Raw genomic sequence first — 452,742 nt, forward strand, 5'->3', positions numbered from 1 at the left:
TGCTTCAGGCGCACGTACATATTGCCGTGATTGACGCTTAGCTCCTCTTCGTGGAGTGCGTAGTCCGCCATCCATTCGATCAGGTGGTCGGCTAGCGCGTCACAACGCCAAGCTGTCAATTCGAAACCGGCGCAATAAATACCCGAGACTGGGATAGTATCGGTAGAATATGCGATTTGCGTCAGCAAACGCTGCGGTTTGGAATTATATATGCTCAAATCGCGCCTGCCATTTTGACGATACTGGGAAACAGCAAAGATAGGCGCGCATCACTGCAAAAAATTTATGCCACACGCAACTGCAAAGGTATGAAGCACAACAAGCATTCAGAAGGCGAGAGGTAAACAATTGATCGCTGGATAGATACCCTCAAGGCGCTTCGGGAGTCGCCCCTTGGCGTTTGCGGTAATCGCAAATCCGCCCATCTTATATGAACAGATCACAGGTGGCTTGCGAAAGCCCTGATCTCACGCCAAAAGGCTCCTGCCGTTCGAGAAAGCCGAACGGTGGGGCGTGGAAACCCCAAAATCGCTAGAACTCGGTCACCAGATTATGGAGGCCGGGTGGCATGCGCGCATGTCCAGTCGGCTTCTGCCGATAAAGGCGCATGCGCCTGCTCTAGCGATCAGGTTTCCAACATCCGGCTTTGGCCGTCGCTCCCGAGAGGTACATAGGGGCGGCATGGGTGCCAGCCGATCGCCTGCCCTTTCAAGGCGAGGGGGCGAGCGCGTGATTTCAGCAACACCATAGCGGTCTGTTCCCGCGCCCCTGCGGCGCGGTCCTTCAACACACCCAAGTTAGGATACCCTATGATGTTTGAACGAAAGGCGTTCCTGTCTGGCGCGCTCAGGGCATTGGCGCTTTGCTGTATCGCGCCCTTAGCCGGTTGTGGCTCGTCTCAAGCCCCTGCGGATCAAGAGGCGAAAGCGGAAACACAAAAGCCCGTAGAAGCAAAGATGCGGGAAGTGGTGAGCGTGGAAGGCTTCGATTTCGGCCTCGCTTCCATCAAACGCAAAAAGCAGATTGGCGCTGTGGGCATCGGTCCCGTAGTCGGTGGCGGCGAAACCTTTTTGGTCGCTCGCTGCGTCGTCAAGAACACCGGCAAAGAGCCTGTCGAATCCGTCGACCTACCCAAGTTTGAGCTGATCGATGCCTCCGGGCAAGTCTATGCTGAAGATGAAGAAGCCACCAAACTTGAAAATATGCTGGATCGCGGCGTCCAAGCCGGACCTGTGAATCCGGGCATCAAAGCTCAACGCTTGGTTGTTTGGCGCGTCAACACTTCGGCTTTCAATGCCGAAACGTGGCGGGTCAAAGTTTCTTTCGATCAAGGCTTGAGCGCAAAATTGCAGAAAGCCGCTCGATGGCCGCTGGAGGTTAAGTTTCCGGCCCCTGTCTTGTTCAAGTTGAAGTGATCGGCTGGCCAACGGCCCTTTCACCCAAACCTCTTTCGCAAGGAAAAAGCCATGTTGAAATGGTTCATGCGCCCCGCGCTGGGCGTTCTGTTGCTGGCCGTCGTCGCGGCTGGCGGTTATGCGGTTTACCTGCGCTCCTTCGGCCCTGCGCCCGTCGTGGAAACGCAAGTGCCGGTGGGCGACGTGCCCGCCGTTTTCCGCACCAACGGCGGTATGCTGGAGGTGGGCAAGGTGGTTTACGCCAAACAGTTCAAATCCAAACAGAGCGGCAGCCTGTTGGGCCTAGACCTTCCGGCCTGTTCGACCGAAGCCACGGTGTCGGTCAAAGCCCACTTCACCTACCGCGTCCGGCTGGCGCGGGAATGGAGCGCCAAAATCCGCAACACGGAAAGGCAGGTCGTGGTTGTGGCCCCGCCGCTGGAACTGGCAACCCCGGTGGCCTTCGACACCGCCACGGAAAGCGCCACGGATGCCGGGGGCTGCGTGGTGCTGAAAAACAACCAGCTCCTGCCCGAACTACGCAAACAGCTCTCGGCCAAGCTGGCTCAGGCCGGTAATCAGGATGATCACAAAAAGCAGGTGCTGGAAGCCGCCCGCAAGACCGTGGCCGAGTTCATCCGCAAGTGGTATCTGAGCCACGATGAATATGCCTACGCCAAAGACTATGAGGTGATCGTGGCGTTCAAGGGCGAGCCGGTCGAACACCTCATGTGACCGGACGGACGGCGGGCGGGGCAGGCTCCACCGCCGAACCGCCCCGCCGGTGCCCGGAGAGGGGCGCTGGTGACGCCTCCGGCCCCGGCCTGACCGACCCACCGGGGCTGCCGCCCCCGCGCTCCTCGGCCCGCATTACTTCGCTTTCGCCAGCGGGCCAGCCAATCAACACATAAGCCCACTTAATCCCATCAACCCACCGCACACAGCGCCAAGGCCTTTCGCCTTCGGCGCTTTTTTTGTGCGCTCAGGAGACGCAACATGATCCACCTGACAACACATGAAGAAGTCGCCGCCTTCCTTTCCGGCATCACCAACGCCACCCTTCACGCCGTCATCACCGGCCACATGGAGCGGCTGGCCGAGTATGAAGGTTATGATCTGGCCGAACTGGCGGCTTTCGTCATCATCGAGCCAGCCGATCGCCCCGCCGATATGGAGGCGGCGCTGGGCATGGAGGGCGAGACCTTGACCTGTGAGCACTGCATCGATCACGGCACGTGGTTCGAAATCGTCCGCATCCTCGATGACACCGGCTTCGGGCACGTCATCCTCGTGCCCAAGGCCAACACGTTGCCGCAACACATTCGCGCCGCGTGTCGGCTGGCCGAGGCGGGCTGACATCAGCATCGATAGGGGGGGGGGGCGGTCCGGCTGGGTCGCCCCACCGTGGCGCTGCTTTTCAGTTTGGCAGGACTTCAGCATAGCGGGCTCGCGGGGCAGCCGAGGAGGGCGCAGCGCTGCAAACCTGAAGCGTTGCGACGCTCAACCGCCCCCGCGACGCTGCCGCACTGCCACCCTGCCGGGGTCAACCGCGCTGCTGCTGCCGTGCTTTCTCCACAATGTCGGCCACACCCGTCGCCATAGCATCGAAGTCCCTAAGTGTCCGTTCCGCGAAGGCTTGAAGCTCACGCCCGCAGTCCGAGAGTTCTCTGTTCTCGCCCAAACTGAACAGTACGGCCCGAAAAGGAGGCGGTTTGGGGGCCTTGGGGGCTTCCGTCGTCGGTGGAATGGTTTGCCGCTTTTTCGGCGCGGTTGACCGAATTTCCGCGTTGACTCGCTCGCCGAGGGCTTCTTCCAAGCTGACTATGTGCCTGCCGACGGTGGTCGCGTCGAGGCCCAGTTGTCGCCCGGTTTCGGCATAGCTGCCGGTTTCGATCACCGACAAGAACGAACGCAGCATCGCAAAGCGCACATCACATTTCACGGACTCACCTCCGATTCGCAAAATCACTCACAGCCCAAGCTATGCACAGAAGACACAAGCAAGTAAAAAATAAAGCTGCAATTTTCGCAGCCATAAACAAAGAGACTCTTTCAGTCTTAGGCCTGCACATTTTGCAGCGCCCCGTGAACATGGCGAAAATCATGGGTTTGATCTAGAAATTGTCTCACCGGAAACGAGCATTTCGGTGGAAAGGAGAACCACATGGCCGACGCCGACAGAAGATCGCCAACCGCCCTGCGGGCTTAACACAAAGCGGAATGCTCCTCTGATGCAGTGAGCGCCGCGAACACCACACATCGCTAGAATTGGAGAACGCCCATGGACACCTGTCCTGAGACGAGCGGCCCCGCCTTGCCCGAAAACTGCGTGGGGGCCGACGCAAGAAACATAATCGAATTTCCGCCTTTCACTCAGGTGGAGCAACCCGATCTGACCTATTGGACCGAGCTCAACTTTCAGCCGGAGAAGGCTGATGACGGAACCCTTTCTGGCACGGTGCCGCCGGACTTTGTGGTTCTGTCCGGTCGCACAGATACGGAGCAAGGCAATGAGGCCCTGCGCGCCGTGGTGGAACCGCTGTGCCGAAGCGGTCCCCCGCTGGCTTGGGCGCATGATGCAAGGCACCACTACGTGTTCCGCTTGGCCGGTCACGAACCGCCGGAGAACTGTGCCCCGCCCGACGGCGTCGAACTCCACGTCGCGGGAGACAAGGTGCCCTTGCCCGCCGCGCCGCCGCCCAACAGTGAGCCGCCCAGTTTGGATGCGGAGGCACTGGCCACGTTGCCGGTGTCGAACATGCTGCCGCCGGTCGAGAAAACCCCGCTTTCTCCCTACTCTCTGCGCGGCCTTGCCGAACAGTTCGCAGGTCTCGCGGTGGTCGCCACTGCCTTGCTGGGGCAGTTGGTCATGTCGGGCCAAGCCACAGTGGTATTCGCGCCGCCCAACGCGGGCAAGACGCTCATCTCGCTCTGGCTCTTGATCGCTGCGGTCACCAAAGGCCTGATCCAGCCTCAAAACGTCTACTACATCAACGCGGATGACAGCAGCGAGGGGCTGGCCACGAAAATGCGTCTGCTGGACGATTTGGGGTGCCACACCTTGGCCCCCGGTCAACGCGGTTTCAACATCAAAGCCTTGGCTGACATGCTGCGCACCATGGCCAACGATGGATCGGCGCGGGGCGTGTTCGTCATCATCGACACCTTGAAGAAGACCACAAGCCTAATGGACAAATCCAAAGTGAGCGAGTTCAACACCGCTTGCCGCCTGTTCGTGCTGGCCGGAGGCACCATTCTGGGCTTTGCTCACACCAACAAGCAGCGGTCGGCCAACGGTAAGTTGCAGTACGGAGGCACCTCCGACCTGCGCGACGATTTCGACGCCGCCTACATCATGGGGCCGTTGGAAGTTGAAGGCTTTCCCGGCGAGAAAGTCGTCGAATTCGAGTGCATTAAGTCTCGCGGCACAAATGCGCGAATCGCCCACTATGCCTATGCCGATGCGCCGGACCTGTCTTACGATGAGCGGCTGGCCTCTGTGCGGCTCCTAAACCCGGATGAACTGAACGGCTTCAAACGCGAGGTGGAAGAAAAGTCCGAGGCCGAGGTGGTGACCGCCATTGAAGCCTGCATCAGCTCCGGTTCCTTCGCCAAAATGGCCTTGGCCAAAGCCGTCGCGGCGCGGGTCGAGGTCAGTGAACGAGCTGTCCTGCGGGCCATCGAAAAGCACACAGGCAAGGATCCCAACGTCCATCGCTGGTGTTTCCGAAGGGGCGCTCGCGGGGCCATGATTTACGCCTTGCTCGACCTTCCTGAGGACCAGCCGCCCTCGCACGGCTGACCCCACCGGCAGTTTCGCAGGATCGCTGCATTTCAGTTTCGCGGGGTGCGTGGCGGCACCCCGTGGGGCACAGCGCTGAAACTCTGCGAAACTGCCCGCCACCCAGCAACCCAACGCTGACGCCCGCCGCCCGCCCCCTCTGTGGCGGGGTGTGCCTTTGCGCCCGCATTTCACAATCAACCCGCAATAGCATTAAGGAGAACTCACTATGCCCAAGATGGCTCTCAACGCAACCTCATCTCTGACCTCCACGTGTCCGCCGCACAAGAAGCGCGAGGACTACTACGACACCGCCATTACAGGCTTTGTGCTGGAAGTGCGCCCCTCCGGTTCAAAAACTTACGTTTTGCGCTCTCAAGATGCGCATGGTCGCCAGTCCCAGCGCAACGCGTGGAGGGTGAACAGGTAAAGGTGGCAACTCCCCCTTTCCCTCCCTTCGCAGGAACCAGCCGCCGCAACCGGCAAGCCTGACGCCTCGTTCTGATTGTTACCGGCGTGGGGCTTCGGCCCCCGCCACCCTCTCGACCGACGCCGACGCCAGCCGCCTGACCCATTCGGGCCGGGGGTGAGCCTCTGCGCCTTCAATCCCTTCACCATTACAAGGAGTTATCCATGCCTAGAGTCAAATTGGATGCGGCTTTTTGCATGACCGCCACATGCCCGCCGAACAAGAAGCGCGAGGACTACTACGATACCGTCATCACAGGCTTCGTGCTGGAAGCGCGCGCTTCCGGCTCGAAAACCTTCGTCCTGCGCTATCAAGATCAGTATGGTCGCCAGTGCCAGCAGAAGATCGGCAACTACGACGACATAACCTTCGCCCAAGCCCAGAAGTTGGCGAAGAAGTATCGCGCCGAGGTGGTTATGGGAGGCAGCCCCGCCGCCGCCAAGGCTGAAAAGAAGGCCATTCCGACCTACGCCACGCTGGCGGATGACCATCTGAACTTCGCCAATACTTACCAGAAGCGCCCCGGCAACACTGAGTCCATGCTGCGCGTCCACATCAAGCCTCGTTGGGGCAAGAAGCGCCTGGACGAGATCAAGACGCCGGATGTGGCCAAATGGTTGGCCGAACTGAAGGACGCGGGGCTGTCCCCTTCGACGATCGAGAAAATCCGCATCACCTTCAACCGTTCCTTCGAACTGGCCATCAAATGGCAAACGCCGGGGGTGAAACATAACCCGGTTCGCGGCATACCTCGGCCTAAGTTTAACAATGCCCGTGATCGTTACCTCACCAGCGATCAGGCGGCGGCGTTGCTCAAGGCCTGCGAGGCTTCGATCAATCCGCAGCTTCGCAACATCGTGGGGCTGCTGCTGCTGACCGGGGCGCGCAAGCGTGAACTGCTCGATGCCAAGTGGGAACACGTGAACCTCGACCGCAAGGTGTGGTTCATCCCTGACAGCAAGACCGGCAAGGCTCGCCACGTGCCCCTGTCGCAGGCGGCGCTGGACATTGTGAACCAGCTTCCCCGCTTCGATAAGTGCGCTTGGCTGTTGCCCAACCCTCGGACCAAGAAGCCCTACACGGACATCAAACACCCGTGGGAAACGGCGCGCGAGGCGGCTGGCTTGGAAGGCCTGCACATCCACGACCTTCGCCATTCCGCAGCCAGCTTCATGATCAACGCGGGCATCGACCTGTTCGCCGTGGGCCGCATTCTCGGCCACGCCGATCACCAATCGACCATGCGTTACAGCCATTTGGCCAATGACACCCTCCTCCGCGCTGTGGAGGCCGGGGCGGCCCAAATGAACGTCAACTGGGCGGGCACAGCCGCCGAATAACCACACGCATCATGACCGGGCCGCACGCTCACCCCGTGCGGTCCACCCATCACAGAAAGGATAGCTCCATGAATGACAATGACCAAATGCCGTCTCTGTTCCAGCGCCTGAGCGGTTTGCGCGATGAATGCAAAGGGGCTGGTTGCAATAAGCACGATCAGGTCAAGGTTCTGCTGGCCGCCGCGATGGATGAAGGCATCAACAACGGCTCAGGCCTCGTGGGTGTGGTCGCCAGTCTGGGCTTCAAAAAACCGCACGTCGGTAAGGTGCTTCACGATAACGTGGGCCAACTGTGGCACCGCGACGGCAATCGCTTTTACACAGCTCTCCCGCCTCTCGCCGCAGCTTCTTGATCACCAACGCCTGTCGCTCCTTCGGGGGCGGCAGGCTTCGGCTTTGCGGTGAATCAGTCCTATTTTTTTCGGCTCGCCAGCCCACGTCCGACCCAAGCCTGACCCATTTGGGTGGCCCTCCTTACGAAAGGCCTTTGGGCAAGGAAGCGAGGCTACAACCGGGCCAAAGCCTCTTTCAAAGTCATGTTTCACAAGGATAAAGCAGAGCCACTATACTTCAGCTTGTGGGTATAGCGCGGTTTAGGCCTCAAACGTGCTGAATCGCGGCCACACAGCCAAAGGCCTTTAACCTGTAAGCTCAGGGTTTCTTTGATAAAATGTCTTTGGAAAACTGGTGCCGCTTACGTGACTCGAACACGTGACCCCATCATTACGAATGATGTGCTCTACCGGCTGAGCTAAAGCGGCACTCCAGCGGTGAGGCGGGCGTTTAGCTTCAGGTTGCCGCCTTGGCAAGGCAAAAAGTGAGGGGCGACACAAAGGATTTGCGCAAAGGCCCAAACTCCTCGATTTCCTAGCCAAATCGGCGGGACAGGGTGAGCAGCGGCGAGGCCATCAAGGTGGTTACAATCGCCATCAGCACCAGAATCGCGAAAAGCGCAGGGCCGATGATGCCAGCCTGCAACCCGATGTTGATGATGATCAGCTCCATCAGGCCACGCGCATTCATCAAGGCGCCGATACCCAGCGCGCTGCGATTATCCTCGCCCGACAGGCGCGCCGCCAGATAGCACGCGCCGCCCTTGGCCAAAACCGCCGCCGCCAGAATGGCGAGCGTGACCAGCACCAGATCGAGATGGCTCAACACCTGCATCTGAGTGTTGAGGCCCGAAAAGGTGAAGAACATGGGCAGAAGGAATGTCGTCGCAAAAGGCTCCAGCCGCGCGCGCAGTCCATCGACCAATGCGCCGCGCGGCATGGCCGTGCCCAGCAGAAAACCGCCAAACACTGCATGCATTCCGCAGGCATCCATCGCCCATGCGCAAAGCAGGAATAGCCCCAGAACCAGCGCCAGCAACCCTTCATCCACGCCGTGAATTTCGGCCCGTCGCCCCAAAGGGGCCAGCAAACGCGGCGCGACCAAAGTCATCACCAACGCAAATGCCAATCCGCCCCCTGCGGCCTTGATCGCCACCGTGGAACCCGCGCCAAGGCTTGCCAGAACCAGCGCCACAACGATCCATGCCCCCGCATCGCCAATCGCGCCCGCCGAAAGGCTGAGCGTGCCCATGCGCGTTCCGGCCAATCCCTGTTCATGGATGATCCGGGCCAGCATGGGAAAGGCGGTGATGGCAATGGCCGCGCCCAGAAACAGGCTGGCCTGCGCGGCGCTGACTTGCGGCATGAACAGGCCCGGTTGCCCCATGAGCCAGGGGATCATCGCGGCCCCGGCGGCAAAGGGCGCGGCCATGCCCGCCAGCGATACCGCCGCCGCGCGGCCTGCGTTCGACCGGAACTCTTCGCGGCTGAAGGTCAGGCCGACCAGAAACATGTAAAGTCCCACGCCCAGTTGCGCGCCGACATAGAGGATCTTTTTCAATTCCGCCGGGAACAGCATCGCTTCGGCCCCCGGCGCCAGATAGCCCAGCAGGGAAGGGCCCAGCAGCACGCCCGCGATCATCTCGCCCACCACTTGCGGTTGGCCCAGAAACCTTTGCGCCGCCCACCCGACAAGGCGCGAAGCCGCCAAAATGCAGGCCATGGCCAGAAAGAAGAGTGCCGATAATTCGCCGTTCGTCATGCCCGTTATGCTCCTTGCGCCGTTTCGCTCTAGCCTTTGCCGCTTGGCGCGTCATCCGGATTGATGGGGCTGGATTTTTGTATGCAATGAATACAAAGTGCGCCCGATATAAAATGGGAGAGCATCATGGATTTTGCCGGACGCCATATCGTCATCACCGGGGCCAGCACGGGCATCGGCCGCGCCACCGCCGAAAGGATCGCGGCGGGCGGCGGCACGCCGGGTCTGATCGCGCGTCGAGAAGGGATTTTACGCGAATTGGGCGCCCGTCTGAATGCGGGATGGGCGGCGGCTGATGTCGGCGACAAAGGGCAATTGATTGCCGCCCTCGACGCTCTTGAGGCGCAGAACGGACCAATTGACGGGCTGTTTCTCAATGCGGGAACGGGCGGCGCTTTTGCCCCGGTTTCGGCCTATGGCGACGCGATGTTTGATGAGGTGATGCGCGTCAACACGACCTCGCTGTTCTGGGCGATTGCCCATGTCTTGCCCGGTATGATCGAGCGGCGACGCGGCGCGATCCTGATTACCGGATCGCTGGCCTCTGTGCGGGGCATGGCCGCCAACATCGCCTATGTGGCCAGTAAACATGCCGCCCAAGGCATTGCCCGCGCCGTGGCGATGGAGGCCGCGCCCTATGGCGTGCGGTGTAATTGCCTGTTGCCCGGTTTTATCGAAACGCCGATGCTGGCCGATGTGCCAGAAGAACAGCGCCCCGCCATGGCCGCCCGCGTGCCGCAGGGCCGCATCGGCACCGCCGCCGAGGCCGCCGCTGTGGCGGCATTTCTGCTGTCCGACGATGCTTCCCATGTGACCGCGCAAAGCTGGGCGGCTGATGGCGGCATTCTGGGGACGCTTTCCGTTTAGAGCGTTTTCCGATCTTTCGAGATCGAAAAACGCGACTAGCCCGCGCGGCACTTGAGCGTCGCTTTTCCGTTCGCTTCAGCTTGAACGGAAATCGCTCTAACGCCGGATCAGAATTTGCGTGCTTTGCGCATGGGCCTTGATGTCCGTGGGATAGAACCAGACGGGGCGCAGATCACCCGCCAGAAAGCGTTCTGCCTGATCGGTGAAATGGGGAGATTTGGGGTCGCCGCTGGCGCCGCCGGTGCTGATGGCGCGGGCGGTGACGCGGGGGCCGAATTCGACCGCGGCGACGAAACTGTTGCCCCGGTTGCCGTAATAGCGCTTCATCCCCGGCACTTTCGGCCCGCTCGACACGGCCAGAGCGCCCCATTGCGAGGATGTGAAGGCAACCGGCGTGCTGGGCTTGGCATCGTCATGGGGTTGGACAATCGCCCCGTTCAGCCGTTGATAGCGGTTGAGTTCGCCCCATGGCACGCGCCAGTCGCCAAAGTCCTTGGTTAATCGCGCCATGGCCTCGTCCAGCGCGGCGAGGCGTTGGTCAGGCGTGGCCTGTTCCACCATCCAGTCCATCACGCTGATCCGCTGTTTCTTGGCGCTCTCGGCCCCCTTGGCCCACAGGTTCTCGCCCCACACAATGGCCAGCGTTTCAGCGGTGGAGGTCAGCGATGTGCGATGATCCCATGTTTTGAGCAAAGCCATCGCATCGGCCCGCGCGGGGGATGGGGTGGCGGCGTCCGCGGCAAACAGGCCCGGCAGCAACCGGTCAAACGCGGGCAGCCACGGATCGTGCCCCGCCCGGATCAGGCTGTCGATCGAGAAACGCGGCGTGGCGGCCAGAACCCGTTCGGCATGAGGCCCGCGCGGATTGGCGCCCACTTCGTCCATATAGACGGGATAGGCGCCCTTTTGCGGGGAATCGGCGCCCGCCGCGCTCCACGGCGCATTGTTGGTGTTATAGGCCCAACCGTTCTTGGGATCGATCACCTGCGGCAATGTGGACAGGGGGTGCAGCCCCATCCATGCGGTGCGCGGATCGGCCCCGTCGACCGGCGCGCGCCAGTCGAACCGCTGATCACGGATCGGCACGAATTGCGGGTGCAGATAGGCGATATGCCCCTTGTCATCGGCAAACAGCGTGTTGTTCGAACTGTTCGCTTTCAGCTCTGCCACTTTGAGGAAATCGGCCAGATCGCGCGTTTTGGTGCGCAGGAAACTTTGCTCCAGCGCGGGCACGGGCTTGTTCATCAGGGAAATGGCGATCCATTTGCCGCTTTCTTCGCGGATGATCGGGCCGTGGTGGGTGGCATAGGTTTCGAACGTGCGCTGCGCCATCGTGCCGTCGGCCATGCGATAGGACAGGGTGACGGGCTTGACGATGACGGGGCGGATCTGGTCGCCATATTGATAGCTTTTGCCCTTTGGCCCATCGACGATGGTTTCGGCATATTCGTCGACATTGTCGATGCCGCTGGACGTATGCATCCATCCGGCATGCTGGTTGAAGCCCTGATAGATAAAGGGTTGCCCCCATGTCACCGCGCCATAGGCGTTTAGCCCCTGCTTGCTGGTCATCTGCAATTCAGAGCGGAAATAGAAACTGGTATGCGGGTTGATATAGAGCAGCGCATGGCCGCTCTCGCTATGGCTGGGCGCGATGGCAAAGCCGTTGGAGCCTTGGGGTTCGCGAAAGATCAGCCCGCGCTCATCGCTTGTCATAGCGATTTTGTGGTGGGTGTAAAAGCCTTCGAGCTGGGTCAGGGCAATGCCCTCTATATCGCCCCCGATGCTGCCCTCGGTAAAGGAGAGCGCCATCCACGGTTCGAAATGCGTCAGCACGCGCGGCTTTGTTTCCGGGTGGTCGGCCAGATAGGCGTTCAGCCCGCCCGCCCATGCATCCATGATCGCCTTCAGCCAAGCCGGGCTGCGGGCATAATCGGCCTTGAGCCGTGCGGGGTCGATGAACAGGCGTTGGCGCAGATCCTGCCAGATCGCCTTTTCCCCCTCGGCCTCGGCCAGACGGCCAAGGTTGGTCAGGTAATTGACCTCGATCCGGTTGAAATCATCCTGCGCCTGGGCATAGACCATGCCGTAAACCGCATCGGCGTCGGTATCGCCCGAAATATGCGCGATGCCCCATGTGTCGCGGGTGATTGTGACGCGGTGGGGCGGATTGCCCGCCGCATTGGCCGGGGTGATCAGGGCCGGGGCCGCCAGCGCGATTGTGACCGCTTTTGCCATCATGCCTATTGTCAATCGCATCGCCGCTTCCCATTTTCATCGATCTGCGGCCTGTCTAGCACGGGTCTTGGGGGCGCACAGTGGCAGTTTGACGCAATTCAGGCGGCCCTTTGACCATGGCGGCAATTGCCATTTCCCAAGAAAAATGCTCTGGCGCAGATACGGGGATTCGGGTGATGTTCGCCCTGTGATCGGCCACCGGGGGGTGGTGATTGCGCGGGCGGGCATAGTGATGAAAGCTTGGATATGATCGTGATGCCCCTGTCGGCCATATTATTGGCCAGCGTTGCCTCTGCCCCTGTGGCCCAGAATCCATCGCTGCTGATGCAGGCTGGCGATGCCCCCCATATTGCCGCCTTGCCGCTGGATGGCGCCGTTGCGGAACCCGAACAGGCCGCGCCCAGTGCGACGTCGCCCGTGGCATCCCCATCCGTTGCGGCCCCGGCCCAAGCCGCCGCGATCGATGCCGCGCCGATGGATACGGCTCCGGCCAGCGAGAGCCTGATCCTGCGCGACCCTTGGGAAAAGCCCAATCGCAAGATCTTTGCCTTTGACATCTTTTTCGAGAAAAATCTTCTGGCCCCGGTCGCCCATGGCTATCGCGCGGTGACGCCGCGTCCGTTGCGTGCGGGCGTCAACAATCTGATCCTGAACCTTGATGAACCCAGCACGGCGGTCAATCAGGTGGTCCAGCTCAAGATCGGTCGCGCGCTCAAGACGGCGGTGCGCTTTGCCATCAATTCGACGCTGGGCATTGCCGGGTTGATCGATGTCGCCTCGGCTGGCGGGCTGAAGCGCCGCCCCGCCGATTTTGGCCAGACGCTGGGTCGTTACGGGGCAAAGCCGGGTCCATATGTCATGGTGCCCTTCCTTGGGCCGTCGAATGTGCGTGATGGGTTTGGGCGTTTGGTGGATACGTTCACCGATCCGGTGGGCTTTGTCATCGGCGGCATCTTTTCCTCGCCGGGCGGCGCAGCGCGCTTTGCCACGGCGGGCGTGAATTGGCGTGAACAGAATGATGGCACGATGTCGGCCATCTATGGCGCGTCCGACCCTTATGCCTTTACCCGCGCGGCCTATGGCCAGCGGCGTGCAGCCGTTGTTCAGGACGCCACGGGTAAGGCCGCTGCATTGCCGGATTTCTGATTCGGTATTCCTTTCACAGTGCTGCAAATCTGGTTCGGCCCGAAACATACACGGGTCGGCGCGGTTTGTGGGCATTGACCAAACACCGTGTCGCGGCCAAGGGGAACCGTAAGCGGTGAGACCATTTTCTTCCCCGACTTAATTGGTCATGGAGCTGTCGATGTTTCGCGCTGATCTCAAACTGTCTGTTGCGCTGGGCCTGGCCGGTGTGGCTGTGGCCGCGCTGCCGGTTGCCGCGCCTGTGGCATTGGCCCAATCCGCCCGCGACGCCAATGCCGAAGCCTTTGTACAACAAGGCGCGCGTGAAGTGCTGGCCGTGCTGAACGACCGCACCAAGAGCGATGCTGGCAAGAAAGAGGCGTTTCGCACCCTTATCAACCGTCTGGTCGATGTGCCCAAGGTGACGCGCTTTGTGCTGGGCAAATATGCCCGCATCGCGACGCCTGATCAGTATAACCGCTTTGCCAATGCTTTCCGCACCTATGCCGAAGGCGTTTATATGAGCCGGATCAATGATTATCACGGTGAAAAGGTCGTGGTGCTCGGCTCGCTGGTGCGGAAACCCGGCGACGTTCTGGTGACGACGCAACTGGCCGGTGGCCGGTCGAGCGCGCCCACCAATCTGGTCTGGCGCGTTCTGAATGACGGCAGCGGCTGGAAGGTTGTCGACGTTCAGGTATCGGGCGTATGGCTGGCCATTACCCAGCAGCAGGATTTCGTTTCGACCATCGACAACAATGGCGGCAAGGTCGACGTGCTGATTGCCCAGTTGATCAAGGATGGCGGCACGGGCAAGATCCTGCGCAGCGGCAAGTAAGTACAAGAAAAAGGGTAGGAATAACGCATGAGGGCAAGTTGGGCCGAAACGATCATGGGTTTTGCGGTGCTGGCCTTTGCCGCGCTGATGCTGACCTATGCCCTTGGCGTTTCCGGGCTGCGGCACAGCAGCGGCGCCTATGAAGTGAGCGCGCGCTTTGGCGAGGCCGGCGGCATTCAACCGGGCGCCAAGGTGACCGTTTCCGGGGTCAAGGTGGGTTCGGTGACGGATGTGACCATTGATCCCAAAACCTATCTGGCGGTGATGCACCTGTCGCTGTCCAAGGATGTGAAGCTGCCTTCGGATTCGACGGCCAAGATCACCAGCGACGGCCTGCTGGGGGGCGCGCATATCGCGCTGACGCCGGGCGGGGCCGAGGATGACCTGAAACCCGGCGGTGAAATCAACAACACTCAGGGCGCAGTCGATCTGTTCGGCCTGATCGGGCAATTCATCCGTCCGCAAAGCGGTTCGGCGGCGTCATCTTCGGACAGCGCGGCCAAACCCGCCGCTCCCGCTCCTGCTGCGCCCAAGGGCACCGCCGACCTGCCTGAGATGTAAGGCCATGGGGCTGTTTTCCAAAAACCCGGTGGCGGCCCTTGGGCGCGCCACGCTGGATGGGGTTGCTGCGGTTGGCCGTGTGGGGCTGTTTGCCGCGCGCGGGATCGCGGCGGCCCTTACCCCGCCGTGGTATCCGCGCCAGATCATCGCCCAATTCGCCAGCGTGGGTTTCCTCTCGCTGCCGGTGGTGGGGCTGACGGCGTGGTTCACCGGGGCGGCGCTGGCGCTCAACATCTATTCGGGCGGGGATCGGTTCAACGCCGAAACCGTGATGCCCCAGATCGTGGCGTTGGGTATCACGCGAGAGCTGGGACCGGTGCTGGCGGCGCTGATGCTGGCGGGGCGTGTGGCGTCGGCCATGGCCTCGGAAATCGGCGCGATGCGCGCGACCGAACAGGTCGATGCGATGGTGACGCTTTCCACCGATCCGCGCCGCTATCTGATCGCGCCGCGCCTGATTGCCGCGACGCTCAGCCTGCCTTTGTTGACGCTGATCACCGATATCATCGGGGTTGCGGGCGGGATGCAGGTGTCGAATTACCTGCTCGACCTGTCGCCCAGCATCTATATCGCCAATACGATGGACTTCCTGACGGCGTGGGACGTGGAATCGGGGTTGATCAAATCGGCGGTGTTCGGTTTCATCATCGGCCTGATGGGTTGCTATCATGGCGACCATGCCAAGGGCGGCGCGCGCGGCGTGGGTCGGGCCACCACATCGGCCATGGTTTCGGCGGCTGTGCTGATCCTGGCTTCGGACTATCTGCTGACTTCGGTGTTTGCCCTGAAATGACGACAACATCCAAAATCGCATGGACGGGCATCACCAAGCGTTTCGGCGCGCAGGTGGTGCTGGACGGGCTGGATCTGGCGGTGGCGCGGGGGCGCTCGCTGGCGCTGCTGGGCCGGTCGGGTCAGGGCAAGTCGGTGACGCTCAAACTCGCGCTGGGGCTGATGAAGCCGGATGCTGGGCAGGTTTTGCTGGATGGCGTGGACGTGACGCGTCAAAGCGAGGCCGAGCGCCGCGCCAGCTTTCGCGGCATCGGCATGCTGTTTCAGGGCGGGGCGCTGTTCGACAGTTTGCCGGTCTGGGAAAATGTCGCGTTCCGCCTGATCAACGCCGATGGCGTGGGGAGGCGTGAGGCACGTGACCGCGCGGTCGAGGCGCTTGCTTTGGTGAAACTGGCGCCGGAAGTGGCCGACCGCTATCCATCCGAATTGTCGGGCGGGATGCAAAAGCGCGCCGGCCTTGCCCGCGCCATTGTCGGCACGCCCAGCCTGCTGTTCTTTGACGAACCCACCACGGGCCTTGATCCGATCACGGCGGGGGCGATCAACGAACTGATCCGTGACCGGGTGACGTCGCTGGGCTGTACGGCGGTGTCGATCACGCATGACATGGCCTCGGCCCGCACGATTGCGGACGAATTGGCGATGCTGGACAATGGGCGGATCGTGTGGCGCGGGCGCGCCGATGAACTGGACCATGCCGATCATCCGCTGGTCCGCGCCTTTGTCACTGGACAAAGCATGGAATAAGGCGCGAATTTCTATACGCAATTCGCGCCATTCCCTTTACCATCCCCCCCTTGCAACTTTGCGCCGCAACGGGGAGACAGATGATGAGCAGCCAGAACTGGTATCCGCAACCAGGCTTCAAACGGCGGGACATGCTGCGCGGGGCGGCGGCTCTGGGCACGTTGGGCGGGCTTTCGGCCTGTAGCGAGGCTGGCGTAGGCACCAAAGTGGCCAGCGCGGCCACGCCGACATCGCATCGGCCCCATCTGACCCCGATGCGCGTGACGCCCGATCAATTGATCGACATGAAATGCTGTATCCGCCCGGTGCGTGCGGCGGGGCCTAACCTTGGCACACAGATGATCGGCGATACGCTGGTCGTGCATAATTACGGCCATGGCGGCTCGGGCTGGTCATTGTCCTGGGGCAGCGCCGAGGTGGCGGTGGGCAAGGCTTTGTCGGTCCTGCCCTCCGAAATCGCGGTGGTGGGCTGCGGCATCATCGGGCTGACCACGGCGGTGGTGGCGCAGCGCGCTGGGCTGAAGGTTACGATCTATACCCGTGACGTGATCCAGCGGACGCGTTCGTTCCGCGCGCATGGTTCGTTCACGCCGGATTCGCGGGTGGCCTTGTCCGCGCCTGCCGGGGCGGGCTTTGGCGATCTGTGGGAACAGATGACGCGCCTGTCGTGGAAGGGGTTCCGCTCGATGCTGGGCCTGCCGGGTGATCCGGTGGTGTTTCAGGATGCCTTTGCTCTGTCCGATGCGCCGCCGGTGAAGAAACACCATGACGCCGACCCCGCCATCAAGGGTGCGTGGGAATCGGGCGGATTGCCTTTACAGGAATCGGAATGGGCGCATTACATGGACCGGATCAAGGATCTGGTGCCCGACCCGGTGATGTTGCCGACCGAGGAAAATCCGTTCCCGGTGGCTTATACGCGCCGCTCGTCGGAGATGCATTTCAACTTTCCCTCTTATGCCCACCACCTGCTGACCGAATTTTATCAGCGGGGCGGGTTGATGGTCATGCGCGACTTCAACGATCCCGGCCAATATGGGCAGTTGAAGGAAAAGGTGGTTATCAACGCCACCGGCTATGCCGCGCGCGATTTGTGGCGCGACACGACGGTGTTCCCGGTGCGCGGCCAGACCGGATGGCTGGTGCCGCAGCATGACGCGCCCTATTCGTTGCGCTATAAAAACGCCTCGCTGATGTCGAAGTCCGACGGGATTGTGGTGATGAACAACCCGATTGATCTGGGCGAAATGTTTGGTGTGGGCGACAGTATGGAATGGCCCGACCCCGCGCCCATTCTGGAGGTGATGAAGATCGTCGAACCGATCATGGCCGGCATGAAGGGGATCGTGTGATGAAGCGGATCAGCATGATGCTCGCCGGGGCGATGGCTCTTTGCGGCGCGGCGGTTCCCGTAAGCGCAGGCACCGCCAGCGGCGTCTATACCGAGGCACAGGCGGCGCAGGGCGCAACGATCTTTGCCGAACGCTGTGCCATGTGTCACGGCAAACAGGCCGAGGGGACGTGGGAAGTGCCCGCGCTGAAGGGCAAGTTCATGGGCAATTGGGGCAAGGAATCGGTGGCGGCGCTCTCCGACTATCTGGCCCGCGCCATGCCGCAATTCGCGCCCGGTACGCTGGAGCCTGCGGATAATGTGAAACTGGTGGCGTTTCTGCTCAAAACCAACGGCCATCCGGCGGGCGCGAAACCTTTGTCGGAGGATCATGCGGCGCTGGCGGCGATACGGATTGATCCCATACCGGCCAATGCCGTCAAATAAGGCCGATTGACAGGTGCGGCGGGGCGGGTGATATGATGTATATGCATCATCAATCCCCCGCCACCACTTCCTGCGCCTGCACCAGCCTGCGCAAGGCAACCCGCACCCTCGACAGGCTCTATGACGCGCGGCTTGCGCCCCATGGGTTGACCACCACGCAATTCGCGTTGCTCCGCAATATCGAGCGGGCGGGGGCCATTGTGCTGAACCAACTGGCCGCGCTGCTGGTGATGGATCGTACCTCGCTCTATCGCACCATCCGCGGGATTGAGGAGGCGGGATGGGTGACCATTAACGCGGGGCCGGGCAAGGCGCGACTGGCGCAGATCACGCCATCGGGGCAGGCGCTGCTGCGCGCCGTCGAGCCCGATTGGCAGGCGTTGCAGACCGAAATCCACGACCGTCTGGGCGATGACGGCTGGGCGCGGCTGATGGAAATCAGCGGCGCGGTCATATCTTTGGGGCAGGAGGCACGGGCATGAGCGCGCGCCGTTTCCATCCCGCCATTCTGGTGGCGGCGATCACGTTTATGGCCCTGCTGGTGTCCGCCGGTGTCCGTTCCGCGCCCAGTGTGATGATCGTTCCCCTGCAACTGCATTTCGGGTGGGACCGGGCCGGCATTTCGGCCACCGCGGCATTGGGCATTTTTCTCTATGGTCTGGTCGGCCCGTTTGCCGCCGCGTTGATGATGAGCGTGGGCGTGCGCCGGGTGATGATGTTTGGCCTCACCCTGATGGGCGCCTCGGCGCTGGTCAGCCAGTATATGACGCAAAGCTGGCAATTTACCGCGACATGGGGCGTGGTGTCGGGCCTTGGCACCGGCATGGTGGCCAGCGTATTGGGCGCAACGATCACCAACCGCTGGTTCGCGCGTAATCAGGGGTTGGTGATGGGCATTTTTGCCGCCAGCACGGCAACCGGATCGCTGATCTTCCTGCCTTTCCTTGCCTGGCTGACGCAGGGCGGGGCGTGGGTGGGCGTTGTGCGCACGGTGGGGATTGCCTGTCTGGCACTGGTGCCTTTGGTGGCCTTGCTCGTGCCCGAAAGCCCGGCCAGCGCGGGCGTGGGCCGATTGGGTGAAGAACCGGGCGTAACCCCGGCGCGCAAGCAAAGTGGAAGCCCGTTATTTGCGTTACATATCCTGTGGAAGGTGCGCGGCAATGGCACATTCTGGTTGTTGTTCGGCACGTTCTTTGTTTGCGGTTTGACCACCAACGGTTTGGTGGGGACGCATCTCATCGCTTTTTGCGGGGACCATGGGATTGCGCCTGTGGCGGCGGCGGGGCTGTTGTCCTTGATGGGCCTGTTCGATCTGGTGGGCACGACGGCATCGGGGTGGCTGACCGACCGGCATAATCCGCGTTATCTGCTGGCGGTCTATTATGGTTTGCGCGGGCTTTCGCTGATCGCGCTGCCGTTCCTTGATTTCGGGCCGGTGGCGCTGGGCGCCTTTGCCATCTTCTATGGACTGGACTGGATCGCCACGGTGCCGCCCACGCTGGCCATTGCCAATCGCAGCTTTGGCGAGGGTGAGGCGCCGGTTGTGTTCGGATGGGTGGCGGTGGGCCATCAAATCGGCGCGGCGGCGGCGGCCTATGGCGGCGGTCTGGTGCGTCAGGAATGGGGCAGCTACTCGCCTGCCTTCATTCTGGCGGGTGCGTTCGGACTTGTGGCGACCTTGGCTTTGTTGGTGGTGCGCGACGGTAACAGGGCGCACGGGGCGGTTTTGCCGGTATAGCGATTAGTCGATGAGCGCTTGCCAGCTTGTTTCTAAAATGCAACAGACCATAACAAAGAAAGATAATGTCCAAGGCAGGGTTGTGAATGGGTCGAAATGAATACGGTCAGGCCATTATGGCCTTGTCGCCCTTGGGCGGCACCCTGAAAACAGGGACCGGTTCTTGCGCCCTGCGGACGGGGGGCTTTGTCCGATAATGCCCCAATATCCCAAAGATGCCAGCAAGTTGATCAGCCAGCAGGAAGCGCTGAAACATATTGAGCCCGCCGACATTGGTGCGCGTCGCCTGTTCGGTGCGGGTCTGATGGGAAGTTTGGTGGTCGAGGCGGTGCTGGGCCTTGACCTGTTGCGTAACCCACTGGATCTGGCGCATGTTGTTGGTCTGGTCGGGATGCCGGGGCTGGCCGGGCTGGGGCTGTACACGTTCCGGCGGTGGCAGGAAGCCTTGACCCGTTGGCGGGATGCGGCATCCACAATCGATGAAAACGCCAAGGCGCGTCAGGCCGCCGAAACGGCCAATGAGGCCAAGAGCCGCTATCTGGCCAATGTCAGCCACGAGATCCGTTCGCCGCTCAACGCGATCTATGGCTATGCCCAGTTGGTGGAGCGCAATGATGGCGCGGGCGCGCAGGAAGCCGCCACCGTCATCCGCCGCTGTTCCGAACATATCACCAGCCTTGTTGAGGCGCTGCTCGACATTTCGCAGGTCGAGGTGGGCGTGATCCGGGTCAAGCCTGAGCCGGTCCGGTTGGATCAGTTTATGGAACAGGTGATCCGCATGGTGCGCCCTGCGGCCAGTTCCAAGGGGCTGGAGTTCCATTACGAAACATCGGGCCGTCTGCCCGCCGTCGTGCGCATGGACCAGAGCCGGTTGAAGCAGGTCTTGCTCAACCTCCTGCTCAACGCGGTCAAATATACCGACCATGGTTCGGTGACGCTGTCGCTGCGCTATTCGGGGCAGGTGGCGACATTTGACGTGCGTGACACCGGCCCCGGCATCCGCGATGAGGACCAGCGCGCGATCTTTGAACCTTTTGACCGGGGCGGCAATGATGCGCTGCATTCGCGTCCCGGCGTGGGGTTGGGGCTGGCGATTGCGCGGGCAATCATGGGCATTTTGGGCGGGCAACTGGAATTGGCCAGTACATCGGATCAGGGCACCTGTTTCCGCCTGACCATCATGTTGGGCGAGGTCGCGCAGACCAGTGCCAAGCCCGCCAAGCCGCGTGAAGTCACCGGCTATCTGGGGCGTCGCCGCCACATCCTGATTTGCGATGATGATCAGGAACAGCGCAAATTCCTGAGCCAGTTGCTGACCTCGCTTGGCTTTGTGGTACAGACCGTGCCCAATGGCGAGGCTGCGGTGGCTTTGGTTGAAGGCGAGGATTCGCCTGAGTTCGATCTGGCCATTCTCGACATTTCACTGCCCGGTATCAACGGCTGGACCGTGGCGCAACATGTGCGCAACCGCTTTGGCGAGGACATCCGCATCATGATGTTGTCGGCCAATGCGGGTGAATTCCACAGGCCCGAAACGCGTGATCCCGTGCATGATCAGTTCCTGGTCAAACCCGTCGCGTTCAATCAGTTGATTGAGACGATCGGCGGCTTGCTCGATCTGGCCTGGGGCGTCGAATCCGAAGCGGTTCGGCCCGCTCTGCCGCTGTTTTCGGCAAGCGCAGAAAATCATGTGAAAGATTCCGGCGCGGTCGGGGATGATGACCGCACGGCAAGGCTTCGCGAATTGCTGAGAATAGGTTATGTACGCGGGCTTGAGCAGGAGATCCGCCAATTGGCGGCCCAGCCCGAGACTGCCGAATTGGCCGGAAAACTGTTTACATGCCTGGATCGCTTTGATCTTAGCGGCATGACGCGCATACTTGAGGAGTGCTAACTGCATGTCGCTGCCTGTTCATACGCAGACCGTGCTGGTCGTCGATGACGAACCAGATTCCCTGCGCATGCTCACCGCCGCGCTGGAAGGCGCCGAGTTGAGCGTTTTGGTCGCGACTTCGGGGCAGGCGGCTCTGGATCTGCTGGGCCATATCCTACCTGACCTGATCCTGATGGATGCGGTGATGCCGGGCATCGATGGTTTTGAAACCACCGCGCGGATCAAGGCGCGTCCCGAACTGGCCAATGTGCCGGTGATCTTCATGACGGGCCTGACCGAGAGCGAGCATGTCGTCGAGGCGTTCGAGGTGGGCGGCACGGATTATGTGCGCAAGCCGGTCAATCTGATGGAACTGATCGCGCGTGTGCGGGTGCATATGGCGCAAAGCCGCGCCATGCATGCCAGCGTTGCCAGTCTGGACGCCACGGGTCGTTTGATGATGGCCACCGATGCGCAGGGGCGGATGCTGTGGTGTACACCGCGTGCGGAACAGGCGATGGCGCGCCTTGTGCCCGATTGGAACCGTGAAACGGGGCTGCCGCCTTCGGTATCGCTGCTGGTCGAACGTCTGTTGCAGCGCGGGGGCAAGCCGGGGTCGTCGGTCAAGGGTGAGTTTGGGGAAAGCTCGCTCGAATTGCTGGTGATCGCGCATTATCGCGAAAATGAGGTGCTGATCCGCCTCAACGAAATCAGCCATGAACAGAATGTCGCCAAATTGCGTGACAGTCTGGACCTGACCCAGCGTGAGGCCGAAGTGCTGTTGTGGGTAGGTTACGGCAAGGCCAGCAATGACATTTCCGACGTGCTGGATATTTCGCCGCGCACGGTTCAAAAGCATCTGGAGCGGATTTACGTCAAGCTGGGCGTGGAAAAGCGTTCGGCCGCCGCCGCCATCGCGATCCGTATCATCGAGCAGTAAGGAAACCGGCACCGGCCCTCTCCCCCGGCCCTGTTACCCTATCAGGGTAGGCTATTGGGTGGCAGGGCCGGGGGAGAGGGCCGGTGCCGCGCCGTGACGCGGATGTGTCACGACAACATCAAAAACTGCCGCCGCGCCACCTGAATGGCGAAGAATGACGCGGCGACAGGCGCCGATCCGGCCATCGCGCCCGGACCGGCGCTATCCGCTTACTTCTTGGCCTTGGCGGCCGGAGCAGGCTTCTTGGCGGCAATCGCCTCGATTTCGATCAGGAACTGCGGAGCCACCAGATTGGCGACCTGAAATGCCGAGCGAGCCACCGTGTCGGGGTTTTCCGCGCTGCCAAAGAATTCCTTGAAACCGGCATTGGCGCCGGCAAAGTCGATCTTGCCCAGCTTGGGGTCGGCGGCGATGAACAGGGTCATCTTGACGACGTCCTTGATCGAATAGCCCTGCGATTCAAGCTGCTTCTTGATCTTGTTCAGGACGCTGATGGTCTGGGTCTTGGTATCGCCGAAATCTTCGATCGTGGTGGCCTTGGCCGGATCGATGGGCGAGGCGAGCTGGCCCGAGAGGAAGTAGATTTCATTGCCGGGCGCCACGCGCACGCCGTCCAGAATGAAGGCGTTCGGGTTGGTCTTGATGCGAGTCACCTGAGCCTGAGCCGGAACAGCGGCCAACATGGTCGACAGCAGAGCGGCACAGCCAACGGTTTTCAGCACTTTACGCAGCATATTGGGCTTCCTCATCTTACCTGAATCCGTGCCAATACGGGCATCGGGGTGTGGCCATATTGTCGCTATTTGGCACGTTGAACAGTCTAGTTTCGCCTACTGACACCCCGGTACGCAAATCGGCGTATGGGCATTTGGGGCGGAAAATTGTGCATTTGCGAAGGGCGCTGGTGTAGCGGGAAACTGCATCGGCCTCCGTTCGTCACGAAGTTTTTTGAGTTTAAGCTGTGCGTCAAGCCGAGGGCGGGGTTCACGACCTGCGTTTTCGGTGGTGGCTTTGTGTTGCCTTGCAACATGCGCGGCTGTTCAGGGGGACAATAATGCAAGCCATCAAGAAGGTTGCGCTCGGCGCACTCCTTTCCAGCACCGTTCTGGGCGCGACAACCGCCTTTGCCGCCGAACCGGCCGCCGCCGCGCCCGAAGATGGCAGCGCCATCATCGTTACCGGCACGCGCACCACGGGCCTCAAGGCCGGTGACAGCCCCGCGCCGGTGCAGGTGCTCAGCTCGGACCTGATGGCACGCGCTGGCCGTTCGGACATCAACACTGCGCTCTCGCTCTCGGTGCCCAGCATCCAGATCCAGACCTTCGGCAATGACATGACCGCGTTCCACCCTTCGGTGAAGCTGCGCGGTTTGAACCCGAACCACACGCTGGTCATGATCAACGGCAAGCGTCGCCATGGCACCGCCAACGTCGTGGTGACCAATGCGATGTGGACCGGCGCCGCCGCCCCCGACATGGGCCTGATCCCGATGGAAGCGGTTGAGCATGTCGAAGTGCTGCAGGATGGCGCGGCCGCGCAATACGGCACCGACGCTGTGGCGGGTGTTGTCAACCTGATCCTGAAGAAGAAGGACAAGGGCGGTTATCTCAGCGGCTCGGTCGGTCAGTATTACGCAGGCGACGGCTTCAACTACGAATTGGCCGGCAACATCGGTATGGCGCCGATGGAGGACATGTACCTCAACGTCACCGTCCAACATAAGGTCAAGGACTACAGCTTCCGCGGCGATCTGGATCCGCGCGTAGTGTCCTCGACCTCGCAGGGCGCTGCTCTGCTGGCCCGTTATCCGGGGCTGGCCAATGCGGCCAACTATCCTTATGTGAACCGCATCTTTGGTGACGGTCGCATGGCGCTCACCAATCTGTTCTACAACTGGGGCTATACCGGCATCACCAATGTCGAGCTTTACTCCTTCGGTTCCTATTCGACCCGCACGGGCAGCACCTATCAGAACTATCGTCTGCCCAGCGTGGTTTATGGCAAGAGCGCTGTGGGCGCGACGTCGGGCACCACGGCGGCCACGGGCGACATCGCTTTCCCGCTTGGCTTCTCGCCGCTTGAAGCGCTGAAGGAAACCGATTTTGCCTGGACCGGCGGCGCCAAGGGTACGTTTGGCAAAACCACGGTCGATTTCTCGGCCACCTACGGCAAGGATGTGAACAAGATCTACGTGGTGAACTCGGCCAATGCCGCGCTTTACTACGATTCTTCGACCACGACACGCGCCGGTTACACGCCGCGCGATGTGTATAATGGCTCGTTCACCGCTTCACAGTTCACCTTGAACCTTGATGCGACGCATGAACTGGAATTGGGTTTGACCGAGCCGGTCCATCTGGCCGGTGGTCTGGAATGGCGCCGTGACACCTATGCGCTGGGTGCGGGTGAGCAAGCCTCCTACTATGTTGGCACCGGTACGCTGGCGGGTGGCATTCAGTCGTTCTTTGGCTATTCACCGGCTAATGCCAGCAACAACCACCGCACCAACTTCTCGCAATATTTCGACGTTTCGTTGAAGCCGACCGAAAAGTGGCTGGTCGATGGCGCGGTTCGCCATGAACACTATTCCGACTTTGGCGACACCACCGTCTTCAAGCTGACCAGCCGTTATGACTTCAGCCCGGCAGTAGCGCTGCGTGGGACGGTATCGACCGGCTTCCGTGCGCCGACGCTTGCCGAAGGGTTCTATTCGGGCATCAACGTTGGTCCGGCGTCCTTGTCGGGCATTTTTGCTCCCAATTCCGCGGGCGCATCGGCGTTGGGTATTTCCGGTCTCAAGCCTGAAAAATCTACCAATCTGAGCATGGGCATCGTGCTCAACCCCTTGCCCAAACTTACCATCACAATCGATGCGTACAGCATTTATCTGCGCGATCGTATCGTGCAATCTTCGGGCTTCCTTGGCTATTCGAACAACTGTAGATACCTGCCCGGCGGTTTCTCGTCCTCGACCAACCTGAGCGCCGCGCTGGCCAGCTACCGGGCCTCCAATCCCACTTCGGCCTGCCCCAACAGCGTGATCGTTTCGCCCTCGGTGCTGACCGCGCTGTATAACAATGGCGTGCCGATCACTTCGATTATCGACACCATTAACGGCGGCCAGTCGGGCTCGCTGACGATCAACTCCTTCGTCAACGGCCTGCGCACGCTGACGCGCGGTGTCGATTTCCTGGCTACTTATAATACCCGCGCTCTGGGCGGCCGTGTCGATCTGTCGCTGTCGGCTAATTACAACGAAACGACGGTCAAGGGCACCAACCCGCCGCCCTCGAATATCAACCCGGATCAGGGCATTTTCGACAAATATTCTAAGTCCGCTCTGACCGACACCACGCCCAAGTGGCGCGCGACCTTCAACACCTATTGGGAAAGCGGCAAGGTCAGCATCAATCTGCGCGAATCGGCCTATGGCCCGGCCAAGTTGCTTGCCCAGACTGCCCAGACTGCCCAGGACTACTATCAGCATGTTGGCACCAAGTTCGTCACCGATCTTGAAGCCACCTATGCCTTTACCCGCGACATCCGCTTCTCGATTGGCGCCAACAACCTCTTTGGAATCTATCCTGATAAGATCCCTGCTGCGGCACGCCAGCAGCAACTTAATGTCGCCTCGACCGCATTTGTCAGCCAGTATCCTTCGTTCTCTTCTTTGAACATCAACGGCGGTTACTATTACGCCCGGCTTGGTGTGAAGTTCTGATCGTTTCCGGGGCCGTCCAAGGACGGTCCCGGCCATACAGGAAAGGCCGTCACAGACATTCTGTGGCGGCCTTTCCTGTACAGGATCGAAAGAAATCAAGCCGGCAGCGATGGGGTCGATGCGTCGCTGCCGGCTTGTTCACCCGCGCCAAAGCGCAAGTGAAGGGGGTGCAGCCCGCAATGGGGCCGCGATCGGAAAGTTGTGGGTCCCACCGGCGGAGACGGCCAACTTTCCTTTTTCGCATGTCCGGCATGCTGGACATGCCTGTCTCAGAAGGCGCAGACCTCTTGGTATCAAGGGCGTGCGTCTCTGCTGTTCCCACCGTCTTCAACCATTGAAATGGCTGGGGGCAAAGCCATCAATGGTTGGCTGGATGCGACCCGAAATACGGTGGGCATTGGCGTAATGCTGCAATAGAATTGGTTTGGATCCATCCCCGTCGCTGTGATGAAAATCTGGCTCTTGGCGCGGCATGCTGTCCGCCTACAGTCCTGTCATATGGCCCAGGCTCTGGCCCATATCATGACCGGGCGGACCAAACTCCATGGCGGCTGGGTTGGCGCCTGCCGCGATGCCGCGGCGCGCATCCATGACGCGTTCAGGGCATCTTGCTGTGCCCGGAGCGTACGAGGCCCCGGCCGCCGACAATGCGGCGAGCATGAAACACATGGCATCTTCTCCTGCGAACAGTTTTCTGTTCATTCGACCGCCATGGGGCCAAAGTATCCATCCAAAAAGGGTTGGGATGACCTTGATCCTATGGTGTTGCTCTTTTTTGAGCTTGTGGTCATAACTAATACAAATCTCATCCCCGGACAACAGGAATCCCATGCTGCGCCGCAGAGCTGCGGCAAATTCTTGTGCTGCATTTGCGAGATCTTGCTGGAATCGTGATTCGAACGCGGGTGAGCGCCAAAGCATCGTCGGACCCAAAAGTGTAAATCCAGGGCGGCAAAAACGTCCCTTTTTGTGACTGCCGCGCCCGGTGATATACGGATAACCACCTGTAAAGTCTCAAAGCGGCACAGGTGGGGGGCGTTTACTACATCCGTTATCGTTGATTCCCACCGCGACCGGGCGAAAGAGTTGTGCATGACACAACGAACCAACACTCCCGTAAAGGCCCTGACGATGACCATCGGTGAATGGCGCCTCCGTCTTGCCGAATTGTGCCGTGACTGTGTTCTGGCCGACTCAGAGGATGAGGCCGACTATCTGCGTCTGGCCTATGTCCTGATGTCGCGTGCGCCCGAGGGGGAGTGCGCGGAAGGGGCCGATCTGTTGGGTCTCTTGTCGCATTTGCCGCCGATGGCACGGGTCGAAGGTTTGATTGAGCAAGGCGCGTTGGAAAGCGTGGCGTTGGCGCTTTTGCCCGAACATGCCAGCTATCTGATGTCGCGTTCGGTCGAAGGGGCCTGGCTGGCCTCGGTCTATCTGCCGGGGTTGGACGAGGAATTGACCTCGGAAGGGGACAGTCTGGCGATGGCCCTGACTTCGGCACTTCTGGCCGCGCTGGCGCAGGTTTCGCTGGGGCTTAATTCCAACGATCCGGTGCGGGACGAAACATGGGCGCCCGCGACGGAAGTGGCCAGCGATCCCGTTTGGCAGCGCCCCGCCGGGACGCTGCTCAACTGAGGGGCGACACAGGCACGTTGTCGATCAATGGGCGCGCGGCGCGGCAAAGCGGGCTTTGAGCGCCTCGACCCCGATCGTGTCCACCGCCGACATGGGGCAGTCGGCATGCAGCAATGTCGCCAGCCAGCGCTGCTTTTGCGCGATCAGGTCGATCGACTGCAACGTGCCAACGTGATGCGCGATGATGGCCGGGTCCAGACACAGTGTCGTGCCCAATTCCTCGATTTCGGAAGCCAGCTCGGTCAACACATCGGCCACCGTGGTCAGGTGGGCGGCGATCCGGGCGGGATCGGGGGTGGTGGATTCCTCGTTCATGCTGCCTCGCCAAATTCCGCGCCATCGGCCAGAGTGGCCAGATTGAGCACCATGACCATGCGGTCCTCGATAGCGGCCAACCCTTCAAGGAAGGAGATGATGCTGTCATTGGCGGTGGTCGGCGGGGGTTGCAGCGTGTCATTGTTGATGGTCACGATGTCGCTGACCGAATCCACGATCAGACCGCACACCTGCGCGCCCAGCTGCGTCACGATGATGGCATGGCGCGGGGTCGGCTCGGTCGCTTCCCAACCCAGCCGCGCCGCCAGATCGATCACGGGCAACACGCTGCCGCGCAGATTGACCACGCCGGCCACATAATGCGGCACGCGGGGCAGACGGGTCGCCGGGCTCCACGCGCGGATTTCCCGGATCGCCATGATGTCGATGCCGAAAACCTGCCCGCCGACTTCGAAAGTGATGAGTTCACGGTGCATGGGGCTTGTCCTTTGCCTGAATATCAGTGGGAAACGCGGCGCACGGCGGCAACCAGCTTTTCCGGGTCGAACGGCTTGACGATCCAGCCGGTGGCGCCGGCGGCGCGGGCGCGGGCCTTCTTTTCCTCGCTCGATTCCGTGGTCAGAACCAGGATCGGGCGGTCGCGGTGGCGGTTGCCCTGACGCAATTTCTCGATCAGGCCAAAACCATCAAGGCGCGGCATGTTGATGTCGGTGATGACCACATCCACCTCGTTCAGCGCCAGCCATTCGAGAGCGACTTCGCCATCTTCGGCCTGGGCCACATCGAACCCCTGGCTGGTCAACGCATGGTTCAGCAGGGCGCGCATGCTGGCGCTGTCATCAACGGTCAAAATGCGGGTAGTCTTATCCATGGGCAGGCTCGCTTTCCTTAAAACAGTTCGACATCGCCGCGCGAAACGGCAGGACGCACAATGGGTTTGGGCTCTGGGGCCAGTGTGTTTTCAACCGTCCGGCAACGCACCTGGCCACGCGCCGGCCGGAAATCGACGCGTCTGGCGTTCATGCCGCCCAGATCCTCGCGCACCACGGTGATCCGTTCGCTGGCAAGGAAGGTGCGGGCAAATTCGGCATTCTTGGTGCCAATCTTGGCAAAGCCGCTGTTGAGATTGGCCCCGCCGTAAAGGTGGGCGCGCATCCGCGATTTGGCCGCGCCATGGGCCAACATCTCGTTGATCAGCAATTCCATCAGATAGACGCCGTAATGTTCGTCAAAATCGCCGCTGTGGCTGCTGGCCGGGGGTTCGGCCAACAGGAAGTGGTTCATGCCGCCCACCTCGATTTCCGGGTCGAACAGGCATGTGGCGACGCAGCTGCCCAGCACGGTGGAAAATTCCACGCGCGGGCCGGCCGAAACACGCGCCTGACCTTGCAGGATGTTGATGCGGGTAACAGGTGGGGAGGCTTCAAAAGGCATATTCAATTTCCCCCCAATCACGAAAACGCATGTTGGGCGATGCGGCCCAGCGGCGCGACGACCTGGGCCGCGCCCAAAGATATGGCGACGCGGGGCATGCCAAAGACGGTGCAACTGGCCTCGTCCTGCGCAATGGTCAGCGCGCCCGCCTGGCTCATCGCCAACAGGCCCTTGGCCCCGTCGGCCCCCATGCCGGTCAGCAGAATGCCGATGGCGTCGGCCCCGACACGCTGTGCCACCGAGGCAAAGAGCGCATCCACGCTGGGGCGGTGGCCCGAAATCAGCTCGCCCACGCGCAGCTTGGCATGAAGGTTGTTCGCGCCCGCCACCATCAAATGCCGATCATCGCCTGGCGCCAGATAGATATTGCCCCGCTTTAACGGCATATCCGGCTCGGCCAGTTGGACGGTTGCCGGTGATGCCTGATTGAGCGTGCGCGCAATGGCGGGGGCAAAACGCGAGTCCACATGCTGAACGATCAGCGTGGGCGGGCAATCTTCTGGAAAATTGCGCAGCAGCACCTGAAGCGCTTCGACCCCGCCGGTGGAGGATCCGATGGCGATGACGCGGGTGTTGGTGCGGCCTTGGCCGGCGCTGATGGCGCGGACGGGGTCGGCCATGTGGTGCACTTCGGGCGCGCGGCGGCGCACGGTCACTTGCGAGGCCTGACGCACCATCCCGGCCAGTTTGCCGCCATCCTGCATGGCGGCGCCCGCATAGTCGGTCTTGCAATAGCAATCGACCGCGCCAAGGGCGAGCGCGCGCGCGGTCGCATCGCTGCCCGCCGCGGTCAGGCCCGACACGATGATCACCGGCATCGGGCGCAGGGTCATGATCTTGTCCAGAAAATCCAGACCGTTCATGCCCGGCATTTCGATGTCGAGCGTGACGACATCGGGTTCCAGTTCCTTGATCAGAGCGCGCCCTTCGGCGGCATTGTTGGCAAGGCCAACCACCTGAATATCCGGCGTGCCCGACAGGCGCGCGGCCAGAACGGCGCGCATGGTGGCGGAATCATCAATGATCAAGACGCGGATCGTCACCGACCTCTCCTGTGATAAATCGTGGGGCCAACCGGTTCGAGCAGGGCTTCGGCAGGCCCGGAAACGCGTTCGGAATGGCCGATATAAAGGAAACCGCCGGGGCAGAGCGCTTCGGCAAAACGGGCGACCAGCCGATCCTTGGTGGGCTGGTCGAAATAGATCATCACGTTGCGGCAAAAGATGACCTGAAACGGGCGGCGCATCGGCCAATCGCCTTGCAGGTTCAGCCGCTTGAACTGCACAAGGCTGCGCGCTTCCGGCCCGATCACCATGTCCTTGCCCTGTGTGCTGGTCCAATTCTGGCGCAGATCGGCGGGCAGCGCGTCGCCATCGGTGGCGCTGTAACGCCCCTCGCTGGCCTTTTTCAGCGCATGGTCGGCAATGTCGCTGGCCAAGATGCGGATGTCGCGCCGGGCCAGTTGCACGCCTTCATGCCGGTCATGGCCCAGCAGCGTCATGGTCAGCGAAAAGACCTCCTCGCCGCTTGAACAACCCGCCGACCACATGCGCACGCTGTCGCCATGTTGCAGATCGGCCAGCAATTGCGGGCGGGCCACGCGGGCGAAATGTTCGAAATGATGCGCCTCGCGATAAAAGAACGTGTGGTTGGTGGTCAGCGCATTGATCGTCTTGCGCAATTCCCCCGCATCCACTTCGACATGGCGGATATAGGCGGCAAAAGTGCCCAATCCGCTGGCCCGCACCAGCGGGGCAAGGCGCGAATAGACCAGCATCGCCTTGCCCGCAGGCAGCATGATCCCCGCCTCGCGGTACACGATGGCCGCCACCGCCCGAAAGTCACGGTCGTCATAGACGCCCGGACTGATGCCGGGCATGGCATCGGCAAACGTGCCGGCAAGGTCGGGTGCAGAACTCATGCCGCTTCCAGTCCGAACCCGGCCGAGACAGCGCCTTGAACCAGCGTGTCGATGTTCAGGATCAGCGCGACCCGCCCATCGCCAAGGATGGTGGCCCCCGCCACGCCGTCAACATTGCGATAATGCGTGTCCAGGCTCTTGATGACGAATTGGCGCTGGTCCCAAATGTTGTCGACCAGCAGCGCGGCCTGTCCCGCGCTTTCGGTGTCCACCACGATCAACACGCCTTGCGATGGGTTGGTGACGGCATCATAGGCCCCCACCGCCTCGGCCACCGACACCACCGGGATGAAGCGCCCGCGAACGTTGAGCATCTGGCGCGTGGAGCCAAGCCCCTGAACATCCTTGGGTTCGGGGCGCAGACTTTCGACCACATGGGTCAGCGGAACAACCAGAGTCTGGTCGCCGACCTTGACGATCATGCCGTCCGAAATGGCCAAAGTCAGAGGCAGGGTAAGGATGAAGGTCGTGCCCTTGCCTTCCTCGGATTCGATAGAGATACGGCCGCCCAGATCCTTTACGTTCTGGCGCACTACGTCCATGCCGACGCCGCGCCCGGACACATTGGTGATTGTCGCGGCGGTCGAAAAACCGGGGGCAAAGATCAGCGCCTCGATTTCTTCCTTCGACATTTGCGCGTCGGCGCTGACGATGCCTTTTTCCACCGCCTTGGCAAAGACGCGGGCGCGGTTGATGCCTGCGCCATCGTCGGCGATCTTGATCAGGATGCGGCCCGAACGCTGTTCCGCCGACAGGGTCAATGTGCCCTCGGCGCTCTTGCCCTTGGCCAGACGGTCTTCGGGGCTTTCGATGCCATGGTCCACCGCATTGCGGATCAGGTGGGTCAGCGGTTCGCCCAGACGCTCGATCACCGTCTTGTCCAGCTCGGTCGTTTCACCGATGACCTGAAGGTTCACATGCTTGCCCGTGCTGGCCGACAATTCGCGCAGGATGCGGGGGACGCGGCTGAACACGCTGCCGATGGGTTGGGCGCGGATCGACATCGCGCTTTCCTGAATGTCGCGCGTCAGGCTTTCCAGCAGGGTCAGTTCCTCGACCGACTGGACATTTTCGTTCTGCAACCGCTGGGCGAGCATGGCCTGCGCGATCACCAATTCGCCCACCGTGTCGATCAACTTGTCCAGCTTGATCAAATCAATGCGGATCGATTGACCCGGGGCAGGAGCCGCAGGCGGCGCGCTGTTGGCGGCGGCGGCGGGGGCTTCCTGCGGCGGGGCGGCGGGGGCCGGTGTCGGAGCGGCGGTTGGCGGCGGAGGGGGCGCAGCCGGGCTGGCCGCGACCGGCGGCGGGGCGGGTACGGGCGTGGGCGCGCTTTGCACCGGGGCGGGCGGGGTGCTGGCTTGCTCGATCTGCACCGGGGGGATCGAAGTATTGGCGCCAATAGCAATCGGGCAATCGTCGCCAACGAAATCAAAGATGTCCTTGACGCTGGCCTCGGACACATTTTGCGGGACGATATAGGTCCATCCGAGATAGCCCTGATGCGGGTCGAAATCGTCCAGGCTGGGGATCGAGGTCGTGTCGCATTCGCTCACCACCGCGCCAAGCGCGGCCAGTTCGCGCAGCAAGAGCAAAGGTTCGCCGCCATTGCGCATCGCGCCTGCATGCGGGCGCAGGTGGATTTGCCAACCGGCGGGCACGCTTTCTTCGGCCGAAGGTCCACCGGCCAGATCGTTGAGCAGATCGTCCAGATCGCCGTCGCTGGTCATATCCTCTTCGTCAAAGGTGACGGAGCGTTCGGCGGGGGCTTGGGGTTCCGGCTCCGGCGCGGCGGCATGTTGGGCATTGGCCATCGCGCCTTCCAGCTCGCGCAGCAGCGCGGCATCTTCGGGCGGGCTGCCGCCATCGCGCGCGGCGGTCACATGGTCGGACAAAACGTCCAGCGCACGCAGCAACAGGTCGATCAAAGCCGGCGTATGCGGCACCAGATTTTCGCGCACATCCGACAACAGCGTTTCAAACACATGGGTAAAGGCCTGAAGCGCCTCAAAGCCAAAGGCCCCCGCACCGCCCTTGATCGAATGGACCGCGCGGAAAATGGCGTTGACGGTGTCGCTGTCCTGCGTCCCGGCCTTGCATGCGGCCAGTCCCTGTTCGGCGGCGACCAAGGATTCCTCGCATTCGAGGAAGAAAATTCCCTGAATTTCTTCGGGCGTCATGCCATGTTCCCTTCAAACAGAGCATTTTCCAGACCCGTCAGGCGGGCCGCTTCGCGCAGGGCATCCGAGGGGATGATTGCGGCGCCTTCGCCCGTGCGGCGCGCGCTGAGCAGCAATTGGAGCATGGCCTGACCGATCTGCTGGGTCTCGCTGGCATCCACCGAGAGCGTGCCGGAACCAAGCGCGGCCTGAAATTCGGGCAACAGCGCCTCGGCGGCGGCCCGGTCGCATCGGGCGGGCAGGACAATCTTGCGCATCATGCAAATCCCTGTTCTGAATTTTCGGACTGGATCGTTGCGGGCCTCACGCCTCAGAATTCCGACCAGTCATCGGTGGATGTTTCCGCCTGCGGCTTGATGGCCAGATTGCCCTGAACCATCGGCACGGCCGAATAGGAGGGCGCGGATGCCGCCGGGCGCGGCGCAGGGCGGCTGGCCGGGCGGACAAAGGGGATTTCGGCATCTGCGCCGCGGCTGACGGCGGGGCTGTGGCCTGACGATCCGGCCTGGAAACGGCTGACCACGGTGTTCAATTCCCGCGCTTCATCGGCAAGGCTGCGGGCGGCGGCGGTGGCCTGTTCGACCATGGCGGCATTTTGCTGGGTCACGCGGTCCATTTCGCCAACGGCGGTGTTGACCATTTCCAGCCCGTCGGCCTGAATATTGGCATTGGACGCAATTTCGCCGACCTGTCCGGTGATGTCGCCCACGCGCTGCACGATCTTGCCCAGCAGCGTGCCGGTTTCGCGCACCAGCATCACGCCGCCTGCGACCTGTTCGCTCGACGTTGTGATCAGCGCCTTGATCTCCTTGGCCGCATCCGCGCTGCGTTGGGCCAAGGCGCGCACTTCGTTGGCGACCACGGCAAAACCCTTGCCCGCGTCCCCGGCGCGCGCGGCCTCAACCCCGGCGTTCAGCGCCAGAAGGTTGGTTTGGAACGCGATGCCGTCGATGACGCCGATGATCTGGTTGATTTCCTGCGCGCTGCGTTCGATCGCGGCCATGGCCTCGACGGCGCGGCTGACGACAACGCCGCCTTCGGTGGCCTCTTCATGCGCCTCGGTGATCGACTTTTGCACGTCATGCGCGCTGCGGGCGCTTTCACGCACGCCTTCGGTCACCTGATTCATCGCGGCGGCGGTTTCTTCCAGCGTGGCGGCCTGTTGTTCGTTACGGTTCGAAAGGTCGTTGGATGCCGAATGGATTTCATTGGCCCCGTTCAACACATGGCGTGCGCTGGTGCTGACCGCTTCGATGGCGTCGGCCAGAGCGGAAACGGCGCTGTTAAAATCCTGACGCACTTCATCATAGCCCGCGGGAAAGGGATCGCGGATCTGGCAATCGAGCTGATTGCGGCCCATTTTCTTGAGCGCTTCGCCCAATTGATTGAACAGGGTGGTCAGATGGCTATAGCGCTCATTCTGTTCCTGTTGATCCTTGGCGTGGGTGCGAAAGATTTCCATCGCACGGGCCATGCGGCCAACGCAGTCGCCATGTTCGGTGTGGTGGATCGGGCTGGACAAGTCGTTGCTGGCCAAGGCTTCCAGCCGTTCCACGGTCGACACATAGGGGGGCGCAATCATTTCACCCGCAACGGCCAATATGGCCACGGCCATAATCATCGCCCCGGCACAAAGCGCGATGGCGGTTGTTGCCGAAAGCGCGCCATTTGTGCCCATGATGGTCGCGCCGGTCGCCGTCAGGCCCAGCACAATCATGATGCCCAGCAAAGTATGGAATTTGGTCCTGATCGGAGCCTGCTTTGCAAACCAATCCAGCATTGTCTTCATCCCTCAACGTGCCGATTTCCGGGCCGGTTACATGGCCTGAAAGGCACGCTTTCCCTTGTGGTTAATCATAGCCCCATGTTGGCAACGTCGTGTTTGCGTGGACCTCGGTAGAATCGCGGGGAAATCGCGCGTTCATTTTCACGCAGCGGTAGAATATTGGCGCTTTTCACGCGGGCGCAGGAACGGCACCGGTTCGACCATTTCGCGCAGCGGCGCCCATTCCTGCTGCATCGTTCTGGCGCGCGGGGCGCTGCGCTGGACGCCGGTTTCAAAGCGGGCGACCATGTGGGTCATGGCCTGCGCCTCTGTGGCAAGGCTGCGCGCGGCGGCATTGGCCTGTTCGGACATGGCCGCGTTCTGTTGGGTAATGCCGTCCATATGGCCGATCGCTTTGTTGATCTCGGCCAGATAGGTCGCCTGCAGGGCGGTGGAGTTGGTCATGTCGGACACCTGGGTGTTGATGATGCCGACCTGTTCGACAATATTGCCCAAAACGGCCCCGGTTTCGCGCACCAGCGCCACCCCGCCCGACACCTGATCCGATGATGTATGGATCAGCACCTTGATGTCCTTGGCCGCGTCCGCGCTGCGTTGGGCCAGCGCGCGCACTTCATTGGCGACCACGGCAAAGCCTTTGCCCGCATCGCCCGCGCGCGCCGCCTCAACCCCGGCGTTCAGCGCCAGCAGGTTCGTCTGGAACGCGATACTGTCGATGACGTTGATGATTTGGGTGATCTGTTGCGAGGATTTCTCGATGCCCGCCATGGCCTGTGTCGCGCGGGCCACCACATCGCCCCCGGCCACGGCGGCCTGATGCGTCTGGGCGATGGAGCCTTGGATCTGCGAGGCATTGCCCGCCGATTCGCGGATCGTATAGGTGACCTGATCCATCGTTGCGGCCATTTCCTCCAGCGTCGAGGCGTGTTGTTCATTGCGCCGGGCCAGATCGTCGGACGCATTGCGGATTTCCGACGCACCCTTTTCGACGATGGCGGCGGCGGTGATGACGCCGCTGATTGCTTCGCCCAATTCCTGCACCGCGCCGTTGAAATCCTGACGCAGCGATTCGTAATCATCGCCCATCGGGGTCGTGATCCGATAATGCAGATGGCCCGCCGCCAATTGGCGCAGGCCTTGGGAAAGGGTTTCGACCACGTTGCGTTGACGCGCGGCCATTTCCCGCTCGGACAGGGCGGCGGCGCGGAAGACTTCGATGGCGCGGGTGATGGCGCCAATTTCATCCTGACGGTGATGGGACTGACGCCCGATGTCCAGATCGCCGGCGGCCATGCGCGTCATCACATGCGCCGTTTGGGCCATGGGGTTCAGGACATGGTTCTGTTGCCAACGCAGCGCGGCAAGGACCAGCCCCAGAATCGTCAGCCCCAAAAGGACCAGCCCCGATGTCACCATCCACAAGGTGGTGGTGCTGGACGCGGTAATGTCCTTTTGCCTTTGCAGCGCGGCCTGCGTCAGTGCGTTAATCTGTTCGCGGTGATGGGCATAGACCTCGCTCAATTGGTCATAGGCGGTTTCGGCCCCGGCCTTATCGCCACGGGCAAGGGCGGGCAGATAGGCGTCATTGACAATGGACCAGAATGATTCGCCGCTGGGCACGGCCTGCGTTGCCAATTGCGCTTTCAGATCGGCGTCGAGGTCCGAGGATGCCCAATCGCGCGCTCTTTGCCGAAAGGATCGCTCCAATTCGCCCAGACGCAGGCGTTTTTCCGAAAGGAGCGCGGGCTTGTTGTGCAACAGGCTGACTTCCAGATAGGCTTCGAGCACATATTCTGGCGGGGGGATGATGTCGGCGATGAAATCGCTGACCTGTTGGTTGCGATGGTGCAACGGCCCGCCCATGCGAACATCGTTAAAGCCATAGCCCGCCAACAGTCCGCCCAGCAGCAAGACAAGCAGGATGGAGATTGCACCCTTGCGGCTTTTTTGTGCGATTGTTTTGTCCGTCATGCGCACGCCAATCCTGCTTGAATTAAGGTTTGAAACCACGCCGAAAGCCGCTTTACGCTTCGGGTTTGGTTCCATGGCTACAGGCGCATCGCTGAATTGTGATTATTCGGGATCTAGGCGTAAGCACTTAATAATGCGCAGGCATTTGCTTCGTGAATCAGGGTTAAAGATGGTTTTCGGGGCCTTTGGTCCGCACTATCAACGAAGACGGGATACCTGCGACAATGAACGATGCACGTGTGCTGGTTGTGGACGATTCGGCCGCCATGCGAGCGCTGTTTTCCGACGTTCTGGAACAGCAACGCAATGTGACCGTGATTGGCACCGCGGCCAATGCCGACGAGGCGCGCGATCAGATCGCACAGCTCAAGCCCAATGTGGTGACGCTGGATGTGGAAATGCCCGGCATGAGCGGCATTGAATTTCTTGAAGAGATCATGTCCACCAACCCTCTGCCGGTGGTGATGCTGTCATCGCTGACGCAGAGCGGGACCGAAACCTCGCTCAAGGCCTATGCGCTGGGCGCGGTGGAATGTTTCCCCAAGCCGCTCAAGGCCACGCCCGAACAATTTGCCAAGACGGTGGGCAAGCTGGGCAAGATCGTGTTGGCCGCGGCCAATTCGAACGTCAAAGTCCCCAAGCCGAACGCTCAGCGCGAAGCGCGCCAGTCCGAAGTGCAATTCGTGTGGAACGGGCACTATCTGGCCATTGCGACATCGATGGGCGGCATTGACGCCCTGACCCAGATGCTGGTGGATTTCCCCGCCGATTGCCCGCCCACGGTGGTTGTGCTGCAAAGTGAGCCGGCGCTGGTCGATACGTTCATCACGCGCATGGCCGGCGAATTGAAGTGCAAGATCGCCATGGCCAAGGATGGTTCAACCATGACGCCCGGCACGATCCACATTGCCGCCGACCCGGAAAAGCATGTGGTGTTCGAACCCGGTTCGCCCCCGCGCCTGCGCATGGTTCAGCGTGATCCGGTGGATGGCGCGCGCCCTTCGGCAACGCTTCTGTTCGGCACAATGGCGCGTGCGGCCGTCCCGGCGGTGGGCGCGATCCTGACCGGCATGGGCGGCGACGGGGCCAAGGGGCTCAAGCTGCTGCGGGACGCCGGTTCGCGCACCTTTGTCGAAGATCCTGCATCGGCCAAGGTCGGTGAAACGCCCGCCGCCGCCGTCGCGGCCAATGCGGCGGAAAAGGTGATGTCGCTGGACGATCTTGGGCCTGCGCTGATTTCGGCCTGTAATCAGGCCTGATCCGGACAGACAGCCCCGCCGGTTTCAAACTGGCGGGGCGTGATCCTGCAAACTTTGCAACGGCGCCAAGGGGCGCCATTTTTGTGCGCCACAACGAAAAACGGCGCCCAAACGAGCGCCGCCTTTCCCACAATTTCGGCCTGAATGACCGCCCCGCGGCGCCCGTCAGCTGACCAGCGCCGCCTCAATCGCGATACGGATGGCCTCCGAAGTATGGTTTGCCCCCATCTTGGTCAGCATATTGGCGCGATGGATTTCCACCGTGCGCGGCGAGATCGAGAGCTTTTCACCGATCATCCGGTTGGACAGGCCGCCCGCGACCCCGGCCAGCACTTCGCGTTCGCGCTTGGTCAATCGGTCCACCCGGCTGCGTGCCAGGGCTTCGCGCAGCTTGGCGCTGCCAAAGACTTCGGCCTTGGCCTCGGCCTGTTCGACCACGGCGACGATTTCCTCGCGGTTAAAGGGCCATGAGACATAGTCGATCGCGCCTTCGAGAACGGCGCCCACGACCTGCCTTGTGCTGGGTTCCTGGGCAAATCCGATGACGGGCAACCATTGCCCCAGACGCCCCATCTGGGCCAGAAGCATGGCGATCGAACGGCCATCATCATGGACCAGCAACAGCCCGTTCTTGGGCCAGCGGGCGATCAGTTCGGAGGGGTCCTCAAAAGGCTCCACATGAACTGAGCTGCCTGCGAGCAGGTGCGAAATGGCGGCGCGGCGTCGAACATCACCGTCTACGAGAAAAAGGCTGGTTCCGTTGTTCAATTTAACCTCACCCCCTTGAGCTGTCTTGGTTAATCCCTAGCAAAACTTGCCTAGGCATTGGATGGTAACTGGCTCCGTTACGGCGTAGCGTTCGATCCGAAACCGTTTCATTCAAGCGGGTTTAAGTATTTGAACGTAAGCAGATTCTCGTGGTTTTGGCGCCTTGTTAGGCAAGGTGAAAGTATTCACGCCTTTTTATTGCAATTGCAGGGAAAAATGACCGCGTCTTGGCGGGCGACCTTGCCCCAAAGGGCAAGAAATATTTTTGGCGATTATTGGTGTTTTTATACATATCGCCCGACTTGTTCGAATTTCCATTCGGCGCCCGGCTCAGTTGGCCCCGCGACTCATGCTTTCGGAAATGTCGATGAAATCCTGCCGGATCTGGGCGATAGTGTCGGCGTCGAAATCCAGAACGCTGTCCAAAACGGCGCGGCGCGTGGCGGTGTAAAAATGGATCAGCGCGCCCGCAATCCCTTCATCCCCCGACACGCCCATTTGCAACGCGTTGAGCGCCGAAATGGCACGGGTCAGCATCTGGCTCTTCATTTGGTTGTCGCCGCGCTGAACCGCGATCAGAGCGCCGCCCAGCGACGAGATCAGCTGTTCATAGCACAGGCGCACCAGTTCACCCGGCGTGGCGCCGGAAACGCGGGCGTCGAAATCTACCCGGCGATAGACTTCGCCGGGATTGCGTCGGGCGAGCATATCGTTGGGTCCCCTTTAATTCGAAGATTTGTTCCACGCGTCGATCTGGTTTTTCAGATAGGTCAGCGTGGAATTGGACGCGGCCACGGCGGCATTGCTGGCCGCATATTGCGTGATCAACCTTTGGCGCAGCGCTTCCTGCTGATCGCTCAATTTGGTTTTTTGCGTGGTCAACGTGGCCTGCAAATTGGTGTAACGCGTCACCGAACCGGCCAAAGAGCCTGTATCCGTGCTGGTCGTCAACGCCGAGGTCATTTTGAAGATCGTCGAATAGATCCCGTTGACGCCCTTGGTGAACATGGCCGCAACCCCGCTGGGGTTTGACGACAGGACCGCGGCCAGTTTGGTCGTATCCAGCTTGAATGACCCGTCCCGGTTGGTCGACAGGCCCAGATCGGCCAACGTTTTGGGTTCGCCATCGGCGGCATTGCCCATGATCGTGGTGCCCGCCAATTGCGAAAAGGCGCGCGAAACAGCCTTTGCCCCCGTGTCATTGTACAGGTTGCCCGTGGCGGCCGACATGTTCGTGTTCAATTCGGTCATGATGGCGTTGAGCGCCGCGACCAGATTGGTCATCGTGTTGGTGATCGAACTGGACGGATCGGAATAGGTGATCGTGGTGGGATTGCCGACATTGGTGCCCGTCAGCTTGAGCGATAGGCCGGGCGCGGCATTGTCGATCGTGTTGCTGGTGCTGGTGCGGGTGATGCCGTCCAGCTTGTAGGACGCATTGCCTGCGCCCTGCTGCTGGGTGATCGTGGTCGATGTGGCCGCCGTGCTATAGGCCAGCACGCCAACGCTGTTAAAGCCGGTGCTGCTGGCATCGGATGTGTCATTGGCGGTGACGGTAAAGGCGTTATTGGCGCCTTCGGTCCCCTTGAACACCAATTGCGATCCGTTGGCATTGGTGGCGACATAGGCGGTCACGCCCATCTTGGCGCTGTTGATGGCGGTTGCCACCTGGGCCAGCGTGGCGCCATCGGCAATGGTGATGGTCTTGCTGGACAGGTTGCTGTCGGCGGTCAGGCCGGCGCCATTGACCGTGCCGAAATTGAAGGTCAGCGTGCCGGCCTTCATCGTCTGTTCGCCCGGCACGAATGTCTTGGTGGCCAACACCTGCGGCTTGGCAAGGGCGGTGACCTCCAGCGAATAGGACCCGGTTGCCCCCGCGCTGCCCAACGGCAGGCTGGCGCTGGCGACCGCCGAATTGGTGACCGTGGGCGAGGGCAGCAGATTGCCGCTGTCGATCAGGCTGGAAAAGGACGAGGACAGCGTCAGAAGATCGCTTTTGAGCTGGCCAGCCTGCGAGATCTGCAGCGCGATGTTCGAAAGACGCGTGTTCAGCGCATCGGTCTGGGTCGCATATTGCGCGGTGGCGACATTGGTCGCCATCTGCGTCATGTCGACCCCCGTACCCACGCCCAGCGAGGTAAGCAGCTGGGCGCCGATCGAGGCGCTGTCGGTCGTCGTGGTCGACGTCGTGCTGGTGGTGGAGCTGGTCGTGGTCATGGATGTAAGAACGTCCGATGTCCGCGTGACTTAAGGCCGCGCGAAAGGATCATAATGATCTTGCGGATCGGGGCGTCCATCGCCATCGAAACGCAGATCGGCGGGCACATCAATCGTGGGTGCGGCGCGGTTTTCGCCGCGTTTGAGGGCATAGATAAAGGACAGTACCGCCGCGACCGCGATGTAAAGTTCCTCTCGGATCATCTGTTGTTCGCGGGTGGTGTAATAGATGGAACGGGCAAGGCCGGGATATTCCATGCATGGCAACGCCTTTTCCATGGCCAGTTCGCGGATCGCCAGCGCCTTTTCCCCGCGTCCCTTGGCCACGACATAGGGCGCCGAGGCCACCGCCGGATCATAGGCCAGAGCGACTGCAAAATGGGTCGGGTTGGTGACGACAAATTGCGCCTTGGCCATGGCGGTGGCAATCGCGCCCATGGCGATCTGGCGCTGGCGGCGTTTCTGGGCACCCTTGGCTTCGGGGCTGCCCTCCTGCTGCTTGTTCTCTTCCTTGATTTCCTCAAGGCTCATGCGCAACCGGCGCATGCGGCGCACCCATTGGATGGGGAAATCGAACAAGGCGATGATGATCAACCCGCCCGATAATTGAAACAACAGGCTGGTCAGCGCATTCCATGCAAAATCAAGCTGACCGGCAAGGCCCACCGCGCCCAGTTCCAGCATCGGCTCGATCCGCGACCCGGCCCAATACCACGCAATCCCGCCCAGCAGCACCAGCTTGAGCAGGCCCTTGCCCACCTCGATCCAGCCATTGGGGCCGAACATGCGCTTGAACCCGGCCATGGGGTTCAGGCGGCTGAATTTCGGGGCGGCATTGGCCATCATGAAGCGTCCGCCCGGCGATGGCCCCAATTGCGTCAGGACGGCCGCCGCCGACATCAACAACCCCAGAACCAGCACAGGCGGGGCCATCAGCCACAGCGCGGTCGAGGCCATGCGCGACGGGTTGAAATCATCGATGGCCGCCCGGTCAAAGATAAAACCGATCCGCATGACCCGCATCAATCCGTTCAACAGCCAAGGCCCACCCGCGGTCAGAAAGGCCGCCGCCAGCAACATCGTCACCGCCACCGCCAACTCGCGCGAGCGTAGGACGTCACCCTTTTCCGCGGCGTCTTTCAGCCGCTTGGCGGTTGGGGCATGTGTCTTTTCGCCCGGTGCTTCATCGGCCATGGGTCATACCCCCACGATTCCGGCCGCCGCGCGGATGGCATCGGCGGACAATTCGATCATGCGGTCGGTCAACATCGGGCTGGTGGCCACCAATGTGGCAAAGCCCGCCGCAATGGCCGATGGCAGGCCCAGCGAGAAAAGGTTGAGCGAGGGCGCCGAGCGCGAGAGCACCCCCGCCAGCACCAGCACCAACAGCAAGAGCAGCGTCACCGGCAGCGCCATGGCGATGGCCGTGGCAAACAACATTGATCCAAAAGACAGGATTGCCTGTATCCGGTCCGGCCCGATCCACGTATGGCCCGGCGCAAAGACCTCGTAGCTTTTGACCACCAGCGCGATCCATTGCAGGTGGCACCCAAGGCCAAAGAACACCAGCGTCAGCACCACCGTGAAATATTGCCCCAATGCGGGCGAATGCGATCCATTCTGTGGGTCCACCGTTGATGCCATGGCAAGGCCCATGGTCGATCCGATCAGTTCAGCGGCAATCGCAGGCGCGGCAAAGGCAAATTGCAGGACAAAACCCAAAGTGGTGCCCAGCAATATCTCTCCGGCCAGAGCCAGCATGCCCGGCAGTGAAAACATCTGGGCGGGCATGGCCACATCCGTCCACCCGGCCACCAACAGAGCAATCGCCCCCGCCGTAATGACGCGTATTTGCACCGGAATGTTCAGCATGCCGAAAAAGGGCGCGGCCACCAACGCGGCCCCGATCCGCGTCATCAGAAACATCCAGCGGAAGAAGTCATCCTGTAACGGGCCAAAGCCGAAATCGAGGCCGATCATCGCATGGGCCTCCCTTTATTGCGCCGGGGCCGCGCCGATTTGGGCGATGGCGGCAAAGATCTCTCTGGCGAAATCCTGAATCAGGCCCAGCATCCCGGCGCCAAACAGCACCAGCACCAAGCCTGTCGCCATCACCTTGGGGATAAAGGTCAGCGTCTGTTCGTTGACCGATGTGGCCGCCTGAAAGATCGAGACGACAAGGCCGACCGCAAGGCTGGTGAGCAACACCGGCGCGCCGCACAGCGCCACGACATACAGCATCCGGTCGGCCAGAGCGAGCAGAGGCGAGGTTTCATCCATCAGTTGAAGCTCGCCGCCAGGCTACCCATCAAGAGCGCCCAGCCATCGACCAGCACGAACAGCAATAGTTTGAACGGCAAGGAAATCATCGCCGGGCTGAGCATCATCATGCCAAGGCTCATCAACACCGCCGCCACCACAAGGTCAATCACCAGAAAGGGCAGATAGAGCATGAAGCCGATCTGAAACGCGGTTTTCAATTCCGACGTGACATAGGCGGGCAACAGGATCGAGAAAGGCACATCTTCGGGCCGGTTGAACTTGGGCGCCTTGGCCATATCGGCAAACATCTGAAGATCGGCGCGGCGCGTCTGGCGGACCATGAAGGCGTGGAATTCCACCCCTGCGGTGGAAATTGCTTGTTCCGCATTGATCTTGCCCGCCGAATAGGGCGTCAGCGCATTGGCGCTCACCTTGTCCAGCGTGGGTGTCATGATGAAGAGCGAGAGGAACAGCGCCAGCCCGATCAACACCTGATTGGGCGGCGATTGCTGTAATCCGATGGCCTGACGCAGGATCGAGAACACCACCAGAATGCGCGTGAAACTGGTCATCATCAGGACCAGCGTGGGCAGGATCGAGAGCAGCCCCATGATGAGGAGCATCTGCATCGAGAGCGTCATGCCCCCGCCCGGACCGCCGTTCATCGAGGAAAAGGCGCGGTCAAGCGCGCCCGGAATGGCCGATCCGTTTGATGCGGGCGCCGGCGCGCCGCCGGTTCCGGCAATCGCGCCAATCGTGGCATTTTGCGCCATGGCCACGCCGGCATGCAACAGCACGGGCAGGGCAAGGAGGGCGCGAATCCATCGCATCACTTTTCAATTCTCCGCAGCGTCTGGGCGAAATCATCGCCATCGCGGAAGTTTTCTTCGAAGGTCGCGCCATCGGGCGCTTCGACTTCGGCCAGACGGGTCATGCCATGGCGGCCGCTGGCCACCAGAATTTCACGCCCGGCAAAGGAAATGACCGCCAGTTTCTGGGTCGGGCTGAGCATCAGTGTTTCGACGATGCGGATACGGCGCCCTTGGCCCGCGCCCATGAAACGCGACTGAAATTTCTGCGACAGTTTCAGGCTGCCCCAGATCATGCCGCCGATCAGCGGCAGAAGTATCAGCAGTTTGGCGATATACCACAGCATCAGCCGATGTCCGTTGCCTTGGCGCGGCCACGACCGGTCGCAGCGGGGGTGGCGGGGATTTCGGGGCCTTCTTCGCCGCCCGCCATTTCCACGATGCGCAGGCCAAAGCGGTTGCCCTGGGCCACGATCTCGCCCTTGGCGATGACCTTGCCATTGACCATCACGTCCAGCAGTTCATCGGTCAGCCGGTCGAGCAGCACCACGCTTTCCTCGCCCAGCGCCAGAACGTCTTTCAGCTTCATGTCCGTGCGGCCCAGTTCCACCGACAGGCGAACGTCCACATCCTTGAGAAAATCGAAGCCGCGGGCGCCAAAACCCTGCGATGTCTGGAAATTCATGCGTTGGTCCTCTCATCGGTAAAGGCTTGGTCGATTTGCACCGCGACGCGGTCATCCATGGTGCCCACGGTGCCATGCGCGATGGTTCGTTCCCCCACGCGCAGCGGCACATGGCGCGACACCGCCACCGGCAACACAACGCCGGGCGCCAGCGAGGCGATGGATGGAAAGGGCACGCGCATATCGACCAGAACGGCGCTGATGGTGATGGGCACTTCGGAAAACGGTCCCTGCGCCGGATCGGTCGTGAAATTGACGGGGCGGAACTCGCGCTCCTTTTCGGCATAGCCAAAGATCCGCGCCAGCGTCGTGAAAGGCATCGCCACCGTCATCAGCCAGGGCAGAACGCCGCCATCGTCCACCTCCAGATTGAGCATGGCCAGCGGCACATTCTCATCAAAGGGAGACAGCGAGATCAGGCTGCCATCGCGGCGCATGGCGGTGATTTCGGGCATTTCGGCATCCGGCGCGCGGCCCGATGTCGATCCCACCGCCGCCACCAGATGTTCGGCCAGCATCAGTTCAAGCCGCGCGATCATCAATTCGGCGGCGGGCGGAAATTGCTTGGGCATGGGGGCGGGGGCCTCACCCTTGCCGCCAAAGGCGCGGTCGACGATGCGCAGCACGGGTTCGGCCTCAATCGACACCAGCAGCGGCGTTTTTTCCCCGCCAATGGCCAACAGGCTGTTGGCGGCCAGAGCAGCAATCGACTGGTTCAGGCTGCCGATCTTCGTTTCACGCGGGCTGGTGCAGCTCACGATCGGGGCCTCGCCGCCCATCAGTGGGGCAAAGGCGCCCGACAGGCGGCGGGCAAAACGCTGCCCCATCCGCTCCAGCAACTGAAGCAGGTCTTCGGGCGCCGGCCCGCGCTTCAACAGCTCGGGGCAGTGCTCGGCCAGCGGGCGTTCGGCGATGAACTCGCGCTGCGGTTTCATGACGTGGGTCTCCGGTCGGTGTGGAGGATCACTGGACGAGGAAGCTCTTGAAATAGACGGCGTCAATGCCGCCAAAGCCCTCTTCTTCTGTCAAAACATGGTTAATGGCGTCGGTAAGCCGCTTTTGCAGTTTTTCCTTACCTTCGACCGTCGAAACCTCTTCTTCGGGCGTGTCTGCCAGCACTTTGAGCATTTCCGAACGGACCGCCAATTCGTGCTTTTTCAGCCACATAAGGACACGCCCATCGCGGTGGGTCGAACAGGCCACCGAGATCTGGACCAGCGCCGAGGAATTCTTGAGATTTGATGTAAAATCTTCGGAAAACGTGTAGTAGGAAGTCTTATAGGGGCTACCACCTTCGCCCTCGACTTCCTTGGCGCCGCCTTCGCCTTCACCATGGCCACCCTCGGCGGCCTTGGGGGCAAAGGGGTCTTCTTCACCCTTTTTGATCAGCTTGGGCGAATTGTCTTCCTTGTGGTGTTCTTCGCCGCCGCCGCCGATATAGCCCATCTTGAAGGCCGCAAACGCGCCGCCCCCGCCAACCGCCAGCATCAGGACCGCCGTAATCGCGATCAGCATGATGGGGCTTTTGCCCTTGGCGGGCTTTTCCCCGGTGTCGGTCTTTTCCTTGCTCATGGTGTCGGTCTCTGAATGCTAATGGGGAGAGGGTCAGGCCAGAATGCCCGTGCGGCCCGAACGGGCGCTGCCATCGGGCGCGGTGTCGGCCTTGGGCTGCGCCTGCGGGGCTGTTGGCTGATTTTCGGTGACAAAGGCGGACTGTTGGCGGGCTTGCTGGCCATTGGCCTGCCCTCCGCTCGCCTGTCCTCCGCTCTGACCGTTCGATGCCGGGTTGCCGAATTGGTCGGTATAGGGATTGGCGCTGTTGCCCTGACCTTGCTGGCCCGGCTGGCGGTTGTCCTGTGATGTGTCCGCTCCGGTCTGGGCGGCGGCGGGTTGCAACAGGCTGTGCGATGCCTGAAGTGCGGCCTGTGCCGCCGGGGCAAAGCCGGGGTCATTGCTGCTCATCGCGACCGAGAGGTTGTCGCCATCTTGGCGGATTTGCAAAGCGACACGGCCAAATTCGGCGTGTTGCACCGATGTTTGCACCCATTGGGCCGGGGTGCCGGAACGCAGCGCCGCACGGGTTTCGACCAGACGATCGACCAGAGCGCTCATGTCGCGCGACGTTTCGGGGCCTGTGGTCGCGTCCATTTGCGTCGATGCGGCAAGCGAAACATGGGAACTGGCGCTCAAATTGTCGCTGGCCGTCATAAAGGCTTCGCGCAGGATGGGGGCCGTGATCTCCGGCTGCACCGCCGGGGTCAGCGAGCTTGCGCCGCCCGGACGAATGGTGTCCGCATGGTCGGCGGATTGGGCCACAGGCTTTGCGGCCAACCGGGGATCTTTGGTTGCCAATGCGACACCCGACCGCTTTGTGGTGGCGACATCGGTTGATGGCTGATCCGAAGCGGCGTTGGCGGCGGGGGCCGCCGATTTCATGGTCATGCCCGGCAACACAGGGGCGCCGATCCATGACGCGCTCGCGGTCGAGGTGGCGCTGTCCGTATCCGTTGTCGTCGAGGTCCGGCTGGCCATCGGCGCGTTTTTGCCCGCAACCGTGGTCATCGAGGTAGGGACGCCCTGATCGGCGGTCGTCGCCGATGGCGTCATGGCGCGCCCGGTGGTTTGCGAGGTGGCGATCACGGGTGCCGGTTGCGCGGCCATCATGCCGGCGGCATCGGGCGCTGGGGCAACCGGCTGATCAGCGCTATCGGTAACGGCTTCATCGCCGTTGGTATCATTGGTTGCGTCGGTCTTGGCTTCGGCCGGCTCCTTGCTTTCCGCATTTTTCGGCGTGCGCAGCACGGCCAGAACTGCGTTCACCGTCACCGCCTTTGTCGCGGTCATTTGCGGCGTCTCGATGGAAACAGGCGTCTGCTCCTCGGCCGGTTGCCCGCCATCATCCAGCGTCAGGCCGACCGGCAAGATCTTGCCGCCCACCGGCAAATTGCCGCTGAGGCCCCGCGCCGCAATGGTGGTCAAAACGGGGGCGGTTGCGGTGTCGGTGGATGTGTCATCGCCGGTCGAAACGGCGACACTGGGCATCACAATGGGTTGGGGCAAGGAGGCCGCCGCCGCAATTGGGCCGGCCTGCGTGTTCAACATCGCCTGAAATGCGTCGGGTTGCGGCGGGATGGTCGGATCAACGGCGGTTGCGGCCCCAATGGGGGTGCCAGTTCCGTTAGTCGCCGCGCCCTGAGCGCCCGTTTGCGCCGACACGCCGGTTCCGCCTACGGCAAGCAGCGTGGCCAAGGGGCTGGAACTGGCGTTCAAACTGGTGGCATCGGGCATGAAGCTGGGCTCCTTTTGGGCTTTGCAGTCTATTAAGCAATGGCCGTGCCAATTCAGCTTTTGGGCGTTAATCCCCGGAATCCCGACGTTTTGCCGCCTGCAATTGACCGGCCAATGCGGCATAGGATTGCCGGACGGAAATTTGCCGGGCCTGTGCTGCGGCGCGATCCTCGACGGCGGCGCGGCGACGTTCGGCCATGGCCAATTCCTGCTGGCGCTTGTCGGCAATGATCTGGGCGCGGTTGGCGTCGGCCTGGGTGGCGGCGCGAATACCCTGCAAACCTGCGGCAAAGCGGTTCATCGACCGCAAAGCCGCGCCATCGGTGATGTCGGTGCGTGCGGCATAATCGGCGGCCAATTGCCCGGTCCGCTGGGCCAGTTGCGTCAATTGGGCATAGGAGCCTTCGGCGCGGGCGGCCTCGCTGGCGGCGGTCTGCTTGGCAATGGCGCGAACCCGCTCCAGCCTTTGCAACCGTTTCAGTTTGTCCCGCTCAGCCTTCATGGCCCAGCAAGGCGCCCAATTGGGCCACGGCCTGTTCCAGTGTGACGATGGTGCCGCCTTCCTGCGTCAGGAATTTGACCAAGGCCGGATGCATGGCGATGGCGCGGTCCAGTTGTGGATCGGCCCCGGCGCGATAGGCCCCCATCAACACCAGATCGCGGTTGGCCTCATAGGCGGCGACCAGAGCGCGGAAGGCGCGGGCAAGGCGTTGGTGGTCCTTGGACGTGATGTCGGTCATCACGCGGGACAGCGATGCGGCAATGTCGATGGCCGGATATTGCCCGCGCTGGGCCAGATCGCGCGACAGGACGATATGCCCGTCCAATATCGAGCGCGCCGTATCCACCACCGGATCATCCTGGGAATCGCCATCGGCCAGCACCGTATAAAGCCCGGTGATAGAGCCCTTGCTCTGCGCCGAATTGCCCGCGCGTTCGACCAGCTTGGTGATCGTGGCCAGCGCCGATGGCGGATAACCCCGCGCCGCGCCCGGTTCGCCCAGCAAGAGGCCAATCTCGCGCCCGGCATGGGCCACGCGGGTCAGAGAATCCATGATCAGCAGCACCTTGCGCCCCCGCGCACGGAAATATTCGGCCATGGATGTGGCCAGCATCGCCCCGCGAATGCGCAGGTTGGGCGCATGGTCGGCGGGCACGGCAATGACGACGGTGGAGGCGCGCTTGCTGCCCGCCATATGGCGTTCGACGAAATCGGACACTTCACGCGCGCGTTCGCCGATCAGGCCGACAATGACGATTTCTGCGCTGGCGCCATGGGCGATCATGTCCAGCAGCACCGATTTGCCGACACCCGATCCGGCCATGATGCCGATACGTTGCCCCACGCCAAAGGTGGTGATGGCGTTAAGTGCGCGAATGCCTGTATCAAAACTCTGGCGCACCGGACTGCGGTCCAGCGCGCCTGCGCGCACGCCGCCGGCCGGCCACAGGGCGCGAGGGTGCAGCGGGCCAAGCCCGTCGATGGGTTTGCCTTCGCCATCGACGGCGCGGCCCAGAAAGACTTCGCCAACGGGCAACATGCCGGGCTTGCCCACCGGGCGCACCCGCGCACCGGGGCGCAGCAAAACCGTATCGCCCAGCAGCATCATCAGCGTCCGCCCATTGCGAAAACCGATGACTTCGGCGCTTAACGATTGTCCATTGCCATGGCTGATCCGGCACAGCGCGCCCACCGGCACCGACAGGCCCGCCACCTCCAGCAAGCCCCCGTCGCAAGCCGCCACCACGCCATAGCGTTGGGGCGTCAGGTCGATGGGGTCGGGGCTGCTGAGCAGGTCGTCGAAAATGCGCAGCATCAGTCGAGGCCCCCGATGTCGAGCGCGGCGATAATTGCGCGGCGCCATTGTTCGGGGCCGTCTTCTGCGCCGCCGGTCTCGATGCCACCGCTGCGGCTTTCCACGCGGATCGCGCCGCGTTCCATCGTGGAATCACCCTGTACCTCCCAATCCTTGGGCAGGCGGGATTGGATCGCGCTCAAGTCTTCGGGGTGCATACGGATCACGCGGTCATCATCGGCGCGGTTAAACATGGCCGCGGCCCGTTCAACCCGGCGCATCAAGGCGTCCTTGTCCAAGGCCAGCGGGGCCAGGCAGCTTTCGCAAAGGGCGATCACCGTTTCCATCAACCGCTGGCGGAATTGTTCGGCCAATTGTCCGTCCAGACGGCGCAGCACGATTTCCATCTGGCCCCGCGTTTCATCGGCCATGGCGGCGGCCTGAATCGCGGCGGCATGGGCATCGGACCACCCGCGTGTATAGGCCTCGGACCGGGCGGTTTCGATGGGGTCGGGCTCCGGGCTGACCTCATCCTCGACCAAGACACCCAGCGTAGGTTCGGCCTCTGGCGGGGTGATGGGGGCAAAGCGCATCCGCATGACCGAGAGCGGGCCGGGCAATTCATCCTCCAGCCCGCGCAGCCCGGCAAAGCGCGCGTCGGGGGTGAAACTGCCCCCGCCACCGGCCAAAATTCCCGCAAGATCAGCCATCAGACCGCACCCCTATACCCGGAGCCGTTACACATAATCGTCCTCGCCGCTGCCAAAGGAGATGACCCCTTCGGCGGCCAGACGGCGGGCGGCGGCGACGATCTGTTTTTGCGCTTCGACGCAATCGGCCATTTTCAGGCGGCCACGGCTGGCGATTTCATCCTTGACGCCATCGGCGGCGCGGCTGGACATGGCGGCGAAAAAGACGTCGCGCTGTTCTTCGGCAATGCCTTTCAGGGCGTTGATCAGAATGTCGCTTTCCACCTCGCGCAGCAGTGCGCCCATGGATTTGGGATCGAGTTCGAACAGATGCTCGAACTTGAACATTTCGTTTTCGATCGCGCGGGCCAATGCCTTGTCCATCTTGGTGATTTCGGGGATGACCCGCTTTTCCACCGTCTTGGCCGAATTGTTGATGATTTCGGCCGCATTCTTGGCCCCGCCCATGGTGAGCGCGCCGCGACCGTGGAATTCCATGATCCGGCGGCTGAGCAATTCTTCCAGCATCAACAGGGCTTCGGGGCTGACCGGGCCCATCGTGGCGACGCGGTGGACCACCTGCGTCTGCTGATCGGGCGGCAGGGAATGCAGCACCTTGGCCGCAACGTCCGCCTCCAACTGGATCAACAGCACGGCAATCGCCTGAGGATGCTCCCCCTTGACCAGCGGCACGATGGCCTGCGGGTTAAGCCATTTGGTGATGGCCAGCGGGCTGGGCGGGGGGGCATCGGGGGCGATGCGCTCCATCAGATTGTCGGCCTTTACCGTGCCCACGGCGCGGCGCATCAGATTGTGCACACGGTCGGTGCGGCCCCATGCGTCAATGCCCAGTTTTTGCGTGCGCGCGGCAAAGCCATCGACCGCGCGGCAAATCGCCTCTGGCCCGATTTCGCCCAAGGCGCACATCTTCTGGCCCAGCAATTGCAATTCGGCGGGGCTCAATTGCCCCAACATGCGGCTGGCCTGATCCTCGTGCAGCAGCATGACCAGCACCGCGGCCGCTTCGGCGTCCGAGAGCGGCGGCGTGTCGATGCCAACGGCATTTTGCGTATCAATGGCGTTCATGTCGCTCATGGTGCTTGGGTCTCTTCATTCACGGGCTGCAACATCTGGCGCAGGGCAATCACTGCGCTGTCGGGCTTGGTTTCGACGATCTGTTGGGCAATTTCGACCTGGCGTTCGACCATCGCGGCATCGATTTCTTCCGGTTCGGATTCGTCCCGGATGCGGGGCGAAATGGCGGCCAGACCGGGCGGGTCGGCGGCGTCCATCGGCTCTCCGGCTGCCTTGGCTTCTTCCTCGGCGGCGGCGCGCTCCTCGGCCTTTTGTTTGGCCAGCTTCTTGGCCTCCTTGGTCGAAAGCGGCTTTTGCTTGGGCTTGTCGCCCCGGATCGCCTTGATCAACGGACGCACGCCCAACAACAGCACCATCAGCGTGCCCAGCAGCATCGCGCCGTAATGCAGCGCGCGGGCAAACCATGGCGTTTCATAAAACGGCACGGCGGCGGGCGAGACTGGTTCAAAGCTGCGCACGACAACGGCCACCTGATCGCCCCGCGCCGGATTGGCGCCGACGGCGGCGGAAACCAGCGATTTGATCTGTTCAATATCGGCCTGTTTCACATTGGCCATCGCCTTGGATGACAGGGCGACCGCCACGGACAGGCGCTTGATCTGTCCCGGCCCGCGATTGGTCACGGCCACTTCGCGGCCCAGTTCGTAATTCTTGCTGGCGCTGGTTTCGGTGGCGGTGGGGGCGGCACTGGCCGCAGCGGTGGGCGTGCCTTGCGGGGCGCCGGGGCTGGGCTGGGTGACGGGGGGCGGCGTGTTCGACAAGGTGCCCGGCACGCCCGATGCCTGCGGCGAGGCGCTTTGCTGGCTCTGCTGGCTGGTTTCGCTGCGCACAACGCCTTGCTTGTCATAGGACTCGCGGGCGCTGGTCACCTGATCATTGTCCAGCTCGATCTGGACCTCGCTGGTGAAATTTTCATCGCCCAACATCGGCGTCAGCAGCGCGGCCACCTGACCATGCAGCTTTTCCTCAAGGCGTGCCTGCATTTCCAGACGGTCGCTGTCCGCCCCGCCGCGATCGGTCAGCAGGCGGCCGCGTTGGTCCACCACCCGCACCGCATCGGGCGACAGGCCCGGCACCGAACCGGCCACCAGATTGACGACGGCGGACACCTGCTTGTCGGTCAATTGACGCCCATCGGCCAGACGCAGCATGACCGAGGCCGAAGGGGCGATCTGGTCGCGGACAAAGACCGATTTTTCGCCCTCGGCAATATGGACGCGCACCGACTGGACGCCATCGATCTCCTTGATCGAGAGCATCAGTTCATGTTCGCGCGCCGCGCGCAGGCGCTCGCCTTCCAGAGCGCGGCTGGCGCCCATGGGCAGCTTGTCCAGACTGTCGCTGGCCGTGTCGGGCATCGATAGCGTGCCATTCTGCGCCACGACCATGCGGGCCTTGTACAGATTGGCCTCGTCCACCGTCAGCGTGCCGGTGTTGCTGTCGATCGAATAGGGGATCTTGGCCTTGTCGAGTTGTTCCACCACATTGGCGCGTTCGCCATCGTCAAGATGCGAATAGAGGACGCGCTGCGGCGCCTGACCCAACATGCCCCATGCCAAGGCGCCCGCGCCCAGCAGCGAGAGACCGCCGAAATAGGGCAGGGCCTTCTTGACCGGTTCCTGGCCCAGGAAGGCGCGCGCGCGGGCCATCGGCGTTCCCGCATTGGGGTCGGTCAACGGCGTCAGGATCGATCCCATGGGCGGCGCCGGCAGGCCGCCTGTCTCTGTGGCCGGTACGAGATCAGCCATTTATCAGACCCCCATTTTCATGATGTCTTGATAGGCGGTCAAAAGCTTGTTGCGGACCTGAAGCGTCGCTTCAAAACCCACCGACGCTTCCTGCCGGGCCAACATGACCTTGGCGACATCCTGCGTCTGGCCGGTTTCATAGGCGGCGGTCAGTTGGTCGGCGCGTTGCTGGGTCGCGTTCACCGATTGCATGGCGTCATGCAATTTGTCGGTAAAGCTGCCCTGATTGCTGCCCGCCGATTGCACCGACTGGGTCTGCGGCGAATGAATCTGTTGCAGTATTTGTGATTTTTCGATGATCTGGGCGCGCAATTGCATGATCTCGCGTAGGCCCGAAGGCCCACCCCATGCACTGCCGCCAGATGCACCGATGCCCCCGATGCTGCTCATCTGCGGCCTCCGCCGACGGCGGCCACCGGCATCCCGGCTTCACGCAGGGACGCAAGCCGATAGCGCAAGGTGCGTTCCGAAATGCCCAACTGGCGCGCCGCGGCGATGCGGCTGCCCCCGCACGCGGCCAGTGTTTCAAGGATCGCCTTGGCCTCGCTCACCTGCACGATATTGGCCAGCTTGCGGCCCGCGTGCGATGCGGGGATGGCCGGTTCGGGCATGGTTTCGACGACGATGGCGGGTTCCTCGACCAGTTTGGCCACGGAATCAAAGCGGATATGTTCGGGGCGGATTTCTCCGCTGGCCTCGCCGCCCAGACCTTCGGCCAGCAGCAGCGCGCGGCGGATCACATTTTCCAGCTCGCGCACATTGCCGGGCCATCCGTGGGCGCGCAGCATGGCGATGGTTTCGGCGCCGATCCACGGCACCGGGCGATGGGCGGGCGTGTGGCGCAGCGCCAGCGCAAAGGCGAGCGGGGCGATGTCCTCCAGACGTTCCCGCAGCGGCTTGAGCGCGAGGGGGAAGACGTTGAGGCGATAGAACAGGTCGGCGCGGAAACGGCCCTCGGCCACTTCGGTCGGCAGGTCGCGGTTGGCCGCAGCAATGATGCGCACGTCAAAGCGTACCGGCTGGGTCGCGCCGATCGGCACCACTTCGCCTTCCTGCAAGGCGCGCAGCAATTTGGCCTGAAGCGCCAGCGGCATTTCAGCGATTTCGTCGAGCAGGAGCGTGCCGCCGTCTGCTGCGCGGAAAAAGCCTTCATTGGCGCTGGTCGCGCCGGTGAACGCGCCCTTGGTATGACCAAACAACAGCGCTTCGAGCATGGCTTCGGGCATGGCGGCACAGTTAACGGCGATAAAGGGTCCATTCTTGCGCGGACTGCTGTCATGGATGAACCGGCTGAGCACTTCCTTACCCGTGCCGGTCGGCCCACCGATCAGCACCGGAATATCGCTGAGCGCGAGCCGTTCGGCCAAAGCGAGGACCGAAAGCGAGTCCGGATCAGCGGCCACCGGACCACCGCAAGTCGCGCTGGCGATCAACGCGGCCAGGGCGTCTTCACCTGCGGCATCCACATAGGAAAGGGCAAAGTGAGGTTTGCGCCCGCCACGCGGAACAGGCAGTCTTTCCAATTGGTTAAGTCGACCCTTCATCAGGCGGATCGTCGTACGATCATCACCAAGCACCGGGCTGCGACCATCGGCTGCGCCTTCAATCAGGCGCAGTCTGCAAGTGCTGCCCATCGTGGCGATCACCGCGCCGGCGCGTTGCACAAGCGGAGCGTGCCGCTGTGCCGTGCCTTGGGTGATTTCGATATGTTCCATTGTTTCCCAGTCCCGGATTTAACCATTCCCGATCTGGTTTTTCGCATTGTAACGTCAAAATCCGCCGTACTGAGATGGGGCGTACAATTCCCTATTTTAGGCAAATGAGATGAAATTTTTTCCTTGAAACCATAGCGATTTGGTTGGTTAACAGAAAAAAATTTGTCATTTTGGCCTTAATAAAATTGCCCTCAAACCGTTACATGTGCGTGATGCGAGCGACGCGCGCGGACATGATTCGATCCCTTACTTGGGTCTGATTCTTCGCAGATGCAGCAAGTGAGTCGGCGCCTCGCTGAATTGGCCATGCGATCGGGCGGCGTTCCACACCCCAAAAACAAATTTTCGGCAAAGGGCTTAAAACCACCCGCAATTCGCCGCTCTAGTGGCTGGCAGCCAGTACGGGATGGACCGGCAGGCTGGCAACCTCGGGATATATCGGGAGTATACCATGACTGTCATCAACACCAACGTTAACGCCCTTCAGGCGACCAATGCTTCTAACTCGGCGGCCACCATGACCGCCAAGGCGATGACCCGCCTTTCGACGGGCGTCCGCATCAACTCGGCCGCAGACGATGCCGCCGGTCTGGCCATTTCGACCTCGATGACCAGCCAGATCAACGGTATGAACCAGGGCATCAAGAACGCCAATGACGGTATCTCGCTGGCGCAAACGGCTCAGGGTTCGCTGACCGAAGTGACCAACATGATGCAGCGCGTTCGCGAACTGGCCGTACAGTCGGCTTCGGGCACCTATCAGGACACCGACCGCGAAGACATGCAGCAGGAAGTGGACTCGCTCAAGACCCAGATCACCAGCATTCTGGGCGATACCAAGTTCAACGGAAACGCGCTGTTCAACACAAGCGGCGCCGGTTCGGCCGCCACCACCACCTTTGACATCCAGGCCGGTGCGAACACCACCGACACGATCACGCTGACCTCGAACGGTATCGATTGGGACGCCGAAAGCGCCAACATCGACGTGACCTCGGCCGGTTCGGCATCGTCCACCATCGACACGATGGACACGCTGATCCGTCAGGTTTCGACCGCCGCCGCCGGTTTCGGCGCTGGTCAGAGCCAGTTGCAGTCGGCGGTCAACAACCTGACCAACAACGCCACCAACCTGTCGGCCGCACGCAGCCGCATCGAGGACACCGACTATTCGGCGGAATCGACCGCGATGGCCAAGGCCCAGATCCTGAGCCAGGCATCGACCGCCATGATTGCCCAGGCCAACCAGAGCCAGCAGAATGTTCTCTCGCTGCTCAAGTAAGCCAACACCCGGTTAAGACACCGGCGCCCGGCGTTTCCCCCATCGGGAAGCGCCGGGTTTGCCGTATTTCCCGAATATCCCCCGAGTATCCATTGTCCGGTCCATCAAAAAAACGCCGCGTCCCGATGGGGGCGCGGCGTTTGATTATGGAAAAAACCTGTTGTTGGCTCAGCTTGTGCCCTGTTCTTTCCAAGTCACCGGACGAAATACGATCAGCAACATCATCGGCGTGGCATCGCGCCGCGCGGGCGGGTTGATCAGCGCAAAGCCATGGGCTGATGTGCATTGCCACAGGTTGTTTGATCGTGCCTCGATCCCTTCGAGAACAGCGGTCATGGGGATTTCACGGGCGGCCGTATCATGCTTGTTATTCAGATGTTCGGCCTGGGGCAGGGCGGTGATTGAGGACACCTCCACCCAATCGAACAGCGCGCCGAACTGGATCGCGGCCGTATAGCGGCAATCGGCGATGGGGATGCATAATGTGTGATAGCCATGATGCGTGGGCAACGCGTTGAAACGGGTTTCAACCACTTCGCGCCCATTGCTGTAAATCGTGGGAACCAGAAATCCGCCCTCGGCGATAAAGTCGCTGACGTTGAGTGACATGCCAAAGCGGCTGGTGGCCAGATAGGCAAGGCGCGTGGCCATGCCTTCATCCGACAATTCGGCGGGCAGGAACATGCGCCGCGCGCCCTTCAAATAAAACAACCCCTGTTGCCGCAGTCCCTTTTGCGCATGGCCTTTGCTGAACAAGGCAATGGTTTCGTCCGTGCCCAGATTGACGTCATGTTCAAATGTCTCAAACACGTTCAATTCATAAGGCATGGGCAGGAACATCAACCGCATCATCGTGGCGGCATTGCTGCGCCGCCAGTGTTCGGCATCCATCGCGGCATTGTTGCGCACGCGGATCACGGCGGCGGGCTGGGTTTCGGCAAAATGCAGACAGCCCTGCTGGGTCGCCTCGCGGATGGCGCTTTGGGCCTGTTTGATGTCGTTGGACCGGCGCACCGGATCGCCGCGTTCGGTGTAATCGATGACCGAACCTTGGGTGTTGGTGCAAAGCTGTTCGAATACGGCCACATGACTGGACATCGCGCTCAACGCCTGATGGTCATAATGTCGCCCGTCAAAATAGCCGGCCTTGTCCAACCCGCTCACCTCGATCTCGCGCAGCAGCAGGTATCGGCCCGCGACATGGGCGTTAAAGGCATTGGCCAACAAGCCGTCGATGCGGTTTTGGACCGAGCCATTATAGCCAAGATCGACCAGCATCAGCACATCGCCGGGTTTGGGCTGGGCGGCGGCGCGGACATGGGCGATCATCCGGTCGGCCATGCGGCGCGCCGCCTTGTGAATGAAACGACGGATTTCCCGGCGCAGCAACAGGGCGTGCAGCGCCTGCGTCCCCGCGCCCTTGTCCGCAATCGCGGCCAGTTTTTTGACCTCGGCGGGCGGGCACTGCAATTGCTGGGCAATCACCGCCGGATCGGTCCCCAGCATATCCTCGACATAGGCGTCGATAGCCTCGTCCGTGGTAAATGTCGCGGCCGTGGCGGTAAAGCGGCTGATCTCGATGGCATGGGCGCTGGTCTGGCCCGCGCCATGGCGCTGTTGATGGACCAGCATCGGCAAATGCCCGTCGCGCATCAGGAACAGCCAGTGGACGGCTCCACCATGCTTTTGCGCCAGCACCTGTGCCTCGTCGGTCAACCATCGGTCATAGCCGGTGAAGATCGGCCCCAGCACGGCATAGCCAAAATGCTGCGCCGTATCGGTCAATTGCGGGGTCCATTGCGCCAAGGCTGCGCGGTGGGGTTGGGGGGCGCTCAACGCATCCATGTCCTTGGCCAATAAAGTGTCGAGGCAGGCCTCAAGCCGTAATTGCCGCTCGATCTCGCTGTGGAATTGTTTGAGATGCACCGCATTCACCCCCAGCGGCGCGACGCCTTTGACGTCCGCGTTCAGATTGTCGCCAATATGCAGGATCGCGCCCGGTTCGACGCCCAGTTCGGGCAGAACATGGCGGTACAGCCCCCGCGCCTTGGGCAGGCGCCAATGTGAGGACACAAACACACGGTCGATCATGGCCGACAATTCCGTACCACCCGCCCGCGCAATCAATTCGCGCAGCATGTCGCCGTCCAGATAGGTGTCCGACACGATCACCACCTGCATCCCGCGCGCCTTGGCCCGGCGGATCAATTCGACGGTGGGGGCAAAGGCATAGCAATGGGTGGCTTCGGCATCCAATTCGGCCCGGATTGCCGCCTGACGCATATCGGGCGAGGCGTTGGGCATCAGCTTGTCATAGATCTCGCCAATGGTGATGTCTTCGCCATGGGCCATCAGGCGGGCGCCACGCCGGGCCATTTCCTCGGCCTTGGCGCGTTGTGATCCGGCCATGCCGGGCAAGGCTTCGAAAATGTCGACGGGGCGGTTGCTGTCGCGCCAGATCAGCGTGTCGAAACAGTCCAGACTGAGCACTTGCGCCAGCGGATAGTCATCCAGCACATCGGGCAATTCATGGGGCAGGATTTCGGTACGCGCGCTGGCCCTGACCAGTTCGGGGACCAATTCGGGGGCCAGCGTAGCATGATCGATTGGCGCAGACATTACACGGCTCCATGGCTGACGGAGCCGCGCAAAACGCCCGTAAAGACGCCTGACCTTGCCCCGTTCCTGTCTTGCCAAGAAGTAAACGGGCGGGGTGAAAGACTCGTCGTTGGGCCGCCCTGTGAATTTACCTAGTTGAGCAGGATCGACATGCGGCGGTTGCGTGCGTCATTGGGGTTGTCCGCGATCAAAGGCTCGCGGTCGGCGACGCCTTCGATCCGACGAAACCGTGTTTCGCCAATGCCATCGCGCATCAACGCCTGTCGCGTCGCTTCGGCACGGCCTGCGGACAGCGACCAGTTGTTGATCGTGTCGCTTCGTTTCCACTTCAACCCGTCGGTATGGCCGCGAATCGTCAATCCGCCTTCTTCATCCTTCAAAACCTGACCAATGGCATGCAGCAATTGCACCGCATCGGGAGTAAGGATCGTCGTGCCCAATTGGAACATCGAGAAATCGGCGTCATCGACCAGATCGAGCCGGATGCCTTCGGGCGTGGCGGTGACCTTCAACGTGCGGGCCAGTTTCTTCAGCTTTTCCGTCGCCGACAGCTTTTGCTGCAGCTTTTGGGTGACCGAGGCCACGCGCTTGATCTTGGTGCCGCCTTCCTTTGGCCCGCCGGTCGTGTCGCGCGGGATGGTCATGGCGCGGGTGCCGGTCTGACCCTGACGGTGGGGATAATCATCCACATCGGTCAAGGAACTGCCATGCAGAAGCCCGTTGGAACCGGCGCTGCCCTGACGGGTCTTGATCATGGTGGGGGTGAAATAGTCGGCAATACCCTTGCGCTGTTTTTCCGTGGTCGCGCCCAGCAGCCACATCAACAGAAAGAACGCCATCATCGCCGTCACAAAGTCGGCATAGGCCACTTTCCACGCGCCGCCATGGTGGCCGGCGGCCACGATGTTGATCTTCTTGACGATGATCGGGGCGGGGATTTCATTTTTGCCGGGCTTTTTGGGCGGGGCCATATGTCTATCCCCCCGTTATCGGCCGCGCAGCGCGTCGAGCAGTTCCGAAAGGCCGGGGCGGTAATCATGCGAAAGACCCGAGCGCGCGCTTTCCACCACCAGCGGTTGGGGCCAGCCATGCAGCGAGGCGATGATCACCTGTTTGACGCAGTTGAAGATCTGCGCATCGGCCTCGTTCACCTGTTGCAGGCGTCCGGCCATCGGGCCGACGATGCCATAGGCCATCATCACGCCCATGAACGTCCCCACCAGCGCCGAACCGATCATCGCGCCCAGAACCGTCGGCGGCTTGTCGATCGAGCCCATGGTTTTGACCACGCCCAGAACCGCCGCCACAATACCCAGCGCGGGCAGAGCGTCGCCCAGCCCCTGAATGGCGTGTTGGGGGTGTTCAAGGGCGGTCATGTGGGTCTTGATGGCATTGTCCATCACATCCTCAACCGCATGAACCTCCAGCGTGCCGGACGACACCACGATCAGCGTCAGCGTGTCACAGATCAGATCGGTCAATTCATGATTGGCCAGAAGGCGCGGATATTCGGCAAAGATGGCCGAGCTTTTGGGGTCCTGCACATGGCTTTCCATCGCCACCGGGCCTTCGGTGCGCAACAGTTTCATCAGCTTGGTGGTCAGGGCGATGACGTCAATATGGTCCTGCTTGTTATGGCGCGGACCTTTGAACACTTTACCAAAACCCGCGCCCAAGGCTTTCAAACCATGCATGTCATTGCCGATGATCAACGCCGCAATGCCCGCCCCGGCAATGGTCGCCACTTCGTGCGGGATGGCCTCGAAAACCGGGCCAAGCGCGCCGCCGGTCATGGCGAAAACGCCAAAGACCGCAGCAAAGAGAACGACGAGGCCAATAACGGGAAACATGGTTAACGTCCTTTGCGGGGCAAAGCCTGGCCAGCATTATTCGGCATGGCGAGGGAATTGATCATGCAGGTCAATCAGTTCAGCATCGAGAAGAGCGAAAGATTGGCAACTTTGACAAAGCTGGCCTGAGCCGCTTCAAGAACGGTCATCTGCTGGCTGAGTTTAGCGATCGTGGCGGTTAAATCGGTGCCGCCGACATCGGCTTCGCGATTGGCGCGCTGGGTGGCGGCCTGTGTCTGGATATTGGACGTGGTGTTGATCCAGTCGAGCCGCGCGCCCACCACGGTCTGGCTGGCCGACACCGATTGGGTGGCCGCGCCCAGATCATCGAGCGCCGCATTGGCCGTTGCAATCGCGGCCGCGCTCGACGTGGGGTTCTGCAATGCATCGGCCAGCGTCTTGACCATGGTCAGCATGTTTTTCGACACGCCTTTTGATTGGAAATCCATGAATTCCGGCCCGGTCACCCCGGTCGTCACCGACAGGCCCGGCCCCAGCGAGATGGTCGAGGCCGTGGCCGTGCCATTATAGGTGACGGCGCCGGTGCTGGAATCAACCGTATAGGCCGTGCCCGTACCCTGACCGCCGAACAGAGGGTTGCCGCTTGAATCCTTGGTGTTGGCCAGGCTGATCAGGCTGTTGTAAAAGGCGCCGATCTGTTGGCCGATCGAGGCGCGCTGGCTGTCGTTGAAGGTGGAGGAGGCCGCCTGCGTCGTCAGCGAGGTGATTTGCGACAGGATGTCGGTGATGCTGGAGAGCGTATCGTCGGTTTGGGTCAATTGTGTCTTGGCGGCGCTGGAATTGGCCTTATCGGCGGTGGCCAGCGTGTCGGCGGCCTGAAGCGCACGCATTTGCGCGGCGGCCAAAGGGTTGTCGCGCGAATTCTGGATCATATTGCCGGTGCTGATCTGCGTTTGCAGCTTTTCGGTCTGTTTGCGCAGGTTCGTCATCGACGAGATGGCGTTCTGATAAAAGGCGCTGGTGCTGACATTGGTCATGGTGCTTGGCCTTTCCGTTACAGATTCAGCAGCTGGTCAAAGAGGGTCGAGGCTATCTGGATAACCTTGCTCGAAGCCTGATAGGCCTGTTGGTATCTTATCAGAGCCGCCGCCTCGGTATCGAGATCGACGCCCGATGCCGCAGCCAGCGATGTCTTGGCATTGCTGGCAATGGTGTCGAGCGCGTCGCGCATGGTCGTGTTGCTGGCAACCGCGCTGGACAGGCCAAAGAGATAGTCGTTCATCTGGCCAGAGACATTGGCGCTGTCGAGCGCGCCGATCATGGCGTTAAGGTTGGTGCCATTCTGGCTGCTGGCCGATGAACCGGCCGATGCTGCGGCCAATTGATTGGGGCTGGTCAACACCATCGCCATATTGGCCGCGCCCGTGCCCGAAAACATTGCCGATCCGGTGGCCCCGGTCAGGTCAACGCCATTGGCCTGCGCATCATTGATGGTGGTCATCATCGAATTGGCGATTGTGTCCAGATTGGCCTTGGCCGTGACGCCCGCGCTGATGACCTGTTGCTGTCCGGCCAGTGATCCGCCCGTCGGCGTGAAGGCATTGGCGCCCACGGCAAAGCTGATGTTGCCATCGGTGCCGGTGTTCATCGACAGGCTGTTTGCCGTGCCATGATCGACCAGCGTCGAGGCCGGGCTGCCCGGCAATGTGACGGTGACGGTGTTGTCATCGTTGAACGTGGTGTTGATATTGGTCAGCGCGCTCATCTGTTGCAGGATCGTGTCGCGTTGGTCGAGCAGGCCCGCGCTGTTGTTGGCAGGGTCCGTGTCGCCGGAAATTCGCTTGTTGAGCGTGGCCAGGCTTGAGGCCAGATCGTTAAGTTCACTGACCCCGGAGGATGCTTCGCTTTGTGCACCCGTAACGGCGGATTGCAGCCCGGCATTGGCCGAATTAAAGCTTTGTGCCATGGTGCGCGCGGCTTCGACGACATTGGCGCGCAGCGACGAATTGGCCGGGCTGGACGTCATTTGCGACAGCGCCGACTGGAAATTCGTGATGGCGGTAAAGACGCTGGAATTGTCGGCTGTGTCGGACAGATTGGTCAACCCATCGACCAGCGTATCGGCGCGCGCGGCGTCTGATGTGGTGCGGCGCACCTCCGATTGGGAAAAGGCCGAGACATTGCGCGTGATCCCGCTGACGCGCACGCCCAACTGGGTCACTTCGCCATAGCTGGCGCGCAGATTGTTGGCCGATTGCTCGGTCAGGGCTACGCTGCGCCGGACATAGCCATCGGTGCCGGCATTGGCGATGTTCTGGGAAGTCACTTCCAATGCGGCGCGGGCGGCTTTCAGCCCGGTGGACGCAATGGCGATCATGTTCGCACTCATCGGCTCAATCTCCGCTGGTGGCGCCGGTCTGGCGAGCCAATTGGGCCTCGATCATCTTGGCAAAGCCCAAAGTGCCTCGCTGCGACATCGTGTCGGCCAGTTTGCTGTCTTGCATCTCGCGAAAGGTCTTGGTGCCTTCGTTGCTGAAAAGCGTGTTTCCGAAATCAACCTTGCGGGATTCGGCCAGCATTTGTCGCAGCAACAGGGCTTCGAATTTCTGGGCCGCTTCGTGGATCTGCGCCTTGGTCGGCTGGGCCGGTGCGGATTGATCCAGAGAAGCGCCGGTGCCGGTGGTAGTTGTGGCGGCGCCCGATGATATGGTGTTGTTGCTCATATGATCACCATCTCGGCCTTGAGGGCGCCAGCTTCCTTCAACGCTTCCAAAATGGCCACAAGGTCCGACGGCGTGACGCCCAGAAGATTGAGCGCATCGACGATCTTGGACAAGGACGCGCCGTTTTTAAGCAGCGCGATACGGGCCTTTTCTTCTTCGGCGGTGATGTTGCTGCTGGGCGTGACGGCGGTGCGGCCATTGGAAAAGGGCGCGGGCTGGGTCACGCGGGCTTTTTCATCGATCCGCACGGTCAATTTGCCATGGCTGACCGCGGCGGGCGACAGGCGCACCGCGCTGTTGATGACCACGGTGCCGGTGCGGCTGTTGACGATAACCTTGGCGGCGGCTTCGGCAGGCGTGATGTCGATCATCTCGATCGCGGCCATCAGCGAAGACCGCGTATCGGCACCATCGGGCATGCGCAGCGCGACCGTGACCGCGTCCTCGGCACTGGCCATGCCGGGATAGCGCAGGTTGATCGCATCGCGCACCCGCTGGGCCGTCAGGAAATCGGCATTGTTGAGGTTGTAGCGCAGCACGGGCGCCCTTTCGAAGCCGGTGTTGACCGCGCGTTCGACCGTGGCTCCTTCGGCAATGCGCCCGGTGGTGGGGATGTTGACCGAAACCTGCGACCCGTCACGCGCCGCAACGCCAAGGCCCCCCACGGCCAGATTGCCCTGCGCCATCGCATAGATCTGTCCGTCGGCGCCATAGAGCGGGGTCAGAATCAGCGCGCCGCCGCGCAGCGACTTGGCCTTGCCGATGGCCGAAACGGTGATGTCGATCCTCTGGCCCGGCTTGGAAAAGGCGGGCAGGTCGGCGGTCACCATCACGGCGGCGGCATTTTTCAGCCCCGGATTGATGCCGGTGGGCAATTGCAGGCCCATGCGGCCCGAAACGCCCTTCATCGCCTGGGTCGTGTAATCCAGCGTATCATCGCCCGTGCCGTCCAGACCCACCACGATGCCATAGCCGGTCAATTGGTTCGAGCGGACGCCGGAAAAGGTGCCGATGTCGCGCACGCGTTCGGCATGAGCCACGGGTGCCATCATGGTGGAGGCAAGGGCCACAAGGGCGGCGAGGAAGGAGGGGATACGCATGGGCGTCCTTAGAACGGGCTGATGAAGCTGAAGAATTTCGACAGCCAGCCTTCGCGCGCGCTTTGCGCCACCGAGCCATCGCCTGCATATTCGATCCGCGCATCGGCCACCTGCGCCGACAGGATCTGGTTGGCAGCATCCACATCGGCCAGACGCACGATGCCGGAAAACTGGATCCACTCCTTGCCCTGTGCCAGCAGCATGCGCTTTTCTCCTCGCACCAATGCGGTGCCGTTGGGACGAACCTCGGCAATGGTCACAGAGATCATCCCGTTGAAGGAATTGGTCTGTGTCGCATTGCCCTGACCATTGAACGACCCGGAGGACGAAGCATTAAGGGGCGTCGAGGTCATTGAGAGCGGACCAAGCGTGGGTGCGGCAATATTGGCGCTGCCGGTGCGCTGGGTCTTGTTGGTGCTGGTCTTGGCGGTGGACGTGCTTTCCGACAGGATGATGGTCAGAACGTCGCCCACCCGCTGTGCCCGCGCGCCCGACACCAGCGGCGCGTAACCGGCCGCGGCAATGAAGATCGCGCCTTCGGTGGGGGCCGAGGCGGGCGGCACGGGCAGGGCGGCATCGAAACCGCGCGCCGGACGCCGACCCGCTTGTGCCGGAGAGGCAAGGACAAGCGCGGCGATCAGCGCCAGCGGCAGAGAGCGGTTGATCATGGATTGTCTCACAGCGTCTGATTGGCGTTCTTGAGCATTTCATCGACCGCTGAGACCATCTTGGAATTGATCTCATAGGCGCGCTGACACTCGATCATGTCGACCAGTTCGGTCACAATGTTGACGTTCGAACCTTCGAGATAGCCCTGCGAAATATCGCCGCGCCCGTTCGTGCCTGCCGCGCCGATCTGGGCCGGGCCGCTGGCCAGCGTTTCGGAATAGAGGTTGTCGCTGGCGGCCTGAAGCGCGGCGGGGTTGGCAAAGCTGGCGATGGTCAGCTGTCCCACCTGTGTTGCCGCCGTCGCGCCGGGCAGCAGCGCCGACACCGTGCCATCCTTGGCAATGGTGATCGAAGTGGCACCTTGGGGAATAGTGATGGCCGGTTGCACCACATAGCCTTGCGATGTCACCAATTGCCCTTCGGCCGACATGCTGAAATTGCCCGCACGCGTATAGGACAATTGCCCCGAAGGCAGCAGGATCTGGAAATAGCCATTGCCCGAAATGGCCAGATCCAGCGCGTTGGAGGTTGAATTGAGCGTGCCTTGCGCATCGACGCGCGTGGTCGATTGGACGCCGACACCCGTGCCAAGGTTGAGGCCCGTGGCAAAATTGGTCTGGGTCGAGGATGCCTGACCCGCCACGCGCATGTCCTGATAGGCGAGCGTAGCGAAATTGGCGCGGTCGCGCTTAAAGGCCGTCGTGCTGACATTGGCCAGATTGTTGGCGATGACCCGCATGCGGGTGTCCTGGGCGTCCAGACCTGTGCGGGCGACTTGAAGAGCATTGGAAGGCATCGGGCGTTTCCTTTTTCAGGGAATGGTTTACGAACTGGACAGGCGCAGCAGCGACGTGCCGGACTGATCGACCTCCTTGGCCGTGGCGATCACTTTGGTGCGGATGTCGTAAAGGCGCTGGGCCTGGATCATCTGGGTCAGGACTTCGGACGGGTTGACGTTCGATTGTTCCAGACTTTCGGGCACCAGCTTGGCATTTTCATCCTGTGGCAGGACGCCCCCGCCCACCACACGAAACAGGCCATCCAGACTTTTGGCGATAGTTGAACCGGCCGGGCTGGCCAATTTGATCCGGTCGGCCGCGATGGGCGGCTGGCCGGGGTTTTCGACATTGGCGACAAGGATCATGCCATCCGGGCCGATGGACACCTGTGCGTCCAGAGGCAAAGTGATGGGCCCGCCATTGCCGATCACCGGACGGCCATCACCATTTTCCAGAACGCCCGTGGGCGAAATGGTCAGATCGCCGCGCCTTGTATAGCTTTCCGTGCCATCGATCGATTGCACCGCCATCATCGCGTCGCCCAACATGGATACGTCCAGCTTGCGCCCGGTATGGGTGATGTTGCCGGCTGACATGTCGGCGCTTTTCACTTCGCCTTCGGCCATGGCGCGTGCTTCCAGCGCCGGTCCCTTTAACGTGATCGGCGTGGTAAAGAGCTTTTCGGCCTTGAAGCCGATGGTGCTGGTATTGGCCATGTTCGATGCGATGACGCGTTCGCGGATCATCGAATCCGACATGCCCGAAACCGCCGTATAGATCAGCCGGTCCATCCCATTGCCTCTCTATGCTTAGCTCGTGCGCAGGTTCATGATGGTCTGCGAAATCTGGGTGAATGTGTCGATCGCCTTGGAATTGGCCTGGAAATAGCGCTGCGCATCGATCAGCGAGACCATTTCGCTGGCCAGATCGACGTTCGACATTTCCAGCGTGCCCGACATCAGCGCGCCCCAGCCACCGGTGTTGGGTTGACCGATGTTGGCCGTGCCCGAAAGGCCGGTTGATGACCACACCGAGTTGCCTTCCTGTTTCAGGCCATTGTTGTTGGTAAAGGTGGCAAGGCCGATAATGCCGACATATTCGGTCGAGCCGTCATTATAGGAAGCAATCACCTGACCCGAATTCGAAACCGTCAGACCTGTATATTCAGCGCCGGTGGCGTTGGTGGCGGGAATGACGCAATCCGACAGAGTTGTCGACGTAGGCGCGCCGGTTGAATCGGCCGTGTAGACCTGAAGCCGGTTGCCCTGGTCGGTTTTGACATAACCGCTGTCGTCCACGGTGAACGCGCCCGCGCGTGTATAGCCCACATCACCCGAAAGCGGGTTGGCCACGACAAAGAACCCGTCGCCATTGATGGCCAGATCCAGCGCGTTGCCTGTCTGGGTCATCGAACCGAGTGAAAACTGCTGTTTCACCGCCGACAGGCGCGAGCCGATGCCGATGGTCAGGCTGGGGTCAGTCAGGATCGAGGACGAGATGATGTCGGCAAAGGAGGTCGTGCTCTTCTTGAAGCCGACCGTGCTGGAGTTGGCGATATTGTGCGAGAGAACATCCAGTTCCGACTGGGCGTTCTTCAGGCCGGTAAGGCTGGTGTAAAAGGACATGATGGGCTCCTAGCGATGGAGAAAAAGGGGATCAGGCCGTGGTCGAGGAACCATTGGCGGCCTGTTGTGCGGCCAGAATGGAATCGAGTTTCGATGAGATCGCGTTGAGCGACGTGCCCAGCGAGGCCAGATTGTCGAGCGAGCCGAGCTTGGTCGCCATGGAATTGGCCGTCTTGTTCAGTTCCGAAATGCCCGACAGGGTCGAAAACTGGGCCATCTGGGCGATCATCTGGCTGTTGTCGGTCGGTTCGGTCGGATCCTGATTGGTCAGCTGTGCGGTCAGCATGCTGATGTAATCCTCAAAACCAAGCGAGGACGCGCCATTGGTGGCAATGCCTTTTTCGTTTGTGCCGGACGTTCCGGACGAACTGGTGGCAGATACTGTGGTCATCACTTCATCCTTATGGTGTCGAGCATGAGCTGCTTGGCTGTGGAAAGGGTTTCGACGAGGTTCTGGTACTGGCGCGAGGAATCGAGCATCTCGACCATCTCGGCGCTTTCATCGACGGGCGCGGCCCACACATCGCCGTTTTCATCGGCCAGAGGGTTGCCCGGATCATGTTGACGCACCGGCGTCGAATTGGCCCGAACGATGCCCGACACGTTGACCGTGGCAAGGCCGGTGTTCTTGTCCATCTGTGTGGCAAAAACCGCCTTGATCGGGCGATAGGCATCGGCTTCCTTGCTGGCCACGGCGCTGGCATTGGCCAGGTTCGATGCGGCGGTGTTCATCCGCACCTGCTGGGCCGACATGGCCCGGCCCGCGACAGAGAAGATGTTGAGGTCGTTTCCGGCCATCCTTATTCTCCCTTGATCGCGCGTTTAACGGTGTCGACCTTGCCCGCGATGATCGACAGGGTTGAAGAATAGCCCACCGCATTCTGGGAAAAGGCGACCTGTTCGTTGCCCATTTCGACCGTGTTGCCGTCCAGGCTTGGCATCACCGGCACGCGATATTGCGCGGCGGCGGCGGTGGCCTGTTCGGTACTGGCGCCCTTGATCCGGGCCTGCAGCGCGGCGTTGAAATCAATGTCGCGGGCCTTGTAATTGGGGGTCGCGGCATTGGCGATGTTGCTGGTGATCAGCCCCATGCGTTGGGACCGCAATTCCAGCGCCATGCCATGGACGCCGAACAGTCCGGTATTGCTGGCTGGATCGCTCATCAAATGGCTCCACGGGTTGAATCGGGTTTGAAACATTTGCCCGATGCACAGGCACGGGCTCAGGCCGGTAGTTCAGCAAAGAGCGTGCCAATTCCCGGCTGCCGCCTTGAATCGCGCCATGTCCATCGGGGCGGAAATTGCCGCCGTCATGCCGGGCGGCAAGAGATTGCCGGTTGGCGGCAAATGATGGCCGCGGGGTGAAATCCTGCCGCACCGCGCCGTTCTTTTGGTGCGAGCCAAAGGATCGAATGACTGATGGACCTATCCGCGCTGTTTGATGGCACCACGTTGGGCATCGTTGTGGGCGGCACATTGCTGGCCACGGTGCTGCGCTGTGGACGAAAGGATGTGCGCGATACCGTCCATACCGTGCTGCGCCGCATCTTTGCCCCGCCGCGTTTTGATCCCGATGCGGTGCGTTCCGGCCTTGCCCGCGCGGCGCAGGATTTTCAGCGCAATGGCCCCCTTCGCGCCAATCCGCGCAGCACCGGGGATGGTGAATTTGACGATGCGCTGCATGCGCTTTTGACCCATCGCTCGATTGCCCGCTTTGATGAAGCACTGGCGCAGGCGCGGGAAAAGCGGCTTGGCCCGGTGGAGGCCGCGATCCGCACGCTGGTTCAGGCGACCGAACTGGCGCCGATCTTTGGATTGGCCGGGACGTTGATTTCCCTGTCGCAAATGCCTGCGCAAGGGGTGGATCGGTCGGCCTATCTCACGGCCATCGGCATGGCGGTCCATGCCACGCTCTATGGTCTGGTGCTGGCCAATCTGCTGCTTGCCCCCTTGGCGCGGGTGGTCGAACGCCATGCGCGTCAAGAAGAAGAAGCGCGGGCGAAACTGGCGCGCTGGTTCGGTTCGGAAATTGCCCCGACCATGATGCCCAAACATGACGGGGTGCATCCGCATGAAGCGCGTGTCCATCACCATCCCGTTGTTGCCGCATGATTTCCCTGCGTTCAGACACCGATGCGGGTGAACGCCCCGGCGACCGATTGCGTTCGGGACAGGCCTTTGTTGCCCGGTCACCAGTCGGCTGGCAAACGATGCTGGCCGATCTGTCGCTGATCCTGTTCATGGTGACGGCCGCCGCTATGGCCGAAGTGCCTGATACAAAAACACATTCCAAAGCCGCGCAAAACCCTGATCCCGCCCCGCCCGCCATCAGCGAGCCTTCTGCCATCTGGCGCCCGGCGCCCAATGCCCCGCCGCTGGGACAATGGCTGGCCGAACAACAGGTGGATCATCGCCAATTGCTGTCGATCACCCTGCGTTATCCGCCCGCCGCACAGGGTGAGGCGCTGCGTCTGGCCGCGCAATTGACGGCGGCGGCCGGGGCGCGGGGGGCGCGGGCGCGGATCGTGATCGAGCCTGTCGCCACCGCCACGGACATCGATGCGGTGGCGGCGCTGGCATATGACAAGGGGCCGGCGTAAACACTGTGTGGATCGGCCCCGCATCTGGCACGGGAATTGCTTTTTCATTCTTGTAACAGGCGCGCGCCACTGTCCCGCGCCGCAAGGATGGTTATGTTTAAACAGCCTCTCACCCCATTTACTCTGCGCATGATTGTGCTGGCGGCTGGCCTTTCATGGCTTGGCGCTGACCCGGCCCTTGCCGCCAACCCTTTCACCGACCTTGTCGCCATTGACCGCGAAGTGGCTGAATTTACAGGCAAGACAATCGGGCAGACCGGCGGGGCCATGATGCCGGTGGATCGCCGCCTGCGGCTCAACGCCTGTATGTCGCCTTTGGCGCTCAGCTGGCGGACGAACCGGCGCGATGCCGTATTGGTCCAATGTCCCGATCCGGGCAGCTGGCGGATCTTTGTGCCGGTGCGTGCAGGCGAAAACGCGCCATCGGCCATCGCGCGCGGCGAATCTGTCACCATTGCCGTAGTCGGCGACGGCTTTGCCGTTTCCCAACCGGGCGAAGCGCTGGACGCCGGGGCGGTGGGCGATTGGATCCGCGTGCGCACATTGCGGACCGGCAACAACTATTCCCAGAATGAGGCCGTTCGTGGCCGAATTACCCGCCCAGGAGAAGTGCAGGTGGAATTGCATGAATGATTATGCCCCGCCGCCTGACGCGATGCGCCAAAGGATTGGCCGGGGAAAAGAGCCTTTTAAGCGCTTTTTCACCTTTGACGGATAATGACCTTTGCCATCCTTGGGGGCGCTCTGTCCCGACCCGGCAAGATTTAGCAATTTTTTGCCGCCCACCCTTAAAACCGGCAAAGGCCATCCGTTCTTGACCTTGTAAGAAGCAAGGAGCGGTACAATGGCCAGCATTGGTTCCGGCCCTGGCATTAGTTCTGGGCCAAAAATTCAAGTCAGTGCGGTGCGCCCCGTCGGCACCTCGTCGGGTAATGCCGAGCAGACCGTCGGCGCATCCACCACCACGGCCAGCCAAAGCGCACCCGTGGTCAGCACCACCGCGCTTAACGCGGGTGAAGCACCGGTGGACACCGATCGTGTCGCCTCGATCCGCAAGGCCATCGAGGACGGCAATTATCCAATCATTCCCACCAAGATCAGCGACGCCATGATCGCCGCTGGCATGATGTTGCGAGTTTGATGATGACCAAGGCTTCTTCGTCTTTCGACCTGCGTGATACGTTGCGGCAAATGGTTGCCGTCCTGCAAGAAGAGCGGCAGGCTTTGGCCGGGCTCGATCTGGACGCGATCGTGGGGACGACATCGGCCAAGAGCGAGATCTGCGACGTGATCGATCTGGCCAATGTGACGGCGATTGACGATGAATGCCGGGGCCTGCTCGAAGCGGCCAAGAAGATGAATGAGGTCAATCGTCAGGTTCGCAACCTGATTGCCGCCAATGTGGCGGCGCGGCTTGACGCCTATACCGGCGGCGCATCGGTGTACCGCCCGCGCGGCGCCAATCCGCCCGCCTATGCCTATGCCGCGGTAAGAGGGTAGGCCGTGCGCCGCCACGGCTTGCGCTGGCAAGGCTGTGGCGGAACCTGTTTGCGCGCTGCGCATTTGGCACGGCTTTTGCTGATTAACTCCCGAACCTTTTTCTTTGGGAGTTTGGCGTGAGCCAGCCGGATCTTTCGTCCCTTTCATGGGCATTCAACCAAGACAAAACCCATGGTGCCACCGGCCAGCAGGCGGGCGGCAATGTCCGCGCCGCCATTGCGCGGGCCGCCGGGGCGACCGGGGTGGACTTTTCCTATCTGGCGGCGCAGGCCCGGCTGGAATCGGGGCTTAACCCGGCCGCCCGCAATGGCGCGTCCAGCGCTTCGGGCCTTTACCAATTCACCAATGGCACATGGCTTCAAACGCTGCAAAAGCATGGCAATATGCTGGGGCTGGGCAACGCGGGGGCGGCCTTGGCCGATCCGGCGCAGCGGATGGCCTTGCTGGGTCTGCGCGGAGATCCCCATGCCTCCGCGATGATGGCGGCCAGTTTGGCCAGCGACAATGCCGATGCTTTGACCGCCGTTCTGGGCCGCGCGCCGGACGCCAGCGAGCTTTACACCGCGCATTTCCTGGGCGCGGATGGCGCGGCCAAATTCCTGTCTGCCCTGTCCACCAATCCCGACCAAAGCGCGGCGGGCCTTTTGCCCCGCGCGGCGGCGGCAAACCGTTCGATCTTTTACGACGATGCCGGAAACCCGCGCAGCGTTGGCGCGGTCATGGCCCTGATCCGGGGCCGGATGGAAAGTGCGCTGGCCGCCGAAGGGATCAGCGCCGATGCCATGGCCGCAGGCGGCATGGGGTGGAGCATGCAGAGTGATTTGATGCCCGACTATAGCTCGGCGCAGACTATACCCGTGGCTCCGGCGCCCACCGGCGGGCCATTGGCGCAGGAATTTGCCGCAACGGCGGCGGCTGCGGCCCCATCAACATCGCGGTCCATGGCCGATACGTTGCAATCGACCTTTGGCCTTGGGTCGGAAAATGGCGCCACCCCTGAATTCGTGCGCAACGCCTATGGGCGGCTGCGCTCGTTCGGCATGTGACGGGGGCGGGGTTGGAAAAACTGCTGACCATCGCCAGCCCGCGCCAACTCGCGCTGCCCTTTGGCATTTTGACCATCATCGTGTTGATGGTCGTGCCGATCCCGGCGTTTATGCTGGATGTGTTCTTTGTCTTTAATATCGCGCTGTCGGTTGCGGTGTTGATGGCGTCGATGAATGCGGAAAAGCCGCTGGATTTCTCGTCCTTTCCCACGGTTCTGCTCTTTGCCACCTTGCTGCGTCTGGCGCTCAACGTGGCATCAACCCGCGTCGTTCTGGTCCATGGCCACGAAGGGCCGGAGGCAGCGGGCCATGTGATCGAGGCTTTTGGTGAATTCCTGATCGGCGGCAATTTCGCGGTCGGCCTGTTCGTGTTCATGATCCTGATGATCATCAACATGGTGGTGATCACCAAAGGCGCGGGCCGCGTGTCGGAAGTGTCGGCGCGTTTCACCCTGGACGCCATGCCGGGTAAACAGATGGCGATTGACGCCGATCTGGCGGGCGGCCTGATTACCGCCGATGATGCCCGCGCCCGTCGCCGCGAAATCACCACCGAGGCCGATTTCTATGGCTCGATGGATGGCGCCAGCAAATTTGTGAAGGGCGACGCGATTGCGGCCTTGCTGATCCTTGGCGTCAATATCATCGCCGGATTCTGCCTTGGCATGATCACCCACGGCCTTTCGGCCAGCGATGCGGCGAGCCGTTATATCAGTCTGTCGATCGGCGACGCTCTGGTGGCGCAGGTGCCCGCGCTGTTGCTGTCCATCGCCGCCGCCGTGATCGTGACGCGCGTCACCGACAGCCGCGATCTTGCCGGGCAAATCGGCGGGCAATTTGCCGATTCTCGCACATGGTTGCCGGTGGCGGGCATTCTGGGTGCGATTGGCGCGATACCGGCCATGCCCCAGATGGTGTTCCTGCCCGCCGCGGGCATCGCCTTTTTCATCTGGAAAAAGCTGCGCGAGCGCGAGGCCAATGGCAAAATCGCGGCCGCCACACCCGCGCCCGCCGTCGTCGCCGACCCCACCCGCATCGCGTTGGAGGACGTATCCGATCACACGCTGGTTACGGTCGAATTGGGCTATGGGCTGGTGCAACTGGTTGACGAGCGGCGCGGATCGCCTCTGGTCAGCCGCATTACGGGTGTGCGCAAGCAATTGTCGCAAAGCTTCGGCTTTATCGTGCCGCAATTCCGGGTGCGCGATTCCCTTGAGATTTCGCCCAATGATTATCGCATCATGCTGGGCGGGGTCTCGCTGGGCGGGGCGACGTTGCGGGTGGAAAAGGTCATGGCCATCGACGCCAATGAGGCCAACCCCCATGCAAGGCTTCAGGGTGAACCGACCAATGACCCGACCTTTGGTTGCCCGGCATGGTGGATCGACCCGTCACAGCGCGATCTGGCGATTGCCGAAGGGTTCCTGACCGTCGATTCCAGCACGATCATTGCCACCCAATTGAACCAGCTCTTGTCCGAACGTGCGCATCTCCTGCTTGGCCCGGACGAGGTCAAGACATTGATCGAGGCGATCAAGACGCGCGCATCGGGGTTGGTCGAAACGATCTATCCGACGCCTTTGGGGCTGGCGGCGATGACGCGCCTGCTGCGCAATCTGCTCGAAGACGGCATTTCCATCGCGCACCCCTTGCCGATCCTGTCGTCCATTTCGCAGGCGGTGCAGGTGACGCAGGACCATGACCGCATCGTCGATCTGGTCCGTGCCGATCTGGGCGGGATGATTGTCGGGCGCATCTGTTCGCCGCGTGAACGTCTGCCGGTGGTGACTTTGGAGGCCTCGCTCGAAGCCATGATCGCGGGCGGTCTGGTCGACCCGATCAGCGGCCAGCCCGTTATCGAACCCGACCTGGCCCGCAACATTGGCGAACAGGCCGCCGCCATCGTCGCCGAGCGCGGGACCGGGGCCACCATTGCCCTGATCGTTCAGCCGCGCTTGCGCCGTCCGCTGGCTGCGCTGTTGCGGTTGCGGGCGCCGGGATGCGTGGTGATGTCCATTTCCGAATTGCCCGAAACACAACCTGTTGAAGTCATTGCCGTGATTGGCGGCACCGTTGCGCCGACGCTGGGCCTGCCGTCACCCGAATTCGATCCATCCAGCCCGACCGCTGAAAGTGTGGCCGCATGAAGCACGATCCTCAATCCTTTGCCAAAGCCCGCCCGATGGGGGATGCGGCGCGCGCCTATGGCGGCGTGGCGCGGGCCTATGTCGGTGATACTGCCGACCGTGTTCGCCGCTTTATGCCGATGGTGCGCCGCCTTGCATGGCATCTCCATTCATCGGGCCGCGATGGGATAGAGGTCGAAGATCTGATGCAGGCGGGCCTTGTCGCCCTGACCGAATGTGCGCAGCGCCATCAGGGGCCGACCGAGGATGGTTTTGCCGCCTATGCCAAAATGCGGGTGCGGGGGGCGATGGTCGATCTGATCCGCCGCCATGTACCCCTGTCGCGAGGGGCGGTTGAGCGTCGGCGGTTAATGCGGGAAAAGACGCAGGAACTGACCGGCAAACTGGGCCGCGAACCTTATGACACCGAGTTGGCCAGCGCGCTTGGCATGACCCTTGGCGATCTGGAGGCCCTGCGCAACGCGTCTGAACCCCTGCGTTTCGAGGCCATCGACGATGCCTATTCCGACAGCAACATGGCCTTTGCCGATGACACGCCCGACAGCCTCTCCCTCCTGGCCGACGAGGAATTGCGCAGCAGCGTCGCGGGCGCCATCGCGCAATTGCCCGAACGGCTGCAATTGGTGATCCAACTCTATTTCGTCGAGGAATTGAATTTGGCGGAAATCGCCGAGGTCCTGTCGGTTTCCATCCCCCGCGTGCATCAGTTAAAAGCGCAGGCCATCGATAAATTGCGCAGCGCTTTGCAGGATGTGGCGGATATTTTGTAGGTTTTGCGGGGTTTTTGGGGTTTGCCTCCGGCGGGAGTTTAGGGTGCCTCCGGCGGGCAAAGGGCGGGGGCCCTTTGCAATCCCGATACTGTCGGCGTTGTGGCTTGGCCGAGGCGTGGTGTTCGGGGGAGATGTCGCGGGTTTTGAAAGCCGCTGCGCGGCGGATATAAGGCTGGATTGGTTTTAGTTGCCGCCCGTTACGAAGCCTTGCTTGATTGGTATCGCACTGATTTTGAGTTGTTCCAGAACACATGTGACCTGATCATAGGTTAAAGTTTCTGGCTTCAGCCATTGTACGTTGTTGTTGATCCATCTCAGATTTTTACTGGGAATCTGACATTTGATCGCGATTGCGTGAAGTTCAGGGTTCCAATCTCTCGCGTTTGCCACGTTGGGTAGTCCCATTATAAAAATGAGGATGATCCCCAGGATTGATTTCGTCATACGTTTGGCTGACATATTTTATTGTTGTTCGCAAGTTGGGCGCTCGTTACCGAATAGGTGAAGACGTTATTCGTGCTGTGTAGGGGCACGCCATTCCCGCGAAGCGGCTTATTATTTATCAAAACTTCGCCCCCAAACCATGTCAACGCCCTTCTGCCACAACGCCGACATTACCGGGATTGCAAAGGGACTGCTCCCTTTGCCCGCCGGAGGCAAATCCTCTCAATTTATAAAATCAATAAAACCAAACCCCGCCCATCCTCCACCAAAGTGCAGCATTGCCGGAAGGGGGTAAGGCTGTTAGATAGACATACATGTCTTCATGCGATCAATGTGTTGTCCGCAACCGGGCGATTTGTTCGGCCCTGGATCAGGATGAAATCGCCTCGCTCAACGGGCTTGGGCGTCGGCGCAGTCTTGTGGCGGGCGAATCCCTGATTTGGGAGGGCGAGGATTCGGTTCTTGTCGCCAATGTGATCGAGGGCGTGCTCAAGCTTTCGACGGGGACCGAGGACGGGCGCGAACAGATCGTGGGCGTGGTTTATCCCAGCGATTTCATCGGGCGTCCGTTCGGCGGCACGACCAACCATGGCGTGACGGCCTTGACCGATGCGCGGGTTTGCGTGTTTTCGCGTGGCGATTTTGACAATTTCGCGCGGGCCCATCCGGGGCTGGAGCATAAGCTGCTGCAACGCACGCTGACCGAGCTGGACCGCACGCGTCGCTGGATGCTGCTGCTGGGCCGTAAGTCGGCCAGTGAGAAGGTGGCGAGCTTCCTGCTCGAATTGTCGGAGCGTCTGGCGCCCGAAACCTGTCAGCCGGGCGATGAAGGCAAGGCCAATCGCTTTGTCCTGCCCTTCAGCCGTCAACAGATTGCCGACGTTCTGGGCCTGACCATCGAAACCGTCAGCCGTCAGTTCACGCGCTTGCGCAATGAGGGGATGATCGATCTGCCCTCGCGTCGTGAAGTGGTGATTACCGATCGTTTTGGCCTGTCCGCCGAAGCGGGCTGATCGGATTTGCCCGTCTTGCCTTTGCGGTATGACGGGTGAAACATGCCTTCCCACATTCCACCCGTCGGGCCGCCTGACTGGACCGCCTGTTGTTGCGCCGGATCAGAGCCAAAAGACCCGGCGCAGGGACCACAACATACGTTCCAGCCATCAGGCCAGCCATCAGGCTGCTTTCCTTAGAAGCGGTAGGACACGCCCGCGCTCAGCACCCAGGGGTCGAGCTTGTTGCGCGTGACCAGCGCCTTGGTCGAACCGGCATAAACGGTGGCGTCGGTGCCGACCCAGTACTTCTTGGCGTCAAACGTCAGGCCGTAACCCTTGCCCAGAGCGATATCGACGCCCGCCTGAAGCGCCACGCCGAATTCGCTGGTCAATTTGGTGCGCGTGACGGCGGGCAGGGCGGCCTTGAGCGCGGCGCTGGGTTCATCGGCAACCACGATGTACAGGGCCGGACCTGCGCCGACATAGGGCTTGATGCCATGGCCCAGCGGCATGTGGAATTTGGCGGTCAGCGTGGCGGGAATGATATGGATCTTGCTGATCAGATCCGTGCCCTTGAGCGCGCCCGCCGAGGCCGACACATGGTGCGCGGTCACGCCGGCAATGGTTTCCACCGAGATGTTGGGCGTAAAGAAATATTCGATCGCCACGGTCGGGGTCACATTGTCGCTGGCCACGGTGTTGCCAACGGCGGTCGGTACGAGGCCGAGCACGTCGGTCTTGACCTGCTTCACCCCGCCATCGGGCAGCACGGCGGTCGCCAGCACCTTGAACTGGATCTTGCCATCCGCATTGCCTTGGGCATGGGCGGCGCCGGCCAGCATGGTGGCGGCGGCAAGAGCGGTCAGGGTGGCCGCAGCCTTGGTGAAATTACGCATAGTCCCTCATCCTTCGCCGCCGAGCCCGCCCTGTGCGAGCCGTTCTTGTGCGGCGTTGAAGGGGCATTTGCGTCATTTGTGCATGGGCGGCATTGATCACGGACAACGGTAAAATTGATCCTGCGCAATTCGCCCCGGAAATACGGGCATTTGCGCCCGTATGGCGCCCCATATTAATAAGCCGGAATTTGTGCTGCGGCGCCGTTGATGATGGGGCCTGTCGCGATCGCAGGGTGATGGCGGTTGCGAATCGCGGCTTCTCATCCTTTTGCCCGAAAAACGCGCGCAAAATGCCGAAGGGCGGATAATGCCTGTGCTGCACACGCACAATTGGACCAATTAACTAGTTGGCCGACTTCAAAAATTTCCCGTTTTAGGATAATATGAAAATGATCGCCCACGGATCCCGCTCTTTTGACGGGAATCAATGTGAACACGCCCGGCCCCGCCCATAGGCGAGGCTTCCATAAACCTGAGAGGGAAGGCTCATGGTTACCCTAGTCTCGCGAGCAGGCATCTGGCTGGTGCTTCTGCTTCTATCTATCATGGCCAGCGTTGCGGCACATGACACCGGCTTTGCCATTCAGGCGGCCACGGTGGCTGTTGCATGTCTTGTCGGCCTGATCTTTGCCATTCGTTCGCCCGACTATAATCGGGTGAGCCGTGGTCTGGCCGCCCCCACCGGGGACGCATCGAAATATGACGACGATGTGATCCGCTGGGGCGTGATCGCCACGGTTTTCTGGGGCGTTGCCGGTTTTCTGGTCGGCGTCGTCATCGCTTTTCAGCTGGCCTATCCGCAGATCAACCTTGAGCCCTGGTTCAATTTTGGCCGCATGCGCCCGCTGCATACTTCTGCGGTCATCTTCGCTTTTGGAGGCAACGCGCTGATCGCCACGTCGTTCTACGTCGTGCAGCGCACTTGCCGGGCGAGGCTGGCCTTCCCCGGCCTCGCCCGTTTCGTGTTCTGGGGTTATCAGCTTTTCATCGTGCTGGCCGCCACCGGATACCTGCTGGGCGTCACGCAGGCCAAGGAATATGCCGAGCCGGAATGGTATGTCGACCTGTGGCTGACGGTGGTGTGGGTGGCCTATCTGGTCGTCTTTGGCGGCACGATCATCAAGCGGTCGGAACCACACATCTATGTGGCCAACTGGTTCTATCTCTCCTTCATCATCACCGTGGCGATGCTGCATCTGGTCAACAATCTGGCCGTTCCCGTCAGCTTCCTGGGCAGCCAGTCGATCAGCTGGTTCGCGGGGGTTCAGGGCGCGCTGGTCCAATGGTGGTATGGCCATAATGCGGTGGGCTTCTTCCTGACCGCGGGCTTCCTTGGCATGATGTATTACTTCGTGCCGAAACAGGCCCAGCGTCCGGTCTATTCCTATCGCCTCTCGATCATCCACTTCTGGGCGCTGATCTTCCTTTATATCTGGGCCGGTCCCCACCACCTGCACTATACCGCGCTGCCCGACTGGGCGCAGACGCTGGGCATGGTGTTCTCTGTGATGCTGTGGATGCCGTCCTGGGGCGGGATGATCAACGGCCTGATGACGCTGAACGGCGCATGGGACAAGCTGCGTACCGATCCGGTCCTGCGCATGTTCGTGATGAGCCTTGCCTTTTACGGCATGTCCACGTTCGAAGGCCCGATGATGTCGGTGAAAAGCGTCAACTCGCTGTCGCACTACACCAACTGGACCATCGGCCACGTTCATTCGGGCGCGCTGGGCTGGAACGGCATGGTGACCTTTGGCGCCATCTATTACCTGACGCCGCGCCTGTGGAACCGCACGCAGATGTATTCGCTGCGCATGGTCAACTGGCACTTCTGGACCGCCACGATCGGCATCGTTTTCTATGCCGCATCCATGTGGGTGGCCGGGATCACGCAAGGTCTGATGTGGCGTGAATATGGCGCCGACGGCTATCTGCTCAACAGCTTTGCCGACGTGCTGCCCGCCATTCATCCGATGTATGTGCTGCGCGGCCTTGGCGGTGTGCTTTATCTGTCGGGTGCGGTCTTTATGGTCATCAACGTGTGGAAGACCATCGCGGGCAGCCCGCTGCGTGCCGAAGCGCCGCTGTATAACATCGACCAGAACAAGGCGAACGACGTGCCACTCGTCGCTCAGCCTGCCGAATAAGGGGGACCGATCATGGCTACCCAAGACAAGCAACCGTTCCATTGGCACGGCGCCATTGAAAAGAACATCACGTTGCTCGGTGTCCTCTCGCTGCTGGTCGTTCTGGTGGGCGGTATCGTGGAAATCGCGCCGCTGTTCTGGATCGACAACACGATCGAGAAGGTGAAGGGGGTTCGCCCCTATACCCCGCTCGAACAGGCCGGACGCGACATCTATATCCGCGAAGGCTGCTATCTGTGCCACAGCCAGATGATCCGTCCGTTCCGTGACGAGACCGAACGCTATGGCCACTACAGCCTTGCCGCCGAATCCATGTATGACCACCCGTTCCAGTGGGGGTCCGAACGCACCGGTCCCGATCTGGCCCGCGTGGGCGGCAAATATTCGGACGCATGGCATGTCCAGCATCTGATGGCGCCGCGCAGCGTTGTGCCTGAATCGATCATGCCCAACTATGCGTTCCTGGCGCAGAACGAGCTGAAAAAGCCCGATATCGCCGCCGAGGTTAAGTCGCTGGCCATCACGGGCGTGCCCTATACCAAGGACGACATCGAAAAGGCCAAGGACGACCTGATCAATCAGGCCAATCCCGATGCCGACAATGCGGATCTGCTCAAGCGCTATCCCAAGGCGCAGGCCCGCGATTTCGACGGCAACCCGAAGAAGCTGACCGAAATGGACGCGTTGATCGCCTATCTTCAGGTGCTGGGCACCTTTGTGGATACCGAAAGCGCGGCGGCTCAGGAAGCACTGGCCAAGGAGAAGGGGCGGTGAACCAGACCGAAACCTATCAAGCCCTGCGCCAGTTCGCTGACAGCTGGGGCCTGCTGGCCATGACCATCAGCTTTGTGGTGCTTTGCGCATGGCCCTTTCGCCCCGGCGGGCGCAAGAACAGCGACGAGGCCGCCACCATGATTTTCGAGGAGGACGACAATGTCCGCGCCTGAAAACAATGAAACCGGTCCGCGCATTGATGAACCGACCGGCACGGCAACCATGGGCCATGAATGGGACGGCATCGAGGAGCTGAATACTCCGCTGCCCACATGGTGGCTCTATACGTTCTATGCGTGCATCGTTTTTGCCATCGGCTATTGCGTGGTCTATCCCGCCATCCCCGGCATCAACGAAGGCAGCCACGGCACCTTCGGCTGGACCAGCCGCGGTGAACTGGCCTCGGAAATGGACGCGGCCAAGGCGGCGCGTGCGCCGGTTCTGGCGGCATTGGACGCAACGCCCATTGAAGACCTGCCCAAGAACCCGGAACTGCTGGCCAAGGCGGTTGCGGGCGGCAAGGCGGCCTTTAAGGTGAACTGCGTTCCCTGCCATGGTTCGGGGGCGGCCGGTTCGATCGGCTATCCCAACCTGAACGACGACGACTGGCTGTGGGGCGGCACGCTGACCGACATCCAGACGACGCTGGAACATGGCATTCGCCAGCCCGGCGATGACGCCACCCGCAATTCCATGATGCCCAGCTTTGGCCGCGACGGTATCCTGAAACCCGCCGATGTGCAGGACGTGACCAGCTATGTCCGCATGATCTCGGGTCAGGAGCCCAACAATGCCTCGGCCCAGCGCGGCTCGGCCCTGTTTGCGGCCAATTGCGTGGCCTGTCACAACCCGGACGGCAAGGGCAACCGCATGTTCGGCGCGCCCAACCTGACCGACAAGGTCTGGCTCTATGGCGGCAGCCGCACCGCGATTGCCGAAACCGTGACCAATGCCCACGCCGGCGTGATGCCTGCATGGGGCAACCGTCTCAGCCCGGCCACGATCAAGATGCTGGCCGCCTATGTTCACAGCCTTGGCGGCGGTGAAGCCTTTGCAGCGCCAGCAGCCCCCGAAGCTGCTGCAAGTACAGGACAATAAGAATGACCCACATGGACCCCAAAGGGCTGACCAAACAGCCTCCCAAGCGGCTCCATGCGGAAACTGTGGCCGTCTACCCTCGTGCGGTAGACGGCCGTTTCCGGCGTTTGAAATGGGCGGTGATGACATTCTGTCTGGCCGTTTATTACATCACCCCGTGGCTGCGATGGCACCGTGGGCCTTATTCGCCGGATCAGGCGGTGCTGATCGACCTTGCGCACCGTCGCTTTTACATGTTCGCCATCGAAATCTGGCCGCAGGAGTTCTACTTCGTCGCAGGCCTGCTCATCATGGCCGGGATCGGCCTGTTTCTGGTCACATCCGCGGTGGGGCGCGCATGGTGCGGTTATGCCTGTCCGCAAACGGTGTGGACCGACCTTTTTCAGCATGTTGACCGCCTGATCGACGGCGACCGCAATGCGCAGATGAAGCTGGCCAAGGCGCCATGGGGCCCGGCCAAGATCACGCGGCGGTTGGTCAAATGGAGCATCTACCTGCTCATTTCGATTTCGACGGGCGGCGCATGGATTTTCTATTTCGCCGATGCGCCCACGCTGGCGCGCGAATTTGTCACGCTTCAGGCGCCCTCTATCGCCTATTCGACCGTCTTTGTGCTGACGGTGACGACCATGTGGTTCGGCGGTTTCATGCGCGAACAGGTGTGCATCTATATGTGCCCCTGGCCGCGTATCCAGTCGGCGATGCTGGATGAAAAATCGCTGCTGGTGACCTATAAGGACTGGCGCGGCGAACCGCGTGGCAAGAAGGCCGCCGATGGCAAGCCTTTGGGCGACTGCGTCGATTGCGGGCTTTGCGCGGCGGTATGCCCGACCGGCATCGACATTCGCGAAGGGCCGCAGATCGGCTGCATCACCTGCGCTTTGTGCATCGATGCCTGCGACGGGGTGATGGAAAAGACCGGCCGCCCTCGCGGTCTGATCGACTATGTCACGCTGGAGGACGCGGCGCGCGAAATCAACGGCCAACCCGCCACCCCGCATTGGAAGCTGATCTGGCATGCGCGCACGCTGATTTACCTCGGCATCTGGTCGGCCATTGGCGCGGCGCTGCTCTTTGCCCTTGGTACGCGTCAGCACCTTTCCATCGCGGTCAGCAAGGACCGCAATCCGCCCTATATGATCCTGTCTAGCGGCGACATCCGCAACGCCTATGCGGTGCGCTGGAAGAATATGGAGGCCCGCCCGCGCAAGATGCAGTTGGTGCTGGACGGACCGGCGGGCGCAAAAATGTGGAGCGAGGACATGTCCAAGGAAATGGCCGCGCGCGATTTGACCAGGATCATTCCCGCCGACAGCACGGCTCCGCTAAGGATCTATGTGACGGCGCCTGCCGGAACGCCAGAGGGCAAGCTCAGCTTTACTCTGCGCGCGCTCGATCAGGATGGCGGTCAGGTCAGCTATGACACCCGCTTTGACGCCCCCGGCGCCGAATAGACCAAGGAGTCCCCCGCCCATGTCTGCTCCTGCTACGCCTGCTCCTGCTACGCCTGCTCCTGTTGCCCGCCGCGCCTTTCGTTTTACCGGATGGCATATGACCGTGATCCTGGTCGCTTTTTTCGGCATCGTGATCGCCGTCAACGTCTTCATGGCCACCTTGGCCAGCCGCAGTTTCAGCGGCGTGGTCGTGGAAAACTCCTATGTCGCCAGCCAGCATTACAACAAATGGCTGGATGAAGCGGCCAGGGAAAAGGCGGTAGGCTGGCAGACCAGCGTGATCCGTCAGACCGACGGGCGCGTGGCGGTGAGCCTGATCGGTGACGCTCGCCCCGAACATGCGGTGTTGAGCGGCGAGGCATGGCATCCGCTGGGACAGGTGGCGGATCGCACCGTTTCGTTCCGCAACATGGGCGATGGGCGCTGGATCTCGATCGATCCGCTGCCCGAAGGGCGCTGGCGCTTGCGTTTGAAACTCGATGGCGATGATGCCAGCGGCCATCACGCCGTCCGCCTGCAACAGATGCTCTGACAAGGACGCCGATCATGGCCAGCGCCGCCCCCCAGACCCAGACCGAAGCCCGTGAAACCACGACGCTTGTCGTGCCCGGCATGCATTGCGCCAGTTGCATGGGCAAGGTCGAGCGGGCGCTGGGCGCTTTGCCGGGGGTGCAATCGGCGCGGGTCAATCTGACGGCGCGACAGGTCAATGTGGCGCATGACGCGGGGCTGGGCGTGCCCGAACTGGTGGGCGCTCTTTCCGCCATCGGTTTTCCCAGCCAGCCTCGGGTTGAGGAACTGGCGCCGCCGCCGTCCGCGGTAAAGCCCTTGCTGGCCCCGCTGGCGGTGGCCGGTTTTGCCTGCATGAATGTCATGCTGCTCTCGGTCAGCATCTGGTCCGGGGCCGAAGGTTCGACGCGGGATCTGTTCCATTTGTTATCTGCCGGAATTGGCATTCCCGCGATCCTTTATGCGGGGCGGGTGTTTTTTGCCTCGGCATGGGGTGCGCTTAAACATGGGCGCACCAATATGGATGTGCCGATTTCGATTGGCGTGATCCTCGCCACGGCGCTCAGCCTGTATGAAACGCTGACCCATGGGCAGGAGGCGTGGTTTGACGGCACGTTGATGCTGTTGCTCTTCCTGCTGGCGGGCCGCGTGCTGGACGCGATGATGCGCGACCGGGCGCGGGCGGGGGTGGATGCCTTGCTGCGTCAGGCGGCGCCCGGCGCGATGGTGGTGGCCAAGGGCGCGGTGGATTGGGTTGCCGCACGCGATCTGTTGCCGGGTATGGTGATGCGCGTGGCCTCGGGCGAAAGGCTTGCCGCCGATGGCGAGATCGTTTCGGGCAACAGCCGTTTCGACCGCAGCCTGCTGACCGGGGAAAGCGCGCCTGTGCCTGCTGTGGCGGGTGAGGCGGTCCATGCCGGCATGCTGAATATGGACGCGCCGGTCGATGTGCGCGTGACGGCGGCGGGATCGGACACGACGCTGGCCGAAATCGCGCGCACGATGGAGGCCGCCGGCCAGCATCGCAGCGCCTATGTCCGCATCGCCGACCGCGCCAGCCGCCTTTATGCGCCCGCCGTGCATACGCTGGCGGCGCTGACCTTTGTCGGGTGGATGGTGGCCGGGGCGGGGGCCTATGAAAGCCTGAAGATCGCCATTGCGGTGCTGATCATCACCTGCCCCTGCGCGCTGGGTCTGGCCGTGCCGGTGGCGCAGGTGGTGGCCGCAGGCGCGCTGATGCGGCGGGGCATCATGGTCAAGGATGGCAGCGCGATGGAGCGTATGGCCCGCATCGACCGTGCCCTATTGGACAAGACCGGCACGTTGACGCTGGGCCGCCCGACGCCCGATCCGCAGGCCTTGGCCGCGCTGCCCGCCGACAAGGCGCAGGTTGCCATGGCGCTGGCCAGCCATTCGCGCCATCCGCTCAGCCGTGCCTTGGTCGAGGCGCTGGGCAAGATGGGTGTGTTGGCGGCCGAATTGACCCAGGTGGAGGAAGTGCCGGGCCATGGCGTGCGCGCCATGTGGCAAGGTCGCGCTGTTGCCCTGCGCCGCCCCGACACCTCAACTGGCGGCATGGCCAGTGTGCTGGACATCGAAGGGCGTCCGCTGCGTCTGATCATGTTTGCCGATCGTTTGCGTCCGGAAACCGATGCGGCGTTGGGTTGGATGCGGGCGATGGGCGTTGAACCCTCGATCCTGTCGGGCGATGCTATGGAGGCGGTGGCCGAGGTTGCCCGCGCCACCCATATGACCGCACAGGGCCATGCCAGCCCCGCCGACAAGCTGAAGGCGATCCAGCGTTTGCAGGGCGCAGGGCATCATGTGCTGATGGCGGGCGATGGGCTGAACGATGGCCCCGCTCTGGCGGCCGCACATGCCTCGATTGCACCGGGCACGGCCAGCGATGTCGGGCGTCAGGCGGCGGATTTTGTGTTTTTGTCGGATTCGCTGCTGGCCATTCCGCGCGCCATGGCGGTGTCGCGCGCGACGATGCGCGTGGTGAAGCAGAATTTTGTGTTGGCCATTGGTTACAATGTGCTGGCGGTGCCATTGGCGATGGCGGGTATTGTCACGCCGCTGATCGCGGCGGTGGCCATGTCGACCAGCTCGCTGATCGTGATCGGCAATTCTTTGCGTCTTGCCATGCCTGTACGGGAGCCGAAGGCATGACGGGCTTGGCTTTCCTGATCCCGGTGGCGCTGCTGTTGGGGCTGACGGGGTTGGCGGCTTTCTTCTGGTCGCTGCGAAATGGACAGTTCGAGGATCTGGACGGGGCGGCGGCGCGCATCCTTATCGATGATGAGGAATTGCCCGCGGAAAAATTGGTGGATCGGGGATGAAACAGATCACCCTCTTTGCCCTGTTGGCCATGATGCCGGCGGTGTTCAACATCTCGCCCGCCAGCGCGCGCGGGCCGATGGGCAATGCGCCGGGCAATGTGCTGCTGGCGCCGATTTGCACCGGCGATGGCATCTCGCGCAAGGTTTCGGTGCCGCTGGGTCCACAGGATATTCCGGGCAAGGAAGTGCCCGGCTGCTGCGTCAAGGGATGCCATGGCGGAGAGCGCAAGCGCAGCGGGAAAAAGTGCTGCTAAACTTTTTCCACGCTTGATCACGCGCAAAGAATCAGGCCCACGGCGCAGGCATTACGATCCGCATGTGGCCTTATCATCCCGAACTGCTGGAACGGCCTGTGCCGCGTTACACCAGCTATCCGACCGCCGCGGAATTCACGCCCGATATCGGGGCGGATGCGCTGGACGAAGCCCTGCGCGCGACGGTGGGGGATGTGTCGCTTTACATCCACATACCCTATTGCGAGCAGATCTGCTGGTATTGCGGATGCAACACCGGGGCTTCGGGCAAGAGGCAGAGGCTGGCTTCCTATCTGGACGCGCTGACGCGGGAAATCGCGCTGGTCGGGCCGCGTCTGGACGGACGGATAAAGGTCAAACGCATCGCCTTTGGCGGGGGCAGCCCCAATGCCATCAGCCCGACCGATTTCGTGCGGCTGGTCGATGCGATCACGGTGCATTTCAGCCTGGACAATCCGGTGTGGTCGATTGAACTCGACCCGCGCACGTTGACGCAGGATTGGGGTGATGTGCTGCGCTTTGTCGGCATCACGCGGGCCAGCCTTGGGGTGCAGACCTTCTCGCCCAGCTTGCAGGCCGCGATTGGCCGCATCCAGCCGGGCGAGATGATCGAACGCGCCACCACGATGTTGCGCGATGCGGGGATCAACTCGCTCAATTACGACCTGATGTATGGCCTGCCGGGTCAGGATTGGGATATGGTCGAACAAAGCCTTGAGCGGGCATGTGACCTTGGCGCGGACCGGATCGCGCTGTTCGGCTATGCCCATGTGCCGCATATGCTGCCGCGCCAGCGGCGGATCGACGCGCATAACCTGCCCGGACAGGATGCGCGTTTCATGATGGCCGCGCGCGGGCACGACTATCTGGTCAACGCCGGGTATCAGCCGGTGGGCTTTGACCACTTCGCTCTGCCCGGAGATGCCATTGCGCAGGCAACGGTGGCCGGGCGCCTTCACCGCAATTTTCAGGGCTTTACCGAGGATACTGCGCCGGTGCTGGTGGGCCTTGGCGCGTCGGCCATATCGTGTTTCCCCGACCGCATTATTCAAAACGAGAAGAATGCAGGCCGCTATCGCATGCTCCTTTCGCAAGATCGCTTGACGGGTGTGGGGGGGATTTACCGCAGCGCCGACGACCAAAAGCGCGGCGCGATTATCGAGGCGCTGTTGTGCCAAGGCGTGGCCGACATTGGCGGCGAATTGGCCATGATGTTGCGCGGGGGGCTTGCCCCCTTCATCGAGCGCGGGTTGGCACAACTCGATTCCGGGCGGTTGGAAATTCTGCCCGGTGGTTTGCCCTATGCGCGCACGATTGCCGCGCTGTTCGATCCCTATCGCGTGGATTCGGCCAAGAAGTTTTCTTCGGCGGTTTGAGGATGTTTTTTGGGGCAATAAGATGCCTCCGGCGGGCAAAGGGCGGGGGCCCTTTGCAATCCCGATAATGTCCGCGTGGGGCTATCGGGGCGGTTTTTGCGCTTTCGAAATATAAAAGCCTGCGGCGCGGAAAGGCTGTGCTTGGCCGCGCCGCAGGCTTTAAAACCATCGCGCAACAAACAACCTCGCCATTTATCCGCTACCCCATAATGGGATTGCAAAGGGACGAGTCCCTTTGCCCGCCGGAGGCACCCCAGCCTAAACAGAAAACAAAAAAATGGGCGGTGTCCGCAATGGATACCGCCCAGAGGTGGGGAGAAAGTTCAAGTCCGCAGGATTTGCAATAAACCCCGCCGGTCTTGAACTCTGATTAGCGCAATGCGCCGCGCCCCACCTTGATCATGGTCAAAATGCTATGGTCAAACTGCCCAGTCTTATGATTTTCCGCCATTTGCCAGACTGGCCAGCGTTTCCGGGCCAAGGACCTGGGGCAACTGGCTGGGTTGTTTGGCGCCCTTGGCGTACCAGGCGTAGAGCGGGACACCCGCCGCGCCATGCGCGGTCAGGTATCGCGTGATGGCCGGATCGCGGCGGGTCCAGTCGCCCTTGAACACTTTGACGCCCGCCTTGGCAAAGGCGTCGCGGGTTTCGGGGCGTTCGATGGCGACGCGTTCATTGACCTTGCACGTCAGGCACCAGTCGGCGGTGAAATAGACAAAGACGGGCTGGCCGCTGCCCAGCGCCGCGCCAAGGGCGGCTTCGCTGAAGGCCTGCGCGCCCAGCATGTCGGCGCCTTCATCGCCGGGGTGCTGGATGGTGCGCGGCATGATGATGGCGGCGGCAATCGCGCCCACCGCGATCATGCCCAGCGCCTTGCCGCCACGACCCAGTCCCTTACGCTGGCCATCGCCCAGCATGTAGAGCACCGCCAGCAGGACAATTGCCAGCACAAGGCAGAAGCCCGCAAAGCCATTGCCGCCAAGCCGCGAGGCCAACCACAACAGGCCCAGCGCCGTCAGGCCCATCGGCACCGCCATCGCGCGGCGGAACCAGTTCATCCACGCGCCCGGACGCGGCAAGGCCCGGCGCAGCGCAGGCACAAAGGCAATCGCCAGAAACGGCAGCGCAATGCCAAGACCCAGCGACACAAACAGCAGCATCGCCGCCGGAATGGGCAGCAGCAGCGCCGCGCCCATCGCGCTGGCCATGAACGGCCCGGTGCAGGGGGTGGCCACAAACGCCGCCAAAAGCCCCGTTGCAAAGGCCGAACGCGCAGAATTGCCTTTTGACATGCCCGCGCCGCCGGTGGCGAAACCGGGCACGGTGAATTCAAACAGACCCAGCAGATTGGCCGTGATCGCGACGGCCAGCATCAGCAAGGCTGCCACCACGCCCGGTTCCTGAAGCTGGAACGCCCAGCCCACCTGTTGCCCCGCCGCGCGCAGGAACAGCAACAGCGCGCCAAGGATGGTGCAGGCCACAATCACGCCCGCCGAATAGAAGATGCCTTCGGCGCGCGCCTCGGCCTCGGATTCGCCCGCGCGGGCCAGCGACAGCGCCTTGAGCGAGAGGATCGGGAACACGCAGGGCATGATGTTGAGCAGCAACCCGCCCGCCAGCGCCGCCAGAATAAGCCATGGCAGGGCGGGCAATTCGGGCGCTTTTTCATCACTCGTGGCGATGGGGTCGCCATCGGCGGGGACGGCGCCTTCGCTGGCCACCACTTCAACCCCGTCGCCCGCGCCGTTCAGGCGCAATACGCCCGACAATTCCTTCAACGCGCCTTGTCCTGCGCGCTTGATCGTGACGATCAACATGTCGCCCTTGCGCGAAAAGCTCTGCGGTGCCGCATAGGCCACGGCATTTTCGGTCGCGGCAAAGAAATGCGGGTTTTCCACCTTGCCGCTGGCCGGAAAGGGGATGGCGATGCGCAGATTGTCGCCCGCCAAGGCCCAATGCGCCGCCGCGCCCAGCGGAGCGGGCAATTTCGCGCGCCATGCATCAAAGCGCGGATCGGATGCGCCCTCGCCGCCGGGCTGTGTCACCTTGATGACGGCGCTCATTTCGCCCGATTCGGGCACGCACATCGTATCGGTACAGGCCAGCCAGTCGGCCTTGAGCTTCAATGGAATCTCGCTGCCCGCCTTGGCATCGGCCGGAATCTTATAGGGCACCAGCAGCGCAAAGTCGGATTGATAGACATGGTTCATCAGCCCGGAAATCAACAATGTTTCGGGCACCGGATAGCGCGGCGTGCCCGCCTTTCCGGGGCCGGTCCATGTCAAAACCGTGCCAAGTCCCGCATCGCCGGGGTTCTGCCAATAGCCGTGATAGGTCTTTTCGGGCGTGAAATGGATTGCCAGCGTGACCGTCCCGCCCGGCGCAACCCCATGTTCGGCGATCAATTGCGCCGAAATATGGTTCACCCCCGGCGCATCGGACGCCCGCGCATGACCGGCGACGCCCAAAATCATCAGGAATATCAGCAGGCCTTGCCATAAAGGCGCAACATGGCGGTGCAAGGCTGGGGCAATCATCAATCGTCTTCTCCGTCGGGGGCAGGACAGGCTGGCTTGTGGCAAAGGCATGTCTCGCACTTGCGAAACTTTTTCCTACGCGCCATCACTCATCCCTGCCGCCGATCCAAACATTTTGCAAGGAAAGCCCCGTGGCCCGATCCATTGCCATTTCTTATAAGACCTGTCTTGCCGCGCTGGCGCTCTCGCTGGGTGCTGCGCCCGCCATGGCCAAGGAGGCGCCCGCTGCCGCTGCCGCCGATGCGGCTTTGCCCGCGCCCAAGTTGATCGTGGCCATTTCGATTGACCAGTTCAGCGCCGACCTGTTTGCCGAATATCGCGAACATTATACCGGCGGCCTTGCCCGTTTGCTGAAAGGTGCGGTGTTCCCCGCCGGGTTCCAGAGCCATGCGGCGACTGAAACCTGCCCCGGCCACTCGACGTTGATGACGGGTGTGCATCCGGCGCGCACCGGCATCATTGCGAACACATGGGTCGATCTGTCGGCGGGCCGCGCGGAAAAGAAGATTTACTGTGTCGAGGATGAGAGCAAGCCGGAAAGCTCGACTTCCAAGCCTTTCGTTTCCTCGGTGCATTTGAAAGTGCCCACGCTGGGCGAATGGGCCAAGAAACAGTGGCCCAACAGCCGCAATGTCGCCGTGTCCACCAAGGATCGCGCCGTGGTGATGATGGGCGGGCATCAGATCGACGCGGCTTTTTGGTATGATCGCGGCGCTTATACCAGTTTTGTCGGCGCGCCTTTGCCGCCCGAAGTGTTAAAGCTCAACGACGGCCTCAAGGCTTTGCAGGCCAAGGGCGCGCCCGCGATGGCGGTGCCGACATGGTGCAATGCGCGCGACCGTGCGGTACAGGCCGGGACGGTGACGGTGGGCACCGGCCGTTTCGTGCTGGACCCCAAGAGCAAGGTAAAGCCCGCCGACCAATTGCGCGTTTCGCCACGTGCGGATGCGGCCACGCTGGATCTGGCGGCATCGCTGCTGGCCTCGATGAAACTGGGCAAGGGCACGGCGCCCGATATCCTCTCGGTCAGCCTGTCGGCCAATGACTATGTCGGCCACGCCTATGGCACTGAGGGTCTGGAAATGTGCATCCAGCAGCATGAGCTGGACCAGAAGCTGGGCGCTTTCTTTGCCAAGCTGGACGCGTCGGGCGTGGATTATGCGGTGGTGCTGTCGGCCGACCATGGCGGCATCGACCTGCCCGAACGTCTGCGTGAACAGGGTGTGCCCGAGGCCGGTCGTGGTGATATTGCCCTGAACGGTGAAACGCTGGGTCGCGCCATCGCCGCCGAACTGGGGATCACAAAGCCGCTGCCCTCGTGCAATCCCGGCCCCGATGTGCCGGGCAATGTGGTGTGCAGCGACGGCGTTGGCGGCGATTATTGGATCAGCCCGCAATTGACCCCGGAAGAGCGCGCCAAGGTCAGCGAAAAGCTGGTGGCCAAATTGAAGGCCCACCCGCAGGTTGAGGCGGTCTATACCGCCGATGAAATCGCCGCGACTCCCTATCCCCATGGTCATCCGCAGGACTGGAGCCTGATCCAGCGTATGCGCGCCTCGTTTGACCCCGCCCGTTCGGGTCAGGTCTATGCCTCGTTGCATCGCGCGATCATTGCCATGCCCAAGGCCGGCCCCGGCTATGTCACCACCCATGGCAGCATCTGGGACTATGACCGCCGTGTGCCGATGATGTTCTGGCGCAAGGGGATTAAGGGCATGGAACAGCCCCAGCCGGTCGAAACGGTGGATATTGCCCCCACGCTGGCCGCGCTGATTGGGCTCAAAGTGCCCGAAGGAACGTTTGACGGGCGTTGCCTTGATGTTGACGGTGGCCCTGCGGACACTTGCCGCTAAGGCATAACAGGCGTAGCGGGATGGCATGAACAACCATCCCGACTCCGCATCCGTTTTGCCGTCCAAAGATCTGGTTATTCTGGGGGGCGGTCTTGTCGGCATGACGCTGGCATTGGCCGCCGCCAAGCAGGGGATCACGTCCCATGTGGTCGAACGTGAAGACCCCGCCGACCTGACCGCCGAAGGCGTCGATGGTCGCGCCTCGGCGATCAGCGCGGCCAGCTGGAACCTGTTCACCAATATCGGCCTTGCCGATGCGCTGGCGCCGCTGGGTTGCCCGATTGACGCGATTGCCGTCACCGATCAGCATAAGCCCGGCCGCATCGATTTCCGCCCCAAAGCGACCGAGGGCACGCTGGGCCGGATGTATTCCAATCGCGACATCCGCCTTGCCCTGTTCGAGGCGGCGCGCAGCGAACCCAATATTTCGTGGCACACACGCGCCGATGTGGTTTCGCGTGAGCGTGGCCCCCATGGCGTGTCGGCCACTTTGTCGGACGGGCGGGTTTTGCCGGGCAACCTGCTGATCGGTGCCGAAGGGCGCCGCAGCCCGACGCGTGAAGAGGACGGGATCGGCCTTGTTGCGTGGGATTACCACCACACCGCCATCGTCACCGCGCTGGCCCATGATAAGCCGCATGATAATGTTGCGTGGGAAATCTTCTATTCGGCAGGGCCTTTTGCGCTGTTGCCTTTGCTCGATCTGAAGGAGCCGACCGCATCGGGCCGCGTCCATCGCAGCGCTTTGGTCTGGACCGTGCCGACCAAGGATGCGGCCGGGGTCAAGGCCCTGTCCGACGCGACCTTTGTGGCTGAAATCGAAAAGCGGATGCAGGGCATGTTCGGCGGGATCGAACTGATCTCGCGCCGTCTGGCCTATCCGCTGACGTTCCAGAATGCGACGCGCATTGTCGGCGACCGTCTGGCGCTGGTGGGTGATGCGGCGCATGGCATGCACCCGATTGCCGGACAAGGGCTGAACCTTGGCCTGCGCGATGTGGGGGCGCTGGTCGAGGTGCTGGCCGAAAGCATGCGCCTTGGGCTGGAGCCGGGTGATGCGCAGGTGTTGAAGCGCTATGAAAACTGGCGCGCGCTGGACAATTTCACGACGATGAGCGTGATGGACGGCATCGTCCGCCTGTTCGGCGTGCCGGGCAGAACGGCCAGCGCGGTCCGCCGCCTTGGCATGGGCGCGGTCCAGCGCATGCCCAGCATCAAGACCTTTTTCATGAACGAGGCGCGCGGCCTTTCGGGCCAGTTGCCCAGTTTGCTGCGTTAAAGCTTTGCTGCGTTAAGGGGCCTTGGCCGCAGGCGGTGTGGTCTGCTGTGTCGCTGGCGGCGCAGGTTCTCCCGCTTGCGATGCCTCGGCCTTCGGCGGAACCTGTGCCGGGCCCGCCAGCGGGCTGGCCTGTTCGATCAACCGCCCCTGACCATCGCGCAGCCCCTTGGGTTCGAGCAGGGCCGATGTGTCCAGCGCATCGAGCGCATGCATCGCGGCGGCATAACGCTGTGCATCATTGATCCAGCCTTGCGCCGCCTTGGCGCCGGGCAACAGACGCACGTCGGCAATTGCATCCTCGATCCGCCCTTCGCGCAGGCAAAGGCGCGCATGGTCCAGCCGCAATTTGGGATCGGGCGCGGCGGGGCGTGTTTCACTGTGCAAAATGAACAGGCCCGACAGGTCGCGGCGCACCTTGGACCAAGTACTTTGCGTTTCATCCGGCCCGGTCAATTGCGGAGCCAGAACGTCAAGCTGCGCCGAGAGGCGATCCTGCGTGATGGGCGCGCGGCCAAAGGCGATCACCGAATTGACCACCTGCGGCAAAGCCTCACCAAAGCGGGTGCGCAATTGCCCCTCCAGATAGCCCAGCGGGGTTCCGCGTTCGATGGCCCGGCGCGTGGCGATGGACACCAGCAGCGCTTCGGCCCGGCCCGTCTGACCACCGGCCAGCGCGGCCTGCGTTTCAATCGCGCCCAATTTCCTGTCGAGTTCGGCGATCCGCGCATTGATCTGCGCTTCGCCCATGGGGCTGAGCGTGGGGCCATTGGCGGACATCATCGGCATCGCGCCATGGCGCAGCCAGCCCAATTGCCAGCTGGCAAAACCGGCAACGCCCGCGCCCAGCGCAAAGACCGTCGCAAAAGCGAAGATCGGTCCGACGCAGCCCGACCGGCGCGGCGCGCGGGGCTGATTGGGAAATTCTTCGTTCATTATTCGGCCAGACCCCCATCCAAACCGCAACCCAGACGATTGCTAGTTTTGCACGTTTGCGCGGCCAAAGCCAGCATGGCCGCGTCGCCGGGTGTCTTTGCGGTGTGAATACTATGCCAACCATCCGCATTGTGACAGATTTCGGTGACGCGCGGACCGATGGTGATGGCGGTGATCCGGGCGCGGGAAAGACCCAATCTCGCGCACTCTTGTATGAAATGTCGGGCCGCCGCGCCCGAATGCAGCAGCACGATAAACCGGGGCAAAGCCGCAACACAAAGCAGGCGCGCCAATTCCACCGGCATGGGGCCGGGCACGCTGGCATAGGTCACGCGGTCTTCAACCGTCACACCGGGCGGCGGCGAGAGGTCCACCCGTTCCTCACCCGACAGGCGCAACAGGCGGCTATGTTCCGGCGCAATCCTGCCCATCACATCCTGAAGCCCGCCTGTCCCCATCGCGGCCAACGTAAACCCATGTTCAACGGCCAGCGCCGCGGTGGTTTCCCCGACGCAATAGGCAGGCTTGCCTGCATACAGCGCCAGATCCGGGCCACCATGGCGCATGACATTGGCGCTGCCCAGCAGCAGCGCGTCAAACGTATCGGGCGCGGGGGCGTCCCACGTCCTTGGCTGGGTTTCAAACAGGGGGAACGCATAAGCATCCAGCCCCAAGGCCAGCGCCGCTTTCAACGTGGCGCCGGCCCCCGGTTCGGGGCGCAGGATGACAATGGGGGGATTCATAGGGAGGAGGGCGCTCCGGAAAAATGCATGGCGACGCTATCAGGCGCCTGTGACAAGAGTTGTGCCGCCAAACCGGCGATGGGTTCATGGTCGAGCGGGGCAAAAACGGTTTGCCCATCGACGCGATCCGCGCCATCGGGGCTGAAGAGCGTTGCTATCAATTGCCAGCTGCCGTTTTCCTGAACGGTGCGCACGGCAATGGCCGAATGGCAATTGCCGCCCAGCGAATAGAGCAAGGCGCGTTCGGCCAGAACGGCGATCCGGCTGTCCTCATCATTGATCGCGCCCAGCAAGGCGCGGGTGGCGGCATCATCACTGCGGCATTCGATGGCAATCGCCCCTTGTCCCGGCGCGGGCAGCCAATCTTCCGCCTCCAGCGGGGTGCCGGCTCCGGCCTGATCCAGCCGGTTCAAACCCGCCATGGCCAGCAGCGTGGCATCAGCCTCTCCGGCGGCCAGTTTGCCAAGGCGCGTGGCGACATTGCCGCGAAATGGCACGATGTTCAGATCGGGGCGCAGGTTGAGCGCCTGCGCCGCACGGCGCGGCGCGCTGGTGCCCAGTCTTGCCCCTTGGGGCAGGGCCATGATGCTGTCTGCCCCGACAAGGCAATCGCGCACATCTTCTCGCGGCAGGATGGCGGCAATGGTCAGCCATTCGGGACGGATCGTTTCGACATCCTTCAGGCTGTGGACCGCAAAGTCGATCACCCCTTCGTGCAACCAGAAATCCAGCTCCTTGGTCCACAAGGCTTTTCCGCCAATATCGGCCAGCGGGCGGTCGAGGATCTTGTCGCCGCTGGCCGTGACGGGGACGATTTCGACCATGTCTTCGCCCCAGCCATGGGCGGCGCAAAGCCGGACGCGGGCCTCATGCGCCTGCGCCATGGCAAGGGGGGAGGCACGGGTGCCAAGGCGCAAAGTGCGAATATCGGTTTCGTGTGATTCAGGCATGGTGGGTTGTGCTAAACTGCAATCTCGTTAAGGGGAAGCGCAGAACGCGCGAAACTGTCAGGCGCGAACGGCGTAGTTGCATGAGGACGGGTGGCCAAGCCCTTGAAAATTATTTTGGGTATCGAATCATCCTGCGATGAAACCGCGGTGGCGCTTGTCACCGACGGCCGGGAGATTCTGGCCCAGCGTATCGCCAGTCAGGATGAAGAGCATCGCCCCTATGGCGGCGTGGTGCCCGAAATCGCGGCGCGCGCCCATGCCGAAAGGCTGGCCCCGATGGTCGAGGCGACGCTGGCCGATGCCGGTTTGGGCCTGAGCGATGTTGATGCGATTGCGGCGACAGCGGGGCCGGGGCTGATCGGCGGGGTGATGGTCGGTCTGGTCACGGCCAAGGCGTTGGCCATGGCTTCGGGCAAACCTTTGCTGGCGATCAACCACCTTGAAGGGCACGCGCTTTCGCCGCGTCTGGCCGATGCCGAATTGGCCTATCCCTATCTGCTTTTGCTGGTCAGCGGGGGGCATTGCCAATTGCTGCGGGTCAATGGCGTGGGCGATTACACCCGCCTTGCCACTACGATCGACGATGCCTTGGGCGAGGCTTTTGACAAGACCGCCAAGGTTCTGGGGCTTGGCTATCCGGGCGGTCCGGCGGTGGAAAGGCTGGCGCTGGAGGGTAATCCTCGCGCGGTGCCTTTGCCGCGCCCGTTGGTGGGCGGGCCAGAGCCGCATTTCTCGTTTGCGGGTCTGAAAAGCGCGGTTTTGCGCGCCTATGAAACCGGGCAATATTCCAAAGTCGATCTGGCCGCCAGTTTTCAGCAGGCCGCGCTCGATTGCGTGGTGGACCGCACGCGCCGCGCGATGGCGGCGGCGGGCGATGTGACGGCGCTGGTCGTGGCGGGCGGCGTGGCGGCGAATAAATCCGTGCGCGCGGCGCTCGAAGGTTTGGCGGCGGGGGCGGGGCTGCGTTTTGTCGCGCCGCCGATGAAGCTTTGTACTGACAATGCTGCGATGATCGCTTGGGCGGGCGTGGAACGTTTCGCCCGCGGCGAGCAAGACGCGCTTGATTTCGCCGCAAGGCCGCGCTGGCCGCTGGACCCTGATGCAGCGCCCGCGCGCGGGGCCGGGGTGAAGGCGTGAGCGAGGGGAAGACCAAAGGCGTCGGTGTCATCGGCGCCGGGGCCTGGGGCACGGCCCTTGCGCAAATGGTGGCCAGCGATGGTACGCCCGTGACGCTGTGGGCGCGTGAACGCGCCTTGGTCGATGAAATCAACCAGCGCCGCACCAATGCCACCTATTTGCCCGGCGTGACCATCGCGCCTTCGGTTCGTGCGACATGCGACATGGGCGAACTGGCGGGTTTGGAAACCATTCTGGTGGTTTGTCCGGCGCAATTCATGGGCGCGGTCCTCTCGGCCCTGCCCGATGCGCCGCGCGATCTGGTGCTGTGTTCCAAGGGTATCGAGGCGGGCACCGGGCGGTTGATGGCCGATGTCGCCAAGGCGGTCCAGCCTTCGGCCCGCATCGCCGTTCTGTCCGGCCCGACCTTTGCCCGCGAAGTGGCCCTTGGCCTGCCCACCGCGATCACGCTGGCCTGTTCGGGCGGCGAGGAACAGTGGCAGCGCCTGTCGCCAGTCATCGCCCGTGCAGCTTTCCGTCCGTATTATTCGCCCGATGTGGTGGGCGCCGAAATCGGCGGGGCGGTGAAGAACGTGTTGGCGATTGCTTGCGGTGTGGTCGAAGGTCTGGGGCTGGGCGAGAATGCGCGCGCGGCGCTGATCGCGCGCGGCTATGCCGAAATGCTGCGTTTTGGCGTGGCGCGCGGCGCGCGGGCCGAAACGCTGTCGGGCCTGTGCGGGCTTGGCGATCTTATTCTGACTTGCGCCAGCACGGCCAGTCGCAATTATTCTCTTGGCAAGGCATTGGGCCAGGGGCAGAGCGCCGATCAGGCGCTTTTGGGGAAAACCAGTGTTGCGGAGGGCGCGCATACAGCCCCGGTTCTGGCGGATTTGGCCCACAAGGCCGGGATCGCCATGCCGATCGTCGATGCCGTGTGCCGGTTGCTTTGTGGGGAAGCGCCAGCAGGAGCGGTCGTGTCCGATTTGCTGGCAAGGCCGTTAAAGGCCGAACTGGGCGATCGATCCGAGCCGGGGGATGAAGCCCCGATGCACGGGAGCTTGGCTTGAATCAACCTACTGCCCTTCCCCTGACCGATGCGGCGCCCCATGATGCCGCATCGCAATCCGGCGCCACCGTGGATGACGTGGTCAACCGCGATCTGAATACGCTGGCCAAAGGTGGGCGGACCAATTTCTTTGGTTTCCTGCTGCGTCTGGCCGCGCGTTTGCCGTTTTTGTTCATTGCGGGGCGTCTGTATGGCGCCGATGCGCTGGGGCGGTTTGCCTCGGCGCTGGTGGTGATCGAACTGGCGTCGCAGCTATGCACGCTGGGGCAAAAGCGCGGGATTGCCCAGCGATTGTCGGATGATGACCGCGATGCGGCCCATGTCATTGCCGATGGCGTGGTGCTGACGCTGCTGATCGCATTGCCGGTCACGCTGGGCCTCTATCTTTTCCCATGGCCGATGTTCCCCTCGGGCGAGTTTTCCGAATGGGATCGCTGGCTGGTACTGGCCATTGCGCCGGTTGCCTTGACCGATATCGCGCTGGCGGCGCTGGCCTATCGGTTTGATGTGGGGGCGACGGTGCGGGCGCGTTCGGTGGTGGAACCTTGGACGTTGTCGATTGCGGCCGGTGTGTTCTGGGCGGCGGGCAAATGGGCCGGGGTGGGCAATTGGTGGAACCAATTGGGCGCCAGCGGGCTGACCTTGTCCTATGTCGTTTCGGTCTTTGCCGCGATGCTGTCGGCGGCCATTCCGCTGTTCCGGTCCTATGGCATGCCGCTGGACTGGGTGCCGCATCCCTTGCGGATCGGGCGGCTTGCGCTCAACACTATGCCGCTGGCTGTGGCTGATGCGGTGGAGTGGGGCACGCGGCGCATCGATATTGCGATCCTTGGCATGTTTGCCTCGCCGACATCGGTGGGCGTCTATTACGTCGCGCAACAGGTGGCCAGCCTGCCGCAAAAGCTGAAAACCAGTTTTGAGCCGATTCTTGGCCCGGTCATCACCCGCAATCTGAAGGAGGGCAATCTGGAAGCGATTGCCCGTCAGGTGTGTCAGGTTGGGTTCTGGATCACGGCGGCGCAGGCGGGGATTGCGCTGGCGCTAGGCATTCCGGGCGACGGGGTGCTGGGTTTGGTCGGGCCGCAATTTACCGGCGGGATGCTGGCGCTGGCATTCCTGCTGGGCGCCGAGGTTTGTGCGGCACCAGCTGTCGTGAGCGAGGCGGCGCTGATCTATATCGCGCCCTTGCGCAACCTTTGGTTGTCGCTGGCCACAATCGGGTTGCAGGCGATCTTTACGCTGGCGGGGATGTTGATTTCGGGCGGGTTCTATTTCGACGAAATGGATCAGGCGGCCTCGGCGGCCGGGGCGCTGATGGTCACGCTCTCGATTGCCAGTCTGGTCAAATCGCGGCTGTTGCAAAGGCATCTGGGTTACCGGGTTGAAACACTGCGCTGGTCGCTGTTTGCAGCCGCCGTTGCGGCGGGCGCGCTGGGCTGGGCGGTGGTACGCTTTTTGCCGGAATGGGCGCAAATTGCTCTGGGCATTCCGGCGATTCTGGGGCTTTATTGCCTGGTCATCTGGCGGTTCGGCTTTGGTCCGGCAGACCGCCTGCTGTTCCGGAAACAAGGCGGCGAGGCCGCCGCATAATCGCCCGCCGGGTGATGGATTGAGCTTGTGAGGCTGAGTTGATGGTTGAGTTGTTCCAGACCTATTCCCTCCAGATCGCCGGTGCGCTGGTCCTGCTGGCGCTGCTGGCGGGCCTGTTGCTGCGTGGCCGTGGCAAGGTGCGCGAGCGCCACCGCGCGCCCGACGCGTTGGATGAAGGTGTCGGGCCGGCACAGCGTAATTCGGCGCTGATCAACGCGCCCAGTGCGGCCTCTGCGGTATCCTTGGGCAAGGAAGCCCCGGTGGCCGATGTTGCGGTCAAGGTCGAGCCTGTGGCCGCCGCGCCGGTCGCGGTTGCGGTTGAAGCCGAGGCGGAGCCTGACGCTTTTGGTGAACTGGCCGAAGCCGTCGCCGCGCAGGAAGCCGCCACGCAGACCGACGATCTGACCCGCATCAAGGGGCTTGGCCCCAAGCTGAAAGCGCGTCTTGCCGAACTGGGCGTGGTCAGCTTTGCCCAGATCGCGGCATGGACCGAGGCCGATATTGTGGCGATTGACGCACAGTTGGGTACGTTTGCCGGCCGTTCGACCCGCGATCAATGGGTGGCGCAGGCGCAGTTCCTCGCCGCTGGTGATGTGGCCGGGTATGAGGCTAAGTTCGGGAAGTTGTAAGGGGCTTTGATGCCTCCGGCGGGTTAAGGGCGGGGGCCCTTAACAATCCCGGTAATGGGTGGTTTTAGGTTGGCGGCGTTGCGGTTGGGGCAATATTTATAGCCTGCGGCGCGGCGAAAAAGGGCTGACTGGCGCCGCAGGCTTTTAATTCTGTACATCGCCCCCGACACCGAAGTTCGCCCTTTGGCACCACGCAGACAGTATCGGGATTGCAAAGGGCCCCCGCCCTTTGCCCGCCGGAGGCATTTCAAAACCTCACTTCCCCCACTTCTTCTGCTGCTTTCCAAACCGCGTCTTGCGCGTCCCCGGCTTCCCCTCATTCGACCGCCCGACAATCGGCGCATTCCGATCGCCCTCGGGCAACCCCAACTCGGTCGCCTCCAAGCGCCGGATTTCATCGCGCAACTGGCCTGCTTCTTCGAATTCGAGGTCAGCGGCGGCGGCGCGCATCCGTTTTTCGAGGTCTTCGATATAGGCGCGCAGGTTGTGGCCGACGAGGTTGTTGATGCCGTCGTCTTCAAGCTCGACCACCACGCCGTCGCGCGATGCGGCATCGGCGACGATGTCGTGGATGTTGCGCTTGATCGATTGGGGCGTGATGCCGTGCGCTTCGTTATAGGCCTGCTGCTTGGCGCGGCGGCGGTCGGTTTCGGCGATGGCGCGTTCCATCGATCCGGTCATGCGATCGGCATACAATATCACGCGGCCATCGACGTTGCGCGCCGCGCGCCCGATGGTCTGGACCAGCGAGGTTTCGCTGCGCAGGAAGCCTTCCTTGTCCGCGTCGAGGATGCACACCAGCCCGCATTCGGGAATGTCGAGCCCTTCGCGCAGCAGGTTGATGCCGATGAGGACGTCGTACACCCCCAGCCGCAAGTCGCGGATCAGTTCGATACGTTCGAGCGTTTCCACGTCGCTGTGCATATAGCGGACGCGCACACCCGCCTCGTGCATGAATTCGGTCAAGTCCTCGGCCATGCGCTTGGTCAGGGTCGTGACCAGCGTACGATAGCCGTTGGCGGCGGTCTTGCGGCATTCCTCGATGCAATCCTGCACCTGATCCTCGACCGGGCGGATTTCGACCGGCGGGTCGATAAGGCCGGTGGGGCGGATCACCTGTTCGGCAAAGGCGCCGCCCGATTGCTCCATCTCCCACGAACCCGGCGTGGCCGAAACCGCCACCGTTTGCGGGCGCATCGCGTCCCATTCGTTGAAACGCAGCGGGCGGTTGTCGATGCAGGACGGCAGACGGAAGCCATATTCGGCCAGCGTAATCTTGCGGCGATGGTCGCCGCGCGCCATCGCGCTGATCTGGGGCACGGTCTGGTGGCTTTCATCCACGAACAGCAGCGCATTGTCGGGCAGATATTCGAACAGTGTCGGCGGCGGCTCACCCGGCAGGCGGCCCGAGAGAAAGCGCGAGTAATTCTCGACGCCCGCGCAGGAGCCGGTCGCAGCGATCATCTCAAGGTCGAAATTGGTGCGCTGCTCAAGGCGCTGCGCTTCCAGCAATTTGCCTTCCGCGTTCAGTTCCTCCAGCCGCACCTGAAGCTCGAAGCGGATCGCCTCCATCGCCTGTTTCATCGTCGGGCCGGGGGTGACGTGGTGGCTGTTGGCGTAAACGCGGATCTTGTCCAGTTTCGCCCCCGCCTTGCCGGTCAGGGGGTCGAACTCGCTGATCGCCTCGACCTCATCGCCGAAAAAGCTGATGCGCCATGCGATGTCTTCATAGTGGCTGGGAAAGATTTCCAGATTGTCGCCGCGCACCCGGAACGCACCGCGGGCAAAGGCCACCTCGTTGCGCTTGTACTGCATGGCGACCAGCTTGCGGATGATCTCGCCCTGATCCTGCGATTCCCCGACCGTCAGGTCAAAGATCATCGCTGAATAGGTTTCCACCGACCCGATGCCGTAAAGGCAGGACACCGAGGCGACGATGATCACATCCTCGCGTTCGAGCAGCGCGCGCGTGGCCGAGTGACGCATCCGGTCGATGGCCTCGTTAACGCTCGATTCCTTTTCGATATAGGTGTCCGAGCGCGGCACATAGGCTTCGGGTTGATAGTAATCGTAATAAGAGACGAAATATTCCACCGCGTTTTCGGGGAAAAAGCTCTTCATCTCGCCATACAATTGCGCGGCAAGGATCTTGTTGGGCGCCAGAATCAGCGCGGGGCGCTGGGTGGCCTGAATGACCTGGGCCATCGTAAAGGTCTTGCCCGAACCGGTGACGCCCAGAAGGACCTGGGTTTTGTCGCCGCTTTCAATGCCTTGAACCAATTCGGCGATGGCCGTTGGCTGGTCGCCGCTGGGCGTATAGTCGCTGATGATGCGCAGCGGCGGGCTGCCTTCGACCTTGGGCGGACGGGCAGGGCGGTGGGGGACAAAGGTGCCGTCGGTAACAGGCTCGTCAAGGCCCCGGCGGATGATCAGTTCAGCCATGAATCATCTATGGGCGTTCGCGATGCGTTCTGCAAGGGCGGGCGCGCGGTCCAGCTGCGTCGCGGACTTTAAGTCCAATTTTCTATTTGTCCACATAGGCGCATTTTTTCTCTCGCATACGCAGCAAGGCGCTTGGCAAGGGCGATTCTTTGTTGCAGCTTGACCATCAAGGACCGGCGTTAGGTGTTTTTGCCGGAATGATTTGAGGGGTGTTTTATGCCATCCACCACGGTCTCGTCCTATGACGAGATGCTCGATGCCGACGGGAATGTGCGTCCCGCCTATGCCGGCTATCGCGAGTGGTACGAAGCGCAAAGCCCGAAATGGCTGCAAAAGCAGGGCAAGAATGCGGAGGATGTGTTTCGGCGCACCGGTATTACTTTCAACGTCTATGGCGAAGATGCAGGACAAGAGCGCCTGATCCCGTTTGACATGATACCCCGTATTATTACGGCAGATGAATGGAAGAAATTGTCGCGCGGTATTGATCAGCGCGTGCGTGCCCTCAACGCCTTCCTTCACGACCTTTATCACAAGCGCGAGATCGTCAAGGCGGGCAAGTTCCCCGAACGCCTGTTGGCCCAGAACGAGGCTTTCCTGCCCGAAATGGTCGGGTTCATGCCGCCGGGCGGGGTTTACACCCATATTGTGGGCATCGACCTTGTGCGTACCGGGCCTGATGAATTCATGGTGCTTGAAGACAATGCGCGCACCCCCTCGGGCGTCTCCTATATGCTGGAGAACCGCGAGACGATGATGGCGATGTTCCCGGACCTGTTCACCAAGGTTGCGGTGCAGCCGGTGTCGGATTATCCGCGCGCTCTGGCCCGCTCGCTGGCCGCCTGCGCCCCGCCTGCGGCCAAGGGCAGCGACCGGCCGGTTCTGGCGGTGTTGACGCCGGGGATCTATAATTCGGCCTATTACGAACACGCCTTCCTTGCCGATCAAATGGGCGCCGAATTGGTCGAGGCCAGCGATTTGCGCGTGGTCGATGGTCGGGTCTGCATGCGCACCACGCGCGGGTGGAAGGCGATCGATGTGCTTTATCGCCGGGTGGATGACAATTTCCTCGATCCGCTGACCTATAATCCTGATTCCATGCTGGGCGTGGCGGGGATCATGGATGTCTATCGCGCGGGCGGCATTACCATTGCCAATGCGCCGGGCACGGGCATCGCCGATGACAAGGCGATCTATTCCTTCATGCCCGAGATCGTCGAATTCTATACCGGCGAAAAACCCATCCTGAAAAACGTGCCGACATGGCGGTGCAGCGAGGCGGACGCGCTGGCCTATGTGCTCGATCACCTGTCCGAACTGGTGGTCAAGGAGGTGCATGGCAGCGGCGGCTATGGCATGTTGATCGGCCCGACCAGCAGCAAGGCGGAAATCGCCGCCTTTGAGAAAAAGCTGCGCGCCAAGCCGGATAATTACATCGCCCAGCCGACGCTTTCGCTCTCGACCGTGCCGATCTTTACCAAGGCGGGGCTGGCGCCGCGCCATGTGGACTTGCGGCCCTTTGTGCTGGTTTCGCCCCAGGGCATCAATATCACGCCGGGCGGACTTACCCGCGTGGCGCTAAAAAAAGGCTCGCTGGTGGTCAATTCGTCGCAGGGCGGGGGCACCAAGGACAGCTGGGTTCTGGCGGAATAAGGAATAGGTTATGTTGGGACGTTCCGCCTGGGGCATTTTCTGGATGGCGCGCTATTTGGAACGCGCCGAAAACACCGCGCGCTTGCTGGACGCGGGTTTTCGCATGGCATTGACGCGTGGCAACACGGTGGCCAGCGATGAATGGCGCAGCGTGTTGGTCACGCTGGGGCTGGACGAGGCCTATACCGGCGAGATGTCGGGACCGGCGATCACCAACTGGTTGCTGCGCGGGGCGGGCAATGCGGGCAGCGTCCTGTCCATGATGGAGGCTGCGCGCACCAATGCGCGCATGGTGCGCACCGCCATCACCCGCGAGGTCTGGGAAGTGACCAATGAAAGCTGGATGCAATTGCAATCCATGCTGGCCAAGCCGGTCAAGGAGGCCGACCTTGGCCATGTGCTGGACGTCATCCGTCGTCAGGCCACCAGCGTGCGCGGCGCGATGGAGGGCACGATGCTGCGCAATGATATTTTCAATTTTGCCCGCATCGGCACCCATCTGGAACGGGCGGATAATACGGCGCGCATTCTGGACGTGAAATACCATGTGCTTCTGCCCTCGGCGGCATGGGTGGGGTCGCGGCTGGACAATGCGCAATGGGAAATGGTGCTGCGCAGCGTCGCGGGCGAGCGGGCGTTCCGCTGGCTCAATGCCGGGGCGCTGGATCCGAAAGGGATTGCCCAGTTCCTGATCCTTGATGGCCGTTTCCCGCGCAGCTTGACGTATTGCCTGCGAAAGCTGACAAGCAATATGGAATGGCTGTGCCGCGATTATCATCAGGAAACGGCGGCCTATCGGATGCAGAAAGAAGCATGCGAGAAGCTGAGCAAGACCTCGATCACTGATATATTCGAACATGGCCTGCATGAATTCATTACCGAATTCCTTGCCACCAACCGTCTGGTGGCCGAAGCCATCGCCTCTGATTATCGTTTCACCGAATAGGTCCGGAGCCCGTCCATGCGTATCTCTATTCAGCACCAGACGCATTATCGCTTTGACCAGCCGGTGTGGCATGGGGTGCAACGCCTGCGCCTGACCCCGCGTGATTGCGCGATGCAGACGGTTTTGGGCTGGCAATTGTCGGTCGATGGCGGGGCGATTGAATGTTCGTATGAAGATCACAACCGCAATATGGTGTCTCTGATCTCGCTGGGCACGGGCAATGGCGAGATTACGATCACCGGACAGGGTATGATCGAAACCTATGACAAGGCGGGCGTGGTGGGCGCGCATACCGGCTTTATGCCGCTGTGGCTGCTGGCCAATCCGACCGAATTGACGAAGCCGGGGCCAAAGATCCGCGCCATGGCGGACAAATTTGCCCATGATGGCAACAACACGATCGCCGCCTTGCATGATGTGATGGCTGCGGTGAATAAGGCGGTGGTCTATGAGGTGGGCCATACCGGCGCCCACACCACGGCCGAGGCGGCGCTGGCCGCGGGCAAGGGCGTGTGTCAGGACCATGCGCAAGTGTTCATGGCGGTGGCCCGGCTGATGGGCCTGCCCGCACGTTACGTGTCGGGCTATCTGGTGATCGAGGGCAAGGTGGAGCAGGACGCCGGCCATGGCTGGGCCGAGGTGCATGTGCCGGGGCTGGGCTGGGTCGGGTTTGATGCGGCCAATGACCGCTGCCCGGATGATTCCTATGTGCGCCTTGCCGTGGGCGCCGATTACCGCGATGCAGCACCCGTCACCAGCATGGCGCAGGGCGGCGGCGCGGCGGTCCTGTCGGTGGCGGTTCAAGTGGCCCAGCAGCAGGTGGTGGAGCAGTAGGCAGCACCTGTCCGTTCACATTTGATTTGTCATACATTCGACCTAATAAGGCGCGATGTATAGATTTTTGTCCTTTATATTCTTTGTCATGCTTGCGCCGCGCTGTGAAGCTGCACGCCCCTTGGTCACAGACGACGCCCGCCTGACAACAGCGCGCAGTTGCCAGCTTGAAAGCTGGACGAGACTCTATGCCGATCATCGCGAGGTATGGGCTTTGCCTGCCTGCAACCTGACCGGCAATCTTGAAATTACCGCCGGGTTCGGCCACCAATTCGGCGCAGAAGGCGCGGCATCGAGCGATATGGTCCTTCAGGCCAAGACCTTGCTGCATCCGATGACACAAGGCGGCTGGGGGGTCGGGCTGGCGGCTGGTCTGATCCATCACCCCAGCGTCAATCCAGGCCCCAATGGGCTTGGTAGTCTCTATGCATATGTGCCTGTATCGGTTGCGCTTGCGGGTGACATGGTGACTTTGCACGGCAATCTGGGGTGGGTGAAGGCGCGCGATGATGACCATGCTCTGAGTTGGGGGTTGGGCAGCGAGACGCGGCTGTCGCGGCGCATGACGTTTGTCGCCGAAGGTTTTGGGGATCCCCGGCATAGTCCTTATTGGCAGGGGGGATTGCGCTACTTCCTTGTGATGGACCGGGTTCAGATCGACGCAACCGTAGGGCAACAGCTTGGAAAGGGAGAGGGAACGAGGTGGTTTTCGGTGGGGCTGCGGCTTACGCCGGGGCGGATGTTCTGAATTTATGCTTTGTCCGCCATCCGGTCACACACGGGGTGGTGGCGAAACTTTCCTTGACGACAACCTGCATTATTGTGCAACCGCAATATTAAGGATTCGTGCGGGTTTTGCGATATGCGCCGCCTTGGGCGGCACAAGGGGAATAACGTGACTTATTGCGTTGGTATGATGCTGGATGCGGGCCTGGTGTTGATGAGCGACACCCGCACCAATTCGGGCGTCGACAACATCTCGACCTTCCGCAAGCTCTTTCATTGGGAAGTGCCGGGGGAGCGGGTCGTTGCCCTGATGACCAGCGGAAATCTTGCGACAACTCAGGCGGTTGTCTCCAAGATTGAGGAGCGTTTCAAGCTGCCTAGCGAACGCCATAATTGTGTGCTGGAGGCCGCCACCATGTTCCAGATGGCGGGCATCGTGGGCAAGACGCTGCGCGAGACGATTTCCGAACGCGACGCCGATGTCGGCCCGCAGGCGGCCGGTCAATTTGGCGCAACCCTGATTCTTGCCGGTCAGATCGAGGGGCAGGAGCCGCGCCTGTTCATGATCTATCCCGAAGGCAATTTCATCGAGGCGACGCTCGACACGCCGTTTTTCCAGATTGGCGAAACGAAATATGGCCGCCCGATCATCCTGCGCGGTTATGATCGCAAAATGGCGTTCGAGGATGCGGTCAAGCTGTTGATGGTCAGCTTTGATTCCACGCTCAAGGCCAATCTGTCGGTGGGCATGCCGCTCGACCTGCTGGTCATCGGGCGCGATGATTTGTCGATCATGCACGAACGCCGTATTCACGCCACCGACCCATGGTATCGCGTGATCTCGGCCAGTTGGAGCGACAGCCTGAAGGCGGCGCTCGATGGTTTGCCCGACTTTCCGTTTCACGCCGGATAGGGCCGGGAACCAAGCCAATCAGGCGATGAGCGGTCGGATCAATGACAGATCCCATTGTTCATCAGATCGACATGCAGATGATTGCGATGGGCGGCGTTGAAATCCGGGCCCAGCGTCGTGCCAAAGCGGCGACAGGCCGATTGGTGGATGGTGCGCAGGAATTCGCGCTCCGCCGGATCATCCGAATTCCATCCGTTCAGCACCGTGACGCGCCGCCCATTGGCCAGGACAAAGGCGGCCACATCGATCGCATTGCCAGTGGCATGGGCGCTGCGCTTTTCAGTGCCCGCGACATTGCGACAGCTATAGCTGCCCATGGTTTCAATGCGCACCAGCGGGCTGCCCAGAATGGCGCGGGCGGCGCGGTCCACGCCGAAACGCGCCCATCCGGCAAAGGAATTGGCCAGGGGACAGGTGACCGGGCCAAGGTTCGAAATATTGAACGATTGATTGTCGCCCGACAGGCTGGCCAGACGCACCGCGTTGAAAGTGGAACATCCCGCGCCGTAATATTGATCGGGCAGGGGGGTGAAGCCCGCCGCCTTGGCGCCAAGGTCGGACAGGCATTGACCATCGGCGACGCGCGGCGGTTGAAACCCGGTGGAATGTTGCAGCGATGTGCGGCGGGGCGCATCGGGAATGGCGCCACCGCAGGCCGATAGCGCCATGCTGGCGCCGATCATCGCCCATCCGGCCAAGGGGCGCAGCCTTTGCAATATGCCGGTTACAGCGCTGTTTTCCATGCGATCTGATTAACCTTCTGGCCGCGAATAATCCGTGAGATTACGTGGTTAATAGAGGTTTACCGTTTGAATGGATGGCGAAAATCCCCGCCGCGCAGGAAAATGCCGCATTTTGCGCAAAATGGCGCGGGATTCTTCATCCCAAGGAACGATTTTCCCCACCTGTTGCAAAAAGTCTGCTTGACTCAAGGACGACGATCTTTAGAGCGGCCGGCGGGCCACGCGGTCCCAACGCCGCGCGTGCTCTCTGTAAGGAGAGACTACATGACTATCCAAGTTCCGGCTAAGAAGCCGGCTCGCCCCTTTTTCTCGTCGGGGCCTTGCGCCAAGCCGCCCGTCTACGATCTTGCCAAGCTCGCGACCGAGTCGCTGGGCCGTTCGCACCGCGCGAAGATCGGCAAGACGCGTTTGGCCTATTGCATCGATCTGATGCGCGAAATTCTCCAGCTCCCTGAAACGCACCGCATCGGCATCGTGCCCGGTTCGGACACGGGCGCTTTCGAAATGGCGATGTGGACCATGCTGGGCGCCAAGCCCGTCACCACGCTTGCATGGGAATCGTTCGGTGAGGGTTGGGTCACCGACGTTGCCAAGCAGCTCAAGCTGGACCCCACGATCATCCGCGCCGATTATGGTCAGGTCCCTGATCTCAGCACGATCGACTGGACCAATGACGTTCTGTTCACCTGGAACGGCACCACCAGCGGCGCGCGCGTTCCCAACGCTGATTTCATCCCCGCCGACCGCGAAGGCCTGAGCTTTGCCGACGCCACCAGCGCGGTGTTTGCTTACGACATCGACTGGTCGAAGATCGACGTCGCCACTTTCTCGTGGCAGAAGGTTCTGGGCGGTGAAGGCGGCCATGGCGTGCTGATCCTCGGCCCCCGCGCCGTTGAACGCCTCGAAACCTACACCCCGGCTTGGCCGCTCCCCAAGGTGTTCCGCCTTGTTTCCAAGGGCAAGCTGGCCGAAGGCGTGTTTAAGGGCGAAACCATCAACACCCCCTCGATGCTGGCCGTTGAAGACGCGATCTTCGCGCTGGAATGGGCCAAGGGTCTGGGTGGTCTTGAAGGTCTCAAGGCGCGCAGCGATGCCAATGCCGCCGCGCTGAACAAGATCGTTGAAGAGCGCTCGTGGCTCTCGCATCTGGCCGCAGACGAAGCGACCCGGTCGAAGACCTCGGTTTGCCTCTCGGTCGAAGGCGCGGATGCTGACTTCATCAAGAAGTTCGCCGCTGTGCTGGAAAAGGCGGATGCCGCCTATGACATCGCGGGCTATCGCGATGCGCCTGCTGGCCTGCGCATCTGGTGCGGCGCCACGGTCAATGTCGAGGATATCGAAGACCTCGGCCCGTGGCTCGACTATGCCTACGCCACTGTCAAAGCTGGCTAAACAAAGCTGATTTTTCGCGGGGACGCGCTCAAGCCGTCCCCGCCATTTTCCCCCCATTCACATGAGGATACGATTCCCATGACCGAGACCCGTAAACCCCGCGTCCTTATTTCGGACAAGATGGACCCCAACGCCGCCCGCATTTTCACCGAAATGGGCTGCGATGTGGACGTGATCACCGGCGAAACCCCCGAACAACTGATCGCCCGCATCGGCGACTATGATGGTCTGGCCATCCGTTCGTCGACCCGCGTGACCAAGGAAGTGCTGGACGCCGCCACCAACCTGAAGGTCATTGGCCGCGCCGGTATCGGCGTCGACAACGTGGACATCCCCTATGCCAGCGCCAAGGGCGTTGTCGTGATGAACACGCCTTTCGGCAACTCGATCACCACCGCCGAACACGCGATTGCGATGATCTTCGCTCTGGCCCGCCAGATCCCCGAAGCTAATGAACAGACCCAAAAGGGCCTGTGGCCCAAGAACGGTTTCATGGGCGTGGAAGTCACCGGCAAGACGCTGGGCCTGATCGGCGCGGGCAACATCGGCTCGATCGTCGCCTCGCGTGCTCTGGGCCTGCGTATGAAGGTTGTGGCCTACGATCCGTTCCTGACGCCCGAGCGCGCCGTGGAAATGGGCGTGGAAAAGGCCGACCTCGACACGCTGTTGGGCAAGGCTGACTTCATCACGCTGCACACCCCGCTGACGGCGGAAACCAAGAACATCCTGAGCCGCGAAAATCTGGCCAAGACCAAGAAGGGTGTGCGCATCGTCAACTGTGCCCGTGGCGGCCTGATCGACGAAGCGGCTCTGAAGGACGCGCTGGATTCGGGCCATGTGGCGGGCGCCGCTCTCGACGTGTTCCAGACCGAACCGGCCAAGGAATCGCCGCTGTTCGGCACCAAGAACTTTATCTGCACCCCGCACCTTGGCGCTTCGACCACCGAAGCTCAGGTCAATGTGGCGCTGCAGGTTGCTGAACAGCTTGGCGAATATCTGACCACGGGCGGCGTGACTAATGCGCTCAACGTGCCTTCGCTGAGCGCCGAAGAAGCCCCGAAGCTGCGCCCCTACATGGCGCTCGCTGAAAAGCTGGGCAGCCTTGTTGGTCAGCTCACCCCCTCGGCTGTGGCCCGCATTTCGATCCACACCGAAGGCGCGGCGACCGAATTGAACGCCAAGCCCATCGTGGCGGCCGTTCTCTGCGGCTTCCTGCGCGTGCAGTCGGCGACCGTGAACATGGTCAACGCTCCGTTCCTCGCCAAGGAACGCGGCCTTGAAGTGCGCGAAGTGAAGACCGAAAAGACCGGTGACTACCACACCCTCATCCGCGTCTCGGTCAAGACCGAAGCGGGCGAACGCTCGGTGGCCGGCACGCTGTTCTCGAACGCTGAACCGCGCCTCGTTGAACTGTTCGGCATCAAGGTCGAGGCCGAACTGGCCGGCGACATGATGTATATCGTCAACGAAGACGCCCCCGGCTTCATCGGCCGCATCGGTACGCTGCTGGGTGAAAACGGCATCAACATCGGCACGTTCAACCTTGGCCGCCGCGAAGCCGGTGGTGAAGCTGTGCTGCTGCTCTCGGTCGACAGCCCGGTTGCTGGCGAAGTGCTCGACGCTGCTGGCAAGCTGCCCGGCGTGAAGCGCGCCAAGGCTTTGGCGTTCTGATCTGAACGTTTGGGTTTGAAAGAATTGGGCGGGGTCTCTTCGGAGGCTCCGCCTTTTTCTTTGGGAACTTGCCTCCGGCGGGCAAAGGGACTCAGTCCCTTTGCAATCCCATTTTTGGGGTAGCGCCAAGATGGCCGCGCCGCAGGCAATATTCTTAAAGCCTGCGGCGCGGCCATCTCGCGCAAGGCTGAACCCGATGCGCAACGCAGACAGTAATGGGAGCGCGAGGGTCTAGACCCTCGCATTCACCCTTTCTTCCTGAACCAACCCCGGCTAAAGCCCGCCCCATGATGGACACCGAAACCCGCGATTTGCTGCCCGAGGGCCTCGAAGACCGCCTGCCGCAAGATACGGCGGCCGCCACGCGTATTACGCGCGCGATCATGGATGTGCTGGACAGCCATGGTTACGACCGCGTGCAACCGCCGGGGATCGAGTTCGAGCGCAGCCTTGCCAGCCGCATGGCGGGCATCGAGACGCGCCGCATGGTACGCTTCATCGATCCGGCCTCCCTGCGCATGATGGCGCTGCGCAGCGATATCACGCCGCAGGTGGGCCGCATTGCCGTCACGCGCATGAAGGACCGTCCGCGCCCGTTGCGTCTGGCCTATGCCGGACAGGTGACGACGATCAAGGGCGACGGCCTCGACCCCACGCGTGAGCGTTTGCAGATCGGTGCCGAACTGATCGGCCACGCAGGCACAGCGGCGGCGGGCGAAGTGGTGGCCGTGGCCATCGAGGCGTTGCAGGCCGCGGGCGCAACCGGGATTTCGGTCGATTTCACCATGCCGGGTCTGGTCGACGCACTGGCCGCCGGTCCCTGGCCGCTGACGCCTGCGCAATTGGATGCCGTCCGGCGTGAACTGGATGCCAAGGATGCAGGGGCGCTGGTTGCCGAAGGTGGCGCGGCCTATCTGCCACTGATCCACGCCACCGGGCCTCTGGATTCGGCCATCGCCCGTCTCGAAGCCTTGGCGCTGGGCGAAGTATTGGACGAACGCATCGCGGCCTTGCGCCAGATTGCCGCGCGTCTGCCTGCCGGTGTGCGCCTGACGCTGGATCCGACCGAGCGGCACGGGTTCGAATATCAAAGCTGGTTCGGTTTTCAGATCTTTGCCGATGGGGTTCAGGGCGCGGTGGCGCGTGGCGGTTCCTATTCGATTCTGGGCGAACCGGCGGAACCGGCGGTGGGCTTCTCGCTCTATCCCGATCCGCTGATCACCGCGCTGGCGGCCCAGGAATCGCCGCGTGATCTGTTGTTCCTGCCGCTTGGCCATGATGCTGCCGCTGCGGCGCGTCTTCGCGCCGTGGGCTGGCGCACGGTTGCCGCGCTGGGCGATTGCTGTGAAGCCGATCAGCTTGGCTGCACCCACCGGCTTGAGGGCGGCGAGGTCGTCGCGCTTTAATCGGAATGGCGCGCGGCATCGAAACGGCCGCGCGCATTTTCCACTTCGCTTAAATGCGCCTCGGCCCATTGCCACACCCCGCAAAAGGCCGCGCTCAAACTATGGCCCAGCGGGGTCAGCGTGTAATCTACACGCGGCGGGATGACGGGATGGATTTTCCGCGTCACCAACCCATCGCGCTCCATCGCGCGCAGCGTTTGCGTCAGCATCTTCTGGCTGATCCCCGGCACCGCGCGGCCCACCTGGGTAAAGCGCAAGGTGCCGCCTTCCTCCAGCACCTCCAGAATCAGCAGCGTCCATTTGTCGGCCACCCGCCCGATCAGATCATTGACCAGCGCATCGACACGCGGGTCGGTGGGGGGATAGTTGCGGCCATGCTCTGGGGGAAAGTCACTCTCCATCGGGTAAGTATAAATATTTTACGTGCCTTCTTCAATGCGGAGAGCAAAGGCGTAGATGGATTGTCGCACTTTCCACAGGAGACATCCCATGCAGACCAGCGGCAACACCATCCTCATCACCGGCGGCACATCGGGCATCGGACGCGCGCTGGCCGAAAGGTTTCATGCGGGCGGCAATCAGGTCATCATCGCCGGGCGGCGTCAGGGGCTGATCGACGAGATTACGGCGGCCCATCCGGGCATGGCGGGCTTTACCCTCGACATCGATGATCCTGCCGACATTGCCCGGTTCACGGATCAGGTGATCGCGGCCTATCCCTCGCTCAATGTGTTGATCAACAATGCGGGCATCATGCGGTTTGAAGATGCCACATCCGCGCGCGACCTGTCCGATGCGGAAGGAATGATCACGTCGAACCTGCTCGGCCCGATCCGCATGACGGATGCGTTGATCGAGCATCTGAAAACACGGGCCAATGCCGCGATTATCAATGTGACTTCGGGGCTGGCCTTTGTGCCTCTGCTGTCCACGCCCACCTATAATGCGACCAAGGCGGCGCTTCATTCCTATACGCTGGCCCTGCGCGCCTTGCTGGCCGGACAGGTGGAGGTGATTGAGCTGGCCCCGCCCGCCGTCCAGACCGACCTGACGCCGGGGCAGGCGACGCGAGAGGGCTATCTGCCGCTGGCCGATTTTATCAACGAGGTCATGGATCTGTTCGCCCAAAACCCCACGCCGCCCGAAATCAATGTCGAGCGCGTGCAATTCCTGCGCCGCGCCGAAATCGAAGGGCGGATGGATCAGACCATCGCCATGATCAACGCGCTTTAACGCCCGACAATCGCCTTGATCCAGCGGTCCACCACCGGCGTTGCGGCATAATCGGGATCGCCCAGCCGCCGGTTGATCTCGACATGGCCGCGCAGTCCGGTTCCCTCGAATGTCTGGGTTTCCACCTGCGCGCCGGCCTGGCGCAGCGCCTCGGCCAAGGCCTTGGCCTGCGCCAGGCCGTCCTGACGCTGGACATTGATGAACAGGAACCGCGACGCATTGGGCGCGGCGGCATAGGTGATGGGCGATAGGTCACGCTGGCGGGCCGGATCTTCGCCAAAGGCTTGGGTATAGCGGCCCTTCATATACTGCCCCGCCGCCGCCATTTGCGTGGGCACATCATAGGCCGCCCCGTCAATCGGCAGGACGCCCGCCAGATCGGCCTGCGACAATCCCACCCGCGCCAGATAGCGTTCATCCGTTGCCAGCAGAGCCACCAGATGCGCGCCCGCCGAATGGCCCATCAGGATGATCCGGCGCCGGTCGATCCCCAATTTGCCCGCCTCCGCGATCAACCGGGCCAAAGCGGCGGCCACATCGCCCGCCTCGTCCTCGACACGAACTTGCGGAACCAGGCGGTAATTGATGCTGGCAAAGGCATAGCCGAGCGAGGTGTAATGCGGCGCTTTCCATCCGCCTGTGGCATTGTCCTTGTTGCCCTGTGTCCACCCGCCGCCATGGACAAAGACCACCAGAGGGGCGGCCCCATTGGGCTTGGCGGGCGGGGTGAAATCCATATTCTGCATCGGATCGGGGCCATAGGCGATGGTCTGATGCGCCGGGGCCGGGGGTGCGGGCGGACCCTTGTGCGCATTTTTTGTCATGCGGCGCATCAGCATCGCGCCCATCAGGAATTGGGCATCGGCGGGCACCGAAACCGCCAACATGGCCGAGGCCGCGGCCGCGGCCATGATGCGGGGCAGAATAGGTTTCATCATCGCATTTCCCAGATTGATGCCCCAGATTATGCAGCCCCGACCGACGCGGCCAGCAAAGAGTTGTGACGAAGCATGACATGGGGGCCGGATTCAACATTGACGGCGCGCCTCTGTCTGGCTAACGGCGCACGCGCATAGCGGGGCGCTCGTGCCCCTTTCTGTCCCATCCGCTGCGCCGAGTCCTGTCGAAGGGCGCTTCTGGATTTACTTGGCAGGGTGAGGGATTCTATCCATGGCAAATGTGACCGTTGTCGGCGCCCAATGGGGTGACGAGGGCAAAGGCAAGATCGTTGACTGGCTGGCAAGCCGCGCCGACGCAGTGGTGCGCTTTCAGGGTGGCCATAATGCGGGCCACACGCTGGTTGTGGGCGAAAAGGTGTACAAGCTTTCGCTGCTGCCCAGCGGCATTGTGACCGGCACGCTCTCGATCATCGGCAATGGCGTGGTGCTCGACCCCTGGGCGCTCAAGGCCGAAGTGGAAAAGCTGGAATCGCAGGGCGTCGTCATCAACCGCGAGAATTTCGCGATTGCCGAAAACTGCCCGCTGATCCTGCCGATGCACCGCGATTTGGACGGGTTGCGCGAAACGGCGGCGGGTGCGGGCAAGATCGGCACGACCGGTCGCGGCATTGGTCCGGCCTATGAAGACAAGGTCGGTCGCCGCGCGATCCGCGTTTGCGATCTGGCGCATCTGGACGATCTGGACCCGCAGCTTGACCGCCTTTGCGCGCATCACGACGCATTGCGCGCCGGTTTCGGCCAGCCTGCGGTCGATCGCGCCGCGCTGATCGCCGAGTTGAAGGAAATTGCGCCCTTCGTCCTGCAATTTGCCGAACCGGTGTGGAAGCGGTTGAACACGGTGAAGAAGGCGGGCGCCCGCGTGTTGTTCGAAGGCGCGCAGGGCGTGCTGCTCGACGTTGACCACGGCACCTACCCGTTTGTGACGTCCTCGAACACGGTGTCGGGCACGGCGGCCAGCGGTTCGGGCATGGGCCCGTCCTCGGCCGGTTTCGTGCTGGGCATTGTGAAGGCCTATACGACTCGCGTCGGTTCGGGTCCGTTCCCGACCGAGCTGGAGGACGAAGTGGGCCAGCGTCTGGGCGAGCGTGGCCATGAATTCGGCACCGTCACGGGCCGCAAGCGCCGCTGCGGCTGGTTCGACGCCGTTCTGGTGCGCCAATCTTGCGCCATTTCGGGCGTAACCGGCATTGCGCTGACCAAGCTCGACGTTCTGGACGGGTTTGAAAAGGTCAAGATCTGCACCGGCTATCGTCTGCGTGGAAAGGTTTTGGATTACTATCCCTCGCATGCCGCCGATCAGGCCGCTGTGGAACCGATCTATGAAGAAATGGACGGTTGGCAGGATACGACCGCTGGCGCGCGTTCGTGGGCCGATCTGCCCGCACAGGCGATCAAATATATCCAGCGCGTGCAGGAATTGATCGAAACGCCGGTCGCTCTTGTTTCGACCAGCCCGGAACGTGAAGACACGATTCTGGTGCGCGATCCCTTTATCGATTGATATTGATTTCAAGGGTTTGCAAAATGGCCGCTCGATTGCCCATGGGGTGATCGGGCGGCCTTTTTGATTCCGACCTTCGGTTTAATAGGTCCAAAACGGAGAGTTTGTTCTCATTCGTTTTCTTAATGTTCCTTTTTTGATCTTGACGTCGTTCCGCTTTGTTATAGTTTCTACGTATTCCTACAGAGTTACCCAGACGAACGGAGTCGGTCATCATGTACAATGCGCCCCAGTCGGGATTTTCTTACGCCGGTCTTTCTGACGCTGCTGACGATTTTTCTTACGGTTCGACCCATGATGTTTCGGGCCTGCGGATGAAGGTTTCGATCTTTGCCGACCGGGCGCATCTGCGCGACCAAATGCGCGAAGATGCCGAAGGTGCCGGTTTCCGTCTGGCCGAGGCCAGCCCGATTGCCCGCCTGCTGTCGGGTGAATCGATGCCGCTGGGCGATGTGGTTTTGCTGGATTGCCCGGTGGTGGATGCCGAAGTGATGGCGGCGCTGTCGCGGCTTGATATCCGTTCGGCCCATACCGGTGCGGCGCTGGTGGTTTCGACCAGCGTGGATGCGCTTGACGATGTCTTTGCCTGCCTTGATCAATCCGAACCGCAGATTTTGGTCGCGCCCAGCCGGGCCGAACGCCTGATCGCGCTGGGTCAGGTCATGGCGCGTATGCCCGCCAAAAAGGTGCGCGAATTGTCGGACGAGGACCGCATGGTCCTGCTGCGTCTGACCGAACAGGTGACGCAGATTGGTGAAAGGCTGAACACGTTGTCGCCCGGCATGGGCGGCGGCGCCCCCGCGCAGGCCACCCCGGCGCAGAACAATGCTGCATTCCGTTTCGATCCCGCGCGCAAGGATGTCGCCGGTGACAAGCTGGTCGCCCCGGCCCGGCCCGAAATGCCCGATCCGCGCATGGTCCGCCGCGTGATCCGCCAGCGCCAGATGCGCGCGCGCTTCTTTGATGGTGATCTCTTTGCTGATCCCGCATGGGACATGCTGCTCGATCTGACCGCGGCCCACGTGGAAAAGGCCAAGGTGTCGGTCACCAGCCTGTGCATCGCGTCAAGCGTACCGCCGACCACCGCGCTGCGTTGGATCGGTCAGATGACCGAGGCAGGTCTGCTCAAGCGGATTGAGGATGAATCGGATCGCCGCCGCGCTTTCATCACGCTGACCGACAAGGCGGCCGATGCGATGGCGGCCTATTTTTCCGAACTGGGTAATTCGCCCCAGCGTCCTGTTTGACGGGAAAGGGGGGCGTCAAGCCCCCGGCGGTTCAGTGTGAAATCGGCGGCTTGGGGGTAAAGCTGAGGCGGATCGGGACGATTTCCCCATTACGTTTCAACCGAAATCGCAGGCTCGCCTGCTGCTTGGGATCGTTCAGCGCCTTTTCCATTTGCGGCCCCTGTGCTTGCGGAATGAAAAGGCGCCCCTCGATGGGCACGGTGCCGGCTTGAACGGTGCCAGGGCGGTATAGGGGTGTACTGGCAATGCCGTTACAGGCGGAGGCATCATCGCCCGTCATCAACCTGGTCGCGCGGCGGATGCTGGGCGCTTCGCCTTCGATGCAGAGGCGGGTGGCGGGAGAATTGCCCTCTGCCGTTCCGATCAGGGGATCTTCGGGCCAGACATAGGTGAAGCGGACATAGTGGCCCCGCAACAGGTCGCGCGGGTCATATCCGGTGACGGCAACGTCCCATTCCACACCCTCGGCGGCCGATTGGCGAGTGGTCTGCCAGCAATAGGCAAGGCCCACAAGGGGGAGCAGGATGGTCAAACCGCGTAGGAGTGCGCGCATCAGCCTTGCTCCTGCATCGGGGCAAATCGGCGAGACACGCGCATTGCGCCCCACGCCACGCCAAGGATCAACACACCGCCCAAGATCAGGCCCAACCCGCTGGCCAGCAATCCACCGGCCTCCTCAAAGGCGAGGATGATGAGGCGCAGCGCCACGCATCCGACCGCGATCTGAAAGGCCCAGCGTGCCTGTGCGTGCAGGGCGGCACCGGCCAGCCCCGCCCACAAGGCCATGAACAACAGGCCGACCATCAAGCTGTGCCCCGCCAAACGATCCGCCGCCAGAATGGACAGCGCCAACATGCCCAGCGCCGCAGCGCTGGCCTTTCCCAAAACGCTGCGGTCGGCCATCCACAATGCCGCCCCTGCAAGGCCGAGCATGGCGGCCGAGGCCACCAGAGCCGCATCGACATTGCCTTGCGGATCGGTGCGGGACCAATCGCCAAAGCCGGTGGAGATGACGAACAAACTGACCGTGCCGACGCCATAGCCAAAGCCGATAAAGGCCAATTGCCGCCAGAACCCAGCCCGCGCGGAATTGCGCCCAAACCAGGCCCCAAACGGCGCCAGCATGACCGGAAGGCTGCATTCAATGGCCGCGCGGATGACGCCGGGACCGGGTTGTCCGGGCCAAAAGCCCAGCGCAGCATCGCCAAATCGCATCCATGGCAGGGCGATACACCCCGCGCCCAGAGTGGCGGCCGACAGCCATCCCTGACCTGAGGCCAGAAACAGAGGGGCAAAAAGCGCCAGCCACAGGCCAATGGCCATCCAAGTCGGCGATGTGGTTTGATAGACCTGACCGACATGGCCCAGAAATCCCAGACCCAGCGCGGCATACACGAAAATACCGGCCTCGCCCCAGCGGCGCGTCCTCTCGCCACCCGGCGCCAGCAAGGCCCAAAGCGCAGCGCCCAATCCGACCATCAGCGCGCCATGCAGCGCAAGGCGCGTTTCCCCATCAATCGCCGCCCAATTGGCCGCGACCAATGAAATCACCCCCAGCCCGATCGACAGCGCCGCCACGCCCACAACCGCCCAGATCGCCAATGGTCGGCTATGCTGCGCTTCCCATGCGCGGATGCGGTCTGCGGCGGCGGCATCGATCAATCCCGCTGCAACCCATGCCTTCAGTTTGCGTTCAGCCATAAAATCATCATGCTGTGGCCTCAGTAAAGGTCAAGCTAACGTGGCAAAGAAGTTACCGTGAAAAGGGGCGATGCAATGAACAGGCGGCGTTTGGTGAATTTGGCTCCCGTGCTGTTGGGCGCATTGGGCGCTGTATATGCGGCCCCGGCGATGGCCGCCGCGCCCAATTCGGCGCAGGGTCAGGTGTCAATCACCATTTATAACAATGATCTGGCATTGGTTCAGGACCTTCGCCAACTGGATTTGCCCAAGGGACGTGCGGTGCAGGAATTTGCCGATGTCGCGGCGCAAATCCGCCCGGAAACCGTCACTATCGCCGCCCCCGGCGCAGGCGTGGTTGAGCAGAATTTCGACTACGATCTTCTCAGCCCCGAAAGGCTGGTGGACAAAGGCGTCGGGCAACAGGTGACGATTATCCGCACCAACCGCGCCACCGGCGTTGAAACGACCGAGCGCGGCACGATTCTGGCCAATAACAATGGCACGCTGGTCCAGATCGGTAATCGGATCGAGGTGCTGGGCGATATGGATGCGCGGTTGGTCTTCGATACTCTGCCAGAGGGCCTCAAGGCGCGCCCGACGCTTTCGGTCACGCTGGATGCGGCGCAGGGCGGGCGGCGTCCGGTGTCGCTGTCCTATCTGTCGCGGGGGTTCAGTTGGAAGGCCGACTATGTCGCCATGTTCGATGAAAAGGCGGGCAAACTGGATGTACAAGGCTGGGTGACGCTGAACAACACCAGCGGCACATCCTATCCGGCGGCGAAATTGTTGCTGGTGGCGGGCGCGGTGGGTGATGGGGCGGAACAGCCCCGTTTCCGCCCGGCCCGCCCCATTGGCGTCGTCGGCACACAGGCCGCCCCGCGCGAACAGGTGGGCGATTTCTACCTCTACCCCATCGCCAACCCGACGACCTTGGCGCAGGCGCAGCAAAAGCAGGTCAGCTTTCTGGACGTAAAGGGCGCGGCGGCACACAAATCCTATTGGTATCGCAACGCATGGCTGGCCACGCAGGATGAAGCGCAGAGCTTTGCCAGCGTCCTCAATTTCTCGACCGGGCGAGAGGCCGGGCCAGACAACAAGGGTTTGGGTGACGCGCTGCCCGCCGGGACGGTGCGCGTCTATATGCGCGATGCCACCGGCGCCCCGCAATTCGTGGGTGAAGACAATATCACCCACACGCCGATGGGCTCGATCCTTGCGCTGAAAACCGGTGATGCGTTTGATGTGAAGATCCAACCCACGGTCGAAAAACGCGAGAAGATCGATTCCACCGAATGGGAACGCGTCGCCCAATACCGCATCACCGCCGATGGCAAGGCGCAGAATGTGACAGTGGACGCGCCCAAGACCTTCTGGCGCACGCATATGGCCTATCGCCTGACCAATGCGCGGGCGGTGCCGGTGACGGTTGAAGTGGTGCAGGCGGGGCTGGATCGCGGGTGGCATGACACGCGCATTTCCGCCGAAAGCGTCCGTGGCGAACAACGCAATGCCGATGAACGCGTCTGGAAAATCACCATCCCGGTGCAAGGCTCGGTCAATCTGACCGCGCAGATCGATACGCGGTATTGATCGTGCGATACAGGATTGCGCTGGGGGCGGCGCTTTTGGCCTCGACGCCGGTTTCGGCCCAACAGGTCGTGACATCCGCCGCCCCGGCCAAGGTGGCGGTGACGATCTATCGCGCGCCCGATCGCGGGGCCGATACGCCCATCGACCCGGAATGGCTCGAAGGCTATGCGCTGATTTCCGAGGAGCGCGAGGTGACGATCCCGGCGGGCGATGCCACGATCCGGTTTGAAGGCGTTGCGGCCGGGATGATGGCCGAAACCGCGATTGTCGAAGGGCTGGGCGCGGGGGTTTCGGAAAAGAACCTTGATGCGCAATTGCTGTCGCCGCGTAATCTCTATGGGCGCGCCTTTGGCCGCCCGGTCACTCTGCGCCGAACGGATGCCAAGGGGCGCGTGCATGAGGAATCCGCGATCATCCGTTCCGCCCCCGATGGCGCGGCGATTGTCCAGACCAAATCCGGGTTCGAAATCGCCAGTTGCGGCGGGTTGAAGGATGCCATTGCCTATGACGGCCTGAGCGAAGGGTTGAATGCGCGGCCCACGCTTTCCATCGCCACCCATGCCGCCACGGCGCAAAAGGCGCGGGTGAAACTGTCCTATCTGGCATGGGGTTTTGATTGGCAGGCGCATTATGTCGTCAAACTGGCCCCCGGTGCGCGTGAGGCGGAGATGACCGCGTGGGTCACGCTGGCCAATGGCGACACGACCGGATTTGCGCAGGCGCAGGCCGCGGTGGTGGGCGGAAAGCCGGCCTTTGACGAAACGCGGGAACGCGGGGAGGAGCCGGAAGAACTGGTGTTGCATTGTCAGCTTTCGCCTGTTGTTCCCTCCCCCATGGTTGCGCCGCCCTTGTCTGCGCCTCCACCGGCGGTGATGATGGAGGCCGACATCATGGTCACGGGGAGCAAGCGCATGATGGCCCCGGTGGTCGTGAAAGAGGAAGTGCTGGGCGATCTGCGTCTCTATCGCGTGCCGATGCCGACCGATGTGGCGGCCCATGGGCAAAAGCAGGTGGCGTTGATGGCGGCGCGTCGGGTGAAACTGGCCCTCATCCACCGCGCCGATGTGAATGCCGGTGATGAAGAAGAGGCGGACCAGCAGGCGCGCCTTCGCCTTCGGATGGAAAACCGCAAGCTCGACGGTCTGGGCCTTGCTCTGCCCGCAGGGGGCGTGGCGGTGGTTCAGCAGGTGGGCACGGCGGCCTTGCCGGTGGGCGCGGGGGCGATGGAGGACAAGGCCGTGGGCGAAACGGCCAATGTCGAGATTGGCGCGTCGCCCCAGGTCCATCTGGCAACCCGGACAAGGCGGATCAGCGACCGCGTGGTGGCGATCACCGCCACGGCCACCAATGCCAACCGTTGGCCGGTCCGATTCGAATCGCAACAGCTTCTGCCCGATGGCGCGCGGATCGTTGCACCTTCGACAAAGCTGGGACGACAGGATGGCCACGCCCTTTGGGCCGCGACCATTCCGGCAGGGGGCAAAGTCACGTTAAGTTATCGATTGCAAATGCCCCGTTGATGCCGCGTTGAAATGCATGGGCATTTTGGCCCATGCCGTCGCCAAATCCGCCAATTCCCGCGCAAATCGCAAGGTTTGGTGCGCATTTTGCACGCGCAAAATGGGCCATCAGCCTTGCGTGCAACTGCACAAATTGGCAATGGCGTCCAATCTGTATATATTCCATACAGTCATTGGCACTACCACCCAGAAAGGTCCCCCCAAGCCGTGCTCGACACTCGCGCTCCTCGTCGTCGGTTGAACGATGTTGATGTTTCGGAAATCGACATGCCCGAAAACGATGGGCTGGCGGGCGCGATCAATACGGCGGGGCTGGAAAGCCTGCTGGGGTTCAATCTGGGCATTGCCTATGCCGCGCTCTCGTTCGATCTGGACCCGGCGCTGCGCCTGATGGATCTGACGCCCAAGCAGACCTCGATCCTGTGGCTGGTTCAGGCCAATCCGGGCGTGACGCAATCGCAATTGGCGCGCCTGTTCCGCATGCGCCGCGCCACCATTCACCAGATGATCGCCAGCCTGACGCGCAAGAATCTGCTGGTTCTGGAAAGCATTGAAAGCGACCGCCGCGCACAAGGCCTGTTCATTACTGAAGCGGGCAAACTTGCTCTGGCCGAGGCGCAAAAGGTTGTGGTGCCGATTGAAAACGCCTTTGCCGGTGTTCTGACCGAGGCGGAAATGGGCATGGCGCTGGAATTGCTGCAAAAGATTCAGGCCGGGCGCAAGCTGGGCTAATCGCCCGCAAGGCGGCGCAACTGTTCCATCCTTTCGCGCGGGACCGGCACGCCTTCGGCCATGGCCCGCGCCCTTGCGGCAAATCGGCGATCACCGGGCAGGCGTTCCTGTCCCGCCTCGGACAGAGCGCGCAGCATCACCTCGACCCTTGCAGTAAAGCCGTCAAGCGATGCGCCCCGCGCCGGATCGATCAGGATTAACACCTGTCCGGTACAGGGCGTTTGCGCGCCGGGATGGGCGGACCAATCGACCTCATGCGAAAAGGCCCCGCCGGTCAACGCGGCGGCCATGATCTCGATCATCAGCGCAATGGACGCCCCCTTGTGCCCACCAAAGGCCAGCAAGGCCCCGCCATCCAGCACGGCGGCGGGATCATCGGTCGGCGCGCCCGATGCATCCACCCCGGTGCCGGGGGGCAGGGTGCGGCCTTCGCGCCGCGCGATCTGTACATCGCCATGCGCCATGGTCGAAACGGCCTGATCGAACACTAAAATGCCCCCATCCTCTCGCGGCGCGGCAAAGGCCAGAGGGTTGGTGCCATAGACGGGGCGCTGTGCCCCTTGCGGCACCACCACCGCCATGGAATTGACCATGGACAGCGCGACCAGACCTTGGCGGGCAAAGGGTTCGACATCGGGCCACAGGGCGGCGAAATGATGCGACCTGCTGATTGCAACGACACAGGCACCATGCGTGCGCACCCGTTCCATCGCGATCGGCGTGACCAGCGCCAGCGCCGACTGGGCAAAGCCATTGGCCGCATCCACGCGGATCAGCGAGCCGCCATCATCCCTGATGACCGGGGCGGCGGCGCCATCCACCCACCCGCTTTGCAAGGTGGAGACATAGCCCTCGATCCGGAACAGCCCATGGCTATGCGCCGCATCGCGTTCGGCCCCCGCGCAATTTTCGGCCAGAATGGCGGCAACCCGCGTGCTGCACCCATGCGCGGCAAAGATGCGGGCAAGTAAATTGACCAAATCGGCAAAGGGGATATGTTCCATGCCTCCATTGTGCGCGCCTCTTGTTCTTTAAGCCAGAGCGCCCCGCATACGCCATTTGCCCGATTGCCGGGCCCGCGCGCGCGTGGCCATTTGACCCTATAATAAAACAGGGGTGATTACCGATGCCGCTCGATCTGGACGACTTGCGCCGATTATATGCCGGGGCCGGAGGGGCCGATATTCACGACCCCCATTTCCGCGAAGTGGCCGGGTTGAATTTCAAGGATGGCGATAAACGCCAGTGGCCCTTTGCCAATCCCTCCACCCTGTTGGGCGCGCCTTATATGGCGGGCGGGCTGAATTACGAGATGTTGCGCGGGCTGGATGTGGCGTTGATCGGGGTGCCGATGGATCTGGGCGTCACCAACCGGCCCGGTGCGCGCTATGGCCCGCGCGCGGTGCGGGGGGTGGACCGGATCGGGCCGTATGAACATGCGCTGCGCGTGGCGCCGATGAACCATTTGCGCGTCGCCGATGTCGGCGATGTGCCGATGCAAAGCCGCTATGATCTGGCCCAATGCCATGCCGATATCGAAGCGGCCTATCGCACCGTGGCACGCACGCGGGCGATTCCCCTGTCGGTGGGGGGCGATCATTCGATCACGGGTTCGATCATGAAGGGCCTTGCCGAAAGGTGCGGGCCGATGGGCATGGTCCATATTGACGCCCATTGCGACACGGGCGGCATTTACGAAGGGTCGAAATTCCACCACGGCGCCCCTTTTCGCGAGGCGGTTCTGGCGGGCGTACTGGACCCGAAACGCTGCATCCAGATCGGCATTCGCGGCGGCGCGGAATATCTCTGGGAATTTTCCTATGCCAGCGGCATGACCGTCATCCATGCCGAGGATGTGCATGAGCGCGGCGTGGCATGGGTGATTCAAAAGGCGCGCGAAGTGGTGGGCGATGGCCCGACCTATGTCACCTTTGACGTGGACGGATTGGACCCCGCCTTTGCCCCCGGCACCGGAACGCCCGAGGTCGGCGGGCTTTCCACGAGGGAGGCGCTGGCCATCCTGCGCGGGATGGCGGGCATCGATATCATCGGCGGCGATGTGGTCGAGGTCGCCCCCGAATATGACACCGGCACCATCACCGCACAGGCCGGGGCGCAGATGTTGTTCCAATTGCTCTGTCTGGTGGCGCTTCGTACATGACAATGGGCCTCGCTCGCCGGATCACCGCGCCGGGCTATTTCGTGCTGGCCTTTGGCACGATTGTCGGTTCGGCGTGGATGGTGCTGATGGGCGAATGGGTTGCCCCGGCCGGGCCAGGCGGGGCGATGCTGGCGTTCATTGCGATGTGCGTGATGATGGTGCCGATGGCGGGGGCCTATGCCGAATTGATGGCGCGGGTGCCGCGGGCGGGATCGGAATCGGTCTTTGTCGAGGCGGCCTTTGGCGGATGGGCGGGGTTTTTTACCGGCTGGTTCCTGACGCTCTATTTCATCGGGATCTGTGTGTTCGAAGGTCTGACCTCGGCATGGTTTCTGGGCAATCTGATCCCGCCGCTGGGCCGGGTCGTGCCGCTCTATACTCTGTTTGGCAAAGTGATTTCGGCGGTCGATCTGGTGGTGGGCCTTTCGGGCGTCGCGCTGATGACCTTCCTTAACGCCAGCGGGGCAAGGCTGGCGGTGGGGTTTCAGAAGCTGGTCACCTTTTCCTTCCTCGGCGCTTCGGCCCTGCTGGCGGGGCTGGGCCTGATGCGCGGCAATGTGTCGCATTGGCAGCCTTTATTCACCCCCGCGCATCATGGCGATTCGCTGGTGTTGGGGCTGATTTCGCTGATGCCGGTGGCGGTGATGTGGCTCAATGGGTTTCAGCCCGCCGCCTCCGCTGTGGAGGAACGCGCCGAGGGCACCAGCTTTGCCAGCGTGGCCCGCGCGATGATGTTGGCCGTGGTGGTGGCGGCGCTGTTTTACAGCGCGATGATCGCGGCGTCCTCGGCGCTGGTGCCGTGGCGTGAATTGACCACCGGGGCCTTGCCGGTGGCGGCGGCTTTTGACCATGCGCTGCCCGACGGGATGGCGACGCGGGCCTTGCTGATTGTGGCGCTGGCCTCTTTGCTCAAGACATGGAACGCGATGCATCTGTCGGCCACGCGCGTCTTGTTGGCACAGGGGCGGGCCGGATTCCTGCCGCCCTTTCTGGCGCGGATCACGCCGCAACATGGCGCCCCGCGCAATGCGGCGCTGTTGGTGGGGGCCATTGCCGCGCTGGGCGTTCTGGCGGGCAGGGGGGCGATCGGGCCGATCATTTCGATGGGCACGATCTGCAACACCGCGATTGCGGCCATGGCCTTGCTGGCACTGTGGCGATTGCGGGGCATGCAGGGCGGGTTTGAACCGGCCTATCGCCTGCGCGGCGGGTTAAAGGTTCTGGCCCCCGTAGCGCTGGGCGCGGTGGTGGTGGCGGGGTTGGCGGTGTGGGAACCCTTTCGCCTCAGCCTTGGCCTGCCCTTGGAAATCATGCTGATGGCCGGGTGGGGCGCGATTGGGCTGCTGCTGGGCTGGTTTGGCAAGCGGTGACCGGCGCCTATGGCGCGGCGGCCAGCGCGGCGCGGTGGCCAAACACCATGGCGGGGCCAAGGTTGATGCCGCCCGCCGGATAGTGCCCCCCCATGATGCTGGCCATATCGGCGCCTGCGGCAAACAGGCCGGGGATGGGCGATCCATCGCCGCGCAGCACACGCGCATCGGCATCGGTGCGCAATCCGGCAAAGCTGCCAAAGCTGCCCGGAATGACCTCGACGGCATAGAACGGGCCATGTTCGATGGGGGCGACATTGGGGTTGGGCGCTCGTTCCGGGTCGCCCTGATACCGGTTATAGGGCGACCATCCGCGACCGAATTGTTCGTCGCGCCCTTCACGCGCACCCTTGTTATAGTCGGCCACGGTCTGCGCCAATTGCGGCGCAATGCCCAATTTCGTGGCTAACGCCTCAAGGGTCGGCGCGCGGTGGAGATAGCCGCTTTTCAACCAATAGCCCATCGGCAAGGGACCGGGGCGAACAATGCCCAGACCCCAGCGCCGGATAAAGGCATGGTCACAGATCATCCATGAACGCGCCACCTCGCCATCGGGCGTCGCGGCCAGAAGGGCGCGGACATAATCGTGATAGCCATTGGCCTCATTCACGAAACGGCGACCATCGGCGCGCACGGCAATGACGCCGGGTTTGCCGCGCTCGATAATATGGGGGAAAATGCCGCGCGTGCCATCGGGCCATGTCACATGGCTGACCGGACACCACGCGCCATTGGCGGCCAGATCATCGACAAAATCGGCCCCCAATGGCCGGGCCAGCGCCAGTCCCGCACCATCGGCCTCGGGCACGGCCAGCGTTTCGTGGTTATCCGCATGGGGGAAATATTGCGCGCGCAGGGCCGGACTGGCCGAAATGCCGCCGGTGGCTAGAACAACGCCTCGCCGGGCATGGATGATTTCGCGGCCATGGGGTGTTTGCAGGGCGGCGCCGGTGACGCGCCCATCGCTGTGGATCAATTCGACGGCTGGCGACGACACCATCCATCGCGCGCCATGCCGGTCGGCCAGTTCAAACAACCGTGCAATCAAAGCCACGCCGTTGAGCAACGTCGTCGCTCGCCCGTAACGCGCCATTTCCCAGCCATGACGTAGCAGACGCCGCGCCACATGGGCAAAGGCCGCCGGCCGCCGCGTAGCGTTAAGGAACGCGCCCAGATCCGGCCCCGCCTGTATCGGCATGCCCTGAAACGATGTTTCCCGCTTGGTCAGGCGCAACAGGTTCAGTTTTTCGCCCAGCACGCTTGCATCATAGGCCGCCGCGATCAGGGATCGTCCGCCCGTGCCTGCGCCGGGTTGATCGCCATAGATGTCGCAGATCCTGTTGCCCGCCTCGAACACGAAACCGTGTTGGGTCAGAAAGGACACCATCGACGGAGCCGTATCGATAAAGGCGTCAATGCGCGCCGGATCGAACCGATTGCCCAGCACGGCGGCAAGGTAATCACGCGGCGCCTCTCGCGGTTCGACAATGCCCGCCGCCACGGCCAGTTCATTGCGCGGCAGCCACATCCAGCCGCCCGACCACGCCGTCGTCCCGCCCAACACCGGCGCGCGTTCGGCAACGATAACGTCAAGGCCATTAATCGCCCCGGTCGCCGCCGCGCAAAGCCCCGCCGCGCCCGACCCGATGACCAACAGGTCGCATTCAGCCATGCTGTCCCGCCTTTTCCAGAACGCGCCGCATTGCTGTGATGGCCAAGGCGGCGCGTTCACGCGGGCCGACGCCGTTCAGCCGCAAACGGTCCGCCGGAATTTCCAGACTGATGGGCAGGGTGGGATAACGGGCGAGAATGCCCAGCATGTCGATCTCGCCTTCGCCGGGGAACAGGCGGTTGGCGCGGGCTTCGGCAAGGATGGCGTCCATGTCGGGGATCGGCCCGGCAATGTCGCATAGTTGCAGATAGGAGATGGCCGGATCATCCGCGACCAGTTCATCGACCGTGCCGCCCGAACGAACGAGATGGAAAGAGTCGATCAACATGGCAACGCCCCGCAACCCCTGCGTCCGCACTCTTGCCGCGGCCAGATTGGGCGCATGGGTCCATGGCATGAATTCCAGCGCCACCACCGCGCCCACCGCATCGGCAATCTCGCCCATGCGGCCCAGATTGTCGCGGCTGCGCGATGGATCGGGGTCATTGTCGGCGACAAGGATACGCGCCGCCCCGACGGTTGCGGCATAATCGGCGGTGGAGCGCACCAGATCCCAATCGATCGCATCGGTCAGGCGCAGGATTTCCACATCCAGCACGCCCACCCCTTCGCCCTTCAGCACGCGGGCGATTTCATCGGCGATTTTGGCATCGGCCAACATCGGCCAATGGGTTTCGGTAGGCGTTGCCGCCACGGGGCGCAGGCCGACATGGGAGTAACCACAGGCCGAAGCGATGCGGATCGTTTCCACCGGCCCCGCCTCCAGCACGGTCAGCGCGGCCAGCGAGATGGCCCGTCCGGGCTTGGCGGATGTCATTTGAGGCACCTTTTCATCAAGGTCCGAATTACCTCGGTCCGGCGTTCTTCGACAAAAGCGGGATTTTCGTAATCGACCGCAAAGATCGTGCCGAAAGTGTATCGGTTCGAATGGAAATGGAAACACAGCGCGCTGAGCGACATGTGCAGGTGTAGAGGGTTGACGTCCGGCGCAAAGACGCCCGATGCGATGCCGCGTTCCAGAATGCGGCGTGTAACGTCCAGCACCTTGGCCCGCTGCACCGTTTGATCATCGGCGGCCAGGTGGCTGCCCTGATCCAGATTTTCCGACATGATGATGCGGATGACATGCGGATTGGCGCGATGGGTATCAAAAGAAATGGCAATCAGCCGTTCCAGCGCATCGGCCGGATCCATCGAGTCGTAATCGATCGCCGTCTCGGCGCTGCGGAAATCGGCATAGGCTTTTGCCAGTACGGCGCGATACAGGCCCTCTTTACTGCCAAAGTAGTAGTAAATCATGTGTTTGGAAGTGGCCGTGCGCGACGCGATTTCTTCAACGCGCGCACCGTGAAGGCCGACACGGGCATATTCTTCGGTGGCCACCTGGAGGATGGCTTCACGGGTTGCTTCGGCATCGCGCTGTTTACGCTTTTTGCCATCTTGGTGGGCGGCGTTCATCGGCATTCTCTCCAAACCGTGGATTTATTTAAGCCCAAGCGGCAAAAGAATGCAATAACATTCCAACCAGTATGTTTGTTATTGACATACCAAACGGTCCGTATAGAACGGGACCGTCAAGTGGCTCGACGTGAGTCCTGTCGCCCATCGGGGTGATCGGATTGGGTGGGGCATGGATGAGGATTGCGATGCCCAACGGGGGTGCGAGCCAAAGATCGGTCGCATCGGGTTATCGTTGAATAGGGAGAGTGACTATGAAGGCGTTGCACGCCCAGATTTCGTTCGTCTCGATGGCATGCGCCATGGTGATGTCGGCTCCGGCCTTTGCGCAGGCGCCGGCGGCCGCCGAAAATGTCACCGGCGACATCATTGTGACCGCGCAAAAGCGCTCTGAACGTCTGCAGTCGGTTCCGGTTTCCATTCAGGCGGTCGAGGCGGCCACCCTGCAAAAGATGGCGATTCAGACGCCCAAGGAATTCGGCCAGATTTCGCCCACGCTGAACTTTCAGGCGGCTGACGAAGCGCGCCTGTTCAACTTCTCGATCCGTGGTATCGGCACCGAAACCTTCTCGGTCGGTGTGGAGCCTTCGGTGTCCACCATCGTTGACGGTGTGGTTTACACCCGCGTCGGCTCGATCTTTGACGGGTTGAACGATCTGGAACGCGTCGAAGTGCTCAACGGGCCGCAAGGCACGTTGCAGGGCAAGAACGCTTCGGCAGGCGCCGTGGTGATCGTGACCAAGGGGCCGGATCGCAAGAAACTGGGCGGCAAGGTCGAAGTCGTTGCGGCCCAGAACAATGAATATGGTGTCAACGCCATGTTGACCGGGCCGCTGTCCGATACCACCGCATTCCGCGTGTCGGGCTATTATCACACCGAAGACGGTCTGGTCATCAACAAGGCCACCAATTCGACGGTCAACAATTCGCAGTCCTATGGTTTCCGTGGCAAATTCCTGTACGAACCCTATGACGGCCTGACTTTTACGCTGGCGGGCGACTGGGCCTATCGCAAGGCCGATTGCTGCGGCGAACCGATCCGCGTAGGCGCGGCCAGCGGCAATGTGACGGCGGCCTTCACCGGCACGCCGGTCGGCCCGGACAATCGCTATGTCAATTTCGACACACAGCAGGTGGGCTGGCAAAAGAACCGCGGCGTTTCGCTGACCGCCGAAGCGCGCCTTGGCGAATATACGCTGACCAGCATCACGGCCTATCGCCAGTATCGCGACTTTGCGATCCGCGACCGTGACGGCACCAACGCGCCCTTTACCGGCGTGACGCCCCAGCAATTGTACAGCGCCACCAATCCCGGCATCACCGCCGACGCCGCGCTGGCCAAGATGCAGTCGCTGCTGCTCAACCCTCTCAGCTTTGCCTGCCGTACGACCAGCGGCAATCTGGTTTGCGGGGAAAGCAACAGCCTGGAAAAGAGCGACACGTTCAGCCAGGAAATCCGCCTTGCCTCGCCCTCGGGCGGCGTGGTTGATTACATCCTGGGTGCGTTCTACTACAACTCGCTGACCGAACGTGATCTGACCATTGGCGGCGTGCGTTCGAACATTGCGGGCAATGTCGTGTTCCCGACGCCCACCACGGTCACGGTGGCCAACCCGAACGCCTATGTGTTCGCCGACATGATCACCAAGGTGCGCAACATCAACACCGCCGCCTTTGCGAACATGAACATTCACGTGACGCCCAAGTTCACGCTAACGGGCGGCGTGCGTTTCGTGCATGACGAATTGCAGTGGGACCACAAGAAGGTGACCGGCCCCAATGGTGACCACATTGGTGCGGCCACGACCGGCGGCGCCAATGCCGGTACGCCCAACTGGAATTTCTATCGCACGTTCAGCGATGATGCCGTTCTGGGCCGCATCACCGCGCGTTATGAATTCAGCCGCGATTTCATGACCTATGCTTCGTTCGCCAAGGGGTACAAGGGACAGGCGGTGGATGCCGACATGTTCGTGACGGCGGCCGGCATGGCGGCTTTGCCCGCCGCGCCCGAAACCTCGACCTCGTATGAAGTGGGCGTCAAGGGCCAGTGGTTCGACCGCAAGCTGACCATCAACCTGACCGGGTACAAGACGACGTTTGACGGTTATCAGACCTCATCATCGGGCACGGACGGTTCGGGCGCGCCGGTTCTGCGTTCGGCGGGTAAACTCTATACCAAGGGTATCGAAGGCGACATCGTGCTGCGTCCCACGCCGCGCCTGCGTCTGTCGGGTAACTTCCTGTTCTCGAAGAACGAGTTTGGCGATCTGTTCATTTCGGCCACCACCAACATCAAGGGCGGCAAGCCTTTGAACGCGCCGGAAGCCAAGTGGGGCCTGACGGGCAGCTATGACTTGCCGGTGGGTTCGTGGGACATGAACGTGTCGTCCAACTATACGTGGACGGGCCGTACTTTGTTCACCAACCTGGCCGATGCCAACAATCCGAACTCGCCCTGGTGGCGTCCTTCGTTTGGGGTGGCCAATGCCTCGATCACCTTCACTTCGCCCGAAGGCAAGTACAAGCTCGGGCTCTATGTGAAGAACCTGTTCGACGAGCGTTATGTGGCCGGTATGCGCCGCATCTCCGGCTCGGTCGGCGGCGCCGGTGCGGTGGCTCAGGCCCTGCCGCGTGACTTCTACCGCTATGTCGGCGGTACGGTGTCGGTGTCGTTCTGATGCGTCTCTCACCGGACAGCCCCAACCCGGCGATTGCTGTGAAAGCGGGATTGCAGGGCGGGCTGCTCGGTGGGGGGGCGCCGTCCTGGTTGGGAACCGATTTGCCGGATGAAATCTGCTGCCGGCGGCTATTTTCTATTCTGCTCCCATGGCGCTGTGGATCAAACGGCGTATGGCGTAAACTTTCTTCCCTACCCTGACTGCCGGGAGGGCGGCTCATGTCCTCCCGGTCTTTCTTCCCTTCGAGATTGCGCCATGATCACATCTTCCAGCTTTTCCAGCCATGCCGTCGGCCTGATCGGACGCGGCATCGGGGCCAGTCGCTCGCCCGCGATTCATGAGGCCGAGGCCCGCGCTCTGGGCGTTCCTTTGACCTATCGCCTGTTCGATTTCGACGCGATGGGCTGGGATGATGCCGATCTTGGGCGCGTGGTGCGCATGATGGCCGACGTCGGCTATTCGGGCAGCAATGTGACCTTTCCCTTCAAACAGCAGGTCATCGACCATTGCGATGAATTGAGCGATCAGGCCCGCGTGCTGGGCGCGGTCAACACGCTGGTCTTTCGTGATGGCAAGGTGCGCGGCGAGAACACCGACTGGATCGGCTTTTCATGGCTGGTCGAACGCGCCTTTGGTTCCATTGCGGGCGCGTCTGTGGCCCAGATCGGCACCGGCGGCGCGGGCAGCGCGACGGCGCTTGCTCTGGCGCAATTGGGTGCGGGCGAGGTGGTTCTGTTCGACCCCGAGGCGGCGCGGGCGCAGCGTTTGGCCGACAGCCTGTCACAGGCGGTGCCCACTTGCCGCTTTACCGTGGCGGGTGATGTCGGCGCGGCGATTGCCCCATGCGCGGGCGTGGTCAATGCAACGCCGGTGGGCATGGCCAAATTGCCGGGTGTTCCGTTCGATCCGGCCTTGATGCGCGCGGATCAATGGCTGGCCGACATTATCTATTTCCCTTTGGAAACAGAACTGTTGGCGGCGGCCAAGGCACAGGGGCAAAGGGTGGCCAATGGCGTGTCGATGGTGGTAGGACAGGCCGCAGAAGCCTTTCGCCACATCACCGGCATTGCGCCTGATCGGGAACGCATGTTGGCGCATCTGTTGGCGGATATTGCCGGAGAACAGGCCGCATGACCCCCTCTTTCCGTTCCTCCATCGCCACGATTTCCATCAGCGGCACTCTGGCCGAAAAGCTCTCCGCCATTGCGGCGGCGGGCTATCAGGCGGTCGAAATCTTTGAGAACGATCTGCTCAGCGCCCCACAATCGGCGGTTGAGATCGGGGCGATGTGCCGCGATCTGGGGCTGGATGTGGCGATGCTGCAACCTTTCCGCGATTACGAAGGTTTGACGCCCGAATTGCGCGCGCGGGCCGAGGAACGGATGCGCCGAAAATTTGCGGTGATGGAGGATCTGGGCACCGATCTGGTCCTGCTTTGCTCGAATTGCTCGCCCCATGCGGCGGGGGATCGCGACACGCTCCTGTCCGATCTGTCCCGCATCGCCGGGATCGCGGGCGAACATGGCAAGCGCATCGCCTATGAGGCGCTGGCATGGGGCACCCATATTAACGATCACCGGGACGCGTGGAGCCTTGTGCGCGATGTCGATCACCCCGCGCTGGGCTTGACGCTCGACAGTTTCCATTCACTCTCGCGCAACATTCCCAATGCCAGCATCGGCGATATTCGCGCCGAAAAGCTGTTCATCGTGCAATGGGCCGACGCGCCGCGCCTGCAAATGGACCTGCTCAACTGGAGCCGCCATTTCCGCTGCATGCCGGGTCAGGGCGACTTTGCGCTGGATGAATTTGCCGCGCAATTGCTGCGCATTGGCTATGACGGCTATTGGAGCCTTGAAATCTTCAACGACCGCTTTCGCGCTGGTTCCGCCAGTCAGGTGGCGCGCGATGGTTTGCGGGGGCTGAAGGTCTTGCACGATGGCGCGGTGCGTTCGTTGGGCCGCACGCCCGAAATGCCCGCCGCCATCGCGCCGCGCGGCGTGGAGTTCATCGAATTCGCCGCCAGCCATGCCGAGGCCGAGGAATTCACCACCATCTTTACCGCGCTGGGCTTTGAACGCACCGGCCGCCACCGTTCCAAACAGGTTGAACGCTGGCAACAGGGCGGGATCAACCTTGTCATCAATTCCGAACCCGAAGGTCTGGCCCACAGTTTCGACATGGTCCATGGCGGATCGGTCTGCGCCATCGGCCTTGCCGTCGATGACCAATCCGCCGCCATCGCGCGGGCCGAGGCTTTGGACATCCCCCGTTTCAGCCAGAGCGTCGCCCCCGATGAATGGCAGATCCCGGCGGTGCGCGGGGTGGGTGGTTCGCTGTTCTATCTGGTGGATGCCGCCACCGATGCGGATATGTGGGCGCAGGAATTTCCCGATAGCACCCCCGCCGCGGCCACCGGCCTGACCCGCATCGATCATATTGCCCAGACGATGCAATATGAGGAAATGCTCAGCTGGCTGCTCTATTACACTGCGCTGTTCGATTTCGCCAAAACGCCCCAGCTTGAAATCTCCGACCCCATGGGCATCGTCTATTCGCAGGCCGTGGAAAGCCGGAACGTGGCCAAACCTTTGCGCTTTACGCTCAATGGTTCGATGGCGGCCAATGCGCTTTCGACGCGCTTCCTGCACAATTACTTTGGCGCCGGGGTCCAGCATATCGCCTTTGCCTGCGACGACATCTTTGCCGTGGCGGCGCGGGCCAAGGCGGCAGGCCTGCCCTTTCTGGCCATCGGACCCAATTATTACGAAGATTTGGAGGCCCGTTTCGGCCTGGATCCTGAATTGGTGGCGCGCATGGCCGAGCACAACATCCTCTATGACCGCGACGATGCGGGCGAATATTTCCAGTTCTACAGCCGCGCGGTGGCCAAGCGCATCTTTTTCGAAGTGGTCCAGCGGCGCGGCTATGACGCCTATGGCGCCACCAATGCCTCGATCCGTCTGAATGCTCAGGCCGCCCATCGCGACCCGGTGCAATTCTGATTTTGCAAGGATAGATCCCCAATGGCTTTCGTCTCTGCTGCTCCCGATACTGTCCATGACGCGGCCGTTGATGCGGCGGATGACCATTGGACGCGCAAGGCGATGGCCATTGTCGCGCTGTGCTTCGCGCTGAACATGGCCGATGGCATGGATGTGCTGGTCGTCTCCTTCATCGCGCCCTCGTTGCAGAATGAATGGGGCGTTTCGCCTGCCGAACTGGCCATCGTGTTCAGCACGGGGCTTGCGGGCATGGCGCTGGGCGGGCTGGGCCTTGCGCCCATGGCGGACCGGTTCGGACGGCGGCGTATGGTGGCCTTGGCCATGGCGTTGATGGCGGTGGCCATGGCGGTGTCCAGCCTGACCCATTCGGTGATGGAACTGGCCATTGTGCGCTTTTTCATCGGCACGGGGATCGGTACGGTGCTGGCCTGTATTTCGGCGATTGCCGCGCGCGTGGCCCCGCGCAAACATCGCAATTTTGCGGTCGGCGTGCTTCAGGCGGGTTATCCCATCGGGGCGATGTTCACCGGCTTCATCACCGCATGGGCGCTGCCCATCTTTGGCTGGCATGCGATCCTGTTGGGCACGGCGGCGGTTTCGGCGCTGCTGGTGCCGGTGATCCTCTCGGTCCTGCCCGCAGGATTGGACGCGGGCGCACCGGGCCAACAGGCCAGCATTGCCGAAGTGGTCAGCGGCACGCGCCGCGCCAATTCGATCCGCCTGTGGGTGGCGACGATTTGCGGCTTCATGGCGCTCTATTTCATCACCAGCTGGATCACGAAACTTTCGATCGAGGCGGGCCTGCCCCAGACGCAGGCGATCATCGCCAGCGCGATCTACAATTTCGGCGCCTTTGCCGGCACCGTGGCGATGAGCATTGCCGGAACGCGCTATGACGTGCGCCGCCTGTGCAGCGTTCTGTTGGCGGCGACGGCGGGGGTGTTCCTGTTCTTTGGCGGCGTGTCTATGCCGCTGTGGGGTGTTCTGGCCGCCGCCTTTGTCATGGGCGTGACGCTTCAGGGGGGCTTTAACATGCTCTATCCGCTGGCCGCGCAGGTCTATCCCGATGCGGTGCGCGCCACGGGCATCGGCTGGGCCTTTGGCATTGGCCGGATTGGCGCGTTCACCGGGCCATTGCTGGGCGGCTGGGCGCTGGGTCAGCATTGGCCGCTGGTGGCGATCTTTGCCCTGTTCTGCGGCCCGCTGCTGATTGCCTCCTTTTCGGCGGCCAGCGTCAGCAAGGACGTCTGATCCTGTCTGTTTCGTGGCGATCGGGGATCAGCTGCCGTCTGTGATCAAGGTCCCGCCATCCACCACCAGATTGTGACCTGTTACAAACCCGCCCGCCGCGCTGGCCAGAAACACGGCCGCGCCCGCGACTTCTTCGGGCCGTCCGGGGCGGCGCAGCGGGGTCATGCCCATGCGCCGCGTCATAAACGCCTCGTTCGCCAACAAGGGCGCGGACAGTTCGGTGGCGATAAATCCGGGCGAAATGGCATTGGCCCGCACCCCATCCGGCCCCCATTCCACCGCCAGATTGCGCGCCAGTTGCGCCACGCCCGCCTTGGCCAGCGCATAGGCGTTGATTGCCCCATTGCCGCGCAGGCCCGAAAGGCTGGCGATCAGCACGGCATTGCCGCCCCGCGCCCGCAGATGCGGAAAGGCCAGATTGCACAGCACCACCTGGCTGCGCAGATTGATGGCCATGACGCGGGTGTAATCGTCCATATCGATGGTGGAAAAGGGGCCGGGGCGGCCCGTGGTCCCGGCATTGCACACGACAATGTCAATGCCCCCCAACGCCGCCGCCGCGCCATCGACCAGCGCGCCCAGCGCCGCATCATCGGTCACATCGCATGGGATGCCAAGCGCGCCCATCTCTGTCGCCGCGCGGGCGGTGTCGGCCTCGTCCTCGCTGGAGATGACCACCCGCGCGCCGCAATCCATCATCGCCTGCGCAATGGCGCGCCCGATGCCGCGGGTGGAGCCGGTGACAATCGCCACTTTACCGGTCAGATCGAACATGGTCATTCTAACCCCGCCGCTGCGCGCATGTCACTCGCCCGTTTCGCCATAGGATGGGCGGACCTGCTCGGGCTTGGCTTCGTCCAGTGCCACGCCATTGTGCCGATAGGCGGGGGCCTCGATCAGGATGAAGGCGATGCGGCAGACAGAATCGGTTGTGTTGCGCCACAGGTGGTTGGTGCCGCGTTGGATGATGATGCCGCCCTCGCGGATGGTCTTTTTGCGTCCGTCCTCCAATTCCAGTTCGACTTCGCCCTTTAAAACGATGCCGTAATCGATGCTGTTGGTGCGGTGCATCGGGCTTTCCTTGCCCGGCAGCATGTCGGTGATGTGGATCACGCTGCCGCGCTCCAGCGTAAGACCTGTGGGCAGATCGCGCCCGTCGCGTTCGTCATTCAGGTCGGCAGGCACCGTTTCGGTCGACCAGATGGTCAGAAAGCTGGCGTCACCGCTGGGGATCATTTTGGTTGGGGTGATGTCTTCGGATTTGAAAATGGCGCGGCCGTTTTCGTCATGGCCGGTCACCACGCGCTGGATCGGCGGCAGGCCGGAATCGGACATTTCCATGGTTTCAATCCTTTGGGCTGGAAACAAAAACCTTGGGGCTGGTCACTAGCACCGAGGTAGAGGTATCGGCAAAACATGCCTGCGCCACCATTTGTTGAAGGACGCGATAGGGCGCGGGTCCATCGGGCAATGTCGCCTCTATGCGGACATTGTCATCACAGGTCATCGGTTCACCATAAGTCTTGGCGAGCTTTGCGCCGTTCCATGGGGCATTGAGGTGCAATGCGAGCCGGAAATTGCACCAGTTTTCGCCCAATGCATCGGGCGTCACGGCAAAGAGTGTCATGCCGCTCTGCCATTGTTCATTATTGCCAAACGCATCGCTCATTCTCCCGGAACTTATCGTCTGGATACAGGACTAGCGCGCGCGGGCGCGAGGCTGCAACGGCATTTGGTCGATAGCAAACCATCGATAACATGTGATGGTCGATTCCGGGCGCGCGTGCCAGATGGCCGCCAAACAGTGTTTTCGGGGGAATTCGGGCATGGCCGGCCGGCTAACGCACGGCGATGATGCGGTACGCGAAAAGAGCGTCAAATTCGTCGGCTGGGATCGGGGCGATTGCCGTCTTGAATTCGAAACCATGCCCGGTGCGTTCCTGACCAATTGCGATGCTTCTCCCTCATTACCGGCGCCAGCATCATCGTGGGTGGATGGACCGAAAATTTATAAGGAAATTTTAGATGTTTGAACCCTTTCCCGGAAATTACGTGTGGAATCTGGCCACCAATCTGGCGTTGGTCGCGGGCGGCAATCATGGTGAGATTGACGAGGCATGCCGCCCGGTGCGCGAGGCGTCCAAGGCCGGGGCCGATGCGGGATCGGCGTTGTTGTTTGACAGCTGGATCGCGGTGGCAGAGCAAGTGGCCAGCAATGCCGATGATGATCTGGCGCAGGGTTTCGCGCTGTCGGCGGGCAGCAAATATTTGCGCGCATCGGGCTATTATCTGGCCGCTGAACGTATGCAGAGCCGCGATTATGCGCCGCGCTGGGCCGCCTATGACCGCGGGCTGGAACTGTACCACAAGGGTTCGCAATTGCGCGGGCTGCATGTGGACAAGGTCGAGATCCCCTATGAGGGGACGAGCTATAGCGCGATCTTTGTCCATGACGGATCGGGCACGCCGCGCCCCACGCTGGTTTCGGTCAATGGCCTCGATTCCATGAAGGAACAGGTGAATATGGCGGGCCATGGTGCGGCCAACCTCGAACGCGGCATGAACACGCTGTTTCTGGACCAGCCCGGTACGGGAGAGGCGATCCGCAAGCGCAATCTGCCCGCCGTCTATGATGCCGAGCGTTGGGGTTCGCCTGCGTTTGACTATCTGTTGACGCGCGGCGATGTGATCCATGACAAGATCGGCATCTTCGGCCTGTCCTTTGGCGGCTATCACGCGCCGCGCATTGCCGCCAACGATCCGCGTTATGCGCTGTGCGCCGTCATGGGCGCGAACCACGTCTGGGGCGAGCGTCAGCGTCAGCGTGTGGCCAATGAGGGGGAAAACCCCGTTCCGCATTACTGGGACCATGTGTTGTGGGTGTTCGGCATGGATGATCGGGATGAATTCCTGAATTACGCCGATCAGATCACGCTCAATGGTCAGGTGGAAAAGATCCGTGTGCCGTTCCTGATCACGCATGGCGAAAATGACCGCCAGATCCCAGCCTTCAACGCGCAACTGTCCTATGATCAGGCGGTCAACAGCCCCAAGCGCCATCTGCGCATGTTCACAAAGGTTGATTTCGAGGTCGAACATTGCGGGGCGGACAATGGCACAGGTATGCGCGATTATATCGCCGATTGGTGCGCGCAAACCTTTGCCGAGATGGGCTAATCGCGGATCTGGCATGGTTCCTTGGCAAAGTGGCGGAAAAACAGGTTGATATTGCCTTTGTCGAGCGGGAAAATCTTGGCAAAGGTTGCTGTATCCGCGACGGTGCGGGCAATCTGATCGTATTTGTCGAGGAGCCGAACTGTTGGTTTTTGAAATCGCGCGCATCGCTGTTGATCCCGCTCGCGCCGGGGATTTCGAAGCGGCCGTGGCGCAGGCTGACCCATTCTTTCGCGCCGATGCGGGGTGCACCGGATTTGCTCTGCAACGTGTGGTTGAAGAACCCGGCGTCTATCACCTCGTCGTCGGCTGGACTTCGGTCGAGGCGCATAATGTCGGTTTCCGGGGCAGCGACAATTTCGCCCAGTGGCGCGCGCTGGCTGGGCCGTTCTTTGTTGAGCCGCCCAAGGTTGTGCATGTGGAAACGGTGATTGGCGAGGTGGGGGTTAAGTAAGATTTGCCTCCTGCGGGCAAAGAGCGGGGGGCTTTTTTCTTGGCAAAAGCCTGCGGCGAGGGGAGGTTGGCCCTATAAGCGCCGCAGGCTTTATCATTCAGACATCGCGTCCGACACAAAACGCCGAACTCTATGCGCCCACGCAGACAGTAAAGGGAGCGCGAGGGTCCAGACCCTCGCACCCAAAACTCCTTATTTCTTAAATCGCATGCTCATCATCTTCGCTGATCTCGGCCAACGCGCCCTCAACCGCCCGTTTGCCCGGAACCGCCTTGCGATAGGGTTCGAAACTGCGTCGATCCGCGTCGAATTGCATGTCCCACGCAATGTCCGGCCCGCGAAAGATCGGCGGCGCATTGTTGGCCCATAACAGCGAACCAAAGCGGAAATCCCACGCGCGCGGCACCCAATTGTCGTCCAGATAATCGGTGTCGGCGTGATATTCGGCCTCGCCGCCATGGCCGGGGATGTCGCAGTAATAATAGATCGCCGATGAGATCCGGTGACGCGAAATTCCGCCCGACGAGTTCATGCTCTCGTTTTTCCAACCCTTGTCGGCCATCAGGTTGGCGCCCAGCATAACCTCGTCAATATCGTCCATGCCAAAGGCGATATGCATGAATTTGAAATTGTCCGGCGCAAAGGGCAGGTCGCAATTGACCCAGAAGATCGAGTGATGTTCGAACGTACCGCCCGCACGTGAAAAAATGCCGACCCCGCGCGAGTGATCGACATAGCGGAACCCCATGTGACGTTCGTAAAATTCAAACGATCCCACATAATCGGGCGAAAAGAATACTACATGGTTGATCGCCTTGGGGATCGCCTTGTGACGCCAGATGCGGTGCTGGTTGAAACGGGGATAGGATGTGGGCGTGTTGACGGGACTGACCTCGGATTTGAACGCCTGCTTGGCCCAGACGCGCAGGGCGATGGGTTGGCCGTCGGGGCAGACGCAATGGACGGTGCCATCTTCATCGCGCGTGACGGGCACTTCGGTGGCCAGACTGGCGGCGATGCGTTCCAGATTTTCCGCCGTGTCCACGCCCCACACCGTTTCCTTGACCCCATTGCCGGAAAAGGGATCGGGGCTGGGCAGGCGCGCATCACCGTGGGGCAACAGGATCACCCGGCTGCCCGAGGCAAGGCGGAACACCGCTTCGTTTTCGGTGATGCTTTCGACCGGCAGGCCAAAGTCGGTCCAGAACCGGGCGTTCTTTGCCAGATCATCGACGCCGAACAGGACGGATTCCACGCCCAAGATGCTCATACAAATCTCCCCAGAGTTTGCGCCCTTATGATGGAGTGCAAGCTTGGGGAAAAACGCATTGCATCGGACGGGTACTATCGGTTTTATTAAACTGCCCGCTGGTGCCGGTCTGTGCGCCGCCTTTGGGCAAATCATCATGGCCGCGCAGGGGATCAGTTCTTCTCACCACGCATATAGGGGTGATTGTTTTGGTAATGGACCGCGATTTCGTCGCGCTGCGCTTCGGCCAGCGGGACGACATTGCTGATCTCGGTACGATCCTCATGCGCCATGGCCGCCAGCCGTTCGACCACCCAGCGCAAGGCGCGGTCATTGTTATTGGTGATGTGCCACTGGATCGCCTCGCGGATGGGCGGGATGTCAAAGGGCACTTCGCGCAGCGAGAGAGGCAGAAACCGGGCCATTTGCGTGGCAAGGCGGCGGTGCATCGTGGCAATCCGCTTTGTCCCCAAAACCAGCGAGGTTTGTGACAGGAACGTGGGGGCCACCACCTCGATGCGGCGCTGGGTCTTTTGGCGTCGCACGAACCAGTCGTCAAAGGCGGGTGTGCGGCTTTTGCCAAAGCGTGCCGTCACATGGCCCAGCGCGAAATATTTCTCGCGGCTCATTTCGCCTTCCATCGCCGGGTTGGCGGCGTCGCCCACGACCACGTAATCATCCTCGAACAGGACCTGGCTGGGGTGGTCCGAACTGATCGCATAGTCGATGGTCAGCAGCAGATCGATCTGGCCCCGTTCCAGCGCGTCGATCGGGCTGTCGCCCATGGGCTGGATTTCAAAGCGCATGTTGGGCGCGTCGGCCTCGATCATCGCCAGCGCGCCCGCCAGCAAAACCTGCGTCGAATAATCCGAGGCCATAAAGCGGATCTGGCGATCACAGGTGGCCGGATCGAATTCGGGCGCGATGGCGATGGTTGAACGGATTTGTTCCAGCACCGCGCGCACCGGCTCGATCAATTCCTCGGCCCGCGTGGTCAGCACCATTGCGCGCCCTTTGACCACCAGCAATTCATCGCCAAAATAATCACGCAAGCGGCCCAGCGCCGAGGACGTGGCCGATTGCGACAGGCAAAGCCGGTCGGCGGCAAGGCTCACGCTCCTTTCCGCCAGCAGCACATCCAAGGCGACCAGCAGGTTGAGGTCCAGTCGCTGGAACCGCATGTCTCTCTCCTTAATTCAGCGTCTTGAGCGCGCTGGAAACCAGAGTAGCAAGATCGCCGTCATGGGCAAAGCCTGCCTTGTCCGCCGCCGCCGTGGATAGGGGGGGCTGTGCTGCAAATGCCGCCTCCAAACGGGCATCGGGTTTGTAACGCACCAGATCGGGCGAGACCCCGCATTGCGCCGCGATTTCCGCCGCCAGATCGCCCATCGTCACGCGCTGTGCAGGTAGGGTGACGGCATAGGTGGGAGGCAAAAGCGCGGTGTCGAGCGTTAACGCATGGAGGAAATTATCCGCGCAGCACGCCAGCGATTGCGCCCAGATCGTGCCGCCCGCCGAAACGGGGCAGGTAAATGCCTCGCCCGATTTCAACGCATGGAACAGGTTCGACATAAAGGCGCTTTTCATGCCGCTCGGCCCCTTTGGCCGGGCCAGAATGCCGGGCAGGCGCACCGTCACGCCCTCGATTTCGCCGCGATTGGTGAACAGGGCGACGGCATGTTCCATCATCGCCTTATGCGCACCATAGATCATCTTGGGGCTGAGCGGCGTTGCATCATCGACAAAGGTGGGCAGCGGATCGCCATAGACGGCAATCGAACTGGCAAAAACAAACCGGGGTTTGTTGCCCCCTGCGCTCGCCTCCAGCAAGAGGTCATACATTGCATCGATGTTGATCCGCCGTGAGGCGACAGGGTCGGCTTCGGCCGCGCCGCCCGGAACCGTGGCCAGATGGATCACCGCCGACACCCCACCGGCAAGCGCATCGGCCCGTATCGATGCATCGCCCAGATCGCCCACGACCATGCGCGCGCCATCGGGTATGCCGCCCGCGACCGCATCCATCGCCACCACCCGGCGGCCCTGTGCCAAAAGGCGTGAAACGATCTGGCGGCCGACAAAGCCTCCGGCTCCGGTGACGATAACAGGCATTATGCAGGCTCCGAAACAAAGGCCGTGACGGCGCGCGCGGTCACGGCGACGGGGTATCACAAGGTCAAATGGATCCGAAATTGATGCCCATCATCCTTCTCTTATATTATATTCTCTGACGCCGTATGCGCCTTGCATTCTTGCCTAGCGCTTGCGCCTGTCAAGCTCACACCGATTATATCAATAGGCATCCATCCATGGTTCGGATTTGCCTGTTGGAGCGGGCGCTCTAATTTGATCGCCATGGAACGGGAGAAAATCACAAGCGTCCAAGAGGCGCTGATCGTTGGCGGCGGGATTGGCGGCATGGCCGCGGCAATCGCTCTGTCGGAGCGGGGCGTAAAGGTCGATCTGATCGATCTGGACCCACAATGGCGCGTCTATGGGGCGGGGATCACGATCACCGGGCCGACCTTGCGCGCCTATCGGCGTCTGGGCCTGCTCGAAGAGATCAAGGCGCAGGGGGCGATCACCACAAAAACGCGTCTTTTCAAATATGACGGTACGCATCTGCACGATCTGGAAGAGCCGGTCATCGAGGAAGGCCTGCCCGCCACCGGGGGGATCATGCGTCCCGTGCTGCATCGGATCATGCAAAAGCGGGTGAAGGAACTGGCGATTCCGGTGCGGCTGGGCCTGACGGTATCCTCGCTGGTCCATGTCGATGGCGGGGTTGATGTCGGCTTTTCCGATGGGTCGCGCGGTCATTATGATCTGGTCATCGGATCGGACAGCGTGTTTTCGGGCGTGCGTGACCTGTCCTTTCCCCACATGGCGCCCGCGGTGCCGACCGGGCAAGCGTGCTGGCGCATTTCGATCCGCAAACCGCCCGGCCTTGAATATGGCGAATTTTACCTTGGCCATGCCAACCCTTGCGGCATCACGGCCTGCGCGCCCGATCAGGTCTATATGTGGATGCTGACCCCGCATGTGGAGCGTGAATGCTTTATGAGTGAGGAGGAATTGTTTGATGAATTGAAGCGCCTGCTGGCCGATTTTGGCGGCAATGCCGGGTGGATTCGCGACAATATGACGCGTGACGATTGGATCAACTATCGCCCATTGGCCGCCGTTTTACAGCCTAAGCCGTGGTATAATGGCCGTGTTGTTCTGTTGGGCGATGCGGTCCATGCCACAACGCCGCATCTGGCCTCGGGCGCAGGGATGGCGGTGGAAAGCGGCATCGTGCTGGCCGAGGAGCTTGCCCGCGCCGACAGCGTGGAAGCGGGCCTTCTGGCCTATCAGGAACGCCGCTATCCGCGATGCCAGGATGTGATCGACAGTTCGGTTTCGATGGGCCGCCTGCAATTGGCGCATGGTGACCCGCGCGAACATGCCGCCATCCTCGAAGGCGCTTTGACGCGCCTTAACGAAGACTTTTGATGATGGGGCGGGCGCCCTAGATGTCGCCCGCCTTTACCAGCCCCACGGCATGATCCACCGCCCGCGCCGTCAACGCCATATAGGTCAGCGAGGGGTTCTGGGACGCGCTGGACGACATTTGCGCGCCGTCGGTGACAAACAGATTGGCCACGTCATGGGCCTGACTCCATTTGTTCAGCACGCTGGTTTTGGGATCATGGCCCATGCGCGCACCGCCCATTTCGTGGATCGCCGTGCCGCCGGGGCCGGGGCGGTCCATGCCGAACAGCACGCGCCCGCCCGCCGCGCCCAGCATCGCGGCTGCCTCGCGCTTGGCATCGGCCAGCGCGGCCATTTCCGAAGCGCCATGGGCAAAATGAATTTCCAATTGCGGCACGCCCATCGGATCAAGCTGTTTTGACAGGGTCAGACGGTTGGACGCGCGCGGCATGCTTTCGGCAAAAGCCACCAGCACCATCCGCCATTCGCCGGGGCTGCGCAGGCCGCGCTTGAAATCGGCCCCGATCCCCGCCTGCCGCTTGCCCCGCGCCCATGCCGATTGCAGCGCGCCGCCCTGAAACGAATAGCCGCGGGTGAAACCTTCGCCGTCCATTTTGTCCAGATTGCGAAAGCGCGGGATGACAACGCCGGTGGGGCGATTGCCGAAAGTGGTGTGGTTTTCAAAACCGGGCATGATCGCGGCGGCCGACAAGGTGTTGGCATGGTCCATGATATGCGTGCCCAAAACGCCGCTGGAATTGGCCAGCCCGCTGGGCATTGCCTCGCTGGCAGAATTCATCATCAGATGGACCGAATTGAAGGCCCCCGCGTTCAGGAACACGATCCGCGCGGTTGCACTCTTGCGTGCGCGGGTTTTGGTGTTGACCCAGCGCACGCCGGTCACGCGGCGGGTGGCCGGATCATAATCCACCTTTTCCACCTGTGCATCGGTGATGACAGTCAGGCGCCCGGTCTTGGTCGCGGCGGGCAGGGTGGAGGATTGCGTCGAGAAATAGGCGCCAAACGAGCAACCCCGGTTGCAAATATCCCGCGATTGGCACGGGTTGCGGCCCTCTTCTTCCTTGCCCTGTGTCAGGTTGGCCGTCCGCCCGATGGTCAACCGGCGGTCGGGCCATTGGGCCAGAACCTTTTCCCGCACCGATTTTTCGACCGCGTTCAGCGCAAAGGGCGGCTGGAACTGGCCATCGGGCAGAGCGGGCATGCCTTCGGCGGCCCCCGATACGCCGATAAAGCGTTCCACCTTGTCATACCACGGCGCCAGATCGGCATAGCGGATCGGCCAGTCGGTGCCCACGCCATCACGCGCATTGGCGCCAAAGTCATAGTCGGACCAGCGATAACATTGCCGCCCCCATGTCAGCGATTTGCCGCCAAGCTGATACGAACGGAACCATGTAAAGGCGCTGTCCGGCCCCAACGCATAGGGGTTCTCGCGGTCATTGACGAAATGATCCTCGGTCCATTCGGTGAAATGGCGGTTGAGCATCTGGACCGGATGATCGCGTTTATAGCGTTCGGTGTCGCCTTGCCCGCGAAAGGGCAATTCCCATGGGGCCTTCATCTCACGCGGATAATCGCCATGAACGATTTCGCGCCCACGCTCGATCATCAGGACTTTTAATCCGGCCTCGGTCAATTCCTTGGCCGCCCAGCCGCCGGTGATGCCCGAACCCACCACGATTGCGTCAAATTCGTAAGCCATCATCCAAACTCCACCGCAGTCCAGTCACTGGAATAGGCGCGGTCGCCGGGTTTAAGCGGGATGTCGGCATTCCAACGCCCAGGAATAAGGTTATATTGCAATTCTTTGGAGGCTCCGGCCTCGCTGCTGTAATAGCCGGTCAGGATCAGCCCCTTGATGGCCACCCATGGGTTTGGCACAGCAGGCGGCGGCCCGGCGGGGAAAGCGTCGGCGTCCAGCGCGGTCAGGATGGCCTTTTGCTTGGCCGGGGTCAGCGTGAGAAAGTCGCGTCCGGCGCGGCGGTGCAATTCCTGTTCCAGCCACAGATCATGGCGCAACGATCCATCGGCGCGCAAAGGCAGGCCGGGAGCGGGATTGCGTACCGGGTCGCGCGTCCCCTCCAGCCCATGGGCAAAGGCCAGCGAGAGAAACGCCCCGACGCCGACATCGCCCGCGCCGGGTGTATCGTTGCGGGGAATGACGATTTGCGCCACGGTTTTGAGCAGCATCGCGGTCCGGGGCGAGGGCGTCTCGCCCGCCGCCATCACAGGCAGCGGCAGGCCGGTGGCCAGCGCAAAGATCGCGGCCCCGGCCAGAGCCTGACGGCGGGTGATGGTTGGCTGAATGAGCCGATGGACTTGCACGATGCCTCTCCCGGTGGGTCGGGAGGATCTGGTGTGCCGCCTCGACCTAAATCAGAATAATGATTCTGAAATATCGTGAGGGCGGCCCGCCTGTCAAGCGGCCAGAGATGAGCCGGGCGATCAGAACGTGGGCGGGGTCACCAGAAAGGCGGCGATCATGCGCGAAAGATCCTGAAGCAGCACATCCCAATCGCCTTCCCATGCCGCCGTCGTGGCCGAGCCAAAGCCCAGATAGCGCGCAATAGCGGCGTAAAGGATGCGAAAGGACGAATCGACCGCACGCAGCGGGTCGGGTTGTTTGATTTCCGCCGAATAGAGCAGCAGCGAACCTTTGACCGCATCGGCGGTTTTGGCGAAGGACGATTTGCCCGTGGCCGCGACCAAAGGATCATTGGTCGCGCGCAACATCAGCGGGCGCATGATCTCGGCGTTCTCTTTCAGCGTTTCGCCAACGGCCTTGGTCAGCGCGACCACCAATCGGTCCAGCGTGTCGGCACCGCTGCGCGCTTCTTCCAACCGGGCGCCCATTCGTTTGTCGATACGTTCCAGCACGCGCAATTGCACGGCGTGGAGCAGGGCGTCCTTGCTTTCAAATCGATTGTAAATTGATCCGATGGAAACTTTGCCCTTCTTGCTCACTTCCTGAAGCGTGAATTCATCCGACCCAGCCGCTGCCATCAGCGCTTCGGCGGCCGCCAGCATACGTTCGTAGGAAGCCTTGGAGCGGCCCTGAACAGGCGCGCGCAGGGCGGTGGAAAGGGCAACATCTGTGGTCATGGCGCAAACCTTTTCCGATTTGTTCGGCATGCGTCAACAAAGAACATTTCAATGGAATTCTAATTCCAAATAAATCCTGCGCGCCAAACCCCAAAAAGAATGGGGCGCAAGAGCCCCCCGACCCTTGCGCCCCCGATGCCTGGGCCTTTCCAGATCACCCCCCGATGATCAAAGCGAATTGGCCCTGGCAATCGCACCCAGTACGGCAGCGCTTGGTTTCGCCTTGCGTTCGAAGGTTACCGGATCAAACGCTGCCAAACCGAATTTCGGCTTATAACCGAAAATCCATTCGAAATTATCAACAAGTGACCAGTGGCAATAGCCGATAACCGGCACGCCGTCATCCATGGCGATTTTCAGATCATGCAGCGCTTCGGGAATGAAGCGGGCGCGGATTGTATCGTCATCGGTCCCTACGCCATGTTCGGAAACCATCACCGGAACGCGTGCGGCCCCATAGACATAGCGTACCGATCCGGCCAGCGAGGGCGCATATACCTCGGCGCCGGACGAGTTGCGGATCGCATCGGCGGGGGCGGGCAACTTGCCCTTGTCGCCCCACAGCGCGCGCTCATAATTTTGAACGCCCACGAAATCGTCCGATTTGGCCAATTCGATCCACATGCCATAGAAATCGGCGCGCATCTTGTCGCGGATTGAATTCTTGCCCACGGCCTGATCGTCGATAACCGAAAGTGACAGGCCCACCGGCAGGCGGGGCGCGGCGGCCTTGATCGCGGCCTTGCCCGCCTTGTGCGCGGCGGCCAACCCGGCCTGCAATTCGGGCAGGTCGTCAAAACCAGCGACATTGGCAGAAACAAAGCGTTTGACGCCCAATTGCTTGGCCGCGCTTTCCAGCGTCACTTTCTGAATGTCCCAGACCTGTGGCGGCAGGACAAATTTCAGGATGGAGAGCAGGTTGGGTTCGTTGAACGTGATGGCATAGGCGATCCGGTCGCCAAAGGCGCGCGTGACCCGGTCGCAATAGCGGGCAAAGAGCGATGCGCTCTCCGGGTTGGTCCAGCCGCCTTGCGCCGAAAACCACAAGGGCGCGGTGAAATGGCTGTAGGTGACAACAGGCGTCAGGCCGCGTGCATGGCAGCCTTCGATGATGCGGCCATAATGGTCGATCATCGCCTGCGAGAATTGGCCCTTCACCGGTTCGATCCGCGCCCATTCCAGGCTGAAACGATAGGTGTTGAGCCCGATGCTCTTGGCCAGATCGAGGTCGCGTTGCCACAGCAAGAAGCTGTTGGCCGCATCGCCCGAAGGCTGGGCAAAGATCGTCGGCTTCAGGTTTTCCAGATACCACAGGTCAGAGGTGGTGTTATTGCCTTCGACCTGATGACCGGCGGTGGCGGCGCCCCACAGGAAACCTTTGGGGAAGGCCGGGTTGAATGGCTTTGGCTTGGCCGCAAAGGCGGGCGCGGCCGAAAATGCTGCGGCAAGTGTTGCGCCATTGACCAGCAGAGAGCGGCGGTCGATCACAGAATATCCTCCAGAAATGCCGCGATTTCTTCCTCAAGGCGCTTGTCCGAAGTGCCAAGGTGCATCGCGAGCGTATAGTGATTGTGCCCCGGCATCAGGATCGCGCGCGGCATCGTGCCATGGGCGGCCAGACGCGCCTGCATCAGGCCCAGAAATTCGGCCTGAAACCGCGCCGGATCATATTGCGAACAGGTGACCAGCAGCGGCAGGGCGGTGTCCACCACGGCCTGACGCGGCGATTTGTCAGCATAGGTTTCGGGCGCGCCGTAATAGCGTTCGTCCTTGGCATCGACGGGTTCAAATCCATAGAGGCCAGAGAGCAGGACCGCCCCGCGCACCAGATCGGCGTGATCGGGACGCAGGCGGAGAAAACCGCTGACATGCACCGCGCCCGCCGATGTGCCCATGACGATGATCCGTTCCGGATCGCCGCCATGTTGCGCAACATGGGCGCGCAGATAATCGACGGCGGCGGCCACATCTTCGCTGCCCGCAGGCCACATATGGTCGGGGGCAAGGCGATAGTTCATCACCGCGCCGATCCAGCCGCGCCGCGCCGCCATGCGGCCAACGGCGGCATTGGCCCAACTCGTATCGCCCTTGTCGCCCAGCACGAAGCCGCCGCCATGAACGAACAGCAGGACCGGTTTCAAACCGCCCTGCGCCGAGGCATAGAGATCAAGCCGGTGCCTTTCATGCGGACCATAGGCCAGATCGCGCGCGGCCACCGGCACCGCCTGCGCCAGCGCGACCTGTTCAGCATCAAACAAGGCGCGGCATTGGTCCAGAACAGCCGGTCCCAGACCCTGCCCCATGGCGGCGATGGCGTGGCGAATATATTTCATGCCCAAACCTATAGAACATGGGCGGAAGGATTGCTCCCCCCGCCCGTCAGATCAGAACTTGGCCGTCGCGCTGACGCCGATGGTGCGGCGCCCTTCGCGGGTCAGCCAGTTAACCTCGCCGCCATTGTCGGCAAAGGGCAGGCCGATGACCGAAGCGTGGAAACGCTGATCCAGCAGGTTGCGTACGAACAGGCCTACGCGCCATCCGCCATCGGCCGCGCCGATGCCGGTATTCAGACCGATCGTGTAATAGCCCGGCTGGTTCGAAATGGCGTTGCCCACGTCATACTGAACCTTGCTGCGATAATAGACGTTGCCCGACCAGTCGAAGGCCAGACGGTCATTGATCGGCAGCTTGATGTCCGCACCAAAGGTAAAGGAAACCTTGGGCGCGCCCGACAGCGGTTCACCCGCGGCCTGCAACAGGCTGGTGCCGTTTTGGGTATAGCACGAAAGTCCGGCCTTCACGACCTTGGGACAGGCGGTGACATAATCGGTGAACTTGGTGTCCGAATAGGTCAGGCCGCCATTCAGGCTGAATTCGGGGCTGACGCGCCAGCGGGCGTCAAACTCGAAACCCTTGGCTTCAAAACCACCGGCGTTTTCGGTCAGGAATTCCGTCCCGTTGAACACGCTGGTTTGCAGGTTGGTGTATTTGTCAAAAAAGGCGCTGGCGTTGAGAGTCACGGCGCGGTTGAAAAGCTGTGACTTGAAGCCAACCGTGATGTCGCGCACGGTCTGCGGGTTCACGTTGGTGCGCGTGCCGGTCAGGCCCGAAAACGCCACCGTCGGCCCCAGATAACCGCGCGCGATGGTGGCAAAGAACATCAGATCGCGGTCGACCTTATATTCCGCGCCTGCCTTGCCGGACCAGCCGCCCTTGGCGGTGGAACCGGTTTGCAGCGCAACGGGCGTATAGGGCGTGACGAAAATGCCGTTGACCACCGTGCCGGGTGCATAGGCCGGATCGATGATCGATTGGAACGAGGCCTTTACCCAGTCATACTGATAGCGGAAACCGCCCAGCAGCGAGAATTTCTCGGTCACATGATACTTGCCATCGATGAAGGCCGCCAGCGAGTCCGAGCGGGTCTGGGTATTGGCCTGCCCGGACGAGATGTTGACATAGAAGGCGCTGAACGGATTGGCGGGCAGCAATTGGGCGCGGTTGTAATCGCCCGGATTGCCGGTCTTGCGCCGCGATCCATAGACGCCGGTGGTATATTCCAGCTTGCTGCCCGATGGGCTGGTCAGGCGGATTTCCTGGCTGAGGAAGGATTGATGGTTGGCGGTGGGCTGGGCCTGAAACACCGTCACGCTCGATCCGTCGATGCCGAATTGCGCGGCGCCCTGGATAAAGCCGCGATAGGCGGTGATCGAGGTCAGGTTCAGCCCGCCCAGCTTCTTGTTGATCTCGACGCTGGCGCCATAATTGCGCTCGCTCGTCCAGCCATCGGTGTTTTCCGCGCTTTTCGTGTTGTTAAAGCCCGGCGTGATGCCAAGCGATGTCAGATTGCCAAAGCGGGCCGCCATCAGCGGGTTGGCAAAACTGGGCAGCGCGTTGATCGTCCAGAGCTGGCCGGGGCTGCGCGTGCTGGTGCGGCTGTAATCGCCGATGATATAGACGCTGAAATCGTCCGAAGGCTGATAAAAGAACTTGGCGCGGCCGCCAAAGCTGGCCTCATCGCCCCAATACTTTTTCAGCGTGGCGTTATAGAGGAAGCCGTCATTCTGGCGATAGAAGCCGAACAGGCCGATGGCCGAATTCTCGCTGGTGGGCAGGTTGAGCTGGGCGTTGGTGTTGATTTCGTTGAGCGAGCCGTAGGAGGCAAACACCTTGCCCGAAACGCGGTCGAACTTGGGCTTGGCGGTGGTGATGTTGACCACGCCCGACGAAGCGTTCTTGCCGAACTGAGTGCCCTGCGGACCTTTCAGCACTTCGACGCGTTCCAGATCGCCAAGGCTGTTGACCGGGTTGCCGAAGGGGATGATCACATTGTCGACCACCGTGCCGACATTCTGTTCCGAAGCCGACGAGAAACCGCCCGCCGTGCCCACGCCGCGCAGGCGATAGCCGCTGTCATTGGGCGAGGAGCCGAATTGCAGGCCCGACACCTGATATTGCAGGTCGGACAGCTTCTGGAACCCGCCCGCCGTCATCTGCTGGGCGCTGATGGCCGAAACGGCCAGCGGCACGTCCTGCAGGCGTTCCGAGCGGCGCTGGGCGGTCACGACGATTTCGCCGGCGGCAACAGATTGCTGCGCGGCCTGTTGGGCCATGGCGGGGGTGGCGGCGGTCAGGCCGAGGATGGCAACGCTGCTCATAAGGTGCGTGGCCAGCAGATGATGGATCTTGCTCATCATAGTCTCCCTAGAATGGCCCGGCGGAATTCTTGTCCCGCCGGTGCCGGAATGTGTGTTGGGTTCAGATTTCGTCGATGACCGGGTTGGTCAGCGTGCCGATCACGCCGACCGAGATTTCAACCACATCGCCCGCCTTCATATACAGGGGGGGCTTGCGCTTATCGCCCACGCCGCCCGGCGTGCCGGTGGCGATGACGTCGCCGGGGTTCAGGTCGGTGAAGGTCGAGCAATAGGCGACGACCGTGGGAATATCCCAGATCATGTCGCTGATCGGCTGATCCTGCACCAACTCGCCGTTCAGGCGAGTCTGGACGCGCTGTGCGCCCAAATCCTCGATCTCGTCGGGCGTGACCATCGCGGGGCCAAAGCCGCCGGTCCCGGGCCACGTCTTGCCGGGGGTGAACTGGATATTGTGCCGCTGCCAATCGCGGATCGAGCCATCGTTGAAGGGCGCATAGCCCGCGATGTGATCCCATGCGTTTTCGGGCGCGATGCGGCGGCCCTTCTTGCCGATGATGATGGCCAATTCGCCTTCATAATCGAAACGCACGCTTTCGGGCGGGCGGACCATGGGTTCGCCTTGCGCGATCAGGCTGTCGGCATAACGGGTGAAGATCGCGGGATGCTCTTTCTGCTCACGGCCCGTTTCGGCCACGTGCGTGGCATAGTTGAGGCCAACGCAGAGGATCTTTTCCGGATCGGGAATGACCGGTAACAGCCGCACCGCGCCCAGCGCAAAGGCCTCGCCATCGACCAGCGAGGCAAGGGCATCAGCGGCAATCGCTTCCTTCAGGCTGGCATAGGTGCCGCCCAGATCGAACACGGTTTCCCCATCAAGGCGGCCAAAGCTGGGCTTTCCATCGGGGCGGGTGAATGACACATAACGCATGGGGGATTACGCTCCAGTAAGTTCGTTGATGGGGGCGCTCTGCCATTCGCGGCGGAAACGGAACGCTTCCTCGGCCACGCGCAGGCCGGCAAAGTCCTTGTCCGACACGCCCCACTGGTCGATGCGCTTTTCGGGCCAGGTCCAGTCGTCGGGTTCGCCCGTCTGATAGTCCTCGCCCACCTTTTCGACGGCGGTGGAATATTCGATCACCGGACCAAACGGCGCGATGTAATAGGCATAGACATTGTCGCCCGGCCCATGGCGGCCCGGACCCCATGCCGGGGCAAAGCCATGATCGCGCATATTGCCGATGCCGCGCATGACCGCGTCCAGATCCTCCATTTCAAAGGCGATATGGTTGAGCGACGAGAAACCGGCGCGGGCAAAGGCGGTGGAATGATGCGCTTCGTTGCAACGCACGAACACCATGCCCTTGGTGCGGTCGGACACGCGAAAGCCAAGGACTTCCTCGACGATGTCGCCGCTGGCTTCGGCATCGGCCGAATTGAACACGACATGGGTGAGCTTGACCGGCATCACGCGGCGGCTGGCCTTGGAATGGCCTTCGATGGGCGCCACTTCGGCGGCATCGACCAGAAAACGCAGCAATTCGCCCTCGGCCAGTTCGACCACGATGCCATGGCCGCCGCCCGGATCGCTGCTGACGCAGGGCGCGGCGTTGAGGCCGCGCGCGGTGGCGGCCCGCGCCACTTGCGCCAGACGTTCGTGTGAGCAGACAAAAGTGGTCGAGCGCACGAAATTGTCGGCGCTCTCGGCAATGGCCACCAGATAGGGGAATGTGCCCGATCCGCGCAGATAGAACGTATCACCGATACGCCCGCCATCGGCACAGCCCCAGACATCGATCATCCAGCGATGGGCGTCCGCCGCCTTGGGCAGGGCCAGTTCGATGCTGCGAAGTTTCATCATCGCTTGCGTTCCTTTTTAAAAACCGGCGGCTTTGATGCCCGCGACCGCGCATTGCGCATCCATTTCGCCCGTATCACCCGACACGCCCACGGCGCCGACGACCACGCCATCGGCGCGCACCAGCACACCGCCCGGCGAAAACACCAGATCGCCACCCACCGTGGTGACGACCCCGCCAAAGAAGGTGGGATTGCCCTTGGCCCGCTCGGCCAAAACGCCCGTGTCCGCGCCCATGCCCAGCGCGCCATAGGCCTTGGCGCGGGCGATGTCGGCGCGGAAGAAGGTGGCACCATCCTCACGCACCATGGCGACGGGATGGCCGCCCGCGTCCAGCACGACCATCGCCAAAGGCTTGAGATCGGCGGCGCGCGCATGGGCAAGGCCCGCACTGATGATGGTCTGGGCCTGCGCCAGCGTGATCATGCTAATGTCTCCAAGGGAAGGCCCATTTGTGCGGCATAGGCTTTGCGCAATTCTTCGGCGGTGCCCGTGCCAAACACGTAGTGGTCGGGGCGGATCATCACCGCCGGCGCATTGCGTGCCGAAAGCCACGCCGACACCGCGCCGCCATCGGGCAGGGCTGCGACATCCTCCACCGTGAACAGACGCCAGCCACCGCCGGTCAGATCATCGAGCTTGCGGCCATCGGCCAGCACCGGCTGGATGAAGCGTTCGCCCGCGCCTGCGCTGCCGCGATGGATGATGCCGGTGGAAATCGCCGGGATCAGGTCGTGGGCGGTTTCCTGCTTGCCGGCATTGGCGGCTGCCCGCGCAATCATTTCCGCATCGCGCGCGGCGGCCTTTACCGGGTCCAGTTCGCAGATATAGCGCCCCGCATTCACCGCCGCGCCGATCACGCCGCGCACATGCGGGTCGCGTTCGGGCTGATAGGTGCACAGGATTTCGGGCGAGGCGTGTTCCTTGATGATCGCCGCCATTTTCCACGCCAGATTGGCGACATCGCGGCAACCATGGCACATGCCCTGACCAAAGAAGGGCGGGGTCTGGTGCGCGGCGTCACCGGCAAGGAAGACATTGCCCGATTGCCATTGTTCGGCAACCAGCCCGTGGAACCGATAGGTGGCCGAGCGCACGATCTTGTGCGGCACATCGCCAATATAGGGGGCCAGCAATTCGGCGACCTTGTCAGGCGCCATCATCGCCGCATCATCCTCGTGCGGAAGCAGCATCAGTTCCCAGCGACGATGGTTGCCACGACCCGGAACCACCGTTGCGGGCCGCCGCGGATCGCACATCATGACCGAGAGGCGTTGCAGATCGGCCTGTTCCGGCACGCCCGCAATATCGGGAAAGCGCACCGGCCCATCGACCTCGGCATCGACCACCAGCCAGGGTTCTTCGAACTGAAGATCGTCCAGCTTGATACCCAGCGCCTTGCGTACCGGGCTGCGCGAACCGTCGCAGGCGATGGCCCAGCGGGCCGCGACCTGATGCTGCGCGCCGTCCTGTGTATAGGTGATGCGCACCGGGCCATCACCTTGGTCGAGCGAGGTGAATTCCGCGCCGATCCGGAAGTCCACATTGGGCAATTCGGCAAAACCGGCGCGCAGATGCTCTTCCAATTCGGGCTGATAAAAGAACCAGTCATTCGACCAGCCGAACGGGCGGGGCATGCCCACCGTGCCCATATAGCGGATCGCCTGAGACGAGGCGCCGACATGGAGATGCCCGTCGGTGTCCACCATATCGGGCAGCACGCGCGCCAGAACGCCCGCCGATTGGAACAGGCGCATCATTTCATGGTCCAGATGGACCGCGCGCGGCAGGGGATAGTGGGTCAGTTCCTTTTCCAGAACCACCACATTGAGGCCTTCGCGGCCAAGCAGGTTCGCAGCCAGCGCGCCGACAGGCCCGCAGCCAATAATCGCAACATCGAACATGGTTTTATGCCGCCACTGTTTCCTGAGGGGCCTTGTGAAAGGCGCCGCCCTTCATGATGGCCTTGAAATTGTCCTTGGCCTGCAAGATCGAAACGTCCTGTGTCGGATCGCCATCGACCAGCAGCAGGTCGGCCAGATAGCCTTCCTGAATCAGGCCCACGTCCAGACCCATCAGTTCGCCGCCAAGACCGGTGGCCGCGGCCAGCGCCTCAACCGGGGTATAGCCGAAGTAATCGACGAAATGCTGGATGTCGCGGGCGTTGCGGCCATTGGGGTTGAAGGGGAAGCCATAGTCCCCGCCGATCAGCGTGCGCACGCCCAGAGCCTTCAAGGCAGGCACCAGCTTGCTTTCCAGCTCCATGCGTTCCGCCGCGCTGTTCTTCATGCTGGACATGTCGATATGGGGCGGGGGGCTGGCCTCCAGCGCCGCCACCGACACGCCGCAACCCGGGCCGTAGAACACCTCATCCTTGTGCGCGGCCAGCTTTTCAGCCGTGCGTTCGCCAATATAGCTGGCGTGATAGATGATGCGGGCGCCGGCGCGCAGGGCCAGATCGACCGCTTCGTCCGTATAGGCATGGGTGGCGATCCACAGGCCATATTCCTTGGCCGCCTCGCGCGCGGCGTCCATTTCCTCGACGGTATAGAGCAGGTCGTTATGGCTGTTGGGCTTGAGCGCGCTTTCGCCCGAAATCACCAGTTTGACCGAGCCGATGCCCTGATCCGCGCAATATTTCATAAAGGCGCGCATGGCGTCGGGGCCACGGCCATTGAACACATCGCCCGTGTCCACGCCCTCGGCGCCTTCGGGGCTGCGTTCCAGCGTGGAGGGTATGAGGCGCGGCCCCGGCGTTTCACCGGCGTTGATTTTGGCGGCAAGGCGAACCTCTATGCCATCACCCAAAGCGCCCGCCGAATAGGCGCTGGTGAAACCATGGTCGAGCAGCACGCGCGCATTGCGCGTGGCGGCCACTTCCAGTTCTTCGGGCGGCAGGATGAAGGCGTGATAGATTTGTTCGACCGACGAGGCCCAGGTCAGGTGCGCATGCGCCTCGACCATGCCGGGCATCAGCGTGGCGCCGTTGCCGTCGATGACGGTGGCACCGGGGGCGTCAATGGTTTCGGGCGCATAGGCAACCTTGGCGATCCGATCGCCGTCGACCAGCACTTGACCCGCGCGCGATGCGTGGGGGCGGCCGTCAAAAATGCGGATGTTGGTAAAGAGCGTGGTCACGCCCGACTCTCCCTATCACGATTGTGTGCTTGCGGCCCCTTTTGCCAAGATTGTTGCATCAGGTAAAATATGCGATTTTGGCAATGCCATAGGTTCAGCCTATGGTTTCACCTTCCAGTTCCCGGATCAAAGCATCGGCCAGCGGCGACATGCCGCGCTCTTTCAGCCACCGCACACCTACGCTGCGTTCAAACACCGCCTCGGCGATGGGCAGGGCGCGCAGCACACCCATCGACAATTCGCTGGCCGCCACGCGCATCGGCAGGATGGTGACACGCCCGCAATCGCGCACCAGCGCTTTGGTGGTCAAAAGCGAATCGCAACGCACCGCATCGCGCGGCTCCGGTGTTCCTGCTGCGGCAAAGAGCGCATCGACCTGACGCCGGAACGCGCCCTGCGCCTCGGGCAGAACCCAGCGCAATTGGTCCGCCCGTTTGAGTGAAAAGGGTTCATGCATCCCCGCGACATCAGGCCCGACAATCAACGCAAAGGGATCGCGCGCCAATGTGCGCTCGGCCAGATCCTCGTCCGGCTCCTCCATCGCGGTGGTGACAAAGGCCATTTCAATGTCGCCCTCGCGCAGCATGGCGGTCAATTCACGGTCGGCGCGTTCCAGAACGCTCAGCGTAATGCGCGGCAGGCGCTCCTCGATCCGCGCCATGGCAAGGGGCAGCAGGCTGACCAGCGCGCCGGGCGTGCCGCCAATGCGTAACGGGCCGGACAGGCCCTCGCTCGCCGCTTTCACCTCGGCCTGCGCATCGCGCAGCAGGTGTTCGAGCATTTGCGCCCGCGCCTCTAACGCATGGCCCGCCGGGGTCAGGACAATCCCTGCGCGGGTGCGTTCAAACAAAGTCGCGCCCAATCGCGCCTCCAGCAAGGCAATCGCGCTGGACACCGAAGGTTGGGAAATATTGAGCGCGCGAGCCGCCCCGGTGATCGAGCCCGCGCGGCATACTTCGTGAAAGGTGCGAAGGGCGCGCGGGTCAATCATCGGGTCAGATTAGCGCAGGATGGGCCTTACGCCAATGCCTTGCGCAGGCTGACGGGCGTGACCATCGCGGCCAGAAGCGCGGCCCACACCAGCTTTGCCGACAATGCCGCGCCCCATGGCAATTGCGCCAGCCCCAGCATGGAGAGCACAGCGCCCGACAGTGCCACCCCGGCCACCGCCCCGCACAAAGCCAGGAGCAGCGAACGCAGGACCAGATTGGCGGGCCAAGGCGAAGCAACGCCCAGCGCCGCCACCTTGCCCGCCCGCCGTGCCTTGCCCGCCAGCGCGCCGGGGACCAGCGAACCCATCAGCCCGATCATGAAGCCCTGTGGCACAAAATCGAACACATAGGCCCCGACGCCCCAGACTGGCACCGGCCCGCTACGCCCGAAAACAAGCAGGAAGAAAGCCAGTGTGAGCACGGCGTTGATCACCATGCTCACCCCGGTTTCACGGCGGATATAGGCCGCCGTGGTCATTTGCCCTGACCCTCGATCACCACCGGCCCGATCAGACCCGACGCACGCAGCGGCGCATCGGCGCGATAGGTGGGCATGGTGGTAAAGGTCACAGGCTTTGCTCCCGGTTGCTTGTCGCCGATCAGGCGGTTGATCCACAGGTTGGCCACGCGGACCTCGATGTGGTTCTTGCCCGGTTTGACTGCGCCCGACAAGTCCACCCGATAGGGCGCATGCCAGACCATGCCGACATCCTTGCCATTGACGCTGACCTGCGCGACTTCACGCAAGTCGCCTAGGTTGAGCCAGAGCGGCTGCCCTGGCTTCCACCCCTTGGGCGCGGCGAAATCCTTGGCATAGGTGGCCACGCCCGAGAAATGGGCGATGCCGGTGTCGGCATTTTCATTGAGCGGTTGCAGCTTGGGCAGAACCGTATTGGCCGGCGCGCCGCGTCCCGGCTGGAACGTAACATTCCACGCGCCATCCAGCGTCACCAGCGCTGAGGGCACCAGTTTCTTGATCATCAAAGCATCGGCGGGTGCAGGCTTGCGGAACACGACATGCACAGATTCCTCGCCCAACAGCGACATGGGGATCACTGTTTCACCATTGGCGATGCGATAGCTGACAGGTTCAAACGTGCCGGTTTCGGCATGCCACAATTCGGGCGCCTTGCCCGTCACGCGGAAATGCGCCTCGAAGGTCTCGGCGCGTTCTTTGCGGTTGACCAGGAAATAGCTGTCGCCGGACTCCCAGCGCCGGTGCAGGAAAGGCACCTCGGCATCGGCCGCGCCGCCCGTCATGCGGAAATCGGACGCCACGCCTGCCTTGGCCAGCGCCGCTTCGACATCGCTGCTGGCGATGACACGGCCCTTGCCCACGGTGGCATCGCCCCCCGCAGGCCACAGGCGCGCGACCAGAGCCTTGTAATCGGCCATGTCCTTGTCCGACAGGCTGGGCGTTCCTTCGGGCGCCAAACCGATGATGGTCGCGCCCCCTTCGGCCAGAGCGGCAATTTTGTGCAGCGCGGCCAGCGTCATTTTATGCGCCGACCCGCCCAGATAGAGCGCACGATAGCGCGCACCGCCCGGCGTCACCAATTCCCCGCCATCATTCCTGAGCGCACCGACCAGCGCGCCATAGTTGACGAAGTCATAGGCATGGGTCGTGGGCGCATCACCGACACGCTTGTCACCATACAGGCCCGTCAGGGGCGCTTCCTCGCCATAGAAATAGCCGACATCGGCCACATTGCGCCCGTTTTGCAGCATCAGCGAATTGCGCGACAGATAATCGACCCATGTCTTGGCCAGCGGCGCCCATGCTTCGTGCCGGTTAAAGAACTGGCCAAAGATCATCAGTGAGAGGCCCGGCACCTTGTCATCGACGGGTTGATGGACGCTGGTGTGGACGACGGGGCGGTTGACGCCCGAAACGAATTCGGTGTCGATCACATGCTTCAATGTGCGCGGGGAATCGGCCCAATAGCTGAGCGCCGAGGTCATGGATTCAGCCGCTACCAGATTCTGCCCATAGATATGCGCCACGCTGGCCGCGCCCTTCATATCGGCCAGATAGGACGGGTTCGGGCCATCCTTTTGCGTGAACGTCCAAAGCGCCGCCATCGGCACGTCGGCATGGCTGCGCATGGCCATATCATCGCCAAGGCTGGGGCGGTGATCCTCCAGCGCCTCGCCGTAAACCTTCAGGCCCACGGCATGCGCCTTGGCCGCCACGGTGCCGTAATGCTCCGACGCCATCAGATCACCCAGCGTGCGGCGCCAGTCATAGAGGAACTTGTCGCTATCCTCGCGGCTGCCGACCAGCGCGCCGGTGAGAGCGGGCAACCAAGGCGTCGCGTCATAGCCGCGCAAAGCCTTGAACTGGGCCAACATCTTGGGCGTCCAATTGGCCGCGCCCACCTCGATGGAATCGGTCAGGATCGCGCGGACACCGCGCGCGCCGATCATATCGGCCCCGGCGGCATCGCGATACATGCCAAGGTAGTGGTCCATATACCGGCCCACCGCATCGGCATCGAACTTGTCCACCTCAAGCCCGGTGGCCTCGGGCGGGGCGGGGTGGTTGGTGGTGCCCAGCAGGGATGCGCCCATGCGTATGATCCGCCAAGTCTGTCCCTTGGGCAGGGCGGGGGCTTTCCATTCCAGCGTGCCATCGGGCTTCATCATGGCGGTCAGATCGACGACCTGCGAAACGGCGGCTCCATTGGCGCCATCGGCCGGATTGGTCAGCGCGTAATAGTCATGGGCCAGCGCAAAGCCCGCCTTGGTTTCGGCCAGATTGACCTTGGCCTCGCCCGAAAGGGCGAATTGGCCCAGCGTAAAGGGCTTTCCTTCCCCGCCCAGCGAGGCAAACAGGCCGGGGATTTCCACGCCTTCGGCCGGCGCGCCCATATTGGCCGAGGTCGAGAGCATGGGTTTGAGCACGAGGCGGAAATGCTTGGCCGTGACGGGGGCAAAGCTGACCGTGGTGGGCACGTCATTGACGGCAAAATGGGTGATCTCGCGCCATGTCTGGCCATCATCGCTCGCCTCCAGAACGGGGTCGACCGTGGGGCCACGGAACATGACCTTCGCGCCCGGCACAAAGACGGTGGCGCTGCGCATGGTCTGGGGCGCGTCATAGGAATAGGTGACGCTGCCCGGATGGCCTTCCTTGCCGCGCGGCACCGAAACACCGGAGGTCAGATTGTCGTCAAACAACAAGGCGGCATCGACCGATTGACCATCAACGGCGGCCTTGGGCGCGGGGGCGGCATTGACCGCCATCGGCATGGCCAGCACGGCTACGTCGCTGTAGAAATTGGGCGCGGCCTCCGGCTTGTGTCCGCTGGCGATGTCGTCAAAGCCAAGCGCCTTGCCCATGGCCTGAAACGGGCCGGTGATTTCGGGCGGTGCGGAGACCTTGCCCTTGAAGATTTTGCCCGGCGCGGCGGTCATTTCGCTCCACACCAGTTTCTTCAGCCCATCGGCAGGCTTGACCCAAGGGCCGCCCGTTTCGCTCCACCCCGGCGATGCGGCAATGGCCAGTTCCAGCCCGTTGCGATCGGCTTCCTGCGCGGCAAAGCGGAAGGCGTCCTTCCATTCCGGCGTCATATAGGCAAGCCGGTGTTCAACCACCTGCGGCGTGTTCAGATTGACGTCGAAATTCTGAAGGCCGCCGATGCCGACAGATTTCATCCATGCGATGTCCTTGGCGATGCCATCCTTGGTGATATTGCCGTTCATCCAGTGCCACCACACGCGGGGGCGGGCTTCGGATGGCGGGTCGCGGAACTGAATTTCCAGATCGGCGGTTTGGGCGTGAACCGGCAGGGCAACAGGCGCGCATGCAGCGATCAGCGCCAAACGCAGCGCACGGACAGAAGGCTTGGTGGCCATGATTTTACGTCTCCCCCGAGGAGTGATTTTCGATGAGGCAAAGTTATGTTGTAAAAGCAAAATGCCCGCAGCCATCTCTCTATAGGAGACAGTCTGCGGGCATAGCCATGTCTTTATTGTCGCAAGATTGGCATCACACGATACCGGCACCCAGCCCGACAGGCTTGCGTTCCTGCGCCTTGCGGGCGCGGTATCCGCTGGCGCGATAGGCGGCCAGAACGTCAATCGCGCCGCCCGCCTCGACACGGGCCATGGCCAGAATCGGGGCCACATCGACATTATAGGCGCGGCGCAGAGCCTGGAACGCCATCATCGTGTCATTGGCTTCCTGTGCGCCATGCAGGGCGGCGCGATCAACCAGCGACGCCTTGGCAAAGCAGGCGGCAATCGCTTCGGCGCTGGACAGCATCGATTCAATCGGGTCGGTCACATTGTGCGACTGGTCGATCATATAGGACGGGTTGAAACCATCACGCGGGTTCAGTTCCGCCTCGGCCAGTTCGTTGAACACGAGGAAGAGTTGGTGCGGGTTGATCGAGCCGCTGTCCAGATCGTCGTCGCCATACTTGCTGTCGTTGAAATGGAAACCGCCCAGCTTGCCAAAGCGGTGGAGGCGGGCCACGATCTGTTCGATATTGACGTTGGGCGCATGGTGGCCAAGGTCGACAAGGCACTTGCACTTGTCACCCAGCGTTTGCGCGGCAAGGATCGAGGAGCCCCAGTCGCTGATCACGGTCGAGTAGAAGGCCGGTTCGAACATTTTGTGTTCGAGCAGCATCCGCCAGTCATCGGGCAGGGCTGAATAGATTTGCGCCGCCGCATCAAGATAGCGGTCGAGGCTGCGGGCAAAATCCTGCTGGCCGGGGAAATTGGTACCATCGCCCACCCAGACGGTCAGGTCCTTGCTGCCCAACTGTTTGCCGATTTCGATGCATTCGATGTTGTGTTCGACCGCCTGCTGGCGCGCGCCTGCGTCTTGAGACGAGAGCGAGCCATTGGCATAGGTGTGGGCCTGACCCACCTGATCCTGAAACGTGTTGCTGTTGACCGCGTCCCAGCCAAGGCCGAGATCCGCGGCTTCCTCGCGCAGGGCGTTGAAATCGGAAACCTTGTCCCACGGGAAATGGGGCGAGACACGCGGCGTCACCGTGGACAACTGGTTGATGACCGAGCAGTCTTCCAGCTTTTCATGGATATTGGTGGGTTCGCCCGCAATGGGGAACTTGGCAAAACGCGTGCCGCCGCGCCCCGCGCCCCACGAAGGGACGGCGACCGAGAAACCGGCAACGCGCTTTTTGATTGCGTCAATATCGATGCCGGTGCGCGCCAGCTTGCGGCCCAGCGCTTCGTAATCTTCATGCAGGGCCTCAAGCCCCTTGGCGTTATGTTCCGCGATCAGATCGGCGGAAATCGGCAGATTGCTCATGAAATCCTCTCCCAAACCTGAATTTAGCGCGTGAAGGCCTGAACGTTGCCCGCGTCCACATTGATCATGTTGCCGGTCGACTTTGCCGAGGCTTCGCTCCCAAGGAAATAGGCCGCTTCGGCAATATCTTCGGGCAGCACATCGCGCTTGAGCATCGAACGGTTGCGGTAATGCGCTTCCAGTTCCTCGCCCGCGTCGATCTTATTGGACGCGGCGCGTTCCTTGCGCCAGTCGCCGTCCCAGATCTTGCTGCCCTTGATGACGGCATCGGGGTTGACGATGTTGACACGGATGCCTTCGGGTGCGCCCTCCAAGGCCAGACAACGGCCCAGATGGTTGGCAGCGGCCTTGGCGCTGGCATAGGCCGAAGCGCCAGCGGCGGCGGCCACGGCATTCTTCGAACCGATGAAAACGAGGCTGGTGCCGCCCAGGTCCTTGTTGCGCTTCATCAGGCCCCAGGCATGCTTGGCGGTCAGGAAATAGCCCTGGGCCAGCACGTCGAAATTGCGATCCCACAGTTCCACCGTGGTCTGCTCGATGGGGGCAGAAGAGGCGATGCCCGCATTGGCGACCACCACGTCCAGACCGCCAAATTCGCGCGCGGCGGTGTCGAAGGCGGCCTTGACCTGCGCTTCGTCGGTCACGTCGCAGGTGACGGCGCGGACGACGTCCTTGCCGAACTGCTTGGCGAAACCGGCGCGCACTTCCTCGACGGCGTTGGCATCACGGTCGGCCAGCACCACGCAGGCGCCTTCTTTCAGGAAGCGGGCCGCCGTTGCCGCACCGATACCGCCCGCGCCGCCGGTGACAAAGGCCACGCGGCCCACCTGCGGCTTGGGGGCGGGCATGCGCTGAAGCTTGGCTTCTTCGAGCAGCCAGTATTCGATGTCGAAGGCTTCCTGCTCATCCAGAGCGATATAGTCGCCAATGGCTTCTGCGCCGCGCATCACGTTGATGGCATTGCCATAAAATTCCCCGGCCAGACGCGCGGTGGTCTTGTCGGTGGCAAAGGTGATGCGGCCAACGCCGGGCACCAGCACCACGACCGGGTTGGGATCGCGCATGGCGGGGCTGTTGGCGCGCTTGCAGCGCTCGTAATAGGCGGCATAGAAATCGCGATAAGCGCTGATCTTTTCCGCCAGATAGGCATCGTCCTGCAAACGGGCCGGATCGAGCGTCAGCGGCGCGATCTTGGTGCGCAGGAAGTGGTCGGGGCAAGAGGTGCCCAGAGCGGCCAGTTCTTCAAACTTGGCGGACCCCACAAATTCCAGCGCCTCGGCATCATCCGAATAATGGCCCAGCTTGCGGCGCGAACCCGTCATAAAGCCGCGCAGGCGGGGCATCAGATCGGCGGCAATCGCGGCGCGGTCGGGGTTGGGGGCGACGACCTGACCGCCAAAGGCAGGCTTGCCCGCCATCTTGGCGTTCAGATACTTGGCCGCGTCCGCAATCAGGCCAACGGTGTGCTCATAGCATTCCTTGGCGCTGTCGGCCCAGCAGATGATGCCGTGGCTGGCCATCATCACACCCTGAACGCCCGGATTGGCGCGCTGATAATCGCGCAGCATCCGGCCCAGCGTGTAACCGGGGCGCTTCCACGGCAGCCAGCCGATCTTGCCGCCCCAGATTTCCTTGGTCGCTTCTTCGCCACCGCTCGACGCGGCAAGGGCAATGATCGCATCCGGGTGAACGTGGTCAACATGGGCAAAAGGCAGCAGCGAGTGCAGCGGCGTGTCGATCGATGCTGCGCGGCCGTTCAGGTTGAACGTGCAATGGGGCAGATAGCCGACCATCTTGTCGTCATCTTCGGGCCCATTGTAATGTGCCTCAAGGCCCAGCAGCTTTTCCTGATAGAGCGTGGCAAAGCCGTCCAGCTTCATCGAACCGATGTCGCCGCCCGAACCTTTGACCCACAACACTTCGACGGTTTCACCGGTGAGAGGATCGGTGCCGGCCAATTTGGCCGAGGTGTTGCCGCCGCCAAAGTTGGTCACCGTCAGATCGCTGCCCAACAGGTTGGAGCGATAGAGCAGCAGTTCTTCGGGCGAAAGCGTGGCGGCGTGGGCGTCGTCCCAACGGCTGGTGGGGACGGCAAAAGGAATCGCGGAGTTTGTCACGGAAATTTGCTCCCATGGGGGTCTGTTTGATCGGCCTCCTAACGAATCTGCTTCCCTTTGGCAATCAGATTCGATATTCAGCAATCATAAACGATCAGACTAATGATCAAATTCGCACATGCAGCATGATTTCGCGCTTGCGGCGCGACGGGAATAAAGCGCTATTGCGCGCGAGGGAGAGCGTTCTGACACAGGGTTCTGTACAATCAGAAGTTGGGGCCGGATGGGCGATCGTGATCGACATCGGCAAAACGATGTCGAAGATCACATTGTGGTCGCGCGATGGGCAATTGCTGGACCGGCAAGTGCGCCCCAATGCGAAATGCGAGGAAGGCGGCATTGCGCGCCTTGATGCCGCCGGCATTGCCGATTGGGCCAGAGGTGTGCTGACGGGCCATGCGAAAAGCGGCGCGGAATATATCGTGCCGGTCGGGCATGGCGCGGGCTTTGCCGCGATCGTCAATGGTGCCTTGGCCTTTGCGCCCATCGATTATGAGGCCGCCCCGCCCGAAGCCACTATGGCGGCCTATCGCGCCGCCCGGTCTCCTTTCGCGCAAACCGGATCGCCCGCCCTGCCACAGGGTTTGAATTTCGGCGCGCATGTGTGGTGGGCGCAGGAACTTTATCCCGACGTCATGGCGCAGGCCACGCTGGTGCCATGGGCGCAATATTGGGCATGGTGGCTGTGCGGTGTCGCGGCCAGTGAAGTGACCTCGCTGGGTTGTCATTCGGATCTTTGGAACCCGGATGCCGCCGACTGGTCCGATCTGGCCAAGGGGCAGGGTTGGGATCGGCGCTTTGCCCCGGTGGTCAAGGCGGGCGATGTGTTGGGCACGATCAGTCCGGCGCTGGCGGCGGCCACGGGCCTGCCGGAAACGGTGCGCGTTCTGGCGGGGCTGCATGATTCCAATGCGGCGCTGATGGCGGCGCGTGGATTTGGCGAAATCGCCCGCAATGAGGCCACCGTGCTGTCCACCGGCACATGGTTCATCGCCATGCGCCTGCCCACCTCGCCCATCGCCACGGCTGCCCTGCCCGAGGCGCGAGATTGTCTGGTTAATGTCGACGCCTATGGGCGGCCCGTCCCTTCCGCGCGTTTCATGGGCGGTCGCGAGATTGAGGCGCTGATCGAGATTGACACGCGCCGGGTCGATATCAAACCCGATCAGCCGCATCTGTTGGCCGCGGTCCCCGCCGTTTTGGCCAAGGGGGCGATGCATATGCCGACGCTGGCACCCGGTTGCGGGCCCTTTCCCGATGCAAAGGGTGCGTGGGTCAACCAGCCCGAGGATTGGTATGAGCGCCGCGCCGGTGCCTGCCTTTATGCCGCGCTGGTGGCCGATCAGGCGCTTAATCTGATCGGTTCGGATGAACGCCTGCTGGTCGAAGGCCGCTTTGCCGAGGCGGAGGTTTTCGTCCGCGCTCTGGCGGCCCTGCGCCCCAAGACGCAGGTTTATGTTGGCAGCGCGCATAATGATGTCAGTTTCGGCGCGATCCGGCTGATCGATCCCGTGCTGATGCCCCAAGGTGAATTGCGCAGGATCGAGCCGCTGGACGCCGATCTTGACACCTATCGCAACCGCTGGCTGGCCCGGCTGGAGAGCAACTGATGATTATCGCTTCTGTCGCCGATTTCCGCGAGGCCGCCCGCCGCCGCCTGCCGCGTTTCCTGTTCGAATATATGGACGGGGGCAGCTATGGCGAGGTGACGTTGCGCAAGAATGCCGAGGATCTTGCCCATCTGGCGCTGCGCCAGCGGGTTTTGCGCGATGTTTCGAAAATCGACATGTCGACCACGCTGTTTGGGGTGAAGCAGGCCCTGCCGGTGGCGCTGGCACCGGTGGGCCTTGCGGGGCTGAACGCGCGGCGCGGCGAGGTCCAAGCCGTGCGCGCGGCCAATAAGGCCGACATTCCCTTCACGCTCTCCACCGTCTCGGCCTGCGCCTTGCCCGAAGTGGCGGCGGCGGCCACCAAGCCCTTCTGGTTCCAGCTCTACATGATCCGCGACCGCGCCTTTATGAAGGATTTGTTGGCCCAGGCCGTCGAGGCGCAATGCAGCGCGCTGGTCTTTACCGTGGACATGCCCGTTCCGGGCAGCCGTTACCGCGATTACCACACCGGTTTGGCGGGCAGCGGCGGGTTGAAAGGCGCGGCGTGGCGCGTGGCGCAGGCCATGGTGCGGCCCGAATGGGCGTGGGACGTAGGCGTTCTGGGCCGCCCGCATCATCTGGGCAATGTCGCCCCGGTGCTGAAAGGCAATACGGGGATTGAGGATTTCTTTGCCTGGATGCGGGGCAATTTCGACCCTTCGATCAACTGGCGCGACCTCGATTTCATCCGTTCCGAATGGAAGGGGCCTTTGATTATCAAGGGCATCCTCGATCCCGAAGACGCCAAGGAAGCGGCCAAGATGGGCGCTGACGGCATCGTCGTTTCCAACCATGGCGGGCGGCAATTGGACGGGGTGCTCTCCAGCGCCCGCGCCCTGCCGCCGATTGCCGATGCGGTAGGGGATGATCTGACCGTGTTGGCCGATGGCGGCGTGCGTTCGGGGCTGGACGTGGTGCGGATGTTGGCGCTGGGCGCGCGGGGCGTGCTGCTGGGCCGGGCGTGGTCCTATGCGCTGGCGGCAAAGGGCGAGGCGGGCGTTTCCAAAATGCTGGAGATCATCACCGCCGAAATGCGCGTGGCTATGGCGCTGACGGGCTGCACCGATATTTCGCAAATCAACCGCGATATTCTCGCGTAAATCATAATAAAGGAGAGGCTCATGGTGCCCAATCCGGCGCTGGGCGTGGTGTTTCACTGGATCGGGGGCTTTTCCTCGGCCAGTTTCTATGTTCCGTACAAACGCATCCGCTCGTGGAACTGGGAGGTTTTCTGGCTGGCGGGCGGGCTGTTCAGCTGGCTGATCGCGCCCTGGCTGTTTGCCTCGCTGCGAACGAATGATTTGCTGGGCGTGCTGTCCGCCGCCCCCCGTGCAACGCTGGCGTGGTGCTGGTTCTGGGGCGTGATGTGGGGCTTTGGCGGGCTGACCTTTGGTTTGACGATGCGCTATCTGGGCCTGTCGCTGGGCATGGCGGTGGCGCTGGGGCTGACCACGGTGATCGGCACGTTGGGGCCGCCGATCTTTCATGGCACGATGGGCGAAATCGCGGCCAAGACCAGCGGGCAATTGACCCTGCTGGGCATTGTCATCACGTTGGTGGGCATTGTGGTGGTGGCGCGCGGTGGCGCTGCCAAATCGCGTGAAGTGCCCAGCGGCGAGGCCGTGGCCGAATTTGACCTGAAAAAGGGTCTGGCGATTGCGACATTTTCCGGCGTGATGTCGGGCTGTTTCGCTTGGGGGCTGGATGCGGGACAACCGATCCGCGACCTGACGCTGGCGGCGGGCACGGATCCGCTCTCGCAAGGGCTGCCGGTGCTCTGTGTCGTGCTGCTGGGCGGGTTTACCACCAATGCTTTGTGGTGCGCCTGGCTGATCGTCAAGAACCGCAGCCTTGGCCAATTCTTCGGCGCCTCCAATGATGTGGCCCAGCCGCGCGCGCCCTTGGCGGCCAACTGGCTGCTGGCCGCGCTGGGCGGCACGCTGTGGTATGGCCAGTTCTTCTTCTACACGATGGGCGAGAGCCAGATGGGCCAATATGGCTTTTCCAGCTGGACCCTGCATATGGCCAGCATCATCCTGTTCTCGACGCTCTGGGGCTTTGCGCTGAAAGAATGGCTGGGCACCTCGGTGCGCACCCGGACATTGGTGTGGAGCGGCATCGGCCTGTTGATCGGGGCGACCGTGGTGATCGGTGGCGGCAATATGTTGGCGGCGGGATGATAGTATGATGGCTTTTGCGCGAATTTGACGGCATAGACCGATTGTTCGCGCAAGGGCGAATTGGGATGGGGCGACACAATTCATGCATGCAACCGAACGCGAAAGGCTGATTCTCGAAGCTCTGGCCCCATCCGGCTTTGTCTCCTATCGCGAACTTGAAGCGATGCTGGAAGCCTCGCCCGCGACAATCCGGCGTGATCTGTCGCGGATGGAGGCCGAGGGCCTGTTGCAGCGCGTCCACGGCGGGGCCAAGGCGAGCGAGGCGGAAGAAGGCGAACCTTCGCACGCCACTTTGCTGGGCACACCGTTCGATCAATCGATCACGATCAACCTTGCCGCCAAGCAGGCGATTGGCCGGGCCGCTGCGGCCCTGTGCGAACCGGGCGAGGGGATCATGATCGACGGGGGCACTACCACGCTCCAGATGTGCCCGCATCTGGACGGGCTGGATCTTCAGGTGCTGACCAATTCGCTCCATATCGTCAATGGCTTGCTGCCGCAGAAGGGCACGCGCATTCTGGTCCCGTCGGGCAGCGTGTTTCGTGAACAGAACATCATCCTGGCGCCTGCGGGCGAGGATTCGATGCCGCGTTTCCATGCGCCCAAATTGTTCATGGGTGCCGCCGCCGTGGGCCAGCAAGGCGTGATGCAGCACGACATCATCCTTGTCGCGGCCGAGCGTCGATTGGTGGACCGCGCCGAACAGGTGATCCTGTTGGTCGATTCCAGCAAATTCGCCCTATCGTCGGGCGCCATTGTCTGCGGGTTGGATGAGGTGGATGTCTTGATTACCGATGCCGGCATCACCCCCGCGCTGGCTGATATGGTGCGCAGCGCGGGGGTGCGGCTGATTATTGCTTAGGCCTTGACCACCTTTTGATCGATGGTGCCAAAGGGCTTGCGGCCATTCGCGTCGATGGCCTCCATGCGGATCGTGTCGCCGAAATGCATGAAGCTGGTGGAGGGCTTGCCATCGGCGATCATCTCGATGGCGCGGCGTTCGGAAATGCAGGCCGAACCACGGGTGGCATATTCGGCGTTCGACACTGTGCCCGACCCGATGATCGTGCCCGCCACCAGATCGCGCGTGCGCGCGGCATGGGCGACCAGTTCGGGGAAAGAGAAGCCCATCTGGCTGCCGTTTACCAGCCCGAAGCGCTCTGCGTTCCATTCCACCATCAGATCGGCGCAAACCCGGCCATCGCGCCAATCCGCGCCCAATTCATCGGGCGTGACGGCAAAGGGCGCCATGGAGCAAGCAGGCTTGGCCTGAACCCAGCCAAAGCCGGTCTTCATTTCGACCGGGGCAATGGCGCGCAGCGACCAGTCGTTGATCTGCACGATCAGCTTGATGTGGCTGGCGGCTTCCTCTGCCGTGACGCCCATGGGGACGGCATCAACGATGACGCCGAATTCGCCTTCAAAGTCGATGCCGTCGGCTTCGCTGGTGAAGGGCACATCCTGGGTCGGGGCATAGAAGCGGTCAGACATGCCCTGATACATCAGCGGCCGGTCCGTTTCGATGGGATCGTGATGAAAAGCGATCTGCATCAGGTCGCCATGGTTGGCAAAGGCCGAACCGTCGAGCCATTGCCACGAACGCGGCATGGGCGCGATCAGGCGGGCGGGGTCAAGATGTCCGCCGCCGCCATTATTCAGCAGCCCGACCAGCGGCTTGAGCCGGTCCATGGCCTGATCCCACTGCTCGATCGCGTTGATCAGGGTCAGGCCCGGCGCGGAGAGATAGCGCGCGCCATCAGCGGAAACGACGACCAGTTCGCCATCGGGGCGCCCATTGCGCAAGGTTGCAAGGCGCATGATTATTCCTCGATGATGGCAACGGCGCGGGTCCAGCCTGCGGATGCGCCCTTGATCTTGTGGGGGAAGCAGGAGACCGTAAAGCCGTGCGGAGGCAGGGCTTCAAGGTTATGCAGCTTTTCCAGATGGCAATAGCCGATGTCACGCCCGGCCTTGTGCCCTTCCCAGATAAGCGAGGTGTCGCCGGTTTCGGCAACCTTCTCCGCCGTCAGGGCAAAGGGCGCGTCCCAGCTCCACGCATCGGTGCCCGTCACGCGCACGCCGCGCGTGGTCAGATACATGGTGGCCTCATAACCCATGCCGCAGCCGATGTTGACATAGTTGGGGTTGCCCACCGCCATGCCCGCCGCCGTATTGACCAGCACAATGTCCAGCGGTTGAAGCTCGTGCCCGATGCGGTTCAACTCATCCTCGACATCCTGCGCCGTCACGACATAGCCATCGGGGAAATGCCGGAAATCCAGCTTGACCCCCCGCTGGAAACACCATTCCAGCGGGATTTCATCGATGGTCAGCGACCGTTTGGCCTCGCCGCTGGCCGCATCCATCGTGGGATGGAAATGATAGGGCGCGTCCAGATGCGTGCCCGAATGGGTGGTCAGCCGCACCCATTCGGCGGCGGCGAAACCGGCCCCGTCGGGGGTCTGCTCGGCGGTGATGCCGGGAAAGAAATGACCCAGTTCCGGCAAAGTCTCGCTATGCACCTGATAGGTTATTTCCGGCTTCAGGAACGGCGGATCGGTGATCACATCGTTGCACAGTGTGATTGACAGGTCGATGAAACGACGGCTCATGCGGTATGTCCTCCCAGCGTTTCGGCGAACCAGTCGGCGATATAGTCACGTCCATAGGACATGTTGTCGGCGCCGACATGTTCGACCCCGCCTTCGCGGGCGGTGAAGATCTTTAGCTCGCGGCGGGGGCTGTTGACCAATTGATCGTAGCAATCGTGGGCATAGGCAACGCTGATCTGTCGATCCTGGGCGCCGTGGGTGACGAGGAAGGGGACGCGAACCCCGCCCATATGGCCGTTGAGGTTCATGGCTTCGGATTTTTCGAGGAATTCCTCCATCGTTTCCGCGCCGAACGCCCACATCACATGGGCCCAGTAATGCGGCACGGGGTTTTCGCCCTCGCGCTTCATGCGCTTGTCCTGCACCTCGCGCCAGTTGTGGTTGGCGCCCCAGCAGGCGCCCGAGGCAAAGCGCGGCTCATAGGCCACAGCGCGCGGCGCGAAATGGCCGCCCAGCGAAATGCCGGTCATACCGATGCGCTTGGGATCGACGTCGCTTTGGGTTTCCAGCCAGTCGACTGCCTTTGACGCCCAATTCTCGCTGTGCGGATCGACGGGCAGGCCCTGAAGGCGCAAAGCCTCGCCGGTGCCGGGCTGGTCGACGCAGAGCGTGGAAATGCCGCGCTTGGCCAGCGCTTCGGGCAGGCGGCTCCAGTAGAGCAGCTCCTTGCAGCTGTCCAAACCATTGCAATAGACCACCACGGGGCGGGGGCCTTCGCCGTTTCCGCGGGTGTAGAGCGCCGACATCGTGCCGGTGCTCAGCGGGATTTCCACGCGCTCGCGGTTGATGCTGCCCAGAGCTGTCGAGCGCGCAAAGGCGTCGAGCGCCTTGGCATAGGTTTCCTTGCGGCCCGGCGCGCCGTGGCCCTGCATGCGTTCGGCCACAAAGAGATAGAGCGAGGCGCGCTCCAGCTTGGCGCTGGCGGAAAAGCCGCGTCCCTTGGCCTCGTCCTCGGCGGCCAGTTCCACCAGCTTGTCGCCCATGGCGGCCCATTGCTTCATAAAGGCGGGCGTGCCTGCGTCCCCGCCACCGGCGGCGGCATCAAGGATGGGCTGGCACATATCGACGATCTCGCCGATCTGGCCGCCGCTTTCCAGAGCGATGGCGACCGAGAGGTTCCAGATATAGTTGGGAAAGGGGGAATAAAGCGCCATGATTTATGCCTCCACCGCGACAAACAGGCCGGGGTTTTCATGCGGGTGCGGCATGGTCTGCGGCCCGCCCACGCCAATGCCCCATTGGTCCATGACCATGGGCGCGGGGGCGTAAACCTTGGCCTCGCGGGTTTCGAAGTCCACCTCTTCCAGCTCGGCGGTATATTCGGTGACGAAACCGCCCGGCGTGACGAAATAGCTGAACGTGTTGTCGCCCGCGGTGTGGCGGCCCGGACCCCAGCGGATGTCAAAGCCCTTGAGCTTGAGCCGGTGACCGCCGCGCATCATGCCATCGACGCCTTCCATGTCATAGGCGACATGGTTGAGGCAGGCAGGCCCGGGCAGAATGGCAAAGCGGTGATGGGCGTTGTTGCAGCGCAGGAAGCACATGAAATCGCCCAGCCAGTCGGACACCTTGAAGCCCAGCACATCGCAGAACCATTCGACCAGCGCCTTGTGGTTGGGCGAATGCAGCACGATGTGGCTGATCTTGACCGGCACGCCTTCCCAGCGCTCGATCTCGCGCTTTTGCCCGCGTGCGACTTCGGCGCTGATTTCCATCTGGATGCCATCGGGGCTGAAGAAACGGAAGCCATAGCCGCCGCCCGGCGTGGTGAGGTCACGCGGGGCGTGGACGATCTGACCGCCCGCGGCCTCGACCTTGGCGGCCAGCGCATCGACATCGGCGCGCGTGTCGGTGGCCAAAGCAATCACGTCGATGCGGTTTTCCTCCGCCGCGCGCAGGCGCACGACATGATGTTCGTCATGGCCCTGCGCCTTGAACCAGGCCATGCCATCGTCCGAGGCGACAGGCTCCAGACCCCAGACATCGGTGTAATAGGCAGATTCAGCGGCCAGATCGGTAACGCCATAGCCCACATAGCGGATTTCGGTAACTCGGCTCATTGGATGGTTCCTTGAAAATCAGATGGGCTGCGAGACGACAGCGAACATTTCCTGCGTCGCCTTGGCATTATCGACGGGCGGGCCTTTGCCGATCTGGCCGTGACAGATCTCAAGGCTCTTCTCGACGATGAAGCGGCAGCGTTCAAAGCGGCGGTTGCGGAAGGCGGTGAAGGCTTCGGCCGGGCTGGCGGCTTTGGCGATTTCGTCGGCCAGAACGATGCTGTCCTCAATCGCCATGCCCGCGCCCTGGCCCAGATGGGGGGTGGTGGCATGGACCGCATCGCCGATCAGCACGACCCGGCCCACATGCCAGTCGCCATAGAGCATCATGCCCTCAAGCGGGCGATAGACCACGCCTTCATCATCGGTGATCTGCTCGGCCAATGCCTGAACGGCGGGCGCGGTATTGGCCAGCTTGCCGCGCATGGCCGCCGCGATCCCCTCCTTGGGATACCACGGATTGTCCGGTTCGGGCGTGGTGACATACATATACATCAGATCCGCGCTGATCGGCACAAAGCCGACGCCGGTGGGGCCGTTATAGACCTGAAGCGCATCCAGATCGGCCGGGCGCGGGAAGTTATAGCGCCACACGGCCTGACCCGTGAATTGCGGCCCCGGCGCGTCGGGCATGATGGTTTTGCGCGTTTGCGAATAGACCCCGTCCGCCCCGATCACGATGGCATAGGTGCCGCGCGAACCATCCGAGAAAGTGACATTGACGGCATCGCCCGTGTCCTCGATGCTCGCGGCGGTGATGCCCAGACGGATCTGCGCGCCCGCATCCTTGGCCGTATCGCCCAGCAGTTTGTGCAGCGCAGGCCGCCCGATGCCCATATTGGCGGGCAGGCCCGGCGCGACCGGATGGCCCGGAATGCGCGCGACCTTCTGACCATTGGGCAGGAAGATCTCGACCGCGTCAAAACCCACGCCCGCGGCCAGATAGCCATCCAGAATACCCAATTCCCGCGCCGCAGACAGCACGTTCGACTGCTGGATAATACCAACCCCGTAAACCGACCAGTTCGGGTCGCGTTCAATCACGGTGACATTATGCCCCGCCTTGCAAAGCGCTATCGCGCTCGTCAGGCCCCCAATGCCCCCACCAATGACAAGTATGTCGAGTTTGTTCATGGCCGCGCCTCATGCGCGGCGCCGATGTGCTGGCGCATATGCTCTCCCTATGCGCCGCGACGGGCGCGTTGATCAGGGGCATTTAGGGGGAGAGTAGTCAATCTGTAAAAGTCATTATCTGGATCAATAATGATAGATTGAATTTATGATATAGCCTGTGCCGCCAAACGCAATTGTTCGCGCAGCCAGATCAGGCCCGCATCATCCCGGCGCGCTTCATGAAACTGCACCATTTCACGCAGGCGGGGGAAAGGAAAGGGCATCGGCGCGAAAGCCAGATCGAATTGCGGCATCATCGCGCGCACCAACCGTTTGTGCAGCACGGCCAGGCGCATCGTGTTTTGCAGGAACCATGGCACAGAGGCAAAAGAGGCGACCTCGATATCGATCCGGCGCTGGCGCCCCATGCGGGCCAGTTGGGTGTCGGCAAAGGTCGCGGCGCGGCGTGAACCCAATGCGACGCCGACATGGCCGCAGGCAAAGAAATCATCAGCCGTCAGCCCTTTGGCAAACAGTGGGTTGCCCGCCCATCCGACCACGACCTGTTCTTCTTCGTAAAGGAATTCAGAGGGATGCCAAGGCGCCAGCAATTGTTCCGGCGCGATCAGCAGGTCGATCTGACCGCCATCCAGATCGTCGGCATTGCGCTCGGTCGGCTGCATCACTTCAAGCTGTATATGGGGCGCGGCGGCGGTCACCCGTTCGGCCAGCCCGACCAGAACCGCGACCATGACATAGTCAGACGCGTTGATGCGGAACCGGCGCGTGGCGGTTGCCGGATCAAAACCGGCGGGTGTGGCAATGGCCTGTTCAACGCTTTGCAGGCTGCGCTGGATTTGCGGAAAAAGTGATTCGGCAAAGGGGGTGGGGTGCATGCGCTTGCCCACCTGCACCAGCAATTCATCGCCAAAGAACGCCCGCAGGCGGCGCAAAGACGCGCTGGCGGCGGGTTGGGTCAGGCCCAGGCGTTCGGCCGTTCGGGTGACGCTGCGCGTTTCCATCAATGCGGAAAAGACGACCAGCAGATTGAGGTCGAGCTGTTTGAAGCGCATTTTAGCCATCCCTGTGTTTATGGGAGAGGCGATAAATCAAAATCAGAAATAATGAAAGCGGGGCAGGCGCCATGCCCGCCCCGCCTTTGGAGATGATCAGAATTTCAGGCTGCCGCGAATGCCGAAAGTGCGCGGTGGCTGGAACTGATAGGTGTTCTTGTTCGCCACATAGTTGCGCCCGGCATTGGCCAGAACGACCTTGTCGGTGAAGTTGCGGATAAAGGCGTCAATCTGCCAATTGCCGTGGGCGGGTTTGAAATTGATCGAGGCATTGCCCGTGACATAGGCGTTCGAACGCGTGTCGGTGTCGTTGAACACGTCATAATAGAAGGACGAGGAATATTTGCCGTCGATACGCGGGGTGAACGTGCCGAACCCGGCCTCAACCGCCTTTTCCACGCCAAAGGTGGCGACGAAACCGGGCGCGTTTGGCAATTTGTGGCCGCTGATGTCGCGGGTGGTGCCCGCTCCGTCACGCACCGAAATGCCCTTGCCAAATTCGGTGTGGAGCAGAGCGATATTGCTGTCGAGGCGGAAGCCATGGACCAGCGCGATCGTCTGCAATTCGGCGCCCATGATCTTGGCCGAACCGACGTTGAAAATGCCCGAACCGCCCGACAGCGCATCGGTGCTGCGCGAGGCCTGATAGCCGCGATAGTCGAAATAGAAGGCTGCCGCATTCACCTGCAAATTGTTGTCGAGGAAGCGGTTCTTGGTCCCCACTTCCCATGCCGACAGCTTTTCCGGTTCATAGGAAACCGAGGCGGCCGATCCGTTCGAGTTGAAACCGCCCGCCTTATAGCCGGTGTCAAACTTGGCATAGACGAGGCTGCGCGGGGTGACCTGATAATCAAGGCCGACGTGATAGGTCGGCTCGCTGCTGTTCATATTGCCGTTGCCGGGGGTGATGATGGACATGGCCGGGGCAAATGGGCTGGCCAGAGCGGGCAGGAACAGCACCGCATTGCCCGTGCGGAATTTGCTGTCCCAGGTGTTGCGGGCGCCCAGTGTGAGCTTGACTTGATCATTGATGCGATAGGCGATCTGTCCGAATATCGCGTTCGACTTGGTAGCGATGTTGTAATCGAACTTGATGCCATAGCGGTCCGGCTGTCCCATCGCGGCCAGCGGGCCGCCCGGGGCGAACAATCCGGTCATCTGCACATTGTACAGGCCCGAATTGATGATGTTGTCTTCCTTGAAATTGAACCAGCCCAATTGGAAGAACAGGCGGCTGTTGGCATTGTTCGACAGGCGCACTTCATGGTTCCATGTCGTGGGGTCTTCGGCCTGAACAAATTGGCGCACCGCCGGATAGACCGGGCCGGTAGCGTCGGTGCGGTGGCGGAAGCTGCTCTTGTCATAACCGCCGGCGTAGATCAGCGAGAGGCCGGCGGGCAGGGCGTCATAGACCGCTTCCCAACGGACACGGTCCGCGGTCAGGCGCGTCATGGTCGGCGCGGTATTGGCAAAGCTGCGCGCATTGCCGAAATCGGGGCGCACGGCGATGGTCGAATCCATTGTCACGTCGCCGACATTGTCGATCTCGTCATGCTGATAGGACGCCCAGAGCTTGAGCCCGTCGAGCGGTTTCCAAACGCCCTGAATGCGGCCCGACCCGACCTTTTGGTCATCGCCGCGCAAGGGGGTGCCGTTATAAATGCCGGTCAGGTTGCGATAGCCATCATGCGAGTGATAGGTGCCCGATGCGCGCAATTGAACCTTGTCCGATGCGGCCCAGTTGACCCCGGCATCGGCGTCGAAGGCATTGTAATTGCCGGTGCCCAGGCTGACATAGCCCTCGTTGCGGTTGGTCGGGCGATTGGTGATGATCGAGACAAGACCGCCGGTCGAATTGCGACCGTTAAGCGTGCCTTGCGGGCCTTTGAGCACTTCGACACGGGCGACGTCATACATCGATGATTGGATGTTGAACGAGCGGTTGGTGTAGAAACCATCGCGCGCAATCGGCACCGACGGGTCGCCGGTTTCGGTGGTGTCGGTCGAGGCAATGCCGCGCACCGCGACATAGGCGGCGCCGGTGTTGCTGGTGATGTTCAGGCTGGCGTCAATGCTGGACAGGGCCTGCATGTTCGACACGCCCTTGGCGGCCAGATCTGTGCCGGAATAGACGGTCAGCGCGATGGGCGTCTTTTGCGATGAGGTTTCCACGCGCGATGCGGTGACGACGATTTCCGACAGGCCCGCAGATTTGGGCGATTCGGCGGCGGGGGCTTGCTCGGCGGCAAAGGCCGGGATGGCAAGCATGCTGACGGATGCGCAAAGCGCTGCGGCAAGACCGCGATTCATGGCAATTCTCCCTGATGGGCCGAAATGACTTCGGCGCTCTTACAAAATTAAAACTATTGTTCTAGATAATGAGCGTTTCTGCGGCCTGTCAATATGGATCGCTATGGCCACCGTTGCGGGTGTGCAACACAAAGGTGGTTTGCAGGGTGGAGGGCGATACGCCGACTTGCCCGATCGCCCGTTTTTTCCGCGAAAACCAATAGAGCAGCGTGATGGTTTTTTATCGAAAACAACTATCGCTGCATCTGCTCGGAATGCTCGCATTTGCGTAATTTATGGCCATTTTCGCGCAATCATCCGTCGAATCATGCACTATGCTTTGCCCTGTTTCATAAATGGAATTGATGGCTTGGCGATCAGTGCGTTTGCGCCCTCGAATCGGCCCATGATCCTGTTCCAGCCATGCCGATTTCCAAGGTCGCGACAATCATCGCCTTGACAAAAGCACGAGCCCCCATTTAGATTTCAGAATAAGAGTTCTAAATAAATTATGCGACGGCCATGGTCAGTCCGCAATCGGGAGAGAGTCTTGAGCGTCCATTCCCAGGCACCGCGCAAAGCCGGTGCAGCGCAAGGCATCACGTTGGTGACGGTTGCCTTTTTGCCCATTGTGGCGATTGTTTCGATGTTTCCGGCTGTGCCCGCGATCATCGATCATTTCGCCGCGCGCGATCCGGCCGCGATTGCCAAAGTGCCCGCGATGGTTTCCGCGCCGGGCCTGACCATTGCCTTGCTGGCGCTGTTTGCCGGTTTTCTGGTCGATAAATTCGGGCGTCGCAAATTGCTGCTGGTGTCGACGGCGCTCTATGGCTTTGTCGGCGTTGCGCCCTTTTTTCTTGACTCGATTGACCAGATCTATGCCTCACGCCTTGCCTTGGGCGTGGCCGAAGCCGCGATCCTGACCACGCTGAACACGCTGGTGGGGGATTATTGGGACGCCAAGGACCGCCGTTTCTGGCTGACCATTCAGGGCCTTGCCGGACCGGTTTTGGGCAGCGCGGTGATCCTGCTCTCCGGCTATCTGACGGCGGTGCGTTGGAATGGCATCTTCCTTGTCTATGCCATCGGTTTTCCGGCTTTTCTGGCCAGCGCGCTTTTCCTCTATGAACCGGACAGCGACGAGACGGCGCGCAAAATGCTGGGCATGGACGAAGGGGGTGAGCCTTTCCCATGGCGCAACGTACTGACCTATGCGGGCGTGACGCTGCTGGGCAGCGCGCTCTATTACGTGTTCATTATCAATGGCGGCATTGTGTGGCAGGAAATCGGGGTCAGGGATTCGGCCACGATCGGCCGTTTGACCACGGTCCCCAGCCTGTTTGTGATGGCGGGCGCGGGGCTGTTCTGGTTCACGGGCAAGTTTGGGCCGCGCTGGCAATTGTTCACGCTCTTTGGGCTGTTGGGCGCGGGGCTGGTCATCATCGGGCTGATCCATGACTGGCGCGGCATGTTGGTGGGCATGGCCATTCAGCAAACCGGCGCGGGCATGGCGGTTCCCTGCCTTGTCGCTTGGGCGCAGAACCATTTGCCCTTTGCCCATCGCGGGCGCGGGATGGGCATCTGGACCGCCTGTTTCTTTTTCGGCCAATTCACCTCGCCGCTGCTGGTCAGCCTGCTGCGCGAACATTTCGGCCATATGCAGGGCGCCTTTGTGGCGGCGGGGGTGTTTGGCCTCGTGTCCGCCGTGCTGGTGCTGATTGTTGTTTCGGGGCGCGAAACCGCCCCCACCGGAGCGTGAAAATCATGACATCGAAAATCAAACGGGGCATCAGCCTCTACAGCTTTCAGGAAGAGATGTTCCTTGGCAAAATGAGCGTCGAGGATTGCGTGGCCTTTGGCGCGCAGATCGGCGCGCCGGGCATCGAAATCCTGCCCGAACAGAATATGCCGACTTTCCCGAACATCAGTGATGCGCAGGTGGGCGAATGGCGCGATATGCTGGCCCGCCATGATGCGCATTTCACCTGTTATGACATGTTCCTCGACACCAAGCGCCGCAAGGACCGCCTGATGAGCGACGAGGAACAGGTCGAAAGCATCCATCGCGACCTGATCCTGTGCAACCGGCTTGGCATCAAAAACATGCGCATCCTGATCTTTGTGCGCCCCGACATCCTCGAAAAATGCGTGGCCGTAGCCGAAAAGCTGGACGTGCATATGGGGGTCGAGGTCCATGCGCCATGGCATCTGGAACATGCATGGATCCTGCGCACGATCGAGGTGGCCGATCGCCTTCAGACCAAGCATCTTGGCATCCTGCCCGACATGGGCATTTTCATGAAGCATTACCCGCCCGCCTTCCGCGCCCGTTTCGAACGCCAGGGCGCCCGCCCCGAAGTCTGCGACTTTATCGTCGAGCAGCACGAGCAGAAGGTGATGTGCGAATACACTATCTTTGAAGTCGCCGTTAAGATGCAGGGCAACAAGGCCGAGGTTGCCATGGCCGAAACCCTGCGCCACGCCCCCTATGCCAACCCCAAGCGGATCGGCGATTACGCCCCTTATTTCCGCCATATTCAGGCCAAGTTCTATGAAATGAACGAGGACTGCACGGACCCTGCCATCGCCTATGACGAGGTGATTCCGGCGCTGGTCAAGGCGGGCTGGGAAGGCACGCTTTCGTCCGAATATGAAGGCAACCGCTGGATTCAGGACGTGCATGAAGTCGACAGCCGCGAACAGGTCCGCCGCCAGCATGTGATGTTCGAACGCCTGATCGCCAAGGCGGAAGCGGAGTTTGCGTAATGTTTGACAAATATATCATTGACCCCGCAACCGTTGCCAATACCGGCCCAGCGGACGCTCCCACCGGCTTTTCCTTCACGACAAAGCTGGGCTATTATCGCGGCCTTGGTCTGTCGATGGTTGAGGATCTGAAAGTCTCCATCGACGGTGAAGCTTTGCCGCGCGAAGCCATCACGTTTGATGAAGGCCCCGGTCCGTTGACGTTGGATCAGATGGAAACGGCCTTTTACCGCCGCTGGCCCTTTGGCGCGCCCGCGACGATCATGGTGGCGCTGCCGGGTGGCTTCCCCAAGGGCGAGCACAAGCTCTCGCTGCAACAACGGCTGCGTATTTCGTATATGCCGTTCCCGTCCTTCAACAATGATGAAAAGGTGATCAGCCTGTGATCGACCGCAGGGCCATGCTGGGCGCGACGGTTGCCCTTTCCACAGCGGCATCCTCGACGCTAGGCGGGGCCCTGCACGCCGCAGGCAAGGGAAAGCCGTTCAACCCGGCTTTCCCCAAGGGCTTCCTTTGGGGCGCGGCCACGGCGGCACATCAGGTGGAGGGCAACAATACCTCCTCTGACGTGTGGTTTCTCGAACATATGAAACCCACTGTCTATGCCGAACCTTCCGGGGACGCAGCCAACAGTTTTCTGTTGTGGGAGACCGATCTCGATCTGGTCAAAAGCCTTGGTTTGAACACCTATCGCTTCAGCCTTGAATGGGCGCGGATCGAACCGGAGCAGGGCCAGTTCTCCATCGCCATGCTCGATCATTACAAGGCGATGATCGAGGGGTGCCACGCGCGCGGCATCACGCCGGTCGTCACCTTCAACCATTTCACCACGCCGCGTTGGTTTGCCGCGCTGGGCGGTTGGCATGGAGATGATGCGCCTGCGCTTTTCGCACGCTATTGCGACCGCGCGGCGCGCCATCTGGCGGGCGGCATCGCCTATGCCACAACGCTGAATGAGCCGAACCTGTCGGGCAAGCTGGGCGAATTGCTGCCCGGCGATTTTCTGGGCGCGGACAAGGCGATGGTGGAGGCCGCCGCCAAGGCTTTGGGCGTGGCGCTCTATCAACCGGGCAACCCGCTCTACACGCCCGATGGCGCCGGCACGCAAAGGCATCTGCTCGAAGGCCACCGTCTGGGCCGTGCCGCGATCAAGGCGGTGCGGGGCGATCTGCCTGTGGGCGTCAGCCTTGCCATGCTGGATGAACAGGCGGCGCCCAATTTGCCCAAGGGCGCGGTCAGCCTGCGCGATGCAAAGCGTGAGCATTTCTATGGCGATTGGCTGCGTCTGGCCAAGAGTGATTGCGATTTCCTGGGCATCCAGAATTACGAACGCAGCGTCTGGACCGATAAAGGCAAGCTGCCCAATCCGCCCGGTGCCGTCACCAACACGATGGGCGCCGAGGTCTATCCGCCATCGCTGGCGGGCGTGGCGCGCTATGCCTATGCGCAGACCGGCCTGCCGATCATGGTGACCGAACATGGTGTGGGCAGCGAGCATGATGAAATCCGCGCCAACCTGATCTCTGCAGCGCTGACAGAACTCAAAAAGGCGATGGATGATGGCGTGCCCGTAATCGGCTATTGCCACTGGAGCCTGATCGACAATTACGAATGGGTGTTTGGCTATCGCATCCGTTTTGGCCTGTGCGAACTGGACCGCACTACGTTCAAGCGCACCCCCAAGCCCAGCGCCGGGGTGCTTGGCCGGATTGCGCGCGCCAATTCGGTTTGATGGTTTGCGGGGTTTTGGGGCGGGGTTTTGGGCTTAATGCCCCAGAACCCCGCGCACCCCGTCAATCACATATTGCACTGCCAGCGCCCCCAGCAGCACGCCCAGAACGCGGGTGATCACCGCTTCGACCCGGCTGCCCAACAGGCGCATGATCGGCCCGGCGGCCAGCAAGGCAAGGCCCGTCAGCAAAAGAACGCTGATCAACGCGGCCAGAACAACCGCCGCGCCCGTCCGGTCGGTGGCATGGCCCATCATCAGCATGACCGTGGCGATCGATCCCGGCCCCGCGATCATCGGCATGGCCATGGGGAAAACGCTGATGTCTTCATGGGGTTCGGGCGTGTGCTTGACCTTTTCGAGCCTTTCCTCGCGCCGCTGGGTCCGCTTTTCAAACACCATTTCCAGCGCGATCAGGAACAGCATCATCCCGCCCGCGATGCGGAACGCATTCAGCTCAATCCCCAGCGCGGCCAGCAACCCTTTGCCGAACAGGGCAAAGGTGATCAGGATCACGCTGGCGATGAAACTGGCGCGGATGGCGGTGCTGCGCGCGGCCTGCGGTGTATAGTTGGCCGTCAACCCGCCATAAATTGGCGCGCAGCCAACCGGATCGATCACCACAAACAATGTGGCGAAGGTGGAGATGAAAAGTTCAAGCATGACCCACTCTTAACCCAGCCCGCAGGCCGGCGAAAGGGGGGCTATCTTGAAGAGCGTTCGAGGACCGTGGTCATCTTGTTCCCGATCTTCACGCTGACGCTATAATCACGCGTGCCATCGGGCCGGGCCGAGGTTTTCCATTCGATCGAGTGATCGCTGCTTTCCCCCGACAGATATTCGCCGGCCGCGATGGGCGTAAACTCCAGCGCCTTTTGCCCGCGCGGCCCGCATTCGGCCACTTTGGCTTCGGCCCATTCGGGTTCGGCCATTGGTTTTTCGGTCACGCCGCCCTGATCCAGAACGAAGAGATACTGGCCCTTCTTCTGACGCTGCCAAATGGTCGAAAACCAGCCATGGGCCGCGCCCTGTTGCCATCCGCCATAGGAAATCGCCGTCGCCCCGTCACAGCTCATCCAGACATTGTGGACCTGCCATTGCAGCGGCTGGGCGGGATTACGCTGGCTTCGGGCAAAGTCCTGCACGCGCACGACCTTGTCGCCGTCGAACATTTGTGCGTCGGGGGCGGCATGGTCGCGAAAGGCGTTCCATTGGCCCTTGTCCCGCACGGCGCGGGCAAAGCCGATTTCGCGCGCGATAATGTCGCTGGGCAGGGCGAACATCGTGGCCATGCCCTTGGGTGGGCGCTGGGCCATGGCGGGGGCGCACAGTAATGCCGTCACCGTCAATGCAGGCAAAGCCCGCCTTCCAAATTTTGCAAGAAAGGCGGGCTTTGTCATCAGATCGAATGCTCCGGCAGATCCGCCGTGGCCAGCGCCAGACCTTCATGCGCATAAGCGGCCACCAGCGCATTGCGCAGCAGAACCGCAATCGTCATGGGGCCAACGCCGCCCGGCACCGGAGTGATGGCGCCCGCCACCTGAACCGCGCCTTGATAATCCACATCGCCCACGATCCGGCCCTTGGTTTTGCCTTCGGCGGGGGGCAGGCGGTTGATGCCAACGTCAATCACGGTCGCGCCCGGCTTGATCCAGTCGCCCTTGACCATTTCGGGCACGCCAACGGCGGCCACAACAATGTCGCTGCGCCGCACGATATCGGCCAGATTTTGGGTGTAACGATGCGCGATGGTGACGGTGCAATTGGCCGAGAGCAGCAGTTGCGCCATGGGCTTGCCCACAATGTTCGACCGCCCGATCACAACCGCGTTCAGGCCCTTGAGATCACCCAGACGATCTTCGAGCAGCATCAGACAGCCCAGCGGGGTGCAGGGCACATAACCGGCCTGACCCACGGCCAGACGGCCCGCATTGGTGACGTGGAAACCATCGACATCCTTGTCCGGGTCGATGGTGGCGATCACCTTCTGCTCGTCCATGTGACGGGGCAGGGGGAGCTGAACCAGAATGCCATCGACGGCCGGATCGGCGTTGAGCTTTTCCACCACGGCCAGCAATTCGGCCTCCGTGGCATCCGCCGCCAGCTTGTATTCAAAGCTGTTCATGCCCGCGGCGACGGTCTGCTTGCCCTTGGAGGACACATAGACCTGGCTGGCCGGATCTTCGCCCACCAGCACCACGGCCAGACCCGCCTTGCGACCAGCCTTTGCCTCGAATTCACCCGCCAGCACGCCGATGCGCGTGCGAAGCCGTTCAGCAAATTCCTTCCCGTCGATTACTTTGTTCTCGCTCATCCGTAATGATTCCCAATGTAAACCAGCAAGATGATGACGATGCGAATCAGCACCAGCAGCGCCATCGGCGATAGGTCAAGAAAGCCGGTGTTCGGCATTACCCGCCGGATCGGCCTCAAGAGCGGCTCCAGAATCGCGTTGAGCGCCTGCCAGATGCCCGAAACCAGCGGATTATGCAGGTTCACGACATTGAAGGCGATCAGCAGCCCGAGAACGACTTGCACCAGAACGGCCGTTGACACGATATCGGCCAACAACAGCAGAATGGGGATAATCACTTCGTTAATCACGGGGCGCTTCCTCTCCCAATGGCAGAGCGCGTGACCTAGCCGAGCAAAGCCACGCGCGCAACCGGAGCGCTGAGGAAGGTTTGTAAGTGTTACTTACAAATTTGGCAAGAGCGTAAGAATAGGCTTGCAGTGGATTCCTGCAAAACTTCGCAAAATGCCCGTTATGCCTTGCGGATCAGCGTGCCTGCGCCCTTGCTGGTGAAGAATTCCAGCAACATGGCGTGAGGGACGCGGCCATCCAGCACGACGGCTGCTTCACAACCTGCCTCAACCGCATGGGTGCAGGTGGCCAGCTTGGGAATCATGCCGCCGCTGATCGTGCCGTCTTGCGCCAACGTCTCGATATCGGCGGGCGTCAGGTCGGTCAGCAGGTTCTTGTCCTTGTCCAGCACGCCCGGAACGTCGGTCAGCAGGAACAGGCGCGCGGCACCAATCGCGGCGGCAATCGCGCCCGCCATCGTGTCGGCGTTGATGTTATAGGTTTCGCCGTCATGGCCCACTGCGATGGGGGCGATGACCGGGATCAGGCCGGCGCTCGACAGGGTTTCAAGGATCGAGGTGTCGATATGATCGGGCTCGCCCACATAGCCAAGGTCCACCACGATGGCCTCGCCGCTGTCGGGGTCTTCGATCGCCTTGCCCAGCTTTTGCGCCTCGACCTTGCGGGCCGTGACCAGAGCGCCATCCTTGCCGGAAATGCCGACGGCCTTGCCGCCCGCCTTGCTGATCCAGCTGACCAGTTCCTTGTTGATTGCGCCCGACAGGACCATTTCGGCCACTTCGGCGGTGGCCTTGTCGGTCACGCGCAACCCGTTGATGAATTGCGATTCGATGCCCAGAGCCTTGAGCATCCGGCCAATCTGAGGCCCGCCGCCATGGACGACCACGGGGTTGATGCCCACGGCCTTCAAGAGCACGATATCCTCGGCAAAATCCTGCGCCAGCGCGGGGTCGCCCATGGCGTGGCCGCCATATTTCACGACGAAAGTGCGCCCTTCGTAACGCTTGAGATAGGGCAGGGCCTCAATCAGCGTTTCGGCTTTGGCGAGCAGGGATGCGTTAGAATCGAGATGCGGGGTTTCGGTCATGGGGCGCCGTTTACCGCGCTTTTGCCGGAATAGAAGTGTTTTTTACGCCCGACGCGCGCCATCAAGCCAGCGCCCAAGCGCGACAAACAGATAGATCAGCGGCGGAACCATGATGGTGGAGAGCACCAGCTTGGAAATGATCTGACCCTTCATCAACGGACCAAGGTCGAGCACGCCGTAAAAGCTGATGGTGATGAAGATCAGCGTATCGACCACCTGACTGAGCAAACTGGCCAGCCATGCGCGCATCCACAGCAATTTACCATCGCGCCCCGCCGCCAGCCGCGAGAATACATAGACGTTGAGAGTTTGCGATGTGCCATAGGAGCAAAGCCCGGCAAATTGCATCCGCGCGCCCTGACCCAACAAATGGGCAAAGGCGGCCTGATCGGTCCAGAACGGGGCGGGCGGCACGGCGTGGATGACGATCATCAACAGCGCCATCGACACGATCAGCGGCACAAAGCCAAAGCGAACCAGTTTGTTGGCCGTGGCCGTGCCATGCAACTCCGCCGTCGCGCTGGCCAGGACGACCAGAATGAGGAAGGCGAAAATCCCGCTCTCCACCGCCAGATTGCCCAGCAAAGGCCATGTGCCAAGATCGGCGATCTTGGTCCCCAAAACGCCCGCCAGAACACACAGGCCCCCATAGAGCAGGGCGCCTGCGAAAAGCGAAAGCGGGATGTTGGGCGCGGATTGTGGCTGGTTCATTACAGGGGTTTAGCGGGGTGGTTTTGGGGGCGCAAGAGGGGGAGCGGTGCCTCCGGCGGGCAAAGGGCGATGGCCCTTTGCAATCCCTATACTGTCGGCGTTGCGCCAAGGTGGCGGTGAAAGCTGTCGGACGCGATGGTTGATATTAAAGCCTGCGGCGCATTCAGGCATGAAATCGCCGCGCCTCAGGCCTTCAAAGCTTCGACTTAACCGCAAAGCGGCCAATCCTGCGCCACCCCGGTAATGGGATTGCAAAGGGGCCAGTCCCTTTGCCCGCCAGAGGCATCTCTTCACTCACCCATGTTTCGTCCGCAACAACCCGCGCACAAAGGGGATCAGCCCGGTCTGACGCTTGCGCCGCAACCGTTCCGAGGCCAGAATCAGCTTTACCTGCTCATAGCATTCGTCGAGGTCTTCATTGACGACGACATAATCATAGGCGTCCCAGTGGCTGATTTCGGCGCGGGCGCGGTCCATGCGTCCGGCGATGACTTCGGCGCTGTCGGTGCCGCGACCGGACAGGCGGCGGTGCAGTTCCTCGATGCTGGGCGGCAGGAGGAAGACGCGGACAACGTCTTGCGCATCCTTTTGATAGAGCTGCTGCGTACCCTGCCAATCGATGTCAAACAGAAAGTCCTTGCCGTGTTTCAGCCCGGCGCGGATGTGGGCCTTGGGCGTGCCATAGCAATTGCCGAAAACCTCGGCCCATTCATAGAATTCGTCGTTTTCCGCCATGCGGTCGAATTCTTCCTGCGACACGAAGAAGTAATCGACGCCATCGACCTCGCCGGGGCGGGGCGCGCGGGTTGTGGCGGATACCGAAGGGTTGATCGCATGATCTTCGGCCAGCAGGCGGCGGGCAATGGTTGTCTTGCCGGTGCCGGACGGGCTGGACAGGATGAACATCAACCCGCGACGATGCAGGTCGGGGTGGTGATGGTCGGAGTGATGAAGATCGTGCGATTCAGGAGCCATGTCGCCCGATGCCGCAACATCGGCGCGCGATCAAGAGGAAGCTGATCGCGCGCTTGGCGGAAAATCAGGATGTTTTGGGCGTGGGCGCCGGGGTTGCTTCGGCCTTGGCCTTGTCTTTCTTCGCATCATGCAAATGCTTGGCCAGCAGCACACCGCCCACGATAATGGCGCCCGGCACCGAACGCATCGCGATCCGGGTCAGCGCCACACCGGCGATCTTGCTGGGCAAGGAGAGGGCGGAGCTGCCGCCCTTGCCATTGGTGACCACCGAATCGATGGCTTTGGTGATGAAGGATTGCCCGTTTTTGCGGATGATGTTCGAAATTGCGGAACTGGCCATAGAACACTCCTCGGGCAATTGCCCTTATTTCTTGCGACCGAAATCCACCGTCACCACGTTCGAACCATCCTCGCTGGTCGCGATGGGCGGCTCGCTGTCGGGCGAGTCGTTTTCAGCCTGATCATACGGTTCGGGCTCAAGATCCTCCACCGCGGCTTGGAACTGCAGGCCGAAATCGACCGCAGGGTCCACAAAAGCGGTGATCGCGGCAAACGGAATCACCAATGTGGCGGGCACCTGGTTAAAGGTAAGCCCGACAGAGAAATGATCGTCGGCCACAATAAGTTCCCAGAACTTGTTCTGAAGAACGATGGTCATCTCGTCGGGAAAGCGGGCCTTGAGATGGGCGGGGATGTCCACGCCGGGGGCCTGCGTCTTGAACGTGATGTAAAAATGGTGATTCCCCGGCAAGGTGCCGCCGGTATTCGCCACCTGGCCGAGCACACGGCCCACCACGGCGCGCAGCGCTTCCTGCACGATTTCGTCATAGGGGATCAGGCTGTCGGGCGTGTCATCAATCATGCGCACCCAAGTGGCGTGTGCCGCGTGGCGGGTCAAGGGGGGATATGCGTGCAACTTGCGCTCTGAAACCTATTGATCGCTTCGCCGTCGGGTATATAGGCAGCGCCATGCGCACCGCCCGTATCGCCCGCAAGACGCACGAGACAGATATTCTCGTGGAAGTGAACCTCGATGGATCGGGGAAGTATGATGTCTCGACAGGCATCGGCTTTCTGGACCATATGGTGGAGCAATTGTCGCGCCACTCGCTGATCGACATGACCGTGAAGATCAAGGGTGACCTGCATGTGGACCAGCACCACACGGTCGAGGATTGCGGCATCGCCATCGGTCAGGCCGTTGCCGCCGCGCTGGGCGACAAGGCCGGGATTGGCCGCTATGGTCAGGTTTACTCGCCGATGGACGAGGCGCTGGCCCGCGTGGCACTCGACATTTCGGGCCGTCCGTGGCTGGTGTGGAAGGCTGGTTTCACCGTCCACAAGCTGGGCGAGATGGACACCGAATTGTTCGAGCACTGGTTCCATTCCTTTGCTCAGGCCGCCGGCATCACGCTGCATATCGAAGTGCTGTATGGCCAGAACAACCATCACATCATCGAGGGCATCTATAAGGGCCTTGCCCGCGCTTTGCGCACGGCGGTCGAACTGGACCCGCGCAAGGGCGGGGCGGTGCCTTCGACCAAGGGCTTGCTGGGCGATGGGTCGCTGAATGACTGAGGTGCGTTATGTCTGAGGTTCTGGCCCTCATCGATTATGGCGCGGGCAACCTGCATTCGGTGGCCAATGCGTTGAAGGCCGCCGGGGCCGAAGGGGTGAAGATCACCGCCGACCCTGATGTGGTGCGCGCCGCCGACCGCGTCGTCCTGCCCGGCGTGGGTTCGTTCAAATCCTGCGCGCAAGGGCTGCGTTCGATCCCCGGCCTTGTTGCCGCGATGGAAGAGCGCGTGCTGGTGGGCGAGGCGCCTTTCCTTGGCATTTGCGTGGGCATGCAATTGCTGGCCACGCGCGGGGTTGAGCATGGCATCACCGAGGGGCTTGGCTGGATTCCGGGCGAAGTGCGCCTGATCGAGCGCGCCGACCCCTCTATCAAGATCCCGCATATGGGATGGAACGATGTGGGCGTGAAACCCCACGCGCCGCTGATCGAGGCGGGTGAGGCCTATTTCCTGCACTCCTATGAATATGTCGCCGATGATGGTCACCATGTCGTGGCCATGACCGACCATGGCGGGGGCGTGACCGCCGCCGTCGGGCGCGACAATATCCTTGGAGTGCAATTTCACCCGGAAAAGAGCCAGTCCTACGGGCTGGACCTGCTCTCCCGCTTTCTGACATGGAAACCGTAAGATGATCGTATTTCCCGCCATCGACCTCAAGGGTGGTCAGGTTGTCCGCCTTGCCGAGGGCGATATGGCGCGCGCCACCGTCTATGGCGACAACCCCGCCGCGCAGGCGCAGATTTTTGCCGCTGCGGGCAGCCAGTTCCTGCATGTGGTCGATCTGGACGGTTCGTTTGCGGGCCGCGCGGAAAACCGCGAGGCGGTCGAGGCGATCCTGCACAGCTTTGAAGGCCATGTGCAATTGGGCGGCGGCATCCGCACGCGCGAATCGGTCGAAGGCTGGTTCAATCTGGGCGTGTCGCGCGTGGTGATGGGCACCGCCGCGCTGAAAGACCCCGAATTCGTCAAGGACATGGCCAAGGAGTTCCCCGGCGGCATCGTCGTGGCCGTTGACGCGCGCGATGGTTTCGTCGCGACGCAGGGCTGGGCCGATGTGTCGGATGTGGCCGTGGTGGACCTTGCCCGCCGGTTTGAGGATGCGGGCGTGGCCTCGCTGCTCTTCACCGACATTGGCCGCGATGGTTTGCTCAAAGGTGCCAATATCGAGGCGACCGTTGATCTGGCGCGGCGTGTCGATATTCCCGTGATCGCGTCCGGCGGGGTTAAGGGGCTGGATGATATCCGGTTGCTCGCGCTCCATGCCGAGGATGGGATCGAGGGTGTGATCACCGGTCGCGCGCTGTTTGAGGGTAAGCTCGATCTGGCCGCGGCGATTGCGATGGCTTCGAAAGAGTAAGGGATGGATGCGAGGGTCTAGACCCTCGCGCTCCCATGACTGTCTGCGTTGCGCGTCGGGTTCTGCCTATGGTGTCGGACGCGCCGTTTGAATTGTAAAGCCTGCGGCGCTTTTGGCGCTCCTTCGCCGCGCCGCAGGCTGTAATATAGCGGCATTCCGTCTGCGATGGAGCGCCACCCCAAAACGGGATTGCAAAGGGTCGCTGACCCTTTGCCCGCCGGAGGCAAAAGACATGACCGTTCGTATCCGCGTAATTCCCTGCCTCGACGTCCGCGATGGCCGCGTGGTGAAGGGCGTGAACTTTGTCGACCTGATCGATGCGGGCGATCCGGTGGAGCAGGCGCGGGCCTATGACGCGGCGGGCGCGGATGAATTGTGCTTCCTCGACATTTCCGCCAGCCATGAAGGGCGCGGGACGCTGCTCGACGTGGTGCGCCGCACGGCCGAGGTCTGCTTCATGCCGCTGACCGTGGGCGGGGGCGTGCGCAGCGCCGAGGATGCGCGCGCGCTGTTGCTGGCGGGCGCGGACAAGGTGGCGGTCAACAGCGCCGCCGTCAGCCGCCCCGAAGTCGTGCGCGACATTGCCGAGAAGTTCGGCAGCCAGTGCATCGTGGCCAGCGTCGACGCGCGCCGCGTGGCTCCGGGCAAATGGGAGATTTTCACCCATGGCGGGCGCAAGGCCACCGGCATTGATGCGATCGAGCATGCGGTGCGCCTGACCGAATTGGGCGCGGGCGAATTGCTGGTCACCAGCATGGACGGCGACGGCACCCAGAATGGCTATGACCTCGAACTGACGCGCAAAATTGCCGACAGTGTCGGAATTCCTGTCATCGCCAGCGGCGGCGTGGGCAATCTCGACCATCTGGTCGAAGGTGTGACCAAGGGCCATGCGAGCGCCGTGCTGGCGGCCAGCATCTTCCACTTTGGTAAACATTCGATTGCGCAGGCGCATGGCGCGCTGCGGGCGGCAGGATTGCCGGCGCGGGGCAATTGACAGGCAAAGGGTTAACGGAAGCTGTCGGAATTTTTACCAATCCGCCATCGTGGTTAATATTTTAAGGCCGTAAATTCAGGCAATTATGCCGTTGGCACGCATCCTGCATTAATCAATTTGATTAATCAGGAGTGTCCCATGCGTCTGTTTCTTAATCTTGCAGCCTTGATGCTGATTGGCGCGATGCTGGTGCAACCCATGCTGGAATCGCACGGGCTTTCGGGCCTGACCTCGTCGAACATGGCCATGGCGGCGCTGGGGCTGGCCGGTCTGATGCTGGGCTATCGCGGCAGCAGCCATGTCCGCAAGGCTGACGCAGAAACCCCCGCAACGGCCTGATCCGCCATCCGGGCTTGACGCGGCGCGCGGCGCGCTCCATCGCTGGCGCCATGAACGATACAGTCCGTCATGATCCACTGGCCACGCTGGCCCGGCTTGAAACCACCATTGCCCAGCGTGCCGCCGCCGATCCTTCCTCCTCCTATGTGGCGAAACTGAACGCGCGCGGCGTGCCCAAGATTGCCCAGAAAGTGGGTGAGGAGGCCGTTGAGGCGGTGATTGCCGCCATGGCCGATGATCGCGACGGACTGATTGGCGAAAGCGCGGATCTGATCTTCCACCTGCTGGTCCTGCTGCGCGCCAAGGGGATCACGCTGGCCGACATCGCCGCCGAACTTGACCGCCGCGAAGGCGTGAGCGGGATTGTCGAAAAAGCCAGCCGCAAGGGAGACTAAGCCATGCCGATCGATCCCACGCTCGCCTATGACGACAACAACATTTTTGCCCGCATCCTGCGCGGCGAGATTCCGGCGAAGAAGGTCTATGAGGACGAGTTCTCGCTGGCCTTTCACGACATCGCGCCCCAGGCGCCGGTGCATGTGCTGGTGATCCCCAAGGGGGCCTATGTGTCATGGGATGATTTCTCGGCCAAGGCTCCGGCGGATGAGATTGCCGGATTCGTTCGCGCCGTCGGCCATGTCGCGCGCGAACTGGGTCTGGTGGCGCCGGGTTACCGCATGTTGGCCAATATCGGCGTGGATGGAGGGCAGGAAGTGCCACATCTGCATGTTCACCTCTTTGGCGGCAAACCGTTGGGGCGCATGATTCCGGCATAAACCGGTTTATTCGCAGGCGTCACTTGCTCTTAGCTGCATGTGCGGGCTAGATTCAGCGACAATTATGAACGCGCTGCCTTCCTCCCCTTCCGGCTGCTTCGATGGGCCTGTGCATCTCTATGCGGTGCGCGCCTATTTTGAAGACACCGATCTGTCCGGCGTTGTCTATCACGCCAACTATCTGCGCTGGTTCGAACGGGCGCGGTCGGACATGTTGCGCCTGCTGTCGGTGGATCAACGCGCCGTGCATGAAGCGGGCGGGGGCGCCTATGCGGTGGCCGAAATGAACGTCCGCTATGCCGCGCCTGCGCGCCTTGACGATGATGTGCTGATCGAAACCCGCCTTGAAGAACTGGGCGCGGCCAGCGTCCGTCTGGTTCAAGCAGCGTTCAGGCGATCGGGTGTTCAGAAAGGCCCGCTGCTGGCGCAGGCGTCCGTGCGGGTCGGGTTTGTCGGCCCCGATGGTCGCCCGCGCCGACAGCCCGCGCCGTGGCGGTCCGCCTTTGCCCAATTCCTTGCCGGGTTCGATCCGGCGTCAACCGATCCAAGCCCCAACCAACCGGGAACCTCATGACCGACCTCGACCTGCTTGCCGCTGCTGCCGGCTCTACTCATCTTGATCCCGTCAAGCTGTTCCTCGATGCCGACATTGTCGTGCGGGTGGTGATGGGCGGTCTGGTTCTGGCCAGCGTCTGGGTGTGGACGATCCTGTTGTCCTTTGGCTTCCGCATGGCCGCTCTGCGTCGCCAGTCGGAAAGCTATGAGGCCGAATTCTGGAAGTCGCGCGATATTGATGCGTTTCAGGCCGAACGCGGCGGCGGCAAGAATGCCGACCTGCCCGTCGCCAAGGTGGTTAGCGCGGCATTGGCCGAATGGCGCCGTTCGGCTACGGGCAAGATCGACCGTTCGGGGGCGCGTGAACGCCTCGCCTCGGTGATGGACAATGTCGTGGCGGCCGAGGCGGAATCTCTGGCCGACCGCCTGAACTTTCTGGCGACGGTGGGTTCGGTGGCGCCTTTTGTCGGCCTGTTCGGCACGGTCTGGGGCATCATGAACAGCTTTTTCCAGATCGGCCAGCAGCAGAACTCCTCGCTCTCGGTCGTTGCACCCGGCATTTCCGAGGCGCTGTTCGCCACGGCCATCGGCCTGTTTGCGGCCATTCCGGCGGTGATCGGTTACAACCGCTATTCGCATGTGGTGAACGGCTTTGAATCGCGCCTGCAACGCTTTGCCGACCGTTTCCACGCGAGCCTGTCTCGCGAACTGGACGGGCTTTGATCCATGGCGATGGGCATCCATAAATTTTCCAAGCGGAAAGGGCGGGGCGGGCGCGCGCCCATGGCCGAAATCAACGTCACGCCGCTGGTCGACGTGATGTTGGTGCTGCTGGTCATTTTCATGGTGACCGCGCCGCTGATGAAGGCGGGCATTCCGATCACTCTGCCCGACAGCCGCGCCAAACCGCTGGATCAGACGCCCAAACAGGTGACGATTTCGATGGACGCGACTGGCCGGGTGTTTCTGGACGATGATGAATTGTCGCCCGGAGAACTGGGTGAGCGCATGGGCGCATTGCCGCGTGGGGCCGATGGGCAAATGCCGCTGGTGACGCTGCGCGCGGACAAGGCGCTGGATTATGGCCGCGTGGTGGGCGTGATGGGTGAATTGAACCGCGCCGGGATCACCGCCATCTCGCTGGTGACGGTGGCGGGCGGCCAAGCCCCGGCCGCCTCGCCGACAGCGTCACCTGTGGCCGAGAAGCCTTGAACCCATGGGGGTCGCGCAAACCTATACCAGCCGCAAGGGCCTGAGCCGGGGTGAGGCCATCGGCCTTGGCGTCGCGGTGGTGGGCCATGTGGCGCTGGTCGCGGTTCTGGCGCTGCAACCGGCCAGCCCGCCTTTGCCCCGCCCGCAGCGGATGCAGGTGACGCTGGCCGATGATGTGGCCAAGGAAGCCATGTCGACCAGCAGGGAGGAGGCCGCGCCCGACCTGGCCCCGCAATTGGGTGAGGCCCAGCCTATGTCGGCCCCGGAACCGCAGCCGGCACCCGTGCCCGCGCCGGTTCCGGTGCCCAAACCCGCGCCCGTGCCGCCCGCGCCCCAGCCCAAGCCCATTGCGCAGCCGGTTCCCAAACCCGCGCCGCCGAAACCGCAGCCCGCGCCGCCCAAGCCCTCGCCGCAGCCTAAGCCGGTGCCGCCCAAGCCGGTTCCGCCCAAGCCCCAGCCGGTGGCCAAGCCCGCACCAACCAAGCCCGCCCCCGCCAAGGTTGATCCGATCTCGGCGGCCATCGCGGCATCGCGCGGCGCCAAGGCCCCTGTCAGCAAGAGCGAAGCGGCCAAGCCCGCCACCAACAAGCAGGCAGGCGGCAGCCGCATCGGCGTCGATTTCCTCAAAGGCTTTGGCACCAGCCCGGCGGGCAAGGCGCAGGCGCCCGCCGCCGCCGCCATCGGGCCGGGGGTCAAGGCCGCGCTGTCGGGCGCGATCAGCCGCCAGTTGAAGCCCCATTGGCGCGTGCCGCAAGGGGTGGAAACCGACCAGTTGGTGACGATTCTGGCCTTTGACCTGAACCCGGATGGCACTTTGGCCGGGCCGGTCACGGTGGTCCGTCAGGAAGGCGTGACCGCCAGCAACCGCCCGCAGGCCGGACTGCATCGGGAAAATGCGATCCGTGCCGTCAAACTTGCGGCACCTTTTCCTCTGCCGCCCGATCTCTATGAAGCATGGAAACATGTGCAATGGCGTTTTGACAGGAACCTGTCCCAATGATGATGCGTAAAATTTCTTGCGGGCTTCTGGCTGGTGCTGCGCTGTTTGGCGCGGGCAATCTGGGGGCTCAGACAATCGCTCCGGCGCCGATGGTGACGCAGACGCCCGCCCCGGCACAGGACAATGGCGTGTTGACCGGCACCGTGTCGGATGACACCGCTTGGCAAAGTTTGGGCATCGCCATCCCCAGTTTCGCCACCAATGCCGACGTGCCCACCGCCGCCAGCGCGGGCAGCACCGCACAGGTGGGCCGCGCGATTGCTGAGGTGATTACGGGCGATCTGAAAAACAACGGCCTGTTCAAGCCCACCGGGCCGAACAGCCTGCCCCCCATTCCGATCATTCAGGTGCTGACGCCCGATTTCCCGACGTGGAGCACGCGCGGGGCCGAAATGCTGGTCCATGGCAGCGTCTCGGCGGCCAGCAACGGCAATCTGGTGGTGGGCTGCTATCTCTATGACGTCAGCCTGAAACAGCAATTGGTCAAGGCGACGTGGGAATTGCCGCCGGGCGACTGGCGCCGGGCCGCGCATAAATGCGCCGATACGGTCTATTCGCGCCTGTCGGGTGAAAGCCCGTTCTTTGACAGCCGCATTGCCTATATTGCCGAAACCGGGCCTAAAGATCACCGGATGAAGCGTCTGGCCATCATGGACAGCGACGGGGCGAACCACCGCTTTATCACGACCGGTCAGGCCATGGCGCTGACCCCGCGTTTCTCGCCCGATTATCGCAAGATCGTCTATCTGTCCTATCTGAATGGCCGCCCGCGCATCTACGTCTATGACGTGGAAAGTGCGAGCCAAAAGATGATCGCCGAGCCGGGCAGCCCGGCCTTTGCGCCGCGCTGGTCGCCCGATGGCAAGTGGATCCTGTATTCGATGGCATCGGCGGGCAACACGAATATCTATCGCGTGTCGGCGCAGGGCGGGATCAGCCAGAAGCTGACCGAAACACCGGGGATCAATGTGGGCGGGTCCTATTCGCCCGACGGCAGCAAGATCGTGTTCGAAAGCGACCGCGGCGGCAGCCAGCAGATCTATGTGATGAATGCCGACGGCAGCAACCAGCACCGCATCAGCTTTTTCGGCGGCCGCGCGGCCACGCCCGAATGGAGCCCGCGCGGCGATCAGATCGCCTTTACCCATATCGTGGGCAATCTGCGCGTGGCGGTGATGAATGTCGATGGCAGCGGGATGCGCTATCTGACCAATGCGTGGCAGGATGAAGCGCCGACATGGGCGCCTAATGGCCGCATTATCCAGTTCTTCCGCACCGAAAAGGGGACAGGTCACACAAGCATCTGGCAAGTGGATCTGACGGGGCGGAATGAAAGGCGTTTGCCCACGCCGGTTGATGGTTCTGACCCGTCATGGGGTCCGGTTCGTCAGTAAGGGCGGATTGACTGAAAATACTGTGCTTTGATTTACGGGGGGGACCAGTTAGACTGTCCCTATCATCAAGGAGAAGACACGATGCCCTCCATGCTCAATACTCGCCTGCTGAGCGCGGGCGTACTTGTCAGTGTTAGTGCACTGGCTCTTTCGGCTTGTTCGCCCAAGCCGCCTGCGCAGTTGCCGCCCGAACCCGGCCCGCCGGTTGCCACCACGACCCCGGCCCCCGCGCCCGCCATGCCCAGCGGCCCGACGCCCGGTTCGCAGGCCGACTTCTTGGCCTCGGTCAATGGTCGCGACACCATCCACTTTGCGCTGGACAAGTATGACATCGATCAGATCTCGGCCGATATCCTGCGCGTTCAGGCCGGCTGGCTGTTGAAGTATCCCGCCAAGAAGGCGACCATCGAAGGTCACGCCGACGAACGCGGCACCCGCGATTACAACCTTGCCCTTGGCGAACGCCGAGCCAATTCGGCCAAGGCGTTCCTGGTCAGCCTGGGCGTCGATGCCTCGCGCCTGACCACGGTCAGCTATGGCAAGGAACGTCCGGTCGATCCGGCTTCGACCGAAGAAGCATGGGCGAAGAACCGCCGCGCTGTGACGGTCACGATCGACTGATCGCCGCGCCTAGCGTGCCATGCAAGACCCCGCGCCGTAGCAATCCGGTGGCGGGGTTTTGTTTTTGATGGCGTTAGCGCAAAAAGGCGGGCGCGCGATCAAACATGGCCATCAAACGGTGGTGTGTTTGGGCATTGTCCATGCCCGATGCCGTCACCGGCGCCATTAAAGCGCAGGCCGCGCTGGCGGCAATGGCGATCATGCTGGCAAAGGCAAGTTGGCGGCTCATGGCGTTGCGCATATGGGAATTTGCCTGTGATTGCAATGCGACATAGCGGCAATGGCGGCGGTGCAAGGAAGGTCAATGCCACCTGCCACTTGCGCTGATCGCCCGCATTTGCCAGTAAACGCGGATGGCTAGAGCAGGTCGATCATCAGACTGGGGATTCCCGCGCTGGCGTGGCTATGAAAGCGCACGCGAGGCCGCGCAGGTGCGTCTGTGCGACAGGGCAGGGTGCAGTGAACCGGGCAATTGCCCCGCGCCCAAATCGCCCAACAGCCCTGAACGCTGGTATTTTTGCCAGACTCACGCCGCCGAATATAATTCGGGCTGGGACTATTTCGCGGGGTTGGACAAAGAAGAAGCCGAGTCGCGCGAAAAGGCCGAGCAGCAGACCAACGCCGGTTATCGCGAATCGTCCTATTATGGATGGACGGGTTCGGGCGACGGCACGCGCAGCCGCGACGAGATGCGCGCGCTCGAAGTTCTGGAGCTGGACAGCGACGCCGATTTTGACGCGATCAAAAAGGCGTGGCGGACCAAGGCCAAGGAAGTCCACCCCGACGTGCGCCCCAATGACGAGGAGGCCGCCAAGGCTTTCCGCAAGCTGCAACTGGCCTATGAAGTGCTGCGCGCGGCCGAAGATCGGCGTCAGTGGAGGGGCAGCAATATATAATCGGGCGAGGGGGCTTTATGCCTCCCATCCTTACGCCGAAATGCGCCATGCCCGCCTCTTGCCGCGCCCCGACACTATGGCATGATGCCCCCGCCAAAGGGGGAGTTTTCCGTTCCATGTCCAAGACATCTGCTGTTCGTTTGCTGGCCGCTTTGCCGCTGTTGTTTGCCGCGCCCCATGCGATGGCGGAGCAGCAAAAGGTAGAGGGGCTGGAGGCTCCGGCGCGGATCGTGGTGGACCATTGGGGCATTCCCCATATCTATGCCAACAGCACCCATGACGCGTTTTTCACGCAGGGTTTCAATGCGGCGCGTGATCGCCTGTGGCAGATCGACCTGTGGCGCAAGCGTGGGCTGGGACGTCTGGCGGAAAGTTTCGGGCCAGCCTTTGCGGAAAAGGACCGGGCGGCGCGCCTGTTCCTCTATCGCGGCGATATGGCCAAGGAATGGGCGTCCTATCCCGCCGGGGCGCGGGCAATGACGCAGGCCTTTGCCGACGGGGTGAACGCCTATATCGCCATGGTCGAGGCGGGCAAGGCGCCCCTGCCGCGCGAATTCACGTTGACCGGGACAAAGCCGGAGCGTTTCACCCCCGAAGACATCGTCCGCATCCGCAGCCACACTCTGGTCAGCAATGCCACGTCCGAGGCCACCCGCGCCCGCGCCGTGTGCAAGGGCAGTTTGAAATGGGAAAACCTGCGCCGCTTCCTTTCGCCCGCGCATGAACCGGTGGTGCCCAAGGGGCTGGACCCTTGCGCGGTGCCGGAAAAGCTGATGCGTGATTATGTGCTGGCCACGGGAGAAGTCAGTTTTGACGGGGTGAAATTGGCCTCTGTCGATGACAATGTCACTTTGGCGGTGCGCAACATCAATGAACAGAGCGAAGGGTCGAACAATTGGGTGGTCGATGCCGCGCATTCCACCACGGGGCGCCCGATATTGGCCAATGACCCGCATCGCGGGCATGGGGTGCCTTCGCTGCGCTATGTCGTCGATATCAATGCGCCGGGGCTGCATATTGCCGGGGCGGGCGAACCGGCGCTACCGGGCCTGACCTTTGGCCATAATGAAACGTCGGCCTGGGGCATCACGATCTTCTATGCCGATCAGGAAGATTTGTATGTTTACAAGACCAGCAAAGACCACCCCGGCGCCTATTTCTACAAGGGCGCATGGGTGCCGTTCGAGGTCGACCGCCAGCCTTTGGCCGTCAAGGGCGAGGGAACCCGCGAGGTTGATCTGAAATTCACCCGCCACGGCCCGGTCATTTATGAGGACGCCGAAAAAGGCCTCGCCTTTGCCATGCGCACCGTATGGAGCGAGCCGGGCGGGGCGGGCTATTTCAACGCGGCGTGGATGTTCGGCGCGACCAAATGGGATGATTTCGAAATCGCGCATCAGCGCTGGGGCGCCCCGCCGCTCAATCTGGTCTATGCCGACACGCGTGGCGACATCGGCTGGCGCGCCTCGGCCTTTGTGCCCAAGCGCAAGGGGTGGGACGGGTTGATGCCGGTGCCCGGAGACGGGCGCTATGAATGGCAGGGGATGGTCAGGCCCGATGACCTGCCGGTCATCAAGAACCCGGCACGGGGCTGGGTGGCGACGGCCAATCAGATGAATCTGGACAAGGGGTACGATTCCACCAAACAACCCATCGGCTATGAATGGGTGGATCGTTCGCGCATCGACCGGATCGAAACCCTGCTTTCGGCCAAACCCAAGCTGAGCCTTGCCGATATGGAGGCGATCCAGACCGACGCGACCAGCCCTCTGGCGGCACGCAGCGCGGCGGTGGTGGAAAAGGTCGGCGGACTGACCGGCGATGCGGCGCGGGCGGCGGCCTTGCTGCATGGCTGGAACGGTTATGAAGGCGTCGATAGCGCGCAGGCCGCGCTTTACGAAATCTGGATCGCGCGCCATTTGCGCAAGGCTCTGGCCGAGGCGGTGGTGACGCCGGAATTGCAGAGCTTCTTTGCCGATGCTTCTGTGCCGGGGGTAATCGACTGGCTGGCGGCGCTTGATCCGCGTCTGGGGGCCGATCCGGCGGCGGTGCGGGATAAGGTGGTGGGCGTGTCCCTGGCCGGGGCATGGGTCGAGGCGAACAAATTGCTGGGGCCGGACCCGAAGAAATGGCGCTGGGGCGATTTGCACCGCGCCGATTGGGCGCCCGCGATTGCCCGCGTGGCGCCCGCGCTGGAAAAACCGCAATGGACGGTGGGGCCGCTACAGATTGCCGGATCGGGTTCGACCCCGGCGGCGGCCACCTATCGCGGCGCGGGCTTTGGCGTCAGTTCGGGCGCGTCGGTGCGCATGGTGCTGGACGTGGGTGCGTGGGACAATTCGCGCATCATCAATACGCCGGGCCAGTCGGGTGATCCGTTCAGCCCGCATTACCGCGATCTGTTTCCGCGCTGGGCGGCGGGGCAATATGTGCCCTTTCTGTTCAGCGAGGCGGCGGTGAAGGCCAATGTCGAACAGGTGATCGAGTTGACGCCTTAAGCAAATCGCCCTTAAGCAAACCGCCGGGCGCCCGCCACGCATCCCACCACCGCGCCCACGGCCACCAGCATGGCGGGCGCGATGGTTTCATGCAGGAACATGGCCGCCAGCCCCAGCCCCATGAAAGGCTGGAGCAATTGCAATTGCCCCACCCGCGCAATCCCGCCCAGCGCCAGCCCGCGATACCAGAAGATAAAGCCCAGCAGCATCGTGCAGACCGAGACATAGAACAGCCCGACCCAGCTGGGCATGACGACCGCGCCCATGCTTTGCGGCCAGGTATAGATCGCCAGCAACCCGGCCAGCGGGGTGCAGATGACCAGCGCCCAGCAGATGACCTGCGTCCCTCCACCTTGGCCCCCCATCTGCCGGGTCAGCACCGCGCCCTCGGCATAGCCCAATCCGCAGACGATGACGGCGGCCACCATCAACGCATCCCCCACCGGCGAGAAGGCCCCATCATGCAAGAGCGCAAATCCCGCCACGCATCCCGCGCCCATCAACGCAAAGAGCCAGAACATCGCGCCGGGCCTTTCTCCCCCGCGCATCACGCCGAACAGGGCGGTGGACAAAGGCAGCAGGCCGACGAAGACCAGCGAACGCGCCGCCGAAATCTCCTGCAAGGCAATGGCGGTCAGCAAGGGAAAGCCCACCACCACGCCCCCCGCAATCATCGCCAGCGACAGCCATTGCCGCCCGCGCGGCAAAGCCGGACGCATGGAAATCAGCATCAACGCGCCCAGCCCACCCGCGATCATCGCCCGCGCTGCGGTCAGGAACAGGGGGGTGAAGCTGATCACCGCCGCGCGCGTGGCGGGCATCGACCCGCTGAACAGCAACACGCCGATCATCCCGTTGATCCAACCTTTTCTGATATCCTGCATCATGGCCTCCTTGGCGAAGATCCATAGGATGGCGGGGGGCTTGCAGACAGATACAGTATGGTACAGATTGCATCATCTGTATCGTTTCAAGGGCCAGTACACATGAATGCCCCCACCCGCATATCCATGGTGATCGACAGCATTCAGGGGCGCATTCGGTCCGGCCTTCTGGGCGAGGGCGACAAATTGCCGTCGGTGCGCCAATGCGCGGCCGCTCTCCATGTCTCCCCCGCCACGGTGGTTGAGGCCTATGACCGGATGGTGGCCGAAGGCGTGATTGAGGCGGTGGCGAAATCAGGTTTCTATGTCGCGCGCCTTGCCGCAACGCCCAAGGGGCCGGCGCAGAACGCTCCCCAACGCCTGCCGGAAATCGATCCCTTTTGGGTGTCGCGCCAATCGCTGGATGCCGATGCCGATACGGACAAACCTGGCTGCGGATGGTTGCCGCCCGACTGGATGCCGCAGGATGCGCTGCGCCGCGCCCTGCGCGTGGCGGCGCAGGACAGTGGCCTCATCACGCTCTATGGCTCGACACGGGGCGAACCTAGCCTGCGCCGACAACTGGCGCTGTCCATGGCCGCCGAGGGTCTGTCGGTGCATCCCGATCAGGTGCTGCTGACCGGATCGGGGACACAGGCGATTGATCTCATCGGTCGCCTGATGATCAAGCCGGGGGATGCGGTGCTGCTGGATGACCCGTGCTATTTCAATTTTCAGGCCTTGCTGGCCGCGCATAAGGCCCGCGTGGTCAGCGTCCCCTATGGCCCGGACGGCCCTGACCCGGAGCAATTCGAGGCCATCGTCGCGCGCGAAAGACCCCGGCTCTATCTGACCAATTCGGCGCTGCACAATCCCACCGGGGCCAGCCTGTCGCCGCAGGTCGCCCACCGTTTGCCCGCCATCGCCGCCGCGCATGGCATGGTGATTGTCGAGGATGATATCTTTGCCGATTTCGCCCCGCAAACCCCACGCATGGCGGTGCTGGACGGATTGCACAGCATCATTCGCATCGGCAGCTTTTCCAAGACGCTCTCGGCCTCTTTGCGATGCGGCTATATCGTCGCCCGGGGGGATTGGATCGACGCGCTATGCGATCTTCAGGTCGCCACCAGTTTTGGCGGGCGGGCAATATCGCAAACATATCGAGGGGTTGCGTCGGCGTCTGGCCGGTGCGCGTGGCGATTTGGCGGAGCGACTGGTGGCGATGGGGCTGCGTGTCCGGGGCAATCCGGCGGGAGGGTTCTATCTTTGGGTCGCAACGCCGCCGGGGATCGACGGCGCGACGCTGGCACAGGCATGTCGCGCGCGCGGCGTTGTACTGGCCCCCGGCAATGTGTTCAGCCCCAGCCAGAGCGCGGGCGCCTATCTGCGCTTTAACGCGGCGCAGACATCGCCGCGCGCCCTGTCGATCATCGGGCAGGAAATCGCAAGGCAGCAGGATTTGAAAGGATTGCAAAGCACTTCTGTTCACTGTGGCGATTGACGGCGGCGCGGTTTTCGTCAAACCACTCCGGCCATGGACAAGAAAGACATTCTGATCGTGGGCGGGGGACACGCCGGGGCTCAATGCGCGATTGCGCTGCGTCAGGGCGGCTTTGCCGGTTCGGTCGCGATAGTCGGGCGCGAAAGCGAACCGCCCTATGAACGCCCGCCCTTGTCCAAGGAATATTTCGCGCGCGAAAAGACGTTCGACCGCCTCTATATCCGCCCCGCCGCGTTTTGGGAGGAAAAGCAGGTCGAGATGCTGTTGGGCCGTGAAGTCGTGTCGGTCGATGCCGATGCGCATCAGGTTACGCTCTCGGACGGGTCTGTCATCGAATATGGCAAGCTGGTCTGGGCCGCCGGGGGCGATGCGCGCCGTCTTTCCTGCGAAGGCGCGGATCTGGCGGGCGTGTATGGCGTGCGCACCCGGGCCGATGCCGATGCGCTGATGGCCGAAGTGGACGCGGGCGCGCAGAATTTCGTCGTCATCGGCGGCGGCTATATCGGGCTGGAGGCGGCCGCAGTCCTCTCCAAGATGGGGCGCAAGGTAACGCTGCTCGAACTGGCGCCGCGCGTTCTGGCGCGTGTGGCGGGGCCGGAACTCTCGGCCTTTTACGAAGGCGAACATCGCGCCCATGGCGTCGATCTGCGCACCGGCATCAGCGGGGTGGCCCGACTGGTCGGCGGGGGCAAGGTTTCGGGCGTCGAATTGTCCGATGGCGAGGTTGTGCCCGCCGATGTGGTCATCGTCGGCATCGGCATCGTGCCTGCCGTCGGGCCGCTGATTTTGGCTGGGGCCTGCGGGGCCAATGGCGTGGATGTGGATGAATTCTGCCGCACTTCGCTGCCCGATGTCTATGCGGTGGGTGATTGCGCGGCCTTTGCCTGTGACTTTGCCGAGGGCGTCGTCATGCGCGTCGAATCGGTCCAGAACGCCAATGACCAAGCCACATGTGTCGCCAAACATATCCTTGGCGAGGAAAAGCCCTATCACGCCTTCCCGTGGTTCTGGTCGAACCAGTATGATCTGCGGCTTCAGACGGCGGGCCTGTCGGTGGGCTATGATCAGACGGTGCTGCGCGGCGATGTGGCGGCGCGTTCCTTCAGCGTGGTTTACCTCAAGGCTGGCCGCGTGATCGCGCTTGATTGCGTCAACAGCGTCAAGGACTATGTTCAGGGGCGCAAGCTGGTTGAAGCGGGTGCAACGCCGGATCTGGATCGCCTGGGCGACAGCAGCGTGCCGCTCAAGGAACTGCTTTAATTTCGGGGCGCGCCGGTCAACGGCGCGCCACTTTCTCATCCGGGCGCAGCGTCAGGATACGTGCGCCCTGCGCCGTCACCGCGACGGTATGTTCAAATTGCGCGGACAATTTGCCGTCGGCGGTCACCACGCTCCACCCGTCGTCCAGCGTTTCGACCTTGGCGCGGCCTTCGTTCAACATCGGCTCGATGGTAAAAACCATCCCTTCGCGCAAGGAGAGGCCCGTGCCGGGTTTGCCGAAATGCAGAACCTGCGGGTCTTCGTGCATTTCGCGCCCGATGCCATGGCCGCAATAATCGCGCACGATCGAATAGCCCGCCTTTTTGGCATGGCGTTCGATGGCATGGCCAATATCGCCCAGCCGCGCGCCGGCGCGCACCGCGCGAATGCCCTGCCACATGGCGTCATAGGTGGTTTGGACCAGCCGCCGCGCATGGGGCGCCACGTTGCCGATCATATAGGTCTTGGACGAATCGGCGATGAACCCGTCCTTTCCCAGCGTGATGTCGAAATTGACGATATCGCCATCGGCCAGAACATCGTCCTGTGACGGCATGCCATGGCACACCACATGGTTGCGGCTGCAATTGAGGACATAGGGATAGTTATATTGCCCCTTGCTTGCCGGGCGGCTTTGCAGCGGGCCGGTGATATAGGCCTCGACCATGTCGTTGACCTGCATCGTGTTCATCCCCGCCAGAGGCAGCGTGTCGAGATAGGTGAACACATCGGCCAACAGCCGTCCGGCCTGTGCCATGACGTCGATTTCAGCGGGGGTTTTGATCATGCCGGTATCGCCGACAAAGGCGCTGGTGTGGACGCCGACAGGGGGCTTGGATCGACACCAGCCTCACGCAATTCACGCGCGACAATGTCGTGAAAGCTCATGTTCGGGTTCAATTCGGCCAACATGCCGATCTTGATCCAAAAGGCCGCCTGCGCGTTGATCGACCGGCATGAAACCTTGCTGGCCCTGCGCAATTGTTCGTGCAGCTCATCCTCGATGTTGACGATGCCCATTATCGCTCCTGAATATACGATTCGTATATAAGATATAGGTGTAGCATATGGGCGATGCAAGAAGGTGTGGGGGGCGACACCCCGCCCCACACCCAAATTATGGCCGGAACCGCGCCCCATCCGCCAGCGCCAGAGGCAGCAAAGGCGAGCGGATCTGGGCCAGCGCCCCGTTCATGGCACTGTGCCAGCAATCGGACCGGCGGATGGCGTCATTGACCTGACGGCTGGAAAAGCCGCCCCCGCCGCAGACCTCCAGAGCGGCGGCGTCGATCCGCGACCATGTGCGTTTGGCCGCCGGGGCGTCGGATGGATGGCGGTCAATGCTGCGCAGGATGATTCGATCGCCCTCTACCCCCATCGGATTGCCCGTTGCCGTGCTGGCCATCGCCTGACCGATCACAACAAACAGCGCGGCCAGAGCGAGCGGCGCAAAAGCGAGCAGGCTGAGGTTGCGGCTGAAACGGCTGGTATTGGGGGCAGTCATCTCGATCTCCTGTTGGTTGTCTCCTGAATGGACGAAGCCATGTGGAGCAAAAGGGGCTGGCGCGAACAGGAACAATCCAATACAATTTTGATAAACCGTATTGGTAGGATCATCGGTACAATGCTCGAAGCCTCATCCCAAACCGCCCAGCGACGGACCCGCACGGAACAGGTGATGGACCTGATCCATCAGCGGATCGAGCGGCGCATGCTGGTTCCCGGCGCGCGCCTGCCATCGGTCCGGGCGATGGCGGAGAGCACCGGCTTTTCCAAATCCACCATTGTCGAAGCCTATGACCGGTTGGCCGCCGAAGGGGTGATCCGGGCGCGGGTGGGGGCGGGGTTCTACGTCGCGGCCCCTTTGGCTCCCTTGGCGCTGTGCGATGATGAGGCAAAAAGCGCGCGCGAGATCGATCCCGTATGGCTGCTTCGCCAATGTTCGGACGATCGCGCAGGGGTGATCAACGCCGGTTCGGGCACATTGCCGGGCGATTGGCTGGCGCAGGATTCGATGCGCCGCGCCTTGCGGGCCGAGGCGCGGGGGGCGCCTGCTGCGGTCGAATCCGATCTGCTGGGCTATGAACCGATGCGGATGCTGACCAGCCGCCGGCTGGCCGAACAGGGGATCGAGGCCAGCCCCGATCAGATTATCCTGACCGACAGCGGGACACAGGCGCTCGATCTGGTGTGCCGCTTCCTGTTACAGCCTGGCGATACGGTGCTGCTGGATGATCCGTGCTTTTTCAACTTCGTGGCGCTGTTGCGCGCCCATCGCGTTCGCGTGGTCTGCGCGCCCATGACCCCGCAAGGGCCGGATCTGGCCGCCTTTGCCGAGGTTGTGGCGCGTGAAAAGCCGCGCCTCTATATCACCAACAGCGCGGTCCATAATCCGACCGGCGCCACCTTGTCGGCCACCCACGTCCACCGTGTGCTGAAAATCGCCGCAGAGGCCGATATGGTCATCGTCGAAGATGACATCTTCGCCGATTTCGAAACCGAACAATCGCCTCGTTACGCTACGTTCGACGGGCTGGAACGGGTGATCCGAATCGGCAGCCTGTCCAAAACCGCTTCTACCGCGATTCGTTGCGGCCATATCGCCCTGCGCGCCGATTGGGTGGATGCTCTGGCCGATCTGCGGATCGTCACCTCCTATATGGGTAATCCGTTGGGCGCGCAGTTACTGGTGACGATGCTGACCGATGGCACCTATCGCCACCATATGGAGACTTTGCGCCGCCGACTGGCGCGGGCGCGGGCGCGGACATCGGCGCGCCTCAAATCGCTGGGCATGGAATTGTGGTGCGAACCCAAGGCGGGCATGTCGCTGTGGGCGCGCTTGCCCCGCGGCATGGACGCGGCCCTACTGGCGCGCGAAGCGGCGGGCCAGCAGATCATTCTGGCCCCCGGTATTGTGTTCAGCCCGTCTGGCGGCTGGCAGGACTATCTGCGCATCAATGCCGTGCAGGGCGACAATGATCGCTTCTTCGATTTTCTGGATCAGGCATTTCGCAAGGGGTGAGGCGGGCAACTAAAAAGGCGCCCGTAACAAAAAAGGCAGGGCGTTGGCCCTGCCTCTTTGTGATGGTGCGGTCGAGAAGACTCGAACTTCCACGGGTTTTCACCCACAACGACCTCAACGTTGCGCGTCTACCAATTCCGCCACGACCGCATCTTCATGTCTGACCGTCCAGAGTATCTGGCCCGTCAGTGGGGTAGGAGCGCGCCCCTAACAGAGGAGTTTGACCTTGCCAAGCGCAGAATCGAACTTGTGGAAAATTTGTTTCAATTCACCTTCCATTTCACCTCGGCCGAGACCGCCGCTTTGGGCGCATCCACGATCGCGGTGTTGATGGTCAGGTTTTCGCCGGGGTTCAGCACCGGCTTGGGCGGCGCGGCCTCGACCGTATAGACCGCGCGGTTGCGCGCATCGCGCAGCACGATCATCAGGCTGGGCACGCTGCGGCGGCTTTGGCCGATATTGGTGATGGTGCCGGAAATGTTGAAATAATCATTCTGGCTGTTGAGCGGACGCCGCTCCTGCCGTGCGGCGGGAAAGGTCAGCTTGAGATCCGGCTCGCTATGCCCCGTTTGCGGCAAGGGCAGCCAATCGGGCAGGCCGAATTCATAGACCGCCGCCATCGCGCCCGTCGACACCAGCGCAAAACCCACCGCCAGCATCGTCCACATGCGCGCCGGATTGCGGCGCGGGCGAAACGGCGGTTCGTGGGCAAAGCTGGACGGGCTGCTGGCAAATCGATCCTTGATCGAGGGCGCAGGGGCGGGTTCGGGCGCGGCCGGTTCCACCGGCGGTGCGACCACGGGGGCGGGGTTGGCAGGCGCGGCGGCGGCCATGACCGGCGCAGCAACCGGCGCCGGGCTGGGTGCGGGCGACGCAGCGACGGGTGGCTGGGCTTCCATCACGGCGGTCTGGGTCATGGGCGCCGGGGCGGGTTCGCTGATCGGGGCCGGGGCGGGCGCGGGCGCCATGGGCGGAACCTCGACCACCGGGCCTTCCTGAAACCAGCTGTTGCGGCATTTGGCGCAGCGCACGGTCCGGCCGTCCACCCCGATGGCGCTATCGGGGACAGCATAGCGTGTCGCGCAGGCAGGGCAGGCGATAATCATCGGTTACATCTAAAACATGCAATCCTTGCAAAGCACAAGGGGAACAGCCTGCGACTCGCCTGTTCTCAGGCATTTTTCCACCGCCCTTTTTTCGCGGGCAAAGCCGTACTATAGCTGGCCGGTGATGGTCGAAAGCTCTCCTGTTAAAAGCCTGGAATCCGCCGTGCGGCGCGGGTGGTCGCCTGCGCCCCATCCGCGATGGAGGGGCAAGTGACGGCCATGGCAGGGGAAATCGCCCGGTTTGATAATGTCGGTTTGCGATATGGCACCGATCGTGAAGTTTTGTCCGATGTCGGCTTTACGCTGCACGCGGGCCATTTCTATTTCCTGACCGGGGCCAGCGGCGCTGGCAAATCCTCGCTTTTGCGCATGCTCTATCTGGCCCAGCGCCCTTCGCGCGGGATGATCAGCCTGTTCGGCACTGATGCGATCACCCTGCCGCGTCAACGCCTGCCCGGATTTCGGCGGCGGATCGGCGTGGTCTATCAGGACTATCGGCTGGTTCCCCACCTTTCGGCCTTTGACAATGTCGCCTTGCCGTTGCGCGTGGCGGGGATACCCGAACGCGACGTGGTGCAACCGGTCAAGGATATGCTGGAATGGGTCGGTCTGGCCGACCGGATGGGGGCCAAACCGGCCACGCTGTCGGGTGGTGAGCAGCAGCGCGTCGCCATTGCCCGCGCGGTGATCGGGCGGCCCGAATTGCTGGTGGCCGACGAACCGACCGGCAACGTTGACCCCGACATGGCGGTCAAATTGTTGCGCCTGTTCGAGGCTCTGAACCGATTGGGCACGACCGTTGTGGTTGCCACCCACGATATGCATTTGCTGCAAAAAGTGCCGGGCAGCCTGATCATGCGGCTGGACAAGGGGCGGATGTCGGATCCCACCGGCGCCTTGCGCTATCCCCCGCGTCGAGGGGGGCAGCCATGACCGATATGGATGGCCGCGATTCTGTGCAGATCCCGCACCGCCCTATTTCCGCCGCAGACGGGCCGCCCGATGCGGCCAACCCGCATGGTGCGGCTCGCGATTTTGGTCGGGGCGAAGGCAAGCTGGCCGGATGGCGCGCCTTTGGCAGCGGGGGCGAGGGGGTTCTGGTGCCGCAGGCGCGGCTGTCGGGGCCGACGCCTTGGGTTATCGCCATCATGGTCACCATCACGGTGATCGCGGCGGCGACGGGCCTTGCCTTGCGCAACATTGCCAATGCCGCCGCAACCGACCTTGCCGGGGGCGTGACGGTCCAGATTATCGAGGCGCAGGCCCCGATCCGCAACGCGCAGGCACAGGCCGCGCAAAAGGCGTTGCTGGCCGTGCCGGGCGTGATTTCGGCCCGCACCGTGCCGCAGGAGGAACTGGATCAACTGCTCGTGCCATGGCTGGGCGCGGGGATGAGCGATGGCGATATGGTGCCCGTGCCCGCGATGATCGATGTCCGGTTGGAGGGCGGCGTGGACGGCGGGCGCATCGATGCCTTGCGCAGGGCTGTGGCCAAAGTCGCGCCGGGCGCGCGGGTGGATGCGCAATCGCATTGGCTGGCCCCGGTGTTCGACGCGATGGATTCGCTGCGCTGGCTGGCGGTGTCGATGATTGGGCTGCTGGCGCTGGCGCTGGCGGCGGCGGTTTTGCTGTCGGCGCGTTCTGCGCTGGGTACGCATCGGCAAACGATCGAGATTGTCCATAATCTGGGCGGCACCGATGCCCAGATCGCCCGGATATTCCAACGCTCGATGGGTATGGATGCCGCTTTGGGCAGCCTTGTCGGGCTGGTGTTGGGCCAGATTGCGGTGGTCGTGCTGGGTGCGCGATTTGCCGGGCTGGGCGCGGGGCTGCTGGCGGGCGGGGTGTTGAGGCCACTGGATTGGGCCGTTGTGGCGCAGGTGCCGGTGGTGGCGGTGGGGCTGGCCATGCTGACGGCGCGGCTTTCGGTGCTGATCGCGCTGCGAAAGATGCTGTGATGCTGCGCCGCTTGCTTGCTCTTTTGCTGATCGTGTGGGCCTTGGGCTTTGTCGGTTTCGCCGCGTTTCAGCCGCAACCGGCCCCGATGGCCAAATCCGATGGCATTATCGTGCTGACCGGGGGCGAGGGGCGGATTGCGCGCGGGCTGGAACTGCTGCGCGCCGGCGCCGCGCCGCGCATGTTGATTTCGGGCGTCGATCCCGAAGTCAAACCGGGCGAATTGGCCGCCGAATATAAAATCGGGGCGGCTTTGCTGGCCTGTTGCATCACGTTGGGATATGATTCGGTTGATACGCGCAGCAATGCGCGCGAATCCGCGCAATGGATCGCGCGTCATAAACTGCATCGCGTTCGTTTGGTGACATCGGATTGGCACATGCGCCGCGCGGCGTGGGAATTGCGCCAGACCATCCCCGCCGATGTTGAATTGACAGAAGATGCCGTGCACACGCGCCCGTCGCTGGGCATTCTGTTTGCGGAATACAGCAAATATGTGCTGCGACGCCTGTGGCATATCGGAAAAGGTTATTATGGATAAAGAGCCGCTGGGCCTGGGCAATGCATTACGTTCGATTGCCTTCAATCTGTATTTTTATCTGTGCTCGACGTTGATGGGGCTTTCTATTCCCCTCTTCACGCTGTTCGGCGGGCGCGATGGGGCGATCTGGATCTGTACCAAATGGTCGAACATGCATCGCTGGGGTGCGGTCCATATCCTTGGCATGACCATCGTGATCGAAGGCACGGTGCCTTCCGGTCCGGTCTTTGTGGCGCTGAAGCACGAAAGCATGTTTGAGGCGATCGACTTGCCTACGCTGCTGCCCTTTCCGGCGGTCTTTGCCAAGGTCGAGCTGCTGCGCCTGCCGCTGTGGGGCAAGGCTGCCGGGCTCTATGGCCTTGTCCCGGTGGAGCGTGATCAGGGCGCCAAGGCCCTGCGCGCGATGGTGTCGGCGGCGCGGACCCTGTCGCAGCAAAACCGCCCGCTGGCGATTTTTCCCGAAGGCACACGTGTGCGCCATGGTACGCGGCCCGCGCTTCAGGCCGGGTTTGCGGGCCTTTACAAGATGATCGGATTGCCGGTCGTGCCGGTGGCGGTCAACACCGGGCCGCTGCTGCACGGGTTCTGGAAAAGGCGCGGCACGGTGACCTATCGTTTTTGCGAAACGATCCCCGCCGGTCTGCCGCGTGAGGAGATCGAGGCGCGGGTTCATGCCGCCATCAATCAGCTGAACGCTCCAGAGGTATGAGCGAGGAACCGGCCCCCGAAAAGCGTGACGTCTGGGACGTTCTGGGGCCGGGGCTGGTAACCGGGGCGGCCGATGATGATCCATCGGGCATCGCCACCTACAGCCAGGTCGGGGCCAGTTTCGGCTTTGGTCTGGCTTGGCCCATGCTGTTTTCCTATCCTTTGCTGGCGGGCATCCAATTGGCCTGTGCCCGCATCGGCAGCGTGACCGGCCATGGCATCGCCCAGAACCTGAAGCGCCATTATCCGCGCCCCGTGCTGGCGCTGGCGGTGATGCTGCTTCTGGTGGCCAATATCATCAACCTTGGCGCGGATCTGGGGGCGATGGCGGCCGCGCTCAATCTGATCGTACCGGGGCCGGTGCTGTTTTATGTCGTGGCTTTCGGCCTGCTCTCGGTCGGGCTGGAAGTGTTCATTTCCTATGCCCGTTATGAAGCGATCCTGAAATGGACGACGCTTTCGCTGCTGGCCTATGTGGCGGTGCCTTTCGTGGCGCGGCTGGATTGGGGGGCGGTGGCGCGCGGGTTGATGGTGCCCACCATTCCCCATGGCCGCGCCGAAACCATGGCATTGGTCGCGCTGCTGGGCACGACGATCAGCCCCTATCTCTTCTTCTGGCAGGCGGGGCAGGAGGTTGAGGAGCAGCACAGGCGCCACCTGCATCCGCTGGGCGTGTTTCCGCGCCGAGCCGCGGTTAGCCTGTCGCGCCTGCGCACGGATACGATGGTGGGGATGGGGGTGACGCATCTGACGGCGCTGTCGATCATCATTGCCACGGCGGCCACGTTGCACGCCCATGGCATCACCCAAATCGCCAGCGCGGATCAGGCGGCTCTGGCCCTGCGTCCGATCGCGGGGGATTACGCGTTCCTGTTCTTTGCCGTGGGCATCATCGGCACCGGGCTTTTGGCGGTCCCGGTCCTTGCGGGCAGCGCAGCCTATGCCCTGTCGGAAACCTTTGGCTGGGCCGAGGGGCTGGATAAACCGCCCCGTGGCGCGCGGGCCTTTTACGGGGCCATCGGGCTGGCGGTTGCGGGCGGGGTGGTGTTCAACTTTCTCAACATCGATCCGATGAAGGCGCTCTATTGGACGGCGGTCATCAACGGATTGCTGGCGCCGCCGTTGATGGTGATGACGCTGCTGGTCGCGCGTAATCCGCGGGTGATGGGGCGGCTGGTGCTGCCTTTGCCGGTCGCGGCTTTGGGTTGGGTGGCGACGGGGGTGATGGTTTTGGCCGGCGTCGGTTTTTTGGTGAGTTAGGCGCGAAGGCTTTTGCCTCCGGCGGGTTAAGGGCGGGGGCCCTTAACAATCCCGGTTTGGGGTGGCGTTTGGTTCGCGCGTTGCGGTTTTTGGGGGGGTAAAGCCTGCGGCGCGGAAATATAGCGCCGCAGGCTATCAAATCTCTACATGGCGTCCGACACAAAAGGCCGAACCCCTGACGCAACGCAGACAGTCATGGGAACGCGAGGGTCTAGACCCTCGCATCTAACCTCCCTTAAACCTTCCCATCCCGCCCAAAATTCGCACTGGCCACATCCTGACCCTGCTCGATGATCGAGCGGCGGATGGCGCGGGTGCGGGTGAAATGATCGAACAGCTTTTCGCCATCCCCCAACCGGATCGCCTTCTGCAGCTCGGTCAGGTCTTCGGTGAAGACTTGCAGCATGTGGAGGACGGCGTCCCGGTTATAGAGGAACACGTCGCGCCACATGGTGGGGTCCGACGCGGCGATGCGGGTGAAATCGCGGAAGCCACCGGCGGAATATTTGATGACTTCGTTTTGGGTCACTTCTTCGAGGTCGCCCGCGGTGCCCACGATTGTATAGGCGATAAGGTGCGGCAGGTGGCTGGTTACGGCCAGAACGCGGTCGTGATGCGCGGGGGCCATGATCTCGACCTTGGCGCCGATGGCCTGCCACAGGACCGAAAGGCGCTCGATCTCGAAGGGGTCGGTGCCCTCGGCAGGCGTGATGATGCACCACCTGCCTTCGAACAGGCTGGCGAAACCGGCGTCGGGGCCGGAGTTTTCGGTGCCCGCCACCGGGTGGGCCGGGATGATGAGGTGGTTGGGCAAAACCTCGCCCAATACCCGCGCCACGGCTTCCTTGGACGAACCCACATCCGAAATCACTGCATCGGCGCGCAGGCCCGGCGCGCATTCCCGCGCCGCATCGCCCATCGCGCCCAAAGGCACGCAGAAGATCACCAGATCGGCGTCCTTGACGGCCTCCACGGCGGTATCGGCCACATGGCCCACCAATCCGCGCTCGGCTGCACGGGCGCGGGTGGCCGGATCGCGGTCATAGCCCGAGGTGGCGATCTTGGGCAGATATTGCTGAACCGCAAGGCCGATTGAACCGCCCTGAAGACCCAGACCGATAATGGCAATCTTGGCAAAGGACATGGCTTAAACGCCCTGTGCCAGACGGGCGATTTCGTCGGCGATCTGGGTCATCTGCTCTTCGCTGCCGATGGTGATGCGCAGGCCATGCGGCAGACCCTGATTGGGCAGCCAGCGGGTAATATAGCCGATCTCCATCAAGCCGTTATAGACGGTTTCCGCGCTCAGCTTGCCTTCAAACAGGATCAGCACGAAATTGGCCTGTGACGGCAATGGGCGCACGCCATGGTTGCCAAGGGCCTCCAAACGCTCGACAAAGCGGGCGCGGGTCTTGGCGTTATGTTCGCGGCTGGCGACGACAAAGCTCTGATCGGCAACGGCGGCAAGGCCCATCGCCTGCGCGGTGTTTGACAGGTTGAACGGCCCGCGAATGCGGTTGAGCGCATCGATGATGTGATCGGCCCCCGTGCCCCAGCCAAGGCGTTCGCCCGCCAGACCATAGATCTTGGAAAAGGTGCGCGTAACCAGCACATTGCCCGCACTTTCCGCCAGAGCCAGCGCGCCATCATCGTCCGCCGGATCGACATATTCGCCATACGCCTGATCCAGCACCAGCAGAACATCGGAGGGCAGAGCGGCATGCAGGCGGGCAATCTCGCCGCGCGGCAGGAAGGAGCCGGTCGGATTGTTCGGGTTGGCGACAAAAACCACGCGGGTCTTTTCATTCACCAGCGCCAGCAGCGCATCGACATCGGTGCCGTAATCGGCATCGGGCGCCACAACCGGCGTCGCCCCGCAACGGCGCGCGGCAATGTCATAAACGCTGAAACCATAGCGGACATAGATGATCTCGTCCCCCGGCCCGGCATAGGCCTGCGCGGCAATATGCAGGATTTCGTCCGAACCCGTGCCCATGACGATGCGGGCGGCGGGAATACCGTGCAATTGCCCCAATGCCGCGCGCAAGGCGTTGCTGTCGGGATCGGGATAGAGCGCCGGGGCCGCCGCATCGCCGCGCGCCGCCAGAGCCGCCGCCGATGTGCCCAGCGGGTTTTCATTGGCCGAAAGCTTGGTCAGCGGTTTGCCGTCCTTGCCCTTGGACTTGCCGGGGACATAGGCGTGGATCGCGCTGATCCAGGGTTTGGGGGTCGGAAGATTGGTCATAATGGCGCGGCCCTTAGCCCAAGATGGTGTGAATTGACAGGGGGCGCATGCATTGACTTCCCGCGCGCCAGCCCCCAATTCAGCGCGCATAATGGCAAGCCTCTTTACGCCCTGTTCGGAAACATACGATCTGCCGCACCCGCTGTTGCTTGACGGCGGGCAAAGCCTTGAAGGCGTGCGGATCGCGTTTGAAACCTATGGCACGCTTAATGCGGCGGGTGACAATGCGATCCTGATCTGTCACGCCACGACCGGCGACCAATATGTCGCCAATCCGCACCCCATCACCGGCAAGCCGGGGTGGTGGAGCAAGATGGTCGGGCCGGGTAAACCCATCGATACCGACCGTTTCTTTGTGATCTGTCCCAATGTGCTGGGCTCCTGCATGGGCACGACCGGGCCGGGCAGCCTTGCCCCCGATGGGCAACCTTATGGGCTGCGTTTTCCCGTCATCACCATCCGCGACATGGTGCGCGCGCATATGTTGCTGCTCGACCATCTGGGGGTGGAACGGCTCTATGCGGTGATCGGCGGGTCGATGGGCGGGATGCAGGCGCTCTCGCTCTCGGTCAATTGGCCCGAACGGGTGGAGCGGGTGCTGCTGCTGGCCACGACGGCGGTGATGCCGGTGCAGAATATCGCCTTTCAAGAGGTCGGGCGGCAGGCGATCATGGCCGATCCCGATTGGCAGGGCGGGGCCTATTACAACACCGGGCGCGCGCCCGATGCGGGGCTGGCCGTGGCGCGGATGGCGGCGCATATCACCTATCTGTCCGAGGAAACGCTGTCGGAAAAATTCGGGCGGCGGCTTCAGGATCGTGATGCCAAGAGCTTTGGCTTTGGTGCCGATTTTCAGGTCGAGTCCTATCTGCGCTATCAGGGCAGCAGCTTTACCGGCCGGTTCGACGCCAATTCCTATCTCTATATCACCCGCGCGATGAGCTATTTCGACCTGACCGAGGAACGCTGTGCCGGGCAACACAATGCCCGCCTGTCCGAAGCCTTTGCCGGGGTCAGCGCGCGGTTTTGTGTGGTCAGCTTCGATACCGACTGGCTGTACCCCACCGCCGAATCGCGCAAGATCGCCCATGCGGTCAATGCCGCCGGGGCGCCGGTGTCCTTTATGGAACTGGCCGCGCCCTTTGGGCATGACAGCTTCCTGCTTGATGTGCCTGCGCTTGACCGGGTGATTACGGGGTTCCTGAGCCGATGAACCGGATTATGGCAAATTTGCGCCCCGATTTGGCGGTGATTGCGGGCCATGTGGCGTCGGGCGCGAAAGTGCTGGACGTGGGTTGCGGCGATGGCACGCTGATGGCGGCTTTGCGCGATGAGCGGGGCTGTGATGCGCGCGGGCTGGAACTGGACCCGGCCAATGTGGCGGCCTGTGTGGCGCAGGGGCTGTCGGCGATACAGGGCGACGCGGACACCGACCTCTCGCTCTATCCCGACGCCAGTTTCGATTACGCGATCCTGAGCCAGACGTTGCAGACCACCAAGCGCCCCGACATGGTGCTGGAGGAATTGCTGCGTATCGGGCGGCGGGCCTTTGTGTCCTTTCCCAATTTCGCCCATTGGCGGGTGCGTACCGACCTGCTCTGGCGGGGAAAGATGCCGGTGACGCGATTGCTGCCGGTGGCATGGTATGAAACGCCCAACATCCACCACCTGACCATTGCCGATTTCCGCGATTTCGTAAGGGCGCGCGGGTTGAAGGTCGAGGGGGCGTGGTATCTGAACGGCGACAGCCTGATCAGCCCGGCCATGGCCAATTGGCGGGCGGAACATGCGGTCTATCTGCTTTCGCGTGATTGATTGGAAAATCGCCTCCGCGATTTCCCACGGCACCGGCCCTCTCCCCCGGCCCTGCCACCCAACAGTGTACCATATAGGGTGGCAGGGCCGGGGAAGATGGCCGGTGCCGCCAAGCTTCAGGCGGATGCATGAAGCGCTCTCAACAAAAGAAATCTCTGCTAACTTGCGCTTCAGGTCTGTCGTCCTACATTACATGGGTGTGAAAGGACGCGCCCTGCAATGAATGACGAACAGCCCAATGGTAACCCCTGGACGAAGAGCCTGCTGGTATGGGGAGGTATCTTCCTTGCCCTGTTCTTCGCCGTATCGCTGTTCAGCGCGCGCAATGATATCGGCGCGCAGGCGATCCCCTATTCCGAGTTCAAGGCCAAGGTGAGCGAGGGCAGCGTCTATGAGGCGCAGGTGGGCGAACAACGCATCACCGGCAAATTCAAGAATGGCGAGGCCTATACCACCGTTCCCATCCCCAATGATGTCACGCTGGCGCCGCTTTTGTCGCAAAATGGCGTGAAATATCAGGGTAAGGCGCCCGAAGAGCCGAACGTGCTGCTTTATATCCTGCTTCAGGCTCTGCCTTTCCTGCTGATCGTGGCGGTCGGTTTCCTGGCCATGCGTCAGATGCAGAAGGGCGGCGGCGGCGGCGCGATGGGCTTTGGCAAGAGCAAGGCCAAGATGCTGACCGAAAAGCAGGGGCGCGTGACCTTTGCGGACGTGGCCGGCATTGACGAGGCGCGTGAGGAACTGGAAGAAATCGTTGAATTCCTGCGCGATCCGGGCCGGTTTTCCAAGCTGGGCGGCAAGATCCCGAAGGGCGCGCTGCTGGTTGGTTCGCCCGGTACGGGTAAGACCTTGCTGGCCCGCGCGATTGCGGGCGAGGCGGGCGTGCCCTTCTTCACCATTTCGGGTTCGGATTTCGTCGAAATGTTCGTGGGCGTGGGCGCAAGCCGCGTGCGCGACATGTTCGAACAGGCCAAGAAGAACGCGCCCTGCATCGTCTTCATCGACGAAATCGACGCCGTGGGCCGCAGCCGCGGCAATGGCCTTGGCAATTCGAATGACGAGCGCGAGCAGACGCTGAATCAGTTGCTGGTCGAGATGGATGGGTTTGAGGGTAATGATGGCATCATCATCATCGCCGCGACCAACCGCCCCGACGTGCTGGATCCAGCGCTGCTGCGTCCGGGCCGTTTCGACCGTCAGGTCGTAGTGCCGGTGCCCGATATCGAGGGCCGCGAAAAGATCCTGGCCGTGCATATGAAAAAAGTGCCGCTGGCCCCCGACGTTCAGCCCCGCGTGATTGCGCGCGGCACGCCGGGCTTTGCGGGCGCGGATTTGGCCAATCTGGTCAATGAGGCGGCGCTGCTGGCCGCCCGGCGCAACAAGCGTCTGGTGGCGATGCAGGAGTTCGAGGACGCCAAGGACAAGGTCATGATGGGCGCCGAGCGCCGCAGCATGGTCATGACCGAGGAAGAGAAGAAGATGACCGCCTATCACGAGGCGGGCCATGCTCTGGTCTCGATCAATGAACCGGCCAGCGATCCGATCCACAAGGCGACGATCATCCCGCGTGGCCGCGCTTTGGGCATGGTGATGCGTCTGCCGGAGCGCGACAGCTATTCGTACCACCGCGACAAGATGCATGCGAACCTCTCGGTTGCCATGGGTGGCCGCGTGGCTGAAGAACTGATCTTTGGCTATGACAAGGTGTCGTCGGGTGCTTCGGGCGATATTCAATATGCCACGGGTCTGGCGCGCAACATGGTCACCAAATGGGGCATGAGCGACAAGCTGGGGCCGTTGCAGTATGAGGATCAGAACGAGGGCTATCTGGGCATGGGCGCCAGCCAGCGCCTGTTTGCCTCGGATGAGACAAACAAGCTGATCGACAGCGAAATCCGCACGCTGGTCGACAATGCCCATGTGCGCGCGACCAACCTGTTGCAGGAGCAGATCGACAAGCTGCACACGCTGGCACAGGCGTTGCTGGAATATGAAACGCTGACGGGTGATGAGATCAAGCAGGTGGTCGACACCGGCAAGATTGACCGCCCCGAAGCGCCCAGCGGCATCCCTCTGCCCGCGGCCATCCGTGGCACCAGCGTGCCGCGTGCGGGCCGTTCTGGCGGTCTGGGCGGGATTGCCCCCCAAGGGGCGTAACCGGCCGTTACGGCTTTGGATATGGGCCTCGCTGGCAACAGCGGGGCCTTTTCCTATGGCGTATTAAATATCTGCTCGAATGGCGTTGGCCAACTGTTTTGCAATTAGGGCATTGCCAGCGGAATTTGGATGCGCTGCGTCCAGAAAGAGGTTGTTTGCGTCCGGCCTTTTGTGAAGTTGAGGGCGAATAACGGTAATGTTTTGAGCTTTTGCCCAAGTGAACAATCTCTCCCTGCGTTCAGGACTGTCCGTTTTCGGATCGCGCATGTCCCAATAAAGAATTATGAGCTTGCAGCCTGCGGCTTTGGACATGCTATGAATTGCATAGATATGGCTGAAAATATCCTCGGCAGGGGCGATTGTCATTTGGCCGGTGGATCCAGGGTCGACGGGTGCTGCGTTAAGGCGTAATTTCGGCCCAATGTACCGAACGGCAATTTCATGTAAAGCCGTGGTTGGGTTGCGAGTGGGGAAGCTGGGGTGGTTATCTAAAATGGTATGGGGGGAATAGCCTTGCGTGAGGTCTCGCTGATTAATTTCAAGCACAAGCACTTTTGCGCCCAGCGTTCCGTGCTGGGCTAGCCATCGCCGTTCATTTTCCAAAGCCCAACCGCCTGCAGATGCATTCAGTACGGCAGCACTAAGGTCAGCTAGGGCCAGTTGCGTCAGGGCTGGAAATGTATGGCTATCATCTGTTAGTGTTGTTCCAAAGGCGACGGAATCACCCAAAATTAGAACGCGTTTCTTTTCAATTCCCGGAACATCTTCCCCACGCAAGCCAATGGCGTTTGTTGTTACTTTCTTCCCGAATCTGTAAATATTCTGATTTGGCGCTGGCTCATATCCAGAGAATGATGAGCGATAAAGTAAAGGGTGCCCAAACCCAAAAGCATTTGCAGTTATTTCTGCTGTCATAAAGGATAAAACTGCAATCGAAGGGATCAGCCATAGCCACTTTTTTGCTTTTTTAGGTGGCAATTGCGTCGTCATTCGTTTTCACCTTTTGGGGTAGCGCTAAGTATTTTTACCTTTTGCAGCAAAAGGCCCCGGAAAGCTAGTGCTCTCCGAGGCCATTTGTTCAATCGTCCAAGGCGTTGCCGCCCTGTTGTGATCAGCCGTCGTAATCCCCGCCCAGCGAGGTGTTACGCACCGGAGCCGCCGCAGTGATACGCAGCGCTTCGGCCGACTGTGACAGCGAGCCGATGTCATCGACTTCATCATCATCGTCGGGCAGGACGCGCTGCATCGAGGTGATGAGCGATTCCTTGAGGATCTTGGGACGAACGGTTTCCTCTGCGATTTCGCGCAGGGCCACCACCGGGTTTTTGTCACGATCGCGATCGAGCGTCAGTTCCGCACCGCCCGAAATCTCACGCGCGCGCTGGGCAGCCAGCAGCACGAGGTCAAAGCGGTTAGGGATCTTGTCGACACAATCTTCAACGGTTACGCGCGCCATGGGCACTCCGTCTTGAATAGGGAAATTCCAGCGAACCTTGGCGCCTAGGCGGCAAAGCGGCCAAAGTCAAGGATTCGTGAGGAGCGGAGCTCCTCACTCCTCCAGATCATAGGAATAATTGGCCAATTCCTCGGGCGCCAGATCGCTGAACTTGGTGATCTTGGCTTCGAACCGCATGCGGACCTTGCCGGTGGCGCCGTGGCGCTGCTTGGCGATGATCAGTTCGGCAAGGCCAAAGACACGCTCCATTTCCTCTTGCCATTTGGCATGGGCCTCGACCACGGCGGGCGGATCGGTGGGGCCGGGTTCCTTGGGTTCGCGGCCCTTGACGTAATAATCCTCGCGGAACACGAACCACACCATGTCGGCGTCCTGTTCGATCGAGCCGGATTCACGAAGGTCGGAAAGCTGGGGCCGCTTGTCTTCACGCTGTTCCACCGCACGGGAAAGCTGGGACAGGGCGATCACCGGAACATGCAGTTCCTTGGCCAAGGTTTTCAAACCACGCGAAATTTCCGAAATTTCGTTCACGCGATTGTCGGTGGCGCGGCCCCCGCCCGAGAGCAACTGAAGATAGTCGACGATGACCAGGCCAATGTCGTGGCGACGCTTCAACCGACGCGCACGGGCGCGCAGGCCCGCAATCGTCAGGCCCGGCGTATCGTCAATATAGAGCGGCAACTGGCTCAAACGCTGGCTGGCAAAGGACAGCGCCTGAAAATCCTCGCGGCTGATCTTGCCCATGCGTAGCGCGCTGGACGAGATGCCCGACTGTTCGGCAAGGATACGCGTGGCCAACTGATCCGCGCTCATTTCGAGGCTGAAAAAGGCCGTCGCCGCACCGATGCTCTTGGCCGGATCGATGCCCAACTCGCGATCGGTCAGCAGGCGATTGGCCGCGTTAAACGCAATATTGGTGGCCAGCGAGGTCTTACCCATACCCGGACGACCGGCCAGAATGATAAGGTCGGAATCGTGCAGGCCGCCGATACGCTGGTTGACCGAATCGAGGCCCGTCGTTTTGCCCGCGACATGGCCGCCCGAATTGAACGCCTTTTCGATGCCGGAAATGGCGACGCGGGTCGCCTCGCCAAAGCTCTTGGCCTCATTCGCGCTGCCCGCGCCATCGGCCACCTTGTACAGCGCGGCTTCGGCGGCCTCGATCTGTTCGAGAGGCTCGACCGACTCGCTGGTGTCCATTGCGCCCTGAACCAGATCGCGCCCCACGCGCACCAGTTCGCGCAGCAGCGCCAGATCGTAAATCTGTTCGGCCAGCACGCGCGGTGCGATCAACCCCTGGCCATCGGCCGTCAGACGCGCCAGATAGGCCGTCCCGCCCAGCGCGCGCAGCGCCTCGTCGCTTTCGAAATAGGGCTTGAGCGTGACCGGCGTGACCACCGCCTTGCGGTCCAGCAATTGCAGGATGCGTTCGAAAATCCGCCCATGGACGGGTTCAAAGAAATGCGCGGGCGAAAGCGGCTTGGCCAATTCCTCGATCACGCGATTGTCGATCAGAATCGCGCCCAGAAAGGCCGCTTCGGCTTCAATATTGGCAGGCAGCGCCTGCGCACGACCGTCCTTGCCGGGGGCCGCGTCATTGGCAGGCGAAAACGGCAAAGCCGGTGCGAGATGGGTGTCAGATGGTGCCATGGATTGGCCCTCATGCGCTCCATGCTGCGGCGGCGCAATGGGGATAGGTATTCATGGCCCTGTGGATAACGGGGATGGTTTTGGTGAAATCCATTGCGACGGCGGTGGGGTAGTCATGCGATGGATTGCATCATAGTTCCTAACACCCCCTTGCGGCGGCCCCTCGCATTTGCGAAACGAGACGGCCTTATGACGCCCACCCCGCCATCCGCTTCGCCCTCTGCGCGCATTTCCAGCATCGATCTGGATGAAACGACGATTCTGCGCCGCAATGACGACATTGAACAGGAACGGCGGGTGGCGGTCTTCGATCTGATCGAGGACAATGTTTTCAAGCCCTTGCGCATTTGGGAATCGGGTTATCACGGCCCCTATGCGGTGCGCCTTGCGGTGCATGACGGGCGTTTGTCGATGGAGATCAGCGACGGGCGCGAAGGGCATGAAGGTGTACTGCTGGAAACCATCATGTTGGGGCTGGGGCGATTCCGTCGCTCGATTCGCGAATATTTCGCAATCTGCGAAAGCTATTATCAGGCCATTCGTAAAGCATCGGCCAAGGAAATCGAAACCATCGACATGGCCCGGCGCGGGGTTCACAACCATGCCGCCGAACTCCTGCTCGAAAGGCTGGAGGGTAAGGTGGAAACCGACTTCCCCACGGCGCGGCGCTTGTTTACGCTGATCTGCGTGCTGCATATCAAGGCCTGATGGGGATTCGCATTTCCCTGTTGAACGGCCATCACAAAGAACGTTGAAAATCATGGCAAAAACCAAAACCCGTCCGCGCGGCAAATCGGCCGGCGGGCGCCCCGGCCTCCTTTGGCGCGTCTTGGCCCTGTTGGCGCTGATCGCGATGGTGGGCGGGGTCTGGGCGTGGTGGAGCATGCGGCATTGGCAGCCTGATCGCACGACCTTTCCGACGCAGGGCGCCTTGGTGGGCAGCGCGGATGGCCCGGTCGATTTCACCGCCTTAAAGGCCATCGGCGCCGATTTCGTCTATATCGAAGCCTCGGCCAGCGCTTTTGCGCGCGATCCCTCCGTGGTTAAAAACCTCGACGCCGCGCGTGCCAGCGGCCTGCCATGGGGCGCATTGCACAAATACGACCCGTGCCAGCCCGCCGACAAACAGGCCGCCAATTTCGTCACCGTGGTGCCGCGCGACAAAAAGATGCTGCCCCCCGCGGTCGAGTTGGAGCAATTGGCCGACCATTGCCCGGTGCCGGTATCCGACGCCGCCGTGGTCAGCGAATTGATGACTTTCCTCAACCAGATCGAGACGCATACGGGCAAGCCTGCGGTGCTGAAACTGGGGCGTCAGTTTGAAAAGACCTATCCGATTGCCGCGACGCTCGACCGCGCCCTGTGGCTCAGCTCGGATCGGGTTGAGCCGGATTACGGTGGCCGCCCATGGGCGCTGTGGACCGCCAATTCGGGCCTGCAAACCTCGGCGGCCGAGCAGCCCTTGCGCTGGGTGGTGGTGCAGAGGTAAGCGGGCCTATGAACCACGACCGTGACACTTTGATCGCCGCCGCCCGTTCGGCTTCTGCCCGTGCCTATGCGCCCTATTCGCTGTTCCATGTCGGCGCGGCGCTGGGCTTTGCCGATGGCAGCGTGGTGTTGGGCGCCAATGTTGAAAACGCGTCCTATGGCCTCGCGCTTTGCGCCGAAACGGTGGCCGTGTCCAAGGCGATGGCCGATGGCGTGCGTGGGGGCCTTGTGGCCGTGGCGGTGATCGGCGGTTCGCCGGGTGAAGACGGCACGGCCCAGCCCGGACCGGGGCCGGTCACACCCTGTGGCCGTTGCCGTCAGGTGCTGAACGAAATCGCCCAGCTTGGCGGCACCGACCCGGTGGTGTGGAGCGCCTCGGCCGATGGCGTGGCGGAAATGAAGCTGTCGGAATTGCTGCCGCTGGCGTTCGGGCCTGCGAACCTGCTTTAAGCCTGACGGAAATCCAGACTGCCGCGACGCTCTGCAAATTTCCAGCCATCGGCTTCGCGCACCAATTGATCCTGATAGCTGCCCACCAAAGGCGGCTTGGGCGATTGTAATGGCAGCCCGTCCCCATCCGCCTCGCCGGTGAACAGCAGGATCTGGCTATAGGCCGACGCGCTCTGGCCATCGGGCGCCAGATCGACCACGATATTGGCCACGATATGGCGACTGGCGCGCGGCGGGCGGGCCTGAAACGCGGCCAGAATGGCGTCGCGCCCGACGGTAAAGCTGTCCGGCGCGGTAGGGCGGTTCATGCGACCATCCTGCGTGTAAAGCGCGGCGAGTTCTTCCCATGCCCCCGCATCGTTCAGGTGGACGTAGCGCGTGATAAGGCGGGCGATGGCGTGTTCGGCAAGCATGCGGTCGATGTCGGTCATAGGGGCGGGCTTTAGCAGGTTTTGCCTCCGGCGGGCAAAGGGACTTGTCCCTTTGCAATCCCGTTAATGGGGTGGTGCATTGGAGGCGAGGTGGGGGGATCGATATTTAAAGCCTGCGGCGCGGGGAGCGCAGCCTTGGCCGCGCCGCAGGCTTTAATAATTCTAACATTGCGTCCGACACCCGGGGCCGAACCCAATGCGCAACGCAGACAGTAACGGGAGCGCGAGGGTCCAGACCCTCGCACCTAACCCTTCTTTAGTCCTTAAACCCTTCCCGCGCCCGCGAATTGTCCAGCACGATGGGCGCGCCGGTGACGGGGTGGGGATAGTGGAACGGCACCGTATCGGTGGCGGGCCACAGGCGGGGCAGGGGATCGACCAGCGCATCCGGGCCGAGCGGATCGGTGGGATAGAGCGTCTTGGTCATCGGGATATAGTCGATCGGCGTCTTGGCCCAGCCATCGGCAAAGGTGCCGTGCCAGAAGGGATAATAGCGCAGCGCCTTGATCTTCCAGACCAACTCGCCCGCATCATTGGCTTCGCGGACATACTCGTTTTCATAGAGGCCGCCTTCCCACCATGCGCGCTGATTGCCCTCGGCGCTTTCGTGCAGGCCCGCCTGCATCATCGAGCGGCCGCGCACATGGGCGGTCTTGCGGTCGGGGGCCACGTCGATCACCATCTGCAACTGGGGATGATCGAGCAGCCAGCCATAGCGCGGGCCGTTGTGGCCCTGGGTAAAATTGGTCTGGAACCGTTCGATATAGAGGCGGCGAACCCCGGCCTTGCCCTTATAGATCCCGCCAAGGAACCACACTTCGCCTTCATCGGAAAACAGGTCCACCACTTCATTATATTGTGATTTATCAATGAAGAAGCCATAGGTGTACTGCACCCGGCGGATCTGGTGGATATCCTGCTGGATGGCCAGATCGTGTTCCACCTTTTCAAGGCGCGCGGCAAGGTCTGCGATGGTAGGTTCAGCCATGGTACTCTCCCGACATGGAGTCTTGTGACTCTGCGAATCTTGTCATCCATGCGATAACTTCATGGTTGCGAATATCAAAGCAAGAAATATGTATTACATACAAATTGCCGCCAAAAAACATAAGCGCCGCAAGAGCGCGGCCAGGAGGATGCGATGAAAGCCTGGGTTTTGAACCAAGGGGCGACCAGCCTCGATGACCTCCATTTGGTGGAACGCGATGTGCCGCGTCCCGGTTGGGGCGAAGTGCTGATCCGCATGCGGGCCTGTTCGCTGAACTTTCGCGATCAGGCGATTGTGCGCGGGCAATATATCGGCGGGCCGGTGGCGGCGGATACGGTGCTTCTGTCCGATGGGGCGGGGGAAATCGTCGGGCTGGGTGATGGGGTGCATGATCTGGCTTTGGGCGACCGGGTGGCGGGGATATTTTTCCAGCACTGGTTGGAAGGCCCGCCCAATCCGGGCGTTGGTCCGGCGCTGGGCGCGTCGGGCGCGCTGGGGATGTTGTCGGAATATGTCGTGCTGCCCGCACAAGGCGTGATCCGAATCGCCCGGACGCTCAGCTTTGAAGAAGCCGCCTGCCTGCCTTGTGCGGGGGTGACGGCGTGGAATGCGTTGATGTGCGGGCCGCGCCCGGTACAGGCGGGCGACAATGTGCTGGTGCTGGGCACCGGGGGCGTGTCGCTGATGGCGTTGCAGATCGCCAAGGCGGTGGGCGCGCGCGTCGTGGCCACCAGCAGCAGCGCGGGCAAGCGTGAGCGCGTGGCCGCCATGGGCGCGGACGCCACGGTCAATTATCGCGATAACCCGCAATGGGGCGCCGAGGCCGCGACCCACACCGGCGCCGGTTTCGAACATGTGGTCGAGGTGGGCGGCGCGGGCACATTGGCCCAATCCATCGCGGCGGTGGGCTTTGGCGGGGAAATCGCGTTGATCGGCGTGTTGACGCGGGCCGGGGACACCAGCCCCCATGGATTGATGATGAAGGGCGCCAGCCTGCGCGGCATTTTCGTCGGGTCGAAACAGATGGCGCTGGACCTGAACGCTTTTATCGATAGCAATTCGATCAGGCCTGTCGTCGATCGGGTGTTTCCGATGGCGCAGGTCAAGGATGCCTTTGCCTATCAATCTTCGCCCGACCTGTTCGGCAAGGTTGTGATCGCGCTTTAAGGAGTAAAACATGCCCGAAATTACCGCCGCCGTTTGCCGTCAGCCGCATGGTGCATTGACGTTGGAGGCATTGCGCCTTGATGATCCGCGCGTGGACGAGGTGCTGGTGCGGATTGTGGGATCGGGCATTTGCCACACCGACCTTGCCGTGCGTGACCAGCAATTGCCCACGCCCATGCCGGTGGTGCTGGGCCATGAAGGGGCCGGGATCGTCGAGGCGGTGGGGGCGGATGTTACCCATGTCAAACCGGGCGACCGGGTGCTGATGAGCTTTAATTCCTGCGGCACCTGTCCGTGCTGTCACGATCACGCGCCGACCTATTGCTACAACTTCTTTCCGCATAATTTCGCCGGGGCGCGGGCTGACGGCAGCTATACCCTGCACGCGGGCGAGGAGCCGGTGCATGGCAATTTCTTTGGCCAGAGCAGCTTTGCCACCTATGCCTTGGCCACGGCGCGCAATGTGGTGAAGGTGCCCGACAGTGCCGCCGATGTGCCGTTGCAGCGCCTTGCGCCGCTGGGTTGTGGGATGATGACCGGGGCGGGGGCCATCCTGCGCAGCATGAAGGTGCAGGCGGGCATGCCGATTGCCGTTTTCGGGGCGGGCGCGGTGGGCTTGGCCGCGGTGATGGCGGCCAGGATTGCCGGGGCCGATCCGATCATTGCCGTCGATCTGCACGAAAACCGTCGCGCGCTGGCGCTGGAATTGGGGGCGACCCATGCGCTGGACGGGCGGGACGATCCCTTTGGCAAGATTGCCGCGCTCTGCCCCCAAGGGCTGGCCTATGCTTTCGACAATACCGGCCTTGCCAGCATTATTGAGGGAGCGTTCAACCTTCTCGCCCCGCGCGGCGTTCTGGGTATCGTCGGGGCCAGTGATCCGACCGCGATGCTGACGTTCAACGAAACCGCCTTCATGGGCGGCGGGCGCACGGTCAAGGGCATCCTTGGCGGGGACAGCGACCTGTTCGGCTTCCTGCCCGAATTGATCGAGCATCATCTGGCGGGGCGGTTTCCCTATGATCGGCTGATCGGAGAGTTTCCCTTTGCGCAGATCAATGAGGCGATTGAGGCCGGGGAAAGCGGCGCGGTGGTCAAGCCGGTGGTGGTGATGGGGTAGGGGATTAAGGGAAGAGATTATGCGAGGGTCTAGACCCTCGCGCTCCCGTTACTGTCTGTGTTGCGCCACGGGTTCGGCCTTGTGTGTTGGACGTGCCCTTGAAATTGACAGCCTGCGGCGCGCAAAACGATGCGTTCGCCGCGCCGCAGGCTTTTATCATCATCCGACCTATGCCCCCTTCACACCACCCCAAACCGGGATTGTTAAGGGCCCCCGCCCTTAACCCGCCGGAGGCACACTTCATCCTTCACCCATCCGATAATTTCATATAGGAGAACGGCAAAACCCGTCACAGGAGAGGTCACATGCCCCATATCGCCACCACCCATGTCGGCTCCATGCCGCGCGGGGAGAACCTGACGCCGCTGCTGATCGCGCGCGACCGGGGCGAGGCCTATGATGCGGCGGAGTTTGACGCCAAGGTTTCGGCGGCGGTCAAAGAAGCCGTTCGACATCAGGTCGAATGCGGCGTCGACATTGTCTCGGACGGCGAGATTGGGAAGATCGGCTATTCGACCTATATGATCGAGCGCTTGTCCGGGTTTGGCGGCCATGTAGACCGCAAATCCGCGCTCGATCTGGCCGAACATCCCGCGCTGGTGAAGAAGCTGTCGGCGATGATGGGCAGTCAGGACTTCGTGCGGGCAAGCTGTGTCGGGCCGATCAAGCTGGTCAATCTGGAGCCGCTGCACGAGGATATTCGCCGGTTCAAAGCCGCTCTGGCCGAGCATGGCCGTGAGGGGACGCAGGCCTTTATGAATGCGGCCTCGCCGGGCCTGATCACCGCGTTTCAGGTCAACAAATATTACCCCAGCCACGAGGCCTATCTGGCCGATCTGGCCGAGGCGATGCGGACCGAATATGAAACCATCGTGGATGAAGGTTTCTATCTGCAACTCGACTGCCCCGATCTGGCGATGAGCCGCCACACCGGCTATCAGGATTTGAGCGAGGCCGAATTCCTGGAGGTCGCCGAGGAGAATGTCGCTGCCCTCAACGCTGCAACCGCCAATATTCCGCCCGAACGGATGCGGATGCACATTTGCTGGGGCAATTATGAAGGCCCCCATGACCATGACATTCCGCTGGAACGCGTGGTCGATATCATCCTCAAGGCTCGCCCCGCCACGATCCTGTTCGAGGCGGCCAATCCGCGTCACGAGCATGAATGGAAGGTCTGGGCCGATGCCAAGATCCCCGACCACAAGATCCTTGCGCCGGGCCTGATCGACACTTGCTCGAACTATGTCGAACATCCCGAACTGATTGCGCAGAGGATTGAACGTTTCGCTGGGATCGTGGGCGCCGAACGCGTGGTGGCCAGCACCGACTGCGGCTTTGGCACCTTTGCCGGTTATGGCAAGATCGACCCGGATGTGACGTGGAAAAAACTGCGGAGCCTGCGTGAAGGCGCCGATATTGCGGCGGCTCGGCTGTAATCAGGGCTATTGCCGGGGCGCGGGTGCGTTATAGGGGGCGATATGGCTGACGCTGGAACCACCACCTCGCACGTCAAATCGGCGATGCGCACGCTCGACATCATCGAATATGTCGTGGCGAGGGGCAGTCCGGCGGTGGCGCAGGAAATCGCCAGCGCTCTGGCCATTCCCGTTTCCAGCCTGTCCTATCTGCTCGCCACATTGGTCGAGCGGGGCTATCTGGCACGCGAAGGGCGCAATTATCTGCCCGGTGTGGGCTTGCAAAGATTGCAGGCCCGCAGCGCGCCCAGCCTTGAGGACCGCGTGGCGCCCTTGGTCCGCGCGCTTCGGGTGCAATTGAACGAGACCGCTTCGTTCTTTGTCCGCGACGGCTGGCAATTGCAGACATTGGTGACCGAAAGCAGCGAGCACGCGCTGCGTTACGCCATTGCGGTGGGCGCGCGGGCGCCTTTGCACGGTCTGGCGGCGGGCAAGGCGATATTGGCCGCTATGCCGGAGGACGAGTTTGAGCGCTATTTGCGCGAAAGCCGCCGCGAAAGCTTTACCGAGGCCACGATGGTCAGCGCGGCGGATCTGCGCCGCGAAATTGCCCTGACGCGCAAGCGTGGTTATGGCCGCACGGGCAGCGAATATTCGGTTGGTATTGAGGGCCTTGCCTGCGCCGCGATGGCGGGCGGGGAAGTGATCGGGGCCTTTGCCGTGGCCATTCCGGCGGTACGCTTTGATGATGGCGTGGAGCGGCGCGTGGCCGATCTGTTGATGCGGACGGCGGGGTTGCTGGACGGCTGAACGTCGGGCGCTTGCAATTGGCGGACAAATCTGTATGGGCCACCGCTTGCCGGTGATGTCGGGCCTGCCCGATTCTTCGGCATATCCGCGCGGGAGGAGCCTTCGGGCGCCGTTTGACCGCTTGATCTGAAGGGTCGGCCCGCCGGCTCGTACAGGATGAAAGGAGGCCATCGTGGCCAAGAAAATTGACGGTTACATCAAGCTGCAGATCGCAGCTGGCCAAGCCAAGCCCAGCCCGCCGATCGGCCCGGCTCTGGGTCAGCGCGGCGTTAACATCATGGGTTTCTGTAAGGAATTCAACGCAGCGACTCAGGGCGTTGAGCCCGGCACCCCGCTGCCCACCGTGATCACGGTTTATTCGGACAAGTCGTTCTCGTTCGTGACCAAGACCCCGCCCGCGACCTACTTCATCAAGAAGGCGCTGGGCCTGAAGTCGGGTTCGAAGAATCCGAGCAAGGAATCGGCTGGCAAGATCACCCACGCTCAGCTCGCTGAAATCGCTCAGGCCAAGATGAAGGATCTGAACGCCAACGATCTGGACGCTGCTGTCAAGATCATCGCCGGTTCGGCCCGCGCCATGGGCGTCCAGGTTGTGGAGGGCTAAGAACATGGTAAAGCTGACCAAGAAGCAGAAGTCGCTGGCCGAAAAGCTGGGCGACAACCAGAAGCTGCACGGCATCAACGATGCCATCGCGCTGCTGCGTGAACTCAAGAGCGCCAAGTTCGACGAGAGCCTCGAAATCTCGATGAACCTGGGCGTTGACCCCCGCCACGCCGACCAGATGGTCCGCGGCATGGTCACGCTGCCCTCGGGCACCGGCAAGGACGTCAAGGTTGCCGTCTTCGCGCGTGGCGACAAGGCTGAAGCGGCTCTGGCCGCCGGCGCCGATCGCGTTGGCGCAGAAGACCTGCTCGAAGACATGCAGGCTGGCAATCTCGACTACGGTCGCGTCATCGCCACGCCCGACATGATGGGCATCGTGGGTCGTCTGGGCAAGCTGCTCGGCCCCAAGGGCCTGATGCCGAACCCCAAGCTGGGCACGGTTACGCCGAACGTTGCCGAAGCGGTCAAGGCTGCCAAGGGCGGCCAGATCGAATTCCGCGTCGAAAAGGCCGGTATCATCCACGGCGGCATCGGCAAGCTCTCGTTCTCGGACGAAGCGCTGCGTGCCAACTTCGACGCTTTCGTTGACGCCATCGTCAAGGCAAAGCCGGCTGGCGCCAAGGGCAAGTACCTGCGCAAGATCGGTCTGTCGACCTCGCAGGGTCCGGGCATCAAGGTGGACATCGCCGAAGTCAACAACGCTTAATCCCATCGGGATAGAGCCGTTGCACCTTTGAGCGTGTACGGATTTCAAAGGGTTGGAAAAGGGGAAACCTTTTTCCGACCCTTTTCCGTTTGGGCTGGACGCATCTTGTGCAGTGCAGCATAGAGGGTGCCATGTCCTTGCTTGCGCACTATCTTAAATTGGTCGACTGGATCGTCACCTTTGCGCCCAGCGAGTCGGACAAGATCGTCCATACCTACGTGGGCCTGGCCATTTGGCTGATCACGGCCTTGGCCCTGCGCCGCCCGCTTGGCAGCAGGGTGCCCATTATGGCGGTGGTTTTGGCCGAGCTGCTCAATGAGATATTTGACTATGCCGGTCGGACTCTGTGGACATGGGCGGACACCCAAGGTGACGTCATCGCCACCTTGTTCTGGCCATTGGTGCTGTTTGTCGTGATCCGATGGATCCCGGCCATGACGCGGTCAAAGGCTCAATCCGCGCCCTGATCGCCATATTTGTAATCGATAAACCGGCTCTGGATCGCCAGATTGTCCAGCTTGCCCTCGGCCAGTTGGCGCGTGACGCTGTCCAGTTCGCCGCTCAATCGTGACAGGCTCTGGGTCAATTGCTCGTCCGGGCTGGTCCCGGCGTGGGTCTCTCCGCGCAGGGCGGGCGGCACGGCGGTATAGGCGTTGATCAGATCGGGCAGATGTTGCCCCACCAATTGCCGCACTTGGCCCACGGCGGGCGCATTCTCATCCACCCGGTCCAGTTGCAGCGCCAGCCCGTCAAGCTGTCCGCCGATATGCCCTACCAGATTGAGCGCGGGTGCGGGCAGGGCGGGGCGCTGCGCCTCCAGCCACAATTGCGTTTGACCGACCAACTGGCGCGGGGGGCTGACACGCAGCTTTTCAAGGCTGGGGACCGCCACGTCGCGGTTGCGCATCAGTGCCCAGATCACCGCCACCAACAGCGCCACGCCCGCCCCGCTGGCCAGCCAGCCAATCAGGTGCAACACGCCCGACAACAGGCTGATCAGCAGATTGACCAGCATAAAGGCCACCACCACGCTCAGCGCCATGGCGGCGGCCTTGCGCTTTTGCCCGCTGCGGCGCAGAGCGGCGGATCGCTGGCCGATGGGCTTGCCGGATACTCGGCGTCCGCCCGCACGCTGATCGTTCAAAGATGCGCGTGCGGCGGCCAGAATGGCGTCGCTGTTATGGGCGCTGTCGGCCATGATTACCCTTCAAGGCTGAGCAGCGAGGGGCCGTCATGGGCCACCTGCGCCGAAGATTGCCCCTGTGCGCGGGCGATATAGCCCTTCGACTTCTCGACCTCGGCGGACAGCGTGTTGACGGTCTGCTTCATCGAATCGAGCGCCTTGATCTTGAATGTGTCGATCGTGTCCATCGTGTCATAGATGTTCTGGAACGCGCGTTGCAGCACCTCGACCGGGATCGTGCTGGCGGCGGCCTGCTGGTGGATCTGGCCGGTCTGTTCTTTCAGCAGGGTGCTGGTCGAATCGATGATGCCCGCTGTCGTCTCGTTCAACGCCGTGATCTGTTGCAGAACAAGGCGCTGGTTGGTCATCGCCTGCGCCACCGTCACCGCCGTGCGCAACGCCGCCACCGTGGTCGTGCTGGCGCGGTCCACGCCCTTGACCAGTTCGACATTGTTCTTCTTGACCAGATCGAGCGCCAGATAACCCTGCACCGTCACCGCCATTTGCGTCAGCAGATCCTGCGTGCGCTGGCGCGTGTAAAACAGCGCGCTTTCCCGCAAAGCCTTGGCCTTGGCCGGATCGGTGGCGTCCAGATCGCCCGCCTTTTCCTCGATTTTCTCGTCCAGCTTCTTGGAGATATGGATCATCTGTTCCAGATTGCCCATCGCCTCCCACAGCTTGCTGCGTTCGACATCGATGGCGGCATTGTCCATCAACAACTCGTCCTTGCCGCTGGCCAGCTTATCCAGGATCGCTTTGATGTGGCCCTGCGACGACACATAGCCGTCGAAATATTTCTGCATCGAATTGCCAAAAGGAATGAGGCCGAACAGTTTTTTGCCCGGCGACAATTTACCCGCCTTTGCCGGGTCCAGAGCCTCGACCGTGCGGCGCAATTCAATCAGGTTGGCGCCGACGCCCTGATCCTTGTCCATCGCGCGCACGGGGCGGTCGAGGAAACGGTTCGACATGCCGGCCGCGGCCGCGATTTCCTTGCGGCCCATTGACGTCAACTGGTCGACGCGCTTGCCAAATTCGGGCGAATTGGTGTCCTGCGCGATCAGGTCATTGACGAAACTGTCGACCTTTTCGTCCAGCTTGTCCTTCTGTTCGGGGGCCAATGGCACCAGCCCTGCGGCCTGCGCGGGCGCGACGACCGGCACCGGATCGGGCGGGGTCAGCGTGATTGCGGGGGCTTCAAGCGTGGTCGCCATGACTATCCTCTTTTCGCAGATAAGCGTTCAATCGTGTATTATAGTGGCAATACAGTATGCCGCAAGAGCCAATGGGCCAGCAGCCAATCAGGCCCGTCCGGTCACATTGGTCAGATGCGCCGGGTCAATACCCTCGGCCCGCCATGCCGCGCTCCAGCGGCGTTCCACCGGCTCTCCAAACAGGATCTTGGCGCGACCTTCGGCGGCATACCAGCCGTGCTGGCGCATTTCGCCGTCCAACTGCCCTTCGCCCCATCCGGCATAGCCCAATGCCACCAGCCAGCGCGAAGGGCCGCGCCCTTCGGCTATGGCCACCAGAATGTCGCGGCTGCCCGTCAGGCTCCATTGCTCGCAGACCAGAAGCGTGCCTTCGCCCTCCCAATCGGGGCTGTGCAGGACGAAACCGCGTTGGGGTTCGACCGGGCCGCCGTGGTGCACTTCGCAATCGGGGGCGTGGCCGGTGGGAATATTCAGGTCATCAAGCAGGTTGTGCAGCGTTACGCCATCCAGCACCTGCCCCACGCCAATGCCCAGCGCGCCATCCTTGTCATGCATGCACAGCGCCAGCACCGCTTCTTCAAAGCGCGGATCAGGCATGCCCGGCATGGCCAGCAGCAGGCGTCCGGCAAGGGATTGCGCTTCGATCATGGGTTAAAGGTAAGCGGGAAGGGCCATTTTCGCAAGTCGTGGAACATCCACTATTTGCCCCTCCATCGACTATTTACCCAATGTTGCGGGCGTATAGCATTCCACCACCAGCGCCAGCGGCGCCCCATCGGGCAGGCGCAGCAAGGCGCGATGCGATAACACCGTGTCACGCGGACATCCCGGTGCGGCGCCTTCAATCGCGCCCAACCGTTCCCGCCGGAAATTCAGCGCCATGACCGCCTTGCCAAAAGGCGTGTCGGTTGTGTCCAGCACCTTGTTCATTGCTGGTGTCAGCCTTTGCGGCGCATACCAATTATGCGCCTCGGACAAAACCTTGCCGCCGCAGGACAGGCGGACATGGCGATAGCCCGCCTCCTGATCCTCGGTCAGCTTGAGCGTGTCATCCAGATCGGGCGGCGGCAGGGCGTCCTGCCCCTTCACCAGCGTCGCGGAAATTGTCGCCGGATCGGCCAGATGGCGCGCGGCGCAAACTTGCCCCAAACCCGCCGTGGCGCTGTCTTGTGCGGCCAAGGTCGCCTCCAGCGCGGCCAGCGCCCCGCCATGGGCCAGCATGGCCGGTGCCAACAGCGCCAGCAGCATCAGATACCGCCCAGCACCGGTTCGTGGCCCAATGCCTCCAGCGCGGCCGACAGGGCCGTGACGCAGGTGGCCAATTGTTCGGCATCGGTCGATCGGACTACGAAATTGGACCCTGTGCGCCCTTCACGGAAAAATGGATAGGAGCCGATCGAGACGCCCTCATGGTCCTTTTCCGTCTGGGCCAGCAGTTTGGCCACTTCGCTCTCACCCACCCAGCAGCCGACCGTTTCGGCCATCACCGGCAATCCGCCCTCCAGCGATCCGGTCAGCGCGTCCAGCATGCCCGCCGTGATCATCGGCACGCCCGCCATGATATAGATATTGCCCCAATGGATGCCCGGAGCGCCGGAATAGCGATTGGGGATCAATCCAGCGCCTTCGGGCACACGGGCCATACGCAGGCGCATCTCGGTCAATTCGCTGCCGCGTGAGGCGTAGTAATCGGCCAGAATCTGACGCGCTTCGGGATGGACCACCACCGGCACACCCACGGCCTGGGCAATGGCGTCGACCGTGATGTCATCATGCGTCGGGCCGATGCCGCCGGTGGTGAACAGATAATCATTGCGCGCACGCAGCGCGTTGACCGCCTCGACAATCGCGTCCGTATCATCGGCCACCACCCGCACTTCACGCAGGCGAATGCCCTGAACGCCCAGCCAACTGGCGATCTGGGCGATATTCTTGTCTTGCGTCCGGCCGGATAGGATTTCGTCGCCAATCACCACCAGCGCAGCGGTGAAGATGCGGGGCGAGGGAGATGCTGTATCAACCATGACCACAGGCGTACCGGAGTAAGGCGCATCGCGGCAAGGCGGTATCAGGGGCAAAGCTGTGCAAAATCAGCAAGAGCGCCCCAAAGTCCCGATTCGGGACGGAAAATGCGACCCTGCGGCAACAGGGCGAAAAAAAACCCGGCCGGAGCCGGGCTTTGGAAGTTTTGGGAGAGGATGCCTAAAAGGCCCGCTCCTTAAGCCTGACAACGCTGACTATTGCAATTGCGAAAACTGCGTACACGATTGCATAAATGGCAACCACGTACGCTGCATTTTACGCAATCACGCCAAAAAGGTCATGCGCATCAGCATCTTCGATCAAAACATCAACGATCATTCCGGGGCGCAGATCCTTCGGCACATCGCGCAAAAGTACCTGTCCGTCGATTTCCGGCGCGTCGGCCTGGCTGCGGCCGGTGGCGCCCATGTCGCCATCTTCGTCTGGTTCGCCCACTTCGTCGATGATGACGGGGATGGTGCGGCCGACCTTGCGTTGCAGACGCGCGGCGCTGATCGCCTCGGTCTTTTCCATCAGGCGGGCATAGCGCTCTTCCTTGACCGCTTCGGGCACGGCGCCGGGCAGGTCATTGGCGGTGGCGCCTTCGACCGGCTCGAAGCGGAACCCGCCCACGCGGTCCAATTGCGCTTCGTCCAGCCAGTCGAGGAGGTACTGGAAATCCTCCTCCGTCTCGCCGGGGAAGCCCACGACGAAGGATGAGCGAATCGCCAGATCGGGGCAGATTTCGCGCCACTTCTTGATGCGTTCAAGGACGCGCGCTTCGTTGGCTGGGCGCTTCATCGCGCGCAGTACATTGGGTGCGGCGTGCTGGAAGGGAATGTCGAGATAGGGCGTGATCAGCCCTTGCGCCATCAGCGGGATGACATCATCGACATGCGGATAGGGATAGACATAGTGCAGGCGCACCCAAGGTGCATGGCCTTCGGGCGTGCGCAATTGCCCCAGTTCGCGGGCCAGATCGGTCATGTGGGCGCGGACCTCACGGTCCTTCCAAGTGCGGCTTTCATGGCGTATGTCGACGCCATAGGCCGAGGTGTCCTGCGAAATGACCAGCAGTTCCTTGGTCCCTGCCGCCACCAGTTTTTCCGCCTCGCGCAGCACCGCGTCGATGCGGCGACTGGCCAGCTTGCCGCGCAGGCTGGGGATGATGCAGAAGGAGCAAGAGTGGTTGCAACCTTCTGAAATCTTAAGATAGCTGTAATGGCGGGGGGTCAGCTTGACCTCGCCATCGGGGCCGGCGGGGATCAGGTCCACGAAAGGCCCGCGCGTCGGCGGCGCGGCGATATGGACCGCGTCCACCACCTGCTCATACTGATGCGCGCCGGTCACGGCCAGAACGTCGGGGAAACGGGCGCGGATCACGTCGGCTTCATTGCCCATGCACCCGGTCACGATCACGCGGCCGTTTTCGGCAATCGCCTCGCCAATTGCGGCCAGAGACTCTTCCTTGGCCGAATCGAGGAAGCCGCAGGTGTTGACCAGCACCACGTCGGCGCCTGCATAATCGGGCGCAAACGTATAGCCATCGGCGCGCAGCCGGGTCAGGATCCGTTCGCTGTCGACCAGCGCCTTGGGACAGCCAAGGCTGACCATGCCAACCTTGGGGGATTCGGGAATTGTTGTCAGCTTGTCACTCATGGTCCGCGCCCCTACGCTAAATTGGCGGATAAGGCCAGTTGCGGCGAATCCGGCAATGCAAAGAGGGAAAGTTGATGGGTCCGGTGAACTGGATGGCGGTGGTTGTGTCGGCGCTGGTGGCCGGGTTGCTGGCCTATCCGTGCTATGGGTTGTGGCGGGTATCGCGCATGCCTTCGGCGCGCAGCTTTCTGGCCATGCTCTTTCCCGCCGCGCTCATCGGGCACAATTTCGCGCGTCTGGGCGCAGAAGCGCTGGCGGCAAAGCCCAAGCTTTACTGGATGATGTCGGGTGGATGGGCGCTGGCCATCATCATCCCGGTGGGCGTGGTTCTTTACAGCCGCCATGCCCTGCGCGGTCGGGAAGCCATGGCCGATGCGACCTATGTTCTGGTCGCCTTTATGGCGATGGGCACGGTTTTCTGGACGATGGGATAACGCGCCAAACCAACGGACGGGCGTACGCGCGTTCACGCATTTTACGTCTTGGCGTCAGTACTGGGCCGGCGCCTTGACCGATTTCGACTTGGTTTGCGATTCGTCCTTGCCCGGCTTTTTGCCAGAGGTCTGCTTTTCCGGGCTGGGTTTGGTGGCCGAGGTTTGGGCAGTGTTCTGGCGCCCTTCGATGGGGCCATTGACGATGCGCTCGGCGTCTTTCTTGTCCGCCTTCACCCCTTCACGGCGGGGCAGCAGCGGCGTGGGATCGACCGGAATATCATTGCGACGGATTTCGAAATGCAATTCGTCGCGTGTGGCCCGGCCGGAATGGCCAACCAGGCCGACCCGATCATGGGCCTTGACCTTGTCGCCGCGTTTCACCGTCAGCTTGGACAGGAAACCATAGGCGCTTTGCCAGCCATTTCCGTGATCGACCACGACCAGATTGCCGAAACTGTCGGGTTCGCGGGCGGCAAAGATGACTTCGCCCGGCGCGGCGGTACGTACGGTTTCGCCTTCGGGCGCGACAAGATCGAGGCCATTGTGGAAATCGCCGCCGTCGCCATCGCGCGTCTTGGCCACGAAACCGCGCCGTAAACGCCCCTCCATCGGCCACAGAAAGCGGGGCTTGGCATCAGCCTTTTCGGTCGGTTTGGCGCTGCCCTTCGCATCATCGGTGGCTGCCTTCGCGGCCTTCACCTCCGCCTCGCTGGGCGGCTTAAGCAGGGTGGGGATCAGCAATTTCTGGCCGGTGCGCAGCTTTTCATTGGGCTCCAGCCCATTGGCGACGGCGATGGACGAATAGGACACGCCATAGCGCATGGCGATGTCAAAGCCTGATTCGCCCGCCTTGACGATGTGGTGGCGTGTGCGCGGCAAATGCAACTTTTGCCCGGTACGGATGGCATAATGGGGCGGCTTGAGGTGGTTGGCCTCGATAATCAGGATCTTGGGCACCTTGGCCCGGTTCGCAATTCCGCCCAACGTTTCGCCGGGGATGACGACATGTTCGGTTTCTTCCTCCAGCGGCAGAGGCGTCGGCAATTCGCCCTCATTGCCCGAGCGCGCGGTACGGGGCTTGCCGCTTTGCGCGGACTTCGCCTTTTCGGCAAAGGCGGTCGGTCCTGCGCCTGCCAACATACAGGCCGCAGCCATCGCGGCAAAACGCCCCCCGCCACGCATCATTGGGCGAAACGCCCGGCCAGCGCCGCCAGCGAGGCGTCATGCGTCAGATCGAGATGGAGCGGCGTGACCGAAATGAAGCCATCGGCAATCGCTTCCAGATCGGTGTTGTGGCCCAGCGTGTGTTCGATGCCGTGCAGGCCGAACCAGAAATAGGGATAGCCGCGCGGGTCTGTGCTTTCGACCACCGAACCGCGGGCATAATCGTGGAAGCCCTGACGCACAACGCGGATGCCTTTGACATCGTCGGCGCGGATCGGGGGGAAATTGACATTGATTAGCGTGCGCGGCGCAAAGGGCGCGTCGATCAGCGGGCGCAGCACCTTTTCGCCCCATTTTTCCGCCGCATCAAAGGAAACCGCGTCGCCCACGCCTTCCTTGGAATAGACCTGGCTGAGCGCGATCGAGCGGATTCCCGCCAGCGAACCTTCGAGCGCGGCCGAGACGGTGCCCGAATAGGTGACGTCATCGCCCAGATTGGCGCCGCGATTGACCCCCGACAGGATCAGGTCCGGCGCCTCCGGCATCACCTTGCGCAGGCCCAGCGTCACCGAATCGGTGGGCGTGCCGGTGACCGAAAAGCGGCGCTCACCATGCTGGCGCAGGCGTACCGGGCGGGTCAGCGTCAGGCTGTGGCCTGCGCCCGACTGTTCCTCGGACGGGGCGACAATCCAGATGTCGTCGGACAGGGTGCGCGCGATGGCTTCGAGAACCTTGAGCCCGGGCGCGTGGATCCCATCGTCATTGGTCAGAAGGATACGCATGCCAAGGCCCTTTCAGTCAGTTAACCACACAGGGCCTTACAGGCAAGCGCGCCGCCCCGCAATGAATGCGCGGCGGCGCGAACATGTTTTATCCAGCTTTCTGATGACTTGCGGCCAAATGGGTCAAGGTCAAGTAATCAGATTTCCTTTTTGGCCGACTTGGCGGCGTCTTCAACAGCATCGCCTGCCTTGTTGGCCGCATTGCCGATCTGATTGGCGGCATGTTCGATGGCGTTGTTCTTGTTCGTTTCGCTGGCATTATACTGGTTGAACAGGATCAGCCCGCCCACCAGCGCCACCAGAAGAACGATGGCCAGCATAATAGTGCTGGTGCTGCTCTTTTCGACTACGACGGTATGGGTATCGCCCGGTTGACTATTCATGGGTACCTCCTTTGTGCCGATGCTTCCCTGTTAAGAAGCACCGGCGGCAAAGGTTCCATGATGGCGAGGCGTGGGGCTTACAGTGCCTCGATACGCTCCAGCCCGCCCATATAGGGGCGCAGCACTTCGGGGATGGTCACGCTGCCATCTTCGTTCTGATAATTTTCGAGGATCGCCACCAGCGTGCGGCCCACGGCAAGACCCGAACCGTTCAGGGTGTGGACGAATTTCGTGCCCTTTTCACCGGCGGGGCGATAGCGCGTGTTCATGCGGCGCGCCTGAAAATCGCCGCAGTTCGAACAGGAGCTGATCTCGCGATACTTGCCCTGACCCGGCAACCAGACTTCGAGGTCATAGGTCTTGCGTGCGGAAAAGCCCATGTCGCCGCTGCACAGCAACATCCGGCGATAGGGCAGGCCCAGGCTTTGCAGGATATGTTCCGCAGCCCCCGTCATGCGCTCATGCTCGGCATCGCTCTGTTCGGGCGTGGTGATGGAAACCAATTCCACCTTGTCGAACTGATGCTGGCGGATCAGGCCGCGCGTATCCTTGCCCGCCGCGCCCGCTTCGCTGCGGAAACACAGGGTCAGCGCGGTGAAGCGCAGCGGCAGATCGCCATCGAGGATCTGTTCACGCACCAGATTGGTCAGGCTGACCTCTGCCGTGGGGATCAGCCAGCGGCCATCGGTGGTGGCAAACAGGTCTTCGGCAAACTTGGGCAATTGCGCGGTGCCAAACAGCGCATCGTCGCGCACCAGAACGGGCGGCACGACTTCCTGATAACCAAAGGTTTCGGTGTGGGTGTCGAGCATGAATTGCCCGATGGCGCGGTTGAGGCGCGCAATGCCCCCGCGCAGAAAGGCGAAACGGGCGCCCGAAACGACCTGCGCGCTTTCAAAATCGAGGCCCAAAGGTGCGCCAATGTCGAAATGTTCGCGGGCATTGGCGATCTCGACCGGTTCGCCCCAACGGCTGACTTCGGTATTGTCATTTTCGTCCGCGCCCTGCGGCACTTCATCCACCGGCAGGTTGGGGATCGTGGCCAGCATGTCCACCAGCACCTTGTCGGCGGCACGCTTGGCTTCTTCCTTGGCGGGCAGATCAACCTTGATCGCCTCAACCTCGGCCTTAAGCGCGGCGGCGCCTTCCTTGTCGCCCTTGCCCATCAACGCGCCGATCTGTTTCGACGCAGCGTTGCGCGTGGCCAGCATCGTGTCCACCGAGGTCTGCGCCGAACGCGCATCGGCGTCCGCGGCAAGGATGGTGGCCGAAAGCGGCTCTAGCCCGCGGCGCGCAAGGCCGGCGTCAAAAGCTGCGGGGTTTTCGCGGATGAATCGAATGTCGTGCATGGGGTAAGGCGGGTATGGGGTGGGCCGGTTTTGGTCAAGTCCCTATGGGGATCGAACCGGGCCATCGCCGCACTATGGCGCGCCGCCATGCCGCCATGCGGCAGGGCCGGGTTTCCCGCGCAGCCCCGCCGTATATGCGTAATAATCAGTGCTGCGAACGGTCAAAGAAAGAACGCAGCTGCTGTTCGTCAACTTCATGTTCGACATCGACGCGAATCTTGCCCAGGAAATTGCGAATTTCTACTTCGCCCAGATTGTTGCCATCACCGATCCACTTTTCAATGTCGGTGATTTGCGTGCGATCAACAGTGAAAGTCTTAAAGGGGATCGGCATACCCATGGCAGTTTCCTCGATGTGTTTAAAAGGTTGAAGTCAGCATCATCGTTCGGAGATCTGTTGTTTATGCGATTTTGGTTACCGACTGATTAAGTGGTAACGCCTAGTTGGTTCACCCAAGGGTCTTATGGACCCGTTGGCAAAGGACATGGCCTTTACCACGACAGAAGAGCTTGTCTGTTGGACAGAATACTTCACTGTGTCCAATTTGAAGTTACAGCATCACAGTGATGCGGGCAATGTGGATTCGGTTGATCGCTGGCGGTCCAGCCGAATATTGCCTCATTTGGCCGACAGGGCGCGGTCCAGCGCGGCCTGGTCCAGCTTGCCTTCCCAGCGCGCGACGACGATCGTGGCCACGGCATTGCCGACGAAATTGGTCAGGCTGCGGCATTCGGACATAAATCGGTCAATGCCAAGGATCAGCGCCATACCCGCCACCGGCACGCTCGGCACAATCGAGAGCGTCGCGGCCAGCGTGATGAAGCCCGCGCCCGTCACCCCCGCCGCGCCCTTGGACGAAAGCATGGCCACGCCCAGCAGCAGCGCCTGTTGGCCAAAGGTCAAATCGACATTGCACGCCTGCGCGATGAAAAGTGCGGCCAGCGTCATATAGATATTCGTGCCATCGAGGTTAAACGAATAGCCCGTGGGCACTACAAGCCCGACCACCGCCTTGGGGCAACCGGCACGCTCCATCTTTTCGATCAGCGCGGGCAGGGCGCTTTCCGAAGATGACGTGCCCAGCACCAGCAGCAGTTCCGATTTCAGATAGGCCAGCAGGCGGAAAATGGAAAAACCGGCAAAACGCCCGACAATCCCCAGCACCACCAGCACAAAGAGCAGCGACGTCAGATAGAATGTGCCGACCAAAGCGGCCAGATGCGACAGGCTGTGCACGCCATATTTACCGATGGTGAAAGCCATCGCGCCAAATGCGCCCAAGGGGGCCGCCTTCATCACGATGGACACCAGCCGGAAAAAGACTGTCGAGACATCCTCCAGCACGATCAAAACCCGTTCCCCGACATCTCCCACCGAAGCGAGCGCGACGCCAAACAGGATCGCGACGACCAGCACCTGCAAAATATTGCCCTCGGTCAGCGCCGAGACATAGGTTTCGGGCACCATCGCGTTAATGAAGCCCATGATCGTGCTTGCATGCGCCTTTTCGGCATAGCCGGCCACTTTGCTGGCATCCAGACTGGCCGGATCGATGTTCAGTCCATCGCCGGGGCGAACCGTATTGGCCACGATCAGCCCCACGATCAGCGCCAGCGTCGAGAAGGTGAAGAAATAGGCAAAAGCCTTGCCCGCCACGCGCCCGACCGAGGACAGATCGCGCATCCCCGCAATCCCCGTCACGATGGTCAGGAAAATCACCGGCGCGATCACCATCTTGACCAGCTTGATGAAGATGTCGCCCAGCGGCTTCATCGCCTCGCCCGCATCGGGGGCGAAATGGCCCAGCGTCACGCCTGCGGCAATCGCCAACAATACCTGCGCATAAAGGTGGCCGTACCAGCGCTTGGTGGCCGGTTCGGCAAGTGTGGAAACATCGGGAATGTGCATGAGGGCCTTTCGCGCAGAATATCGTGCCCATGATAACGGCAGAACTGGTGCGCGAAAGGGGGCGTATTACGCCTAATCGCTTATGCAAGAGGCGGCATGTGATGGTCGCAGCACTTTATGAACGCCGGGCGCAGAGCGCCGTAACGCGTTGCATTCAAAATGTGATTTTGGATCAATTTGCACCACAAATCCCGACCGTCTCCAGGGATTTATGGTGGGTGCGACAGACATTGCGCCCCGCGTCTTGACTAGACGCTTCATTGCACAGGCGCATTTGGTACCGGGATCGCCAGCACGATCACCGAAGGCGCGCCATTGGCCGAGATCTGGACCAGATAGCGCCCCGGCTCCAGCGTGAAATCGACCATCTTGCGGATGCCGGTGCAATCCGGGCCATGGCCGTGAGCGATAGATCGCAGCGGACCGTCCTTGCCGACCACATCGAGCCATGCCGCCGATCCCAGAGCAATGCGATAGGTGCCAGCCTTGGCAATATCGAGCGCGAGGAGACCTCCATAGCTGACCGAGCCGCCCGGCTTTTCCGGGCGATGGGCATAATGAACGTCCTGGGTTGCGGACAAGGCGACCTGTGCAGCGCCGCCAAGTGTCAGCATCGCTGGAGCCGCTGCCTCGCGCCCTGCGATCAGCGCTTTGGGTTGGTTCCACGCGGCATAATCGCCCTTGGCGGCGACGGGTGCCACACATGCTGGCGTGGCCGGCATCTGGGCAAAGGCCGGACTGGAAAGAGAGACCATCAGGCAGGTGGCCAACTGAGCTTTCCAAATCTTGCAGCTTCCCATTTTTGCCTCCTTGCGTTGTAATCTATATTCCTATGAATATAGAAGTGCGTGAAAATCACAAGCCTGCAATCAGGGCGTTACTGAGGGAAATCTCCATGCGTTGGTCCAAAATCCTGCCCACCTTGCTGGCTTCTGCCCCTGCCACGACCATTGCCATGCCTGCCTTCGCGCAGGAGCAACCCTCCAGCTTCGCTCTGGGGCAGATCGTTGTGACGGGTCAGCAGCCCAAGGGCATCGAGATCACCAGCCAGACGCTGGATGCCAAGGCCATCGACACATTCGGGCGGGTGACGCTGGATGATGCGGTGGCGCTGGCGCCGGGCGTTTCGGCCGGCAACAGCGGGGGCAGCCGCAATGAACGCCTGATCTTCGTGCGCGGCTTCAACCGCTTTCAGGTGCCGCTGACCATCGACGGCATCCGCGTCTATCTGCCCGCAGACAACCGTTTGGACTTCGGCCGTTTCCTTACCAACGACATTGCCGAGGTGCAGATCGCCAAGGGCTATGTGTCCGTGCTGAATGGCCCGGATGGCATGGGCGGGGCGATCAATCTTGTCACCGCCAAGCCCACCAAGGCGCTGGAGGCCAAATTGGGCGCAACGCTCAATCTTGGGCGGCAGGGCGAATATGCCGGATATACCACCCATGCTCTGCTCGGTACGCGCCATGACAAGTGGTATGCCCAAGCCAGCTTTGCCCGCAATTTCACCGATCACTGGGATCTGCCCGGCAGCTTTACCGGCACGGCCAACCAGGCCGCCGGACGTCGCGACTTTTCACGCAGCGCCGATTGGCGGGTCAATGTGAAGGCAGGCTTCACCCCCAACAGCGCCGATGAATATACCATCAGCTATACGCGGCAGGAAGGCGAGAAGGGCGCGCCGTTGCACGTTAGTGATCCAATCTCGGCCCAGCGCTTCTGGAGCTGGCCCGCGTGGAACACCGACAGCCTCTATTTCCTGTCCACCACGGCTCTGGGCGATCTGGCGACACTCAAGACCCGCCTGTATCGCAACACCTTTTACAACCTGCTGCGCGCCTTCGACAATCGCAACCAGAACACCCAGACGCTGGGCCGCGCGTTCAACAGCCCCTATTGGGATGAGGCACTGGGCGGATCGGCGGAATTGACCCTGCGCCCGTCTGCCAAGCAGCGCTTTTCGGTTTCTGTGCAAATGCGGTCCGACCGTCACAAAGAGGCGCAGACCAGCTTTCCCAGCGGCGCGACGGAACCGATGCAGACATCCCTTGAAAACACCTACAGCTTTGCCGCCGAACATGAATATCATCTCACGCCAGCCCTGAGCCTGACCATGGGCGCGGGCTATGACTGGCGCGATCTGAAGCGGGCAGAGGAATATGGCGCGCCGCTCGGCACATCGGGGGCCAACGTGCTGTATAACTACCCCATGCGCAACAGCAGCGCGTGGAGCGGTCAGGGGCGTCTGGACTGGGCAGCGAGCGAGGCGACCCGTCTGCACATCAGCCTGTCCTCGCGCAGCCGTTTTCCCACCATCTTTGAACGCTTCAGCCAGCGCTTTGGCACGTCTATCCCCAACCCGTCGCTGGCCCCGGAACGTGCGCGCCAGATCGAGCTTGGCGGATCGACGAAACTGGGCGCGGTCAGCCTTGAAGGCGCGGCCTTCCACGCGCTTGTGACCAATGCGATCGTTTCGGAAAGCGTGCTGGGCTATGCCTGTACGGCCAGCACCACGCCCGGCCCTTGCTCGCAAACGGTGATGACGCAATCGCGCAACGTTTCGCGAGGCGAGTTCTATGGCATCGAATTGAGCGCGCAGGCCCCCGTGCTCAAAACATTGAGCGTGGGCGCCAATTACACCTGGCTCCATCGCGATCTCGTCGATCCGGGCAATGCCGCCTTTCGCCCCACCGATGTGCCCACGCACAAGGCTTTCGTCTATGCCGATTGGACAGCCCTGCCGCGCCTGCATCTGATCTCCAGCGCGGATATTGCATCGAGTCGGTGGACCGTCACCAGCGCGGCCCCGATTATCTATTATCGCACGGGTGCCTATGTGAATGCGGCGCTTAAGGCGGAATATAATTTGCGCAAAGGTGTCAGTATCAGCGCCTCGGCGCGCAATCTGTTTGATGACAAATACCAGTTGGTGGATGGCTTCCCCGAAGCGGGGCGCAGCTATCAATTGGCGCTGAAGGCCGCCTATTGAGGGTATCAATTTCTTCGGGTTGGCGTGTTTATTGCCAACCCGAAGGTTCGACGCGACCAACACGATAGTGTGATTTGGTTGCGCCCATTGACTGAGACAAATTGTCCAAATTTGATCCAGACCGGTGACAGGCTGCAATTCAGACTTTAGACGATTGTTCGATCATGCATTCATTACGCGCCTACTTCTTGTCTCACGCCCGCGTGGCCGCATTGCTGGTCGCGCTGGCTTTGTGCATGAAGGCGCTGATTCCTGCGGGTTATATGCTGGGTGGGGAATCGAAAACCATCACCGTGCAGATCTGCGCCGACTCGCTTGGGGCAAAAATTACCAAGCAGATCGATGTGGGGACCAAGGACCACGGCAAGTCCAAGGCCGACATGCCTTGCGCCTTTACCGCGCTGACCCATGGTGTGCTGGGCGGGGCTGACCCGATTCAGCTCGCCCTCGCGCTGCTGTTCATTCTGACGCTTGGCTTTGCGCCGCTCCTTCCCGCAGGCGTAAAGCGTGTCCACTACCTGCGTCCGCCTCTGCGCGGACCGCCTGCACTGGCCTGACAGAACCTTCCCTTTTTTCTGTCGGATAGGCCGGTGCGTTGGCCCTCCTTCCCAAAAAGCTGACGCCCCGGCCATGCCGGAGTAGATTTCATGTATGACATACTGTGCCGCTCGCCCGAGCGGCCCTTTGCCCTGAGCGCGCGCAGTGACATGCTGCGCGAGAACCGATTGTATTTGAACGAACCTGCCCGCCAGACTTTTGCCATGCTGGGCGCGGCGATGATGGCGCTCGCTATTCTGCCCGCTTTGTCGGGCCATTGGCTGGTGCCAGTGTTCTGTCTGATGACGATGGGCGGCTTGGTGCTCGCTCTCGAACATCATGGGCGCGCCAAGCCCGATGGCGAAGTGCTGGAAATCGCCCATGGCACGATCCGCCATCTGCGCGCCATCCGGCGGCGCGCCTGGTTTCTGGTCGCGCTTGGCCTTGTTGGCCAGATCGCTGGCGCAGCTCTCGACCCCGCCACCCAATCCGGTGCCGCCACGGCCGCGCCCATTCAGGAGATAGTCCAATGACCATGCGCCTCGCCGCCACTCTTATGCTCGCCACGCTGACCGGCGCGGCATCGCCCGCTTTCGCCCATGACGGCCATCATGCCGCCGCCCATCAGGCCATCGCCGTCACCAACGCCTGGGCACGCGAAACCGCCCCCGCGCAGGTCAATGGCGGCGGGTTCCTGACCATTACCAACAAAGGCCCAGCCGACCGCCTCGTCTCGGCTTCATCCCCTGTGGCGCCCACGGTCCAGCTCCACACGATGAGCATGGATGGCGGCGTGATGCGGATGCGCGAATTGCCCGATGGCATTCCCGTACCCGCACAATCCGTGGTCGAACTGAAGCCGGGTGGGATGCACATCATGTTCATTGGGCTGAAAGCCCCGCTCAAACCCGGCCATAGCGTGGCTCTCACGCTGCGCTTTGAAAAGTCGGGTGTGGTGAAACTGGCCATGCCGGTGCGCGCCATCGCCGACACGGCCCAGACGATGGGTGGCGGCCATGACCACCACTAAGCCGCCCTCGCGCGGCGCCATCATCTGGGGCGGATTGCTGCTTGCCGCGCTGGCCTTCGGGCTTGGCCTTGCCGCCTATCTGGGCGGCGGGGCCAAGCGGCAGGCCAATTCGCAGCGCGAAGGCCCCGGCGGCCCGTTCACATTGGTTTCCAGCACTGGTAAGCCCTTTACCTTGGCTGATCTCGGGGGCAAACCTTACGCCATCTACTTCGGCTTCACCCGCTGCCCCGATGTCTGCCCGACCAGTCTGGCCAAGATGGCGCGGCTGCGCGCCCGGATGGGCAAGGATGGCGAGAAATTCGCCATCCTCTTCGTCTCGGTCGATCCGGGGCACGACAAGCCCAAGGACGTTGGCCAATATGTCACGCTGTTCGGCACACCGATCATCGGCCTGACCGGCAGCGATGCCCAGCTTGCCGCCATCGAGAAGGCCTATGGCGTCTATGTCGCCAAAGTGCCCCAACCGGGCGGCGACTACACCATCGACCATACCGCCGCGATCTATCTGATGGATGCCAAGGGCGGCTTTCAAAACATGATCGGCTATGACGAGGGCGATGACGCCGCGCTCGCGAAGCTCAAGCAGCTTGTGGGCTGAGAACTGGATAACAGGGGGGGCTATCTGCCCTTCAGCCCACCCGGCGGGGCCTTGCTGTTCCACCAGCACAGCAAGCCGTCCGAGCGCGCCAGCGTGGTGATCACCACCAACCTGAGCTTTAGCGAAACGAGTTTTACCCAAAGTAATGGGCCAGCATCTTGGGTGATGCCAAGATGCCAACTGCCCTGCGGGCCGTTTCAGGTGCAAGCGCATGTTGCGGACGCCGGGATGGCAAGACCCTCCTCCAGTGCGATGGTGTCGGCGATGAACTCGTCGGCGATGCGGGCTGTAAGGTTGAGTTTGCCAAGCAGTTCGGCGGGGAAATCGGAGATGTTCTCGGCAACGATGGTCTGAGCCTGAGTCATGACCTCGATTGGTCTGACAGCACCACCAAACAGAAAACGGAAAACGTTGTCAGAATCGCGTTTGGTTTGTATCAGCAGCCTATGACCTTGCTTGAAGGAGGAAACATGGGCTTCCTTTCCACAGCCCCTCTTGGCCGCCACACAAAGCGGATCGCTGCAAAAGGATTGCTGGCCGCATCGCTTGCCATCTTGCTGGGCGGGAGCACTGGCGCGCAAAGCTCTGGCCCGAGGCTCTATGTCAATCCCGACAGCACCGTTGTGCGCGCTGCCAAGGGTCTGACCGGCCAGGCGGAGCAGGATGCCCGCTTGATTGCGCAGTTTCCTTCGGCCACCTGGCTGACCAACGGCACCCCCGAAGAAGTGCAGGCACAGGCCCGCAAGCTGGTAAGCGATGCGGCAAAGACTGGCACGATCCCGGTGTTGGTGGCGTATAATGTACCGGCCCGCGACTGCTCGCTCTATTCCGCAGGCGGGGCGGCCGACAGCGCGGCCTATGCGGCATGGATCCGTGGCCTTGCCGCAGGGGTCGGCGAGGGCAGGGCCATCATTATCCTGGAGCCGGACGGTCTGGGCGTGATCCCATGGAACACCACGCTGACCGGGCAGCAGGAAAATTGCCGACCGGCCAACATGCATGCCGGCGCTGCCGAAGAACGCTATCGCCAACTGCGCGATGCTGCTGGGGTGCTCTCGGCTCTGCCGGGAGCCCAGCTCTACATAGACGGCGGGGGCAGCAGCTGGCTGCCTCCGGGGGAAATTGCCGCGCGCCTCTTGCGCGCCAATATTGGCAAGGCGCGAGGCTTCTTTCTCAACGTATCGAATTATGAGAGCGATGCGCGGCTAAAGCGCTATGCGCATTGGGTCAGCGATTGCATCGCACTGGTTTCGCAACGTGGCCTCAATCCGCGCGAATGTCCAGGCTTTCCGATTACTGGAGCGCGTGACTATCCGGGGGCCTGGGCGGATGTCGATGCCGCTTACGATAGGCTGTTCTGGCGCCTGCACCTCACACGAAACCCGCAGGCACAGAAACACGCGGTGCTGGACACCAGTCGCAATGGCCGTGGCGGATGGGTTCCGCTGCCCGGTCGCTATCGCGATGCCGAGGTGTGGTGTAATCCACCAGGGCGCGGGCTTGGCCGTCGGCCTACGCTGGCCAGCGACGATCCGTACATCGACGCCTTCCTTTGGATCAAGATCCCGGGCGAATCCGATGGCCAATGCTATCGCGGTACGGGTGGGCCAACCGATCCCGAACGCGCGGTGGTGGCGCCAGCTGCGGGAGGATGGTTTGCCGCGCAGGCGCGCGAACTGATCGCTTTGGCCCGTCCCGCGATGCCCTGACGAGCGCCGGATACGTCCCCTAGAGCGGTTTCTGATCTGGCTGCGCCAGATGATTCCGTCTGGTTCGAAAATGCTCTAGTGCTCTGACCCGGCCATGCCCGGCGGCGCGGTAGAAGCTCTGACCAGAAGGGCATGGTCATGGTTATGGCGCTGCTCAAGGGGGGCGGTGTTGTCTGTCGCATCCAGTTTGCCGATCAGGCGGTCGGTTGCATCCCATGCCATGGCGCTGACCGGTTGTCGCACGGTGGTAAGCTGGGGCCAGGTGGTGCGTGAAACCTCTGAATCATCGAATCCGGCGATGGAGATATCGCCCGGTACGGAAAGTCCTAGCGCACGCGCGGCACCAAGGGCAGCGACGGCCATATCATCGTTCTGGGCCAGAATTGCGGTGGGCACAGGACGCCGACGCAGCAGATCGAGCGCCACATCATAGCCGACCGCATAGGTGAAATCGCCGGTCACGATCAGGTCTTCATCCAGCGTCGCGCCATGTTCGGCAAAGGCGCGGCGATAGCCTTCCATACGCGCCATGCTGGCCGCGTGCGAGGGATCGCCCAAAATGACGCCGACGCGGCGATGGCCCAATTCCAGCACATGGGAGGCAACGGCATGGGCTGCGGCCACTTCGTCCATGGTGATGACAATTCCCCGCTCCAGCGCCTTTTGTGGCGTGATTCGCGCATAGGCCAACCCTTGCCGATCCAGCAGATCAAGCAACTCAAGCTGGTCGCACGCAGGCGGCGCGAGCAAAACCCCGTCCAGCCCGGCGCTCAGCAACAGGCGACCCAGCTCCTCCAGACGCTCCGAAACCCTGCTGAAAGGCAGCACGATCAGCCGGTATCGCCCGCTTTGCATGCGGTCCAGCGCGCCGTTCTGCAGATCAACGACATAGCTGGGACTGGGTCGTTCATAGGTCAGCCCGATCAGGAAGCTGCGCCTTGCGATGAGGCTCTGCGCGGTCAAGTTGGGGTGATAGTCCAGCTTGGCCGCTGCTTCCTTCACCAATTGCCGCACGCGCGCGCTGACATGGGGTTCATCGTTGAGCGCGCGAGAAACGGTCTTGGGCGAAACGCCGGACATTTTGGCCACATCGATGATCGTCGTACGCCTGGAAATGGGGGCCTCCCTGATGATGTCGCGGCCGTGATCACGCGGCGCAGAACGCTTCTTAGCCTGTGACTTGACTTCTGTCGATGTGTGACGGTAAACGCTGTCAGACAGAATCGGTAAACGTTGTCAGATTCGACGGGAAACACCGTCAAGGATGTCAGGGGAGGTTTCATGCAGTTGATGCGGCGCAGTGGTTTGGCATGGAGGGTTGCCTTTGCGGCGATGGCCGCGGCAGGCATTCCGGCGGCCCATGCGCAACAGCCGCAGGCAGACGATGCGCGCGGCCAGGTCGCGGGCATCGCCCATCCCGAACTCTGGCCAGAACGACACGCTCCGCTCGCGCGTGACCCGGCGATCGAGACGCGGATCAACGCGCTTCTGGCGACCATGTCGCTGGAACAGAAGGTCGGACAGATCGTGCAGGGCGATATTGCCAGTGTCACGCCCGATGATGTGCGCCGCTATCATCTCGGCTCGGTGCTCAACGGTGGCAATTCGGACCCGGGCGGGCGCTACAATGCTCCGGCCAAGGACTGGCTCGCGCTGGCTGATGCGTTTTACGATGCCTCGATGGCGCCGGATGGGAAATTGCCGCGCATTCCCATCATCTGGGGCAGCGACGCCGTGCATGGCCATAACAATGTGGTGGGCGCCACGCTGTTTCCGCACAACATCGGTCTTGGCGCCGCGCGCGATCCCGAATTGCTGCGCCGGATCGGGGGCGTCACGGCCAAGGAAATGCGCGTTACCGGGCTGGACTGGACCTTTGCGCCCACGCTGGCCATCGTGCGCGATGACCGCTGGGGCCGCACCTATGAAGGTTTTGGTGAAGCGCCGGAAATCGCGGCCTCCTATGCCGCTCCGCTGATCGAGGGCTTGCAGGGCAAGCTGGGCGACAAGGACTGGCTGCGTGGGCCGCATATCATTGCCACGGCCAAGCACTTTCTGGGCGACGGCGGCACCTACGGCGGAAAAGATCAGGGCGACACGCGGATTTCCGAGGCGGGCCTGCGCGATATTTTCAGCGCGCCCTATTTGCCCGCGCTCGACGCCGGGGTGCAGTCGGTCATGGTCAGTTTTTCCAGCTGGAACGGGGCCAAGATGCACGGCAACCAGTCGCTGCTGACCGGGGTGATGAAGCAGCGCTGGGGCTTTGACGGTTTTCTGGTGGGCGATTGGAACGGCCATGCACAAGTCGATGGCTGCACCGCCACCGATTGCGTTCAGGCGGCCAAGGCGGGGCTGGACATGTATATGGCGCCCGACAGCTGGAAGGCGCTGTGGCAAAGCACATTGGCCCATGCCCGCGACGGATCGCTGCCCATGGCGCGCCTTGATGATGCGGTGCGGCGCATCCTGCGCGTCAAGCTGCGCGCGGGCCTGTTCGAGGCGGGGAAGCCTTCCTCGCGCCCCTATGGCGGTCAGTTCGATCTGCTGGGCAGCGCCGAACACCGCGCGGTGGCGCGCCAGGCAGTGCGCGAATCGTTGGTCCTGCTCAAGAATGCCGGGCAATTGCTGCCGCTCAAGCCTTCGGCGCGCGTGCTGGTGGCTGGCGACGGGGCGGACAATCTGACCAAGCAGACCGGCGGCTGGACGTTGAGCTGGCAGGGCACGGGAACCACCCCCGCTGATTTTCCGCATGCGCAATCGATCTGGTCGGGCATCGCCGAGCAGGTGAAGGCGGCGGGCGGCACGGCCACGCTGGCGGTGGACGGGCGATATACGATCAAGCCTGATGTGGCCATCGTGGTCTTTGGCGAAGACCCCTATGCCGAATTTCAGGGCGACCGGCCCGATGTCGGCTTTGATGATGCGCGAACCCTTGAAACCCTACGCCGGTTGAAGGCGGCTGGCGTACCGACGGTGGCGGTGTTCCTGTCCGGGCGGGCCATGTGGGTCAATCCTTTCCTCAATGCCGCCGATGCCTTTGTGGCCGCTTGGCTGCCGGGGTCGGAGGGCGGCGGGATTGCCGAAGTCCTTTTCGGTAAATCCGACTTTCGCGGCACCTTGCCCTACAGTTGGCCGCGATCGAGCGACCAGACCGCCGTCAATGTGGGCGACAAGGATTACAATCCGCTCTTCCCCTATGGCTTTGGCCTGAAATTTGGCCAGAACGGCGATCTGGCGCCTTTGCCCGAAACGCGGGCAACGGCGGCCGCAGCCGATCCGGGCGTGCTTTTTGCCGCTGGACGGCCGGGGGCAGGGCGCAGGTTGCTGCTGGGCGCGTCCGGCGCGCTCTCCACCAATCCGGGCCCAGAACTGATCGACGCACGCCCGGCCGATCACCGCGCGCAGGAAGATTCGGTGCGTCTGCACTGGACGGGCGCGGGTCCGGCCATGGCGGCCATCGTGGGCGATGCGCCCATCAACCTGACGCGGGAAAGCAATGGCGAATTGGCCATCGAGATGGAATTCCGGGTCGATGCCGCACCCACCGCCGATGTGAACCTGATCATGCAATGCGGGGCCAACACATGCGCGGGCGGTTTTCCGGTGGGTGCCATGTTCCGGGCGGCGGCGCAAACCGGCAAATGGTCAAGGCTGGCCATACCTTTGCGCTGCTTTGAAAAGGCGGGCGTGGACATGAGCCGGGTGAGCACGCCGCTGGCGCTGTCCACCGCCGGGGCGATGACGGTCACGCTCTCATCGGCGCGGATTGCATCGCCCGCCGGCCCTGTCTTGGCCTGCAAATGAGTGTTCCGCGCCACATCCGGCGCGGGACGGATAGAATTTTGGTGAAGTGACAATCCAATCAGGAGAGGAAAAAATGAACAGGGGAATCTGGAAGCGCGGCCTCGTGCTGGCGCTGCTTTCGACCTGCGCCGGGGCGCCTGCTCTGGCTCAGGAGGCATCTGCGGACAAACCCGTTGCCAAGCCCGCGGCGGCTCCGGCCAAGGATGGCCCGTCCGACATCATTGTGACGGCCAACCGCCGCGAACAGAACCTGCAGGACGTTTCCGGCGTGGTTCAGTCGCTGGGTGCCGATCAGCTGCGCAAGGACGGGATTGTCGAATTGCGCCAGTTGCAGCAGGCGGTGCCGGGGGTGAGCATTGCCAATCAGGAAGGCAATGTCGAAATCTTCATTCGCGGCGTTGGTTCGGCCAATAACACCGAACTTGGCGATCCGGGCGCAGCGCCGCATCTCAACGGCACCTATATCCCGCGTCCCCGCGGTTTGGGCGTGATGTTCTATGACCTTGAGCGTGTGGAAGTGAACAAGGGCCCGCAGGGCACGCTCTATGGCCGCAATGCTTTGGCCGGCACGCTCAACATCATCACCGCCAAGCCGCGCTTTGATCGTTACACCGGCTATGCGCAGGCCGAGTATGGCAATCGCAATTCCTATGCGGCCGAAGGTGCGATAAACATCCCTCTGGCACCCAATTTTGCGGTTCGTGCGGCGGGCTATTATGTCAACCGCGACTATGGCTTCAAGAATGTCTCGACCGGAGCGCCCGCTGCTTCGCTCAAGCCCGCCGGGCTGGAAGAGAATTATGCAGGCCGTCTCTCGATGCTGTGGGAGCCGACCAGCCGCCTGACCGTTTCGGTGATCGGCGATTATGGCAAAGAAACCGGCACCGGCTATCCGGGCGCCAACATCTTCAGCGCGGTCAAAGCCACGAACCTTGCGGCCAGTGACCTTGACCTGCGCCGCGTTGTCTATCGCGGACTTCAGGGGCGCATGACCAACGATTTGTGGGGCGTTCAAGGCAAGATCGCCTATGATTTCGACAAGATCGGCATGGAATTGACCGGCAGCTATCGCTCGGTCGATTTCAACCAGGTCAATGCATCGAGCGACGGCATCGACTATCCCGGCCGCAATCTGGCCACCGAGCAGTATGACAATTTCTCTGGCAATTTCTGGCAGACGAAATCGCAGAGCGAAGTGTTCGAACTGCGTGTCTTTGCCAAGAAGGGGCAGCGGTTCCGGTGGAATCTGGGCGGTTTCTACTTTAACGAAGACCAGCAGGTAGGCTACCTTGCCTTGGCCGACCGTGGTTATTGCTGTTATTCCGGCACCGAATTCACGATGCCCGATGTGCGCGGCAAGAGCTATGCCTTCTATGCCGACGGCACCTATGATGTGACTGATCGCCTGCGCATTCTGGGCGGGTTGCGCTATACGGATGAAAGCAAGTCGCGTTACGGCATCGGAGGCAACTGGGCGCTGACGCTGGGCGGGGCGAATTATGCGTGCTGTGTGGCCACCCGCCTTGGCACCGAGGGTTTCGCGCCCGCTCTGCTCAACCGAGCGAACTTCGACGTGTCCAGGATCAACACGCCCCAGGGCATGGCCCAGTTCCTGATCCAGGGTATTGCGAAGCCGGGCGCGCGTGACACGCTGATCAACCAGATCGGCGCGATCGCCAACGGCACCAATCCGGCGGGCACATGCTTTACCCGGCCCGACATCGACAATGGCTTTGTCACCTGCCCCACCAACACCAATGGCGGTTTCAGCTATGCCAATCTGACCATCCCCGGTCAGCAGGTGGGCAGCGCCAAGTTCAACTATGCCGACTGGCGCGTGGGCTTTGAATATGATCTGAGCAGCGGCCACATGGTCTATGGCAAGGTTTCGACCGGCCACAAGGCGGGCGGTTTCAACGACAGCTTCAATGGCTCGACCGTGCCCGAAACCTATCGCCCTGAAAAGCTGATGGTGTATGAAATCGGCAGCCGCAACACGTTTGACGTGATGGGCCGCCGCGCGGTGTTCAACGTCACCGGCTTTTATTACGATTACACCGATCAGGTGTTTCAGGACCTGACCTGCATCAATCTGGACACCACCCAGACGCCTGCGGTGTGCAACGGCTATTCGCTGGTCAATCGCAACATCGGGGCCTCGCGCATTCTGGGCGCGGAAGCGGAATTGCGTCTCTCGCTGCCGCATCATTTCGCCTTTGACGTGAACGCGGCCTATCTGGACACGCGCATCACCCAGGGCACGGTGGCCGATGCCCGCGCACAGGACAATGGTTCGGGCGGCAAATCGCCGCTGATCAGCCTTGTGGGCAACCAGCTTCCGCTGGCCTCCAAGGTCAATATCAGCGCGCATCTCTCGCAATGGATTGACCTGCCCCATGGCCGGTTCGATTGGCAAGTTCTGGCCAATTACCGCTCGGGCTATTATCTGACCCAGTATAACAACAAGGATGTCGTCTTCCTTGACGGCACGCGCCAAAGCGCTCTGACGGCGGGCTTCCCGGACCGCCAATCGGGCTTTGTCACGCTCAATCTGGGCGCGGGTTATCAGGTGAAGAATCTGCGCTTCGAGGTTTGGGCCAGCAACCTGCTTGATGTTCAGGCCTCACAGAAGGAACTGGCGGGCGCTTCGCTCAACATCCGCTTCCTCAATGACGCGCGCAGCTATGGCGCGCGCATCCGCTACTCGTTCTGATTGCTCTAAAACTTCTCTCATCTGGCCCGGTTTGTCATGGCGCAAACCGGGCCTTTTGCTTGTTGGGCGCCATGGCGCTAAGGCTTTAGATATATCATGGGGGCGGGTGAGGCATGCAGGAGAGGGTTTCACAGGCGCCCGCAGCGGTGACGCAGGACGGATTGCCGCAGGTGGCGCTGGCGCGCGCGCAATTGCTGGGGCTGGCGCTGGCGCAGGGCGGGGGGGTGATCGCCTATGCCCCTTTCCTCACGCTCCTGCTGCCCGCGCGGGTCACGGCGCTGGCGGGCAGAGATGATGTGGCGTGGCTCGGGGCCATGACCTTTGCCGGGGCGGTCGCGTCCAGTCTGGGTGGCGTGCTGTTTGGCTGGCTTTCTGATCGCAGCGGTGGGCGGCGGGGATGGGTTGTCGCTGGGCTGGCCTTGTCGGCGGCGCTGCAGATGGCCACGGCATGGGCGCCCGATCCGCGCTGGATGCTGGCTTTGGTGGTGGGATGGCAATTGGCGCTCAACATGATGCTGGTGCCGATGATGGCATGGGCGGGCGATGTCCTGCCGCCTCGGCAACAGGGCCGCTTTGGCGCCATGCTGGCCTTTGCTCCCGCGCTGGGGGCTGTGTCCGGGGTTGTGGTCACCGCGCTTGCGCCGGGCGCTTATCTGGGCGAACTGGGGCTGGTGGCGCTGCTTTCGAGCGGGGCCTGTCTGCCGCTGTTGCTGGGCCGTTTGTCCGGAAAAGTCACAAGAGGCCACGGACATCTCCCGCCTCAACGTCGCTTTGCCAAGCGAGGCATGTGGCTGGGGCGGCTGCTGGTCCAGATCGGGGTCGCCGGATTGACGGGCTATGTCTATTTCTGGCTGCGCGGAATCGATCCGGCGATGGGCGATGTGGACAAGGCGCTGTGCCTTGCGGCGGGATTGGTGCTCTCGATTGTGCTGGCGGCGCTGGCGGGGCATCATGCCGACCGCACCGGGCGAGCGCGCAAGATGCTCGCGCTGCTGTCATTAGGCGCGGCGGCGGCCTTGATCATCATGGCGGCGGTCTCCAAACCGCTGGCCGCCAAGCTGGCGTATGTCTTCTATGCCGGGACCAGCTCGGCCTTTCTCGCCCTCCATGGCAGCCAGATGCTGCGCGTGCTTCCCAATCCGGCAAGGCGCGGGCGCGATCTCGGGCTATTCAATCTGGCCAATACGGTACCCGCCCTGCTGATGCCTGTGCTGGCTGTGCCTCTGGTCTCGCGGCTTGGCTATGCTCCGTTTTTTCTGCTGCTGGCAGGACTTGCGGCGGGCGCGGCAATCATCGTGTGGCTTTCGATGCCCCCCGCACCGTCGCAAGGGCGCGCGCGCAACCCCGATCTTTTCCCTTAGAGCCGTGCGCAAGCCCTTGTGCTTGTAACACCCGGACGGCCCATCCATAGGGCATGGAGCGTGCAGTTAAGCAAGGGCTGGGCCAAGGCCTGCAAGCTGGCAGGGATCGATCTGCTGCCATTTCATGCCGCTGGCCGTCATGGTTTCGGGCAAGAGAAAAACGTCCGGCAGGGTATCGACGAGAAGGCCGCTGAGGAGCGCACCAAGCTCACGCTGTTCGGCGCTGGGACTGGCAAAACGAAGGGAAGGCCGAGATGGCCGTCTACGCGATTTGTACGGGCTCGACCGGAAACCGGGCGTTTGTTCCGGTTATTTTCCGCTTTGAAAACTTTTCCGGGAAAATCCGTCTCCATAAAATCCCCTTGTTTCAGAGGGTTTTATGGTGGGCGCGACAGGGATTGAACCTGTGACCCCACCCGTGTGAAGGGGAATTGCGATTTTGCGTAAGTATATTGAAATTACGCGATAAAATCGGGCCTCCAAAATTGTCGTGTACGAGCTTTGTACGAGGGGCTCTTTTGTACGCTCTGCCTGCGTACGCGGACGCTCTCTGTGCAAGGCTTCTAGCAGACATTGCGGCCCGCGTCTTGCCCAAACATGATCCGGGTGAGGGGGCGCCGCCAGGCCAGCAAAAAACCGCTGGAAGGGCGGCAACCCTTCGCAGCGGCTGTTGGAATAGCTGTGCGGCTATGGCGGAATCCTATCGCTCCCGAGACTCGGTGGCAAGCGCCATTGATGGAGGAGGGGCGCTATGAGCACCACCCTTGCCCATAGAGGCCTGCCATTAGGCGTGGGCCGGTTTGACCTGCTGCGCCTGTTCGAACAGGTGGCTCGGCCAGGCTTTGGTCTGTCATCAACTGCGGTTTCCTTGGTCCGGCACTACGTCCTCAAAACCATGGACGGCGATTATCTGTCGGGTCGCATCTGCGCAGTCTGGACGCAGGCCTGTCGCTTTGCCGAAGCTTTGGGCCTGACATCACGCTCGATCAATTCAGCCGAGCGGGAACTGGAAAAGGCTGGCTTCATCATCCGCAATGCTGGGATCAATGGCGAGCGCGCTGGCGACCGGCAAGATGGGATCGTGATCTGGGCCGCAGGTATCAACCTAGCCCCGCTGGTCGAGCGCTTTGCCGAGATGCAGGCCAAGGCCGAGGCGCTGGAATTGCAAGCCCGTGCCATCCAGCAATGCCGCGCCGAAATCCGCCAGTTGGGCCAGCGCATCCGCGAGGCGGGCGACGAAGATCTGCGAGAGCGGGCCGAGACCATCCTGCCTGATGGCCGCACGGCGCGGATCACCAACATCGACCGCCTGATTGCCATCCGCGAGGCCTTGTCCGCCATGCTCGCTGCCGTCGAATTTGTGTCCGATCCTGAGCGCCGTGCACAGAAATCTTCCGACGCGCCGGAAGAAAACTGCGCACCCAATATACAGAACCAAAACTCAACACGAAGACGTACTGCGTCGGCCCGCGATCCGCTCGATCGCATCCGGCCTGCCACCGCGCTGGTGGTGGCCACCGAGAACTATCGCGGCATCGTCGAGGCGCTGGGTGGACCGTCCTGGCCCAACCTCGTCGAGGCATCGTGGCGCAGTTGCGGTCGCCTTGGCATCGCCCAGAGCACCTGGGGCAAAGCTTGTCAGCAGTTCGGGCGGGAACGAGCAGCGCTCAGCGTGCTGCTGATCGACAGGAATGCCGAATTGCCGCTGGGCTATCGCTATCGGGTAGGCTCACCGGCAAGGTGTTTGGCGGGCATGGTGCGGCGGGCAGGCCCGGCAGGGGTAAACCTCGTTGGTCTGTTCCGCGCGACCGAGCGCTACGCCCAGCAGGCGCCACCACAATCCCCTGCGCCTGAGCAGACCATCGAGCCGCAGTCCGGCCCGCTGGCCAATCTGACCGCGAGGCTGATGGCCAGTATGGAGCGGCGCGTCGCGCCTGACGGGTGAAGCTACTCAGCATCTCACCTGTCCAGAAGTCCACACACTCACAAGCCCACACGTCCAGATGTGAACGGGCAAGGAAATCACCATGACCATCATAGCCATCGTCAGCCAGAAGGGCGGCTCGGGCAAAACCACGCTGTCCGTGAACCTGGCCGCCGCAGCTGAAGCCGCAGGCGCCATCGCACTTATCATCGACACCGATCCCCAGGCAACGGCGAGCCAATGGGGCGCATGGCGCGCCGACAAGGCGCCAGAGGTGATCGATAGTGCGCCGCCGCGCATCCAGGCCAAGGTTGAGGCAGCCAAGGCGCAAGGCGCTACCTTCATCGTGATCGACACGCCGCCCCACGCCGATAGCGCAGCCAGCAGGGCTGTGGAGGTGGCTGATCTGGTGCTGATCCCCTGCCGCCCCAGCGCCTTCGATCTCGCGTCGATCAAGACCACCGTCAGCCTCGTGCACCTATTCGACAAGCCAGCCTATGTGGTGTTCACTGCTGGCCCGCCCTATGCGCCGCGCATGTATGAGGAGGCCGCAGAACTGGTGCAGGGCTTCGGGATCGAAGCTTGCCCGCACATCTTGCCGGATCGGGCTGTCTATCGCCACGCTAGCGCTGCGGGTGCCTCGGTTATTGAGTTCGAGCCAGAAAACAAGGCAGCGGCCGAGATCACAGCCCTGCACATGTGGACCATCGCGCATGTGAACACGTCCACAACCGCAAATGAGGGAGTGTGAGCAGATGAGCCGCTTTGCCAACCTCGCCGACAAGCCCAAGGAGAGTCCCAAATCGCAACCTGAGTCTGCAATGCTCGGCAATGAAGATGGCGCTAACGCAACAGCGTCGCCCCGCACCACGCCCAGATCGAACAGCCGCGCTGGGCGTAAGGCCATCGCCGCCTACTTCTCTCCCGAGATGTCCCTCGCCATGCATGTCTGCGCCCGTAAGCATGGCCTTAGCCTTCAGGAACTCATGGCAGAGGCTTTCGATGATGTCCTTCGCAAATATGGACAAAGTCCCGTGGGTGAATGACCATCATTGGGACGATCCGGTTAGTCTCCTTCCAGACGCCGGCGGCCCTGAACTGCCATTCGTTCATGCCGCCGGCAAGCGAGCTTTCCAAGACCGTCCTCAGCCAATGCTCGAACTTCCTGGTTCGCCGCTTGAAGAATCCGGACGATCGCTCGCAGATCCGCCAGATGACGCCTTATATCTCCGATGCCGTACAGAGAGGCTACCGGAGCCAACATAGCCGGGCTTAACGCTCGCGGACTTTAGGAGCCTCTTAATGGACTTGTAACGGATTTGTGCCGGTCACCTGAGCGTTTTATGCTCGCAACAGGAGACCGACGAGATGATGAAGCATAGTGAAGATTTTAAGCGAGAGGCGGTTCGGATCGCGCTGACCAGCGGGCTGTCACGGGAGCGGGTTGCCGCGGATTTGGGGGTCGGCAAGTCGACGCTTGGCAAATGGATTGCTCACTATCGCCCGACAGATTTGGTGGCGGAGCCACAGGCCGATCTGGCCCGTGAGAATGAGCGCCTGCGCCTGGAAAACCGTATCCTCAAGGAGGAGAGGGACATTCTAAAAAAAGCAACGCAGTTCTTCGCGAGCCAAAAATCGTGAGGTTTGCGTTCGTTCATGAGCACCGCGATCGCTGGCCGGTTGAAGGCCTATGCCGGGTCTTGCAGGTGTCTACGCGTGGCTATCGGGCATGGGCGTCACGCCCGACCTGCCAGCGCGATCGCACAGATCTGAAGGTGCTGGCGCACATCCGCGAGCAATACACCCTGAGCCGCGGCACCTACGGCCGCCCCCGCATGACCATGGAGCTTAAAGAGGTGGGGCTCGACGTGGGCGAGCGTCGTGTGGGACGGCTGATGAAGATCCATGGGATACGGCCAATTCGCACCCGCCGCCACAAGGTCACCACGGATAGCCAGCACCACCTTGGCGTTGCACCCAATTTGCTGGACGGGGATTTCCTGGCCGCTGCGCCGAACCAGAAATGGGCAGGCGATATCAGCTATATATGGACCACCGAGGGCTGGCTTTATCTGGCTGTCGTCATTGATCTGTTCAGTCGGCGTGTCGTTGGTTGGGCAGTCAGCGACCGGATGAAGAAAGACCTGGCAATCAGGGCGCTGGAAATGGCCATAAACCTGCGTCAACCGCCCAAGGACTGCATTTTCCATTCTGATCGCGGCAGCCAATATTGCTCTTACGACTTCCAGAAAAAACTGCTGGCCCACGGTTTACGGCCCTCGATGTCGGGCAAAGGTAATTGCTACGACTGTGATAACCTGCTGCGGCCTGATGGTCTGACCCATGCTACGATTGACCGCGTGTCATTGCGTTGACGTGTCGGCCATCAGGTCGCCCCGGCAACGGGCGAGATGTGACTTTATAGGAGCCTGACGGGTTCGCCCCTTCACAGTCCTGTCCTCTCTGTGCGGTGCCCGGGCACCGCGCAGAGAGGACAGGACATGAGCGACATAACGACCAACGCCGTAATCATCGGCGTCGATACGCACAAGGCCACGCATGTCGCTGTGGCAATCGATACCAAAGGCAGCCGCCTGGCAGCCTTCTCGGCTCCGGCGACAACCAAAGGCTATATTGCGCTCGAAGACTGGGCGTGTGCGATCGGCGCGATCACAGCCTTTGGTATCGAAGGAACGGGATCATATGGTGCTGGCTTGTCGCGTCACCTCCTTGCCCAAGGGCACAAGGTCGTCGAGGTAACGCGACCCAATCGACAGCTGCGCTATCAGCACGGCAAAACTGACAGCTTGGATGCCGAGGGAGCAGCCCGTTCCGTGCTAGCCGGGCAAGCGATCGCCGAACCCAAAACCCACAGCGGGTCGGTCGAGATGATCCGGCACCTTAAGATCGCTCGCGACACGGCCGTCAAAAGCCGGTCACAGGCCATGGTGACGCTGAAAACCTTGATCATCAATGCGCCCGCGTCGCTTCGCGACGGTCTTGATCAGATCAGCGGCAAAATCGCACTGATCCGGCATATCGCCGCGTTCAGGCCAGGTGCACTCACCTCGACCACCGCGTCGGCCAAAGCCGCTATGCGCGCCCTAGCGCGACGCTGGCTCGCGCTGCACGATGAAATCCAGGCGCATGACAAGGCGCTCGAACAACTCGTCGTCGCCCGCGCGCCGACATTGATCGCAGCGCACGGAATCGCCACGATGACAGCGGCAGAGATGCTCATCCTGGTCGGCGACGATCCTAACCGGATCCGTTCCGAATCCGCGCTCGCCAAGCTCTGCGGCGTTTGTCCAATCCCGGCGTCGAGTGGCAAAACCAACCGCTTCCGGCTTAATCGCGGCGGCAGTCGGCAAGCCAATGCCGCGCTCTATCGTGTCGCGATCGTACGGATGCGCAACCATCCGCCAACTCTCGCTTATGTCAGCAAACGTAAGAAGGACGGCAAAAGCAACCGCGAGATCATCCGCTGCCTCAAACGCTACATAGTCCGCGAAATTTTCACTCACCTGTGTCGCCCGGAAACAGCCTCGGCAGATGCTTGACAAATATAGGAGCCTCAATGCGGCTGTCGAAACCTTCTTCAAAAGCCTGAAGGCCGAGGTGCTCTGGCGCCAAACCTGGCCAACCAGGCGTCAGGCCGAGACCGCCATCTTCCAGTACATCAACGGCTTCTACAACCCACGTAGGCGCCATTCATATCTGGGCGGCATCAGCCCCCTCGCATTCGAGGCCAAGGTGGCATAGTGAGATAGGTGACCGGCACAAATCCGTTACAAGTCCAGGGCTCCACCGAGCCCCATGCGGGTCTCGGTAGGGTAGACGCGAGACGCCTCTTTCGAGGACGCCCCAGCGCCTCCCCCCGAACCGTGCTTGCACCTTTCAATGCACACGGCTCTCCATTCCGCTGGGCATCCGGCCACCATGATGGGCAACGTGACACTTTCGGCACAGGACGATTGTCCTGCGCCGTCGTGCCGATTGTACCCAAGGCGTCAGTTGGTCGCGCCGCTTGTCCTTCAGGCGATTGGGATGATGCATCTCGAACGGACCATCGGTATCGCCACATGCCTCGCATTGCTCGGCACTCAGGCGCGTGACCAGATCGTTCGGACTCTGCGCAAGGCGAGAGCCTACCGTGATGGTGTCGACGATGGGGTTATCCCACGTCTTCACGATCAGATGCTTCAGTTTCCACACCTTATGGACGCGCGGCTCGCCCCGAACCACGGTCGTAATCCCGTGATCCGACCCCATTTTCAGATATTCCTCGGCCTGCCGCCTCGTCGAGCGTCGCCGGCATGCCACAGTCGCGAAGAGGCTCCTGAGCATGACCAGTTCCAACTTGTCGAGTGACGCTTTCACGCCATCGGCGATCGCATAGTAGTTCGCGAAGCCTCGGAACTCCGAGTTGTAGGCGATGATGATCTCCGCCACACTGGATTCCATGAGCTGCGGACGCACCCGACCATTCCTCATGTCGAGGTTGCCGAGTTTTTTGCGCCTGCAAAACGCATAGACCCGATCCCGTGGCACCCACAGCTTGATATTCCCCCGCGTCGGCCGACGAAGAACGCTACGCGTTCCGCCGCCGGTCTTTTGCCGCCCCGCCATTGTTCCGGCGGAGCGCAACGTGAAGGCGCATACATGGAAGCCTAGGAACGGTGATCCCTTCGATGCATCGCGAACCCCGGTTTTCTCCGGTGACACCGCCAGATTGAGCCGATCAGCGAGGAAGCGCTGTATATCGGCCATGATCCGGACAGCGTCCGCCTTGCTGCCGATCACGCCGACGAGGAAGTCGTCAGCGTAGCGACAATAGCGCAGGCGGCGGAAGTTGGGGTCCATGTCATCGACGGAAGAGAGTTTCCGCCGATCCTGTTTGACAGCTTCGATTCGCGCCAGTCGGACGCGAACCTCGCCATCGCCCGCACCATCGGCACGGACTGCATCGATCTCCTTGCGGAGAGCGGCGATTTGCTGAGAGCAGGCAACATACGCGGGGTTCGCCCGTCGTCTGTCGCCTTTGTTGAAGCCCCGCCGCATCGACTCCATGAACTCGTCAAGTTCATGGAGATAGATGTTGGCGAGCAGGGGCGAGATAACCCCGCCCTGTGGGGTGCCGCTATAGGTCCGCTCGAACTTCCAATCGTCCATGCAACCGGCCTTGAGCATTGTCCCGATCAGATCGATGAACACTGGATCATCGATCCGCCGGGCCAAGAGGCCGAGCAGGATGTCATGGTCGATGTTGTCGAAGAACCCGCGGACATCCACCTCGATCAGCCATTTCACGCCCGTCCAGGTTTTACGGATCTCTTCGAGAGCCGTGTGACAGGAGTGACCCGCGCGGAACCCATGACTGTGTTTCGAGAACACAGGTTCATAGATCGCCGCGAGGACCATTCTTGCCGCCTCCTGAACGATGCGATCATCCGCCGTTGGGATACCCAGTGGGCGCATTTTACCATTGCCCTTGGGGATATAGACCCGTCGCACTGGACGAGCGCGGTAACGGCCTTCCGCCACGCTTTGGACCAGACGGTCGAGCCTCGCCAGCGTCATGCCGTCGAAGGTCTGTCCGTCTACTCCCGGCGTCATCGCACCCCGATTTCGGGATACTCTGTCATAGGCCCGCTCATATAAGCAGCGGGACCGCATGAGGCGGTTGAGACCGTTGATCCGCTTGCCCGCCCGCGACAGGGCCGGAAGCTTCTCGATCCGTCTCAGGATAGTAGCGGTCTGCATCAGCAGTCCCTTTCCATTGATCCATCGAGTTTACAGAACTGCCGTCCTTCGCCCGGACGCAGCGGATTTCGACAAGGATCGCTCCCGCTTATACCGCTGTCCCGTCCGCCTTGCGGCGGCTGTCCCGGCCATTACACCGGGCGTTTGACTACTATGACGGCTCCGTCGCCATGCAGGTCCGGCGAGCCGTCCTGTTTAGGCGATCCCGCAGTTGCGCGAGTGAGGAGTCGCGATGCGGTTAGGTGCCCCGTTCGTTTCCTTGATCCCCTGACCGGGGCCACGCCGAACGGATTGGCAGCGATTCACTGGGACGTGCTCCTCGCTCCGCTCGAGACGGTGTGTCAGCCGCGTTCACCGTCACCTACCTAGTGGTCGTTGGAAACTGGGATTCAGACAATCCAGTCTTCACCATGCGCATCTTGCCTGCTGGTCAACCGTCAGGCTGCGGCGCCCAACTTCGATCCATACCCCGACATGCTATGGTCCCGTTCCCCTTTCGGGGTCTCAGCCGATTCATCACCGGCACCGGTAAGTCGGTCAGGCATGAGCTATGCCAATAAGCTCAGTTCATTCGAACACTCCTTTCTTCTTCGCGCCACAACGGCGCACGCCCATTCGGGTGACGATCGACTGGCGCGGGGGCGCTTGGGGCACCGTAGCGTACCCCTGAAACCAACAATCTCTCTCTCGTAGTCCTATCATGGCAAGCTGGCCGGGCGCTTGTGCAAGGATGCGCGGTTCCCCCAATTTTGCGGCGGGCTAGCCCACCACAAAATCGGCTCCCCCACGCCCCGCTGGCGCGGCGCCAACCGGGGTCTGGCTGTGCCAGCCAGCTTCCCGGCTAACGTCCCTGACAAGCTGGTCCAGCTCGCCCCCTGACCTCCCGTCATCACGAGGATGACGAAATCAGCCCTTTGGCAAGAAGCCTTCTGGAGGTCACCATGACGCAAGCATTCGCCAATTTCGAAGCCCTCTCTGCCTTCTACCGCGAGCAGATCGAAGTCCCCGGCTTTGACACCGCCTTCACCGAGCAAGGCAGCATGGCGCAACTCTCCGTCCACGACGAACCCGCCGCCACTGACATGCCCGACCCGCAGGCCGCGCGCGGCGCGATGGAAATGGTCATCGGCACCGTCTTCGATCTCTTCCGCGGCACCCGCATGGAGGAATTCGGTCAGGACATCGTCTGGGGCATCGTCAACAGCTTCCACGTCACCTCGCAGCGCATCGAGAAGCGCGAGGACGAAGCCACCAAAAAACTGGGCGACATGGCCCGCGCCTTTGATCCTTCCGAAATCTACGCTGTCGAACTGGAGGAAACCCAGCGCATCGCCCAGACGCTGATGGACTGCCGCGAGGCGATGGAAGCCATGCGCGACTACGCCGGCGAGATCTACCGCGTCGAAACGGGCCGCCCGTTCTCGACCGTCAAGGGCACCCGCGTCTCCTCCGGCCTGACCGCCAGCCAGATCGACGCCCGCGACTTCCTCGCCGCCCACGCTGCAAAGCGCCGCGAAGACCACGCGCCCACCGGCCCGGTGGTGATCTTCTCCGGTGGCACCGACTGGCACGACCACGAACTCCTCTGGCAGGCGCTCGATGAAACCCACGCCCGTGTGCCCCACATGATCCTCGCCACCACCGCCCAGCACAAGGGCTGCGACCAGATCGCCCACGCCTGGGCCGCCGCGCGCGGCGTCAAGACCGTCCGCTTCACCCTCAACCGGGCACTGGGCAAGCGCGCAGGCTTCGTCCGCAACGAGCAACTGATGAACCTCAAGCCGGTCCACGCCATCATCTGCGAAGGCTCGGGCATCCAGTCCAACCTCTTGAGCCGCGTGCGTGAGGCGAATCTGCCTCATCACGCCTTCGCCCAGCGTCACCAGCGCGCCGCTGCCTGAAGTTTCGGAGGGCGCCGCGTCCGCGGCGTCCTCCTTCTCTTTTTCCGATGGCAGGAGGCACGCGGACGTAGGGGTGGGGCAAGCCCACCCCATGCCGCGCGCCTGATTATGCGATCAAAGTAGCAGGACAGGGGGCCGGGAAAGGCCTTTGGCGCGTTTGGCCAGTTTACGGTCAAAGGTCACAAATTCACGGCAATGACCAGACCGTGCCAGATGGAGGGCATCGGCAAAATCCATGCCCTGTTCCAGTCCTTCAAGCGCCATGGCCACCTGTTCCGGCTCTTCCATGGTCAGGCCCGGAAGCCCGCCCAGCGCGCGCAGGGCATCCACGATCTGCGGCGCGGTAAAATCATATCCGGCGCGCAAAACCCATTCGGTTTCGAGCACGACGCTCACGCCCAGAAACGTATCTCCGCCCAACACAATCTGGCGGGCAGCTTGGGCCTGATCAGCATCGTCCGCCACCAGGAGGCGCACCACGACATTGGTATCAATCGCGCGCACGCCGTTTGGCCTCCTCGGCAATCACGGCATTCATATCGTCAATCGACAAAGCAGGCTTGCTGGAATGCAATCTGCCAAAAACATCCTCGATACTGGTCGTTGCGAAAACCGGCATGGATTTCAGCAGAACCCCGTCGGGCGTATCCTCGACGATCAGCCTGGTGCCAGCGGGCCAATGCCGCTGCTCACGGATCGCCTTTGGCAGAATAACCTGACCCTTGGTCGACACGGTGGTCGTAATGCGATCCTGCATGCCCATGGCATTTTCCTTTGGTAAGACCAAAGTAAGATACAGAATTTTACCCTGACCTGCAAGCAGGCTTGTGGCTGGTGACCAATCGCCACGGAGCACCGCGCTGAACCAAGTCACGGATATAGGCGATCACTGGGCAGCCGTTTTAAGACAGACGTTAGCCCTTCAAAAGCCCGGTGCAGCATCCTGCGCTCCGAAGTGTCAATTCAATCGGGAACGACAGTTCCTGAAGGGGAAGGAGTGCACACCCTACGCGGTATCCCGCCAAATTATGGGAAAAAGTGCTGTAAAATCAATTGAGGCTGCGCTCGAAACATGGCGCAATCTGGCCACTGCCGATGGCTGTCTGGTCCCCAGAATTCCGCAGGATTCCGGGGTTTTGCAAGGCGAATTGGGGGTGTATGATGGCCAAATGGTCCCCAAACGGCTTGCGCCCGGGAATCGGGCCTATCTTGATGGTCATTTGGCGCGCCGGAAGCTGCCGCCCGCGCCTCGGGAATATGCGATCTGGGATACTGAGCTTGCCGGGTTTGTCCTGAGGGTCAGGCCGTCGGGGCGGCGCAGTTGGTTCGTGCGGGTTCGGCGGCGCGGCAAGCATCAGCGCGTGACGCTGGGCGCGGTGGAAGACCTCGATGCGCCGACGGCGCGGATGCAGGCGCGGCGCATTTTGGCCGAGGTGGCGCTCGATGGTTTGCCCCGCCGCGTTGCGCAGCGTCAGTCTCCCACCTTCGCCGAGTATGTTGACGAGTTCTGGCGCGATTGCGCGCATCACTGGAAGCCATCGACCCAGAAGCGCAATTGGGACGCCGTCCGTCTCGATATCGCCCCGCAGTTTGGCCCGATGCGGCTCGACACCATCTGCCGGTCGGACATCATCCGCTGGCGGGATGATTGCGCGGAAGGGAAGCAGGCGAAGTTCAACCGCGCGCTGCCGGTGCTGGCCGCGATGCTGAAATATGCCGAGGCACTGGGGTATCTTCGCAAGGGCAGCAATCCCTGCCGGGGAACACCCCGCTTCAAGCGCAGGGCGATGGAGCGTTTTCTCAGCCCGCCGGAGTATCGGCGGCTTGGGCTAGCGTTGGACCAAGCCGAAGAAACCCACCCCGCGCAGGTCGCGGCCATCCGCTTGCTGCTCTACACTGGCGCACGGTCGCAGGAGATCGGCGGCCTGCAATGGGACTGGGTGCAGACGCCGCGTTTGTTGCTGCCCGACAGCAAGACCGGCCCCAAGACGATCTGGCTGTGCAGCCAGGCGGTGCAGATCTTGGAAGGCGTGCCGCGCCGAGAAGGCTGCCCATTCGTGTTTTCGAACACGAAGGGCGATGCACCGCTCAAGCTGGACATTTGGTGGTCCAAATTCCGCCGCCGCTGCGCTCTGCCAGATCTGCGCATTCATGATCTGCGGCATAGCTATGCCTCGATCGCCATCCGTCACAACATGCCGCTGGCGACCATCGACAAACTGCTGGGACATGAATTGCCGAAACTACGGCCAAATACGCCCACCTGGCCGACGAGACGATTGCCGATGCCGCCGCGCGCGTGTCGGGCGGCTTGGCCAGCGCGATTGGATTGGGCGCATGACCAGCCTCTCGCTCCGCCAAGTGGTCGAGAAGGCGCTGGCCGAGGTCGGTCTCGATCCCAAGCTGTCGCGCGCCCAGCGCGGCAGGCCACGCACGACCACATGGCTCGCCATCGAGAACGGCTTTGGCATCCGCCATTATGCCAGCGGACGGCATGTCTATGTTGTCCAGACGCGGATGGGCGGGCGCGTGCGGACGATCACGATCGGCCCGGCCACAGTGCTCACCCGCCATCAGGCCACCATGGTGGCGCGACGGGTTATCGCCCATGCCCGCGTTGGACATGACCCGGCCACCGTGCGTGAACGCATCCGCAGCGCACCGCGCATGGACGATTTCCTGAAGGAATACTGGCAGAAATGCGCGCCGACATGGAAGCAATCCACCCGCACCACGGCCACTGACTACCGCCGCTGCCACATCGATGGGGCGTTCAAGGACATTTACGTCGACAGCCTGACGGAGGCGGATGTCGCCAAATGGTTCGCCGCCCTGACCGACAATGCAGGACCGGGCGCAGCGAACCGCTGCATGGACATCCTGCGCGCGGCGCTGAACAAGGCCGAGGCGTGGGGCTATCGCGTCGAGAACACCAATCCCTGTTATGCCGTCCGCTGCAATCGCAAGGTGATGCGGACACGTCATCTGTCCGAGGCCGAAATGGCTCGACTTGGCGCTGCACTGGCGGATTTGCGCGACCATGCAGATCAGAGTGTGCGCTCACAGGCGGTGGCGATCACGTTGTTGCTTCTTACCGGCTGCCGACGTGGGGAAATACTTTCGCTGAAATGGAGCGACCTGCGCGGCAATCGCCTCAAGCTGCGCGACAGCAAGACTGGGCCTCGCACGGTTTGGCTTGGGCAGGAAGCGGTCGATCTGCTTGCCAACCATCCGCGCTTGCCCAAAGTCCCGTGGATTTTCTGGAACGAGGGATGGCGACGGCAGATCCGCACTGTCTGTACAGCATGGCAACTTGCCCGCACTATGGCCGGTCTGCGGGACTTTCGGCTGCATGATCTTCGCCATACTTCCGCCAGCCATGCCGCCAAAGGACGCGAAAGCCTGCCCATGATCGGCAAGCTTCTGGGCCACCGCTGTGTCAAATCCACTGCCCGCTACGCGCATCTGGACGACGCGCATTTGATCGATGCCGCCGACGAGATCGGGCGGGCGATCAAGCTGGCTTTGGCTGGCGGGCGCTAGGTCCGCACTCCCCCTTGAAGATTGGGCGTCAATGACGTATATACCGCCAATGAAGACTCGCCCCATCACCGTCGCCGAGACGCAGATCTTCGCGCGCTCGGCGGCCAAGATCTGGAGCGAGGCGGAACTGGCTGAATTGGTGGATTACGTCGCCCATAATCCCGAATCGGGCGATGTGATCCAAGGCACCGGCGGCGTGCGCAAGCTGCGCTGGGGCAAGGCGGGAAGTGGCAAGCGCGGCGGCGCGCGGGTGATCTATTTCTATTATCACTCCGGTTGCCCGCTTTACCTGCTGCTGGCCTATGCCAAGGCGCAGGCGACCGACCTGACGCCGGACGAGAAGAAGGCGGTCGCCGGTTTCGCGGCGATCATCAAGGCAGCGGCGGGCATCGCCGAAGGAGACGCATGATGAGCAGCTTTGGTGACGATCTGATCGCGGCAATGTCCGAGGCGGCGAACCATGCGCAGGGCGTGGGTCAGGCGGCGCGCACGCACACCATTGAGGTGCCCGACGTTCGTGCCATTCGCGAGGAGCTGGGCCTGTCGCAGCAGGCCTTTGCCAGCGCCTATCGTATCCCGCTGGCGACGCTCAAGGGCTGGGAGCAAGGGCGGCGGCAGCCAGATGCTACCGCCAGCGCTTATCTTTCTGTCATTGCGGGGCTGCCGGATGCGGCTAGGGATGTGCTGCAAAGAGCGGGCTAGGGACGCGATCCGTAAATGATTTTACCACAAGCGCGTGCATATGCAGGTACCTGTCCCATAAATCGATTGGGCAGAGTATTGTGATCTGTTGAATTGTCAGAAAAATGGTGGAATAACAAACCAGATAACGCTTCACGTTGGGTGCGTAGAGGCAATTGAGTATAGTACAGGTCCGAAAGGTCAGCGGGTGCCAATTGATAACTTTCATTACCTTTCACATTTCTGGCCTGATTTGCACGATTTAGGGAGAAGGGCCGAGGCATCAGCCGCTGAAGACCCTCAAGTAACAGCCATACGGCTCCGTGGATTTGTCGAATCCATGGTGGAGGCCCTGTTTCAGCACCTCGATCTTCCACTCCATCATGAAGACAAGCTTCTGGACCGCCTGTTGCTGCTTGAACGGGCGGGCATTCTCGACAACCGTCGCAGTGCCAAGTTCCATACCATCCGAAAGATCGGCAACCGTGGCGCTCACAGCAAGAAGGTCAGCGTACAACAGGCGCAAGACCTCGTAGTCGATGCTTGGTCGTTAGGCTGCTGGTTCTGCCGGCTGCTGAAGCCGGACGTCGAATGGTTTATTCGCCCGTATGGCACGGCTCCACAATCGACTTCTCAGCCGACGAAAATGTCCGCTGATGAGCTGCCCATTGAAGAACTGGTAACGCCGACCGGACAGAGCAATGTGCTTCAGTTCCCACCCGAGCGCATTCGGCGTATTCGCGACGAAGTCGCTAAAGCTATGGCTTTGGTGGAGCCGGCTGCGCGCCAGCTGCGCACCAAGATATCAATCGAAGAAGCTTTCACCGACCCTCTCAACGCCGATCAACAACAATGCCTGCAAGCGCTCGAAGGCTTTCTCGCGGATCCTGATGAGCGGATATTCCTGCTCAAAGGTGATGCTGGTACCGGCAAGACCTTCCTGGCCTGTGGTCTGATCGAATACCTCTCGACTCAAGGCCGTGCCATCCGCTTGGCTGCGCCAACAGGGCGGGCCGCCAAGGTGATTGGGGAGAAATCGGAGCGCCAAGCGAGTACGCTCCATGCGCTGATATACGACTACCGAAATGTCCAAGAGTACAAGGACGAGAGTGAGGATATCGGCACTGAGACCTTCAAGGTTCATGCCCTTGTCGCGAATAACCGAGATACCGCTAGCACCGTCTACATAGTCGACGAGGCATCGCTCATCAGCGACATGTATTCGGAGTCGGACTTCTATCGATCGGGTTCCGGCTATCTTCTGCAGGACCTGATAAGTTACGCAGATTTCGGCAACAGCGACAACGACCGGAAGATCATCTTCCTCGGGGATCCCGCTCAGCTCAACCCCGTGGGGATGTCTAAGACGCCAGCACTGGATGCGGAGTATTTTTCCAAGCAGTTCGGCCTCAAGACGTCCGAATATCGGCTGACCGAGGTGGTGCGGCAAAAATCTGAGAGTGGCGTCCTACGCAACGTAGCGCCGATCAGGCGGAACCTGGAAACAGGGGTCTTCAGCGGGCTCAGCATCGAATTTGCGGACGATGTCCACCGGGTCACGGTAGATGAAGTCGTGCCGCTCTATATGACCCTTGCCAAGGACAATGGGGCCGAACTTCCTATCATTATAGCAAAGACCAACCGCGAAGCGGCAGAACTGAACCGTGAGGTTCATCACCAGCTGTTCCCGGACCGGCAGATGGTCACTGCAGGCGACCGCTTGCTCATCACGGCCAACACCATGTTGAACGAGCGCTTTCTGGCAAACGGTGAATTCGTAAGGGTTTCGTCGGCAGCGCATGGGATTGAAATCCGAACCGTGACGCTAAGCAAACGGCACAGCGATACGGGGAAAACCGAGAAGGTCGAAGTCCAACTATCGTTCCGCGACATGGAGATTGCGATCCCTCTAGCCGACGGGACTGAAGCGTTCGAAACTGTGAAGGTGTTGGACAACCTTCTGCATGATGGTCAGTCGAATATTTCGTCCGATCAGCAGCGTGCCCTCTACGTCGACTTCCTGATGCGGCATCCTGACTTGCGGAAGGGTGATCAGTCATCGTTAGCGCGAGCCCTTCGTAACGATTCCTACTTCAATGCGGTCCGGGCAAAGTTCGGATATGCGGTCACCTGCCATAAAGCGCAGGGCGGAGAATGGAAGAATGTGATCGTAATCTGTCCTGGTGCGAAGGATCCTCGGAACCCCGACTATTTCCGGTGGCTCTACACGGCGATGACGCGGTCGAGTGACCAACTGTACCTCGTCAATGCGCCCCAGGTCACAATCCAAGCCACCATGCCAGACTTCACCGGCCTGGAGAAATTCCAGCATGACCTGCTAGCTCAGATACGTTGCCTCCTGGACCGGACTCAAATTGAGATCGAGGATGTCGCCCACAATCAGTGGCAAGAAGCTTACTACCTAAGGCGCGGCGAAGAAGCTGTCCGCGCAAACATCGGATATAATGGCAAGATGAAGGTGACCCGAATCACTCCGGCCCACCAGGCGCCATTCGGAAATGAAGTGGTTAGCCTTCTGCAGCCACTAATCGGGGTTACCCCTTCTAATGATGCCAATCAGACAGGTGAGCCAAGTTTACCAACACGGCCCTTTCTTAAAGATTTTCACCAACGCGTGGTGCCTGCTCTCAGGCAGCGAGAAATCCGAGTTTCGAACTTGAAAGAGCTGCCTTGGTGCCAGCGCTATACTTGTCAGCGTGGCCACGATGTCACCGTAATTGACATATTTTATGATGGGAAGGATAGGCTCACGAGGTGCATGCCGGTAGGAAAAGTTAGCGACAGCGCGCTCCTGCGTGACGCCCTAGAAGTCATCACGGGGATCATCCTTTGATACGTCAGGACGTCGATGATGTGTTCGGAATTCCCAGATGTAGGATATCATCTAGGAAAAGGGACACAGCACACCCATCCCAAGAAATTAACGCACTCCGGAGGAGTGGGCAACTTGATGAAGCTTACGGTAAGGCCAAAAGCCTTTTCGTCGAAAGTCCTTCAGATCGATACGTCATTGGCGCCTTGGGCTGGTGTTTGATCGACCTCGTCAAACGCCATTCGGGCGATGGTAATAGTGGGGAACTGCGGCGGTATTCGGACGAACTACTGGCCCTCGAGGTTCCATCGTCGGACGAACTTCTGACCAACCATCGGCAACGCGTGATCGGCTCCCTAACTGCTGAGGGGCGCGCAACCCAACAGGCGGTTCGGGAAGCTAAGCGCTTAGCTTGGGAAAAGCAGCATGAGGATGCAATCAGAATCTATTCCGAATTGGCACATCAGGGATGCCTAGATGACGACCTGAAGGTGTCCTATGGCTGGGAATTGTGGCGCGCTAACCGGGTGGGCTTGAAACCAGATGCAGCCGGCAAACTTGATGAGCGACAGATCGGTCGAATTCGAAGGCACCTGAAAAGCTACCTGGACCTTGGCATCTCGAATTCGCCAAAACTGCACAGCGGTATTCTCCAGCAGGCATATAAACTGGCTGGATACGGTCATCTGAAGCTTGTTCCGTTTACACGGATTTGGGAGCTTGAAAATCTTCATGGCACTGACTTCGAATCCTTCAAAACGCCGGAAGGCAAAGAGCTTCCCTCACTCGCAGAGAAGGTAATCTCGCTGGCATCCAAGGAAGCTGCATCGAGCGGTAACAGGGCAGACATGCAATGCATCCGCCCTCATCTCGAAAGCGCGATCGACCGTTTCCCCGAGAACATTTTTCTCAAGTATCGGATGGTGAAACTCTTGGAGGGTTTGGGTGAATCAGCAGAAGCGCTCAAATGGGCCGTTGATTTCGCAAGAAAGAAGGCCAGCGAATTTTGGACTTGGGACATCCTAGGCGATCTTCAGGGCGACAAGGAAATGCGCCTGTCCTGCTATGCTAAGGCGCTTACCTGTTCGAATGATGATAGTTTCACGGGCAAGGTGCGGATCAAGTTCGCGAAGTTATTGGCTGAACTATTCCCCGGCGAGGCTAAGGCCGAGATCGAACGCGTGATCGAATTCAAGCGTCGCGAGGGCAACAGGATATCCGCGGACATTGAGCAACTTACTTCCACGGAATGGTTTCGGAATGCGGACGCAAAGCCTGCCACAAAGCAGTTATATGAAGGCATCGCATCGGCTGCCGAAGAGATCCTTTTCTCGCACCTGCCTTGGGTAGATGCCTGCCTTGGAGAAGAATTCGAGATCGATGGTAAGGACGGGGCCAAAACTCGTCGTCGGCGCAAGCTACTCATTGCGGGGCCCATCATCCCGTTCGAAACGCATGTTCCGGCATCTCACCCAGAGGTGCGGGGAAAAGTTCCTGGCTTTCCCGTAGCGATTCAAATGGAAAAATCAGTGGGGGAACCCTGGAAGGTCTCGATCCATCGGATCAAAGAACGTGCAGGATCAAGTTTCGACGTGTTCACCGATGTAATCGGCGTGATCGACCACGTGAACCAGGAGCGGGGCGTACTCCATTTCGTCGTATCGAAAGACATCCAGGCAACTTGGCCATTGTCCAAATTCCCGGACCGTGCTGAGCTAGGGCTAGCTGTCGCCGTAAAAGTTGCGCACTTCTTCAGCAAAGGCGAAAAGCGCTGCAACGCCATATCAGTGGTGGCCTCGGATACGCTTCCGAAATCCGACGTCCTGAAGCGCTTCTCCGAGAGCATCGAGGTAAGCAATGGCATGGGCTTTACGCCAACTGGTATCTTCATCCCGCAGGATATTGTTGCAACGCAACACCTTGTCGACGGAGATTCGGTCGTGGGTGAGGCCGTAATCAACTTCAACAAGCGTCGAGGAGTTTGGGGTTGGAAGGCCATTTCTGGGCAAAAATACAGCGAAGACGTCGGCGACTGAGACTTTGGTTTTCGCACTCGAGAGTAATGCAAATGGGACATTTAAACATCCTTATCCCGACATTGGTTAGCGCAAGCCCTGCTTGGCGCTGATGGGGGGGGCGGTCGATGGCTATTTGGTCCCCAAATCGGAACAATCATCGAACTTCCGGTCGTAATGCAAGCTCGATGGACGCCCCTCTTCGGGGCGAACATACCCCGCAAGAGCCCGTTTTCCTGTCTCTTTTTCCGGAGATCCCTACCGGCTTGTAAGTCGCCCAAAGTTCCTGTTGACGCAGCACACCCTACGTACGCCTCCGATAGCGGCCGCCCGTGAGATCAGAATTGGCTCCGGCGGTTCTCGGCGATGATGTCCTGGAGACAGTCGACGCCATCGCTGGAGAGAGCAAGAACAGGCTCATCGCCCGTGCCGTAAACCCAGATCAGTCCGTCTTCGGTGTCCATCTGGTCGGTGAGGTCAAAGAGGAAGTCTTCATCTTCGCCCAGGTCCAGTGCGACCCTGGTGAGGGTCGTGACGGCATAGACCTTGTTTCTCTGCATTAGGCGGCCAATTCTGCAATTTGAGCCTGCTGGGTCGCTTTCCAGTTCCACGGAAGCAACTCATGCAACTGGCCTTGGGGTATGTCAGCGATGCGGGCGAGCACGTCGGTAAACCAGGCCAGCGGATCTATGCCGTTAAGTCGGGCCGAGCCGAAGAAACTGTACATCATCGCTGCCCGCTCACCGCCGCGATCGGAGCCGACGAACAGCCATGCTTTTCTGCCTCGAGCCACACCGCGCAGCTGCCGCTCGGCCGCATTGTTTGTGAGACAGATCCTGCCATCGCCAAGGAAGGCGGTGAAACCCTCCCAGTCGTTGAGCATGTATGCGATGGCCTTGGCAACAGCATCGTGACGCGAGAGCAAGCCAAGATGCGTGCGCATCCAGACTTCGAGATCGCGCACAAGCGGAGCAACGCTGTCCTGCCGAACCTGCAGGCGCTGGGCGGCGGATTGGCCATTGATGGTGTGCTCAATGGCAAAGATCCGGTCGATTTGCTCCAGCGCCTCCATGGCAAGAGGTGAGACGATAGGCGGCTTGCCCTTTTTGCGTTTGAGTTGGCGCGCGACATCGACCAGTTCGAAGAACTGGCGACGTGAATGGGCCCAACAATTGGCGCGGGTCATGGTGCTTTGCCGGAACATTTCATTGAAACCGGCAAAGCGATCAACCTGAAGGATGCCGCCATATCCGGCCAGATGACCACGGGGATGTTCTCCCTTGCGATTGCGGGAGTAATAGCAGACCACGCCGGGCGGCGAGAGCCCGCCAAAGGGGCTGTCATCGCGCACGTAATCCCAGATTCTGGCGATATCGGTCTTGTATCTGGCCAGCAGCGGCAGAGTGGTGTCATCGGCATGGAGCCGATCACCGCCAAGAACATGGGCTTCAAGGAGAAGGAACAAGGGCCTTGTCACGACACTGATGGCACCGATCTGGTCCGCCAGTGTCGAGAGACTGATCGGAATGCCTTCGGCTTCAAGCCGGTCGCGCTGAGAATTGAGCGGTTGGTGCAGACCATATTTCTGGAAGGCGAGGTTGGCGAGAAAGTGCGGCCCGAACATGCCGCGCGGCGTCACATGGAATGGCGCCGGGGGCTGGCTGATTTTCTCGCAACGACGACAGGAGACCTTCTCGCGGATCGTGCGGATAACCTTGTGGCGCGCAGGCACCTTCTCAAGCGTTTCGGTGATGTCGGCGGGTAAGCGGCTGAGACTGCCCGAACCACAACAGGGACATTGTTCAGGCGCCGGGATCACGATGTCTTCGCGCGGCAGATCGGCTGGAAAGTCGCGGCGCGTGGCGCGCTTGCGGGTGAATGGGGCAACGCTTGTAGTCCTGGCCGCAGCGATCTGGCCTTCCATCTCAGCCGCACTGGCATCGGCCTCTGCTTCTTCAAAGGCGATCTCGAACTGATCAAGCACCCGCCGACGTTCGGAACTCGCGCCATATTTATCGCGGCGCATCTTCTCGTTCATCAGCTCAAGATGTGCGTTACGAGCCTGCAGATCGGCATTGACGGCCCGAACTCTGGCCAGTTCCGCTTCCGTCTCGAGAGCATGAGCCTGCGCACAGGACAACTCGGCGCGCAGGCGTGACAGCTCCTGGGAAGGCTCAATTGCGGACATGCGCCCGCATAGCAGAAATTCGTCAAAACTCCAGCATTTTCGCCATTTTCAGCGCCATTTCACCTTTCAGGAAAGCGCCCGAATGGGGGCTGAGTGCATCAACCAACCTGTGCCGGGCGCCAGGTTTCCTGCGGCGCGCGCCAGTCGATCCCTTCGAGCAGACATGCCAGTGCCGAGGCCGGGATCGCCACTGTTCCTTCCTTTGTTGCCGGCCAGACGAACCGCCCCCGCTCCAGGCGGCGGATGTATAAGGACATAGCAATCCCGTCATGCCACAGGATCTTGCACAAAGATCCGCTTCGTCCCCGGAAGACAAACAGGTCGCCGGTATGCACGTCCTTCCTGAGTGCCTGTTGCACCTGCAATGCCAGTGAGCGCATGCCTCGCCGCATATCGGTATGTCCCAGCGCCAGCCAGATCCGCGCATTGCCTGAAACGGGGATCATCGCGACAGCGCCTGCAGGACAGCGGTTGCCAATGGCAATGGCGCATGTTCGCCGATTTCCACTTCCGCTCCGTTCAGGCACACCCTGATGGCGCAAGCCCGGCGGGCAACTTCAGGTGGATCGGGCTGCACGACGACTTGCGCAAAACCTTGCGTTCCACCGTCCGGCGTAAAGCCAAACTCCTTGCGCCACCGGTAAAGCTGGCTTGGATGCACATCGGCCGCCCGCGCAACATGGGCCAGAACCGCACCAGGGGCAAAAGCCCGCGCCAATAGCGCCAGCTTCTCTGCATCATCCCAAATCCGACGGCGCTCCGAGCCTGCAAAAACCGTTACTTGTCCCACCACTGATCCTTCGCACCAGTGCTAACACCAGAGCTAGCACCGGGGCCTAAATCCACACCGGATGGGCATCCACAAGGCGGCCGCTATCGGAGGCGTACGCATGATCCAACGGAATGCAATCATGTGAAGTGTAAGGAGGGACCGTGACGGGGAGCCGTCATTGTGGGGGATGGATTTTTTCATCAGTATTTCCAAAGATGGTGCCAGCATGGTTGCATTGTCATTTCATCAAATAATTATTTAAGAATTTCTCATTGTTAAGGTGATTAAGGTGTATTCCGTATTAAAAGGAAATTTTCTTAAACCATCTGAATAAATTCAAAAATTATTCGGTGAAAATATTTTGTGCAAATTCTGATGTAAAGCAAGGTGAGGGGGATGACGATGCAACCTGTTGGCCTTGATCTTACGAGCAAGACCATGGCGCTGTTGGCCGATGACGCTTTTATTTTGTCCTTTGACGCCAAGAGCGGCGTTGCGGTTTGTGCCAATGATGCCGCCCAATCGACATTGGGCGAAACACAGCTTGCCTCGATTGCCTTTGCCACCACATTTGCCAATGGCGCGATCGCGTGGGAAAAGGTGGTTGCGGGCGAAACCGTGCATATCAGCGGCGGCATCCCACAGTCGGACGGCTCGTTCATGGGCATCCATGGCATCGTCAAAATGGCCGACGGACGGGGCGGTCAGGTCCATTTCCTTGGCGTGCGCAGTTGCCGCGGCGAAGGCGATGTGGCCCTGTTGACCCATCGTTTCGAAGCGATCAACCATGCGCTGGCCATTTGCCAATACAGCCCGGACGGTTTCATTCTGGCGGCCAACGAACGCTTCTCGAACAGTGTTGGCGCCCAGCTGGATCAACTGGTCGGCAGACCGTTTACCGCGCTTTGGCATGGCCCGGATCGGCCTGCGGACCCGGCGGCCTATTGGGCGCGTTTCGCCACCGGACAACATGACCTGCTGGTGCGCAAACACCGCAATACGGCCGGACAGGATATTTGGCTGCGCGAAGTCTTTGTGCCGACCATGGACGGGGACCGGCTGGTTTCGGTCCTGTCCTATGCCATCGACATTTCCGAAGAACAGAACGCCCGCGCCGACAGCGCCAGTCGGCCATCGATCGCGCCTTTGCCCTGATCGAATTCGATCTGGAAGGGCGCATCCTGACGGCCAACGACAATTTCCTCAACCTGATGGGCTATACGCTCGAAGAATTGAAGGGCGCGCATCACCGCACCTTCTGTGATCGCGATTATATCGGCAGCCCTGCCTATCGCCAGTTCTGGAAAAAGCTGGGCAGCGGTGAATTTGATCAGGGCGAATACAAACGCATCCGCAAAGATCGCGCAGAGGTTTGGATTCAGGCCAGCTATAACCCAATTCTGGATGCCGACGGCCACCCGTACAAGATCATGAAGGTGGCGATGGATGTCACCGAACAGCGCAAGGCGGCCATCGAAGCCGAAAGCAAACTGAACGCCATCGATCGCAGTCAGGCCGTTATCGAATTTGATCTGAGCGGCAATATTCTGTCTGCCAATAGTAACTTCCTGAACGCCGTTGGCTATCAGGCCGACGAAGTTCTGGGACGACATCACTCGATGTTCTGTGATGCCGGATTTGTGGCCAGCGATGAATATGCCGCTTTCTGGCAAAAGCTGGGCCGGGGCGAATATATCAGCGGCGTGTTCCGCCGCAAAGGGCGCGGGGGCCGCGATGTCTGGATCCGGGCAACCTATAATCCGGTGCTGGATCTGGACGGTCAGGTGGCCAAGATCGTCAAATTTGCCACCGACATTACCGAAAGCCACGAACTGGCCATCGAACAGGCGGAAAAGATCGCCGCCATCAACCGCAGCCAGGGTGCGATCGAATTCGATCTGGATGGCAATATCATCTGGGCCAACGAGAATTTCCTCAACGTAACTGGCTATCGGCTCGATGAAATTCAGGGCCGACATCATCGCCTTTTTTGTGACCCCAAGGACGTCGGAGGCGCCGACTACGCCAATTTCTGGGAACGCCTTGGTCGCGGGGAATATGTGTCGGGCGAATTCAAGCGTCGCCGAAAAGGGGGCGAGGACTTCTGGATTCAGGCCTGTTACAACCCGATCATTGGCGCGGATGGCAAACCGATAAAAATCTGCAAGATCGCGACCGACATCACCGACGCCAAGGTTTCGGCCAATGAATATCAGGCAAAAGTGTCAGCCATCGGTCGGGCGCTGGCGGTGATCGAATTTGATCTGGACGGCAATATTCTGTCGGCCAATGACAATTTCCTCTCCACCATGGGTTATTCCCTGCGTGAAGTGGTGGGCCAGCATCATTCGATTTTCTGTTCGCCTGATTATGTGCGCAGCCGTGATTATGCCGATTTCTGGCTGAAACTGAACCGCGGTGAATATCATGCGGGGCGGTTCCACCGGGTGGGTAAATATGACCGCGATGTGTGGATTCAGGCGACCTATAACCCGATTCTTGACCTGCATGGCAATGTCGCGCGGATCGTCAAATATGCCTTTGACATCACCGATCAGGTGCAAATGGAAAAGGAAATCAGCGAGCGCGCTACCGATCTTGGTGGGTTGGTCGACAAATTGTCGACCTCTATTTCCTCGATCATGACCGCGACGACGGCGGCCTCTACCCTTTCGCATTCCACGCGAACGGACGCGGAAAGAGGGAACGACTCGCTGGGCAAGGCGATCGAGGCGATTGAGCTGATCCAGACATCGGCGGCGGGCATTGCCGAGATCGTCGGCATCATCGGCGAAATCGCCGGACAGACCAACCTTTTGGCCTTTAACGCCGAAATCGAGGCCGCGCGTGCGGGCGAACATGGCGTCGGCTTTAGCGTGGTGGCGGGCGAGGTTCGCAAACTGGCCGAACGTTCCAGCACCGCGGCGCGCGACATCAGCCGTCTGATCGAGCAATCCATCGGCCGGATCAGCATGGGCACCGATCGCTCGCGTGAGGCATCGCACGCCTTTGCCGGGATTGTCGATGCGGTCCACAAGACCGGCGGCGCGATTGAGGAAATCAGCGTTTCGGCCCAATTGCAGGATCAGGTTTCGGCCCAGGTCGTCACCTTGATCCAGCGCTTGGCGGCGACGGCGGCCAAACCCTCGTCCGGCCTGATGAACTGAAGGGCAGGGCGGCGATGGGCGCCATGGAACAATTGATCCCGGGGCTAGGGGGCAAGCAGGTTCATGACCAGTTCGGCCTGGCCCGGATGGGTGCCTTGTACCTTGCCTTTCCGATCAACAGCATCCGCGAGGTGGTGCCCTATCCCGAAACACTGACCGCGATGGCGGCCACCATGCCCGAGGTGCTTGGCTCTATTGATCTGCGCGGGGCGATTGTGCCGGTGCTCGATCTTGCCGCGTTGCTGGGCACGGGTGCGCAGGATCAGGACCGACCGGGCATCATCATTGTCCTTCGCGTAGAGGGCAAAGTTATTGGCGTGGGCGTCGATGAAATTTGCGGCGTGGTGACTTTGGCGCCGGAAAACCGCACCGAATTGACCATTCAATCGGGCGGTGCCTTGGCCACCAGCGGTATCCTGAATGCAGGTTTTTCACGCGATGGACGCAGCGGAATCGTCCTGCGCACCGATGCCTTTGCCAATCTGCCCGGCATTCCCTTGGCCGAGGATCGGATGGTCGCAGCGATCAGCCGGAATGTGCGCGGCGCACCATCCTTGCTGGTGACGGTGGGGGATTTTCATCTGGGCCTTCCCGCATCGATCATCGAGGCGACCGTGCCGCTGCGCCCGATCAAATCCAGCCCGGTGGACGATGGCCTGTGGGTGGCGCGGGTCGATTACAACGGCGCGGTCATTCCGGTGGTCGATACGCTGTGCCTGCTGGGATTGGGCCGATTGCCAGAGGCGCGCGAAATGGCCTCGGTTCTGGTGCGGACGGGGGAAGGGCGGCGGGTCGCGTTGCGGATCGATTTGGTGCTGGACATGCTGCGCATCGCCCCGGAACAGACCGCCGCGATGCAGGGCTGTCATTTCGGCAATGGCAATCTGATCGGCGGCATGTTGCCCACGGCCAAGCCCGTCCTGCTGCTTGATGGCGATGCGTTACAGGCTTGTGATGATCTGCTCCGCCTTTCGCGGCTGGAGGAAAAATCCGGGACGTCATCGGTCCAATCACGGCTGGTCACGGCCCAGGTCGAAGCGGCCAAGACCATCGGCAAACCCTATCTGATCTTCAATATGGGCGAAGGGCAATATGCCGTCCCGCTGGAACAGGTGACCGAGATCCTGAATTATTCCCAATGCGCTTTGGTCAATTTGCAGGGCAGTTATGGCCTGTGCGAAGCGATCCTTTCCCATCGTGGTTTGGCGATCCCGATCTTCAATCTTGCCGGCCTGCTGGGGGCCTATTCGCCTGAGCAGCCCCATTTCCTGCTTCTGGTGACCGATGGAGAGCGCACCTCCGGTTTCGCCTTGCAAGGGCTGAGCGCGGTGGAGCGCATGGTCGAGCGCGCCGTGGGCCGCGCGGGGGGCAGCGACCGGGGCCTGGGCGCCGTGGTTATGACCAGCGATGGCAAGACCTGCTCGGTTCTGGATCTGGCCGGATTGCCCGCCGTGGCGAATTTCGGCAAGTAGGTGCCACCGGGCATTTGGGCCTTTGTCTCGGGTCAATCCTTGCTCTTGAGTATGGTGGCGCAATGCCGCAGCATGGGCAAAGGAGAACCAGATTATGCGACAAGCCGTATCTCACTGTGCCTTTGTCTTGGGTGTCATTTGTCTTTCACCCGCGGCCATGGCGGCCCAACCGCGGGTATGGCCCGAACCGACCCCGCCGGCCATTGCGGGCAGCAACGGTTATGTTGAAATTCCGCATGCGGCCGTCACCCGCGATCCCAAGCGGCATTACAAGGCCTTGTTTGATGCAGGCAGCGCGGCGCCTGATCCGAAAAAGCCCCTGCCGGCGTTTCAGCGCGTGGCATTACAATTGAACGGATTGATGGCGGCCAAGGTGCCGGCCTCGAACATTGCCTTTGTCATGATCCTGCACGGCCCGGCCGCCGATGCGGTATTGTCGGATGCGGAATATCGCCAGAAATATGAGGTCGATAATCCCAATAAGGTGATCTTTAACGCCTTGCGCGCGGCTGGTGTGCGCATGCTGGCGTGTGGCCAATGGGCGGCGGCGCGCAATGTGTCGCGCGAACAATTGCTGCCCGGTGTCGAAATTGCCGAGGCCGCGACCCTTGTTCAGATCACTTATGCCAATGACGGGTACGCGGTCCTGCAAAATTGAACCCAGAGCAGGAATAGGTCCACCGGCCTGTCTCTTGATCTATTCACGCCCCGGATGGGTTTGCACATCGCGCCCATCCACCGCGTCGGGCCATGCCCCTTGCCAGCATCGCGCGGGATCTTGCGGCTTGATCAGGGTCGGGTCGGGGCGGATCGGCGTGGGGAAACGTGACAGCGGGGCGATATAGGTGGCATAGCCCCCCGGCACGACGCCGTAATAGCCGCAATCAACGGCTGGCGCGCGCGGCCATGCCAGCGCCCTGCCGATTTCGCCCAAAGGCGTGGCAAGGCCGACCGCCCAAGCAAGCAGCGCCACGCGCGCGGCGGGCCTCCATGTCGCATCCTGTGCCGCCCGCACTATGATTTCGCCCACCATCACGGCCAGAATGGCCAGCGCCGGAATGCTGGCGCGCATGGCGAAATCCATGCCGTTGCCGATTCGGCCAAAGGGGATGATAAGCAGCGAGCCGACCGTGATCCATGCGGTTGCCGCGCCAAAGGAACCGGCATCGGGGCGCAGCCGCAGGGCAAGCAGATAGGCGCCAATTTCCAGCAGGATGAAGATGGGATAGGTGGCAAAGGAAACCGGCACCGCCGAGGCGCCCACCGAATCCCCCGCCACGATCAGATAAAGCAGGCCGGGCAGAGCCGCGATACCCGTCAGCACCGGCCACCCCATGTCGCGCCATATCATGCCCTTGCGCAGACAGGCATAGGCGGCAAAAGGAACGCAACCCACCGCCGATAGCGGCGAGAGCAGGGCAAGCAAGGGCAACATCACGGCCAGAACCGCCTTGGGCGCCATGCTTCTTTGCCATGCCAGATAGGCAGCGGCAAAGATCCAGCCCGCCAACCCGTGCTGCGGCACCCAAAACATCTGGGTGATATGGGCCGAAAACTGAAACACAACCCATTGTTCCAGATGCAGCATCAACGGTTGGCCCGCCATCGCTTGTCCGATGATGTCCATGCCGCTGAAACCCAGAAACACGCCAAGGCCGATCAGCTTTGCCCGCCCGCCCGTGAACAGCGCCGAACCTGCGGCAAGGGTTAGGCTCAGCAACAGGCTGTTTTGCAGCCAGAGGGCGAGTTCGGCGGCATAGGCCCCGCCCATCCATTTTCCTGCGAGGGCAGGGATCAGATACATGCCCAAAGGCGCGCGCAGCACCGTCGGACCGCCGGCCACATCATAGGCAAAAGGCCAGGGATTGATGGTCATGTCGCGCAAAACCGCCAGACGCACCTGCCAATCCGTGTTGGCATAGGTCAGTCGCCCTTCACCGCCCCAGGCAAGGACAAGCGCGGCCACCGCGATGCAGAGGATCATGTCGCGCCATGGGATCGATCCGCGCCACCCTGGCATGCGCGCCAAACCGACCGTCGCGGTGATTAACAGCACCCCGCCCGCGGCGAACCACCAAAGAGGCAGACCTAGGAATGCCCACAGCCCGGCCTGCATCACCGCCAGGCCGATGATCAGTGCGAGGATGACCACACGCAGGGGCAATCCGCTTGCCTGTTCTTTCGGGGCGACGCCTTTGTCCATGCCGCCACGATAGGGCGGGCATGCGCAAATTTGGTTAATGACCGCTCACGCGACGGCGGACTTGCCGGTTCCGTTCAGGCCGTTGGCAATGTCTGAAATAAGGCACTGGCCACCGCTGCAATGGGGCAGCAGTTCTTCGAGCGGGACGGGTTTGCTGAAAAGATAGCCTTGGCCATATTCGCAACCGGTGCTGGCCAAAATCTGGCGTTGCGCCTCGGTTTCGACGCCTTCGGCGACACAGGACAGGCCGATCGTGTGGCACAAGGTGATGACCGCCGAGGTGATCGTGCCGCCATCCTCGCTGTCGAGTGCGCTCACGAAACTGCGGTCGATCTTGATTTTGTCCAGAGGCAGGCGCTGGACATAACCAAGGCTGGAATAGCCGGTGCCGAAATCGTCGAGCGCGATGCCGACGCCAAGGTCGCGAAAGGCCTGAAGCGCCTGTGCGGCGGCGTCGGCATTGCGCATCACGGCGGTTTCGGTGACCTCGATCCAGATGCGGCCGGGGGCAATGCCGGCCGATGCAATCTCGTTGCGGATAAAGGACAAAGTGCAGGCCGATGTCAGATCACAGGCCGAAATGTTGAACGACACCGCCACATGTTCGGGCAAATGCTGCGCCGCCTTCAGACCCTTTTTGAACACGGCGCGGGTGATGGAATGGATCGCGGTCGATCTTTCGGCAATGGCGATAAACTCCATCGCGGAAATTTCGCCCAACATCGGATTGGACCAGCGGGCCAGAACCTCCACCGCGTTCAATCGCCCGCTGGACAATTCGACGATAGGTTGCAGGACGATCGAGAGTTCGTCCTCAAACGAACTGGCCTGCAAGGCGGCCTCGATGGCGCGGTCGGCGCGGACGGCGGTTTCAAGGCTGGGCGTGAAAAGGCAGGCGCCCCCTCCATTGACATGCTTGGCGTGATATAGCGCATAATCGGCGCGGTCGAACAGGTCGGCCGCCTTGGTCCCGGCATCGGGATATTGCGCCATGCCCAATGAACCGCCGACCGACAGCACAATTTCGCCAATGCGCAAAGGCGCGCGAACCTGTTGCAGCAGCCTTTCACAGGTGCGGGTGAAATCATCGACATTGGAATCGATCAACCCGAATTCATCGCCGCCCAGTCGGTAAACCCGGACCGACGGCCCTGCCGTGGCCCGTAACCTTTGGCCAATCGCCGCCAGCAGGCGGTCGCCGACCTGATGGCCATAGGTGTCGTTGATCGGTTTGAACCGGTCCAGATCCAGCACGCCAACGGCAAAGGGTTGTGGCGCGCTGTTGGCCACGGCGTCGGTATAGGCGTCCAGATCGGCATAGAACTGCCGCCGGTTGGCAAGGCCGGTCAGGCTGTCGGTCATCGCCAGCCTGCGGTTTTCATCGTTCAGGCGCTGCAATTCCTGATGCTGGGCGGCCAGGAGGCTGCCCGATTTCACCTGCTTGCTGAAGTGTTCAAAACTGATGAAAAGCACGCGCATCAGGACGGCCAGCACCAGCGCGACATTGATGCCGATTGTGGCATAGATCAGCATATGTCTGCTGAGGCAAAAGATGATGAAGGCGGGCAGGACCGACAGGGCCACCAGCAGGGCCGCCTGTGGCAGGACAATCAGACAGAAAATGCAGCCGATGACCGTGGTGGAAATATACAGGCCGACATGGGCCTGTTCAAAGGCCCCGCCATAAGGTGCGAGCGAAAGCGCCCATGCCGTATAGGCCACGGCAATCGGCGCCGTGACGATGGTGACAAGCTGCAACTGTCGCTTGGCCGCGGCGGGGTTGGCCATGCCATTGCGCGATGCACGGAACCAATGGATCATGCGCACAACCGAAACCGTAAACAGCACGGCGGGCACGCTGACGGTCAAGGCGATGGGGGCTTGCGTGCGGTGCGTGATGGCCACGGCCATCGAGTTGATGAGCAGCAGACCATAAAGCAACGGCACCTGTCGTTGCAGGTTCGTCGCTTGGGAAACAGCCAGATCTGGGTCCGTTCCGACTTGGGTAAACCATCGGACCAGGCGCGAAAGCCGCAAGCGCCATCTCCTTTTCATGCCATTCCTTTACCCTTGATCCCTATGGCCCACGAATTGTGAAAAGCCCTATAGAGTCTGCCTAGGTTGACTTGCTGATAAGACTGGATCGAAAGTGGTAAAATGTCCAGTAAACTGGGGCTGGCGACCGAATTCCCCTTAATGGAACGCGATCTTGGCAGTCTTAGGATGACGTGCCCCTCCGATGCTCCCCCGCTCTTGTCTTGTGATGGCGGGAATGAGGCGAGACCGAGGCGCGATTTGCTTGCCAATTGCGGCGATTCCTGATGATGTCGCCGCCGGGTTAGGGTGGAAACAAAAATGAGCAGGGTTCGGAACATCAAGGAACTGGCCCAATTGGCCGGCGTATCGGCGGGCACGGTGTCGCGCGCCTTGGCCGGATCGGAATTGATCAGCCGCGCAACAAGAGAACGGGTACAGCAATTGGCGCGCGAACATGGGTTTCGGCCCAATGTCATGGCGCGCAATCTGCGTATTCAAAAGACCGGGGCCATCGGCGTGCTGATCCCTTTGGGCCACGAGGCGGGACAGCCGATTTCCGACCCGTTCTTTATCACCATGCTGGGCCTGTTGGCCGATACATTGACCGAGCGGGGCTATGACCTTTTGCTTAGCCGGGTGATACCGCAGGATTCAGGCTGGCTGGAACTGATGGCGACATCGGGGCGGGTCGATGGGTTGATCGTTTTGGGCCAATCGGATCAGGCCGCCGTGCTGGACGCGGTGGCGCGGGAATACCGCCCGCTGGTGGTTTGGGGCGGCCATAATGAAGGCCAGGTCCATTGTTCGGTGGGCAGCGACAACTATCTGGGCGGGCAATTGGCCGCGCGCCATTTGATTGCGCGGGGGTGTCGCCGCATTGCCTACTTTGGCGATCCGCGCGCGCTGGAAATGAAGCAGCGGCTGGACGGCGTATCCACCGCCATGGCGCAGTCCGGCATGGAGCCGCCGCAGGTAGTTCCCGCCCATCTGGTGGCCGAATTGGCCTATGCCGATATCAAACGCTATCTGGAACAGGCCGAGCAGCGGCCCGATGGCATTGTCGCGACATCCGATGTCATTGCCATGACGGCCTTGCGCGCCCTGTCCGAAGTCGGCCTGTCGGTGCCGGGCGATGTGCGGGTGGTGGGGTATGACAATCTGCCCGTGTCGGAACATACGGTGCCGTCTTTGACCACGATCAGTCAGGATCTGGTGTCAGGGGCGCAGCATATGGTCGACCTGTTGATGCGCCGCATTGCGGGCGAAGATACGCAAAGCATCATCATGCCGCCCGAATTGATCGAACGCATGTCGGCTTAACAGGTGGCGGTCTTTGTGCCCGAAAGGCCCGCAGTCAGATTGCGGGTGTCGCGGACCATATAGGCCGCTTCCTGATGCAGCGTCATGGGTTTGACGAACATCGATCCGAACAGGCCCTTTTGCTGATACCACACCTCGACAAACATGACGGCGACATCGCTGGTGGCGGTCACCTGATTGCCGGTCGGGCCAAGGCCGGTGACAACCGCGCCTTCGACGCCATAGGCAGACGCGGCGGTCATGCTGCCGGTACAGCGTTGCCAATGGATATACTGGTTGTTCGTTGAATTCATCTCAAGGCTGGAGATGATCACCTTGCCCTTGGTGCTCAGGCTGATGCCCGCGCCTTCCTTTGCGGCGCCCGACAGGACGGAATTGACCTCGGCCTCGGTGACGGTCGGGCTGACGCTGGATGAACTGCCCTGTTCAAGGCGTGATGCATTGTCGGCGGCCGACATGGCGATCTGGCTGATTTGCAGGCTGACAATGGTCAGATTGGCCATTTCGATGCCGTACAGACCAATGACCAGCAGCACCGGCATGGCGGCGGCCAATTCGATGATCGACACACCGGATTTGTCGCCCCTTAAACGGCGTAAAAACCGCGAAAACCTGTGCCGCGTGGTCATGAGCAAGTCTTTGTCGCGCTGCCATAGGCCGTTTGGGCGGCCCAGGGTTGATTGCGTCGGATGGCGGATGAGGTGATGGAAACCTTGCCCCACATGTTCTTCATGAACGGGACGCTGAACAGCGGGCTGTAGGTTGCCGTCACGGTATAGAGGATGACATCGCCCGCATCACCATTGCCGGCTTCACCGATGTCGGCATTCCACGAACCGTCGCCATTTTCATCGGTATAGGGTTCGCCATTGTCGCAAACGCGATTGTTATTGGAATCGGTCCACTTTTCGGCGCGGCCAATGTCGGTGAAATCGTAATAGGCTTTGCGCGTCGATGTAACGGTCACGCCGGGCAAGGCGGGGGAAATGACGTTCTTCACATTCTGGTCAAGGGTGGTCGTGCTGGCATCTTCCAGTGTGGCATCGCGCGCGGCCTGACGCACCGCGCCATTCAACAGGGCGCGGCCATAGAACATCTGGCCAAAATAGCCGGTGCCCATCACGATCAGCATCAGGATCGGCAGAACGAAGGCATATTCGATCGCCGTCGCCCCGCGATTGTCACACCCAAGATGACGCAACGTACGCCGCATCAGCTTGACACCCGCAAGGCGCTGGCCTGTTTGGCAATTTCCTGAAACGCGCTGTTGATCTGGTCATCATTGTTTGCGGTGAAGGAACTGCTGGGCGATGCGCAATAGGTCAGGTCGCTGGTCAGGCTGGTTGCATAGCCGATGACCCAGATACGAATGCCGCGCCCCTTGATGGCGTCACAAATGGCGCGGAAACGCGAAAGGTGGCGGGCGTCGTCGCTGGAATAGCCATCATCGGTGATGCGTCTGTCGTTCCATTCGATGCCATAGGCCTGTTGAATGCCGTTCGATGCCTGTTGCGCGCCGTCGGTCATAAAGATGACGTGGCGGGTAACGCTGCCGCCATTGGTGGGTGTTGCGGTAACGTTGCTGGAAAACATGCCGGTCGAAGACATCATGCGGGCGGCCCACAACATGCCAATGTCCTGATAGGTTGCCCCGGTGGCGTTCATGTTGTTGACAAACAACTCATAATCGGACTGCGACATTTCGGACAGCAATTGCGCGCTTTCCGGACAAAAAGACTGCGCCTTGTAACCGGTGGTGCTGAGCACGCTGGTGTTGGTGCCGCGATAATAGGCCATTTCGGGCCACATCGGCGCCCATCGCGTGGCGTCGCTCGACGGGGCGGTGTCGATGTCCAGATCCAGCGCGGTGCTGGGCGTGATTTTGTTCGTGCCGGAACTGTACGCGAAAGAGGAATCCGAGACAGTGCTGCGTTCCTCGATGCAACCGTCCCAGGTTGATGATTCCGCCGCCCCGCTGGAGCCGGTGTTGGTCGAAACGGCGCTGAATGCCTTATATGCACTGACGTCCCGGTTCACCAACATATAGTCGAAGTGATCGAACACGGTCGATGTCGTGGTCGAACTCGGGCTGGACGAATACGTGTACGTATTCTGGGTCATATAGGCGTAGAAGCGATACTGGTAATAGGAATCGCCCGATCGGGTGCAGGTATAGATCGACTGCACCTTGGGCTGTGACACGGTGGTGCCATAGGCGCTGGTGCCGTTGGTGTTTATATTGCCCGTGCTCGTACTGGACGAGCCATTGTTGCTCCATGCCGATTCCGCGGGCAGGGCGGCAAAACAGGCGGCCTGACTGCTGTAGGCGGTGCTGGAATAGAGCGACGCGTTGGAATTGGGCGTGGAGTTATAGATCTGCTCGCTGGTTTTCAGCGTGTATGAACCGAACTTCCCATAAACTATCGTTTCAAACCGCGCCACGCGCGACTGCATGGCATAAGAGTCGACCAGCCAGCTTGGGTCGGTGCTGTACAGGATATTCCCGACATTGACCGAGCTGCTGTAGGGCACAAAGCCATAACGCACGCGCGCATTGGTGCCTTGCACGGCATGTTTGATCGTGTTCTGAAAATTCTTCAGCGCGATTTTCAGGGCAACGATCTTGGACTGGCTGAACCCGGTGGGCGTATCGGCCATCGACCCGGTGTTATCCAGAACAAACATGATGTCGACATTGCCGATGCTCTGGGTCGAACCACAGGTGACGGTGAGATTATAGGTGTAACGGCCGAACAGCGACATAATGCGCAGCGGAACCGTGGTGGTGGCCGTGGCGTTGACGGTGACGCCATTGTCGGGCGTTGACCATGTCAGGGTCGTGTTCTTGGTGCCCTGCTGGCTGTCGACATAATTGACGTTGAAGTATTTCGCCCCTTGCGTCTTGGCCGTATTGTCCAATCCGTTGTTATCCACCGCGCGCCGCGCGGCCAGAACGCCCGCATCACAGGCCCCCTGAAGCCGGTTTTGCGCGCGATAGACAAGGCTGAGGTCAACCGCGCCGCCGATCAGGGCCGTCATCACGAACATGATCGCCGCGGTCAGCAAAAGGACGTTACCGCGCCGGTCGCCGGCCAGTTGACGCAAGAAAGGCTGTGCCTGCGGCATAATGATGGGGGCCTTGTTTCAGCGCGCGACGGACAATTCCAGTGGATTTGACCTAGTGGTTAACGCTTAAAGAATCATAAATCGCGGGTGCGTTGCACCGCGCCGGCGTGATCCGATCATCCTGTACCGGTTTTGCAACCGTGCATGCAGGAATCGAGTTTGAGTGCCGCAGAAATCGGCGTAAATCGGCGCTACCCCGATTTGGCCGCCGATCAGCGCTGAACGCTTAAGTCGGCTTCCTAGCATGGAGATTGTCATGAAGAACATGTGGGCTTTGGCTATTGCCGCGTCGCTGCTGTCTGGCGCGCCTGTGCAGGCCGCCGGGTCCGGTCTGGACTTCCATCTTTTTGAAAACAATTATGTCCGTTACGGATCACCCGATGCCGGATATGATGCCGTGCGCCGCGTTGTGCCGGCGGGTACGGATGCGCAGAGCGGCAAGGACATGCTGCGTCAGGCGGGCGCCCATTGCGGCGCGATGCGCGATGGGCGGGTCGATTGTTTTTACCGCGAACGCATTTCGGTCGATGATGTCGTGGACACGATCGCCACCTGGGACGTTCAACTCAACCTTGCCAATGGCAAAGTGGCCGATGTTGCCATCGCGCGCAGCGTGGAACAGCGTTGATCACGGCGCAATTCCGATCAACGCGCATGGTGGCTGTCGCCGCCCGGACTGGTGAAATCAAAAATTGACAGGCCCGATGGGTCGCATGGCAATTCCAGCACCTCGCGATGGGCCAGCGTATGGGCGGCGTCCTCGTAACCGCTGCGCCAATGGTCCTCCATCGTCTGGCGGCTGAATTCATAGTCCTTGTAATCGCCCTCGTAATTGGGCGATTGATAGACCATCTGGACGATGTTGTAGCGCGCCGGATCGCTGCGTTCCATCAACAGCTTGCCTTCCGGGCTGGCCAATTGTTCGGGCGACATCGTCTCGGCCAGCTTGCGGAAGGCATTGCGCAATTCCTGCCTTTCGCGGAACATGTCGGTGGCGGCGCGGGTGCGGCTGGAATACTGGATTTCCTTCATGCGCGAGGCCACGCTGGCCATATCGCCGGGGAGATGGCCGCGCGCGCTCCACAAATCGACCTGAAACACTAGCGTGTCCAATCGCGAGTCCGATGACAGCACCCAATCGAGCGGCGTGTTCGACACCATGCCCCCGTCCCAATAGAATTCGCCATCAACCTCGACCGCCGGAAAACCGGGGGGCAACGCGCCCGATGCGACGATATGTTCGGGGCGGATGTCGCATTGGGCATTGTCGAAATATTTGAAATTGCCGGTGCGCACATTGACTGCGCCGACGCTGAAGCGTGTCTGGCGCGCATTGATGCGGTCAAAATCGACAAGGCTTTCCAGCGTCGAATGCAAATGGCTGGTGTCATACCAACTGGTGGCTTCGGCCATGCCGTCGGGCTGGAAAAAGGGCGGGATCATGCGCGGGGTGAAAAATCCCGGCGCGCCCTGCATCAAGACCTGCGCCGCGGCCATCTGGTTGATGGCGCCGCGCAAATGCGGGTCCACCGCCAAATGCGACAGGCCCAATGTGGCCAGCCATGGCGCCCATGCGGTCGAACGGCCCGACACGCCTTCCCAGAACCGGCGCAATTGGCCCACGCGCTTTTCAGGGGCGTTGCCCGCGATGATGGCGCTGTTGATGGCGCCGATGGAAATGCCCGCGATCCATCCCGGCTCGATATCGCGCTCGGCCAATGCCTCATAAACGCCCGCCTGATACGCGCCCAGCGCCCCTCCGCCCTGCAGCAGCAGCGCCACCGTTTCAAAGGGCGTGCCATTACCGCGAGCATGGGTGACGGGGGCTTTCCAGCGGCGCATTTGGGACATGGCGTGCAGGCTCCTGTTGGTCGCCCCGGCAGGGTAGCCGAAGGCAAGCGGCAAATCAAAGCGCGAAGATCAATCCTTTATCGGCTGGGCCATGCCTGATGGATGGCGCCTGAACGGGGCAATTCGTCCTACCCCTGGCAAATTGGCGGCTGGACGGTTGACGCGGGCGCTTCACCGGATAGGGAAGGGCGATGACGCAAAAACCCTGTCCCAACTGGGTCAATTGGGCCATCGGGCGCATCGACGCGGATTATACGCGCAGCGCCGATACCCATCTGATTCCGGTGCCGCTGCCCGCTTTGCCGCATATCGCGATTTATCTGAAGGATGAATCGAGCCACCCGACGGGCAGCCTGAAGCATCGCCTTGCCCGTTCGCTGTTCCTCTATGCGCTGTGCAATGGCTGGATCGCGCAGGGGATGACGATTGTCGAGGCATCCTCCGGCTCAACGGCTGTGTCCGAGGCTTACTTTGCGCGGATGCTGGGCCTGCCCTTTATCGCGGTGGTGCCGCGCAGCACGGCGCCGGAAAAAATCGCCGCCATCGAGGCGCTGGGCGGGCAATGCCACAAGGTCGACGGCGCGGGCGCGGTTTACGGCGAGGCCTCGCGTTTGGCCGAGGAGTTGGGCGGCCATTACATGGATCAGTTCACCTATGCCGAACGCGCCACCGATTGGCGCGGCAACAACAATATCGCCGACAGCATTTTCAGCCAGATGGCGCGTGAACCCCATCCGATCCCGGCATGGATCGTGACCGGCGCAGGCACGGGGGGCACGTCGGCCACGATTGGCCGCTATGTCCATTATAACCGCCACGCCACACAGGTCTGCGTGGCCGATCCGGCGGCATCGGTGTTCCACCGCAATTGGCATGACGCCGCCGTCACCACCGCCGATGGCCCCACCAGCCGGATCGAAGGCATTGGCCGCCCTCGCGTCGAGCCCAGCTTTATCCGCAGCGTGATCGACCGGATGGAAGTGGTCGAGGACAAAGCCTCTATCGCCGCCGCGCGGGTTTTGTCCCGTTATCTGGGGCGTCGCGTGGGCGGGTCGACGGGCACCAATCTGGTGGCCATCGCCCGCATCGCCACGCAAATGGCCGATGCGGGGGAAAAAGGCTCGATCGTCTCGATCCTGTGCGATGCCGGCGAGCGTTATGGTTCCACCTATTACAACGATGAATGGCTGATTGCGCAGGGGCTTTTGGACGAGGCCGAGGAAGAACGCATGGCCGCCTTCCTTGCCAGCGGGCGTTACGCTTCCTAAATTGCCTGAACACAATTCTCATTTGCAGGATCCTATGTCGAACAATCCGCTGCTGGCCGCTGATGCTCTGCCCGATTTTGCCGCGATCCGGCCCGACCATGTCGTGCCCGCGGTCGAGGCTGCAATTGCCGCCCATGCCGAAGCGATGAAGGCTTTGGCGGCGCGGCCCGGCGATCCGGCGCTGCTGGCGGACAAGGATGCGGCGGACGTTGCCATCTCGCGCGTTTGGGGGGTGGTCAGCCATCTGGTGATGGTGGCCACGAACCCGGAACTGCGTGAGGCGCATGGGCAGGCCCAACCCCTGATCGACGCGCATTTCAGCGCCGTGGGTCAGGACAAGGCCCTGTATCAGGCATTGAAGGCCATTGACCCCCAAGCCTTGCCGCAGGATCAGCGCCGCGCCCTGTCGCTGGCCTTGCAGGATTTCGAAATGTCGGGCGTCGCGTTGGAAGGGCAGGCGGCGCAGGATTTCGTCGCCAACCGGATCGAGATGGGCCGCCTTTCGACCGAATTTTCCAATGCCGTGCTGGACGCGACCGAGGCGTGGACGCTGGAAATCATCGATGAAGCGCGCCTTGCCGGTATTCCCGATGCCGACCGCGCCGGGATGCAGGCCGCCGCCCAACGTGCGGGCAAGGAGGGCTGGCTGGTCACACTCCACGCGCCCAGCGTGATGGCGGTCCTGTCCCATGCCGAAGACCGCGCCTTGCGTGAAGAAGTCTATCGCGCATGGAACACCCGCGCATCGGACCAAGGCCCGAATGCAGGACAGTTCGACAATGGCCCGCGCATTGCCGAAATCCTTTCGCGCCGCGGTCAGGCTGCATTGGCGCTGGGGTTTGAAGATCCGGTGGCGGTCTCGCTCTCGGCCAAGATGGCGCGGGATGGGGCAGAGGTTGACGAATTCCTCTCCAGCCTTGGCGCGGCGGCGCGGCCTCAGGCGGCGCGTGATCTGGCCGCTCTGGCCGAATTTGCGAAGGCCGAACTGGGTATCGCGGACCTGCGCCCATGGGACGTGGGTTTCGCCAGCGAGCGGATGCGGCGCAAGCTGCACGATCTCGATACGTCCGAAATCCGCCGTCATTTGCCGCTGCCCCGCGTGATGGAGGCTTTGTTCGGTCTGGTGCGCGAATTGTTTGGCGTCGAATTCCGCGCAGGCCAGGGCGTGCCGGTGTGGCATGATGATGTGCGCTATTTCACCCTGCATCGCGACGGGCAAGAGGTCGCCTCGCTCTATGCCGATTTCTTTGCGCGCGAGGGCAAGCGCGGCGGGGCATGGATGGATTCAGCCCGCCCGCGTCAGGGCGCGGTGACGCCGGTGGCCTATCTGGTGACGAATTTTGCGCCGCCGGTGGGCGATGGCCCGGCCTATATCACGCATAATGACATGGTGACGCTGTTCCACGAAATGGGCCACTGCCTGCATCACTTGCTGGGCGAGGTCGATTTGCCCAGTGTGGGCGGCATTGCCGGGGTGGAATGGGATGCGGTGGAACTGCCCAGCCAGTTTCTTGAGAATTTCGCATGGGAACCGGCCACTCTGAAGGCCGCCAGCGCGCATGAGGCAAGCGGTGAGCCTTTGTCGGATGCCATGATCGGGCGGATGCTGGGCGCGCGTAAATTCCTTGGCGCGATGGGATTGGTGCGTCAGGCCGAGTTTGCGCTGTTCGACCTGCGCCTGCACCGCGCGGCGGGCGGTGATAATGCGCCCGATTACCGCGACGTTCTGGCGCAGGTGCGCCGCGAAGTGGCCGTCATCGACTATCCCGAATGGCACCGTTTCCCCACCAGCTTCAGCCATATTTTCGCGGGCGGCTATGCTGCGGGCTATTATTCCTATCTCTGGGCCGAGCGCCTGTCGGCCGATGCCTATGCCGCGTTTGAGGAAGGCAATGTTACCCGCGCTGAGCTAGGCGAACGGTTCCGCGCCGAGGTTTTGTCGCGTGGCGGAACGCGCCCTGCGATTGAAAACTTCACCGCCTTCCGCGGGCGTGAGCCGGAGAATGAGCCGCTGCTGGAAAGCTGGGGGATCGCGGCCTAAGGCATGAACCTGCCGCCGCATCTTTACGCCCTTGCCGATTATGCGCGTGAGGCGCAGGCGCGGATCGATCCGGCGGTCTGGGCCTGGCTCGAAGGGGCAAGCGGCGATGGCGCGGCGCGGCGGCGTGAGGAGGCAGGTTTTGCCGCCCATGCCATCCTGAACCGGCCCTTGTCGGATGTGCGCGGCGGGCATACGCGGCGGTATTTTCTGGGGCTGGATCTGGCGCATCCGGTGATGTTGTCGCCTTTGGGCTATCACCGACTGATGCATCCCGAAGGCGAATTGGCCACGGCGCGTGGTTGCCTTGAAACACTCATGTGCGTTTCGACCATGGCCAGCCAGCCTGTCGAAGCCATCGCGCAGGTGGCCGCAGGGCCGCTGTGGTTTCAGCTTTATGTGCAACCCCGGCGCGAAGACACGCTGACCCTGATCCGCCGCGCCGAGGGTGCAGGGGCCAAAGCGATTGTCGTGACGTTGGACACTGTGGCGCAACCGGCCAGTCCGCAGGCCATGCGCGCCGGATTTTCCATCCCGCCGGGTGTAGAGGCGGTGCATGTCGCCGGTTTTGCGCCCGCGCCCTTTGTTCAAGGGGCTTGGTATAATCCGGCGCTCTCCATCCTGACCGCCGCCGCGCCGGGGTGGGATGATATGGCGTGGTTGAAGGATCAGACAGGCCTGCCTTTGTTGGCCAAGGGCGTGTCGCATGTCGATGATGCGGCGCGGTTGATGGCGTTGGGCTTTGACGGGGTTGTCCTGTCCACCCATGGCGGGCGGGCGCTGGAACAGGCGCCGCCGCCGTTGCGCCTGTTGGCCGCAATGCGACGGGCGTTGGGGCCGGATGCGGCGATCCTGATCGATGGTTCGGTGCGGACGGGGGCCGATGTGTTCAAGGCTCTGGCGCTGGGCGCGGATGCGGTGATGGTGGGGCGGCCCCAATTGCATGCGTTGGCCGTCGGGGGCAGTCTGGGCGTGGCCCATATGCTGAAAATTCTGCGCGAGGAATTGGAGTTGGCGATGGTGCTGGCGGGATGCGCGACATTGGACGGCATCGGGCCGGATGCGTTGATTGGGGTGTGACGTGATGATCGTGATCGAAAAACTCTTTACCCCCGGCGAGGCGGCGGCGCTGCGTGAACGTTTGTTGTCCGCGCCATGGGCCGATGGCGGGGCGACGGCGGGCGACCGCGCGGTGCAGGTCAAGCAGAACCTTCAGGTGCCTATGGACGACCCGGTCGGGCAAGAGGTCGGGCGCGCCATCCTGCAACGTCTGGGCCAACATCCGCAGTTTCTGTCGGCGGCCTTGCCGGTGACCATTCATCCGCCGCGTTTCAACCTTTACCGCGATGGCGGCCATTATGGCGCGCATGTCGATGGCGCGCTGATGCGTATGCCGGGCGAGGATCGTTTGCTGCGTACCGATCTTTCGGCCACGCTGTTCCTGAACGATCCGGCCGATTACGATGGCGGCGAATTGACCATCGAGGGCCAGTTCGGTGGCCAGAGCGTCAAACTGCCCGCCGGCGATATGGTGCTTTACCCTTCCTCCAGCCTGCACAAGGTGACGCCCGTCACGCGGGGCATGCGGATCGCCAGCTTCTTTTGGATGCAAAGCGCGGTCAAGGATGGCGAGGCGCGCGCGATGCTTTATGACCTTGATCGCTCGATCCAGGCGCTTAGCCCGGGGCGGGGCAAGGATGACGGCGACATTGACCGCTTGATGCAGGTCTATCACAATCTCCTGCGCCGCTGGGCACAGATCTGATTCTTAAAGGCCTTTACGCCCATGACGAAATTTCCTGCCCATTTGTTTGCCGAACCCGAACCCGATGTCGATACGCTGGCCAATCTTGGCCCTCTGGCGCCGATGGCGGGCGTTTGGGAAGGCGTTAAAGGGCGCGACGTCAAACCGACCGAGGATGGCGCCGAAGAACAGGTCTATATCGAGCGGATGACCATTCAGCCGATCGACCCCCAGATGAACGGGCCGCAATTGCTCTATGGCCTGCGCTATCACACCGCGATCACCAAGCCGGGTGAGGTCGAGATGTATCACGATCAGGTCGGCTACTGGCTGTGGGAACCGGCGACAGGGCGCATCCTGCATACGCTGACCATTCCGCGCGGGCAAACGGCGCTGGCCAAGGGCGAGGCGGCGGCGGACGCGACCACTTTTACCCTGACCGCGCAGCGGGGCAGCACCGAGAACGGCATTTCCTCGGCCATTTTCCTTGAGGAGAATTTCCGCACCGACAGTTTCTCGATCACCGTCACCGTCGATGGGCCGGATCAGTGGAGCTATGCCCAGACCACCATGCTGACGATCCGCGGGGTGGATGAACCGTTTGAACATACCGATCGCAACACATTGCATCGCGTGGGGCCGGCTGTGCCCAATCCCTTGGCGCGCGAAGAAGCGGCGGCCTGAGCAAGGCGTTCTGTTTTTTGCGACAGAGGGAGCGAAATTTTGCGCTTTATCGAACGCCCTGCGATAAGCATGGAGACATGACCGCACAGCGATAGGGGACGCGCGATGGATATCACCGAATGGCTCAATCTCGGGCTGCGCTGGCTGCATCTGATCACCGGCATCGCGTGGATCGGCTCGTCCTTCTATTTCGTCTGGCTCGACAATCACCTGAAACCGCCCAAGGAAGGCGAGGCTTCGGGCGAGGTATGGTCGGTCCATGGCGGCGGATTTTACCATAAACAGAAGTATCAGGTCGCCCCGTCCAAAATGCCGGACGAACTGCACTGGTTCAAATGGGAAGCCTATTTCACATGGGTCAGCGGCTTTTCGCTGCTGGTTCTGGTGTACTATGTCGGCGCGCGGGCTTTCCTGATCGACACGGCCAAGGCGGCGCTGGAACCGTGGCAGGCGGCGGGGATCGGCATTGGCGCGATTGTGCTGGGCTGGGTGGTGTATGACGGGCTTTGCCGCAGCGCGCTGGGCAAGAATAATCGCCTTTTGGGCGTCATCTGGTACGCGTTTCTGGTGCTGATGGCCTATGCTCTCAACAGCGTGTTCAGCGCGCGCGGGGCCTATCTGCATATTGGCGCGATTGTCGGCACGGTGATGGCGGCCAACGTGTTCATGATTATCATCCCCGGACAGCGCAAAGTGGTGAACGCGCTGATCGCGGGAGCCGAGCCTGACCCGGCTCTGGGCGCGCGGGGCAAGCAGCGCTCGCTCCACAACAATTACATGACCTTGCCGGTGCTGTTCATCATGATCAGCCACCATTACCCGATGACCTTTGGCGCGGAGCGGCCCTGGCTGGTGCTGGCGCTGATGTCGGCGATGGGGGTGGCGATCCGCCATGTGTTCAACCTGCGCCACAAGGGGGGCGATCCGCGTGCAACCATGGCGGTGGCGGCGGCGCTGGGTCTGGTTACGATCACCTATGTTACCCTTGAAAAGTCGGGGGAGCAGCAGGCGGGCGGCGATCTGGCCTATGCCGATGTTCAGCCGATTTTGGCCAAACATTGCGTGACATGCCATGCGCCCCATCCGACCAATCCGGCCTTTGCCGCGCCGCCTCTGGGCGTGTTGCTGGACACGGGCGAACATGCGTCGGCGGCCGCGCCGCGCATCAAGAAGGTGGCGGTGGATGCACAGGTCATGCCTTTGGGCAATATGACCAATATGACCTTGGAAGAACGCCAGAAACTGGGCGCATGGATCGCCGCCGGGGCCAAACCGTAAGGGGCTATTTTACGCAGACTTTACGCCCATGGCCCGCCTTGCCCATGGCGATTTAATGCCCATTTGCATGATGCGTCAGGTTCCTATTCCCACAGGCGAACCGACGCATCATGTTGATGACCGCATCCCAAACCCATGATCATCCCGCCCCGGCACAGGGGCACCATGGACCATCCTCGCTCTGGGCGCTGACGATTGGCGCGATTGGCGTGGTCTATGGCGATATCGGCACCAGCCCGCTTTACGCCTTTCGCGAGGCGCTGGCCCAGACCGCGCAGGGCGGGATCGACCGGGGGGAAATCCTTGGCGTTCTGGCTCTGGCGCTATGGGCGCTGATTATCGTGGTGACGATGAAATATGTGCTGTTCCTCAGCCGGATGGACAATAATGGCGAAGGCGGCGTGCTTTCACTGATGGCTCTGGCGCGGCGGGCGACGGGGGGCAAATGGCTGATCGTCCTGTTGCTGGGCGCGACGGGGGCGGCGCTGTTCTATGGGGATGCGATCATCACGCCCGCGCTCTCGGTGCTTTCGGCCATCGAGGGGATGAAGACCGTTCCCGGTCTTGAAAGCATGAGCGAACCGGTGATCCTTGGCCTCTCGCTCACCATCCTGATCGGTCTTTTCGCGCTTCAGGCCCGCGGCACGGCCAGTGTGGCGGGCCTGTTCGGCCCGGTATGCGCGCTGTGGTTCATCGCGATCGGGGCCTTGGGACTGTGGCATATTTTTGAAGCGCCCGATGTCCTGTCCGCCTTTAACCCGATGTGGGCGGTCCGTTTCATGATGGGGCACGGCATCGCGGGCCTGTTCGTGCTGGGCGCGGTGTTCCTGACCGTGACGGGGGCCGAGGCGTTGATTGCCGACATGGGCCATTTCGGGCGTCGGCCGATCCAGCTGGGCTGGCTGACCTTTGTCTGGCCCGCCCTGACGCTCAATTATCTGGGGCAAGGCGCGCTGGCGCTGACGGCTCTGTCCAAGGCGCAGGCCGGTGGACAGTTGTTGCAGAATGCCGACTGGTTCTTTCTGATGGCGCCCGATTCCCTGCGTGCGCCTCTGGTGGTATTGGCCACGATGGCCACGATCATCGCCAGCCAGGCGGTCATCACCGGCGCCTATTCACTGACGCAGCAAGCCATTGCACTGGGCCTGATGCCGCGCCTTGTCATTCGCCAGACCTCTGCGGCCCAGATCGGCCAGATCTATATGCCCGGCGTCAACTGGATGTTGCTTTTGGGCGTCATCTGCCTCGTCTTTGCCTTCCGTTCCAGCAGCGCGATGGCCGCGGCCTATGGCATTGCCGTGACGGGGACGATGGTGGTCACCACCTGCCTTGCCTTTATCATCGCGTGGAAATTCTGGGGCTGGAACCCGCTGGGCAGCGCCTTGTTGATCGCGCCCTTCCTTGCGCTCGACCTGTTCTTCTTTGGCGCCAACATTCTGCGCGTGGCCGAAGGCGGCTGGGTGCCTTTGCTGGTTGCGGGCATCATCGGCCTGATCATCTATACATGGCTGCGCGGGCGCAACGCCGCGCTTCAACGCGCCAGTGAGCAGGGCGTGGCGCTGGATGAACTGGTCAAGGCGCTGGCCGCGCGTTCGCCGATGATCGTGGAGGGCACCGCCGTTTTCCTGACGCAGGACGCCAGTGTTGCCCCTTCGGCGCTGTTGCATAATCTCAAGCATAACAAGGCGCTGCATCGCACCAACATCATGTTGACGGTGGAAATGCAGTCGACGCCCTATGTTCAACCGGAAAACCGCCTGTGCCTTGACCGCCTCGACGAACGCTTCCTGCGGGCCAAGCTGCGCTATGGCTATATGGACAAAATCGACGTACCCAGCGATCTGGCGCGGGAAAAGGGGCTGCTCACCGGCACGGGCGGCACGTCCTTCTTCGTCGGGCGCAGCGCGATCCGGTTCGGCAGCCGCCCCTGTATGCCGCGCATCATGGTGCTGCTCTATCAATTCCTGCACCGCAATGCGTCCGACCCGACGGCCTTTTTCGCCATCCCCCCCAACCGAGTGGTCGAATTGGGCACACAGATCGAGCTTTGATCGCTATAGGTTGCCGCCATGTGGCGCGTTCTGACCTCTTATGCGGTCCCTTTGCTGGGCATTGCGCTGGTGACATGGATCACCAGCGCAATGCTTGACCAATGGGGGCTGGCCAGTGCGGCCCTGCTTTTCCTTTTGCCGGTGCTGCTGGGCGCGGCGCGGGGAGGGTTGGGGCCGGGGTTGGTGGCCGCACTGGCCGGGGCGGGGGCGTATAATTTCTTCCTCCTGCCGCCTTATTTCAGTTTTCATGTCCATGGGCCGGACCATGCGGTTTCGGTGCTGGTGCTGGTCATTGTCGCGCTGGTCACCAGCCGCCTTGCCACCCGCCTGCGCGAACGTGAGGAGGAAGCCCTTGCCCGCGCCGGGGCCAGCGATGAACTGGCGCAGATTTCCGCGATACTGGCCAAGGGTAATCCGGGCGATGGGCTGAACAGGGCGCGCGAATTCGTGGCGCAGCACTATGGCCCGATGCGTTTCATGGTGGACGAAGGCGCGCAGGATGATCTCTCCTCGCTTGATCAGGCCGCCGCCGCATGGGCCATGCATAATGGCGACGCCACCGGCCATGGCACCGGCGTGATGGCGGCGGCGGAATGGAGCTTTTTGCCCATGTCGCCAAAGGGGCGCGGCGCGCATCCGCTCATCGCCCTTGCCCGGCCAGAGGATGGCCGCACCCGCCCTTTGGCGCAGATTGAACATTTGCAGCAGGTCGCGCGCCTGTTGGGGCAGGGCTGGGACCGCATCGCGCTGGAGGATGAACGCCGCGCGCGTGAGGCTCTGGCCGAGGGCGACCGTCTGCGCCGGACCTTTCTGGCCAGCATGGCGCATGATTTCCGCACGCCCCTGACGGTCATCACCGGGCAATTGGAGGCGCTGTCATCCCGATCCGACGAAGCGCGCGAAGCGCTGGCCGCCGCGCGCAGGCTGGAGCGGACGATGAGCGATCTGATGGCCGCGGCGCGCATCGAGGATGGTTCGCTGCGCCCGCAATGCGAAAGCCTCGACCTGATCGATGCGGCCGATGCGGCCTGTGGCGGGGTGGTGGTGCCGGCAGGGGTTTCCTTGGGCCATGCCATCCCGGCTGAGCTGCCCTTCGTGCGTGCCGATGCGGTGCTGCTGCATCATGTGCTGCTCAATCTGATCGACAATGCGCTGCGCCATGCGGAATCGCGCGTCGAATTGGGCGGCGCGGTCCATGGTGGCGAGGTGGCGATCTGGGTTGATGATGACGGGCCGGGTGTGGCGCCAGAAGAGCGTTACCGGATCTTCGACCGTTTTGTCCGTATCGAAGGCGGTGATCGGACACAGGGCAGCGGTCTGGGGCTTGCCATCGTCAAGGGATTTGCCGAAGCGATGGACATGCAGGTCGGCGTGAAACAGGCCCCCATGGGCGGGGCGCGATTTATCTTGCGAATGAAGGGCTTGGCATGAACCGGGTTCTGGTGGTGGATGATGAACCGGCGATCCTGCGCCTGCTGGGCGCGGTTTTGGGGCGCGGGGGTTATGAGGCGGTTGGCGCCCCCACGGCATCGGCGGCCTTGGCGCAAGTGCGGCACGGGGGATTGACGGCGGCGGTGCTGGATCTGGGTCTGCCCGATCGCGACGGATTGGAATTGATCCCGATGTTGCGCGGGGCGGGGGTGCCGGTCATCGTCCTTTCGGCGCGTGATGATGTGGCGGAAAAGGTGGCCGCGCTTGACCTTGGCGCGTCCGACTATGTCACCAAACCCTTTGACGGCGAGGAATTGCTGGCCCGGCTTCGCGTGGCCCTGCGTCAGGCTGGCACTGTGGCGGCGCATGAAGTGCTGTCCTATGGCCCGATCCGCATCGACACCGCCCGGCACGAGGCCAGCGTGGATGGCCGCCTGCTCCCCCTTCCTCCTAAGGAGTTCGCCGTGCTTCAGGCTTTGGTCGAGGCGGGCGGGCGGATATTGACCCATGCGGCCTTATTGGAAAAAGTATGGGGCCGCGCCCATGTCGAGGATGTCGAATATCTGCGCGTCGCGATCCGCGCGCTGCGGTTGAAAATTGAGGCCGACCCGGCCCATCCACGCCTCATCCGCAATGAACCGGGCATCGGCTATCGCTTGATGGAGGCTTAAGGCCGCATCCAGTCTTGACCACCTGCCCGCCTTCTGTGCAGGGCCGGGGATATGTCTGGCCATCCCAAACTCTATCACCGCGCCGATATTGACGGATTGCGCGCGATCAGCGTTGCGGTCGTCGTCGCCTTTCACGCATGGTGGCGGCAGGGGTTTGGCGGCTTTGTTGGGGTGGACATCTTCTTTGTCATCTCCGGCTATCTGATCTCCGGCGCGATTTTTGATGATGTGCGTGCGGGGCGGTTCTCGCTTCGTGCGTTTTACGGGCGACGGGTGCGGCGAATCTATCCCGCGCTGATTACGGTGCTGCTGACCACTTTTGCGGTCGGTTGGGTGCAATTGTTCGATGAACGCTTTCAACAATTGGGCGCGCATCTGGCCGGGGCGGCGGTTTTTGCCTCCAACCTCGTTCTTTATGCCGAAAGCGGCTATTTCGACGCGGCTTCGGACGCCAAACCTTTGCTCCATTTATGGAGCCTTGGGGTAGAGGAGCAGTTCTATATCCTCTGGCCCCTGGCAGTGATGGGGGCTTGGCGGTTTTGGGGGCGACGGGGTGTCGTGTGGGCACTGGTTCTGGGTTTTGTCGCCAGTATTGCGCATGAGCAATTCCTGATGCGGATCGACACATCAGCGGCCTTCTACATCCCGACGGCGCGTTTCTGGGAAATGCTGGCCGGGGCCGCTCTGGCTTTGGCCGAGCGGCGGACCGCCTTGCCCATGCCCAAACAGATGGGCGACGGGCTCAGCCTGATCGGCTTTGCGCTGCTGCTGGGTAGTTTCCACTTTATTGTCGAGGGGCAGACGCCATTCCCCGGATGGGCGGCCATGGCGCCGGTGGCCGGGGCGGTGCTGATGCTGGCGGCGGGGCCAAAGGCGCTGATCAATGCCCGCCTGCTCAGCATCAGGCCGATGCGCTGGCTGGGTCAGATTTCCTATCCGCTCTATCTCTGGCACTGGCCCATATTGGTGATCGCGCGGACATCGGGCTGGGTCGATGGATATGCGATGCTGGCCTGTGTCGCGCTGGCGGTGGTGCTGGCATGGGCGACGGCGCGCTGGATTGAACCGCCGCTGCGTTATGGCGGGGCGGGCGGGGCCAAGATCAGGGGCTTGCTGGCGGCGATGGCTGTGCTGGGCCTGTCGGGGCTGGTTGTGGCGCTGGCCCATCTTCCTTCGGCCACCCATGCGCGGGTGGAGCCTTTGACGCGCCAGATCGGATGGACCATCCCGGTGGGCAGCGAGGCGCAGGGCCGGTCCTGCGCAGCCCTGATGCCGGGGCGCGGGGCGTTGGTTCCGGGGCTGGCGGGCAATGATTTTTGTTATTTGCAACATAGCGGCGCCCCCGATGTCGCGCTGGTGGGGGATTCGCTCAACCTCAGCCTGTTTCCCGGTCTGGCGTCTTATTCCGACATCAACGTGCTGGTCGCCTCGGCCAGCGAGGCCGCGCCCTTTTATGACACGACCACGACCGAGAGTTTCGACCGCACCCGGCTCAACAATTGGAAATTGACCAATCAGGCGCTGGATTATGCCATCGCCACGCCGTCGATCCGGGTGGTGGTGCTGTCTTATGCCAATGGCGATCAATTGCTGCGCGCGGCTTCATCGCATGACATGACCGACCGCGCCGATCCCACACCCGCATCGCCAGAGCTGCGGCTGGAGCGCGCCATGCGTCGCACGCTGACGCGGCTGACGTCGGCGGGCAAGGGGGTGATCATCGCCTTGCCCAATCGGCGCATGGGGTTTGATCCGGGCGATTGTCTGACCGACCTGCGCCCGTTGCATGGGGCGGCCTATCGCCATCCCTGCGGCGAACCGCGTGGCGGCGGGTTGGAGCGGGGGCAGCATGCCTATGCTGCGCAGGTGCGCAAGGTGGCGGCGGAATTTCCGGGCGTGGCCGTGGTCGATTTGGCCGCGCCTTTGTGCGATGCGCGCCTGTGTTATGCGATGCGCGATGGCCAGATGTATTACCGCGACCGCCTGCACCTGTCGCAGGCCGGATCGCGGGCCGTGGCGCCGGTTCTGCATGATGCGATCAGGGTGATGATGGCGCGCTAAACCGCTTGCCCGCCGCTTGTTTCGATATACATAGCGATATTGAAAGGGCGCATTTTTGATGGTTCGCATGTTTGGTAAAGTATGGGTCATTACGCTGGCGCTGGCCGGCGCGCCGGCCATGGCGCAACCCGTGCGCGGGCCGGTGGTTCTGGCGGCGGCCAGCCTTCAGGAATCGCTCAATGCCGCTGCCGATACATGGGCGGCGCTGGGACATCCGCGCCCGGTGCTGTCCTTTGCCTCCTCCTCGGCCCTTGCGCGGCAGATTGAGAATGGCGCGCCCGCCGATCTGTTCCTGTCGGCGGATGAAGAATGGATGGATCATGTCGGCCAGGCCCCCGGTCGCCCCGGCGGCTGGATAAAGCCGGGCACTCGGATCAGCCTGTTGACCAATTCTCTGGCGTTGATCGCGCCTGCGTCCAGCAAGATCCGGTTGACCATCGCCCCCGGCTTTCCGCTGGCCCCGGCGCTGGGGCCGAACGGGCGGCTGGCCATGGGACAGGTGACATCGGTTCCGGCGGGCAAATATGGGCGTGATGCGCTGATCGCCCTTCGCGTATGGCCCAGTGTGCAGGCGCGCGTCGCGGGCGCCGACAGCGTGCGTTCGGCCATGGCGCTGGTTTCGCGGGGAGAAGCGCCGCTGGGCATCGTGTACGCCACGGATGCGCGGGCCGACAAACGGGTGCGCGTGGTGGGAATTTTTCCGGCCAATTCGCACAAGCCCATCGTTTATCCTCTGGCCCGTTTGGCAACCTCGACCAATCCCGATGCCGAAGGGTTCCGCCGCTTCCTTGCCTCGGCGCAGGGCAAGGCAATATTTCGCGCCTATGGCTTTGGCACCAAATAGCATCAGCCCCGAGGAATGGGGCATCATCTGGCTCTCGCTCAAGGTCAGCATGGCCGCGATGGTGGTCACGCTGCCGATTGGCTTTGCGTTGGCTTGGGCGCTGGCGCGGGGGCGGTTTCCGGGCAAGGTGTTGCTGGACGGGGTGGTGCATCTGCCGCTGGTCCTGCCGCCGGTGGTGACGGGATGGCTGCTGCTGCTGACCTTTGGCGGACAGGGGGTGGCGGGGCGCTGGCTGGAGGCGATGGGCATGCCGGTCATGTTCCGCTGGACCGGGGCGGCGCTGGCGGCATCGGTCATGGCGCTGCCGTTGATGGTGCGGGCGATCCGCCTGTCGCTGGAAAGCGTGGACCGCAGGCTGGAGGCCGCGGCCCGGACGCTGGGCGCATCGCGGGCGCGGGTGTTTGCGACGATCACCTTGCCGCTGGCCCTGCCCGGCGTGCTGGCGGGCATGGTACTGGGCTTTGCGCGCAGCCTTGGTGAATTTGGCGCGACGATCACCTTTGTCTCGAACATTCCGGGTGAGACGCAGACCTTGCCGCTGGCGATCTATTCCGCATTGCAAGTGCCGGGGCAGGAGGGGATCGTGACGCGATTGGCGCTGATTTCGGTGGGCCTGTCCTTGTTGGCTCTGGTGGCGTCGGAAATGTTGACGCGGCGGATGGGGGGGCGTGGCCATGTCCTTTGATGTCGATGTCGCCATCACGCGTGGCCATACGCGGATCGCCGCGCAATTCGTCGCCGGGCCGGGGATTACGGCGCTGTTCGGCCGGTCCGGGGCGGGCAAGACCAGCGTGCTGGACATGATCGCAGGGCTGGCGCGGCCTGATCGCGGGCGGATTGCAGTGGGCGGGCGCGTGTTGTTCGACGCCGACGAAGGCATCCATCTACCGCCGGAGGCGCGCGGATGCGGCTATGTGTTTCAGGACTACCGCCTGTTTCCGCATATGAGCGTCGAGGGCAATTTGCGCTATGGCTGGCGATTGGCCGCGCCCGATGCGCGATGGATCGGGTTCGAGGCGGTGGTCGAATTTCTGGGTCTCGCCCGCCTGCTGGCGCGCCGACCCCGGCAGTTGTCGGGGGGCGAGGCGCAGCGTGTGGCGATTGGTCGCGCTTTATTGTCGGGCGCGAGGTTTCTGCTGATGGATGAACCGCTCTCCTCGCTCGACGCGGCGCGGCGCGAAGAGATCATGCGCGTGATCGAGCGAATCCGCGATGAACTGGCCCTGCCGATCCTCTATGTCAGCCATGACAGGCGTGAGGTCGAGCGATTGGCGGGCCAGATCGTCGAGATGGATTGACCCTTTACTTTCCCGCGACCGACAGGACCGAGAGCGTCAGCGCCTGAACCCCGGCGCGGATCGACGGCCCGGCCAAAGGCGCAAAGAAGGGCGAGTGGTTGACCGGTACCGGCTTTCCTTCGGCCTTGAGCTTTTCCAGCATGGTCGGATCGCTGCCGCCGATGGAAAAGAACACCGATTTGGGAATGCCCGCCAGCACGAATTCGGAATAATCCTCGCTGGCCGTCCATCCGGGCTTATACGCCGGCTCCAGCCGGACCGCGCCGGGAAGGCCAGCTTTGGACAGGACAGCATAGGTGCTGGCGGCAAGGGCGTCATCATTGACCACGCTGGGCAAGCCGTGGCGGCGGATCACTTCGGGTGCGGGGGCGCGCGACATTTCGGCCACCGCCTTGGCGGTGATATCGACGCCATCGTTCAGCAATTTGCGCGTGTCCGGGTCGAAGGAACGCAAGGACAGGCCCAATTCCGCCGTGTCGGGAATGATGTTCGACACCGTGCCCGACCGGAAATAGCCCACCGTCACCACGCCGAATTTCTGGGGGTCTTTTTGGCGGCTGATGACGGTTTGGACATCCGAAACAAAGCGGGCGCCCATGACGATGGGGTCGATGCTCATGTTGGGCATGGAGCCATGCGCGCCTTGGCCGTGAAAGATCACGCGGACCGAATCGGAATTGGACGTGGCGACGCCCTGCTTGACCTCGATATCGCCCGCCCGCGCCGGGCCGACATGGGCGGCAAAGGCATAGTCGGGCTTGGGGAAACGGGTCAGAAGGCCGTCGTCGAGCATGGCCCGCGCGCCTTCGCCAATTTCTTCCGAAGGCTGGCCGATCATGATCAGCGTGCCTTTCCACTGGTTCTTCATCGCCACCAGAGCCTGCGCCGTGCCCAGCCACCATGCCATGTGAATGTCATGGCCACAGGCGTGCATGACATAGGTCGTCTTGCCCGAAGCGTCGGTTTGCTGCGCCTTGCTGGCCCAGGCAAGGCCGGTCTTTTCCTCCATGGGCAGCGCGTCCATTTCCACGCGGACCAGAACCACCGGGCCGGGGCCGTTCTTGAGCACGCCGACAAGGCCGGTCTTGCCCACATGCTCTGTCACGTCAAAACCCAGTTTGCGCAGCTTCTCGCTCAGGATCCCGGCGGTGCGGATCTCGGTAAAGCCGACTTCGGGATGGCTGTGCAGATCCTTGTAAAGCGCTTCGAGTTCGGCCCAGTTCTTGCTGGTCTGCGCCTCGATCTGGGCCGATGTGCCCGGTTTGACGGGGGCGGCATGGACGGCCATGCCCGACAGCAACATGGGCAGGCTCAGCAACAGGGCGCGGCGCATCGGTGTCTCCTTGAAATTTCTGGCGCGGATAAGGCTTTACTGGCACCCCTTCGTCAAGGCGCGTATTGCGCATTGGTTGGGACGCGTCAGGAAAGGCGCGCATTCACGGTCGCGGGAAGAGAAGCCAGATGGCAGTCAGCGTTTTCGAATTGTTCAAGATCGGCGTGGGGCCATCCTCCAGCCATACGATGGGGCCGATGACGGCGGCGTGCCGTTTCGTGGGCGCGCTGGGCGATGGGATGGCGCGCGTGGCGCGGGTCGAAGTGTCGCTTTACGCCAGCCTTGCCCTGACCGGGCGGGGCCATGCCACCGATACGGCGACGATCGTTGGCCTGCACGGCATCGCGCCCGAAGAGGCCGACCCCGACGAGGCGGTGGCTCTGATCGAACAGGTACGCTCCAGTGGCCGCCTGATGCTGGGCGGGCGACGGGATATTGCCTTTGACGAACGCGCCGACATCCTGTGGCTGGGGCGGGAAAGCCTGCCGTTCCATCCCAATGGCATCCGCTTTGCCGCCTTTGATGCGGATGGACAGGAGGTTCTGACCCGCACCTATTTCTCCATCGGCGGCGGCTTTGTTGTGGACGAGGATCAGACCACGGCCGATGCTCCGGCGGAGGATCATGACGAACCCTATCCTTTTACCACGGCGGTCGAATTGCTGGAGATGGCGCAGCGTGACGGGTTGACCATCGCGGGATTGGCGTTGGCCAATGAGGATGCGCGGCGGCCCCGCGTGGAAACCGAGGCGGGCATTGCGCGCATCGCCGCGGCCATGGACGCCTGTATCGAACGCGGCATGAGCCAGCGGGGCGAATTGCCCGGCGGGTTAAAGGTGCAACGCCGCGCGGCCCATTTGCGCGAACGTTTCTATGCCCGGATCGAGCGGGTTTTGTCCGATCCTCTGGCCACGCTCGATCTGGTCAACCTCTGGGCTATTGCGGTCAATGAGGAGAATGCGGCGGGCGGCAAGGTGGTGACATCGCCCACCAATGGTGCGGCGGGGATCATCCCGGCGGTGCTGCGCTATGCCGAGCGTTATCACGGGGCCGATGACGGGGCCAAGGCAACCTTCCTTTTGACGGCCACGGCAATTGGCGGGTTGTACAAACGCAACGCCAGCATTTCCGCCGCCGAGGTCGGGTGTCAGGGCGAGGTCGGAGTGGCCTGTTCGATGGCGGCGGCGGGGCTGACCGCGATCATGGGCGGCACCAATGCCCAGATCGAGAATGCCGCGGAAATCGCCATGGAACATAATCTGGGCCTGACCTGTGACCCCATCGGCGGACTGGTCCAGATCCCCTGTATCGAGCGTAACGCCATGGGCGCGGTCAAGGCCATCGATGCGGCGCGTCTGGCGCTGGGCGGGGACGGGACTCATCTGGTCAGTCTGGATCAGGTGATCGAAACCATGCGCCGCACCGGGGCCGATATGATGAGCCAGTATAAGGAAACCTCGCTGGGCGGGCTTGCGGTTTGCGTTCCGGCTTGCTGATCGCTCAGGCTGTGGATTTGCGACAAAATCGCGCTTGCCTATAGCCATCGAGTATCTATCAACACGCGCCACGGGTTCGCAGGAGATTTTGTCCATGAAAAGATTGGTGTTGGCGGTTCTGGCATTGCTGGCGGTGGCCGCGCCTGCCGAGGCCCGGCATCATAAAGCCCAGCCCAAGGCCACGCATCACGCGGCCAAGGTGGTCAAGGGCAAGAAGAAGCCGGTGGCTCATGTGGCCAAGGCGCATTCGGGCAAGGCGGAAAAGCTGAGCCGGGGCAAGAAGGGCAAGGTCGAAGCCAGGAAATTGAGCCGCGCGGAAAAGCGCGCGCTGGCCCGTGCCGAAAAGCGGGGCAAGAAGCCTGAAGCCAAGCTGACGCGGGCGCAGAAGCGCGCCCTTGCGCGCAGCGGCGGTAAGCCCAAGGTTGAGGCGAAGCTGAGCCGTGCGGAAAGGCGCGCGCTGGCTCGGGCCGAGAAGAAGGGTAAAAAGGGCAAGCTGACGCGGGCGGAAAAGCGGGCTCTGGCCAAGGCGGAAAAGGCCAAGGCGGCGCCGGTTTCCAAGCATCGTATGACCCGCGCCGAACGGCGTGCAGCGGCACGCAAGTCGCGTGGTTCTTCGCGCTACGCCTCGCGTCGTTCGACCTCGCGCCACAGTTCGTCGCGTCAGGCGTCGCGCGCGCCCTATGTGCCGCCGCATTACACCGCCCCAGCCCCGGTTTCGAGCGGGCCGAGCAGTGGTTTCAACGCGGCCTTTCGGGACATCCACCCCAACGGCCAGTAAGCGTTTGAACATAGCGTAAAAGGAAAGGGCGCCCAAACCGGCGCCCTTTTTATTGTCCGATATGTGCCGCCCAATCCGACGGCGGGGCCGGAAACGCATGCACCACCGGGCCAAGCGCATCGCGCAAAGGCCCCAGCCATGCGTCATAGTTCAACCATTGCGCCAACCCGTCGCGATAGATGGGCTGGCGTACCTGCTCGCTGCTGGCGGTGCGGACGGCGCGCTTGTTTTCCCAGAAGGAGAGGCAGGCTTCCTCAAAATCCACCCCGACATAGGCGAGCAGGCGGGTCACTTCGGCCTGTGTATCGGCCACCATTTCTTCATAGATCACGCGGTGGACAGCGCCGGGCATTTCCTGATCAAAGGCCGTCATCTGCGCCACATAGTCGCGGTAATAGGCGCCAATATCGGCCAGATCATAGGAAAACGCCTGGCCGCGCGCGAAATGCTGCTTCCATCCCGAAAAACAGCAGGCCATAGGATGACGGCGCGCATCAATGATCTTCGCCTTGGGCAGGATCAGGCGGATGAGGCCGGTATTCTGCCAGTTGTTGGGCAATTTATCGATGAACATCGGCCGGTCGGTCTGGCGATGCACCCGCGTCAGGTCGATATATTCCTCGCCCAGCCTTGTCCGGTCGGCGGGGGACAGCGAGCGCAGCAAATCGCCATAGGAGGCAAATTCACCTTGTTCGGCGCGCGCCTTCAACCGGCCCGCGATCATCATCATTTCGGGCAATTCGTGGGTGCCCTCGATCATCGAATGGCTCGACAGGATCTGTTCCACCAGCGTCGAACCCGAGCGAGGCAGGCCAAGGATGAAGATCGGATCGGGTGCCATACAGCCTCCATCTCCATCGCGGGCGGCATAGAATGGCGCGGTAAAGGCGGCGGCGTGTTCGACCGCTGCGTCATGCGTACCCTTTGCATTATAGGGCAATTCAGCGCGGCGCAGGGCGTTGGCGGTCTGGTAATGCCGGAACGAGGCGGCGTAATCGCCCGCATCCTCCAAGGCCTTGCCCAAGGCAAAGTGCAGGTGGAACAGGTCCTCGCCGGTCGGGCCGCTGGCAATCGCGGCCTCCATCGCGGCGCGGTCTTCTGCGGTGAATTTGACCGTCTTCAAATTGGCCAGCGACCACCATGCCTCGCCCATCGTGGCGGTGACGGCGATGGCGCGGCGATAGGCGTCGACGGCGGCGGGCTGATCGCCCAGCGTTTTGCGCACATGGCCCAGATTTTGCCAGACATGGGCATTGTCGGGCGTTTCCTGCAAGAGCGCGTCATAGATCGCGCCCGCGCCTTCCTGATCGCCCAGACGCACCAGCACCGAGGCTTTGAGCAGGCGGTGGCCGGGGCTTTGCATCGGGGATTGGCATAGGAGTTCAACCTGATCCTTCGCCTCGTTCAAACGGTTCGTTTGCAGCAAAAGGCGGATCAGAAAGTCGCGGGCCAGATCGAAACCGGGCGCCATGGCCAAGGCTTTTTCCACCCAATCCATCGCGGCGGTCAAATCGCCCTGACGCCACAGGATCTCACCGATCAAACGTGTCGCGCTGGCGTCTTCAGGCAGGCGTTCAAGCCGCGCCATCAACATGGCCTGCGCCTCATCAAACCTGCCTTCGTTCATGGCCACGGCGGCCTTGATCAGTTCGGGATCAGAGGATGAGGCGTGGATGGCCGAGAGGTCGGCGCGCCAGGCTTTTTCCGTTTCCCCGATCTTGCGCAATTCCCGCGCCAGCAGATACCAGCCGCTGGCCACTTGCGGTTGTTGCCGGGTCAGCGTTTCGAGCGCGGCTACCGCTTTCCTGCTTTCCCCCAGCGCGCCGGCCGATTGGGCCAGTTCCCACAGGATGGGCGGCACGCCCGGTTGGCCGCGATCCAAAGCGATCAGGCGGGTGAGGGCCAATTGTTCCTTGCCCAATTGACGCAGCGCCTGACACGCGATCAATTCGGCAGGGGGCAGTTTTCCATCATAGGACTTGAGAAGGGCCTCCGCTTTGGCCAGCGCCTGGGCCGGATCGGTGCCCAGCAAGCTTGCAGCATCGGCCAGCGCCGGTCCCGGCATATTGCGGGCAACGGGTCGAGCAGCGATGGTCCCTGCAGCCATGGACGTCCTTTCAACGGGCCATTTCGGACCCACGTTCAAGGCGATGTTGTCGCGCGCTGCACCTGCGTAATCATATACGTCAGACGACGTAACCCCTCGGGACATCTTGCGCAGTTTGCGCCCTTGACTCGCCAAGCACCTATGACATTCTTCGAAACCGGACGACCGTACTAATTGCTGCATATGCGTCAGGGGCACCAACCGCAGTTGCAGCATTCAGGTCGCCATGGGGTCCAATGACGTTTTCGGCATCGGGTGGATGCATCGGTTCAAACCATGTTTGGGCCGGGTGATCCTGCTTGTCTGGCGCAATCGCCGGGACCTTTTGGCGTGTCCGCAAAACGCGTGAGTTTTGGAAATCGCGGGCGAGGATTTCGGGGCAAATGGCCAGTAATGGGGGAAGCATTACGATGATTTCAGAGTTTTCAAAAAGATCGCGCCGGGCAATTGCGCTGAGCGCCGCGACATTCCTGACGCCGTTTGCCTTGGCAGGCGCAGTGCATGCGGCCGAAGCAGAACCGGCGGCCGAACCGGCCCCCGCGGCGGAACAGGGCGGCGGTCTTGGCGACATCGTGGTTACCGCGACCCGTCGTTCGGAAAGCGTCCAGAAAGTGCCGATTTCGATGCAGGCGCTGTCGATGGAAAAGATGGCCGAACGCAACGTTAAGGGCCTGTCCGACTTTGCCGCGCTGATGCCTTCGGTGTCCTTTGCCGGTCTTGGGCCGGGCCGACAGACCGCCTATTTCCGCGGCATTGTGCCGGCGGGCGGTAACTATGCCTCGGTTGGTTATTACCTTGACGATATTCCGATCACCGGCACCAGCGTCCCCGACATTTTCGTTTACGACATGGAGCGCGTCGAAGGCCTTTCGGGTCCGCAGGGCACGCTTTACGGCGCAGGTTCGTTGGCCGGGACGATCCGTATGCTTACGAACAAGCCCAAGTTGGGCAAGTTCGAATGGGGTTATGACACCGACCTCAACAAATATGGCAAGGGCGCCATGGGCGGCCAGTTTGCTACATATGCCAACATCCCCTTTGGCGAAAAAATTGCCGCCCGTGTGATGGCGTTCTATCGCAAGGAAGGCGGTTACATTGATAACACACCCAACAATGGCAAATTCAACAATGGTGCGTCTTCGACCTTGAATCTGGGCGATAACAATCCGTTGACCAGCTACACGCTCGACAATTCCAAGATTGCCAAAAAGGATTACAACCCGGTCACCATGTATGGCGGCCGTGTTACGGTTCTGTGGGAACCGACCCCTGGTTGGCAGATCACGCCCCAACTGGCGGCCCAGTCGCAGACCGCCTATGGCTATTTCGGTTATGACCCGCGCGTGGGCGATCTTCAGGTGCATGACTATGACCTGACCCGCCGTATGGACTCGTGGTATCAGGGCGCCTTGTCGGTCCATGGTCATATTGGTGACTTTGATGTAGTATCCTCGACCGGCTATTTCGGCCGCAAGGTCCACCTGCAGAACGACTATACCTATTACACCGTGACCTATGACGGTTTCGGTGGTGGTTATGAAAGCTATCTCCAGTTCTTCGACAAGAGCGGTTGCACCGGCTCGGGCGCTTCGATGAAGTGCACCACGCTGATCAATCCGACCCAATATTACGAAGGCTGGCGTTACGAAGAGAAGTTCACGCAGGAACTGCGCTTCTCGACGCCCAAGAGCTGGCCCTTTGACGCCACTTTCGGTGGTTTCTATCAGTGGCAGAAGACCGAAGTTAACAATGACTATGGCATCCATGGTCTGAGCAACATTGCCGGTTATACGCAAGGCTGCGCCTATTCGACGACTTTTAACAGCGATGGAACGCCGGCATGTACCGGCAATTCCACGACGCTGGATGGCTTTGGCATTCCCACCAGCGCCGGCGGCACGATGGTTCTGGGCACGCCCGCGGTAAAGCGTGATGCCTATTACCTGAGCGAATCGAACACCTATACCAAGGACGCGGCGATCTTTGCCGAGGCGCATTACAACATCACGCCCAAGCTGAAGATCACCGGCGGCATCCGCTATTTCTGGACCGATCTCAAGACGCTGGGCTTTGGCGGCGTGGCGGCCACGGCGGCCAACACGACCACCACGCTCAACACGCTGACCGGCACCTACGGCTGCCCGACGCCCTTGCCGAGCAATGCGCGCCTGACCTGCCTTAACACCAACATGCTCGATCCCAACAGCATCGGGCGGTATAAGGAACAGGGCGAAACCCACAAGATCGCGCTGAATTATCAGCTTACGCCCAGCAAGATGATCTATGTGAACTATTCGACCGGCTTCCGTCCGGGTGGTTACAACCGCCCGCTGCGTATTCGTCGCACCGGCTTGCCAACGGTTGTGGCCTCGGTTGATCCGTTCAAGTCGGAAACACTGACCAACTACGAAATCGGCTTCAAGACGACGTGGAACAACATGTTCCGCTTTAACGCCGCCGTTTACATGGAAGACTGGAACAATATTCAGTATTCCGTGGTTATTGCGGGCACCCAGGGGGCGGGCATGACCGGCAATGCCGGTAAGGCGCGCGTTTATGGTGTCGAATATGACGCCGACCTAAAGCTGGGCAAGGTCACCATCAGCACGGCAGGCGCTTACAACAATGCCAAGCTGCAGGGCAACTTCTGCAACTTTGCGTATGACTCGACTTCGAGTTCGATCTCACAGCTGCCCTCGTGCTCTGTAGGCCAAACCACCGGGTCGCCGCCGGTTGCTACGGTGGCCGCCGTTGATGGCACGCGCCTGCCGCGTCAGCCGATCTTTAAGGGCACGACATCGATCCGTTATGACACGGATATTGGTGATTACCGCGCTTACTTCATGGGTGCCGCGCTGTATCAGACCAACGCGACCCAGGATCTCAACACGTTCAACAATCAATTGTTGGGTAATACCGCCGGGTTCACCACGTTCGATTTCACGGCCGGTATCAAGAAGGACACCTGGACGCTCGACATCTATCTGCAGAATGCTTTCGACAAGCGTGGTGGTCTGACGACCAACACCTTCTGCTCGATCACATTCTGTTCGGGTTCGTCGCGCACCTTTACGGTCCGCCCGCAAATTTTCGGCATTAAGTTCGGCCAGAAGTTCTGATCAATACACTTCTGACCTGATCCAGTTCACCCTGCGAAGGTAAACTAAAACCCCCATGGTTTGCGCCATGGGGGTGTTTTTTCAGATTGGCATGTGGTGTTCAGGCCGAGAGCGCGGCGATCAATGCGGATCGGTTGGGATTGGGCATGTCTTGGGCCAGTTTTGCGGCAAGACCGCTGGCCTGCGCAACGGCAAAGCTGATGCCATAGAGATTGCGCCTTTGCGGCACACCGGGAATGGGGCGAGGGTATCCGCTGGCAAAAAGCTGTCCATCCCGCCATTGCCAGCTTTCGCGCGCAATATCCCAATCCAGCCCGACGCCCAGTACACCGGGCAGGGATCCAGGCAGGCAAGACGCGCCATCCGCCTCGGCCGCGGCCAGAATAAGGGCGTTGGCCGCCTTGGAAATGGCCGTCGCAAACAGCGGCGCGTGCGCCACATTGGTGGTGCCAAGGCTGAGATTGATGATCGTGGCGCCTTGGCTGGCGGCAATGTCTATCGCGGTGACAAGAGCCAGCGCGCTGCCCCTCAAGGCATCATGGAACACACGGATGGGCAGGATGTCGGCCTCGGGCGCCTTTTCCTGAATCGCGGCGATGACGGCCGTGCCATGACCCAGACGGTCCAGCGGAATGGCGCCTTGCTCAAGGATCACACCGTCAGAACCGATGGCAAAGCCGGGGCGCAGGCGGTCCGCCATGATATGGGGGTGATCGGGATGCACGCCGCTGTCGATCACGGCGACCAGAACGCGATCAGCCATCGATTATGACGCCATCCTTGAGCGTGATCGTCATATCGGCCAGTTGCGCCAGCGCCGGTTTGTGGGTGATGACGATCAACGTGGCATCGGGCAGGGCGCGGCGCAGGCTGGCGGCGATCAGCGCCTCGGTTTCTCCATCCAGCGCGGCGGTGGGTTCATCAAGGATCAGCGCCGAAGGTTTGCGCAACAAGGCCCGCGCCAAGGCTACGCGTTGCCTTTCCCCCGCCGACATGGCCAGACCGCGTTCCCCTACCGGGGTTTCCAAACCTTGCGGAAGGCGGGCCAGCAAGCCTTCCAGCCCCGCATCATGGGCGGCGGCCACAACCGCTTCGTGGCCCGGATCGTCAAGACCAAAGGTGATATTGGCATAGAGCGTCGCGTTGAACAGGAAAGGCGTCTGTTCCACCAACAGCATCGCGCGGCGCAGATCACCCAGCGCCAGATCGCGCAGATCATGCCCGTCAATCGACACCCGCCCGCCATCGGGATCGATCATACGCACCATCAGATCCGCCATGGTCGACTTGCCCGCCCCGCTTGGCCCAAGGATCGCGCAAAAGGCGCCCGCCGGTATGACGAAATGGGCGTCGCGAAGCACCGGATTGCGACCGTGCGACAGCGTGACATGTTCAAACCGAATCTCGCGCGTAATGGCGTTAAGGGGATGCGGGTTTTGCGCCTCATCCACCTCCGGCTTTGTGTCCATCAATTCAAAGATGCGGGCCAATGCCACCCGCGTTTGGGCCAATGTGGCGGAAAGGCCGAGCAGACCCTGAATGGGCGCAAAAAGCCGCTGCTGATAGGCCAGAAAGGCAACCAGCGTGCCGATTGTCATGCGCCCTGCGGTGATCTCATAGCCGCCCCACAGCATCGCCCCTGCGGTTGATGCGCTGAGCAAAGTTCCCGGAACAGCGCCAGAGAGGAAAGACGTCACCTGCATCCGCAACATGGCGCGCACAAAACCACCATTGGCGGTCGCAAATCTTTGACGCTCACGCTGCTCCGCGCCCAGCGCCACGACAGTCCGCATGCCCATGATCGTATCGACCAGAAGGCTGCCGATATCGGCCCCGGCCTCGCGCATTTGCCGCGACAAGTCGGTCAGACGCTTTTGCGCGCGCAGGAAAGCCCCTACCGCCAGCGGCACCAGCACCACGCCCACAATGAACAGCCGCCAATCGAGCCATAGCATCAGCGCCACACTGCCGATCAGGAACAGCAGATTGGCCAGCGCGGCCAGCAGCGTATCGCCCGCCACGCGTTGAATGTCCGATACGTCGCTGTTAAGGCGGCTCATCAAATCGCCAAGGCGGAAGCGGCCAAAGAAGCGGGGCGACAGCTTTTGCAAATGCGCCAGCACCGCGACGCGAATGTCGAACAGCATCGCCGCCGAGAGCGAGACATGCAGCCAACTGGCCAGAATATTCAGGACATAGGAGCCGACCGTGGCGCCAAGCATCAATCCGGCCACTTGCCACAGCACGTTCATGTCGTGGCGCATCAGCGCGCCATCGATCATCAGCTTGGAAATATAGGGTTGGGCCAGGCTCAATCCCGTTGCCGCCAGACTGACCAGCACGACTGCGGGCAGGCGCGGAAGATAGGGCCGCAAATAGGGCCATAACTGTTTATAGGCGGACCATGGGGCAGGAGGTGGAGAGGCGTGTACGGCGTTATGCGGCGCGTTCAGGTCGCGGCCTCCCGTTCGATCAGTTGAAACCCGCGCAACAGATAGCGCGGCTCTGGCAAATGCGCCAGTTGTTGTGTGGTCCACGCATAGCCTTGGGACAGCGCGGCAACCTGTTCCCGCCACCATGGCGTATCGCCGCCTGTGGCATAAAATTGGCCCGAAATCTGGATATGTCGGCGCAGCGAAGCGGTCAGCATGGAATGGTAATGCGTCGCCAGCGCATCACGATCACCCCGATGGGCGATGACGGCGGCGGCAAGGATCGCCTCGCGCACGGATTGCGCGCTGCCATCGCCGCAGATCGGGTCAAACGCGATGGCCGACATGCCGCAGGCCAGCCAGTCCGGCCCGGCAAGGCGCGCCAGTTGCCGCGGGGCGGTTTCAAATCCGGGCGAACTTTCCCCCAATCCGGCAATTTGCGGAGCCACCAAAACGCTGTCTTCGAGCAATTTTTCGAGCGGCGCGCCAACGCCCAGCAGCCAGCAGTCCTTCGGCCCCGAAGGGATCAGAAACAGCCAGCCCCGCGCCACAGCCTCGACATGGCAACAGGCATGATCGGCCCCGGCGCGAAGCAAGATGCGTGCCGCCATGGCCCGCCTTTGGCCAAAGCGCATCAGGTTTTCTTCGGGAAAGGGCGGGGCGCAATGCAGCGTCATGGTGGGCGCAGCGACATCCCCATCCGCCACCAGTTCACCGCCCAATGCCGAAATCAGGTCATTTTCCGAAACCACCACCGCGCCATGCGGCATGGTGACCGCATCGCCGCCCCAACGCACCACGCGGGTGGTGATGCGGTGATGTTGCGCAAACAGATCCTGACGGCCAAAGGCATCGCGGATCAGGCCGAGCGCCGCATCGGAAAGCATGATAACCGGCACGGGTGAACGCCGTACCGGTTCATGCGCAATCGCAAATCCGTGCGCGCGCAGCAGATGCGCGGCGCAAGCCCCTGCCAACCCACCGCCACGCACCAATATGCTTTGGCTTGAGGACGTCGGCGACAGGGGCTCCTCCTGCAACATGGGATTATTGCGCGAAAACCATGCCCGCCATCGTGGCGTCAGCGTCCAGGTTCCACGTCTTGTCCCATTTCAGCGTCTTGGCGTCATAGACTTCGATGTCATAGCTGGCGCCATAGATGTAGAGCTTCTTGCCATCGCTCGACATGCCGAACTGGAAACGAGAACGGCACGGGAATTCGGCTTTGTCCACGACCTTGTTCGCGCCAAGGTCAAAGTGCCAGAATTCACAGCGCTTATTGCCGGTCGTGCCCTGGGTGGTGACGGTATAGCCGTCCTTGCCATCGGGCGTGATTTGCAAACCCGCCATCTGATACGGGGCCGGGCCGATGGGGGTGAAATCAAAGCTCTTGGACGCCAGCTTGAAACGGCCGATGCCAAAGATCTTGTTGTGAATATACGGGTCGGCTGCGGTGAACAGCGAGACATATTCGTCATTGTTGCGCAGCAATTCCACGCCGCCGCCAAAGCTGTTCTGCTCCAGCCCCGACCCTTCGGGCTTGGCCATGTCGATGCGATCGACGACCTTGAAGTCCGAAGTGTTGAGGATGATCACCTTGTCGCGGAACAGATAGAGCAGCTTGCCATCGGGCGAGACCATCATATGTGCGCGCGCGGCGTTGAGCGTATTGTCCTCGTCGGGCAGGTCGACGGTCTTGACCACCTTCTTCTGCGCCAGATCGATGGTGGCATATTGCCACTTGCTCACCTTGTAACGATCCACCGCTTTGTCGATGGTCATCATGATGGTGTAGTAATATTTGTTCGAAGGATCGGGCACGCCGCCGGTAAAACGATATTTCGTCGTCGGCGTGTTCAGGCTGAACTTGTTGATCACCTTGCGCGTCGCGGCGTCGAGAACTTCGATCCCGCCGGTCGTGTTGGTGGTCACATAGATCCGCTTGTGATCATTCGACATGCGCAGGTTGGTGGGCAGGCCCGTATCAAGCTTGATATGCTCGTTGATCTTGCCTGTGGCTTCGTCCACCACAAACAGCTTGTCGGGATAGGTGCCCATCACGATGGGGGCGGCGGTGGCGGCCACCGGCAGCGTGGCGAGCAAGGCGCCGGCCAAACGCCTCGAGAGGCGGAAAGAAATGCCAGAGCGAGAATACATCATGCGGCAGGCTCTTTCATAAGAAAGGTCGCGAGAATGACGGGAGCAGCGCGCGGCCCGGCGTAACCCGACCGCGCGCACCCCCTCATCACGGAAAGATGATGTCCAGGCTGCGCCAGTCCTTGGCCGCCGCCGAGCAATTGCTGGCCCAATCGGGCGAGTAATTGACGTGGTCGGGCACCTGAACCGGCCAGAAGCAGGTGACGTAACAGTCATAGATGTCACGTTCGACAGGCTGGCACAGGCCGGCGGTGCCGCCGCTGGCGTCCACTTCCCAACCGGGCGAAAAGGACAGGGTACAGCCCATCGGCACATGCGGGCGAACCTGTTGCAGGGCCACGACATCGTCCTGCATGGCCGCGGTTTGCGCGGTCACGCTTTCGTCAATCGCCTTGGCCTTCTGGTTGATGGGGCGCAAATGCTTCATGACAGGCCCTTTCTTTCGGCAAACTTTTCAAGGAATTCGGGATTTTGCACCGCCAGCGCCCCCTGAATTTTCAGGCAGGTGTCGGTCCATTCGCGGATCCAGTCGCAATAATGCAGATTGGCATGGCCCGTGTCGCCATAGCGGACAAAGGCTTCGTGATGGCATCCGCCCGCGCACAAAGGCCGGGCCCAACAGGACTGGCATTCATACTTGGCGCCGACATGACCCTTGGTCAGGAATTCGCCCTGCGCCTTGCGGTCGATACCCGATGAAACGTGGCCCATCACATGGCTGTCGGCATCGGTAAAGCGATGGCAGGGCGAGAGATCACCCGAAGGCGAGACGCCCAACAGGCCCAGACCCGCCCCGCAGGGGTGGCTCTTGTTGGTGCCCTGAACCAGTTCGCCAATGGTTTCCGATACGTTGGAAAAGCCGTGCATCCGGCCCTTCAACGCATAGTCCAGCCATTCGTCGGCCAGTTGATGGAACTGCTCCAGCACCGTCACCATGCCTTCTTCGCCCAGCGAATAGGCCTGTTCACCCGATTCCGTCACCGGAGCGAACCCGACTTCGTGGAAACCAATGTCTTCGCGCAGATGGCGGAAAATCTTGACCACATCGGTCACGCCCTGGCTCAGCGTCACGCGCGCCGTGATGGCGCGGGTGCGGTGGCGGGCGATCAGCTTGCGCAGCTTGGGCTCGATGACATCATAGCTGCCCTTGCCGCTTTTATAGACGCGGCGCTTGTCCTGCATCTCCTTGGGGCCGTCGATGCTGACCGTGACGCCGATTTGTTCGGTCGCCAGAAACTCGATGATCTCGTCGGTCAGCAGCGTGGCATTGGTGGTCAGGCTGAAGGTTATGGTGCGACCCTGGGCCGTGGCCTGATCCGTGGCATAGGCGACGACTTGCCGCAAAAGCGGAAAGTTCATCAAGGTTTCGCCGCCAAAGAAGGTAATATGCACCGCCGGGCGACCGCCCGATTGTGCCAGCAGCAGATCGACCGACGCTTTGGCTGTATCGATCGTCATATACTTGGGCTTGCCATTGGGCGTGGCAATCTTGTCCGCGCCAAATTCATAGCAATAAGTGCAGGCCAGATTGCACTGGTTTGTGATGTTGAGCACCAGTGCCTGAAGCGGATAATCGCCCTCCGGCTTGGCCGGGGCGGGGGGCGCGACGGTCTGATCCGAAACGATCACGCGGGCAAGGCGAAGCTCGCGCACCAGATCCTCGGCATCCACCGCGCTGTAACCCGACGCGGTCAGAGCGGCGATCAGATCAGCATGGGCCATTTCGCCTGCGTCCAGCATGGCCAGCACTTCGCCCACCGCACCGTCGAGCGCAAAGATGGCGCCCGCCGAAACGAGGTAGATGAAATCCTGACCCTGGGCGTCAAAGCGGTGGACTTCGCCGCTGCGATAGGTGTGGTTCAAAGGAACGCTCACTGATTCACCTCCGGCTGATCCCAGCGCTTATAGGCAGGCACGGTGACGACCATAAAGGCCTTGGCGGTCAGGGGCTTGCCATCGGCGCCCTTTTCCGTCTTGGCGGTCGCGGTCACCCAGACTTCGCCATAATTGTTGCGGTTCCATTTACGTTGCGGATTGGGGCCATCGATGTTGGGCGTGAAGAAGCCAGCGGTCGAAAGCTTGCCGACGAAATTCACGTCATCATCGTAATAGACCGAGGGGAATTCACCCATCGAGAAACTGGCGTCGATGGGCCCAACCGCCACGTCATCGGCGGTGCCTGCCTTGCCGTCGGCGCCCTTGTCATAACCAATGGCTTCGAATTGCAGGTATCCCTTGGGGTGCTTCTCGCTGCCACCCAGACGCGCCAATGAGGTTTCCGGCGTGACCTTGATGTAATCGACCTTTTTATAGATCGGCAGCGCCTTTTCCAGCACCGCGCCGCCAATGGCCACATCATGCGCGCCCACCGTGGCATCACCCGCCACATCGACGCTCAGCACGATCTCATCGGCGCTGGCCGACACGATCTTTTTCGCTACGACGCCCTTGCCCAGCGTGATGTCCGACAGGGCCAACTTGGTGGGCAGTTTGTCACCGATAATGTGCAATTCGGCGCCCGCCGTGCCCACCTTGACCGCGTCGGGCGTGACGCTGGCGATGGTTGGTTCGGCGGTGGCGCGGGTCAGTTTGACGTCAAAGCCGAACTCTTCATACGCGCCCCAATACCAACGACCGGCGGCCGACTTCTGATCGGGGGCGAACCACATGGTTTCGCGGGCTTCATGCGCCGGAGCGTCCGGGGCGGTCATGTCGCCCGTGCCCTTGGACTTGCCGCGCCATGAATAGCCCGAATAGACGATGCCCGTCCCCGTGCGGGTCAGGATCGAGCCATCCTTCAAAGATTTCAACGTGATCGTGGTGGTAAAATCATCGCCTTTGGGCGCGATCACCATGGAACCGGCATAGCGACCCTTGCCCGGCAGATCGGCGGAAACCAGCCATTTGCCCGACAGAGCGGCGGGGCGCATACGCGCGCTCCACGATGCCCATTCGGCCGAATGCAGCGGGGCGGTCTTGCGCATATATTCCAGCGCGACTTCGCCCGGCGTCGGCCCCTTGGATGCCGGTGCGCCGTAACCTTGCGGCATGCCATGTTCGTCGACGCCGCGGCGATATTGCACCTCGGCCTGCGAATAGAGCGCGACGTGGAATTCCTGAAGCAGCTTCCATTCATTGGCCGACCGGCGCCAGCTCAAAGGCTGTGCAAAAGCGTGGCACGAGGCGCAGGCCGCACGCACGGTTTCATTGGGAATGTTGGTTTCATCCAGCACCCGCTTTTCGGTCAGATACATGACCGGCTTTGCCTCGTCCGGGGCCAGACCATGGCTGGCCGAGAGCGAGCGGATGACCTTTTTGGCGTCCTCGGCGGTGATGACCAGACCGTTGAGCTTAACCATGCGGTGGATCGCCTGTGCCCACCCTTCGGGCGTGGTGCGCATCCACGAAATGCGCGACAGGTTGCCCTTGCCGTCATTGGTGTGGCACGCGCCGCATTTGTCGATGACCAGCTTGTCGGTGACGGGAATGCCCGCTTCCTTCTCACCGGCCTGTTCGTCGGCCTGTGCCACGGCGGGGGCTGCGCCATGCAGAACCGCCATGCCCAAAGCCGTTGCGGTCAGCCCTAGCAGGGCCAGGCGACGACGCGCCCAAAGGCCGGGTGTCGATGGCGCGGTGGCGCCGTTATCCGAGGGATCGGACGGGAAGGCCATATCGTAAAATTCCCCCCAAGCTGGAATTCGCAAGCTGAAAGACTGTCGCGATGAATCGCCGCTTCGAGGGAAAGATTGGACGGGTGTCAAAATTCGTTCAAGCGCCTTTTCTCCTGATACGCAGTTTGGCGCAAACCATGCCGAACAGCCCAAAAAAACGTATGGCCCGCCCCGTCTGCAAGGGGGATTTTGAAGTGTTCTGATCAGTCTGCGTCAACGTATGCGGTCTCATGGGTGACCCCATGGCCAAGATGGACATCCGCACGTCTGGAGCCACAATAAAGACGCCGGCAACGAGTGCCATTTTTTTGGCCGGGCTTTCCAGACGCCGATCGACTGTCAGGCCATCTTCACGATCCTTCCTGCAAACATCGTTGGCCTATGCACGAAGATGCGTGCGGCCGATCCGGTTATGCCGCGACTGGGTAGCCGCGTTCGAACGTCGCGTCCTTGCGCAAGGCCGCCCATGCGATCCGCGCCAGCTTGTTGGCCAGCGCGACGACGATAGCATTGCGGTGGACTCCTCGCTCGATCATTCCTGTCAACCAGCGCCCCAACGGGGTCTCGCTTCGCGCCAGCGACGGCAATGCTGCTCGGGCACCGTGGATGAGCAAGGTGCGCAAGTAGGTGTTGCCTCGCTTGGAGATGCCGAGCAGCCGCGGCTTGCCGCCGGTAGTATGCTGACGGGGCACCAGACCGAGCCAGGCACCCAGGTCTCGGGCTTTGGCAAAGCTGCTGGCATCGCCCACGGCTGCAATCAGGGCAGTTGCGTTCAGCACCCCGACGCCGGGGATGGATGTGAGCCGCCGGGCAGCCGCGTCATTGCGCGCCAGCTCGACAAACTCGCCGTTCAGCGCTTCCACCCTGGTATCGAGTTCGCGCCATTCGGCACGCAGTTCGGCCACCAACTGGCGCAGACGCGGTGACAAGGTCGTATCCTCATCGGCCAGCAGGGCATCGATGCCGAGTTCCAGCTTGCGCCGCCCAACCGGGAAAATGGTCCCGCGCTCCAGCAGGATCGCCCGCAACTGGTTGGTCAGGCTCCTGCGCTCAGCCACCAGGCGCGAGCGAACCCGGTGGAGCGTCTGGATGTCCAACTGCTCCTGGGTCTTGAGTTCGACGAAGCGCATCGTTGGACGCGAGGCGGCCTCCGCGATCCCCTCGGCGTCGCGGTCATCGTTCTTCTGTGCTTTGACATACGGCCGTACGTACTCCGGCGACATCAGCCGGATCTCATGTCCGTGCGCGGCGAACAGGCGCCCCAGATAATGGGCACCGCAACATGCCTCCATCGCGACCACGCACACAGGAAGCTTGGCAACGTAGTCGACCAGCGTCTGGCGGCGCATCGACCTGCGTACGACGACAGCTCCCGCCGCATCCACGCCAACCACACTGCAGGCATTCTTGCCCAAATCAACGCCAAGGATCACAATAGACATCGGTCCGCTCCTTTCCTCTTCAAGCACCAGCATCATATCCGATGCCGGGGAAAAGGGGCGGGCCATCCCATAAAGCCCGCCCCACGCTTGGTTTGGGGCGGGCTTTTACGTTTTGTAATTCAAGGAATTCAGGTCAATTTCAGCGGCAAATCGCGCAACCTCTTGCCCGTTGCCGCATAGATCGCATTGGCCAGCGCCGGGATCACCGGAGGCAGCGAAGGTTCACCAAGGCCCGTTGGCGGATAATTGGTTTTAAGGAACTCGACCGCAATTTCACGGGGCGCCTGCTCCATGCGGATCAAGGGGAAGTCGCCAAAGCTTTCGGCCTGAACCACGCCTTTGATCTGTTCGATCTTCTGTTCGATCAAGGCTTGCCCGATGCCTTCGTTGACGGCGCCCTGCACCTGATGGCGGGCGTTGATCGGGTTGATGATCTGGCTGCCAATGTCGCCGCATGCCCAAACCTTGTCCACGCGCACGGTGGTGGCGTCGGTCAGGGTGATATCGACCACTTCGGCGAAGTAGCCGCGATGACAGAAGTAGAAGCCAAAGCCGCGCCCGCGCTTTTCACCCTTGGCGCCGGGGGCCAGTTTGCCGCCTTGCCAATTGGCCATTTTGCACACGCCATCGATAACGGCGCGGGCGCGGCCCGAATGCATGATCGGGCGGCCCGGCACGACCGGCAATTCACGCGGCGCGCCCAATGTCCTGCGCATCAATTCGGGCAGATCAATCCCGGCGGCTTCGGCCAATTCGTCCATAAAGCTTTGATAGACAAAGGCCATGGCGTTGGATGTCGGCGCGCGCAACCATCCCGTCGCCAGATTGGTGGGTAGATAGGTGACGCCGATTTCGGAATCGGCCAGAACATTGACCGGAAATTCGAACGGGCTCATTTCCGCCGCGCGGATCGGTTTCCCATCCTTGCCAAAGCTGACGAAATGATCGCGGAACGCCACCAGATCGCCCTTGGCGTCCAACCCTGCGGTAAAGCGGTGCCAGCCTGCGGGGCGATAGTAATCGTTGCGCAGATCGTCGGTGCGGTCGAACAGGATCTTGACCGGCTTGCCCGGCATGGCCTTGGCCACTTGGCCCACCATGACCATATAGTCATTGAGCAACCGTCGCCCAAATCCGCCGCCGATACGCGTCTGGTGGATGGTGATATCCTCGCCCTTCATGCCCAACATGGCGGCGGTATCATTGCGGCCATTGTTGGGGGCCTGACTGGGCGCCCAGATTTCCAGCTTGCCATCGACCCAGCGGCCCGTGCAATTTTGCGGCTCCAACGTGCCATGGGCAAGGAAGGGATAGGAGTAGTCGGCGCTGACCGTCTTGGCGGCTTCTGCCAAGGCTTTGGCCGCATCGCCATTCTTGGCATGGGCCACCTGCGGCCCGGCGATAAAGGCGGCGGCGGCGGCCTTGTCGTAACCCTCGGTTGAGAAGCCGACTTGGGCTGCATCGTCCCACGTCACTTTGACGGCATCGCGCGCGGTCTTGGCGGTCCACCAACTGTCGGCGACGACAACCAGCGTGTCGAATTTGCCGGGAGGCACCGAATTGCTATTGACCGGTACCACCGCCAACACGCCCTTACGCTTCAGCGCTGCGCCGGCGTCATGGGCGGCGATGGTGGCGCCATGGGCAGGGGCCTTGATAATCGCGCCATGCAGCAGGCCCGGCATATCGACGTCAATGCCGAACAGGGGCTTGCCCCGCGTGATGGCCACCGTGTCCACGCCGACTTTGGATTGCCCGATGATGGTAAAACGCGAGGGATCTTTCAGCGCGACCTTGGCCAGATCGGGCGCGGTTTCGCCCGCCGCGCCGCGCGCAAAGGCGGCATAGGGTGCGCTGCGTCCCGATGCCGCATGGGTGACTTTACCCGCCGCCGTGGTCAGTGTGCCAACCTCGACACTCCATTCCTTGGCCGCCGCGTTCAGGATCATCGCCCGCGCCGCTGCGCCGACTTGCCGCATGGGCAGCCAGTTGTTGGGCGTCGAATTCGACCCGCCCGCGCTTTGCACGCCAAACACCTTGTCATTGGCAAGGGTGGATTCGATCACCACCTGATCCCACGCCAGATCGAGTTCCTCGGCAATCAGCATGGGCAGCATGGTGCGCACACCCTGACCAATTTCCGGGTTTTTGGCGCCGATGGTCACCTTATTATCCGCGCCGATGCGGATAAAGGCGTTGAGCGGCGTTTGCGCCAAAGCCGCCCCCGGCGTATCGGCCAGCGCGACATGCGCCTCGAACGCCAGCGCGCCTGCGCCAACCAGCGATGCGGCCATAAAGGCGCGGCGGTCCAATGCCGGGTTGATGGTGGGGGCGCTCATGCGGCGTCTCCCGTCACATCGGCCATTCCGGCCGCTTTCCTGATGGCGCGACGGATGCGCAAATAAGTTGCGCAGCGGCACAGGTTGCCATTCATGCCCGCATCGATCTCCTCATCACTGGGCTTTGGGTTGGCCAGCAAGAGCGCGGTGGCCGAAAGGATCTGCCCTGCCTGGCAATAACCGCATTGGGGCACGTCGATCTCCTGCCACATCTGCACCAGCTTGGCGCCTTGGGGCAGGGCGCTGGCGCCCTCGATCGTGGTGATCTTGTGGCCGGCTGCTGCTGAAATCGGGGTTTGGCATGAACGCACCGCCTGACCGTCGAGCAGGACCGTGCAGGCCCCGCAAAGCCCCTGACCACAGCCGAACTTGGTGCCCGGCATCTTCAATTCCTCGCGCAGCACCCAGAGCAGCGGCTTGTCCGCATCGGCGGCCACGCTCACGGGCTTGCGGTTGATGGTCAGGGCGTATTTTCCTTGGCTCACGGTTCAAGGCTCCAGCTTGGGCTTACGTCGGTTGCGGGCCGGGCGCATCGCGCACAGGTCTGCGGGTCAGGCAGGCGAAAGAACGCCGCGCAACAAAACCTGCGCCTCTCCCCTTGCGGTGATACTGGACGTGCTTCAAGATTTCGTCAAGCCGGGTGGCTGTGAAGGTTGCATCATGTGCAAGCCGGTGGCATGGCGCCGCCAGGAGAAGGAAGCCCCATGGATCTATCGGAAGACATCGTCAGCACCGCGCGCCCCGGCACCTATTCGCGCGGGACCGAGACGGTGGATGCGATCCTGAAGGCGGCTCTTTCGGTGTTGATCGATGAGGGTGCGGCGGCTTTCACGATTCGGCGCATTGCCGCGGCCTGCGGGATGAAGGTGGGCAACGTCTCCTATCATTTTCCGCGCAAGGAAATGCTGGTCCAGGTGTTGCTGGATGAATTGCTGGCCAATTATGAAAAGGTGTTGGAGGATCGCGTCCGCCAGCCCGATCTGACCACGGAAGAGCGGTTGCGGCTGCTGATCGTGATCTGTCTGGAGGACATTGCAGGCAAGCGCACCACGCGCCTGTTTACCGAACTGTGGGCGCTGGCCAATCACAATGAATTCATCGCCGACCGCGTGCGCGGGTTCTATCAACGGGTGCATGATTTCATTGGCGAATATGTTGCGGTGCTGAACCCGGCCCTGTCCGAGGATGAGGTGCGCACCGTTGCCATCTATATCAGCGCCAGCATGGAAGGTTCGACACCTTTCCTTGGTTTTGAAAAGCCTTGGGCCGACCGGATGGTGGCCTATACGTCAATTGCCGCCCATGCGCTTGTTTCACTTGCCAAAACGATCACTTCGGCAGAGATTGCCGGGATAACAAGCCAGGCGGCCTGATCCGTCGGCGCCTTCCAACGCAGGAACCAGCCCGTTGCGATTGTTCGCGGCGGGCAAAGGGGGTTTGCCATGCGTTTGGGACTCATGCTTGGAAATCGGGTTGCGCCACAAGTGGGCTGGCGATGGGCGCGCGGTTGCGCCTTGCCGGTGGCTGCGGTGCTGGGCTGTGTTCAGCCTGCGATTGATCCGGTTTTCCTGACGCTGCTTTCCTCGGCCACGGGATTGGACGCGGGGCATCACGGTTGGGTTGTGGGCATGACCCAGACGGCTTCGGCCCTCGCGGCGCTATGTGTTTGGTGGCTGGGGCCAAGGATGCCGATGCGCGCGGTGATCGTGCTGGCGCTGGGGGCGATGATGGCGGCGTTTCTGTCGCCACTTGCCTTGGGCCTGCCGGGCGTTCTGGCGCTGCGCGCGATGTATGGGTTGGGCATGGGGGCGGTTTATGCGCGCGCGATGGGCGGCTTTGCGTCCCGGCGGCCAACGGGTGCCTATGCGATTGTTTTGCTGGTGCAATTGATGCTGGCCACCTTGCTGTCGCTGGTCCTGCCGGAAATGGCGGGGCGGATGGGCGCGGGGGCGGCTTTGGCCTTTCTGGCGCTGGTGCCTCTGGGCGCGGTTCTGGCCTTGAGCGTGGCGCCCGATGAAGGCGTGGTGAAAGTCAGGTCTATGGCGCAAGGCGACACCACGCCGCGTGCGGGCTGGGCTTTGGCATGGGCCAATTTCTGGTTCATTTGCGCGACGATGATGGTGTGGAGCCTGTCAGGCGCCTTGGCGGTTCAGGCCGGGCACAGCGAAGGGCTGATCGGGCGGGCGGTGGCTATCGGCTCGCTGGCTGGCGCGGCAACGGCTATTGCGGTCATGCGCGAGGGTTTGCGGGTGCCTTTGCCGGTGACGGCCTGTCTGGTGGGGGCGGCTTTGCTGGCGCCGCTGTTCCTGACCCGGCCGGGGGACGCTTCGGGCTTTGTGCTGGCCATGGTCTTGCTCAATATCGGATCGACGGCGATCATCATCCGATGCTCGGGATTGGCCAGCGCGCTGGGACTGGACCCAAGGTTTCGCGTCTTTGTCGCGGCGACCCATAATCTGGGGATGAGCGCCGGGCCGGCGCTGGGATCGGGCATGTTGTGGGTCTTGCCGGACGGTGGATTGTTGTTGGGCGCAGGGTTTGCGGTGGTGGCCGGTGTTCTGGCCGTGATTGTGGCATGGGTCTGGCCGGGGGCAAAGGAAGCGGGTGGTTTACGCCATTATGCGCATTGGGCAGGGCGTTGCTCTGAATCGGCGCGTTTCGTGTCATTTGCGCGCGATAAGGGGCTTGATTAAATTTTGACGCTCGTCCAACCTTTGCGAGTCTGATGCATCGCCGGGGGGATAGGCGCGGGGCAGAACACATTGCGATGCCCGCCAGTTTCCGCCGCAAACAGATTACTTTCAAGGAGGGTTACGGCCAGATGTCTCGCCAAACTTCGCAAGCTTTCGCCCTTCGCGCGGCCTGTCTGCTGATGGCCGGTGCGGGGCTGGCCATCGGGGCGGCAGGCGTCGCGCCTGCGGCTGTTCCGACCGAGCCGGAAACCGCCACGGTCGCCACGTTGCCCGCGCCCAGCCCGAAATGGTTCTATGTACGCGGCGGGTTTGATAGCGCAGGCACGCAGATCGTGGACAGCACCACCGGCAAGATGGTGGGCATGGTCGATACCAGCCGTTCCTCTGACATGGCCATCGATCCGGCGGGCAAGTTCTATTACGTGTCCGAAACCATCTGGTCCAAGGGCAATCGCGGGACGCGTCAGGATCTGTTGACCATCTATGATGCCAACAGCCTCAAGCTTCAGACCGAAGTGACCTTTCCGGGCCGCCTGATCATTGGCGCGCAGGTCAACAATTTCGCGCTCTCCGAAGATGGCAAGAGCGCCTATATCTTCAACCTGACCCCGGCGGCTTCGGTCAACATCGTCGATCTGGTCAAGCGCAAGTTTTCGCGCAATGTGGAATTGCCGGGCTGTGCCGGGCTGATGCCGATCCCCGAAGGACTGGTATCGGTCTGTTCGGACGGTTCGCTCGCCTCGCTTAACCTGAGCGGGGGCAAGGCGGAGATCACCCGCAGCGCGCCGTTTTTTCACGCCACCAATGATCCGGTGTTTGACGCCTTCAATTACTCGATCAAGCGCAAGGAAGCTGTGTTCATCAGCTATACCGGCCTGATCTATACCGCGAAAATCGGTCTGAAGCCGGAAATCGCCGTACCCTTTTCCATTCAGGCCGCCGCCGGCCTGCGTCCGGGCGATACCAAGCCGCTTGATGTGAACTGGCTGCCTGGCGGGCGTCAGCTGACCGCGTGGCATCATGCCAGCAACCACCTTTATGTGCTGATGCATATGGGCGAATTCTGGACGCAGAAGGATCCGGGCGAGGAAATCTGGGACGTCGATTTGGCCACGAAGAAGGTGGTCAAGCGTTTCCCGCTGGAAGATCACATCGACAATATCGCAGTGACGCAGGGCGACAAGCCCAAGCTGTTCATCAACACCATGCGCAATGATGGCTATATCCTCGACCTGTCCACCTGGACGCTGGGGCCAAAGATCGGCCAGATCGGCGGGGGCATTATCGGCACGGTGGAGACGCCCTGATGCAGGCATCGGCCATGCTTCTGTCGGTGGTGATGCTGGGCTTTGCTCTGGGGGTGGGGCTGATCTTCACCTTTGCCGGGGTGAGCCATTGGCGCCATCGCCGCCTGTTGTCGGGCGTGGTGGCCAATTATCGCTTGCTGCCTGATGGAATGGTCAATCCGGTTGCGGCGGTGTTGCCTTGGGCGGAGTTGGCGCTTGGTCTGGGGTTGCTTCTGTCGCCCGTCATGCCGGTTCTGGGCCGGGGTGCAGACTTGGTCGGGGGCGCAGTCCTGCTCCTTTTTGGCTGGGCCATGGCGGTGAACCTGCGGCGCGGGCGCGGGCATATCGATTGCGGTTGCGGTCATGCCGAATTGCGTCAGCCGTTGAGCTGGATGCTGGTCATCCGCAATATTGCGCTGGCGCTGCCTTTGCTGGCTCTGGCGGTGTCGGGGGCGGAATTGCCCGGCGGCATGGCTTTGCTCGCGGTTCTGGTTGCGGCGCTGGCGGTCTGGTTGGGCTATCATCTTTTCAATGCACTGGCGGCGCTGCAATCCAGCCCGCTTTCGGCCACTTTGCTTCCCACTCGGAGATAAGAGAATGATCCTTTCGCTGGTCATTTCACAGGTTGTTTCGTGGCTGGTCATCGCCGGTCTGGTGGTGGCGCTGCTGGCGCTGGCGCGTCAGGTGGGGGTCTTGCACATGCGGGTGGCGCCGGCGGGCGCGTTGACCACGGCGGGTGGTCCCGCTGTCGGTTCGGGCAGTCCGGTGATCGAGGCTAATGACATCAATGGCCGCCATGTCCACATCGGCGGCCCGGCCAAGGACAAGCCGCTGCGCCTGTTGATGTTCGTTTCGGCCATGTGCCCGCTGTGCAAGGGGCTGATCCCCGTCGCCAAGAGCTTTGCCAAGGATGAGCGTCTCGATCTGGCCTTTATCGGTGACGATGATGTGGCGGTCCAGCGCAAGCTGATCGCGCAGCAGGGGCTTGAGGCTTATACTTTCGTCAACGGCCCGGATGTGGGTCAGGCTTTCGCCGTGGGCAAGCTGCCCTATGCGGTGTTGATGGATGCCGATGGCGTGGTTCTGTCCAAGGGGCTGGTCAACAGCCGCGAGCATCTCGAAAGCCTGATCATCGCGCATGAAATGGGCGTGAAGAGCGTGCAGGACTACATCGCCTCGCTCAAGGTCGTTGGCTGAGGCCGTTTTTTTAGATTTTCAGCTTCCTACGGGGGTTTGCCGATGAAACTGTTCAATCCCGATGCCGCCGCCGAAAAGCTGCTGCGCCGTTTTGCCGGCGGCACGTCGCGCCGGGGTATGCTGGCCCGGTTGGGCACGGCGCTGGTCGCGGCGCCTGCTTTCCCGCTCTTGCCCGTCAGCCGCGCCGGTGCCGCCAAGCCCGATCGCAGCCCGGAGGCCAAGACCAATTTCGCCCGAAAGGCGCAAACGGTCGATGACACCAAATGCGATTACTGGCGCTATTGCGCGATCGACGGGGCGCTGTGTTCGTGCTGTGGCGGTGGTATCCACACCTGCCCGCCGGGGGCGGAATCCTCGCCGGTGTCGTGGGTGGGCACCTGTATCAACCCGGAAGACGGCAAGGCCTATATGATCGCCTATCGCGATTGTTGCGGCAAGCCGATGTGCACCCAGTGCATGTGCGACAATCAGGATCGTGAAACGCCGCTTTACGTGCCCCAGCTCAACAACAACATCATCTGGTGCTTTGGCACACAGAGCATGGAATATCACTGCTCGACCGCGGTGATGGTTGGTCCGGCCTGAGGATCGGGCGGGTGAAGATGTTCAAATGGATCGGCGCTGGCTCGTTGCTGGCGCTGCCTTTTTTGGCGGCGACGGTGGCGGCGGAGCCGGATGTGGCCAGAGGGATCAGCGATCCTGAACTGGCGCGGTCCGATTTTGTCGAACATTGTGGCGGATGCCATGGGCCGGATGGGCGCTCTGCGCCTGCTGCTCTGCCCGAATTGCGGGGCAGGGTGGGGTGGCTGATGTGCACGCCGGGCTCGCGCGCCTATCTGATCCGTCTGCCCAATATCGCGCATAGCCGGATCGCCGATAATGCCGAACTGGCCGACATGCTCAATTACATGATCTTTGTCGTGGGCGAACATAGCGCGCCGGTCGGGACAAAGCCCTTTACCGCCGAGGAAGTGACGCGCGAGCGGGCGCATCCAATGGTGTCCGGTTCCCTGACCGCTGAACGTGCGAAGCATGTGTCCGAAGCCATTCGGCAGTGTCATGCGCCCGTTTCTTTGCGGCTGAATTATCCGGGTGAGAAGAAGAGTTAGGGTTTGCCTCCGGCGGGCAAAGGGCGGGGGCCCTTTGCAATCCCGATATGGGGTGGCGCATCGTCTGCCGGGGTGGTGGTGATAAAATGAAAGCCTGCGGCGCGGAGAGGCCTAGCCCCAAAGCGCCGCAGGCTTTTAAATTTGAACGCTGCGCAGATCAGATTCCGCCGAACCCATCACGCAACAATGACAGTATCGGGAGCGCGAGGGTCTAGACCCTCGCATCATCCCTTACCCCTTAAAACGCGTGATCGATCAACACAGCCACCTGATAGAACACCGCACCGACGATCGCGGCCGCCGGAATGGTCACCAGCCATGCCACAACCAGACGCTGCGCCACGCCCCAGCGGACCGCGCTGGTGCGCTTGGCGGCGCCGACGCCCATGATGCAGCCGGTGATCGTGTGGGTGGTGGAAACCGGAATACCGAAAGCCGTGGCGCCAAACAGCAGCAGCGAACCGCCCATCGAGGCGCAGAAGCCCTGATGATGCGACAGCTTGGTGATGCGGCTGCCCATGGTTTCGATGATTTTCCACCCGCCCGACAGCGTGCCCAGACCCATGGCGACATAGCAGCCGATCACGACCCAGCCCGGAACGTGGAAGCCACCTTCGAGCATACCCTGTGAATAGAGCAGCACGCTGATGATACCCATGGTCTTTTGCGCGTCATTGGCGCCGTGGCCCAGTGAATAGGCCGCGGCCGACACCAGATGGAGTTTCTTGAAGACGCCTTCCGCGCTCTTGGCGGTGGCCTTCATGAAGATCCACGAGGTGATCATCATCAACGTCATTGCCGCCATCATCCCCAGCAAAGGCGCCAGAGCGATGAAGGAGGTGGTCTTGATGATCCCGGCCCACACGACCGCATTGGTGCCCGCATGCATCACGCCGGAACCCACCAGACCGCCGACCAGCGCGTGGCTGGACGAAGACGGAATACCCTTGATCCAGGTGAACACGTTCCACGCCATCGCGCCCACCAAGGCGCCGAAGATGACATGCGGCGTCACCACATCCTTGTCGATGATGCCTTTGCCTACGGTTTCGGCGACCTTGAGGCCAAAGAACCAATAGGCGGCAAAGTTGAAGAAGGCGGCAAACAGCACCGCCTGCACCGGCGTCAACAGTTTCGTCGACACCACCGTGGCGATGGAATTGGCCGCGTCATGCAGGCCGTTGATAAAGTCGAATGCCAGCGCCAGCGCCACAAGGGCGATGATCAAGGGCATGGCCACGATCACATGGTCCATGATGTATCAGCCTCCTTGGGCCAGTGATCTTAGGCGTGGTCGATCACGAGACCGTCGATCTCGTTGGCGACGTCCTCGAAACGGTCCACCACCTTTTCCAGGTGAATGTAGATTTCGCGCTGGATGAAGAAGGTCAGCGGGGCGCTCTGGCCATGCTGCTTGAAGGTCTTTTTCAGGCCCTTGGCATGGATTTCGTCCGACTGGCCTTCCATCTGCACGATACGCCCGGTCAGCTCATGCAGGCGCGCCGCATTGGCGTGGACATTGCGCAGCAGCGGCATAGCTTCGGCCAGAAGGCGCGAGCAATCGACGATGATGGCGGCCATGTCGCGCATTTCCTGCTCGAACTCGGTCACTTCATACAGGCTGACCGCGCCGGCGGTCTGCTGCATCTGGTCGATCGAATCGTCCATCGAACTGATCAGGCTGGTGATCGCGCTGCGGTCGAAAGGCGTCAGGAACGTCTTGCGTACCGTGGTCAGCACGTCGCGCGTGATATTGTCGGCTTCTTCTTCGCGCTCGACAATCTCGCGGATATGTTGGTTCATGCCGGCGCCGCCCTGAAGCAGGCGGGCCAGAGCGTCGCTGCCAGCGGTCAGCGTGGCAACATGGGCTTCAAACAGCGCGAAGAAGTTGCCCTGCTTGGGGAGCAGCGCCTGAAACCAGTGAAACATTCGAACAGTTTCCCTCATCAGTGCCAGACTGCGGCCCACGATTGGCTTGCCGGACGAATCGGCAAAGTCGGATGGCCTAAACCGGACCATCAGCGCGCGCAGTTCTGGCTCATCAACAAGGCCCGCCGCTTCGGAAAGCGGGAACCATTGCCGTGTCCGCTGCCCTGCTTCGGGCCATTCGTCAAGTTCGGTTGTGACGGCCAACGGAAAAACCCTCACATCCACAAGGAGTGAGGCACCCGACTTTAACTGTTTGCGATACCGGTAATCGCCCAGAGGAACTGGGCAAATCGCGCCTTCCAGCCCTGCTTCCTCAAACGCTTCCTGCGCTGCGGCGGCATGGGCGGACAGACCCTTCATCGCATTGCCTTTGGGCAAAACCCAACGCCCGGTGCCCCGCGAAGTAACCATAAGTACCTCAACAGGCGCGTCGAGCGAATCACCAACGCGTCGATAGGGCAGGCTGGCGATCTGACGAATGGGTACTATCCTTGTCATTAAAATGAAACAATAGCCAATTTGCCATGTCTCATGAGGCTCTGATCCGAACCTTGTTTTAGCCTGCAAACCTTGCCAGACACAAGCGGGCGCTATTGGTGTTCACGCGGGATGGGCAGGAGGGCCGCCTGCAACACCTTCCACTGTGCGCCGTCCTCGACCATCGCGGCGCCTTTTTGCACCGCGCGATAGGCGTCCAGAACCTTGCGCCCCGCCTCGCTCAACCTTGCGCCGGAACGGGCCGCGCCATTGGGCATGGTTTCAACCAAGGGCTGCGCCCAGCATCGGTTCATCGCATCGACCAGCAGCCACGCCCGGCGATAGCTCATATCCATCTTGCGCCCGGCGGCGGAAATCGACCCGGTGGCATCGATGGCCTCCAGCAGGTCGGCCTTGCCCGGACCCATGGCGATTTCATCGCCGCACATCACGCGGACCGAAATTTTCAGGCGCAGGTTGGACTGGTTCATCGTAATACCTCTGCGCCGTCTTGCGTCAGGCCATGATGCGCGACAAGCCCCCTAGAGCGCTTTCCACCAGCCGGCACTGGCCTTTTCCCTCTCCAACCCTTCGCGTGCGCGTTCCAGCGCCGCATCGCGCCCATGGCTTGACATGCCCAACCCCGCGTCGAGTTGGGCCTGAAGGATCACCGCCTCACGCCGGGAAAGGTCGAGCAGGCGCGCGATTTTGGGGCCGGCCTGCACCGCGCTGGCTGTATCCTGAATATCGCCCAATGCGTCCTGAACCTGTTCCAAGGCTTCTTGATGCGCCCGCGCGACACGGCTTTTATCCAGCGGTTGAAAAAAACTGGCCGAGTAGCGCAGCTTCTTCACGTCCTTGCGCAGATCGTGCAGCGCGCCATCGCTCATGTGTGACAGGTGTTTGCGGGCGCCGCGAATGGCCTTGCGCTGATGTTCGATCATGCTGGCGGCCAAAGGTTCGACCGCCGCCCCGGCCATGGGAGAATTGAGATAGGCGCCCACCTCGAGCCACAGCGCAAAACGCAGCCACAGGCTTTGAAAACGATGCTCGCTCAGCGCTTGTTGCGCCCGCGCGGTTGCCACGGCCTCGGCACGCAGCAGCGCCTGGGGCGGTTCACCCATCCCGCGCGCCAACACATGCAGGTCACGGGCAGGCGACAGCAACAGCGCCACCTCATGCAATTCCTTGCGCAGGGCCTTGGCCTGATCATCCTGTGCCAAAAGGTCGCGGCCAAACAGGGACAAGGCCGCCCGCATTCGCCGGATTGCCACACGCAGCTGATGGATCGCGGCCGGATCACCGCGCGCGATGACCAGCCCCAGATTGCCCACCGCATGGACCAGAGCGTTCCAGCCTATCGTCTGAAAGGCGCGCCCGGCGCTCATCCCGCGCGTTACGGCGACGGTGGTGGCGGCGACGGCCTGCGGCCCGCTGCCCTTGGCCAAAGCCTGCGCCCGGTGCGCCTTGGTGCTGATCGACCAGCCCAGTTCCGGCCCCAGCGGCATTTCCAGCGCCACATGCAAAAGATCGGCCAGCCGCCCTTCGCACAATTCCAGTTCCAGTTCTGCAATGGGCTGCGGCGTTGCCCCGCCCGCACGGATTTCGCCCGTGTCAAAGGCCGCCTCGATCAAGGCCTTGCCACGATGCAGCAACCTTGCCTCGCGCTCGACCGCCAATTCGGCATAGGGGATCAGGCCGGAGCCTTTGCGCATTTGCTCCAGAGCTTTGGCTGCGGGCGCGGGAAATGCAGCGGGATCGGGTGTTTCGGCTTTAAGGTCGAGCGGTTGGTTCCATTCGCTGCGCTGCATCTGCCCCTTGCGGCCCAGCGCGATCTTTAACGTCTGTTCGCAACCTTTGGCACGGCGGCGCACCCGCAAACTGGCTTTGCCCGCGGCCAGCGCGCCATCGGCCGTGTCGAAATAGGTGGTGCGCAGGCTGTCACATTTTCCCGCCCCGGCCAACGCTGGGTGGTGCCGCAATTGTTCCAGCATCTTCGCGCTGGCGGCCAATTTGATTTCAATTTCTTCGGGCGCGGGATCGAGCGCTGCATCAGGCTTGGCGGCATCCTTCATGGCGTCAAGGGCACCGGTCTGGTTCATGCGATTTCCCTGGCTTTGGCGCGATCAGGATCATCCCATAGCACCGCCCATGGACCTGATCCAGCCAGCCTTGTTGATGAGGCGCATGTCGCGGCGCGATATGCTATGCAAAAGTCTGGCCATACAGCATAAAGGCGCATCCATGCCCGGTGAACAGGATCAGAGCGCGACGGTCGCCTTTTTACAGGCGCAGGGCGATGGTGTGGAAAGGATCGACACGCATGGCGCGATGATCTTTCTGGCGGGCGATCATGTTTTCAAGCTCAAGCGGGCGGTGGATCTGGGCTATCTCAATTTCGCATCGCTGGCGGCGCGAGAGGATGCTTGCCGCGCCGAATTGACGCTGAACCGGCGGACCGCGCCCGATCTCTATCTTGATGTTCGCTCCATTCGCGCCGGGACGGATGGCGCGCTGAACTGGGATGTTGGCGATGTGGTCGACTGGGTGGTGGTGATGCGCCGCTTTCCCGCAACGGACTTGTTGACCCATGTGGCCGAGCGGGGGGAACTGACCCAAACCTTGCTCCATGCGCTGGCCGATGGGGTGGCGCAGTTTCATGCGGGGGCGGAAATCATGCCTGTTGCCGATGGTGCGGGGCGGATGCGCGATGTGATCATGGGTAATGGGCGTTCGTTTGCGGCGGTCCCGACTGGATTGCTCCCCGCCGCCGATGTTGCGCGGTTGCAGGAGGCCACCTTGCATGAACTGGAAAAGGTCGCCGGCCTGCTCGACCAGCGCGCGCGGCAAGGCAAAGTGCGTCACGGGCATGGCGACCTTCATCTGGCGAATATCTGTTTGTGGCAAGGGCGTCCGGTTGCCTTTGACTGCCTTGAATTCAGCGCGGAACTGGCGACGACGGATCTGCTGTATGATCTGGCCTTTCTGTTGATGGATCTGTGGCAAAAGGGGCATGTTGGCGCAGCCAATCTGATCGCCAACCGCTATGCCGACCGCGTGGGGGAGGAGGATGGCTGGCCCGCCTTGCCGCTGTTCATGTCGGTGCGGGCGGCGATCCGCGCCCATGTCGGCGGGGCGACGGCCGCACGGATGACGGGGGCGGCGCGCGAGGAAAAGGCCGGGGAGGCGCGGGCCTATCTCGATGCGGCGCTGCAATTCCTGGCGCCCGCCGCACCGGCCTTGATTGCGGTGGGGGGATTGTCGGGGACGGGGAAATCGGCTCTGGCGGGCGCCCTTGCGCCGAAAATGGGCGCGGCGCCGGGCGCGCGTTGGCTGCGTTCGGATGTCATGCGCAAGGTTTTTGCCGGGGTCGCGCCCGAAACGCGCCTTCCCCCCCAATCCTATACGCGCGAGGCCAGCGCGCAGGTCTATGCCGCGATGACGGATCGTGCCCATGCCATGCTGGAAAGGGGATGGCCGGTGGTGGTCGATGCCGTTTTCGCTGCGCCCGACGAAAGGGCCGCCATCGAAGATATGGCGCGCAAGGCGAATGTCCCTTTCCTTGGCCTGTGGCTGGAGGCCGATGGGGCGGTGATGCGGCAAAGGGTCGATGCGCGGCGCGGCGATGCGTCGGACGCCGATGCGGGCGTGGTGGCGCGGCAAATGACCTATGATTGCGGCGACCTGTCGGCTTGGCGCAGAATTGCGGCGAATGGATCGCGCGATGCGGTGGTCGCACAGGCGCTTGCCGCCACACAGCACCTGTTCATCTTGCAAAAGTCATAAGTCTCACCAGATCACGTGACGGCGCTTCTTGCGCTTTATGGAGTGAGAAAGATGAAAAAGTCTGGCCTGTGGTTGTTGGCCCCTCTGGCCTTGATGATGGTTTCAGCGCCTGTTCTGGCCGCCGAACCCAGCGTGCGCGATGTCTATGCCACCGCCCGCGCCGGACAGGTGGACAAGGCCGTCACCATGATGGACGAGGTGTTGAAGGCCCACCCCAACAGCGCCAAGGCCCATTACGTTCAGGCCGAATTGATGGCCAAGCAGGGCCGCATTGCCGACGCCCGCACCCAATTGGCGGCGGCTGAAAAGCTGGCGCCGGGATTGCCGGGTATTCAGCCGCAATCGGTGGCCGCTCTCAAGGCCCAGTTGAACGGCGGGTCGGTGGGAAACGGCGCCGTCACCACGACTGAGGCCCCGCGCCCGGCGCAATCGCGCGGGATTTCGTGGGTTGGCATCGTGCTGATCGGCGCGCTGGTCTTTGGCGTGCTGGCCTTTTTCCGTCGTCGCAGCCGTCAGGCAGAGGCCTATAATGCGTCCATGGGCGGGGGGTATAACCCCAATGCCGGCCCGATGGGCTATGGCCCGCAGGGTGGCCCCGGTTTCGGTGGTCCCGGTTTTGGTGGTCAGGGTTACGGCGGCTATCCTCCGCAGCAGGGCGGCGGCATGGGTTCGTCGATCCTTGGCGGTCTGGCCACGGGCGCGGCGGCCGGTGCGGGTTTTGCCGCGGGTGAGAAAATCATCGACGGCATGTTTGGCGATCACAAGGATGAAACGCGCCGCGCCGTGCGCGATGAAAATACCGGTTGGGGTTCGGGCAACACCAATCAAGACATGGGCGGCAGTGACTTTGGCATTTCCGACGACAGTTCCTGGGATTCATCGGACGATAATGGCGGGGACTGGTAAGCCCCGCCGAAATCAGGCCGAACGCTGGGCCTCGTTCCAGCGTTCGCGCTTGCGATAAAGCGTCGAGGGGCTGACCCCCAGAATGCGCGCGGCGCCCGGAAGGCTGCCATGCGCGGCCTGAATCGCCCCTTCGATTGCCAGCTTTTCGATTTGATCCAGCGTCAGCCCCGCCAGCGCCTTGTAGAGCATTTCATGATCGGTGGCGGCAAAGGCGGGCGCTTCTGTGCCGGGTTCAACGGCCTGGGGCGTTTGGCCCACAGGCGTCGGCGGCACAGCGGGCAGAGCGCGCAGAGGCAATTCCGGTCCATCGAACAAAAGGGCGGCGCGGCGGATCACATTTTGCAGCTCATGCAGATTGCCCGGCCACGAATAGGCTTCGAGCGCGGCAATGTGGTCCGGGCCAAGCGCATTGAATTTCTTGCCTTGTTCACGGGCAAAGCGGCGCAGGAAACTTTGCGCCAGCGCCTCGATATCGCCGCCGCGATTGCGCAGAGGGGGCAATTCGAGGGGGACGACCGCCAAGCGGTAATAGAGATCCTCACGAAATTCGCCGGAGGCCAGTGCCGCCAGCATGGGGCGGCTGCTGGAACAGATCAGGCGCACATCGACCAGCGTGCGCCCGACCATCCCGCTTTGCAGGAAACGCAGCAGGCGGCTTTGCAGGGCGAGGGGCAGCGCGCCTACTTCATCAAGAAACAAGGTGCCGCGGTCGGCCGCCCGCAGGGCGCAGGGTCCGCTTGACGCAGTAACATCGGCAGCAGGGTCGCCAAAAATGTGCCGCTCGATCTGTTCGGGCGCCATCGCGTGGCAGGACACCGTGACAAAGGGGGCCGATGAACGTGGCGATGCGCGATGGATCGCTTCGGCGCAGGCGTGTTTGCCGGTCCCGTTTTCGCCCATGATAAAGACATTGGCCCGGCTGGAGCCCAGATATTTGATCTGGGAATAGACCTCGCGCATCGCGCTCGACCCGCCGATCAGGCCGTAAAGGCCCGATGCCGGGGAATCATCATGAATGGTTTCGCCATGCGAGGGGGGGGTCTCGATAGCCATGGGTGTATCCTTGTCCGTGTTTTATGCGTGCCACGCGCGCACGCATCAACCATTAAGGATCCTTAATGCAGGTAATTGTCCTAATAAATTGCAAAGCATTTTGGCAATCTAGTATAATAAATGCCTAATGTTCTAAGCGCTTTCACCCAGTGCGGGTACAGTATGAATTATGGATTCGGTAAAATGAGCAAGTAGCGCGACCAAAGGTTTGACGAAAACAAAGGCTTTGAACGTCGCCAAGCAGGCAGGCAAAGCATGCGCCGCGGCCCGTGACACAGCGGCATAATAAGGGGGCATGTTTTGACCGTGAGCGCAGGTGCCCTAAATGGCCGCGCAAAGGGTAGGCCGTCGAAATTGGGGCAGAGGGAAATTGGGGCAGAGGTGCGGCCGCCCCAATCGAGTTTAGGCCGCCGCGACCAGCATTCTTTCGCGCGCGATGGTCTGCATCGCCTTTTGCAGCTTTTCAAAGGCGCGCACCTCGATCTGGCGCACACGTTCGCGGCTGACATTATAGGTCTGGCTCAATTCTTCCAACGTCTTGGGATCATCGGTCAGACGGCGTTCGAACAGGATCGCACGCTCACGTTCGTTCAGGCTTTCCATCGCCTCGGCCAACAGCGCGTGGCGCCATTGGGCCTCTTCGGCATTGGCGACGGTTTCATCCTGCAACGGCCCCTGATCGGCCAGCAGGTCTTGCCATTGCCCTTCGCCTTCCTCGTTAAAGGAAACGTTGAGCGAAGCGTCCCCGCCCATCATCATCCGGCGGTTCATATTGACCACTTCGGCCTCGGACACGCCAAGGTCGGTCGCGATCTTCTTTACATCGTCGGGATGAAGGTCGGTGTCTTCAAAAGCGTCGATGTTCTTCTTCATGCGGCGCAAGTTGAAGAACAGCTTTTTTTGTGCCGCCGTCGTGCCCATCTTGACCAAAGACCACGAACGCAGGATGAATTCCTGCATGCTGGCCTTGATCCACCACATGGCATAGGTGGCCAGACGGAAACCCCGGTCGGGTTCGAATTTCTTGACGCCCTGCATCAGGCCGATGTTGCCTTCGGAGATCAGCTCGCTCATCGGCAGGCCGTATCCGCGATAACCCATCGCAATCTTGGCGACCAGACGCAGGTGGCTGGTGACAAGCTGACGCGCGGCATCGGGGTCCTGATGCTCGGCATAGCGCTTGGCCAACATGTATTCCTGCTCCGCCGTCAATACGGGGAACTTGCGGATCTGCGCCATATAGCGGTTGAGCCCGTCCTCACCAGAGGGGAGCGCCGGCATGGCGGGCAAGTTGCTGTCCTGAGTCATAGCAGTCATCGTCCTTCAACTTTGTCAGCACGCGCATTGACGGACCCTTAACAGGCATCCCTCGGCGGCGGCCACGGTGAGCCTTCCTTGCCCCCCGGCCCAATGGCACCGGAAAGCAGGGAAGATACCGGCTGGTCAGCTAGACAACTGCCCAACCGGTCAGAGAGTTCCCGCATGTCGGCGGGCAATTCGCTGGTAAAGCGTAGTGTTTCACCAGTAACCGGGTGTAGGAAACCGAGAACAGCAGCATGCAATGCCTGACGCGCAAAGCCAAGCTCTGCCAGGATTGGTTTTTGCGATTTCTGTGATCGGGCGTACACGGGATCACCCAAAAGCGCGTTGCCGATGGATGACATATGCACGCGCACCTGATGTGTGCGCCCGGTTTCGAGCCGGCATTCGACCAGGGCCGCCCGATCCAGCGACTCGAGAACGCGGTAATGGGTAACGGCATGTTTGCCGCGCCTTGGGCTTGCGTCATCGCCCTCAATGGTTTCTCCGCCCGGTTTGATCAGGATTTCGGGCATCAGGGCCATACGCTTGCGGTCGGTGGGGTGGCGCGCGATGACGCCGCGCAACGTGCCGCGCGGCGGATTGGGAATGCCCTGCGTCAGGGCCAGATAGGCGCGTTCAATCGAATGGTCGGCAAATTGTCGGGCCAGCCCTTCATGCGCCAAATTCGTTTTGGCCACGACCAATAGGCCCGAAGTGTCCTTGTCGATGCGATGGATGATGCCGGGGCGGGCCACGCCGCCGATGCCCGACAATTGCCCCTTGCAATGATGCAGCAGCGCATTGACCAATGTGCCATCGGGATTGCCCGCCGCAGGATGGACGACAAAGCCTGCGGGCTTGTCCACCACGATCAGATATTCGTCCTCATAAACGACGACCAGTGGAATATCCTGCGCCACCGCATCCAGCGTGGCCACTTCGGGCAGGGTAATGGTAAAGCGTGCGCCGGGCGCGACCTTCATCGATGTTTGCGATACGGGGCGGCCATCGATGGTCACCCTGCCTTCGCCGATCAGCGCCTTGATTCGCTCTCGCGACAAGGCTGCGTCGGGCGGACAACTCTCTGCCAGCGCGCGGTCCAGACGGCCGCCGCTTGAAATTGTCCCTTGTACGATGCTTTCCCCCATGCTCATTCTGCTGCAAATGGGCATGGAAATTCACTTGGCAAGAGGAATCGTTGCCGCAATCTGTGGAGAGGCGGCCAAGGCCCACCCCTTAGAGGCCTGCGGCCTGTTGCTGGGCCATGGGGGGCGGGTGGCGGAAATCCGCCCTTGCGCCAATGTCGCGCCCGATCCTGCGCGTCATTTCGAGATCGATCCGCAGGCATTGATTGCTGCGCTGCGTCATGAGCGATCCGGGGGGCAACAGGTCATTGGCTATTATCACTCGCACCCCACGGGCGAATCCCTACCCAGCGCGACGGATGCCGCCATGGCCGCGCATGACGGATGCGTCTGGGCAATTTGTGGTGGAGAAACGGTCAGTTGGTGGCGCGATGGGCCCAATGGCTTTGAAGTGCTTTCCACGCGCGAAGATGAGAGTTAAGGGATGCGTAACGGCGCCCTGTTACATCCGGGTCATCATCGGGCGCCATCCGGGAAAAAGTAGAAAATGTCCGATACGATCGACCGTGCCATTGCCCTCGAACTTGCCAGCCTTCTGTGTTCGCGCCTGTGCCATGATATGCTCAGCCCGGTCGGTGCGCTGTCGAACGGTCTGGAATTGCTGGCCGAGGAAAAAGATCCGGCGATGCGTGAGCGTTGCTTTGAATTGCTGGAACAATCAGCCCGCACCAGCGCCAACAAGCTGAAATTCTATCGTCTGGCCTTTGGCGCGGCGGGCGGGTTTGGCGATATGATTCCCGTGGCCGAACCGCGCGCGCTGATCGAGGCTTTGCTTTATGGCAAGGATCGCGTCAGCGTGAATTTCGCGCTGGGCAATGACATGTTGCCCAAATCGGCGGTCAAGACGCTGCTCAACTTTGCGCTGATCGCGATTGATGGTCTGGTGCGCGGCGGCACGATCGATATTGCCGCCGAAGTGCGCGAAGGCGCCGCCGAATTGGTGGTGCGCGCCGCTGGCCCGCGCATCGCCTTTGATCCGGCGATTGGCCTTGCGCTCGAAGGCCGGCTTGAACCGGGTGATCTGTCGAGCAAGACGGCCCCTGCGGCCATGTTGCAGGTGATGGCCACCGGCCTTGGCGGCAATATCCAATATGCGCTGAGCGATGAAGCGCTGGTGATGGGCGCGGTGATCCCTGTCGGCTGATGATATTGGAAATGGGGAGAATTAAGGCATGAGCGAATTGGTCCACCGCGAATGCCTCTCGCCCAATTGTAATGAACGCAAATTGCCGATCAGCATGGTCGTGCTGCATTATACCGGCATGCAGACCATGCAGGAGGCTCTTGACCGCCTGTGTGATCCGGCCGCCGAAGTGTCGGCGCATTATCTGATCGATGAGGATGGCACCGTCATCCGCCTTGTGCCCGAGGAAAAACGGGCATGGCATGCCGGGCGTTCCTATTGGCGCGGCATCACCGACGTGAATTCGGCCAGCATCGGCATCGAGATCGTCAATCCCGGTCACGAATTCGGTTATCGCCCCTTTACAGATGCGCAGATGGAATCGCTGATCCCGCTGCTATCCAGCATCATGGCGCGGCATAATATAGAGCCAGCCAATGTGGTGGGCCATTCCGATGTCGCACCGGCGCGAAAGCAAGATCCGGGCGAATTGTTCGAATGGGAATTGCTGGCCCGCTATGGTCTTGCCCTGCCTACGCCCAAGCCGCGCATCCGGCTGCTGCATGAAAATCCGGGGGCGTTCTACCTGTCCCTCGAACGCTTTGGCTATGACATCACCGATGGGCGCGCCGCGGTGGCTGCATTCCAGCGCCGTTTCCGCCCGCGTATCGTCGATGGTGAACTGGACGGTGAGGTGGGGGCTTTATTGTTCGAACTCCTGATCGCGCGGGACGCGGCTGAGGGTGAGGATTGGGAATGTGGGGAGGATGACTTTCCCTATTAAGGTTTAGTGTGCCTCCGGCGGGCAAAGGGCGGGGGCCCTTTGCAATCCCATTAATGGCTGCGCTGCGTCATGGCGGCGCCTATTGTGTCGGACGCGAAGTAGAGGTTTTAAAGCCTGCGGCGCGGAATGCTATTTCCTATCCGCGCCGCAGGCTTTAAAACCGAATCCACTAAAGATGCTCCGGCAAACCTCCCACCACCCAATAATGGGATTGCAAAGGGTCAAGACCCTTTGCCCGCCGGAGGCATAAACACCCCCAAAACAAAAAAAGCGCCGCCCCCACACGGGAGACAGCGCCTTTTTCCCAACCCGCAGGCCGGAGGCCAAGGCCCCCGACCCACGCGATGATTACATCTTGATGTTCACGCCCGCGCGGAATTCGCGGCCCACCAGACCGGCATAGTGCCAGGTGGTGAGGAAGTTCGGCGCGCTGGAGTAGGCGGCGGGAGCCACCGGAGCCTTGGCGTCGAACACGTTCTTCACAATGCCATAGACGGTCATGCGATCATTGATCTTGAGCGTCGCGTTGAAGTCATTGTTGATGAACGGGCTGACATAGCAGAAGTTGTTGCCGGTGCCGTACAGGTTCTGGGCACAGCTGGTGTCCGTGCTGGCCTGGTCAGCCGCGGTTTGCTTGATACGGCCCACATAGTAGGTCGTCAGGCTGAGCGAGAGCTGACCGATTTCCAGCGTGTTCTGCCAGTTGCCACGGATGCGCGGCGTACCATTGCCCGACGACAGATCGTAAGGGCCATAGGTCCCGGCATAGCGCTGGAGCGTGCCGCCATTGTTCAGGTCATAGCGGATGACATAAGTGGCTTCGACGCGGCTGGACCACTTGATGTTATGCGGCAGGTTGATCTTGGCGGTGGCCGAGAAATCAAGGCCCGAAGTGACCGAGTAGTTCGCGTTCACATAGGGCACATTGATGATCAGCACGCGCGGCAGGGCGTTCGGATAGAGCGGGTCAATCGAATCGACCGAGTTCACCGAATAGCCCGGACCAACGGCGGCCACGGCGGCCTGGGCGTCGGCCAGATTGGAGGCGCCGAAATAGGCGTTCACGGCCTGACCGGCGAGCGGACCCGACACGATCAGGTTCGACTTCTTGATGTTGTAGTAGTCGGCCGTGAAGCTGAACCAGCGCGTCGGCTGGGCGATCATGCCCAAGGTGAAGCTGCGCGAGTTTTCCGGCTTCAGGTTGGGATTGCCAACCGAACCGCGACCCAGGTTATAGACGTTGTTATAGGCGTTGTTCGCCGCTGCGCCGCCATGCTGGTTGACGAAGTTGGCCGGCGGGGTGGTCGAAACGAAACCGGCATACTGGCTGCGCGGGCCCGATTCGGCAAAGGTCGGGGCACGGAAGCCTTCCGAATAAGTGCCGCGGAAAGCCAGCGCCTTGATCGGCGTGAACTTAACCCCGATCTTGGGCGAGAACTTCGAGAAGCCTTCCGAATAGTGGTCGAAACGGCCCGAGAAGTTGGTGTCGAGCATGCGCGAGAAGGGAGCGTCGATTTCGAAGTATGCCGCCGACACGGTGTGCTGGCCATAGGCCGAAGCCGTGGTCAGGCCATAGGTGTCGAGCGCTGCGTTCTGATTGCGGTTTTCCAGCTTTTCAGCGCGGATCTGACCGCCGATAGCCAGCTGAGCCTTGCCGCCGGGCAGATCGAACAGCGCACGCGTCATCGAAGCGTCAACGCCATACATTTCCGAATAGGAAGGGGTCGTCTTGTCGGGCGCAATGAAGTTGCGCACGGCGTTGCTGTTTAGCGACGGGTTGACGAAGTTGTAGGCGCCCGTGTTGATCGCGTTCATCAGGTTGGCGATGTTGAGCAGGCCGTGCTGAGTCAGCTTCAGGTTGTCGCGGGCATAGACGCCTTCGACGCGCCAATCGGTGCTTTCGCCGATCTTGCCGTTCAGGCCCGAGGTGAAGCGATACACGTCATTGGTGCGTTCGCTGCCGGCGGCAATGTCGCCGAACATGTAATAGATGCGGGCCGCGTTCGTGGCCGGGTCCACCGATGTCGATGTCGCATAGGGGTTGTTCGGGTTGAGCTGACGATCAGCCGCCGTGGCGCAGTTCACGCCCGCCGCGCAGATGTAAACCGGCAGCACGATGCCCGGGTTCGACGAGGCCAGCGTGGGCGAACCGCCAAAGGGCTGGGTGGCGCGGATGGCAGAAGGCGTGCCCATGATCGACACATAGCTGCGGCTCCAGCTGCCGGTGACATAGCCTTCGATGCTGTCCGAGACGCGGAAGCTCAGGCGGCCGTTGATCGAATAGCGTTCCTGAAGCGGGGCGATCTGGCGATATTGGTTGACCAGATCGTATTTGCAGCCCGTGCCGTTCGACGCGGTGAACGTGCCGCCGGCGCAATTGGCGAGGCCGAGCGCCGTGTATTTCGCCGAAGTGCCGTCGGCCAGAGCAACGCCGCCGGAAAGCGGGTTGTTCAGGTCGCTCTGCGTGGTGCGGGCGACATAGGCAGTCGGCACGTTGCGGGTCATCGAGGAGTCGTCGGCATTCTTGTCGAGACCGCCGATCGAGCGAAGATCCTGGGTGTTATAGGGGAAGCCGCGGCTCTTGTTCGAGATGCGGCCGTTGTACTGGTATTCACCGTTCAGGTAGAAGTTCCAGCCGTCGTCCTGATAGTTGCCAAAGCCGACCGTCGCGCTCAGGCGGGTGTAGCGGCCATCGCCACGTTCGCTGATGCCGCTTTCGGCATTGCCGGCCACGCCGTTGAACTGCTTCTTCAGCTTCAGGTTGACCACGCCGCCGATCGCATCCGCACCATAGCTCGACGAAGCGCCGTCCTTGAGGACTTCGATCTTGTCGATCAGGCTGAAGGGGATCGAGTTGAGGTCGACATAGGCGTTGTGCCCGTCGTCGTTCAGCGGGAAGTTGGCCGAACGCAGACCGTCAATCAGCACCAGCGTCGAGGACACACCCAGACCGCGCAGCGACACCGCCGAACCGCCCGCCGAGAAGCCCGACTGGAAGCCCGAGCCGATCGAGCCGGCGCCGTCAGCCGAAATCGAGCGGATCGCGTCGGCAGCGGTGGTGATACCGGCCTTGATCAGCGATTCCGACGTCAGCACGGTGACCGGCGAAGGGGTTTCGGTGTTGGTGCGGCGGAACATGGTGCCGGTCACAACAATGGTTTCGGGTTCGGCGCTGACGGCGCGGCCCGCAGCGGGTGCGGCCTGCGCAAACGCGGGGGCCGAAGCCAGCGTGGTGACGAGCGAGAGAGCAGCCACGCCATTGCGCAGCCAAGCCCCACGAAGGTGCTTAGATTGGTTCATAATTGGTCTGTTCCCCTGAAAACGCGTACGAAAACGGACAAGGCCCCTTTGCGTTTTCTTCAGTACGATGGCGCTCTAGACACGCTGTTTAGGGGGCGTTGCAATCAGGATTCGTCACATTTGGAAACATGTCAGTAATAGTGTGTCGCCGCTGCAACATAGGTGTAATGCGGCATGGGTTTATTCTGTCGGCGTGGCGACACGGTGTTGCGTGGTTAAAAATCGCAGAATTCCGCCATTTACTGACGTTAATGTTAGTATGAGTTTCGGGTGTTTTGAATTGGTCTTCAAGAAATCCACAAGTTTTTTTCACCTGCCCGATGACTTCCTTTTGCGCCCAAACGCTGCTAGCAGCGGCGGCGTCAGGGGGCGGGGCAGCCGCGTCAGGAGTGATTCCTGCCGAGGAAAGTCCGGGCTCCACGAAACAAGGGTGGCGGGTAACGCCCGCCGGGAGGAAGGAGCAATCCGACCTTCAAGGGAAAGTGCCACAGAGAGCAAACCGCCGAACGGGCTCTGGCCTCAAGGTAAGGGTGAAAGGGTGCGGTAAGAGCGCACCGCGATTCTGGCGACAGAATTGGCAAGGCAAACCCCACCCGGAGCAAGACCGAATAGGGGCAACGCGTCCATCAGGACAGGCGGGTTTCGCGCCAGTTGCCCGGGTTGGTTGCTAGAGCGCACTGGCAACAGGGCGCCAAGAGGAATGGCTGCCGCTGGCCGCCGCGTCGGAAACGATACGAGCGGACTTCACAGAACCCGGCTTACAGGCCCCCTGACATATACGTTCCAGCGCGCCGGTGCCGCAAACCTTGGCCGGATGGTCAAGATGCACCCAACAGGCCAAGAAAAAGGCGCCGGAACCGTTAAGTTCCAGCGCCTCTTCGTAGATCCTGCCGGTCAGCCTGTTTGGCCGGGAATGGCCGCAAAACCAGCGAGGCAGGGTCTTTTATAGCCTTATTTCGGCGAAAGCACCATCAACATCTGACGGCCTTCCATGCGTGGATAGGCTTCGACCTTGGCCAGTTCGGCCGCATCTTCCTGCACGCGCTTGAGCAGGTTCATGCCCAGCTGCTGGTGCGAGAGTTCACGGCCGCGGAAGCGCAGCGTCACCTTCACCTTGTCACCTTCGCCGATGAACTTGTGAATGGCGCGCATTTTCACGTCATAGTCGTGATCGTCGATATTGGGACGCATCTTGATCTCTTTGATCTCCTGCGTTTTTTGCGACTTGCGGGCAAGGTTCGCCTTCTTCTGTGCCTCATAGCGGAACTTGCCCACATCGAGGAACTTGCAGACTGGCGGATCGGCGTTGGGCGACACTTCGACAAGGTCAAGCCCGGCTTCGAAAGCCTGCTCGATCGCCTCGCGCGTGTACATGATGCCGAGGTTTTCGCCCTCGTCATCAATCACGCGCACGCGTGGCACATTGATCATCTCGTTATAGCGAGGCCCGCTTTTCACGGGGGGCGCCATACTGCGCCGGGGAGGGGGGGCTATAGTCTACTCTCCATAAGACATTTCTGGATGAGCGCCTTTAGATCGAATCACACGACCATGAAAGCGCAATTTCGCCACAGGCGCGGCAAAATCGCGAAACTTTTGTTTCAAATGGTCCAGACGGGCATGGTGACCGCTTTTTGTGCGGCGCACAAGATCGCTTCGGCGCGTTTTGCGGGCTGTATGGCGGCAATCAGATCCGGATCGGCGGCGTCCATGCCCCCTGTCAAAGTGCCAAAAGCGGGAAGGATCAGCCGATTCTCGCTGCGCAGCGCGCAGGGGCGGCTGATCATGCGCCCACGGACCCGCAAACGCAGCTTGGGATGATAGTGGCCCGAGATTTCCATCCCCGTTTCGCCTGCCATGGCCTCATGGCGCAGGGCGATGCCGTCGATCCGCAATTCATCGACAACATCCCCGGCCATCGCATCGGCCAGATGCGGGTCGTGATTGCCCACGATCCACACCATGTCGAGTCGCCGCGAAAGTTCGGCCAGCAGGCTGCCTGCTTCGGGCTGCATTCGGGCGGGGCCTTCATCATCGTGGAAATTGTCGCCCAGACAAAATATCCGCCGCGCGCCCGTCACCGTCGCTGCCGCGCTCAACCGCTCCAGCGTTTCCTGACTGTCATAAGGGGGCAGCATCTGGCCGCCTTGTGCGTACCAGCTTGCCTTTTCCAGATGGAGGTCGGCGACCAGCAACGCTCCTTGCGCGGGCCAATAGACAGCCCGGCTGTCGGATATCATCCATTCCTGATCGGCAAAGGAAAAGGGGGCAAACTGCATCGCGGCCATCCGGCCCTCTTGCCGCGCCCGCCCGGCGGTGGCAAGCGGAGGCGCAATCTATCCCCATGAGAGGCCAATGTGACCGACTGGACCCCCTATACGCAGCGCGCCAAGACCTGGTTTGAAGCCTTGCGCGATGCCATTTGCGCCGAATTTGAAAAGATTGAGCGCGAGGCGGGTTCCGACGCCAGTTTCCAATACAAGCCGTGGACCCGCGATGCGGTGGCGGGCGAGGCTGATACGGGCGGCGGCGTTCAGGGCCTGATGAAGGGCAAAGTGTTTGAAAAGGTCGGCGTCAATGTCTCGACCGTCCATGGCGCGTTCAGCCCGCAATTCGCCGCCACCATCAATGGTGCCAGCGTGGAAAACCCCGGCTTTACCGCCACGGGGATCAGCCTTGTCGCGCATATGGCCAATCCGCATGTGCCCGCCGTGCATATGAACACGCGTTTTTTGACAACGACCAAGGCGTGGTTTGGCGGCGGGGCGGACCTTAACCCGCCATTGCCCTATGACGAGGATACGGATGATTTCCACGGGGCCTTCAAGGCGACCTGTGATGCCCATGGCGAGGGTTATTACGAACGCTATAAGGCATGGGCGGACGATTATTTCTACATCCCCCATCGCAAGGTCCATCGCGGGGTGGGCGGCATTTTCTATGACCATCTGGAATGCCCCGATGAAGCGGGTTGGGAAGCCAATTTTGCCTTTACCAAAGCGGTGGGCGAGACCTTCCTCTCGATTTTTCCGCAGTTGGTACGCCGCCGGATGGGGATGGAATTTGACGCTGCCCAGAAGCAGCAGCAGCTTGAATGGCGCGGGCGTTATGCCGAATTCAATCTGGTCTATGACCGGGGCACGTTGTTCGGGCTGAAGACCGGGGGCAACATCGACGCGATCCTGATGAGCCTGCCGCCCGAAGCGGTGTGGAGCTGATACGGGAGCAAAAGCCGGGCTGGTGCGTTTAAGGCGCGGATAATCGGAAAGGATCGGATGATGGGTAAGGTTTTGACAGCTCTGGCTTTGGCCGGAATGGTGCTTCTGCCCGGCGTTGCCACGGCCAAGGTTGCGCCCAAGGACAAAGTGTTGGCCAGCGCGGCCTTGATGAAGGGCGATGCGATGCCCGCCGGCCTTGCCTCGATTGTCGAGAGCAAGGGCAAGCTGGGCCTGAAGCTTTCGCTTTCCGGCCTGCCTGCCGGCGTTCATGCGGTCCACCTGCACATGCGCGGCGTTTGTGAAGTGCCCGGCTTTACCTCGGCGGGCGGCCACCTGAACCCGGCGGGGCATCAACATGGGCGCGACAATCCGATGGGCGCGCATATGGGCGACATGCCCAATGTCACGGTTGGCGCCGATGGTACGGCCGTCGTGACCTTGCCGCTGGAATATAAGGCTGACGATCTGCTGACCGCCTTGTTCGACAAGGATGGCGGGGCCGTGGTCGTCCATGCCGCGCCCGATGACTACAAGACAGACCCCACCGGCAATGCGGGCGGGCGGATCGCCTGCGGGGCGTTTGTTCGGGGGAGTTGAGCGAGGGTTAAAGGCAAGGTTTGCCTCCGGCGGGCAAAGGGCGGGGGCCCTTTGCAATCCCATTATGGGGTGGTGCCATGGTGGCAGGCGTTAGGTGATCCGCGAAGCGGTTTATATAGCCTGCGGCGCGGCGAAGTTGCGCATCGGAAAAGTCCGGCGCGCGACGATGACGGTATCGGGATTGCAAAGGGCCTTCGCCCTTTGCCCGCCGGAGGCAATTCCTTCTTCCGGGCACAAACCCCCTTGCCCTTACGCTTTTCACCCCCCACAGTTATCCAACGATGTTGCGCCAATATGAACTTGTCGAAAGGGTAAAGGCTTACGCGCCTGATGCGGATGAGCAGATGCTCAACCGCGCCTATGTTTATACCGTCCAGAAGCATGGCAGCCAGAAGCGCGCCAGCGGCGACCCCTATTTCAGCCACCCGGTCGAGGTGGCGGGCCTGATGACTGAGCTGAAGCTGGATCAGGACACGATCATCACCGCGCTTCTGCACGATACGGTCGAGGATACGCTGGCCACGATTGACGAGGTGGAAAAGCTGTTCGGGCCGGATGTGGCACGGATGGTCGATGGCGTGACCAAATTGTCCAAGATCGAGGCGATGAGCGAGAAGGAGCGCGCGGCCGAAAACCTGCGCAAATTCCTGCTGGCCATGAGCGAGGATCTGCGCGTCCTGTTGGTCAAGCTGGCCGACCGGCTGCACAATATGCGCACGCTCCATTACATCAAGAGCGAGGACAAGCGCCGCCGCATCGCCAAGGAAACGATGGATATCTATGCCCCGCTGGCCGAGCGCGTGGGCATGTATGAGTATATGCGCGAGATGCAGTTGCTGGCGTTTCAGCAATTGGAACCCGAAGCCTATGCCACGATCACCGGCCGTCTGGCCCAGATCCGCAGTCAGGATCACGGGCAGGTGGACGCGATTGCCCTGTCGATCAGCCAGGCGCTGACCGAGGCGGGGTTGAAGTGCAAGGTATGGGGGCGTGAAAAACACCCCTATTCGATCTGGCGCAAGATGGCCGAACGCCATGTCAATTTCGACCAGATCACCGACATCATGGCCTTCCGCGTGCTGGTCGATAATGTCGAGGATTGCTATCGCGCCATCGGCCTGCTGCACACCACGTGGCAGGCTTTGCCGGGGCGGTTCAAGGACTATATTTCGACGCCCAAGGTCAACGGCTATCAAAGCCTGCACACATCGATGATCTATGAAAAGGCCATGCGGATGGAGGTGCAGATCCGCACCTGGAATATGCATGAAACCAATGAATACGGTCTGGCCGCGCATTGGAGTTACAAGCAGGGCGGCGTGATGCCGGACTCTCAGGTCGGCTGGCTGCGTGATCTGGTCGAGGTGCTGGAGGCCAGCAACGACCCGGAAGAACTGCTCGAAAACACGCGGATGGCGATTTATCAGGATCGCATCTTCGCCTTTACGCCCAAGGGCAAGCTGTTCCAATTGCCCAAGGGCGCGACCCCGATCGACTTTGCCTATACGGTCCATTCCGATCTGGGCAGCATGGCTGTGGGCGCGAAGATCAACGGGCGGCATGTGCCGTTGCGGACCGCTTTGGCCAATGGCGATGTGGTGGAAATCATCAAGAGCCGCAGCGCCAGCCCGCAACTGGCATGGTTGGGCTTTTGCGTCACGGGCAAGGCGCGGGCCGCCATCCGCCGCGCGGTGCGTTTGAAGGAACGCGCCGAATTGGCCAGCATCGGGCGCAAGCTGTTTGACGAGATCATCGAGCGCCTGCCGACCAAGGTGGGCAAGAAGGCAACGGCTGAGGCGGTTAAGCGTCTGGGCCTGAAGAATGAAGAAGAGCTGATGGCCGCCATCGGCACGGCCAAGCTGGACGACCGTCAGGTGATGGAGGCGCTGGTCCCCGGATCGGCGCGCGACATGCCCGAACCGGAAAGCTGGCCCAAGCAGGAGCGGGCAATCTCGATCAAGGGGTTGACGCCGGGCATGGCGTTCCACCTTGCCGAATGTTGTCACCCGGTGCCGGGCGACCGCATCGTGGGCCTGCGCAAACCGGGCGTCGGGGTGGAGGTCCACTCGATTGCCTGCGACGTGCTGATCGAAGGCGGAGACAAGGACTGGATTGACCTGTCATGGGGCGACCGCAGCGTCGGGGCCGTGGGGCGCTTGCGCTGTATCCTCTATAACCGCCCCGGCACTCTGGCCGAGGTGACGGGGATCTTTGCCGCCAACAAGGCCAATATCACCCAGTTGCAGAATGTTCAGCGCGACGAGCTTTTCGGCACCTATGAGGTCGATCTGGAAGTCAGCGATCTGGCCCACCTGACGCGGATCGTGTCCAGTTTGCGGGCCAGTGATGCGGTGTCGCAGGCGGATCGGTTGTAGGGTTTAGATTTTGCCTCCGGCGGGCAAAGGGCGTGGGCCCTTTGCAATCCCGTTTTGGGGTGGTGGGTGGTTCGGGATGTCTGTTTTTGGGCGATGAATTTAAAGCCTGCGGCGCGGTAAACTTGCGTTGAAAAGGGCCCCCGCCCTTTGCCCGCCGGAGGCACCCCTTTCAAACCCTACCCCAACAACCCCTCATAACACCCAACCACCTCGGCCAGCACCGACAGGGCCAGCACCGACGGCGTGCGCGTTGCCGGGATCAGGCCGATGGGGGAATGCAGCCGCGCCAGATCATCCGCCCCAAAGCCCAGCGATCCCAAAAGTTCGAGCCGATTGGCCCGCGTTTTGGCGCCGCCCTGTGCCCCGACATAGAAGGCACCGGTTCCCATTGCCCAGGGGACAAGAGTGCGTTCCCATTCATGGTCGTGGAACAGGACGGCGACAGCGGTCCATGCGTCGGGCGCCCATCCATCGGGCAGGGCGGGGGGCTGTCCCAAGGACATCGTGGCATCGCACGCCTGTCCATGGGGCGAGGCCAGCATGACCTCGATCCCCTGCGCACGTCCCATGGCCGCCAGAGTGCTGGCCTCTGGCCCGCTGCCCAAAACCAACAATCGCAACCGGGGGAGGTAGCGGCGGATGAACCCTTCGCCCAGCGGCAGGTGGGCAATCTCACGGCGGTTTAAAGCGGCCATTGCCTGATTCACGGCGGCGGCATCGGGCGCGGGGTCGACCATGACCTCTACACCCGATCCACAGGGCAGGCGGATGTCGATGAAGGGTGACCCCGCGCCATAGCGTAACACGCGCGGCGGCCCGCCCGCCTGCGCCTCACGCATAAGCGCCGCTTCGAGACAGCCGTCTGCCAATGACCCGACCATCGTACCATCGGGCAGGACGGCCAATTGCGCGCCCCATCGCCGTGACCAGCTGCCATCGATACCGACAACGCTGCACAGCGCGCCGCCATGGGCGGCCACCGCCGCCAGCGCGGCATGATCATCATCCACATGCAAAGACATGAGCGGCGTGTTAGCCCATCGCCTTGCGGATTAAAACTGCGCTGAAGGGCGGCAAATGCGCTGCGCCGCCGCCATTGACCGAGAGCATCAATTCGCCGCGCGGACAGGCGTGGCGAATCGCATGATCGCCAAGGTTGAAGGCGCAATGGACATGTTCATCGCCAAACCGGCGCGTGAAATGCAGCAACATGCCATGGGTATGCACATCCTCCATCGCCCCCATCCGCAAGGCATCGCACCCCCGGCGCAGCGCCAGCATCGCGCGGGTCCAGTTGAGCGGGCTGGCCGGATCGGCCTCCTGCGTGGCGGCGGCGCGGGCGATATTGGCCTCGGACAGGGGGAGCCATGGTTCGCCGGTGGTGAAACCGCCATGGGGCGCGTCCGATAGCCATGGCATGGGCGTGCGCACCCCGTCACGCGAAAGGGTCAGCGGCCAGTTGGCGATTGCCTCTGGGTCTTTCAGCAGATGGAACGGGATTTCATCCTGCGTCAGGGCCAGTTCCTGTCCCTGATAAAGAAAGATATTGCCGCGCAGGCTGATCAGCAGCGCCATGGTCAGGCGCGCATAGGCCGTCAGATTGCCTTCTCCCGTCCATCGCGAGATGTGGCGCGGCGCATCGTGGTTTTCAAACGCCCAGCTTGGCCAGCCTTCGCCCGGCACATCATGCCATTGGGCCAGCGACCCCTTGATGCGTTGCGGCGTCAGTTCGGGGGCATAGAGGAAGTCGAAGCTGTAGGCGCTGGACAGACGTGCATCGCCCGCCGTGTAATCCTTCATCAGCGCGACGGCGCCATCGCCGCCAACCTCGGCCACGGTAAAGATCGCGCCATATTCCCCGCAAAGCGCGCCGATCCGTTCGACGAAGGGAACGGCGGCGGGGTGGTTCTGGCTGTGGATCTTGTCCTGAAAATCAAAGGGGCGGGTGCGTTGGTGGTGGCCCTTTGACACGGGATTGTCGCGGAATTCAGGATCGAAAAACGCATGGTTGAGCGCGTCGAGCCGGAACCCGTCCACCCCGCGATCCAGCCAGAAGCGCATGACGTCAAGGCAGGCATCCTGAACCGCGGGATTATGGGCGTTGAGCTGGGGCTGTTCCTTCAGGAACTGGTGATAGTAATATTGCTGGCGCCGGGCGTCCCATGTCCATGCCGGGCCGCCGAACACCGATTGCCAGTTGTTGGGCGGCGTGCCGTCGGGATTGGCATCGTGCCAGACATACCAGTCGCTATAGATGCTCTCTTTCGAGGCGCGGCTGGCGGCAAACCATGCATGTTGATTGCTGGTATGGGCAAAGACGAGGTCGATTGTCACCTTGATGCCCAATTCATGGGCGCGGGCGATCATCGCGTCAAAATCGGCCAGCGTCCCGAAAATGGGATCAACGTCGCAATAATCGGCCACGTCATAGCCATAGTCGGCCATCGGGCTGGTGAAAAACGGGCTGATCCAGATCGCTTCGGCGCCTAGGGATGCGATGTGATCGAGATGCGCCGTAATGCCGGGAATGTCGCCAATGCCATCGCCATTGCTGTCGGCAAAGCTGCGCGGATAGATCTGATAAATTGCCGCGCCGCGCCACCATTGCGCGGCCTTGGGCGAGGGATCGCTGGCGGGCGCGTCTTCATGGTCGACGTGGAAAGACTCGGTCATCGCTCGGCTCCACAATAGGAGGGAATGGGGCGGCCAAGGCGGGCCTGAACATGTGCAATGTGGCATTGCTGCGCCGCAGCGCCAAGTGCATTGCATTGCAGCGGCATACGTATGACCGGCCCCTCATGATCGACAGTACGAGAAATTGCGACAATAGTTTGCATGACACCTTGTCGGGCCGGGCAAAGCTGTCCTAGTCTCCATCCACGGAAGCGACGCGAAAACACCTATGCGACCATAATAGCGCAAGGCGCGACGTCGAAGGGGGAGAGGACAGGACGTCAGCGTCTCGGGCGGCCATTGGGCATGTTCGGGCGTCATGGGGAGTATCGTTGCATGAGCCAGTCCCAAACCAAATCCCCCGCAGGCACGGCGCCATTGTCAGGCACGCCTTCCATCAGCGATCTGATCATCGATGTCCTGCGCCACCGCGTGGGCAAGGATGAACGCGCCGCCAAGCCCCATGACTGGTTTCAGGCCGCCGTTCTGTCCGTGCGCGACCGGATCATCGACCGCTGGTTTGAATCGACCCGCCGCACCTATGACGAAGAAGGCAAGCGCGTCTATTACCTCTCGATGGAATTCCTGATCGGGCGTTTGATGCGCGATGCCTTGTCCAACCTGGACGTCACGCGCGAAATGGAACATGCGCTGCGCGACCACGGTTTCGAATTGTCGCAGCTTGAAGAACTGGAGCCGGATGCCGCCCTGGGCAATGGCGGTCTGGGGCGGCTTGCGGCCTGTTTCATGGAGAGTCTGGCCAGTCTGGACATCCCGGCCTATGGCTATGGCATCCGTTACGTCAACGGCATGTTCCGTCAGCGTATCGATGATGGCTGGCAGGTGGAATTGCCCGAAACATGGCTGGCGCATGGCAATCCGTGGGAATTTGACCGCCGTGAAAGCGCCTATCGCGTGGGCTTTGGCGGTGAAGTGATCGAGGGCAATGGCGGCGTCGTGTGGCACCCGGCCGAACAGGTCGAGGCCAGCGCGGTCGATACGCCGGTCGTCGGCTGGCGCGGGGCGCGGGTGAATACTTTGCGCCTGTGGACGGCATGGGCGCTGGATCCTTTGCGTTTGGATGCGTTCAATGCGGGTGACCATGCGGGCGCTTTGGCCGAACAGGTCAAGGCTGACAGTTTGGTGCGCGTGCTTTATCCCGCCGACAACACGCCCGCGGGTCAGGAACTGCGCCTGCGTCAGGAATATTTCTTCTCCAGCGCCAGCATTCAGGACATTTTGCGCCGCCATCTTCAGGCCGACAATGATGTGCGCAATCTGCCCAAATATGCCGCGATTCAGTTGAACGACACCCACCCCAGCGTGGCCGTGGCCGAACTCATGCGCCTGCTGATCGACGTGCATCATCTGGAATTTGACGAAGCGTGGGAGGTGACCAAGGCCACCATCGGCTACACCAACCACACGCTTCTGCCCGAAGCGCTGGAAAGCTGGCCGCTGCCTTTGTTCGAACGACTGCTGCCGCGTCATATGCAGATCGTCTATGCGATCAACAGCCGCGTGTTGCGCGAGGCGCGCCGTGCGGGGATGGGAGGGGAACAGATTTCCTCCATCAGCCTGATCGACGAACATGGCGAACGCCGGGTGCGTATGGCCAATTTGGCCTTTGTCGGCGCGCATTCGATCAATGGCGTGGCGGCGCTGCACACGGATCTGATGAAGACCACGGTCTTTTCGGATCTGCACAAGCTGTATCCCACGCGTATCAACAACAAGACCAATGGCGTCACCCCGCGACGCTGGCTGCAACAATGCAATCCGGGGCTGACCAAGGTGATCCGTGAGGGGATCGGGGATGCTTTCCTTGACGATGCGGGAAAGCTGGCGGATCTCAATGCTCTGGCGGGCGACGCGCAATTTGGTGAACGCATTGCCGAGGTGAAGCGCGCGAACAAGGTGGCGCTTGCCAACCATCTGAAACAATTGATGGGGGTGCGGCTTGATCCTGACGCCTTGTTCGACGTTCAGATCAAACGCATCCATGAATATAAGCGCCAATTGCTCAATCTGGTCGAAACCGTCGCGCTTTATGACCAGATCCGTAGCCACCCGGAAAAGGACTGGGTGCCCCGCGTCAAGATCTTTGGCGGCAAAGCTGCGCCAAGCTATCACAATGCCAAGCTGATCATCAAACTGACCAATGACATCGCGCGCCGCGTGAACAGCGACCCCAGCGTGGGCGGGCTGCTAAAAGTTGTGTTCGTGCCCAATTACAATGTCAGCTTTGCCGAACGCATCATCCCGGCCGCCGATCTGTCCGAACAGATCAGCACCGCCGGCATGGAGGCATCGGGCACCGGCAATATGAAATTTGCCCTGAACGGCGCGCTGACCATCGGCACGCTGGATGGCGCGAATATCGAGATCAAGGACCATGTTGGCGACGAAAACATCGTCATCTTCGGCCTGACCGCGGATGAGGTGAATGACAAGCGCGCCAATGGCTATAACCCCCGCGCCATTATCGAGGGCAACCGCGAATTGCGTCAGGCCGTCGAAGCCATCGCCAGCGGCGTGTTCAGCCCCGATGACCGCGATCGCTACAAGGGATTGATGGGCGGTCTTTATGACAGCGACTGGTTCCTGGTGGCCGCCGATTTCGAAGCCTATGCCCAGGCCCAGCGTGACGTCGATGCGCGCTGGCTGGACGAGGCGGCATGGCGCAAGGCGGCCATTCACAACATTGCCAATGTCGGCTGGTTCTCTTCGGACCGCACGATCGGCGAATATGCGCGCGATATCTGGGGCGTGAAGTAAAGCCCTCGAATACATAAGGACAAAATTTTACGTGAAGCCCGACAAAACCGCCATTGCCGCTCTGCTCGATGGCACGCATGCAGACCCCTTTTCCCTGTTGGGGCCGCATGAAGGGCCGGGCGGCACATTTGTCCGGGCGATCCTGCCCGGCGCGCAGGTGGCGTTTGCCTGCGCGCTGGACGGGACGGAATTGGGCGAATTGGCGCTGGTCGATGATCGGGGCCTGTTCGAAGGGGTGATTGAGGGTGCGCCTCAACCTTTGCGCTATCGCGTGGGCGCCTTGGGCGCGCATTGGTTTGTCGAGGATGCCTTTTCCTATGGCCCGGTGCTGGGGCCGCTCGACGACTATCTGATTGCCGAGGGCAGCCATCTGCGGCTGTTCGACAAATTGGGCGCGCATTGCATCCGCCACGAAGGCAGCGATGGCGTGCATTTCGCGGTCTGGGCGCCCAATGCCTCGCTGGTTTGCGTGGTGGGGGATTTCAACGATTGGGACCACCGCAAACATCCGATGCGCCGCCGCGCCGACATTGGCGTCTGGGAAATCTTTGTCCCCGGCGTGGGCACGGGCGCGGCCTATAAATTCCGCATCGTGTCGGCTGATGGCATGGTCCTGCCGCTCAAGGCCGACCCGTGGGGCATGGCCAGCGAATTGCGCCCGTCCACCGCCAGCGTCACCGCCCATCCGGTAAAACTGGATTGGGGCGATGAAGGCCACCGCGCCCATTGGGCCAGTATCGACCCCCGCCGCGCGCCCATCAGCATCTATGAAGTCCACGCCGGATCATGGATGCGCGATGATGAGGACTGGTTCCTCGATTGGGACGCCATGGCGGAAAAGCTGATCCCCTATGTGGTGGAAATGGGCTTTACCCATATCGAGTTTCTGCCGATTGCCGAACATCCCTATGATCCGTCATGGGGTTATCAGACGCTGGGCCTGTTTGCCCCGTCGGCGCGTTTTGGCCCGCCCGAAGGTTTCGCGCGTTTCGTCGATGGCGCGCATCGGGCCGGGGTGGGCGTGATCGTCGATTGGGTTCCGGCTCATTTTCCCACGGACGAACATGGGCTGGCGCATTTCGACGGCACTTCGCTGTATGAGCACGACGACCCGCGCCTTGGTTTTCACCCGGACTGGAACACGGCCATCTACAATTTCGGGCGGCGCGAGGTGTCCTCGATGCTGGTCAACAATGCGCTGTTCTGGGCCGAGCGCTATCATGTCGATGGCTTGCGCGTCGATGCGGTGGCCTCGATGCTGTACCGCGATTACAGCCGCAAGGCGGGCGAATGGATCCCCAATGAGGCGGGCGGGCGCGAGAATTGGGAAGCGGTGGATTTCCTGCGCGCGGTCAACCGGGCGGTCTATGGCCAGATACCGGGCTTTTTCACCGTGGCCGAGGAATCGACGGCTTGGCCGGGCGTGACGCTGCCTGCGGTGGATGACAATCGCAACGCGCTGGGCTTTGGGTTCAAATGGAACATGGGGTTCATGCATGACACGCTGCGTTATATGGGGCGTGACCCGATCCATCGTCAGCATCACCACAATGACATCACCTTTGGCCTGATGTACGCCTTTGCCGAGAATTTCGTGCTGGCCATCAGCCATGACGAAGTGGTCCATGGCAAGGGCAGCCTGATCAACAAGATGGCGGGCGATGAATGGCAGAAATTCGCCAATCTGCGCGCCTATTACGGTTTGATGTGGGGTTATCCGGGCAAGAAACTGCTGTTCATGGGGCAGGAATTTGCCCAACTTCGCGAATGGAGCGAGGAGCGCAGCCTCGATTGGGACCTGTTGGCCAATCCCGCGCATGAAGGGATGCGCAGCCTCGTGCGCGATCTCAACCATGCCTATCGCGCCACGCCCGCCTTGCACGCCCGCGATTGCGAGGGTGAGGGTTTCCAATGGCTGGTGGTTGACGACGCCCTGGCCAGTGTTTTCGCATGGGCGCGCCATGCCGGGGATGAAGCGCCCGTTGTGGTGGTCTGCAACATGACGCCGCAGGTGCATGGTTCGTACCGCCTGCCTTTGCCGCGTGATGGTGTGTGGCGCGAAATTATCAACACCGATGCAACCATTTATGGGGGCAGCGGGTTGGGCAATATGGGTCAGGTTGTGGCCGAAAACGGGGCGGCATTGGTCACGCTGCCGCCATTGGCCACGATTATGCTGGAATGGACCGGGGCAGCATCAGAAGCGGGAGAGTAAAATGCGCGATAGTTACAGCCAGCCATTGGCACGCGAAGCCATGGCCTACGTTCTGGCTGGCGGGCGGGGAAGCCGTCTGAAAGAAATGACCGACAATCGCGCCAAGCCTGCGGTCTATTTCGGGGGGATGAGCCGGATCATCGACTTTGCCCTGTCGAATGCGATCAATTCAGGGATTAGACGCATCGGCGTGGCGACCCAGTACAAGGCGCATAGCCTGATCCGGCACATGAACCGTGCGTGGAATTTCATGCGCCCGGAACGTAATGAAAGCTTCGACATCCTGCCCGCATCGCAGCGTGTGTCCGAAACCCAGTGGTACGAAGGCACCGCCGACGCCGTTTATCAGAACATCGACATTATCGAATCCTATGGTCCCAAATATATGGTCATCCTGGCGGGCGATCATATCTATAAAATGGACTATGAACTGATGCTGCGCCAGCATGTGAACAGCGGCGCGGATGTGACGATCGGTTGTCTGGTCGTCCCGCAAAAGGAGGCCAGCGGCTTTGGCGTGATGGCGGTGGATGGCAATGACGTCATCACCGATTTCGTCGAAAAGCCGATCAATCCGCCCGAAATTCCGGGTAAGCCGGGTTGGTCACTGGCGTCGATGGGCATTTATGTGTTCGACACGAAATTCCTGTTCGACCTTCTGCGCGAAGACGCGGTCAACCCGATCAGCACGCATGACTTCGGCAATGACCTGATCCCCCAGATCGTCAAGGGCGGCAAGGCGGTTGCCCATCGCTTTACCGAAAGCTGTGTTCGTGCGGCCGACGAAATCGGTGAATATTGGCGCGATGTGGGCACGCTGGACGCCTATTTCGAGACCAACCTCGATCTGACCGACACGGTGCCGATGCTCAACATGTATGATCGCGACTGGCGCATCTGGACCGATCAGGTCGTGGCCGCGCCTGCCAAATTCGTCCATGATGATGAAGGGCGCCGGGGCCATGCGATCCGCTCGTTGATTTCGCAGGATTGCATCGTGTCGGGGGCGACGGCCTATCGCTCGCTGCTGTTTACCGGGGTGAAGATGGGCAGCTGGTCCGAGGTGAATGAAGGGGTGATCCTGCCTTACTGCAACATCGGGCGTCATGCTAAGCTTTCGCGCGTCATCATCGATTCGGGTGTCCGCATTCCCGAAGGGCTGGTGGTGGGCGAAGACCCCGAATTGGATGCCAAGCGTTTCCGGCGCACTGAAAATGGCGTTTGCCTGATTACCAAACGGATGATCGATGCGCTCGATCTTGATTAAGGGAAAACTGACGGCATGACCCTTCGTGTCCTTAGCCTGGCTTCCGAAGCGGTGCCCTTTATCAAGACCGGCGGCTTGGCCGATGTGGCGGGCGCCTTGCCCGCCGCGGTTGCCCCGCATGGCGTGACGATGAGCGTGATGTTGCCGGGATATCCGGCGGTGATGGCCCGGTTGTTAAACCAATACCCGGCGCCCAAAGGGAAACGCAGCAAATCGGCGCCCAAACATGGCGAACCCAAGGTTTTGCATGTTTGGGATTCGATTTTTGGCCATGGCGCGCGGCTGCTGGCCGGGACGCTGGATGGCACGGCCGATGGTCCGTTGCTGCTGGTTCTGGATTGCCCGGAACTGTTCGACCGCCCCGGCGGCCCCTATGGCAATCAGGCGGGACAGGATTGGGCCGACAATGGCCTACGCTTTGCGGTCCTTTCGCGCGCGGCGGCCGATGTCGCGGGCGGCGCGGTGGAGGGGCTGGAGTTCGACATCCTCCACGCCCATGACTGGCAGGCGGGTCTGGCCCCGGCCTATCTCAAATTCGCGCCCTATGGTGGCCGCCATGTGCCCAGCGTGATGACCATCCACAATATGGCGTTTCAGGGCCATTTCCCCGCCGCGTTGTTCCATCAGATCGGCCTGCCGACACAGGCATGGGCGGTGAACGGCGTGGAATATCACGGCGGCGTGGGTTTGTTAAAGGCAGGGCTGGAATCGGCCCATGCCATCACAACCGTTTCGCCCACCTATGCGCTGGAAATTCGTGAGCCGCATTTTGGCATGGGCCTCGAAGGACTGATCCGCAGCCGTGGCGCGCAGGTGCATGGCATCGTCAACGGTATCGATCCGGTTGAATGGAACCCGGCCACTGACACCGCCATTAAAAGCCAATTTTCCGCCCGCGCTCTTGGCAAAAGATTGGCCAACAAGCGCGCGCTGGAGGCTGAATTCGGCCTTGATCGCGACGATGGCCCGCTGTTCATCGTGGTCAGCCGGTTGACCTGGCAAAAGGGCATGGATGTGCTGGCGCAATGCCTCGATCATCTGGTCGGGCTGGGTGGGCGCCTGGCGCTGCTGGGGTCGGGTGATGCGGCGCTGGTGGGTGAATTGTCCGCCGCCGCCGCGCGCCATCCGGGGCGCATTGCGGTGCGCATCGGCTATGACGAAGCCTTGTCCCACCGGATGCAGGCGGGCGGCGATGCCATCCTTGTGCCAAGCCGGTTTGAACCTTGTGGCCTGACGCAACTCTATGGCCTTGCCTATGGCTGCATTCCGGTGGTGGCGCGCACGGGCGGGCTGGCCGATACGGTGGTTGACGCCAATCTGGCCGCCGTCAAAATTGGGGCCGCCACCGGCGTCCAATTCGAAAAGGTTGATTATTTATCGCTTTCGGGCGCAATCACCCGTGCAATCTCGCTCTATTCCCAGCAAGATGTGTGGCGCGCAATGCAAAAGGCGGGAATGTCTTCCGACTTTACTTGGCGTCAATCAGGTGCCGCCTATGCGCATTTATACAGATCCATCGCTTTGGAGAATTCGCCAGCATGACCGCGACGACTATCACTGCCCAAGTGATCACCCATGAAACCCAGCCGATTGCCGGGCAAAAGCCGGGCACATCCGGTCTGCGCAAGAAGGTGAAGGTTTTCGCACAGCCCAATTATGCCGAAAACTTTATCCAAAGCGTGTTTGACGTGGTGGAACGCCCGGCCAACGCGACTTTGGTGATCGGCGGCGATGGCCGCTATCACAACCGCACCGTGATCCAGCAGGCGATCCGCATGGCCGCCGCCAATGGCTATGGCCGTGTCCTGGTGGGGCAGGGGGGGATCCTTTCGACCCCGGCGGCCTCCAATGTGATCCGTCAATATGGCGCCAGCGGCGGCCTTGTCCTGTCGGCCAGCCACAATCCAGGCGGCCCGGACGAAGATTTCGGCATCAAATATAATATCGCCAATGGCGGCCCAGCGCCCGAAGGCGTGACCGAGGCGATCTATCAGCGCACGACCGAGATTACGCAATGGAGCGCGGTGGAAACGCCGGACATTAATCTCGACACGCTGGGCGTGGTCGATGTGGCGGGCATGGCGGTCGAGGTGATCGACAGCGTGGCCGATTATGCGGCGTTGATGGAAAAGCTGTTCGATTTCGACGCGATCCGCGCGGCGGTGGCGGGCGGCTTGACCATGAGCTTTGATGCGATGCATGCGGTCACTGGCCCCTATGCGCATGAAATTCTGGAAAAGCGTCTGGGTTTTGCGGCGGGGACGGTAAAGAATGGCGTGCCGCTGGAGGATTTTGGCGGGCATCATCCTGATCCCAACATGGTTCACGCGCATGAATTGTTCGAAACCATGTTCGGCGCCGATGCGCCCGATTTTGGCGCGGCATCGGATGGCGACGGCGACCGCAACCTGATCGTGGGCAAGGGCATTTTCGTCACCCCTTCGGACAGTCTGGCGATGTTGGCGGCCAATGCGCATCTGGCGCCTGCCTATGCGGGCGGGTTGAAGGGTATCGCCCGTTCGATGCCGACCAGCGCGGCGGCCGATCGCGTGGCGGAAAGCCTTGGCATTCCTGCGTTTGAAACGCCGACGGGCTGGAAATTCTTCGGCAACCTGCTGGACGCCGGCATGGCCACGATTTGCGGCGAGGAAAGCGCCGGGACCGGCAGCGACCATGTCCGCGAAAAGGATGGCCTGTGGGCGGTGCTGCTGTGGCTCAACATTCTGGCCGTGCGCAAACAGTCGGTGGTGCAGATTGCGCAGGAGCATTGGGCCAAATTTGGCCGCAATTACTATGCCCGCCATGATTATGAGGGCCTGCCGACCGAGGCGGCTAATGCGCTGATGGCCGAATTGAACGCTTCGCTGGCCGCTTTGCCGGGGCAGGTGTTCGAAGGTCTGACAGTCGAAACCGCGGATAATTTTGCCTATACTGATCCGGTCGATGGTTCGATCTCGACCAATCAGGGCGTGCGCATCCTGTTCGTGGGGGGCAGCCGCATCGTTTTCCGTCTGTCCGGAACGGGGACCGAAGGGGCGACCCTGCGCGTCTATCTGGAACGTTATGAGCCGGTGGGCGGTGATCTGGCGGGTGAAACGCCGATCAAGCTGGGCGATCTGATTGCGGCGGCTGATGGTATTGCGGGCATCACGCGCCACACCGGGCGGACAGAGCCGAGCGTCATCACCTGATGGCGCGATACGGCGCCTGGGTCGATGGGGGCGCGACGCATTTTGCGGTTCGCGCTCCTTTGGCCGATGCGGTCTGGCTTTGCCTGTTTGAAGGGCAGGCCGAGGTTCGCATGGCGATGGAGCGGGCCGGGGCCGATTGGCGGCTGACCTTGCCGGGGGATCGTGCCGGCGCCCATTACGCCTATCGCGCCAGCGGGGCGTGGGACCCGCAGAATGGCAAGTGGTTCGACCCCGCCAAATTGCTGGTCGATCCCTATGCGGTCGAATTGGACCGCCGCTTTGTTCAAGATCCGCGACTGGCGCGATATGAGGCTGAAACCTGCGACATCGTCCCACGCGCGATCGTGCCGGGCGAAATGGCGAAAGTGCCGCTGCAAAAGCCGTGCTTTTCCGCTGGCGGGTTGATTTATGAGGTCAATGTCCGCGGCTTCACGCTGCTGCACCCCGACATTCCAGAGGCGCAGCGCGGGACGGTGGCGGCGCTGGCGCATCCTGCGATTATCGCGCATCTGAAAAAGCTGGGTGTGGGCGCGGTCGAATTGATGCCGATCACGGCGTGGATCGACGAACGTCATTTGCCGCCCTTGGGCTTGCGCAATTTCTGGGGCTACAATCCGGTGGCGATGATGGCGCTGGACCCCGGCCTGTGTCCGGGCAGCGTGGCGGAATTGCGCGAAACGGTGGCGGCGCTGCGGGCCGAAGGGATCGGGGTCATCCTTGACCTTGTGTTCAACCACACGGGGGAGAGCGACGTTCTGGGCGGCGTTCTGTCACTGCGCGGGCTGGACAATGCGGCCTATGCCCATGCGCCCGCCGGTTATATGATCAATGATACGGGATGCGGCAATACGCTGGACTTTGCCTATGCGCCGGTGCGGGAATTGACGCTGGCGGCGTTGCGGCATTTTGTCGAATATGCCGGGGTGGACGGGTTCCGGTTTGACCTTGCGCCGGTGTTGGCGCGGGGGCCGGAATTTGACGCCCACGCGCCGATCTTTGCCGCGATGGCCGCCGATCCGGTTCTGGCGTCCCGTGTGATGATTGCCGAGCCGTGGGATATCGGGCCGGGCGGTTATCAATTGGGGCGGTTTCCGGCTAATTGGCTGGAATGGAACGATGCGTTTCGTGATGATGTACGCCGGTTCTGGCGCGGCGACGGGGCGCTGGGTTCACTGGCCACGCGCCTTGCGGGCAGCGCGGATGTGTTTGGCGAGCAGCATTGCCGCAGCGTCAATTTTCTGGCTGCGCATGACGGCTTCACTCTGGCCGATCTGGTCAGTTACGAACATCGTCACAATCTCGCCAATGGCGAGGGCAACCGCGATGGCCATGGCGAGAATCTGAGCTGGAATTGCGGGGTTGAAGGGGCAAGCGACGATCCGGCGGTTCTGGCCAAGCGGGCGCTGGACATGCGCGCTTTGCTGGCCACGCTGTTTGCATCGACCGGGACGATCATGTTGACGGCGGGCGACGAATTTGGCCGCAGCCAGCAGGGCAACAACAACGCCTATTGTCAGGATAGCGCGATCGGTTGGGTCGACTGGTCCGGGCGGGACGAGGCGCTGGAGGATTATGTCGCCCAATTGTCGGCCCAGCGCAGGGCGGGGGATTACGCGCAATTTCCGCGTGTTGGGCGATGGTTGCGGGCCGATGGCGCGCCGATGCAGGCCCATGACTGGGAAGCGCCGGGGGCGGGCTATGTCGCCTATGTTTCGGATGACCCCGACAGGTTGCGCGAATTCTGTATCGACCGCGAAAACAGGCGCGTGGAAATTCTTTAAGATATATCTTGAATGTTTTTTAAAGCCTCCTACATTCGGCTCATGATCGAATTCAAGGAGTATGACATGTTCGGAATGAACATCGGAAAGCACAGAGGCCGCGGCGGTCGCGGTTTTGGCGGGCGCGGATGCGGGCCTGAAGGTTGGGGGGGCGAACATCGTGGCCGGTTCGCCGCCGGTTTCGACGGAGGTTTTGACGGTGGTCCGTTTGGCAAGGGCGGCTTCGGCGGTGGTCGGGGTGGCTTTGGCGGAGGCGGCGGCTTTGGTGGCGGTCGCGGTGGATTCGGCGGACGCCGGGGCAAGCTTTATGATGGCGATGAATTGCGCCTGCTTGTCCTCTCGCTCTTGGCCGATGCGCCCCAGCACGGTTACCAATTGATCCGCGCCTTTGCCGAAAAATCGGGCGGTGCCTATCAACCCAGCCCCGGCGTCCTCTACCCGTTGCTCGTAATGCTCAGCGAAATGGAGCTGGTGGTCGAAGTTGACACCGCCGGCAGCAAGCGCCGCCTTTTCGCGATAAGCGAAACGGGCCGGGCGGAAATCGAGGGCAAAGGTGAACAGATCGAGGCTCTGTTTGGCCGTCTGACCGCTTTGGCGGCACAGGCCGAGCGGACCGATGGCGCCCCGGTTCGGCGCGCAGTCCACAATTTGCGTGCCGCGGTGATGGAACGTTTGGGCCGCGACGGCGCATCCTCGGAATTGCCGTTTGAAGTGGCGCGCATCATTGATGAAGCCACGCAAAAAATCGAACGGCTTTGATGAAAACGGGCGCCGAAAATCTTCACCTCTCGGCGTCCAAATCATTCCTATTCAGCGCGCTGACAGCCAATTTGTCCGATAAGCGGGAACAGCGCAAAATTGCGCATTGTGGGGCCGGGGCCGGCAAAGCCAAGGAACAGTGGAGTTTGCGTTGATTCTTGGCGCAGATCACCTTTTCTGATGCTTGCTTTTCCCGCCACTTTGCGGGCATGAGCGCCCACGAAATTGAGGGGCGGGATGATTCTGAAATCCCGATCCTTTCGCTTGTAAGAGGATGGAATGACGATGTCGCGACTGTTTACCCCCGCTGCCGCGCTGTTGGCTGCTGCCACGATGGCCATCGGCTTTGCCGCTCCTGCTGCTGCTGCCGGTGACCCGGCCAAGGGCGCGGCTTCGTTCAAGACCAAGTGCCAGCTGTGCCACGTCGTCGGCGCGGGCCAGAAGGGCACGATGGCTCCCAACCTGCTGGGCGTGGTTGGCCGCAAGGCTGGCGCCACCGATTTCGCGATGTATTCGCCCCAGCTCAAGGCTTTCGGCAAGGCCTGGACGCCTGCTCTGATCGATCAGTGGATTGCTGGCCCGACCAAGCTGGTCCCCGGCAGCCGTATGGCGATGGTGGTTCCCGATGCGGCCGAACGTGCCAACATCGTGGCCTATCTGGGCACGCTGAAAAAGTAAGCCTTTTTCAGGTTTCGGAAATTGGGGGCGGGTGGCTTTGGCTGCCTGCCCCCAATTTCGTTTGCGGACCCTTTGGCATGATCATGGGCGGGTGCTAGACAGGCGACCATGGAAAGAGGCTCCCCTCGGTCGCGCATGGGCGCTGCGGTTTTGGCCGGCGGGGTTCAGGCGCTGGTGCTGATGGCTTTGCTTGCCTTGGGCGATGGCGTCGATGGATTGCAAAAAGGCGCGGCCAGCGTGCTGGAAAGCGTTGATTTTACCCTGCCATCGCCAGAGCCCAAGCCGGATCCCAAACCTTTACCCCAACCCCAGGCCGCCGCTCCCAAAGGAGCCGCAGGGGAAAAGGCCGTACCGCGTCCTGTCATCGCGCCCAAACCTGTCATCATCCCGCACCCTGTCGTGGCCCCGCCTGTCGCCAGCACGGGCGCAGCACTATCATCAGGCGCCAGTGTGGGCAGCGGCACGGGCGCTGGCGATTTGGGCGACGGCGGTGGGGCGGGGGGCAGCGGTCAGGGGCAAGGCGGCGGTGGTCCGGCGGTCAAGATAGCCGGAACGATCACCGCCCGCGACTATCCCCGCGAAGGGCGCGAGGCGCGGATTGGCGATTATGTTATCGTCGCCATCACGGTGGGCGCGGACGGCCGCCCCACCGCATGCCGCATCCATCGGTCCAGCCGAGATCCGGCGGCGGATACGTTGACATGCCGGATGGTGATGGAACGGTTTCGTTTCAATCCGGCCCGTGACGGCAACGGGCGCGCCGTTGAATCGATCTTTGGGTGGAAACAAAGCTGGTTCCTGTGAATTGGAATTTGCAGCGCTTGGGTTTGCCGCGCGCTTGAATTATGAACGAGCGTATGATCGCCCATACTATCCAGCTTGCCCTTGCCCCGGTTTTCGTCCTGGTGGCGATTGGCAATATTATGAACATCCTTTCGACCCGCCTTGGCCGGATCGTGGATCGTGCCCGCGCGTTACAGAAACTCTATGGCGAAACCACCGGGGCGGCGCATGACATTGTCGTTCTGGAAATGCGTCAGGTCGATCTGCGTATCGAATTGAACACCAAGGCCATCCGCCTTTTGGTCATGTCGGGCCTTGCCATCGGGACGACGGTGGCGATCCTGTTTTTGGAAGAAATGGTCAATGTGCCGTTGGAACGCGTGGCGGCGGGGGGTTTTCTGGTCGCGGTGCTGTTGCTGATGTGGGGCCTGTGGCTGTTTCTGCGCGAAACACAGGTGGCGGCGGCGATTTTGCGGATCCCTGAAAAATATCTGGAAACGCACCGCGAATTGTAAACCGTTTGCGCCGCGTCCCCGTGCTTACTTATTGGTCGCCGCAGGGCCGCTGCTGAACGCGTCGGCGATTGAACAGGCCGCCGGGCCAAGGATCACGATAAACAGCACCGGCAGAATGAACAGGATCAGCGGCACCGTCATGATCGCGGGCAGGCGTGCGGCTTTTTCTTCGGCGCGCATCATGCGCTCGTTGCGGAATTCGGCCGACAGCACGCGCAGAGCCGAGGCCAGAGGGGTGCCGTAACGTTCGGTCTGGATCATGGTGGTGACCACGCCGCGAACCGAATCGAGGTCGACGCGATAGGCAAGGTTTTCAAAAGCCTGACGACGCTCGGACAGGAATGACAGTTCGATGGCCGTCAGCGCGAATTCATCGCCCAATTCGGGATAGGCGCGCCCCAATTCCTTGGCCACGCGGGTAAAGGCGGCGTCCACCGTCAGACCCGCTTCGGCGCAGATGACCAGCAGGTCGAGCGCGTCGGGCAATCCTTTGCGAATGGCGGCGGTGCGTTTGGTGATCAGGTTCTGGACGTAAATGTCCGGCCCTTTATAGCCCAGACCCACGGCGGCGGCGAACCCCATGAACTTTTTGAAATCGGTCCATTCGGGGAAATAGTTCATCCAATAGATGACAACAGCCGCCAACCCGCCCAGCACAATGGGGGCAACCATGCGGCCAAAGATGATGGCAACCGCCCATTCCTTGTTGCGGATCCCGCCCTGCGCCAACTTTTGCTGGGCATCGGCCAACTGGCTGTCCTGCAACACTTTCAATTTGTTGAGGATCGAGCGGATTGCATCGGTCGTGTCGGAACGGCGGACGATCTGGGCGCGCTTTTTGGGGGCGTTCGAAACGATGCCCGCCTTTAACTGTTCGCGGCGTTCGTTAAGGGCCTTGACCCGCTTTTGCATCGGATCGCGAACGGTCAACGCCGCATAAATGGCCACCATGACCATGACGGCGGCCACCGCGGCCAGAAACGTGCCAACAACGATAACGTCAAAGCCCAGTATATGAGGGTGTGCGACAGTCGGTTGCATCACATGCCCCCCATCAGATCTCGAAGCTGACCATTTTGGCCATGATGAACACGCCAATGCCCATCCACGTCAGCCCGCCAAGGCCCGTGATGATCAGGCGATCATCGGCAAAGAAACCGGCCAGATATTGCGGATTGACCCAATTGATCATCATGAAAACCATGAAGGGCAGCGAGCCGACGATATAGGCCGAGGCTTTGGATTCCGAACTCATCGCGCGGATTTTCAACTTCATCTGGGCGCGTTTGCGCAGCACATCGGCCAGATTGCCCAGCGTTTCGGCCAAATTGCCGCCCGTTTCGCGCTGGATCGCGATGGTGATACAGAAAAAGTTGAATTCAGCCATGTTCAGGCGGTCGGCGGTGTCCTGCAACGCTTCATCCATGCTGCGCCCGATCTTGATGCGTTCGGTCACCAGCTTGAATTCCTGACCCACCGGGCCGGGGATTTCGGACGAGACGATGCCCAGTGTTTCCGTCACCGGCAGGCCAGAGCGCAGGCCGCGCACCAGCAATTCGATGGCGTCGGGAAATTTCGTGGTGAAATCGTCATAGCGCTTCTTGATCAGATAGCCCACAACCAGATGCGGCAGGCCCGCACCCGCCATGACGCCCACCATCAAGCCCAGCATCAGCGATCCGGTCTTCATCCACAGCAACAGCATAATGACCAGCGCCAGCCCGGCCGAAACCTGAATATACTGCTGAACTGTCCACGGCTTTCCGGTGCGATGCAGGCGAAGCGCCAGCATTTCCATCTGCGAACGCTGACCATCGCCGCTGCTGACCATCGGCTTGCGCTGGGCCAAGGCGCGGCGCATCTGGGCCTCGACCTTGTCGGTTGCGCTTTCGGAATGGCGGAAACGCACCGATTGCAGACGGCGCGCACCTTCCTTGGCCGGCGACGGCCCGCCAAAGGCCAAAGCGAGCAGCATCAGCAGCCCGCCCGCCCCAAAGGTGATCAGCAATATCTGGACCGTGTCCATCGCCGTGCCTTATCTGCCTTGCGGAACGGCCATGCCGCCCCGGTTTGAAATTCAGGCTTTCGCCTTGTCCTTGGCGCTGTCTTTCTTGCCCAGCAACGCCTTGAAATCGATCATGTCGAGCAGCGATTTACGCTCACCGCCGCCCTTTTCATCCTTGGTATCGGCATCGACCAACGCCTTGACCGACAGCGCCAGTTCGCGCAGCGCCGAGCCCGCCTTGGTCGCGCGATTGGCCTCGGCAAAGGTCTGGCCCAATTTGGCGCAATGGATCGCGGCCTTGATGTCATAGGGAATGACGACATTGATTTTGCGTTCGATCGAGGCTTCGAAATCGGCGCGGCTGATTTCTGCCATGCCCGTTTGAACGCGATTGGCCACCACCATGATCTGGGTATGGGGCGCATTGGCGCGCAGCCAGGACAGGATGCGGATCGCATCGCGCGCACCCGCCAGCGTCAATTCCGTCACCAGCAGCACGACATTCACATCGGCCAGCAAATGCGGAAAATTGATCAGCATGTTGCGCGGCATGTCGATGACGGTGTGTTCAAAGGCGTGGCGGAATTCTTCCTCCAGCCGGACAAAGGCCGAGCCATCGGTCAGTAACGGATGGCTGATCGGCGCCTCGGCCGACAACAGCGAAAGGTGTTCGCCCGCCCGGATCATCGCCCGTTCGATGAACAGTCCGTCGATACGGCTGGGGTTTTCGATGGCGTCGGTCAAACCGCGCCCCGGCTCCAGATCCAGCGCCAGCGCGCCGGTGCCGAAATGGATGTCCAGATCAAGCAGGGCGGTGGGTTGCTTGTGATCGGCCGAAAACAGCCAAGCGATCGAACTGGCGATGGTGGATGCGCCCACGCCGCCGCGGGTGCCGATGACCGCCGTGCTCAGATGCGGCGTATCGGTGTTGTTTTCGGCCTGACGCGGGGCGCTCAGCATGTTCTGCGCCTGAACCAGTGCATCGCGCATCAGGCCTGATGAAAGGGGTTTGAGCAGATAGTCGTGAATGCCGCTGCCCAGCAGGTCGCGGTAGAGGCGTACGTCATTGACCTGACCGATGGCGATCACCACCGTGCCGGGTTCGCATACTTCGGCCAAGGCATTGATATCGCCCAGCGGGTCACCGCTTTCCGACAGGTCCACCACCAGGATCGAGGGTGATGAGCTGACCGAGAGCGACTGAATCGCGCTGCGCAAACCGCCACGGACGCATTTTTCCGGCGGCCAACCGAAATCGGCGGCCAATGGGCGCATGACATCCAGCGTCGCCTCGTCGCAGACATAGGCGGCAAAGCTTTCGCGATTTTGCGCCGATCCCGGCTTCCATGGTGCGTTCATGGCTTAACTGCCCCCTCCGGTTGAAACCTTCTTGACCGAACTGCCGCCATCGCCCGACGGCTTGGCCGCGCGATACGCATCGATGGCCTTGTTGCTGGTCATCACGACGGTTTGCCCATTGGATTTTGCCCCGGCCAGCAAGTGGTCGGGATCGGCCACCATCGCGGCCAGATTGCCGTTGACCGCACAGCCGTAATTGTGGCTGGTGGCATTGTTGAAATTGGTTTCGCTGTTGTCGGCCCAATTGGGGCAATTGGGGACGCTGGCCACGGCGCGCGTCACGACGATGCGGGCCAGTCCCGCATTCACATTGCCTTCGCCGATGGGCACTTCGCGGCTGATCTGAATGCCGCGGCGCGACACCAGTTCGGACAGGGCCAGCATGGTTGCCTCGCTTTTGAGCGGATCATCCACCGCCACGCGGTCGCCATAACGCAGGCCAAGGGCGTCAAACCAACCCGACACGCGTTTCGATTCGGCATTGGACAGGCCGCCCGGACCCGTGATCACGTCCAGCGAATAGCTGTTATGGCTGACAACCGGCTGGTTGACGCTGGTCAGCATCCGGTTGGTGGGCACGCCGCCGCATCCGCCCAGCGCCGCGATCAGCCCCAGCGTCACCCCGCCCATCATCAGGCGATGCCGCGAAGAAGAAGTCATCTGTTTCATCATCGCCTCGCTCAATTCAGGCTAAAGCCGGGTTGGCTGATTTCGCTGGCCACGGCGCGCTTGCCCGCCTTGGTCTTGGCGGCGGGCTCGTCGGCCTCGCTCACTTTCTTGGCGGGGGCGGCAGGGCTTTCCGAGGGTTTGAGGGTCGGTTTGGGGCGATCCTCGCCCTTCTTGCCGTCGCTCAGCATGTTGGCCGCCACCTGTTGAATGTCATTGGCCGTCTGCATCCCGTCGGTGGGCAATTTGATGTCGCCATCATTGACGGGTTTGACCAGATAAGGCGTGACCACGATCACCAATTCGGTCTCGCCCTTCACAAAGCTGGTCGATTTGAACAAAGCGCCCAGCACCGGCAAATCGCCCGCGCCCGGCATTTTCTGGATCGAATTGCTGGCCTTGTTCGACAACAGGCCGCCGATCATCATGCTTTGCCCCGAACCCAATTCGACCGAGGTTTCGGTGCGGCGGGTGGACAGGGCCGGGATCGTATAGCCGTTGAGCGTGACGGAACCCTCGCTCGACAGTTCCGACACTTCGGGACGCACGCGCAGGCTGATCCGGCCATCGGACAGGACCGTGGGAGTAAAGCTCAGGCTGACGCCATATTTCTTATATTCGACCGAAACCGTGCCCAGACCCGACGAGATGGGAATGGGAAATTCACCGCCCGCCAGAAACTCGCCCGTTTCGCCCGACAGCGCGGTCAGATTGGGTTGGGCCAGTGTGGTGACCAGACCGATCTGTTCGCCCGCATCCAGCGTGCCCAGAATGTTCAGACCGAACAATGAACCTGCCCCGGCCAATGTGGTGGCGGTCGAAAGCGCAGAAATCGAGGTGCCGCTTGCCGTCGCGCCGGTCGCATCGGTATAGGTGGTCTTGCCGCCCACGCCCATCGGCGAACCGGGGACATAGGTCGAGGCCGCCGAGCGACCCTGCGACACGCCGAACTGGAACCCGTTGCTGCCATTGGCGATGCTGGTCAGGTTCACGCCCAATTGCTTGGACAATGAGCGCGAGACTTCGGCGATGCGGACCTGAAGATTGACCTGAAGCGGGGTGGCCGTTTTCAGGCGGGTGATGACATTGGCTTCCTTGCCAAGGAAGGCCGTGACAAGGCGCTGGGCCTCTGCGGCGTCTTCGGGGGCGGCGACGGTGCCGGTCAGAAGATAGGTGGCCGAGCTGAGCGTGGCGACATTGATGCGCGATTCGGGCATCGCGACTTTCAGCATCTGATCGACGCTGTCGATGTTGCTGGCCACGCGCACATTCGTGGACCAGATCACCTGCCCTGCAGCATTGCTGGCATAGATCGTGGTTTCGCCCGCGCCGCGACCATAGACGTAGAGCTGATTGTTCGATTTGACCTGAACATCGGCGATCTTGTCATCGGCGACAAAGACATCCTTCATCACCGAGGGCAGATTGACCAACTGGCCGCGGCCAAGGGCCACCGCCATCGCGTTGGACGGTGCAGAGATCGACACCGGCGAATAGGAATGGGTCATCACCGGGCGGCTGGGCGGATTGGCCGGGGGGGTGACGGGTGCGGATCTGGCGACCGTCTTTGCCGCCACCTTTCCCTTGGCCGGGGCCGCGACCAGAGCGGCAGGCGCAAGGCCCGCAAGGCACACGGACGCCAGAGCCAGAGCGGTGAGGGGGCGCTTTTTAAAGCGAGCGTTGAGGCGGGGATTCATCGGATAGCCTCTCAATCTCAAGGTTGGCCAAGCGGGCCGACGGCGCCGCTGCCAAATGCATTGCCCGCAGCGCCCATGCCGTTGGCAACCGCGCCGTTCTGGACGCCGAAGGAAACGCTCTGGCTGTCACGACCGCGCATCACGCGAACGCCATTGTTGTTCATCGGGCGGGCCACGGCCGGGCCGCCCATTGCGGGGGCCGCCGATGCGATGGCGGGGGTCATCACGGGCATGGTGCGTTTTTGAAAACGCGAAACTTCGCCGCCGGTGGTGACGGTGTCGCCGCTCATTTCCACCGGGCGGCGTGCGGCGGCGGCCAGAAGGCGGCTTTCGTCCGCCTTGGTTGCGCCATCGGGCAATTTCACCGCGCCATTGGCAATCGCACGGTCCAGTTCGCCCTGATTGTCGGCAAGGCTGCGCAGTGTCAGGCTGAGCGCGCCGACGGCCTGGGCCACTTCGATCTTTTCGGCGATCTTGGGTGTGACTTCCAAGGTGACGGTGTGGAACGTGCGCACCACGGTCTTGCCCTCGGCGCTCTGATTCTCAGTCGATTGGTCGGTGGCCAGAACGCGCAGATTGCGAAGCACGGTTTCCGTCACGTTAAGCGCCTGGGCATCGGAACCGGCGCCGCGAATGGTTTGCGTGAGCATGATGTCGACCCGGTCGCCCGGAAAGATGAACCCGGCCACGCCCGACTTTTCCGACACGGTGATCGTGACCGCACGCATCCCCGCGCCAAGCGCGGCGGCAAGGAAACCGCGATCGCCGGGCGCCACCAACGAACCCTGCGTCAAGGGCTGGCCCGCGGTGATGGGATAGCGCACGACCGTGCCGATCAGCTTGTTCATATCGACATTGCCGTCGACGAAATAAGCTTCCTTCATCAGGTTCTTGGGCCATTCCTGAAAATTGACCGCATCGGCCGTGATGATCGTGCCGGGGGGCAAGGCGCGCTGGGCCACCAGCACCTTGGGGCCGGTGGGCGCGACAGGCAGGGCGGCCTGCACCGTAGGGGCCACGTTTCCGCCCGACAGCATGCTGCGCGCAGCGAGCGCTGTGCCGATCGCGATGACCATCGCGCCTATCAACAGCATCAGCCTACGTCTATCCATCGCGGAACAAGCCCCTTACGCATTATCGGCAGAACGACCGGAAATATCCGGTAAATTGGTTAACATTCGATCACTCATGTGATCACCCGGCCAGAACGGTTCCCGTTGCCGGAAATAAATAGCCCGAAGCGATCACCCACAGCCCGCCAAGGGCAATGGCAATCCCATAAGGAACAGAGGGTTTGTGCTTGTTGCGGCGGGCAACATGCCACGCGGCCAGAACCACCGTCAGCACGCCCCCCGACACCGCCATCGCCATCAGCAATTGCGCAAACCACACAGGCTTGATCCACAAGGCCAGCGCGACCAGCAATTTGACATCGCCGCCGCCCATCGCCCCAAGGGCAAAAAGCCCCGCCAGAACCACAAAAGCCCCGCCCGCCAGCGCCAGTTGCCATCCGATTTCGGCCAGCCCCATGTGGCTGGCCCACCAGAACAGCGGGGCGGCCAAAGCGATGATGGCGTTGAGTTCATTGTCGATCTGACGCCGCCGCATGTCCGTATAGGCCGCCACCAGCAGCGCGATTGCCAAGGCGGCAAGCAAACCGTAGGACATAGAGAAGGCGGGCATGCGGTTACCTCTGAACGTATCAAAGGCTCGCTTTAAAGGTCATCACTTACCAAACAGTAACCAACGCAAGGCCCGTAAATGCTGGACAAGGGCACCGACCGGGGGGTCATGCTGCAAAAGGCGAAAAGAGGCGCTAATGGAACTTCCTGATGGCTGCGTTGAACAACTATGGATAAGTTTGGATGGGTGGCCTATTCGCCGGATCGACCTTTTCCCGACGCATGAGGTGCGCGGCAGCCTTTTGTTCATGCCCGGACGGGGCGATTTTTATGAAAAATACCTCGAATCGCTCGAAGAATGGCGCGATTCGGGCTGGCATGTGACCAGTCTGGACTGGCGCGGACAGGCCGGGTCCGGGCGTATGGGCATGGATGCAACGACGGGCCATGTCGATGACTTCGCCGTCTGGATCGAGGATCTGGCGGCATTTTGGCAACAGTGGCGCGCAGAACGCATCGGGCCTGTAGCCTTGATCGGCCATTCGATGGGCGGACATCTGAGCCTGCGCGCTCTGGTGCAAGGGCGAGTCGATCCCGATGCGCTGGTGCTGTCGGCGCCGATGCTGGGCTTTGCGGCGGGCGGCGCGCCGTTCTGGGCGCAAAAGGCGTTGGGCTGGACCATGCTGAAATTGGGCGATGCGCGGCGACCCGCGTGGAGCGGCGGCGAAAAACCGGCCAGTTCGCTCCATGCGCGCAAAGGTCTGCTGACCCATGACGCAAGGCGGTATCAGCAGGAAGCGGACTGGCGCGAGGCGCGGCCCGAATTGGCGATGGGCCCGGCCAGTTGGGGCTGGATGGTCGCGGGTTTGCGGTCGATGGAAACCTTTATGGCGCGCGGCGCGCTGGAACGGGTCGACACGCCGGTGTTGATCCTGTCCACGGCCGCCGATGGTCTGGTGTGTCATAAAGCGAATCTGAAGGCCGCCCGCCGATTGCCCCATGGCGAGATTTTGGCTTTCGGGCGCGAGGCCGCGCATGAAATCCTGCGTGAGGTGGACGCGGTGCGCGGCCCTGCCATGGCGCGGATCGAGGCATTTCTGGACACCCATGTCGCCAAACCGGTCAGCCCGGACTTGACCCACGCGCTGTGACCGGCTTGGGATGAGGGAATGAGCCAGAAGTTTGATATTGCGATCGTGGGCGCCGGTATGGCGGGGGCTTCGCTGGGCGCGCATTTGCTGGCGCGGGGCGCGGGGTCTGTGGTCATGCTGGAGGGCGAGGATCGCCCCGGATACCATTCCACCGGACGCAGCGCCGCCTTTTGGCAGGAAACCTATGGCGGGCCGCAGGTTCAGCCATTGACGGTGGCATCTGGGCCTGTGTTGGAGGAACTGGGGTTCCTGCATCCGCGTGGTGGGCTGCATCTGGCGCGGGCGGAGGATGTGCCCGCGCTTGACGCCTTTGCGCAGGAATTTGCCGAGGTGGGCGTTGATCTGCCCCCCGTGGATCGCGCCGGGATGGAGGCGCAGGTGTCTGGGCTTGATCCGCAATGGGTGGCGGGGTTGGAAGAGCCATCATGCCGAGACATCGACGTGGCCGGGTTGCATCAGCATTACCTTGGCGCCTTTCGCCGCGGTGGTGGCGAAGTCTGGACCCGCGCGCGTTTGGCCTCGGCCCGGCGTGAGGGTGATTGGGTGCTGGGCCTTGAGGATGGGCGCGAGATTCGCGCCGGGGTGCTGGTCAATGCGGCGGGCGCCTGGGCCGACGAGGTCGCGCAGATCGCGGGCGCGAAACCCGTGGGCATCCAGCCGTTACGACGCACCATGGCCCAGATCCGGGTTTCTCCAGAGGCGCGGGGCGATATGCCGCTGATCATGGATATGGCCGGGACGTTCTATTTCAAACCCGAGGGCGGGCGGCTGTGGCTGACCCCGCATGATGAAACGCCCGTGCCGCCCTGCGACGCCGCGCCCGAGGAAATTGATGTGGCGATTGCCATCGACCGGTTCGAAGGCGTCGTCGACTGGCGCGTCGAGGCGGTCGAGCATCGCTGGGCAGGCCTGCGCAGTTTCGCGCCGGATCGGTTGCCGGTTTACGGTTGGGACCCTGTGGCTGAGGGCTTTTTCTGGTGCGCGGGGCAGGGGGGATTTGGGATTCAGACGGCCCCTGCTGCGGCGGAGATGGCGGCGCGGTTGTTGTTGGGGCAGGAGCCGGGCGAGGTCGATCCGGGGGTGTTTGGGCCGGGGCGGTTTGTTTAGAGGGGTTTAGGTGCCTCCGGCGGGCAAAGGGCGGGGGGCCTTTGCAATCCCGATAATGGGGTGGGCGTTGGGGGCGACGTGGCCGGATTTTAGGGCTGCTTAGCGGCGAGTTTCGCGAGCAGGTTTGTGCGTTGGATGGTCATGTCTGTCAGGCAATGCATTAATCGCATTTTGTTGGCCGAACTCTCGAGATCCCAAGGGAAATCTTCATTGCACCTTCTGCCGCGCATGTAGACCCAATTGCGTTGCTCGGTACGAAATTTTTCGGCCAGACCTTTCGATTTTGCCGCAATTTTGGGCAATGTGATTTTCCATTGGCGCTTTAGATTGGCATCTGCCCGATCAAATTCAGCGGTCGCGCATATGTTCATTTCTATTTGATTTGCGGGTGACTTGCAGTTGATGGCGTGGGCATTGGCTAAAAAGAGAATGGCCAAGAAATGCACTCTTTTATCCTCTCTCAATTTCCATATAGCATACCGTTTGCCATTCGTCACAAGCGCTTGCAACAATTGTTCATCCCGCGAAGCGGCGTTAATGGCAACCTTGCCTTAAACCCATCGATGCAAATTCCGTGCGACCACTAATGGGATTGCAAAGGGCTGTCGCCCTTTGCCCGCCGGAGGCAAATTTTTACCTTCCCGCCCGCAACGCCGCCGCGCCTGCAAAAGGCGTCAAAGCCACCAGCACCAAACTCGCCGCGCCCGCCAGCGCCAATCCGCTCTCTCCGCCGATGGCCAAGGAACCCGCGCCGAAGATCAGGATTGGCACGCAAAGGGGGATGAACAAAAGGCCCGCCAGTGCTGCGCCGCCTTTTAACCCTGCGGTGATGGTGGCGACGGATACGCCTACGGCGGCTAGGCCCGGCGTGCCCGCCAGCAAGCCCAGTTCAACGAGGCCGATGGTGCGCGCGTCGAGGCCGAGCAGCGCGGCGGCGGGCAGGGTGGCCAGCATGAGGGGCGGGGCGAAGGAGAGCCAGTGGGCCAGCAGGCGCAGGGCGACGATGACTTCCTCGGAGATGCCGCGCAGGGCCCATTGCTCGAACAGGCCCGCCTCTCGGTCGGGTTCGATCAGCCGGTCGAGCGGCAGGATCGCGGCCAGCAGCGCGGCCAGCCAGATGACGCCGCCTCCCACGCGGGCAAGCAGTTTTGGGTCCGGCCCGACGGCAAAGGGGAAGATGATGGCGACGGCCAGGAAGAAGAGGATAGGCAGGATGATCCCGCCTCCGCCACCATTACCCAGCACCAGAAGGCGCAGGTCGCGGCGCAGGATGGCGAAAAGCGCGGCGCCTTTCACAGCGCGTAATCCGCAAGATTGAGCTGGGTCAGATCAGCGATCCTCAGAGATTGGTGTGAGGCGATGATGCATGCGCCGCCTTTCCGACAATGACGGGCGATCATATCCTCCACCATGGCGCAGGCGGCGACATCCAGCCCGTTGAGCGGTTCGTCCAGCAGCCAGTTGGGCGCGTCCTGTCCCACCAGACGAGCAAGCGCGGCGCGTTTTTTCTGACCGGTGGAAAGATAGCGCACGGGCACATCCAGAAGATCGGCCAGCCCCAGCGAGGCCAGCACATCGCGCTCCACCGGCGCATCGACCCGCGCCCAGAAATCCAGCGCCGCGCCCAATGGCTGGCCCAGATCCAGCCCGTGGCGTTCATCCATCAGCGCCAGCGCCCCGTCCCACGCGATCGTGCCGAGTATGCCGGTGGCCGGATCATGGCTGGGCGGCAAAAGACCCGCCAGCATCCGCATCAGGCTGCTCTTGCCCAACCCGTTGGGGCCAAGCACGTGCACCGCCTGTCCGCGCGCCAGCGTGAAGGAAAGGCCGGAAAACAGCCAGCGGTCCCCCCGGCGGCAGCACAGATCGGTGGCGGTAAGGGCGTTGGCTTGCATGATGGCGTGGCGATAGGCAAAACTTGACGAATTGCCAAGGGATCAGGGCCAATTGTCAGAGGGACTTATGGACGAAATTCAGGGATGGCGGATGGAGAATGGCGCCCTTTGCCGCGACTTTACCTTTGCCGATTTCGCGCAGGCCTTTGGCTTTATGACCCGCGTCGCCTTGGTGGCGCAGCAGCAGGACCATCACCCCGAATGGACCAATGTCTATAACCGGGTGTCGATCCGATTGTGGAGCCACGATGTCGGGGGCGTCACGGGGCGGGATCGGCGGTTGGCTTTGGCGATTAATGGGATGGTCGAGAGTTTGCCTCCGGCGGGTTAAGGGCGGGGGCCCTTAACAATCCCGTTTTTGGGGTGGGTTTGATACGGGCGTTGTTTTGGCGGATTGAAAGCCCGCGGCGCGGTGAACTTGGACCTATCCTGATCTTATAAAGCCGCATTATTGTAACAATGCCACGTAAAGATTGCCGCCGCCCCCCGGTGCGGTCGCCATCCTTCGGCCAACACGCGGGTCTGCTTCTCACTGGGCCGCTCGTCCAGTCTCAGCAATTTGCCCAGCCCGATCTGCACCGCAAGGTCGCCTGCGGGCCAGATGTCGGGGCGCCCTTCGGCAAAGAGAAGATAGATTTCCGCCGACCACCGCCCGATGCCTTTGATGCGGGTGAGTTGGTTGATCGCTGCCTCGTCATCGGCGGGCAGCAAGGTGAAGTCGAGTTCGCCCGCCAGCACCAGCTCGCACAGGGACCTTGCATAGGACTGTTTCTGGCGCGAGAGGCCGCAGGCGCGCAAAGTGTCAAAATCGGCAGACAGCAAGGCCGATGGATCGGCTTCCTCACCCACGACGCCCACCAGTTTGGCCCACATGGATGATGCCGCCGCCACCGAAACCTGTTGCCCGACGATCGTGCGCAGCATGGTGGCATGACCCCGCGCCCGGATGCGCGGTTCGGGAAAACCCACGCGCGACAGCGCATCGGCAATGCCCGGCGTCGTTTCGGCAATGGCCCGCAGGCCCAATTCAATCGCTTCGGCAGAAAGTCCCATTGGCGCCCGTTTCATAAATCAGAATGACAAAATTTTGCGCGATGCCGCCAGTTGCAAAAGCGGCTTCTTGCCGATAGCAGCCTTGTCAAAGCGCCGGTTGCTTTGCGCTTCATACAGAGGGATTTGATATGCCGAAGCTGGTGATCGTCAATAGTGCGGGTGAAGAAAAGGAAATCGAGGCCCAGACCGGCCGCACCGTGATGGAAGTGATTCGCGATGCAGGTTTCGATGAAATGCTGGCGCTGTGCGGGGGCTGCTGCTCTTGCGCGACGTGCCATGTGCATATTGATCCGGCCTTTGCGGACAAGCTGCCCGCGATTGGCGAAGATGAAGACGATCTGCTGGACAGCAGCGACCACCGCGACGGCAATTCGCGCCTGTCGTGCCAGTTGCCCGTCACGGACGCCATCGACGGCATGCGCGTGACGATTGCCGAACCGGACTGATTGGGCCGGACTAAAAGCCTGACTTTAGGGGTGCCTTGCGCAAATGCATTGCACGTTGCGTAAGGCACCCCTACCTAGGGCGCATGACGAAAGCGCCCGTTTATCAAAGCACCCTCGATCTGATTGGCAACACCCCGATGGTCCTGTTGAAAGGGCCAAGCGAGGCGGCAGGTTGCGAGATCTGGGGCAAGTGCGAATTTGCCAATCCGGGGCAGAGCGTGAAGGATCGCGCCGCCTTGTGGATCATCCGCGATGCGGAAAAGTCGGGCGCGTTGAAGCCCGGCGGCACAATTGTCGAAGGCACGGCGGGCAATACGGGCATCGGCATTGCGCTGGTGGCCAATGCACTGGGGTACAAGACGATCATCGTCATGCCCGAAACGCAGAGCCGCGAGAAAATGGACACTTTGCGCGCGTTGCGGGCCGAGCTGGTGCTGGTGCCGGCGGCGCCTTTCAGCAATCCGGGCCATTTCGTGCATACGTCGCGCCGTCTGGCCGAGGAAACCGAGGGCGCGATCTGGGCCAACCAGTTCGACAACACGGCAAACCGCAAGGCGCATATCGAATCGACCGCACCGGAAATCTGGGCGCAGATGGAAGGGCGGCTTGATGGCTTCACCTGTGCGGCGGGGACCGGGGGCACGCTGGCGGGCGTGGGCCTTGGGCTGAAGGCGTTTGACGAGAACATCACCATTGCCCTGACCGATCCCTATGGCGCGGCGCTGTACAACTATTACGCCCATGGCGAGTTGAAGGCCGAAGGCAGCAGCGTGGCCGAAGGTATCGGGCAGGGGCGCATCACCGCCAATCTGGACGGGGCGCCGATCGACACGCAATTCCGCATGTCGGACGCCGAAGGGCTGGAATGGGTCCGCCGCCTGTTGGCCGAAGAGGGTCTGGCGCTGGGCCTGTCGAGCGGGATCAATGTTGCGGGCGCGGTGGCGCTGGGCCGCAAGCTGGTGGCCGAGGGCAAGCAGGACGCGCGCGTCGCCACGATCCTGTGCGACACGGGGCTGCGTTACCTTTCGACCCTGTATAACAAGGCATGGCTCGAAGCGAAGGGGCTGCCGGTCTTCCCTTGGTTGGCGTGATAGGGTATCATAGGGCGTAATGATGGACGCCACCCGCCCCACTCCGGCCGATCCGGCCACTTCGGAATTCGAGCGAACCCCGCGCGAAATCCGTGCACAGATGGTGCAGCGGCTTCAGGTCGGGCTGTTCGGCCTGTCGCTGATGCTGCTGTTGGTGGGGCTGGCCAACATCATCATGGACAATGCGCGGCGCAATGACGCCGCCGTTGCCAGCGCGCAGGCCAGCACCAGCGCGGGCACGACCAGCGATCCTCTGGCCGATATAGGCGTCATCCCGTCGCCTGACGCGGGCAAGCCCGATGCGGGCGCTTCGCCGCATGTGACGCCTACGGCGCCGCGCTGATAAGGGGCTGGCGCGAGAAATCCTGCCCCATCGGGGAAATCATGCCACTTGTGGGAAAGCCTGCCACCGGATGGATTCCGGACGTGCTTGCGCGATTCCGGCTTTTACGCGCGGGAAAAGGTGGGAATCGCGCGGGAATCGCGAATCTGTGATGCGGGAATCGGCGGGAAGATGCGTTCGACAGCCTTTCCAGTCTTGGGGAATTTGCGGGAGAGCAGCGCCGAATGGGTGTGTTTCAGGCGCTTTGGTAAGATTTTGGTAACATATGAAGATGGTGAATATCTAATTATATCATTGAAAAAATGACTTTTTTTCATTCTTTTCCACAAAGTGGCAGATTTTCCCGCAAAGTCCCTTTTCTGCCCGCAAAACCCGCGATACAACATGATTATCGGGTAGAGTTTCAGCCGTCCTAATTGGGGCTTACGGTGTGGCCACTGCGCTGCGCCTTACGGCGAAGCTTTGTCCGAACGTGTGGGGCTTTCTTCGCAAAGGTATTGGGCAAAGTGACTGGCTTTCCGGTCATTTATATGGGGCAGGGCTTTTCGCCGAAGGGCGACAAGGAACGCTTCGTCCTGCCCGCCGATATCCGCAAGATCGTCGCCGAAGCCAGCGACAACATCAACGAAATGCTGGTGGCACGCCATGAAGAATGGCCCTGCCTGTTTGCCTGCGGCACGTCGTACAAGACCCAGCTTGCCGAGGAAATTCGTGTGAAACACGCCGCCGATGTGGCCGCCGGTCGCCCCTCTACCCGGGCACGCGACGCGCTGGTCTTCGGCAATCTGACGCGTGTGGCTTTTGACAATTCGGGCCGTTTCATCCTGCCCGCCCATATGAAACAGCAGGCCAGCATCACCGACGCGCTCTATATCCACGGCACGATGGATTATTTCACCCTGTGGTCGCCCGAAATCCTGGCCGACATGGCGGGCGATGAATGGATCGGCCCCAAGGCGAGCTGTGAGTCCTATATGGCAGCAGCGAGGGGCCGCAAATGAGCCTTTTGGCCGCCATCCCGCATGACGCCCCGCACATTCCCGTGCTGCTCGATGAAGTCATCGGCGCGTTGGCCCCGGCAGAGGGTAAGGTCATTGTTGACGCGACGCTGGGCGCGGGCGGCTATACGCGCGCGCTGCTTGAAGCGGGCGCGACGGTGCATGCATTTGACCGTGATCCCGATGCCATTGCGGCGGCGCGCGAATGGGGTGCGGCCTATGACCGCCTGATCCTGCACCCGCGCCGCTTTTCCGAGGTGGGTGATGCGCTGATGCAGGCGGGCGTCACGGCCATTGACGGTCTGGTGGCCGACATTGGCGTCTCCTCGATGCAACTGGACCAGCAGGGCCGCGGCTTTGCCTTTTCCAGCGATGGTCCGCTTGACATGCGCATGTCGCAGGAAGGGCCGAGCGCGGCCGATTTCTGCAACGAGGCGGCCGAGGAAGAGATCGCCAACGTCCTTTACAACTATGCCGAAGAGCGCCAGTCGCGCCGCATTGCCCGCGCGATTGTCGCGGCGCGCCCGTTGGAAACGACCGGGCAACTGGCCAATGTCGTGCGTCGCGCACTGGGTTATAAGCAGGGTGCGCCCAAAGATCCGGCCACGCGCAGCTTTCAGGCCATCCGCATCCATGTGAACGATGAACTGGGCGAACTCGAAGCGCTGCTGGCAACGGCGGAAAGCCTGCTCAATCCGGGCGGGCGCCTGGCGATTGTCAGTTTTCACAGCCTTGAGGACCGCATCGTCAAGCAGTTCTTCAAGGACGCCAGCGGTGTGGCCAGCGCCACATCACGCCACATGCCGATGACCGCAAGCGCGGCACCGGCTGTCTATACCGCTATTTCCAAAGCCATCCGTGCAGGCGAAGTCGAATTGACGCGCAACCCTCGCGCGCGTTCGGCCACCCTGCGTTTTGCCACGCGCACCGAAATTCCCGCCCGCCCTGTCCAGCCCCGGAGGTCCAAGTGAATCTGACCCGCGATCGCATGCATACGATCGGCTGGGGCATGTCCCTGGTCATTTGCCTTGCGCTTACTCTGGCGCTGACGTTCCGCGTCAATGCGGTGAAAAGCCAGGTCCGTCTGGCCGAAAGGCAGATCACGCAGTTGAAGCAGGAAAAGCTGTTTTTGGAGACCGAGTTCGAAACCCGCGCCAGCCAGCAGCAGCTTAAAGCCTTCAACGACGTGGATTTCGGTTATCAGGCGCCCACCGTGGGCCAATATCTGGAAAGCGAGCGCCAGTTGGCCGCTCTTGGCAAGCCGCGTTCGCCCGATGCGCCCGATCCGATCCGCGTGGCTTCGGCCGATGCGGTCAACGCCTCGGTGCGCACGATGATGGCCGTCGAAACCAAGCCGGCCTCGCCCTTTGCCGCCTTGACCATGGAAAGCAAGTCGGAGACCACCCCCAAGAAGGGTAAGAAGACTGCCGATATTGCCGCCCAGCTTGCCCGTTTCTCTGGGCGCGGGTCGCAAACGGGGCACCGTGAATGAGCGCGCTGGTGGTCAGGATGAAGGATCATATGGTCGGTGGTGCCACCCCGGCGGGCGTATCGCCCCTTTCCGGTCAACCGCCCCTTTCCGGTCAGGCTCCGGGGCAGGCCCGCGTGATGAAGAATTTGCGCAGCCTTGCTCTGGCGCAGGCGCGTTTTCGTGCGCTGTGGGTGCTGGTCGGCTTTGCCATGCTGATGTTGGTGGCTTTGCTGCGCATCGCGCATCTGGGCATTTCTGATCCGGGCCGTCCGGGGGGCGATGGCGCCTTGGCGGGCCTGCCGGATCGTGGTGATATTCTGGACCGTAACGGCGTGCCTTTGGCGCGCGCCTTTCCGGCCTATGCGCTCTGGTTCAATCCCAAGGCGATGGGCGAGGGATCGCCTCTGGTGCGTTCGCCTGCCGAACTGGCCGCCGCGCTGGTCAAGATTTTCCCTGATGAGGATGTGACCGAACTGACCCAGCGTCTGGCCTCGGGCAAGGCGGGCTATCTGCGCCGCCGTATTCTGCCCGAAGACGCCAACCGCATCCATGCTCTGGGTGAACCCGCGCTGGAATTCCCGCGTGAGGCCGAGCGTTATTATCCGCAGGGCACAATGGCCGCGCATATCCTTGGCTATGTCGACAGCAAGGGTGTGGGCCAGGTCGGCATGGAGGCGGTGTTCCAGAAGCAATTGACCGATCCGGCCACGCGTGGCCAACCTGCGGTTCTCTCCATTGATGCGCGCGTACAGGGCGCTCTTGAAGACGAATTGATGTGGGGCATGACCCGCGCGCAGGCGAAGGGCGCGGCGGGTATCGTGCTGGACGTGGACACGGGCGAAGTGATGGCGCTGGCCTCGCTGCCCAGCTTTAACCCCAACAACCTGCGGCCGCAGGATATTTCGGACAGCGATCCCACCAAACAGGCCAATATCTTCAACCGCGCGACCAACCAGACCTATGAACTGGGCAGCGTGATGAAGCCGATTGCGGTGGCCAGCGCGATTGATGCCGGTATCATCACCAATCTGGCCAAGCGTTATCCCGCGGGGCCGCCGCTGGAAATCGCCGGGATCACCGTGCATGACCATGAAAACTATGGTTCCAGCCTGAATATCATCGAGGCGCTGATCCATTCCTCGAACATCGTTCTGGCGCAGGTCGGCGATCAATTGGGCGCGCAGCGGATGCAGTCGACGCTCAAGGCGCTGGGCTTCAGCGAGCGTCCCTATATCGAATTGCCTGCCCGTGGCCGCCCGACCTGGCCGCGTGGGGACAAGAATGGCGTGTGGTCGCGCGTGACGACGGTGACGGCCTCCTATGGCCACGGCTTTGCCATCACCCCGCTGCATCTGGCCAGCGCCTATGCCGCGATGGTCAATGGCGGGATCTGGCGTCCGGCCACGCTGCAAAAGGTCGCGCCCGATCAGGTGCCCGCCGGTCGCCGTGTGTGGCAGGCCTCGACCAGCGCGCGTATGCGGCAATTGCTGCGCTCGATTGTGGATGTGGGCACGGGGCGTACCGCCAATGCCGTCGGCTATCGCGTGGGCGGCAAGACCGGCACCGCCGAAATCGGCGACGCGCAGGGCTATCACCATGACCGCGTGGTCGCGACCTTTGCCGCCGCGTTCCCGATGGACCGCCCGCGCTATGTCGTGATCGCCACTCTGGACCAGCCCAAGGCCAACGCCGCCACCAGTTTCCAGCGCACCGCCGCGTGGAACGCCGCCCCCATCGTGGGCCGCGTGATCCCGCGTATCGGGCCGCTGCTGGGCGTGATGCCGGATGCGACGCGCGATATCGACATCAGCGATATTGCCCCGCTGATCGCCAATGGAGATGGCGAATGAGGTTGTCCGACCTGATGCAAGGCATGGACAAGGTTGAGGCCGGTGACGTGGACGTCACCGGCTTTGCCATTGATAACCGCAAGGTTGCGCCGGGCAATGTGTTCGGCGCTTTCGTTGGCGCCACGGTCAATGGCGAGGATTTCATCGAGCAGGCCGTGAAGGCAGGTGCCGTGGCCGTCGTCGCCCGCCCGCAGGCTCGCGCCGACATCGAGGCCGCGGGCGCGATAGCCCTTGTCGATGAAAACCCGCGTCGTGCCTTTGCCCGTCTGGCCGCGCCTTTCTTTGCGCCCTTGCCCGAAACCGTGGTGGCCGTCACGGGCACCAATGGCAAGACCAGCACGGTTGAGATGCTGCGCCAGATCTGGCGCATGGCGGGCCATAGCGCGGCCAGTATCGGCACTCTGGGCATTACGACTGCCGATGAGGTGACCTATACCGGCCTGACCACGCCCGATGTGGTGACCTTCCTTGCCAATATGGCGGGCCTTGCGCGTGAAGGGGTCAGCCATGTCGCTTTTGAAGCATCGAGCCACGGCCTGTCGCAATATCGCAGCGAGGGGCCGCGCGTCATGGCGGCGGGCTTTACCAATCTGAGCCGCGACCATCTCGACTATCACGCGACGATGGAGGATTATTTCGCCGCCAAGATGCGCCTGTTCGACGAAGTGGTGGTGGATGGCGGAACCGGCGTGATCTGGGCCGATGATGCGTGGAGCGAGCGGGCCATCGCCCATGTCCGCCAACGTGGCCTGTGTTTGATGACGGTTGGCGCGGCGGGCGATACGATCCGCCTGCTGGGCCGTGAACCGGGGCCATTGGGGCAGGTTTTGACGATTGTCCATGATGGTGTGGAGCGGAAAATCAACCTGCCGCTGATCGGCGCCTATCAGGCGGCCAATGCGTTGGTGGCGGCGGGATTGGCGCTGGCAAGTGGTTTGACGGCGGGCCAAGTGTTTGATGCGCTGGCGCGTCTGGCCCCGGTACGTGGGCGGTTGGAGCGCGCGGCGATCAATGGCGCTGGGGCGCCTGCCTATGTCGATTACGCCCATACGCCCGACGCGCTGGAGGCGGCGATTGCCGCCTTGCGCCCGCATACAAAGGGCCGCTTGATCGTTGTGTTTGGTGCGGGCGGCGATCGTGACGCGGGCAAGCGTGCCCCCATGGGCCGCATTGCCGCCGACCTGTCCGACATTGCGATTGTGACCGATGACAACCCCCGCGGCGAAGACCCCGCCGCCATTCGCGCCGCGGTGATTGCAGGCGCTCCGGGCCGTCTGATCGAGGTCGGCAATCGGCGCGATGCGATTTTTCAGGGGACAGCGCTGGCGAAAAGGGATGACATCCTGCTCATCGCAGGCAAAGGGCACGAACAGGGGCAGATCATCGGGCGCGGCAGCGAGGCCCGTGTTCTGCCATTTGACGATGTGACCGTGGCGCGCGAAGCGTCCGGGGAGAAAATGTGATGGCGGCAAAAGCGAAACTGCGGGAATGGCCTGTGACGGCAGAGGATGGCAAACCTCTGGCGCTTTGGACTTTGGCGCAAGTGGCCGAGGCCACGGGCGGCGTGGCCCATGGCGAGGCGCAGATTTCCAATGTCGCCACCGATTCGCGTGAAATCGTCGAAGGCGGCCTGTTCTTTGCCATGCGCGGCGAGGCGATGGACGGGCACAAGTTTATCGACAAGGCGTTCGAATTGGGCGCGGTGGCGGCTGTTGTGGAACAGCCGATCGACCGCCCGCATGTGCTGGTCAAGGACAGTTTTGCCGCGCTTCAGGCTCTGGCCCGCGCGGCGCGGGGGCGCATCCTGCCCGAAGCGCGGGTGATCGGCGTGACCGGGTCGGTCGGCAAGACCAGCGTCAAGGAAGCCATCTTTGCCGCGCTGGAACGTTCCAGCCATGGCCGCGCCCATCGTAGCGTCAAAAGCTATAACAACCATGTCGGCGTGCCTTTGAGCATGACCCGGATGCCGCAGCGCACGCTGTATGGCATTTTGGAAATGGGCATGAACCACGCGGGCGAGATCAGCGATCTGACCGCTTTGGCCCGCCCGCATATTGCGGTAATCACCACGATTGCCCCCGCCCATATCGAAAATCTGGGCAGCGAGGAGGCAATTGCCGACGCCAAGGCCGAGATTTTTGAAGGCTTGCAAGGGTTTGAAGGTGCCGAAGGCGGTATCGCCATAATCCCTGCCGACAGCCCGCATTTCGAACGTCTGCGCGATGCGGCGGTGGCGCGCGGGGCGCAGGTCATGTCCTTTGGCCGCGCGGCGCATTCCGACATCCGTTTGCTCGATGCCTTGCCGGGCATGTTGGGCGGGACGCTGGTGACGGTGGATCTGGGCGATTCGCGTCTGTGCTATTCGGTGGCGATGCCGGGCGAACATTGGGTCATCAACTCGCTGGCCGTGGTGGCGACGGTGCGTGCCGTGGGCGGCGATCTGGGCGCGACGGGCCTTGCCTTGGCCGAGATGCAGGGGTTGGCCGGGCGTGGACAGCGCAGCGGCATCCGCACCGCCGATGGTGGCAAGGCGTTGATGATCGATGAAAGCTATAATGCCAATCCGGCCTCGATGCGCGCCTCGCTGGCGGTGCTGGGGGCCGAACATGGCGTGGCGACCAAGGGGCGCCGCATCGCGGTGCTGGGCGCGATGAAGGAATTGGGCGATTTTGGCCCCTCGCTTCACGCCGCTCTGGCCGAGCCGATGATGGCGGCCAAGGTCGATTTTGCCGTTCTGGTGGGCGATGAAATGGCCGCTTTGGCGCAGGAGTTGGGGAAATCGGCCCAAAGCGCGCTTGGCAAGGCCATCCCCTTCGCCCATTGCAAAAATGTACAGGAAGCCGCGAGCGCTCTGGCCGACTATGGTTTGGTCAATGGTGATGCGGTGCTTGTCAAAGGATCAAACTCGGTGGGGCTGGGGGCGTTGGTTTCCTCGCTTGCCAAACAATAATTGACGGGTCGCCATGCTCTATCTCCTTGCCCAATGGTTCCATTTTCCGGGTTTGGCCAACCTGATCCGCTATCAGACGTTTCGCGCGGGCGCGGCTCTGGCCACGGCGCTGCTGATCGGTCTGATCATTGGTCCGCGTTTTATCAACATGCTGCGCATGAAGCAGGGCAAGGGACAGCCGATCCGCGAAGATGGGCCCAAAACCCATTTGGCCAAGCGTGGCACGCCCACGATGGGCGGGTTGATGATCCTGATCTCGCTGATGGGCTCGGTCTTTTTGTGGATGGATCTGTCCAATCCGCTGGTCTGGGCGTGTATCGCGGTGACGGCGGGCTTTGGCCTGATCGGTTTCCTTGACGATTATGACAAGGTCAAGAAGCGTTCGACCGCAGGCGTTTCGAGCAAGGCGCGCCTGATCGGGGAATTTCTGGTCGCGGGTGTGGCCAGCTGGATCATGGTCGCCCATATCGGCAAGACCGACCTCTATCTGCCCTTTTTCAGCAAGGTTTATGTGCCGCTGGGGCCGATCTATTTCCTGTTTTCCGCCTTTGTCATCGTGGGCGCGGGCAATGCGGTCAACCTGACCGATGGGCTTGACGGTCTGGCGACGATGCCGGTCATTATCGCGGCGGGCACTTTTGCGATCATCGCCTATCTGGTGGGCCGCGTGGACTATGCGGCCTATCTTGGCATTCCCCATGTGCCGCGCGCGGGCGATCTGGCGATTTTCTGTGCGGCCATCATGGGGGGCGGTCTGGCCTTCCTGTGGTTCAATGCGCCGCCGGCGGCTGTGTTCATGGGTGATACCGGGTCGCTGGCGCTTGGCGGCGCTCTGGGCGCGATTGCCGTGGCCAGCCATCATGAAATCGTGCTGGGCATTGTGGGCGGCCTGTTCGTGCTGGAAGCCGTATCGGTGATCGTGCAGGTTTTCTGGTACAAGCGTACCGGCAAGAGGGTTTTCCGCATGGCACCGATCCATCATCATTTTGAACAAAAGGGCTGGGCCGAACCGACGGTGGTGATCCGGTTCTGGATCGTGTCGATCATTCTGGCCCTGATCGGCCTTTCGACGTTGAAGGTACGATGATTACCGCCCCCGCCACGACCGGGGCCTTTGCGGGCAAGCATTATGCCTTGCTTGGGCTGGCGCGCAGCGGACAGGCGGCTTTGGCCTCGCTGCTGGCGGGGGGCGCCAGTGTTATGGCGTGGGACGCCAAGGAAGAACCGCGCGCCGCCGCCGCCAGCGCCCATGCGCAAGCGGTCGAGGAAGGGCGCCTAACCTTTGGCGATCCGGTTGCGGCGGATCTGAAAGGTTATGCCGGGGTTGTCGTCTCGCCCGGTGTGCCGATCAATCGCCACCCCATCGCCGATGCGGCCCGCGCGGGCGGTGCGCCTTTGGTCTGCGATATCGAATTGTTTGCGCAATGCCGCGCATGGTTGCCCGCGCATAAGGTGATTGGCATCACCGGGACCAATGGCAAATCCACCACGACGGCCCTGACGCGCCATTTGATCGAGGCGGCGGGCATCCCTGTCCTGATGGGCGGCAATATCGGTCTGCCGATTTTGGGGCAGCAGGCGCTGCCCGCTGGCGGCGTCTATGTGCTGGAACTCTCCTCCTATCAGATCGACCTGACGCAGAGCCTCGATTGCGAGGTGGCGATGTGCCTCAACGTCTCGCCCGATCATCTGGATCGCTATGATGACGGCTATCCCGGCTATGTCGCGTCCAAGGCGCGGCTGTTCGGGATGCAGGCGATCGGCAATCTGGCTATTGTCGATTATGCCGCCGAGATGGAGGATGACATCCTGCGTTTCGCGCCGCAGGGGCAACCGTTCCAATTTATCGATGGCGTCGATCTGCCCGGCAATCAGGCCGAATGGCCATCGCTGCAAGGTCCGCATAACCGCGCCAATGCACAGGCGGCGGTGGCGGCGGTGCGCGCGCTCGGCGTCGATGATGCGGTGATCGAGGCGGGGCTGAAAAGCTTTGTCGGACTGCCGCACCGGATGGAGCGGGTGGGGCAGGCCGACGGCGTCCTGTTTATCAACGATTCCAAGGCGACCAATCCGGCCTCGACCGCGCCCGCTCTGGCGGCATTCCCGCCTGCCGATGGGCATAAGCGCATCCATTGGATTTGCGGCGGTTTGCCCAAGGGCGATGATCTGGACGAATGCGCGCCGTGGTTCGGCAATATTGCGGCGGCCTATACGATTGGTGATGCAGGGCAGCGTTTTTCGGAAATCCTCTCGCCCTATATGCCGGTCGCGCGCGCCGAAATGATGTGCGAGGCGATCCGTCTGGCCAAGGATGCGGCGCAACCGGGCGATGTCGTCCTGCTGTCCCCGGCCTGCGCCAGTTTTGACCAGTTCCGCGATTATGAGGCGCGCGGCGAGACGTTCCGCCAGATTGTCGAAGTCCTCACCTCGCCCGAAGGCGGAGATTGCGTCTGATGGCAAGCCTGCCCCACGAAGATCCGGCGGCCAGCACACGCTATGTTCCCGGTTCGCGGGGCGGCGCCAAACAACGCAAGACAAGGCGCACCGACTGGATCGTGTGGTGGCGCGAGATTGACCGCGTGCTGCTGGTGCTTGTGCTGGCGCTGATGGCGATCGGCACGCTGGCCGTGGCGGCGGCAAGTCCGGCCAGTGCGCGCCGCCTGTCCACCGCCAAGGTAAAGCTGGACGACCTCTATTTCTTCATGGCCCATATTCGGTGGCAGGCGCTGGGCCTGATCGCGATGCTGGGCGCCTCGCGGCTCAGCCGGGATATGGCGCGGCGTTGCGGCATCGTGCTGGGCATTGCGATGATGATCGGGCTGTTGTTGGTGCCGATTGTCGGCACGACGGTCAATGGCGCCAAGCGCTGGCTCAATCTGGGCATTTCGCTTCAGCCTTCCGAGTTTCTGAAACCCGCCTTTGCCATCACGCTGGCGTGGGTGGTTTCATGGAAATTGCGCGATCCGCGCATGCCGGTGATGATGATCTGTACCGGGGTGATGGGGCTGGTCGGCTTGCTGCTGATGCTTCAGCCTGACTTTGGTTCGGCGGTGCTGTTTGGCGCGGTGTGGTTTGTCATGATGCTGATCGCGGGCCTGCCGGTGCGTTGGGTGCTGGGGGTGATCGGCGGCGGCGTCGCGCTGATCGGTCTGACCTATGCTTTTTACGAAAACGGGCGTCATCGTATCGATGCGTTCCTTGGCGGCGGCACGGCCTTTGACCAGGTTGACCTTGCGCGCCACACGCTGGTCGCAGGCGGCTGGACGGGCAGCGGTCTTTGGCTGGGCACGAAGAAGCTGGGCCTGCCCGAGGCGCATACCGACTATATTTTCTCGGTCATTGGCGAGGAATTTGGTCTGTTGATGTGCGCCTTGGTGGTGGTGCTTTATTTCGCGGTGGTGGCGCGGGTGTTGATCCGCCTGTCGGATGAGGAAGACCTGTTCACCGTTCTGGCGGCCAGCGGCCTTGTCGCGCAATTGGGCGGTCAGGCCTTCATCAACATTCTGGTGAACCTGCAACTGTTCCCGTCCAAGGGCATGACCTTGCCGCTGATTTCCTATGGCGGCTCCTCGACGCTGGCGCTTTGTCTCAATGTCGGGTTCCTGCTGGCCATTACGCGGCGAAACCCCTATCTGAAACGCGATCCTTTCGCCCCGAAAGGGCATCCTGCGATCCTGAGCCTGTTCAAATGACCATGCAAAATGAACCCAGAGTTTCCCGTCATTACGTTCTGGCCGCAGGGGGCACCGGGGGGCATCTGATCCCGGCCTTTGCGCTGGCGGCGGAATTGCACGCACGCGGCCACCATGTCGCGCTGATCACCGATGAACGCGGGGCGGCCATTCCGGGCAAGCCGGATTATTTGACCGCGCATGTGCTGCCTGCGGGCCGGTTGCAGGGGAAAAACCCGCTTCTCTGGATCAAGGGGCTGCGCGCGATCTGGGCGGGGCGGGCGATGGCGTTGCGCCTGTTCGACAGTTTCGCTCCGGCCTGTGTGATTGGTTTTGGCGGTTATCCGGCGTTGCCCGCTTTGCTGGCGGCGACATCGGCGGGCATTCCGGCGGTGATCCATGAACAGAATGCGGTGCTGGGCCGGGTCAACCGGTTCCTTGCGGGCCGGGTTCAGGCGATTGCCACCTCTTGCCCCGATGTTGACCGATTGGGCGCCAAGCATCACGCCAAGGTTGCGCTGGTCGGCAATCCTGTGCGTGAGGAAGTGCTTGAGCTGCGTGATCAACCATTCCCGGCCTTTGGCGAGGATGGCTTGCTGCGCGTGCTGGTGACGGGCGGATCGCAGGGCGCGCGGGTGCTGTCCGAAGTGGTGCCCGATGGTCTGGCCATGTTGCCGACCGCTTTGCGCACCCGGCTTCAGGTGATCCAGCAATGCCGTCCGGAAGACATTGACGCAGTGCGCGAACGTTATCGCGCCCATGACATTCCCGCCGAACTTGGCACCTATTTCGAAAATATGGCCGAGCGTCTGGCCGACGCGCATCTGTTCATCGGGCGCGCCGGGGCCAGCACCATTGCCGAATTGACCGCCGTTGGGCGCCCCGCGATCCTGATCCCGCTGCCCATCGCCACCGACGATCATCAGGCCGCCAACACGCGTGAGATCGTGTCGGCAGGCGGCGCGCGGGCAATCCGTCAGGACAAGTTTTCCGCCGTTGAATTGGCCAAGCAAATTCAGGCCATCGCCAAGAGCCCCGAGGCCTTGGCCAATGCCGCCCATGCGGCGTGGAATTGCGGTCGGCCCCATGCGGCCACCGATCTGGCCGATTTGGTCGAAGGTTTTGGGCAGGCGCCCTTGATGGATGTGATCCGGGTCGGCCACGGGGCCGAAGCTGGTTTTAAGGAGCAAATTGCGTGAAGGGCGTCGCGACCGATATTGGCACTATCCACTTTGTCGGCATTGGCGGCATTGGCATGTCCGGCATTGCCGAGGTGATGGCCAATCTGGGCTATAGCGTCCAAGGGTCGGACATCGCCGAAAGCTATGTCGTCGAAGGTTTGCGCAAGCGAGGCATCAAAGTGATGATCGGCCACGCGGCGGAAAACGTCGGCGATGCGGCGGTGGTGGTCACCTCTACGGCGGTGAAGCGTGAGAACCCGGAAGTGGTGGCCGCCCTTGAGGCGCGCATCCCGGTGGTGCGCCGCGCGGAAATGCTGGCCGAACTGATGCGGTTGAAAAGCACGGTGGCGATTGCCGGCACGCATGGCAAGACGACGACGACCTCGATGGTGGCCGCGCTGCTGGATGCGGGCGGGGTGGACCCCACGGTTATCAACGGCGGGATCATTAACAGCTACGGCTCGAATGCGCGTTTGGGCGCGTCGGACTGGATGGTGGTCGAGGCGGACGAATCGGACGGCTCGTTCCTGCGTCTGGATGGCACGATTGCGGTGGTGACCAATATCGACCCGGAGCATCTCGACCATTACGGCTCGTTCGACAAGGTGAAGAGCAGCTTTGTCGAATTCATTGAAAATGTGCCGTTCTATGGCGCGGCTGTGCTGTGCATCGACCATCCCGTGGTGCAGGCGATCATCCCCAAGGTGCGCGACCGCCGCGTGATCACCTATGGTTTTTCGGCCCAGGCCGACGTGCGCGGTGAGGCCGTGACCCCCTATCCGGGCGGCAACCGCTTCACCGCCGTGCTGCGCCAGCGCGACGGCAGCTTCCGCCGGATCGAGGGTATCGAATTGCCGATGCCGGGCCGCCACAATGTCCAGAACGCGCTGGCCGCCGTGGCCGTGGCGGTGGAAATGGGTGTGTCGGAGGACATCATCCGCACCGGTTTCGCCAAATTCGGCGGGGTCAAGCGCCGCTTTACCAAGGTGGGCGAGGTTGATGGCGTGACCATCATCGACGATTACGGCCACCACCCGGTCGAAATCCGCGCCGTTCTGGCCGCCGCGCGAGAAGGCGTGCAGAACCGCGTGATCGCGGTGGTCCAACCGCATCGCTTCACGCGCCTGCGCGATCATATGGATGATTTTGCCGCCGCCTTTAACGATGCCGATATCGTCTATGCCGCGCCGGTCTATCCGGCCGGTGAACAGCCGATCGAGGGCGTTGATTCGGCGGCTCTTGTCGCGGGCATCAAGGATCGCGGACATCGCAGCGCGCATTTGATTACTGGCGCTGACAATCTGGCGCAGGCTCTGGCCGGACAGGTTCAGCCCGGCGATATGGTCGTGTGCCTTGGCGCGGGCGATATCACCAAATGGGCGGCGGGATTGGCCGACGCCATTCGCGCGCAAAAGGCGCTCTGATGGCTTTTCCTGAAGTTGGTCAGATCAAGGTTGCGGGCAAGCTGACGGCGGATGCGCCGTTGGCTCCTTTGGTGTGGTTCAAGAGCGGCGGGCGGGCCGAATGGCTGTTTGAGCCCAAGGATGTGGCCGATCTTTGCGCATTTTTGGAGCAATTGCCGCCGCCGGTGCCGGTGATGGCGCTCGGCTTGGGGTCGAACCTGATCGTGCGCGATGGCGGGGTGCCGGGCGTGGTGATCCGGTTGGGCAAGGCCTTTGCCCGCGTGGAAAAGGTTGATGATCTGACGCTGGAATGCGGCGGGGGGGCTTCGGGCATTCTCGTTTCGTCCACGGCGCGCGATCATGGCATTGCGGGGCTGGAGTTTCTGCGTTCGATCCCCGGCACGGTGGGCGGATTTGTCCGCATGAATGGCGGGGCTTATGGGCGCGAGGTCAAGGACATTCTGGTCGATTGTGACGTGGTGATCCGCAGCGGTGAGATCGCAACCCTGCCTTTAAGCGAGCTGGGTTACACCTATCGTCATTCCGATCTGGTTGATGGCTGCATCGTGGTGGCGGCGCGGTTTCGCGGCGTGCCGGGCGAGGCGCAGGCCATTCAGGCCGAAATGGACCGCATCAGCGCATCGCGCGAGGCCAGCCAGCCTTTGCGTTCCAAAACCGGGGGCAGCACGTTCAAGAACCCAGCCCCTGAACTTTCCGGCGGCGCGCGCGCATGGGAACTGGTGGACAAGGCCGGTTGCCGGGGCCTGACGCTGGGCGGGGCACAGGTGAGCGAAAAGCACACCAATTTCCTGATCAACACCGGCGAGGCCACCAGCGCGGAGATCGAGGCGCTGGGCGAGGAAGTGCGCCGCCGGGTGCTGGGCCAGACGGGCGTCAGCCTTGAATGGGAAATCAAGCGGGTTGGTGAGCCGTGAGCTATCGCCTATGGTTGCGTCTCATGGGGCTGGGCCTTCTGGCTTTGGTTCTGTGGGGCAGCCTTTGGGCAGGGTTTGAGAATTTCAATATTTTAAGCGCCATGGGCAGAACGGATTGGCCGACTGCTCTTGCTTATGTTCTTGTCAACTTTGCGTTTGTCGCTTTGGCACTTTGGATGCTGCGCGGCGGGCCAAAATTAATTCGGGAAAAGAAGTGAGCATCCCCAAACTTCATGTCGCGGTATTGATGGGCGGTTGGTCGTCCGAGCGCCCTGTCTCGTTGATGAGCGGCGAGGGCGTGGCCAAGGCGCTGGAATCGCGCGGGCATAAGGTGACGCGCGTCGATATGGGCCGCGATGTGGCGCAGGTTCTGTCCGCCGCCGCACCCGATGTGGTGTTCAACGCTCTGCATGGCACGCCGGGCGAGGATGGCACGGTGCAGGGGATGATGGACCTGCTGGGCCTGACCTACACGCATTCGGGGACAACGACCTCGGCCATTGCGATTGACAAGGAATTGACCAAGCAGTTCCTGGTGCCCCATGGCATTCCGATGCCGGGCGGGCGGATTGTGAAGTCGAGCGAATTGTATGCGGGCGACCCTCTGCCGCGCCCCTATGTCCTGAAACCCGCCGCCGAGGGCAGCAGCGTGGGCGTGGCGATTGTGACGAATGAGGGCAATTACGGCAATCCGATCGCCCGCGATGTCGAAGGGCCGTGGCAGCATTTCGATGAATTGATGGCCGAGCCTTTCATTCGCGGGCTGGAATTGACCACCGCTGTGATGGGTGACCGGGCGCTGTGCGTAACCGAATTGAAGCCCAAGACCGGTTTTTATGATTTCGACGCCAAATATACCGATGGCCTGACCGAGCATGTTTGCCCTGCGCAGATCCCCGACGAGATCGCGGAAAAGTGCAAGGAACTGGCGCTGCGTGCGCATCAGATCCTAGGTTGCAAGGGCACCAGCCGGTCCGATTTCCGTTGGGACGATGAAAAGGGCGTCGATGGCCTGTTCCTGCTGGAAATCAACACTCAGCCGGGGATGACGCCCTTGAGCCTCGTGCCCGAACAGGCGCGCTATCTGGGCATGGATTACGAAACTTTGGTGGAAGCGATTATCGAAGAAGCCCTGAAAGACGCCGGGAAGCTTTAATCTATGAGCCAGACCATCCGCCGGGGCGGCTCCAGCGCCCGCAAGGTGGCCGCCAAGGCCCAATCCGCCCGCAAGGTGGAGGCGGCACGCGCGCGCACCGGATCGGTGATGGATCAGATCATGGCCCATTTGCCCATTACCGAGGCGCAGTTGCACAAGGTTTTTCTTGTGCTGATTCTGGCGGCGGCGGGTGTGGTGCTGTGGGTGGTGGCCGGGCTGGCGGGGGTGCCCTCTCTGGCCGAACAGCGCGCGGCCAGCCTTGCCACGCAGGCCGGCTTTGCGGTGCGCCGGGTCGAGGTGCATGGCGTCAAGCAATTGAACGAGCTGAAGGTTTACGAGCGCGTTCTGGGCACGCAGGGCCGTCAGGCGATGACGCGCATCGACCTTGAGGCGATCCGTCAGGATCTGATGACGTTGAGCTGGGTCGAGGATGCGCGGATTTCGCGCCAGTTGCCCGATACGCTGATCGTCGACATTACCGAGCGCAAGCCGCAGGCGGTCTTGAAGCAGCATAATGAAGATGGCAGCGACAGTTTCGTGCTGATCGACGCGACCGGCCATGAATTGCAGGGCATCAGCGCGGGCCGTGTCGGCGGGCGTCTGGTGCTGGCCGGTGATGGGGCAGAGGGGCAGATGGCCGCGCTCGAAACCTTGCTGGAGGCGGCGCCCGCGCTGCGCGGTCAGGTGGCCGAGGCAGAGTGGGTCGGGCATCGCCGCTGGAACCTGACGTTCAAGAGCGGTCAGACTTTGGCCTTGCCCGAAGGGGCGGCGCAGGGTGCCAAGTCTTTGCAGGCCTTTGCGCGGATGGACGGCACGAACCAGTTGATCGGCGGCAAGGTTCTTGCCTTTGACATGCGCACGGGCGACCGGATGTACATGCGTTTGCGCGGGGATGTGGACCCGAACAATCCGGCGGCCTCTTTGGCGACCGGTGGCGCGCCGGTGGCTTCAACAGCGGCGCCCGTGATTGCGGGCGCGGCGGCCGGGGCGGTTGCGGCCAAGGCGGTGGCGGTCAAGAGCGAGGCGCCCAAGGTGGAGGCTAAGCCGGTGGTTCACAAGGAAACCGCCAAGCCAGCGATTAAGCCTGCTGCCAAAGCCCCAGTGAAACCCGCAGCCAAACCAGCGGTCAAGCCAGCTGTTCATAAGGAGGCTGCTAAACCGGCAGCCAAGGCGCCTGCGAAGACTATTGCGAAACCGACGGTTAAGACTGCGGTTAAGCCTGCTGCCAAGGCCGCGACCAAACCTGCGACGAAATCCGTCGCCAAGCCGGTGGCGAAAACCACCGCCAAACCTCATGCCAAGAGCGGGGAGAAACACTGATGCCCGCACCGCGCATCGCCCGCGTTTTTGGCGCGGTCAATATTGGTTCGTTTCGCATCTCGGCCCTGATCGCAGGGCGGGCGGAAAATGGCGACCTGATGGTTTTGGGCAGCGCGCATCGCGCCGCACAGGGGGTCAAGCGTGGCTATGTCGTGGATATGCCTGCGGCCACCTATGCCGTGCGCGACGCGATCGAGCGCGCCGAAAAAATGGCCAACACCAGCGTTTCTGGCGTATGGGTCGGGTGTTCGGGCGCGGGTCTGGCCAGTCGGATCGCGCATGTTGAAAATGAGATCGGCGGACGGCGCATCGAATCGGATGATATTCAATCGCTGCTTATTGGCGCGCGTGAAGTGATCCAGCCGGAAGGGCGGATGGTTTTGCACGCCAGTCCGGCGCATTATACGCTGGATGGCGCGCATGGTGTGACCAATCCCAAGGGGCTGCACGCTGAAAAGCTGGGCGTGGATATTCACGTCATGTTGGCCGACGGCGCGCCGGTGCGCAATTTGACTGAGTCGGTTCAGAACGCGCATCTGGACGTCGAGGCGGTTGTGGCCAGCCCGATGGCCACCGCTTTGGCCTGTTTGTCACAGGAAGAGCGGGAGCTGGGTGTCGCATTGGTCGAATTTGGCGGCGAAGTTACCACCGTTTCGGTTCATATTGCCGGGATGCTGCTCGAATTGCGCACGATTCCGATGGGGTCGGGCGATATTACCGACGCCATCGCGGGCGCATTGGGCATCCGCCGTTTTCAGGCCGAGCGTTTGAAATGCGTCAATGGTTCGGCCATCGCCAGCCCGGCGGACCATCGCGAGATGATTCCCGTCCACGGTCCGGGCGAAGAATTTACCGGACAATTGGCGCGCCATGCCGACGAGAAAAACCGCATCCCGCGCGCCGAATTGATCAGTATCATCACGGCCCAACTTTCAACCTTGATGGATGAAATTTCCAAAGTGTTGAAGCAAATGGGTTTTGCCGGAGTGAAAGGCGCGCAGGTCGTGTTTACCGGCGGCGGGGCCGAACTGGCGGGGCTGGCCGATTTTGCGCAAGGGGCGCTGGGCCGACCGGTACGAATCGGACGCCCGGCCAATGGTCTGCTCAAAGGCTTGCCCGAAGCCCATGCAACGCCCGGTTTTTCGACTCTGGCGGGGCTTGCGCTCTATGCCGCATCCGATCCGCAGGACATTCGCACCATCGGTCCGGCCCGTTCGGGGCGCAGCGGCCCCGGCGGGATGGGCATGTTGACACGGTTTTTCCACGCGATGCGCGATTATTTCTGATAGGTTGACCCACCAAGCGCAGAAAACCGTCGCAGTTCTGTGGACAAATGGCGCAAACGCTTTGCTTCACGGCTTCGATCTGTGCAATTTCGCTCGATACGGTGCCTATCTTTTAAATCGGATTACGCACCCGGCAGGAGAAGGCAATGAGCATCAATATTGGCCCGGCCACCGTTGAGGAACTGCGTCCCCGCATCACCGTGATCGGGGTGGGCGGCGCCGGTGGCAACGCCATCGCCAACATGATCCGCGCCGAGATTGAGGGCGTGGACTTTGTGGTGGCCAACACGGACGCCCAGGCGTTGAACAATTCCATCGCCGAGCATCGCATCCAGCTTGGCCCGGAAATCACACAGGGCCTTGGCGCGGGTTCGCGTCCCGAAGTGGGGCGTGCGGCGGCTGAGGAAACGCTGGCGGAAATCGACCGCCTGCTGGACGGCGTGCATATGGTGTTTATCGCGGCCGGCATGGGCGGCGGCACCGGCACCGGTGCGGCCCCCGTCATTGCCGAGGCGGCGCGCAAGAAGGGCGTGCTGACGGTGGGTGTGGTGACCAAGCCGTTCCTGTTTGAAGGCACGCGCCGTATGCGCAGCGCCGACAGCGGCATCGAAGAGCTGCAAAAGCACGTCGATACGCTGATCGTTATCCCGAACCAGAACCTGTTCCTGGTGGCCAAGGCGGAAACGACCTTCAAGGAAGCGTTCCAGCTGGCCGACGAAGTGTTGCAACAGGGCGTGCGGTCGATCACCGACCTGATGGTCATGCCGGGCCTGATCAACCTCGACTTTGCCGACGTGCGTTCGGTCATGGCCGAAATGGGCAAGGCGATGATGGGCACGGGTGAGGGCGAAGGCGCCAACCGTGCGCTTGAGGCCGCCGAAAAGGCGATCGCCAACCCGCTGCTCGACGGCGTGTCGATGCAGGGCGCGAAGGGTGTTATCATCTCGATTATCGGCGGCGACGACATGAAGCTGCTGGAAGTCGATGAAGCGGCCAATCATATTCGCGAACTGGTCGATCCCAACGCCAACATCATCTGGGGTTCGGCCTTTAATCCCGATCTTCAGGGCAAGATCCGCGTTTCGGTCGTGGCCACCGGCATCGAACAGACGGCTGTTCAGGCCGAAGAAGCCTCGCGTCCGTTCAGCATGCAGGGGTCGCGCGCTCCGGCTCGTCCCGGTTTTGTGCCGCAGCAGCAGGCTCCCGTTGCTGCGCCTGCTCCGGTTGCGGCGCCTGCACCTGTGGCCGCACCCGCGCCGGTTGCCCCGCCTGCTTTTGCGCCGATGGTGCAGGAGCCGGTTTCCTTTGCTCCTCCCGCTCCGCAAGAGCCGTTGGATCTGGGGGCGCTGGGCGGTGCGATTGAGCAGGCCCCGGCGCCCGTGCCTGCCGCCCCGCCGCGTGATGAACTGCTGCTCGATGCAAGCCGTCTGGCCGAAGAAGATGATGCGCCGATGATCGCGCGTCGCCCGCTTCCGCCGCAGGCCCCTGCGCCGCAGCCCGAAGCGCCGCGTTCGGCTGGAACTTTGTTCGAGCGTATGGCCAACCTTTCCGCACGTCGTCGTGACGACAATGACGCGGGCGGGGATGAAGGCGGTTCGATCAACATTCCGCGCTTTCTTGGGCGTCAGAACAATCAGTGATGAAAGGGACCGGGCAGGCATCGTCTGCCCGGTTTATAGGACGCGGCGAGATGATCGCAGTATGGCCTGAACCGCAGCTTTTGCGGGCGATGGTGCGGGCAGGGGGTCGAGCAGGGCTTGCTTTTGCCTTGCTTGCTTCCGGATCGGTATTGGGTGCCGGCGCTGCTTTGGCGCAATCTTCCTATCCCGTGGTGCAACAGGTGGGCACGCAGGGGGAAGGGATGGACCCCAATCGTGCGATGTCCGCCGCGCTGGCCCGATTGGGCCGCAATCCGCGCGATGTCGAAGCCTTGTTGCAGGCGGGCGAATCCGCTCTGGCGATGGGTGATACGCAGGCGGCTATTGGTTTTCTGAGCCGCGCAGACCGTTTGCAGCCCTATCAGCCGCGCGTGATGGCCAATCTGGCCTCGGCGCGGATGCGGATGCAGGACCCGGTGACGGCGCTGGGCTTGTTTGACGATGCGGCCAAGGCGGGGCAATTGTCCGGTGAGCAGATCGCCGACCGTGGTTTGGCCTATGATCTGGTGTCCGACAATCTCACGGCGCAGCGCTACTATCGCGAGGCTTTGGCCGCGGGGGCGGGTGATGAAGCCGCGCGTCGTTTGGCGTTAAGCTTGGCGATTATGGGCGATCGGCGCGCGGTTGAAACTGTGCTCGCGCCTTTGCTGCAAAAACAGGACCGGGGGGCGTGGCGCATTCGTGCCTTTGCCTATGCGATTTTGGGGCGTGAGGAGGAGGCGGTATCCATCGCCAATTCGACCATGCCGCCTGAAATGGCCAGCGCGATGGCGCCCTATTTGCGATACATGCGCCAGTTGACCCCGGCGCAGCAGGCAGCGGCGGCGAATCTGGGCTTTTTCCCGCAACCGTCGCAGATCGGGCAGGAAAACGCCCGTATCGCCGATTACATCGCCAGCCAGCATTTGAAGCGGCCCACCATGGCGGATCAGGGGCTGGTGCCTGCTGGACAGCCTTTGGGAACTCGTCTGGCCAGTGCAGAACCAGTTTCCCGGCCCGGCGCGAAGGTGGAAAGGGCGCCGCGCAGGGGCAGCGAGGAATTGCCTCCGCGTGGTGAACCTGCGCCGCCTGAGCCGAAGCCTTCGCGCGTGGATGAGCCTGCGGTGCCGGTGGAACTGGCGGCTGCGGCGCCTGCAACGCGTCCTGCGGCGCGGGTGGTGGAAGCGCGGCCTGCGCCTTTGGCGGCGGCCCCTGCGGCCGTCACCAGTTTTGATTTGTCGCGCAGTGCGGCCCGTGCGCCGCAGGTGGCGACGGTGGCGGAAACGTCCGAACCGGTGGTTGAGCCGGTCGCGCGCGTGGTCCCTGTTCGTGCAGAGCCCAAGCCGGAGCCGGTTAAGCCCGCGCCCGTCAGGCAGGCCGTCAAGCCAGCGCCGGGCAAAAAGCCCAGCTTTGCGGAATTGTTCGAGGATTTCGGCAAGGCGTCAACCGCGCCGATACCCGCCAGCGGCGCGGTGGATATTCGCAAGATCCAGCCTGCCCACACTGCTGCCGCGCCTGTGGCCAAGGAGGTTCCGTCGAAGGAGCCCCCGGTGAAGGAGCCTACTGCCAAGGAACTGGCGGCTAAGGAGCAGGCAGCCAAGGAATTGGCGGCGAAGGAACTGGCCGCGAAGGAAAAGTCGGCCAAGGATAAGGCCGGTAAAACTGGCAAGGAGAAGCTGGGCGCTGAAAAGGCGCTGGCAGAAAAGGCTGTCGTCGAAAAACCAGTCAAGGAAAAGGCCAAGGAGGCTACGTCCGTGCCCCAGCATCCCAGCCGTATCTGGGTTCAGGTGGGCGTTGGTCGTGACAATGACCGTATTTTGTTCGACTGGCGCAAGTTGCAGCGCAGTGAAGCCGAGTTGTTCAAGGCCCAAAGGCCGTCGATTTCTGACTGGGGCCGCACCAATCGCGTGTTGGTCGGGCCGTTTGATACAGAAGCGGCGGCCAAAGCCTTTAATGAAAAGGCGCATAAATCCGGCCATAATGACAGTTTCGTCTGGATCAGCCCGGCGGGCCAAGTGGTTGATTCACTGTAATCAGCCACGTTTCGTCTCATAATGGGGCGCCGCTTGTCTCTTTTCCACAAGCTGTAAACAGGCTTATGGAGTTATGCGCAGGCCATGAAGGTTGCGCGGCTTGTGCTTGGGCCCAAGAGTGCCCCATGCAAGCGGCGTATCAATAGGCCTCCCGCGCTTCAGGTCTTCGGCTTGGGTCAGGGGCGCGCCGCATCGGGTTCTTGAGACTGGAATGAGCATGATGAGGACAGGCGAGGGCGATTTCGGGCGGCATGAAGATTGCGCGCCGGTCGAGATGCTCGGACAATTGTTCGAGGCGCGGGGCTGGAATTATGAATTCGTCGGCGACGATGAAATCACCGGCGAAGTGCAGGGCAGTTGGGCAACCTATCAGTTGCGCGCGGTGTGGCGGTCGGAAGACAATGTGCTGCAATTGCTGTGCCTTCCCGACATTCGCGTGCCCGATGACAAGCGCGGCGCGATGTTCGAGGTGCTGGGCCTGATCAACGAACAGCTTTGGCTGGGCCATTTCGATATCTGGTCGAACAACACGATGCTGCTCTATCGCCACGGCTTGTTGCTGGGCGATGATGGGCTGCTCAGCCTCAGCCAGGCGCAGATGCTGGTCGAGGTGGCGGTTGAGGAATGCGACCGTTTCTATCCCGCGTTTCAATTCATCCTGTGGGGCGACAAGAGCCCGTCCGAGGCTTTGGCCGCCGCTCTGGTCGACGCGGCAGGGGAGGCTTGATCATGGCGGCGAACTGGCCTGCGACGGTTTTGTTTATTGGTTGCGGCAATATGGGCGGCGCCATGCTGACCGGATGGCTCCGGGGCGGAGTTCCGGCGGAGCGCTTCACGGTTTACGATCCGTTTCTGGCCTCGGCGCCCGATGGCGTGGAATTGCTGCGTGAATTGCCGGAAGGACGGGTCTTTGACCTGATGATTCTGGGCGTCAAGCCGCAAATGCTTGATGGCGTGGCCGGGGCGCTTACGGCTCTGGCTGGGCCGGATACGGTGGTTCTCTCGATGCTGGCCGGTGTCGAAATGGCCAGCCTTTCGCTGCGTTTCCCTGATGCGCGCGGGTTGGTGCGGGTCATGCCCAACCTTGCGGCTGCCTTGGGCAAATCGCCGATCGGCGTTGCCGCGATGGGGATGGATGAGGCCGCGCGCGAATGCGTGATGGCGTTTCTGGCGCCTTTGGGTACGCCCGAATGGGTCGAGGAAAGCCTGTTCGATGCGGTGACCGCGCTGGCGGGGTCGGGTCCGGCCTTTGTCTATCGCTTTATCGACGCGCTGGCCGCGGGCGGGGCGCAGCTGGGTCTTGATCCGGCACAGTCGCTGCGTCTGGCGCTGGCGACGGTGGATGGGGCGGCGGCGCTGGCGGCGGCTTCGGATGTGGGGCCGGGCGAATTGGCGCGGCGGGTATGTTCGCCGGGTGGGTCGACCTTGGCCGGGGTTGCGGTGCTGGATGAAGGCGGGGCGTTGGCCAAGCTGATGCTGGATACGCTGACGGCTTCGCGCGATCGCAATGTCGAATTGGGCGCCATGGCGCGCGAAGCGGCCAAGTAAGCCAAGCGCGCGTACCATTTGGCGGCAAATTTTACACAATTTGCGCCAGAGCAACACTTTGATACCAATTTTACACTACGCCCCGCTTGAAAGCGTGGGGCGTAAGGGCGATATTCCCTGAGTGCGCCGCAGGTTTTGCTGATCGGCGCTATATGGAGTGAATGACATGGCCATCTGGAATGACCCCCAGCCCACGCAGACGGGCTTTGGCGCGTCTTCGAGGATGAATGCTGGGTATGTTGACGCAGCAACCCTCGATGTGGGGCTGCGCAAATATATGCTGTCGATTTACAATTACATGGCATCGGCCGTGATGCTTTCGGGCATTGTCGCGCTGTTGTTCGTGCAAAGCGGGATCGCAGCGCAGGTTTTCGTAACGCCGCTGCGCTGGCTGATCGTTCTGGCGCCTTTGGGCTTTGTCTTCGCGATGAGCGCGGGCATGGGGCGAATGCAGACCGGCACGCTTAAGGCCTGCTTCTGGGGCTTTGCCGTGGCGATGGGGCTTTCGCTCTCCTCGCTGCTGCTGGTTTACACCGGGGCTTCGATCGCGCTGACCTTCTTTGCCACTGCCGGCGCCTTTGCTGGTCTTAGCCTTGTGGGTTACACGACGAAGAAGAGCCTGTCGGGTATGGGCAGCTTTCTGATCATGGGCCTGTTCGGCCTGATCATCGCCTCGCTCATCTCGATGTTCTTCCACGTGCCGGGTCTGGGCTTTGCCATCTCGGTGCTGGGCGTGCTGATCTTTGCGGGTCTGACCGCCTATGACACCCAGCAGCTCAAGCACAGCTATGTGCAGGTTGCGGGCACGCCTTATGCCGAACGCGTGGCCATCATGGGCGCGCTGACGCTGTATCTCGACTTCATCAATATGTTCCAGTTCCTCCTCAGCTTCCTGGGTGATCGCCGCTAAACCTTTCATCAGGGAGCCTGGGAACAGGCAAATTATCGTGCCCGAGGAGCCATCCGGCGCCTCGGGCATTTTCTTTGCACCCCGCTTGGGGTATTTGGATTAAACTTTGCGCCGTGATCAGGGACCGGCGCGTGAAATGAGGTGGCAGGTGAATCGTATCCGGTTGGCATTGATGGGTTTTGGTTTGGCTGTTTTGGGGGCCTGTTCGGCGCCCCCCCCTCCGCCGCCTCCGCCGCCTCCGCCCCCCCCTCCGCCCAAGGTTGTGGTGATCCCGCCCCGTCCCAAGGCGCCCTTTGGCGCAGCGGGCAATGTGTCCATCCCCAGCATCGGGGCCGATGGCGTGCGTCACACGATTCTGGTCGATTCCGTCGATTCTCAACTCGTGTGGAATTTGCGTGCGGCCTATAATGTTGCCGCGCTCAACTGTAACGGCCCGGCCTATGTCGAAATTGCCGACAATTACCGCGCCTTCCTCAAGAGCCATGCCAAGCCGCTGGCCCGCGCCAATGCGGGCGTGGATGCCACGTTCAAGGCCAAGTATGGCGCCAAGGACTATATCCGCACGCGCGAAACCTATATGACGCAGGTCTATAATTACTTCGCCTATCCGCCGACATTGACCCATTTCTGCGATGCGGCGCTGGTGATGAGCCGAGAGAGTGCGGCGATCAAGGCGGCCGACTTGCCCGATTTTTCCAAGCGCAGCTTTGCCAATTTTTCGCGCGTCTATGAAAACTTCTATCGCGCCTATGAACAATACCGTGTCGAATTGGCCGAATGGGAGGCCAAGTATGGCACCCCCGGCGCGCCAAAGCCCAGCCTCGGCACCAATTGACCTGGGCGTGGGAAGGTAGAGATTTTTCGGGTTTGACGAAATTTTCCCCTTCCCACCCCGTGGCGCTTTCGCTAAGGGGTCGCGACCCAAGGTGTTTTTGCACTAAGGACTGCACTGGAACGGGGCCGTAGCTCAGCTGGGAGAGCGCGTCGTTCGCAATGACGAGGTCAGGGGTTCGATCCCCCTCGGCTCCACCAAGTGCCATGCGATAAGCGATTGGGCCGTCGGCTTTTTTGCCAGACGGCCCTTTTCGCATTGAATTTTCATACGTTTTTACGCCGGATTTTAGCCATGCATTTTCTCGACCAAGCCAAGATCTATATCCGCTCTGGCAGCGGCGGCCCCGGTGCGGTCAGCTTTCGCCGCGAGAAATATGTTGAATATGGCGGCCCCGATGGTGGCGATGGCGGCAAAGGCGGCGATATCATTTTCGAAGCGGTGGCGGGTCTCAATACGCTGATCGACTTTCGCTATACCCAGCATTTCAAGGCCCCGCGCGGCGGCGGCGGCGCGGGCAAAAACCGTACCGGCGCGGGTGGACAGGATCTGGTGATCAAGGTGCCGGTGGGCACCCAGATCCTTGATGATGACCGCGAAACCGTGCTGCTCGACATGACCGAGGCGGGCCAGCGCGAGGTGTTCCTGCGCGGCGGTGACGGTGGCCGGGGCAATGCTTCGTACAAGTCATCGACCAACCGTGCGCCGCGTCAACATGGTCCGGGTTGGCCGGGCGAGGAAATGTATGTCTGGCTGCGGCTCAAGCTGCTGGCCGATGTGGGTTTGCTGGGCCTGCCCAATGCGGGCAAATCGACCTTTATCAATGCGGTGTCGAATACCAAGGCCAAGGTGGGCGCCTATGCGTTCACCACGCTGCGTCCGCAATTGGGCGTTGTTCGGCACAAGAACCGTGAATTCGTGCTGGCTGACATTCCCGGCCTGATCGCGGGCGCGGCCGAAGGGGCTGGTATCGGCGACCGTTTCCTTGGTCATATCGAACGTTGCCGCGTTCTGATCCATCTGATCGACATTGCAGGCGTTCATAAGGACGGTACGCCGGTGGAACCGGCAGAGGCCATGCAGATCATCGAAGAAGAACTCGAAGCCTATGGCGCGGGCCTTGATGAAAAGGCACGTCTGGTCGTGCTGAACAAGATCGATCAGGCCGATGACGAACTGGTCGCGGCCTATCGTGAGGAATTACTGGACGCGGGCGCGGACGAAGTCTTCGCGATTTCGGGCGCCAGCGGGGCCGGCATCGGCCAGTTGTTGGACGCCGTGATTTCCTATCTGCCCGCGGCAACGATCACCGAACGCCCGGTGGGCGAACGTGAAGAAACCGACGACACCCCCTGGTCACCCTTGGGCTGAACCCGATGGGGCTGGCCCTAGAGCCAGCCCTCACGGCGATACCATTCGGCCGTACCCGTCAGGCCGCCGCGCGTTTCAATCAGCGGCCGCCAGATGTCGCGGGGCGGGGCGGCGGCCGGGCTGACCACCCAATCGGGGTGGGTCATATAGCCTACGCGATCAGGCGTCAGCTTGGCCTTTGCCCCGCGCAGCATCCCGTCAATTTTGGCCCCCAAACGCAGAAAAGCCGGCTTTAGGCCGATCACCCACGGACGTTTGCCCAACGCGGCGCCAATGGCGCGGGCCATGTCTTCATTGGCCCAACCTTCGGGTACGCCGTCATCGGGTTCGAACACGTGGCCGTTGACCGCCGGCCCGCCCGGAATCAACGCCAACAACAGCCGCGCCAGATCCTCGACATGGATCATGCTGGCGCGGCCACCGGCGGGTACAGGCACCACGCCCCATTTGGCCGCGCGGAACAATTCGAACATTTCCGCGTCACGCGGGCCATAGACGGCGGGCGGACGAATGATCGTCCAATCCAGACCACTGGCCTTGACCAGCATTTCGGCCCGCGCCTTGCTGGCCCCATAGGCCGACAGTTCGGGTTCACGCGCCGAAAGCGAGGAGACGAAGATAAAGCGCGGCACACCAGCGGCGCGCGCGGCCTCGATCATGTTCATCGTGCCCAGCACATTGGCGCGTTCGAATTCGTCCGGGTCGGTCGTGTTGACCAGTCCTGCGACATGGATCACCGCCTCGGTCCCGGCCATCAGATCGTCCAGCGCGCTGCGTGTGGACAGATCGCCCGCCACCCACGCAACATGGTCCCTTGCGGCCTGCGCGCGCCGGGCCAGCGCCTTGACAGTGATGCCGCGTGATTGGGCGACCTCGATGACCATCTGGCCCACAAAGCCCGTGCCTCCGGTCAGCGCGACCAGAGGCCGATCCTTGCGCACCATCAGACCATCACCAATTGATCGCGGTGGACCACGGCGGGGCGGGGCGCATAGCCCAGAATTTCCGCATGATCGGCCGATTGGTGCCCTTTGAGCGCGGTGCATTCGGCGGCTTCATATTCGACCAGTCCATGGGCCAGCACCGTGCCGTCGGCATCGCGGATGGCCACGGCATCGCCGCGCCCGAATTGCCCCTCAACCGCCGTGATCCCGGCGGCCAGCAGGCTGGCTCCGCCGCGCAGGGCCTTGACCGCCCCGGCATCGACCGTCAGCGAGCCCTTGAGCCGCAGTCGCCCGCCCAGCCACGCCTTGCGTGCAGGCTTGCGCGAGCGGGGCAGGAAGAGCGTGCCCACGCCCTGTTCCATGATCCGGCGCAGTGGGCTTTCCACCGTGCCATTGCCGATGACCAGCGCGATGCCCGCCATTTCGGCAATTTCTACGGCCTGAAGCTTGGAAATCATGCCGCCCGACCCCATGCCGCTGCCCGAAACGGGGCTGGCCATGGCGCGGATTTCGGGGGTGATGCCTTTGACCAGCGGGAGCAATTGTGCGCCCGGTTCGCGCGGGTGGCGGTCGTAAAGGCCGTCAATGTCCGAGAGCAGCAGCACCGCGTCGGCGCGCGCGGCCTGTGCCACGCGGGCGGCCAGGCGATCATTGTCGCCAAAACGGATTTCCTGTGTCGCCACCGAATCGTTTTCATTGATCACCGGCACCGCGCCCGCATCCAGCAGGCGGGTGAGCGTCGCCGTGGCGTTCAGATAGCGCCGCCGATCCTCCAGATCCTCCAGCGTCAGCAGCAATTGTGCCGCCGTCAGACCATGCGCGCCCAGCAGTTCGGCCCACAGGCCCGACAGCGCGATCTGGCCCACGGCGGCGGCGGCCTGCGCATCGGCAAGGCTGCCGCGCCCGCCTTTTTCCAGCCCCAGACGCCGCGCCCCCAGCGCAATCGCGCCCGAGGACACCACGATCACATCCTGCCCCCGCGCCTTGGCCGCGGCGATTTCGGTGACCAGTGCGGTCAGCCATTCGCGACGCGCCCCCGCGCCATCCACCAACAGCGATGATCCCACCTTGAGCACAAGGCGGGGCGTGAGCGCGGGATCGGCAAGGTCGGAGAGCTGGGATATGACAGACATGGCGCCAGCGGATAGGGCAAAGCGGGCGGGGGAACAAGGCCCCGCCACCCGCTATTGGTCCGGTTAAAACGCCGGTTCATACCCCGGCGGCAGATCGGAAATATTGCTGGCCGCGCCATCGACATGGATGCCGCATTCGGTCTTGTCCCAACCGCGCCAGCGGCCCGAACGCGGATCTTCACCCGGCGCAACCTTGCTGGTGCAGGGCATGCAGCCAATGGACGGATAACCCTGCGCCACCAGCGGATGGCGGGGCAAATCATGTTCGTCCATATAGGCCGACAGACGCGCCGCATCCCAATCGATCAACGGGTTGACCTTGAGCCGGCCCGCCGCATCGGTGGTGTCGAGTTCAAAGATCGGCAGGCCAGCGCGGGTGGCGGCCTGAAAACCCTTGCGCCCCGTCACCGAGGCGTCAAACCCGGCCAGCGCCTTGGCCAGCGGGATGACCTTGCGGATTTCGCAGCAGCCATCCGGGTCATAGGACCAGCGCAGACCCGCATCGTCCTTCTTGGCCAGCACCTCGGCGTCGGGCGTCAGGTTGATGACGCCCGTCAGCCCCAGATGCGCGATCAACGTGTCACGATAGGCCAGCGTTTCTGGAAAATGCTTGCCGGTTTCGAGGAAAAGCACCGGGGCGTCAGGCGCAATGCCCGACACCAGATGCAGCAGCACAGCGCTTTCCGCGCCAAAGCTGGACACCAGCGCCACGCGCCCGGCGACGCCTTCGACCAGCACCGCGCGCAGCACCTCTTGCGTGCTGGCATCGGCATAGCGGGCGTTGAGCGCGGCGACATCCTCGGCCGTGAAACGGGCCGAGGTGTCGATGCGGTCGACCGGGCGGGAGGCCATCGCCTTACAGCCCGTGCCGCAGGGCCCAGATGGGCTTGCGGCCATCGATCACCGTCGCCTGATAGACCTGGGGCCAGGTCTTGAGCGCGGTGTCGGCTTCCTTGAGGTCGAGCGGATGGTTCGGCGCAATCGCGTCGAAACCGCAGCGGTGCAGGTGGCTGAGCATATCGACGCCAATGTCGCCGCTGGCACGCAATTCGCCGGTATAGCCGGCTTCACGCAGGATGCGGGCCGAGGAGAAGCCGCGCCCGTCGGTGAAGGCCGGGAAGGTCACTTCAACCAGCGAAAGGCGATCGAGATGGGGGATCAGCGCGCGCGCGTCCTCGCCCGGCTGGATCACCACGGCGGTGGCATTGGTGTCTTCGGCAAAGGCCGAGAGAGCGACAGTGGGGGCCGAAACGGCCTCTTCACCTTCGCGGAACAGGAACTGGACGTCAGCCATAGATCGCTTCCTTGAACGGGTTCATGCCGATGCGGCGATAGGTGTCGAGGAAGCGTTCCTCGCCTTCCTTGTTGGCCAGATAGACTTGCGTTGCCTTTTCGACCGCGCCCACGATGCCGTCTTCGTCAAAGCCGGGGCCGACGATCTTGCCAAGCGAGGTGTCCGCGCCTTCGCAGCCGCCGAGCAGGAGCTGGTAATTTTCCAGACCCTTGCGGTCGACGCCCAGAATGCCGATGTGGCCCGCGTGGTGGTGGCCGCAGGCGTTGATGCAGCCGGAAATCTTGAGCTTGAGCTCACCGATTTCCTCGGCCTTGTCGGCCATGCGCTCGGCGATCTTCTGCGCCACAGGGATCGAGCGGGCATTGGCCAGTGTGCAGTAATCAAGGCCGGGGCAGGCGATGATGTCGGTGATCTTGTCGAGATTGGCCTCGGCCAGTTCCGCCGCGACCAGCTTTTCCCAGACCGTGAACAGGTCGGCCTTGCGCACATGGGGCAGGACGATGTTCTGGGTGTGGGTGACGCGCAGTTCGTCAAAGCTGTAGGTCTTGGCAAGGTCGGCCATCACGCGGATCTGTTCGCCCGTGGCGTCGCCCGGAATGCCCGCTTCCTTGGTCCCATCGGCCAGCACCTTGATCGGCTTGAGGCTGATGTTGACGATGGCATAGCCCGGCGTCTTGTGCGTGGCGGTGTTGTTGCGCACCCATGCGGCAAACGCCGGGTTCGACAGGTCGAGATCATCCGACAGGCCCGCTTCATAGGCCGGATCGGCAAAGAAGGTCTTGATGCGCTCCAATTCGGCCAGCGGCGGTTCAATCGCCAGCGTCTTGAGATGGGCGAACTCTTCCTCGACCTGACGGCGATATTCCTCAACGCCCAGTTCATGGACGAGGATCTTGATGCGCGCCTTATACTTGTTGTCGCGGCGGCCATAGCGGTTGTAAACGCGCAGGCACGCCTCGGAATAGGTGATCAATTCGTCCAGCGGCACGAAAGCCTTGACCAGCGGCGCGATAAAGGGGGTGCGGCCCATGCCGCCGCCCACGTAGAACGCAGCGCCGATTTCGCCCGCTTCGTTGCGAACGATCTGGATGCCGATGTCGTGCAGGCGCATGGCCGCGCGGTCGGTGTCGGACGCAATCACGCAGATCTTGAACTTGCGCGGCAAAGCAAGAAATTCCGGGTGGAACGACGACCACTGGCGCAGCAGTTCGGCATAGGGGCGCGGATCGATCAGTTCGTCCGCCGTGGCGCCGGCATACTGGTCGGCGCTGATGTTGCGGATGCAATTGCCCGATGTCTGGATCGCGTGCATTTCGACGCTGGCCAGATCGGCCAGGATGTCGGGCGTGTCTTCCAGCTTGATCCAGTTGTACTGGATGTTCTGGCGCGTGGTGAAGTGGCCATAGCCGCGGTCATACTTGTCCGCGATATCGCCCAGCATCTTCATCTGTGCGCCCGAGAGCGTGCCATAGGGCACCGCCACGCGCAGCATATAGGCGTGAAGCTGAAGATAGAGGCCGTTTTGCAGGCGCAGCGGGCGGAACTTTTCTTCCGACAGCGTGCCTTCGATGCGGCGGCGGGTCTGGTCGCGGAATTCGGCGACGCGGGCATCCACCATCGCCTGATCATAATGGTCGTAAAGATACATCAGAGCACCTTGGATGGGGTTGCAGTGGGGTCGAGAGACAGATCAAGGCGGACCGTCGGGCCCAACGCACGGATGCGTTCCTTGATATGCGCGGGGCGGATGCCGTCGGCACTCTGTTCCGCATCGATGACATAGGCGCCATTGACGCGGCGGGCGGCTTCTTCGGCGGCGATCACGGTGGCGGCTTCTTCGCCCACATCCACCGCATCGTTGACATGAAGCGACCATGCCGCCCCATTCCACCAGGTCACCGCCCCGGATTTCAGGTCATTGCCCGTGATAATCTTCACTTTAAAGCCTCCAGCGCCAGATCGCGCAGTTGGGATGAAGCGCGGGCTGTGACCGCGCCGATGATGATAAGGGCAGGGCTTTGCACCCTCTCACGCTCGACCAGATTGGCCAGAGCGGCCAAGGGAGAGCGCAGCACGCGCATATCGGGGCGCGTGGCATTTTCAACCACGGCCAGCGGGGTTTCCGGGGAAAGCCCGTCGGCAATCAGTTTTTCGGCAATCTGGGCCGCGGTGGCCAGACCCATATAAATGACCAGCGTGCGGCCGACCCCTGCAAGGCCCGCCCAGTTCTGATCGGTCAGGCCCTTGCACTGGCCCGAAACGAAGCTGACCACGCTGGCCGCATCGCGGTGGGTGAGGGGCAGCAGCGCGGCCGCGCCTGCGCCGACCGCCGCCGAAATGCCGGGCACGACCTCAACCGGGACGCCTGCGGCTTCACAGGCTTCTGCCTCTTCGCCGCCGCGGCCGAAAATGAACGGATCGCCGCCCTTCAAACGCAGCACGTCACCGCCCGCCAGAGCCTCGCGCACCAGCAGGGCGTTGATGTCATCCTGCGGCATCGAATGGCGGCTGCGGCGCTTGGCCACGCTGATCAGGCGGGCCGTCGAGGGCGCCATGGCCAGAATGCGCGGATCGACCAGACCGTCATGCACGATCAACCGCGCCGACATGATCAGCCGCGCCGCCCGCAAGGTCAACAGGTCGGGGTCGCCCGGACCGGCGCCGACAAGCCATACCTTGCCATAGGGGCCATGAGAGGTGGTTCGATTCATGATTGCCCCCATGATCCTGTCCGCGCAAGGTTGAAAGGCAGAATGGCTTTGGCCGGGGGTAGCGAAACTTTTGCCCCGAAAGCGAGGCGGTTTCGCTGGCTATCCCGGTGAATGCGTAGGACAATCCTTAAATGGAATTAACGCTGGTTTGTCATGCTTTGACAATAAAGACAGACTGCGGAGGCGGATTTGAAGCATCACCTGATTTTGATCGTGGATGATGACATTCTGTCGCAAGCATTGGTCAGCGGAATTATCGCCGCGGCCAAGCCCAATTCGCGCACCATCACCGCCAACTGCGGTCGGGAAGCGTTGACCATTTGCCGTGAACAGCCGGTCGATTGCGTGCTGGTCGATTATGAAATGCCCGACATGGACGGGCTGACGCTGGTGCGGCATTTGCGGGAACAATATCCGTTCCTGCCCATCATCCTATGCACCGGGGCGGGGGACGAATTGCTGGCCGCCGAAACGTTGAAAAGCGGGGCGACCGATTATTTCCCGAAAAACCGTATGTCGCCCGTGGCGTTGCGCCGGGCGATCAATACGGCGATTGAATTGAACGGGCGGTTGAAAACCATCAACGATCAACGCGTAGAAATCGAAGCTTTTGGCTTTGCGCTGGCTCATGATTTCAAACAGCCGGTGCGACAGATCATAACCTTTTCCGACATGATCGGTCAGGAAACGCGGCGCAATAAGAGCGAGCGCCTGCCCCAGATGCTGAAATTCATGAATGATGCGGCGCGGCGCCTCGACTCGCTGGTCGATGTGATGGTGCAATATACGTTGTTGCAGCAGGCGCCCGAATTGAAGGTCTGCGTCTTCTCCGAAATCCTTAAGGAAACGATTGCGTCTTTGCAGGAATTTATCACCACAAAGAATGCAAAAGTGAATTTCCGGGGTGACGCTCTCGTGGTGGTTAACGCCTCCTTTCTTTCACAGGTTCTGCAAAATCTGATCACGAATGGGATCAAGTATAATAAGAGCGAAGAGCCGACGGTCGATATTGTCGTGACACAGAATGGCGATACCGCCATGGCCAAGATCACCGACAATGGCATCGGTATAGAAAAGCAATATCTGGAACACGTGTTCAAGCCGCTGACTCGTTTGCACAATCGCACCGAATATGAAGGATCGGGCCTTGGCCTGACGCTGGCGCGCAAGGCGGTGGCGGCGATGGATGGCGAAATCCGCTGCGAATCCACCCCCGGCGTGGGCAGTACCTTTACCGTCACGTTAAAGTCGGCCTCGGCCCAGGACGAGGCGGCCTGAGACGGTTTGAATAGAACCGGAACGGAGCATTACTGGTACGACTTGGGTTAATCCACGGTTTGACGCCAATACTTATCGGCCATTAATATAAAGTCCATCGCATAGGAACAAAGTGACCGCCATGAAGGAGGTTATTTGCGCCGATTGGTAAAAATAAAAAACTACAGAGGGGCGAACTGGGGATGAAGGCGTTCAAAAGTTCTTTTTGCGATGGCGTGGTGATTGAATTCTTTCCTGTTGCCGGATTGGCGGCGAAAATAGACGGTTCTGGCGCGAGCGTGATGGTGGGCCATGATTGGCTCCCCGCTTCTGATCATGCGGAGGCGTTTATACTATGATTGGAGAACCTACGGCCGTGGACTTTCAGGCGTCAGATATGGATAGCGCCTTTCGTGCGCTGTTTGCCTCGTCGCCTTGCGGCCTGATCCTGCTGAATGACAAGGGCCGGATTGTCGAAGTGAATGAGCGGCTGGAAAAAATTTTTGATTACAGTGCAAAAGAGTTGATCGGTCAGCCCATAGAGATCCTGTTGCCGCACCGTGATCGTGCCCATCATGTGGCGCTGCGCGATGGCTTTATCAAAGAGCCTGAGGTTCGCCCAATGGGGCTGGGGCGTGATCTGGCCGGTCGGCGGCGTGATGGGATGGAAGTCCCGGTGGAAATCGCGCTGACCTATGTCGACACGCCGCAAGGTCGGCTGACCTGTGCGTTGGTCATTGACATCACCACCCGCAAGCGCGCTGAACTGCGCCTGCGTGAGGCCAATATTCAGCTTGAGGAATTCACCCATGTCGCCTCGCATGATTTGCGCAGTCCTCTGCGCGGCATCGCCAATCTGATCGAATTTATCGAGGAAGATTATGGCGAACTCGCCCCGCCGGAGGTGCGTCGAAATCTGGGCCGGATGGCCGACCGCGTGGCGGCGATGGAAAGGTTGATCGACGACCTTTTGACCTATGCCCGCGCGGGGCGCCGCACGATCAAGACAGAGCCGATCGACCTGAATGCGATTGTGCAGGAAGTGATCGACATGGAGGCCACCGGCGAAGGTGTGCATATCGAGGTTGATGTCGATTGCGAAAGTTTTGACGGCGTGCGTGTGCCGATCACAACGGTGCTGCGCAATCTGGTGTCCAATGCGATCAAACATCACGATAAGGATGAAAAGAATATCCAGATCCGTTGTCGCGCCGAAGGCAATATGTGCGTGATCGATGTACGCGATGACGGTCCGGGCATTGCCGAGGTGGCGCAGAAGCGGGCCTTTCGCCTGTTCCAGACCGTGTCGAGCGCCGGGCGCGGCAATTCCGGCTTGGGCCTGGCCGTGGCGAAAAGGCTGGTTGAAGCCCACGGAGGCAATATCGAACTGATGAGTGATGATGGACGGCGCGGCTGTCATTTCCGCATCTATTGGCCGCGCTTTGCCCGGAGTGACCTTGATGACTGAGATCGTCAATATTCTCGTGGTGGATGATGATGACGTGACGGCCGAAACGGTGCGGCGTTCATTGCGCAAGATTGGCGGCCAGTTTCAGGTGGTTGAGGCCGCCGATGGGCAGGAAGGGCTGGACATCCTGCGCGGGAAATCGCCCAAGAAACTGGACCGGCCCTATATCACTTTGCTCGACCTCAACATGCCCCGGATGAACGGGTTTGAATTTCTGGAATTGGTGCGGTCCGACCCAAGTTTGGCAAGCTCGGTCATATTTGTGCTCTCGACATCGGATTCCGATGCCGACCGGACCCGTGCGTATAAAGATCAAGTGGCGGGCTACATGATCAAATCGGCCATTGGTCCGCAAATGGTGCGCCTGACCACGTTGTTGCATGATTATGCGCAGTCCGTCCGGCTGCCGCTCTGACGGAGATGGTGATCGGTCATGACCGAAATTACCCCGCAATCCATCCTTCTGGTCGATGATGACGATGTTGATCGCGAAGTGTTCATTCGCGCGCTCGACCGGATGGGCATGTTTTCCACCATTGCCGAAGCGAACAGCCTGAGCGCGGCGCGGCAGCAATTGCGCAAGCATCAGTTCGACTGCGTGCTGCTCGACTATCATCTGGGCGGTGAATTGGGGACGGACCTCATCCCCGATGTCCATGCGCACAGGGAAGAGCCGTGCCCGGTCATTCTGGTCACTTTGCGCGATGCCGAAGAGGTGTTGGCCGATTCTATGCGGCGCGGCGTGTCGGACTATGTCGCCAAATCCAGCGTCAGCCCGGACCGCCTGCGCGAAGTCATCACCAGCGCGATCCGGCGGGCCGAACTGGAACATGCCACGCGGTTGGCCGATCAACGGTTGCGGCTGGCGACAGAGGCGCTGCGGGACGAACATGAGCGTTCGCTGCAACGCGCGCTGGACGAGGCGCAATCGGCCAATCGTGCCAAAAGCATGTTTGTGGCCAATATGAGCCATGAAATCCGCACGCCGCTCAACGCCATTATCGGGCTGGGCTATCTTCTGGAGCGGACAAAGCTGGACCCGCAGCAGTCCGACCTGTTGGGCAAAATCAAGGCGGCCAGCCGCGCTCTGCTGGGTATCGTCAATGATGTGCTGGACATTTCCAAGATCGAGGCGAACCAGATCGATCTGAATATCGCAACCTTCAGTTTGGATGAGGTCCTGCGCAGCATCGAAGGGCTGGCGCTGGTACAGATCGGCACGCGAAAGCTGAAATTTGCGCTCAAGCGGTCCACGAACCTGCCCGATTTGCTGGTGGGCGATGGTGGGCGCCTGCATCAGATCCTGCTGAACCTTGTCACCAATGCCATCAAATTCACCGAAAGCGGACAGGTGGCCCTGACGGTCAGCAAGATGCACGGCAATGACGAGATGGCGCATCTGCGCTTTCAGGTGGACGACACCGGCATCGGCATTGATCCGCAACAGATTGTTCGCCTGTTCCACCCCTTTGAACAGGGCGACACATCGACCACGCGGCGCTTTGGCGGCACCGGATTGGGGCTGGCGATTTCGCGCGATCTGGCGGTGTTGATGGGCGGCAACATCGATGCGGCCAGCGAGCAGGGCAAGGGCAGCCGGTTCTGGGTCGATCTGCCGTTCGAATTGGGCAAGGGCGATTTGGTCCAATATGCCGATGTGGGCGATGAGGTTGGCGCGCCTCGTTTGCGCGGGGTGCGTGTGCTGATTGTCGATGACAGCGAAATTAATCTGGAAGTCGCGCGCCATGTTCTTGAGCTTGAAAGTGCAATCGTTACCACGGCGGAAAATGGCGCCCGCGCGGTGGAAAAGGTGATTGCCGAAAGGGGCGGCTTTGACGTTATCCTGATGGATATTCAAATGCCGGTCATGGATGGGTATGAGGCATTCCGACAGATTGAATGGACGCTTGGCACGTCACGCCCGGCGGTGATTGCGCTGACCGCCGGGGCGGCGCCTTGCGATGATCGCGATGCGACGCTGGGGCGGATGGATGGGATGATCACCAAACCCTTTGACGCAAAGACGTTGATCGAGGCGATCCGTCAGAAGGTGGTGGTGGGGCTGGTCGAACCCGAAGTGGCCAAACCGGCGGACGGGCCGGGCCAATCGGCCAATGAATGGCCGGTGATCGACGGCGTTGATGTTGAAGATGCCCGCGAAAGGCTGGCAGGCAACAAGACCCTGTTTCTCAACTCGATGCAGCGGTTTCTGGACGAAAATGACTCGATCGCCTCGCTGGACGAGCCCAACACGGCGATGTTGAAGCGGTTGCATCGGATGAAGGGCAATGCCGGTCTTTTGGGCATGCAGCGCGTGCGGTTGATGGCGCAAAAGGCCGAGGCCGCGCTGGCGCGTAACGATGGGGCGTCGGGCAAATCGCTGCTGCTTGAACTGGACGCGGAACTAAAGGCGGTCGCGGCCAGCCTTCATGCCTATCGCCTGCAACAGAATGGATAGGCGTTCGGGGGGCAAGGTTGAGATGGCCTTGCCCCCGAACCCTAGTTCAGGCGCTGGCCCAGACCGCCAAAGCCTGTTCCAGATCGGCGATCAGATCGCGCGGATCCTCCAACCCGATGGACAGGCGCACACCGAATTTATCCTCGACATCCATGCCCGACAGCGGCCATGCGCTGGCCGTGCGGACGCGCGCCGGGTCGAGCGGGGTGGCAAGGCTTTCAAACCCGCCCCATGAATAGCCAATGCCAAAAAGCGAGAGCGCATCGATCAACGCGTCCCGCGCCGCGCCCGATCCCCCGCGCAGGACAAAGCTGAACAGGCCGCAGCCGCCGGTGAAATCCCGCTTCCACAGATCATGCCCCGGCGCGCCGGGCAACATCGGGCAAAGCACTTTGGCCACTTCGCTGCGCTGTTCCAACCATTGCGCGATGGTCAGCGCGCTGGCCGTTTCGCGCTCCAGCCGGATCGACAGTGTGCGCAAGCCCCGCAGGACCAGCGCGGCATCATCGGGGCTGACCACGGTGCCCAATTGCTGGGCATGGCGGCGCAGGCGGTCGTACCATTCCGGGCCGGCGCTGGCGCTGCCCATCATGACGTCGCTGTGCCCGCCCGCATGTTTGGTCAACGCCATCAGCGTGATGTCGACGCCATGGGGCAGGGGGGCAAAGCCAAGCGGGCTGGCCCATGTGTTGTCGATGATGCTGGTGATGCCCCGGTCGCGGCAAATGGCGGCAATGGCGGGCACATCCTGAACGTCGATGGTCAAACTGCCGGGGCATTCCAGCAGGACGGCGGCGGTGCGATCACAGATTGCCGCCTCGAAACCGGCCAGATCAGTGGGGTCGAACCAGCGGGTTTCAACGCCAATGGTTTTGAGGATGCCATTGCCCAGCGTGCGGCTGGGTTCATAGGCATTATCGGTCATCAACAGCACATCGCCCGGCTTCAGTACTGCCAGCAGCACGCCCGCAATGGCGGCCAGACCGCTGGGATACAACACAGTCCCCGCCGCGCCCGGCTCGATCTGGGTCAGCGCTTCGGCCAGCGCCCATTGCGTCGGCGCGCCACGACGCCCGTAATAGAAACGCCCGTCCTCATTATACGCATGGCCCGCGCGCAACGCCGCCATATCGGGATAAAGATGCGTCGATGCGCGCCACACGGCGGGCGTGACCACGGCGGAGGGGTGATTTTCGATGCCTGTCCATTCCGGACGGCGGCCTGCCAGCGTCAGGTTGGTGTCGCTATGCAGGGTGGATGTGTCGATATTCTTGGCCATGGGCGCTGCTTTGGCGCGTTTTGGCCGATCCGCAAAGGGTGTTTGTGGGAATAAGTATAGGTCTATTCCCGAATTTTTCCGCGACCAAGAGCATCAAGCCCCGGTCGCGGTAAAAATTCAAACCTTGGCCGTATGGTTCTGTGCCGGGCCGGTTTCCTTGGGCAGGGCGGGGTCTGCGCCCCATTCGGCCCAGCTGCCGTCATACAGCGCCACGTCATCCTTGCCGATCAGGTGGAGGGCAAAGATCAGCACGCAGGCGGTCATCCCGCTGCCGCAAGAGGCGATGATCGGGCGTGACAGGTCGACGCCCGCATCCTCAAACGCGGCGCGGATGCCCTTGGCGTCCTTGAACGTGCCGTCGGCCTTGTACATCTGGGTATAGGGTACGTTGAACGCGCCGGGAATGTGCCCCGCGGCCATGCCGGGGCGCGGTTCGGGGGCGTTGCCCTGAAAACGGGCGGCCCCGCGTGCGTCCACAACCTGTTCGGCCCGCGATGCGATATTGGCCAGAATCGCCACCTTGTCGCGCAGCTTTTCGGCCGATTGCCATGCGGTATAGTGGCGATGGCGCAATTGGCGGTCGCCTTCTTCGACCTTGCGCGCTTCGGCATGCCATTTGGCCAGACCGCCATCGAGGATGGCGACATTTTGTGCCCCAAACAATTTCAGCATGAACCAGCCGCGCGCGGCCGAATGGATGGCCGAATCATCGTAAAGCACGATGCGGCTGCCATCACCAAGGCCAAGCGTCTGCATCCGGCTGGCGAAACGCTCCGGGCTGGGCAAGGTATTTTCCACCGATGCCCCCGGATCGACCAGATCGGCCAGATCCATGAACACGGCGCCGGGGATATGCCCGGTTTCGTAATCGTCCCTCGCGTTGCGACCCGCGTCGGGCAGGTGGCTGCTGGCGTCGACGATACGCAAATCGCATGCCGCCATATCATCAGCCAGCCATTGTGTTGTCACCAGGCTGTCCATTCGCCCGCGCTCCTCCTTCGCTGCGAAAGCGAAAAGGGTAAGCCTGAAATGTGATCTAGGCAAACAGTTTTGTCGCGAAATTCGCTGGGATGAAGTCCGTACTGGCCTAAAGTATTATATTGCAAGTGCGAAGGCTTGCATTAATCCTGATCGGCTGAAACGCTTTGTACCACCAGATTGTCGTGGACCCTGGCCACGCCGTCCAGGGGAATCGGCACCAGCCGCCCCCCATCTTCGGGCAGACCGATCAGGAAAGTCATCTCGCTGGGCTGATCAATCGGATCACCTTCCAGAACAGCGGCAATGCGCGCCGTACCGACCAGCAACCGCATCGTGCCCAGCCGCAAGACCGGCAAGCTGTTGAGTGGAACGCGCCATTCTTCGCTGATGCTTGCCTCTTCGCCGGGCAACAGGCCGACCAGCCTGTGTTCCTGAAGCGTTTCGGGCATGTCACCCTCGGTCGTGCCCATACAGGCCTCGACGCGGATCTGGTGCAGCGGAATGGGGCAGTCATTGCGCAGAGTGATGCGAAAACGCAATTCGATCCGCGACAGCGTCATGGTCAGCCGCAAGGCCTCGAACCCGATGGTCAGCGGGTCGAGCGGGGCAACCGGCCTTTGCCTGATCGGCGGGGCTTCATCAATCCGGCTGAACAGCGCCGAAGGTTTGAAAACGCCGCGTTCCGTCGGCGGTTCGGAATGGTCCGATTGTGGCACGGGCTCTGGTTCCTCTTCCGACTCAGGCAAAAGGGTTGTCTGGTGCGCGGCTTGGGCGGTGGCGCGGGCGGCCGCATGAACACCGCGCAAATGCCGGGGCCGCGCGGCGCGCAGGGCGGGCAGGGGGATTTCATCGGGCGCAATTTCCCGCGCCGGGCCAAGGGCGCCCGCATGGGCGGCGCTCAACTCGACAATGACATCGGCGCTCTCGTGATCATCATGGCCGACCTTGGCCGGCGCGGGGCGTGTATGAGGCGTGGGCGGTTTTGCCATATCGTTGGATAGGCCCACCCCTTGCGCGGCCGCATCACGGCGTTTGCGCATTGTATAACCCAGCAGGCCCAATCCCCCCGCGAGCACCAGGCCCATGCCCAGCGGATAGAGCAATTCATCCCCCATCGCGAGCAAAGGATCAGACGGTTCGGCTGATGCCTTCTTTATGGGAACCGGGGGCAGGAACGGCTTGGGCGTGGTCGCCTCAATCAAGACAGGCTTGGCCGATACGGTGGGCGGGGCCGAGGACGGAGGGGTGGGTTTGGAGGCCACATCCTGCTTCTTGGCGGTGGGGGGGGCTTGTTCGGACTTGACGCTTTTCTTTTTGTCCTCGCGCTCCTTGCGCGTTTGTTTTGCCTTTTCTGACTGCTCGCGCTTCAACTGGGCGCGGCGTTCTTTGCGCGCTCGCAATCTGGCGTTGGCTTCGGCATCGGCTTGCGCATTGGCGCTGACCCATGTTGATGCGGTGGGCGCGTTTTCGGCCTGCTGCGCCTGTGCCGCGCCGACGCCCAGCGCCGAAGCGCACAACAGCGCGCCGCCTATCAACCATGGCGCCACCTTTCGGCGCAGCGGCATGGCTGTCGCGGTACTTTCAAAACCCAATTTTCCGAAAACCTTGCGCATCGAGCGGGCATCACTCCCTAAACGTGACGCAGGAATAAACCGGGGGGCGGGGTAATCCTAGTTGTGACTTGCACCTATCTGGTTGTGGTTTTTCCTTAATCTTGCGGTGACGGTTCGATGGAGGTGGGGGGCGTGGCAGGGCTTTTTGACCTCATCGCGACGCTTGTTTCGCAGGCGCGGTGGTGGCATGGGAGAGGGCATGAGCAATCCCGACACTTCTTCTGGCGGCGCGCCGCTTGCCCCCAAATTCCTTGGCCAGAACACCGGCCTTCCGGCTTCTCCGGACGAGGCGGTGCTGGATTATGTGCCCAATCCTCGGGTTGGCAGCCTGTATCTGACGCGTTTTGCCGCGCCCGAATTCACGTCCCTGTGCCCGGTAACCGGCCAGCCTGACTTTGCCCATATCGTCATCGATTACGCTCCCGATCAAACGATTGTGGAGAGCAAGTCGCTTAAACTGTTCCTCGGCTCGTTCCGCAACCACGCCGGTTTTCACGAGGATGTGACCGTGGGTATCGGGCAAAAGTTGTTCGATGAAATGCGTCCGAAATGGCTGCGCATCGGCGGTTACTGGTATCCGCGCGGGGGCATCCCCATCGATGTGTTCTGGCAATCGGGCCCTGCGCCCGAAGGTCTGTGGGTGCCCGATCAGGGCGTCGCATCCTATCGCGGACGTGGTTGATCTGGGCCGGATTGTTTTGGCAATTTGCCCTTGCGGCCCCGTGCTGTCATTCTAGTGTAACCTTATGTCAGGAGGGCGGGCCCGTGCCTGCCCCCCTTGTCGAGGAATATCATGGACGCTCTTGCCGCCAGTAACGCCGAAGCCCCCGCCGTCAGCAACGATCTGGCGACGATCAAGGCCATTCCCGACCGCTTTTTCAACCGCGAGCTTTCGTGGCTGACCTTTAACCAACGCGTTCTGGAGGAAGCCCGGCGGCTGGAATATCCGTTGCTGGAGCGGCTGCGTTTCCTGTCGATTTCGGGCAACAATCTGGACGAATTCCTGATGGTGCGCGTCGCGGGTCTCGCCGGACAGGTGCGCCGCCATATTGCCGAAGTGTCGATTGACGGACTTGCCCCGCCGCAGCAATTGGCCGCGATCCGCGACGAGGTGATGCGCCTTGAATCGATGCAGCAGGACATCTGGCTCGAACTGCGCGAGGCGCTGGAGGGCGAGGGCATCTTTGTTGTGGGCGACCGCGCGGGGCGTGCGCTCGATCCGGTTCAGGCGCGCTGGCTGCGCGATTATTTCCTGGACCGCATCCTGCCGGTGATCACGCCGCAGGCCATCGACCCGGCTCACCCGTTCCCCTTTGTCACCAATGGCGGCATGGGCGTGATGATGAGCCTGACGCGGATTGCCGACGGCGCGCAGGTCATGGAAATGGTGCTGATCCCGGCTGCCTTGCCGCGCTATGTCCGCATTCCCGGTGATGGTGAAGCGGCCTATGTCTCGATTGCCGATGTCATCTGGTTGAACGCGGAAAGCCTGTTCCCCGGTTTCGAAGTCTTGGGCCACGGCGTGTTCCGCGTGCTGCGCGACAGCGACATCGAAATCGAGGAAGATGCCGAGGATCTGGTGCGTTATTTCCGCACCGCCATCCAGCGCCGCCGCCGGGGCAGCGTCATCATGCTGCAACTTCAGGGCGATTTCCTGCCCGAGGCCGAGCAATTGCTGCGCGATCAATTGCGGCTGGACCATGCGATCATCATCCGCAGCCATGGGCCCATCGACATGGCAGGCCTGTCGGCCATTGTGGACGAAAAGCGGCCCGAGCTGAAATTCGCGCCTTATTCTCCACGCTATCCCGAGCGCATCCTTGAACATGATGGCGATATTTTCTCGGCCATCCGTGAAAAAGATCTGGTGGTCCACCACCCGTATGAGAGTTTCGAAGTCGTCATCGACTTCCTGCGTCAGGCCGCCGCCGACCCCGATGTGGTGGCGATCAAGCAGACGCTGTACCGCGCGGGCAAGCAGTCCTCGATCATCAACGCCCTTTGCGCCGCCGCCGAGGCGGGCAAATCCGTCACGGCGGTCGTGGAGCTCAAAGCCCGTTTTGACGAAGAACAGAACCTGCATTGGGCCAGCCAGTTGGAAAATGCCGGGGTTCAGGTGATCTATGGCTTTGTGGACTGGAAAACCCACGCCAAGATCAGCATGGTCGTGCGCAGCGAAAAGGACAGCGAAGGGGCCGACGCCTATCGCACCTATTGCCACTTTGGCACGGGCAATTATCACCCGATCACCGCGCGCATCTATACCGATCTGTCATATTTCACGGCGGATCAGGCGATTGGCCGCGATGCGAACCAGATCTTCAACTTCATCACCGGCTATGTCGAACCGCGCCGCACCGCGTTGCTGGCCGTGGCGCCGGTGTCCTTGCGAGAACGCCTTTATGGCAGCATCGAGCGCGAGATCGCCAACGCCAAGGCAGGCAAGCCGGCGCAAATCTGGGGCAAGCTCAACTCGCTGACCGACAGCCAACTCATTGACCGGCTGTATGAGGCCAGTTGTGCGGGGGTTGAGGTGCGATTGGTCGTGCGCGGCATTTGCTGTCTGCGCCCCGGCATTCCGGGCCTGTCGGAAAATATCACGGTCAAATCGATCATCGGGCGGTTCCTCGAACATACCCGTGTCTGGGCCTTTGCGGGCGGGGCGGCCTTGCCCAATCCGCGCGCGCGCGTGTTTATCTCCAGCGCCGACGGCATGAGCCGCAACCTTGACCGCCGCGTCGAGGTGCTGGTGCCGATCCGCAACAAGACCGTGCATGATCAGGTGCTCGATCAGGTGATGATGGCCAATCTTCTGGACAGCGAACAAAGCTGGCTGCTGGGCGCTGACGGGCGCTACAAACGCGCTGAACTGGGGGAACAACCCTTTAACGCGCATCGTTATTTCATGACCAATCCTTCGCTTTCCGGGCGCGGGGCATCGCTGGGTTCGGGACGTAAAGTGCCCAAACTCGCGCTGCGTCGGGGCCGGGCGTAAAACGGAAACTTATGATCCGCCTTCCCACCAGCTTTCCCGCCGCGCAGGACCAGCGCGCCATCATCGACATCGGTTCGAACACGGTGCGCATGGTCATTTATGGCGGCCCGCCGCGCACGCCCGTTGTGCTGTTCAATGAAAAGGTGACGGCGCGATTGGGCAAGGGCGTGGCGGAAAGCGGCGTCCTGTCGACCAAGGGCATGGCATCTGCGCTGGCGGCTTTGGCGCGTTTCGCGATCATCCTGAAATTGCGCAATGTCACCGATGTGCAAACCGTGGCGACGGCGGCGGCCCGTGATGCGGCCAATGGCGGCGAATTTCTGGAACAGGTGGCCGCGCTTGGTTTGTCGCCGCGCCTGCTTTCGGGTGAAGAAGAGGCCGTGGCCAGCGCGCGCGGCGTGCTGTCGGCCTTTCCGGGGGCCTGCGGGATTGTGGCGGATCTGGGCGGCGGCTCGCTCGAACTGATCGATATTGAGGGCGATGCCCATGGCGGTGGTCGCTGTACCCATGGCATCTCGTTGCCGCTGGGCACATTGCGTCTGGCCGCGATGCGGGCCGAGGGCAGCGATAAATTCGGCCGCCGCATCCATCGCATGTTGAAGGGCAAGGATTGGGACGCCCATTCGGGGCAGGTCCTCTATCTGGTCGGCGGTTCGCTGCGCGCCTTTGCCCGATTTGCGATGGTTCAGGCCGATTGGCCGATTGACGACCCCCATGCCTATGAACTCTCGCCCGAAGAAGTGCTCTCGGCGGTGCGCGCGCTTCAGGCCAAGACCGCGCGCGGCGTGTCGCTGACCCCGATCAGCGGTGTATCGGGTTCGCGCCTGACCAGCCTGCCCGATGCGGGGGCTTTGCTGGGCCAATTGGTCAAGGAATTGCACCCTTCGCGGGTGATCTTTTCGGGCTGGGGCCTGCGTGAAGGTCTTTTGGCGGGGGCCATGGGGCAAAAGACGGCCTCGCAGGACCCGCTGCTGGCCGGGGTTTCCGCCTTTGTCGAAATGCAGCAGCCGGGCCTGTCCTCGGCGGCCGAACTGGTGGCGCGCTGGACCGGGCGGCTGGGTTATGACGGGCCGGACAATCTGCGCCGCGCGGCGGTGATGCTGGCGCTGGCTTCCTTGCGTTCCGAACCGAACCTGCGCGCCGAACAGGCCGCGCAATGGGCGCTGCGCAAACGCTGGCTGGGCGTGGATGAGGCGGGGCGCGCGATGATCGCCATGGCCGTGCTGGCCAATAGCGGGCAGGCCGATATCCCAACCGAATTGCCCCGTCTGGCGCCTTTGCAGGATTTGCGAGAGGCGGTGATCTGGGGCATGGCCACGCGCCTTGCCCGCCGGTTCTGCGCCGGGGCGGGTGAGGTGCTGGAGGCATCTTCGCTCAGCATTTCGGGGCGCAAGCTGGTCTTGGCCACGACTCACGCCATGGCGCCGCTCTACACCGACGCCAGCGCCAAGGATCTCAAAATCCTGGCCGAGATGATGGGCCTGACCCCCCACCGGTTGAGCGTGGAATCGGTAAGCGACCTGCCATAGGGCCGGTTTTGTCACAGATTTGACTTGGCCGCGTCATGGCGATGCAATTTCCCTGATGTAACCCGCGCGTATCGGGTTTTATCGGGGGTTTGCCATGGCGCGCGCCGCTTTTGCTTCGGGGCTTGATCCGGCCCAGCATGCCTTTCTGTTCGGCGAAGATGGCGCCATGCCGGTTTCGGCCAAGGGTGGGATCGCCTCGTGGCTTGACCTGCCCGAAACGCCCGACCCCAAGGGGCTGCGTCCAAAGCGGCGCTATCGCACGGTGTGGATTTCCGACGTGCATCTGGGCACGCGGGGCTGCAACGCGGATATGCTGGTGTCTTTCCTGCGTTCCATCGAGACCGAAACGCTCTATCTGGTGGGCGACATCATCGATGGCTGGCGGCTGAAAAAGGGCTGGTATTGGCCCGATGCACATAATGAAGTGCTGCGGCGCATTCTGAAGATGGCGCATCGCGGCACGCGGGTCGTCTTTATCTGCGGCAATCATGACGAGATGCTGCGCCCCTATGCCGGCCTGACCTTTGGCGGGGTGGAATTGCTGCTCGATGCGGTCCACACAACGGCCGATGGGCGGCGGTTGCTGGTGGTGCATGGCGATGCGTTTGATGCCATCGTTCTTTACCATCGCTGGCTCGCCTTCCTTGGCGACAAGGCATATGAGCTGATGTTGCGGGTGAACACGGCGTTCAACGCGGTGCGGCGCAAAATGCATCTGCCTTATTGGTCGCTCTCAGCTTACCTGAAAAAACGGGTTAAGAACGCGGTCCAGTTCATCGGCCGCTATGAGGAAGCCGTCGCCCATGCCGCCGCCGAGCGTGGCGTTGACGGCGTGGTGTGCGGCCACATCCATTCCGCCGAAATCCGCCAGTTCGGCGCCGTCACCTATTACAACGATGGCGATTGGGTTGAAAGCTGCACCGCGCTGGTCGAAGATTTCGCGGGTCAGATGAGCATCATCGACTGGCTGGCTGAATTGAAGAAAAATGCCGCCGAACGCGCGCCCGCGCCCGTTGATGTCGATCCGGTGGCGGTTCCGGCATGAACGAATGCCCCAAAATCGCTATCGCCAGCGACGCCTGGTTTCCACAGGTCAATGGTGTGGTGCGCACATTGAACGCCACGGTTGAACATCTGCGCGCGCGCGGGGCCATGGTCGAGATGATCACGCCTGACCGTTTCCTGACCCTGCCCATGCCCGGCTATGCCCAGATCCGTTTGGCCGTCGCGCCGCGTTTCAATGCGCGCCGGATGCTGGACGAATATCGTCCCGACATCGTCCATATCGCCACCGAAGGGCCGATCGGTTGGGCCGCGCGCGGTTGGTGCCGTTCGCGCGGCGTGCCTTATACCAGCGCCTTTCACACGCGTTTTCCCGAATATCTGGCGCTGCGTTCGGGGTTGTCGGCGGAATGGTTCTGGCCGGTGATGCAGCGCTTTCATGGCGCCTCGCGGGCGATCATGGTCGCCACGCCCAGCCTTGATGTCGAACTGGCCGCGCGCGGGTTGCATCAGACCCGGCGGTGGAGCCGAGGGATCGACCATGCGCAATTTACGCCTACAGGTCCGATCCTGCCCGAAATGGCCGATCTGCCGCGCCCGATCCTGCTCAATGTCGGGCGCGTCGCCCCGGAAAAGAACCTTGAGGCCTTTTGCGAACTTAATACACCGGGCAGCAAGGTCGTGGTGGGCGACGGGCCTGCATTGGCCGAAATGCAGCGTCGCTATCCCGATGTGCATTTCCTTGGCGCAAGAAGCGGCGCGGCGCTGGCATCGGCCTATCGCGCGGCGGATTGTTTTGTCTTTCCCAGCCGCACCGACACATTCGGTCTGGTGATTATCGAGGCTCTGGCCTGCGGCGTGCCGGTGGCGGCCTATCCGGTGGCCGGGCCGCTCGACATTCTGGGACTGGATGGCCGGGGCGAGGGACAGGTTGCCGATCAGCCGGTGGCCGCGCTGGACGAAGACTTGGGCGCGGCGGTGTCGCGCGCTTTGACCATGTCGCGAGACGGGGCGGCGGAATTTGGCGCTCGCTTTACATGGGGAAATGCGACGGACCAATTCCTCGCCGCCATCGCCAGCGCGCTGGAATGGACACAGGCCGCCTGAAACCCGCGCATAAAGTCGATCTTTGCCATGCCCATCCGATTGGTTTAATCCCCTGCTGACAAGGGGATTGAGCATGGGATTGGGTACGGCGGCGCTGTTTGCCTTGGGCTGGATCGGCCTGCTGTTTGCCGTGGCGGCCGTTGCCGAGGCCTATAGCGAATTGCCGCGTGGGCGGCGGCGCCTCAAGAACCTGCGTCTGGGCGCCTATACGCTGGCGCTGGGGGTCTATTGCTCCAGTTGGACCATCTATGGCGCGGTGGGCAGCGTGGTGCGCGAGGGGTGGAATTTTCTGCCCATTTATCTGGCGCCGATTGGTTTGCTGGCGCTGGCGCCGGGTTTCTTGCGGCGCTTGTCCCAAACCTTGCGCGAAACACAGGCGACGACGCCCTCGGACTTTATCGCTGCGCGTTTCGGCCATGACGTGGTGGTGGCGCGGCTGGTCACGATCATCGCTCTGGCGGGCAGCGTCCCCTATATGGCGCTGCAATTGCGCTCCATCGGGACGGCGGTGGCCATCATTACGGGCAAGGATGATACGGTGGTCGGTCCGACCATGCTGGCGGCGGCGGGGTTGCTGGCGCTGTTTGCGATCCTGTTCGGCGCGCGGCGATTTGAGCGTGCGGGGCGTTCCGAAGGCATGGTTTACGCCATCGCGCTGGAATCGGGGATCAAGCTTCTCGCGCTGTTTCTGGTGGCGGCGCTGGCCATCGGCATTGTGATACAGGCCGATGAGGCGCGCGCCGCCGATGGTCTTGCGCAATTGGCCCGCCATTTCCGGGCCGAGGATATTTCGCTGGAAACATGGGTCATCGCCCTGATTTCGGCCTGCGCAATCCTCGTCTTGCCGCGACAATTCTATATGGCGCTGGTCGAGGCGCGTGAAGTGGACGATCTGCCGCGCGCACGCTGGGGCGTGGTTGCCTATGTTCTGGCCATGGTGGTGTTGGTCGTGCCGATCGCATGGGCCGGGATCATCGCGCTGGGCCGGGGCGTCGCGCCGGATTTCTATGTGCTCTATCTGCCGCTGGCATCGGGCCATGGCCATATTGCGGCGGCTGCCCTGATCGGCGGGATCAGCGCGGCGGCCGCCATGGTCATCACCGATGCAACCGCTCTGGCCGCGATGGTGTCCAACGATCTCATCTTCCCCTCGGTCCTGCGCACCGGGGCGGGGGCCGAGGCCGGCGTGCTGGGGCGGCGGATGCTGCTGGTGCGGCGGGCCTCGATCGTGGGCGTCATTGCGCTGGCGCTGGTCTGGGCCGAAATGGTTTCGCCGCGCCAGTCACTGGCCTCGATCGGGCTGGTGGCCTTTGCGGCGATGGCGCAATTTACGCCGCATATGATTTTGGCGGTGTTTGGCGGCAATCGCGATGGCATGGCCGCACGGGCCAGTCTGGCGACGGGCTTGGTAATCTGGCTCTATACGCTGGCCTTGCCGCCGGTGATGCCCGAAGGGTGGCGGCTGTGGTTGGCGGCGGGGCCGTTTGATCCGCTGCGCCTGCTGGGCATTGGACATGCCAGCCCGCTGGTCCACGGGGTGCTGTGGTCGCTTGGGGCCAATCTGGTCATGTTTCTTGCGGTCTCGGCGCGGCGCGGGGCGGGCAATCCGCTGCCATCGCTGATGGGGTGGCAAAGGCAGGTGTCGGACCTGTCGGACCTCAAAGACCTGACCGCCAGTTTTATCGGACATGAGCGGGCCGAACATGAATTTGCCGACGCGCGGCGCGGCATGGCCATTGACCGCCGCTCGGCACAGCGCGCGCGCAAACTGATCGCCACCGTGGTGGGCGCCAGCAGCGCCCGCGCCTTGGTGGCCAGCGCGATGGCCGGGGGGACGATGAGCCTTGCCGCCGTGACGCGCCTGCTGGACGAACGTGGGCAGTCGCTGACCTTTTCGCGGCAATTGCTGGCCGCGACCTTTGAAAATATCGAGGCGGGGATCAGCGTCGTCGATGGTCAGCAGAAATTGGTGGCGTGGAACACGCGGTATGAGCAATTGTTCGATTATCCGGTGGGGCTGCTCTATGTCGGCGCGCCGGTGGCCGACCTGATCCGCCACAATGCGCGGCGCGGCGATTTTGGTGCGGGCACCGATGTCGAACATGAGGTGGAAAAGCGCCTGCGCCATTTGCGCCGGGCGCAGGAATATACGTTCGAACGCCACCGCGCCGATGGTCAGGTCATCAAGATGGTGGGTGGCCCCATGCCGGGCGGCGGCTATGTCACCAGCTTTATCGACATTACCGCCGAAGCGCAGGTCCGCGCCGAATTGAAGCGCACGCTGGCCGGCATGGAAACCCGTGTGGCCGAACGCACCCATGAATTGTCCGAGGCGAACCAGCGTCTGGCGCAGGCGGATCGGGACAAGACGCGCTTTCTGGCCGCGGCCAGCCATGATCTGTTGCAGCCGTTGCATGCCGCACGCCTGTTTACGGCGGCGCTGGCGCGCGATGTGCCGGATCATTCGCGGATGCTGGTCGGGCGGGTGGACAATGCGATTGTTGCGGCCGAGGATCTTCTGCGCGCCTTGCTCGACATTTCCAAGCTGGATGCGGGCGGGGTGCAGGCGCGGCCAGAACCCTTGCTGGTTGAAACGTTCCTGCGCGATCTGGTCGAGAATTTTCGGCCCATGGCGCAGGAAAAGGGGTTGGAACTGCGTCTGGCCCGGATGAGCGTCAGGCCGATGGTGTTGCGCACCGATCCGGGCCTGCTGCGTTCGCTGTTACAGAATTTCATCACCAATGCGCTGCGCTATACGCTTGATGGTGGGGTTTTGGTGGGTGCGCGATGGCGGGTCGGGGCGCAGGGCGATGAATTGCGCATCGATGTGATCGACACCGGCGTTGGTATTCCCCCGCAACAACGCGAGGCGATTTTTGGCGAATTCACCCGCCTTGGTGAGGTGGAGGCCGAGGGGCTGGGGCTGGGCCTTGCCCTGTCGCGGCGGATCGCGCGGTTGCTGGGTGCGCGGATCGAGGTTGCGTCCAATGTAGGGCGCGGCAGCCGGTTCAGCCTGACCCTGCCCGCCGCGCAGGATGCGGTGCGGATGAGCCTGCCGCAGGCCGCGCCTGTGCCCGGCAGCGTTGCGGCCTATGTTCGGGCGCTTGACGTTCTGGTGCTGGACAATGATCCGATGACGGTGGAGGCGACCGCTGCGCTGCTGACCGCGCTGGGCCATCACCCCCATGCCGCCGAGGATGGCGATGCGGCGCGGGCGATCCTGCGCAAAGGGGCGGTGGATGCGGTGCTGGCCGATTACCGGCTGGACACGGACGAGGATGGGTTGAGCGTGGTGGAAAGCCTGCGGGCGATGCGGTCGGGTTTGCCCGCCATGTTGATTACGGCGGAAACCAATCCGGCGATCCGTGAACGCGCCGTGGCAATGGGCGTGGTGATGATGGCCAAGCCCGCGAATGTCGCGGGGATTGAAGGGTTTTTGGCCGGGGTTGAGAAGGGGAATTAATGTCAGGGGCTAGCCTCTCGCGCTCCCTTTACTGTATGCGTTGTGTCTAGGCCGTAAACTCATAAACGAGGGACTGGGTCACTGATTTTCCCGACCGATCAAGTCCAGCACTGCGTCAAAGGATGGCGCAATCGGTCTGACGCTTTCTTGCAGGTCGATGTTGGTCATGTCGAATGCGACGACGGGATGAGGCGCATTCTCTCGCAAGTCGAATGCCACGGCTTCGCCGCCGCCGTTGCCGCCGATCACGAACAAACCATCAAAAAACTCTCGGAAAGTCCCGTCCCGTTCAATCTGAGCGGCTTCTTCGGCGGGGTAGAGCTGGAACCACAGCGGCTGAACCGCTAGCGGTCCTTCTCCACCATTGCTAAATGTCAGCAGCGAATAGTAACTCTCAGGAAGATCGACCGGGGCAAGCGATTTGAGCGCGGTGATCGCTTCCGTCGAGGCCCCATCAACCTTGTGCCATTCTCGATTTTGCAGCACGTGACCTCCACTTTCCCTTTCCCGCATGATGACGGCTTCCATTGCAGATCAAAAGCTGATTCAGCATCGGCATGAGCCGATATGACCTGACCGACTTCGAGTGGCGCGTGATCGAACCGCTGTTACCGAATAAGCCCCGAGGTGTGCCGCGTGTCGATGACCGCCGCGTGCTGAACGGCATCTTCTGGGTGTTGCGGTCCGGCGCGCCTTGGCGCGATCTGCCCGAGCGCTATGGCCCGCGCACCACCTGCTACAACCGCTTTGTAAGATGGCGGAAAGCAGGAGTGTGGGATCGGATGATGGACGCCATTACCGCCGCCCACGACGGCGACATTCAGATGATCGACAGCACTTCCGTTAGCGCCCACCAGCAGGCAGCGACGGCAAAAAGGGGGATCGAGATCATTGTCTCGGTCGCTCCCGAGGCGGACTCACGACCAAAATCCATGCGGTCGTCGACGGGCAAGGCCTCCCGATCCGGCTGAGCCTGACCGCAGGGCAAAGCCATGACGGCCAAGTCGCTGACGATCTGCTCAATCAAGTTGGTGCCGGAACAATCGTTCTGGCGGACAAGGCCTACGATGCCGATCGCATCCGGTTGTCTCTCCGCGAGAAAGGGGCATTCGCCAATATCCCGCCAAAATCCAACCGGCGCTCGAAACCATATTTCAGCACATGGCTCTATCGCGAGCGGAACCTGATCGAGCGCTTCTTCTCCAAGCTCAAGCACTTCCGCCGGGTTGCCACCCGCTACGATAAGCTAGCCGAAAACTTCCTTGCCATGGTCAAGCTCGCCTCAATGCGCCTTTGGCTCCGTGCTTATGAGCCTACGACCTAGGGTTCGGCGTTTTGTGTCCGACGCAACGTTTGAATTTTGAAAGCCTGCGGCGCGGACAAGGATGCATTCTCTGCGCCGCAGGCTTTAAACACCCCAACGCAAACTCCATCCTTCGCCAATTTGGCGCAACCCCATAACGGGATTGCAAAGGGACCGAGTCCCTTTGCCCGCCGGAGGCACTTTCAAACGCCCGCCGGAGGCAAAAACTGCCCCGATCAAACCGCCTTCAAATCCAGCCCCAAAGACCGGGCCACCAAGGCCGCCTGTGTCCGGTTGCGCACGTCCAGCTTGCGCATGATGGCGGTCATATGGGCCTTGACGGTGGCCTCTGCGATGCCAAGGTTGTGGGCGATCTGCTTGTTCAATTGTCCGTTCAGAACGGCCAGCAGCACTTTCAACTGCGTCGGCGTCAGGCCCGCGACCTCACGGCGGATGTTGTCGAGTTCGCCGTTATCTTCATGCGCGCCGGGTTTCGCCGCGCCCAGCGTTTCGGCAATCTTGGCCTCGATGGTGGACAGATCGCTGTCTTTGGACAGGAAACCGATGGCACCAAAGGCGCGGGCTTCCTGCGGTGCGGCGGTGCCTTCGGCGCTGGAAACGACGAGGATCGGCACATCGGGTTTTTCCGCGTGCAGCAATGCAATGCCCGAATAACCCACCGCGCCGGGCATTTTCAGGTCCAGCGTGATCAGCGCCAGATTGTTGGCCTCGGCGGCGGCCTTGGCGGCGGCGGTCAATGTTCCGGCCTCGATAATGCGCGCCGATGGCAGGATCCGGTTGACGGCGAGGCTGAGCGCCTGGCGGAACAGCGGGTGGTCATCGGCAATCAGGACAGTCTGGGTCACTACAATCGGGCCTTTGGGCAATGATGCTGCCGACTCGCCTTGTCTTATGGGCTGTCGGTTCTGCGCTTTATGATAGACCCCCACGCCATCGCGGCAAGCCCTGAACCGGCCAAAAACTACGGGGCCGCCAGCTTTCGCCAGCGGCCCCGCGTGAAAGAGGGTTCGATTTTCAAGCCCGCCGATCAGGCATGGGCCATGTGCGGGCGGTTGGCCAACAGGTGATCAACCACCGACGGGTCGGCCAGCGTGCTGGTGTCGCCCAGATTGCCGACGTCATTTTCCGCGATCTTGCGCAGGATGCGGCGCATGATCTTGCCCGAACGGGTTTTGGGCAGGCCCGGTGCGAACTGAATGACGTCGGGCGTGGCGATGGGGCCGATTTCATGGCGCACCCATGCGACCAATTCCTTGCGCAGCGCCTCGTCGGGTTCGACGTCCGCGTTGCAGGTGACATAGGCATAGATGCCCTGACCCTTGATCTCATGCGGCATGCCGACAACGGCGGCCTCGGCCACCTTTTCATGGGCGACCAGCGCGGATTCGATTTCCGCCGTGCCCATGCGGTGGCCCGAGACGTTGATGACATCGTCGATGCGGCCGGTGATCCAGTAATAGCCGTCCTCGTCGCGGCGGCATCCGTCGCCGGTGAAGTAATAACCGGCAAAGGTGGTGAAATAGGTCTGGAAGAAGCGATCCGCATCGCCCCACACGCCGCGCATTTGCCCCGGCCAAGAGTCGGCGATCACGAGGCAGCCGTCGCCGGGGCCTTCCATCACCGTGCCGTCATTGTCGAGCAGCAGCGGCTGAACCCCAAAGAACGGACGCGAGGCCGAGCCGGGCTTCAACGCCGTGGCGCCGGGCAGGGGGGTGATCATCGTCCCGCCCGTTTCGGTCTGCCACCAGGTGTCGACGATGGGGCAGCGCCCTTCGCCCACGACCTTGTGATACCATTCCCAGGCTTCGGGGTTGATCGGTTCGCCCACCGAGCCAAGGACGCGCAGCGACTGGCGGCTGGTCTTTTTCACCCATTCATCGCCTTCGCGCATCAACGCGCGCAGGGCGGTGGGGGCACCGTAAAAGATCTCGACCTGATATTTATCAACCACTTGCCAAAAGCGCGAGGGGTCGGGATAGTTGGGCACGCCTTCGAACATCAGCGTGGTGCCGCCGTTGATCAGCGGGCCATAGATCAGGTACGAATGGCCCGTTACCCAACCCACGTCCGCCGCGCACCAGTAAATCTGGCCCGGACGATAATCGAAGACATATTGATGCGTGGCCGAAACCCACACGCTGTATCCGCCGGTGGTGTGCAGCACGCCTTTTGGCTTGCCGGTCGAACCGGAGGTATAAAGGATGAACAGCGGGTCTTCGGCGTTCATTTCTTCGGGCGTGTTGTCGGGCGATGCGGCGGCGCAGGCCGTGTGCCAGTCGATGTCGCGGCCCGGCACCATGGGCACATCGCCCCCGGTGCGTTTCAGCACGATGACCTTTTCGATGCCCGGCGCATGGACCGTTGCTGCATCGACGTTCTTTTTCAGCGGAACCTTCTTGCCTCCGCGCAGACCTTCGTCGGCGGTGATGACGATGCGGCTGCCGCAATCTTCAACGCGGCCCGCCAGGGCTTCGGGGCTGAAACCGGCGAACACGATCGAATGGATCGCCCCGACGCGGGCGCAGGCCAGCATGGCCACAGCCGCTTCGGGCACCATAGGCAGATAGATCGTCACGCGGTCGCCGCGATTGACGCCCTGATCTTTCAGCACATTGGCAAAGCGGCAGACCATTTCGTGGAGTTCACGATAGGTGATGCGGCGCTCGGCTTCATCCGGGCTGTCGGGTTCCCACAGGATGGCGATCTGATCGCCGCGCGTCGCCAGATGGCGATCCAGCGCATTGGCCGACAGATTGAGCGTGCCATCCTCGAACCAGCGGATGCCGAAATCTTCGGCATGATAGGACGTGTTCTTCACCTTGGTAAAAGGCTTGATCCAGTCGATGCGCTTGGCTTCGGTGGCCCAGAAAGCGTCGGGATCGTTTACCGATTGCTGATACATGGCGGTATAGCGCGCATCGTCGACAAGGGCCTTTTCGGCCCACTCGGCGGGAACGGGATAGATGGCTTCGCCCATCGTCAGCACTCCTCTCAAAACTTGTTCTGATGGACGTAACCCGAGGGAGGCCCTCGTGCAGCCCATTCTTTGGACCAATACTATGTCAATATGGCGCAGGTCGTATCCCTTACCAAGGTCGTACACCGTGGGAGGATAAATAAACCTTGGTCGGGATGGTGCCATGCGCCATTTCGCGGTGATCTTTGCATCACGGTCCGGACTGTCCAGCGCAAAAGGATGGCCGGAAGGATGGAGAGGATCAATGACGGTTTTTCGTCAGAATGCGCGCGCACCGATGCGTGCCATGGCACTGTTGCTCACGGCATCGTCGCTGTTGGCACCCGGCGTTGCCATGGCCCGCGCGGCGTCGGCTTTGACTGCGCGTCAGGCGGCGCTGATGGAGCGGCTGGAAAGGCTGGAGGCCGAAGTGCGCCAGTTGCGCGCCGATGCCGCCGCCTCGCGCCAGCAGCAGGGCGAGGCCGTGGCCGCCGCCGTCACACAGGCCAGCGCCGCCACCCAGATCGCCCAGAGCGCCGTCACCCAACTCAAGGCCACCAGCGAGCGCGTTGCCGTCGTCGAAAAGAAGCCCGAACCCGAAGGCATGCGCGTCGGGTCGAGCCATATCCGCATCGGCGGCTTCATCAAGTTCAACGCTGATTACAGCCATTTTGACGGCGGGACCGTGGCCACCAACACGCTGGGCCGCGACTTTTACCTGCCCCAGGCGATCCCGGTGGTGACCCCCACCAGCCGGGGCAGCACCGACACCGATTTTTCCGCCAAACAGACGCGGCTGTGGTTCAATCTGGATACGACGGTGGCCGGGCACACGTTGCGCGGCTATCTGGAAACCGATTTTCAAACCACTGCCAGCGCCGCCGCCAATGTCGCGGGCGGGGGCAGCCAGCGCACTACCAATGGCTATACGCTGGCGCTGCGCCGGGCTTTTGTCCAATTCGACAAATGGACCTTTGGACAGGAGTGGACGACGTTCCAGAATGTCGCGGTCCTGCCCGAATCGACCGATTTTGTCGGCGCGACCGAAGGCACGGTTTTCGCCCGCCAGCCCCAGGTGCGTTATTCGACACCTTTGAGCCGCGCCGCCACGCTGCATATCGCGGTCGAAAATCCGGAGAGCGCGACCGCGACGGCCGGTTCTGCGGCGCTGGTGGAAAATGGCAGCGATCATCTGCCCGATTTCATCGCGCGCCTCAATTACGCGACGCGGCGCGGCGAGTTCACTTTCGCCGCATTGGGCCGTCAGGTGCGGACCGAAGTGTCGGGTTCGGGCGTGACCCGCCCGGGCTTTGGCGGATCGGTGACGGGGCGGATTGCGCTCAATGAAAAACGGACCAGCGACCTGCGTTTTTCGGCCACCTATGGCCAGAATATCGGGCGCTATGTCGGGCTGAATTTTGCCCCCGATGCGGTCTATGTGCCGGGCAGCAACAGTTTGGCCGATGTGCGGGTCTTTGCCGCCCTTGCCGCCGCCCGCGTGGCGATCAGCCCGGTTCTGCGCATCAATGTCATCGGTTCGATGCAGATGGTCGATTATGATGCCTCGCTCAATCCGGCGGCGATTGCCGCCTATAACAAGCGGGCGTGGTCGGGGGCGGTCAATCTGTTCTACTCGCCGGTGCGGGCGGTGGATCTGGGCATCGAATATCGCCACGGACAGCGCGAAATTGTCAGCGGCCAGAAAGGCAATATCGACCGCATCGAATTTGCCGCGAGATATAATTTCTGATTTAATCCAAATCATAAAACGGGGCCAAAAGCCCTTATGGGAGCGCCTGCCATGTCAATTTTACATGAGACGGCACAGGATCTGGGCAAATTGCCCAAACATCATGTGGCAACCCACGATGAAAAACTGGTCATCACGGCCAGCTCGCTGGGTACGGTGTTTGAATGGTATGATTTCTATCTTTACGGCCTGCTGACCGCGATCATTGCGGCGCAATTCCTGACGGGCCTGAACCAGACCACGTCGTTTATCATGGCGCTGCTGGTTTTTGCAGCCGGGTTCATCGTGCGGCCTTTTGGCGCGCTGGTGTTTGGCCATATCGGCGATCTGTTCGGGCGTCGGTACACGTTTATCATCACACTGACGGTGATGGGGCTTTCGACCTTCCTTGTCGGCTGTTTGCCCACGTATAAGCAGGTGGGCGTGGCCGCGCCGATCATGCTGGTGGTGCTGCGCATGTTTCAGGGGCTGGCGCTGGGCGGCGAATATGGCGGGGCGGCGACCTATGTGGCCGAACATGCCCCGGCCGGAAAGCGCGGCCTTTACACCAGCTGGATCCAGATCACCGCGACGGCGGGGCTGGCCATGGCGCTGTTGATCGTCATCACCGTGCGTTCGCCCGTCACCGGTGTGGGCGAAGAAGCGTTCAAGGAATGGGGCTGGCGCGTGCCCTATCTGATTTCGGGGCTGTTTCTCGTGCTGGGCCTTTGGCTGCGTTTGAAGCTGCATGAAAGCCCGGTGTTCCAAAAGATCAAGTCGGAAGGAACAGGGTCGAAGGCCCCGCTGAAAGATGCGTTTGGCAAGTGGTCGAACCTGAAAATCGTGCTGATCGCTTTCTTCGGCGCCATCGCGGGGCAGGCGGTCGTTTGGTACACGGGCCAGCTTTATGCGATGTATTTCCTTGAAAAGATGCTCAAGGTTGACGGTCTGACCGCCAATACGCTGATCATCATCGCATTGGCTCTGGCCACGCCTTTCTTTCTTTTCTTCGGATCGTTGTCGGACAAGATCGGGCGCAAGCCGATCATCCTGACGGGCTGCGCTCTGGCGGCGCTGACCATGTTCCCGGTGTTCCACGCCTTGACCGAAGCGGCCAATC

Annotated in this window: 421 protein-coding genes, 3 tRNA genes, 1 other RNA gene and 5 pseudogenes (2 of these 430 only partly in view); 234 read left to right on the top strand and 196 right to left on the bottom strand. The window is 61.9% G+C overall.

What is annotated here, in order from left to right:
* On the bottom strand, window positions 1-218 hold the 5' end (the start) of the coding sequence (locus AC2S2E_RS07120; RefSeq protein WP_486524275.1) for a HamA C-terminal domain-containing protein. It extends 634 nt beyond the left edge of the window; only the first 218 of its 852 coding nucleotides appear in the window; it begins with the start codon at window positions 216-218; the stop codon falls past the left edge of the window.
* 591 nt (window positions 219-809) lie between these two features.
* Here AC2S2E_RS07120 and AC2S2E_RS07125 point away from each other — a divergent pair.
* From AC2S2E_RS07125 to AC2S2E_RS07135, 3 genes are all read left to right on the top strand, one after another.
* Window positions 810-1,415, top strand: coding sequence for a DUF4352 domain-containing protein (locus AC2S2E_RS07125; protein ID WP_486524276.1), 606 nt, complete (start codon window positions 810-812; stop codon window positions 1,413-1,415).
* A gap of 51 nt (window positions 1,416-1,466) precedes the next feature.
* Entirely contained in the window at window positions 1,467-2,129 is a 663-nt protein-coding gene (locus AC2S2E_RS07130; protein WP_486524277.1) for a hypothetical protein, read from the top strand.
* A gap of 261 nt (window positions 2,130-2,390) precedes the next feature.
* On the top strand, window positions 2,391-2,750 hold the full coding sequence (locus AC2S2E_RS07135) for a hypothetical protein (RefSeq protein ID WP_486524278.1): 360 nt from the start codon (window positions 2,391-2,393) through the stop codon (window positions 2,748-2,750).
* Window positions 2,751-2,937: 187 nt separating this feature from the next.
* On the opposite strand, the gene AC2S2E_RS07140 is transcribed toward AC2S2E_RS07135, so the two are convergent.
* The gene (locus AC2S2E_RS07140) at window positions 2,938-3,363 is read right to left on the bottom strand and encodes a helix-turn-helix domain-containing protein (RefSeq protein ID WP_486524279.1); all 426 of its coding nucleotides are present in this window, start codon (window positions 3,361-3,363) and stop codon (window positions 2,938-2,940) included.
* A 312-nt stretch (window positions 3,364-3,675) separates the two neighbouring features.
* On the opposite strand from AC2S2E_RS07140, the gene AC2S2E_RS07145 reads away from it, so the two are divergent.
* From AC2S2E_RS07145 to AC2S2E_RS07160, 4 genes are all read left to right on the top strand, one after another.
* On the top strand, window positions 3,676-5,196 hold the full coding sequence (locus AC2S2E_RS07145) for an AAA family ATPase (protein WP_486524280.1): 1,521 nt from the start codon (window positions 3,676-3,678) through the stop codon (window positions 5,194-5,196).
* Between the two features lie 208 nt (window positions 5,197-5,404).
* A complete protein-coding gene (locus AC2S2E_RS07150; protein ID WP_486524281.1) occupies window positions 5,405-5,605 on the top strand; it encodes a hypothetical protein in 201 nt (66 codons plus the stop codon).
* A 203-nt stretch (window positions 5,606-5,808) separates the two neighbouring features.
* Complete coding sequence (locus tag AC2S2E_RS07155; RefSeq protein WP_486524282.1) at window positions 5,809-6,984, top strand: tyrosine-type recombinase/integrase; 1,176 nt, start codon at window positions 5,809-5,811, stop codon at window positions 6,982-6,984.
* A gap of 68 nt (window positions 6,985-7,052) precedes the next feature.
* Window positions 7,053-7,337 carry a hypothetical protein gene (locus AC2S2E_RS07160; protein ID WP_486524283.1) on the top strand — a complete coding sequence of 95 codons (285 nt, stop codon included), beginning with the start codon at window positions 7,053-7,055 and terminating at the stop codon, window positions 7,335-7,337.
* A gap of 332 nt (window positions 7,338-7,669) precedes the next feature.
* On the opposite strand, the gene AC2S2E_RS07165 is transcribed toward AC2S2E_RS07160, so the two are convergent.
* A tRNA-Thr gene (locus AC2S2E_RS07165) sits at window positions 7,670-7,745 on the bottom strand.
* Window positions 7,746-7,851: 106 nt separating this feature from the next.
* Window positions 7,852-9,078: a cation:proton antiporter gene (locus tag AC2S2E_RS07170; RefSeq protein ID WP_486524284.1), complete on the bottom strand. Its 1,227-nt coding sequence runs from the start codon at window positions 9,076-9,078 to the stop codon at window positions 7,852-7,854.
* 126 nt (window positions 9,079-9,204) lie between these two features.
* On the opposite strand from AC2S2E_RS07170, the gene AC2S2E_RS07175 reads away from it, so the two are divergent.
* Window positions 9,205-9,945, top strand: coding sequence for an SDR family NAD(P)-dependent oxidoreductase (locus AC2S2E_RS07175; RefSeq protein ID WP_486524285.1), 741 nt, complete (start codon window positions 9,205-9,207; stop codon window positions 9,943-9,945).
* Window positions 9,946-10,041: 96 nt separating this feature from the next.
* Here the strand turns inward: AC2S2E_RS07175 and AC2S2E_RS07180 are convergent, their stop codons facing one another.
* Window positions 10,042-12,183 carry a penicillin acylase family protein gene (locus tag AC2S2E_RS07180; RefSeq protein WP_486524568.1) on the bottom strand — a complete coding sequence of 714 codons (2,142 nt, stop codon included), beginning with the start codon at window positions 12,181-12,183 and terminating at the stop codon, window positions 10,042-10,044.
* Window positions 12,184-12,429: 246 nt separating this feature from the next.
* Here AC2S2E_RS07180 and AC2S2E_RS07185 point away from each other — a divergent pair, with 246 nt between their 5' ends.
* The 11 genes from AC2S2E_RS07185 to AC2S2E_RS07235 all read left to right on the top strand — a co-directional run bounded on the left by AC2S2E_RS07185 (window position 12,430) and on the right by AC2S2E_RS07235 (window position 22,574).
* Complete coding sequence (locus AC2S2E_RS07185; protein ID WP_486524286.1) at window positions 12,430-13,329, top strand: MlaA family lipoprotein; 900 nt, start codon at window positions 12,430-12,432, stop codon at window positions 13,327-13,329.
* 160 nt (window positions 13,330-13,489) lie between these two features.
* The gene (locus tag AC2S2E_RS07190; RefSeq protein ID WP_486524287.1) at window positions 13,490-14,146 is read left to right on the top strand and encodes an MlaC/ttg2D family ABC transporter substrate-binding protein; all 657 of its coding nucleotides are present in this window, start codon (window positions 13,490-13,492) and stop codon (window positions 14,144-14,146) included.
* A 27-nt stretch (window positions 14,147-14,173) separates the two neighbouring features.
* Window positions 14,174-14,707, top strand: a complete 534-nt coding sequence (mlaD, locus tag AC2S2E_RS07195; protein ID WP_486524288.1) for an outer membrane lipid asymmetry maintenance protein MlaD — start codon at window positions 14,174-14,176, stop codon at window positions 14,705-14,707.
* A 4-nt stretch (window positions 14,708-14,711) separates the two neighbouring features.
* Window positions 14,712-15,500, top strand: a complete 789-nt coding sequence (locus AC2S2E_RS07200; protein WP_486524289.1) for an MlaE family ABC transporter permease — start codon at window positions 14,712-14,714, stop codon at window positions 15,498-15,500.
* A complete protein-coding gene (locus AC2S2E_RS07205; RefSeq protein ID WP_476101438.1) occupies window positions 15,497-16,246 on the top strand; it encodes an ABC transporter ATP-binding protein in 750 nt (249 codons plus the stop codon). Before AC2S2E_RS07200 ends, AC2S2E_RS07205 begins: the two co-directional genes overlap by 4 nt.
* Before the next feature lie 80 nt (window positions 16,247-16,326).
* The gene (locus AC2S2E_RS07210) at window positions 16,327-17,598 is read left to right on the top strand and encodes an FAD-dependent oxidoreductase (RefSeq protein WP_486524290.1); all 1,272 of its coding nucleotides are present in this window, start codon (window positions 16,327-16,329) and stop codon (window positions 17,596-17,598) included.
* Complete coding sequence (locus tag AC2S2E_RS07215) at window positions 17,598-18,023, top strand: c-type cytochrome (protein WP_486524291.1); 426 nt, start codon at window positions 17,598-17,600, stop codon at window positions 18,021-18,023. Before AC2S2E_RS07210 ends, AC2S2E_RS07215 begins: the two co-directional genes overlap by 1 nt.
* A gap of 41 nt (window positions 18,024-18,064) precedes the next feature.
* On the top strand, window positions 18,065-18,505 hold the full coding sequence (locus AC2S2E_RS07220) for a MarR family winged helix-turn-helix transcriptional regulator (RefSeq protein WP_476101443.1): 441 nt from the start codon (window positions 18,065-18,067) through the stop codon (window positions 18,503-18,505).
* On the top strand, window positions 18,502-19,761 hold the full coding sequence (locus AC2S2E_RS07225; protein WP_486524292.1) for an MFS transporter: 1,260 nt from the start codon (window positions 18,502-18,504) through the stop codon (window positions 19,759-19,761). The genes AC2S2E_RS07220 and AC2S2E_RS07225 overlap by 4 nt, the downstream gene beginning before the upstream one ends.
* Before the next feature lie 196 nt (window positions 19,762-19,957).
* Window positions 19,958-21,655 carry an ATP-binding response regulator gene (locus tag AC2S2E_RS07230; protein ID WP_486524294.1) on the top strand — a complete coding sequence of 566 codons (1,698 nt, stop codon included), beginning with the start codon at window positions 19,958-19,960 and terminating at the stop codon, window positions 21,653-21,655.
* 4 nt (window positions 21,656-21,659) lie between these two features.
* Window positions 21,660-22,574, top strand: a complete 915-nt coding sequence (locus tag AC2S2E_RS07235; protein WP_476101449.1) for a response regulator — start codon at window positions 21,660-21,662, stop codon at window positions 22,572-22,574.
* Window positions 22,575-22,783: 209 nt separating this feature from the next.
* On the opposite strand, the gene AC2S2E_RS07240 is transcribed toward AC2S2E_RS07235, so the two are convergent.
* Entirely contained in the window at window positions 22,784-23,323 is a 540-nt protein-coding gene (locus AC2S2E_RS07240; RefSeq protein ID WP_476101451.1) for a RidA family protein, read from the bottom strand.
* A gap of 305 nt (window positions 23,324-23,628) precedes the next feature.
* Here AC2S2E_RS07240 and AC2S2E_RS07245 point away from each other — a divergent pair, with 305 nt between their 5' ends.
* Window positions 23,629-26,295: a TonB-dependent receptor plug domain-containing protein gene (locus tag AC2S2E_RS07245; RefSeq protein ID WP_486524296.1), complete on the top strand. Its 2,667-nt coding sequence runs from the start codon at window positions 23,629-23,631 to the stop codon at window positions 26,293-26,295.
* A gap of 327 nt (window positions 26,296-26,622) precedes the next feature.
* Here the strand turns inward: AC2S2E_RS07245 and AC2S2E_RS07250 are convergent, their stop codons facing one another.
* Both AC2S2E_RS07250 and AC2S2E_RS07255 read right to left on the bottom strand, forming a co-directional pair.
* Window positions 26,623-26,769: a hypothetical protein gene (locus AC2S2E_RS07250; protein ID WP_486524297.1), complete on the bottom strand. Its 147-nt coding sequence runs from the start codon at window positions 26,767-26,769 to the stop codon at window positions 26,623-26,625.
* Window positions 26,770-26,778: 9 nt separating this feature from the next.
* A complete protein-coding gene (locus AC2S2E_RS07255; RefSeq protein WP_486524298.1) occupies window positions 26,779-27,216 on the bottom strand; it encodes a hypothetical protein in 438 nt (145 codons plus the stop codon).
* Between the two features lie 171 nt (window positions 27,217-27,387).
* Here AC2S2E_RS07255 and AC2S2E_RS07260 point away from each other — a divergent pair, with 171 nt between their 5' ends.
* Window positions 27,388-27,930, top strand: coding sequence for a hypothetical protein (locus AC2S2E_RS07260; RefSeq protein ID WP_476101456.1), 543 nt, complete (start codon window positions 27,388-27,390; stop codon window positions 27,928-27,930).
* 24 nt (window positions 27,931-27,954) lie between these two features.
* Here AC2S2E_RS07260 and AC2S2E_RS07265 read toward each other — a convergent pair whose 3' ends face one another.
* The 10 genes from AC2S2E_RS07265 to AC2S2E_RS07310 all read right to left on the bottom strand — a co-directional run bounded on the left by AC2S2E_RS07265 (window position 27,955) and on the right by AC2S2E_RS07310 (window position 37,498).
* Window positions 27,955-28,245, bottom strand: coding sequence for a hypothetical protein (locus tag AC2S2E_RS07265; protein ID WP_486524299.1), 291 nt, complete (start codon window positions 28,243-28,245; stop codon window positions 27,955-27,957).
* Window positions 28,242-28,682, bottom strand: a complete 441-nt coding sequence (locus AC2S2E_RS07270) for a chemotaxis protein CheW (protein WP_486524301.1) — start codon at window positions 28,680-28,682, stop codon at window positions 28,242-28,244. Before AC2S2E_RS07270 ends, AC2S2E_RS07265 begins: the two co-directional genes overlap by 4 nt.
* Before the next feature lie 23 nt (window positions 28,683-28,705).
* On the bottom strand, window positions 28,706-29,077 hold the full coding sequence (locus AC2S2E_RS07275) for a response regulator (protein WP_168604272.1): 372 nt from the start codon (window positions 29,075-29,077) through the stop codon (window positions 28,706-28,708).
* 17 nt (window positions 29,078-29,094) lie between these two features.
* Window positions 29,095-29,640: a chemotaxis protein CheD gene (locus AC2S2E_RS07280; RefSeq protein ID WP_476101462.1), complete on the bottom strand. Its 546-nt coding sequence runs from the start codon at window positions 29,638-29,640 to the stop codon at window positions 29,095-29,097.
* A gap of 17 nt (window positions 29,641-29,657) precedes the next feature.
* Complete coding sequence (locus AC2S2E_RS07285) at window positions 29,658-30,683, bottom strand: protein-glutamate methylesterase/protein-glutamine glutaminase (RefSeq protein ID WP_486524302.1); 1,026 nt, start codon at window positions 30,681-30,683, stop codon at window positions 29,658-29,660.
* Window positions 30,680-31,561: a CheR family methyltransferase gene (locus AC2S2E_RS07290; RefSeq protein ID WP_486524303.1), complete on the bottom strand. Its 882-nt coding sequence runs from the start codon at window positions 31,559-31,561 to the stop codon at window positions 30,680-30,682. The genes AC2S2E_RS07285 and AC2S2E_RS07290 overlap by 4 nt, the downstream gene beginning before the upstream one ends.
* Window positions 31,558-33,741, bottom strand: a complete 2,184-nt coding sequence (locus AC2S2E_RS07295) for a chemotaxis protein CheA (RefSeq protein WP_476101468.1) — start codon at window positions 33,739-33,741, stop codon at window positions 31,558-31,560. Before AC2S2E_RS07295 ends, AC2S2E_RS07290 begins: the two co-directional genes overlap by 4 nt.
* Window positions 33,738-34,001, bottom strand: a complete 264-nt coding sequence (locus AC2S2E_RS07300; protein WP_486524304.1) for an STAS domain-containing protein — start codon at window positions 33,999-34,001, stop codon at window positions 33,738-33,740. The genes AC2S2E_RS07295 and AC2S2E_RS07300 overlap by 4 nt, the downstream gene beginning before the upstream one ends.
* Before the next feature lie 50 nt (window positions 34,002-34,051).
* Complete coding sequence (locus AC2S2E_RS07305) at window positions 34,052-35,521, bottom strand: methyl-accepting chemotaxis protein (protein ID WP_486524305.1); 1,470 nt, start codon at window positions 35,519-35,521, stop codon at window positions 34,052-34,054.
* 147 nt (window positions 35,522-35,668) lie between these two features.
* Window positions 35,669-37,498, bottom strand: a complete 1,830-nt coding sequence (locus tag AC2S2E_RS07310; protein WP_486524306.1) for a methyl-accepting chemotaxis protein — start codon at window positions 37,496-37,498, stop codon at window positions 35,669-35,671.
* 224 nt (window positions 37,499-37,722) lie between these two features.
* Between AC2S2E_RS07310 and AC2S2E_RS07315 the strand changes: the two genes are divergently transcribed.
* Window positions 37,723-38,757, top strand: a complete 1,035-nt coding sequence (locus AC2S2E_RS07315) for a chemotaxis protein CheB (RefSeq protein ID WP_476101476.1) — start codon at window positions 37,723-37,725, stop codon at window positions 38,755-38,757.
* Window positions 38,758-38,922: 165 nt separating this feature from the next.
* Here the strand turns inward: AC2S2E_RS07315 and AC2S2E_RS07320 are convergent, their stop codons facing one another.
* From AC2S2E_RS07320 to AC2S2E_RS07410, 19 genes are all read right to left on the bottom strand, one after another.
* The gene (locus tag AC2S2E_RS07320; RefSeq protein WP_476101477.1) at window positions 38,923-39,435 is read right to left on the bottom strand and encodes a response regulator transcription factor; all 513 of its coding nucleotides are present in this window, start codon (window positions 39,433-39,435) and stop codon (window positions 38,923-38,925) included.
* Window positions 39,436-39,855: 420 nt separating this feature from the next.
* The gene (locus AC2S2E_RS07325; RefSeq protein ID WP_476101479.1) at window positions 39,856-40,233 is read right to left on the bottom strand and encodes a flagellar export chaperone FliS; all 378 of its coding nucleotides are present in this window, start codon (window positions 40,231-40,233) and stop codon (window positions 39,856-39,858) included.
* 15 nt (window positions 40,234-40,248) lie between these two features.
* Window positions 40,249-41,742: a flagellar filament capping protein FliD gene (gene fliD, locus AC2S2E_RS07330; protein ID WP_476101482.1), complete on the bottom strand. Its 1,494-nt coding sequence runs from the start codon at window positions 41,740-41,742 to the stop codon at window positions 40,249-40,251.
* 30 nt (window positions 41,743-41,772) lie between these two features.
* Entirely contained in the window at window positions 41,773-42,936 is a 1,164-nt protein-coding gene (locus AC2S2E_RS07335; RefSeq protein ID WP_476101484.1) for an EscU/YscU/HrcU family type III secretion system export apparatus switch protein, read from the bottom strand.
* Window positions 42,937-42,939: 3 nt separating this feature from the next.
* Window positions 42,940-43,722 carry a flagellar biosynthetic protein FliR gene (gene fliR / locus AC2S2E_RS07340; protein ID WP_486524307.1) on the bottom strand — a complete coding sequence of 261 codons (783 nt, stop codon included), beginning with the start codon at window positions 43,720-43,722 and terminating at the stop codon, window positions 42,940-42,942.
* A gap of 15 nt (window positions 43,723-43,737) precedes the next feature.
* The gene (locus tag AC2S2E_RS07345) at window positions 43,738-44,022 is read right to left on the bottom strand and encodes a flagellar biosynthetic protein FliQ (protein WP_476101489.1); all 285 of its coding nucleotides are present in this window, start codon (window positions 44,020-44,022) and stop codon (window positions 43,738-43,740) included.
* The gene (fliP, locus tag AC2S2E_RS07350; protein WP_476101491.1) at window positions 44,022-44,834 is read right to left on the bottom strand and encodes a flagellar type III secretion system pore protein FliP; all 813 of its coding nucleotides are present in this window, start codon (window positions 44,832-44,834) and stop codon (window positions 44,022-44,024) included. Before fliP ends, AC2S2E_RS07345 begins: the two co-directional genes overlap by 1 nt.
* Window positions 44,834-45,160, bottom strand: a complete 327-nt coding sequence (locus tag AC2S2E_RS07355; RefSeq protein ID WP_476101493.1) for a FliO/MopB family protein — start codon at window positions 45,158-45,160, stop codon at window positions 44,834-44,836. The genes fliP and AC2S2E_RS07355 overlap by 1 nt, the downstream gene beginning before the upstream one ends.
* Window positions 45,160-45,498 (bottom strand): flagellar motor switch protein FliN, encoded by a 339-nt coding sequence (fliN, locus tag AC2S2E_RS07360; protein WP_476101495.1) that lies wholly within the window; start codon window positions 45,496-45,498, stop codon window positions 45,160-45,162. The genes AC2S2E_RS07355 and fliN overlap by 1 nt, the downstream gene beginning before the upstream one ends.
* Window positions 45,495-46,433: a FliM/FliN family flagellar motor switch protein gene (locus AC2S2E_RS07365; protein WP_476101497.1), complete on the bottom strand. Its 939-nt coding sequence runs from the start codon at window positions 46,431-46,433 to the stop codon at window positions 45,495-45,497. The genes fliN and AC2S2E_RS07365 overlap by 4 nt, the downstream gene beginning before the upstream one ends.
* A 28-nt stretch (window positions 46,434-46,461) precedes the next feature.
* Entirely contained in the window at window positions 46,462-47,070 is a 609-nt protein-coding gene (locus AC2S2E_RS07370) for a flagellar basal body-associated FliL family protein (RefSeq protein ID WP_476101499.1), read from the bottom strand.
* Between the two features lie 33 nt (window positions 47,071-47,103).
* A complete protein-coding gene (locus AC2S2E_RS07375) occupies window positions 47,104-48,786 on the bottom strand; it encodes a hypothetical protein (RefSeq protein ID WP_486524308.1) in 1,683 nt (560 codons plus the stop codon).
* 67 nt (window positions 48,787-48,853) lie between these two features.
* Window positions 48,854-49,288, bottom strand: a complete 435-nt coding sequence (locus AC2S2E_RS07380) for a hypothetical protein (protein ID WP_486524309.1) — start codon at window positions 49,286-49,288, stop codon at window positions 48,854-48,856.
* Entirely contained in the window at window positions 49,278-50,603 is a 1,326-nt protein-coding gene (locus AC2S2E_RS07385) for a FliI/YscN family ATPase (RefSeq protein ID WP_486524310.1), read from the bottom strand. The genes AC2S2E_RS07380 and AC2S2E_RS07385 overlap by 11 nt, the downstream gene beginning before the upstream one ends.
* Window positions 50,603-51,292, bottom strand: coding sequence for a FliH/SctL family protein (locus AC2S2E_RS07390; RefSeq protein ID WP_476101507.1), 690 nt, complete (start codon window positions 51,290-51,292; stop codon window positions 50,603-50,605). Before AC2S2E_RS07390 ends, AC2S2E_RS07385 begins: the two co-directional genes overlap by 1 nt.
* 27 nt (window positions 51,293-51,319) lie before the next feature.
* A complete protein-coding gene (locus AC2S2E_RS07395) occupies window positions 51,320-52,366 on the bottom strand; it encodes a flagellar motor switch protein FliG (protein ID WP_476101509.1) in 1,047 nt (348 codons plus the stop codon).
* On the bottom strand, window positions 52,363-54,114 hold the full coding sequence (gene fliF / locus AC2S2E_RS07400; RefSeq protein ID WP_486524311.1) for a flagellar basal-body MS-ring/collar protein FliF: 1,752 nt from the start codon (window positions 54,112-54,114) through the stop codon (window positions 52,363-52,365). Before fliF ends, AC2S2E_RS07395 begins: the two co-directional genes overlap by 4 nt.
* A 3-nt stretch (window positions 54,115-54,117) precedes the next feature.
* Window positions 54,118-54,504: a flagellar hook-basal body complex protein FliE gene (gene fliE, locus AC2S2E_RS07405; protein WP_476101513.1), complete on the bottom strand. Its 387-nt coding sequence runs from the start codon at window positions 54,502-54,504 to the stop codon at window positions 54,118-54,120.
* Window positions 54,501-55,829, bottom strand: coding sequence for a sigma-54 interaction domain-containing protein (locus AC2S2E_RS07410; protein WP_476101515.1), 1,329 nt, complete (start codon window positions 55,827-55,829; stop codon window positions 54,501-54,503). Before AC2S2E_RS07410 ends, fliE begins: the two co-directional genes overlap by 4 nt.
* A gap of 451 nt (window positions 55,830-56,280) precedes the next feature.
* Between AC2S2E_RS07410 and AC2S2E_RS07415 the strand changes: the two genes are divergently transcribed.
* Entirely contained in the window at window positions 56,281-57,111 is an 831-nt protein-coding gene (locus AC2S2E_RS07415) for a flagellin N-terminal helical domain-containing protein (protein ID WP_486524312.1), read from the top strand.
* Window positions 57,112-57,279: 168 nt separating this feature from the next.
* Here the strand turns inward: AC2S2E_RS07415 and AC2S2E_RS07420 are convergent, their stop codons facing one another.
* The 14 genes from AC2S2E_RS07420 to flgB form a co-directional block, all read right to left on the bottom strand.
* On the bottom strand, window positions 57,280-59,730 hold the full coding sequence (locus AC2S2E_RS07420) for an HAD family hydrolase (RefSeq protein ID WP_486524313.1): 2,451 nt from the start codon (window positions 59,728-59,730) through the stop codon (window positions 57,280-57,282).
* A 131-nt stretch (window positions 59,731-59,861) separates the two neighbouring features.
* On the bottom strand, window positions 59,862-60,701 hold the full coding sequence (locus AC2S2E_RS07425) for a flagellar motor protein MotB (protein WP_476101521.1): 840 nt from the start codon (window positions 60,699-60,701) through the stop codon (window positions 59,862-59,864).
* A 15-nt stretch (window positions 60,702-60,716) separates the two neighbouring features.
* Window positions 60,717-61,580, bottom strand: a complete 864-nt coding sequence (gene motA / locus AC2S2E_RS07430) for a flagellar motor stator protein MotA (RefSeq protein ID WP_486524314.1) — start codon at window positions 61,578-61,580, stop codon at window positions 60,717-60,719.
* A gap of 74 nt (window positions 61,581-61,654) precedes the next feature.
* The gene (gene flgL, locus AC2S2E_RS07435; protein ID WP_476101525.1) at window positions 61,655-62,578 is read right to left on the bottom strand and encodes a flagellar hook-associated protein FlgL; all 924 of its coding nucleotides are present in this window, start codon (window positions 62,576-62,578) and stop codon (window positions 61,655-61,657) included.
* A 17-nt stretch (window positions 62,579-62,595) separates the two neighbouring features.
* Entirely contained in the window at window positions 62,596-63,930 is a 1,335-nt protein-coding gene (gene flgK, locus AC2S2E_RS07440) for a flagellar hook-associated protein FlgK (RefSeq protein WP_486524316.1), read from the bottom strand.
* A 4-nt stretch (window positions 63,931-63,934) separates the two neighbouring features.
* Complete coding sequence (locus tag AC2S2E_RS07445; RefSeq protein ID WP_486524318.1) at window positions 63,935-64,264, bottom strand: rod-binding protein; 330 nt, start codon at window positions 64,262-64,264, stop codon at window positions 63,935-63,937.
* Window positions 64,261-65,364, bottom strand: coding sequence for a flagellar basal body P-ring protein FlgI (locus tag AC2S2E_RS07450; RefSeq protein WP_476101531.1), 1,104 nt, complete (start codon window positions 65,362-65,364; stop codon window positions 64,261-64,263). Before AC2S2E_RS07450 ends, AC2S2E_RS07445 begins: the two co-directional genes overlap by 4 nt.
* A gap of 8 nt (window positions 65,365-65,372) precedes the next feature.
* Window positions 65,373-66,032 (bottom strand): flagellar basal body L-ring protein FlgH, encoded by a 660-nt coding sequence (locus tag AC2S2E_RS07455; RefSeq protein ID WP_476101533.1) that lies wholly within the window; start codon window positions 66,030-66,032, stop codon window positions 65,373-65,375.
* 8 nt (window positions 66,033-66,040) lie between these two features.
* Complete coding sequence (gene flgG / locus AC2S2E_RS07460) at window positions 66,041-66,829, bottom strand: flagellar basal-body rod protein FlgG (protein ID WP_476101535.1); 789 nt, start codon at window positions 66,827-66,829, stop codon at window positions 66,041-66,043.
* 27 nt (window positions 66,830-66,856) lie between these two features.
* A complete protein-coding gene (locus AC2S2E_RS07465; RefSeq protein ID WP_476101537.1) occupies window positions 66,857-67,603 on the bottom strand; it encodes a flagellar basal body rod protein FlgF in 747 nt (248 codons plus the stop codon).
* An 18-nt stretch (window positions 67,604-67,621) separates the two neighbouring features.
* Window positions 67,622-68,437 carry a flagellar hook-basal body protein gene (locus tag AC2S2E_RS07470; protein ID WP_476101539.1) on the bottom strand — a complete coding sequence of 272 codons (816 nt, stop codon included), beginning with the start codon at window positions 68,435-68,437 and terminating at the stop codon, window positions 67,622-67,624.
* 31 nt (window positions 68,438-68,468) lie between these two features.
* Complete coding sequence (locus AC2S2E_RS07475) at window positions 68,469-68,828, bottom strand: flagellar hook assembly protein FlgD (protein ID WP_486524319.1); 360 nt, start codon at window positions 68,826-68,828, stop codon at window positions 68,469-68,471.
* A complete protein-coding gene (gene flgC, locus AC2S2E_RS07480) occupies window positions 68,828-69,235 on the bottom strand; it encodes a flagellar basal body rod protein FlgC (protein ID WP_476101544.1) in 408 nt (135 codons plus the stop codon). Before flgC ends, AC2S2E_RS07475 begins: the two co-directional genes overlap by 1 nt.
* A 2-nt stretch (window positions 69,236-69,237) precedes the next feature.
* Window positions 69,238-69,600: a flagellar basal body rod protein FlgB gene (gene flgB, locus AC2S2E_RS07485; RefSeq protein ID WP_476101546.1), complete on the bottom strand. Its 363-nt coding sequence runs from the start codon at window positions 69,598-69,600 to the stop codon at window positions 69,238-69,240.
* A 255-nt stretch (window positions 69,601-69,855) separates the two neighbouring features.
* Here flgB and AC2S2E_RS07490 point away from each other — a divergent pair, with 255 nt between their 5' ends.
* From AC2S2E_RS07490 to AC2S2E_RS07500, 3 genes are all read left to right on the top strand, one after another.
* Entirely contained in the window at window positions 69,856-70,548 is a 693-nt protein-coding gene (locus AC2S2E_RS07490; protein ID WP_476101549.1) for a MotA/TolQ/ExbB proton channel family protein, read from the top strand.
* Window positions 70,545-71,036, top strand: coding sequence for a hypothetical protein (locus tag AC2S2E_RS07495; RefSeq protein WP_486524320.1), 492 nt, complete (start codon window positions 70,545-70,547; stop codon window positions 71,034-71,036). Before AC2S2E_RS07490 ends, AC2S2E_RS07495 begins: the two co-directional genes overlap by 4 nt.
* 93 nt (window positions 71,037-71,129) lie before the next feature.
* On the top strand, window positions 71,130-71,669 hold the full coding sequence (locus AC2S2E_RS07500) for a flagella basal body P-ring formation protein FlgA (protein WP_476101555.1): 540 nt from the start codon (window positions 71,130-71,132) through the stop codon (window positions 71,667-71,669).
* Here the strand turns inward: AC2S2E_RS07500 and AC2S2E_RS07505 are convergent, their stop codons facing one another.
* On the bottom strand, window positions 71,670-71,891 hold the full coding sequence (locus AC2S2E_RS07505) for a hypothetical protein (RefSeq protein WP_486524321.1): 222 nt from the start codon (window positions 71,889-71,891) through the stop codon (window positions 71,670-71,672).
* Here AC2S2E_RS07505 and flgM point away from each other — a divergent pair.
* The 6 genes from flgM (at window position 71,881) to AC2S2E_RS07535 (ending at window position 77,956) form a co-directional block, all read left to right on the top strand.
* Window positions 71,881-72,177 carry a flagellar biosynthesis anti-sigma factor FlgM gene (flgM, locus tag AC2S2E_RS07510; protein ID WP_476101559.1) on the top strand — a complete coding sequence of 99 codons (297 nt, stop codon included), beginning with the start codon at window positions 71,881-71,883 and terminating at the stop codon, window positions 72,175-72,177. The two genes, AC2S2E_RS07505 and flgM, sit on opposite strands and share 11 nt — an antisense overlap.
* Window positions 72,177-72,536: a flagellar protein FlgN gene (locus AC2S2E_RS07515; RefSeq protein ID WP_476101561.1), complete on the top strand. Its 360-nt coding sequence runs from the start codon at window positions 72,177-72,179 to the stop codon at window positions 72,534-72,536. The genes flgM and AC2S2E_RS07515 overlap by 1 nt, the downstream gene beginning before the upstream one ends.
* 116 nt (window positions 72,537-72,652) lie before the next feature.
* Window positions 72,653-73,582, top strand: coding sequence for a transglycosylase SLT domain-containing protein (locus AC2S2E_RS07520; RefSeq protein ID WP_486524322.1), 930 nt, complete (start codon window positions 72,653-72,655; stop codon window positions 73,580-73,582).
* Between the two features lie 86 nt (window positions 73,583-73,668).
* The gene (locus AC2S2E_RS07525) at window positions 73,669-75,729 is read left to right on the top strand and encodes a flagellar biosynthesis protein FlhA (RefSeq protein ID WP_476101783.1); all 2,061 of its coding nucleotides are present in this window, start codon (window positions 73,669-73,671) and stop codon (window positions 75,727-75,729) included.
* Window positions 75,726-76,499, top strand: coding sequence for a sigma-70 family RNA polymerase sigma factor (locus AC2S2E_RS07530; protein ID WP_476101565.1), 774 nt, complete (start codon window positions 75,726-75,728; stop codon window positions 76,497-76,499). The genes AC2S2E_RS07525 and AC2S2E_RS07530 overlap by 4 nt, the downstream gene beginning before the upstream one ends.
* A 758-nt stretch (window positions 76,500-77,257) precedes the next feature.
* Entirely contained in the window at window positions 77,258-77,956 is a 699-nt protein-coding gene (locus AC2S2E_RS07535) for a Crp/Fnr family transcriptional regulator (protein WP_476101567.1), read from the top strand.
* Window positions 77,957-78,132: 176 nt separating this feature from the next.
* Here the strand turns inward: AC2S2E_RS07535 and AC2S2E_RS07540 are convergent, their stop codons facing one another.
* On the bottom strand, window positions 78,133-78,834 hold the full coding sequence (locus AC2S2E_RS07540; protein WP_476101570.1) for an OmpW/AlkL family protein: 702 nt from the start codon (window positions 78,832-78,834) through the stop codon (window positions 78,133-78,135).
* 488 nt (window positions 78,835-79,322) lie between these two features.
* On the opposite strand from AC2S2E_RS07540, the gene ccoN reads away from it, so the two are divergent.
* From ccoN to hemN, 10 genes are all read left to right on the top strand, one after another.
* Window positions 79,323-80,981: a cytochrome-c oxidase, cbb3-type subunit I gene (gene ccoN, locus AC2S2E_RS07545; RefSeq protein ID WP_476101572.1), complete on the top strand. Its 1,659-nt coding sequence runs from the start codon at window positions 79,323-79,325 to the stop codon at window positions 80,979-80,981.
* A 12-nt stretch (window positions 80,982-80,993) separates the two neighbouring features.
* Window positions 80,994-81,755 (top strand): cytochrome-c oxidase, cbb3-type subunit II, encoded by a 762-nt coding sequence (ccoO, locus tag AC2S2E_RS07550; RefSeq protein WP_476101574.1) that lies wholly within the window; start codon window positions 80,994-80,996, stop codon window positions 81,753-81,755.
* On the top strand, window positions 81,752-81,928 hold the full coding sequence (locus tag AC2S2E_RS07555; RefSeq protein WP_476101576.1) for a cbb3-type cytochrome c oxidase subunit 3: 177 nt from the start codon (window positions 81,752-81,754) through the stop codon (window positions 81,926-81,928). The genes ccoO and AC2S2E_RS07555 overlap by 4 nt, the downstream gene beginning before the upstream one ends.
* Entirely contained in the window at window positions 81,915-82,853 is a 939-nt protein-coding gene (gene ccoP, locus AC2S2E_RS07560; RefSeq protein WP_486524324.1) for a cytochrome-c oxidase, cbb3-type subunit III, read from the top strand. Before AC2S2E_RS07555 ends, ccoP begins: the two co-directional genes overlap by 14 nt.
* Before the next feature lie 2 nt (window positions 82,854-82,855).
* The gene (gene ccoG / locus AC2S2E_RS07565) at window positions 82,856-84,307 is read left to right on the top strand and encodes a cytochrome c oxidase accessory protein CcoG (protein ID WP_486524325.1); all 1,452 of its coding nucleotides are present in this window, start codon (window positions 82,856-82,858) and stop codon (window positions 84,305-84,307) included.
* A gap of 19 nt (window positions 84,308-84,326) precedes the next feature.
* Complete coding sequence (locus AC2S2E_RS07570) at window positions 84,327-84,839, top strand: FixH family protein (protein ID WP_486524326.1); 513 nt, start codon at window positions 84,327-84,329, stop codon at window positions 84,837-84,839.
* A gap of 14 nt (window positions 84,840-84,853) precedes the next feature.
* Complete coding sequence (locus AC2S2E_RS07575; RefSeq protein WP_486524327.1) at window positions 84,854-86,989, top strand: heavy metal translocating P-type ATPase; 2,136 nt, start codon at window positions 84,854-84,856, stop codon at window positions 86,987-86,989.
* A complete protein-coding gene (gene ccoS / locus AC2S2E_RS07580) occupies window positions 86,986-87,159 on the top strand; it encodes a cbb3-type cytochrome oxidase assembly protein CcoS (RefSeq protein ID WP_476101588.1) in 174 nt (57 codons plus the stop codon). Before AC2S2E_RS07575 ends, ccoS begins: the two co-directional genes overlap by 4 nt.
* A complete protein-coding gene (locus AC2S2E_RS07585; protein ID WP_476101590.1) occupies window positions 87,156-87,413 on the top strand; it encodes a hypothetical protein in 258 nt (85 codons plus the stop codon). Before ccoS ends, AC2S2E_RS07585 begins: the two co-directional genes overlap by 4 nt.
* Window positions 87,414-87,475: 62 nt before the next feature.
* Window positions 87,476-88,789 (top strand): oxygen-independent coproporphyrinogen III oxidase, encoded by a 1,314-nt coding sequence (hemN, locus tag AC2S2E_RS07590; protein ID WP_486524328.1) that lies wholly within the window; start codon window positions 87,476-87,478, stop codon window positions 88,787-88,789.
* 434 nt (window positions 88,790-89,223) lie between these two features.
* On the opposite strand, the gene AC2S2E_RS07595 is transcribed toward hemN, so the two are convergent.
* On the bottom strand, window positions 89,224-91,263 hold the full coding sequence (locus AC2S2E_RS07595) for a protein-disulfide reductase DsbD family protein (protein WP_486524329.1): 2,040 nt from the start codon (window positions 91,261-91,263) through the stop codon (window positions 89,224-89,226).
* A 194-nt stretch (window positions 91,264-91,457) separates the two neighbouring features.
* Between AC2S2E_RS07595 and AC2S2E_RS07600 the strand changes: the two genes are divergently transcribed.
* Together AC2S2E_RS07600 and AC2S2E_RS07605 are read left to right on the top strand one after the other, a co-directional pair.
* Window positions 91,458-93,179 carry an alkaline phosphatase family protein gene (locus tag AC2S2E_RS07600; RefSeq protein WP_486524331.1) on the top strand — a complete coding sequence of 574 codons (1,722 nt, stop codon included), beginning with the start codon at window positions 91,458-91,460 and terminating at the stop codon, window positions 93,177-93,179.
* Window positions 93,180-93,204: 25 nt separating this feature from the next.
* Window positions 93,205-94,458, top strand: a complete 1,254-nt coding sequence (locus AC2S2E_RS07605; protein WP_486524333.1) for a UbiH/UbiF/VisC/COQ6 family ubiquinone biosynthesis hydroxylase — start codon at window positions 93,205-93,207, stop codon at window positions 94,456-94,458.
* Between the two features lie 12 nt (window positions 94,459-94,470).
* Here the strand turns inward: AC2S2E_RS07605 and AC2S2E_RS07610 are convergent, their stop codons facing one another.
* From AC2S2E_RS07610 to hemC, 3 genes are read right to left on the bottom strand one after another with little or no spacing between them, the layout of a single operon-like run.
* A complete protein-coding gene (locus tag AC2S2E_RS07610) occupies window positions 94,471-95,391 on the bottom strand; it encodes a hypothetical protein (protein ID WP_486524334.1) in 921 nt (306 codons plus the stop codon).
* The gene (locus AC2S2E_RS07615; RefSeq protein WP_486524336.1) at window positions 95,391-96,134 is read right to left on the bottom strand and encodes a uroporphyrinogen-III synthase; all 744 of its coding nucleotides are present in this window, start codon (window positions 96,132-96,134) and stop codon (window positions 95,391-95,393) included. The genes AC2S2E_RS07610 and AC2S2E_RS07615 overlap by 1 nt, the downstream gene beginning before the upstream one ends.
* Complete coding sequence (hemC, locus tag AC2S2E_RS07620) at window positions 96,131-97,084, bottom strand: hydroxymethylbilane synthase (RefSeq protein ID WP_486524337.1); 954 nt, start codon at window positions 97,082-97,084, stop codon at window positions 96,131-96,133. Before hemC ends, AC2S2E_RS07615 begins: the two co-directional genes overlap by 4 nt.
* 102 nt (window positions 97,085-97,186) lie before the next feature.
* Here hemC and tsaD point away from each other — a divergent pair, with 102 nt between their 5' ends.
* The 4 genes from tsaD (at window position 97,187) to AC2S2E_RS07640 (ending at window position 101,485) form a co-directional block, all read left to right on the top strand.
* Window positions 97,187-98,221, top strand: a complete 1,035-nt coding sequence (tsaD, locus tag AC2S2E_RS07625) for a tRNA (adenosine(37)-N6)-threonylcarbamoyltransferase complex transferase subunit TsaD (RefSeq protein WP_486524338.1) — start codon at window positions 97,187-97,189, stop codon at window positions 98,219-98,221.
* 65 nt (window positions 98,222-98,286) lie between these two features.
* Window positions 98,287-99,267 (top strand): NAD(P)H-dependent glycerol-3-phosphate dehydrogenase, encoded by a 981-nt coding sequence (locus tag AC2S2E_RS07630; protein WP_486524569.1) that lies wholly within the window; start codon window positions 98,287-98,289, stop codon window positions 99,265-99,267.
* A 68-nt stretch (window positions 99,268-99,335) separates the two neighbouring features.
* Window positions 99,336-100,856 carry a lipopolysaccharide biosynthesis protein gene (locus tag AC2S2E_RS07635; RefSeq protein WP_476101785.1) on the top strand — a complete coding sequence of 507 codons (1,521 nt, stop codon included), beginning with the start codon at window positions 99,336-99,338 and terminating at the stop codon, window positions 100,854-100,856.
* A gap of 41 nt (window positions 100,857-100,897) precedes the next feature.
* Complete coding sequence (locus tag AC2S2E_RS07640; RefSeq protein WP_486524339.1) at window positions 100,898-101,485, top strand: hypothetical protein; 588 nt, start codon at window positions 100,898-100,900, stop codon at window positions 101,483-101,485.
* Window positions 101,486-101,740: 255 nt separating this feature from the next.
* On the opposite strand, the gene uvrB is transcribed toward AC2S2E_RS07640, so the two are convergent.
* On the bottom strand, window positions 101,741-103,927 hold the full coding sequence (uvrB, locus tag AC2S2E_RS07645; RefSeq protein WP_486524340.1) for an excinuclease ABC subunit UvrB: 2,187 nt from the start codon (window positions 103,925-103,927) through the stop codon (window positions 101,741-101,743).
* A 216-nt stretch (window positions 103,928-104,143) separates the two neighbouring features.
* On the opposite strand from uvrB, the gene AC2S2E_RS07650 reads away from it, so the two are divergent.
* From AC2S2E_RS07650 to AC2S2E_RS07670, 5 genes are all read left to right on the top strand, one after another.
* Window positions 104,144-105,580 carry a circularly permuted type 2 ATP-grasp protein gene (locus tag AC2S2E_RS07650; RefSeq protein ID WP_476101614.1) on the top strand — a complete coding sequence of 479 codons (1,437 nt, stop codon included), beginning with the start codon at window positions 104,144-104,146 and terminating at the stop codon, window positions 105,578-105,580.
* A gap of 10 nt (window positions 105,581-105,590) precedes the next feature.
* The gene (locus tag AC2S2E_RS07655; RefSeq protein WP_476101616.1) at window positions 105,591-106,526 is read left to right on the top strand and encodes an alpha-E domain-containing protein; all 936 of its coding nucleotides are present in this window, start codon (window positions 105,591-105,593) and stop codon (window positions 106,524-106,526) included.
* Window positions 106,527-106,541: 15 nt separating this feature from the next.
* Window positions 106,542-107,360: a transglutaminase family protein gene (locus AC2S2E_RS07660; protein ID WP_476101618.1), complete on the top strand. Its 819-nt coding sequence runs from the start codon at window positions 106,542-106,544 to the stop codon at window positions 107,358-107,360.
* A gap of 121 nt (window positions 107,361-107,481) precedes the next feature.
* The gene (locus tag AC2S2E_RS07665; protein ID WP_486524341.1) at window positions 107,482-108,108 is read left to right on the top strand and encodes a hypothetical protein; all 627 of its coding nucleotides are present in this window, start codon (window positions 107,482-107,484) and stop codon (window positions 108,106-108,108) included.
* Between the two features lie 147 nt (window positions 108,109-108,255).
* Window positions 108,256-108,999 (top strand): proteasome-type protease, encoded by a 744-nt coding sequence (locus AC2S2E_RS07670; protein ID WP_476101622.1) that lies wholly within the window; start codon window positions 108,256-108,258, stop codon window positions 108,997-108,999.
* 38 nt (window positions 109,000-109,037) lie between these two features.
* Here AC2S2E_RS07670 and AC2S2E_RS07675 read toward each other — a convergent pair whose 3' ends face one another.
* Window positions 109,038-109,742 (bottom strand): extensin family protein, encoded by a 705-nt coding sequence (locus tag AC2S2E_RS07675; protein WP_476101624.1) that lies wholly within the window; start codon window positions 109,740-109,742, stop codon window positions 109,038-109,040.
* A 264-nt stretch (window positions 109,743-110,006) separates the two neighbouring features.
* Here AC2S2E_RS07675 and AC2S2E_RS07680 point away from each other — a divergent pair, with 264 nt between their 5' ends.
* The 3 genes from AC2S2E_RS07680 to AC2S2E_RS07690 all read left to right on the top strand — a co-directional run bounded on the left by AC2S2E_RS07680 (window position 110,007) and on the right by AC2S2E_RS07690 (window position 114,211).
* Window positions 110,007-111,134, top strand: coding sequence for a phosphoserine transaminase (locus AC2S2E_RS07680; protein ID WP_486524342.1), 1,128 nt, complete (start codon window positions 110,007-110,009; stop codon window positions 111,132-111,134).
* 78 nt (window positions 111,135-111,212) lie between these two features.
* Window positions 111,213-112,805: a phosphoglycerate dehydrogenase gene (gene serA, locus AC2S2E_RS07685; RefSeq protein ID WP_476101628.1), complete on the top strand. Its 1,593-nt coding sequence runs from the start codon at window positions 111,213-111,215 to the stop codon at window positions 112,803-112,805.
* A gap of 287 nt (window positions 112,806-113,092) precedes the next feature.
* Window positions 113,093-114,211 (top strand): ATP phosphoribosyltransferase regulatory subunit, encoded by a 1,119-nt coding sequence (locus tag AC2S2E_RS07690; RefSeq protein ID WP_476101630.1) that lies wholly within the window; start codon window positions 113,093-113,095, stop codon window positions 114,209-114,211.
* On the opposite strand, the gene AC2S2E_RS07695 is transcribed toward AC2S2E_RS07690, so the two are convergent.
* Window positions 114,208-114,612: a winged helix-turn-helix transcriptional regulator gene (locus tag AC2S2E_RS07695; RefSeq protein WP_486524344.1), complete on the bottom strand. Its 405-nt coding sequence runs from the start codon at window positions 114,610-114,612 to the stop codon at window positions 114,208-114,210. The two genes, AC2S2E_RS07690 and AC2S2E_RS07695, sit on opposite strands and share 4 nt — an antisense overlap.
* Window positions 114,613-114,700: 88 nt before the next feature.
* Between AC2S2E_RS07695 and AC2S2E_RS07700 the strand changes: the two genes are divergently transcribed.
* Window positions 114,701-115,444, top strand: a complete 744-nt coding sequence (locus AC2S2E_RS07700; protein WP_486524345.1) for an SDR family oxidoreductase — start codon at window positions 114,701-114,703, stop codon at window positions 115,442-115,444.
* Here AC2S2E_RS07700 and AC2S2E_RS07705 read toward each other — a convergent pair.
* The gene (locus AC2S2E_RS07705; protein WP_486524347.1) at window positions 115,441-116,382 is read right to left on the bottom strand and encodes an alpha/beta hydrolase; all 942 of its coding nucleotides are present in this window, start codon (window positions 116,380-116,382) and stop codon (window positions 115,441-115,443) included. The two genes, AC2S2E_RS07700 and AC2S2E_RS07705, sit on opposite strands and share 4 nt — an antisense overlap.
* Before the next feature lie 232 nt (window positions 116,383-116,614).
* Here AC2S2E_RS07705 and AC2S2E_RS07710 point away from each other — a divergent pair, with 232 nt between their 5' ends.
* Both AC2S2E_RS07710 and AC2S2E_RS07715 read left to right on the top strand, forming a co-directional pair.
* Window positions 116,615-117,904 carry an adenylosuccinate synthase gene (locus AC2S2E_RS07710; RefSeq protein ID WP_476101638.1) on the top strand — a complete coding sequence of 430 codons (1,290 nt, stop codon included), beginning with the start codon at window positions 116,615-116,617 and terminating at the stop codon, window positions 117,902-117,904.
* Between the two features lie 215 nt (window positions 117,905-118,119).
* Window positions 118,120-119,151 carry a winged helix DNA-binding protein gene (locus AC2S2E_RS07715; RefSeq protein ID WP_486524348.1) on the top strand — a complete coding sequence of 344 codons (1,032 nt, stop codon included), beginning with the start codon at window positions 118,120-118,122 and terminating at the stop codon, window positions 119,149-119,151.
* Window positions 119,152-119,182: 31 nt separating this feature from the next.
* Here AC2S2E_RS07715 and AC2S2E_RS07720 read toward each other — a convergent pair whose 3' ends face one another.
* Both AC2S2E_RS07720 and AC2S2E_RS07725 read right to left on the bottom strand, forming a co-directional pair.
* Window positions 119,183-119,704, bottom strand: coding sequence for a GDYXXLXY domain-containing protein (locus AC2S2E_RS07720; protein WP_486524349.1), 522 nt, complete (start codon window positions 119,702-119,704; stop codon window positions 119,183-119,185).
* A complete protein-coding gene (locus AC2S2E_RS07725) occupies window positions 119,704-120,852 on the bottom strand; it encodes a DUF2157 domain-containing protein (RefSeq protein WP_486524350.1) in 1,149 nt (382 codons plus the stop codon). Before AC2S2E_RS07725 ends, AC2S2E_RS07720 begins: the two co-directional genes overlap by 1 nt.
* A 75-nt stretch (window positions 120,853-120,927) precedes the next feature.
* Between AC2S2E_RS07725 and AC2S2E_RS07730 the strand changes: the two genes are divergently transcribed.
* From AC2S2E_RS07730 to AC2S2E_RS07740, 3 genes are all read left to right on the top strand, one after another.
* Window positions 120,928-122,424, top strand: coding sequence for a DUF4139 domain-containing protein (locus AC2S2E_RS07730; protein ID WP_486524351.1), 1,497 nt, complete (start codon window positions 120,928-120,930; stop codon window positions 122,422-122,424).
* Window positions 122,425-122,426: 2 nt separating this feature from the next.
* On the top strand, window positions 122,427-123,944 hold the full coding sequence (locus AC2S2E_RS07735; protein WP_486524352.1) for a DUF4139 domain-containing protein: 1,518 nt from the start codon (window positions 122,427-122,429) through the stop codon (window positions 123,942-123,944).
* Between the two features lie 207 nt (window positions 123,945-124,151).
* Entirely contained in the window at window positions 124,152-124,676 is a 525-nt protein-coding gene (locus tag AC2S2E_RS07740) for a MarR family winged helix-turn-helix transcriptional regulator (protein WP_476101650.1), read from the top strand.
* On the opposite strand, the gene AC2S2E_RS07745 is transcribed toward AC2S2E_RS07740, so the two are convergent.
* Complete coding sequence (locus tag AC2S2E_RS07745) at window positions 124,673-125,680, bottom strand: Ldh family oxidoreductase (protein WP_486524353.1); 1,008 nt, start codon at window positions 125,678-125,680, stop codon at window positions 124,673-124,675. The two genes, AC2S2E_RS07740 and AC2S2E_RS07745, sit on opposite strands and share 4 nt — an antisense overlap.
* A 122-nt stretch (window positions 125,681-125,802) precedes the next feature.
* Here AC2S2E_RS07745 and speB point away from each other — a divergent pair, with 122 nt between their 5' ends.
* Complete coding sequence (gene speB / locus AC2S2E_RS07750; protein ID WP_476101654.1) at window positions 125,803-126,837, top strand: agmatinase; 1,035 nt, start codon at window positions 125,803-125,805, stop codon at window positions 126,835-126,837.
* The gene (locus AC2S2E_RS07755) at window positions 126,834-128,207 is read left to right on the top strand and encodes an APC family permease (RefSeq protein WP_486524354.1); all 1,374 of its coding nucleotides are present in this window, start codon (window positions 126,834-126,836) and stop codon (window positions 128,205-128,207) included. Before speB ends, AC2S2E_RS07755 begins: the two co-directional genes overlap by 4 nt.
* A 7-nt stretch (window positions 128,208-128,214) precedes the next feature.
* Here the strand turns inward: AC2S2E_RS07755 and AC2S2E_RS07760 are convergent, their stop codons facing one another.
* From AC2S2E_RS07760 to AC2S2E_RS07770, 3 genes are read right to left on the bottom strand one after another with little or no spacing between them, the layout of a single operon-like run.
* Window positions 128,215-129,879 (bottom strand): FAD-dependent oxidoreductase, encoded by a 1,665-nt coding sequence (locus AC2S2E_RS07760; RefSeq protein ID WP_486524355.1) that lies wholly within the window; start codon window positions 129,877-129,879, stop codon window positions 128,215-128,217.
* Entirely contained in the window at window positions 129,872-130,696 is an 825-nt protein-coding gene (locus tag AC2S2E_RS07765) for a sugar phosphate isomerase/epimerase family protein (RefSeq protein WP_486524356.1), read from the bottom strand. The genes AC2S2E_RS07760 and AC2S2E_RS07765 overlap by 8 nt, the downstream gene beginning before the upstream one ends.
* A complete protein-coding gene (locus tag AC2S2E_RS07770) occupies window positions 130,693-131,337 on the bottom strand; it encodes a TetR/AcrR family transcriptional regulator (RefSeq protein ID WP_486524357.1) in 645 nt (214 codons plus the stop codon). The genes AC2S2E_RS07765 and AC2S2E_RS07770 overlap by 4 nt, the downstream gene beginning before the upstream one ends.
* A gap of 254 nt (window positions 131,338-131,591) precedes the next feature.
* On the opposite strand from AC2S2E_RS07770, the gene AC2S2E_RS07775 reads away from it, so the two are divergent.
* The 4 genes from AC2S2E_RS07775 to AC2S2E_RS07790 all read left to right on the top strand — a co-directional run bounded on the left by AC2S2E_RS07775 (window position 131,592) and on the right by AC2S2E_RS07790 (window position 138,274).
* The gene (locus AC2S2E_RS07775) at window positions 131,592-134,018 is read left to right on the top strand and encodes a TonB-dependent receptor (RefSeq protein ID WP_486524358.1); all 2,427 of its coding nucleotides are present in this window, start codon (window positions 131,592-131,594) and stop codon (window positions 134,016-134,018) included.
* 255 nt (window positions 134,019-134,273) lie between these two features.
* Window positions 134,274-135,152 carry a shikimate dehydrogenase gene (locus AC2S2E_RS07780; protein ID WP_486524359.1) on the top strand — a complete coding sequence of 293 codons (879 nt, stop codon included), beginning with the start codon at window positions 134,274-134,276 and terminating at the stop codon, window positions 135,150-135,152.
* Window positions 135,149-137,023, top strand: coding sequence for a bifunctional sugar phosphate isomerase/epimerase/4-hydroxyphenylpyruvate dioxygenase family protein (locus AC2S2E_RS07785; protein WP_486524360.1), 1,875 nt, complete (start codon window positions 135,149-135,151; stop codon window positions 137,021-137,023). The genes AC2S2E_RS07780 and AC2S2E_RS07785 overlap by 4 nt, the downstream gene beginning before the upstream one ends.
* A gap of 21 nt (window positions 137,024-137,044) precedes the next feature.
* Complete coding sequence (locus tag AC2S2E_RS07790; protein WP_486524361.1) at window positions 137,045-138,274, top strand: MFS transporter; 1,230 nt, start codon at window positions 137,045-137,047, stop codon at window positions 138,272-138,274.
* A 27-nt stretch (window positions 138,275-138,301) separates the two neighbouring features.
* Here AC2S2E_RS07790 and AC2S2E_RS07795 read toward each other — a convergent pair whose 3' ends face one another.
* Genes AC2S2E_RS07795 through AC2S2E_RS07805 form a run of 3 tightly spaced genes read right to left on the bottom strand, consistent with a single transcriptional unit; the run spans window position 138,302 to window position 139,943 of the window.
* Window positions 138,302-139,054: an SDR family NAD(P)-dependent oxidoreductase gene (locus AC2S2E_RS07795; RefSeq protein WP_486524362.1), complete on the bottom strand. Its 753-nt coding sequence runs from the start codon at window positions 139,052-139,054 to the stop codon at window positions 138,302-138,304.
* Between the two features lie 24 nt (window positions 139,055-139,078).
* Complete coding sequence (locus tag AC2S2E_RS07800; RefSeq protein WP_486524363.1) at window positions 139,079-139,615, bottom strand: cupin domain-containing protein; 537 nt, start codon at window positions 139,613-139,615, stop codon at window positions 139,079-139,081.
* Between the two features lie 4 nt (window positions 139,616-139,619).
* Window positions 139,620-139,943 (bottom strand): hypothetical protein, encoded by a 324-nt coding sequence (locus tag AC2S2E_RS07805; protein WP_486524364.1) that lies wholly within the window; start codon window positions 139,941-139,943, stop codon window positions 139,620-139,622.
* Between the two features lie 94 nt (window positions 139,944-140,037).
* Between AC2S2E_RS07805 and AC2S2E_RS07810 the strand changes: the two genes are divergently transcribed.
* The 3 genes from AC2S2E_RS07810 (at window position 140,038) to AC2S2E_RS07820 (ending at window position 141,902) form a co-directional block, all read left to right on the top strand.
* On the top strand, window positions 140,038-140,307 hold the full coding sequence (locus tag AC2S2E_RS07810; RefSeq protein ID WP_486524365.1) for a hypothetical protein: 270 nt from the start codon (window positions 140,038-140,040) through the stop codon (window positions 140,305-140,307).
* Window positions 140,300-141,451, top strand: coding sequence for an alpha/beta hydrolase (locus AC2S2E_RS07815; protein WP_486524366.1), 1,152 nt, complete (start codon window positions 140,300-140,302; stop codon window positions 141,449-141,451). The genes AC2S2E_RS07810 and AC2S2E_RS07815 overlap by 8 nt, the downstream gene beginning before the upstream one ends.
* Window positions 141,452-141,593: 142 nt before the next feature.
* The gene (locus AC2S2E_RS07820) at window positions 141,594-141,902 is read left to right on the top strand and encodes a putative quinol monooxygenase (protein WP_486524367.1); all 309 of its coding nucleotides are present in this window, start codon (window positions 141,594-141,596) and stop codon (window positions 141,900-141,902) included.
* A 199-nt stretch (window positions 141,903-142,101) separates the two neighbouring features.
* On the opposite strand, the gene AC2S2E_RS07825 is transcribed toward AC2S2E_RS07820, so the two are convergent.
* The 3 genes from AC2S2E_RS07825 to AC2S2E_RS07835 all read right to left on the bottom strand — a co-directional run bounded on the left by AC2S2E_RS07825 (window position 142,102) and on the right by AC2S2E_RS07835 (window position 145,263).
* Window positions 142,102-143,172: a VOC family protein gene (locus tag AC2S2E_RS07825; protein WP_476101685.1), complete on the bottom strand. Its 1,071-nt coding sequence runs from the start codon at window positions 143,170-143,172 to the stop codon at window positions 142,102-142,104.
* Window positions 143,173-143,324: 152 nt separating this feature from the next.
* On the bottom strand, window positions 143,325-144,332 hold the full coding sequence (locus AC2S2E_RS07830) for a LysR family transcriptional regulator (RefSeq protein ID WP_486524368.1): 1,008 nt from the start codon (window positions 144,330-144,332) through the stop codon (window positions 143,325-143,327).
* A gap of 10 nt (window positions 144,333-144,342) precedes the next feature.
* On the bottom strand, window positions 144,343-145,263 hold the full coding sequence (locus AC2S2E_RS07835) for an NAD-dependent epimerase/dehydratase family protein (RefSeq protein ID WP_486524369.1): 921 nt from the start codon (window positions 145,261-145,263) through the stop codon (window positions 144,343-144,345).
* Window positions 145,264-145,506: 243 nt separating this feature from the next.
* Here AC2S2E_RS07835 and AC2S2E_RS07840 point away from each other — a divergent pair, with 243 nt between their 5' ends.
* Window positions 145,507-146,646, top strand: coding sequence for an FAD-dependent monooxygenase (locus AC2S2E_RS07840; RefSeq protein WP_486524370.1), 1,140 nt, complete (start codon window positions 145,507-145,509; stop codon window positions 146,644-146,646).
* A 16-nt stretch (window positions 146,647-146,662) separates the two neighbouring features.
* On the opposite strand, the gene AC2S2E_RS07845 is transcribed toward AC2S2E_RS07840, so the two are convergent.
* From AC2S2E_RS07845 to AC2S2E_RS07920, 16 genes are all read right to left on the bottom strand, one after another.
* On the bottom strand, window positions 146,663-148,348 hold the full coding sequence (locus AC2S2E_RS07845) for a GMC oxidoreductase (RefSeq protein WP_486524570.1): 1,686 nt from the start codon (window positions 148,346-148,348) through the stop codon (window positions 146,663-146,665).
* Window positions 148,348-148,971, bottom strand: coding sequence for a gluconate 2-dehydrogenase subunit 3 family protein (locus AC2S2E_RS07850; RefSeq protein WP_486524371.1), 624 nt, complete (start codon window positions 148,969-148,971; stop codon window positions 148,348-148,350). Before AC2S2E_RS07850 ends, AC2S2E_RS07845 begins: the two co-directional genes overlap by 1 nt.
* Before the next feature lie 120 nt (window positions 148,972-149,091).
* Window positions 149,092-149,748, bottom strand: coding sequence for a TetR/AcrR family transcriptional regulator (locus tag AC2S2E_RS07855; RefSeq protein WP_486524372.1), 657 nt, complete (start codon window positions 149,746-149,748; stop codon window positions 149,092-149,094).
* 168 nt (window positions 149,749-149,916) lie between these two features.
* On the bottom strand, window positions 149,917-151,236 hold the full coding sequence (locus AC2S2E_RS07860; RefSeq protein ID WP_486524373.1) for a family 1 glycosylhydrolase: 1,320 nt from the start codon (window positions 151,234-151,236) through the stop codon (window positions 149,917-149,919).
* Window positions 151,233-152,081, bottom strand: a complete 849-nt coding sequence (locus AC2S2E_RS07865; RefSeq protein WP_486524374.1) for an alpha/beta hydrolase — start codon at window positions 152,079-152,081, stop codon at window positions 151,233-151,235. The genes AC2S2E_RS07860 and AC2S2E_RS07865 overlap by 4 nt, the downstream gene beginning before the upstream one ends.
* Before the next feature lie 51 nt (window positions 152,082-152,132).
* Entirely contained in the window at window positions 152,133-154,445 is a 2,313-nt protein-coding gene (locus AC2S2E_RS07870) for a TonB-dependent receptor (protein ID WP_486524375.1), read from the bottom strand.
* Window positions 154,446-154,506: 61 nt separating this feature from the next.
* The gene (locus AC2S2E_RS07875) at window positions 154,507-155,334 is read right to left on the bottom strand and encodes a fumarylacetoacetate hydrolase family protein (protein ID WP_486524376.1); all 828 of its coding nucleotides are present in this window, start codon (window positions 155,332-155,334) and stop codon (window positions 154,507-154,509) included.
* Window positions 155,335-155,340: 6 nt separating this feature from the next.
* On the bottom strand, window positions 155,341-156,261 hold the full coding sequence (locus AC2S2E_RS07880) for a VOC family protein (protein WP_486524571.1): 921 nt from the start codon (window positions 156,259-156,261) through the stop codon (window positions 155,341-155,343).
* 18 nt (window positions 156,262-156,279) lie between these two features.
* The gene (locus AC2S2E_RS07885; protein ID WP_486524378.1) at window positions 156,280-156,687 is read right to left on the bottom strand and encodes a GlcG/HbpS family heme-binding protein; all 408 of its coding nucleotides are present in this window, start codon (window positions 156,685-156,687) and stop codon (window positions 156,280-156,282) included.
* Entirely contained in the window at window positions 156,684-158,165 is a 1,482-nt protein-coding gene (locus AC2S2E_RS07890) for a bifunctional 3-(3-hydroxy-phenyl)propionate/3-hydroxycinnamic acid hydroxylase (protein ID WP_486524379.1), read from the bottom strand. The genes AC2S2E_RS07885 and AC2S2E_RS07890 overlap by 4 nt, the downstream gene beginning before the upstream one ends.
* Before the next feature lie 4 nt (window positions 158,166-158,169).
* Complete coding sequence (locus tag AC2S2E_RS07895; RefSeq protein WP_486524380.1) at window positions 158,170-159,399, bottom strand: amidohydrolase family protein; 1,230 nt, start codon at window positions 159,397-159,399, stop codon at window positions 158,170-158,172.
* 94 nt (window positions 159,400-159,493) lie between these two features.
* The gene (locus AC2S2E_RS07900) at window positions 159,494-160,390 is read right to left on the bottom strand and encodes a LysR family transcriptional regulator (protein ID WP_486524381.1); all 897 of its coding nucleotides are present in this window, start codon (window positions 160,388-160,390) and stop codon (window positions 159,494-159,496) included.
* Window positions 160,391-160,416: 26 nt separating this feature from the next.
* Window positions 160,417-160,869 (bottom strand): hypothetical protein, encoded by a 453-nt coding sequence (locus AC2S2E_RS07905; protein WP_486524382.1) that lies wholly within the window; start codon window positions 160,867-160,869, stop codon window positions 160,417-160,419.
* Window positions 160,866-164,249 (bottom strand): glycosyl hydrolase, encoded by a 3,384-nt coding sequence (locus AC2S2E_RS07910; RefSeq protein WP_486524383.1) that lies wholly within the window; start codon window positions 164,247-164,249, stop codon window positions 160,866-160,868. The genes AC2S2E_RS07905 and AC2S2E_RS07910 overlap by 4 nt, the downstream gene beginning before the upstream one ends.
* A 133-nt stretch (window positions 164,250-164,382) precedes the next feature.
* The gene (gene rhaI / locus AC2S2E_RS07915; protein ID WP_476101726.1) at window positions 164,383-165,675 is read right to left on the bottom strand and encodes an L-rhamnose catabolism isomerase; all 1,293 of its coding nucleotides are present in this window, start codon (window positions 165,673-165,675) and stop codon (window positions 164,383-164,385) included.
* A 23-nt stretch (window positions 165,676-165,698) separates the two neighbouring features.
* Window positions 165,699-167,792: a bifunctional rhamnulose-1-phosphate aldolase/short-chain dehydrogenase gene (locus AC2S2E_RS07920; protein ID WP_486524384.1), complete on the bottom strand. Its 2,094-nt coding sequence runs from the start codon at window positions 167,790-167,792 to the stop codon at window positions 165,699-165,701.
* A gap of 233 nt (window positions 167,793-168,025) precedes the next feature.
* Between AC2S2E_RS07920 and AC2S2E_RS07925 the strand changes: the two genes are divergently transcribed.
* The 4 genes from AC2S2E_RS07925 to AC2S2E_RS07940 all read left to right on the top strand — a co-directional run bounded on the left by AC2S2E_RS07925 (window position 168,026) and on the right by AC2S2E_RS07940 (window position 172,483).
* A complete protein-coding gene (locus AC2S2E_RS07925) occupies window positions 168,026-169,402 on the top strand; it encodes an FGGY-family carbohydrate kinase (RefSeq protein WP_486524385.1) in 1,377 nt (458 codons plus the stop codon).
* Complete coding sequence (gene lldD / locus AC2S2E_RS07930) at window positions 169,402-170,541, top strand: FMN-dependent L-lactate dehydrogenase LldD (protein WP_486524386.1); 1,140 nt, start codon at window positions 169,402-169,404, stop codon at window positions 170,539-170,541. Before AC2S2E_RS07925 ends, lldD begins: the two co-directional genes overlap by 1 nt.
* Before the next feature lie 21 nt (window positions 170,542-170,562).
* Window positions 170,563-171,621 carry an L-rhamnose/proton symporter RhaT gene (gene rhaT, locus AC2S2E_RS07935; protein WP_486524387.1) on the top strand — a complete coding sequence of 353 codons (1,059 nt, stop codon included), beginning with the start codon at window positions 170,563-170,565 and terminating at the stop codon, window positions 171,619-171,621.
* 82 nt (window positions 171,622-171,703) lie between these two features.
* Complete coding sequence (locus AC2S2E_RS07940) at window positions 171,704-172,483, top strand: DeoR/GlpR family DNA-binding transcription regulator (RefSeq protein WP_476101737.1); 780 nt, start codon at window positions 171,704-171,706, stop codon at window positions 172,481-172,483.
* Here AC2S2E_RS07940 and AC2S2E_RS07945 read toward each other — a convergent pair.
* The 7 genes from AC2S2E_RS07945 to AC2S2E_RS07975 form a co-directional block, all read right to left on the bottom strand.
* Entirely contained in the window at window positions 172,480-173,439 is a 960-nt protein-coding gene (locus AC2S2E_RS07945) for a fumarylacetoacetate hydrolase family protein (protein ID WP_486524388.1), read from the bottom strand. The genes AC2S2E_RS07940 and AC2S2E_RS07945 overlap by 4 nt on opposite strands.
* A gap of 2 nt (window positions 173,440-173,441) precedes the next feature.
* Window positions 173,442-174,233 (bottom strand): cyclase family protein, encoded by a 792-nt coding sequence (locus tag AC2S2E_RS07950; RefSeq protein WP_476101742.1) that lies wholly within the window; start codon window positions 174,231-174,233, stop codon window positions 173,442-173,444.
* Window positions 174,230-175,387, bottom strand: coding sequence for an alpha/beta hydrolase family protein (locus tag AC2S2E_RS07955; protein WP_476101745.1), 1,158 nt, complete (start codon window positions 175,385-175,387; stop codon window positions 174,230-174,232). Before AC2S2E_RS07955 ends, AC2S2E_RS07950 begins: the two co-directional genes overlap by 4 nt.
* A 3-nt stretch (window positions 175,388-175,390) precedes the next feature.
* Window positions 175,391-176,293, bottom strand: coding sequence for a VOC family protein (locus AC2S2E_RS07960; RefSeq protein WP_486524389.1), 903 nt, complete (start codon window positions 176,291-176,293; stop codon window positions 175,391-175,393).
* 18 nt (window positions 176,294-176,311) lie between these two features.
* The gene (locus AC2S2E_RS07965) at window positions 176,312-177,427 is read right to left on the bottom strand and encodes an FAD-dependent oxidoreductase (RefSeq protein WP_486524390.1); all 1,116 of its coding nucleotides are present in this window, start codon (window positions 177,425-177,427) and stop codon (window positions 176,312-176,314) included.
* 143 nt (window positions 177,428-177,570) lie between these two features.
* Window positions 177,571-178,479, bottom strand: a complete 909-nt coding sequence (locus tag AC2S2E_RS07970; RefSeq protein ID WP_476104451.1) for a LysR family transcriptional regulator — start codon at window positions 178,477-178,479, stop codon at window positions 177,571-177,573.
* A gap of 96 nt (window positions 178,480-178,575) precedes the next feature.
* On the bottom strand, window positions 178,576-180,789 hold the full coding sequence (locus tag AC2S2E_RS07975; protein ID WP_486524391.1) for a TonB-dependent receptor: 2,214 nt from the start codon (window positions 180,787-180,789) through the stop codon (window positions 178,576-178,578).
* 529 nt (window positions 180,790-181,318) lie between these two features.
* Here AC2S2E_RS07975 and AC2S2E_RS07980 point away from each other — a divergent pair.
* Genes AC2S2E_RS07980 through AC2S2E_RS07995 form a run of 4 tightly spaced genes read left to right on the top strand, consistent with a single transcriptional unit; the run spans window position 181,319 to window position 185,266 of the window.
* Window positions 181,319-182,527 carry an MFS transporter gene (locus AC2S2E_RS07980; RefSeq protein ID WP_486524392.1) on the top strand — a complete coding sequence of 403 codons (1,209 nt, stop codon included), beginning with the start codon at window positions 181,319-181,321 and terminating at the stop codon, window positions 182,525-182,527.
* A gap of 5 nt (window positions 182,528-182,532) precedes the next feature.
* Window positions 182,533-183,534, top strand: coding sequence for a sugar phosphate isomerase/epimerase family protein (locus AC2S2E_RS07985; RefSeq protein ID WP_486524393.1), 1,002 nt, complete (start codon window positions 182,533-182,535; stop codon window positions 183,532-183,534).
* The gene (locus AC2S2E_RS07990) at window positions 183,534-183,920 is read left to right on the top strand and encodes a C-glycoside deglycosidase beta subunit domain-containing protein (RefSeq protein WP_486524395.1); all 387 of its coding nucleotides are present in this window, start codon (window positions 183,534-183,536) and stop codon (window positions 183,918-183,920) included. Before AC2S2E_RS07985 ends, AC2S2E_RS07990 begins: the two co-directional genes overlap by 1 nt.
* Entirely contained in the window at window positions 183,917-185,266 is a 1,350-nt protein-coding gene (locus tag AC2S2E_RS07995; RefSeq protein WP_486524396.1) for a glycoside hydrolase family 1 protein, read from the top strand. The genes AC2S2E_RS07990 and AC2S2E_RS07995 overlap by 4 nt, the downstream gene beginning before the upstream one ends.
* A gap of 33 nt (window positions 185,267-185,299) precedes the next feature.
* Here the strand turns inward: AC2S2E_RS07995 and AC2S2E_RS08000 are convergent, their stop codons facing one another.
* The 9 genes from AC2S2E_RS08000 to AC2S2E_RS08040 all read right to left on the bottom strand — a co-directional run bounded on the left by AC2S2E_RS08000 (window position 185,300) and on the right by AC2S2E_RS08040 (window position 191,503).
* Window positions 185,300-185,926 carry a MarC family protein gene (locus tag AC2S2E_RS08000; RefSeq protein WP_486524397.1) on the bottom strand — a complete coding sequence of 209 codons (627 nt, stop codon included), beginning with the start codon at window positions 185,924-185,926 and terminating at the stop codon, window positions 185,300-185,302.
* Between the two features lie 41 nt (window positions 185,927-185,967).
* On the bottom strand, window positions 185,968-186,579 hold the full coding sequence (locus AC2S2E_RS08005; RefSeq protein WP_486524398.1) for a hypothetical protein: 612 nt from the start codon (window positions 186,577-186,579) through the stop codon (window positions 185,968-185,970).
* 83 nt (window positions 186,580-186,662) lie between these two features.
* Complete coding sequence (gene folD / locus AC2S2E_RS08010; RefSeq protein WP_486524399.1) at window positions 186,663-187,577, bottom strand: bifunctional methylenetetrahydrofolate dehydrogenase/methenyltetrahydrofolate cyclohydrolase FolD; 915 nt, start codon at window positions 187,575-187,577, stop codon at window positions 186,663-186,665.
* Window positions 187,574-187,867 (bottom strand): YggT family protein, encoded by a 294-nt coding sequence (locus tag AC2S2E_RS08015; RefSeq protein ID WP_476104467.1) that lies wholly within the window; start codon window positions 187,865-187,867, stop codon window positions 187,574-187,576. The genes folD and AC2S2E_RS08015 overlap by 4 nt, the downstream gene beginning before the upstream one ends.
* A gap of 161 nt (window positions 187,868-188,028) precedes the next feature.
* Complete coding sequence (gene argB / locus AC2S2E_RS08020) at window positions 188,029-188,955, bottom strand: acetylglutamate kinase (protein ID WP_486524400.1); 927 nt, start codon at window positions 188,953-188,955, stop codon at window positions 188,029-188,031.
* A gap of 42 nt (window positions 188,956-188,997) precedes the next feature.
* Window positions 188,998-189,666, bottom strand: coding sequence for a queuosine precursor transporter (locus tag AC2S2E_RS08025; protein WP_476104470.1), 669 nt, complete (start codon window positions 189,664-189,666; stop codon window positions 188,998-189,000).
* A 294-nt stretch (window positions 189,667-189,960) separates the two neighbouring features.
* Entirely contained in the window at window positions 189,961-190,641 is a 681-nt protein-coding gene (gmk, locus tag AC2S2E_RS08030) for a guanylate kinase (protein WP_476104472.1), read from the bottom strand.
* Window positions 190,642-190,705: 64 nt separating this feature from the next.
* Window positions 190,706-190,981, bottom strand: coding sequence for a hypothetical protein (locus tag AC2S2E_RS08035; RefSeq protein WP_486524401.1), 276 nt, complete (start codon window positions 190,979-190,981; stop codon window positions 190,706-190,708).
* Between the two features lie 24 nt (window positions 190,982-191,005).
* Window positions 191,006-191,503 (bottom strand): SspB family protein, encoded by a 498-nt coding sequence (locus tag AC2S2E_RS08040; RefSeq protein WP_476104476.1) that lies wholly within the window; start codon window positions 191,501-191,503, stop codon window positions 191,006-191,008.
* A 107-nt stretch (window positions 191,504-191,610) separates the two neighbouring features.
* Between AC2S2E_RS08040 and hisB the strand changes: the two genes are divergently transcribed.
* The 13 genes from hisB (at window position 191,611) to pal (ending at window position 200,472) form a co-directional block, all read left to right on the top strand.
* Window positions 191,611-192,219: an imidazoleglycerol-phosphate dehydratase HisB gene (hisB, locus tag AC2S2E_RS08045; protein ID WP_486524402.1), complete on the top strand. Its 609-nt coding sequence runs from the start codon at window positions 191,611-191,613 to the stop codon at window positions 192,217-192,219.
* An 8-nt stretch (window positions 192,220-192,227) separates the two neighbouring features.
* Complete coding sequence (gene hisH, locus AC2S2E_RS08050) at window positions 192,228-192,848, top strand: imidazole glycerol phosphate synthase subunit HisH (RefSeq protein ID WP_486524403.1); 621 nt, start codon at window positions 192,228-192,230, stop codon at window positions 192,846-192,848.
* 1 nt (window position 192,849) lies between these two features.
* Window positions 192,850-193,578 carry a 1-(5-phosphoribosyl)-5-[(5-phosphoribosylamino)methylideneamino]imidazole-4-carboxamide isomerase gene (hisA, locus tag AC2S2E_RS08055; protein WP_486524404.1) on the top strand — a complete coding sequence of 243 codons (729 nt, stop codon included), beginning with the start codon at window positions 192,850-192,852 and terminating at the stop codon, window positions 193,576-193,578.
* Between the two features lie 232 nt (window positions 193,579-193,810).
* Window positions 193,811-194,575 carry an imidazole glycerol phosphate synthase subunit HisF gene (gene hisF / locus AC2S2E_RS08060; protein ID WP_476104483.1) on the top strand — a complete coding sequence of 255 codons (765 nt, stop codon included), beginning with the start codon at window positions 193,811-193,813 and terminating at the stop codon, window positions 194,573-194,575.
* 138 nt (window positions 194,576-194,713) lie between these two features.
* The gene (locus AC2S2E_RS08065; RefSeq protein WP_486524405.1) at window positions 194,714-194,914 is read left to right on the top strand and encodes a hypothetical protein; all 201 of its coding nucleotides are present in this window, start codon (window positions 194,714-194,716) and stop codon (window positions 194,912-194,914) included.
* 50 nt (window positions 194,915-194,964) lie between these two features.
* Window positions 194,965-195,309 (top strand): phosphoribosyl-ATP diphosphatase, encoded by a 345-nt coding sequence (locus tag AC2S2E_RS08070; protein ID WP_476104486.1) that lies wholly within the window; start codon window positions 194,965-194,967, stop codon window positions 195,307-195,309.
* Window positions 195,310-195,312: 3 nt separating this feature from the next.
* Window positions 195,313-195,690 carry a histidine triad nucleotide-binding protein gene (locus AC2S2E_RS08075; RefSeq protein WP_476104488.1) on the top strand — a complete coding sequence of 126 codons (378 nt, stop codon included), beginning with the start codon at window positions 195,313-195,315 and terminating at the stop codon, window positions 195,688-195,690.
* A gap of 64 nt (window positions 195,691-195,754) precedes the next feature.
* Window positions 195,755-196,264: a YbgC/FadM family acyl-CoA thioesterase gene (locus AC2S2E_RS08080; RefSeq protein WP_486524406.1), complete on the top strand. Its 510-nt coding sequence runs from the start codon at window positions 195,755-195,757 to the stop codon at window positions 196,262-196,264.
* Window positions 196,261-196,968: a protein TolQ gene (tolQ, locus tag AC2S2E_RS08085; RefSeq protein ID WP_476104490.1), complete on the top strand. Its 708-nt coding sequence runs from the start codon at window positions 196,261-196,263 to the stop codon at window positions 196,966-196,968. The genes AC2S2E_RS08080 and tolQ overlap by 4 nt, the downstream gene beginning before the upstream one ends.
* A 3-nt stretch (window positions 196,969-196,971) precedes the next feature.
* Window positions 196,972-197,457 carry a biopolymer transporter ExbD gene (locus tag AC2S2E_RS08090; RefSeq protein ID WP_476104492.1) on the top strand — a complete coding sequence of 162 codons (486 nt, stop codon included), beginning with the start codon at window positions 196,972-196,974 and terminating at the stop codon, window positions 197,455-197,457.
* Between the two features lie 4 nt (window positions 197,458-197,461).
* Window positions 197,462-198,457, top strand: a complete 996-nt coding sequence (locus AC2S2E_RS08095; RefSeq protein ID WP_486524407.1) for a hypothetical protein — start codon at window positions 197,462-197,464, stop codon at window positions 198,455-198,457.
* 2 nt (window positions 198,458-198,459) lie between these two features.
* Window positions 198,460-199,851 (top strand): Tol-Pal system beta propeller repeat protein TolB, encoded by a 1,392-nt coding sequence (gene tolB / locus AC2S2E_RS08100; RefSeq protein ID WP_476104795.1) that lies wholly within the window; start codon window positions 198,460-198,462, stop codon window positions 199,849-199,851.
* An 81-nt stretch (window positions 199,852-199,932) separates the two neighbouring features.
* Window positions 199,933-200,472, top strand: a complete 540-nt coding sequence (gene pal / locus AC2S2E_RS08105) for a peptidoglycan-associated lipoprotein Pal (protein WP_486524408.1) — start codon at window positions 199,933-199,935, stop codon at window positions 200,470-200,472.
* A gap of 73 nt (window positions 200,473-200,545) precedes the next feature.
* On the opposite strand, the gene AC2S2E_RS08110 is transcribed toward pal, so the two are convergent.
* Window positions 200,546-200,701 (bottom strand): hypothetical protein, encoded by a 156-nt coding sequence (locus AC2S2E_RS08110; RefSeq protein ID WP_476104497.1) that lies wholly within the window; start codon window positions 200,699-200,701, stop codon window positions 200,546-200,548.
* A gap of 124 nt (window positions 200,702-200,825) precedes the next feature.
* Between AC2S2E_RS08110 and AC2S2E_RS08115 the strand changes: the two genes are divergently transcribed.
* Window positions 200,826-201,368: a J domain-containing protein gene (locus tag AC2S2E_RS08115; protein WP_476104499.1), complete on the top strand. Its 543-nt coding sequence runs from the start codon at window positions 200,826-200,828 to the stop codon at window positions 201,366-201,368.
* A 116-nt stretch (window positions 201,369-201,484) separates the two neighbouring features.
* On the top strand, window positions 201,485-203,866 hold the full coding sequence (locus AC2S2E_RS08120; RefSeq protein ID WP_486524409.1) for a penicillin acylase family protein: 2,382 nt from the start codon (window positions 201,485-201,487) through the stop codon (window positions 203,864-203,866).
* A gap of 11 nt (window positions 203,867-203,877) precedes the next feature.
* On the opposite strand, the gene AC2S2E_RS08125 is transcribed toward AC2S2E_RS08120, so the two are convergent.
* Window positions 203,878-204,753 (bottom strand): DMT family transporter, encoded by an 876-nt coding sequence (locus AC2S2E_RS08125; protein WP_486524410.1) that lies wholly within the window; start codon window positions 204,751-204,753, stop codon window positions 203,878-203,880.
* A gap of 99 nt (window positions 204,754-204,852) precedes the next feature.
* On the opposite strand from AC2S2E_RS08125, the gene AC2S2E_RS08130 reads away from it, so the two are divergent.
* Both AC2S2E_RS08130 and AC2S2E_RS08135 read left to right on the top strand, forming a co-directional pair.
* The gene (locus tag AC2S2E_RS08130) at window positions 204,853-206,127 is read left to right on the top strand and encodes an aminotransferase-like domain-containing protein (protein WP_486524411.1); all 1,275 of its coding nucleotides are present in this window, start codon (window positions 204,853-204,855) and stop codon (window positions 206,125-206,127) included.
* Window positions 206,128-206,266: 139 nt separating this feature from the next.
* A complete protein-coding gene (locus AC2S2E_RS08135) occupies window positions 206,267-207,493 on the top strand; it encodes an NAD(P)/FAD-dependent oxidoreductase (RefSeq protein ID WP_486524412.1) in 1,227 nt (408 codons plus the stop codon).
* Between the two features lie 16 nt (window positions 207,494-207,509).
* Here the strand turns inward: AC2S2E_RS08135 and map are convergent, their stop codons facing one another.
* The 3 genes from map to AC2S2E_RS08150 all read right to left on the bottom strand — a co-directional run bounded on the left by map (window position 207,510) and on the right by AC2S2E_RS08150 (window position 208,997).
* The gene (gene map / locus AC2S2E_RS08140; RefSeq protein WP_486524413.1) at window positions 207,510-208,280 is read right to left on the bottom strand and encodes a type I methionyl aminopeptidase; all 771 of its coding nucleotides are present in this window, start codon (window positions 208,278-208,280) and stop codon (window positions 207,510-207,512) included.
* The gene (locus AC2S2E_RS08145) at window positions 208,277-208,513 is read right to left on the bottom strand and encodes a ParD-like family protein (RefSeq protein WP_486524414.1); all 237 of its coding nucleotides are present in this window, start codon (window positions 208,511-208,513) and stop codon (window positions 208,277-208,279) included. The genes map and AC2S2E_RS08145 overlap by 4 nt, the downstream gene beginning before the upstream one ends.
* 97 nt (window positions 208,514-208,610) lie before the next feature.
* The gene (locus AC2S2E_RS08150; protein WP_486524415.1) at window positions 208,611-208,997 is read right to left on the bottom strand and encodes a UrcA family protein; all 387 of its coding nucleotides are present in this window, start codon (window positions 208,995-208,997) and stop codon (window positions 208,611-208,613) included.
* Window positions 208,998-209,117: 120 nt separating this feature from the next.
* On the opposite strand from AC2S2E_RS08150, the gene AC2S2E_RS08155 reads away from it, so the two are divergent.
* Window positions 209,118-210,518 (top strand): aminotransferase-like domain-containing protein, encoded by a 1,401-nt coding sequence (locus AC2S2E_RS08155; protein WP_486524416.1) that lies wholly within the window; start codon window positions 209,118-209,120, stop codon window positions 210,516-210,518.
* Between the two features lie 63 nt (window positions 210,519-210,581).
* On the opposite strand, the gene AC2S2E_RS08160 is transcribed toward AC2S2E_RS08155, so the two are convergent.
* Together AC2S2E_RS08160 and AC2S2E_RS08165 are read right to left on the bottom strand one after the other, a co-directional pair.
* Window positions 210,582-210,668, bottom strand: a tRNA-Leu gene (locus AC2S2E_RS08160).
* Window positions 210,669-210,781: 113 nt separating this feature from the next.
* Window positions 210,782-211,624, bottom strand: a complete 843-nt coding sequence (locus tag AC2S2E_RS08165) for a zinc-ribbon domain-containing protein (RefSeq protein ID WP_486524417.1) — start codon at window positions 211,622-211,624, stop codon at window positions 210,782-210,784.
* A 219-nt stretch (window positions 211,625-211,843) separates the two neighbouring features.
* Here AC2S2E_RS08165 and ftsE point away from each other — a divergent pair, with 219 nt between their 5' ends.
* The 5 genes from ftsE to AC2S2E_RS08190 are packed head-to-tail and all read left to right on the top strand — an operon-like array spanning window position 211,844 to window position 216,089.
* A complete protein-coding gene (gene ftsE / locus AC2S2E_RS08170; RefSeq protein ID WP_476104796.1) occupies window positions 211,844-212,557 on the top strand; it encodes a cell division ATP-binding protein FtsE in 714 nt (237 codons plus the stop codon).
* On the top strand, window positions 212,554-213,582 hold the full coding sequence (locus AC2S2E_RS08175) for a cell division protein FtsX (RefSeq protein ID WP_486524418.1): 1,029 nt from the start codon (window positions 212,554-212,556) through the stop codon (window positions 213,580-213,582). The genes ftsE and AC2S2E_RS08175 overlap by 4 nt, the downstream gene beginning before the upstream one ends.
* A complete protein-coding gene (locus AC2S2E_RS08180) occupies window positions 213,582-214,121 on the top strand; it encodes a YdcF family protein (RefSeq protein WP_476104517.1) in 540 nt (179 codons plus the stop codon). Before AC2S2E_RS08175 ends, AC2S2E_RS08180 begins: the two co-directional genes overlap by 1 nt.
* Window positions 214,114-214,830: a lysophospholipid acyltransferase family protein gene (locus tag AC2S2E_RS08185; RefSeq protein WP_476104518.1), complete on the top strand. Its 717-nt coding sequence runs from the start codon at window positions 214,114-214,116 to the stop codon at window positions 214,828-214,830. Before AC2S2E_RS08180 ends, AC2S2E_RS08185 begins: the two co-directional genes overlap by 8 nt.
* Window positions 214,827-216,089 (top strand): NRAMP family divalent metal transporter, encoded by a 1,263-nt coding sequence (locus tag AC2S2E_RS08190; protein WP_476104519.1) that lies wholly within the window; start codon window positions 214,827-214,829, stop codon window positions 216,087-216,089. The genes AC2S2E_RS08185 and AC2S2E_RS08190 overlap by 4 nt, the downstream gene beginning before the upstream one ends.
* Window positions 216,090-216,324: 235 nt before the next feature.
* Here the strand turns inward: AC2S2E_RS08190 and AC2S2E_RS08195 are convergent, their stop codons facing one another.
* Both AC2S2E_RS08195 and AC2S2E_RS08200 read right to left on the bottom strand, forming a co-directional pair.
* Window positions 216,325-217,233 carry a prephenate/arogenate dehydrogenase family protein gene (locus tag AC2S2E_RS08195; protein ID WP_476104521.1) on the bottom strand — a complete coding sequence of 303 codons (909 nt, stop codon included), beginning with the start codon at window positions 217,231-217,233 and terminating at the stop codon, window positions 216,325-216,327.
* A gap of 3 nt (window positions 217,234-217,236) precedes the next feature.
* The gene (locus AC2S2E_RS08200) at window positions 217,237-218,334 is read right to left on the bottom strand and encodes a pyridoxal phosphate-dependent aminotransferase (protein ID WP_486524420.1); all 1,098 of its coding nucleotides are present in this window, start codon (window positions 218,332-218,334) and stop codon (window positions 217,237-217,239) included.
* A 91-nt stretch (window positions 218,335-218,425) separates the two neighbouring features.
* Between AC2S2E_RS08200 and metX the strand changes: the two genes are divergently transcribed.
* The 3 genes from metX (at window position 218,426) to ftsH (ending at window position 222,306) form a co-directional block, all read left to right on the top strand.
* On the top strand, window positions 218,426-219,547 hold the full coding sequence (gene metX / locus AC2S2E_RS08205; protein ID WP_476104523.1) for a homoserine O-acetyltransferase MetX: 1,122 nt from the start codon (window positions 218,426-218,428) through the stop codon (window positions 219,545-219,547).
* Window positions 219,548-219,555: 8 nt separating this feature from the next.
* On the top strand, window positions 219,556-220,149 hold the full coding sequence (gene metW / locus AC2S2E_RS08210; protein WP_486524422.1) for a methionine biosynthesis protein MetW: 594 nt from the start codon (window positions 219,556-219,558) through the stop codon (window positions 220,147-220,149).
* Window positions 220,150-220,368: 219 nt separating this feature from the next.
* Window positions 220,369-222,306, top strand: coding sequence for an ATP-dependent zinc metalloprotease FtsH (ftsH, locus tag AC2S2E_RS08215; protein ID WP_476104525.1), 1,938 nt, complete (start codon window positions 220,369-220,371; stop codon window positions 222,304-222,306).
* Between the two features lie 63 nt (window positions 222,307-222,369).
* Here the strand turns inward: ftsH and AC2S2E_RS08220 are convergent, their stop codons facing one another.
* The 3 genes from AC2S2E_RS08220 to AC2S2E_RS08230 form a co-directional block, all read right to left on the bottom strand.
* The gene (locus AC2S2E_RS08220; protein WP_486524424.1) at window positions 222,370-223,296 is read right to left on the bottom strand and encodes an SGNH/GDSL hydrolase family protein; all 927 of its coding nucleotides are present in this window, start codon (window positions 223,294-223,296) and stop codon (window positions 222,370-222,372) included.
* 121 nt (window positions 223,297-223,417) lie between these two features.
* Entirely contained in the window at window positions 223,418-223,762 is a 345-nt protein-coding gene (rpoZ, locus tag AC2S2E_RS08225) for a DNA-directed RNA polymerase subunit omega (protein WP_476104527.1), read from the bottom strand.
* A 93-nt stretch (window positions 223,763-223,855) separates the two neighbouring features.
* On the bottom strand, window positions 223,856-225,412 hold the full coding sequence (locus AC2S2E_RS08230) for a replicative DNA helicase (RefSeq protein ID WP_476104529.1): 1,557 nt from the start codon (window positions 225,410-225,412) through the stop codon (window positions 223,856-223,858).
* 189 nt (window positions 225,413-225,601) lie between these two features.
* On the opposite strand from AC2S2E_RS08230, the gene AC2S2E_RS08235 reads away from it, so the two are divergent.
* Genes AC2S2E_RS08235 through AC2S2E_RS08245 form a run of 3 tightly spaced genes read left to right on the top strand, consistent with a single transcriptional unit; the run spans window position 225,602 to window position 227,350 of the window.
* Entirely contained in the window at window positions 225,602-226,120 is a 519-nt protein-coding gene (locus AC2S2E_RS08235) for a UPF0262 family protein (RefSeq protein WP_486524425.1), read from the top strand.
* A gap of 52 nt (window positions 226,121-226,172) precedes the next feature.
* Window positions 226,173-226,901: a glycoside hydrolase family 25 protein gene (locus AC2S2E_RS08240; protein WP_486524426.1), complete on the top strand. Its 729-nt coding sequence runs from the start codon at window positions 226,173-226,175 to the stop codon at window positions 226,899-226,901.
* Window positions 226,902-226,909: 8 nt separating this feature from the next.
* Complete coding sequence (locus AC2S2E_RS08245) at window positions 226,910-227,350, top strand: cytidine deaminase (RefSeq protein ID WP_476104533.1); 441 nt, start codon at window positions 226,910-226,912, stop codon at window positions 227,348-227,350.
* On the opposite strand, the gene AC2S2E_RS08250 is transcribed toward AC2S2E_RS08245, so the two are convergent.
* Window positions 227,347-227,781, bottom strand: a complete 435-nt coding sequence (locus AC2S2E_RS08250) for a nuclear transport factor 2 family protein (protein WP_486524427.1) — start codon at window positions 227,779-227,781, stop codon at window positions 227,347-227,349. The genes AC2S2E_RS08245 and AC2S2E_RS08250 overlap by 4 nt on opposite strands.
* 256 nt (window positions 227,782-228,037) lie before the next feature.
* Window positions 228,038-228,769 carry a nuclear transport factor 2 family protein gene (locus tag AC2S2E_RS08255; protein ID WP_476104535.1) on the bottom strand — a complete coding sequence of 244 codons (732 nt, stop codon included), beginning with the start codon at window positions 228,767-228,769 and terminating at the stop codon, window positions 228,038-228,040.
* A 153-nt stretch (window positions 228,770-228,922) separates the two neighbouring features.
* Between AC2S2E_RS08255 and AC2S2E_RS08260 the strand changes: the two genes are divergently transcribed.
* The 7 genes from AC2S2E_RS08260 (at window position 228,923) to AC2S2E_RS08290 (ending at window position 235,061) form a co-directional block, all read left to right on the top strand.
* The gene (locus AC2S2E_RS08260; protein WP_486524428.1) at window positions 228,923-229,936 is read left to right on the top strand and encodes a zinc-dependent alcohol dehydrogenase family protein; all 1,014 of its coding nucleotides are present in this window, start codon (window positions 228,923-228,925) and stop codon (window positions 229,934-229,936) included.
* Window positions 229,937-229,946: 10 nt separating this feature from the next.
* Window positions 229,947-231,056: an NAD(P)-dependent alcohol dehydrogenase gene (locus tag AC2S2E_RS08265; protein WP_486524429.1), complete on the top strand. Its 1,110-nt coding sequence runs from the start codon at window positions 229,947-229,949 to the stop codon at window positions 231,054-231,056.
* Window positions 231,057-231,361: 305 nt separating this feature from the next.
* A complete protein-coding gene (locus tag AC2S2E_RS08270; protein ID WP_486524430.1) occupies window positions 231,362-232,495 on the top strand; it encodes a cobalamin-independent methionine synthase II family protein in 1,134 nt (377 codons plus the stop codon).
* A 42-nt stretch (window positions 232,496-232,537) separates the two neighbouring features.
* Complete coding sequence (locus AC2S2E_RS08275) at window positions 232,538-233,284, top strand: IclR family transcriptional regulator (protein ID WP_476104542.1); 747 nt, start codon at window positions 232,538-232,540, stop codon at window positions 233,282-233,284.
* Window positions 233,285-233,456: 172 nt separating this feature from the next.
* Window positions 233,457-233,888 carry a 50S ribosomal protein L11 gene (gene rplK / locus AC2S2E_RS08280; protein WP_476104543.1) on the top strand — a complete coding sequence of 144 codons (432 nt, stop codon included), beginning with the start codon at window positions 233,457-233,459 and terminating at the stop codon, window positions 233,886-233,888.
* Window positions 233,889-233,892: 4 nt separating this feature from the next.
* Entirely contained in the window at window positions 233,893-234,594 is a 702-nt protein-coding gene (gene rplA, locus AC2S2E_RS08285; protein WP_476104544.1) for a 50S ribosomal protein L1, read from the top strand.
* A 131-nt stretch (window positions 234,595-234,725) separates the two neighbouring features.
* Window positions 234,726-235,061, top strand: coding sequence for a hypothetical protein (locus tag AC2S2E_RS08290; RefSeq protein ID WP_476104545.1), 336 nt, complete (start codon window positions 234,726-234,728; stop codon window positions 235,059-235,061).
* Here AC2S2E_RS08290 and AC2S2E_RS08295 read toward each other — a convergent pair.
* The 6 genes from AC2S2E_RS08295 to rimO all read right to left on the bottom strand — a co-directional run bounded on the left by AC2S2E_RS08295 (window position 235,046) and on the right by rimO (window position 240,672).
* Window positions 235,046-235,792, bottom strand: coding sequence for a hypothetical protein (locus AC2S2E_RS08295; RefSeq protein ID WP_486524431.1), 747 nt, complete (start codon window positions 235,790-235,792; stop codon window positions 235,046-235,048). The two genes, AC2S2E_RS08290 and AC2S2E_RS08295, sit on opposite strands and share 16 nt — an antisense overlap.
* A 2-nt stretch (window positions 235,793-235,794) precedes the next feature.
* Window positions 235,795-236,991, bottom strand: coding sequence for a toxic anion resistance protein (locus AC2S2E_RS08300; protein WP_476104548.1), 1,197 nt, complete (start codon window positions 236,989-236,991; stop codon window positions 235,795-235,797).
* An 87-nt stretch (window positions 236,992-237,078) separates the two neighbouring features.
* On the bottom strand, window positions 237,079-237,639 hold the full coding sequence (locus tag AC2S2E_RS08305) for a YqgE/AlgH family protein (RefSeq protein WP_476104550.1): 561 nt from the start codon (window positions 237,637-237,639) through the stop codon (window positions 237,079-237,081).
* A 69-nt stretch (window positions 237,640-237,708) separates the two neighbouring features.
* Window positions 237,709-238,239, bottom strand: a complete 531-nt coding sequence (locus tag AC2S2E_RS08310; RefSeq protein ID WP_476104552.1) for a hypothetical protein — start codon at window positions 238,237-238,239, stop codon at window positions 237,709-237,711.
* Window positions 238,239-239,015, bottom strand: coding sequence for a competence/damage-inducible protein A (locus tag AC2S2E_RS08315; RefSeq protein ID WP_476104553.1), 777 nt, complete (start codon window positions 239,013-239,015; stop codon window positions 238,239-238,241). Before AC2S2E_RS08315 ends, AC2S2E_RS08310 begins: the two co-directional genes overlap by 1 nt.
* A 274-nt stretch (window positions 239,016-239,289) precedes the next feature.
* The gene (gene rimO / locus AC2S2E_RS08320) at window positions 239,290-240,672 is read right to left on the bottom strand and encodes a 30S ribosomal protein S12 methylthiotransferase RimO (RefSeq protein ID WP_486524432.1); all 1,383 of its coding nucleotides are present in this window, start codon (window positions 240,670-240,672) and stop codon (window positions 239,290-239,292) included.
* A gap of 74 nt (window positions 240,673-240,746) precedes the next feature.
* Between rimO and AC2S2E_RS08325 the strand changes: the two genes are divergently transcribed.
* Window positions 240,747-241,106 (top strand): DUF1761 domain-containing protein, encoded by a 360-nt coding sequence (locus AC2S2E_RS08325; protein WP_486524433.1) that lies wholly within the window; start codon window positions 240,747-240,749, stop codon window positions 241,104-241,106.
* Between the two features lie 54 nt (window positions 241,107-241,160).
* On the opposite strand, the gene AC2S2E_RS08330 is transcribed toward AC2S2E_RS08325, so the two are convergent.
* The 7 genes from AC2S2E_RS08330 to AC2S2E_RS08360 form a co-directional block, all read right to left on the bottom strand.
* Complete coding sequence (locus tag AC2S2E_RS08330) at window positions 241,161-242,291, bottom strand: peptidoglycan DD-metalloendopeptidase family protein (RefSeq protein ID WP_486524434.1); 1,131 nt, start codon at window positions 242,289-242,291, stop codon at window positions 241,161-241,163.
* Window positions 242,288-243,052: a 5'/3'-nucleotidase SurE gene (gene surE, locus AC2S2E_RS08335; RefSeq protein ID WP_476104559.1), complete on the bottom strand. Its 765-nt coding sequence runs from the start codon at window positions 243,050-243,052 to the stop codon at window positions 242,288-242,290. The genes AC2S2E_RS08330 and surE overlap by 4 nt, the downstream gene beginning before the upstream one ends.
* 137 nt (window positions 243,053-243,189) lie before the next feature.
* Complete coding sequence (locus AC2S2E_RS08340) at window positions 243,190-243,435, bottom strand: hypothetical protein (protein ID WP_486524435.1); 246 nt, start codon at window positions 243,433-243,435, stop codon at window positions 243,190-243,192.
* A 77-nt stretch (window positions 243,436-243,512) separates the two neighbouring features.
* On the bottom strand, window positions 243,513-244,784 hold the full coding sequence (serS, locus tag AC2S2E_RS08345; protein ID WP_486524437.1) for a serine--tRNA ligase: 1,272 nt from the start codon (window positions 244,782-244,784) through the stop codon (window positions 243,513-243,515).
* 145 nt (window positions 244,785-244,929) lie between these two features.
* The gene (locus AC2S2E_RS08350) at window positions 244,930-245,124 is read right to left on the bottom strand and encodes a hypothetical protein (protein WP_476104565.1); all 195 of its coding nucleotides are present in this window, start codon (window positions 245,122-245,124) and stop codon (window positions 244,930-244,932) included.
* 279 nt (window positions 245,125-245,403) lie between these two features.
* Complete coding sequence (locus AC2S2E_RS08355; RefSeq protein WP_486524439.1) at window positions 245,404-246,693, bottom strand: dicarboxylate/amino acid:cation symporter; 1,290 nt, start codon at window positions 246,691-246,693, stop codon at window positions 245,404-245,406.
* 257 nt (window positions 246,694-246,950) lie between these two features.
* Window positions 246,951-247,448 carry a hypothetical protein gene (locus AC2S2E_RS08360; protein WP_486524440.1) on the bottom strand — a complete coding sequence of 166 codons (498 nt, stop codon included), beginning with the start codon at window positions 247,446-247,448 and terminating at the stop codon, window positions 246,951-246,953.
* A gap of 140 nt (window positions 247,449-247,588) precedes the next feature.
* Between AC2S2E_RS08360 and AC2S2E_RS08365 the strand changes: the two genes are divergently transcribed.
* The 6 genes and pseudogenes from AC2S2E_RS08365 to AC2S2E_RS08390 form a co-directional block, all read left to right on the top strand.
* Complete coding sequence (locus AC2S2E_RS08365) at window positions 247,589-249,682, top strand: TonB-dependent receptor plug domain-containing protein (protein ID WP_486524441.1); 2,094 nt, start codon at window positions 247,589-247,591, stop codon at window positions 249,680-249,682.
* Window positions 249,683-249,870: 188 nt separating this feature from the next.
* Entirely contained in the window at window positions 249,871-250,239 is a 369-nt protein-coding gene (locus AC2S2E_RS08370; protein ID WP_486524442.1) for a DUF2946 family protein, read from the top strand.
* 90 nt (window positions 250,240-250,329) lie between these two features.
* Complete coding sequence (locus AC2S2E_RS08375; RefSeq protein ID WP_486524443.1) at window positions 250,330-250,752, top strand: DUF2244 domain-containing protein; 423 nt, start codon at window positions 250,330-250,332, stop codon at window positions 250,750-250,752.
* Entirely contained in the window at window positions 250,749-251,249 is a 501-nt protein-coding gene (locus AC2S2E_RS08380) for a copper chaperone PCu(A)C (RefSeq protein WP_476104574.1), read from the top strand. The genes AC2S2E_RS08375 and AC2S2E_RS08380 overlap by 4 nt, the downstream gene beginning before the upstream one ends.
* Window positions 251,236-251,847, top strand: coding sequence for an SCO family protein (locus AC2S2E_RS08385; protein WP_476104575.1), 612 nt, complete (start codon window positions 251,236-251,238; stop codon window positions 251,845-251,847). Before AC2S2E_RS08380 ends, AC2S2E_RS08385 begins: the two co-directional genes overlap by 14 nt.
* 18 nt (window positions 251,848-251,865) lie before the next feature.
* Window positions 251,866-252,035, top strand: a pseudogene (locus AC2S2E_RS08390) (ATP-binding protein); the annotation flags it as partial.
* A 9-nt stretch (window positions 252,036-252,044) separates the two neighbouring features.
* Here AC2S2E_RS08390 and AC2S2E_RS08395 read toward each other — a convergent pair.
* Window positions 252,045-252,212, bottom strand: coding sequence for a hypothetical protein (locus AC2S2E_RS08395; RefSeq protein ID WP_486524445.1), 168 nt, complete (start codon window positions 252,210-252,212; stop codon window positions 252,045-252,047).
* 105 nt (window positions 252,213-252,317) lie between these two features.
* On the opposite strand from AC2S2E_RS08395, the gene AC2S2E_RS08400 reads away from it, so the two are divergent.
* Window positions 252,318-253,556 carry a glycoside hydrolase family 6 protein gene (locus AC2S2E_RS08400; protein ID WP_486524446.1) on the top strand — a complete coding sequence of 413 codons (1,239 nt, stop codon included), beginning with the start codon at window positions 252,318-252,320 and terminating at the stop codon, window positions 253,554-253,556.
* 75 nt (window positions 253,557-253,631) lie between these two features.
* Here AC2S2E_RS08400 and AC2S2E_RS08405 read toward each other — a convergent pair whose 3' ends face one another.
* Window positions 253,632-254,636, bottom strand: coding sequence for a substrate-binding domain-containing protein (locus tag AC2S2E_RS08405; RefSeq protein WP_486524573.1), 1,005 nt, complete (start codon window positions 254,634-254,636; stop codon window positions 253,632-253,634).
* Window positions 254,637-254,837: 201 nt separating this feature from the next.
* Here AC2S2E_RS08405 and AC2S2E_RS08410 point away from each other — a divergent pair, with 201 nt between their 5' ends.
* The 11 genes and pseudogenes from AC2S2E_RS08410 to AC2S2E_RS08460 form a co-directional block, all read left to right on the top strand.
* Window positions 254,838-257,360, top strand: a complete 2,523-nt coding sequence (locus AC2S2E_RS08410) for a glycoside hydrolase family 3 N-terminal domain-containing protein (RefSeq protein WP_486524448.1) — start codon at window positions 254,838-254,840, stop codon at window positions 257,358-257,360.
* 73 nt (window positions 257,361-257,433) lie between these two features.
* Window positions 257,434-260,073: a TonB-dependent receptor gene (locus AC2S2E_RS08415; RefSeq protein WP_486524450.1), complete on the top strand. Its 2,640-nt coding sequence runs from the start codon at window positions 257,434-257,436 to the stop codon at window positions 260,071-260,073.
* Window positions 260,074-260,186: 113 nt separating this feature from the next.
* A complete protein-coding gene (locus AC2S2E_RS08420; protein ID WP_486524451.1) occupies window positions 260,187-261,434 on the top strand; it encodes an MFS transporter in 1,248 nt (415 codons plus the stop codon).
* A 60-nt stretch (window positions 261,435-261,494) separates the two neighbouring features.
* Window positions 261,495-261,836 carry a hypothetical protein gene (locus tag AC2S2E_RS08425; RefSeq protein WP_486524453.1) on the top strand — a complete coding sequence of 114 codons (342 nt, stop codon included), beginning with the start codon at window positions 261,495-261,497 and terminating at the stop codon, window positions 261,834-261,836.
* 349 nt (window positions 261,837-262,185) lie between these two features.
* Window positions 262,186-263,379, top strand: coding sequence for a helix-turn-helix domain-containing protein (locus tag AC2S2E_RS08430; protein WP_486524455.1), 1,194 nt, complete (start codon window positions 262,186-262,188; stop codon window positions 263,377-263,379).
* 82 nt (window positions 263,380-263,461) lie between these two features.
* Window positions 263,462-264,109: a ParA family partition ATPase gene (gene parA / locus AC2S2E_RS08435; protein ID WP_486524456.1), complete on the top strand. Its 648-nt coding sequence runs from the start codon at window positions 263,462-263,464 to the stop codon at window positions 264,107-264,109.
* 4 nt (window positions 264,110-264,113) lie between these two features.
* On the top strand, window positions 264,114-264,404 hold the full coding sequence (locus tag AC2S2E_RS08440) for a ribbon-helix-helix domain-containing protein (RefSeq protein ID WP_486524457.1): 291 nt from the start codon (window positions 264,114-264,116) through the stop codon (window positions 264,402-264,404).
* Entirely contained in the window at window positions 264,401-264,634 is a 234-nt protein-coding gene (locus AC2S2E_RS08445; RefSeq protein WP_486524459.1) for a hypothetical protein, read from the top strand. The genes AC2S2E_RS08440 and AC2S2E_RS08445 overlap by 4 nt, the downstream gene beginning before the upstream one ends.
* 92 nt (window positions 264,635-264,726) lie before the next feature.
* A pseudogene (locus AC2S2E_RS08450) lies at window positions 264,727-265,667 on the top strand (IS3 family transposase); the annotation flags it as partial.
* Between the two features lie 192 nt (window positions 265,668-265,859).
* Window positions 265,860-266,918 carry an IS110 family RNA-guided transposase gene (locus AC2S2E_RS08455; protein WP_486522625.1) on the top strand — a complete coding sequence of 353 codons (1,059 nt, stop codon included), beginning with the start codon at window positions 265,860-265,862 and terminating at the stop codon, window positions 266,916-266,918.
* 16 nt (window positions 266,919-266,934) lie between these two features.
* Window positions 266,935-267,120 (top strand): annotated as a pseudogene (locus tag AC2S2E_RS08460) (IS3 family transposase); the annotation flags it as partial.
* Between the two features lie 135 nt (window positions 267,121-267,255).
* Here the strand turns inward: AC2S2E_RS08460 and AC2S2E_RS08465 are convergent.
* Window positions 267,256-269,121 (bottom strand): reverse transcriptase domain-containing protein, encoded by a 1,866-nt coding sequence (locus AC2S2E_RS08465; protein WP_486523540.1) that lies wholly within the window; start codon window positions 269,119-269,121, stop codon window positions 267,256-267,258.
* A gap of 941 nt (window positions 269,122-270,062) precedes the next feature.
* On the opposite strand from AC2S2E_RS08465, the gene AC2S2E_RS08470 reads away from it, so the two are divergent.
* The gene (locus AC2S2E_RS08470; protein WP_486524460.1) at window positions 270,063-271,022 is read left to right on the top strand and encodes a DUF2493 domain-containing protein; all 960 of its coding nucleotides are present in this window, start codon (window positions 270,063-270,065) and stop codon (window positions 271,020-271,022) included.
* A 114-nt stretch (window positions 271,023-271,136) separates the two neighbouring features.
* Here AC2S2E_RS08470 and AC2S2E_RS08475 read toward each other — a convergent pair whose 3' ends face one another.
* Window positions 271,137-271,526: a type II toxin-antitoxin system VapC family toxin gene (locus tag AC2S2E_RS08475; protein WP_486524461.1), complete on the bottom strand. Its 390-nt coding sequence runs from the start codon at window positions 271,524-271,526 to the stop codon at window positions 271,137-271,139.
* Window positions 271,513-271,785: an AbrB/MazE/SpoVT family DNA-binding domain-containing protein gene (locus AC2S2E_RS08480; protein WP_486524462.1), complete on the bottom strand. Its 273-nt coding sequence runs from the start codon at window positions 271,783-271,785 to the stop codon at window positions 271,513-271,515. Before AC2S2E_RS08480 ends, AC2S2E_RS08475 begins: the two co-directional genes overlap by 14 nt.
* A 406-nt stretch (window positions 271,786-272,191) precedes the next feature.
* On the opposite strand from AC2S2E_RS08480, the pseudogene AC2S2E_RS08485 reads away from it, so the two are divergent.
* The 6 genes and pseudogenes from AC2S2E_RS08485 to AC2S2E_RS08510 form a co-directional block, all read left to right on the top strand.
* A pseudogene (locus AC2S2E_RS08485) lies at window positions 272,192-273,196 on the top strand (tyrosine-type recombinase/integrase); the annotation flags it as partial.
* A 163-nt stretch (window positions 273,197-273,359) separates the two neighbouring features.
* Window positions 273,360-274,565 (top strand): tyrosine-type recombinase/integrase, encoded by a 1,206-nt coding sequence (locus tag AC2S2E_RS08490; protein WP_486524463.1) that lies wholly within the window; start codon window positions 273,360-273,362, stop codon window positions 274,563-274,565.
* A 49-nt stretch (window positions 274,566-274,614) separates the two neighbouring features.
* The gene (locus AC2S2E_RS08495) at window positions 274,615-274,974 is read left to right on the top strand and encodes a type II toxin-antitoxin system RelE/ParE family toxin (RefSeq protein ID WP_486524465.1); all 360 of its coding nucleotides are present in this window, start codon (window positions 274,615-274,617) and stop codon (window positions 274,972-274,974) included.
* Window positions 274,971-275,267, top strand: a complete 297-nt coding sequence (nadS, locus tag AC2S2E_RS08500) for a NadS family protein (RefSeq protein ID WP_486524466.1) — start codon at window positions 274,971-274,973, stop codon at window positions 275,265-275,267. Before AC2S2E_RS08495 ends, nadS begins: the two co-directional genes overlap by 4 nt.
* 187 nt (window positions 275,268-275,454) lie before the next feature.
* Complete coding sequence (locus AC2S2E_RS08505; RefSeq protein WP_486524467.1) at window positions 275,455-278,100, top strand: ATP-dependent DNA helicase; 2,646 nt, start codon at window positions 275,455-275,457, stop codon at window positions 278,098-278,100.
* Between the two features lie 197 nt (window positions 278,101-278,297).
* Entirely contained in the window at window positions 278,298-280,115 is a 1,818-nt protein-coding gene (locus AC2S2E_RS08510) for a DUF7017 domain-containing protein (protein ID WP_486524468.1), read from the top strand.
* A gap of 317 nt (window positions 280,116-280,432) precedes the next feature.
* Here the strand turns inward: AC2S2E_RS08510 and AC2S2E_RS08515 are convergent, their stop codons facing one another.
* The 4 genes from AC2S2E_RS08515 to AC2S2E_RS08530 all read right to left on the bottom strand — a co-directional run bounded on the left by AC2S2E_RS08515 (window position 280,433) and on the right by AC2S2E_RS08530 (window position 283,072).
* Window positions 280,433-280,654, bottom strand: coding sequence for a hypothetical protein (locus AC2S2E_RS08515; protein ID WP_292690834.1), 222 nt, complete (start codon window positions 280,652-280,654; stop codon window positions 280,433-280,435).
* Window positions 280,654-282,282, bottom strand: coding sequence for an IS66 family transposase (tnpC, locus tag AC2S2E_RS08520; RefSeq protein ID WP_476108095.1), 1,629 nt, complete (start codon window positions 282,280-282,282; stop codon window positions 280,654-280,656). Before tnpC ends, AC2S2E_RS08515 begins: the two co-directional genes overlap by 1 nt.
* 98 nt (window positions 282,283-282,380) lie before the next feature.
* Window positions 282,381-282,728, bottom strand: a complete 348-nt coding sequence (tnpB, locus tag AC2S2E_RS08525; protein WP_273617544.1) for an IS66 family insertion sequence element accessory protein TnpB — start codon at window positions 282,726-282,728, stop codon at window positions 282,381-282,383.
* Window positions 282,725-283,072, bottom strand: a complete 348-nt coding sequence (locus AC2S2E_RS08530) for a transposase (protein ID WP_273617543.1) — start codon at window positions 283,070-283,072, stop codon at window positions 282,725-282,727. Before AC2S2E_RS08530 ends, tnpB begins: the two co-directional genes overlap by 4 nt.
* A 666-nt stretch (window positions 283,073-283,738) precedes the next feature.
* On the opposite strand from AC2S2E_RS08530, the pseudogene AC2S2E_RS08535 reads away from it, so the two are divergent.
* The 4 genes and pseudogenes from AC2S2E_RS08535 to AC2S2E_RS08550 all read left to right on the top strand — a co-directional run.
* Window positions 283,739-284,107, top strand: a pseudogene (locus AC2S2E_RS08535) (PAS domain-containing protein); the annotation flags it as partial.
* The gene (locus tag AC2S2E_RS08540) at window positions 284,071-286,221 is read left to right on the top strand and encodes a PAS domain S-box protein (RefSeq protein WP_486524469.1); all 2,151 of its coding nucleotides are present in this window, start codon (window positions 284,071-284,073) and stop codon (window positions 286,219-286,221) included. The pseudogene AC2S2E_RS08535 and the gene AC2S2E_RS08540, both read left to right, overlap by 37 nt.
* 23 nt (window positions 286,222-286,244) lie before the next feature.
* Complete coding sequence (locus AC2S2E_RS08545; RefSeq protein ID WP_486524470.1) at window positions 286,245-287,693, top strand: chemotaxis protein CheW; 1,449 nt, start codon at window positions 286,245-286,247, stop codon at window positions 287,691-287,693.
* 157 nt (window positions 287,694-287,850) lie between these two features.
* Entirely contained in the window at window positions 287,851-288,351 is a 501-nt protein-coding gene (locus tag AC2S2E_RS08550) for a DsrE family protein (protein WP_486524471.1), read from the top strand.
* A gap of 39 nt (window positions 288,352-288,390) precedes the next feature.
* Here the strand turns inward: AC2S2E_RS08550 and AC2S2E_RS08555 are convergent, their stop codons facing one another.
* Window positions 288,391-289,896, bottom strand: a complete 1,506-nt coding sequence (locus AC2S2E_RS08555; RefSeq protein ID WP_486524472.1) for a hypothetical protein — start codon at window positions 289,894-289,896, stop codon at window positions 288,391-288,393.
* A 45-nt stretch (window positions 289,897-289,941) separates the two neighbouring features.
* Window positions 289,942-291,843: a putative bifunctional diguanylate cyclase/phosphodiesterase gene (locus AC2S2E_RS08560; protein WP_486524473.1), complete on the bottom strand. Its 1,902-nt coding sequence runs from the start codon at window positions 291,841-291,843 to the stop codon at window positions 289,942-289,944.
* Window positions 291,844-292,251: 408 nt separating this feature from the next.
* Here AC2S2E_RS08560 and AC2S2E_RS08565 point away from each other — a divergent pair, with 408 nt between their 5' ends.
* A complete protein-coding gene (locus AC2S2E_RS08565) occupies window positions 292,252-293,253 on the top strand; it encodes a LacI family DNA-binding transcriptional regulator (RefSeq protein WP_486524474.1) in 1,002 nt (333 codons plus the stop codon).
* Here the strand turns inward: AC2S2E_RS08565 and AC2S2E_RS08570 are convergent.
* The 3 genes from AC2S2E_RS08570 to AC2S2E_RS08580 are packed head-to-tail and all read right to left on the bottom strand — an operon-like array spanning window position 293,250 to window position 296,358.
* A complete protein-coding gene (locus AC2S2E_RS08570) occupies window positions 293,250-293,822 on the bottom strand; it encodes a TadE/TadG family type IV pilus assembly protein (RefSeq protein WP_486524476.1) in 573 nt (190 codons plus the stop codon). The genes AC2S2E_RS08565 and AC2S2E_RS08570 overlap by 4 nt on opposite strands.
* A gap of 56 nt (window positions 293,823-293,878) precedes the next feature.
* Entirely contained in the window at window positions 293,879-294,466 is a 588-nt protein-coding gene (locus AC2S2E_RS08575; protein WP_486524477.1) for a TadE/TadG family type IV pilus assembly protein, read from the bottom strand.
* Window positions 294,466-296,358, bottom strand: coding sequence for a TadE/TadG family type IV pilus assembly protein (locus tag AC2S2E_RS08580; protein ID WP_486524478.1), 1,893 nt, complete (start codon window positions 296,356-296,358; stop codon window positions 294,466-294,468). The genes AC2S2E_RS08575 and AC2S2E_RS08580 overlap by 1 nt, the downstream gene beginning before the upstream one ends.
* 277 nt (window positions 296,359-296,635) lie before the next feature.
* Here AC2S2E_RS08580 and AC2S2E_RS08585 point away from each other — a divergent pair, with 277 nt between their 5' ends.
* Window positions 296,636-297,007, top strand: coding sequence for a hypothetical protein (locus AC2S2E_RS08585; RefSeq protein WP_486524480.1), 372 nt, complete (start codon window positions 296,636-296,638; stop codon window positions 297,005-297,007).
* 17 nt (window positions 297,008-297,024) lie between these two features.
* Here AC2S2E_RS08585 and AC2S2E_RS08590 read toward each other — a convergent pair whose 3' ends face one another.
* A complete protein-coding gene (locus AC2S2E_RS08590) occupies window positions 297,025-298,230 on the bottom strand; it encodes a patatin-like phospholipase family protein (RefSeq protein WP_476103029.1) in 1,206 nt (401 codons plus the stop codon).
* 191 nt (window positions 298,231-298,421) lie between these two features.
* Here AC2S2E_RS08590 and AC2S2E_RS08595 point away from each other — a divergent pair, with 191 nt between their 5' ends.
* The 13 genes from AC2S2E_RS08595 (at window position 298,422) to AC2S2E_RS08655 (ending at window position 313,598) form a co-directional block, all read left to right on the top strand.
* The gene (locus AC2S2E_RS08595; RefSeq protein WP_476103027.1) at window positions 298,422-299,498 is read left to right on the top strand and encodes a PLP-dependent cysteine synthase family protein; all 1,077 of its coding nucleotides are present in this window, start codon (window positions 298,422-298,424) and stop codon (window positions 299,496-299,498) included.
* Between the two features lie 34 nt (window positions 299,499-299,532).
* Window positions 299,533-301,539, top strand: coding sequence for a M3 family metallopeptidase (locus tag AC2S2E_RS08600; RefSeq protein ID WP_486524482.1), 2,007 nt, complete (start codon window positions 299,533-299,535; stop codon window positions 301,537-301,539).
* Window positions 301,540-301,542: 3 nt separating this feature from the next.
* Window positions 301,543-302,616, top strand: coding sequence for an alpha-hydroxy acid oxidase (locus AC2S2E_RS08605; protein WP_486524483.1), 1,074 nt, complete (start codon window positions 301,543-301,545; stop codon window positions 302,614-302,616).
* Window position 302,617: 1 nt separating this feature from the next.
* A complete protein-coding gene (locus AC2S2E_RS08610; RefSeq protein WP_486524485.1) occupies window positions 302,618-303,301 on the top strand; it encodes a Fe2+-dependent dioxygenase in 684 nt (227 codons plus the stop codon).
* A 21-nt stretch (window positions 303,302-303,322) separates the two neighbouring features.
* Window positions 303,323-303,964 (top strand): FABP family protein, encoded by a 642-nt coding sequence (locus AC2S2E_RS08615; protein WP_486524486.1) that lies wholly within the window; start codon window positions 303,323-303,325, stop codon window positions 303,962-303,964.
* Between the two features lie 105 nt (window positions 303,965-304,069).
* Complete coding sequence (locus AC2S2E_RS08620; RefSeq protein ID WP_486524487.1) at window positions 304,070-305,242, top strand: urate hydroxylase PuuD; 1,173 nt, start codon at window positions 304,070-304,072, stop codon at window positions 305,240-305,242.
* A gap of 116 nt (window positions 305,243-305,358) precedes the next feature.
* Window positions 305,359-307,293, top strand: coding sequence for a potassium transporter Kup (locus AC2S2E_RS08625; RefSeq protein ID WP_486524489.1), 1,935 nt, complete (start codon window positions 305,359-305,361; stop codon window positions 307,291-307,293).
* A gap of 18 nt (window positions 307,294-307,311) precedes the next feature.
* The gene (locus AC2S2E_RS08630) at window positions 307,312-308,724 is read left to right on the top strand and encodes a sensor histidine kinase (RefSeq protein ID WP_486524490.1); all 1,413 of its coding nucleotides are present in this window, start codon (window positions 307,312-307,314) and stop codon (window positions 308,722-308,724) included.
* Window positions 308,721-309,395 carry a response regulator transcription factor gene (locus AC2S2E_RS08635; RefSeq protein WP_486524491.1) on the top strand — a complete coding sequence of 225 codons (675 nt, stop codon included), beginning with the start codon at window positions 308,721-308,723 and terminating at the stop codon, window positions 309,393-309,395. Before AC2S2E_RS08630 ends, AC2S2E_RS08635 begins: the two co-directional genes overlap by 4 nt.
* A 51-nt stretch (window positions 309,396-309,446) precedes the next feature.
* A complete protein-coding gene (locus AC2S2E_RS08640; protein ID WP_486524492.1) occupies window positions 309,447-311,456 on the top strand; it encodes an acyltransferase family protein in 2,010 nt (669 codons plus the stop codon).
* A gap of 58 nt (window positions 311,457-311,514) precedes the next feature.
* A complete protein-coding gene (gene modA / locus AC2S2E_RS08645) occupies window positions 311,515-312,300 on the top strand; it encodes a molybdate ABC transporter substrate-binding protein (RefSeq protein WP_486524493.1) in 786 nt (261 codons plus the stop codon).
* Window positions 312,281-312,985 (top strand): molybdate ABC transporter permease subunit, encoded by a 705-nt coding sequence (gene modB / locus AC2S2E_RS08650; RefSeq protein WP_486524494.1) that lies wholly within the window; start codon window positions 312,281-312,283, stop codon window positions 312,983-312,985. Before modA ends, modB begins: the two co-directional genes overlap by 20 nt.
* Window positions 312,975-313,598, top strand: coding sequence for a molybdenum ABC transporter ATP-binding protein (locus tag AC2S2E_RS08655; RefSeq protein ID WP_486524495.1), 624 nt, complete (start codon window positions 312,975-312,977; stop codon window positions 313,596-313,598). Before modB ends, AC2S2E_RS08655 begins: the two co-directional genes overlap by 11 nt.
* A gap of 4 nt (window positions 313,599-313,602) precedes the next feature.
* Here the strand turns inward: AC2S2E_RS08655 and AC2S2E_RS08660 are convergent, their stop codons facing one another.
* Window positions 313,603-314,931 (bottom strand): amidohydrolase, encoded by a 1,329-nt coding sequence (locus AC2S2E_RS08660; protein ID WP_486524496.1) that lies wholly within the window; start codon window positions 314,929-314,931, stop codon window positions 313,603-313,605.
* A 128-nt stretch (window positions 314,932-315,059) separates the two neighbouring features.
* On the opposite strand from AC2S2E_RS08660, the gene AC2S2E_RS08665 reads away from it, so the two are divergent.
* Entirely contained in the window at window positions 315,060-316,427 is a 1,368-nt protein-coding gene (locus tag AC2S2E_RS08665) for an L-serine ammonia-lyase (protein WP_486524497.1), read from the top strand.
* 94 nt (window positions 316,428-316,521) lie between these two features.
* Window positions 316,522-317,205: a hypothetical protein gene (locus AC2S2E_RS08670; protein WP_476102998.1), complete on the top strand. Its 684-nt coding sequence runs from the start codon at window positions 316,522-316,524 to the stop codon at window positions 317,203-317,205.
* Window positions 317,206-317,254: 49 nt separating this feature from the next.
* On the opposite strand, the gene AC2S2E_RS08675 is transcribed toward AC2S2E_RS08670, so the two are convergent.
* Window positions 317,255-319,312 (bottom strand): tetratricopeptide repeat-containing sulfotransferase family protein, encoded by a 2,058-nt coding sequence (locus tag AC2S2E_RS08675; protein WP_486524498.1) that lies wholly within the window; start codon window positions 319,310-319,312, stop codon window positions 317,255-317,257.
* 410 nt (window positions 319,313-319,722) lie between these two features.
* Here AC2S2E_RS08675 and AC2S2E_RS08680 point away from each other — a divergent pair, with 410 nt between their 5' ends.
* The gene (locus AC2S2E_RS08680) at window positions 319,723-322,431 is read left to right on the top strand and encodes a TonB-dependent receptor (RefSeq protein WP_486524499.1); all 2,709 of its coding nucleotides are present in this window, start codon (window positions 319,723-319,725) and stop codon (window positions 322,429-322,431) included.
* Window positions 322,432-322,531: 100 nt separating this feature from the next.
* On the opposite strand, the gene qhpE is transcribed toward AC2S2E_RS08680, so the two are convergent.
* The 10 genes from qhpE to AC2S2E_RS08730 all read right to left on the bottom strand — a co-directional run bounded on the left by qhpE (window position 322,532) and on the right by AC2S2E_RS08730 (window position 334,957).
* Complete coding sequence (qhpE, locus tag AC2S2E_RS08685; protein WP_486524500.1) at window positions 322,532-323,194, bottom strand: subtilisin-like serine protease QhpE; 663 nt, start codon at window positions 323,192-323,194, stop codon at window positions 322,532-322,534.
* The gene (locus AC2S2E_RS08690) at window positions 323,187-324,806 is read right to left on the bottom strand and encodes an ABC transporter ATP-binding protein (RefSeq protein WP_486524501.1); all 1,620 of its coding nucleotides are present in this window, start codon (window positions 324,804-324,806) and stop codon (window positions 323,187-323,189) included. The genes qhpE and AC2S2E_RS08690 overlap by 8 nt, the downstream gene beginning before the upstream one ends.
* A 74-nt stretch (window positions 324,807-324,880) precedes the next feature.
* Complete coding sequence (locus tag AC2S2E_RS08695) at window positions 324,881-325,762, bottom strand: hypothetical protein (protein ID WP_486524502.1); 882 nt, start codon at window positions 325,760-325,762, stop codon at window positions 324,881-324,883.
* Window positions 325,763-325,910: 148 nt separating this feature from the next.
* Window positions 325,911-327,023, bottom strand: a complete 1,113-nt coding sequence (locus tag AC2S2E_RS08700; protein WP_486524504.1) for a YncE family protein — start codon at window positions 327,021-327,023, stop codon at window positions 325,911-325,913.
* 85 nt (window positions 327,024-327,108) lie between these two features.
* Window positions 327,109-327,447, bottom strand: coding sequence for a quinohemoprotein amine dehydrogenase subunit gamma (gene qhpC, locus AC2S2E_RS08705; RefSeq protein WP_476102979.1), 339 nt, complete (start codon window positions 327,445-327,447; stop codon window positions 327,109-327,111).
* Complete coding sequence (gene peaB, locus AC2S2E_RS08710; RefSeq protein WP_486524505.1) at window positions 327,444-328,895, bottom strand: quinohemoprotein amine dehydrogenase maturation protein; 1,452 nt, start codon at window positions 328,893-328,895, stop codon at window positions 327,444-327,446. Before peaB ends, qhpC begins: the two co-directional genes overlap by 4 nt.
* On the bottom strand, window positions 328,892-330,691 hold the full coding sequence (gene peaA / locus AC2S2E_RS08715) for a quinohemoprotein amine dehydrogenase subunit alpha (RefSeq protein WP_486524507.1): 1,800 nt from the start codon (window positions 330,689-330,691) through the stop codon (window positions 328,892-328,894). The genes peaB and peaA overlap by 4 nt, the downstream gene beginning before the upstream one ends.
* A gap of 410 nt (window positions 330,692-331,101) precedes the next feature.
* A complete protein-coding gene (locus AC2S2E_RS08720; RefSeq protein WP_066531508.1) occupies window positions 331,102-332,133 on the bottom strand; it encodes an IS110 family RNA-guided transposase in 1,032 nt (343 codons plus the stop codon).
* 128 nt (window positions 332,134-332,261) lie between these two features.
* Window positions 332,262-334,472 carry a xanthine dehydrogenase family protein molybdopterin-binding subunit gene (locus AC2S2E_RS08725; RefSeq protein ID WP_486524508.1) on the bottom strand — a complete coding sequence of 737 codons (2,211 nt, stop codon included), beginning with the start codon at window positions 334,470-334,472 and terminating at the stop codon, window positions 332,262-332,264.
* Window positions 334,469-334,957, bottom strand: a complete 489-nt coding sequence (locus AC2S2E_RS08730; protein ID WP_476102970.1) for a (2Fe-2S)-binding protein — start codon at window positions 334,955-334,957, stop codon at window positions 334,469-334,471. Before AC2S2E_RS08730 ends, AC2S2E_RS08725 begins: the two co-directional genes overlap by 4 nt.
* Before the next feature lie 219 nt (window positions 334,958-335,176).
* On the opposite strand from AC2S2E_RS08730, the gene AC2S2E_RS08735 reads away from it, so the two are divergent.
* The 7 genes from AC2S2E_RS08735 to AC2S2E_RS08765 all read left to right on the top strand — a co-directional run bounded on the left by AC2S2E_RS08735 (window position 335,177) and on the right by AC2S2E_RS08765 (window position 340,757).
* Complete coding sequence (locus AC2S2E_RS08735) at window positions 335,177-335,845, top strand: TetR/AcrR family transcriptional regulator (protein ID WP_486524509.1); 669 nt, start codon at window positions 335,177-335,179, stop codon at window positions 335,843-335,845.
* An 84-nt stretch (window positions 335,846-335,929) separates the two neighbouring features.
* Window positions 335,930-337,165 carry an MFS transporter gene (locus tag AC2S2E_RS08740; protein ID WP_486524510.1) on the top strand — a complete coding sequence of 412 codons (1,236 nt, stop codon included), beginning with the start codon at window positions 335,930-335,932 and terminating at the stop codon, window positions 337,163-337,165.
* 128 nt (window positions 337,166-337,293) lie between these two features.
* The gene (locus tag AC2S2E_RS08745) at window positions 337,294-338,472 is read left to right on the top strand and encodes an amine dehydrogenase large subunit (protein ID WP_486524511.1); all 1,179 of its coding nucleotides are present in this window, start codon (window positions 337,294-337,296) and stop codon (window positions 338,470-338,472) included.
* Window positions 338,472-339,044: a MauE/DoxX family redox-associated membrane protein gene (locus AC2S2E_RS08750; protein ID WP_486524512.1), complete on the top strand. Its 573-nt coding sequence runs from the start codon at window positions 338,472-338,474 to the stop codon at window positions 339,042-339,044. The genes AC2S2E_RS08745 and AC2S2E_RS08750 overlap by 1 nt, the downstream gene beginning before the upstream one ends.
* A gap of 4 nt (window positions 339,045-339,048) precedes the next feature.
* Window positions 339,049-339,648 carry a thioredoxin domain-containing protein gene (locus AC2S2E_RS08755; protein WP_486524513.1) on the top strand — a complete coding sequence of 200 codons (600 nt, stop codon included), beginning with the start codon at window positions 339,049-339,051 and terminating at the stop codon, window positions 339,646-339,648.
* A gap of 42 nt (window positions 339,649-339,690) precedes the next feature.
* On the top strand, window positions 339,691-340,233 hold the full coding sequence (locus AC2S2E_RS08760; RefSeq protein WP_476102956.1) for a methylamine dehydrogenase light chain: 543 nt from the start codon (window positions 339,691-339,693) through the stop codon (window positions 340,231-340,233).
* Window positions 340,234-340,250: 17 nt separating this feature from the next.
* Complete coding sequence (locus AC2S2E_RS08765) at window positions 340,251-340,757, top strand: c-type cytochrome (protein ID WP_486524574.1); 507 nt, start codon at window positions 340,251-340,253, stop codon at window positions 340,755-340,757.
* 238 nt (window positions 340,758-340,995) lie between these two features.
* Here AC2S2E_RS08765 and AC2S2E_RS08770 read toward each other — a convergent pair whose 3' ends face one another.
* The 4 genes from AC2S2E_RS08770 to AC2S2E_RS08785 form a co-directional block, all read right to left on the bottom strand.
* A complete protein-coding gene (locus tag AC2S2E_RS08770) occupies window positions 340,996-342,012 on the bottom strand; it encodes an inorganic phosphate transporter (RefSeq protein WP_476102954.1) in 1,017 nt (338 codons plus the stop codon).
* Between the two features lie 29 nt (window positions 342,013-342,041).
* Window positions 342,042-343,184, bottom strand: coding sequence for a DUF47 family protein (locus AC2S2E_RS08775; protein ID WP_476102952.1), 1,143 nt, complete (start codon window positions 343,182-343,184; stop codon window positions 342,042-342,044).
* A gap of 92 nt (window positions 343,185-343,276) precedes the next feature.
* Window positions 343,277-343,654, bottom strand: coding sequence for a winged helix-turn-helix domain-containing protein (locus tag AC2S2E_RS08780; RefSeq protein WP_486524515.1), 378 nt, complete (start codon window positions 343,652-343,654; stop codon window positions 343,277-343,279).
* Between the two features lie 51 nt (window positions 343,655-343,705).
* Window positions 343,706-345,265, bottom strand: a complete 1,560-nt coding sequence (locus tag AC2S2E_RS08785; protein WP_486524516.1) for a CYTH and CHAD domain-containing protein — start codon at window positions 345,263-345,265, stop codon at window positions 343,706-343,708.
* A 142-nt stretch (window positions 345,266-345,407) separates the two neighbouring features.
* Here AC2S2E_RS08785 and AC2S2E_RS08790 point away from each other — a divergent pair, with 142 nt between their 5' ends.
* Window positions 345,408-346,949 (top strand): bifunctional aminoglycoside phosphotransferase/ATP-binding protein, encoded by a 1,542-nt coding sequence (locus AC2S2E_RS08790; RefSeq protein WP_486524517.1) that lies wholly within the window; start codon window positions 345,408-345,410, stop codon window positions 346,947-346,949.
* Between the two features lie 51 nt (window positions 346,950-347,000).
* On the top strand, window positions 347,001-347,855 hold the full coding sequence (locus AC2S2E_RS08795) for a tetratricopeptide repeat protein (protein ID WP_486524518.1): 855 nt from the start codon (window positions 347,001-347,003) through the stop codon (window positions 347,853-347,855).
* Window positions 347,856-347,867: 12 nt separating this feature from the next.
* Here AC2S2E_RS08795 and AC2S2E_RS08800 read toward each other — a convergent pair whose 3' ends face one another.
* From AC2S2E_RS08800 to AC2S2E_RS08810, 3 genes are all read right to left on the bottom strand, one after another.
* The gene (locus tag AC2S2E_RS08800) at window positions 347,868-348,908 is read right to left on the bottom strand and encodes a sigma 54-interacting transcriptional regulator (protein WP_486524520.1); all 1,041 of its coding nucleotides are present in this window, start codon (window positions 348,906-348,908) and stop codon (window positions 347,868-347,870) included.
* A gap of 402 nt (window positions 348,909-349,310) precedes the next feature.
* Complete coding sequence (rpoH, locus tag AC2S2E_RS08805) at window positions 349,311-350,216, bottom strand: RNA polymerase sigma factor RpoH (RefSeq protein ID WP_476102938.1); 906 nt, start codon at window positions 350,214-350,216, stop codon at window positions 349,311-349,313.
* Between the two features lie 47 nt (window positions 350,217-350,263).
* Window positions 350,264-351,364 carry an RluA family pseudouridine synthase gene (locus tag AC2S2E_RS08810; protein WP_486524521.1) on the bottom strand — a complete coding sequence of 367 codons (1,101 nt, stop codon included), beginning with the start codon at window positions 351,362-351,364 and terminating at the stop codon, window positions 350,264-350,266.
* On the opposite strand from AC2S2E_RS08810, the gene AC2S2E_RS08815 reads away from it, so the two are divergent.
* The 3 genes from AC2S2E_RS08815 (at window position 351,357) to AC2S2E_RS08825 (ending at window position 353,262) form a co-directional block, all read left to right on the top strand.
* Complete coding sequence (locus AC2S2E_RS08815) at window positions 351,357-351,776, top strand: M67 family metallopeptidase (protein ID WP_486524522.1); 420 nt, start codon at window positions 351,357-351,359, stop codon at window positions 351,774-351,776. The two genes, AC2S2E_RS08810 and AC2S2E_RS08815, sit on opposite strands and share 8 nt — an antisense overlap.
* A gap of 66 nt (window positions 351,777-351,842) precedes the next feature.
* Entirely contained in the window at window positions 351,843-352,499 is a 657-nt protein-coding gene (locus AC2S2E_RS08820; protein WP_476102930.1) for a histidine phosphotransferase family protein, read from the top strand.
* 28 nt (window positions 352,500-352,527) lie between these two features.
* Complete coding sequence (locus AC2S2E_RS08825; protein WP_486524523.1) at window positions 352,528-353,262, top strand: N-acetylmuramoyl-L-alanine amidase; 735 nt, start codon at window positions 352,528-352,530, stop codon at window positions 353,260-353,262.
* A 348-nt stretch (window positions 353,263-353,610) separates the two neighbouring features.
* On the opposite strand, the gene AC2S2E_RS08830 is transcribed toward AC2S2E_RS08825, so the two are convergent.
* The gene (locus AC2S2E_RS08830) at window positions 353,611-356,562 is read right to left on the bottom strand and encodes a TonB-dependent receptor plug domain-containing protein (RefSeq protein ID WP_476102925.1); all 2,952 of its coding nucleotides are present in this window, start codon (window positions 356,560-356,562) and stop codon (window positions 353,611-353,613) included.
* A gap of 362 nt (window positions 356,563-356,924) precedes the next feature.
* Here AC2S2E_RS08830 and rnpB point away from each other — a divergent pair.
* Window positions 356,925-357,339: RNase P RNA component class A (gene rnpB, locus AC2S2E_RS08835), an RNA gene on the top strand.
* Between the two features lie 174 nt (window positions 357,340-357,513).
* Here the strand turns inward: rnpB and infC are convergent.
* Entirely contained in the window at window positions 357,514-358,032 is a 519-nt protein-coding gene (gene infC / locus AC2S2E_RS08840; protein ID WP_476102923.1) for a translation initiation factor IF-3, read from the bottom strand.
* A 131-nt stretch (window positions 358,033-358,163) separates the two neighbouring features.
* Entirely contained in the window at window positions 358,164-358,850 is a 687-nt protein-coding gene (gene pdeM, locus AC2S2E_RS08845; protein ID WP_486522026.1) for a ligase-associated DNA damage response endonuclease PdeM, read from the bottom strand.
* A gap of 69 nt (window positions 358,851-358,919) precedes the next feature.
* Here pdeM and hemF point away from each other — a divergent pair, with 69 nt between their 5' ends.
* The 3 genes from hemF (at window position 358,920) to AC2S2E_RS08860 (ending at window position 362,752) form a co-directional block, all read left to right on the top strand.
* Entirely contained in the window at window positions 358,920-359,780 is an 861-nt protein-coding gene (gene hemF / locus AC2S2E_RS08850; RefSeq protein ID WP_486522027.1) for an oxygen-dependent coproporphyrinogen oxidase, read from the top strand.
* A gap of 57 nt (window positions 359,781-359,837) precedes the next feature.
* Window positions 359,838-360,377, top strand: coding sequence for a superoxide dismutase family protein (locus AC2S2E_RS08855; RefSeq protein WP_486522028.1), 540 nt, complete (start codon window positions 359,838-359,840; stop codon window positions 360,375-360,377).
* Between the two features lie 281 nt (window positions 360,378-360,658).
* Window positions 360,659-362,752: a RelA/SpoT family protein gene (locus AC2S2E_RS08860; RefSeq protein WP_476102915.1), complete on the top strand. Its 2,094-nt coding sequence runs from the start codon at window positions 360,659-360,661 to the stop codon at window positions 362,750-362,752.
* Window positions 362,753-362,928: 176 nt separating this feature from the next.
* Here AC2S2E_RS08860 and AC2S2E_RS08865 read toward each other — a convergent pair whose 3' ends face one another.
* Together AC2S2E_RS08865 and AC2S2E_RS08870 are read right to left on the bottom strand one after the other, a co-directional pair.
* On the bottom strand, window positions 362,929-363,774 hold the full coding sequence (locus tag AC2S2E_RS08865; protein WP_486522029.1) for an XdhC family protein: 846 nt from the start codon (window positions 363,772-363,774) through the stop codon (window positions 362,929-362,931).
* Window positions 363,775-363,784: 10 nt separating this feature from the next.
* The gene (locus AC2S2E_RS08870; protein ID WP_486522030.1) at window positions 363,785-365,425 is read right to left on the bottom strand and encodes an alpha-glucosidase; all 1,641 of its coding nucleotides are present in this window, start codon (window positions 365,423-365,425) and stop codon (window positions 363,785-363,787) included.
* 336 nt (window positions 365,426-365,761) lie between these two features.
* Here AC2S2E_RS08870 and AC2S2E_RS08875 point away from each other — a divergent pair, with 336 nt between their 5' ends.
* The 7 genes from AC2S2E_RS08875 to AC2S2E_RS08905 are packed head-to-tail and all read left to right on the top strand — an operon-like array spanning window position 365,762 to window position 377,416.
* Window positions 365,762-368,203: a glycogen/starch/alpha-glucan phosphorylase gene (locus AC2S2E_RS08875; RefSeq protein WP_486522031.1), complete on the top strand. Its 2,442-nt coding sequence runs from the start codon at window positions 365,762-365,764 to the stop codon at window positions 368,201-368,203.
* Window positions 368,204-368,234: 31 nt separating this feature from the next.
* Window positions 368,235-370,418 carry a 1,4-alpha-glucan branching protein GlgB gene (gene glgB, locus AC2S2E_RS08880; RefSeq protein ID WP_486522032.1) on the top strand — a complete coding sequence of 728 codons (2,184 nt, stop codon included), beginning with the start codon at window positions 368,235-368,237 and terminating at the stop codon, window positions 370,416-370,418.
* 1 nt (window position 370,419) lies between these two features.
* Window positions 370,420-371,685, top strand: a complete 1,266-nt coding sequence (gene glgC / locus AC2S2E_RS08885) for a glucose-1-phosphate adenylyltransferase (RefSeq protein WP_486522033.1) — start codon at window positions 370,420-370,422, stop codon at window positions 371,683-371,685.
* A 15-nt stretch (window positions 371,686-371,700) separates the two neighbouring features.
* Entirely contained in the window at window positions 371,701-373,227 is a 1,527-nt protein-coding gene (gene glgA / locus AC2S2E_RS08890) for a glycogen synthase GlgA (protein ID WP_486522034.1), read from the top strand.
* On the top strand, window positions 373,224-374,876 hold the full coding sequence (locus AC2S2E_RS08895) for an alpha-D-glucose phosphate-specific phosphoglucomutase (protein WP_486522035.1): 1,653 nt from the start codon (window positions 373,224-373,226) through the stop codon (window positions 374,874-374,876). Before glgA ends, AC2S2E_RS08895 begins: the two co-directional genes overlap by 4 nt.
* Window positions 374,876-376,657 (top strand): glycogen debranching protein GlgX, encoded by a 1,782-nt coding sequence (gene glgX, locus AC2S2E_RS08900; protein WP_486522037.1) that lies wholly within the window; start codon window positions 374,876-374,878, stop codon window positions 376,655-376,657. The genes AC2S2E_RS08895 and glgX overlap by 1 nt, the downstream gene beginning before the upstream one ends.
* A 42-nt stretch (window positions 376,658-376,699) precedes the next feature.
* Window positions 376,700-377,416: a PadR family transcriptional regulator gene (locus tag AC2S2E_RS08905; protein ID WP_486522038.1), complete on the top strand. Its 717-nt coding sequence runs from the start codon at window positions 376,700-376,702 to the stop codon at window positions 377,414-377,416.
* A gap of 47 nt (window positions 377,417-377,463) precedes the next feature.
* Here the strand turns inward: AC2S2E_RS08905 and AC2S2E_RS08910 are convergent, their stop codons facing one another.
* Window positions 377,464-377,757 carry a hypothetical protein gene (locus AC2S2E_RS08910; RefSeq protein WP_486522039.1) on the bottom strand — a complete coding sequence of 98 codons (294 nt, stop codon included), beginning with the start codon at window positions 377,755-377,757 and terminating at the stop codon, window positions 377,464-377,466.
* Here AC2S2E_RS08910 and AC2S2E_RS08915 point away from each other — a divergent pair.
* From AC2S2E_RS08915 to AC2S2E_RS08925, 3 genes are all read left to right on the top strand, one after another.
* The gene (locus AC2S2E_RS08915; protein WP_486522040.1) at window positions 377,735-378,094 is read left to right on the top strand and encodes a c-type cytochrome; all 360 of its coding nucleotides are present in this window, start codon (window positions 377,735-377,737) and stop codon (window positions 378,092-378,094) included. The two genes, AC2S2E_RS08910 and AC2S2E_RS08915, sit on opposite strands and share 23 nt — an antisense overlap.
* Before the next feature lie 108 nt (window positions 378,095-378,202).
* Entirely contained in the window at window positions 378,203-378,898 is a 696-nt protein-coding gene (locus AC2S2E_RS08920) for a TonB family protein (RefSeq protein WP_486522041.1), read from the top strand.
* Between the two features lie 41 nt (window positions 378,899-378,939).
* Complete coding sequence (locus AC2S2E_RS08925; RefSeq protein WP_476102889.1) at window positions 378,940-379,392, top strand: DUF2721 domain-containing protein; 453 nt, start codon at window positions 378,940-378,942, stop codon at window positions 379,390-379,392.
* 24 nt (window positions 379,393-379,416) lie between these two features.
* Here the strand turns inward: AC2S2E_RS08925 and AC2S2E_RS08930 are convergent, their stop codons facing one another.
* From AC2S2E_RS08930 to AC2S2E_RS08960, 7 genes are all read right to left on the bottom strand, one after another.
* Window positions 379,417-380,433 carry a type II secretion system F family protein gene (locus tag AC2S2E_RS08930; protein WP_486522042.1) on the bottom strand — a complete coding sequence of 339 codons (1,017 nt, stop codon included), beginning with the start codon at window positions 380,431-380,433 and terminating at the stop codon, window positions 379,417-379,419.
* Between the two features lie 13 nt (window positions 380,434-380,446).
* Window positions 380,447-381,418 carry a type II secretion system F family protein gene (locus AC2S2E_RS08935; RefSeq protein WP_476102885.1) on the bottom strand — a complete coding sequence of 324 codons (972 nt, stop codon included), beginning with the start codon at window positions 381,416-381,418 and terminating at the stop codon, window positions 380,447-380,449.
* A gap of 51 nt (window positions 381,419-381,469) precedes the next feature.
* On the bottom strand, window positions 381,470-382,756 hold the full coding sequence (locus AC2S2E_RS08940; protein ID WP_476102883.1) for a CpaE/TadZ family protein: 1,287 nt from the start codon (window positions 382,754-382,756) through the stop codon (window positions 381,470-381,472).
* Between the two features lie 3 nt (window positions 382,757-382,759).
* A complete protein-coding gene (locus tag AC2S2E_RS08945) occupies window positions 382,760-383,416 on the bottom strand; it encodes a CpaD family pilus assembly protein (protein ID WP_476102881.1) in 657 nt (218 codons plus the stop codon).
* A 20-nt stretch (window positions 383,417-383,436) separates the two neighbouring features.
* The gene (locus AC2S2E_RS08950; protein ID WP_486522043.1) at window positions 383,437-385,119 is read right to left on the bottom strand and encodes a type II and III secretion system protein family protein; all 1,683 of its coding nucleotides are present in this window, start codon (window positions 385,117-385,119) and stop codon (window positions 383,437-383,439) included.
* Window positions 385,120-385,136: 17 nt separating this feature from the next.
* The gene (cpaB, locus tag AC2S2E_RS08955; protein WP_486522044.1) at window positions 385,137-386,231 is read right to left on the bottom strand and encodes a Flp pilus assembly protein CpaB; all 1,095 of its coding nucleotides are present in this window, start codon (window positions 386,229-386,231) and stop codon (window positions 385,137-385,139) included.
* 82 nt (window positions 386,232-386,313) lie between these two features.
* Entirely contained in the window at window positions 386,314-386,787 is a 474-nt protein-coding gene (locus AC2S2E_RS08960) for an A24 family peptidase (RefSeq protein ID WP_486522045.1), read from the bottom strand.
* Window positions 386,788-386,938: 151 nt separating this feature from the next.
* Between AC2S2E_RS08960 and AC2S2E_RS08965 the strand changes: the two genes are divergently transcribed.
* Complete coding sequence (locus AC2S2E_RS08965; protein WP_486522046.1) at window positions 386,939-387,892, top strand: alpha/beta fold hydrolase; 954 nt, start codon at window positions 386,939-386,941, stop codon at window positions 387,890-387,892.
* An 18-nt stretch (window positions 387,893-387,910) separates the two neighbouring features.
* Window positions 387,911-388,999 carry an NAD(P)/FAD-dependent oxidoreductase gene (locus AC2S2E_RS08970; protein ID WP_486522047.1) on the top strand — a complete coding sequence of 363 codons (1,089 nt, stop codon included), beginning with the start codon at window positions 387,911-387,913 and terminating at the stop codon, window positions 388,997-388,999.
* 89 nt (window positions 389,000-389,088) lie between these two features.
* Here AC2S2E_RS08970 and AC2S2E_RS08975 read toward each other — a convergent pair whose 3' ends face one another.
* From AC2S2E_RS08975 to ccmA, 3 genes are all read right to left on the bottom strand, one after another.
* Window positions 389,089-389,436: a lysozyme inhibitor LprI family protein gene (locus AC2S2E_RS08975; RefSeq protein ID WP_486522048.1), complete on the bottom strand. Its 348-nt coding sequence runs from the start codon at window positions 389,434-389,436 to the stop codon at window positions 389,089-389,091.
* A 196-nt stretch (window positions 389,437-389,632) separates the two neighbouring features.
* Window positions 389,633-390,295 (bottom strand): heme exporter protein CcmB, encoded by a 663-nt coding sequence (locus AC2S2E_RS08980; protein ID WP_486522049.1) that lies wholly within the window; start codon window positions 390,293-390,295, stop codon window positions 389,633-389,635.
* Window positions 390,292-390,894, bottom strand: coding sequence for a heme ABC exporter ATP-binding protein CcmA (gene ccmA / locus AC2S2E_RS08985; RefSeq protein ID WP_486522050.1), 603 nt, complete (start codon window positions 390,892-390,894; stop codon window positions 390,292-390,294). The genes AC2S2E_RS08980 and ccmA overlap by 4 nt, the downstream gene beginning before the upstream one ends.
* Before the next feature lie 67 nt (window positions 390,895-390,961).
* On the opposite strand from ccmA, the gene AC2S2E_RS08990 reads away from it, so the two are divergent.
* Entirely contained in the window at window positions 390,962-391,225 is a 264-nt protein-coding gene (locus AC2S2E_RS08990; RefSeq protein ID WP_486522051.1) for a 4a-hydroxytetrahydrobiopterin dehydratase, read from the top strand.
* Between the two features lie 104 nt (window positions 391,226-391,329).
* On the opposite strand, the gene AC2S2E_RS08995 is transcribed toward AC2S2E_RS08990, so the two are convergent.
* Window positions 391,330-391,947 (bottom strand): DNA-3-methyladenine glycosylase family protein, encoded by a 618-nt coding sequence (locus AC2S2E_RS08995; protein WP_476103069.1) that lies wholly within the window; start codon window positions 391,945-391,947, stop codon window positions 391,330-391,332.
* A gap of 128 nt (window positions 391,948-392,075) precedes the next feature.
* On the opposite strand from AC2S2E_RS08995, the gene AC2S2E_RS09000 reads away from it, so the two are divergent.
* The 27 genes from AC2S2E_RS09000 to obgE all read left to right on the top strand — a co-directional run bounded on the left by AC2S2E_RS09000 (window position 392,076) and on the right by obgE (window position 420,379).
* Window positions 392,076-392,393, top strand: coding sequence for a 2Fe-2S iron-sulfur cluster-binding protein (locus AC2S2E_RS09000; protein ID WP_476102860.1), 318 nt, complete (start codon window positions 392,076-392,078; stop codon window positions 392,391-392,393).
* An 83-nt stretch (window positions 392,394-392,476) separates the two neighbouring features.
* Window positions 392,477-393,484, top strand: a complete 1,008-nt coding sequence (locus AC2S2E_RS09005; RefSeq protein WP_476102858.1) for a cysteine synthase A — start codon at window positions 392,477-392,479, stop codon at window positions 393,482-393,484.
* Between the two features lie 19 nt (window positions 393,485-393,503).
* Window positions 393,504-393,827 carry a hypothetical protein gene (locus AC2S2E_RS09010; protein WP_486522052.1) on the top strand — a complete coding sequence of 108 codons (324 nt, stop codon included), beginning with the start codon at window positions 393,504-393,506 and terminating at the stop codon, window positions 393,825-393,827.
* 497 nt (window positions 393,828-394,324) lie between these two features.
* On the top strand, window positions 394,325-394,828 hold the full coding sequence (locus tag AC2S2E_RS09015) for a division/cell wall cluster transcriptional repressor MraZ (RefSeq protein ID WP_486522053.1): 504 nt from the start codon (window positions 394,325-394,327) through the stop codon (window positions 394,826-394,828).
* Window positions 394,825-395,796: a 16S rRNA (cytosine(1402)-N(4))-methyltransferase RsmH gene (rsmH, locus tag AC2S2E_RS09020; RefSeq protein WP_476102852.1), complete on the top strand. Its 972-nt coding sequence runs from the start codon at window positions 394,825-394,827 to the stop codon at window positions 395,794-395,796. Before AC2S2E_RS09015 ends, rsmH begins: the two co-directional genes overlap by 4 nt.
* A gap of 38 nt (window positions 395,797-395,834) precedes the next feature.
* Window positions 395,835-396,317, top strand: coding sequence for a hypothetical protein (locus tag AC2S2E_RS09025; RefSeq protein ID WP_486522054.1), 483 nt, complete (start codon window positions 395,835-395,837; stop codon window positions 396,315-396,317).
* Between the two features lie 116 nt (window positions 396,318-396,433).
* The gene (locus AC2S2E_RS09030; RefSeq protein ID WP_486524575.1) at window positions 396,434-398,146 is read left to right on the top strand and encodes a peptidoglycan D,D-transpeptidase FtsI family protein; all 1,713 of its coding nucleotides are present in this window, start codon (window positions 396,434-396,436) and stop codon (window positions 398,144-398,146) included.
* Window positions 398,143-399,609, top strand: coding sequence for a UDP-N-acetylmuramoyl-L-alanyl-D-glutamate--2,6-diaminopimelate ligase (locus AC2S2E_RS09035; RefSeq protein ID WP_486522055.1), 1,467 nt, complete (start codon window positions 398,143-398,145; stop codon window positions 399,607-399,609). The genes AC2S2E_RS09030 and AC2S2E_RS09035 overlap by 4 nt, the downstream gene beginning before the upstream one ends.
* Window positions 399,609-401,096 (top strand): UDP-N-acetylmuramoyl-tripeptide--D-alanyl-D-alanine ligase, encoded by a 1,488-nt coding sequence (locus tag AC2S2E_RS09040; RefSeq protein WP_476102846.1) that lies wholly within the window; start codon window positions 399,609-399,611, stop codon window positions 401,094-401,096. Before AC2S2E_RS09035 ends, AC2S2E_RS09040 begins: the two co-directional genes overlap by 1 nt.
* A 13-nt stretch (window positions 401,097-401,109) precedes the next feature.
* Window positions 401,110-402,183 (top strand): phospho-N-acetylmuramoyl-pentapeptide-transferase, encoded by a 1,074-nt coding sequence (gene mraY, locus AC2S2E_RS09045; RefSeq protein ID WP_476102844.1) that lies wholly within the window; start codon window positions 401,110-401,112, stop codon window positions 402,181-402,183.
* On the top strand, window positions 402,180-403,550 hold the full coding sequence (murD, locus tag AC2S2E_RS09050) for a UDP-N-acetylmuramoyl-L-alanine--D-glutamate ligase (protein WP_486522056.1): 1,371 nt from the start codon (window positions 402,180-402,182) through the stop codon (window positions 403,548-403,550). Before mraY ends, murD begins: the two co-directional genes overlap by 4 nt.
* Window positions 403,550-404,788: an FtsW/RodA/SpoVE family cell cycle protein gene (locus AC2S2E_RS09055; RefSeq protein WP_486522057.1), complete on the top strand. Its 1,239-nt coding sequence runs from the start codon at window positions 403,550-403,552 to the stop codon at window positions 404,786-404,788. Before murD ends, AC2S2E_RS09055 begins: the two co-directional genes overlap by 1 nt.
* Window positions 404,785-405,966, top strand: a complete 1,182-nt coding sequence (gene murG, locus AC2S2E_RS09060; RefSeq protein ID WP_486522058.1) for an undecaprenyldiphospho-muramoylpentapeptide beta-N-acetylglucosaminyltransferase — start codon at window positions 404,785-404,787, stop codon at window positions 405,964-405,966. The genes AC2S2E_RS09055 and murG overlap by 4 nt, the downstream gene beginning before the upstream one ends.
* Window positions 405,963-407,372: a UDP-N-acetylmuramate--L-alanine ligase gene (gene murC, locus AC2S2E_RS09065; protein ID WP_486522059.1), complete on the top strand. Its 1,410-nt coding sequence runs from the start codon at window positions 405,963-405,965 to the stop codon at window positions 407,370-407,372. Before murG ends, murC begins: the two co-directional genes overlap by 4 nt.
* Window positions 407,372-408,286: a UDP-N-acetylmuramate dehydrogenase gene (murB, locus tag AC2S2E_RS09070; RefSeq protein WP_486522060.1), complete on the top strand. Its 915-nt coding sequence runs from the start codon at window positions 407,372-407,374 to the stop codon at window positions 408,284-408,286. The genes murC and murB overlap by 1 nt, the downstream gene beginning before the upstream one ends.
* A 23-nt stretch (window positions 408,287-408,309) precedes the next feature.
* On the top strand, window positions 408,310-408,504 hold the full coding sequence (locus tag AC2S2E_RS09075; protein WP_476102831.1) for a hypothetical protein: 195 nt from the start codon (window positions 408,310-408,312) through the stop codon (window positions 408,502-408,504).
* The gene (locus tag AC2S2E_RS09080; RefSeq protein WP_486522061.1) at window positions 408,501-409,442 is read left to right on the top strand and encodes a D-alanine--D-alanine ligase; all 942 of its coding nucleotides are present in this window, start codon (window positions 408,501-408,503) and stop codon (window positions 409,440-409,442) included. The genes AC2S2E_RS09075 and AC2S2E_RS09080 overlap by 4 nt, the downstream gene beginning before the upstream one ends.
* A gap of 3 nt (window positions 409,443-409,445) precedes the next feature.
* Window positions 409,446-410,762 carry a cell division protein FtsQ/DivIB gene (locus AC2S2E_RS09085; RefSeq protein ID WP_476102827.1) on the top strand — a complete coding sequence of 439 codons (1,317 nt, stop codon included), beginning with the start codon at window positions 409,446-409,448 and terminating at the stop codon, window positions 410,760-410,762.
* The gene (gene ftsA, locus AC2S2E_RS09090) at window positions 410,762-412,048 is read left to right on the top strand and encodes a cell division protein FtsA (RefSeq protein WP_476102824.1); all 1,287 of its coding nucleotides are present in this window, start codon (window positions 410,762-410,764) and stop codon (window positions 412,046-412,048) included. The genes AC2S2E_RS09085 and ftsA overlap by 1 nt, the downstream gene beginning before the upstream one ends.
* 146 nt (window positions 412,049-412,194) lie before the next feature.
* Complete coding sequence (gene ftsZ / locus AC2S2E_RS09095; protein WP_486522062.1) at window positions 412,195-413,688, top strand: cell division protein FtsZ; 1,494 nt, start codon at window positions 412,195-412,197, stop codon at window positions 413,686-413,688.
* Between the two features lie 50 nt (window positions 413,689-413,738).
* Window positions 413,739-415,718 carry an SPOR domain-containing protein gene (locus AC2S2E_RS09100; protein ID WP_486522063.1) on the top strand — a complete coding sequence of 660 codons (1,980 nt, stop codon included), beginning with the start codon at window positions 413,739-413,741 and terminating at the stop codon, window positions 415,716-415,718.
* A gap of 217 nt (window positions 415,719-415,935) precedes the next feature.
* Entirely contained in the window at window positions 415,936-416,445 is a 510-nt protein-coding gene (locus AC2S2E_RS09105) for a type III secretion system chaperone family protein (RefSeq protein WP_476102814.1), read from the top strand.
* A gap of 2 nt (window positions 416,446-416,447) precedes the next feature.
* Entirely contained in the window at window positions 416,448-417,266 is an 819-nt protein-coding gene (gene proC, locus AC2S2E_RS09110) for a pyrroline-5-carboxylate reductase (protein ID WP_486522064.1), read from the top strand.
* 166 nt (window positions 417,267-417,432) lie between these two features.
* Window positions 417,433-418,176, top strand: coding sequence for a Bax inhibitor-1/YccA family protein (locus AC2S2E_RS09115; protein ID WP_486522065.1), 744 nt, complete (start codon window positions 417,433-417,435; stop codon window positions 418,174-418,176).
* Window positions 418,177-418,441: 265 nt separating this feature from the next.
* Window positions 418,442-419,011, top strand: coding sequence for a hypothetical protein (locus AC2S2E_RS09120; protein ID WP_476102806.1), 570 nt, complete (start codon window positions 418,442-418,444; stop codon window positions 419,009-419,011).
* Window positions 419,012-419,132: 121 nt separating this feature from the next.
* Window positions 419,133-419,208: transfer RNA gene (locus AC2S2E_RS09125), tRNA-Ala, on the top strand.
* 94 nt (window positions 419,209-419,302) lie between these two features.
* Window positions 419,303-420,379 carry a GTPase ObgE gene (gene obgE, locus AC2S2E_RS09130; protein ID WP_476102804.1) on the top strand — a complete coding sequence of 359 codons (1,077 nt, stop codon included), beginning with the start codon at window positions 419,303-419,305 and terminating at the stop codon, window positions 420,377-420,379.
* A 17-nt stretch (window positions 420,380-420,396) separates the two neighbouring features.
* On the opposite strand, the gene AC2S2E_RS09135 is transcribed toward obgE, so the two are convergent.
* The 7 genes from AC2S2E_RS09135 to cobA all read right to left on the bottom strand — a co-directional run bounded on the left by AC2S2E_RS09135 (window position 420,397) and on the right by cobA (window position 426,461).
* Complete coding sequence (locus AC2S2E_RS09135; protein WP_486522066.1) at window positions 420,397-421,323, bottom strand: NAD-dependent epimerase/dehydratase family protein; 927 nt, start codon at window positions 421,321-421,323, stop codon at window positions 420,397-420,399.
* Window positions 421,323-422,456, bottom strand: coding sequence for a glutamate 5-kinase (proB, locus tag AC2S2E_RS09140; protein WP_486522067.1), 1,134 nt, complete (start codon window positions 422,454-422,456; stop codon window positions 421,323-421,325). The genes AC2S2E_RS09135 and proB overlap by 1 nt, the downstream gene beginning before the upstream one ends.
* 63 nt (window positions 422,457-422,519) lie before the next feature.
* On the bottom strand, window positions 422,520-423,308 hold the full coding sequence (locus tag AC2S2E_RS09145; protein WP_476102796.1) for a phosphoadenylyl-sulfate reductase: 789 nt from the start codon (window positions 423,306-423,308) through the stop codon (window positions 422,520-422,522).
* Window positions 423,309-423,312: 4 nt separating this feature from the next.
* Complete coding sequence (locus tag AC2S2E_RS09150; RefSeq protein WP_476102793.1) at window positions 423,313-423,750, bottom strand: DUF934 domain-containing protein; 438 nt, start codon at window positions 423,748-423,750, stop codon at window positions 423,313-423,315.
* Window positions 423,743-425,398 carry a nitrite/sulfite reductase gene (locus tag AC2S2E_RS09155; RefSeq protein WP_486522068.1) on the bottom strand — a complete coding sequence of 552 codons (1,656 nt, stop codon included), beginning with the start codon at window positions 425,396-425,398 and terminating at the stop codon, window positions 423,743-423,745. Before AC2S2E_RS09155 ends, AC2S2E_RS09150 begins: the two co-directional genes overlap by 8 nt.
* Window positions 425,398-425,688 carry a DUF2849 domain-containing protein gene (locus AC2S2E_RS09160; protein WP_476102788.1) on the bottom strand — a complete coding sequence of 97 codons (291 nt, stop codon included), beginning with the start codon at window positions 425,686-425,688 and terminating at the stop codon, window positions 425,398-425,400. Before AC2S2E_RS09160 ends, AC2S2E_RS09155 begins: the two co-directional genes overlap by 1 nt.
* On the bottom strand, window positions 425,685-426,461 hold the full coding sequence (gene cobA, locus AC2S2E_RS09165; RefSeq protein ID WP_476102786.1) for a uroporphyrinogen-III C-methyltransferase: 777 nt from the start codon (window positions 426,459-426,461) through the stop codon (window positions 425,685-425,687). The genes AC2S2E_RS09160 and cobA overlap by 4 nt, the downstream gene beginning before the upstream one ends.
* 189 nt (window positions 426,462-426,650) lie before the next feature.
* On the opposite strand from cobA, the gene AC2S2E_RS09170 reads away from it, so the two are divergent.
* From AC2S2E_RS09170 to AC2S2E_RS09190, 5 genes are all read left to right on the top strand, one after another.
* Window positions 426,651-427,739 carry an ATP-binding protein gene (locus tag AC2S2E_RS09170; protein WP_486522069.1) on the top strand — a complete coding sequence of 363 codons (1,089 nt, stop codon included), beginning with the start codon at window positions 426,651-426,653 and terminating at the stop codon, window positions 427,737-427,739.
* Window positions 427,740-427,921: 182 nt separating this feature from the next.
* The gene (locus AC2S2E_RS09175; RefSeq protein WP_476102781.1) at window positions 427,922-428,077 is read left to right on the top strand and encodes a hypothetical protein; all 156 of its coding nucleotides are present in this window, start codon (window positions 427,922-427,924) and stop codon (window positions 428,075-428,077) included.
* Window positions 428,078-428,115: 38 nt separating this feature from the next.
* Window positions 428,116-429,186, top strand: coding sequence for a sensor histidine kinase (locus tag AC2S2E_RS09180; protein WP_486522070.1), 1,071 nt, complete (start codon window positions 428,116-428,118; stop codon window positions 429,184-429,186).
* Window positions 429,179-429,601: a response regulator gene (locus AC2S2E_RS09185; RefSeq protein ID WP_476102777.1), complete on the top strand. Its 423-nt coding sequence runs from the start codon at window positions 429,179-429,181 to the stop codon at window positions 429,599-429,601. Before AC2S2E_RS09180 ends, AC2S2E_RS09185 begins: the two co-directional genes overlap by 8 nt.
* A gap of 18 nt (window positions 429,602-429,619) precedes the next feature.
* On the top strand, window positions 429,620-431,644 hold the full coding sequence (locus tag AC2S2E_RS09190; protein WP_486522071.1) for a response regulator: 2,025 nt from the start codon (window positions 429,620-429,622) through the stop codon (window positions 431,642-431,644).
* Between the two features lie 46 nt (window positions 431,645-431,690).
* On the opposite strand, the gene metC is transcribed toward AC2S2E_RS09190, so the two are convergent.
* The 3 genes from metC to AC2S2E_RS09205 form a co-directional block, all read right to left on the bottom strand.
* Window positions 431,691-432,923 (bottom strand): cystathionine beta-lyase, encoded by a 1,233-nt coding sequence (gene metC, locus AC2S2E_RS09195; RefSeq protein WP_486522072.1) that lies wholly within the window; start codon window positions 432,921-432,923, stop codon window positions 431,691-431,693.
* Between the two features lie 117 nt (window positions 432,924-433,040).
* The gene (gene sseA / locus AC2S2E_RS09200; RefSeq protein ID WP_486522073.1) at window positions 433,041-433,904 is read right to left on the bottom strand and encodes a 3-mercaptopyruvate sulfurtransferase; all 864 of its coding nucleotides are present in this window, start codon (window positions 433,902-433,904) and stop codon (window positions 433,041-433,043) included.
* A 140-nt stretch (window positions 433,905-434,044) separates the two neighbouring features.
* Entirely contained in the window at window positions 434,045-435,469 is a 1,425-nt protein-coding gene (locus tag AC2S2E_RS09205) for a hypothetical protein (protein WP_486522074.1), read from the bottom strand.
* A 247-nt stretch (window positions 435,470-435,716) separates the two neighbouring features.
* On the opposite strand from AC2S2E_RS09205, the gene queF reads away from it, so the two are divergent.
* The 6 genes from queF to AC2S2E_RS09235 all read left to right on the top strand — a co-directional run bounded on the left by queF (window position 435,717) and on the right by AC2S2E_RS09235 (window position 445,613).
* On the top strand, window positions 435,717-436,199 hold the full coding sequence (queF, locus tag AC2S2E_RS09210; protein WP_476102765.1) for a preQ(1) synthase: 483 nt from the start codon (window positions 435,717-435,719) through the stop codon (window positions 436,197-436,199).
* A gap of 111 nt (window positions 436,200-436,310) precedes the next feature.
* Window positions 436,311-438,512 carry an RNA degradosome polyphosphate kinase gene (locus tag AC2S2E_RS09215; protein ID WP_486522075.1) on the top strand — a complete coding sequence of 734 codons (2,202 nt, stop codon included), beginning with the start codon at window positions 436,311-436,313 and terminating at the stop codon, window positions 438,510-438,512.
* Window positions 438,513-438,523: 11 nt separating this feature from the next.
* The gene (locus AC2S2E_RS09220; protein WP_486522076.1) at window positions 438,524-440,041 is read left to right on the top strand and encodes a Ppx/GppA phosphatase family protein; all 1,518 of its coding nucleotides are present in this window, start codon (window positions 438,524-438,526) and stop codon (window positions 440,039-440,041) included.
* Between the two features lie 166 nt (window positions 440,042-440,207).
* A complete protein-coding gene (locus AC2S2E_RS09225) occupies window positions 440,208-441,086 on the top strand; it encodes a UDP-2,3-diacylglucosamine diphosphatase (protein ID WP_486524577.1) in 879 nt (292 codons plus the stop codon).
* Window positions 441,083-442,150 (top strand): glycosyltransferase family 4 protein, encoded by a 1,068-nt coding sequence (locus tag AC2S2E_RS09230; protein WP_486522077.1) that lies wholly within the window; start codon window positions 441,083-441,085, stop codon window positions 442,148-442,150. Before AC2S2E_RS09225 ends, AC2S2E_RS09230 begins: the two co-directional genes overlap by 4 nt.
* Window positions 442,151-442,223: 73 nt before the next feature.
* Window positions 442,224-445,613 carry a PAS-domain containing protein gene (locus AC2S2E_RS09235; RefSeq protein WP_486522078.1) on the top strand — a complete coding sequence of 1,130 codons (3,390 nt, stop codon included), beginning with the start codon at window positions 442,224-442,226 and terminating at the stop codon, window positions 445,611-445,613.
* Window positions 445,614-445,691: 78 nt separating this feature from the next.
* Here AC2S2E_RS09235 and AC2S2E_RS09240 read toward each other — a convergent pair whose 3' ends face one another.
* Complete coding sequence (locus AC2S2E_RS09240) at window positions 445,692-446,141, bottom strand: SMI1/KNR4 family protein (protein ID WP_486522079.1); 450 nt, start codon at window positions 446,139-446,141, stop codon at window positions 445,692-445,694.
* Window positions 446,142-446,170: 29 nt separating this feature from the next.
* On the opposite strand from AC2S2E_RS09240, the gene AC2S2E_RS09245 reads away from it, so the two are divergent.
* A protein-coding gene (locus AC2S2E_RS09245; protein ID WP_486522080.1) for an IS5 family transposase occupies window positions 446,171-446,937 on the top strand; the annotation gives its coding sequence in 2 pieces (ribosomal slippage) (window positions 446,171-446,483 and window positions 446,483-446,937; 768 coding nt in all).
* Window positions 446,938-447,152: 215 nt separating this feature from the next.
* Here AC2S2E_RS09245 and AC2S2E_RS09250 read toward each other — a convergent pair.
* Window positions 447,153-447,782: a LuxR C-terminal-related transcriptional regulator gene (locus tag AC2S2E_RS09250; RefSeq protein ID WP_486522081.1), complete on the bottom strand. Its 630-nt coding sequence runs from the start codon at window positions 447,780-447,782 to the stop codon at window positions 447,153-447,155.
* Between the two features lie 182 nt (window positions 447,783-447,964).
* Window positions 447,965-449,914 carry an acetate--CoA ligase gene (gene acs / locus AC2S2E_RS09255; RefSeq protein ID WP_486522082.1) on the bottom strand — a complete coding sequence of 650 codons (1,950 nt, stop codon included), beginning with the start codon at window positions 449,912-449,914 and terminating at the stop codon, window positions 447,965-447,967.
* 244 nt (window positions 449,915-450,158) lie between these two features.
* Between acs and AC2S2E_RS09260 the strand changes: the two genes are divergently transcribed.
* Window positions 450,159-451,643: a DcaP family trimeric outer membrane transporter gene (locus tag AC2S2E_RS09260; protein ID WP_486522083.1), complete on the top strand. Its 1,485-nt coding sequence runs from the start codon at window positions 450,159-450,161 to the stop codon at window positions 451,641-451,643.
* Between the two features lie 51 nt (window positions 451,644-451,694).
* Window positions 451,695-452,742: the 5' portion of an MFS transporter gene (locus tag AC2S2E_RS09265; RefSeq protein WP_486522084.1), read on the top strand. 683 nt of this gene lie beyond the right edge of the window; 1,048 of the gene's 1,731 nt are visible here — the first part of the coding sequence; it begins with the start codon at window positions 451,695-451,697; its stop codon lies off the right edge, out of view.

The sequence above is a fragment of the Novosphingobium sp. 550D genome (assembly GCF_057401885.1).

Excerpts from the sequence above, each read along its gene's own strand:
- AC2S2E_RS07125 (WP_486524276.1), top strand. The coding sequence starts at position 810 with ATGATGTTTGAACGAAAGGCGTTCCTGTCTGGCGCGCTCAGGGCATTG.
- AC2S2E_RS07130 (WP_486524277.1), top strand. The coding sequence starts at position 1,467 with ATGTTGAAATGGTTCATGCGCCCCGCGCTGGGCGTTCTGTTGCTGGCC.
- AC2S2E_RS07135 (WP_486524278.1), top strand. The coding sequence starts at position 2,391 with ATGATCCACCTGACAACACATGAAGAAGTCGCCGCCTTCCTTTCCGGC.
- AC2S2E_RS07145 (WP_486524280.1), top strand. The coding sequence starts at position 3,676 with ATGGACACCTGTCCTGAGACGAGCGGCCCCGCCTTGCCCGAAAACTGC.
- AC2S2E_RS07150 (WP_486524281.1), top strand. The coding sequence starts at position 5,405 with ATGCCCAAGATGGCTCTCAACGCAACCTCATCTCTGACCTCCACGTGT.
- AC2S2E_RS07155 (WP_486524282.1), top strand. The coding sequence starts at position 5,809 with ATGCCTAGAGTCAAATTGGATGCGGCTTTTTGCATGACCGCCACATGC.
- AC2S2E_RS07160 (WP_486524283.1), top strand. The coding sequence starts at position 7,053 with ATGAATGACAATGACCAAATGCCGTCTCTGTTCCAGCGCCTGAGCGGT.
- AC2S2E_RS07170 (WP_486524284.1), bottom strand. The coding sequence starts at position 9,078 with ATGACGAACGGCGAATTATCGGCACTCTTCTTTCTGGCCATGGCCTGC.
- AC2S2E_RS07175 (WP_486524285.1), top strand. The coding sequence starts at position 9,205 with ATGGATTTTGCCGGACGCCATATCGTCATCACCGGGGCCAGCACGGGC.
- AC2S2E_RS07180 (WP_486524568.1), bottom strand. The coding sequence starts at position 12,183 with ATGGCAAAAGCGGTCACAATCGCGCTGGCGGCCCCGGCCCTGATCACC.
- AC2S2E_RS07185 (WP_486524286.1), top strand. The coding sequence starts at position 12,430 with ATGATCGTGATGCCCCTGTCGGCCATATTATTGGCCAGCGTTGCCTCT.
- AC2S2E_RS07190 (WP_486524287.1), top strand. The coding sequence starts at position 13,490 with ATGTTTCGCGCTGATCTCAAACTGTCTGTTGCGCTGGGCCTGGCCGGT.
- mlaD (WP_486524288.1), top strand. The coding sequence starts at position 14,174 with ATGAGGGCAAGTTGGGCCGAAACGATCATGGGTTTTGCGGTGCTGGCC.
- AC2S2E_RS07200 (WP_486524289.1), top strand. The coding sequence starts at position 14,712 with ATGGGGCTGTTTTCCAAAAACCCGGTGGCGGCCCTTGGGCGCGCCACG.
- AC2S2E_RS07205 (WP_476101438.1), top strand. The coding sequence starts at position 15,497 with ATGACGACAACATCCAAAATCGCATGGACGGGCATCACCAAGCGTTTC.
- AC2S2E_RS07210 (WP_486524290.1), top strand. The coding sequence starts at position 16,327 with ATGATGAGCAGCCAGAACTGGTATCCGCAACCAGGCTTCAAACGGCGG.
- AC2S2E_RS07215 (WP_486524291.1), top strand. The coding sequence starts at position 17,598 with ATGAAGCGGATCAGCATGATGCTCGCCGGGGCGATGGCTCTTTGCGGC.
- AC2S2E_RS07220 (WP_476101443.1), top strand. The coding sequence starts at position 18,065 with ATGCATCATCAATCCCCCGCCACCACTTCCTGCGCCTGCACCAGCCTG.
- AC2S2E_RS07225 (WP_486524292.1), top strand. The coding sequence starts at position 18,502 with ATGAGCGCGCGCCGTTTCCATCCCGCCATTCTGGTGGCGGCGATCACG.
- AC2S2E_RS07230 (WP_486524294.1), top strand. The coding sequence starts at position 19,958 with ATGCCCCAATATCCCAAAGATGCCAGCAAGTTGATCAGCCAGCAGGAA.
- AC2S2E_RS07235 (WP_476101449.1), top strand. The coding sequence starts at position 21,660 with ATGTCGCTGCCTGTTCATACGCAGACCGTGCTGGTCGTCGATGACGAA.
- AC2S2E_RS07240 (WP_476101451.1), bottom strand. The coding sequence starts at position 23,323 with ATGAGGAAGCCCAATATGCTGCGTAAAGTGCTGAAAACCGTTGGCTGT.
- AC2S2E_RS07245 (WP_486524296.1), top strand. The coding sequence starts at position 23,629 with ATGCAAGCCATCAAGAAGGTTGCGCTCGGCGCACTCCTTTCCAGCACC.
- AC2S2E_RS07250 (WP_486524297.1), bottom strand. The coding sequence starts at position 26,769 with ATGCCGCGCCAAGAGCCAGATTTTCATCACAGCGACGGGGATGGATCC.
- AC2S2E_RS07255 (WP_486524298.1), bottom strand. The coding sequence starts at position 27,216 with ATGCTTTGGCGCTCACCCGCGTTCGAATCACGATTCCAGCAAGATCTC.
- AC2S2E_RS07260 (WP_476101456.1), top strand. The coding sequence starts at position 27,388 with ATGACACAACGAACCAACACTCCCGTAAAGGCCCTGACGATGACCATC.
- AC2S2E_RS07265 (WP_486524299.1), bottom strand. The coding sequence starts at position 28,245 with ATGAACGAGGAATCCACCACCCCCGATCCCGCCCGGATCGCCGCCCAC.
- AC2S2E_RS07270 (WP_486524301.1), bottom strand. The coding sequence starts at position 28,682 with ATGCACCGTGAACTCATCACTTTCGAAGTCGGCGGGCAGGTTTTCGGC.
- AC2S2E_RS07275 (WP_168604272.1), bottom strand. The coding sequence starts at position 29,077 with ATGGATAAGACTACCCGCATTTTGACCGTTGATGACAGCGCCAGCATG.
- AC2S2E_RS07280 (WP_476101462.1), bottom strand. The coding sequence starts at position 29,640 with ATGCCTTTTGAAGCCTCCCCACCTGTTACCCGCATCAACATCCTGCAA.
- AC2S2E_RS07290 (WP_486524303.1), bottom strand. The coding sequence starts at position 31,561 with ATGAGTTCTGCACCCGACCTTGCCGGCACGTTTGCCGATGCCATGCCC.
- AC2S2E_RS07295 (WP_476101468.1), bottom strand. The coding sequence starts at position 33,741 with ATGACGCCCGAAGAAATTCAGGGAATTTTCTTCCTCGAATGCGAGGAA.
- AC2S2E_RS07300 (WP_486524304.1), bottom strand. The coding sequence starts at position 34,001 with ATGATGCGCAAGATTGTCCTGCCCGCCCGATGCGACCGGGCCGCCGCC.
- AC2S2E_RS07305 (WP_486524305.1), bottom strand. The coding sequence starts at position 35,521 with ATGCTGGATTGGTTTGCAAAGCAGGCTCCGATCAGGACCAAATTCCAT.
- AC2S2E_RS07310 (WP_486524306.1), bottom strand. The coding sequence starts at position 37,498 with ATGACGGACAAAACAATCGCACAAAAAAGCCGCAAGGGTGCAATCTCC.
- AC2S2E_RS07315 (WP_476101476.1), top strand. The coding sequence starts at position 37,723 with ATGAACGATGCACGTGTGCTGGTTGTGGACGATTCGGCCGCCATGCGA.
- AC2S2E_RS07325 (WP_476101479.1), bottom strand. The coding sequence starts at position 40,233 with ATGCTCGCCCGACGCAATCCCGGCGAAGTCTATCGCCGGGTAGATTTC.
- fliD (WP_476101482.1), bottom strand. The coding sequence starts at position 41,742 with ATGACCACGACCAGCTCCACCACCAGCACGACGTCGACCACGACGACC.
- AC2S2E_RS07335 (WP_476101484.1), bottom strand. The coding sequence starts at position 42,936 with ATGGCCGATGAAGCACCGGGCGAAAAGACACATGCCCCAACCGCCAAG.
- fliR (WP_486524307.1), bottom strand. The coding sequence starts at position 43,722 with ATGATCGGCCTCGATTTCGGCTTTGGCCCGTTACAGGATGACTTCTTC.
- AC2S2E_RS07345 (WP_476101489.1), bottom strand. The coding sequence starts at position 44,022 with ATGGATGAAACCTCGCCTCTGCTCGCTCTGGCCGACCGGATGCTGTAT.
- fliP (WP_476101491.1), bottom strand. The coding sequence starts at position 44,834 with ATGCGATGGATTCGCGCCCTCCTTGCCCTGCCCGTGCTGTTGCATGCC.
- AC2S2E_RS07355 (WP_476101493.1), bottom strand. The coding sequence starts at position 45,160 with ATGCTGTGGTATATCGCCAAACTGCTGATACTTCTGCCGCTGATCGGC.
- fliN (WP_476101495.1), bottom strand. The coding sequence starts at position 45,498 with ATGAATTTCCAGACATCGCAGGGTTTTGGCGCCCGCGGCTTCGATTTT.
- AC2S2E_RS07365 (WP_476101497.1), bottom strand. The coding sequence starts at position 46,433 with ATGAAACCGCAGCGCGAGTTCATCGCCGAACGCCCGCTGGCCGAGCAC.
- AC2S2E_RS07370 (WP_476101499.1), bottom strand. The coding sequence starts at position 47,070 with ATGAGCAAGGAAAAGACCGACACCGGGGAAAAGCCCGCCAAGGGCAAA.
- AC2S2E_RS07375 (WP_486524308.1), bottom strand. The coding sequence starts at position 48,786 with ATGCCCGATGCCACCAGTTTGAACGCCAGTTCCAGCCCCTTGGCCACG.
- AC2S2E_RS07380 (WP_486524309.1), bottom strand. The coding sequence starts at position 49,288 with ATGAAGGCTGAGCGGGACAAACTGAAACGGTTGCAAAGGCTGGAGCGG.
- AC2S2E_RS07385 (WP_486524310.1), bottom strand. The coding sequence starts at position 50,603 with ATGCTGCGCATTTTCGACGACCTGCTCAGCAGCCCCGACCCCATCGAC.
- AC2S2E_RS07390 (WP_476101507.1), bottom strand. The coding sequence starts at position 51,292 with ATGGCTGATCTTGCGGGAATTTTGGCCGGTGGCGGGGGCAGTTTCACC.
- AC2S2E_RS07395 (WP_476101509.1), bottom strand. The coding sequence starts at position 52,366 with ATGAGCGACATGAACGCCATTGATACGCAAAATGCCGTTGGCATCGAC.
- fliF (WP_486524311.1), bottom strand. The coding sequence starts at position 54,114 with ATGGCTGATCTCGTACCGGCCACAGAGACAGGCGGCCTGCCGGCGCCG.
- fliE (WP_476101513.1), bottom strand. The coding sequence starts at position 54,504 with ATGAGCAGCATCGGGGGCATCGGTGCATCTGGCGGCAGTGCATGGGGT.
- AC2S2E_RS07410 (WP_476101515.1), bottom strand. The coding sequence starts at position 55,829 with ATGGAACATATCGAAATCACCCAAGGCACGGCACAGCGGCACGCTCCG.
- AC2S2E_RS07415 (WP_486524312.1), top strand. The coding sequence starts at position 56,281 with ATGACTGTCATCAACACCAACGTTAACGCCCTTCAGGCGACCAATGCT.
- AC2S2E_RS07420 (WP_486524313.1), bottom strand. The coding sequence starts at position 59,730 with ATGTCTGCGCCAATCGATCATGCTACGCTGGCCCCCGAATTGGTCCCC.
- AC2S2E_RS07425 (WP_476101521.1), bottom strand. The coding sequence starts at position 60,701 with ATGGCCCCGCCCAAAAAGCCCGGCAAAAATGAAATCCCCGCCCCGATC.
- motA (WP_486524314.1), bottom strand. The coding sequence starts at position 61,580 with ATGTTTCCCGTTATTGGCCTCGTCGTTCTCTTTGCTGCGGTCTTTGGC.
- flgL (WP_476101525.1), bottom strand. The coding sequence starts at position 62,578 with ATGACCAATGTCAGCACCAGCGCCTTTTATCAGAACGCCATCTCGTCG.
- flgK (WP_486524316.1), bottom strand. The coding sequence starts at position 63,930 with ATGAGTGCGAACATGATCGCCATTGCGTCCACCGGGCTGAAAGCCGCC.
- AC2S2E_RS07445 (WP_486524318.1), bottom strand. The coding sequence starts at position 64,264 with ATGAGCAACAACACCATATCATCGGGCGCCGCCACAACTACCACCGGC.
- AC2S2E_RS07450 (WP_476101531.1), bottom strand. The coding sequence starts at position 65,364 with ATGCGTATCCCCTCCTTCCTCGCCGCCCTTGTGGCCCTTGCCTCCACC.
- AC2S2E_RS07455 (WP_476101533.1), bottom strand. The coding sequence starts at position 66,032 with ATGATCAACCGCTCTCTGCCGCTGGCGCTGATCGCCGCGCTTGTCCTT.
- flgG (WP_476101535.1), bottom strand. The coding sequence starts at position 66,829 with ATGCCTTCCAATGCTCTTCAAGTCGCCCGCACAGGTCTGGACGCCCAG.
- AC2S2E_RS07465 (WP_476101537.1), bottom strand. The coding sequence starts at position 67,603 with ATGGACCGGCTGATCTATACGGCGGTTTCGGGCATGTCGGATTCGATG.
- AC2S2E_RS07470 (WP_476101539.1), bottom strand. The coding sequence starts at position 68,437 with ATGTCCTTTTACACCAGCCTTACCGGCCTGAAGAACGCCCAGTCGGAA.
- AC2S2E_RS07475 (WP_486524319.1), bottom strand. The coding sequence starts at position 68,828 with ATGACCACAGTATCTGCCACCAGTTCGTCCGGAACGTCCGGCACAAAC.
- flgC (WP_476101544.1), bottom strand. The coding sequence starts at position 69,235 with ATGGCCGGAAACGACCTCAACATCTTCTCTGTCGCGGGCCGGGCCATG.
- flgB (WP_476101546.1), bottom strand. The coding sequence starts at position 69,600 with ATGAGCGATCCAGCCAGCAATACCGGACTGTTCGGCGTCCATGGCATG.
- AC2S2E_RS07490 (WP_476101549.1), top strand. The coding sequence starts at position 69,856 with ATGGACCTATCCGCGCTGTTTGATGGCACCACGTTGGGCATCGTTGTG.
- AC2S2E_RS07495 (WP_486524320.1), top strand. The coding sequence starts at position 70,545 with ATGATTTCCCTGCGTTCAGACACCGATGCGGGTGAACGCCCCGGCGAC.
- AC2S2E_RS07500 (WP_476101555.1), top strand. The coding sequence starts at position 71,130 with ATGTTTAAACAGCCTCTCACCCCATTTACTCTGCGCATGATTGTGCTG.
- flgM (WP_476101559.1), top strand. The coding sequence starts at position 71,881 with ATGGCCAGCATTGGTTCCGGCCCTGGCATTAGTTCTGGGCCAAAAATT.
- AC2S2E_RS07505 (WP_486524321.1), bottom strand. The coding sequence starts at position 71,891 with ATGCTGGCCATTGTACCGCTCCTTGCTTCTTACAAGGTCAAGAACGGA.
- AC2S2E_RS07515 (WP_476101561.1), top strand. The coding sequence starts at position 72,177 with ATGATGACCAAGGCTTCTTCGTCTTTCGACCTGCGTGATACGTTGCGG.
- AC2S2E_RS07525 (WP_476101783.1), top strand. The coding sequence starts at position 73,669 with ATGGTCGTGCCGATCCCGGCGTTTATGCTGGATGTGTTCTTTGTCTTT.
- AC2S2E_RS07530 (WP_476101565.1), top strand. The coding sequence starts at position 75,726 with ATGAAGCACGATCCTCAATCCTTTGCCAAAGCCCGCCCGATGGGGGAT.
- AC2S2E_RS07535 (WP_476101567.1), top strand. The coding sequence starts at position 77,258 with ATGTCTTCATGCGATCAATGTGTTGTCCGCAACCGGGCGATTTGTTCG.
- AC2S2E_RS07540 (WP_476101570.1), bottom strand. The coding sequence starts at position 78,834 with ATGCGTAATTTCACCAAGGCTGCGGCCACCCTGACCGCTCTTGCCGCC.
- ccoN (WP_476101572.1), top strand. The coding sequence starts at position 79,323 with ATGGTTACCCTAGTCTCGCGAGCAGGCATCTGGCTGGTGCTTCTGCTT.
- ccoO (WP_476101574.1), top strand. The coding sequence starts at position 80,994 with ATGGCTACCCAAGACAAGCAACCGTTCCATTGGCACGGCGCCATTGAA.
- ccoP (WP_486524324.1), top strand. The coding sequence starts at position 81,915 with ATGTCCGCGCCTGAAAACAATGAAACCGGTCCGCGCATTGATGAACCG.
- ccoG (WP_486524325.1), top strand. The coding sequence starts at position 82,856 with ATGACCCACATGGACCCCAAAGGGCTGACCAAACAGCCTCCCAAGCGG.
- AC2S2E_RS07570 (WP_486524326.1), top strand. The coding sequence starts at position 84,327 with ATGTCTGCTCCTGCTACGCCTGCTCCTGCTACGCCTGCTCCTGTTGCC.
- AC2S2E_RS07575 (WP_486524327.1), top strand. The coding sequence starts at position 84,854 with ATGGCCAGCGCCGCCCCCCAGACCCAGACCGAAGCCCGTGAAACCACG.
- ccoS (WP_476101588.1), top strand. The coding sequence starts at position 86,986 with ATGACGGGCTTGGCTTTCCTGATCCCGGTGGCGCTGCTGTTGGGGCTG.
- AC2S2E_RS07585 (WP_476101590.1), top strand. The coding sequence starts at position 87,156 with ATGAAACAGATCACCCTCTTTGCCCTGTTGGCCATGATGCCGGCGGTG.
- hemN (WP_486524328.1), top strand. The coding sequence starts at position 87,476 with ATGTGGCCTTATCATCCCGAACTGCTGGAACGGCCTGTGCCGCGTTAC.
- AC2S2E_RS07595 (WP_486524329.1), bottom strand. The coding sequence starts at position 91,263 with ATGATTTTGGGCGTCGCCGGTCATGCGCGGGCGTCCGATGCGCCGGGG.
- AC2S2E_RS07605 (WP_486524333.1), top strand. The coding sequence starts at position 93,205 with ATGAACAACCATCCCGACTCCGCATCCGTTTTGCCGTCCAAAGATCTG.
- AC2S2E_RS07610 (WP_486524334.1), bottom strand. The coding sequence starts at position 95,391 with ATGAACGAAGAATTTCCCAATCAGCCCCGCGCGCCGCGCCGGTCGGGC.
- AC2S2E_RS07615 (WP_486524336.1), bottom strand. The coding sequence starts at position 96,134 with ATGAATCCCCCCATTGTCATCCTGCGCCCCGAACCGGGGGCCGGCGCC.
- hemC (WP_486524337.1), bottom strand. The coding sequence starts at position 97,084 with ATGCCTGAATCACACGAAACCGATATTCGCACTTTGCGCCTTGGCACC.
- AC2S2E_RS07630 (WP_486524569.1), top strand. The coding sequence starts at position 98,287 with ATGGTGGCCAGCGATGGTACGCCCGTGACGCTGTGGGCGCGTGAACGC.
- AC2S2E_RS07640 (WP_486524339.1), top strand. The coding sequence starts at position 100,898 with ATGGTTGAGTTGTTCCAGACCTATTCCCTCCAGATCGCCGGTGCGCTG.
- uvrB (WP_486524340.1), bottom strand. The coding sequence starts at position 103,927 with ATGGCTGAACTGATCATCCGCCGGGGCCTTGACGAGCCTGTTACCGAC.
- AC2S2E_RS07650 (WP_476101614.1), top strand. The coding sequence starts at position 104,144 with ATGCCATCCACCACGGTCTCGTCCTATGACGAGATGCTCGATGCCGAC.
- AC2S2E_RS07655 (WP_476101616.1), top strand. The coding sequence starts at position 105,591 with ATGTTGGGACGTTCCGCCTGGGGCATTTTCTGGATGGCGCGCTATTTG.
- AC2S2E_RS07660 (WP_476101618.1), top strand. The coding sequence starts at position 106,542 with ATGCGTATCTCTATTCAGCACCAGACGCATTATCGCTTTGACCAGCCG.
- AC2S2E_RS07675 (WP_476101624.1), bottom strand. The coding sequence starts at position 109,742 with ATGGAAAACAGCGCTGTAACCGGCATATTGCAAAGGCTGCGCCCCTTG.
- AC2S2E_RS07680 (WP_486524342.1), top strand. The coding sequence starts at position 110,007 with ATGACTATCCAAGTTCCGGCTAAGAAGCCGGCTCGCCCCTTTTTCTCG.
- serA (WP_476101628.1), top strand. The coding sequence starts at position 111,213 with ATGACCGAGACCCGTAAACCCCGCGTCCTTATTTCGGACAAGATGGAC.
- AC2S2E_RS07690 (WP_476101630.1), top strand. The coding sequence starts at position 113,093 with ATGATGGACACCGAAACCCGCGATTTGCTGCCCGAGGGCCTCGAAGAC.
- AC2S2E_RS07695 (WP_486524344.1), bottom strand. The coding sequence starts at position 114,612 with ATGGAGAGTGACTTTCCCCCAGAGCATGGCCGCAACTATCCCCCCACC.
- AC2S2E_RS07700 (WP_486524345.1), top strand. The coding sequence starts at position 114,701 with ATGCAGACCAGCGGCAACACCATCCTCATCACCGGCGGCACATCGGGC.
- AC2S2E_RS07705 (WP_486524347.1), bottom strand. The coding sequence starts at position 116,382 with ATGATGAAACCTATTCTGCCCCGCATCATGGCCGCGGCCGCGGCCTCG.
- AC2S2E_RS07710 (WP_476101638.1), top strand. The coding sequence starts at position 116,615 with ATGGCAAATGTGACCGTTGTCGGCGCCCAATGGGGTGACGAGGGCAAA.
- AC2S2E_RS07715 (WP_486524348.1), top strand. The coding sequence starts at position 118,120 with ATGTACAATGCGCCCCAGTCGGGATTTTCTTACGCCGGTCTTTCTGAC.
- AC2S2E_RS07720 (WP_486524349.1), bottom strand. The coding sequence starts at position 119,704 with ATGCGCGCACTCCTACGCGGTTTGACCATCCTGCTCCCCCTTGTGGGC.
- AC2S2E_RS07725 (WP_486524350.1), bottom strand. The coding sequence starts at position 120,852 with ATGGCTGAACGCAAACTGAAGGCATGGGTTGCAGCGGGATTGATCGAT.
- AC2S2E_RS07730 (WP_486524351.1), top strand. The coding sequence starts at position 120,928 with ATGAACAGGCGGCGTTTGGTGAATTTGGCTCCCGTGCTGTTGGGCGCA.
- AC2S2E_RS07745 (WP_486524353.1), bottom strand. The coding sequence starts at position 125,680 with ATGGAACATATCCCCTTTGCCGATTTGGTCAATTTACTTGCCCGCATC.
- speB (WP_476101654.1), top strand. The coding sequence starts at position 125,803 with ATGCCGCTCGATCTGGACGACTTGCGCCGATTATATGCCGGGGCCGGA.
- AC2S2E_RS07755 (WP_486524354.1), top strand. The coding sequence starts at position 126,834 with ATGACAATGGGCCTCGCTCGCCGGATCACCGCGCCGGGCTATTTCGTG.
- AC2S2E_RS07760 (WP_486524355.1), bottom strand. The coding sequence starts at position 129,879 with ATGGCTGAATGCGACCTGTTGGTCATCGGGTCGGGCGCGGCGGGGCTT.
- AC2S2E_RS07765 (WP_486524356.1), bottom strand. The coding sequence starts at position 130,696 with ATGACATCCGCCAAGCCCGGACGGGCCATCTCGCTGGCCGCGCTGACC.
- AC2S2E_RS07770 (WP_486524357.1), bottom strand. The coding sequence starts at position 131,337 with ATGAACGCCGCCCACCAAGATGGCAAAAAGCGTAAACAGCGCGATGCC.
- AC2S2E_RS07775 (WP_486524358.1), top strand. The coding sequence starts at position 131,592 with ATGAAGGCGTTGCACGCCCAGATTTCGTTCGTCTCGATGGCATGCGCC.
- AC2S2E_RS07780 (WP_486524359.1), top strand. The coding sequence starts at position 134,274 with ATGATCACATCTTCCAGCTTTTCCAGCCATGCCGTCGGCCTGATCGGA.
- AC2S2E_RS07785 (WP_486524360.1), top strand. The coding sequence starts at position 135,149 with ATGACCCCCTCTTTCCGTTCCTCCATCGCCACGATTTCCATCAGCGGC.
- AC2S2E_RS07790 (WP_486524361.1), top strand. The coding sequence starts at position 137,045 with ATGGCTTTCGTCTCTGCTGCTCCCGATACTGTCCATGACGCGGCCGTT.
- AC2S2E_RS07795 (WP_486524362.1), bottom strand. The coding sequence starts at position 139,054 with ATGACCATGTTCGATCTGACCGGTAAAGTGGCGATTGTCACCGGCTCC.
- AC2S2E_RS07800 (WP_486524363.1), bottom strand. The coding sequence starts at position 139,615 with ATGGAAATGTCCGATTCCGGCCTGCCGCCGATCCAGCGCGTGGTGACC.
- AC2S2E_RS07805 (WP_486524364.1), bottom strand. The coding sequence starts at position 139,943 with ATGAGCGATGCGTTTGGCAATAATGAACAATGGCAGAGCGGCATGACA.
- AC2S2E_RS07810 (WP_486524365.1), top strand. The coding sequence starts at position 140,038 with ATGGTCGATTCCGGGCGCGCGTGCCAGATGGCCGCCAAACAGTGTTTT.
- AC2S2E_RS07815 (WP_486524366.1), top strand. The coding sequence starts at position 140,300 with ATGTTTGAACCCTTTCCCGGAAATTACGTGTGGAATCTGGCCACCAAT.
- AC2S2E_RS07825 (WP_476101685.1), bottom strand. The coding sequence starts at position 143,172 with ATGAGCATCTTGGGCGTGGAATCCGTCCTGTTCGGCGTCGATGATCTG.
- AC2S2E_RS07830 (WP_486524368.1), bottom strand. The coding sequence starts at position 144,332 with ATGCGGTTCCAGCGACTGGACCTCAACCTGCTGGTCGCCTTGGATGTG.
- AC2S2E_RS07835 (WP_486524369.1), bottom strand. The coding sequence starts at position 145,263 with ATGCCTGTTATCGTCACCGGAGCCGGAGGCTTTGTCGGCCGCCAGATC.
- AC2S2E_RS07840 (WP_486524370.1), top strand. The coding sequence starts at position 145,507 with ATGGAACGGGAGAAAATCACAAGCGTCCAAGAGGCGCTGATCGTTGGC.
- AC2S2E_RS07845 (WP_486524570.1), bottom strand. The coding sequence starts at position 148,348 with ATGGCTTACGAATTTGACGCAATCGTGGTGGGTTCGGGCATCACCGGC.
- AC2S2E_RS07855 (WP_486524372.1), bottom strand. The coding sequence starts at position 149,748 with ATGACCACAGATGTTGCCCTTTCCACCGCCCTGCGCGCGCCTGTTCAG.
- AC2S2E_RS07865 (WP_486524374.1), bottom strand. The coding sequence starts at position 152,081 with ATGAAATATATTCGCCACGCCATCGCCGCCATGGGGCAGGGTCTGGGA.
- AC2S2E_RS07870 (WP_486524375.1), bottom strand. The coding sequence starts at position 154,445 with ATGATGAGCAAGATCCATCATCTGCTGGCCACGCACCTTATGAGCAGC.
- AC2S2E_RS07875 (WP_486524376.1), bottom strand. The coding sequence starts at position 155,334 with ATGCGTTATGTGTCATTCACCCGCCCCGATGGAAAGCCCAGCTTTGGC.
- AC2S2E_RS07880 (WP_486524571.1), bottom strand. The coding sequence starts at position 156,261 with ATGAAACTTCGCAGCATCGAACTGGCCCTGCCCAAGGCGGCGGACGCC.
- AC2S2E_RS07885 (WP_486524378.1), bottom strand. The coding sequence starts at position 156,687 with ATGATCACGCTGGCGCAGGCCCAGACCATCATCAGTGCGGGCCTTGCC.
- AC2S2E_RS07890 (WP_486524379.1), bottom strand. The coding sequence starts at position 158,165 with ATGTTCGATGTTGCGATTATTGGCTGCGGGCCTGTCGGCGCGCTGGCT.
- AC2S2E_RS07900 (WP_486524381.1), bottom strand. The coding sequence starts at position 160,390 with ATGATTGACCCGCGCGCCCTTCGCACCTTTCACGAAGTATGCCGCGCG.
- AC2S2E_RS07905 (WP_486524382.1), bottom strand. The coding sequence starts at position 160,869 with ATGACCACGGCGGCCTATATCCGCCGTGAAACCGGGGTGAGCATGGTG.
- AC2S2E_RS07910 (WP_486524383.1), bottom strand. The coding sequence starts at position 164,249 with ATGGCCACCAAGCCTTCTGTCCGTGCGCTGCGTTTGGCGCTGATCGCT.
- rhaI (WP_476101726.1), bottom strand. The coding sequence starts at position 165,675 with ATGAGCAATCTGCCGATTTCCGCCGATCTGATCGCGGAACATAACGCC.
- lldD (WP_486524386.1), top strand. The coding sequence starts at position 169,402 with ATGATTATCGCTTCTGTCGCCGATTTCCGCGAGGCCGCCCGCCGCCGC.
- rhaT (WP_486524387.1), top strand. The coding sequence starts at position 170,563 with ATGGTGCCCAATCCGGCGCTGGGCGTGGTGTTTCACTGGATCGGGGGC.
- AC2S2E_RS07940 (WP_476101737.1), top strand. The coding sequence starts at position 171,704 with ATGCATGCAACCGAACGCGAAAGGCTGATTCTCGAAGCTCTGGCCCCA.
- AC2S2E_RS07945 (WP_486524388.1), bottom strand. The coding sequence starts at position 173,439 with ATGCGCCTTGCAACCTTGCGCAATGGGCGCCCCGATGGCGAACTGGTC.
- AC2S2E_RS07950 (WP_476101742.1), bottom strand. The coding sequence starts at position 174,233 with ATGAGCCGTCGTTTCATCGACCTGTCAATCACACTGTGCAACGATGTG.
- AC2S2E_RS07955 (WP_476101745.1), bottom strand. The coding sequence starts at position 175,387 with ATGGCGCTTTATTCCCCCTTTCCCAACTATATCTGGAACCTCTCGGTC.
- AC2S2E_RS07960 (WP_486524389.1), bottom strand. The coding sequence starts at position 176,293 with ATGAGCCGAGTTACCGAAATCCGCTATGTGGGCTATGGCGTTACCGAT.
- AC2S2E_RS07965 (WP_486524390.1), bottom strand. The coding sequence starts at position 177,427 with ATGAACAAACTCGACATACTTGTCATTGGTGGGGGCATTGGGGGCCTG.
- AC2S2E_RS07970 (WP_476104451.1), bottom strand. The coding sequence starts at position 178,479 with ATGCGCTTCAAACAGCTCGACCTCAATCTGCTGGTCGTCTTTTCCGCA.
- AC2S2E_RS07975 (WP_486524391.1), bottom strand. The coding sequence starts at position 180,789 with ATGAATCGCGGTCTTGCCGCAGCGCTTTGCGCATCCGTCAGCATGCTT.
- AC2S2E_RS07985 (WP_486524393.1), top strand. The coding sequence starts at position 182,533 with ATGACATCGAAAATCAAACGGGGCATCAGCCTCTACAGCTTTCAGGAA.
- AC2S2E_RS07990 (WP_486524395.1), top strand. The coding sequence starts at position 183,534 with ATGTTTGACAAATATATCATTGACCCCGCAACCGTTGCCAATACCGGC.
- AC2S2E_RS08000 (WP_486524397.1), bottom strand. The coding sequence starts at position 185,926 with ATGCTTGAACTTTTCATCTCCACCTTCGCCACATTGTTTGTGGTGATC.
- AC2S2E_RS08005 (WP_486524398.1), bottom strand. The coding sequence starts at position 186,579 with ATGGCCCAGCGCCCACCCAAGGGCATGGCCACGATGTTCGCCCTGCCC.
- folD (WP_486524399.1), bottom strand. The coding sequence starts at position 187,577 with ATGAGCGAGAACAAAGTAATCGACGGGAAGGAATTTGCTGAACGGCTT.
- argB (WP_486524400.1), bottom strand. The coding sequence starts at position 188,955 with ATGACCGAAACCCCGCATCTCGATTCTAACGCATCCCTGCTCGCCAAA.
- AC2S2E_RS08025 (WP_476104470.1), bottom strand. The coding sequence starts at position 189,666 with ATGAACCAGCCACAATCCGCGCCCAACATCCCGCTTTCGCTTTTCGCA.
- gmk (WP_476104472.1), bottom strand. The coding sequence starts at position 190,641 with ATGGCTCCTGAATCGCACGATCTTCATCACTCCGACCATCACCACCCC.
- AC2S2E_RS08035 (WP_486524401.1), bottom strand. The coding sequence starts at position 190,981 with ATGGCCAGTTCCGCAATTTCGAACATCATCCGCAAAAACGGGCAATCC.
- AC2S2E_RS08040 (WP_476104476.1), bottom strand. The coding sequence starts at position 191,503 with ATGATTGATGACACGCCCGACAGCCTGATCCCCTATGACGAAATCGTG.
- hisB (WP_486524402.1), top strand. The coding sequence starts at position 191,611 with ATGCGCACCGCCCGTATCGCCCGCAAGACGCACGAGACAGATATTCTC.
- hisH (WP_486524403.1), top strand. The coding sequence starts at position 192,228 with ATGTCTGAGGTTCTGGCCCTCATCGATTATGGCGCGGGCAACCTGCAT.
- hisA (WP_486524404.1), top strand. The coding sequence starts at position 192,850 with ATGATCGTATTTCCCGCCATCGACCTCAAGGGTGGTCAGGTTGTCCGC.
- hisF (WP_476104483.1), top strand. The coding sequence starts at position 193,811 with ATGACCGTTCGTATCCGCGTAATTCCCTGCCTCGACGTCCGCGATGGC.
- AC2S2E_RS08065 (WP_486524405.1), top strand. The coding sequence starts at position 194,714 with ATGCGTCTGTTTCTTAATCTTGCAGCCTTGATGCTGATTGGCGCGATG.
- AC2S2E_RS08070 (WP_476104486.1), top strand. The coding sequence starts at position 194,965 with ATGAACGATACAGTCCGTCATGATCCACTGGCCACGCTGGCCCGGCTT.
- AC2S2E_RS08075 (WP_476104488.1), top strand. The coding sequence starts at position 195,313 with ATGCCGATCGATCCCACGCTCGCCTATGACGACAACAACATTTTTGCC.
- AC2S2E_RS08080 (WP_486524406.1), top strand. The coding sequence starts at position 195,755 with ATGAACGCGCTGCCTTCCTCCCCTTCCGGCTGCTTCGATGGGCCTGTG.
- tolQ (WP_476104490.1), top strand. The coding sequence starts at position 196,261 with ATGACCGACCTCGACCTGCTTGCCGCTGCTGCCGGCTCTACTCATCTT.
- AC2S2E_RS08090 (WP_476104492.1), top strand. The coding sequence starts at position 196,972 with ATGGCGATGGGCATCCATAAATTTTCCAAGCGGAAAGGGCGGGGCGGG.
- AC2S2E_RS08095 (WP_486524407.1), top strand. The coding sequence starts at position 197,462 with ATGGGGGTCGCGCAAACCTATACCAGCCGCAAGGGCCTGAGCCGGGGT.
- tolB (WP_476104795.1), top strand. The coding sequence starts at position 198,460 with ATGCGTAAAATTTCTTGCGGGCTTCTGGCTGGTGCTGCGCTGTTTGGC.
- pal (WP_486524408.1), top strand. The coding sequence starts at position 199,933 with ATGCCCTCCATGCTCAATACTCGCCTGCTGAGCGCGGGCGTACTTGTC.
- AC2S2E_RS08110 (WP_476104497.1), bottom strand. The coding sequence starts at position 200,701 with ATGAGCCGCCAACTTGCCTTTGCCAGCATGATCGCCATTGCCGCCAGC.
- AC2S2E_RS08115 (WP_476104499.1), top strand. The coding sequence starts at position 200,826 with ATGGCTAGAGCAGGTCGATCATCAGACTGGGGATTCCCGCGCTGGCGT.
- AC2S2E_RS08120 (WP_486524409.1), top strand. The coding sequence starts at position 201,485 with ATGTCCAAGACATCTGCTGTTCGTTTGCTGGCCGCTTTGCCGCTGTTG.
- AC2S2E_RS08125 (WP_486524410.1), bottom strand. The coding sequence starts at position 204,753 with ATGATGCAGGATATCAGAAAAGGTTGGATCAACGGGATGATCGGCGTG.
- AC2S2E_RS08130 (WP_486524411.1), top strand. The coding sequence starts at position 204,853 with ATGAATGCCCCCACCCGCATATCCATGGTGATCGACAGCATTCAGGGG.
- AC2S2E_RS08135 (WP_486524412.1), top strand. The coding sequence starts at position 206,267 with ATGGACAAGAAAGACATTCTGATCGTGGGCGGGGGACACGCCGGGGCT.
- map (WP_486524413.1), bottom strand. The coding sequence starts at position 208,280 with ATGATCAAAACCCCCGCTGAAATCGACGTCATGGCACAGGCCGGACGG.
- AC2S2E_RS08145 (WP_486524414.1), bottom strand. The coding sequence starts at position 208,513 with ATGGGCATCGTCAACATCGAGGATGAGCTGCACGAACAATTGCGCAGG.
- AC2S2E_RS08150 (WP_486524415.1), bottom strand. The coding sequence starts at position 208,997 with ATGACTGCCCCCAATACCAGCCGTTTCAGCCGCAACCTCAGCCTGCTC.
- AC2S2E_RS08155 (WP_486524416.1), top strand. The coding sequence starts at position 209,118 with ATGCTCGAAGCCTCATCCCAAACCGCCCAGCGACGGACCCGCACGGAA.
- AC2S2E_RS08165 (WP_486524417.1), bottom strand. The coding sequence starts at position 211,624 with ATGATTATCGCCTGCCCTGCCTGCGCGACACGCTATGCTGTCCCCGAT.
- ftsE (WP_476104796.1), top strand. The coding sequence starts at position 211,844 with ATGGCAGGGGAAATCGCCCGGTTTGATAATGTCGGTTTGCGATATGGC.
- AC2S2E_RS08175 (WP_486524418.1), top strand. The coding sequence starts at position 212,554 with ATGACCGATATGGATGGCCGCGATTCTGTGCAGATCCCGCACCGCCCT.
- AC2S2E_RS08180 (WP_476104517.1), top strand. The coding sequence starts at position 213,582 with ATGCTGCGCCGCTTGCTTGCTCTTTTGCTGATCGTGTGGGCCTTGGGC.
- AC2S2E_RS08185 (WP_476104518.1), top strand. The coding sequence starts at position 214,114 with ATGGATAAAGAGCCGCTGGGCCTGGGCAATGCATTACGTTCGATTGCC.
- AC2S2E_RS08190 (WP_476104519.1), top strand. The coding sequence starts at position 214,827 with ATGAGCGAGGAACCGGCCCCCGAAAAGCGTGACGTCTGGGACGTTCTG.
- AC2S2E_RS08195 (WP_476104521.1), bottom strand. The coding sequence starts at position 217,233 with ATGTCCTTTGCCAAGATTGCCATTATCGGTCTGGGTCTTCAGGGCGGT.
- AC2S2E_RS08200 (WP_486524420.1), bottom strand. The coding sequence starts at position 218,334 with ATGACCAATCTTCCGACCCCCAAACCCTGGATCAGCGCGATCCACGCC.
- metX (WP_476104523.1), top strand. The coding sequence starts at position 218,426 with ATGGCAAGCCTCTTTACGCCCTGTTCGGAAACATACGATCTGCCGCAC.
- metW (WP_486524422.1), top strand. The coding sequence starts at position 219,556 with ATGGCAAATTTGCGCCCCGATTTGGCGGTGATTGCGGGCCATGTGGCG.
- ftsH (WP_476104525.1), top strand. The coding sequence starts at position 220,369 with ATGAATGACGAACAGCCCAATGGTAACCCCTGGACGAAGAGCCTGCTG.
- AC2S2E_RS08220 (WP_486524424.1), bottom strand. The coding sequence starts at position 223,296 with ATGACGACGCAATTGCCACCTAAAAAAGCAAAAAAGTGGCTATGGCTG.
- rpoZ (WP_476104527.1), bottom strand. The coding sequence starts at position 223,762 with ATGGCGCGCGTAACCGTTGAAGATTGTGTCGACAAGATCCCTAACCGC.
- AC2S2E_RS08230 (WP_476104529.1), bottom strand. The coding sequence starts at position 225,412 with ATGGCACCATCTGACACCCATCTCGCACCGGCTTTGCCGTTTTCGCCT.
- AC2S2E_RS08235 (WP_486524425.1), top strand. The coding sequence starts at position 225,602 with ATGACGCCCACCCCGCCATCCGCTTCGCCCTCTGCGCGCATTTCCAGC.
- AC2S2E_RS08240 (WP_486524426.1), top strand. The coding sequence starts at position 226,173 with ATGGCAAAAACCAAAACCCGTCCGCGCGGCAAATCGGCCGGCGGGCGC.
- AC2S2E_RS08245 (WP_476104533.1), top strand. The coding sequence starts at position 226,910 with ATGAACCACGACCGTGACACTTTGATCGCCGCCGCCCGTTCGGCTTCT.
- AC2S2E_RS08250 (WP_486524427.1), bottom strand. The coding sequence starts at position 227,781 with ATGACCGACATCGACCGCATGCTTGCCGAACACGCCATCGCCCGCCTT.
- AC2S2E_RS08255 (WP_476104535.1), bottom strand. The coding sequence starts at position 228,769 with ATGGCTGAACCTACCATCGCAGACCTTGCCGCGCGCCTTGAAAAGGTG.
- AC2S2E_RS08260 (WP_486524428.1), top strand. The coding sequence starts at position 228,923 with ATGAAAGCCTGGGTTTTGAACCAAGGGGCGACCAGCCTCGATGACCTC.
- AC2S2E_RS08265 (WP_486524429.1), top strand. The coding sequence starts at position 229,947 with ATGCCCGAAATTACCGCCGCCGTTTGCCGTCAGCCGCATGGTGCATTG.
- AC2S2E_RS08270 (WP_486524430.1), top strand. The coding sequence starts at position 231,362 with ATGCCCCATATCGCCACCACCCATGTCGGCTCCATGCCGCGCGGGGAG.
- AC2S2E_RS08275 (WP_476104542.1), top strand. The coding sequence starts at position 232,538 with ATGGCTGACGCTGGAACCACCACCTCGCACGTCAAATCGGCGATGCGC.
- rplA (WP_476104544.1), top strand. The coding sequence starts at position 233,893 with ATGGTAAAGCTGACCAAGAAGCAGAAGTCGCTGGCCGAAAAGCTGGGC.
- AC2S2E_RS08290 (WP_476104545.1), top strand. The coding sequence starts at position 234,726 with ATGTCCTTGCTTGCGCACTATCTTAAATTGGTCGACTGGATCGTCACC.
- AC2S2E_RS08295 (WP_486524431.1), bottom strand. The coding sequence starts at position 235,792 with ATGGCCGACAGCGCCCATAACAGCGACGCCATTCTGGCCGCCGCACGC.
- AC2S2E_RS08300 (WP_476104548.1), bottom strand. The coding sequence starts at position 236,991 with ATGGCGACCACGCTTGAAGCCCCCGCAATCACGCTGACCCCGCCCGAT.
- AC2S2E_RS08305 (WP_476104550.1), bottom strand. The coding sequence starts at position 237,639 with ATGATCGAAGCGCAATCCCTTGCCGGACGCCTGCTGCTGGCCATGCCG.
- AC2S2E_RS08310 (WP_476104552.1), bottom strand. The coding sequence starts at position 238,239 with ATGCTGCTGGCGCTGTTGGCACCGGCCATGCTGGCCCATGGCGGGGCG.
- AC2S2E_RS08315 (WP_476104553.1), bottom strand. The coding sequence starts at position 239,015 with ATGGTTGATACAGCATCTCCCTCGCCCCGCATCTTCACCGCTGCGCTG.
- rimO (WP_486524432.1), bottom strand. The coding sequence starts at position 240,672 with ATGAGTGACAAGCTGACAACAATTCCCGAATCCCCCAAGGTTGGCATG.
- AC2S2E_RS08325 (WP_486524433.1), top strand. The coding sequence starts at position 240,747 with ATGGGTCCGGTGAACTGGATGGCGGTGGTTGTGTCGGCGCTGGTGGCC.
- AC2S2E_RS08330 (WP_486524434.1), bottom strand. The coding sequence starts at position 242,291 with ATGATGCGTGGCGGGGGGCGTTTTGCCGCGATGGCTGCGGCCTGTATG.
- surE (WP_476104559.1), bottom strand. The coding sequence starts at position 243,052 with ATGCGTATCCTTCTGACCAATGACGATGGGATCCACGCGCCCGGGCTC.
- AC2S2E_RS08340 (WP_486524435.1), bottom strand. The coding sequence starts at position 243,435 with ATGAATAGTCAACCGGGCGATACCCATACCGTCGTAGTCGAAAAGAGC.
- serS (WP_486524437.1), bottom strand. The coding sequence starts at position 244,784 with ATGCACGACATTCGATTCATCCGCGAAAACCCCGCAGCTTTTGACGCC.
- AC2S2E_RS08350 (WP_476104565.1), bottom strand. The coding sequence starts at position 245,124 with ATGGGTATGCCGATCCCCTTTAAGACTTTCACTGTTGATCGCACGCAA.
- AC2S2E_RS08355 (WP_486524439.1), bottom strand. The coding sequence starts at position 246,693 with ATGCACATTCCCGATGTTTCCACACTTGCCGAACCGGCCACCAAGCGC.
- AC2S2E_RS08360 (WP_486524440.1), bottom strand. The coding sequence starts at position 247,448 with ATGGTCTCTCTTTCCAGTCCGGCCTTTGCCCAGATGCCGGCCACGCCA.
- AC2S2E_RS08365 (WP_486524441.1), top strand. The coding sequence starts at position 247,589 with ATGCGTTGGTCCAAAATCCTGCCCACCTTGCTGGCTTCTGCCCCTGCC.
- AC2S2E_RS08375 (WP_486524443.1), top strand. The coding sequence starts at position 250,330 with ATGTATGACATACTGTGCCGCTCGCCCGAGCGGCCCTTTGCCCTGAGC.
- AC2S2E_RS08380 (WP_476104574.1), top strand. The coding sequence starts at position 250,749 with ATGACCATGCGCCTCGCCGCCACTCTTATGCTCGCCACGCTGACCGGC.
- AC2S2E_RS08385 (WP_476104575.1), top strand. The coding sequence starts at position 251,236 with ATGACCACCACTAAGCCGCCCTCGCGCGGCGCCATCATCTGGGGCGGA.
- AC2S2E_RS08395 (WP_486524445.1), bottom strand. The coding sequence starts at position 252,212 with ATGACTCAGGCTCAGACCATCGTTGCCGAGAACATCTCCGATTTCCCC.
- AC2S2E_RS08400 (WP_486524446.1), top strand. The coding sequence starts at position 252,318 with ATGGGCTTCCTTTCCACAGCCCCTCTTGGCCGCCACACAAAGCGGATC.
- AC2S2E_RS08405 (WP_486524573.1), bottom strand. The coding sequence starts at position 254,636 with ATGTCCGGCGTTTCGCCCAAGACCGTTTCTCGCGCGCTCAACGATGAA.
- AC2S2E_RS08410 (WP_486524448.1), top strand. The coding sequence starts at position 254,838 with ATGCAGTTGATGCGGCGCAGTGGTTTGGCATGGAGGGTTGCCTTTGCG.
- AC2S2E_RS08415 (WP_486524450.1), top strand. The coding sequence starts at position 257,434 with ATGAACAGGGGAATCTGGAAGCGCGGCCTCGTGCTGGCGCTGCTTTCG.
- AC2S2E_RS08420 (WP_486524451.1), top strand. The coding sequence starts at position 260,187 with ATGCAGGAGAGGGTTTCACAGGCGCCCGCAGCGGTGACGCAGGACGGA.
- AC2S2E_RS08430 (WP_486524455.1), top strand. The coding sequence starts at position 262,186 with ATGAGCACCACCCTTGCCCATAGAGGCCTGCCATTAGGCGTGGGCCGG.
- parA (WP_486524456.1), top strand. The coding sequence starts at position 263,462 with ATGACCATCATAGCCATCGTCAGCCAGAAGGGCGGCTCGGGCAAAACC.
- AC2S2E_RS08440 (WP_486524457.1), top strand. The coding sequence starts at position 264,114 with ATGAGCCGCTTTGCCAACCTCGCCGACAAGCCCAAGGAGAGTCCCAAA.
- AC2S2E_RS08445 (WP_486524459.1), top strand. The coding sequence starts at position 264,401 with ATGACCATCATTGGGACGATCCGGTTAGTCTCCTTCCAGACGCCGGCG.
- AC2S2E_RS08455 (WP_486522625.1), top strand. The coding sequence starts at position 265,860 with ATGAGCGACATAACGACCAACGCCGTAATCATCGGCGTCGATACGCAC.
- AC2S2E_RS08465 (WP_486523540.1), bottom strand. The coding sequence starts at position 269,121 with ATGCAGACCGCTACTATCCTGAGACGGATCGAGAAGCTTCCGGCCCTG.
- AC2S2E_RS08470 (WP_486524460.1), top strand. The coding sequence starts at position 270,063 with ATGACGCAAGCATTCGCCAATTTCGAAGCCCTCTCTGCCTTCTACCGC.
- AC2S2E_RS08480 (WP_486524462.1), bottom strand. The coding sequence starts at position 271,785 with ATGGGCATGCAGGATCGCATTACGACCACCGTGTCGACCAAGGGTCAG.
- AC2S2E_RS08490 (WP_486524463.1), top strand. The coding sequence starts at position 273,360 with ATGACCAGCCTCTCGCTCCGCCAAGTGGTCGAGAAGGCGCTGGCCGAG.
- AC2S2E_RS08495 (WP_486524465.1), top strand. The coding sequence starts at position 274,615 with ATGAAGACTCGCCCCATCACCGTCGCCGAGACGCAGATCTTCGCGCGC.
- nadS (WP_486524466.1), top strand. The coding sequence starts at position 274,971 with ATGATGAGCAGCTTTGGTGACGATCTGATCGCGGCAATGTCCGAGGCG.
- AC2S2E_RS08515 (WP_292690834.1), bottom strand. The coding sequence starts at position 280,654 with ATGCAGAGAAACAAGGTCTATGCCGTCACGACCCTCACCAGGGTCGCA.
- tnpC (WP_476108095.1), bottom strand. The coding sequence starts at position 282,282 with ATGTCCGCAATTGAGCCTTCCCAGGAGCTGTCACGCCTGCGCGCCGAG.
- tnpB (WP_273617544.1), bottom strand. The coding sequence starts at position 282,728 with ATGATCCCCGTTTCAGGCAATGCGCGGATCTGGCTGGCGCTGGGACAT.
- AC2S2E_RS08545 (WP_486524470.1), top strand. The coding sequence starts at position 286,245 with ATGGAACAATTGATCCCGGGGCTAGGGGGCAAGCAGGTTCATGACCAG.
- AC2S2E_RS08550 (WP_486524471.1), top strand. The coding sequence starts at position 287,851 with ATGGCGGCCCAACCGCGGGTATGGCCCGAACCGACCCCGCCGGCCATT.
- AC2S2E_RS08555 (WP_486524472.1), bottom strand. The coding sequence starts at position 289,896 with ATGGACAAAGGCGTCGCCCCGAAAGAACAGGCAAGCGGATTGCCCCTG.
- AC2S2E_RS08565 (WP_486524474.1), top strand. The coding sequence starts at position 292,252 with ATGAGCAGGGTTCGGAACATCAAGGAACTGGCCCAATTGGCCGGCGTA.
- AC2S2E_RS08575 (WP_486524477.1), bottom strand. The coding sequence starts at position 294,466 with ATGCGGCGTACGTTGCGTCATCTTGGGTGTGACAATCGCGGGGCGACG.
- AC2S2E_RS08585 (WP_486524480.1), top strand. The coding sequence starts at position 296,636 with ATGAAGAACATGTGGGCTTTGGCTATTGCCGCGTCGCTGCTGTCTGGC.
- AC2S2E_RS08590 (WP_476103029.1), bottom strand. The coding sequence starts at position 298,230 with ATGTCCCAAATGCGCCGCTGGAAAGCCCCCGTCACCCATGCTCGCGGT.
- AC2S2E_RS08595 (WP_476103027.1), top strand. The coding sequence starts at position 298,422 with ATGACGCAAAAACCCTGTCCCAACTGGGTCAATTGGGCCATCGGGCGC.
- AC2S2E_RS08600 (WP_486524482.1), top strand. The coding sequence starts at position 299,533 with ATGTCGAACAATCCGCTGCTGGCCGCTGATGCTCTGCCCGATTTTGCC.
- AC2S2E_RS08605 (WP_486524483.1), top strand. The coding sequence starts at position 301,543 with ATGAACCTGCCGCCGCATCTTTACGCCCTTGCCGATTATGCGCGTGAG.
- AC2S2E_RS08615 (WP_486524486.1), top strand. The coding sequence starts at position 303,323 with ATGACGAAATTTCCTGCCCATTTGTTTGCCGAACCCGAACCCGATGTC.
- AC2S2E_RS08620 (WP_486524487.1), top strand. The coding sequence starts at position 304,070 with ATGGATATCACCGAATGGCTCAATCTCGGGCTGCGCTGGCTGCATCTG.
- AC2S2E_RS08625 (WP_486524489.1), top strand. The coding sequence starts at position 305,359 with ATGACCGCATCCCAAACCCATGATCATCCCGCCCCGGCACAGGGGCAC.
- AC2S2E_RS08630 (WP_486524490.1), top strand. The coding sequence starts at position 307,312 with ATGTGGCGCGTTCTGACCTCTTATGCGGTCCCTTTGCTGGGCATTGCG.
- AC2S2E_RS08635 (WP_486524491.1), top strand. The coding sequence starts at position 308,721 with ATGAACCGGGTTCTGGTGGTGGATGATGAACCGGCGATCCTGCGCCTG.
- AC2S2E_RS08640 (WP_486524492.1), top strand. The coding sequence starts at position 309,447 with ATGTCTGGCCATCCCAAACTCTATCACCGCGCCGATATTGACGGATTG.
- modA (WP_486524493.1), top strand. The coding sequence starts at position 311,515 with ATGGTTCGCATGTTTGGTAAAGTATGGGTCATTACGCTGGCGCTGGCC.
- modB (WP_486524494.1), top strand. The coding sequence starts at position 312,281 with ATGGCTTTGGCACCAAATAGCATCAGCCCCGAGGAATGGGGCATCATC.
- AC2S2E_RS08655 (WP_486524495.1), top strand. The coding sequence starts at position 312,975 with ATGTCCTTTGATGTCGATGTCGCCATCACGCGTGGCCATACGCGGATC.
- AC2S2E_RS08660 (WP_486524496.1), bottom strand. The coding sequence starts at position 314,931 with ATGCGCCGCGCCCTGTTGCTGAGCCTGCCCATGTTGCTGTCGGGCATG.
- AC2S2E_RS08665 (WP_486524497.1), top strand. The coding sequence starts at position 315,060 with ATGGCAGTCAGCGTTTTCGAATTGTTCAAGATCGGCGTGGGGCCATCC.
- AC2S2E_RS08670 (WP_476102998.1), top strand. The coding sequence starts at position 316,522 with ATGAAAAGATTGGTGTTGGCGGTTCTGGCATTGCTGGCGGTGGCCGCG.
- AC2S2E_RS08675 (WP_486524498.1), bottom strand. The coding sequence starts at position 319,312 with ATGGCTGCAGGGACCATCGCTGCTCGACCCGTTGCCCGCAATATGCCG.
- AC2S2E_RS08680 (WP_486524499.1), top strand. The coding sequence starts at position 319,723 with ATGATTTCAGAGTTTTCAAAAAGATCGCGCCGGGCAATTGCGCTGAGC.
- qhpE (WP_486524500.1), bottom strand. The coding sequence starts at position 323,194 with ATGGCTGATCGCGTTCTGGTCGCCGTGATCGACAGCGGCGTGCATCCC.
- AC2S2E_RS08700 (WP_486524504.1), bottom strand. The coding sequence starts at position 327,023 with ATGATGTATTCTCGCTCTGGCATTTCTTTCCGCCTCTCGAGGCGTTTG.
- qhpC (WP_476102979.1), bottom strand. The coding sequence starts at position 327,447 with ATGAAGCATTTGCGCCCCATCAACCAGAAGGCCAAGGCGATTGACGAA.
- peaA (WP_486524507.1), bottom strand. The coding sequence starts at position 330,691 with ATGGCCTTCCCGTCCGATCCCTCGGATAACGGCGCCACCGCGCCATCG.
- AC2S2E_RS08720 (WP_066531508.1), bottom strand. The coding sequence starts at position 332,133 with ATGTCTATTGTGATCCTTGGCGTTGATTTGGGCAAGAATGCCTGCAGT.
- AC2S2E_RS08725 (WP_486524508.1), bottom strand. The coding sequence starts at position 334,472 with ATGAGCGCCCCCACCATCAACCCGGCATTGGACCGCCGCGCCTTTATG.
- AC2S2E_RS08735 (WP_486524509.1), top strand. The coding sequence starts at position 335,177 with ATGGATCTATCGGAAGACATCGTCAGCACCGCGCGCCCCGGCACCTAT.
- AC2S2E_RS08740 (WP_486524510.1), top strand. The coding sequence starts at position 335,930 with ATGCTTGGAAATCGGGTTGCGCCACAAGTGGGCTGGCGATGGGCGCGC.
- AC2S2E_RS08745 (WP_486524511.1), top strand. The coding sequence starts at position 337,294 with ATGTCTCGCCAAACTTCGCAAGCTTTCGCCCTTCGCGCGGCCTGTCTG.
- AC2S2E_RS08750 (WP_486524512.1), top strand. The coding sequence starts at position 338,472 with ATGCAGGCATCGGCCATGCTTCTGTCGGTGGTGATGCTGGGCTTTGCT.
- AC2S2E_RS08755 (WP_486524513.1), top strand. The coding sequence starts at position 339,049 with ATGATCCTTTCGCTGGTCATTTCACAGGTTGTTTCGTGGCTGGTCATC.
- AC2S2E_RS08760 (WP_476102956.1), top strand. The coding sequence starts at position 339,691 with ATGAAACTGTTCAATCCCGATGCCGCCGCCGAAAAGCTGCTGCGCCGT.
- AC2S2E_RS08765 (WP_486524574.1), top strand. The coding sequence starts at position 340,251 with ATGTTCAAATGGATCGGCGCTGGCTCGTTGCTGGCGCTGCCTTTTTTG.
- AC2S2E_RS08770 (WP_476102954.1), bottom strand. The coding sequence starts at position 342,012 with ATGGACCATGTGATCGTGGCCATGCCCTTGATCATCGCCCTTGTGGCG.
- AC2S2E_RS08775 (WP_476102952.1), bottom strand. The coding sequence starts at position 343,184 with ATGACAAGGATAGTACCCATTCGTCAGATCGCCAGCCTGCCCTATCGA.
- AC2S2E_RS08780 (WP_486524515.1), bottom strand. The coding sequence starts at position 343,654 with ATGAACCAGTCCAACCTGCGCCTGAAAATTTCGGTCCGCGTGATGTGC.
- AC2S2E_RS08785 (WP_486524516.1), bottom strand. The coding sequence starts at position 345,265 with ATGAACCAGACCGGTGCCCTTGACGCCATGAAGGATGCCGCCAAGCCT.
- AC2S2E_RS08790 (WP_486524517.1), top strand. The coding sequence starts at position 345,408 with ATGCCCGGTGAACAGGATCAGAGCGCGACGGTCGCCTTTTTACAGGCG.
- AC2S2E_RS08795 (WP_486524518.1), top strand. The coding sequence starts at position 347,001 with ATGAAAAAGTCTGGCCTGTGGTTGTTGGCCCCTCTGGCCTTGATGATG.
- AC2S2E_RS08800 (WP_486524520.1), bottom strand. The coding sequence starts at position 348,908 with ATGGCTATCGAGACCCCCCCCTCGCATGGCGAAACCATTCATGATGAT.
- rpoH (WP_476102938.1), bottom strand. The coding sequence starts at position 350,216 with ATGACTCAGGACAGCAACTTGCCCGCCATGCCGGCGCTCCCCTCTGGT.
- AC2S2E_RS08815 (WP_486524522.1), top strand. The coding sequence starts at position 351,357 with ATGCTCATTCTGCTGCAAATGGGCATGGAAATTCACTTGGCAAGAGGA.
- AC2S2E_RS08810 (WP_486524521.1), bottom strand. The coding sequence starts at position 351,364 with ATGAGCATGGGGGAAAGCATCGTACAAGGGACAATTTCAAGCGGCGGC.
- AC2S2E_RS08820 (WP_476102930.1), top strand. The coding sequence starts at position 351,843 with ATGTCCGATACGATCGACCGTGCCATTGCCCTCGAACTTGCCAGCCTT.
- AC2S2E_RS08825 (WP_486524523.1), top strand. The coding sequence starts at position 352,528 with ATGAGCGAATTGGTCCACCGCGAATGCCTCTCGCCCAATTGTAATGAA.
- AC2S2E_RS08830 (WP_476102925.1), bottom strand. The coding sequence starts at position 356,562 with ATGAACCAATCTAAGCACCTTCGTGGGGCTTGGCTGCGCAATGGCGTG.
- infC (WP_476102923.1), bottom strand. The coding sequence starts at position 358,032 with ATGGCGCCCCCCGTGAAAAGCGGGCCTCGCTATAACGAGATGATCAAT.
- pdeM (WP_486522026.1), bottom strand. The coding sequence starts at position 358,850 with ATGGCCGCGATGCAGTTTGCCCCCTTTTCCTTTGCCGATCAGGAATGG.
- AC2S2E_RS08855 (WP_486522028.1), top strand. The coding sequence starts at position 359,838 with ATGATGGGTAAGGTTTTGACAGCTCTGGCTTTGGCCGGAATGGTGCTT.
- AC2S2E_RS08860 (WP_476102915.1), top strand. The coding sequence starts at position 360,659 with ATGTTGCGCCAATATGAACTTGTCGAAAGGGTAAAGGCTTACGCGCCT.
- AC2S2E_RS08865 (WP_486522029.1), bottom strand. The coding sequence starts at position 363,774 with ATGTCTTTGCATGTGGATGATGATCATGCCGCGCTGGCGGCGGTGGCC.
- AC2S2E_RS08870 (WP_486522030.1), bottom strand. The coding sequence starts at position 365,425 with ATGACCGAGTCTTTCCACGTCGACCATGAAGACGCGCCCGCCAGCGAT.
- AC2S2E_RS08875 (WP_486522031.1), top strand. The coding sequence starts at position 365,762 with ATGAGCCAGTCCCAAACCAAATCCCCCGCAGGCACGGCGCCATTGTCA.
- glgC (WP_486522033.1), top strand. The coding sequence starts at position 370,420 with ATGCGCGATAGTTACAGCCAGCCATTGGCACGCGAAGCCATGGCCTAC.
- glgA (WP_486522034.1), top strand. The coding sequence starts at position 371,701 with ATGACCCTTCGTGTCCTTAGCCTGGCTTCCGAAGCGGTGCCCTTTATC.
- AC2S2E_RS08895 (WP_486522035.1), top strand. The coding sequence starts at position 373,224 with ATGACCGCGACGACTATCACTGCCCAAGTGATCACCCATGAAACCCAG.
- glgX (WP_486522037.1), top strand. The coding sequence starts at position 374,876 with ATGGCGCGATACGGCGCCTGGGTCGATGGGGGCGCGACGCATTTTGCG.
- AC2S2E_RS08905 (WP_486522038.1), top strand. The coding sequence starts at position 376,700 with ATGATCGAATTCAAGGAGTATGACATGTTCGGAATGAACATCGGAAAG.
- AC2S2E_RS08910 (WP_486522039.1), bottom strand. The coding sequence starts at position 377,757 with ATGGCCATCGTGGCAGCAGCCAACAGCGCGGCAGCGGGGGTAAACAGT.
- AC2S2E_RS08920 (WP_486522041.1), top strand. The coding sequence starts at position 378,203 with ATGGAAAGAGGCTCCCCTCGGTCGCGCATGGGCGCTGCGGTTTTGGCC.
- AC2S2E_RS08925 (WP_476102889.1), top strand. The coding sequence starts at position 378,940 with ATGAACGAGCGTATGATCGCCCATACTATCCAGCTTGCCCTTGCCCCG.
- AC2S2E_RS08930 (WP_486522042.1), bottom strand. The coding sequence starts at position 380,433 with ATGCAACCGACTGTCGCACACCCTCATATACTGGGCTTTGACGTTATC.
- AC2S2E_RS08935 (WP_476102885.1), bottom strand. The coding sequence starts at position 381,418 with ATGGACACGGTCCAGATATTGCTGATCACCTTTGGGGCGGGCGGGCTG.
- AC2S2E_RS08940 (WP_476102883.1), bottom strand. The coding sequence starts at position 382,756 with ATGAACGCACCATGGAAGCCGGGATCGGCGCAAAATCGCGAAAGCTTT.
- AC2S2E_RS08945 (WP_476102881.1), bottom strand. The coding sequence starts at position 383,416 with ATGACTTCTTCTTCGCGGCATCGCCTGATGATGGGCGGGGTGACGCTG.
- AC2S2E_RS08950 (WP_486522043.1), bottom strand. The coding sequence starts at position 385,119 with ATGAATCCCCGCCTCAACGCTCGCTTTAAAAAGCGCCCCCTCACCGCT.
- cpaB (WP_486522044.1), bottom strand. The coding sequence starts at position 386,231 with ATGGATAGACGTAGGCTGATGCTGTTGATAGGCGCGATGGTCATCGCG.
- AC2S2E_RS08960 (WP_486522045.1), bottom strand. The coding sequence starts at position 386,787 with ATGTCCTACGGTTTGCTTGCCGCCTTGGCAATCGCGCTGCTGGTGGCG.
- AC2S2E_RS08965 (WP_486522046.1), top strand. The coding sequence starts at position 386,939 with ATGGAACTTCCTGATGGCTGCGTTGAACAACTATGGATAAGTTTGGAT.
- AC2S2E_RS08970 (WP_486522047.1), top strand. The coding sequence starts at position 387,911 with ATGAGCCAGAAGTTTGATATTGCGATCGTGGGCGCCGGTATGGCGGGG.
- ccmA (WP_486522050.1), bottom strand. The coding sequence starts at position 390,894 with ATGCAAGCCAACGCCCTTACCGCCACCGATCTGTGCTGCCGCCGGGGG.
- AC2S2E_RS08990 (WP_486522051.1), top strand. The coding sequence starts at position 390,962 with ATGGACGAAATTCAGGGATGGCGGATGGAGAATGGCGCCCTTTGCCGC.
- AC2S2E_RS08995 (WP_476103069.1), bottom strand. The coding sequence starts at position 391,947 with ATGGGACTTTCTGCCGAAGCGATTGAATTGGGCCTGCGGGCCATTGCC.
- AC2S2E_RS09000 (WP_476102860.1), top strand. The coding sequence starts at position 392,076 with ATGCCGAAGCTGGTGATCGTCAATAGTGCGGGTGAAGAAAAGGAAATC.
- AC2S2E_RS09005 (WP_476102858.1), top strand. The coding sequence starts at position 392,477 with ATGACGAAAGCGCCCGTTTATCAAAGCACCCTCGATCTGATTGGCAAC.
- AC2S2E_RS09010 (WP_486522052.1), top strand. The coding sequence starts at position 393,504 with ATGATGGACGCCACCCGCCCCACTCCGGCCGATCCGGCCACTTCGGAA.
- rsmH (WP_476102852.1), top strand. The coding sequence starts at position 394,825 with ATGAGCCTTTTGGCCGCCATCCCGCATGACGCCCCGCACATTCCCGTG.
- AC2S2E_RS09025 (WP_486522054.1), top strand. The coding sequence starts at position 395,835 with ATGTCCCTGGTCATTTGCCTTGCGCTTACTCTGGCGCTGACGTTCCGC.
- AC2S2E_RS09030 (WP_486524575.1), top strand. The coding sequence starts at position 396,434 with ATGAAGAATTTGCGCAGCCTTGCTCTGGCGCAGGCGCGTTTTCGTGCG.
- AC2S2E_RS09035 (WP_486522055.1), top strand. The coding sequence starts at position 398,143 with ATGAGGTTGTCCGACCTGATGCAAGGCATGGACAAGGTTGAGGCCGGT.
- AC2S2E_RS09040 (WP_476102846.1), top strand. The coding sequence starts at position 399,609 with ATGGCGGCAAAAGCGAAACTGCGGGAATGGCCTGTGACGGCAGAGGAT.
- mraY (WP_476102844.1), top strand. The coding sequence starts at position 401,110 with ATGCTCTATCTCCTTGCCCAATGGTTCCATTTTCCGGGTTTGGCCAAC.
- murD (WP_486522056.1), top strand. The coding sequence starts at position 402,180 with ATGATTACCGCCCCCGCCACGACCGGGGCCTTTGCGGGCAAGCATTAT.
- AC2S2E_RS09055 (WP_486522057.1), top strand. The coding sequence starts at position 403,550 with ATGGCAAGCCTGCCCCACGAAGATCCGGCGGCCAGCACACGCTATGTT.
- murG (WP_486522058.1), top strand. The coding sequence starts at position 404,785 with ATGACCATGCAAAATGAACCCAGAGTTTCCCGTCATTACGTTCTGGCC.
- murB (WP_486522060.1), top strand. The coding sequence starts at position 407,372 with ATGGCTTTTCCTGAAGTTGGTCAGATCAAGGTTGCGGGCAAGCTGACG.
- AC2S2E_RS09075 (WP_476102831.1), top strand. The coding sequence starts at position 408,310 with ATGGGGCTGGGCCTTCTGGCTTTGGTTCTGTGGGGCAGCCTTTGGGCA.
- AC2S2E_RS09085 (WP_476102827.1), top strand. The coding sequence starts at position 409,446 with ATGAGCCAGACCATCCGCCGGGGCGGCTCCAGCGCCCGCAAGGTGGCC.
- ftsA (WP_476102824.1), top strand. The coding sequence starts at position 410,762 with ATGCCCGCACCGCGCATCGCCCGCGTTTTTGGCGCGGTCAATATTGGT.
- ftsZ (WP_486522062.1), top strand. The coding sequence starts at position 412,195 with ATGAGCATCAATATTGGCCCGGCCACCGTTGAGGAACTGCGTCCCCGC.
- AC2S2E_RS09100 (WP_486522063.1), top strand. The coding sequence starts at position 413,739 with ATGATCGCAGTATGGCCTGAACCGCAGCTTTTGCGGGCGATGGTGCGG.
- AC2S2E_RS09105 (WP_476102814.1), top strand. The coding sequence starts at position 415,936 with ATGATGAGGACAGGCGAGGGCGATTTCGGGCGGCATGAAGATTGCGCG.
- proC (WP_486522064.1), top strand. The coding sequence starts at position 416,448 with ATGGCGGCGAACTGGCCTGCGACGGTTTTGTTTATTGGTTGCGGCAAT.
- AC2S2E_RS09115 (WP_486522065.1), top strand. The coding sequence starts at position 417,433 with ATGGCCATCTGGAATGACCCCCAGCCCACGCAGACGGGCTTTGGCGCG.
- obgE (WP_476102804.1), top strand. The coding sequence starts at position 419,303 with ATGCATTTTCTCGACCAAGCCAAGATCTATATCCGCTCTGGCAGCGGC.
- AC2S2E_RS09135 (WP_486522066.1), bottom strand. The coding sequence starts at position 421,323 with ATGGTGCGCAAGGATCGGCCTCTGGTCGCGCTGACCGGAGGCACGGGC.
- proB (WP_486522067.1), bottom strand. The coding sequence starts at position 422,456 with ATGTCTGTCATATCCCAGCTCTCCGACCTTGCCGATCCCGCGCTCACG.
- AC2S2E_RS09145 (WP_476102796.1), bottom strand. The coding sequence starts at position 423,308 with ATGGCCTCCCGCCCGGTCGACCGCATCGACACCTCGGCCCGTTTCACG.
- AC2S2E_RS09150 (WP_476102793.1), bottom strand. The coding sequence starts at position 423,750 with ATGGCTGACGTCCAGTTCCTGTTCCGCGAAGGTGAAGAGGCCGTTTCG.
- AC2S2E_RS09155 (WP_486522068.1), bottom strand. The coding sequence starts at position 425,398 with ATGTATCTTTACGACCATTATGATCAGGCGATGGTGGATGCCCGCGTC.
- cobA (WP_476102786.1), bottom strand. The coding sequence starts at position 426,461 with ATGAATCGAACCACCTCTCATGGCCCCTATGGCAAGGTATGGCTTGTC.
- AC2S2E_RS09175 (WP_476102781.1), top strand. The coding sequence starts at position 427,922 with ATGAAGGCGTTCAAAAGTTCTTTTTGCGATGGCGTGGTGATTGAATTC.
- AC2S2E_RS09180 (WP_486522070.1), top strand. The coding sequence starts at position 428,116 with ATGGATAGCGCCTTTCGTGCGCTGTTTGCCTCGTCGCCTTGCGGCCTG.
- AC2S2E_RS09185 (WP_476102777.1), top strand. The coding sequence starts at position 429,179 with ATGACTGAGATCGTCAATATTCTCGTGGTGGATGATGATGACGTGACG.
- AC2S2E_RS09190 (WP_486522071.1), top strand. The coding sequence starts at position 429,620 with ATGACCGAAATTACCCCGCAATCCATCCTTCTGGTCGATGATGACGAT.
- metC (WP_486522072.1), bottom strand. The coding sequence starts at position 432,923 with ATGGCCAAGAATATCGACACATCCACCCTGCATAGCGACACCAACCTG.
- sseA (WP_486522073.1), bottom strand. The coding sequence starts at position 433,904 with ATGGACAGCCTGGTGACAACACAATGGCTGGCTGATGATATGGCGGCA.
- AC2S2E_RS09205 (WP_486522074.1), bottom strand. The coding sequence starts at position 435,469 with ATGCCGCTGCGCCGAAAGGTGGCGCCATGGTTGATAGGCGGCGCGCTG.
- queF (WP_476102765.1), top strand. The coding sequence starts at position 435,717 with ATGAGCAATCCCGACACTTCTTCTGGCGGCGCGCCGCTTGCCCCCAAA.
- AC2S2E_RS09215 (WP_486522075.1), top strand. The coding sequence starts at position 436,311 with ATGGACGCTCTTGCCGCCAGTAACGCCGAAGCCCCCGCCGTCAGCAAC.
- AC2S2E_RS09220 (WP_486522076.1), top strand. The coding sequence starts at position 438,524 with ATGATCCGCCTTCCCACCAGCTTTCCCGCCGCGCAGGACCAGCGCGCC.
- AC2S2E_RS09225 (WP_486524577.1), top strand. The coding sequence starts at position 440,208 with ATGCCGGTTTCGGCCAAGGGTGGGATCGCCTCGTGGCTTGACCTGCCC.
- AC2S2E_RS09230 (WP_486522077.1), top strand. The coding sequence starts at position 441,083 with ATGAACGAATGCCCCAAAATCGCTATCGCCAGCGACGCCTGGTTTCCA.
- AC2S2E_RS09235 (WP_486522078.1), top strand. The coding sequence starts at position 442,224 with ATGGGATTGGGTACGGCGGCGCTGTTTGCCTTGGGCTGGATCGGCCTG.
- AC2S2E_RS09240 (WP_486522079.1), bottom strand. The coding sequence starts at position 446,141 with ATGGAAGCCGTCATCATGCGGGAAAGGGAAAGTGGAGGTCACGTGCTG.
- acs (WP_486522082.1), bottom strand. The coding sequence starts at position 449,914 with ATGGGCGAAGCCATCTATCCCGTTCCCGCCGAGTGGGCCGAAAAGGCC.
- AC2S2E_RS09260 (WP_486522083.1), top strand. The coding sequence starts at position 450,159 with ATGACGGTTTTTCGTCAGAATGCGCGCGCACCGATGCGTGCCATGGCA.